This is a genomic window from Aquiluna sp. Uisw_065 (assembly GCF_047731275.1).
Lineage (GTDB): Bacteria > Actinomycetota > Actinomycetes > Actinomycetales > Microbacteriaceae > Aquiluna.
The window spans coordinates 171,791-633,163 of sequence record NZ_CP159836.1 but is presented as its reverse complement, the minus strand read 5'-3'; the positions used below and the strand labels follow the sequence as shown (position 1 = coordinate 633,163).

The following is a 461,373-nucleotide window of genomic DNA, read 5'->3' as shown; positions in this document are numbered from 1 at the left end:
GGGTTTTGATCTTGAACTTATCGAGAAAGTACGCAAGATTTCGGCCGTTCCGATCATCGCGTCTGGGGGAGCCGGCAAAGTATCAGACTTCGTCGAGGCGGCTCAGGCTGGCGCCGATGCTCTGCTCGCAGCTAGTGTTTTTCACAGCGGCGAAATCTCGATTGCAACGGTCAAGCAAGCACTTGAAGATGCAGGAATAGAGGCTAGATGAGGCACTTAGCGTTGGATCAGGTTCAATTTTCAAACGACCATCTGATACCCGTTGTGGTTCAAGACAGTCAAACGAAGCAGGTCCTCATGCTTGCCTATTCAAACCTCGAGGCTTTGGAAAAGTCCGTCTCTACCGGCGAAATGCATTTCTTTTCACGATCCCGCAATCAGCTTTGGCACAAGGGTGAAACCAGTGGTAATACCTTGGCAATTGATTCCTTGTCCCTAGATTGTGACGGCGACACTATTTTGGCTATGGTCAGGCCTGCCGGCCCGACCTGCCACCTTGGAACCGTCAGCTGCTTCGAGGAGGTCTAATTGATCGGCTTTGACCAGCTTGAGGAACTCAGCAGCGAATACAACGTAATCCCGATTGTAAAAAGGCTTTTTAGTGGCAGTGAAACCCCAATTGGGATTTATCAGAAGCTCGCCGGTTCTAGGGCGGACACTTTTTTGTTGGAATCTGCCGAGCAGGGAGTCTGGGGCAGGTACTCCTTTATTGGAGTGGCCTCTAGGGGTCAACTAACGGCTACAGATCACAAAGCAACCTGGATAGGAGATGCGAAGTGTCTTCCAGATGGATCTTTACTGCCCGAAGACCCGATCCTAGCGCTGGAGAGGCTTCAAACGGCATGGAAATCGAGTCCGGTCGATTTTCCCTTAAGTTCGGGGCTGGTTGGATTTCTAAGCTGGGGAGCGGTCAACCTAACCGAGAAGCTTCCTGATGCCAAGACGGCCGACTACTCGATACCTCTATACGGGTTCAACCAATTTTCAGAGCTAGTGGTCATGGATCACCAAAAGTCTGAATTGCTCCTCGTCAGTGTGGTCTTCGTCGACGGGACCCCCCTTCGGGAAAGCTACAGTCGGACGCTAAATGCCATTAGCCAAATGCAAAAAATCGTCGAAATGCCGACACCCGCAATGGTCTCTGAGCCGAATTGGCCGGAGCCGGATGCAGTCTCCAACATACCCAAGAACGAGTTTCTCGAAAAGGTCGAATTGGCCAAAGAGCATGTTCGCAAGGGAGACGTATTTCAGGTTGTTATTTCTCAGCGCTTTGACCACCAATTAACCGCTGATGCTCTGGATGTCTACAGAGCACTGAGGGCTCTGAACCCGAGCCCCTACATGTATCTAATTAGATGGCAGGACCAGGATGGTCCGTTCGCGATAGTCGGAAGTTCACCGGAAGCGCTCGTGAAGGTAATGGGATCCAACGTGGTCACCCACCCAATCGCAGGTTCTCGGCCCAGAGGTCATGACACATCAACTGACAACCAACTTGCCGAAGACCTGCTGGCGGATGAAAAAGAGCGCAGCGAACACTTGATGCTGGTCGACCTTGCGAGAAATGATCTGCTGAAAGTCTGCGACCCAACTACTGTGCGGGTGAGCGAATTTATGCAAATTCACCGCTTCTCACACATCATGCACCTCGTATCTACCGTGGAGGGGTCGCTAAATCCCGGAACCAGCATTGTCAAGGCCATGCTCGCCACCTTCCCAGCTGGAACCTTGTCCGGTGCACCCAAACCAAGGGCTTTGGAAATAATTCACGACTTAGAACAAAGTTATCGAGGCTTGTTCGGTGGTGTTGTTGGATACTTCGACTTTCAAGGGAACTCAGATCTTGCAATCGCGATTCGCACTGCGGTTCTTAGAAACGGCGTTGCAAGAGTGCAGGCCGGTGCCGGAATTGTTCTCGATTCAGTACCCGAAACCGAGTACGCCGAGACGCTGGCAAAAGCCGCGGTCGTGTTGCGCGCTGTTGCTGCGGCGAATGCGATGAAAAAATGATCAGACTAATTTCGGTGGGCACTCTAGTCGCCGCCGTTTGGCTATCAACCTCTCTCCTTGCCTGGGTAGATGTTAGAGACTTTCACTCCGATAAATCGGCGTTGATTGGAACACTAATTGGGTCTGAGCTCAATCCCCTGACAAGCCTGGTTCCGCTGATAGTCCTACTGATTTCACTCATCGCCCGATACCGTCTCCTAAGTCGAACGATGGCGGCGATTGCCTCGATAATCTCCGGCTTCGTAATAGTGGTGATGTCTCTCACAAGCTGGTCGGATGCCAGTGCCGTCATCGAGTTGATCTCCAGCACTACGGGTCTAGCTACGGCAGCAGGTTTTGGAGTAGTGGTGAAGATCGGTTACTGGGTTTATCTAACGATGGCCGGAGTCACCGGATTGATTTTTGCTCTGGCAGTTTTTCAACCCGGGCGCTCGAAGCTACCGGACAAATCCAGTACGGTCAGTGAAACAAACGCCGACCCGGAGAACCTGTGGGATGAGCAGTAGAAGTGCTTGCTAGAATTGAGAAACATTCAAGAAGGGCACAATGACTGAAACTAAGACCGAGCCAGGGCACGGAAACTCCGTTGCGGCCTGGGCGACCGTGATTATTGTTCTGGCTGCCTTCTCGATTGGAACACTGTTTTTCTGGCTGAATGTGCCATCCATGGTTTGGGCTTCAGCTGTACTTGCCGCCCTTGGTCCGATAGTTGGACTCGTACTCAGGAAATCTGGCTACGGGGTGAGTGGCAAGCACTCGAAGTCCCACTAGTGCTTGACGAACTATTCGCCACAGCAAGCGATGATGCTGACATTAGAAGTAAAAGCGTAAGTATCGAGTCCCTAGAGGCACTGGTCGAGAACATGGAGCCAGCCGTTTCAGCTTTGAAGGCACTCGAGCCTTCGTCAAAAATTAAGATAATCGCCGAGATAAAGAGATACAGCCCCTCAGTCGGGCAGATGGCCGAAATCCCTGATGCCGGGATACTGGCCCTTACTTACGAGCAAAGTGGGGCTCATGCAATCTCGGTTCTAACAGAACGATCCGGGTTCGGCGGCACTTTAGATGACCTTCGACATGCCAGCGACGCCGTTTCAATCCCAACACTTCGCAAGGACTTCATATCTTGTGAGTATCAAATCTTGGAGGCTCGTGCCCACGGGGCATCATTCGTTCTATTGATTCTTAGCTGGCTCAAGGAGCCTGATTTCCTCAGGTTGTCCAAGTTCGCCGCGGACTTGGGTTTAGATGTTCTCGTTGAAACGCACACAGCGGATGAGATACACATTGCCAACGCCGCAGGAAGCAGATTGGTCGGCATAAACACAAGGGATTTGCAAACATTCAAGACCGACCTGCGGCTTTTCGAAACTATGTCTCACCTCTTGACAGATCAGACCATCAAGGTGGCTGAATCATCAGTGAAGAAGCCTCAGGACGTAGCCAGGTACTGGAACGCCGGTGCCAATGTGGTGCTAGTTGGACAAGCCCTAGTGACAGGTGATCCGAGCTTGTTAATTCCGGAATTTATTAACGCAACTTAGGATTGTCAACACAATGAAACTCTCAGAACAAGTAGGACCCTATTACGGCGAGTACGGTGGCAGGTTTGTCCCGGAGCCACTAATTGCAGCTCTCGATCAACTCGAGGCCACCTACGAGGCTATGCGAATCGACCCGGGGTTCATAGCCGAGCTTGCCGAGCTTCACAAGACCTACACCGGGCGCCCCTCCATCATCACCGAGGCAAAGCGCTTCGCGGCTCATTTTGGCGACATTAGAGTCTTTCTAAAAAGAGAAGACTTGAACCACACTGGTAGCCACAAGATAAATAATGTTATGGGCCAAGCACTCTTGGCAAAGAAGATGGGCAAAAAGCGAATCATTGCAGAGACTGGAGCTGGTCAGCACGGTGTAGCAAGTGCCACAGCTGCGGCATTCTTTGGTTTGGACTGCGTTGTGTACATGGGTGAGGTTGATACCGAAAGACAGGCCCTAAATGTCGCGAGAATGAAGCTTCTGGGAGCCGAAGTAATTCCCGTAACCTCGGGGTCCAAAACGCTCAAGGACGCTATAAATGAGGCACTTCGAGATTGGGTTGCCAACGTCGATACCACCCACTACCTTCTCGGGACAGTTGCGGGTCCCCACCCGTTTCCGACAATGGTTCGAGACTTCCACAGCGTCATAGGTTACGAGGCTCGTGAACAAATGCTCGAGCTAACCGGAAGGCTTCCGGATGCAGTGGCAGCTTGTGTTGGCGGTGGCTCTAACGCGATTGGGATTTTCCACGCCTTCTTGGATGATGACGATGTTGCGCTGTGGGGTTTTGAAGCAGCGGGTGAAGGCGTTGACACTCTTAGACATGCCGCGACCCTATCTAGAGGGACACCTGGCGTTCTACACGGTGCCAAAAGCTACATGCTGCAAGACGCCGATGGTCAAACAATGGAATCGCACTCGATTTCAGCCGGGCTTGACTATCCAGGAGTTGGTCCGGAGCACTCATGGCTCAAGGACCTCGGTCGGGCTAGTTATCACGGTGTTACCGACACTGAGGCAATGAACGCGATGAAGCTACTTTCCCAAACAGAGGGCATAATCCCAGCCATCGAAACGGCTCACGGTTTGGCAGGAATCGAGCATCTAGCCAAGGTCCTGCCCGCGGGCGCACACATTCTTATCAACTTGAGCGGACGCGGAGACAAGGACATGGAGACAGCGGCAAAGTACTTCGGTCTGATGGGCGATAAATGAGTTCAGTAAATGACACCCTCCTGGCCAATAGAGAATCCGGTAAAGGCTCACTGGTTGGTTACTATCCGGCCGGCTACCCAACTGTCAAGGACTCAGTCGACGCGTTAGTTGCAATGGCCGAGAATGGTTGTGACGTACTTGAAATTGGCGTCCCCTACAGTGATCCTGTGATGGACGGCTTGATTATTCAGGTCGCGACCGAAGAAGCACGAGCTGCAGGCTTCGTGCTCGGAGATCTATTCGAAGTAATACGACAAGTGCGAGCGCGGGTAGCCACACCGCTATTGGTAATGAGCTATTGGAACCCGGTGTTGAGATTCGGCGTGGAGAAGTTCGCAGAGGAGATGCTTGCCTCTGGGGCACAGGGAATGATTACGCCAGATCTTGTTCCAGACGAAGCCGCGCAGTGGCTGGAGGTCAGCCAAGCGAAAGGTCTAGATCGAGTCTTTTTGGTTGCGCCGTCGAGCTCGAATGAAAGAGTCGCCGCAAACGCTGACGCGTCCAAGGGTTTTGTTTATTCAGTCTCAACAATGGGTATAACTGGGGAGAGAGCTACTCTCGACGCGCTTGCTAGAGATTTAGTAGGCCGAGTGAAGAGTCTAAGTAAAACCCCGACTTGTGTAGGGGTAGGAATTTCCACAGCCGAGCAGGTTCGTGAAGTGAACGGTTACGCCGACGGTGCAATTGTTGGAACTGCCTTTGTGAAGGCCTACCGTGAGGATGGTCTACCTGGCCTAGTTGCGAAAACCAAAGAGCTAGCTGCGGGCCTAGGATGATGCGATGGAGTTAATCGCAGGCATCCCGTCACCCGGAATCAGCTTTATTGATTTGGGTCCTTTTCGAATTCACTTCTACGCGCTATTTATACTTAGCGGCATAGTCATAGCCACCATTCTGACTGACGCCAGGCTCAAGGCTAGAGGAACACCTGCGGGGTTGTTCCTGGACATAGCGCTATGGGCTGTTCCTTTTGGAATACTTGGAGGAAGGTTCTTCCACGTTCTTACTCACCCCAACGATTACTTCTTCGAGGGCGCTAATCTCCTTGACATTTTCAAAATATGGGAGGGTGGTCTTGCAATTTATGGAGCGCTAATCCTCGGAGCAGTTGGAATGTTCATAGGCTCAAGACAGGCTGGGATTAGATTCCTGTCAGTCGCCGACGCGGTCGCTCCCGGGATACTTCTCGCCCAGGGCATCGGGAGGCTTGGAAACTATTTCAATCAAGAACTATTCGGTCTACCGACCACTCTTCCTTGGGGGCTCGAAATTCCAAGTTCTAACCCGGCTTACCCGCTCGGGCTTCCGGATGGACTAACTTTTCACCCCACCTTCGCCTACGAAATGATTTGGAATCTGACAGGCGTCGTGGCGCTAATTTGGCTCGGAAAAAAGTTGCAACTTGAATGGGGCAAGGTTTTTGCTCTGTACCTGATTATTTATTCAACCGGACGAGTTTGGATAGAAGCCATCAGAATCGACCCAAGTGAGATTATCCTTGGTCTACGAATAAATATCTGGTCGGCGCTGACCGGTATTGCAATCGGAGTAGTTATCTACTTGGTTCAGAAGCGCCGTCACCCCGGCAAGGAACCTTCGGTTTGGCTCGACGGCAGAGAACCTGTCGATCAGTCACCCGTCACCAGCAAGGACGCTGCCAAATAATCTAATAGTTCATAAACAAGACATAAGGGTCGGGCCAACGAAGCTCCGAAAAGAATTCGATTGGAGTAACCATGTATAACAACGGACCTTTCCACAAGTTTGCCACCACGCCAGAGAACCAAGGGCTATACGACTCTTCCCATGAGCGCGACGCTTGTGGCTTGGCAATGGTCGCAACGCTTCGAGGCTACGCCGGTCACGACGTCGTTGAAATGGCGCTGTCCTCTCTCAGGAACCTGGAACACCGTGGCGCCGTTGGTTCGGACGCTGGAACAGGTGATGGCGCTGGGATACTCACCCAGATGCCAGATGGTTTTTTCCGTGCAATTGTCGACTTTGACTTGCCAGAGCGAGGCGCTTACGGCGTGGGTCTCGTTTTCTTGGATGCGGCCTCCGCAACTGAGGACAAAGCTAAGTTTGAAGCAATCTGCAACGAAGAGTCGCTGACTGTCTTGGGATGGCGTACCCCGCCCACCGACAGCTCTGTGCTTGGCGAGTTGGCAAGAGAGGCTATGCCTCTCATTGAACAAGTATTTGTTTCTTCCAATGACCTAATCACCGGCATGGACCTCGAGCGAAGGTTATTCAGGGCTAGAAACCGAAGTGAACGAGACATTGGCCTTTACCTTTGCTCGCTTTCATCTAAAACAATCGTTTACAAGGGTATGGTCACCACCTTGCAGCTCGAGCCTTTTTATCCTGATCTAAGTGACGAGCGATTTGAGTCTCTGCTCGCACTTGTTCACAGCAGGTTTTCAACAAACACCTTCCCGTCATGGCCATTGGCACACCCTTTCCGATTTATCGCGCACAACGGAGAGATAAACACCGTTAAGGGAAATGCCAACTGGATGGCGGCAAGAGAGTCTCAGCTTTCATCGGAGCTACTCGGTAACATCGAACAGCTAAAGCCAATCGTCTCAAAGGGTGCATCCGATTCGGCGACTTTCGATGAGGTTTTGGAGCTGCTTGTACTATCGGGCCGCTCGCTGCCACACGCCATGATGATGATGATTCCCGGAGCATGGGAAAAGCAACTGGATCTCGATCCACAGCTAAGAGACTTCTACGAATATCACTCGATGATTATGGAGCCATGGGATGGACCAGCGGCCGTAGTTTTCACGGACGGAGATCTGGTCGGTGCGACTCTGGACCGAAACGGACTTCGACCGGGTCGCTTCGTGGTCACTGAAGATGGTTTTATAATTCTTGCCTCTGAAATCGGCGTTGCCGATATTGCCCCTGACAAAATCGTAAGAAAAGGCAGATTGCAGCCAGGCAAAATGTTCCTGATTGACACTGTGGCTGGACAAATAGTAGAGGATGAGCAGATCAAGTCCGAAGTCGCCTCCCTTGAACCATGGGGTGAGTGGCTGGAAGCAAGTCGGATTAACTTGCGTGATCTTCCGGACCGCGAGCACGTTCGCTACTCAAGCAAGTCTGTGAAGCGTAGGCAAAGAGCCTTTGGCTACACCGAAGAAGACCTGAAAATATTCATCGCTCCGATGGCAAGAATGGGACAGGAGCCAATCGGGGCCATGGGGACTGACACTCCCATTGCGGCCATATCAGAGCGACCAAAACTTCTATTTGACTATTTCGCCCAGCAGTTCGCTCAGGTGACAAACCCACCGCTTGATGCAATTCGCGAAGAAGTCGTGACATCCATGACTACAAGCATCGGTCCGGTCAGAAACCTTCTAGAAGCCAATGCCGAGCATGCAAAGCAGATGGTTCTGGACTACCCAATTATTGGTAACGATGAGCTGGCGAAGATTAAGCACATAGACCGAGCAAACAACATCGGTAAGGCAGTAACTGTGTCCTGCCTCTACCGCGTTGACGACGGTCCCGAGGCTCTCGAAGCCCGGCTTGAGGCAATCTGCGCGGAGGTCGACCAGGCTTTAGTTGCGGGAGCGACTTTTATAGTGCTGTCCGATCGAGATTCAAATCGAGAGCTTGCTCCAATTCCTTCGCTGCTGTCCTGTTCAGCCGTGCACCACCATTTGATTCGAAATGGAACCAGAATGATGGCGGGCCTCGTTGTTGAAGCTGGCGATGCAAGAGATGTTCACCACGTTGCAACTCTGATTGGCTTTGGCGCATCTGCAATTAACCCTTACTTGGCTCTCGAAACAGCAGAGGACCTAGTTCTCAACGGCACCATCACCGGCATAACAATGGAGCGAAGCAGCAAAAACATGATCAAGGCCCTTGGAAAAGGTGTCCTGAAAGTCATGTCAAAAATGGGCATCTCGACAGTTTCTTCCTACGCGGGGGCGCAGTGCTTCGAGGCCATTGGGCTTTCACAGGAGCTCGTGGATAAATATTTCACAGGAACAACCACAAAGCTTGGTGGAGTTGCCCTCCCGATTTTGCATTCTGAAATTGCTCAGCGACACACATCCGCATACCCCGTTGAAAGTGCAAACCAGGACAGTACTCCTCTGGACGTTGGCGGGGAAATGAAATGGCGTCGTGACGGCCCTCCTCACTTATTCAACCCCGAGACCATTTTTAAGCTTCAGCACTCCACCTCTCAAAAGAACTACGAAATCTTCAAGTCTTATACCAATGCGGTCGATGACCAGGCCGAGCGTTTAATGACGATTCGAGGTCTTTTCAGCCTAAATAAGGAGTTGCGCACTCCAGTGCCAATTTCTGAGGTGGAGCCGGTGCATTCGATAGTGAAGCGATTTGCAACTGGGGCTATGAGCATGGGATCGATCAGTCCGGAAGCTCACGAGACGCTTGCCATTGCCATGAACCGCCTTGGCGCCAGAAGCAACACTGGAGAAGGCGGAGAGTCAGTCGAGCGACTACTGGATCCAGAGCGACGCAGCGCTGTAAAGCAGGTTGCCTCCGGACGTTTCGGTGTGACCTCTATGTATTTGACTCATGCGGATGACCTTCAGATCAAGATGGCGCAGGGGGCAAAGCCAGGCGAAGGCGGGCAGCTTCCTCCGAACAAGGTTTACCCATGGATTGCGGAACTTAGGCACTCGACCCCGGGCGTAGGGCTAATTTCTCCGCCCCCTCATCACGACATTTACTCAATCGAGGATCTCAAGCAGTTGATCTTTGATCTAAAACGGGCAAACCGCACCGCTAGGGTCCACGTGAAGTTGGTGTCTCAGTTCGGTGTTGGAACCGTCGCAGCCGGTGTAGCTAAAGCAAAGGCCGATGTGGTGCTAATCTCTGGCCACGACGGTGGCACAGGCGCCAGCCCGCTCAATTCTTTGAAGCACGCTGGAACCCCTTGGGAGCTCGGCCTGGCCGAAACCCAGCAGACTCTGCTGCTCAATGGACTACGAGATCGAGTTGTAGTGCAAGTGGACGGTTCAATGAAGACTGGACGAGACGTGATCATCGCCGCTCTTCTCGGAGCCGAAGAGTTCGGATTCGCAACCGCCCCACTAGTGGTGGAGGGTTGTATTTTGATGCGCGTTTGCCACCTTGACACCTGTCCGGTTGGAGTAGCTACCCAGAACCCAGAACTCAGAAAGCGATTCCATGGCCAAGCCGACCACGTGGTAAATTTCTTTGAGTTTTTGGCTCAAGAAGTGCGCGAATACCTGGCTGAACTGGGCTTCAGGACTCTCCAAGAGGCTGTGGGTCAAGTACAGGTGCTGGATGTTAACAGGGCAATTCGTCACTGGAAAGCAGACGGCTTAGACCTCTCGCCAATTTTCGCAGCTAAGGACATAGTTACGACTCAGACCCAATATTGCTCAAGTTCACAGGACCACGAGCTGGAGAAGCACTTTGATTTCCCACTTATTGAGACCGCAAAGCTTGCCCTCAAAGACGGCAAGGCCATGGAGATTAAAAGCCAGATCAACAACACAATGCAGGCCATCGGAACGATGCTTGGCAATGAGCTCACGAAAAAATGGGGCGAACAAGGACTAGAGCCGGGGACACTCAAGCTCACCTTAACCGGCAGCGCCGGCCAGTCACTGGGAGCATTCATGCCTAGGGGTCTTCAAATTGATGTCGAAGGTGATTGCAATGACTATGTTGGAAAAGGTCTTTCTGGCGGAATCATAAGCGTCAGGCCTCCGGAAACGGCTGGGTTCCTGGCATCTGAAAACGTGATCGCTGGAAACGTTATCGGCTACGGAGCTACTTCGGGAAAAATCTTCCTAAACGGAGTCGTCGGTGAACGATTTATGGTTCGAAACTCGGGAGCCGTTGCGGTGGCCGAGGGCGTGGGAGATCACGCTCTGGAATACATGACCGGTGGACGAGTAGTCATTCTCGGAAAAACCGGAATCAACCTGGGCGCCGGAATGTCCGGAGGTATCGCTTATGTTCACAGGCTGTCAGAGTCCAAAGTAAATCGCGAGGCTCTCCAGCTGGGCGAAATCACCCTTAGTGCGCTTGATGACACTGGAAAGGACGAGCTCCAGGCGATCCTTGAGCAGCACCTTGATCTGACTGGTTCTCCGCTTACAAAGATTATCCTCGATGACTTCTCGACCCATTCAAAAGAGTTCGTAAGGGTAATGCCTAGGGACTACGCACGCATAGTCGAGATTCAACAGGATGCGCAGGCCACAGGCATAGACCTGGACGGCGAAGAAGTTTGGACTCAAATCTTGGAGGTAACTAATGGCTGACCCACGGGGATTTCTGAAAGTCACCGATCGTGAAACAGCGAAGCGCAGACCGGTTCCAGTCCGGATAAAGGATTGGAGAGAGGTCTATGAAGAGCGGAACTCTGGAGTAGTCAAAGAGCAAGCCGGACGCTGCATGGACTGTGGCATTCCGTTTTGTCACGCCGGATGTCCTCTTGGAAACTTAATTCCGGAGTGGAATGACCTTACTCACTTAGGCAAGAACAAAGAAGCAATAGATCGCCTGCACTCGACTAATAACTTTCCAGAGTTCACCGGCAGACTTTGCCCAGCCCCATGCGAAAGTGCATGCGTTCTTGGTATAAACCAGCCGGCCGTGACAATCAAAGAGATCGAAGTGTCGATAATTGATGACGCATTCGACGCAGGTTTTGTTACCCCTAACGTTCCAGATCGACTGACCGGAAAGACAGTTGCTGTCGTGGGCTCGGGGCCGGCTGGACTCGCGGCTGCCCAGCAGTTGACTAGGGTCGGACACACCGTCGCTGTATTTGAACGAGACGACCGCATCGGAGGTTTGCTCAGATACGGTATTCCAGATTTCAAAATGGAGAAGCGCCACATCGACAAGCGCCTCGCCCAGATGACAGCCGAAGGCACCAGGTTCCGCACTGGAGTGAACATCGGCGTCGACATTACTTGGGAAGAGCTAAAGCTCAGCTATGACGCCGTATTGGTGGCAACCGGCTCAATCACTCCTAGAGGCTTGGATGTTCCAGGCTCAGAGTTAGCAGGAGTGCATTTCGCGATGGAGTACCTCACGCAGGCGAATCGAGTTGTGGCCGGCGACAAAGTCGAGGACCAGCTCAGTGCCGAGGGTAAGCACGTTGTGATTCTTGGAGGCGGGGATACTGGAGCAGATTGTCTAGGCACGGCCACCAGGCAAATGGCGGCTTCCGTCACAACTATCGCTATCGGTCAGAAACCCCAAGAACAACGAACCGCTGACCAGCCTTGGCCGATGGACCCCAGGGTCTTTGAGATCTCAAGTGCGCATGAAGAATTCGGAGATCGCAAATACCTGCACTCAACTGTCGAACTTATTGGTGAGGACGGACAGGTAACCGGCATTAAGGTTGCGGACACCGAATTCGTGAACGGAAGACGAGTGCCAAAAGTTGGCACTGAACGAGTGATGAAGGCCGATTTGGTTCTACTCGCCCTTGGCTTCACTGGACCAGAGTCAGACACAATAACCAACCAGCTAAATGCAGAGCTGGATGCTCAAACCAACATCTCTCGCGACGGTAAATACCGCAGCAAGGATTCTTTGTTTGTAGCAGGGGATGCGGGCAGAGGCCAAAGCCTGATAGTTTGGGCAATAGCCGAAGGAAGGGCAGCGGCCGCGGCGATAGATGAACACCTCGAAGGCGAGACTCAGCTGCCATTCCCTGTAAAGCCAACTGATAAACCAATTTCGGTTTATAGCTAGGTCAAAAGAAACTAGGACACTGAAGCCAATGAGACGTGCGAAAATTGTTGCAACATTCGGGCCTGCAATAGGCGATTTAGAAATGACCCGCAAGGTCATAGCCGCCGGAGTAGACGTGGCGAGAATGAACCTCAGCCATGGATCATACGAGGTTCACGAACAGGTCTACGCGAATATTCGTCAAGCTAGCGAAGAGGCCGAAAAAGCGGTGGGGATTCTTGTTGATCTTCAGGGCCCAAAGATTCGCCTTGGAAAGTTTGCGGAGGGCAGCGTCGAGTTAGTAGTGGGTGCAACCTTCAAAATCACCATCGATGATGTCGCAGGTGACGTGAACATTTGCTCCACCACCCACAAGGGTCTTCCAAACGATGTCTCAGTGGGGGACATGTTGCTTATTGACGATGGTCGACTATCGCTTCGGGCAACCGCAGTGGACGCAACGACTATCACAACCGAAGTTGTCATTGGCGGGCCGGTATCTAACAACAAGGGCATAAACCTTCCCGGTGTCGCAGTGGACGTTCCTGCACTAAGTGAGAAGGATGAAGCTGACCTTCGCTGGGCCCTGAAGCTCGGAGCAGACATGATCGCATTGAGCTTTGTAAGAAATGCCAAAGATATCCTTCGCGTACACGAAATCATGCGAGAAGAAGGCAGATTTATACCGGTCATTGCCAAGATCGAAAAACCTCAGGCAGTCGCCAACCTCGAAGAGATCATTGACGCCTTTGACGGTGTCATGGTGGCGCGTGGCGATTTGGGCGTCGAGTTGCCTCTAGAGCAGGTTCCAATCGTCCAGAAGCGGGCCGTGGAGCTTGCGAGACGCTGGGCTAAGCCAGTTATCGTAGCCACCCAGATGCTAGAAAGCATGATTACTGCCAGCAGGCCAACCAGAGCCGAAACTTCGGATGTAGCGAACGCCGTACTTGATGGTGCTGACGCTTTGATGCTTTCCGGCGAGACCTCCGTGGGCCAATTTCCAATCGAGACCATCGAGACGATGGCCAAGATAATTGAATCGACGGAAGAGAACGGCTTGGAGCGGATTCCAGCCTTGGGCACACAACCACACACCCACTCTGGAGCCGTAGTTAAGTCAGCTCTCCAAATTGCAGAACTACTGGGTTCCAAGTTTGTTTGCGTATTCACTGAATCGGGCGACACTCTGCTGCGAGTTGCAAGACTACGTTCAAGGGTCCCGGTTCTCGCCTTTACTCCAAATGAGGAAATTAGACGACGACTCTCTTTGATTTGGGGAGCGACCACATTTCTAGCTGGGAAAGCCACACACACAGATCAAATGATCAAGCAGGTTGACGAGATTGTGCTGGCCAGTGGAAAATGCCGAGTTGGCGACGAGGTAGTGGTAGTAGCCGGCTCCCCACCTGGAATACCAGGATCGACCAACTCGCTTCGTGTGCACCGTGTCGGCGATGCGGTGAATGAAACAGTGCCCGGGTACGCGAGCTAAACGGAAAATCTTTCAACAAAAAAGAGCGGTGGGATTCCACCGCTCTTTTTTTGTGCCGGAAGTGGGATTTGAACCCACACGCCCATAGGACAAAGCATTTTGAGTGCTTCGCGTCTGCCGTTCCGCCATTCCGGCTAGATGTATCACTCTAGTGGATTTGATTATTCAAGTTGCCGCTAAAGTTGTAATCATGCAAGAAGCACTTCGCGTTGTCGTCGCAGAGGACGAAGCCCTTATTCGGATGGATGTTGTCGCCACTTTACAAGAGGCCGGCTACGAGGTTGTTGGTGAGGCGGCAGACGGCGAAGAGGCAGTAAGGCTGGCTGTCGAATTGATGCCCGACCTGATCATTATGGACATCAAAATGCCCAAGCTCGACGGTATATCGGCCGCCGAAAAGATTTCCGAGCATAAAATTCCAGTTGTTTTACTGACGGCTTTTTCTCAAGCAGACCTGGTGAAGAGAGCCGCAGACGCTGGGGCCATGGCTTATGTGACCAAGCCTTTCAAGCCTTCTGACTTGCTGCCGGCCATACAAATTGCCCTTTCTAGGGCTGAGGAGCTCTTCGCTCTCGAAACAGAGATCGCTGACCTCAGCGAAAGACTAGAAACCAGAAAGCTAATGGACAGAGCCAAAGGCCTGCTGCAGTCGAAAATGAAGCTGAGCGAACCAGAGGCTTTCCGCTGGATTCAAAAAGCATCCATGGATCGAAGGCTTTCGATGTCCCAAGTCGCAAAAGCGGTACTCGAGCAACTAGGGGACAAGTAATTTAGGACTCGTTTGCTCTTAGGAAGTTAGTGATCCGAATTGTCGAAAGCAAAGTACCGGCTTCGTCGGTAACTTTAATCTCATGACTCGTTAGAGATCTGCCGAGCTTCACTGCCGTGCAGGTTCCGGTTACAACCCCTTCTCGAGCAGAGCTGTGATGGGTCGCGTTTATTTCAATCCCTACCGCGTACCCCCAGGGATGGGCGTGTACGTTCGCGGCAAAGCTACCTAGGCTTTCACCCAGCACCACGTGGGCACCGCCGTGAAGTACCCCCAGGGGCTGTGTGTTACCCGAAACTGGCATGGTGGCGACAGCTCTTTCAGCACTTAGCTCCTTGAGTTCTATGCCCATGCGGTCAGCAAGGGCACCCAAGCCTCTTCGCTTCATAATCTCAAGAGCACGAGCTGATTTTGCGACATTGTCTTCGGTCACTGTGGTACCACCTTCTACAAAGTAGGCTAAACGCTATGAGCGCCAACGAAAAGCCTACTCTGCTCCTTATCGATGGGCACTCACTTGCATTCCGCGCCTTCTACGCCCTAAATGTTGATAACTTCAAAAATGCTGAGGGGCAACACACAAACGCGGTTCACGGTTTCATCTCCATGATGCTCAACATCCTGGAGGGTGAAAAGCCAACGCACATGTGCGTTGCATTCGACGTTTCTAGACACAGCTTCAGAACCGAAGAACTACCCGAATACAAGGGCACCCGTGGAGAGACACCGGTTGAGTTCCTAGGTCAAACCGAATTGCTAGTGCAGGCGCTAACGGCCATGAACATCACTAGCGTTTCTCGTGAAAACTATGAAGCGGATGACCTACTCGCATCACTTGCTCATCTCGGCGAGCAGGCGGGGATGCGCGTGCTAGTGGTTTCTGGGGATCGTGACACATTCCAGCTGATTCGCGAGGACACAACGGTTCTCTATCCAGTCAAGGGGGTCATGAACCTGGCTCGCATGGATGATGAAGCTGTTTTGGCCAAATATGGCATTCACGCAATTCAATATCCGGAGCTGGCTGCTCTTGTGGGGGAGACTTCGGACAATCTCATCGGCGTTCCAGGAGTAGGCCCGAAAACTGCCGCTAAATGGATACAACAGTTTGGATCTTTGGATGAAATTCTCAAGCGCTCCGACGAGATTCCCGGGAAAGTCGGCGAGAGTCTCCGGGAAAACCAGCACCTTGCGGTTAGAAATCGCAGACTGAATCACCTGCTTACTGATCTCACGTTTGACTTTACGATGGACGACCTAGTCTTGGGCCCCGTCGATGAAAATGCACTCAGAGAAATATTCGCGGTCCTATCGTTCCGAACACTGCTAACGCGGGTGCTAAAACTTCGTGGAGGCGATGGCACTCAACACATTGTTCAGGCAGCAAAGCTTGCCGTTGAGAGCACTCCAGAGAGCCAAGAAACTACAGACCCATTGCCCGTAGCTGCTGCCAAGGTCATCGATAACCTTCCCTCCGCTCCTATGGATGCTCGAGTCGTCTCAGTTGCGGAAATTCAGGAGCTTGTCAATGCTGGCGAAGCTTTTGTGCATGTTGAGATCATTGAGGGCCGACTTGTTGGGCTCGGAATAGCGACTCTTGGCAAAAGACTGAACTGGAATGGCGAGGATCAAGACTCCGCCCTCGCGCTTCTGCAGCATGGTGGTTTTGGCGGCTGGGATACCAAGGCTATGAGGAAGAAGCTTCACTCGATTGAAATTTGGCCTGACACCATCACCGACGACGCGCTGTTAGTCAGCTACCTGGTCGACCCCATTAGCAAGGACCTGCATCCAGATTCAATCATCAGACAGTACGCCGGCATAGACGTCGTTCGGCAAGACCCAAATGAGCTACTAAGCGAGTCGGACCCCTCCCTGGACGCATGGGTATACGCGGTTATATGCGCAGTGCTTATTCCGCATCTTGAGGACAGCGGTCAGCTCGGTATCTACCGAGACATAGAGTTACCCGCCAGCGAGGTTTTATCGAAGATGGAAATAACCGGAATCGCAATGGATTCTTCGGCCCTTCAGACTCAGTTCGATGAACTGACACTCGAGGTGGAGCAAATCGCCAAACAGGCCTACGAAATCATTGGCCATGAAGTGAACTTGGCTAGCCCCAAGCAATTACAGGTAGTTCTATTCGAAGAACTAGGCATGCAGGGAACAAAAGCACTCAAGACTGGCTACTCAACAAACGCTGAGGCTCTCAGTACTTTGTTCGAGCAGACTGAGCACCCGTTTTTGGAGCGACTCCTCGCGCATCGAGACAGCACCAAATTGCGGCAGATGACTGAGACTCTGCTAAAAGCCATTGGGGATGACGGACGTATTCATACAAATTACTCTCAGGTAGGAACCTCGACCGGCCGCCTCAGTAGCGAGAGCCCGAATCTACAAAACATACCGATTAAGACTGACCGTGGTCAGAGGCTTCGAAGCGCCTTTGTCGCCGGACCGGGATTCGAAACTTTACTCACGGCCGACTACTCGCAAATTGAAATGCGCATCATGGCTCACCTGTCCGAGGATGAGGGTCTTATCGAAGCGTTTCGAATTGGCGAAGACCTACACAATTTTGTAGGAGCGCGTCTGTATGGAGTCGAACCTTCCGACGTCACCGGTCAAATGCGATCCAAAGTCAAAGCGATGAGTTATGGCCTTGTCTACGGGCTAAGCGAGTTCGGTCTTGGCAGGCAGCTAAGGATCACTGGCAAAGAAGCTAAACAACTAATGTCCGATTATTTCGACCGCTTTGGAGGCGTTAAGCGGTATTTGGACACAGTTGTCCAGCGTGCCAAAGCCCTCGGCCACACGACGACTGTTTATGGACGCCGCAGGCCTTTCCCCGATCTCAACTCAAAGATATTCCAAGTAAGAGAAAACGCGAGACGCGCGGCACTTAATGCTCCCATTCAAGGAACAGCAGCAGACATCATGAAACTCGCAATGATCGTTGTGAGGCAAAAAATGGATGCTCAGAAACTAACTTCTCAATTGCTGCTGCAGGTCCATGACGAACTCGTATTTGCCGTCGCTCCTGGTGAACTCGAAACCCTCAGAGAACTTGCGGTGAGCGCCATGCAGGAAGTGGTCACCCTTACCGTCCCGCTCGAGGTGCATGTTGGCATAGGGGCCAATTGGGAGCTGGCGGGTCACTAGAAAAGTCGCTAGTATTGGGGGGTGCCTTCGGGCACTTATCCCGTCCGTTCGTTGGGCCAACTAAACAAGTAATGAAAACATTATTTTTGGCGCAACCCGAGTAAACAAAGTGGAGTTACCACAAATATGGCATCCAAAGCAAGCGCAAAACCAGTACAAATAGCGGTAAACGACATCGGTTCAGAGGCAGACTTCCTAGCCGCCGTCGAAGCAACTCTTAAATTCTTCAACGATGGGGACCTGATCTCCGGAACCGTAGTCAAGATTGACCGCGATGAAGTTCTCCTAGATGTCGGTTACAAAACCGAAGGTGTTATTCCCTCCAGAGAACTTTCAATCCGTCAAGACGCGGACCCAAATGACATTGTAAAAGTCGGCGACGCCATTGAGGCACTTGTTCTTCAGAAAGAAGACAAAGAAGGCCGTCTAATTCTTTCCAAGAAGCGCGCCCAGTACGAGCGCGCATGGGGCGATGTAGAGCGCATCAAGGAAGCTGATGGGGTTGTAACTGGAACCGTCATCGAAGTTGTTAAGGGTGGAGTCATCGTTGACATCGGCCTTCGCGGATTCTTGCCTGCTTCGCTAATTGAACTTCGTCGTGTTCGCGATCTAGGCCCGTACCTGGGTACCGAGGTCGAGGCAAAGATTTTGGAACTAGACAAGAACCGCAACAACGTTGTCTTGTCAAGGCGAGCCCTTCTTGAGCAAAGCCAGAGCGAGAACCGCAGCACGTTCTTGAACGACCTTGTGAAGGGTCAGGTTCGAACTGGAGTTGTCTCGTCAATAGTTAACTTCGGTGCTTTCATCGACCTTGGAGGAGTGGACGGACTAGTACACGTCTCCGAACTGAGCTGGAAGCACATCGAGCACGCCAGCGAGGTAGTCGAAGTAGGTCAGGAAGTTACCGTTGAGGTTCTAGAAGTAGACCAAGAGCGCGAGCGCGTTTCCCTGTCGCTGAAGGCCACCCAAGAAGACCCATGGCAGCTGTTCGCAAGAACTCATGCAATCGGTCAGTACATCCCGGGCAAGGTAACCAAGATTGTTCCATTCGGTGCGTTTGTTCGCGTCGCGGATGGCATCGAGGGCCTAGTGCACATCTCAGAGCTTTCTTCGAAGCACGTCGAGCACGCCGATCAGGTAGTGACCGTGAATCAAGAAGTATTCGTTAAGCTCATTGACATTGACCTAGAGCGTCGCAGAATCTCACTGTCACTCAAGCAGGCACTAGAAGAAGTAGAAAACGCTGGCACGGACTTCAACCCAGTGCTTTACGGCATGAGCGCCGACTACGACGACAAGGGTCAATACCGCTACCCAGAAGGCTTCGACCCAGCTACCAGCGAGTGGCGCGAAGGATTCGAAGAGGCTCGTGCCAAGTGGGAGACAGAGTACGCCGAGGCTAACGCCCGTTGGGAGCTGCACAAGGTTCAAGCCAAGGCTGCTTTCGAGCACCTCGCTTCTATCCCAGACGGTGCTCCAGCACAGGAGGCTTCGGCCTCAAGTGGCGATTCAGTCGACCAAGGCACGCTAGCAGGCGACGAGTCATTGGCTGCCTTGAGGGACAAGCTAACAGGAGACAAGTAACTCATAGTCTTTTAGATGAGCGGGAACACCAACGGTGTTCCCGCTTTTTCTTTATCCTTATAACAATGCTTATTGCTTTGACTGGCGGAATTGGCTCGGGAAAATCTACCGTGGCTAGGCGTTGGGTTGCCCTCGGGGGAACAGAAATTGATGCCGACGTGTTGGCTAGACAAGTGGTTGAAACAGGAACTGCAGGCCTAGCGGAAGTTGTTAGAGCTTTCGGTACTGAGGTTCTGAACGAGGATAAGTCGTTAAACCGGAGTCAGTTGGCGAAGATTGTCTTTGGTTCTCAGGAAAAAAGAACTGCACTGCAGGGAATATTGCATCCGCTAATTCAGGCCACGGCAAAAAAACTGATCTCCGAAATAGAAGGTGTGATCATTTACACAATTCCTCTGCTCGTGGAGACAAATTCTCCACTTATTTTTGACCGGATTGTCACCGTTAGTGCGCCGGAGGCTGTTCGCATTGATCGGCTAATGAAAGACCGCGGTATGACGGCGGATGAAGCTCAGTCAAGGATCGTTGCGCAAGCGACCGACGTGGAACGCGAATCCTTAGCAGACACGGTTATTGACTCAGACTGCACTCTTGCTGATCTTCAATCAAGGGCGGATGCAGTGTTCGCTTCTTTCAAGAATTAGGCAGAAATGCAAGAAAATAGTAAGCCATTCAAGGTAATCAGTCCCTATACGCCTGCCGGTGATCAGCCAACTGCAATTGCGGAACTTACAAGCCGACTAACCGCCGGTGAAAAAGACGTTGTCCTTTTGGGCGCAACTGGAACCGGAAAATCGGCGACCACTGCCTGGCTGATCGAGAAGCTTCAGCGACCCACGTTGGTAATCGCTCACAATAAAACGCTGGCGGCTCAGCTGGCCAGTGAGCTCAAGGAAATGTTCCCCGAGAATGCAGTTGAATATTTCGTTAGCTATTACGACTATTACCAACCCGAAGCGTATGTCCCACAGACCGACACCTTCATTGAGAAGGACTCGTCCATAAACGAAGAAGTTGAACGCCTTCGCTACTCGGCGACTATGTCCTTGCTCTCTAGGAGAGATGTAATTGTGGTCGCAACAGTTTCCTGCATCTACGGTCTGGGTGCTCCAAAGGAGTACTTGGCCCAATCGCTTCCTTTACAGGTGGGCCAACGTATTGATAGAGACGAGCTAATTAGAGGACTTGTTGCAATTCAGTACCAGCGCAACGACATCGAGTTCACGCGAGGAAATTTCCGGGTGAAGGGTGACACCGTAGAAGTCATCGCGGTCTATGACGAAGAAGCCACACGCATTGAGTTTTTCGGCGATGAAATTGAAAAGATTTATCGAATACACCCCCTCACCGGCGAGGTTCTTATGGAGCGCGAAAGTGTCGCTATCTACCCGGCTTCTTACTACGTGGCGCCGGTAGAGCGTATGGGTAAGGCAATCGAGGATATCGAGAACGAGCTTGAAGTTCGTTATAAAGAACTTGACTCGCAGGGCAAACTCCTAGAAGCGCAGCGAATCAAGATGCGAACAACATTTGACCTAGAAATGATTCGCGAGCTTGGCTTCTGTTCCGGAATCGAGAACTACTCGAGACACATTGATCAGCGACTGCCGGGCGAAGCGCCTTCCTGCTTACTGGATTACTTTCCGGAGGACTTTCTAACAGTGATCGACGAGTCACACGCCACTGTGTCTCAGATCGGCGCAATGTACTTAGGGGACTCATCCAGAAAGCGGACACTAGTCGAGCACGGTTTTCGACTGCCTTCGGCGCTTGATAACCGTCCACTTAAATTCGAGGAGTTCCTTGAGCGGACAGGACAAACCGTTTATCTGTCCGCGACTCCCGCAAAATATGAGCTGGCTCTATCCGACGGAGTAGTCGAGCAAATCATTCGACCAACCGGACTCGTCGACCCTCAAATTATCGTGAAGCCTGCCAAGGGTCAGATTGACGACTTGCTCGATGAAATTAGGACAAGAACCGATCGTAACGAAAGAGTTCTAGTCACAACACTCACAAAGCGGCTTGCCGAAGAGGTGACTGAGTACTACACCGAGATGGGGGTTCGTGTGCGTTACCTCCACTCCGATGTTGACACTCTTCGTCGGGTTGAGTTACTAAGAGAACTTCGTCAAGGCGTATTTGATGTCTTGGTGGGCATCAACCTACTTAGAGAGGGTCTCGACTTACCTGAGGTTTCGCTAGTGGCAATTTTGGATGCTGACAAAGAGGGTTTTCTTCGTTCAACAACGTCGCTCATCCAGACAATCGGGCGTGCAGCAAGAAATGTAAACGGAGAAGTCCACATGTATGCCGACGTGATGACAGCCTCAATGACCAGAGCCATCGACGAGACAAATCGTCGTCGAGAAAAGCAAGTGGCCTACAACAAAAAAATGGGGGTTGACCCACAGCCACTGCGCAAGAAAATCGCTGACATCACGGACTCCCTGCAGCGCGAAGAGGTAGACACGGAGCAGCTGATTAGGCAGATGAAAGAAATCTCAAACAAGAAAACAGCCAGGCAAAAAACTAAGGGGCGCCCCGCCATTGGGGCCGACGGTCAGAAGCAGATCATGGGAACTATCATCGAGCTAGATGTTCAGATGAAATCCGCTGCCAGTGAGCTCAAGTTCGAACTCGCGGGCAGAATTCGCGATGAGATTTCGGAGTTGAAAAAGGAGCTACGGGCCTTTGAGGCGGCGGGGCACGCCTAAACTTCTACAATGACGATTCAACAACCCAAAGGCCAAAAGCTCTCAATCAAGGGTGCACGAGTGCACAACCTTAAAAACCTGGACCTAGAACTGCCCAGGGACTCCATGATCGTCTTTACCGGCCTAAGTGGCTCCGGCAAATCATCACTAGCGTTTGACACAATTTTTGCCGAGGGGCAGCGTCGGTACGTCGAATCACTTAGCGCCTATGCGAGACAGTTCCTAGGGCAAGTTGATAGGCCTGACGTTGATTTCATCGAAGGTCTTAGCCCGGCTGTCTCAATTGATCAGAAGTCAACTAACCGAAATCCCCGCTCTACCGTTGGAACAATCACAGAAATACACGATTACCTGAGGCTGCTATGGGCCAGGATAGGCATTCCTCACTGTCCTGTTTGCCAAGAGGTAATTTCGAAGCAAACCCCACAGGCAATCGTTGATCAACTAGTAGCAATGACCGAGGGCACCAGGTTCCAGCTGCTGTCGCCGATAGTGGTGCAAAAAAAAGGTGAGTTTCAAGACTTGTTTGCATCCCTTCAGGCTCAAGGCTACGCCCGAGCAGTAGTGGACGGCGAGCAGGTAATACTCGCGGAAGCCAAGCCTCTGAAGAAAAGTTTTAAGCACGACATTTCAGTTGTAGTGGACAGGCTCGTCGTGAAGCCTGATGCCCAGTCGAGAATTACCGACTCGGTTGAAACTGCGCTGAAGCTATCATCGGGCCGTATAGTCGTCGACTTTATTGACGATAAGACCCAACGCGTGTTTTCAGAGCACCTGAGCTGCCCAAATGAGCACGACCTTGTGCTCACCGAGATTGAGCCCAGAACCTTTTCGTTCAATGCGCCATTCGGGGCGTGCCCGGCCTGCACGGGACTCGGCACCAAAATGGCAGTCGACGCCGAATTAGTAATCGGAGATCCAGCGGCAAGTATCAAGGACGGAGTTATCCTGCCGTGGTCAACTCAAGGCAAGGGGCTGTACTCCTACTTTGTTAGGCTGCTGCAAGGACTGGCTGACGACTTAGACTTTGACCTAAAAACACCTTGGAAAAAGCTACCTGCGGCTACCCAACAGGCGATTCTGAACGGCAACGACTTTGAAGTTGAAGTAAAATGGCGTTCGCGCTACGGACGAGAAATGCGCTACACCTCCGGCTTTGAAGGTGTGCTGCCCTACATCGAGCGTAAGTACCTAGAATCCGATAGTGATTGGGCTAGAAGCAAGTGGGCTGATTATCTTCGGGAAGTACCATGCCCGAGCTGCAACGGCGCGAGGCTACGCCCGGAAGTGTTGGCTGTCAAAGTCCACGGGAAATCAATTCATGACGTGGCGCAGATTTCGCTAGGCGACTCCCACGAATTTTTCGACTCACTGAAGCTAACCGAGCGAGAAGCCATCATCGCAGCGCAAGTGCTTAGGGAAATCAGAGCGAGACTGGACTTTCTGTTGGCAGTCGGACTTGACTACTTATCCCTGGAGCGTGCCGCTGGTTCGCTGTCCGGAGGAGAAGCTCAGCGAATAAGACTCGCGACCCAAATCGGTGCCGGCCTCACGGGAGTTCTTTACGTCTTGGACGAGCCATCGATCGGTCTGCATCAGCGAGACAATCTGCGCTTGATTGAGACTCTTGAGAAACTTCGAGACTTGGGAAACACATTGATCGTGGTCGAGCACGATGAGGACACAATCAAGGCTGCGGATTGGTTGGTCGACATCGGCCCGGGTGCAGGAGTCAACGGAGGCGAAGTAGTTCACTCCGGTAGCTACCAGAATCTACTCAAAAACACCAACTCGATAACCGGCGATTACTTATCCGGCAGAAGATCCATCGCTACCCCGACTAAGAGGCGAAAGCCAAAAACTGGGGGCAAACTAAAGGTCGTTGGCGCTCGAGAAAATAACCTGCAGAACGTCACTGTCAATTTCCCACTAGGCGTTATGACTGCTGTCACTGGAGTCAGCGGGTCCGGCAAGTCCTCTCTGGTGAACGATGTTCTTTACGAAGTTCTCGCCCAGCGACTAAACCGAGCAAAGTCGGTTGCCGGAAAGCACACTCGCATCGAAGGAGTAGAACTTTTAGACAAGGTGGTTCACGTCGATCAAGCACCGATTGGTCGAACCCCAAGGTCAAACCCGGCAACTTATACGGGAGTTTTTGACAACATAAGGAAACTCTTTGCCGACACCCAGGAGGCCAAGGTCAGAGGTTACCTTCAGGGCAGGTTCTCTTTCAATGTGAAGGGTGGAAGATGCGATAACTGCTCAGGCGACGGCACAATCAAGATTGAGATGAATTTTCTCCCGGATGTTTATGTGACCTGTGAGGACTGTAAAGGCGCACGCTACAACAGAGAAACACTGCAAGTTCTTTACAAGGGAAACTCAATCGGTGATGTCCTAAACATGCCGATCAGCGATGCCGCCGAGTTCTTCGCCCCAATCAACTCGATAGCAAGATACCTAACCACTCTGGTTGATGTTGGCTTGGGTTATGTTCGCCTCGGACAAAGCGCAACCACATTGTCCGGGGGCGAGGCCCAAAGAGTGAAGTTGGCGACTGAGCTTCAGAAGCGCTCAACTGGCAGGACCATCTATGTTCTCGATGAGCCCACAACTGGGCTGCACTTTGAAGATGTGAGCAAACTCTTGATGGTTCTAAACAACTTGGTAGATAAGGGCAACACTGCCATCGTCATCGAGCACAACTTGGATGTAATCAGGTCTGCCGACTGGATCATCGACATGGGCCCAGAGGGTGGCTCCGGTGGCGGCATGGTCGTTGCAGAGGGCACCCCGGAACAGGTCTCGAAAAACCCAGCCAGCCACACCGGTAGGTTCCTAGCCGAGATCTTGTAATCATGGCCAATGAGCTGAGCTTCCGACCAAAAACTTCAGAAATCCCGAAGTTGCCCGGGGTCTACAGATTCTTGGACTCGGATGAACGCGTTTTATATGTCGGCAAAGCCAAAAACCTCAGGGCCCGACTCTCAAACTACTTCGGTCCGCTGGACAGTCTTCACGAGCGAACCAAACGAATGCTCCTCAGCGCTAGCGATGTCAAATGGACAATAGTCGCAACTGAATATGAAGCACTGCAACTTGAATTTACCTGGATCAAGGAGTTTCAACCACCCTTCAATGTTCGCTTTCGCGACGACAAGTCTTACCCATACCTTGCGATTTCCATGGGGGATGCCGTTCCTCGGGCCTTTGTAACCAGGAATCGAGAACTCAAAGGCGTGAAGTACTTCGGCCCATACACTCAAAGCTGGGCGATCAGGGACACCCTAGATTCACTGCTAAAGGTCTACCCTGTCCGCAGTTGCACCGCGGGTATCTTTCAAAGAGCAAAGCGTTCTGGCAGGCCATGCCTGCTGGCTGAACTTGGCAAGTGCTCGGCGCCCTGTGTAGCTCGCATCTCGCAACCGGAGCACAAGGCTTTAGCAAAAGAGCTGGGAGACTTCATAGGGTCGGGAAATGACTCCCATGTAACTAATCTGAAGCTCAAAATGCAGAATGCCAGTGAGCTTGAAAATTACGAATTAGCCGCTCGATATAGAGACGACATCGGAGCACTCGAAAGAGTTCTAGAAAAGTCGACGGTGGTTCTTGATGATCAGGTTGATGCCGACCTCATTGGTCTCAGTCGCGATGAGCTGTCGGCGGCGGTGTCAATCTTTATGGTCCGAGGCGGGCGTATCCGGGGAAACCGATCACTGGTCGTAGACCTGGAGCTAGATAGAACTAACGCCGAACTACTGGAGTACTTGCTACAAGAGCTCTATTCAGCTGGGGTCAAGTCCGAGCCTCCAGCGGTCCCCAGGCAAATCATGGTCACTGAGCTTCCAACCGACAAGGAAGCTCTGGAGCTCTGGCTTTCAGAAATTCGCGGCAAAGGCTGCAGCATCTCTGCCCCCAGGCGAGGAGACAAGGCAGCTCTCCTTGCCACGGCAAGCCAAAATGCAGCCCACGCTCTCCAGAACTACAAGCTGAAACGTGTTTCAGATTTCAGCGCACGAGCCGAGGCTTTAGCCGGATTGCAAAGCGCCCTTGCAATGGAGACTGCTCCTCTGAGAATCGAGTGCTACGACATTTCTCATCTGTCAGGAACGAACACGGTTGGCTCAATGGTGGTCTTTGAGGACGGCCTTTCCCGCAAGGACCAGTATCGAAAATTCAACCTGGAGACAGCCGACGATACCGAGTCGGTTTATCAGGTCCTTATGCGCAGGCTCAAGTACCTGAAGACCGACGAGCCCAATGAACGATTCAGCTATCGGCCTGGGCTGCTAGTTATTGATGGTGGACTACCCCAACTACGTGCCGCCGAGCGAGCGCTGAAAGATTCTGGAATCCAAGGACTCACAGTGGCGTCGCTGGCAAAGCGACTTGAGGAAGTGTTCGTCTCTGGGCTCGATTATCCACTTATTCTTCCCAGGACGTCGGAAGAGTTATTTTTACTTCAACGAATTCGTGACGAGGCACACCGCTTTGCCATCACAGCCCAGCGAGCCGCCAGAAGTAAGTCGATATCCTCGGCGTTGGTCGATATCCCTGGCTTGGGGGAGCAGAAGGCAAGACTGCTGCTTCGCAAATTTGGATCCATACGGAGATTGAAGCTCGCCAGCGAGGCTGAAATAACCCAACTCCCCGGATTTAGCGAGAGATTGGCGAATATTGTCCTGGAACACCTCGCGGATTAGGGAAAACGCCTATCCGCGACACGCCGAAGCGGTAACCTTGTCTTCAGGCGGATGGAGGGGTGAATGGACGCTTCAAACAAACCGGAACTGCTTGTAGTAACAGGCATGTCTGGCGCTGGACGTTCAACGACCGGTAATGCTCTCGAAGATCAAGGCTGGCATGTAATAGATAACCTTCCTCCCCAGCTACTTTTTCCCATCAGCGATTTGTTCTCGAAAAGTAGCGAGTCGTTAATCAAAGTCGCGGTTGTAATGGACGTGAGAGGTGGTCAGTTCTTCGCTGATCTGGAGCAGAACATTCAGAAGCTGAGATCTCACCAGATTAGTGTGAGGGTTCTGTTTCTAGAGGCGAATGATGCGGCGCTCGTAAGAAGATTTGAGTCAGTTAGAAGACCGCACCCGCTTCAAGGCGAAGGTACGGTTTTAGATGGAATCGCGGCCGAGAGAACTCAGCTCTTGAGTCTGCGCGAAACTGCCGATATTGTCTTTGACACCTCAGAGTCAAATGTCCACGAGCTTACAAACCGAGTTGCCGAGGCCTTTGCGGGTCAGTCGAAGGGTTTCAAAGTTAACCTGATGAGCTTCGGTTTCAAGTACGGTCTTCCCGCTGACGCGGACATGGTCGCTGATGCAAGGTTTATCGCAAACCCACACTGGCAAGAGTCCCTACGAGCAAAGACCGGAAACGACAGCGAAGTCTCCGCTTATGTCCTTAGTCAACCGGGAGTAAAAGACTTTGAAGAAAGCTACCTGGCGACTTTAAAGATAGTGCTAGCTGGCTACAGAAAAGAAAATAAGCGATTCGCAACAATTGCGATCGGCTGCACGGGCGGCAAGCACAGGTCCGTGGCCCTAACCAACGAAATAGCAGCGCGCCTCGCGGAGGACGCAGATATACGAGTCGCCATTTCTCACCGCGACTTGGGCAGGGAGTGATGATGGCACTGACGCAACAAATTAAAGAGGAGCTTGCAAGAGTTCCGGTAAGAACAGGCTTGGAACGTGCAGCGGAGCTCGCGACAGTCCTTCGTTTCTGTGGCGGACTGCAGCTGATTTCTGGACGAATAGCAATCGAAGTGGAGCTTGATTCTGCAGCATTAGCTCGCAGGCTTGCAAGGGCAATTGCGGAGCTTTATGGCATTCAATCGGAATTAACCGTCGTCCAAGCCGGAGGACTCAGAAAAACAAGTGGCTACCAAATTAGAGTGCTCAAAGACGGAGAGCTCTTGGCAAGGCAAACGGGTCTTATCGACAACCGGGGCCGACCGGTTCGCGGACTTCCAGCCACTCTAATTAGCTCGACCCTGGATGAGGCACGGGCGGTCTGGCGCGGGGCATTCATGGCTCACGGAATCTTGACCGACCCCGGTAGGTCCACTTCTCTTGAAGTGACTGCTCCCGGAAACGAGTCAGCAATGGCGCTGGTTGGGGTAGCCAGAAGATTGGGAGTAAGTGCAAAGGCAAGAGAAGTCAGGAATGTGTATCGAGTCGTTGTTAGAGACGGCGAAGCAATATCCGAACTGCTAAGGCAGATGGGATGCACGGAACAAGTTGAAAAATGGGATGAGCTTCGAAGTCGACGTGAAATCAGGGGTGTTGCAAACCGCCTCGCGAACTTTGACGATGCGAACCTTAGAAGGAGCGCCCAAGCTGCAATTGCCGCCGGAGCGCGGGTTCAGCGAGCTTTAGAGATTCTTGGCGACCATGCCCCCGAGCACCTTCAATACGCAGGAGAGCTTCGATTGCAGCATAAAGACGCTTCCCTAGATGAGTTGGGACACCTTGCTGTTCCTCCCATGACCAAAGACGCGGTGGCAGGACGAATCCGTAGATTGCTGGCAACCGCTGATAAGAGGGCTGGCGAATTGGGGATTCCAGATACCGAATCTGTCATTGCGGATCTGATTTAGGAATAAGGCTACGATTAAACCAACGAATCCAATAATAGAAAGTGAGAAATCATGACCTACACACTTCCGGATCTCAACTACGACTACTCAGCGCTAGAGCCTCATATCTCGGCAAGAATAATGGAATTGCACCACTCTAAGCATCACCAGGCCTACGTCACAGGAGCAAACGCTGCACTGGACGCGATGGCAGAGGCGCGGGCTAACGACAACTTTGCAACCCTCCCGAAGCTACAAAAGGACCTCGCCTTCAACCTAGGTGGTCACGTAAACCACAGTATCTTTTGGAAGAACTTATCCGCAGAGGGTGGAGAAGCTTCCGGCGAGCTACTAGCAGCCATTTCCGAGTACTTCGGTTCATACGAAGCATTTACAAAGCACTTCACCGCTGCCGCCATGGGCATTCAGGGTTCGGGTTGGGCATATCTGGCTTGGGACAGCATGAGCAACCGACTTATTATCGGCCAGCTCTATGATCAGCAGGGCAACCTTTCGATGGGCAGCATCCCGCTTCTAATGCTTGACATGTGGGAGCACGCGTTCTATTTGGACTATGTCAACGTGAAGGCGGACTACATAAAGGCATTCTGGAACATCGTCAACTGGGCCGATGTAGAAACTCGCTTCGCATCCGTTAAAGCGAACAGTTCCTCGCTGCTGCTAGGATGACCTCGCTCGCCCAAAGGTGCTCGGGCAAATAATTTATTCACTGACAAGTTTTGGAGTAGCCCCGTGACTCGCATTGGTATTAATGGTTTTGGACGTATCGGCCGCAATTATTTGCGAGCAGCACTAGCGCAAAATTCCGATCTAGAAATAGTCGCAGTAAACGACCTATCCGACCCTAAGTCGCTCGCGCACCTGCTGAAGTATGATTCAGTGGGGGGACGACTTGATGCAGCGGTGTCTGTTGATGGAGACAGCATCGTTGTAAACGGCAAGTCAATTAAAGTTCTGGCCGAGCGCGACCCAGCCAAAATTGACTGGGCGGAGCTTGGCGTAGAAATAGTCGTCGAGTCCACCGGCTTTTTTACTAATGCCGACGATGCTCGCAAGCACATTCAGGCTGGCGCCAAAAAGGTAATAATCTCAGCGCCTGCAACCGGGGAAGATGCAACCTTTGTTATTGGTGTAAACGAACATCTTTACGAGCCAGACAACCATCACGTGATCTCCAACGCATCATGCACCACGAATTGCCTTGCACCACTAGCCAAGGTATTCATGGATAATTTCGGAATCAAAAACGGCCTCATGACAACTATTCATGCGTACACCGCAGATCAAAACCTTCAGGACGGCCCTCACCCGGACCTAAGACGCGCCCGCGCAGCGGCCATCAACATTGTTCCTTCTACCACCGGAGCAGCAAAGGCCCTAGGCGTCGTAATCCCAGAGCTGAAGGGCAAGCTGGATGGTTTCGCCTTGCGTGTTCCGATCCCGACCGGTTCGATAACTGATTTGACTCTAGTTTCCGAGAAGAAGGTCACGGTTGAAGAGATCAACGCCGCCTACAAGAAGGCAGCGGAGGGCGAGCTTAAGGGCATCCTCATGTATACCGAGGACCCAATTGTTTCCAGCGACATCGTTGGTGACCCTCACAGCTCCATCTACGACAGCGGTTTGGTTCGAGTTATCGACAACACCGTGAAGTTATCAAGCTGGTATGACAACGAGTGGGGTTACTCAAACCGCCTGGTTGAGCTAACTGCCTTGGTTGCGTCCAAACTCTAATGCTCAGAACCCTTGACGACGCCGGAGATCTTCGATCCAAGGCAGTTATAGTTCGCTGCGACCTCAATGTGCCTCTGTCCAATTCGCAGATCACAGATGACGGTCGTATTCGAGCTTCTCTGGAGACCATCAACAGGCTTGTCGGCGCTGGTGCGAAGGTCATTCTGGCATCACACCTTGGTCGCCCAAAGGAACGCGAGGTCGAATTATCCCTTGCTCCAGTTGCGACACGTCTCCAAGAACTACTGGGTAAAGACGTAAAGTTCTCTCCCGAGTGCACTGGGGACCTTGCACAGGCTCTGACCTCCTCCCTGAAGGACGGCGAAGTAGCGCTTCTTGAAAACCTCCGCTTCGACGCTGCCGAGACTTCCAGCGACCCACAGCAGCGCGCGGCGTTTGCCAGAGAACTCGCGACGATGGCAGACATCATGGTTTCTGACGGTTTTGGTGTTGTTCACCGAAAGCAAGCCAGTGTTTATGAGCTCGCTGGCCTTTTACCGAGCTGCGCAGGATTACTGGTTGAGGCAGAGCTCAAAGTTCTGGACCGACTAACAACAACGCCATCCCGTCCCTACACGGTCGTGCTCGGCGGCTCTAAGGTCTCGGACAAGCTTGCTGTAATAGGGCATCTGTTACCAAAGGTGGACAGGCTGGCAATTGGCGGAGGTATGGTCTTCACCGTGCTGAAGGCAATGGGGCATAACGTGGGCAAAAGCTTGCTGGAGGAAGATCAAGTCGAAACCACTAGAGATCTTCTGAAGCAGGCCGCGGACTTGGGTGTGCAAATTATTCTGCCGACTGACATAGAAATTGCATCTAGTTTTTCAGCCGAAGCTACGCACAAAACTGTGCAGGCAGATGCCATCGAAGAGTCTGAACTAGGCGCCGAAGTTTTAGGACTCGACATTGGCCCAGAGAGCGCCAAAATTTTCGCCGAAGCCGTTGCAAGCTCTAAAACCGTCTTCTGGAACGGTCCGATGGGAGTATTCGAATTTCCGAACTTCGCTCACGGCACGAAGGTTGTGGCAGAAGCTCTAACCCAAGTGAACGGACTATCGGTTGTCGGGGGCGGGGACTCCGCAGCTGCGGTTAGGGCGCTTGGATTTGATGAGGCCAGCTTTGGTCACATTTCAACCGGTGGTGGTGCAAGCCTTGAGTACCTTGAAGGTAAGACGCTGCCAGGACTGGAGGTCCTTAATGACTAACCGCACGCCACTGATTGCTGGCAATTGGAAAATGAACCTTGATCACCTTCAGGCGATTGCCCTGGTGCAGAAGCTGTCATGGACTCTAAATGATGCCGACCATGACTTTGGTGAAGTCGAAGTCGTGGTTTTCCCGCCATTTACTGATCTCCGAAGCGCTCAAACCCTTATAGATGCCGAGAAATTCGAAATAAAACTGGGTGCTCAGGACTTATCCCAGCATGCGTCCGGCGCCTACACCGGCGAAATCTCTGGGCAAATGCTATCTAAGCTGAACGTAGAATACGTACTCGTCGGGCACTCGGAACGTCGCACGTATCACGCAGAGGATGACTCAGTAGTCCAGCAAAAGGTTGCCGCTGCCTGGGAAAATAACCTTATTCCTATCATTTGCGTAGGGGAGACCCTAGAAGAACTTGAGACCCAAGGGCAGTCTGCGGTGCCGATAATTCAGACAATCAACGCACTTAGCGGCCACAAGGTTCTCGGGGACTTTGTTATCGCCTACGAACCAGTTTGGGCAATCGGAACTGGGAAAGTCGCAACGGCTCAAGAGGCCAGCGAAGTCGCAACAGCTATCAGAAAGGCGCTCCAAGCCAATTTTGGAGACGATGCCGCCAACTCGCGAATTCTCTACGGGGGCTCAGTAAAGGCAAATAATGTCGCAGGTTTCTTGCAATCTGAGCAGGTTGATGGTGTGCTAGTAGGCGGTGCGTCCTTGGATGCAGAAGAGTTTTCCGGAATTTCGCGCTTCAAAAAGCACATAGTCCTATAATTTACAAGGTTTGAAAAGAGAATGAGGAAATAGATGGCTGCCCTACAAACAGCGCTATTGGTATTGCTTGCAATAACCAGTGTGCTTCTAATCTTGATGATTTTGCTTCACAAGGGTCGAGGTGGAGGAGTCGCGGAGATGTTTGGCGGCGGAGTAACAAGCTCCATGAACTCATCCGGCGTGGCCGAGCGTAACCTCAACCGAATCACGGTTGTTCTTGGTTTGGTTTGGGTGTCAGTCATCATAATATTGGGCCTATTTACAAGATTCGGATGGGCCTGATGTCGAGCTCACCTTCAATTCGCGGAGCACGCGTCGGTGCTGGCCCAATGGGCGAGCAGGATCGCGGCCATCAGGTAGAGAAGATTGCTCTTAGCTTCTTCTGTTCAAATGGCCACGAGATTAATCCACTTTTTGCAGCCAGCGTCAACGAGGAAGACTTACCTAAAGAGATTGATTGTCCTCACTGCGGCCTACCGGCAGGCATGGACAAGGCAAACCCTCCCCAGGTTGCAAAGATTGAGCCATACAAGACTCATCTCGCATACGTAAAAGAGCGCAGAACAGACGACGAGGCCGAGCAGATTTTAGCCGAGGCCCTAGATTCGATTCGCAACCGCAGACAGCGTGCAGCTGACGCTGCTAAAGCGCGTCGCTAAGCTCTTTATCCAAGTACCAGCTGGTTGATTGCAGTCCCCTTACCTTAGCCAGGGGAAGCTCGCAATTTGGGTCGCCTAAAGCCGATCTTACTACAGCCGCTTTTTGTGCTCCGGAGGCTAAAAACCAAACCTGATTTGCTCGATTTAGCGTGCGGTAGCTAAGACTTAGCCGCTCAGATGGCGGCTTGGGTGAGTCCCACTCCGCAGTAATCCATTCCCCATTGCTCTGATGTCCCGGAAATAGCGATGCCACGTGCCCGTCAGGCCCCACTCCTAAAATAACCAGATCAAAAACATCCGAGGTGTCCTCGGAGCTACCGTAAGAAATCGTCATGGCCTTGTTCATCAGGGCCTGCCCCGCCAAAAGTTCAGTGTCGGAAGCAGGGTAACGAAGCAGCGATCGAGTTGCCAACTCGGGGAAAACAGAAATTCCTTGATATTCGTTCCGGTCCTCGTGATCCAGAGCAACAAAGCGCTCATCGCCAAACATAAATCTTACTTTTGAAAGATCGAGATTCAGCTTGGCGAGCTCTCCAACCATGGCGATGCCGAGGCTACCACCGGTCAAAATAATGTTCGCGACGGGCTTTGATTCTAAAACTTCGGAAACTAATGCCAAAAAATCCGCAGCAGCTTGGCTCAAAAGCTCTTTTGAAGTGTCAGCGACAAAGATGCGTGGCTTCATTGCTTCGACAGCTCATTTTTCAACACGGCACCATAAACTTCATCTTCTCCCAGGAACCGCATATCCTCCATGAGGCAATCCTGATCCGAGCGTTTGGGTAGTAAGACCGAGCTATCCGGTGAACCAGTTTGGCCGATGCTCGCCACATCGCCAGACCGAATGATTGCGAGCTCGCCCTGATCAAAAGAAATCTCCACTCCGGCGATGCCTTCTATCGCAATCCCCGAAAGCTCATGAATGATCTTTGCATCCACGCCCAGTTGCATCGACAACCAACCGGCCAACAGCCTTACGCTCGGAGAAATTATCGAACCTAAGACTCGAATTTCGACAACTCGGCGGTTTTTTTCGTTATCGAATAGAGCCGCGAGCTGAGATCGCCACAGCGTAATTCTCGTCCAAGACATGTCGCTATCCCCGGGTGCATAATTTTTTGCCAGCTGCCTTAGAAACCCAGATGCATCCCTTTGAGCTGCGGCATCTGTGATTCTTCGGGTTGCAATCTGGCCAATCGGGTTCTTCGAAGGATTGGCTTTGCAATCTGATGGCCACCATGCAACTACGGGTGCATCGGGAAGCAGCAGACCTGTGACCATCGACTCGGTATTGCTATTTGCATCTCCAAAGGCACGAATCACAACGACTTCGGACGCACCAGCGTCACCACCGATTCTTATTTCGGCATCTAACCTGGGAGACTTGTCGCCTTGCTCTAAGTTGCTCACCAACACAATAATCCTGCTTGGGTGCAATCGAGACGCCCCATTGGCAGCCTCAATAGCCTTCTCCAGGTGATCCGAGTTTGTTTCGATAATGAGAGTGAGGACACGTCCTAATGCAACTACTCCACCGTCTTCACGTAATTCTTGAAGTTTTTTCTCAATCTTTGACGTGGTGGTCTTTTCCATGTTGACGATCATGGCCTTCTCCATACTCGGCCATCTTCGGCCAGCATTTGATGAGCAGAGTCTGGTCCCCACGATCCTGGGGCGTATGAATCTGGCTTGCCGCTACTTTTCCAATGCGCAACTATGGGATCTAGAATTTTCCAAGACAGCTCCACTTCTCGTTGCCGCGGGAAAAGTGGCGGTTCGCCCAACAGAACATCAAGAATTAGGCGTTCGTAGGCCTCGGGGGAGTCTTCGGTAAAGGCATGACCATAACCAAAGTCCATTGTGACGTCTCGAACCTGCATGCTGGGTCCTGGGACTTTAGAACCAAAACGAATCGTGATCCCTTCGTTCGGCTGAACCCTAATCACCAAAGCATTTTCGCCCAAAAGTTCAGTCTGGCTTTCTCCAAATAATTGCTGAGGGGCTCTTTTGAAAACCACGGCAATTTCGGTGACTCGTCGTCCAAGACGCTTTCCAGCCCGCAGATAAAAAGGCACAGATTGCCAGCGTCTATTATCGATGTTGAGCTTCATGGCGGCGAAGGTTTCCGAGTTGCTCTCGGCATCCATGCCAGCCTCGTCGAGATAAGCCTTGACGAACTCTCCACCCTGCCAACCGCCCTTATATTGACCCCTGGCAGTGTGCTTTGATAGATCTTGAGGCAAGGTAATGGAGGCTAGAACCTTTTCCTTTTCTGCTCTCAAGTCAGCTGCGTCAAAGCTCAACGGTTGCTCCATGGCGGTCAGAGCAAGAAGCTGAAGAAGGTGGTTCTGAATCACGTCTCTCGCCGCGCCAATGTCCGCGTAAGAACCGGCGCGATTTCCAATCCCAATGTCCTCGGCCATCGAAATCTGAACATGATCGATGTAGTTACTGTTCCAAATTGGCTCAAACAGCTGGTTTGCAAAGCGAAGAGCCAAGATGTTCTGAACGGTTTCCTTGCCCAAGTAATGATCAATCCTGAAGACAGCATCCGCTGGAAAAACGCGTTCAACGACGTCGTTTAGCTCGATAGCCGTCTCGAGGTTTGACCCAAACGGTTTTTCGATGACGACGCGTCTAAATTCTCCATCGGCAGCGTCTGCGAGCCCCGAGTCCGATAGCTGTTGGATAACCAGAGGAAAGTCCCTCGGCGGAATCGATAGATAAAAAGTGTGATTCCCGGCTGTTCCGCGCTCTGCGTCTAAGTCGTCCATTGTCTTCTTAAGTCGAAGAAATGCTTCCGGGTCATCATGCCTACCCGAGACAAATCGGATGCCCTTAGCTAACTGGCTCCAAACTTCTTCGGACCAAGCAGTTCTGGCATTCGCCTTAACAGAATCGTGGACCACCGCTTCAAAGTCGTCCTGGCTCCAGTCTCTTCTAGCGAACCCAACCAACGAAAAAGCCGGCGGCAAAAGACCGCGATTGGCCAGGTCGTAAATGGCAGGCAAAAGCTTCTTCCCCGCAAGATCACCAGTCACACCGAACATTATTAGGCCGCTTGGTCCAGCGATCTTTTGCACTCGCCGGTCGCGAGGATCTCTCAGTGGGTTGTTGGTCACGAAGCAATTACCTTTTCTAAAAACGCTAGGTCCCGGAGTGGTTCTTTCATAAATAAAGACACAACCGGAAGGCCGTTATCGGACAAAACTCTCGCATCTCCGGCAGCTTGAGCGCGGATCAGCTCTCCAAAACTAAAGGGGCGATCTTTTATTTCAAGATCGATTCCATGCTCACCGGTAATCTGGACAAAGAGCCCCTGCTTGGGGCCGCCTTTGTGATATTGGCCGGTGGAGTGCAAAAACCTAGGCCCCCAACCAAAAGTGACTGGTCTGCCGGTTCGCTTCGCGAAAATATCTCTCAATTTCTCGAACTGAGGATATTCCGGCCTGCTCAGATAGACCTGCACCGCGATGTAGCTATGGTCAGTTGCTTGACTTAGTAACTCTTCGATTGCAGCCTCTACTGTGCTGCCGACTACGTTCAAACCGTAACTTGCAACCGTGATTCCTCGATCAACATGGCCCGGGGACACCAGGACAGCGGGTGAGTCGAGTAGCGCTCGGGAGGCGATCTTGGCAGACTCAACATCGGGCTGATCGAATGGGTTTATTTGCATTAGATAGCCGGCAATAGCCGTGGCGTACTCCCAGAGCAAGAATAATTCTCCAAGGCCGCCACTAAAGGTTATGTGCTCAGCTACCGGCATAGAATCCGAAAACCGGATGAAAATAGTGTCACTTGGTACGTCTTGAATTTCCGGAGCGCTACTGCTCACAACAACGGGCAGAATGCCACGTTGTTGTTTTCCGGTACTTTCAGCAACCAGTTGTTCAACCCAGTCACCAAAGCCAGGAAGGCCTTCGGTTTCTATCAAAAACTTATCGCGAACCTGACCGATTCCGGGAGTTGCTGCCAAGGCAGCTCCAAGCCAAATAGCCGGGTTATCGGTGGAGTCCGCGCTGAGTCCAAAGCTCACGCGCGACGCACTAGCCAGCAGCGAAGATATATCGGCGCCAGCCAGTCCAGCAGGAACCAATCCGAATGCGGTTAGCGCTGAATACCTACCGCCGACATCTGGGTCCGCATTGAACACCTTGTAGCCGTCGGCTCTTGACTCAGTATCGAGGGGGGAGCCAGGATCCGTAATTACAACTATTCTTTCCGCTGGGTCGATGCCAGCAGCCAAAAAACCGGACTCAAAAGCCCTCTTTTGGCTATCTGTCTCGACGGTCGCTCCAGATTTCGAGGAGACAACCACTGCCGTTCGCTGAAGCTCTCTGACGGCGGACAGCACTTGATCAGGAGCTGTTGAGTCAAGAATCACTATTTCATGGCCAGTATTTTTCCCAATGACCTCCGGCGCGAGCGATGAGCCGCCCATTCCGCAAAGCACGATACGGTCGACACCCAAGTCTCTAAAATGATCTCTCAGCTTTAGAATTTCGGGGATCAAATCAACCGAAGACTTGGGGGAATCTATCCATCCCAGTCGCTTTGAAGCCTCGACTTTGGCGGCTGATCCCCAGATGGAATCATCCTTATCGCCGAGCCTGGAAGCAATCTGAGCATCTATGACTTTCGCAACTACGGGTTCTAGGTCGGGCTTGAGGCTTTCTTGTATCCTCAGCTGCATGATCTAGCTTCCAGCTAGCGCGTGTTCAACAGTTTCAACTAATTCGGCCCAAGAAACTTTGAATTTATCGACACCTTCTTGCTCTAGCTGTGCGGTGACATCGGCGAGATCGACGCCGGCAGCAGCAATTTCAACCATTACAGCCTTTGCGTTTTCAAAGGAAACGATTACCGATTCGGCTGGAATTACGCCATGGTCGGCGGTTGCCATCATGGTTTTTTCCGGCATGGTGTTGACGATGTTTTTAGAAACCAGTTCGGTGACATACAGGGTGTCCGGGAGGGCTGGGTCCTTGACGCCCGTGGAGGCCATCAGCGGTCGCTGCAGGTTTGCTCCTGCCGCCAAAAGAGTTTGCCACTCAGGGGTTGAAAATCGATTTTGGAAAAGCTCGTATGCCAGCTGAGCGTTTGCAAGAGCAGCCTTGCTCTTCAGCTCCGGCTTACCAAGCGCCTCCAGCCTCGAATCCACTTCGGTATCAACGCGAGAAACGAAAAATGAAGCAACTGAATGAATCTTGCTCAAGTCCTTGCCCGCCTGCTTCGCCTGAGATAGTCCCTCTAGATAGGCATCGATAACTTTGTCGTAGCGATCGAGCGAGAAAATCAAAGTCACATTCACTGAGATTCCCGCCGCCGTAACCGCAGTGATAGCCGCTAAGCCATTTACGGTCGCCGGAATCTTAATCATGACGTTATTGCGACCGACAAGCTCGTAAAGCGACAGTGCCTGAGCAATGGTGCGCTCAGTGTCATTTGCCAGTCCCGGTTCGACCTCGATAGACACTCGGCCATCGACTCCATGGGACTCGTTGTAAATGGGGAGGAACAGGTCGCAGGCTGCCGCGACATCGTCCGAGGTGATGTTTGCAATTGCTCGGGCCGCACTGCTGCCGGCGGCCTTCTCCGCGACAATTGCATCCCGGTATGAGGGACCCTTCAGCGCCGCTGCAAAAATAGTCGGATTAGTAGTAACTCCCCTTACCGAAAAATTGTCAATTAGGTGCTTGAGGTTTCCAGATTCGATGCGCTCTCTGGAAAGGTCGTCTAGCCAAATCGAAACACCAGCTTCAGTCAGTGATTTTAGGTTTTCATTCATTAGTTACCTCCAAGTACTCTCTTTGCAGCCTCAACCACCTTGTTGGTGGTAATTCCAAACTCTGTGAACAGAGTCTTGTAGTCAGCCGATGATCCGAAGTGGTTGATTCCAATGGACTGACCATTGTCTCCAACATACTTGCGCCATCCATCGGTAACTCCGGCCTCAATAGAGACCCTTGCCTTCACTTGCTTTGGAAGCACTGAATCTTGGTATTCCTGAGGCTGAGAATCAAACCACTCAAGGCAAGGGGCGGAAACCACCCGAACTGAAATTCCCCCTGCTTCCAGGATCAGCCTCGCTTCAACCGCAAATTGAACTTCGCTTCCGCTGGCGATCAAGATTAGATCTGGCTTACTGTCCTGCCCTGCATAGACATAAGCACCTTTGCTGACTTGGTCGGCCTGGCCGAAACCTTCGCTTCGATCCAGCACCGGAAGGCCCTGCCTCGTAAGCACAATTCCGGCGGGATTATTTTTGTTTTTCAGGACCTGAAGCCACGCCTGAGAGGTCTCGTTCGCATCGGCTGGGCGCACGATGTCCAGATTTGGAATCAGTCTCAGAGCGTTCAAGTGCTCGATTGGCTGATGAGTTGGACCGTCTTCACCGAGTGCAACAGAATCGTGGGTCCATACATAGATCGGAGCGATACCCATCAAGGCGGCCAAGCGGACCGAGGGCCTCATGTAATCGGAGAACACCAGAAAAGTTCCGCCGAACACCCTCGAATGGCCGGAAAGAGTGATGCCATTCAGAATTGCGCCCATCGCGTGCTCACGAATGCCGAAGTGAAGTATCCTCCCGGCAGTTTTTGGGGTCCATGCCTTGGTTTGCCACTTGGCAGGCACGAATGAGCCGCCGCCTTCAATGGTGGTGTTATTCGACTCGGCAAGGTCGGCAGAGCCGCCCCACAGTTCTGGCATTTTCGCTGCAATGGCGTTTATGACTTTCCCGGAGGCCGCTCGGGTTGCGATTTCCTCGCCCGATGAAAATTCGGGGAGTGACGAGGCTAGGTCTGAGGGAAGCTCTCCAGATGCAAGACGCTCGAACAGCTTCGCCGAATCAGGATTGTCCTTGTGCCATTTGCTGAACTGAGCTGTCCAAACCGCACGCTGTTCTTTACCGCGCTGAGCCAACTGCCTAGTGTGGGACAGAACGTCCTCAGCAACAGCGAAGTGCTCTTCAGGATCGAAGCCCAGCGCTTGCTTTAGGCCGGCAAGCTCTTCGCCACCAAGCTTTGAGCCGTGAATCTTGCCGGTGTCTTGTTTTGTGGGACTTGGCCAACCGATGATGGTTCGAAGAGTAATTAGCGTTGGTTGATCTCTGTTTTCCTTGGCCGCCAAGATCGCTTCGTAAAGGGCACCCACGTCTTCGACATATCCGGTTTCCTTGCGCCAGTTGACCTCAATGGTCTGCCAGCCATAAGCCTGGTAGCGCTTTGCGACGTCTTCAGAAAAGCTGATGTCAGTGTCGTCTTCGATAGAAATCTGGTTCGCGTCATAAATAACAATCAGATTTCCCAGTCCGTGATGTCCGGCAAGGGAAGCCGCCTCAGCGCTAACTCCTTCTTGCATGTCACCGTCACCAGCGATCACATAAACGAAATGGTCAAAGGGTGAAGTTCCATCGGTTGTGGCAGGATCAAATAATTCACGTTCAAATCTTGTTGACATTGCAAACCCAGTTGCCGATGCCAGACCTTGACCCAATGGCCCAGTTGTGATTTCAACACCCTTGGTGTGAGCATATTCGGGGTGTCCAGGGGTCAAAGAGCCCCAGGTTCTCAACGATTGAATGTCAGTGAGCTCGAGGCCAAAGCCACCTAGAAATAACTGGTTGTACAAAGTTAGAGAAGAGTGACCCACCGAAAGAACGAATCGATCCCTGCCAACCCAGCGGTCATCTTGCGGGTCATGCCTCATGACCTTTTGGAACAATAGATACGCAGCTGGCGCCAAGCTAATTGCAGTTCCAGGGTGGCCGTTGCCAACCTTCTCTACTGCATCCGCGGCAAGAACTTTGGCAGTCTTGACTGCCAAGTCGTCAATTTCATTCCATTCCAACAAAGAATCATTCCTAACAAATTACGTGTTTTACCACTTAGGGATTTGCGCCGGCGGCGGTGCCTGACATTTAGCCAAGAGTCTATACCGAGTGGGCTGCAGCACCGCTCGGACTGGATTAGACTTGGACAAATGTCTACGGTAGAAAAATCATCTGGAGCGCGGCTTTCGCGCAAGATCCGTGCGTATTTTTTGCTGACTAAACCACGCGTTATCGAGCTTCTACTGATCGCGACCGTGCCGGCCATGATTCTGGCTGCTAGAGGTTTTCCCTCAATTTGGCTGATTATCGCCACCGTTTTTGGCGGCGCTCTCAGCGCTGGGAGTGCCAATGCATTCAATTGCTATATCGACCGCGACATTGACCAAATCATGGGGCGCACCAAAAATCGACCTCTAGTGACCGGGGAACTCACGCACAAAGAGGCTCTGATATTTGCGTGGTCAATTGGAAGCCTGTCGGTCATTTGGTTTGCGCTACTAATAAACGTGCTTGCGGCCGTACTTTCGCTAATTGCAATTTTGTTCTACGTCTTCGTCTACACACTCGGTCTCAAAAGACGCACGCCACAAAATATAGTTTGGGGCGGTGCTGCCGGGGCCATGCCGGCTTTGATTGGCTGGGCTGCTGTGACCAATGAGCTCTCCCTAGCAGCTGGAGTGTTGTTCTTGATTATCTTCCTTTGGACACCGCCGCACTATTGGCCTCTTTCAATGCGCTACCTAGAAGAGTACAAAGCTGCCGGAGTTCCGATGCTGCCGGTGGTGGCTAAAAATGAGCATGTAGGTAGACAAATAATTCTTTATGCCTACGCATATTTTGCTGCGACACTGCTGCTGATTCCAGTTGCGAACATGGGCACTGTATATACGGTTGCGGCGGTGTTGGCTGGAATCTGGTTCACCTGGGAATCGCACCGTCTCTACAAGGAGGCTAAGGTCCGAATACCTCAAAACCCAATGCGCTTGTTCCACGCTTCAATTACACATCTGACGATTTTGTTCTTGGCAATCGCAATTGACCCTTTGATTTATATTTAGGGAATCAGCGCTTTATAGCCTCAAGGCGACGTAGCGCCTCATCCCGCTCTTGAGAGTGATCCAAAATTGGGGGAGCGTACCCAAACTGATAACCGGCGATGTCGTTCCAGGGTTCGTGGACACTTGCAGCCGGTAAATGAGCAAGTTCTGGCAACCACTTCCTAACATAATCGCCGTCCGGGTCAAATTTTGGGCCCTGCAGGATTGGATTGAAAACTCGGTAAAAAGGGCTTGCATCGGTGCCGCAACCTGCCGTCCATTGCCAGCCGTGAGAATTTGAGGCGGGGTCAAAATCAGTCAGATGCTCCTCAAAAAACTTGGCGCCGATTTGCCATTCGAAATGAAGGTCTTTCACCAAAAAACTTGCAACAATCATGCGTGCTCGATTGTGCATCCAGCCGGACTGAACGAGCTGTCTCATCGCTGCATCCACGATTGGGTATCCCGTGGCGCCAGCTTTCCAGGCGGCTAGTTTTTCTGGAAACTCTTTGGGGTCATCGTATTCAAGCCCGGCAAAGCGAGGCTCGTAGTATTTATCGTAGGTACGGGGGTGGTGATGCATTACATCTGCGTAAAACTCCCGCCAAGCTATCTCCTTACGAAACACCTCTTCGCCCTCTGTATCACCAAGGCCAGCAAGTAGAGTCCGCGGATGAACTTCGCCGTGGGCCAGCGCATGAGAAAGCTTGGAGGTCCCATTTATGTCCGGTCGATTTCGGTGGTCCGAGTAATCGAAAATCCGAGAGGCCCGAAACTTGGCCCATGTTTCAAGAGCCAACTTCTCACCCGCATTCACTCCTGAAATCAGGGCGACTCTTTGGCTGGCGGCTGCCCAAGGTGCGTTCTGGATATCAAGGACAAATGGCTCGGGGACAAAGACTTGAAGCCACCTTTTGAAAAAGGGCGTGTAGACGCGCACGGCTGTTTGATCGTCTTTGACAACTGTTCCGGGCTCGACTGCGTAGTAACTGCCGACTAGCACAAGTTCCACGTCTATCGCTGCAAGTGCATCACGAACTGCCTCTTGCTCGATGACGCCGTTTGTATCAAATGCCCTCGTAGCCACCACGCGCCTGGCAGAAAATTCCTGAGACATCTTGCCAAGCTCGATGCTTGCATCGCCATGAAGCAGCTCAAGCCCTTTGGGCAAGCTCTTATCTAAAGCTAAGACTGAAGCAAGAACTGAGCTTGTGCGCAGCTCCGACATGCCGGTGCTTGATGCTGGAAGAACAAAGACTGGAAGAAGCTCCTGAGAAGAGCTGGCTGCAAAGCTAAGAGCTTGATTATCTTGAAGCCTACGGTCTCTTCGAAACCAGAAAATAGTCTTCATCGATTGATTTTTCTGGCACTCAAAACCTGAAATGTAATTAGTGCTGTCAAGACGCCGGAACCGAGCATGTGAATTCCAACCAACAACGCAGGGACGCCCATACGCGCCTGAATTACTCCCACTACAGCCTGGAATACAGTCGCCACAAACAACAGCAGCAGAATCCGAGACTCAAGTTGTTTCAACACGGACCTGGATTTCACAACTTGAGCTACTAGCTGCACAGTTATTAGAGCGAGCAGCGTGTAACCCGGGTAGGAGTGGTAGTGCTGCCAAATTTCAAGATTGAAGCCGTTTCGTGGCGTCAGGGCGTCTCCAGCATGTGGGCCAGCACCGGTAACAATGACTCCCATGCAGATCGCAATAAATCCAACTACTACTGTCGGCCATGCGAGATTCGCATTCCAACGTGCCACGGAATTGACCGGTTTAGGTAATGCCCGCCAAACCAAAAGTGAGGCCAGTGCGATCAGACCCGTTGAAATTACAAAATGAAAGCCCACAATCCAAGAGTTCAAGCCCGTCAGAACCGTGATTCCACCGATTACGGCCTGCACGATTATGCCAACTCCTAAACCAAAGGCCGGCACGACCAGGCCAAACCGGTTTGTCAAGCGGGCAATTCTAATAATGACGATCCCGAACAGGAGCATCAAGCCCAACGCCAATGCGAAAGTTACCAAGGTAACCAGACCCAGTCCGAACATTGTGTTGAAGGCCAAACCCACAACCAGCAAGACTGCTCCGCTAAAAAAACCAATTGACAAAAGCCCTATGCGGCGTGTGGATTCACTAATTCGCACGACGACAATAAAGGTTAGAAGGGCGATGATAAGCAGAACGATTGTTAGCAACCGATTTCCAAATTCAATAACACCGTGGAAGCCCATCTCCGGGGTGCTTACCAAGGAGTCTTCTGTACATTTCGGCCAAGTCGGGCAACCCAAACCGCTCCCTGTGAGCCGGACAGCGCCCCCGGTCACAACGATCAAAATTTGAGTGACGAGCGAAAGCCACACAAACAACCGCAAACGAAGCGGCGAGACAATGCCATCGAACCACAGGCCCTTTAGGATCTTCATAAACGCCTTAACTTAGGTATGCCTTACTGTTTTATTTTCATAGAACTACGTAGGCTTAGTCCAACATCACATCTCAAGTTTCTCATGATTGGCTTTGTTGGAATACGTTTCACCAAAATCAGTTGTACTGATTAAGTAGAAGGAGAACACAATGGCAGAGAAAATTATCGATCGCCCAGAACTAGACGACCTAGGAACTTACGAGTTTGGATGGTCCGACAAGTCAAAAGCTGGAGACGAAGCCAAGCGTGGTATTTCAGACGAGGTTGTTCGGGACATCTCGGGCAAAAAAGACGAATCCGACTGGATGCTACAGCGCAGACTTAAGGGCTACGAGCTTTTCATGAAAAAGCCAATGCCTACTTTCGGAGCTGACCTTTCAGGGATCGACTTCGACAACATTAAATATTTCGTTCGTTCGACCGAGCGTCAGGCACAAACCTGGGAAGACCTTCCAGAGGACATTCGCAACACCTACGACAAGCTTGGAATCCCAGATGCGGAACGCCAGCGCCTCGTCTCCGGCGTTGCCGCCCAGTACGAGTCGGAGGTCGTTTACCACTCGATTCGCGAAGACCTCGAGCAGCAGGGTGTCTTGTTCCTAGATACCGACACTGCGCTCAGAGAGCACCCGGAAATCTTCAAGGAGTATTTCGGAACAGTTATCCCTGCCGGTGACAATAAGTTTGCAGCCCTGAACACGGCGGTTTGGTCCGGAGGATCATTCGTCTACATCCCTAAGGGTGTAAAAGTAGACATCCCTCTTCAGGCCTACTTCCGAATAAACACCGAAAACATGGGTCAGTTCGAAAGGACGCTAATCATCGCAGATGAGGACTCCTACGTTCACTACATCGAGGGCTGCACCGCACCGATTTACCAGTCTGATTCGCTTCATTCTGCGGTAGTTGAAATTATCGTGAAGAAGAACGCTCGGGTTCGTTACACGACGATCCAGAACTGGTCTAACAACGTTTATAACCTAGTAACCAAGCGGGCAATCGCTCACGAGGGTGCCACTATGGAGTGGATCGATGGAAACATCGGGTCCAAGGTCACCATGAAGTACCCAAGCGTCATACTTGCAGGCGAGCGCGCTCGTGGCGAGACACTCTCGGTGGCTTTTGCCGGAGAAGGTCAGCACCAGGACGCCGGAGCCAAGATGATTCACCTTGCTCCATACACGACCAGTTCCATTGTGTCCAAGTCAATTGCTCGAGGTGGAGGAAGAACTTCCTACCGTGGAGAGATCCGAGTAAATCCGGGAGCTCATCACTCGGCGAACACGGTTCGCTGTGACGCGCTACTAGTCGACACAATTTCCAGATCAGACACTTATCCTTCAAACGACATCCGCGAGGATGATGTTTCGATGGGACACGAAGCGACGGTCTCAGCCATAAGTGCAGAGCAACTGTTCTACTTGCAGTCTCGAGGAATGGCCGAAGATGAAGCGATGGCGATGATTGTCCGAGGCTTCATCGAGCCTATTGCTAAGGAACTGCCAATGGAGTACGCCCTTGAACTCAACAAGCTTATTGAGATGCAGATGGAAGGGGCTGTTGGCTAGATGGCGCAGCACGGAATAGAGGCTCACGAGCACAAACTCGTACCCCTCCAGACAAGATCCGAACGCCCTCGGTCGACCTCCATAAGCGATTTCCCAGAGCTTTCAAACAGGCAGGAGATCTGGCGTTATTTGCCTATGGATCGCCTTCAAGGCCTGGATGCGGAAGTCATAGGTGAAGTTACTCAAGGTGAGCTGTCGATCGGTCTTTCGGGGACAGTGACGGCCAACTGGATTGACTCCAGTGAAAAGATTGTCGGAACAGCTGGACTTCCCGAGGACCGAATTTCGGCAATCGCCTGGACCAACGCCTCGAAAACTCTCTTGGTTGAGGTCCCGGCCGATCAGGAAATAGCTGAGCCGGTTTTTCTAACCTTGAAATTAGAAGAACTTGCAGCCAAGGCCCTGCACATTTTCGTAAAGGTTGGCGCGAACGCCAAAGCGACAATAGTCCTGGACCACATCGGTCAAGGCTTCCTTGCCGAGAACGTCGAGATCTTGCTGGACCCCGGCGCAAAGCTTGACTTTGTATCTATCCAAGACTGGGATAACGGTTCATCACACGTTTCGAATCAATTCACGAGACTTGGACGGGACTCAACACTGAAGCACGTCGTGGTGTCACTTGGGGGAGACCTCGTTAGAGTCACGCCTTCTGTTGCCCTAGATTCGCCGGGTGCGGAAATCCAAATGTATGGTGTTTTCCTAGCCGATTCGAAGAATTACTTTGAGCACCGACCGTATGTGGACCACATTGCAGAAAACTGCGTTTCAAATGTGGCATACAAGGGCGCACTCCAGGGTGCAGGAGCTCACACGGTCTGGGTCGGAGACGTTCTTATTAGAGAGACTGCTATTGGAACGAATAGCTATGAACTCAACCGGAACCTCTTGCTAACCGACGGAGCAAGAGCAGATTCTGTTCCAAATCTGGAAATTGAGACCGGGAAAATTGAGGGCGCTGGCCACGCGAGTGCTTCCGGGCGCTTCGATGACGAGCAATTGTTCTATCTAATGGCTAGAGGAATTGGCGACACCGAGGCAAAGCGCCTCGTCGTTCGAGGATTCCTGAATGAGGTAGTTCAAAAGGTTGGAATTTCTCAGGTTGAAGACCGTCTAATCGCCTCGATCGAACAAGGACTCGAGAAGGCGGGAGTCTAAATTGGCAGTAAGAGTTTGCGCGGCTGAGGACATCAAGCCGGGAAATGCACTCAGAGTGACCATTGAGGGACACCCAATCGCGCTTGTCAGGCTAAATGACGGTAACTTCAGAGCGATCGACGATAAGTGCTCCCACGGTGAGATTTCGCTAAGCGAAGGCTTTGTTGAGGACGAAACCCTGGAGTGCTGGGCTCACGGAGCTAAATTCGACCTAAACACTGGAGTCCCATTGAGTCTTCCCGCTTATGAGGCAGTGAGTACCTACGAGGTACTGGTGGAAAATGACGAAGTTTTTATCGAGTACGAAGCGTAAAGGAGATCAAATAATGGCAACTCTAGAAATCAAAAACCTACATGTCTCGGTTGATACAGACCAGGGCAAAAAGCAGATCCTCCGAGGAGTAGACCTTGTGGTCAAGTCCGGCGAAACTCACGCGATCATGGGACCAAACGGCTCAGGCAAGTCCACACTCGCCTACTCCATCGCCGGACACCCCAAGTATGAAATTACCGAGGGTGAGATCCTTCTGGATGGCCAGAACGTTCTTGAAATGGCCGTGGACGAGCGAGCTAAGGCTGGTCTATTTCTTGCGATGCAATACCCAGTCGAAGTGCCTGGCGTTTCGGTATCGAATTTCCTACGAACCGCCAAAACCGCACTTGATGGAGAAGCTCCAAAGCTTCGCGAGTGGATCGGTGATTTGAAACACGCGATGAAAAACCTCCGAATGGATCCTGACTTCACTGAAAGAAATGTGAACGAAGGGTTCTCAGGTGGAGAAAAGAAGCGCCATGAGATTCTTCAGCTAGAGCTTTTGAAGCCAAAAATTGCGATTCTCGACGAGACCGACTCTGGCCTCGACGTGGATGCACTGAAGGTGGTTTCCGAAGGCGTCAACAGAGCCAAAGAGGAGACTGGACTCGGAGTTCTTCTAATCACCCACTACACAAGAATCTTGCGCTACATCGAACCAGATTTTGTACACGTTTTCGTGGCTGGAAAAGTCGCAGAACAGGGCGGCCCAGAGCTCGCTGAACGACTAGAGGCCGAGGGCTACGATCGCTACTTGAAGACCGAAGCATGAGCGAGCCGAAGGAACTAGAGCCCGCTAAATACGACCGGGTTATCGAGGCAATGAAAGACATCATTGACCCCGAAATTGGTGTGAACATTATTGACCTCGGATTGGTCTACGGGCTCCAAGAGTCCGATGATGGCGCACTACTAATTAACATGACACTCACATCCGCTGGCTGCCCACTTCAGGACGTTATTGAAGAGCAGACGGCAGCTTCATTGGATGGAGTCGTTGACGCATTCAGAATCAATTGGATCTGGATGCCACCATGGGGTCCGGAGCAAATTACGGATGATGGAAAAGAAATGATGCGAGCTATCGGCTTCTCTATCTAACAAGATTGAAAAAAAAATAGGACCCAAAAGGGTCCTATTTTTTTCAAATGATTTGTTACTTATTAACAATTTTCCAAGCGAGTGGCAGCATTGCAGCCGCCGCGATTGCCTTGGCGACATCCCCTATAAGAAACGGTATAACTCCCGTGGCAATTGCCTGTGAGATGCTGAGGCCTAGAGTAATCATCAGGCCTGCGACTCCAAAACCGTAAATTATCACCGATCCGGCGGCAAAGCTGAAGGCCACCTTCAGTGGGGTTTTAGAAAAACCCTTTGAAGCCAAGAAGCCGACTAGGGCTGCAGCCGCCACAAAGCCGACTATGTAACCCACGGTTGGCAAAGCACCCGTCAGCGTCTTAGCTGAGGCGAATACTGGCAAGCCGGCGGCGCCCATGGCCAGGTACACAGACAGTGACGCGGCACCGCGTCCCGCACCGAGCGTTGCTCCTACTAGGAGAACTGCGAAGGTTTGAAGGGTGAGTGGCACTGGCCACATTGGTATCTGAACCTGCGCCGCAAGTGCAGTAATCAGCGCACCACCGAAAACCAGAGAAATGTTACTTACTACTGTCCTTGGAACGAAACGGTCCACAATGGTTGCCTGTGCAATGCTCATCTTCTAAGCCTTTCTAGCCTGTTCCGGACATTCTATTGGTTGGCGTCTTCAAACTCAGCGTCTTCGAGGGCCTGATTTTCCTTTGGCTTTCTTGGAGCTATCTGTCCGGCCGCCTCGCGAGCAATGCGTCGTTCATTTCTGTAGGCCCATCCAAAGGCGATAAAGGCCATAATTCCGAAGATGATCCATTGAAAAGCGTAGGAAAGATGGTTTCCCTCATTCAAAGAAGGCATCGGCATCGGGAACGGCGCATTTTCATAGGAGGGGGACTCTGTGGCTAATCGACCGTATCGATCAGACACCACAGTCCCGTATTCACTCAACTGATCGAACAGCAAGGCGGGGTTCACAGATGCAAGCTGCCCTGGAACGGGGGCTCGATTTAGATCGGGCTCAGCGGCCCTAAGACGAACAGTGAGAGTGTGAGCAACTGGATTCGGCAAAGGGTTAGAAGATGCCTCAGTTACTCGAACGCCCGTCGCAAGCCAACCACGGTCGACAATCAAAATCTGACCGTCATCTAAAAGCAGTGGAACCAGCTGCAGGAAGCCACCTTGTCCACTGAGAGGCCGGTTCCGGACAAGGACGGCCTCTTCAGTCAGATATGTTCCAGAAACCGTTACGGGGCGCCATTCGTTAATTGGTTCTCCATTTTCGAAGAACTCCCAATCCAAGTCCGCGAATGGAACAGCGAATTTGTCATAATTCTCAATCACGGTGTTTATCTTCTGAACTCGTTCTTCCCGCCTAGAAAATTGCCACCAGCTCAAAAGTGAAGTCGCTATGGAGAAAAGCACAACTAAGGCCAACCATGGGCCCCAGCGTCTAAGAGTGCTTTGGGTCAAATTTTTCATCCTTCAGGTAAAAATCTCTCGCTGATAGATATTCAACCAGATATGACCGGTGCTCATCGCAGGCGGACCAGGTCTTCACTCTGTCAGGGGAGTGGACTTTAGGATTTCGCCAGCTAATCAACCAGCTTGCTTCAAGAGCGCAACCGGCGCGAGAGCATTTAGCGTTAGTCATCAAACTTGAATTGGTCCGACTTGATAGTCATTTTCGGAGCAATTGCCTTGCTGGTTGTCTCTTTTGGTGCGCCCTGTTGGTTGGCTAGCACCACCGCAAAGTAGGGCAGAAAAATAGCCAAGCCGAAGAAAATCCACATGAAAATACCCTGTGTGAACACGCCTAGAACAATGCAAACCATCCTGATGGACATAGCCACCGAGTATTTGATCATGCGCGAGCGACGCTCGTCCTCGGGGCTGAGGTTTATGGAGGTGGCGCTCTGGCGCTTGCTCAAGTGATGCCATTCTTTCAGGATAGGTAATTACTAGACTGTGATATTCATAACGCTCATTGCTCAATGGTATTCCCGCTAGGAGAAAGAAAATGGAAACTGTGCGAACTGTTTTGGTTACCGGCGGCAATCGCGGCATCGGATTCGCCATCGCAAAAGAGTTTGTCGCCAGCGGATATCGGGTAGCAGTAACGGCCAGATCCGGTCAAGGACCAGAGGGTTCGATGACGGTGAAGGCCGATGTTACAGATTCAGCATCGCTTGATTTGGCGATAGCTGAAGTTGAGGCGGAGCTTGGGCCAATTGAGGTTTTGGTGGCAAACGCGGGCATCACAAAAGACACTCTTTTGATGCGGATGAGCGACGAGGAATTCGAGAGTGTTGTTGACACGAATCTAAATGGCGTTTTTCGCGTGGTGAAGAGAGTGACCAAATCGATGCTGCGCCAGAAGTTTGGCAGGGTGATCCTGATTGGCAGCGTGGTGGGGTTGCTAGGTAGTGCAGGGCAGGTCAACTACTCAGCCACCAAAAGCGCACTGGTTGGAATTGCGCGCTCTATCACACGAGAAATCGGCGCAAAGAACATCACCGCCAACGTTGTGGCGCCAGGGTTCATTGATACTGACATGACAGCCAGCCTTAGTGAAGAACTTTCAGCGACCTATCGATCGCGAATTCCAGCAGGCCGATTCGCCTCCCCAGAGGAAGTGGCAAAAGTTGTCCGATGGATTGCTTCTGACGAAGCGTCATATATTTCTGGAGCGGTTATTCCAGTTGACGGCGGACTCGGAATGGGTCACTAGGTAGTACCGTGTGTTTAGAAAATTAAAGGAGCAGTTTTGGGAATATTAGAGGGCAAAAAAATACTGATTACGGGCGTATTGACCGAAGCGTCAATTGCTTACACGGCAGCCCGTTTAGCCCAAGAACAGGGTGCCGAGGTGATATTGAGCTCATTCGGCAGGATGCTTCCAATCACAACGAAGATTTCTGAGCGTCTTCCCAAGCCAGTGAAGGTAATTGAATTAGACGCCACAAACAAGGAGCACCTTGACGGCCTAGCCGAAAAAATCAAGGCTGAGATTGGGATGATTGACGGCATTGTTCATGCCATCGCTTTCGCGCCTCAAACTGCCCTCGGCGGCAACTTTCTAGAGACAGAATGGGCAGACGTATCGACAGCAGTAGAGGTTTCGGCTTACTCCCTCAAGTCGATCACCACCGCATGCTTGCCTGTGCTCAATAACCCGAGCTCCGTGGTCGGTCTTACCTTTGACGCTACCGTTTCGTGGCCTGTATATGACTGGATGGGAGTTGCTAAGGCAGCCTTTGAATCCACTTCCCGCTATTTGGCCAAGTACCTAGGACCAAAGGGAATTCGGGTAAATCTCATTTCCGCCGGGCCGCTTAGAACTACTGCAGCCAAGGGTATCCCTGGGTTTGCAACGATGGAAGAAGTATGGGCGGACCGTGCTCCTCTTGGTTGGGACCTGACCGACACCGAGGCTGCTGCCAAAGGCTTAGTGGCTCTTCTAAGTGACTGGTTCCCGGCTACAACCGGTGAAATGATTCACGTCGACGGTGGACTCCACTCAACCGGAGCCTGATAAAAGTTAGCTGGGTAGCAGCGCGATCACTTGCGACAAATCTCGCGTGTCTATAACGATGTCAGCGCTCTCTCGAACTATTGGCTGAGCACAAAAGGCTATAGACAGACCCGCCTGCTTCATCATCTTTAGATCATTCGCCCCGTCGCCAATAGCGATGGTTTGGGCTACATCAATCTCTAGTTTTTTAGCAAGAGCCAATAATGTCGCTGCTTTTACGGCGGAATCAACGAGCTCGCCGATTACCTTGCCGGATAGTTTGCCGTCGACGACCTCCAAAGTATTTGCCTTGGCAAAATCAAGGTTCAGCGTCTTTTTTAGTGGTTCTAACAACTGAATGAAGCCGCCCGAGACCGCTGCAGCGTAACCGCCGATTGCATGGATTGCCTCAATAAGTTCCGCCGCACCCCTGGTTGGCGAGAGCTCGTCGGCAACTTTGTTTAGAACGCTTTCATCTAGGCCTGCTAACAGAGACACCCGCTCGACCAATGAGGCACTGAAATCTATTTCGCCTTTCATGGCGCGCTCGGTGATCAGGGCCACCTGCTGTCGAGTGCCGGAGTGTGTTGCCAGAAGCTCGATTGCTTCTTGATCGATAAGTGTTGAGTCAACGTCGAACACAACTAGAAAACTCATTTTCTCTCCCTGGCAAGCTTTGAACAAAGCTTTTTTCTGATTATTACCAAATGCTAGTTGGTTCCGTTATCTTCGCGGCTTCCAGGCTCCTCTTTCACCAACAGGCGCGTACATTTCAGGCCGCTGCCCGGATCCAGCGCGACTCGCTTCAAAGACAGAAGGCAACGGAGCATTGGCGGCTAGGCTAGGGGCGTGTCCGAGGTAATTAATCTTCAAAATGTCAGCGTGGTGCGCGGTGGTAAGTCCATCATTGACTCCCTCACGTTTTCAGTAGGCCCGACGGAGCGTTGGGTTGTTCTTGGGGCCAACGGAGCTGGTAAGACAACTCTTCTAAAGCTGGCGGCGGCTCAAATACAGCCTTCTAGCGGATCGGCAACACTTCTAGGCCAGCGCCTAGGTGAGGTAAATGTTTTTGAACTTAGGACAAGAATTGGGTTCGCTTCTAGCGCTCTAACCGCTCAAATACCAAATTCCGAGACGGTACTGAATGCCGTCATGACAGCCAGCTATGGCATCACCGGTAGGTGGAACGAAGAATACGATGCAATCGATGAACGCAGAGCCAGAAGAGTTTTGGGGGAGTGGAAGCTTTCAAGCTTGGAAGATAGAGCCTTTGGCACGCTGAGCGATGGTGAGCGCAAGCGGGTCCAGATTGCTCGCTCTGTAATGACTGATCCAGAGTTACTCCTGCTGGACGAACCAGTCGCCAGCCTAGATCTTGCAGCCAGGGAGCTAACTTTGCAACTACTTTCCGGATATGCTCAGGCGACAGAAGCCCCAGCGATGGTTATGGTGACCCATCACCTAGAGGAAATTCCACCGGGCTTTACCCATGCGCTACTTTTGCAGGACGGCAAAGTTATGGCGCGAGGTGAGATTGGAATGACGCTAACTTCAGCAAGTATTTCCGAGGCTTTCAATCACCCATTGACCCTGAACTACCAAAATCAGAGGTTTTCAGCGGTTTCGTCGTAGACGGGTTGGAAAATACTTGCTAAACTCTTGGGCTGTTGCTAAATGCAGCTCAGAATTTATTAGAAGGACATCATGCAGGCAGAAATTCACCCAAGCTACGAGCCGATCGTATTCCGCGACCTAGCATCTGGAGTTTCGTTCCTGACTCGCGCGACCATCACTAGCGATAAGACAATCGAGTGGGAAGATGGCAAAACCTACCCTGTCCACGACGTTGAAATCAGCTCCGAGAGCCACCCGTTCTACACTGGAAAACAGCGCATCATGGATGCCGCTGGCCGCGTAGAGCGATTCAACGATCGCTACAAAAACTTCAGCTAAAGCCTTACTGGCCAACCCAATTCCGCCTGGAAATCCGGGCGGTTTTGCTGTCTCATGAACTTAGCAAAACTTTCTGATTGCTCATCACTCCACTTAGCTTGAGCGTCGTGGAGGTTTTCGATTGGAATATCCAGTTCGGCAAATCGCTTGGCAATCTGCTGAGCTAGTTTTCCCGCCGCCACTGCATCAGCAGTCGAATTGTGGGCATCCGTAAGCTCAACCCCATAATGCTCAGACATGACAACTAGATTGCGCTTGCCTTTTCGGAACTTATCCACTTTGCGATCAAGCACCAGGGGATCGATTACAGATTGCGGCTCTAGCGGCTCTAGCTGATATCGAATCGCTTCGTTGGCCAAAATTGTAAAGTCGTACGGGGCATTGAATGCAACCAATGGCATGGTCGCATTTAGTTTTTTTAGTTCCTGGCTAATTTCCGCAATTGCCGATAGCGGGTCCATTCCATCTCGAACAGCGGCTTCAGTCGTTACTCCGTGAACATCCGACGCGGCCTGAGGTATTTCAATGCCTGGGTTCACAATCCACTCACGAAGATCCTCTACCTCTCCAGTGGGGCCCAGCACAACTACGCACGCGGTAACGATGCGGGCAGTTTTTAAATCAAGCCCTGTGGTCTCGAGGTCGAAGGCAGCAACCCGCTTGGACCAGCCGGGTGCCTCGGGTTCAAAATCGAAATCTAGCAAAGTATCTCCTGTCTGAAACGATAGTCGGCTTGCAACCAACCTAGACTGCATGAGTGACAGTGTTGACCAATCCACCAGCCGAACTCTTCGCGTTCGCTGAAACCCGTTCTACTAGGGCTGATGTTTCCGATACCGCGGTCTGGACCTTGTCAGGAAATGAAAAAAGGGTACTTTTCATACATGGGTTTAGGGGCGACCATCATGGATTACAGGCTGTAGCGGGCGCCCTAGTCAATCTAAGGGTAGTGAGCCCAGATCTCCCGGGCTTTGGCAAGAGTGCTGAGCTTGAACACCACAGCCTTTCGTCATACTCAGACTGGCTGATTAATTTCCACAACTCAACAGGCCCCTACGATCTTGTGGTTGGACACAGCTTTGGAACACTCATCGTGGCGAATGCTATTTCGAATGGGCTTTCCACCAACAAGGTCTGCCTAATAAACCCGATTACCACTCGGGGTAGCACGTCTAAATCACTCGGCAATAGGTTTGCGGAAATCTATTACCGAATTGGCAAGAATAAAATCTTTGGCTCTTGGCTAATGTCATCCGGCTTGGTAACCAGAGCAATGTCCATTGGTCTTACTAAAACCAAAAATCGAGGGACTAGACGTTTCATACACGACCAGCACGGCAGATACTTTGCTACGTACGCTTCCACGAGGGTTGCCATCGAGGGCTTTCAGGCCGCTAACTCTGGATCAGTTTTTGATTATGCAGAAAAACTTACCGGTCCAATATTGTTGATAGCCGGCGCAAAAGATGCCGTGGCTCCCATCGCAGAGCAAAGGCGCCTAAACGAAGTGCTGGCAAACTCTAATCTGCTGGTCCTTGAAAAGGTTGGGCACCTTTCCCATTACGAAAAGCCGGTTGACATCGCGATTGCAATAACCAAGTTTCTGGAAACCGAATGAAAGATGTTTGGTTTGATGGCAGGTTTATAAACCCCACGAGACCCGATGGGATAACCAGCTTCAGCCTTGGTTTGGTTGGCGAGCTCAGCCGACTTATGCCGGTGACTGTTCTGATTCATTTGGAAGCACAACGGGGTCTGATGCCAGAAAATGTTTCAGTTGTCAAAGTAAACGATCCAATTTCACTTCGGGAGCTCACTCTTGCCAGAAAGCTGAATCAGACCAGTATTGGCGTGCTAATTAGCCCCATGCAAACGACTTCGTCGTTGGGACGAAACTTCAAGCTCGTTCTGACTCTTCATGACCTTATCTATTACCGTCACCGCACGCCTCCAAGGGCGTTCTCCGCGCCCGTTCGGCTGGGGTGGCTAGTATTTCACCTGTCTTACTTTCCACAGCGGTTCCTTCTTGACCGTGCCGATCTGGTTCTGACAGTGTCAGAGACCTCCAAGCAGCAAATTTTGGAGGCCAGGCTGACCAAGAGACCTTTGGAGGTTGTCCACAATGCGTCTGAGCTAGAAATCTCAAAGCCAATAAAGCCCAGACACGACTCTAAATACTTGATTTACATGGGCAGCTACAATCGCTATAAAAACGTCGAATTTTTGATCAAATCGATGGCTCTGCTTCCTGAAAAAACATTGGTTCTACTTTCCAGGCTGAGCGACAAAAAACGCAGAAAGTTAACCAAACTCGCCAATTCAGTCGGCGCGACGGTTCAGTTTGAAAACGGCGTCACCGACGCTGAGTATTTAGTTTGGTTAGGAAAAGCATTCGGATTAGTGAGTGCTTCGAAAGATGAAGGATTTGGCATCCCACTTGTGGAGGCAATGTCCCAGGGACTACCCGTCATAGTTAGCGAAATTCCGATTTTTCAAGAGGTGGCAGGAAACGCAGGGGTGTTTTTCGATAACTCTAAGCCGGAGGAGTTTGTTGCCGGAGTGATCAAGCTTTCTGAAGAAAAGACTTGGTCCAGCTACTCAAAAAAAGCTCTGCAGCAATCCGCGAAGTTTTCCTGGAAGCACAGCACCCAGGAGCTCTTAGCTAGCTTGCGTGAAATCGCCTAGCGGATCCGGCGCCCAGGCATCCAATTCCCAGCTCAAATCATGCCGCAACATGTGCAGCGAGGCGTTCTGAAGCCTTTCACCGGCCGGTGGGACAGATCCTTCACTAACTTCATTTAGCAAATAACGAATCAGTGCTCCGTGAGAAATCGCTAAAATTTTCGCTCCCGAGTATTTTTCAAGCATTAATTCCAGTAGCTGCCTTGATCTTAGAATGATTGAATTATTTGACTCTGCCCCTGGTATTTCCTCTAGCTGGCCATATTTTTCGTGCCATTCGGAATAGAGCATTCCCTCGCCGATACCGAAGGAGCGCTCTATTAGCATCGGTTCAACCAACAGCTCAGTTCCAGTCATTTCCGCCAGGATGATGTCGGCTGTTTCCTTTGCGCGTCCAAGGGGAGAGGTAAGCACAACGTCCCAGCTAAGTAGATCTAGATTCTTAGTGGCGTTTTTTACCTGCTCCACGCCGTGGCTATTGAGGGGTATCTCCGCAGTGCCCTGAAGCCTCAGATCAACGTTCCAGTCGGTTTGGCCGTGACGAAAAAGGCCTAATACTGTGCCACTCATAAAAACAATGCCCTCAAGACATCGGCTGCCGATGCATTTAGCTTCACGTCTGCGATGTTGTCCGCTTTGGTCTCGCCTCGGTTGATGATCACAATCTTCTGTCCAAGTTCCTTTGCCTGCTTCACCAGTCTTAGCCCAGAATTCACTGTTAGAGAGCTGCCCGCGATTAGAACGGCATCGGCACGCTCAACAGCCGTTTTAGCTTCAGTTACTCTTAGCGGCGGAATTTGCTCTCCGAAAAACACCACGTCTGGCTTGTAGCGTCCGTTGCAGTTTTGACAGGTTGGGACCTTGAAGTCCTCCGGGACATCGATTTCAGCGTCACCGTCTGGGGTGAATTCAATGTTGGCACTTCTCTCAATTGACGGGTTGGTGGCTTGAATTAATCCATCCATGTCCTGTCTCGAGATTGAACCAGTGCAGTCAAGACAAACCACTCGATCCAGACGACCGTGGAGCTCAATTACGTTTTTCGATCCGGCCTTTTGATGGAGTCCATCGACATTTTGAGTTATCAGCTGCTGAATTTGGCCGGTCTGCTCGGCCTTGGCAAGCGCCAAATGAGAATAGTTGGGTTCAGCACTGGCAATCCGGTTCCATCCAACGTAGCTTCTGGCCCAATATCGAGCTTGATTCTCCTCCGAAGCCAAAAACTGATCGAAAGTCAACGGATGCTTTACCACTCGACCTTGGCCTCGGTAATCCGGAATACCGCTATCCGTCGAAACTCCGGCACCGGTCATTGCCAAGACCTTCAGGCCAAAAAGCATTTGACGAGTTTGGGCTATCGCGTAATCAACCGCCGGGTCCAAGCTACTTATCACGTACACAATTCTAAGTTGATTTTTTTACTTCAAGTGTCCGGAAAGGGACTTGAACCCTCACCCTCGTAAGAGGACTAGCCCCTCAAGCTAGCGCGTCTACCATTTCGCCACCCGGACGGGTGAATGCTCATTCAGTTGAGCAAGCCCCAAACTTACCATGAACACGGAATTCGAGAAGCGTCAGGTATTTGTCGAGACTGGCACAAAGCGGTAGCTTATTACTATGCATCAAGAGCCGCAGGTCGCACTCCAAAAGCTCATAGGAGCTTTGGAGCGACACCTCGATGCCATCCTTTCCCAGCGCGAGGGTGAAGACCCGGGTATTGAGCAGGCTTACATTCAAGTCGAAGATGCTTTTCTTGGCTATGAAGAGGCGCTGTCGGCAAGCTTCGATGAGTTCCTGCCGATTGAACTAGCCGAAGAAGAATGAACCCGCTAGAAGCCATAATTCTCGGTTTCATCCAAGGACTAACCGAGTTTCTTCCAATTTCATCAAGCGCCCACGTTCAAATAGCCCAAGAGGTATTTGGCTTCGGTGACCTAACCAAGCCACAGCTGACCGCATTCATCGCCACCATACAAATTGGAACCGAGCTTGCGGTGGTCAGTTATTTCGCTAAGTCAGTAATTGAAATTCTTCGTTCTTGGTTCAAAAATGGTTTTCGGCCTTGGTCAAAACAGGAACCAAACTCCAGGCTTGGCTGGCTCGTGATCATTGGGACGGTACCGATTGTGGTTCTTGGGCTAATTTTTCAGGATGCAATTGAAACGGAGCTGCGCCAGCTTTGGATTATTGGAGTGATGTTGATTGTGTTTGGACTAATCCTGGGGCTTGGAGACCGAATTGGCTCCAAAACCAAGCAGCTGGGGGAGTTGAACCTTCGAAGTGGACTTGCCTTTGGTTTTGGCCAAGCCTTGGCGCTAATTCCCGGGGTTTCAAGATCAGGCGGGTCGATAACCGTCGGCCTGATGCTTGGCTTTACGAGAGAAGCTGCGGCACGATACAGCTTTTTACTTGCAATACCAGCAGTCCTAGGTGCCGGGGCGTATCAATTTTTGGGAAGCTACCAAGACTTACCCGAGGACTTACTGGCAGCAACAATTGCCGCAACAATTGTGAGCTTCGTGGTCGGATATGCGGTAATAGCCTGGCTGCTTCGCTACCTAATCAAGGGCTCGTACATGCCATTTGTAATTTGGAGGGTGGGAGTGGGATCGGCTTTGCTAATCGCTCTTGGTTTAGGAGCTATTTAGGCCTTCCCTGCCTCAGGCGATTCGGGTCTGGACTTCAGATATTTCTCTAATTCTCTTGCTATTGAATCGCCGGAGGCCTGCTCACTGTCCATGGCGTCTCTACTCGTCTCAAGCTGCTCTATGTAGGACGAGAGCTCTTCGTCGCTCTCAGAGACTTCGTCTATCGATCGCTCCCACTCGGAAGCCTCCTCCACAAGCGACGAGCCATCGAACTGAATACCAGTAAGAGCCTCTAGCTGATTCAGGAAACCCAGAGCCGCCTTCGGATTGGAGGTGTTGTGAACGTAGTGGGGGACCGACGCCCAGAGTGACATCACCGGGATGTTGTCGGCCTCAAAGGCTTGAGCAAGGACCGCAAGAATACCAACTGGCCCTTCATAACTGGAAGGCTCTAGATTATTCAACTCTTGAAACGCTTTGTTTTGAGAGCTTTTGAAAAACGGAACCGGTCGCGAGTGAGGTACATCGGCCAGCATAGCTCCGAGCATTATCACGTGGTCAATCTCGCGGTCCTGCACCATTTCCATCACCTCGGCAGCGAACGTGATCCAGCGTCTCGAAGGCTCAGTTCCTAGTAACAGAAATATCTCTTGGAGCCTGGGCTGGGCTTTTGCTTTTTCCGGGCTTGCCTGCAAAAGCTCGGTCGTAGGCCAGTTAAGAAACCGCTGACCGTCATCGTCGTACTCGGCGATTGGTCTGGAAAACTGAAAATCATAATAATCTTCCGGGTCCACTGCTTCTAAAATTTGACCCGAGATCTGCTCGGACAGCGCCTTCAGCGCTCCAGTGGCTGCTTCGGTGGCATCGTTCCAGCCCTCGAAGGCGACAATAAGAATGCGACCAGTCAGCAAGCGAACTCCTTTTATACTCACAAACTCTAATTGAAGCTGGAACTAGACTGGGACAAATGTCGAGTAATAACTTTCCAAAGGCTGTCTTGTGGGACATGGATGGCACCCTAATTGACTCCGAACCCTACTGGATGCTATCCGAGACGCGCCTTGCTAAGCAATACGGCAGCACCTGGACCGAAAAAGATGCATTGCAGCTGATCGGCAACGATTTATTTCACGCCTCGGACCTCTTGAGAAATAAATTTGGTATCGAGGACATGACCACCCGGGAAGTCATCGATCGACTGACCGAAGAAGTCATTGAGCAGCTCAGGACAAAGTTACCCTGGAGGCCAGGCGCACTCGAACTGCTTGTTGAACTAAAAAAGGCGGGCATTAAAACCGCTCTTGTCACCATGTCCATGCGAACCATGGCGCTCACGGTTGCCGATCAGATTGACTTTCAAGCCTTCGACGTAGTGGTGGCCGGCGACGATGTCACAAATGGAAAACCACACCCGGAGCCATACCTGCGAGCAGCCGAACTCCTTGGAGTTGCACCGGAGGACTGTCTGGCTTTCGAAGATTCTCCGACAGGCCTATCCTCCGCTGAGGCTGCTGGGTGTCATGCGATAGGAATAACCAACATCATCAATCTGCCAACCGGCCCCAACAGGAGAATCATCGCCTCGTTGACCGAGGTGACCATCGAGAATCTATCCGCTTTGAAAATAGACAATGAGGACCAATGAACGAAATCTTTGAAGTCGGCGACAGGGTCCAGCTGACTGGCCCAAAAGGCATCATGAACACAATTCGGCTAACGGCCGGAAACAGGTTTGGATCTCACAAAGGTGAAATCCAGCACGATGACATCATCGGTAAGCCTTCGGGTTCGGTGATTGAAAATCACAATGGTGACCAGTATTTGGCCCTCAAACCTTTACTCAGTGATTACGTGCTTTCCATGCCGCGTGGTGCAGCAATTGTGTACCCAAAGGATGCGGCACAAATCCTGGTTGAGGGGGACATCTTCCCCGGTGCCAATGTGATCGAAGCTGGAGTTGGATCCGGCGCACTTTCTAGCTATCTGATAAGAGCCATTGGGGAACACGGGAAACTAACGTCCTTTGAGCGTCGAGCCGAGTTCGCAGAAATTGCCAAGGGGAATGTCGAAAATTTCTTGGGATCCCAACCTCCTAACTGGGAGGTTGTCATTGGCGACTTGCAAGAAATGCTCTCCGAACACTGCGAAGCCGCGAGCGCCGATCGCGTCGTACTTGACATGCTTGCCCCGTGGGAGTGCATCGATGAAGTTGCAACAGCAATGAAGCCAGGTGGACTGGTAATCATCTACGTGGCCACCGTCACACAGTTGAGCCGGACCTTCGAGGAAATCAGAGCTCATGGGGGCTTTACCGCTCCACTTGCTTGGGAGTCAATGGTTAGGCCTTGGCACCTAGATGGCCTGGCCGTGAGGCCCGAGCACAGAATGATTTCACACACTGGGTTCTTGTTGTCCGCTAGACGCCTTGCTCCAGACACAGTCCTCCCAAGTTTTAAGGCTAGAAGAGGCAACAAGACTGAGCACACCGATGAAGACATGGACATTTGGCTACCCCAGGCCATGGGCCAAAGACCGCTCAGTGAGAAAAAGCTTAGAAAAACAGTTCGCAAGGTCACGAACAACTTGAATCCAAGGCAGAATTAGGTATACCCAGAAATGAGAACTAACTTGCAAAAAATAGCTGTGCTTTCAATCCCATTACTAATTCTTGCTGGCTGTGCCAGTGAGCCAACCGGACCTCTTGCCTACGCGGAGCTGAGCGTTGGATTGGATACTCAGTGCGAGAGCTTCCAAACTGGTGACGCAGCCGATCAGATAACTGTCTTGGGAGACCTCGGCACTCAGCCAGAGGTCAGCTTTCCGGTGCCCTTGAGCGGAGCCGGAATTGAGACCGCAGTTATCATCGAAGGAGATGGCGGTGAGGTTCTTGGTGGCCAACAGGTACTCCTTCATTTCGCCGGCTTCAATGCGTCTACTGGAGACACCCTTCAAGCCAGCGACTTCACTAGTCAGGATTATGTCCCGCAGGATCTTTACCCGGGCCTTGTGCCAGATTTTTGTAGCGCCCTTACCGGCGTGAAAGTTGGCTCTCGCGTCGCGGTGCTATTAGATGCCGAGAATGCCCACGGCAACGTTGGCATCCAAAGCCTTGGGATTGGCGCTTCCGACGGAGTTATTTTTGTCTTTGACATTATCGAGGCTTACCTGCCAAGGGCCAATGGAGATACTCAGCCCGCAAAAGCGGGATTGCCCACGGTGGTTTCAGCCCCAGACGGACAGCCTGGTATCCAGATCCCTTCCAGTGACGCACCAGATGAATACATGAGTGCTGTGCTAATTGAGGGCGGCGGAGAACCAGTGGAAATCGGCGACAACGTCGTGCTTCATTACACCGGCTGGACCTGGGATGGGGAGCAGTTTGACAGCTCATGGGAGCGACAGTCTCCGGCTACTTTTCCAATCACCCCTGACGGCCTCATAGAGGGTTTCGTGATGGCACTTGATCAAGCTACCGTCGGCTCAAGAGTTATTGCCGTGATTCCTCCGGAGCTTGGCTACGGCGACAGTGAACAGGGCAGTATTCCAGGGGGCTCAACCCTGATTTTCGTGATTGACGTCCTAGGAAAGTAGCTTTTACTATGTCCGCAGGTGCGAGTAAGCAGAGCCCAGCCGAGCGGCTGTTTACTCTAACCTGCTGCCTGATGGCGGCTCCAGTAATTGGGCTTAGCAAGAATGATATTTTCCGCTCGGTGGTTTCTTACGCCGAGCAGGGGTCGGATTCAGCGAAAGAAAAAATGTTTGACCGAGATAAAAGCAATCTTCGGGAAATGGGAGTTCAGCTGGAGGTGATTGACTCCAGTAGCTTCGAAGAAACCGACAGCGCCAGATACCGGATTGCAAAAGGTAGCTTTGATTGGCCGGCTGGGTTTGAGATCAACAATGAGCATATGACGCTTCTTGAATTGGCGGCCAAGGCATGGAATAACCAATTGCTCTCCAAGTCAGCGCAGTCCGGGCTCATAAGACTGCGTTCACTAGGCGTTGTGGACTCTTCAAGGCAACTATCTGCCTTCACCCCTCGATTATTGGCACAGCAAGAAAGCTTCACACCGCTTGCCGACGCCATCGCAGAAGGCAAGCTGGTGAGATTTAGCTACCGTAAAACAGTAGGAACAACTTCGATGCGGGAGGTAACACCTCTGAAGCTAAGGTTTATCGAAGGCCAATGGGTCTTGCTCGCAAAGCAGGCCCAGGAAATAAAAAACTTTTTACTCAGAAGAATCGTCTCTGAGGTTAGATCTTCCGAGCTCCCAGGAGAATCGGTCTCTGCAGCGCAGGTTGATGAAGCAGAAGCCGAACTAGTTGCATTTGTTACCAAAAACGTCGCCGTTCTAAAAGTCGAGCAAGACAGCGAGGCTTGGTGGCATTTTGGCGCAAAAGACAATGGAACCGTTGAAGTTAATTTCATGGATGAGGCATTATTTGCCGAAGACCTGATGGAATTCGGGCCAGAGGTTCAAGTGCTATCCCCTTTATCACTAGGCCAAAGAATCGATTCTGGCTGGCAACGAGTATTGGATGCTCATGCCTAAGCAGGAAATCGATGCCGAGGACCTATTCAATCTCTCCCTGTCGATCGTGGGATTAGTGCTCAGGGATGGGCCGATGTCCTCAAAGGAACTTGCCTTGCACTTTGGGTACAGCGAGAAAACAATAGTTCGAGCAGTCAAGACAATCGCTAACAGTGAGGACATCGGTCGGTTCGAAACCCACTTTTACGTGGATGAAGAGCTCCTTGAAAAAGGAGAAGTTGACTTTTCGGCGGGCATGGCGGAGCTGAGACGCCCTCCACTACTGTCTAAGAGACAAACAACCGCTTTGGCAGCCGGCCTTGATTTTTTAGCAGCCCTACCGCAGTTTGCTGGAAACGTTGCTCTGTCTCAGATTCGCAGTCAAATAGGTTCTGGGGCCATTCCGATAACCATCATGGCATCACCGGCACGTGAGGAAACATTGCAAGCGATTCAGCAAGCCCTTCTTGATAAGACTCAGCTGGTTGCTTCATACGTCAATCAGCTTGGAGAAAAATCCGAACGCGACATCGACCCTCTTAGGGTCGATTATGTGGGGAGAAGACACTACTTGCGGGGTTGGTGTCATACGAACCAAGCAGTGCGGTCCTTCAGGTTGGATCGCATTACAAAAGTTGAGAACACCGACAAACCAGTTTCTGAGGCCTCGCAGCTGGCTGATGTACCCCTGGAAGTGTTCGGTCAAATTGAAAACGAAACAACGGTTGAAATCTTTGCTTCCCAGGAGGCCAGTGAGATTTTCTGGAACTTTCCGGCCATAGACATTCACCGAGACGCTGAGGGTAATGTAACCGGCAAAATTCAGGTTGGAAGCCTGAAGGCCCTGGGAAGACATGTCGCTCGTTACGCGGGTCAAGCTAGAGTGTTATCACCAAGTAGTGCCGTCGAAGCCGTTAGGCAATTTGCCATGAACGCGCGATCGGGCAGTTGGGCCCCGGAGGACCAAGACTAATGACAGGATTTGGCTTGATGCTTCTCCTTGTCTCCCTCGCTTGTCTGTATGTTCTTGGGTTACTTGGATACCGATTATTACTCTCAGCAAAAAAGCTAAGCACTGAAATAATAAAGGCCAAAGGGCTGATTGAGGATCTGTACAACTTCGACATGACCACACCCAGTAAGGCTCAGGTAACTAGCGGATCAGACCTGATGTCGCTCTTGGGTGAAAGACGCAGAATCGGGCAGGCCAAGGAGCAACGAGTCAAGTCCAGAAGGCGTAGACTGATTCAAAGAATTAATGACATCGAAATGGATAAGAGGTAGGCATGAGACTTCAAGGCTGGGAATGGATCATCATCCTCGCAATCGTCCTTCTGCTATGGGGAGCACCGAAGCTTCCGGCTTTGGCAAAGAGCGCAGCGCAATCTATGAGGATTTTCCGAAAAGAAATAGGTAAAAACGGCGAGGGTGCCGAAACTAAAGCTAGTGAAGTAGCGGCCGAAGCGCCTAGTGAAGGCGACAAGAAGAAGGACTAATGCTCTGGCGCAAAAACAAAGAGCGCCGAATGAGCCTTTCATCTCACCTAAGAGAATTTAGGGTTCGTCTCTCATGGTCGGCTGGTTTCGTAATAGCGGGAACAGTGGTTGGTTGGTTTCTATTCGATCCGGTGTTCAAGGTCTTACAAGGCCCACTTTTAGATGTCACTCGTGAGCGCGGCATAGATGCAATCGTCAACTTCGGAACAGTAGTTTCCGCGTTTGACCTTCGAATCCAAATTTCTATTTTCTTGGGCGTCCTCATGACTGCTCCGGTGTGGCTTTGGAATCTCTGGGCTTTTGTGTCTCCTGGTTTAAAACTTAGGGAACGGCGTTACGCGGTTGGCTTTGTGTTTTCGGCTCTGCCACTTTTTCTTCTCGGTACCTACCTGGCGTGGACATCGCTTCCCGGTTTCGTGGTAGTTCTAATTGGCTTTACACCTGAAGGAAGCTCGAACGTCATAAACGCCGCAGAATATGTATTGTTCGCAATCAGGATTCTTCTAATCTTCGGCCTAGCCTTCGTAATGCCGGTTGTTTTGGTACTGATGAACTTCGCTGGTCTCGTGACTGGCAAGGGCATTCTCAAGGCTTGGAGAATTGCACTGCTGATAATTGCGACCGTATCGGCCCTGGCCACTCCAACGGCAGAGCCGATGTCAATGTTCCTGCTCATGGCACCGCTCACCTTGCTGTTCTTTACTGCGGTTGGAATTTCAATCGCAAACGACAAGCGACGAGCAAGAAAACTATCGAAGTTTGTAGATGACGACATCGAAGTCCAGTGAGCCTAGCCTCGCCGATCGTTACCGGCGAGCCAAGTCAAAATCAAAATTTCCCGAATTCGAGCTTTTCACACATGAGTTACGTTTCCCCTTAGATGACTTTCAGGAGCAGGCCTGTCTAGCACTTGAGGCCGGGGCGGGGGTCTTAGTTGCCGCTCCAACTGGGGCTGGTAAGACAATCGTCGGAGAGTTCGCCATCCACTTGGCACTAGCCAAGGGGCAGAAGGTTTTTTACACCACCCCGATTAAGGCACTAAGTAATCAAAAGTTCGCTGAGCTGGCAGCCCGTTACGGGAAAAATAGAGTCGGACTGCTAACCGGTGACAGCAACAGTAACTCAGAAGCTGAGATTGTTGTTATGACCACCGAAGTCCTAAGGAACATGATCTACGCCACGAGTACCACGCTAATGGACTTGGGCTATGTCGTCATGGACGAAGTGCACTATCTAGCCGACAGATTCAGGGGAGCGGTTTGGGAGGAAGTGATTCTTCATCTTCCTAAGGACGTCAAGGTCGTCTCTCTAAGCGCCACCGTTTCCAATGCGGAAGAGTTTGGGGCATGGCTGGCGGAGGTTCGGGGAAATACTGAAATAATTGTCTCGGAAATTCGACCGGTGCCACTGCATCAGCACGTGATGTTTGGCGAGGAGCTACTTGAGCTGTTCGAAACAGGAAGCAATAAAACGCGTGTAAATCCGGAGCTGCTGCAAAAGCATCAGGCTCGTCAGCGTGCCCCGCATCGAGGACCCAAGAACAATTCGCGTTCGAATTATCGTGGTCAGCCCGATCGGCGCTTCCCAAGACTTGAAAAATCAGACGTTGTTGAACTTCTAGATCGCGCAGAGCTTCTTCCTGCAATTTTCTTCATTTTCTCCCGGGTTGGATGCGAGGCATCCGTAAGTGCCTGCAGACGGGCTGGAGTGAGACTAACCACCAGCGAAGAAGCCAAGGAAATTCGAAAAATCGCCGAAGCAAGGTGCGGTTCGATTGCTGACGAGGACCTCGACACCTTGGGCTACTTCGACTGGCTCAGTTCTCTTGAGCGGGGTTACGCAGCTCACCACGCTGGAATGCTGCCTGCGTTCAAAGAGGTAGTGGAGGAGCTGTTTCTTAGAAAACTAGTCCGCGTGGTTTTCGCCACGGAGACCCTTGCGTTGGGCATCAACATGCCCGCAAGGACAGTCGTTCTTGAGAGACTTGATAAGTTCAACGGTGAGGCTAGAGTCTCAATAACCGCGGGGGAGTACACCCAGCTGACCGGGAGGGCTGGTCGTCGTGGAATCGATACCGAGGGTCACGCAGTAATTTTGTGGGGTCAGCAATTGGACCCGAACATGGTAGCGGGCCTAGCCTCGAAACGGACTTACCCTCTCAATAGCTCATTCCGCCCGACCTACAACATGGCAGTCAATTTAATTTCAGCCTTTGGCGCCCAAACGGCCAGCAAGATGCTGGAGCGATCTTTTGCCCAGTTCCAAGCTGATCGGTCAGTCGTAGGACTTGCGCAAGTTATTGCCGAAAAGCAGGCATCGCTTGAAAGCTATGAGGACGCACTCCAGTGTCACTTGGGAAACTTCATCGAATACTCCGGCATAAGACGTGAAATTACAGACCTCGAGCGAAAGGGCGCTTCTTGGCGCTCTAGGGGCGGCAAGGACATTCGCGAGACCAAGTCCATGCGACAGCACGAATCGCACATTGCCGAGCTAAAACGAGCCCTGAGGGCCCACGCCTGCCACGGCTGTAACGAACGAGAAGCCCACTCGCGATGGGGAGAGCGATATCAGAAGCTCCGCGCTGAAATAAATACTGCCGTTCATCAAATTGAATCGAGAACAAACCAAGTCTCTAAGGTGTTCTCACGAATCTGCGACCTACTGCAGGATCTTGCCTACCTCCAGCCAGAAGACGATGACCTCGAGATAACCGAGTCTGGCCAGCGGCTGGCAAAGATCTACGGCGAGCGAGACTTGCTCATTGCCCAGTGCGTAAACCAGGGGACCTGGAAAGACCTTGATGCCCCCTCGCTCGCGGCCATGGCGGCGGCCCTGGTCTACGAGAACCGCCGCGACGACGGCGATTACGAGCCCAAGTTGCCGAAGGGCCGGTTCCGCGAAGTCCTTGAAAGGACGGAGCTGATTCAAGAAGAGTTGGTGGAGCTTCAAACTAAGTACGGACTTGCGCCCGAAACCGAGTTGGACCTCGGGTTATCCTGGCCCATTTACCGATGGGCGACAGGCGCTCGTCTCGACGATGTCCTGAAGGTGTCAGGGCTGCTTGCCGGAGACTTCATAAGGTGGTCGAAACAGATCATCGACCTTCTGGACCAGCTTGCTCAAGGTGCGGATGCGGAGCTGGCGGAGACCGCCTATAACTCCATGGATTTGGTCAAAAGAGGCATTGTTGCCTACAGCTACTACATCTAGTAATTAAGCTATGGGTGTGAAGATTCCTCAATTGGTGTGGCGGATACCGCTTGGTGCTCTTGGCGGGTTGCTCGCTCTTTACGCGTTCCCCACCGAGAACATTTGGATTCTCGCGCCATTGATTCCAGCGCTGATTTTACTTGCGACCCTTGGGCTGGGTTTCTGGAAAGCAGTACTGATTGGATTTGTCGCGAGCCAAGTATTTTATATTTCCCACATTGAGTGGATAGCTCTTTATTTGGGGCCAGTTCCCTTGATTGCGCTGAGCACCCTAATGTCCTTCTTTTTTGCATTGAGTGTTGGCGCAACCGCGTGGCTGTATAAAAAATGGAAGCCCAAGAAGTCCGGACTCCTTATCTTTGCCGTGGCAAGCGCATCGATTTGGACGTTCCGAGAATTCCTCGCGAACAACTTTCCTTACGGCGGTTTTCCCTGGTCGAGGCTTTCTATGACCCAGCCTTCGAGCCTCATGAATCAATGGGTTTATTTTGGTGGTCTGTCACTGCTGACTTTCGTACTGGCGCTAATAGGCGGAATTCTGGCAATCTGGTTTCTTCACCGACGTGGTAGGAACGCAATGAGAAAAACCTCGGCTGTCATTACCCTCTCTGTCTTAGTAATAACACCCCTGATAACGGGCGTCGCAAACAACCCAGAACCCATTACGACCAAAACAATCGCTGCTGTGCAGGGAAACGCTAACGCGGGATTATTCTCGAACTTGCAGCGAGGCTCAATCCTCGAAAATCACTTGAGTGCTTCCGAGCTAATTTTTGACTCCGAGCTAGCCGGCGAGATTGACCTGTTAGTTTGGCCGGAAAACGCTTCCGACCTAGATCCACTTCGAGACAAAGAGGCGGCTCGAAAGATTGATGAGTTAGCAACAAGAGTTGGGGCCCCTTTTAGCTTCGGCACAATAACAACCAGAGGTGGCGACAACTTCAATTCGACCCTGCTCTGGGAACCAGGGGTTGGGGCTGTTGACTTTTATGATAAGCAACAGCCTGTCCCGTTTGCAGAGTTTGTCCCAGACAGGGAATTCTGGAGGCTGTTTGCCCCGACGCTTATCGATCTCGTGCCCGAGGGCTTCAGCTTTGGAACTAGGGACGGAATCTATGAAGTCTCAGAGGGCTTTACTGCAGGCACGCTTATTTGCTTTGAGATCGCAGAGGATTCCATCCTTCGTGAGCTTGTGTCTGGAGGGGCCGAGGTAATACTTTCGCAAACTAATAATGCGGACTTTGGGTACTCCGATGAGACTTACCAGCAGGCTGGCATAGCTCAACTCAGGGCAATCGAAACAGGTAGAGCCGTGGTCAACATCTCAACCGTTGGGCTGTCCGCAATCTACCTTCCAACCGGGAAGGTGCTGAGCGAACTCACCTGGTATCAGGCGGGCGCGATGGTCGAGCGGGTGCCACTCTATAGTGGCACTACTCCAGCAATGTTTTTTGGCCAAACGTTCGAGATTGCAAATATGGTTGCGGCGATCGGCTTCCTTTTTGCCTTCGGAATTAGAAGAAAAAGGCGATGACAATTCTTGTCCTTATGCCCACTTACAACGAAGTGAGCATTTTGGAGTCGAGCATCGAACAAGTTCTAGCCCAGAAGTTGGATCTCGAGATACTGGTAATCGATGACAACAGCCCGGATGGCACCGGGGTATTGGCAGAAGACTTATCCCTCAAGCACTCGCGAGTTTCAGTTCTACACCGAAACCAAAAACAGGGTCTCGGGAAGGCCTACATTGCCGGATTCGAATGGGCCATTGAACAAGGCTTTGACTTTGTAGTTCAGATGGACGCCGATGGCAGTCATCGCCCAAACGATCTTGAAAAACTAACGCGCGAAGCACACTCAAACCGATTAGTTATTGGATCTCGCTGGACACCCGGCGGCAAGGTCGAAAATTGGCCTTGGATCAGACGGGTAATTTCGAGGGCAGGTAACTTTTACGCAAGAAAAATGCTTAGTAGCACCGTAAAGGACATGACGGCCGGTTTTAGATGCTACCCGACCGCTTTGCTACAGGCATTCCCGCTAGAAAAAGTGCAGGCACACGGGTACGGTTTTCAAGTTGAGATGACACTTCTTTGCCAAGATCGAGGGGTGGAGATCGTGGAGGTGCCGATTATTTTTGTTGAACGAGTAAAGGGCAAAAGCAAAATGACCTACGGCATTGTCCTTGAAGCATTTTGGCTCTGCACCAAATGGAGATTTAGACGCTGACTTGTCCTTGGGACCGTCGCTTGCGCATACTCACGAGCATTTCCTCAAGCAATTGCTCAAGTTCTTGTTCAGAGCGACGCTCCTTCACCATGTCGTAGTGAGTTCGAGGAGCGGTATCCGCTTCGGAATCATCAATGACAGCGGCTCCATCGAGAAGTCTGGTGGCTGAAGATTCACAGAACTGGCACTGCCAGGCAATCGGTAACTCGACGCCTTCCGCAAAGACTAGGTCAAACCTGTGGTTTTTAGGACACAGGAAGCCGACCGACTGCCTCGCCGATAGTTGAACTCCAACATCTGACTCAAGGGACTGCGCACCAAGTCGCATTCCTCGCATAGTTTCTGCCATTTTTTGCCTCCGCTGGGATTCAAGCCGGAGCAGGGGAGACTAATTCCCTAAGGCGCCATTCTCACAGACCAGTCACAGCTTTGATGCCAGGTCACACCTGTCGGTTACGACACCGGATGCCCCCATCGACAAAAGCTCACGCATTTGATCGATTTCGTTTACCGTCCAAAAATGGACCTCAAGATCGTTGGCTGCCATCGCGGCAATGAACTTTGGCTTTGCGAACAAGATAAGCCCGTAATTGCGAGGCAGCTGAAGCGCGTCAAGACCTTTGGTTAGAGCCTTTAGCCGAAAACCACCCAAAAACTTATGTGCCAGCCAAATTCTCAGAACGTCAGACATTGACCCGGAGGTTGCAACCGGTCTACTCAGTAAAGCCAAAGCCCGCTTCCGGCGGCCATTGGAAAAACTGGACACGAGCACTCGGTCGTGAGCGTTATTTTCCTCAATGGCTCTGACGGTTGGGGCAACAGCTCCGGCAGATTTTATGTCAATGTTTAGACGAACTCCCGGAAGCTCCCGAAGAACCTGATCAAGAGACGGGACTTTGCCATTATTCGGAAGCGAATAGCTTGAAAGTTCAGCAAAAGTAAGCTCAGAAACTTTGGCATCCACAGACATTAGCCTCAGCAATGTGGTGTCGTGGAAAAGCACGGCGACTCCATCCAGCGTGGCCTGCGTGTCAGTCTCAATGTGGGACGCTCCACGATCCAGGGCGGTTCGAAACGACTCAATCGTATTTTCGTCAACACCGGGGACTAGGTAACTAAAACCTCGGTGGGCAAAAACTCTGGGGATCGGCGGTTCAAAATAACTAGTTTTCGTCATTTTCTCTAGATCAACGGCCTATTCTTTGGGAGTGGTCCAGTCTAATTTCATCTATCGTTTCGCGAAACTAATTTTTGGTTTGGCCATCTACGGTGCCGGCCTGGGAATGATGGTTCACGCCGGAATCGGAATACCTCCTTGGGACGTGCTGGCTCAAGGACTCTCGCTCCAAACTTCCATAACCTTTGGACAAGCAACCATCGCAGTGAGCCTTTTGGTAATGCTTTTTTGGATTCCGCTAAAGGTAAAACCTGGAATTGGCTCCGTGCTAAACGCGATTCTGGTGGGGCTGTTCGCTGACCTGACGATGCCCTTGCTTCCAGATTTCGAGCTTTACTGGCAAAATTTCACGCTTTTTGTCCTAGGAATGTTGATTATTTCCTTTGCGACTGGCCTTTACATCTCTTGTGGCTTTGGCAAAGGCCCTAGGGACGGCCTGATGATGGGGCTGGCAAAAAGATTCAATAAGCCCTTTTGGATCACAAGAACATCCGTGGAGATAATCGTCGTGATAATCGGCTTCTTACTTGGCGGACAGGTTAGAGAAGGAACTCTATTGTTTGCAATCTCGATCGGATACCTAAATCAGCTGGCCATGAGGCTGTTTGGCCTCGCTGATAAAAGCGGCAGGGTTTAGGAAACGACCCACTTCCGCGCTGATTCGTCATGACTACAAACAGCCGATAATAAACATTATGTCAACTAAGGTTTATTCGAAGATTCCCCTCTTCAATCCGGGTTGTTATCTAGAGCCTTAGGCCTGCTGAGTGCTGGCAGCCCAGTTCGCGGCTACGAGCGAAGCGCTACCGTTTGCTATTGCACTCATTGCCACATGGAAAGCGCTCTGAATTCGATCACTAAAACTGACCTCCGCTAAGAATGGGTTCTTAGCTAATTCGTAAGTAACGATTCCAACGGCTGCGTTCAAGCAAACAATGGAGGTAATCGGCTCGGAATTAGGAAATCCTTCTCCCGCGAATACCCCGGCGGCCACCTGAGCATTGTGTGTCGCATCACCGCCCAGCAGTTGAGACTGATTCACCCGTTCCAAGCCGATGCTGATGGGGTCGAATTCAAATTCCGAAATTTCTCCATTGTTGACCTGCCATAAGCGGTTCGCAGCCGTTGTGCTGAGCTCATCCAGTCCGTCATCCGACCTGAATACGATTGCGGTTCTGCCTCTTTTTGCGAGCTCTTCCGCCATAAGCGGAGCAATCTTGGCATCTGCGACCCCAAGCGCGGTGGCGATTGGTTGCACCGGGTTTGCGAGGGGGCCGAGGAAGTTGAAAGTTGTTGGGACGCCAATTTCCTTCCTGGCGGCTGCGACATGGCGCATCGCCGGGTGGAATACCGGTGCGAAGAAAAAAGTAATCCCCTGACTTTCAAAAACGTTGGCGACCTGCTCTGATGATAAGTCCAGCCTGATGCCCAGCATTTCAAGCATCTCGGAAGATCCGGTCTTTCCTGACGCACTCCTGGAACCATGCTTTAGAACTGGAACCCCTGAGGCCCGAGCAACCACAGCAGCCATGGAGCTGATGTTCACGGTGCCGACTAGGTCTCCCCCGGTTCCGACTATGTCAAGCGCATCATTGGAAATGTTGGGTTTCTCAGCATTTTGAAGCATTACATCGACCAACCCACCGAGTTCGGCTGCTGTTTCGCCCTTGGCTCTAAGGGCCGTCATGAACCCGCCTAGCTGGCTGGCCGTGGCGGTGCCGGACATAATTTGGCTCATTGCCCAACTGGCAGTTTCGCGGGTCAAGTCTTGACCCGCTACCAAGGATGTCAGCACCTCCGGCCATGTCTGAATCGTCATTACAGCAGTCTAACTATCCCAAAGTGTAGAAATTCTTCAAAAATATTGGGAACCTTGCGGTTTCCGGGCCACAGAAAGGCTTCCTCGGGTATCCTTGAAACATGACCTCCACCTCCGAAGCTATTGCCCCCCCGGTAATCAATAGGCCGAACTCCACTTCGGTCGGCACTATTGTCTGGCTTGGTAGCGAAGTTATGTTCTTTGCCGGTCTTTTTGCAATGTACTTCAGCCTGAAGGCTGGGGCGCCAGACCTCTGGGCAAATGATGCGCAGATCCTGAATGTCCCTTTTGCGCTCGTTAACACTCTCATTCTTGTCTCCAGCTCCTTTACTGCACAGTTCGGCGTATTTGCTGCCGAGAGGCTGCAACCGAGGCGCACTGGAGCATCCCCTGCTAAGTGGGGAATGGTCGAGTGGTTCTTCTTGACTTATGTACTCGGAGGAATTTTCGTTTCGGGACAAATTTGGGAGTACGCGATGCTGATTTCTGAGGGGATTACCCTCAGTTCTAATTCGTACGGCTCCGCCTTTTACATAACTACCGGGTTCCACGCGCTGCACGTAACCGGAGGACTAGTAGCGTTCTTGCTCATAATTGGTCGCGCCTACGCTGCAAAGAATTTCGGTCACAGGGAAGCAACGAGCGCAATTGTTGTTTCATATTATTGGCACTTTGTAGATGTGGTTTGGATTGGTCTTTTCGTAGTCGTTTACATCCTCAAATAACAAAATGGAGAAAAAGTTGAGCTCAGCAAAACCGATGCGCCGGCGCCCTTGGGCCGCGGGACTAGTGGTGTTCCTTGGCCTAGTACTGTCAGGTGGAGGTTACGCGACGGCTACCAACATAGTTCAGGCAGAAGCCGGTTCTCCGGTTCAAGTTGAAGAAGGTCGCAAGCTATTTTTGGCCAATTGCGCTTCTTGCCACGGCACAAATGGTGAGGGTGCCATTGGAGGACCCAGCCTCATAGGTGTTGGTGCCGCTTCAGTTGATTTCCAGGTAGGCACTGGCCGCATGCCAGGTCAGGGCTCAGGTCCTCAGTTACGTGCAAAGCCCGTGCAATTCACTCAGGAACAGATTTCCGCAATGGCGGCCTATGTTGCATCTCTTGCCCCTGGTCCAGCAATTCCGGATGAAGAATATCTTCGCGGAGACGGAGACGCTACTCACGGTGGAGAGTTGTTCAGAATCAACTGTGCAATGTGCCACAATGCCGTCGGAGCTGGTGGCGCCTTGACAGAAGGTAAGTTTGCCCCGGCTCTTGCAGGGTCAACCCCTAAGCACACTTACGAAGCAATGGTTACCGGACCTCAGAACATGCCGGTATTCAACGACGCAAACCTGACGCCAGAAGATAAAAAAGACATCATCACCTACCTGAAGTACATCGAGGACAATGATTCGGTAGCCGGGTTCGAATTGGGTTCTATTGGCCCAGTCGCCGAGGGATTATTTACCTGGATATTCGGGTTGGGGTTCATTATTGCCATCACTGTATGGCTCGGGGCAAAGTCGAATTAGGAGATAGCGCATGAGCGATATTGAAAAGAGCTACTCCCCTGGGCTAGCCACAGACATAGAAAAGCCGATTGCAAACCCTGGAATCGAGCCGCACCGTATTCGCATGACCGACAAGAGCGAAAAACACGCTCGTACTGCCGAAAGGCAGATAGCAGTCATGTTTGGAGTCAGCGTCGTTGGCGCGATCATAGCAATTTGGGGCTTTTTCGCTTTCCCTATCGTGGACGGCGACCTGTCGGCAACTAGAAACAACTCACTGTGGATGGGTCTCGGTATGGCCCTGTCCATGTTCGGTATCGGCTTTGGAGCCGTTCACTGGGCAAAGACTTTGATGCCGGACAATGAAGTGTCCGAAATGCGTCACCAAGCAAGAAGCTCGGACGAAACCCGTGCTCAGGCCCTGGAAATTGTAAAGCTCGCTGACGGAGAGTCTGGATTCTCAAGAAGAAAGCTAATTCGAAGGAGCATGTACGGCGCTCTTGTGTTCTTCCCAATACCGGCAATTATTATTTTTGGCGACCTAGGCCCGGTTGTTGGCGACACCCTGAAGCACACCATGTGGAAGGCAGGAACAAGGCTGACCAAGGACCCAACCGGTATCCCGATTAAGGCTTCTGATGTAACTATTGGATCTGTTTTCCATGTGATTCCTGAGGGCTTGAGTGAGATGGAAGAACACAAGCTCGAGGAAAAGGCTAAAGCAGCGGTATTGCTCGTTCGAGTGAACCCAAGCGACCTCAACGAAGATCCGGCCAAGGCGGACTGGAGCTATCAAGGCATAGTTGCATACTCGAAAATTTGCACTCACGTTGGCTGTCCGGTAGCGCTCTACGAGCAGCACACTCACCACCTGCTCTGCCCATGCCACCAGTCGACCTTTGATCTGGCGAACCACTGCGAAGTTGTGTTTGGCCCCGCTTCGCGTTCTCTCCCCCAGCTACCAATCGCTGTTGATGCTGAGGGATACCTAATTGCTCGAAGTGACTTTTTGGAACCTGTCGGACCCTCGTTCTGGGACATAAGGAAATAACAAATGACTAATACAACAGACACCAGCACAACAGATGCCAAGCCGGGATTCGTAGGAGGGGCAGCCAACTACTTAGACGAGCGTCTCAGCGTCTCAGCAGTCCTCAAGGGCTTTGGACGTAAAGTCTTTCCCGACCACTGGAGCTTCATGCTTGGTGAGGTCGCTCTGTACAGCTTTGTGATCTTGGTCCTATCAGGCACATTCCTAACTTTCTTCTACCAACCCTCAATGGCCGAAGTCGAATACAACGGCAGCTACGCACCTCTCAAGGGTGCCCAGATGTCTATCGCCTACGCGTCGAGCTTGGACATCAGCTTTGACATTCGCGGTGGCCTAATAATGAGACAGGTTCACCACTGGGCCGCTCTGCTCTTCGTTGCTGCAGCCGGACTGCACATGCTTCGAGTCTTCTTCACCGGTGCATTCCGCAAGCCACGTGAGCTCAACTGGGTAGTTGGATTCTTGCTTTTCCTAATGGGTATGGGCGCTGGATTCACCGGCTACTCCCTTCCTGACGATCTACTATCCGGAAACGGTCTTCGTATTATTGACGGAATGATCAAGGGCATCCCAGTAATTGGGACCGCGTTTAGCTCCGGATTCTTCGGAGGGGAATTCCCCGGTACAGAGGTAGTTGCCAGGCTCTACAGCTTGCACATAATGATTCTTCCGGCACTAATTATTGTGCTTATCGGCGTCCACCTAATGATGGTCATCATTCATAAGCACACTCACTATTCCGGTCCAGGACGCACAGATGACAATGTTGTCGGTTATCCGCTAATGCCCGTCTACGTTGCCAAAGCCGGAGGATTCTTCTTCTTGGTCTTTGGAGTTGTGGCGGCCATAGCAGCGACATTCACAATTAACCCCATTTGGAACTACGGACCCTACGACCCCTCCCCCGTTTCAGCAGGTACGCAACCGGACTGGTACATCGGATGGTTAGACGGCGCCTTGCGCCTAGCGCCATCAGGCTGGGACATTTCCATCTTCGGCTACGTGATTCCGATGGGAGTCATGGTGCCCCTAATTGTCTCGCTGTTGTTCTTGGCGCTAGTTGCGGCCTATCCATTCATCGAGAACTGGGTAACAAAGGACAAGCGCGAGCACCACGTGCTTGACCGACCAAGAAACGCTCCGACTCGGACCGCCATCGGTGCCGCTGGAGTTACCTTCTATGCAGTTCTTTGGGCAGGTGCGTCCACTGACCTAATAGCAACGAACTTCCAGATGTCCCTAAACCAGGTACTGGTAGCCATGCAGATAATGCTTCTTGTCGGACCTGGAATTGCCTACTTCGTCACGAAGCGCGCCTGTATTGCGCTTCAAAATAAGGACCGAGAGGTAGTTCTCCACGGACGGGAAACCGGCCGCGTTGTGCGGTTGCCACACGGTGAATACATTGAGGTTCACGAAACAGTAGACAAGTACGAACTGTGGAAGCTAATCGACTACAAGGACTATCAGCCGGTGCTTGCCCGTCCGGACTCGAATGGGAAGATAAGTCTAAGCAATCGTCTTCGCTCGGCAGTATCAAAGATCTACTTCGAAGACCGTATTGCCCCTGTATCAAAGGCAGAATACGAGCTCGCACATGCTGACCACGCCCCAGAGGCTGTGGAGGAAAAGCCAACACGCAAGCGGAAATCAATCGACGCATAAACTACTTGCACGCTGACAAACCCCGAATCCTCTCAAGGTTCGGGGTTTGTTTCTTAACCGGTATTGTCCAGCCGAAACTCAACTCGACGCATCGCCAGGAGTCCTTGCGCTCAGTCAGGACCAGTCCCCAAGAATGAGGGGCGAGCCCCGTCTATACAGAGTTGGATGCGACAAAGAATCCAACCGCCTTATCGTCAATGTTCCGGGAAGCGAGCTTGTCGACGAGCTCGAGATACAGCGATTGAATAAAGGCCGATAGCGGGCCTGGCTACAAAAGGCTTGATTGGCAGGAAGAATGCTCTGTTAGTAAGCGTGAACTCGACATGAAGACCCACACACGGCAGTTGGATGGAAGCCGGTAGCGAAGATGACTAGGTCAAGGCCCGATTGACAGGAAGAACACACCGATAAGGGGCTTGAGCCCCACGCGCATACCGAAGCGGACAGCGGGTGGCAGAAAACCGATAGCGGGTATCGCTGGTAAAGGTCTGACTGGCAGGAGGGTGATCCGTTAGTGGGCGTGAGCTCCGCGTGAATACTCGTAAACAAAGCCTAGAACGGCAACGATGGCTAGTGGGACAGCTATGAACGTCACCCACCAACCAACAGCAAGAGACAGAAACAACATCGCGCAAGCCAAGCCTAGAGCCAGCGGCCACCAGCTCCAAGGGCTGAAAAATCCAACCTCACCCGAGTCGTCGGCAATCTCGCCATCGAGACGGTCCTCTGGAAGCGCTGAGTCCTTGCTGAGACCGCTGTAGAGAAAGAACGCAATGAGCAGGGATAGAAGAACAGAAAACCCGATAACGATGGTACCAATCGGTTCAACGTATCCAAACACAAGGTAGGACACGATGACGTAACCGATCGTAGCTACTGCAAGATAGGCCGCCATCACCATTTGCAGCCCAATGTTAGAGCGCATTACGCAATGCCCTCTTTGCTGTAGGAAGCCTTCGCTTCCGGAGCAGCATGCTCAGGGTAGTTCAGGTCGAAAGCGGGAGACTCTGAACGAATCCTCGGGATCGAGTGGAAGTTGTGCCTCGGAATCGGAGATTCGGTCGCCCACTCAAGCGAGCGGCCGTAGCCCCAAGGATCCTTGAGCTCCACCATCTTGCCCTTACGAGCAGTTATCCAGACATTGAACAAGAATGGAATCATGGAAAGAGCGAGTAGAGCAGCCCCCGCAGTAGAGATCAGGTTCATCTCAGTGAACCCGTCCTCCGGCAGGTAAGTTGCGTAGCGCCTCGGCATACCCAAGACCCCAAGCCAATGCTGAACCAAGAACGTGGTGTGGAAGCCAACGAAAAGGATCCAGAAGTGAATCTTTCCAAGCCTCTCGTTCAGCATTTTGCCGGTGAACTTTGGCCACCAGAAATAGAAGCCCGCGAACATGGCGAATACAACCGTGCCGAACACCACATAGTGGAAGTGAGCGACCACAAAGTAAGAGTCAGAGAGCATGAAGTCAAGAGCAGGAGATGCCAGAATCACTCCGGTCAAACCTCCGAAGACAAAGCTGACCAAGAATCCTAAGCTCCAAAGCATCGGTGTTTCAAAAGTAATCGATCCGCGCCAGAGCGTTCCGATCCAGTTGAAAATTTTCACTCCGGTAGGAACCGCGATAAGCATCGTAGTGAAGGCGAAGAACGGAAGTAGGACCTGCCCTGTGACGTACATGTGGTGAGCCCACACGGTCATGGACAAGGCAGCGATAGCGATCGTCGCATAAACGAGAGTCTTATAACCAAAGATCGGTTTGCGGCTAAATACCGGGAAGATTTCCGAGACGATGCCGAAGAACGGCAGCGCAATGATGTAGACCTCCGGGTGACCAAAGAACCAGAACAAGTGCTGCCAGAGCATAGCCCCGCCGTTTTGAGGATCAAAGATATGAGCGCCAAATTGACGATCAGCGCCGAGCGCGAATAAAGCTGCGGCCAAGGGAGGGAACGCCATGATGATAAGAATTGAAGTCACCAGAGTGTTCCAAGTGAAAATCGGCATCCGCCACATTGTCATTCCGGGAGCGCGCATTGTGATGATTGTCGTGATGAAGTTCACTCCACCGAGGATCGTTCCGAACCCCGAGAGCGCAAGCCCAAATACCCACAGGTCCCCACCGATTCCAGGTGAGAATGTGGTGTTAGAAAGGGGTGCATAGGCGAACCAGCCGAAGCTAGCAGCACCCTGAGGCGTAAAGAAGCCAGAAACTGCAATTAGGCTTCCAAAGCTAAAGAACCAGTAAGCAATTGCGTTCAGCCTAGGAAACGCGACGTCCGGAGCTCCGATTTGAACCGGCATCAGAACATTTGCGAACCCTGCAAAAAGTGGAGTTGCAAACATCAGCAGCATGATTGTTCCGTGCATAGTGAAGAGCTGGTTGTACTGCTCTTTTGTGGCAACTATTTCGAGTCCCGGCAATGCTAGCTGCGCCCTAATTACTAGGGCCATAACTCCACCAAGCAAGAAATACAAGAATGATGTAATCAGGTAGAGGTACCCAATTTTCTTGTGATCAGTGGTGGTCAGCCAGTCGACAATTATTTCACCCTTGCTACGCCTCGGCTTGAAGGTCGCAGGGTTTGTTCTTGTTGGTGTGATCGTAGCCATGATCTCTAGCCTCTAATAGTCGGATCTCCGCCAGGGAGATTTTGGTTTCGGTCATACTCTGTTGAAAGTTGTCCTACGTTTCCTTGCGTGGCAAGGGCACCCATTCGAGAGTCATACTCTGTCTGAGAGACCACTTTCACATTGAATAACATCATCGAGTGGTACTCACCGCAAAGTTCGGCACACTTACCCACGTATGTGCCCTCCTTCAGAGGAGTGAAGTACATGTTGTTTGTGTGTCCGGGAAACATGTCCTTTTTGTAAAGAAAGTCGATAACCCAGAACGAGTGAATTACGTCTCTGGAGTTCAGCTCTATACGCACGGATTTATCAACCGGCAAGTAAAGAGTTGGAAGCGTCTCAAAGATGTTTTCCTCTGTGCCGGTGAATTGTGCCTGAATGCCGCTGTCATACACATTGTCATCCACGTAATTGAAATCCCAGCTCCACTGCTTAGCTATAACTTCGATGTGAATATCTGGGTTCTCCACTTTGGCTTCGATGGCAGACATGTCTCTTGCGGTAAAGGCAAAGAAACCAACAACAAGAATCAATGGGATCACTGTAAAAAGAGTTTCAATTGGAAGGTTGTAGCGAAGCTGAGATGGAAGACCTGTTGCTCCGTTACGGCGTCTGTAGACAATAAGGGCCCACGCTATTAGCCCCCAAGAGACAACTCCGACACCCAGAAGAACGATCCAAGACGTGGTCCAGAGTCCGATTATTCGGTCTGTGTGATTGGTAACTCCGGAGGCATCAGGCGAAAATCCTCTTTGGAGCTCCGCACTGCAACCGCTCAGGACCAAAGTTAGGCTTGAGAAAAGCGCTACGGCACTGATGCGAGTACGGTTTTTACTCAATTTCTGATCCTTCAATTGTTAGTTTGAACTACTAAATTCTAACCGATGAGGGTCAGGGAACTGCCTGAAAACCGCGCTTTAGCTAAAAGAATCTCCGCATGCGCAACTTCCGTCGGCATTCGGGTTATCGATCGTGAATCCTTGTTTTTGGATTGTGTCCTCGAAATCGATTGAGGCACCGTCAAGGTATGGAACGCTCATTGGGTCCACAACTACCTCAACTCCGTCAAAGCTAACAATCGCGTCAATTTCCTCAAGCTGTTCGTCAAAGAAAAGCTGGTAAATCAAACCTGAACAACCGCCCGGCTGCACAGAAACTCTCAGACGAAGGTCGTCGCGACCTTCGGCCTCTAACAAGGAACGAACCTTGGATACTGCGAAATCTGTGAGCTTTACGCCGTGTGCTATTACCTGTGTCATTTGAACCTCCGATGCATAGTTTAACAGTTATCTGACTAAGTCATTCCCGTTGAGCAGAATCAAACTTTGAGCCAGTATGGCTCTTTTTAGAGTCGGCAAATGTTGTGACTCGTTTGGCGAATGTGCCCTTGAATCTGGCTCTTCTACCCCGGTTACAAGAATTTCGGCGCCTGGAAAAGCTTCAGCAAACTGAGATATAAACGGTATAGAGCCGCCGATCCCCATGTTCACACTGGGATTCGGCCACGCAGCGGAAAAGGCCTCGTGGGCCAGCTTGGCCGCCCAGCCATCTTTTGCCAAGTACCCGGGACCGGCTTCATGTCTTCCGAACTCCAGCTCTGCCCCGAAAGGCTTATGGCGGGTCAGATGGTCTTTAAGAGCCTCAAGTCCGCTCTCTGGGCTTTGGGAAGGTGCTAGCCGCAAGGAGATCTTGGCCCGGACTGCCGGCTGGGCGGTATTAGATGACACATCTACCGCCGGAAGATCTAGGCCGATCACTGTTACGGCTGGTTCTCCCCAAATCTGCTGAGTTACGGTTTTAGTCCCCAGTCGTTCTACACCGGGCAGAAGTCCGGCGACTTGAGTAAATTCCTCATCAGATAGTTCCGGTCCATCGATTGGGACCGAATCAAGACCCGAAATAGCGACATTTCCCTTTTCATCGGTCAGCGAAGCAAGAAGTCGAATCATGGCGGTGGTGGCGTCAGGTAATGGACCCCCATACATTCCCGAATGCAGCGCGTGATCCAAGGTCCTCAGCGTGAAAGTTTGCGAAACCATCCCTCGTAGCGAACTTGTAAGAGCGGGAACGTCTTCGCTCCAGTTCCCGCTGTCTGCAACAACTATGAGATCGGCGGCTAAATCAGCGTGGTTTGTCCTCAGAAACTCCGGGAAGGACTCCGATCCGGCCTCCTCCTCGCCCTCAATGAATACAGTTACGCCGATGCGAATCTCAGTGGCGAGCTCAATAAAAGCCCGAAGAGAAGTCAAGTGGGTGATGATTCCGGATTTATCATCCGAGGCACCTCTTCCAAAGAGTCGATCGCCCTTCAAGGTGGCTTCGAAAGGCTCCGTGTCCCATAGAGACCTATCCCCCGGTGGTTGCACGTCATGATGGGCATACAACAGCACATGTGGCGCGTCTGGGTGACCGGCTTTTCTTGCAACTAACGCTGGAGCCCCCGAATCCCCTGATGGCTTTGCCGCTCTTCGAATTTCGACAAAGTCAAAAAAGCCCAGCTGACGGAATTCGTCTGCGACTTTCTCAGCCGAAAGCTCAAGATTGCCCTGATCAAAACTCGGCCAAGCGATACCCGGAATCTTGACCAACTGGCCCAATTTGGCAACAGCGGCCGGGAATGACGAATCCACGAATTTACTAGCGGGTTCAAACCATTTAGGGTTCATTGGGATAGAAGAAAATGCCATGCCTGTAATCTTAGGCACATCGGACAAGAGGATTCAATGACTCAAGAGGACAACACCCAGGCTGGCAAAGGTCGCCCAACCCCGTCGAGAAAAGACCGTGAGCTTGCTCGAAAGCGCCCACTGGTTGGCGATCGCAGCAAACAGGCCAAGAGTGCGGATAAGGAAAAGAACCGTGCTGAGCGTCAAAAAGCGCGAGAAGGAATGATGGCAGGCGAAGAGCGCTATCTTGGAGCCCGAGATAAGGGTCCCCAGCGCAAACTTGCTCGCAACGTGGTTGATGCTCGCTTCACCGCGGGAGAACTTGTATTGCCAATGCTGTTTGTAGTAGTCCTAATGACATTCATTGACTCCTACGAGATTCAAATAATCGCGCTGTTTGCCATGTGGGGGCTGTTTGCAGTCGTCGCGGTGGATTCGTTCTTAGTCGGCAAGGCTGTGAAGAAAAAACTTGGCAACAAACTAGGCGCTGAAAATCTAGATGGCGGTTTAGCTTGGTACGGGGCAATGCGTTCGATTCAGATGCGGACACTGCGGATACCGAAACCACAGGTCGCAAGATTTACTAAATTAGAGCTTTAGGCCGTCGGCACCAAGAAAAGGAGTAAAAAAAATGCAGCACAGACATCTAGGTACTTCCGGACTCAAAGTTTCAGAAATAATCTATGGAAACTGGCTGACTCACGCCTCCCAGGTCCAAGATAAGCAAGCCATCGAGACAGTCCACGCGGCTCTCGACGGTGGAATTACAACCTTTGACACCGCCGACGTTTATGCGAATCAGGCGGCGGAAACCGTTCTTGGTACTGCCCTCAAGGGGCAGCGCCGCGAAGGCCTCGAAATTCTAACCAAGGTCTACTGGCCAGTAGCCGAAAAAGGTCCCAACGATGTGGGGCTGGGCCGCAAGCACATCATGGAGTCGATCAATGGTTCCCTCAATCGCTTGAATACCGACTACGTCGATCTTTATCAAGCTCATAGGTTCGATTACGAAACCCCGCTTGAAGAAACGATGCAGGCCTTTGCGGACCTAGTCAGAATGGGCAAGGTACTCTACGTCGGCGTCTCCGAGTGGACCGCTGACCAAATACGACAAGGACAAGCGCTAGCAACCCAGATGGGCTATCGACTTATCTCCAACCAACCTCAGTACTCAATGCTGTGGCGAATAGTTGAGGGTGAAGTAGTCCCAGCGAGCAAAGAGTTGGGCCTTTCGCAAATTGTCTGGTCCCCCTTGGCTCAGGGTGTCCTGACCGGCAAATATCTCCCTAATGCTGAGTTACCTAAAGATTCAAGAGCCGCTGATTCTGAAATCGGGGGCTTCATGGAAAAGTTCATGACCGAAGACACGTTGACCAGAGTCCAAAAACTAAAGCCGCTAGCGGAGGAATTGAGCCTGACAATGGCCCAGTTTGGAATTGCGTGGGTCTTGCAAAACCAAAACGTAGCCGCCGCAATTGTCGGAGCCTCAAAGCCGGAGCAGATCGCCTCCAACGTTGCAGCGGTTGGTGTTGAGATTCCAGCAGAGACCATGAAGAAAGTGGATGAAATCCTAGGCAGCGCGGTCGTAACCGACCCGAGCTTGACTAAGAGCCCAAACCCAAGGCCTACCGGGCAGTAAGGCGCTTGGCCCAAAACGGCCCAGCGTAGACAAATCCGGTGTACCCCTGGACTAAATCGGCGCCCATGGAAATTCGCCCCGCATAGTCAGATTTAGTCATAACTCCACCCACCGAAATTACGGTCATCGAACTTGGAAGAAGTTTGCCGAGGAGCTTCAGAACCTCGGTCGACCGTTCTGCCAAGATGGGACCACTGAGGCCTCCGGGTTCAGCTTCATTGCTCTCGGTGATCAGATTCTCGCGAGAAATTGTTGTATTCGTCGCAACCATGCCAGCCAATTTCAATTCGACAACCAATGAAGCTATGGCCTCGATGTCGGAATCGATAAGGTCCGGTGCTATTTTTAGCAAAACTGGAACATTTTGGGCTTCGGCCAAGACGGCGACAAGGATTGGGCGAAGTTCAGCGACTTGTTGCAAATCGCGAAGCCCGGCGGTGTTTGGTGAGGATACATTCACGACCAGGTAATCGGCAACCGGTGCAAGCGTTTTTGCGGCAAGCCTGTAGTCCTCCGCAGCAAGCTCTTGACTGGTTGTCTTATTTTTTCCAATGTTTACGCCAATAATGGGAAGCCGTTGATTTGTTTTTCGCAATTTAGCTATTCGGGCGGCAACCGAAACAGCTCCTTCGTTGTTGAATCCCATTCGGTTAATCAGACTTTGATTCTTTGGCAGCCTGAAAAGCCGAGGCTTTGGATTTCCTAGCTGTGGCAATGGCGTCACGGTGCCGATTTCGACGTGGCCAAAACCGAGTGCGTGCAAAGCTTTTATAAGAATTCCGTTTTTATCAAAACCCGCTGCCATCCCGAGTCTGTTCTCAAATTGGAGCCCCAATACGCCGATTTCATCGCGAGCCTTGCCCGCTCTGATGACCCCCACTCCACTCAGGAATCTCAGCGCAGTTACTACTAACTCGTGCGCGAACTCTGGATCAAGTTTGGCAAAAAACGCCTTGAAGAAAAATCTATACAACAACTTGTCAGTCCCTCAAGCTCTCGATGGCTGCCTGAAAATCATCGAGCGAATCCCAGGCCTGATAAACGCTTGCGAAACGCATAAAGGCAACATGATCTAGGTTTCTGAGTGGTTCGAGAATAGCGAGGCCAATGTCTTGAGCCTCAATTGATGCTGCGCCCGTGGCTCGAAGGGCCTCTTCCACCTGCTGCGCCAGCAGAGCCAAGTCCGCGTCGGTCACCGGCCTGCCCTGGCAAGCCTTCCTAACGCCTGAAACGATCTTGTCTCGTGAGAACGGTTCGGTTACACCACTGCGCTTGGTAATCATCAACGTGGCGGTTTCTATAGTCGTAAAACGCTTGTGACACTCGGGGCACTGACGGCGGCGGCGGATTGACGCGCCGTCATCGCTGGTTCTGGAGTCGATTACTCGAGAATCGGAATTTCTGCAAAAAGGACAGTGCACTTTTACCCCTCCAGCCTTATCGATCCGGCCCGACCGTGAGCACTTAGCTTCTCTGCCTCAGAAAAAACTGTAAGCCTGTCCGTCACTGCTGCTAGAGCATCAGCCGAATAAGTAACATGCTGTTGAGTCCTCAGAAAGGTAAACACTGAAAGCCCAGAACTGAACTTCGCCTGTTGGCCAGTTGGAAGGACGTGATTTGACCCAGCCAAATAGTCGCCCAAACTAACCGGAGAGTAAGCCCCTACAAACACGGCCCCAGCGTGACGAACCTGACGTGCCAACTCTTCAGAATTAGCGGTTTGGATTTCTAGGTGCTCGGTTGCGTATTCGTTTGCGACAGCCATTGCAGTGTTCATGTCGGCAACCAGAACTAGGGCAGATTGAATACCACCCAAAGAAGCTTCGATGCGATCGCGGTTTTTTGCGAGACTCACCTGAACCGCAAGCTCAGCCTGCACTTCCTCAATCAGACTTGCGGAATCGGTGACCAGAACTGCCCCAGCGTTTTGGTCGTGCTCAGCTTGAGAAATCAAGTCAGCAGCTATAAATCGGGGGTTTGCGCTTTCATCAGCGACTATCAAGATCTCAGTCGGCCCTGCCTCCGAGTCAATTCCGATGACGCCACGCAGCTGGCGCTTAGCTGCGGCAACAAAGATGTTTCCCGGGCCCGTAACCATAGCCACAGGCTCAAGATTGATTTCAGGCACGCCATAAGCAAAAGCTGCGATCGCACTCGCTCCCCCGATGCCATAGACCTCGTCGATACCTAACAGGGCGCAGGTTGCCATCACGCTCGGACTCGGAAGACCGTTTTCTTGGGCTGGAGAACTAACGGCAATCCTCGGAACTTTGGCAACCTGAGCCGGCACCACGTTCATAACCACGCTGGATGGATAAACCGCTTTCCCTCCGGGCACATATAGGCCCACCGAGTCGACCGGGATAAAGAGCTGCTCAACAATTGCCCCCTCATCCAATTCAACCCTCACGGCTGTTGGCATTGTGGCCATTGAAACGGCCCGCACTCGAGTGATTGCGGTCTCGATGGCCGCTCTAAGAGGCTTATCCAGCTGGTTTAGCGCGTCGGCTAATACTGTCTTGGGGACCCGAAACGAAACGTTTTTTAGACCATCGAAGCGTTCCGCTTGAGCGTCTAGGGCTTCAAGGGAATTTTGCCTCACTTCGGCAATGATTTGAGAAACCGTGTCAGCCACAGACTCAATGCTGACCGCGGCCCTCGGGAGTAATTCGGCTATCAGGGCAGGTGTTATCTGGCCTGAAATCTCGATTTTCCGCACGTTAGAACCCCACTAAATAATCTGGATGAACTAATCTTATCCCGACATGACTATAGACAATGATTACTTTGACCTTTCCGGGCCAGACGGCCTAAAAGCTGCCTTTCGAAACCACGCAACTGGCATCGCCGTGGTGACCGCCGCCGACAGCGAGCTGAACCCAATTGGCTTCACCGCCTCATCCGTGACCTCGTTGGGCTCGACTCCTCCGCTGATTTCCCTCAATATCTCGCAGGGGGCGTCCAGTTACCCTCATATCTCAACTGGGAAGCTCGTGGCTGTTCACACTCTGGATGCTCAGCTACTGAGCCTGGCTCAGAAGCTAGCCGGGCCTAAAGAAGACCGATTCCTTGCTGACGACTTTGAAATTGGCCCCGAATCGGTTCCAATCTTCACCGAGGCCTCCAGCGTAATGATGGCAAGAGTGATCAATAAAATTGAAGTGGAGTCGAATGCTGTGGTGATTTTGGCCCTAGAGAGTGCTCACGTCACAAGAATCTGCGAACAGCCGCTTGTCTACTTTCAACGCGGTTATCACACGATAGGCGACCGGTTGCAGGACAATTTCTAACTAACTGAATCGGTCCCAAGAAGAGCTTTTAGCTCGCCAAAAAGGTCATGACCCACCGACACACGCTGCGGCAACATAAAGTGGCGGTCCGTTGCGCCGACCAACTTAACCTGCACTTCGCACGGTCCAGGATTAGCATCAAGAATTGCTCCAAGCTTCAGCAGACGCTCCTTGGTAGCCAAGCTGTCAGTGATTTTTAGTCTCAACACTCCGCCTTGCTCCCGTCCGGCGTCGAGGATGTCTATCGAGTAGGCCTGCATCATCATTTCTTCGTCGCGGCGAGACACTCTTCCACGGACTGAAACAGTCTGGTCGGCAACTAAATGCTCTCGGTTTGCAAGATAAGTCTTGCCCATAAACATTATGGAAATTTCACCTGAAAAATCCTCCAGGGTTATCTGACCGTACTGATTTCCGCTCGTGCGAGCCACCTTGTGCTGCACCTGGGTGATGAGGCCAGCAAGCGTCACAGTCTCCCCGTCCTGAATGTCGCTCTGCTTGAGGGCGATCGTTCCCATGTCGCTGTTGCGCATCAGCATCGACTCTTGTCCGGCAAGCGGATGGTCCGAGACGTAGAGGCCAAGCATATCTCGCTCATTGGCAAGAAGATCTCGCTTAGTCCACTCTGGAAGATCAGGAACTTGAACTACTGAAGGGTCATCGTCGAGGACCCCTCCGAAAAGATCCACTTGGCCATTGGCTGTTTGCTTGCGCTTCACGCTGGCGGTTTCAATTGCCTCTTCAAACACCGCCGTTAGTGAGCGTCTGGTGTGTCCAAAGGAATCAAATGCACCTGCTTTGATTAGAGACTCGACAACTCGCTTGGTGGCAGCCTGCTGACCCACACGAGTCAGAAAGTCATCAAAGCCACTAAACGCTTTTTCACTTCGGGCCTGGATGATCGACTCGACAACGTTGTGACCGACGTTTCTTACTGCCTCAAGACCAAAACGAATGTCTTCCCCGACGGCTGCAAAAACCCCAATGGATTCATTGACATCCGGAGCCAAAACCTTGATTCCCATCCTGCGGCACTCGTTTAGATAAATAGCCAGCTTGTCCTTGGAGTCCCCGACAGAAGTTAGCAACGCCGCCATATATTCAGCGGGAAAGTTTGCTTTTAGATAAGCGGTCCAGTACGAAAGGACGCCGTAGCCCGCCGAATGCGCCTTGTTGAAGGCATAGTCGGCAAATGGCAAGAGGGTGTCCCAGAGGGCAGTGATAGCCGGCTTAGAGAACTTATTGAGAACCATGCCCTGGCTAAAAATTTCGAATTGCTTAGCCAGTTCATCGGGCTTTTTCTTACCCATTGCCCTTCGAAGAAGATCTGCTTGTCCAAGCGTGTAACCGGCGACTTTCTGAGCCGCAGCCATTACCTGTTCTTGATAGACAATCAGACCGAAGGTTGGGCCAAGAATCTCTTTGAGTGGTTCAGCTAGCTCCGGGTGAATTCCGTCAATCTCCTGCAGTCCATTTTTTCGCTGCGCGTAGTTAGTGTGTGAGTTCATGCCCATTGGTCCCGGACGATATAGCGCTATGACGGCTGAAATATGTTCGAACTCACTGGGCTTCAAGAGCCTCAGTAGAGCTCGCATATTGTCGCTGTCCAGCTGAAAAACCCCCAGAGTAAAGCCGGAAGACAGTAGGTCGAAAGTATTTTGATCTGAGTTCAAGTCGAGGTTTTCCAAAACCACGGTCTGGCCTCGGTTTTGTAAAATGTTCCGTAGCGAATCCTCTATCACCGTCAGGTTTCTTAGTCCTAGAAAATCCATTTTCAAAAGACCAAGCTCTTCGCAAGGGGGTTGGTCAAACTGGGTGATTATGGCGCCATCTTCCTCGCGCTTCATTATCGGTATCACGTCCATGAGTGGCTCAGCGGACATAATTACCCCAGCCGCATGGACACCCCACTGACGCTTCAGAGACTCAAGGCCCTTGGCAAGCTTAAATACTTCTTGACTCTGAGGGTCGGTCTCAATAATTTCCCGAAACTCTGCCGCCTCGGAGTAGCGCTCCGAATCTGGATCCACCAGATCATTCAGCGCTATATCTCTTCCCAAAACCATCGGCGGCATTGCCTTTGTCAGTCGCTCCCCCACTGAATATGGCAATGCCATTACTCGAGAGGCATCCTTGAGAGCTTGCTTGGCCTTGATTGTGCCAAAGGTGACGATCTGTGCTACTCGATCATCACCGTATTTTTGAGTTACGTACTTGATTACCTCAGAGCGTCGGCGATCGTCGAAGTCGACATCGATGTCAGGCATGGAAAGACGCTCTGGATTCAGGAACCGCTCAAAAATAAGATCGTGTTTTAGCGGATCAAGCTCAGTTATACCGAGGGCGTATGAAGCCAGTGATCCAGCCGCAGAGCCTCTACCGGGACCGACCCGTATTCCTTGGGCTCGTGCCCAGCGTATGAAGTCAGAAACTACCAAGAAATAACCAGGAAAGCCCATAGATTTTATGACGTCTATCTCGTAGGCAGCTTGACGCTTGTGCTCATCCGAGTAGCCGCTGGGGAAGCGGGTATCCATGCCCTCCCAGACCTCTTTTTCAAGCAAGCCTGCTTCCGTTTGACCTTCGGGAACAGGAAATCTCGGCATGAGGTCGCGCTTCGAAAATCAATTTCGCTCCGCTCAGCAATCAGAAGCGTGTTATCAGCTGCCTCCGGAATCTCAGCGAACAGTTCTCTCATTTGCTTAGCGGATTTGAGGTAATACTCCTCGGACTGGAACTTGAAGCGATTTGGGTCGTCGAGATTCGAACCAACCTGCACACACAACAGAGCGTCGTGAGCAACTGAGTCTTCCTTCTCGGTGTAGTGCAAATCATTTGTTGCTACCAGTGGCAGGTTCAAGTCCTTCGCAAGACGAAGCAGGTCGTCTCTCACTCTTTTTTCGATCTCAAGACCATGGTCCATGACCTCTACGAAATAGTTACCTTCGCCGAAAATGTCTCGGAATTCCGCCGCCGTGTCCAACGCCTCCTGATATTGACCCAGTCTGATCCTGGTTTGGACCTCGCCGCTAGGGCAGCCAGTAGTCGCGATAAGCCCTTTTCCGAATTTGGAAAGAAGTTCGCGGTCCATGCGCGGCTTGAAATAGTAGCCAGAAAGATAAGCCTCTGAGGAGAGTCGAAATAAATTCTGCATGGAGTCGTTATTTGTGGCCCACATAGTCAGGTGGCTGTATGCGCCACCACCAGAAACATCATCTCCGCCGCCATCACCCCAACGAACACGGGTCTTGTCTTTTCTACTGCCGGGCGCCAGATAGGCCTCGATGCCAATAACCGGGGTTATGTCGTGCGCTTTAGCTTGTTTCCAAAATTCATACGCACCGTGATTGTTTCCGTGGTCGGTAATTGCAATGGCTGGCATTCCGAGTTCGGCTGCCTTTGCTACAAGCTGCTTTATGCGAGCGGCTCCATCTAGCATTGAATATTCGGAATGATTATGTAGGTGGACGAATGACTTATCAGACATTTTCCACCTTTCTTAGAGCCCCCATGTTAGAGGCGAAAGTCGACATCACGAAGGCGATTGAGGGCGATTTCTAAATCAATTGGATATTCACTTTCGAATTCCACAAATTCGCCGGTCGCCGGGTGATCAAAGCCGAGCCTCTTTGCGTGCAACCACTGTCGATTTAGATCAAGAGATGCGGCCAGCTTCGGATCAGAGCCGTAGAGAGGGTCTCCGACCAAAGGGTGGCGAAAATGAGAGAAATGAACTCTAATTTGGTGAGTTCGTCCTGTTTCGAGACCGACCTTCATCAACGCGGCGGCAGGAAGAACCTCAATGGTCTCGTAATGAGTCACTGCAGGCTTGCCAGCAGCCGAAATAGTGAACTTGTAGTCATGTTTAGTGCTACGACCAATTGGCGTATCAATAGTCCCACGGGACGGCTCAGGGTGCCCTTGCACTAACGCGTGATAGGTCTTTTTTACGATTCGGTCACGAAACGCCTGCTTTAGAACCGAATATGACATTTCGGATTTCGCCAGCACCATAAGGCCACTGGTGCCAACATCAAGCCGCTGAACAATACCTTGACGCTCTTGAGCACCCGAGGTGCTCAACTGGATACCTCTGGCCATCAGAACACCTGGCACCGACGGCCCGATAAACCCCTGAGAAGGGTGCGAAACGACGCCAGATGGCTTGTCAATGACAACTATGTGTTCGTCTTGAAAAATAATCTTTAGCTCTTTTACGTCTTCTGGCTGCACCGAGATCTCCCTGGAGACTTCCTCAAGGAAAACCTCCAGAACGGCATCCGCCACTAACCGATCGGACTTTGCAACCGGACTTCCATTTTGACTCACTGCGCCAGCCGCGATGAGTTCGGCGACGTGACTGCGGGAAATACCCAACATTTTAGCTATCCCGGAATCGGCCCTAGAGCCCGCCATATCCGGCGGGACAGGAAGCAATTTAGACTGCACGTCCGCCACCTATTTCGTCTCCGCGAACTGTTTGTATTACTGCCAAGATCACACCGACAACTAAAAAAGTGTCTGCCAAATTGAAAATCGCGAAATTAAAGGGAACCTGTATGAAATCAACCACGTGGCCGTTGAAAAACTCTGGAGCCTTGAATGCCCGATCGATCCAATTACCCGCTGCTCCCCCGAGAATGAAGCCGCCTATTAGTGCCCAATAACTTGTCTTTATGCGCGGACCATAAATAAGCATGGCTGTTACAGCCACTGTAGAGATGAGAGTTAGCACCCAAGTTGCCCCGACTCCCAGTGAAAACGCGGCCGCATCATTGTAGGCAAGCCGGAACCTCAGAAGATCTCCGATTACTTGAACCGATTGGTTCGTTAGGTTTGCTTCGGCCCAAAATTTCGTGGCTTGGTCGATTGCAACAATGCTAAAAGCGGTCCCAAGGAATATGAATAATTTCCTGGCTCCGCCCTTAGATCTTGTCACCCTCGGAATCGTCAACTTCCTTTTGATTCAAATTTTCCGACTCAACCGGAGAGTCTGGGTAGCTCACTTCTTCGACGGAGGTAACCATCGCGGATCCCTCTTCGCGAGTTAGTTGTTCTAATTGGTCTTCGATGTAGCGACGGAGCTGCTCTCGGTAATCTGCCTCAAAGAGTTTCAGTTCCTCAATTGCCTCGAGAACCTGCTTTCGCTCGATCTCAAGCTTTCCGAGTACCTCTCGAGATTCAGCATCAGCGTCTCTAATAAGCCTGGCAGCTTGCTCTTGACCGTCTCGAACCAGCTGATCGCGCTTTACCTGACCGTCTCGAACGTGGTCCTCGTGCAGCTTCTGAGCCAATTCAATAATGCTTTTGGAGGAATCCGTGCCTTCTAGTGAGCCGTCCGAGACAGGATTGGTCGCTTCAGGAAAAGGCACCGCCTTAGCGGGTGCGGAAAGGGAAGGACCCGACTCGCTACCGCCTGCCTTTAGGTCCTGGTTTTCTGTGACGACACGACGAAACTCAAGAACTACTTCGTCTAGGAAGTCATCGACCTCGTCCTGGTCATAGCCCTCGCGGAACTTAGTAGTTAGAAATCTCTTGCTGAGAATGTCCTCGGGCAACAGCGCCATGTTTAAACCTCTTCTAAATTTTTAGACTCGATGAACTGCCCCTATGTTATTGGCAGTTAGAGCCCTCTTGCAAAGCTCTGAAGAATTAGTACCGCAATCAACAGCACGGTCCAAGCCAAATCAAGAGATATTGGGCCGAGCCTCAGAGGAGGAATGAAGCGTCTGGCAAACTTTAGAGGTGGATCGGTAACGGAGTAACAAAGGTCGAATACTGGCAACAAAAGACCCTTGGGCCTCCAGCTTCGATTAACGCTCATCACAAGCTCAGCTATGAAGCGGATGATCATCGCGTAGAAAAACAGCTGTAGCACCCAGTAAAGAGTGAGTCCAATTATTGACATGCCTTTAGGAAATGTCCATATTGACCGAATCCGAAGAACTGGATTCGGCGTCAGACACGATCACGTGAGATGGGCTCAGCAGAAAAACCTTCGGGGTGACTCGTCGAAGGTGGCCTTCTAGACCCTCTTTTAGTCCCAACATGAAGTCACGCATTTGTTTTGCGTCGGCTTCGCTCATGGCCCCAATGTTCACAATTACTGGCACTCCGGTGCGGAAGTGCGACGCAACCTCTTTGGCGTCCGCGTATGTTTGAGGCTCAAGCGTAATGATTTCAGACATGTCTGAGGTGCGACGTGGCCGAGGAGCGCTTGCCCGTGGCTTCGCCGACTCCGGCTTAGCGCTCTCTGCGCTTCCGAAGCCAAAGTAATTCATCGTCGAACTGAGAATGCCCATTTGCTACTCCTAAAGTTATCTAAAGACTATTAGTTGTTTCCGCGCGGACCGGTAATTGCGCTGCCAATCCGAACGTGTGTCGCGCCAAGTTCAATCGCAACTTCGTAATCAGCGCTCATTCCAATCGATAAGGCTTTGGCGTCCGGTGCAATTTCCCTAAGTTCACGGCTTACCCGAATGACTTTTTCAAAATCGACCCTCGGGTCGACATCTAAACCGGCAACCGCCATTACCCCGAGTAAATTCAGCCCGGGAACCGCTAGAGCCGACTCCGCAAACTGCTTGATCATCGAAGGGTCTAGACCACCGCGGTTTAGATCCTCGGTCAAATTCAGCTCGATATAGCAATCAATTTGAGCGTCGCCTGCTGCAAGTTGCTTTGCTATTTCCTTGAGCAAGCTTGACCTATCTAGCGAATGGATTGTTTTGGCATAACTCATTGCGCTTTTTACTTTATTCGACTGTAATTGTCCCACAAAATGCCAATCGAAACTGGAATCTGGCCGCAAGCTATCAAGTTCAAGTGCCTTGGGCTTTGCCTCTTGGTCTCTATTTTCACCAAAACTGCGGTGACCCAGATCTGCAAGTTCAGCAACGACAAGGGTCGGATGAGTCTTTGTAATAACTATTAACTCTACTTCTGAAGCCTGACGTCCAGACGACAAAGCTGCCGCCGAAATCCGGTCCTGAACGTCTCTATAACGTGTCGCTAGTTGGCTCAACGGAAGAATTCAGGCAGGTCCAGGTCGTCTCCAAAGTATCCAGGGGTAGAGACTTTCTGCTTGACCTCTGCAGCCTCTTCTGAGTCGTCACTAAACTCAAAGCTCGGTACAGCCACCTCTTCGATTTCCAATCCTTGGTCCGCCTGCACCCCAGAAGATGCAGTTGCGGCCTCGGAGGCCGCGGCTAAGGCTGCAACACCCAAGGCGCTCGCCTCAAACTTGCGGTACGTAGGCTCGCCACCATCAAAGCCGGCCGCGATGACAGTAACTCTGACCTCGTCGCCCAGTGTGTCCTCGATAGTTGCGCCGAAGATGATATTGGCTTCTGGGTGAACTGCTTCTTGAACCAGTCTGGCCGCATCGTCAATTTCGTGAAGACCCAAGTCCGAAGCTCCCTGAATTAGAAGCAAGACTCCGTGAGCACCTTCGATGGTCGCCTCCAAAAGCGGCGAAGAAACTGCGATCTCAGCGGCTCTAACGGCGCGATCTTCGCCCTTAGCCGTTCCAATTCCCATAAGAGCACTTCCGGCGCCCTGCATGACGGACTTCACGTCGTTGAAGTCAAGGTTTATTAGGCCTGGCACCACGATTAGATCGCTAATGCCCTGTACGCCGGCTCGCAAGACATCGTCCGCGGTCATAAAAGCCTCAAGGGCAGAAATTTTCTTGTTGGTCATTTCCAGTAGGCGTTGGTTTGGAACCACAATCAGAGTGTCGACTTCTTCGCGAAGGGCGCTGATACCTTCATCCGCCTGAACAGCTCTTCTTTTACCCTCGAAATTAAACGGACGGGTTACTACTCCAACTGTCAATGCACCGAGTCGCTTGGCTATTCTTGCCACGACCGGCGCTCCACCGGTTCCGGTTCCTCCGCCTTCTCCAGCGGTGACAAACACCATGTCAGCACCCTTGAGAGCTGCCTCGATCTCGCTCTCGTGCTCTTCGGCTGCTCGGCGGCCAACTTCTGGGTCCGCTCCTGCACCGAGTCCACGAGTTATGTCGCGGCCAATGTCTAGCTTTACGTCTGCATCGCTCATAAGAAGTGCCTGAGCATCGGTGTTGATTGCAACAAACTCGACGCCTCGCAAACCAGACTGGACCATCCGGTTCAGAGCATTAACGCCGCCGCCGCCAACGCCAACAACTTTGATAACGGCCTGGTAGTTAGGGATCTCTGACAATTCTGCCTCCTTGTGAAAACCCTCAAGCTAAGGCTGAGGCTTAGCTTTTGGCAGGGTATTCATTTTGCCCGTAAAAATTAGGCTGTTACCCCCCGATTCGGCGCGAAGCGCTCTGGCGTGTCGGAAACGAAGATTACGCCTACGAATTCGGGTATTGGACCACTGGGGAATTGGGTGAACTCACGTCAATTGTGAGCGCGTCCTTTACTCCGGTTGCCAAAAGCGACTCCAGCACTTCCGACTTCAAAAGGCCCTCTTCTGCGGAGCCCCAAAAAACAGTGAGGTTACCCTCCCGAAGCACGAGCTTAGTGGTCAGGGATTCGGAAACTTCGATTGAAAATACGTGGCTGTAGGTCTCTAAAGGCAGTGAAAACAGCACCTTCACCGCGGTCGAGAATCGTGGGCTTTCTATTGGGTTGCCATCAAACACTAGAAATGGATACTTCGAGGTTTCTTCGGAGGCCGCTATCTGCACGCCTGCTGCGTCATAAAGGTAGTTCTGTCCCGATCGGACAAGTATCAAAATTGGCTGGCGTTCTCTTATGTTGACGCGAAGAGTGTGGGGAGGTTGAGCCTGCGAAGTAAAAGTTTCGATTAGCGAAAACCCACTCAAGAGTTTCGCAATTTCATCGTCGCTAATGGTTGTCATTGGCCTGTCGTAGAGAGCCGATAGCGCTGACTCCAGATCTGCGGCTGCTATTCGTTCGTTTCCAACGAATTCGATTTTCTCAACCGCGAGCATGGGAGTGAAGAAACTAGCCAAGACAACTGCAGTCAAGGAAACTGGGCCCACTACTGTCAGGATTCTCCCCCATATCCCAAACGCTCCTAGCCTGCTGCGTTTGCCAGGGGTCTTTACGCCCCGGATTCGCCTACGCTCTTGGCCTAGTAGCTCGCGCTCAGGACGCCTCAATTAGGTCTCCAGTGCATCAAGTAGCGCAGGCACCATTTTGTAGATGTCACCGCAACCCATGGTGATTATGAAGTCGCCGGGCATTGCTATCGCGGCGGCTGCCGCGGGAACATCGTCCCAATTACTAACCAGCCTGATTCCTGGCGTGGCGCTAGCCGCATTCGTTATTAGCTCGGCAGTCACACCCGGCTCCGGATCTTCCCTGGCGGCATAAATAGAAGTGACCAATGAAAAATCGCTGATTTTAAGTGCCTCGGCAAACTCCTTATAAAAAATGCGAGTTCGACTGTAAAGGTGCGGCTGGAAAACAGTAATCAATCGACCCTCGCCAACGCTGGCCTTAGCCGCTCGAAGGGCGGCTGCAACCTCGGTCGGGTGATGAGCGAAGTCATCATAAACGCTAACCCCGCGCCGATCTCCATGCAGTTGGAACCGGCGATCCGTGCCCCCAAAAGTGGCTATTGCAGCAAGCGACTCATCCAGCGGAAATCCAAGTCCTAGAAGAACAGCAACGGCACCGGCAGCATTTTGCGCGTTGTGCTCCCCTGGAATCTTTAGCACGGCTTCGGCACTCTGATCTCGGTAACTAAGGCTAAAGCTAACCTTCGCGCCGGAAGCGTCTAGGGAGCTAATTTTGAGATCAGCGCGATCAGAGACCCCGAAACTTATTATTTTTTTGTCCTGAATCATTTTTGTAACTTCTACCGCACCGATATCGTCGGCGGAAATAACGACAAATTCACTAGCAGCTTCGGCGAAACGAACAAACTCTTTTTGAAAAGCCTCTAACGAGCCGAAGTGGTCTAGGTGGTCGGGATCCACATTTGTTATTAGGGCAATTGCCGTTTTGTAGTGCAAAAAACTGCTGTCAGACTCATCTGCCTCAATCACAAACTGCTGCCCGCCGCCAAAGCCGCTGGATACGCCAATATCTTTATTACCCCGCCGTTTACGAAGCTAGGGTCAGCGCCGAGTCTTGATAGGGCGGTGACAACCATTCCCGTAGAAGTCGTCTTTCCGTGGGCGCCGGCGACCGCGATCAATGAAGACTTAGACGCCAGATGGGCAAGCAGCGCCGATCTATGAAGCACCGGCAAGCCCTTCTCTATCGCCGCTAACAGTTCCGGATTTGTTTCCCACAGCGCGGAGGTGACCACTACGGTGTCAGCTGCGCCCAAATTTGAAGCATCATGCCCAATCGTGATTGGCACACCGAGATTCTCAAGGGAGTCGATATTTGGGCTGGTTCTAACATCTGAACCAGTGACCCGCGAGCCCATCTGAACAAGCAACCTGGCGATGCCAGACATGCCGGAACCACCTATTCCTATGAAGTGAACGGTTCCCAAGTCATCAGGGATGGACTGGCTGAAGTCTGGCTTAATCACGAGTATTAGTATCCATGGCTTCTAGAACAAATTCTGCAAGCCGCTCTGTCGCATCAATAATGGCCTGGGATTTTGCAGCCTTAGACATTTGAATAAGCCCCTTCTTATGAGAAATAAGTGGGATTAAGGTGCTGGACACGTAATCGGAATTAAATTCTGAATCGTCGATTAACAGACCCCCGCCTGCCTCAACAATGGAGGCCGCATTTAGGCGCTGTTCGCCGTTACCCACCGGATACGGGATGTATAGAGCCGGTAACCCGGTCGCCGCAAACTCCGAAACCGTTGAAGCCCCGGCCCTAGAGACAGCAAAGTCACTCGCCGAAATAGCAACATCCATCGCCTTGCAATAGGCCATGCGGCTATAACCAGCCTTAGAATATCCTCGAGATTTGCCCTGTCTCCAACTATGTGCAGGACTTGGATGCCTGCCGCATTTAGTTTGTCCAGGCTGGCAGCGATTGAGTCATTAATGCTCTTTGCCCCCAACGAGCCCCCCGTGACCAGGAGGGTCGGCAACATCGGATCTAAACCGAGCTCAATTCTTGCTTGCTGCTGATTGTAAGACGAAACAGAAGCCACTATCTCCTCACGAATCGGCATTCCAGTAACCCGCGCGCCCTGCAGATTACTGTTTGGAAAGGTTACGGCCACCCACTTAGTGAGCCTCGCCCCTAATTTATTAGCAAAACCCGCCAGAGCGTTCGCCTCGTGAACTACCAGCGTTGTTCTAGTAAACCAAGCCGCCAAGTAAGCGGGTGCCGAGGCGTACCCACCAAAACCAACAACGCAGTCAATCTCGCGCACTCTAATTACTCGGGCGACTTGCAAGCTTGCAAGTAATAGCCGAAACGGATAACTAAAACTACCGAAGGACAGCCTTCTGGGCAGCGGAAGCCTGGGGATGGTAATCAGCTCAAATCCGCGGTTAGGAACCAACCTAGATTCGAGACCCTCTTTAGTGCCGAGCGCAATTACCTCGTGTTTCTGCTTCCGAAGATGCTCACCCAGAGCAAGTAAGGGATTCACGTGCCCTCCGGTGCCGCCACCGGCCAATAAAAACTTGCTCATATGTTTCTCCGGCCAAGTTTGAGTGTTCGATCGCGCTCCACAGCCAGCACTACTCCAATGCCAGCCAAAGTGGCAATCAAGGAGGAGCCACCAGCCGAAATAAGGGGCAGCGGAACCCCCAAGACTGGCAATAATCCAAGAACAACAGAAATGTTAATAAAAGCCTGAAAAACCACCCAAAGCATCACTCCAACAACTAAGTTTCGGCTAAAGGCATTGTTCTGGTGCTTCGCAATCGAGAACATGGTGAGCCCCAGAGCGAAGAATAGAAGCACGACAAATAAAGCGCCGATGAGCCCAAGTTCTTCGCCGATTACCGCAAAGATAAAGTCATTCTCAACTTCCGGAATCCAGCTCCACTTGAGCTTAGAGCGACCCAGTCCCGTCCCCCAGATACCCCCCGATGCCAGAGCCCAGGTGCCTTTTTCGTACTGCCACATAACGCCCATTGGGTCGGCAGCCCCGGGATTGAGCCAAGCGGTGAAGCGTATAAGTCGTGAGGGAGTTGCCATTACCAGTGCGAAAGCAGCTATCACTCCGGCAAGCGCTATTCCGAGGAAATATGCCCAGGGCATACCTGCTATTAGAAAAAGCCCGATAAGGGTTACGGCCATGACAACACCCGTGCCCAAGTCCTTACCCAGCACTGCCACTAGCATTAAAGCCACAGCTGAGAACATGAAGACGCGAGCCCAGATTTGACGATTTCTAAGGGGATCATCTGTCAACTGCGCCAGCTGATTAGCGAATGCCAGAATCAACCCAAGCTTCAAAAACTCAGAGGGCTGAATGTTAGTGAAACCGATATCTAGCCAGTTTCGGTTGCCGTTTATCTCAACTCCAAACAAAACAGTCACCAACTGCAAAGACAAGGTTATGTAAAGAGCCACCAAGCTCGTTCGGCGAAGTAGCCCAACTGGGAGGTTCGCAACTATAAACATGAGGACCATGCCGATGATTGCGAACATGCCCTGTCTTAGAAAAGTACTCCCGGCATTGGCGGTTTCCTTAAAGCTATCCACCGCCGAGGCACTTGCAACCATTGCTAAACCGAATAGCACGGTCAAGATAGTCAGGCCAAGCAGTAGATAAAACTGTCTGGACTGTGCGCGAAAAGACTGAGTGGTCATCTGTTTCAAATCGGTCATTTCGCGCCCAGCTTTCTGACCGCATCGACGAATTTCTCGCCGCGCTCGGCGTAGTCGAGAAATTGGTCCATGGACGCGGCCATAGGGGCTAGCAGAACAGTATCCCCAGGCTTAGAAATTTCAACCGCTAACCGAACAGCAGAGCCCATTGGGTCATCCTTTGCTGCCAAGAAAACCGGTACAGCCGGCAAATGCGATCTGAAGAGTCCTTCGAGTAATTCGGTTTCGGCACCGAGCAGCACAACTCCGCGAAGCTTAGCTCCATGTCGCATGATCAACGGCTCTGGATCTACCCCTTTTAGCAAACCGCCGAGGATCCAGATAATTGATTCAGAAGCCCCCAACGAAGCTTCAGCGGCATGTGCGTTTGTAGCCTTGGAGTCGTTGACGAAGCGCACTTGATCTAGCTGTCCTAAAAATTGCGCACGATGGGGTGCCAGCTTGAAAGACCCAATAGCCTCTTTGATGAAGCTCGGCTCAACCCCACAGGCCCTGGCAATCGTCGCTGCCGCTGCCGCATTCGCCAGCAGGTGACTTGAGGCAGGTGAAATCTGCTCGATGTCAGCAATTTCAGAAAGTTCAAGAGCCGTATTGGCTCGATCACTTAAGAATGCCCTGTCAACAAGAAATTCCTCAACGTAACCAACCGAAGACATAGCGGGCGCCCCGAGACTAAAACTAACCGCCCTGCAGCCGTCAGTAACCTCTGCCTGCTGAGCAGCCTGAAGCGTCCTGGGGTCCTGCTCGTTGAAAACGATAAATTCCACGGCGTTCTGATAAATCTTGGCCTTTGCCGCCAAGTAGCTGTCAAAGTCACCGTGCCAGTCGAGGTGATCCTCGGCGATGTTCAAAAAAGCGGCGATATGAAGAGAAATCTGCCCCAAGTAATGAAGCTGGAAGCTGGAAAGCTCCACGACAAGGTAGTCAAAGCCAACCGGGTCTCTTATGGCATCGAGGATTGGAACTCCAATATTTCCGCAGGCAAGTACTCTTTTGCCAGACGCCAGCAACATCGCCGTGGTCATTTCACTAGTGGTTGTTTTTCCATTGGTCCCCGTCACACCGATCCACTTGGCAACCACGTCGTGCTTATCGCGAAGCCGCCACGCTAGCTCGATGTCGCCAATAACAAGAATTCCCTTTTTTTCGAGCTCGACTACTAGCGGATGGCGGGGGCTGAAACCGGGCGAAACAACTGCAAAATCCGGCCGAAATCCGAGTTCGGATAGAACTTCTGGAGACTCGGACGCGTAAAATTTGGACCCAATGACCTCCACCAAGTCCGCAAGCTCCGGTTTCGCTGCCTTTCCAGCAACGGCAGTCTGCACTCCCAGCTCAACCAGAGTGTCTGCAACCGAAAACCCCGACTTACCTAGACCGATGACTACTGCCTTAAGGCCAGACCACGAACCGTGCCAGGAATCAGGCAGCATCATATTCCGTAGATCCATTCAAAGTAAAACAGGCCCACTCCGGAGACCACGCACAGTGCCCCGATTATCCAAAACCTAACCACCACAGTGATTTCCGCCCAACCCTTGAGCTCAAAATGATGATGCAAAGGGGACATTAGAAAGACCCTCTTGCCCACGCCGGTTCGCCTCTTGGTTATTTTGAAAAACACTCTCTGAATAACTACTGAACCGGTGACTATTACGAAGATTCCACCGATTAGAACCAACAGCAGCTCGGTTCTAGAAACAATGGCGAGTGCCGCCAATCCGCCTCCGAGGCCTAACGAACCGGTATCCCCCATGAAAATCTGCGCTGGCGAGGTGTTCCACCAGAGAAAACCGATGCAGGCGCCCACTATGGCAGTGGCTACCACTGCGAGATCCAGTGGGTCACGAACTTGATAGCATGAGGCGAGGTTCTGAGTCACGGTTGCGCAGCTTTGGTTGAATTGCCAAAAGCCGATCACAACATAGGCGCCCATCGAAATAACTAGGGATCCCGAAGCAAGTCCATCGAGGCCATCGGCAATGTTCACTCCGTTCGATGCCGAGGCGACAAGCAAATAAACCCACCCGATGAAAAGAGCCATCCCTATGAAGCTGCCCCAAAAAAACAAGTCCAGCGGCAGGTCACGGAATAGTGAAATTGATGTTGACGCGGGAGTCAAACCCTTTTCATCTGGAAACTGGAGGGCCAGTATTGCAAATGCGACTGCAACAATCCCCTGTCCACCAATCTTCGCCCAGCCGCCAAGCCCTAGGCTGCGCTGATTCTTTACCTTTAGGTAATCGTCAATGAAACCGATGAGACCCAAACCCACCATCATGAAAAGAACCAATAGAGCCGAAGCAGAAGGTGTCTCACCGTTTATTAGCTTTGCAGTGAAGTACCCGGCAACTGCCGCGAACAAAATAACTATGCCGCCCATTGTTGGGGTGCCGCGTTTAGTGTGATGAGCTTCAGGACCATCGTCACGAATGAATTGACCCCAATTAAGTGACCTAAATAACGCGATAAAAGCTGGGGTTGCAAAGAGTGAGATAAATAGCGAGATACCCCCGGCGGCTAGCAATGCTCTCATGTGACACCCGCCAAATCATCGCCCAGAAATCTAAGTCCAGAAACGTTGCTAGATTTCACCAAGACCACGTCGCCTGACAATAGCATTCCACGAATCGCCGGCAAAGCAGCATCGACGGAGCCAAAGAACTCAGATTCGCCATCCCAGCTTCCCTCGGCAGTTGCCGATAGATGCAGAATTTTGGCATCGTGGCCAACAACAATTAGTTTGTCAATGTTGTATCGAACCAGCAACAATCCAAGACTGCGGTGCTCCTGGTCAGAAATTTCACCAAGCTCTGCCATCGAACCCAAGACCGCTATGGTTCGATGCCCACTGCGACCGATGGTCGCAAGGGTCTGGAGAGCGGCCCTCATGGAATCCGGCGAGGCGTTGTAGGCATCGTTTATAACGTAAATGCCCTCGGTTGTCTTCGTGAGCTGCATTCGCCAGCGCTCAGCAAGTTCCATTTTCTCGAGGGCCTCAAAGCTTTGCACTCGGTCTAACCCGAGAAATTCCGAAACCTCTAGGGCAGCCGCGGCATTCATGGCCTGGTGCTCGCCCAGATATTGAGTCGAAGCACTTCCGAATCGGACTTGCCAATTTGAAGATTCACGACGGTGCCCTCGAGTGAAATATCGGTATCAGTGATTCGAGTGTTGGCCGAAGAATCAAAGCCGAAACCGGAAAAACTTACCCCAGCTGCGGGCCGATAATCCCTGACAATAGGGTCGTCGAAATTCAGGACCACATGTTTCGAAGTGTGTTGGACCAACTCTGCCTTGATTTTGGCGGTCTCCTCTATTCCGCCAAACACACCCGCATGAGCCAAGCCCACTTTCAGTATTACCGAGAGATCCGGTTTAGACCATTCTGCAAGCTTAGAAATAGATCCGGGTCCGGCAGCCCCGTACTCAAGTACTAAGTAACGAGTGTCAAAATCAATTCTCAAGACCGTGGTTGGAAGGCCAACTTTGTTGTTATACGAACCCTTTGGGGCAACAGTTGGCGCGACCGGCTTCAAGATCTCGGCAAGCATGTTTTTAGTGGAAGTCTTTCCATTTGACCCAGTGATACCTATGACAGTCAAAGACACACGGGATCGAACCCTAGCAAGCACATCCGCCGCCAATGCACTCAGAGCCTCAACGGTGTCCTCAACAACTATTTGATTAATCTTTACTGAATCAGAAGGCTCAGAAACAACCGCAAGTGCGGCACCCTTTGAAGAAACCTCGGCTAAAAAGCGATGACCGTTGTCGTTCGCTCCAAGCTTGGCAAAGAAAATATCCCCGATAAAATTTCCCTGGAATCCGTACTTGAGAGCCCGGAAACAATTGCCGATGGCTCCCCGCGATAAATTTGGCCATTCACCGCCAACGCCACTTCGGCAAGGGTCAGTTCAATCAAGGTTCAGTGCCTTTCTTGCTTCAAGGTGGGCGTCAAAGGGAAGCTTCTTCCCCATTACCTCGCGATACTTTAAGTGACCCGGACCGCACCAAAGTATTGCCCCGCCGACACCGACAAGATCAACGGCCGTTGAGACTGCCAGAGCTGGGTCGTCGATCTCGGAAATGAAGCTCTCGGGACGCGTTTCCAAAATGCCGTTCATGAGCGCCGCTCTGATTGACGCCGGATCTTCGCCTCTTGGGTGCTGGTCAGTTACGACGATGTGGCTTGCAAATTTGGCGGCAGCTCTGCCCATTTCGATTCGCTTTCCAGCGTCTCTGTCACCAGATGCTCCAAGCACAACTAACAGTTGGGGATATTTGTCGCCTAATTCCTTTGCGGCCAATTCGACCGCCTGAGGTGTGTGAGCGTAGTCGATGTAGATGTGAGGTTCAGAGTCACTCACCAAGTCGAGACGACCCGGCACGACAGTTTCCATCGCAAGTGCCGCCGCAGCAATTGCTTTAGGTCCGTATCCTCCCTCTAGGAGCATTATTGCTGCGAGCGCAAGGTTCTTGGACATAAGCGGACCAGGGTTCCGAGCCAAGAACAGCTCTTGTTTGCCCGTTATTTTGATACCGGTGGGGGTTTGCTCAAAGCTGTAATCCTTATCGTGGCCGATGCTAACCGATTGTTCCGGTGATTGAGCGCGAGCAAGCTCGAGCATTTGCTCACCGAAGCGGTCCTCTACGTTTATCACCGAGCGTCTTGAGAACTTTTGCGTGAATAGCGCGGCTTTGGCGGATAAATAATTCTCCATTGAGCCAAACTCATCGAGGTGGTCCCTGGTGAGGTTAGTAAAGCCCGTCACGTCAAAAACTAAGCCGTCAACCCTATGTCTAACCAAAGCCTGAGCCGAGACCTCCACAACCGCAGCCTGCGCCCCCGAATCAGCCATCTCCGAAAGTAAACGGTGAAGGCGAGGTGCCTCCGGCGTGGTCAAGGCACTGTCGGCTCTGCGATTGTCAATTTGGGTAAACGCAGAAGACGAGAGCCCTGCTTTCACCCCCATTTGAAGAAGCAGCTGGTGAAGATAAAAAACCGTTGAGGTTTTACCATTTGTGCCAGTCACTCCGAAGATCTGAAGGCCCAGATTCATCGTGCCCATAACGAAGGCCGATATGGCACCCGCAATCGACCTCGGATCCGGATGAAGTAGAACTGGAACATCCGCTCGAACCTCTCGGTCACTCAGGACCGCCGAGGCACCCGCGGCTATCGCTGCGGATAGAAAATCGATGCCGTGCGACTTTTCTCCCTGCACCGCTATGAACAGCGACCCTGGCACAACATCAAGAGAGCTGATAGCAACCGAAGTGACGTCGGCTTGATCGGAGACGAGCATCCCTAAGCTAAACGCCTCCGCTATTTCACTAGTCGTTCTCATCTACTTCACCGTATTTATTAGATGGGACACTTCTGGATTCAGTAGTCGAAGGAGGTATGCGGTAGTGCTTTAGAGCCTGCTGCATTATCGCCTTAAAGGGCGGGGTTGCCTGAGCGGAGTTTGAAACGCCTTCTGGTTTATAGATGGTAATACCGACTACAAATTTGGGGTCCTCCGCGGGCGCAATCCCGTAGAAGGAGATTGCGTACTCTTCGCCGTAGCCGGAGCCATCTTTCAGCTGTGCCGTGCCAGTCTTGCCCGCAACTCGATAGCCCGGTATCGCTGCCGTCTTACCAACTCCACCAAACTCGACTACCTTTTCCATTAGCTCAAGATCTAGGTTCGCACTTGCAGTAGAAACAACCCTGGTGGCTTGTTGAGTGGGTTTGTAGGCGACAGTTCCGTCTTCGTTTAGGCAGCTTTCAACCAAGAGTGGGTCAAGCCTCAGTCCTCCGTTTGCAATTGCTTGATAGGCATATGCCATCTGCAAGCTGGTGACCGAAATCCCCTGGCCGAATGTGGTCACTAAGTTAGTCATTTCGTCCCACTCGGATGCAGGATGCAGGATCCCGGAACTCTCGCCCTCAAACATGAGAGGACTAACAGTTCCGAAGCCAAATTTTTGCAGGTAGTCATGTCTAACTTCTCTGTCTATCTGACTTGCAAAATTGGTCATTCCGGTATTCGAGGAGTAGCGAAGCACGCCCGCGAGGCTTAGTGTGAAGTCCTCGTGGGAGAAGCTGTCCTTGATGTACTCATTATCGAAATCCAACTGCATCCGGTCTGGCGCATTCACAGTGTCGTATTCATCTGCAGTTCCGGAATCCAAAACCATCGCGGCGCTGAGTGCCTTCATTATGCTTCCAGGCTCAAAAGCCGCCTGAAAGATTCTTGATCCACGGTCGGAACTCTTTACAGCAGCAGGATCATTGGGGTCGACAGTTGGTGCTTCCGCTGCTGCAAGTATTTTTCCTGACTCAACATCCAGCACGATGGCAGACGCCCACTCTGCCGATAGTTTATTAACCGTGTCGGCCAAAACCTGCTGAGCGAAGAATTGAAGATTCGCATCAATTGTTAAATTAAGGGCTCCGCCGTTTTCGGTCGGCTGAGCAGTCCGGTTTGAAGAAGGAATGGGAACCCCTTCGGCGCTCCGCTCGAAGGTTTCCTGGCCGTCGATACCAGCAAGGCAGGTGTTGTATTGGCGCTCTAGACCCGCCAACGGCGTACCATCACTACCGACAAACCCAAGAATATTCCCCGCTACCGCACCCATTGGGTAAAGGCGATCTTCGAATTGGTCAAAAAAGACCCATGGGACTCTCATATCCCGAATGGCGTTGTAAATTTCAGCATTCACAGTCTTGGCAAGATTTGCATATTCAGAATCGCCGTCTAGCTTCAGGACAAGCTCCCCATAGTCGACACCGAGCAGTTGAGACAGGTCCATTGCGATTTCATCGACCGAACGCTCGGTTCTGACTCCATCTATGGTCTGAAATACCGGACCAACACGTTTCGGGGCAACATTCACGTCGTATCGAAACACAGTTTTAGCCAGCACCTGACCAGAAGAATCAAGGATGTCGCCACGTAGTGAAGAGATGGTTTGGGTAATTTTTCTGGTCTCGAGAGATTGTTCTTGAATCTCAGCCGCCCTTACCACTTGAAAATCGACTAGGCGAAACCCAAGTACCGCAACCATCAAGAACAGAAGCACTGCAAAGGCGCCTAGGCGGCGGCTCAACGAAGCGTGAGTTCCCATGTTGGCCCTATCTGGTTGGTGACGCCGGTATTAACCCAGATTTCCAAACTAGGCCAGAACTGGCCAAATTCGCGGTTTCAACACTCACCTCAACCTCTCCGTCTGCGACGGTAGCCATAGAAAACTCGGAAACTGTTCCTAATGCCGAATTAGCAACGAGATTTGCACTTGCAACAGCCGAGCCTTCGGCGCGAGCCGGTGCCGGCTCGCCGAATATTTTGTCGTTGTAAATATCGATCATCACCGATGCCGGGTTGGCAACCATGCCCAGCATATTGGCGGCGTCAGCCAGGTTCTGCGGCGAAGACAGCGATGAGACTTCCTCCTGAATAATCTGTACATCAGTAGCTAAGTTTCGTTTTTCAAGCGTGAGAGACCGAAGTTGGTAAGCGTCTTGAGTAAGCACCATATTGAGAGAAATTTGACCGATGAGAACCGCGACAATTCCAAGTACAAAAATAAGCCCGGCCGTCAAACTCGGCTTTAGCTTTTTGGCATCGCTTTCTGAAACCATATAAACGCTCACTAAAAGACCTCCAGTTTTTGGGCGGCCCGCAGTCTCGCGGAAGCAGCCCTTGGGTTTTGCGACAGTTCTAGTTCTGTTGCTCGTTCTACACCGCGAGTGATGACCTTGAGGGCTGGAGAGGTCCCGGGGAGCTGCATCGGCATTCCGATTGGCGTCGAAGAGACCGCCGCTTGCTGCATGGCGCGCTTTGTAATGCCGTCTTCAAGCGAGTGGTAGGACATGACGACCAGCCTTGCCCCAACTGCGAGGGCATCAATGGCCTGCGGCAATGCCGACTCGAGACCAGAAAGCTCGCTATTTACAGCGATTCGAAGTGCTTGATAAATCCGCTTCGCTGGATGACCAGTTGCCCGACCTGGCGCCATTGGAACTACTGCGGCGACGATTTTGTTTAGGTCAGCGCTTGTAAGAATGTCTGAGACTTCTCGTTCGGTAACGACCCGCTTGGCAATCAGTGGAGCAAATCGCTCCTCGCCGTAGTCTCGGAAAATTTTAGTGAGTTCCTTTTCGCCGAGCCCCGCAAGCAGATCCGCGGCCGTTTTACCCAGGTTTTGGTTCATTCTCATGTCCAAGGGCGCATCCTGCGCATACGAAAAGCCGCGGTCAGCTTCGTCGAGCTGCATTGAACTAACTCCCAAGTCCATCAAAATACCCTGGACTGTGGTCAGTTCAAGCTCAGCTAGCACCTCGCCGATCTCGTCGTAGGTAGCGGCAGCGGAGATAAACCGAGTACCAAAGGGCTCCAAACGCGCAGTCGCCAGCTTCAGTGCTGCTGGATCCCTGTCAATACCGATCACGGTCAGGTTGTCGTGCTCTTTCAGAAGCGCTTCGGTGTGACCACCAAGACCGAGAGTGCAGTCAATTACAACGGCTGAGTTTCCGGTGATTCCTGGTCTTAGAAGCTCCATGCAACGTTGGAGCATTACTGGGCGGTGAAGATCTGAGGTTGAATGATTCATCTTTTATGGGGAATCATTTCCTACACCTTGATCCTTGTCCGTCTACGAGCTTGGTTTTCGTAGGCCCGACTTAGGGGAAGTAAGCCGGTACGGCCAAGGAACAAAGTGCAGGAAATTAGAACAGTCCCGGAATCACCTCCTTCGCCTGCTGAGCAAAAGACTCCTCATTGTTCTCGAGGTAGGAATGCCACGCCTGCGAGTCCCAGATTTCAGCTCTGGACCCAACGCCGATGATTACAAGTTCCTTGGTGAGTGACGCATAGTCTCTAAGTAGTTGTGGAAGAAGTACTCTGCCCTGCTTGTCAGGCGACTCGTCGGTGGCTCCCGACAGAAAAACACGCAGGTAACGGCGGGCTTCTTCGGATGTGACTGGGGCTTGACGAATCTTTTCGTGGACTTCCTGAAATTCTTTCGCCGAAAAAATATAGAGGCAGTGTTCTTGGCCTTTTGTTATTACTACGCCTTCGTCCAATTCACTTCGGAATTTGGCAGGAAGGATTAGCCGGCCCTTTTCGTCCAGCTTTGGAGTGTGCGTCCCTAACAGCATGAACACTCCCTCCGCATCGTGTTATGCCCCACTTTACTCCACTTTGCTCCACTAGCTGCATTTTGGCAAGCCCTTTTTGATTTTTTTACAAAATAATTTAAATAAAAAAAACCCCGCCTTAGCGGGGTTTTAGAAAAGAACGATTAATCGTTGTTGAATCTCTGGTTCCAGCGATCCTCAAAGAATGAAGAGCCCCCTGGAGATTTTGCGGACTTGCCCAATCCAGGTATGCGGAAATTGCTGGTTGCAACCACGAGTCCAATGACCATGACCATGAATGCGACCACCCCGAAAAATGCCACCTGAAGCGAAACGGCCAAAATAAGCAGAACCACTCCCAGAAGCATCGTGATTACTCCGACAACAAGCTTCTTACCGTCCTTGTTCGACGAACCTACGTCGCGAACTCGGTTGGCAAAGCCAGCGTCTTCCTCTATGAGATTACGTTCCATCTCTTCGAGGAGCTTTTGCTCTCGCTCTGATAAGGCCATTAGTTGACTCCGTTCCTTACTAATTGTAAACAACTTTCAGACGCTAAGCTATTCCGCGTGGCTCAAGATTTCCTGTTAGAACTCGTTCAGAACAAACTCGACCTGTTTTGCGATCAAAAACGCGACGAGTTTTCTGGCATCTCCGAGGACTTGATACCCCTTATCGATTTTACTCAGTCTCTACTTTCCGGGGGCAAAAGATTCAGAGCCCTTTTCTGCTACTGGTCATTCGCCTCAACCTTGGGCTCTGAAACAAATGGAGCTGAGTTGGGCCCCGAGTCCCCAATTGTCGGAGTGGCAGCAGCCCTAGAAATGTTCCACGCCGCTGCTCTTGTTCACGATGACTTGCTTGATCAATCTGACACTCGTCGAGGTGCGCCGTCGATCCATAAGCGTTTTGAGAGCCTCCACAAGCAGCACAACTACGTTGGGTCCCCAGAGCGCTTTGGTTTGGCCGGTTCAGTTCTGGTGGGCGATCTGATGCTGGCATGGAGTTCAGAGATTTTTGGCGAAGCACTACTTCATGCTCCGAACGAAAAATCCGAAGCAAACTGCAGACACGAATTCGGCAAAATGCGCTTTGAGGTGATGGCCGGTCAGTATCTAGACGTGTTGGAGGAAAATGCCGCACCGACGAGGACCGATGGTGCGGCGGTTGCCCGAGCCAACAGGATAATGCTCTACAAAACTGCGAAATATAGCCTAGAGGCACCCCTGCTCATTGGTGCAGCCCTTGCCGGTGCGGAAGATGGGTCACTCAACGCACTCAGCGAGTTCGGCATTCCGCTCGGGCTAGCTTTTCAGCTAAGAGACGACGTCCTCGGAGTGTTTGGTGACCCTCAAGTAACGGGAAAGCCCGCGGGAGACGACCTTAGAGAGGGCAAGCGCACCGTTCTGATTGCGCTCACACTAGAGACTCTTCCTAAATCTGTTGCCCGAATATTCGAGGAGTTGCTTATTTCGGGAGAGATTAATGATGAGCAGCTCGAATTTATGAGAAATACGATCGCAGACTCTAAGGCTTTAGAGAAGACCGAACGACTAATTGCCGAACACTCCACCAGATCGATTGAGTCTTTGGCTGCCCTAGAAATTAGTGACAGGGGCAGAAATGCACTCGCGAAATTGGCAGATCAGGTAATAAATCGAGCTAAGTAGTTGTCTAGCCGAGCCCTTGGGCAGCTCTACGCACGGGGGCTTTGTGCCCCGCAAGCAATGCGGTTATCGGCTCTGTACCCAGCTCAGAGTTCAACTCATAAAGCCAAACGATTGACTCGTCTCGAGACAGACCCAAATCGTTCAGTAAAATTAGAGTCCCGTGAATGCTACTCAACGGCTCGCGGTCTATAATTAGATCGGCCGGAATCATAGGTACTTTGTCAATTCGATAGGTGAACAAGAAATGTTCGTCTATCAGCCTGCGAACTCTTCCAGGCGAGGTCTCAAGAAGATCAGCAGCCTGATCAATGGTTAGCCAGCTCGACACTTTATCGGTTATCAATTTACGCCCTTGCCGTTTCTACCAGCTGCTCCGCCACCAAAAAGGCAAGCTCAAGAGACTGCATGTGGTTTAGCCGCGGGTCGCACACTGACTCGTAGCGTTCCGCCAGGGTGCTTTCGTCGATCAAATCTGACCCGCCAAGACATTCTGCAACATCGTCGCCGGTTAGTTCAACATGAAGCCCGCCCGGGTGAGTTCCTAGACCTCGGTGAACCTCGAAGAAGCCTGCAACCTCGTCCATGATGTCATCAAACCTTCGGGACTTGTAACCATTTGCAGTTGTCATGCCGTTACCATGCATCGGGTCAGTGATCCAAAGCGGTGTCGATTCGGACTCTTGTGCAGCTTCAATAAGCTTCGGAAGCTCATCGCGAATTTTTCCAGCTCCCATTCTGCTAATAAAAGTCAACCGGCCTGGCTCGCGCTCGGGATCCAACTTGTCGATCAAATCAAGAACATCTTGCTTGCTAGTCGAGGGTCCAAGCTTTACACCCAGTGGGTTCCTAACCTTCGACAGGTAGTCAATGTGGGCGCCATCAAGTTGCCTTGTTCGCTCCCCCACCCAAATAAAGTGACCGCTTGTGACGTATGGCGTTCCAGTTCTGGAATCTAGTCTGGTCAGTGGGCGCTCGTAGTCGAATAACAAGCCCTCGTGGGACACGAAAAACTCGGTCGACTTAAGCTCATTTGCGTCGATGCCGCAGGCGTCCATGAACCTCATCGCTCGGTCGATGTCCTGAGCGATGCTTTCGTAGCGCTTATTCGCCGGGTTGTCCGTGAAGCCCTTATTCCATGAGTGAACTTCGCGAAGGTCGGCGAAGCCGCCGGTGGTGAACGCTCTGATCAAATTGAGAGTGCTTGCAGACGTGTTGTAAGCCTGCATTAATCTATTGGGGTCATTTTTTCTTGACTCAGGAGTGAATTCGTATCCGTTTACCGCATCGCCGCGGTAGGCGGGCAAAGTTACGTCTCCACGAGTTTCGTTATCGGCGGACCTCGGCTTGGCAAACTGACCGGCCATACGACCCATTTTTACCACCGGTAGCGATGAGCCATACATTAGGACGACTGCCATCTGCAGGACTGTTTTTATACGACTTCGAATTCGATCTGCGGTTGCATCCGCGAAGGTCTCGGCACAATCGCCACCCTGTAGAACAAAGGCCTCGCCTCGGCTAGCAGCAGCAATTCGATCGCGTAACGAGTCAACTTCGCCGGCAAACACCAACGGTGGCTTCACAGAAAGCTCTTCTTTCACCTTTTCAAGAGTCTCTTGGCTGTCCCAGGTTGGTTGTTGCTTCGCCTCAAGATTGAGGTAGTTGTCTAATCCGAACTCGTTCACGATTTCCTATTCTGCTCTTGCAAGTCTGCTTTTGACCGTCGAGGCGTACACGTCTTCATACTTTTGATTCGAAAGTCGGTGGATGTTGTAAACGATTTGGTCTGTCACTGATCTCAAGACCGCTCGCTCACCCTCCATACCGGCAAACCTAGAGAAGTCTAACGGCTCCCCAATCACCACTCCCACTCGATGTATTTTTGGATACTTAGCCCCCAGCGGCTGAACCTTGTCGGTGTCAATCATGGCAACCGGTATCACTGGAACCCCAGCCTCTAAGGCCATCCTGGCTATGCCAGTTCTACCTCGATGCATGTCCGAGTTGGGGGACCTTGTTCCTTCTGGATAAATACCCAGTAGCAAACCCCGTTCTAAAACTCCGAGACCGGTATTCAATGAATCCTCCGAAGCCTTGCCCCCAGACCTATCTATAGGGATCTGACCCGTGGAAATGAAAAACCACTTTATGAGAGCCCCTCTGAGGCCCTTACCGTTGAAGTACTCGCTCTTAGCCAGAAAGGTAACCGGGCGCCTTAGCTTAAGCGGCAGAAAAATGGAGTCGACAAAAGATAAATGGTTGGATGCCAAAATTGCACCGCCGTTCTTTGGAATGTGCTCGGTCCCTCTAGACCACGGTCGGAACAGCAGCCTAAGAACCGGACCCAAAACAAAATTCTTTAGAAAAAAATAGGTCATGAATTCTCCAGTCGTTGCCTGACAGCTTACTGAAGTGAGTCGCGCGCTAAATCAGCGGCACCAATTACTCCAGCCTGATTTGAGAAGGATGCCGCCAGAATTTTTGCCACCGGTCGAAAGCCCTCTGCCGGTAATTCTCGAAGGAAGCTTTCTCTGATCGGCTCGAGTAGTAATTCTCCAGCCTCGGAAAGGCCGCCACCTATTACATAAACCTGAGGGTCAAGAGCGGCAGTAATGCTTCCCATTGCTTCACCGAGGAAGGTTCCGACATCACGGAGGAGTGACAGTGTCCCTGGGTCCTTGGCAACAAGCGCCTGTCGAACATGCTCCCCCGTTAGTTCCTTGTGGTCTGCCTGCAACGATGCAAGCATTTTCCCAGCTGGATCGCCGCTAGAGCTCAAAATTCGAGCAGTCTCTAGCAGCGCGGTTCCCGAGGCATACTGCTCAACACAGCCGGTTCTCCCGCAGCCGCATTGCTTGCCGTTCCTGACAACCCTGATGTGTCCGAGCTCTCCGGCAATGCCGAAGCCCCCTCTTCGAAGGGCACCATCAGAGATAACCGCACCACCGACCCCCGTGCCCAGCGTGAGCATGACCATGTCCTTTGAGCCCATACCCGCTCCGAAACGATACTCTGCCCAACCGGCGGCGTTTGCGTCATTCTCGATAACAAGGCTCCGCTGAATCTTTTCCTCTAAACGCTCTCGAAGCGGCTCATCTCTCCAGCTCAAGTTTGGCGCGTATAGGACATTAGATTGGTCGGCATCAATGAACCCTGCAGCTGCGACACCAACGGGCACTTGCTCTGAGCCAACCTGCACAAAAAGCTCCTGGATCAGACTTGCCACCTCATCCACCATTAGATCTGGATCCTTGGCCGGCGATAGGACTCTTTTTTCGGTTATAACCTTGCCGTTGTCATCGACAATTGCTCCCAAAATCTTGGTGCCGCCGATGTCTATGCCGATGCTGAGCAAGCTGTTAACTCCTTGGTTGAGTAAGAGCTAAATTTTAGGGGGCGAACCATCAGAAAAAGCGACAAAGAAATTTATTGATTTTCCAGTCCCAATGGAAATCCACTTCAAAACAAGTTAAAGTATGGGTAAATCGACACAGGAGAGACAATGAAGTTTTACGATGTGCCAATAAAGGTGAACACAGATCCAAGCCTGAACGCGAGCGACCTTCTCCTTGAAAGAGTTGCGATAAACCCATCTCATGCACTTTTTAGCCGCCAGAACCAGGACGGTACTTGGAGAAATGTGACTTCCCAAGAATTCTTGGACGAAGTCAGATCACTCGCCAAGGGCCTTATCGCTCAGGGAATTAAACCGGGCGACGCTGTGGCCATAATGTCTCGCACTCGGTATGAGTGGACAATGATTGATTTTGCTATTTGGTTCGCCGGCGCAATTGGCGTGCCGATTTACGAAAGCTCGGCGGCAAGCCAAATCGAATGGATACTGACCGACTCGGATGCAATTGCTTTGTTCATAGAGGACGACGAGCACTTAGAGCGCTTCAATAAGGTCAAGTCGAACGCTCAAAAAGTCAAGCACGTTTGGCGAATTGACTCAAAAGACTTTTCCGGACTTCACCAAGACGGTGAAAAGATTGGTGACGATCTGCTGGAAAAAGCTCGCTCGCACGCAAACCTGAACGACTTAGCGACCATCGTTTACACATCTGGCACCACTGGAAACCCAAAGGGCTGTGAGTTGACTCACAAGAGCTTTGTAGATCACGCTAAGAATGCTGCTGCGGAAATCCCAGAGATTGCCAATATCAAACAATCCTCACTTATCTTCCTGCCGCTTGCTCACATTTTGGCGAGATATGTTTCGGTTCTATGTCTTCACTCTGGAATCCGAGTAGGTCACTTGAGTGACTCACTGCAAGTCGCTAAAGTTCTTCCAATTTTCAAGCCGACCTTCATCCTGGCGGTGCCAAGGGTTTTCGAGAAAATTTATAACGCCGCAGAACTAAAGGCGGAAACCGGTGGCAAAGGCAAGATCTTCCGATCTGCTGCCGAGGTCGCAATCGATTACTCGAAGGCACTGGACAGCAAGTCAGGACCTTCTTTTGGGCTAAAGATCAAGCACAAGCTTTTTGACCGACTTGTCTTCAGCAAGGTACGTGCCGCAATGGGTGGCGACGTGAAATACGCGATTTCAGGCGGTGCTCCGCTCGGAGCAAGGCTTGGGCACTTTTATCGCGGCGTAGGACTAATCGTTCTAGAAGGCTACGGGCTCACCGAAACGGCCGCGGCCGCCGTTATCGGACGCGTCGTCTGGCAAAAAATTGGCAAAGTCGGTCGCGCTCTACCTGGCACTGGAATCAAGATTGCCGAAGACGGAGAAATATGGCTACGCGGTATCAACTGCATGCGCGGCTACTGGCGCAACGAAGCTGCAACCAGGGAGGCATTTGTCGAAGATTGGTTCAAAACAGGCGACCTTGGTGAGCTGGACGAGGACGGCTTCCTAACCATCACTGGGCGCAAAAAGGAGATGCTCGTCACCGCAGGAGGCAAGAATGTTGCCCCGGCTCCGATTGAAGATCCACTTCGCGCTCACCCACTTGTCGGGCAGGTAGTCGTGATCGGTGACTCAAAGCCATTTATTTCAGCGCTTATATCGCTGGACCCAGACATGGTGATGGTTTGGGCTCAAAACAACGGCATCGAGAAGAAGCTGACACTCGCTGAGGCAACGAAGCACCCGACCATAATCGCCGAGATTCAGAAAACTGTTGACGAGGTCAACAAGTTGTTCTCGAAAGCTGAGCAGGTGCGCTCTTTTGAAATCCTGGATGTTGAGCTAACCGAGGCATCTGGTCACTTGACCCCGTCGCTGAAGATTAAGCGCTCCAAGGTGATGGCGGATTTCGACCTACAGGTGGAGAGGATTTACGCTAGCGCGTAAACCAAGCTTGCTCTCGCAGGGCCTTAAAAGCCAGTTTTCGCTCCTGCTTTTCTAAGCGTTCAAGATAAAGAATTCCCGAGAGGTGATCGATTTCGTGCTGGAGGGCTTGAGCCATCAAGCCCTCACCTGAAATTTCAATTCTCGATCCGTCCAACTGAAACCCCGTGGCCCTAGCTACCGTGTGGCGCATGGCCTGATGCCAAAGGCCCGGGACTGAAAGACAGCCCTCCTCCATTGGAACCAAGTCACCCGAGAGTTCGGTAATTTTTGGGTTTATTAGGTAGCCGATTTCACCCTCGACGTTATAGGCGAACGCACTTAGTCCCACCCCGATCTGCGTTGCTGCCACTCCCGCCCTGCCGGACAGAGACGTGGTGTCGATAAGGTCCTGTATCAGGCCCGAAGCCGATGCGAGATCGCGGATTTCAGCTGATGGCGTTTTCAGGATCGGGTCGCCAAAAAGCCTTATTTCCCGGACGCTCAAGCAGCTAACCCATCAACCACCAAGGCCGCTAGGTCTCTGGCAGCCTGCCTTGTGGCTGGGTGCAACTGATCGAAGTCGATAAAAGCTCCTGCGGCTAGCTGAGGGTCGTAAGGAATTCTGACTACGGCACGAACCCGTGATTGAAAGTGCGATTCGATTTCGTCAAGCTTCACAAGCTCTGTCCCAAAAGTCGCCGTGTTTAGTGCTACCACGCTGTTGCGTACAAGCTCGCTGTAACCATTCGAGTCCAACCAGGTAAGAGTCTCGGAGGCAAGCTTCGCCTCGTCAATTGATCCACCAGAAACAATTACTATTCCGTTGGCTCGCATCAAAACCGCACGCATGACACTATGAACAATTCCAGTACCACAGTCGGTGAGGCAGACGCTGTAGTACCGTGCAGCAATGTCAGCCACCACGTTGTAGTCGCCCTCATTGAAAGCTTCGGAAATCATGGGGTCGGCGTCCGAGGAAAGCACGTCCAAGCGAGATTTATCGCGTGAGACAAAATCGCTGAAGACGCTAAAACTCGAAATACCGCCAGCTCGATTAACGACGTCCCTAACCGTGCGATCGGTACCCTTTTGCACACGTTCCGAGAGCGTTCCGCGATCCGGGTTTGCGTCGATTGCAAGTATCCGGTCTTCTCGAGCTCGCGCCATTGCCATGCCGATTAGGGCAGTCATTGTGGTTTTTCCAACTCCGCCCTTTCGGGTAAGAACTGGGACAAATTTGGTCTCGCCAGCAAGATCAGCCCTGATTCTTGCATCGAGGGCTCTTCTGGCCCTCACCATCGCGTTGTCGCCGAGGTTTATTAGGCCGAAGCTGATTCGATAAAGGCCGCGCCTGAAAAAGGTCTCCGGAATAAAGTTCGGCTTTGCCTTGTCTTGCAATAGTCGATCCGCGGTCAGCAAGCTAGCTGGCTCGGGCTCGGCAAACAAGTCCTCAACCTCTGGAGCTACGTCAATGGGAATCGACACTGCATCTGCAGAAACTTGGTTTAATTGACCAGTCTCCGGGTCTAGCTCCAAGTCGCTGAAGTCAGCGCTTTCTCCTGAGGCATAATCGCGTTCTGGGTTCTTTTCCAAAACAACTCCTATTCAATTACGGCTATTAGGTCGCCGCCTTCAACAGGCGTGGGACCAGTAATGCCAAGTCTTACTATTTTGCCAGAGATTGGGGCAGCAATGCTTGCTTCCATCTTCATGGCTTCGATACCGGCAATTGGATCGCCGACCTGAACGCTATCACCCACTTCAACCTTTGGAGTCACAACCCCGGTGAATGGCGCGGCCGCGTGCCCCTTGATAGATGGATCTGCTTTTTCGGCAGACGAAGTTGTCGCTGTAATGCTGTGGTCTCGCGCCAAAATTGGCCGCAACTGGCCGTTGAGTTTTGCCATCACCGTCCTGAAGCCCTTGCTGTCAGCCTCTCCTATGGCCTCGAGGCCTACGAATAGCTGTAGCCCCTTTCGCAGTTCCACAACATGCTCTTGGTCTTGCTCTAGCCCGTATAGGTAGTCAAGGGTTTCGAGGTTATCGAGCTCCCCGTAAGCGGCCTGAACACGGTCGAACTCTTTGGTTGGACCGGGAAACAGAAGTTGATTCAGGGTTCGCTGAATCAGCTTATGGTCACTGGATTTTAGAGCCGCTAAGTCATCGGTCGAAACCGGAGTCACTGAAATGTCAGGTTTTTTACCCTTCAGAACCTTGGACCGGAACGGTTCCGGCCAACCGCCGGGCAGGTCCCCTAATTCGCCCGCCATGAAACCGATAACGGAGTCCGGGATGTCATAGTTTTGAGGGTTATTTTCGAAATCTTCAGGGTCGGCATCGACCGCAACGAGATGCAGCGCTAAGTCGCCGACAACTTTCGAAGACGGAGTTACCTTAGGAGGCCTACCAAGGATTCGATTCGCAACCGCATACATGTCTTCAACCAGCTCGAACCGGTCACCCAGACCAAGGGCGATTGCCTGTTGCCGGAGATTTGAAAGCTGACCACCGGGGATCTCATGCGAATAAACACGACCGGTCGGGCCTGGTAGTCCAGACTCAAATGGCGAATAGACCTTTCGGACGGCCTCCCAATATGGCTCAAGATCGGTCACTGCGCTCATTGAGATTCCAGTGTCGCGCTCGGTATTTTCCAGAGCGGCAACCAGGGAGCTAAACGATGGCTGACTAGTGGTGCCGGCCATCGGCGCACTTGCCACATCGACTGCGTCTACTCCTGCATCGACTGCAGCCAAAAGTGTCGCCAGCTGACCACCTGCCGTGTCATGAGTGTGCAGGTGAACTGGTAGGTCAAATCGCTCTCTGAGTGTACTTACAAGTACGCGTGCGGCTTGGGGTCTTAGCAAGCCCGCCATGTCCTTGATTGCAAGTACGTGAGCGCCGGCATCGACGATTCTATCTGCGAGTTTCAAGTAGTAATCGAGAGTGTAAAGCTCTTCTTTTGGGTCCAAGAAATTACCGGTAAAGCTCATGCCAACCTCGGCTAGAGACTTGGTCTTATCCCTTACCGCCGCAATTGCCGGCGCCATTTGCGATACATCGTTCAGGGCATCAAAAATTCTGAAAATATCCACTCCGGTATGAGCGGCCTCTTCAACAAAGGCGTCGGTGACCTCGACCGGGTACGGAGTATATCCGACGGTATTTCGACCACGAAGCAACATTTGAATGCACAAATTTGGAAGCTCTTCTCGCAGTTGAGCAAGCCTTGACCAAGGATTCTCCCCGAGGAACCTGAGCGCTACATCGTAGGTCGCGCCTCCCCAAGCTTCAACCGAGAGAAGCTCCGGCGTCATTCTTGCCACGAAGGGCGCTGCGGCCACAAGGTCTCGACCTCGAACTCTGGTTGCAAGTAGCGACTGGTGAGCGTCTCTGAAGGTGGTGTCCGTGACCAGAACTTGACTCTGCGACCTCATCCACTTGGCAAAACCCTCCGGCCCAAGCTCCACCAAGCGCTGCTTGGAACCATCGGGAGCTGGCGTTCCCAAATCAATTTTCGGTAACTTTAGTTGCGGATTCGTGCGGCCTTCTCGGGCGCCATAGGGCTTATTAACTGTCACCTCGGCGAGCCACTGCAGCACCTTGGTGCCGCGGTCTTTGGAAACCCGCGCATTCATGAGCTCTGGACGCTCGTCGATAAAGTGAGTCGATAGTTCACCCGATGCAAACGTCTCGTCATCCAAAACTGCCTGCAAGAAATTAATGTTGGTGGCGACGCCGCGAATTCTAAATTCGGCGAGCGCGCGCTTCCCACGGTCAACCGCAGATCTAAAATCTCTACCCCGAGTGATTAGCTTCACGAGCATCGAATCAAAGTGAGGGGAAACCTCGGTTCCGGTTGACACCGTTCCGCCGTCAAGTCGAATACCAGCACCACCCGGGGAACGATAAGTCGTTATTTTTCCAGTGTCGGGCCTAAAGCCCGCAGCTGGATCTTCGGTAGTAATCCTGCACTGCACTGCAAAGCCATGGGGGCGAATGCTGTCTTGAGTAAGGCCCATGTCCGCAAGAGTCGCGCCAGCAGCAATTCGAAGCTGGGACTGCACGAGATCAACATCGGTGATTTCTTCGGTAACAGTGTGCTCAACCTGTATTCGGGGGTTCATCTCAATGAACACGTGCTTTCCCGTGTTTGGGCCCACTGTCTCGATAAGGAATTCAACGGTCCCGGCATTCTGGTAGCCGATTTCCTTGGCGAAGTTAACCGCATCAGCGAACAGTTGCTGTCGAAGCACGTCATCTAAGTGAGGAGCCGGAGCTATCTCAATAACTTTTTGATTGCGTCGCTGAATCGAGCAGTCTCGCTCGTGTAGATGGATTATGTTGCCGTGATTGTCCGCCAAAATCTGCACTTCGATGTGTCTCGGGCGAATTACTGCTTGCTCGAGGAATACGTGAGCGTCCCCAAAAGCACTTCCAGCCTCACGCATCGCTTCGCCGATGGCATCAGGAAGGTCGGCCTCAGCGTCTACCTTGCGCATGCCTCGGCCACCGCCGCCGGCAACGGCCTTGACAAATAGCGGGAACCCAATCTCGCCGGCCTCAGCGATAAGTTTCGCCACATCCTCGGACGATTCCGTAGAAGCAAGAACCGGCACTCCGGCGCGGATTGCTGCAGCTTTGGCATTTACCTTGTCGCCAGCCAGCTCAAGGACTTCTGGGGATGGGCCAACAAATGCGATTCCATTCAGTTTGGCTTGCCTTCCAAGTTCGGCGTTTTCGCTCAAGAAGCCATAGCCCGGGTAAATGGCGTCAGCGCCCGACTCTTTGGCGACCCGTATCATTTCCGAGACTGAAAGATAAGCCCTCACAGGTGAGCCATCTGCCTTTATCTCATATGCCTCGTCAGCCTTCAGTCGGTGGACAGAGCCCCGATCTTCGTAAGGGTAGACAGCAACGGTCTTCGCGCCAATTTCGTAAGCGGCACGAAATGCTCGTACGGCGATTTCACCTCGGTTGGCTACCAGAATCTTTTTAAACATAAAAACCTTACTGAACCGATGTGGCGCGCCATGCACACGCCTAATAACTAGGTAGCCTATTACAGTGCATGTACTTAGCGTGAGTTCCCTCAAGGGTGGCGTAGGAAAAACTACGGTAGCCCTTGGCCTGGCATCAGCAGCTCTCAATCAAGGGATCAACACTCTGGTCATTGACCTAGACCCCCAGTGCGACGCAACCAGCGGGCTAGCAGCCCCTGCGGACATGACCGCTTCCGTAGCCGAAGTGCTGCAGAGCCCTAAGCTCCCCGTCTTGAGAAGAGCGGTGGTCTCCTCTCCTTGGTCAAGAGGTTCAAAGCTTGATGTTCTGGTTGGCAGCCCAAGGTCACTTTTGCTTGACAATCCTGCTCCAACTGTTTCCGATGTCTGGAAACTTGAGGAAATTCTTGCCCTAATCGAAGATGAGTATGACCTGGTTATCATCGACACTCCCCCATCCATCAACGCTCTGACTCGAACCGCCTGGGTAGCAAGCGATCGAGTAATTTTAGTTACTGAGCCGGCACTGTATTCAGTCATTGCAGCTGACAGAGCGCGCCGGGCGATAGCGGAGATTAGCGCGAAGCTGAGCCCAAGGCTTAGCCTCTACGGTTTCGTAGTCAATCGCCTTAGGCAGAATTCACATGAGCATGAGTTCCGCATAAATGAACTCCGCGAAATGTTTGGGGACCAATTACTGCAACCATATTTCGAAGAGCGCGCCGCCGTTCAACAGTCGACCGGAGCAGCCAGGCCAATCCATTCTTGGCCTGCGGAAGGCGCCGCGGAAGTAGCCCAGGGCTTCGATCGCCTATTGGCTGGACTAATGACGGATTTTGACACTACCGAAGTAAAACGGGCGCGAATCGGAATAGTTGGCCGAACCATGCGTGGTCAATCGAATTTGCTGAAGGACCTTGCTCAACCGGAGATTGAAACTGCGGTTCTGCCTGAATCAAGACGGGCAAGAAAAAAGAAGCGTTGGTTTCAACGCTAAGAGATTTTACGAGCCCTTCGGGCCGCAAGCTCATCATGAACGGCTGCCTCTTCAGCGGCAAAGTTAACCAGAGTGGCTTCGACTTCACGCAGCACCCTACCTATTGCAATTCCAAACACTCCCTGGCCCTGACCTAGAAGATCAATTACTTCGTCCTGAGAAGTACACAAGTACACTCTTGCCCCATCCGACATGAGCGTTGTGTTGGTTAGGTCCGAAATGCCAGCTGCGGAAAGCTGCTCAACTGCGATTCTGATCTGTTGAAGTGAGACACCGGTGTCCAGCAGTCGCTTGACAAGTTTCAAAACCAAAATATCTCGAAATGAATAAAGTCGCTGTGACCCGGAGCCGGTCGCTCCCTGTATCGCGGGAACCGCAAGCCCGGTTCTGTCCCAGTAATCAAGCTGACGGTAGGATATGCCAGCGGCAGCGGCAGCGGAAGCTCCTCGGTAACCAATATCAGTGTTTGGCAAGCCGTCGGTAAATAACACACCAGATTCGTATTCCACCGCTACTCCTAATTTGCACAGACTGCTAAGTCTGCCTTCAAGTTGAGGTTTAGGGTTTCTCTTCTGACTCGGGCGTGTCGCACTATCGTTCTATCTCTTCGATGACTTCGGTTATCAGGTGGATTCTGATAGCTCCAAATCGCTCTGCTATCTCCCTCGAGATATGCCCGGCCTTTGCCGCGCTCTCCGGTGCTTTCTTACGGAGAATCGGCTCGGTCACGCCTGTGATGATTCCAATTTCGCGCTCTGCTGCGGACTTCAACCCGCGTAAGTGGCGCGGTTGAATGCCAAACTCCTCCAAGCCGACCAAAGCAAAAGCAATCTCAACTTCGTGCGAAGAATGAGGTTGCGCGCCAAATAGGCCTAGATCTGCACCCTCTTTAAAGGCAAGATCCGAGAGCCCAGTCTCAAGCTTCAATTGAGAGGTCGAAAAACGTTGTCCTTTTCGCAGCGAGGCTGGGCTTGCAGCCGGCAGCAATGGCTGTCTTCCGGAATCCAGTTCATCTAAGTACTCCCTGATGACCTTGAGAGGAAGATACTGATCGCGCTGAAGCGTCAAAATAATCCTGAGGCGCTCAATCTGTGGTTCCGAAAATTTTCGATACCCGGCATCGGTTCGCTCCGGAGCAACAAGGCCCTGATCTTCTAGGAATCGCAGTTTAGAGGGGCTGAGATCGCCGAAATCCGGCTTAAGAACAGAGAGCACTTGGCCGATCGTGTAGAGCTTGCGGTGATCTTGAAGTCTCGATAGAGAGTTTTCCACGCTCAACCCTCCTTCTTCGAAGAATAAAAAGTCAAGCGAAACTTACCGATTAACACTTCGGCTCCGTCGGTCAAATCGATCGTGTCAACTCGATTGCCGTCGACATAAGTTCCGTTCATGGAACCCAAGTCTTCAAGCGAAAAAGCCAGGCGCTTCCTGGAGATTTGAACATGCTTTCTAGAAACGGTTACGTCATCTAGAAAAATGTCGGCCTCTGGGTGTCTTCCGGCAATAGTTAGATCTTGGTCGAGCAGGAATCTTGATCCGGATCCTGGTCCCCTGTGTGAAATAAGAAGTGCCGAGTTGGAGGGAAGAGCCGCTACTGCGATTGCTTCTTCGTCAGAAAGAGCGGGGATGTTTTTGACTATCAGGTCGTCAGAAAAACGAGCTGTGTCATCACTCCCAAAAGCTTCTTTAGACAATTTTTCCTCCCTTTTATACTTTAGGGGATTTTGACTTGATGGATGACAAGACTTCTATAACTTGCTTTACATACAGCAAGCCAGAAAGCCAGTAGAGAGCCACCCCCCAATACGCGAAGCCCCAAGCAAGCGGTAAAACTATAAAGTCGGCCTCCGGCCAGACATCAACCATCAATAAAAGCGGCAGAGCGTATAAAAGAGCAAAAGTCCCTGCTTTGCCCAAGAAGTGCACCGGTAGCGGACCGTAGCCATGGCTTGCCAAAATCGGGTAGACAATTACTAGCATCAGATCCCTGGAAACGACAATCAGAGCTAACCAGAGCGGGATGTTGCCATTAATAGTCAAACCAATCAAGGCGGCGAAGATAAAAAGTCGGTCGGCTGCTGGATCTAGCAGCTGACCGAGTCTTGTTACTTGATTAAAACGCCTCGCTATTTGCCCATCGAGCCAGTCTGTGGCGCTGGCGACCATCAAAACGATCAGCGCTGCAATGAATTGCCCATTCAAAAGTAAAACCAAAAACACCGGAACCATAAATAGCCGCAGGACGCTCAGCATGTTTGGAATGCTTCTTAGCTCCTGCATAACGCCCATGCCCAAATTCTATAGGTCTGAGATAAATCAGCTAGCTCCGCTCGCCCGTCACTCGCAATCACCATCACAAAACCTCAAGGCGACCTTGGTAGGATAGAAGGTATCGTTGCCCCTGCTTGCAACAAAACCCTTTGGAGAGTCTGAGATGATCGGCGTGCGCGACCTCGAGATTCGCATCGGACCCAGGGTTCTGATGCATGGAGTAAATTTCCGCGTGGACAAGGGCGACAAAGTAGGACTAGTCGGCAGAAATGGCGCCGGTAAAACAACCCTTACGAAAATACTCGCTGGTGACGGCCAGCCATCTCAAGGCTTCGTCGATCGCCAGGGTGAAATTGGATATCTCCCGCAAGATCCGCGCACCGGAGATCCGGAGCAACTAGCGAGAACCAGAATTTTAAACGCCAGGAACCTTGGCGACACTCTCGAAGGCATGAATAACGCAGGCCTTGAGATGGGAAGCACAGACCCTGAAGTCTCAGCCGCGGCCATGATTTCCTACGCAAAGTTTGAGGAGCGCTTCCAGGCAGCAGGCGGCTACGCTGCCGAGGCCCAAGCAGAGGCAATAGCGGGAAGCCTGGGCATCAAGGGGCAGATCTTGAACCAGGCACTCAAGACTCTCTCCGGCGGACAGCGCAGGCGAATTGAACTAGCAAGAATCTTGTTCAGCAATGCTCAAACCATGATTCTCGATGAGCCGACAAACCACCTCGACGCTGACTCTGTGGTTTGGCTCAGAGAATTTCTGAAGTCCTACAAGGGTGGGCTAATTATTATCAGCCACGATGTCGCTCTAGTTGAAGAAACGGTCAATCGCGTCTTCTACTTGGACGCCAATCGCACGATCATTGATATTTACAACATGGGCTGGAACCAATACAAGAAGGCCAGAGAAACAGACGAAGAGCGCCGGAAGCGTGAGCGATCAATCGCCCAGAAAAAGGCGAGCACTTTGCAGCTTCAGGCCGCCAAGTTTGGGGCGAAGGCCAGCAAAGCAGTTGCTGCCAAGCAGATGGTTCGTCGCGCTGAGTCTTTGCTTGCGAACTTGGACGATGTGCGAGAAGTAGATCGCGTTGCAAAAATCAAGTTCCCTGACCCAGCCCCGTGCGGGAAAACACCTTTGATGGCTGAGAACTTGAGTAGAAGTTATGGCTCATTGGAGATCTTCACTGCTGTTGATTTAGCAATCGACCGTGGTTCCAGAGTGGTCATCATTGGTCTAAACGGAGCTGGCAAAACCACGTTGTTGAGGATTCTTGCCGGGGTGGACCAGCCAGACACTGGTGAACTGATTGCCGGTCACGGACTCAAGGTTGGCTATTTTGCCCAGGAGCATGAGACTTTGGACGTCAACAAAACCGTACTTCAGAACATGCAGGATGCCGCCCCCGGCCTTCCCGACACTGATGCAAGAAAAGTGCTCGGCTCTTTCCTGTTCTCAGGTGACGATGTCTCGAAGTTAGCCGGGGTGCTGTCCGGAGGAGAAAAGACCAGACTTGCACTTGCATCGTTGGTGGTTTCATCAGCAAACGTGCTGCTACTTGATGAGCCAACCAACAACTTGGACCCGGCAAGCCGTGAAGAGATTCTTGGTGCTCTAGCAAGCTTTAAGGGCGCAGTTGTGCTGGTCTCACACGATGTTGGAGCCGTTGAAGCATTGAACCCGGAGCGAGTCTTGATCTTACCGGACGGCGACGAAGACCACTGGAACGAAGGTTATGCCGACCTGATTGCTCTTTCCTAAACTACGAACTTGCTTACGTAAGCTACTGAGGGTTCAATCAATAATTCTTGAAAGGGTCCAGATGTGTGCCAGTCCCATCGAGAATAAATTAGAGAGCTCTTTTTACTGCGACCACGGCTGCGGTCAGCACATTGAAATCGGCGTTTTTGTGGCCTCGGGCAAATTTATTCCGTGGAATCAAGTAGACGGTGCTTCACAAAAAGCTTTTCGTCAAGATGGTTCGATCCAGGCGGAAAGAGAAATTCATATTCAGTGCCCGGGTTGCTCCAATGAGGTAAAAATTTCAGCATTGAATTTGAGCGTTTTTTCTAAGAAATCTTTGGCCGTTGGCGTCACAGCGGTAAGCCTCCAAACTCTGGAGCTTTATAAGTCGAAAACATTGCTGTCATCAGGGGAAAGTCGACCGTAAGTAATTGATCATTCTTGGGAGAAGCGGTCGACTGATGTTTGAATAATTGCGCGGTCAGCATCTGAAACTTGGCCAGATTCGATTAGGAACCTGCCGGTTTCAGCATTCAAATTTGTCGCAGCCGCAATTAGGTCCCCCGCGACTTCATAGCTGGTTGCACTTATTCCCCACTCTCCCAAATCCTGGGGCACAAGAAAGGTATTTGTTTGTTTGTCGTGGGTGATTTCTAGTTTTACCTCTTGCCCTACCTCTTCTGAAAGCGAAAAAAGATCAGCTAAGGCACAAGATGAGAAGACATCCGTCTCAAAGATCAGTTCGTAGGTGCTAAGCGGCAGAAAATATGCGGCGCTGTAACCAGCTATGGCTTCTCGCTCTGGAATTATCACTAAAACAGGTCCTTCCGGTTCTACTGATTTCTCAACCACTCCCTCTGCAAGTGCTTTTTCGCAACTGGCATAGGTGACCTCTCTAAAGCTGTCTATAAGAGACTCTTGTGATTCGGGAGAGGTTTCTTCGGAATCCTGGACTTGATCTTCCGTGTCAATTTCGGATTCAGCCTGTGTTTCGGAGGGAGACACTTGGGGCTGCGTCTGGCTTGGGGTTTCAACAGAGGTGCTACTCGATCCCGGTTCACCACTGGAGCAGGCGGACAGTGACAGGGCAATAAGCATTCCAATTGCAAGAAAAACCAATCTCATCCGTACCCCCTAACCTCTGAGGTTCAGGCTACCAAGGTCAGCAGATATTCGTTTCTATTCCGGCTGATGGCTAGCTGCTGCTGCCAAGCACAACAGTTTTTAGCCCCTCACCCTTCTCAGCGGCATTTAGCCCCTCAAAGAACCTCTCGAGTGTCACCTGATTAGTGATCAGTGTTGACAGCGAAACCTTCTGCTGAGCAATTAGATCCATCGCTGCGAACCATGATTCTGAGGTCGAGGCAAACCCACTAGAGACGACTAGCTCCTTCAATAAAATTGTGTCGAAGGGCACTGAAACCTCTTTCCCAAAGATGCCGACCTGTACGTAGTTAGCGCCTTTTTTGGCAGCTTTAAATGCAACTCTCGCACCTGATTCGGAGCCGGAGCACTCGATCACTACGTCGAATGAGTTCGATTCCGGGACATCTGTGGTTGTTTGGAACCCCAGGGCCCTGGCGATAGCTAGTCTTTCCGAATCCTTTGGCAACCCTGCCAGCAATACTTGTCCACCAAGCGCTCTTGCAACCTGCGCAGAGAGCTGCCCCATGGCCCCAGCGCCTAGAACAAGTACAGATTGGCCAGCTTGAACTTTTGGAGGGTTCATCAGGCAGTTTGTTACACAAGCCAGTGGCTCGCTTAAAACACCGTCCAACTCACCGGGGGTTTCCGGCATCGTGTGCAGGTTGATAATCGGTAGCAACAGGAAACCGGCAAAACCGCCGTCTCGGAATGAGCCCAGGGAACGCCTAGCGTCGCACAGGTTCCTTCTGCCGTCTCGGCACATTTTGCACTTTTCGCAGGCTGAGAAATAGGTTTCTACCGCGACCTTCGTGCCAACCCAATGTTGATCCTCTTTTGAACCAACTTCGCTTACTGTTCCCAGAACCTCGTGACCCAAGATCACGGGTAACTCGTAGGCGTATTCGTCGTGGGCGATGTGAATATCTGTTCCACAGATTCCAGTGGCGATGACTCTGATCACGGCTTGGCCGGGGCCGGGAAGCGGCACAGGCACCGTTTCGAGCCTGATCCCTTGAACTCCCTTGGCGCGCTTCACCACAGCCAGCATTCGCCGATGAATCAGGGCTTGATTACCAGTCATGCACAGTCCCGTCTGCTAGTCGATTGAAAGGCAAATACGCCTGCTGATAAGGGTATTTGCCAGCCTCGTCTATGTTTAGGCTGACTCCTAGGCCGGGCTTATCGCCCGGGTGCAACAAGCCGTCTTGCCATGTAAAGGACTGCTCAAATACTTGGTTGGTTCGATCCCCGTGCTGCATGTACTCCTGAATACCAAAGTTGTGAATGGCCAGTCCCAGGTGCATTGCGGCGGCCATTCCCACCGGGGATATATCAGTGGGACCGTGCATGCCGGACTTAATCTGATACATAGCCGCATAGTCCAAAGTTTTCTTCAAGGCCGTGATGCCTCCCATGTGAGTGACAGCTCCGCGCACATAGTCAAAGAGTTGGTCCCTGATTAGGTCTTTGAAGTCCCATGCTGTGTTGAATATCTCACCGATGGCCAGCGGTGTCGTAGTGTGTTGACGGACTAGCTTTAGCGACTCTTGGTTTTCTGCAGGAGTGCAGTCTTCTAGCCAAAAAAGGTCATAGGGCTCTAGGTTTTTCCCCAGTTGTGCAGCCTGAATTGGTGTCATTCGGTGATGGCCGTCGTGAAGCAATGGAATCTCGGGCCCAAATTCATTTCTGACAGCCTCGAATACTCTTGGGAGGTGCCGAAGGTAGCTTCTGGTGTCCCAATCCTCTTGTACCGGCTGTGCTCCGCGTCTCGCCGGCTCATGGTCATATCTTGCCTCACCGCCTCCAGTTTCCTTTGACTGCGACGCGATCCCGTAGATGGCATTCAGTCCAGGGACACCGGTTTGGACCCTGACTGCCCTAAAGCCAAGCTCAAGGTGCTTTCTGATCGAGTCGAATAGCTCCGGAATATCACTTCCGGAGGCATGCCCGTACGCAAGCAAGCCCTGTCTAGAGGCTCCCCCTAGTAGTTGGTAAACCGGCATTCCAGCCGCCTTGCCTTTAATATCCCAGAGAGCCATGTCAACTGCAGCTATCGCTGCCATGGTCACTGGTCCCCTGCGCCAATAAGCCGAGCGATAGAAGAATTGCCAGGTATCCTCAATCCTCGAAGCATCCTTACCAATCAATAGCGGTGCGACATGATCCTGCAGATAGGAGACCACGGCAAGCTCCCTGCCGTTAAGGGTCGCATCTCCTAGGCCGGTAAAACCCTCTTCAGTGGTGAGCTTTAGGGTTACGAAGTTTCTGTCAGGACTAGTTACAACTACTTCCGCTTTGACTATGTTCACATTGGCCTCTCATGTCGTTATCTTTCCGTTCCGCCTGGTTCAAGATCCAATAATTCCAAGTCCTGCCTGGTTGGAAGACCCTCCCAATCCCCTCTGGAAGAGATTGAGAAAGCGGCGCAGGCAACACCCCTTTTGGCGGCGGCTTCGGGAGTGAGGCTATCTAGATAACCGGATAGAAAACCCGCAGTGAAAGCATCTCCAGCCCCAACCGTGTCCGCTATCAGCACCTTATGGGCGGAAACAGACGTTGCATTTTCGCCATGGTAGACAATTGCTCCATCTGCGCCATTCTTGACCGCCACCCACTCGGCACTGTCCGCAAGCAACTTGAGGGCAATGTCTTGAGCAGACCCCTGGCCAATAAGCTCAAGCTCCCCTGGGGAGCCAATCACGATGTCTGCCCTTGAAACCATGTTAGATAGTGTCCCTCTGGCCTTCGACTCGGACCAGAGCTTAGAGCGGAAATTAATATCAAAGCTGACTTTGACTCCGACCTGCTTGGCTCTATCAATCACCATTTCGATGCACTCCGCAGCGGTGTCTGAAAGCGCAGGAGTAATTCCAGTTAGGTGAATAAGCAGCAAGTCCCGGGTTAGCAGTTTTTCGACATCAGAAAACTGAAGCTTCGATCCGGCTGAGCTTGATCGTTGATATGTGACTCGTGTGGTGGTTGAGAGCCGTGGTTCAGTGAGCATAATGCCGGTTGGGTGATTAGGATCTACTCCTCCTAAAAAGTCCACTCGCTCGGCGTAAAGAGTCCTTCGAATCAAATCTCCGTGGGGATCGCTGCCAACCAGGCCCGCCCAAGAGACTCTGTGGCCAAGTCGCGAAAGGCCAATTGCGACATTTGACTCTGCTCCTGCAATAGAAGAATTGAATATTGGGCCCAGGTTGATAGCGGAATCTGCCCTGAGCGCCAGCATGGATTCCCCAATGGTGAGCACCTGCGACTTGGCTGTGATCGTCATCGGCCAACCTGCTTTAAGTATTGGCTTGCTCTTTTGCCAAGCTCGATTTGATTACCACCCGGGGAAATACCATCGCCCAGGAGCGGGCCGCCTACTCCCACTGCTATTGCTCCTGCATCTAGGTAAGACCTCACGTCTTCAAGTCCAACTCCCCCAACGGCTATCAAGGCCAACTCTGGCATCGGATCAAGCACCGCCCTGATGAATTTTGGCCCCAGTGCGAAAGACGGGAACAGCTTGACTCCCGCAACACCGAAGTTGTGAGCTGTTTTAATCTCAGTCGGGGAAAATGCGCCCGCCAAGGTCGGAATATCAATTCCCGCTGCATATCCAACGGATTCGGAAATAGTGGGAGTCACTATGAAACTGGCTCCTGCACTCAAGGACTGGTCCACCTGCAAAGCGCTGAGAACCGTGCCTGCTCCCAGGCGATATCCAGAGGGAACGAATGTAGAGATTTGTCTTATCGCCTCGTAAGCGTTCTCAAGGGTGAGGGTAACCTCAAGGATTTTCACACCAGATTCAAAAAGAGTCTTCGCTGCCAAGACTGTTGAATCCACATCTTTACCCCTCAAAATTGCAATGAGTTTATGGTTGATCAGATCTTGCGTTAAAGAAGCATTGAGATTGTTTACCATTCCGCAAACGACCCATCATCATGGCGCCAGATTGGGTTTGACCAACCGCCCCAGTTTTTTGAGGCTTCCCGAACTGCTTTTTCATCGATTTCAATTCCCAATCCCGGGCCCTGAAGTAGCGGGAAGTGTCCGTTCACAAATGTTAGCGGTGAAGTATCCACCAGGTAGTCCAAAACATCGGTTCCCTGGTTGTAGTGGATTCCAATCGACTGCTCTTGTATTAGATGATTCGGACTCGCAAATCCGACCTGCAGGCAGGCGGCAAGCGCAAGGGGGCCAAGCGGAGAATGAGGCGCGAGCAGTGCGTCATAGGCTTCGGCAAGTGTCGCGATTCTCCGAAGCTCCGAGATTCCACCCGAATGGGCAACATCTGGTTGAACAATTGCGACACCGGCTTGAAGCACCGGAAGAAACTCCTGCCGCGAGTAGAGACGCTCTCCGACTGCTATTGGGATGTTTGTAGAAGCCACAATATGTTGAAGCATGTGTGAATTTTCAGGAACTACAGGCTCCTCCAGAAAAAAGGGGTGGAACTCCTCAACTAGAGGTGCTAGGCGCCTTGCCGTTGCCAAATCAAAGCGACCATGCAGATCAATTGCCACATCTTTGTCGCCGCCTAAGACATCGCGAACCGCTGAAACTCTCCTGACAACTTCGGAAAGTTCGGAAGCTCTGCCGTTTTTACTCATCTTGCCACTGGCGTTCATCTTGACGGCAGTGAGCCCAGCTTGAATTTGTTCGGCTGCATGTTCCGCGACCTCGCTTGGGTCATCACCGCCGATCCAACCATAGGCTCTAATTTTTTTTCTCACCGCTCCACCCAAGAGCTGGTAAACCGGAACTGACAACCTCTTGCCAAGTAAATCCCATAGCGCCTGATCGATTCCGGAGACAGCACTTGCCAGAACGGCTCCTCCACGATAGAACTGCCCCTTGGAAAGCACCTGCCAATGATCTTCAATCTGATTCGGGTCTTTACCTATGAGGTAATCTCCAAACTGCTCGACAGCTCTTGATACAACATCAGCGAAGCCCTCAAGAGAAGCCTCTCCCCACCCGACTAAACCGTCACTTGTTTCGATGCGAACAAAGACCCACCTTGGAGCCAACGGGAACGATTCCACTTTTCGAATTTGACTCAAGATGCCTCCTGCTTTCTCGAGAGATACTCCAGAACTATTACATCAACCATTTCTTGAGGAGTTGCAGTAATTGAAACGCGAATTCCGCTCTCATCATCGGTCAAAGTCTCAAGGGTGTCGTATTGGGACTGCAACAGATTCGCTGGCATGAAATCGTGATCTCGTTTCGTTATTCTCGCCGAAACCAGCTCTATTGGTCCGTGTGGTTCAACGAAAAACGTACTCGGCGAAAGAGCCCTGAGCCTGTCCCGATAAATGTGCCTGAGCGCGGAGCAGGCGACAACCACCCCTGAATGTTCGGCGTACTCGGCGAGAGTCGCGCCCACCTCTTCCAGCCAAGGTTCACGATCCGAGTCAGACAACGCCTGCCCAGATGCCATGAGGTCGATGTTCTTCCTAGAATGCAGCCCGTCGCCATCAACGAAAGGCACACCGAGCCTCTCTGCAAGCAATATTCCAATGGTGGATTTGCCGATTCCTTGGACACCCATGACGACGATCGAAACTGGTTTGCTGTCTTCCATTCTTACCCCTTCGTAGCGCCGGCTGTGAGACCAGTAACGATGTAGCGTTGGGTGAACAGAGCGATGACCATAATTGGGGTAGTCACAACGACCGACGCCGCCATCAGAGCACCCCAGTCGATGCTTGCATATCCAATGAAATCGAACACAGCTACCGGCAGGGTCTTAGTAGATGCCCCAGATAGCACAAGAGCGAACATAAAATTGTTCCATGAAAAAATGAACGACAGGATGGTGGCCGTTGCAATACCGGGAATTGACAACGGCAGCGCGATCCTCAGAAATGCACCTATCGCCGTCAATCCATCGACCTGCGCTGACTCTTCAAGTTCCTCTGGTAATTGGTCAAAAAATGACATCATGATGTAAAGGATTAGAGGCATCGATACGAACATGTGAGACAAAATAAGGGGCAAGAAACTGCCTGTGATATTTAACTGAGCAAAGATAAAATACCAAGGTACCAACAGGCTCACGCCGGGAATAATTCTCGCCAACAACACACTAGTAGCGGACTTTCTCATCAAGAATCGGCTCATTGCGTAGGCTGCAGGAACCGCAAAGACGAGTGAGAAGCCAGTGGCCATAAATGCCACGAAAAAAGAGTTCCAAATATAGACCAGATAGTTACCCCGTCTAGGATCAAAAACAGTTTCATAATTAGCTAGCGTAGGTTCGAAAATAAATGCTTGACTCGAGTCATATATTTGGACGTTGAACTTCAAGCTCGCAGCTACCATCCAGGCAATTGGCCCCAAGAAAATAAAAATTAAGATCGCCAGGCCAAGCACGCGCCCGATGGACGAGGGTTTGAATTTCGGCTTTTTGCGTTTCTTGCCTGCCGACTTTTGAAATAGTGTTGTCATAGTGCGGCCTTTCTTCGCATCTGTAGAGCCCAGATGATTCCGAGAATCATCAGGAAGAAGAGGATGAGCACCGCTGATGCAATTCCGTATTCGTTGTAGTCGAAGCTCAATCCGTATGCGTAAACGTTAAGGGTCTCAACGTCGTTGAACGATCCCCCGCCCTTCCCCTTAGTTGCATAAAGAATGTCAAATGTCTTGAGCGCATCGATTCCTCGAAGAATTACCGCAGCAATGATCACTGGGCGCATAAGCGGCACCACAATCAACCAAAACCGCTGCCAGGCATTAGCCCCGTCAACTCGGGCCGCCTCGAGTGGCTCCTCCGGGAGACTAGTTAAGCCGGCAAGTAAGATCAGAGCCACCATTGGGGTCCATTGCCAGATATCAACAAAAACCAGCGTTGGTAAAGAAGTTGTTGGGTCTGCGAGCCAAGGCTGCGGAGGGATGCCAAACCAGCCAATAAACTCATTTACAAATCCAATGTTTGGCTCGAATAGTAGCCTCCACATCATTCCCACCGCTACCGGGGTCGCAACTAGTGGGAGCAACACAATTGTTCTTATGATTCCTTGCCCTCGAAAGGGCTTCCAGAGCAACAGCGCGATGATCATGCCAAAAATAAGTTCAAAAAACAGTGCGCCCCCGGTGAAACTAATCGTTCGCCAAACAGATGGCCAAAATCTATCGGTGTCCGTTAGGACACCTATGTAATTATCAGCGCCATTAAAGTCAAATGGTCTTTGCACGCTTCTGCGCGCATTAGTGAAGCTCAGAAACAATGTCCAAGCCAAAGGCACTGCGAGAAGCAGCCCGACGAAAATCATGGATGGCCCTGCCAGCACCCACTTGCGGTTTTTGTTGGCCCAGCGACTGAATTTTTCACGCCTTGTGATTCGCTCTACCGGCTTCTGAGCAGTCAAGTAGGCCTCCTAGATTTGTTGTAAGTGCTGCTCCGGCTTCCGATTCGAAAACCAGAGCAGCACAAACGCTTTTTCGAGCGCCCGAAGTTAGCCGCTCAAGGTTGGTGCGTGTTGACTACTTCGTATCTGTTAGTAGGAAGTCGTCAAAGGTTTGATTTGCATCGTCAATAGCCGCATCCAGGTCTCCACCCGAAATCGCGATAACGATCGGCTCACCGACGATTTCACGGGCTCTCGCAACCTCGAATACTAGAGGTCGATCAAGTCCAACACCGTTTGCACCGTTCAGTTGGATGGCAGTTACAAGCTCCGCTGGGTAATCAGCGGTTGCCTCTGGGTTTGCCCAAACAGAGGTTCTAGCACCGGAGACGCCAAGCTTGGCCAGTTCCAGTGAGATCTCTTTCGAGGTTGCCCACTTAACGAATGCCCAAGCACCTGCCAAGTTGGTGGTGTCTTGGTTGATTGATAGAGCCCAAGCGGCCACGTTGTATGGCTTTGAACCGGCAGGACCTGCTGGGAAAGGAGCGAATCCGACGGAATCCGAAACAGTCGACTTTTCAGGGTCTGTCATGTTCTTGTAAAGACTGTCCGCATCGGCTAAGAATGCGGCCTGACCCTGCTGGAAGATGGCGAACGCCTCTGGCCAGCTCATCTCTGGGTTAATAGTCGCGTTGGTGTGGTTGCGGATCAAATTACCGTAATACGCGTATGCAGCACGGGCCTCATCTGAGCCAATGGCAGAAGTGCCATCCTCTGCAATCCAAGTTCCCCCATAGCTGTGTAGAAAGGCGTTGAACTGAGTAACAGCGGCGGATTTACCGGTGCGGCCGACGTAACCAGAAACATCCGGGTTGGCCGCGTGGATTGCAGCGGCAGCTGCGTCTAGCTCCTGCAGAGTTGTTGGCACTTCTAACCCAACAGCTTCAAGAAGATCCTTGCGGTAGTAAAGAACTGTTCGCTCGGTGATGATAGGAACACCCACAACTGCGCCCTCGTAACTGGTTAGAGCTGCTGGTCCCGGTTGGAAGTCAGCCCAGTCCCAGTCAGTGTCCGAAGTCGCAAGGTCGGTGATGTCAGCTAGATAACCGTTGCTTGCGAAGAGCTTGTTCTCCTGCAAGGGACGATACATTAAAACGTCAATTTCGTCGGTTCCTGCATTTAGCTTGACGTTGTACTGGTCTGACAGTTGATCCTCAGCCAATTGTGAAATTTCCACAGTAGCTCCGGTTTCCTCTTCGAACTGCGGAATTAATTCCTTAATCGACTCGGTCCAAACGTGATTGGCCAGAGTCACACGAATTGTCGTTCCAGCAAGATCTTGGCCTTCCAACTCCGAGGGCTGAGGAGCCGCTGTTGAAGAGCTGGTTTCTGTGCTGGCCCCTGAGCATCCGGCCAGTGTCGCGAGGAAAAGAACTGTCGCCAAGACGGCAATTGGCTTTTTGACTGTAAAAATAGACTTCACGGTTATTTCCTTTCAGGGTCGATCATCATTGAACCGGCCCTAAGCACACGCATCTTTACGTATACCTATTAGCCCCAATTATGCATCAATTGTCATACTATTGAGGAAAATGTTGAAAAATGAGATGATTATGTTATGTCGTCACCTACGAAAAGCGTTGCCCCCGAGTCAGAGGCCTTGACCAGCTCATCCAAGGATGGCGGACAGGATCTTCGTGAGCAGGTAATCGAGACTTTAGGGCTCGAAATTTGCGGCAATAACATCTCTCCGGGGGCAACATTTTCGACGGAATCTATCGAGGCGAGGTTTCAAGTATCCAGACCGGTTGTGAGAGAAGCACTGAGAGGGCTGGAGGCTCTCGGTCTCGTAAAACCAAGGCGGCGGGTGGGCATGACTGTGATGCCACTGACGGAATGGAATGTTTACGATCTTCAGGTAATCAGGTGGAGGCTTGCGGGTGCAAGTCGAGTAGCGCAACTGAGATCCCTTACCGAACTTCGACGGGCCATTGAGCCAAGTGCGGCTGAAATGGCCGCCATTCGAACGCCGCTCGGCCTCGCCAGTGAGCTGGTTGGACTTTCTGGTGAACTATGGAAGGCAGGGAAAGAGGGTGACTCCGAAGAGTTCTTGCGGGTTGACCGGAGATTCCACACCCTTGTTTTGGAGATGAGTGGAAACGAGATGTTTGCAAAGTTACACCACCTTGTTGACGAGGTATTAGTGGGAAGGACTTACTACGGACTAATGCCCCGGTTTCCAGCGATCGAAGCTCTCCAGCTCCACACTGACATTGCAATTGCCATCCAAAGTGGCAACCCAAAAAAAGCTAGCGCTTCGATGTTGGCAGTCATGGAACGGACCATCCAGGAGATGAGCACAATCTGGGACTTGGCTCTTGACCCAGAGGACCACAGGCCTCGTTCCTCCGAAAAAACGGAGACCGCTTCAATCCGTCTTCCAAACAAGGACCACGGCTAAATTCGGGAAATTCGCCACCCAGAGAGTACGGAAAAGTTTCGCGAAGAATCGCGAAATGTACGCGGATTTTCGATGCCGCCCCGGAACTCGGACGCCAAACCCACTGATAAGACGCGGGAAGTCAAAGCATCGCGAAACCTCGTATCTTTAGGTTGAGAACCGCAGTAGAGCAAGTTAGTAAAACCTGCGCGCACATGGAGTGGTGAGGCGAATAACCAGCCATAAACGCTCTGTCAGTAAGTCGGGCAGGTGGTCTTAGAGCCCACGATCAAATGCTCCCACTGATGTACCGATTGTTCGAAGAGAGTTGAAGTGGTGCGCGTCCCGTTACCTCGAGCGTTTTCGGATTGTGCTCCGGTATGGTTTCGCGCCCTGCTGTAAGCATCGCCGTCGCCTCAATTGAGCAAGATTAACTTAAGAGAGAATCCCCAAGTGAGCAGGCTCCGGGGTTCATTTGGCTTGGCTGGAGCTAGGTGAGATGTCAAGCCGTCGAAGTAATTGTGCGTTTAGGGCAACTAGAAGCGTTGAAAGTGACATCAAGATCGCCCCAACTGACATTGGCAGGATGAAACTCACTTGTGCAAGAACACCCGCGGCTAGTGGCACTGAAATCAGATTGTAGCCGGCGGCCCACCAGAGATTCTGTTTCATCTTTTGGTACGACTTCTTTGAAAGGGTTATTACCGACAATACGGATCTCGGATCGGAACTAGCGAGAATTACACCCGCCGAAGCAATTGCAACATCGGTGCCTGCGCCAATCGCAATTCCGACGTCCGCCTGGGCAAGTGCCGGAGCATCATTGACGCCGTCTCCAACCATTGCAACGATGCGCCCTTCGCTTTGCAATTCTTTAACTTTCGCCGCTTTATCTTCTGGTCTCACTCCAGCGAAATACCTATCTATTCCAAGTTCTTTGGCAACAGTGCTGGCAACTGCTTCCGCGTCTCCGGTTATCATCACCACTTGCCGACCAATTTCGTGAAGATCCAAAACCGCTTGACTTGACTCTTCTCGAATTGCATCTGCCAACTGAATTGCGGCAACCACCTGGCCATCGATCGCGACGTGCAGGATTATTGAACCCTCCAACCGCCACTGATCGGCTATCGAGAGTTCGGACTGCTTGATTGAGGTGAGCATGTGTGTGCCGCCAACTCGCACTAGCGCCCCGTCAACTAATGCGCTTACACCCTCGGCTGGGGCGGATTTAAAATCCGTTGCTACCAAAGCGCTAGTAGAACTCTCATGAGCCGCATGCACAATTGCCTTAGCAATCGGGTGTTCGGAGTCCTTCTCGGCAGCGGCTGCTAATGACAAAACGTAATTCTTATCTTGTCCGGGCGACGCAAATACGGAAATCACCTCGGGGTGACCCTTGGTGAGGGTCCCGGTCTTGTCAAAAAGAATTGTGTCAACAGCGCGCATGCTCTCAAGAGCAAGCCTGTCCTTAATCAATACGCCTCCACGTGCCGCGCGTTCGGTCGAGATCGCCACCACGAGTGGAATCGCGAGACCTAAAGCGTGAGGACATGCGATGACCAAAACCGTAATTGCTCTTACCACTCCGTCATCGACGTTACCTATCAGGCTCCAAACCGTGAAGGTCACCATCGCAGCAACCAGTGCAAACCAAAACAGCCAGCCTGCGGCTCTGTCCGCAAGCAACTGAGCCCGCGAGGATGAAGTTTGCGCCTCTGCAACCATCTTTTGAATTCCAGCCAATGTTGTGCTGTCACCCACCGCAGTTATTTCAACTCGAATAGCCGAATCAGTGGCAATTGTTCCGGCCACTACGGTTTCGCCAGATGATTTCATGATTGTTTGGGATTCCCCAGTAATCATCGACTCATCTATGCTTGCAGATCCGGAACTGATAAGGCCGTCGGCAGGCACCCTAGCGCCGGGGCGGACGACGACAATGTCACCGACCTCTAGGGCCGATGGGGAAATCTTATGAATTTCCTCACCACGAACTACTTCGGCTTCATCGGGCAACAGCGCCGCCAGAGAATCTAGCGCGGAGGTGGTCTGCGCTAGTGATCGCATTTCAATCCAATGGCCAAGCAGCATAATTACAATCAGAAGGGCTAGCTCCCACCAAAAATCTAAGGCCCCATCCAGCAGGCCGAGGCTCGACCCAAGAGATGCAAAGAAGGCCACCGAAATAGCAAGGCTTATCAAAAGCATCATTCCCGGTTTTCGCGCGCCAATTTCATATCGTGCACCGTCCAAGAACGGCCAACCACCACAGCAAAACATCACGGTTCCCAGAACTGGTGAGATCAAACCCACGAAAATTTCGTCAGGTAATTGGTAGCCAAGAAACATTGAGAACATTTCCGAGAATGCAGTCACAGGAACCGCAATAATTAGCATGATCCAAAATAGGCGTCGCAATTTTTGCACGTGACCGGAGTGATCCATGTGGCTCGAATGCCCAGACTTCTCGGAATTCTTCGCGTCCTGGTCTTGCTTCATCTTCGAGTGGTCACTGGCTGGGCTGACTGGCTGGGCTGACTGGCTGGGCTGACTGGCTGGGCTGACTGGCTGGGCTGACTGGCTGGGCTGACTGGCTGGGAAGAGGTCTCAAAAGTCGTTTGTTCGTGGTCGTGCATTTTCGAGTGATCTTGCTCGTGCTTGCTCAATAGTTAGCCCCAGACTTATGTCTTCCCTTCGAACCTAGACCGCAAGGAGTGTTTCCACAAGGCATTGAACTTCCGACTAACCGCTTTGGAGAAAGGTCTTGACTGACTGGACTTGCTTCTGAAGCCACCGCTGCGTCCCTTCAAAACGGGCCGTTTATTAGTTGAGTCTCTCCCCGATAATGTGGCAGATAGTACATTTTCGTTCCCCATGAAACTGTGTAACACTGAAAAGACTCGATCAAAGGAAAAATCAAATGCCAAACGAAGAGTTTGTATTCGAAGGATCCATGGGGAAATTGTCTGGTCGGCTAAGCCTGCCCGATCAACTCGTGACGCACAGCGCAATCTTTGCCCACTGCTTCACATGCTCAAAAGACATCCCGGCGGCAAAGCGCATAACGAGCGCATTGGCGGCCCGGGGCATTGCTATCCTAAGTTTTGATTTCACAGGTCTTGGTCACTCCGATGGAGAATTCGAAAATACGAACTTTGGCTCCAATGTTGAGGATCTCCTGGCGGCCGCAAAGGCCCTGGAAGAGCGCGTCGCACCAGCGAGTCTGCTGGTGGGTCATTCTCTTGGAGGCGCGGCAGTTATTGCGGCAGCACCGAAGCTGAGTTCTGTCAAAGCTGTCGTTACTATTGGTGCACCCTCAAACCCAGAACACCTAAAGAAGCTCTTTAGTGACGCGGTTCCAGAAATCGGCGCGCAGGGCTTTGCCGAGGTTGACCTCGGCGGTCGGCCTTTCAAAATCACTCAACAGTTTGTCAACGACATTAGTACCGCCAATCTTCACGGGGCACTTCTGAAGCTAGATGCTGCTCTGTTGATCATGCACTCACCCGTGGACACCATTGTGGATGTATCCAACGCCGCAGATATCTTCAGCGCGGCTCTGCATCCAAAGTCCTATGTGTCCCTTGATGACGCCGACCACCTCATTAGCCGAGTGTCCGATGCGGAATATGCCTCCTCTGTTATTACCGCTTGGGCTAGTCGCTACCTTCCTGGTGCCCCATCCGGCAGCGACCAATCATCACCTGACGGCGATGTGATGGTCTCCGAAGTGTCCCCAGATGGCTTCGCTCAGGATCTTTTGGTCGCAGGCGTGCACCAAATGAAAGCTGACGAGCCAGAAGATGTTGGTGGCACCAATAGCGGACCAACGCCTTACCAGTTCCTAGCCGCCGGACTTGGGGCTTGCACAGCCATGACGATTCGCCTCTATGCCAGGCGCAAGAAAATACCCCTCGATCACGTCTCGGTCAGCGTCCGCCACGATAAACGCCATGCCGTCGAATGTGAAAACTGTGAGACCCCTGAATCCAAAATCGACCACTTCCAGCGGGACATTCGATTGCGTGGGGATCTAACCGAGGAGCAGATCGACTCCATGTTGGTCATCGCAGATAAATGCCCCGTGCACCGAACCCTGGAGCAACGTTCCCACATCAGCACGACTCGAGTGAAATAGCTCGGACTTAAGACTAAAAACCAGGACTTATAAATCGTTAGGCCTCTTAGGACGTGGCGACTAGACACTTTCCTGAACTCAGACTCCGCATAAGTTGCACAAAATCTACGGTCCGGTCATAAGAGCCCGGAATGTTGGCTCAGTTTTGGAACACCACAGTGAACGGGTCTAGAGTTCGACCATTTACTATCCATCGGAAATCTCTCTCTATGCCGACTGGAACACCAATAATGAGGGACGGGGCCACAGAGCTTGGATCATCACAGCTCCACATTTTTTTTGTTCTCCAAGGCAATTTTGAGGCCGTCCCTTTGCCGACATTGACCCAGCTCCCTGCCTTCAATTCCTGCAGAGTCGATGAACTAATACTGCTCCAACAAAAATCCCGAGGCCCGATCATGGCTTGGCCAATCGAACAAACTACTAGATCCTTCTGTGCAACGGAATTTACATACGTCCAGTCGCAGGAAGCGTTGCCTGAAGCCGATAATCGGTTGTTGCTCCGCCAAACATTCATCAAGGTGATATCTGGACCTGCAGCCGAAGCGCCTCGATAGTAGCGCTTCTCTGGGTCAATGAATGTTTCTTCGTTGCTGTAACAGGGGTTTCCAGGGAAGTCATAAGTGGAACTCATCAGATCACATCTGTCCGGGACATGAGCGACACCAAGGTTGTGAAAAGCTTCGTGGACCCATGTCTCAGAATAAGACTCGCGCAGTCCATGCGAAGGACCGGCACAATTGCCCTGCATTAGGGTTACCGAAATAGAGCCGGATAACTGCCCAATTCCACAGAAATCATTGACACTGGGCAACTCCACAAAAATCGAGTAAATCTTTCTGTTTTCAGTAGGCCTCTGAAAAGGAGTTCCCTGCAAAAGCCTGGACAAGTTCCCGCCATTGCCCACTATGTCCTTAATCTGAGCCTTCGTCAGTGGGCTGTCGATAAATCCAATATCAAAGACTCCATCGCTACGCCTGTCAACCTCAAAAGCCAGACCCAGCTTCGCCTGAAGCATATCTTGGCCCTCCACCAAGCTGGCCGTAATCGTGCCATTGGTGTCGACTTGAGTGTCTACTGCGTCAGACGGCTTTAAGTAGATTGGTTTTATCTGGAACCCCGCCACTGCATCGGGACGGTCTTCAATTCCTCTGGCTGAAGGGGTCTCCGCGACGCCCTTCGGAGACTTTATTGTTAGCAACACTTTTCCTGCGTAGCTTCTAGCCTGAGTCGGTTTGTTCTGAAACCAGGTGGAAAGATTTGGATTCAGCTTTAAGGCATATTCGCAGGCTGCCTTCGCCCGCTTCCGAACCGTAATGTTTACGCTCATCGACTGGTCGTAGTACCTAATGCCTGTGCAAATAAACTTTTCAGCGTTCGGGTTGGCCTTAATCGCAGCGAAAACCTGCTCTTCTTGTTTTGTGGTCAAAGTAGTGACCGAACCCGAGAAGGACGCGAGAGTCTTTTGTTCAGCCGAGTACTCGGCGGCAGCTGAGGCAAGTGGTAGTCCGGTAGCGAAAAGTAGACCTACCAATAGGAGCGCTATCCTCTTCAAAGAATCTAGCCCCCAAGGTCCATCGGTACAAATGCAGGCTTTCTAGCCTAACAGAGCAAATCATGACAACTGAACTACCCGATCTTAACTTCAGGGGACAGTGGTCAATGGCTAATTCATGCTGGAAAATACTGGAATTACCCGACATCAATGCAGTGGTTGCCTTATCGGAACTGCCACAGACACTGATGCCCTTTGGGGTTTCTTGACGGGTTACGCGTCGAAGGATAAGACCGTCATTGGACGGTGCTCAACTGGAGGGACGTCACGGAGCCTGGCCTGTGCCAAACAACCGGGCACTGGGCTGATTGACCTTTTTACGACCACAAGCCAATTTGACATCTACCGAGGGCTAGAGGAATCTGCTCGTAACCTCACTGGTTGTTGAGATAGGTTAAATCCACAAACAAATGAAAGAGGTTGTCATGAGTTTTGCAGAAGCAGTGAAGTCTTTTTGGTCGCGTTACACAATGTTCAAGGGCCGCTCACGCCGCTCAGAGTACTGGTTTATCCAGCTTTTTCTGATTATTACTAACCTTGCCGCAGCAGCTATTGATTTGGCACTTATGGGCGGCGACGTTGATCGGTTTATCGCAAACGGTGGTGGTGGCATCCTCGGCCTCATCTGGATTCTTGTCACCATCCTTCCCGCGCTAGCGGTACTCGTTCGGCGACTACACGACACCGGCAGGAGTGGATGGTGGGCATTGATAGGACTTGTACCTCTAGTTGGAGGCGTTGTCCTGTTTGTGTTCTCCGTCTTGGACTCAACTGCCGAGGAAAACCAGTACGGGGCCCCTGTAAAGTAAAGGACTTTGCCTAACCAACACGGACTCTGATTCTTAGGTTTGTTTAGGGGTTGCGCTCCAGCGCAAACGAAAATCAGAGGATGATGCCCAAAAGAGGAGCACCCAGTCCGCGGTCAGCTCCCATCTCGATCGCGGTACTTCGTGCCGTCTCTGACTAAGAAGTAAAGTAGGAGGAATGCAATTTAGTAGAACTTTGAAATACATCAGTCTCGGCCTGGTGTCGCTATTGACCTTGGCAGGATGCGTATCCTCTGTCGACAGCTCGAACTCTCCGCAAGTGACCCAACAACCGGAGTCTGAACAGTCAGATTCGACAAGACTTACCGGCACCAGCGGCTATCTACCCGGCACTTACCTGCCTGAGCACTGTGATGGCGTTGCCCCGGAGGCAATCCCTGTCTTTGAAAATTTGATCAGTGAGCTAGATGCCGAGAACTGCATTGCCCCGTACACCTCTGTGATCAAAATGCAGGGGGCCGAGGTGATAACCGCCGAGTTGGCCGGTCCAGATGTGTTTGGCGTCTCGCAGTACCTACGGGTCTATAGGCTCCTCGAAAGAATTCCGACAGTTAGTTCATTTGGGCAGTGGGGTCAATGGATTGGCAATGACGCTCATCATTCCTTACCCTTTAATTCGATCGAAGGCGGACTCTTTGTCGACGACAAGATGGGAAGAAGCTACTACCCGAAATACATGGCGTCTGCAGCAACCCATGGATACAGCGGCGATAGCGATACCGGTGGTGGTTGGGGTTTTTACGAGAGAAGGATTTCCTGCGACGTGCTTGGCCGAGTGACACTGTCCAACAAAATGCTGGTGCCACCGCACTTGATTTCCTTCGATGAAAATCAAGAAGGATTCGAAAATGACGGAGGGATCTCGGTCGGAACGGCTTGGGCTGCGCTTCCAATTATCGGCAATGAGTTTGGAGCCGTGAGTCCTGGGGATTCACCTGGGCTACTCACCTGGACCTTCGTCATTGATTCAGCAAACTACTCAGGCCCCCTTATCGCCTACACACCTCAACACTGGAACCTGAGGATGACCAGGTGGAACATCCTCGAGATGTTGGAGTCCGTCTTCAATTGGACTGTTGGGGATTCGATAGCTGACCCATCGGGCCAGGCGTTGGTCGATTTTTTGAGCGAAGAGATTACAGAGACCGAAATGCTAGTCAAAATTCAAAATCAGTCCTGGTACAAGGATTGGTGGGCAGACTCCAATAAAACACACGGTGTCTCACCCGCTGAGAAGTATGTGCCAACCGGGATCGAAATGCCTCCTGTCCCACTTTTTGCTATGGAGGAGGATGGCAAGACATTTATAAAGAGCTACCCACCTAAGGTTCCGAACACTTTTGACCAAGAGCCAATTGCTCAGAATATTCAGACCTTTGACGCAAAGCTCATTTCAGCTTTTACCGACACCTTCAAGTCAACCGCGAAGGACTCCTCCTGGAAGAAGACCTTCAAGGATCTCGGGATCCCCATGCATGTTGAGCGAAACGAGAGAACCGGACCACTGGTTGAATTTTTCGGTCTCAAGGTAATGGGCGAGGACTACTACGACGGCTCCACCATCAACTTCAACGTTCCACTGCTTGCTGCCACCCAGAAAGGTGAAACAAGCATCGTGATTGACTGGACATCTACTCCCAAGGCCGAAAGGGAAATAGCCAGCTACTACGAGGTGGTAGGAGAGAAGGTCATTGGGGTCACCGAGTCAGAAGTACCCGAAGCATTGCGACTTTTAGATTACGGAAATCTAGAAAACCCGACTAATCTGCAGAACCATTTCGACAACATTGAGCTTCCGGGTGATGACACTTTTAATACCGACTGCTGGGTCTGTGAGGACCCAAATGGGTGCGACAAGGAAATCCACCAGACTACTTTGGATGATGGCAGCGTCATCAGCTACCGCTGGTACCGATTTATCGACCAGCCAGTTTTCTGGAACATGAAGCGCGAGTACCCGGAGTTTTATACCAATTCCTACCTAGCAGACCTGCAGATGACTATGGAAAACATGCATAGGAATTGGGATGGCAGCGTGAACTTGCTGGAACGACCGGCTGATCAGGCGCGCTTCCACCTGGCAGAAATTGACCACGGGCTAATTCTGGATCCCCCAGCCGGCAAGGAAGTTGGCTGGGTTCCGATAGTGACGCAGGTCGAACACCCAGATGGTGTTTGGCAAGACGAGATCATTCAACCCGAGTCCGATAATGGACCTTGGTTGAGGCGCTAGAAGACCAAGCGATACAGCCACATAACGCTGACAAGATAGCGCCTCCGGGATTCGAATTGACGGTGCTCTCTGCGCCCGCCTAGCCGAACTTTTACTCGGACGGTGCGAGAATTTTAGCCAAAGTCAAGTCCTTGCTCGGCATAACATCCGAGGCATCAACAACGTCACCTTCAAACCAGTCTTCACCACTGTCGACTGCTGGGTACTGATTCAGCGAGGTGTAAAAATCCTCAGAAGTCATCCCAAAAACGTCTAAGAATGGTGTTGCCGAATTGGGCTTGGCGGGAGCCGTCAAAATAAGGCTAAAGGCTTGAGCCTCAGAGATCCCCTGGGTCTTTTGTAGCTCCTTCGCGAAAGCCAGCAACATGAATGCGGATGTATTGAGATCAAGCTCTCCGCCAGCAGCACCACCATCACGGTCGTAAAGCTCAAAATCTGACGGGTTACTTAGGCCGGTGGCGATAACGGGAAACAAGTTGCTGTCGAAGTTGCTCCTGTCATAGTGCTCTGCAACATATAGCTCCTCGACGACTTGCGCGCCGCCTTCCCACATCCAAACCGGCCAAGAATCACCTACAGGCGGAGAATCCGCCATCCAGGCGCCCCTTTGATACACATGCCAATACTCATGAGCAATGACGGAGAATCTGTGCAGGTCGTCGTATTCAAACTCATCTTGATATATTTCCAGAATCATCCAAGTATTCGTTCCGTCACCGGAAATACTAGTGCCCTCCATACCTGGTCTCTCCACAGGCCAAGGGTTATCAACAGCATTACTCCAGGCATAGATGCTCATGGGTGACTTAACGGAGTACTCATTGGTTTCTGAGTCCCTGAAGTCATGAAGGCACGGAGAAATTGGGGCAACCTCCTGAAGGTTGGCTATGATCACACCAAACTCAAGCCGCCAAGCCTCAGGCAGGCTGTCATCTAATTGAGTTGCAAATCCAAAAGCGCCCTTTGGGTGTGCGGCGGCAGGATCGCATACTTCCGCAACCTCAGTCTCTGTAGTCTCAGACTGCGCCGCTTGAGTTTCCCCATCCTCGGTGATCGGCTCCGCGGCGCTGCAGCCAGCGACAAAAATAAGCGCTGCGGCAATAGTCAAGCTGATGGCTGTTCTCATTTGCGACCTAATTTCCCCATTACGCGTCTAGGCTAACGTTTTTCGACAACCCACAAGTCACGCATACCAATTCATACCAGCCGTTGGTGCTGAAGTGTGGGGACATTGACAGCAACCCACTCAAAATACCGTCGAGCTGGACGGATTTGAACCAGCGGCTTCTCGCCCCCCAGTTACCTGCAGGTTGTTCGTGGTTGTTCGTAAGTGTTCGTGGCTGTTCGGAAATCGCGTTCGTTCAGGAGTGCGAACACCGCCGAATAATGCTCTAGCGGGTGGATGCCTGGGAAGACATTCTGGTCAGGGCCTTCTCTTTGCGAGAGAGATTTAGAGACCCGAAGGCAGAGAGTTTTCGTTATTGCTCCGGCAGACTTAGGGACATCGAGACGCTGCGCTAATAATTAGTCTTTTCCTCCAGAGGCGTGAAAAATGCTGTTAGGCAAAGCTAATAGTTGGGAAACTTCACTAAGGACGAAAACTTTTCCTTTGGGAAGATTTCCGCGTAGGCCGACTCTCCGTCTTGACCAGACGTACTGACAAACCACTCTTTATGTTGGCGATAGAAATCCGTCATGGACATTCCAATATTTTTCTGAAAAGCCTCCTCGAAATCCATCTCGCGAAAGTCTCTTGGAATGTCAACGAACACTGCTTGATAACTGGACAATGAAGCCAAATGAGCTATTGCAATTTCGTAAGGCGGCGTGCATTCTGTTTCTGTGTCGTACCTTTCACCGGTACTTAGATCATGCTCAGGGCACCTTTTGAGTTGATCACTCGCGCCCCATTGCCAAACTTGGGGATCGGTGCGCCATTGATAGTCGTCGGGGACCCCTTGCTGGAAAATTGAAAAACTAGGGGCATTTTCCTCTATCCAGAGAAATGAAAATAGGCTTGCCGTGCCTTCGACCCACCATGTCGGAGCACTAACGTGCGGGCTAGCCTGGTAATCCAAGTGCTTCTGTCCCGCCATATTGACCTGGAACCAGTGGAAGTATTCGTGAGCTACCCCCGTATAGGTGTCATAACGGGCCGACTCTTTAGTTAAGCCTCCAGGATTTTTTCCAACGTAGAAGTACCAGTCTTTCTCGTTTAGACAGATACCGAATTTATTTAGGCCGTTTCCAACAGTGCTGAGGCAATTCTGTTCTAGATCATCGAAAGTGTCTATGGAACGGTAAGCAGGGGTAAATCGGTTCAAGTCTTCAATAATTGCCGAGGAGTTTTCCCACGTCGAAAAAATGTAAGTGTTGAAGCCGGAATATCCGCCCACAAAGGCATTTAGGTTCGCCATTACTTCTCGGTACTCAGCTTCGTAGCCAGGGTCTATGTCCGATGCAGCCATGTAAAGCTGAACAGGTTCATCTACCGCCACACCAAACGAAAGGTTTTGCGGCCCATCGACTGTAATTTCCCCGCTGGCACAGCCGGAGAGGATAAGTGTTGCGGCCAAAATAAATGAGCAATTAGATAATTTCACAAGCATAATTTTATAATGCTGGGATACCTAAATCGGACCTGATAATTGCGCGCTACGGCCTTCCAGCAAAGTAGCTCACATCGGAGATTATGGCTCCAGCACTTTTGATACCCCGTCGGGCTGGCGGGATTTGAACCCGCGACCCCTTGTCCCCTGAGTTACATCATGAATGGTTTCCCTTCACACTGGGATTAATAACTAGGCGACTTAACGTCAACTCCAGCTTATCTAAGCAGATTTAGGGCTAGTGGTAAGGAACAGAGGCGCGCCCGAAGGGGTCACAGGCGCCTCTAAATCGTTACCTTGCTTGGATAGTTTCTGCCAAATGAGACGTCCATTGGTCCTTTTGGCTGGTTAAGCTGAAGTACTGAACTAACTAATTCAAGGGAGAATGCTTATGGTCTTGGAAACGCTTTTAGTGCTGCTGGTATTGGGCGCGGCGGCCGCAAGTGTGCTCAGTTTTTTTGTTGTGCGATCCAAAAAGCGTCAACCGGAAGAGAACAGTAAACCCGACGCCGACAATCCACAGTGGGACGACAAGTAGATTTTGCAGTGATCACTGGTCGAAACGGCTGTTATTCCCTCTCGCACTCGCTGTGAATAACGAATGCGCATGGCGATCAAACCGGAATAATATCTGGAGATGAATTGCGACCTATGACGCAAGAACGAACCCCTACGAGCGTTCAAACTGCACTCCGGCTGGATTCTTGTTTACTGGGATTGCGACCCCAGGTCATTGCTCGAATCATTCTGAGCCACTTCCAAAGTCCGTCGCTACCTACTGATCCCTGAACCAGCCGCTGGAGAGATCTATGAAAAACTTCACCACATAACGGTTTTTTAGATTTGAAGCGTTTGGACGAAGGTAGTCTGAAATTAGTGCAATACACAATTACTTAGTTCTTGGTCGAGCTGGAAATTGCACCAAGGGGGCATGACATGGGGATAAGTCCAACGATCATTACTGCCGTTCCAGACGGGGCACCATCTGTCACCATAAAGGCAGCTGCGATTTACTTTTCGGCTAAATTCGTCGAAGTCGCGAATCTAGAGCAGGCCGAATGGTGCCGGCTAATTGAGCAGGACAGCGACGATTGTTGGGTTGGCTTTAAATTCTCCGTAGGCGAAAGGCCGATGGATTCACTGCGGTTTGAGCCAAATGGTTCGGCTGGTAAAAGTCGTATTGTCCGGACAGGCGCGTTTATTAATGGAAGCCCTTTATTAGGGCAGACCGCTAAGAAAGAAGGGCTCGAAAGCACTTTTGAGTTGACTCTTGACCGTCGCAAGGAAGTTTGGTTTACAAGGCTACGGCCTACGTTTGAGAGAATGGCGCTCTACGAAAATAGTTCTTCTATCCCGTCTGAGGCGAAGGGTATTTACCGTTACCTCGATGTCAACGATGAGCTCCTATATTTAGGTAAAGGGAACATCAGGGACTGCCTTGACTCCAGGGGTAGGGACGAATGGGGCATACATAAAATTGAGTTTTCGATTATCGCCAACGACGAGGATTCATTGAGGTGGATGCACCACTTCGTGACAGAGTACAGGTCTAATCATGGCGAAATGCCGGCCATGAAAAGGATAAGGGGACTCGAACTCCCCTAGCAGCTTGACAGTTTCAAGTCAGGCTCGCTTCGTAGCAAAGCTGAGGCCACCAGCTATCCGCGGATACTTAAGGAGTTATTTAAGGGGAAATTCCCCTCCAATACGCTTCATATCCCGTCGGGCTGGCGGGATTTGAACCCGCGGCCCCTTGTCCCCCAGACAAGTGCGCTACCAAGCTGCGCTACAGCCCGTTGCCGCTAGACAACTCACGAAAGCCTATTGGATGGCTTTGCCCCTGAGATACCGTTCCAGGCCAATTGTTAGAGAAACGACCCCTGCTCCCAGCAATAACGCTATTACTGGGACAGTTGGGTCCGTGACGCCTAGGGGCTCGCGGTTTTGATCTTGCCATGGCCAGAGCGCTCGAAGCGATCCGATCATCAGGCCAATCATCAAGCTAAGAGTTAGGGCGCGGTAGTTATCCAGGAACCATTTCATGACCATTGCAAAGCTCAGGAGGCCGATAATCGCTCCGATAACAAACAGGCCTAGGTATCCAAGGTCACGGTTGTTTACCGCTGCGATAGTTGGCCCATACATTCCCACCGCCAGCAAGAAAAAAGACCCGGAAACACCCGGCAGGACCAGCGCGCAGACAGCCAATCCTGCAAACAGAACAATTTGCCAGGCAACGGGATTGTCCAGGCCGGCATTTGGCACAGAGGTTAACCCGAAAGCAGCTGTCCCCCCAATAATCAGAATGACCAAGTGAATTGACCGAAAGTTTTTTCCAATGAGTCTTATCGGAACATAAAGCGAAGCTACGAGCATGCCCGCGAACGCGGCACGAACGATTTCTGGTTCCGTATCTAGAAGTGGTTCCAAAACCGACGCCGTCGTAAGGATCGCCAGAATCATTCCGAATAATATCGGAAGCAAAATCGTGAATCTGATTTCGCGAAATAGCTTGCCGGCATCTTTAGGCTTGCCGCGGAGTAAAAACCCAAAGGCTCGAACTAGATTAGAAATGCCGTTGATAATGTGTTCGTAAACACCCACTATGAGCGCAACTGTCCCACCGGAAACTCCCGGAATTACCTCGGCCGTTCCAATGAGCATGCCCCTCAGGGCGTTACCGGCAAACAGCGAAGGCTTCACTAGCGAAGCCTTTTACGGCGCTCTCTGACCCTTACGCCAAGCTCAACCGGAGAGCCCTCAAAGCCATAGGTTTCGCGAAGTTTACGAATAATGAACCTTCGGTAGCCGGCCTCCAAGAAACCGGTGGAAAACACAACAAACTTTGGTGGTCTGGCGGCAGCCTGCGTGCCAAACAGGATTCTAGGCTGCTTGCCGCCCCTAATTGGGTGCGGATTGGAAGCCTGAATCTCCTGCAAGAACGCATTGAACTTGCCGGTTGGTACTCTCTTGTCCCAAGACTCTAGAGCGACCTCTAGGGCTGGAACCAGTTTCTCCAAGTGCCTACCGGTCAAAGCCGACAGGTTAACTCTCGGAGCCCAGTCAACGTGAGCCAAATCTGATTCGATTTCTTTTTCAAGATACATGCGGCGCTCATCATCAAGTGAGTCCCACTTATTGAAAGCCAAAACCAGTGCTCGACCAGATTCCAAGCCCAGCTGAACGATTCTGACATCGGCCTCACTGATCGGCTGTGTGACATCAAACAGCACCACAGCAACTTCTGAGCGCTCGAGCGCTGCTGCGGTTCTCAACGCAGCATAGAAGTCCGCGCCCTGCGCCTTGTGAAGCTTCTTGCGAATACCGGCGGTGTCAACAAAGCGCCAAGTCTTTCCAGCAATTTCGACCTGCTCGTCAATTGGATCGCGAGTGGTCCCGGCTAATTCGTTCACGACTGCACGGTTAGTTCCAGTTGCCTTGTTTAGCAGCGAGCTCTTACCAACATTTGGGCGACCGATAAGTGCGACTCGTCTGGGTCCAGAATATTCAGCTTCGGCTACTTCGGACTTTTCAGGAAGCATCTTTAGAGCGGCATCTAATAAATCCGCGACTCCGCGACCGTGCAGGGCGGAAACCGGGAAGGGCTCCCCCAGTCCTAGTGACCACAAGCTTGCTGCCTCTGGCTCGAGGTGCAGGTCGTCAATCTTATTAGCTACCAAAATTACCGGCTTGCCGCTTGCGCGCAACATTTGAACTACTCGCTCATCAGATGCAGTTGGGCCAACCATTGCATCGACGATAAACAGAACTCCGTCAGATAGCTCTACGGCCACTTCGGCCTGAGCGGCTACCGCTAAATCGATACCCTTGGCGTCAATCTCCCAGCCACCGGTGTCGACAAGAGTTATGGGCTTACCGTTCCATTCAGCCTTGTAGGACACTCGATCTCGAGTGACCCCCGGCTTGTCCTCAACAACTGCTTCTCTCCGGCCCAAGATTCTGTTAACGAGAGCGGACTTGCCAACATTTGGCCGTCCCACGATTGCGAGAACTGGAGGGGCGGTGTGAAAGCCCTCTTCTGGGCTGTCGGCCAATTCAAGATCTAGAAGACCAATGTCTTCTTGATCAAGCTCGTAGTCGACGAGCTCATCCTTCAGAAGACCAGCCTTGGCCTCTTCTAAGTTGTCTGAATCGCTCACTTATTCACGTCCCTAATCATCTTTACCAACGCAGCAACGCTGCGCTGAAAATCCATCTCGGTTGTATCCAGCAAACTGACACCCTCACCTGGGGTTATGAAGTCAACAATTTGACCATCAGATAAATCTCGCTTGAGGATATTGCCAGCAGGCTCAGTTCCATCTAAGCCCCGGCGCTCTAGCCTAACGCTTGGGCTTGCAGTTAGCAGAACTTTTAATATTGCCTGGGGCGCGACCACCGTTGTTATGTCGCGGCCCTCTACGATGATGCCCCGTTTTAGACAGTCGTTAATTCTTTTTTTAGCATCCTGAAGCTGAAGGTTTCTAACCAGCTGCTCTTTGGCAACAGCGCTCACAGCTTCTGATACCGCCGCTGTCCTGATTTCTGCTGTTACATCAACACCTGCAAGCATGACCAGCTCACTATCCGGGTCGATTGAAATCGAATAGTCAAAGCTTCCGATCAATCGATCCAGCTCTAAGCCTGGAAAGTTGGACTTATGAATTGCGAAAGCCCTATAGCCGGCTCCCGTGTCCAGATAACCGAAGCCCAACTCCCGAGCAGCAGCCTTGGAGACGCTAGATTTACCGGAACCAGCAGGTCCATCAATGGCAATTACCACTTCAGCCATTAGGCCAGCCGCCAACCGTTTTGCACAAGCTGTGCCATCAACTTTTCCTGAACTGCAGGTAGGACTTGCATCTCCACTAGGCCGATTGCTGCTCCCGGCGAGTGCTCGAGCTTTATGTCTTCCAGGTTCACGCCGATTTCGCCCACAAATGTCAGGAGCGCTGCAAGAGCACCAGGTGAATCGTCGATCAACGCCGTGACAGTTTTGTATTCAAGATACTTTCCGCCGTGTTTACCTGGAATCGCCGAAACCCCATGGTTTCCAGCCGCCAGCAGCGAATGAATAACCGCAAGGGAACTGGATTCGTCAGAGTTCTGAAACGATTCCACGAGGTTGTTTATGTCTTTACTAAATTCCACCAGTAGCGGCCCTATTGAAGCTGAATTTTGACTCAAAATCTGCAGCCATAAATCTGGGTCACTAGCAGCTATCCGGGTAGTGTCTCGAAGGCCTTGACCTGCCAGGTTTAGATCTGCATTTGATCCACTCGAAAGCCTTGCTGCGAGCGCCGATGACACAAGCTGGGGCAAGTGTGAAACCAACGCGACCGAACCATCATGTTCTTGAGCAGACATCACAACCGGCAGTGCATCAAGCATTAGCGCAAGTTCAGTCACGAGCTCCAGCTGCGTGCTAGAAGAAGAGTCGTTAGGGGTAATCACCCACGGCCTGGCAAAGAATAGGTCCGCTCTTGCACCCTTCGGACCAGCGGTTTCTCTGCCTGCCATTGGGTGAGAGCCTATGTAACGAGCAGAGTCTGACGCTGCTTGAAGCTTTACCTCGTTAGCAATCGTTACCTTTACGCTTGCCACGTCGGTTACCACGGCATTTTTGTGCTCTGCAAGTTGCTCACAAATAACCTTTGCAGTCAGATCCGGTGGCACGCACACAATTACAAGATCTGGCTCAACAGAAGAATCAATGCCTGCACCGTATTCGATGGCCAAGGCAAGGTTTGCCTTCGAGTGGTCACTCAAGGAAGCAATAACGCCTTTTCGGGCGAGCGCTAATCCAAGGCTGGTGCCAATAAGACCAGCCCCAACTATTTTTATCGCTTGGTTCACTGGGCTAAATCTTGCCTGAGGGCTTGCGCGCCTCTGAGGTAGACATGTTGAATCTGAGAACGTGCGGTCTTGGTGTCAACGTGCATCATCAATCGAATGACTCTAGGCATAGCTCCAGCGACGTTCATCTCTACGCTGCACATTAGAGGGACATCCCCTAGCCCAAGCTCTCTAGCTGCTACCGCTGGAAACTCACTTGTAATATCCGGGGTGGCTGTAAACCACACTGAGATCAAGTCTGCACTCTCAAGAGAATTGGCGTGCATGACCTTGGTAACCAGTTCAGCCGTGGCTTGCAACAGATTACTTCTGTCATCTGCGTCAATTTGGATGGCGCCCCTAATCGCACGAACTGCCATTAGCGCCTCCTTGACTTCTCGCCGTCCTGACCAACCTTCATCAGTGAACCAACCTCAAGCTTACTAAGCTCCCGGAACTGTCCGACCTTAGTGTTACCGAGCCTTAGCGGCCCAAAGCTCTTTCGGGTTAGGTCTAACACTGGGTGGCCGAGTGCCTCCATCATGCGCCTGACTATTCGGTTTTTCCCGGAGTGCATAACTAGCTCCAAAAGCGTGGAGGTATCGTTCTGGTCCAGAATCTTGGCGCTGTCTGGCTTCGCAAGCCCATCCTCTAAACGGACACCATCTTTTAGCTTCTGCATTTCGACTCTGCCAAGGACTCCCTTGACTTTGGCGACGTAGAGCTTCTCAACTTCGTAGCTGGGGTGAGCAAGCTGGTTAGCAAGTTCGCCATCATTGGTCATAAGAATCAAACCGGTAGTTTCGGCGTCTAGTCTGCCGACGTTGAAAACACGATCCATCCCTATAAAGTAATCCGCCAGGCAGTTTCTGCCGTTTTCGTCTGCCATTGTGGAGACAACGCCCCTGGGCTTATGGAACGCGTAGTACACCCGGTCTGGGTCCATCTGAACTGGCTTGTGATCCACTTCGACATTGTCTTCCAATGGCCGAACTCGACTTCCAAGCTCGGTAACAACTTTGCCGTTGACCTTCACCCTTCCCTTGACGATTAGGTCCTCTGAGGCACGCCTGGATGCAATACCAGCCGCGGAAAGGGCTTTTTGAAGCCTTATTCCTTCGGGCTTACCTTCTTGCTTATCTTCTCGATTACTCAATGCCATCCTGATCTGGGAGGTAGGGGCTAATTGCTGGAAGCTCATCTAGTGAATTGATGCCCAATACCTCTAACAGCATCTGAGTCGTTCCAAACATTGCGGCACCGGTGTCTAAATCGGTGTAAAGCTCGGTAACCAAACCCCTTGACATCAGCGTCCGCACGACTGAATCAACGTTTACCCCCCTAATAGAGGACACTTGACCACGAGAAATTGGCTGCCGATAGGCGACTACCGACAGGGTTTCCAACGCAGCATGGCTCAGCTTCGATGGGTTTTCGTTGGCAACCAGTTGCCTGACGGCCCAATCGTGGGCCTGGCGAACGTAAATACGCCATCCGCCCCCTACTTCTCGAAGCTCAAAACCTCGACCGGCACCCTCGTGAGCACTCTCGTAGTCTGCGACAAGTGAATCAATCTCTTTTTTTACTTCACCGATCGGTGCTTCAAGTGCTCCGGCAAGAGTTATTAGGTTTAGTGGCGTTTCAGCCACGACAAGAAGTGCCTCTAGGCCAGCGCGTAGCTCGAAGTCATTTCTCATTATTAGTTCTCATAGTCAGTGCCTAAACTAGCCAGAGTTTCATCGCTAAAGTTACTATTTTCCCAAATTACCGTGAAATCAGAGAACGGCCCAGCCTGCTCGATGGAAATTGCTCCAACTCTATAAAGCTCCAGTACTCCCAAAAAACGCGCTACAAATTCGCCGCGATCCTTACTGTCGGCGATGAGCTCCCGAAAACTAAGGCGCTTAGTCTTTCGTAGCTTTGAAACCAAAATTCCAACCTGCTCTCGAATGCTTATCTTCGGAGCGTGCAAGTGAGTCAAACCGACGCCCGGGATCTCCTTCGGGACAAATGCCAGCTGAGCCATCTGGGAAAACTGATCTAGGTCGGTGCTCCAGACCAATTCTGGTCGGAGGTTTCGATAAATCTCTTCAAGCCTGACCTCACGGGTAATGCGAACTGACTCCAGCTCCAGGGCCGTGCTGAACCACGAGGAAATCTCCTTGAATGCGCGGTATTGAAGCAATCGAGCAAATAACAAATCTCTTGCCTCTAGGCCAGCAATGTCCTCTGAGTCGACTGCCTGCCCCTGGGGCAGCAAGCTGACAATTTTCATGTCCAATAGCGTTGCGGCTACGACCAAGAATTCAGAAGCGCTTTCGATCTCCTGCTTGCTATCAAGCTGTTTTACGTACTTCAGGAATTCATCGGTGACGCGCGCCAGGGCAATTTGGGAAATGTCGAGCTCGTGCTTACCAATCAGGTTGAGCAGCAAGTCAAACGGACCCTCAAAATTATCAAGGTGAAGCTGGAAGTCAACTTCCGACTCAAGCTGCGCTGCCACGTTTCACCAGCTCCCTTGCAACCCTGCGATAAGACTCTGCGGCAGCTGAATTCGGCGCGAATTGAGTAATCGGCTTGCGGGCGACAGTTGCATCTGGAAACTTAACGGTTCTGTCGATGGCCGTGTCAAAAACGAGTGTTGGAAACGCTTCTTGCAATCGGGCTAGCACTTCACGGGCGTGCAGGGTCCTGGAGTCGTGCATCGTCGGGATGAGACCATCGAGCTCCAAGGCAGGGTTGGTCCTTGCTTTTACCTTGTCAATCGTCTGAACCAATAAAGCCACTCCTCGAAGCGCGAAGAATTCGGTAGCCATTGGGATTAGTACTCCGTGGGCCGCGGTCAAAGCATTGACAGTAAGCAATCCAAGTGAAGGCTGGCAATCGATAAAGATGATGTCGTAATCGTTTTTTACTTTGTTCAAGATGCCGTCCAAGACGCGCTCTCGGCCCATCTCGGTAACAAGATTCATTTCGGCCGCCGACAGATCGATGTTTGCTGGAATCACATCGAGATTTTCCATGCTCGTTTTTTGAATTGCGGCCACAGGATCCAAAGTCGAATCCATTAGAAGATCGTAGATAGTTGTCGCGTCCTGATAGTCAGCATCAAGGTTTACCGACAGGGCCCCCTGCGGGTCAAAATCCACAACAAGTATTTTCCGACCGTACTCCGCTAGGGATGCAGCGAGGTTAATGGTCGTAGTTGTTTTACCCACTCCGCCTTTTTGGTTGCACATTGCAATAATGCGCGCGGGACCGTGCTGCTTTAGCTTCCCCGGAACGGGGAAAGCCTTGTTTGACAAATTCACCCAAACCTCCAAATTATCTTTGCACTAGCCTACCGCCGAGCACGAGGATGAGCGCTCAGATAGACCTCGCGGAGTGTGTCCACGGTCATCAATGTGTAAATCTGAGTGGTGGCGACCGAGGCGTGTCCAAGCAGCTCTTGCACCACTCTCACATCCGCACCACCTTCTATCAGATGAGTCGCAAACGAATGCCTAAGCGAATGAGGGGAAACTTCCAAATCGCAAGCTTTGCCAGCCTTTTGGATTATTGCCCAGATGCTCTGCCTGCTGAGCCTGCCACCGCGGCCGTTTAGAAAAAGCGCGTTATCGCCACCCTTTTCGGCCAAGTCAGGCCTAGTTCGCACCAAATAAGCCTGCGTGGAACGCATAGCAAAACCGCCCAGCGGCACTAATCGTTCCTTGGCGCCTTTGCCGCGGACTCGAATAAGGCCCGAATCATTGATTTCATCTAAATCCAGACCAACCACTTCGCTAACCCTGGCTCCAGTTGAATACATCAGCTCCAAAATTGCACGATCTCGTAGTCTCAGTAAATCAGTGGACTTTTCCTCTGGCTCTGGGCCCGCTGCAGCAAGTAGATCTAAAACCTGCCGCTGGCTTAGGGCCTTGGGCAACCTGAAGGCAAGCTTTGGCGGTCGAAGCTTGCTTGTCGGGTCATCTAATCTCTTATCCTCTAAAACTTGAAATTTATGAAAACCCCTCACGGCCGCCAAAATTCTAGAGATGCTCGTGGCTTTGTACCCAGTGGAACCCAATGACACCGAAAAATCAATGAGCTGTTGAGCGGAAACCGTAAGTTCCGTCAAAGAATTTGACCCCAGAAAACTAAAGTAGAGGCCCAAATCACTTTTGTATGCGCTCAAAGTGTTCTTGCTCAGGCCTCGCTCAACGCTGAGGTGCCGGAGATAAACATCTAACGGCAACACAAGTAGTTAGCTCCCTTCAAAGAGGCGCTGCTGCTGCTGTCTTATTAGAGCAGCCTTTACTAAACCGTGAAACAGCGGGTTTGGCTTTGTTGGTCTCGACTTGAATTCCGGGTGAGCTTGAGTGGAGACGTAATACGGATGGACATCTGCTGGAAGTTCAACGTACTCAACGAGGCTGTCCTTTTCCGATGTACCGGAAAAAACTAGGCCAGCGCTGGCAAGCTGCTCGCGGTATGAGTTGTTGACCTCGTAGCGATGACGGTGACGCTCACTGGCTAAGTCAGAGCCATAGGTTTTAGACACAACCGAGCCCGGCAATAGGTTTGCCTCATAGAGGCCAAGACGCATCGTGCCACCAAGGTTGGAGGACGCAATCTTGTCTACTTGTTCCGCCATGGTGGCGATCACGGGATTTTTGCCTTCGGGGTCAAATTCGCTGGAGGTTGCGTCTGTAATGCCTGCAACGTTTCTTGCGAACTCAATAACCATGCACTGCAATCCAAGACAGAGACCTAGTGTTGGAATTTGATTTTCCCTGGCGAACTTCAAGGCACCAAGTTTCCCCTCAATGCCGCGCACGCCAAAACCACCGGGGACACAAATAGCATCCATTTCGCCCAGATGGTTAAGCGCCCCTTGCTCAGTTTCACAATCATCGGATCGGACCCAGTGAATGTTTACTTTCGTAAGTTCGGCAAATCCACCGGCACGCAGTGCCTCCGTCACAGAAAGATACGCGTCAGGAAGATCTATGTATTTGCCAACCAGCGCAATGTTGACCTCATGCTTTGGTCGATGCACAGCTTCAGTCACCGGATCCCAATTGGTCCAGTCAACGTCGCTAGTCTCAAGCCTTAGGGCCTTGATGATGTAGCTGTCGAGACCTTCGTCGTGAAGAACCTGAGGTATGTCGTAAATAGAAGATGCATCCGCGGCGGTAACAACTGCCTCCCGGTCAACGTCACACATTTGAGAAATCTTGCTCTTTATTGCATCCGGTAATTCTCGGTCCGACCTACAGACAATCGCATCCGGCTGAATGCCGAGCGATCGAAGCATCGCCACCGAGTGCTGGGTTGGTTTAGTTTTCAGTTCACCGGACGGCTTGAGAAAAGGAACAAGTGTGACGTGGACGAAAAATACGTTATCCCGCCCAACGTCCTGCTTTATTTGCCTAGCTGCTTCCATAAATGGCTGGGACTCAATATCGCCGACTGTTCCACCAATTTCAGTAATAATTACATCAGGAATTGGCTCTTTGTTTGCCTGTAGGCGCATTCGCCTCTTCAACTCGTCCGTGATGTGCGGAATTACTTGAACTGTGTCGCCTAAATATTCTCCGGCTCGCTCTTTGGCGATCACGGTCGAGTAAGCCTGACCCGTTGTTACATTCGCTGCTGCATCCAGATTTATGTCCAGAAAGCGCTCGTAGTGCCCTATGTCAAGATCGGTTTCCGCGCCATCATCAGTTACGAACACTTCACCGTGTTGAAACGGATTCATTGTTCCGGGGTCAACGTTTAGGTATGGATCAAGCTTCTGCATCACGACCGAAACCCCGCGAGCCCGAAGGAGATTACCCAGTGAGGCTGCTGTCAGGCCCTTGCCTAATGAGGATGCGACTCCCCCGGTTACAAAGATATGTTTGGGGGTTCCAGAGCGTTCGACCATGGAACTTCAACCTATCAGTTGAAGCGTCAAGAAATAGCCCGACACAGACAATTACCTTGCAGAATCCAATAATTCTTTTGCATGCTCAAGCGCGACCTCGGAATCTGGATTACCGGAAAGCATTCGTGCCAGCTCAGTCTGACGCTCGGTGTCGCTCAGCAATTCCACGGATGACTCCGTGATTTCACCGGAAACATTCTTGGACACGCGAATCTGTCTGTCGGCAAACGCAGCAACCTGCGGAAGATGGGTAACAACTATCACCTGCGTGGACTCCGCCAGCTTCTTTAGTCTTCTTCCAAGCTCAACCGCTGCCTGCCCTCCAACCCCAGCGTCTACTTCGTCAAAAATCATGGTTGGAAGCTGCTGACCAGCTACCAGTACCAGCTCAATCGCGAGCATTATTCTGGAAAGCTCACCGCCCGAAGCTCCCTTGCTCAATGGTCGCGGGTCAACGCCTGAGTGCGCGGCCAATAAAAATTCAATCTTGTCGGCACCGTGCACATCAAAATCGGAGCCGGGGGTGACCTGAATTTCTAGGCGTGCGCCGGACATTGCAAGCTGTGCTAGCTCCTCTGACACTCGACTCGAAAGTAGTGAGCTCGCAGCTAATCGCTCGGCGGTCAAAGCTGCGGCGTGAGATTGAAGCATCGACTCAAGACCCCGAAAATGCGTCTCAAGTTTTTCAATCTGCTCGTCCGAGGAGTCCAAGTCCAGGACGTCCGACTCAAAACCAGGAAGGTCACTAAGTAGCTCCTCAATAGGCACCCCGTATCTACGCTCAACGGCTACGAGTTCAGCCTTTCTTCCGAGTAATCGATCGAGAACTTGAGGGTCGGCATCGAGATCAGCTAAGTAACTCGCCAACTCAGCCGAAATGTCCCCGGCAAGCGACGTAAGGTCTGACAGCTGCTTCGCTAGCTTCTTTAGGTCCGGATCGCTGGTGCTCTCAAGTGACTTGGAAGCCTTTGCCAAAAACTCCGTGGCATCAGAGCCGTCTTCGCTACTAAGGGCATCGTGCGCCTTGGTGGCAGCCGACCGCAGTGACTCAACGTTTGACAGCCGGTGAATCTGCTCCTCGACCTCGTTGAACTCTCCAACTTGAGATTCCAGCCCGGCTATGTCGGCGATTTTCAAACGTAATGCGTTCAGTTTTAGTTGGTCCGTCTCGGAGGCCGTTCGCATTCTTTCGATGCGAGAACGAAGCTCCTGGAACTCTCGAAAGGTTCCCAAGTATGTTGTCTTCGCCGCGGCTAAGCCCGTGCCTCCAAAAGAGTCGAGGGCTTCCCGTTGCTTAGCCGGAGATCTCAAGCGAATCTGTTCGCTCTGGCCATGAATGGTCACAAGCTCGCTCGTTATCTCCTCGAGGACTGAAACAGGGACCGCAGTGCCGCCAATGGCCGCTCTGGACCTTCCATCACTCGACACGGTGCGGTTAATAAGAATTTCGTCCTCGGAAGTGTCGCAACCGAGATCCTGGAGTCTGGTTAACAGTTCCGGATTGGTCGAGAAGATCCTGCCCTCAACCAAAAGTTGCTGACTACCTCGACGGACGGTGGAGGAATCGGCCCTGGCTCCCAGAAGCAAACCCAAAGCCGTGAGTACCATAGTTTTACCCGCGCCGGTTTCACCGGTGAGGGCAGTGAACCCTGGACCAAATTCTAGGTTCGCAGAACTGATAACTCCTATGTTTCGAATACCGAGAGTTGCGATCACGCAGTTGCCTCCGGACCTCGCCAGCCGGTTACCGGGAGCGCAAATTTTCTAACCAACCTGTCGCTGAATGGAGCGTCGGTCAAAATAGCCATTGGGATTGACTTTGGGCTTTTCTTCACTTCAATTCTTGAACCGGGACCAAGGTCCGTGGCTCTTCTACCGTCGCACCAGACGACTCCCTCGCCAGGTGAACGTCGAAGAACTTCGATTGCCAGCTCCGAATCCGGTGCCACCACAAGCGGCCTAGCAAATAAGGCGTGAGCTGAGATGGGGACAAGCATCATCGCCTGCACATCCGGCCAAATAACTGGCCCACCCGCACTGAAGGCGTAGGCGGTTGATCCGGTGGGGGTGCTTACAAGGACACCGTCGCAACCAAACGAGGAGACTGGTCTTGAATCCACCTCGACAACAACTTCTAGAATGCGCCCACGTGAGCTCTTCTCCACGGAAACTTCATTGAGGGCCCAGCTTTCGAATACGAGTTCGGAGTCCTGAAAAACCTTTACATCGAGTGCTACTCGATGCCCAACCGTGTAGTTTCTGTCTGAGATCGCCCTAAGCACGTTAGTCAGGTCGTCTACCTCGGCCTCCGCCATAAATCCAATGTGCCCCAAATTGACTCCAAGAATAGGCGCGTCTTGAGATCGGGCTAATTCGGCTGCTCTAAGAATTGAACCATCTCCACCAAGCACAAGGACAACCTCTAGGTCTTGATTTGTGAAGAGGCTTTTATCCGAGGGGGCACTACTAAATTGCGCCCGTAATCGTCCGATGTCCTCGGCTGCAAAGACACAGTTCATGCCGAGCTCTTCAAGGCTCGAGCACGCATCCAGCGTTCTCTGCAGCTGCTCAGCAGACTCAGCAGAGGAAACCACCAGAACATTTCTAGCCATTGGCAACCTTTCGAACCCCTTAAGACTAGTAACTAGTTCATGAACAAGTACTAGTTGTTAACAGGATTGAGCATAAAAAGAATCCGGACTACTTATTAGAAAAAAGTTTGTCCACCATAAGCTGTTCCACTCCGTAATCAAGTAAATCGAATTTCATTAGAGACAGATACTCAACGTTGCCGTTCGTCCCCTTGATGGGAGATTCGGTAAGTCCGTGACAGTAAAAACCATCGTCATTGGCACCCTTTAAGACCTGCTCCACCGCACGCTTACGCTCGTTTCGGCTCGACACCACACCGGTTGCGCTCAATGAGTGCTTTCCAACTTCAAACTGGGGCTTAATCAGCCAAATTTGTTCTGCTTTTGGCGCCAGCTCCGCAAGCTTTTGGGTGACAAGTGTTAATGAAATAAAGCTCAGATCAACCACCACTAATGAAAACAGAGCTTCTCCAACCGCCGCGATTACCTGTTCGCTGGTCAAATGTCTAAGATTTTGCCCCTCTAGATTGACCACTCGAGGGTCGTCCCTAATAAAATCGACGAGCTGATTGTGCCCTACATCAACCGCAAGCACCTTATCGGCCCCATTTTCTAGTAAGACTTGCGTAAATCCGCCAGTGGACGCTCCGGCATCTAGGCATAACCCCTCGGGAGTAATGTCAAACTCACTGAGAGCGTGAGCCAGTTTGTGTCCGGCTCTTGAAACGAAGTCGATACCAGCAGATAACTCGACCTTGTCTCCCGGCTCAATTTTGCTAGAGGGCTTCTTCGCCAAACGCCCATTGACGCTGATTCTGCCCGATGCAATAAGTGCACTTGCCTGAGACCTGGAGCGAGCGAGCTCTCGGATTACAATCTCTATGTCTAAGCGCTCACTCAAAATAAATTCTCTTCTAGCTCTTCAACTACTTGGTCCAATGCCTGGACCTGATCGTCAATCGTCATGTTCTCAATCTCAAGTAATCGAAGCTCTAAGTTATCAATTGCCATTTTCGTCCTAGCTGTAGATGCTCGCGTCGACATTGAGGGCATATATTGGCCGTCCACTCGTCCAGATTACGTGGCAAGCCGCCTTCAATGTGTCCAATGACTGCGGATTTCCGGAAACAATGACTACTCGGTCACCCAGAAGCTCGACGGTGGAGTCGCCAGACTTGGCACCTCTCCTGGTGCTTTTTGGCTGCTGGTAGGGATCGAATAGTCCCGTCAGGTCCTGAAGTATGAATTTAGGTCGGTCCTCTTTACCTGCTGCCAAAAGCTCCTTGCGCGTGACAATGCCAGTCAGGACAACAGCCGAATCCAAACCAGAGCCGTTGGCCCCTCGAATGTCAGTATCCAAGCGATCTCCGACCATCAACGGATTCTTGATTCCCAGCTGAACGAGTGCCTGATCGAATATTGGTTTGAAGGGCTTGCCCGCTATTTCCGGAAGTATTCCGACAGCGGTATGAACGGCACCCACCAGTGTTCCGTTTCCAGGGGCTATGCCCTGCTCAACCGGGACGGTCCAATCTTGATTCGTGGCGATCCAAATCGCCCCACCTTGAATCGCGAAAGACGCTTGAGCTAGTTCCCTCCAGGACACGTCCGGACTAAACCCTTGAATTACGGCCGCTGGAGCGTGGGACGCATGGTCGACTACATGAAAACCCCGCTCCTCCACGGCGTGCCTCAAGCCGTCCCCGCCAACTACCAACACTTTCGCGCCCATCGGAATTTTCTTGGCCAGCAACATAACCCCGGCACTAGCCGAACCTACGATCTGCTCCGCGGTAGCTTGGATTCCAAAACCGATCAGCTGTTCAGCAATAGTCTCTGCACGCCTAGAAGAGTTATTAGTCAGGTAGCCCACCTGAATACCGAGACTTGCAGCCCTATTGACCGACTCAACGGCATTTACAATCGCCTCTGACCCTTGATAAACGACCCCATCGAGATCTAATAAAAGTGAGTCGTATTTACTTGCCAGCACCTCTAGGGCCTTTCCCCTTATTGTCCGAGCGCTTGAAATCTGGACGCTTCGAATCCGGACGACTTGGACGATCAGTCCTCTCCGAACGGTCTGAGTAAGGACGACTTGGACGACCAGAATCCGGACGACTTGGACGACCAGAATCCGGACGACTTGGACGATCGGATCTGTCAGGTCGGTCCGTGCGGCTTGAACTGGCAGATCTGTCAGGTCGATCGCTACGATCCGGACGACTTGGACGATCAGTCCTCTCCGAACGGTCTGAGTAAGGACGACTTGGACGACCAGAATCCGGACGACTTGGACGATCGGATCTGTCAGGTCGGTCCGTGCGGCTTGAACTGGCAGATCTGTCGGGTCGATCGGTACGATCCGGACGACTTGGACGATCAGTCCTCTCCGAACGGTCTGAGTAAGGACGACTTGGACGACCAGAATCCGGACGACTTGGACGACCAGAATCCGGACGACTTGGACGATCGGATCTGTCAGGTCGGTCCGTGCGGCTTGAACTGGCAGATCTGTCGGGTCGATCGGTACGATCCGGACGACTTGGACGATCAGTCCTCTCCGAACGGTCTGAGTAAGGACGACTTGGACGATCAGTCCTCTCCGAACGGTCTGAGTAAGGACGACTTGGACGACCAGAATCCGGACGACTTGGACGATCGGATCTGTCAGGTCGGTCCGTGCGGCTTGAACTCGCAGATCTGTCGGGTCGATCGGTACGATCCGGACGACTTGGACGATCAGTCCCCTCCGAACGGTCTGAGTAAGGACGACTTGGACGACCAGAATCCGGACGACTTGGACTATCGGATCTGTCAGGTCGATCGGTGCGGCTTGAACTGGCAGATCTGTCAGGTCGATCGGTACGATCCGGACGACTTGCACGATCCGACCTAGCTGCCCCACCCTCTCTCGGAGTAAATTTGCGATCCCCAGGGGTGAACTTTCGATCACTGTGGCTAAACGAGTTGGCGGGCTTCATTGTTCTTTCAAAGTCCTCGCTGGTGGGAATGCTTATTTCCTCAAAAACCTGAAATAACTCCTCGCCCTGCTCGGCCATGGCCTTTTCTGCCCTGAGAGCAAGCTCGTCCCACTTGTCGCCATCGCTACCGGCTTCCCGAAGACACTCGGCGTAGCTCCGGAAGAGCAGAGGAGACTGTTGAAAGATGCGCTTGGGATTAAGTTCGGGGATTTCCAGCTCTTGCACCGCTAGCTTGGCCTGACCTAAGTCGAGCCTCGCCCCAGACAGGACGATAGCCAAATTAATGCGGACCCCTGTATCGAGCTTTGATCGATCGATGCCAACCACGGCCTCTAGAGCGCGCTCGGGCCTACCAAGGCCACGCTCAGAATCTACGATCAAAGGCAGTTGGTCGTTGGACCCGGACAGTCTTCGATGTGTTAATAATTCTCTTATGGCAAGCGCAAATTCACCGCTCGCGTAGGCGGTTAGGCCTAGTGTTTCGTGGACGATAGCAAGTCTTCCGGCCCGTCTTGAGGCCGCAAGGGCATGCTTATGAGCTAACGCGGGATCGTCGTCGATCAGCAGCGAAACCATGGCCAGGTGTCTACCCACCATCTCTGCATTTTCGGCTGTGAGTGTTTTTAACTGGACGCGCACCGAAATGTCGATGTCGTCCGTGGTTACCTGAGAAGGAATTAGAGGCGACTTCTCGTCATTTTTGACACGATGAACCCGAGTCTGCCACTCAGGGCGCTCCTTATCAGTGCGCTCCCCACGACCACTTGGGCCCTCTTCGTTGGGTCTAGGTTTTTTTCCTCGTTGTTCCAAGATCGCTCCTAAGGCAAATCGCTTAATAGGAAAGGCCACCCCATAAGGAGTGGCCTTTTCTAAAGTAAGTCCGGCGGTGTCCTACTCTCCCACAGGGTCTCCCCTGCAGTACCATCGGCGCTGAGAGTCTTAGCTTCCGGGTTCGGAATGTAACCGGGCGTTTCCCTCTCGCTATGGCCGCCGAAACACTATTGAGATATGTGAATCGATTAAGCATAAGCTTATATTCGGTTCTCGACCATACCTCGAGAACCACACAGTGGACGCAAGCACAATTTTGAAATTGTATCAAGTTATCGGGCTATTAGTACGGGTCAGCTCCATGCCTTTCAGCACTTCCACATCCCGCCTATCAACGCAGTAGTCTAGCTGCGGCCCTCTCGACAATAAAGTCATGGAAATCTCATCTTGAAGCAGGCTTCCCGCTTAGATGCTTTCAGCGGTTATCCCTCCCAAACGTAGCTAATCAGCGGTGCACTTGGCAGTACAACTGACACACCAGAGGTTTGTCCAACCCGGTCCTCTCGTACTAGGGTCAGGTCTTCTCAAATTTCCTGCGCGCGCAGAGGATAGAGACCGAACTGTCTCACGACGTTCTGAACCCAGCTCGCGTGCCGCTTTAATGGGCGAACAGCCCAACCCTTGGGACCAACTACAGCCCCAGGATGCGACGAGCCGACATCGAGGTGCCAAACCATGCCGTCGATATGGACTCTTGGGCAAGATCAGCCTGTTATCCCCGAGGTACCTTTTATCCGTTGAGCGACAGCGCTTCCACAAGCCACTGCCGGATCACTAGTCCCGACTTTCGTCCCTGCTCGACTTGTCAGTCTCACAGTCAAGCTCCCTTGTGCACTTACACTCGACACCTGATTACCAACCAGGCTGAGGGAACCTTTGGGCGCCTCCGTTACTTTTTAGGAGGCAACCGCCCCAGTTAAACTACCCACCAGGCACTGTCCCGGAACCGGATCACGGTTCGCGGTTAGATATCCAGGGCTACAAGAGTGGTATTTCAACAATGACTCCACCTGAACTAGCGTCCAAGCTTCATAGTCTCCCACCTATCCTACACATGCAGCACCGAACACCAATACCAAGCTATAGTAAAGGTCACGGGGTCTTTTCGTCCTTCTGCGCGTAATGAGCATCTTCACTCATAGTGCAATTTCGCCGAGTTCGCGGTTGAGACAGTTGGGGAGTCGTTACGCCATTCGTGCAGGTCGGAACTTACCCGACAAGGAATTTCGCTACCTTAGGATGGTTATAGTTACCACCGCCGTTTACTGGGGCTTAAATTCTGAGCTTTGCCGAAGCTAACCCATCCTCTTAACCTTCCAGCACCGGGCAGGCGTCAGTCCGTATACATCGTCTTGCGACTTCGCACGGACCTGTGTTTTTGATAAACAGTCGCTCCCCACTGGTCTCTGCGGCCATACAGCGCTCCAACAGTAAATGTCTTCACGCCTCAGGCCCCCCTTCTCCCGAAGTTACGGGGGCATTTTGCCGAGTTCCTTAACCACGATTCTCTCGATCCCCTTAGTATTCTCTACTTGACTACCTGAGTCGGTTTGGGGTACGGGCAGCTTGAACCTCACGTCGATGCTTTTCTTGGCAGCATAGGATCACCCACTTCGTCCATAAGGACTCATCATCAGATCTCAGGCTATGTGAGAGACGGATTTGCCTATCTCTCGCCCTACATCCTTAAACGGGGACAACCATCGCCCCGCGGAGGCTACCTTCCTGCGTCACACCTGTTAATACGTTAACCGCACCAGCATAGGGTCGTAGGCTCGTCTGCCCACCTCAGCCCGAAGGCATCAGTAAGCAGCTTCAGCTACTTAGCATTACTGGATTAGTTTGGTCGGTTCTTCGCCGGTACGGGAATATCAACCCGTTGTCCATCGACTACGCCTGTCGGCCTCGCCTTAGGTCCCGACTTACCCAGGGCGGATTAGCCTGGCCCTGGAACCCTTAGTCATTCGGGGTGCGGGTTTCTCACCCGCATTTCGCTACTCATTCCTGAATTCTCACTCGTGTGGCGTCCACGGCTGGGTCACCCCGCCGCTTCGCTCGCCACACGACGCTCTCCTACCCATCTGTACGCCTGGATCTTACGACCTGGCAATGTACAAATGCCACAACTTCGGTGACTTGCTTGAGCCCCGTTATATTGTCGGCGCGGAATCACTTGACCAGTGAGCTATTACGCACTCTTTTAATGGTGGCTGCTTCTAAGCCAACATCCTGGTTGTCTATGCGACTCCACATCCTTTCCCACTTAGCAAGCGCTTAGGGACCTTAGTTGGTGGTCTGGGCTGTTTCCCTTTCGACTACGAAGCTTATCCCCCGCAGTCTCACTGCCTTGTTCTAACTCTCTGGCATTCGGAGTTTGGCTAACGTCAGTAACCTTTTAGGGCCCATCGGCTATCCAGTAGCTCTACCTCCAGAGAGAAACACAAGACGCTGCACCTAAATGCATTTCGGAGAGAACCAGCTATCACGAGGTTTGATTGGCCTTTCACCCCTATCCACAGCTCATCCCCTCCATTTTCAACTGAAGTGGGTTCGGTCCTCCACGACGTCTTACCGTCGCTTCAACCTGGCCATGGATAGATCACCTCGCTTCGGGTCTAGAACCTGCGACTAAAGCGCCCTATTCAGACTCGCTTTCGCTACGCCTCCCCCTCTCGGGTTAAGCTCGCCACAGATCACTAACTCTCAGGATCATTCTTCAAAAGGCACGCCGTCACCAGAACATGCTGGCTCCGACGGATTGTAAGCACACGGTTTCAGGTACTATTTCACTCCCCTCCCGGGGTACTTTTCACCTTTCCCTCACGGTACTTGTCCGCTATCGGTCAATAGGTAGTATTTAGGCTTACGAGGTGGTCCTCGCAGATTCACACAGAATTTCACGGGTTCCGTGCTACTTGGGATACTTCTCGAGCGGAAATAACGTTTCGACTACGGGGTTCGCACCCTCTATGACTGGCCGTTCAAGACCATTCGTCTACATCATTTACCTACTCGTGCAGATCAGCAGATCTGCAGAGAAGTCCCGCAACCCCAAACATGCAACGCCTGCTGGCTATCACACATGTCTGGTTTGGCCTCTTCCGCGTTCGCTCGCCACTACTAACGGAATCACTGTTGTTTTCTCTTCCTGTGGGTACTGAGATGTTTCACTTCCCCACGTTCCCTCTACCTGTCCTATACATTCAGACAGGAGTAACTGGATCTAGTCCAGCTGGGTTTCCCCATTCGGAAATCCTCGGATCAAAGTTTGCTTATCAACTCCCCGAGGCTTATCGCAGATTGCTACGTCCTTCATCGGCTCCTATTGCCAAGGCATCCACCGTGTGCTCTTTGAAACTTGACACACAAAGATGATCTATCACGAATAAATTCGCAATAAATCGTTGACCTGGAATAAATCCAGGTCTAAAGATGCTCGCGTCCACTATGTAGTTCTCAAAGTACGGGCGGTTCCGCATTCGTAAGTTTCCTTACTCAATACGAACCTGACCATGATGAGTCGAAACTCGAAATGGCCCCTGGGTAATCGTTTCCGATCCCCAAGGACCCAACAGCGTGCTAACCACAATCTCCTCCAGCAAGGTTCCGACCCGTAAGGGCGTACTGCTTGTTGGATTTGATCAAAAATTCTATGTAATGTTCCACCCTGAGCTAACCAGTTACAGAACATGTGCCTGTAAGTGGCTCTCTTTGTGGAGAACCGAAGTTCTCCGAGATGCTCCTTAGAAAGGAGGTGATCCAGCCGCACCTTCCGGTACGGCTACCTTGTTACGACTTAGTCCCAATTACCAATCCCACCTTCGACGGCTCCCTCCTTGCGGTTAGGCCACCGGCTTCGGGTGTTATCGACTTTCGTGACTTGACGGGCGGTGTGTACAAGGCCCGGGAACGTATTCACCGTAGCGTTGCTGATCTACGATTACTAGCGACTCCGACTTCATGAGGTCGAGTTGCAGACCTCAATCCGAACTGAGACCGGCTTTTTGGGATTCGCTCCACCTTACGGTATTGCAGCCCTCTGTACCGGCCATTGTAGCATGCGTGAAGCCCAAGACATAAGGGGCATGATGATTTGACGTCATCCCCACCTTCCTCCGAGTTGACCCCGGCAGTATCCCATGAGTTCCCACCATTACGTGCTGGCAACATAGGACGAGGGTTGCGCTCGTTGCGGGACTTAACCCAACATCTCACGACACGAGCTGACGACAACCATGCACCACCTGTATACAGACCTTGCGGGGAGCGTATTTCTACGCTTTTCCTGTATATGTCAAGCCTTGGTAAGGTTCTTCGCGTTGCGTCGAATTAATCCGCATGCTCCGCCGCTTGTGCGGGCCCCCGTCAATTCCTTTGAGTTTTAGCCTTGCGGCCGTACTCCCCAGGCGGGGTGCTTAATGTGTTAACTTCGTCACGGACCACGTGGAATGTGGCCCACAGCTAGCACCCACCGTTTACGGCGTGGACTACCAGGGTATCTAATCCTGTTCGCTCCCCACGCTTTCGCTCCTCAGCGTCAGTTACAGCCCAGAGATGTGCCTTCGCCATTGGTGTTCCTCCTGATATCTGCGCATTCCACCGCTACACCAGGAATTCCCATCTCCCCTACTGCACTCTAGCCTGCCCGTACCCACTGCAAGTTCGAGGTTGAGCCTCGAAATTTCACAGCAGACGCGACAAACCGCCTACGAGCTCTTTACGCCCAATAATTCCGGACAACGCTTGCACCCTACGTATTACCGCGGCTGCTGGCACGTAGTTAGCCGGTGCTTTTTCTGCAGGTACCGTCACTTTCGCTTCTTCCCTGCTAAAAGAGGTTTACAACCCGAAGGCCTTCGTCCCTCACGCGGCGTTGCTGCATCAGACTTTCGTCCATTGTGCAATATTCCCCACTGCTGCCTCCCGTAGGAGTCTGGGCCGTGTCTCAGTCCCAGTGTGGCCGGTCACCCTCTCAGGCCGGCTACCCGTCGTCGCCTTGGTGAGCCTTTACCTCACCAACTAGCTGATAGGTCGCGAGCTCATCCTTGACCGAAATTCTTTCTTCCCCAGTGGATGCCCACCGAGGAAAGTATCCGGTATTAGCTACAGTTTCCCGCAGTTATCCCAGAGTCAAGGGCAGATTGCTCACGTGTTACTCACCCGTTCGCCACTAATCCGCCGGAGCAAGCTCCAGCTTCATCGTTCGACTTGCATGTGTTAAGCACGCCGCCAGCGTTCGTCCTGAGCCAGGATCAAACTCTCCGTAAAAATCAATTCTGCCGATAAATCGGCAAAGCTTTTACGAACGCCTCGGAAATGAGGCGATCAATTTGATTTGGCTTTCGAACTGTCTACTGACAATTCTGTTTCATATCTTTATCCAAAAAGGATCTTGGCAGGAACAAGTTCCTGCCAAGGTTTTTGGCATTACATAGTGCACGCTGTTGAGTTCTCAAAGATCGGATGCTTCTGTGATTTCCCTTCCGGGTCCTACGCAGAGCAACTTTTCAAGTCTACCGATTTTGGGGGCGCTGTCAACTTCTGGTTACCCAGTTGTTTCTTGCGATTTCCCTAGTTGGAAGACCTAAATCCTAGACACTAAAACACTTGGCCACAAGGGCCAATATTTAGTACTTGGAAGTGTTGTACTTGAGTTGGCGATCTCTAACGGATCTTGCCTAACTTTGGCTAACTCGGGAAAGCTTAGTCACGTTTTCATAACCTTGTCAAATCCAAGACAGACCGGCGTGTTCTAGCCGAAAAACAAACCTGCTAGAGACTTTTTTCCGCGCGACAAAACAGCTACTTTTCCAGGTAAATACTGGTCTATCAGGGCAAGCTCGTCAGTAACCTTGTCCTTATTGACGGCCACCGACCCCTGGGCGATTGCACGACGCGCCTGACCATTTGATTCAACTAAACCGGACTCCACCAACGCAGTCACAACAGAAATACCAATTTCGCAAACAATATTAGGCAATTCCATGAGCGCAGCGCGCAGAGTTTCTGGGTCAAGTTCTGCTAGTTCACCCTGCCCAAACAGCGCCTGGGAGGCCGCCTCAGCGGCCAGGGCATCTTTTTCAGAGTGCACTAGCTCGGTCACCTCGATTGCCAGCCTGCGCTGTGCTGCCCGCTTATGCGGCTCGGCTGAGACTTGTTGTTCGTAATCCTCAACCTCTTTGCGCGTTAGGAAGGTAAATACCTTGAGGCGATCAATCACGTCAGCGTCGTCGGTATTAAGCCAGAACTGATACATCGCGTAGGCGCTGGTGAGGTCCTTATCGAGCCAAACTGCGTTGCCCTCGGACTTACCAAATTTTTTGCCATCCGAGTTTGTGATGAGCGGGGTTGCAATCAAGTGGACGCTTTTGCCCTCAACTCGATGCACCAGATCTGCCCCGGAGGTGAGGTTTCCCCACTGATCGCTGCCGCCGGTTTCAAGAACGCAGCCAAAGCGCTTATAAAGCTCCAAGAAATCTAGCCCCTGAAGAATCTGGTAACTGAACTCGGTGTAGCTAATACCGCTGTCTGAGTTCAGCCTCGCACTTACAGCATCTTTAGCAAGCATTTTGCCGACTCGGTAGTGCTTACCTATGTCTCTCAAAAAATCAATCGCACTGTACTGGCTGGTCCAATCGAGGTTGTTAACCATCTGCGCCTTGTTTTCACCCTCAAATGATAAAAACTTTCGATTCTGATCGCTTAGTTTAATCACCCAACTTGCAACTGTCTCTCTATCGTTTAGGGTTCTCTCAGCAGTCGGCTTTGGGTCACCTATAAGCCCAGTGGCTCCCCCTACCAAAGCGAGTGGGTGATGCCCAGCTAATTGCAATCGACGCATGGTGAGCAGCTGAACCAGGTTTCCGAGATGAAGACTCGGCGCCGTTGGGTCGAAACCGCAATAAAAAGTGATTGGTTTATTCAGCGCTTCCCTGAGCGCCGCAGCATCAGTTGACAAGGCCACCAGCCCTCGCCAATTGAGCTCGTCTAGCACGTGAGTGAACGAAGGGTCGTTATTTTGCGCTGAAAGTGTCGATGAGTCGGCCATTAGACCCTCCGATGAGGCGCGAGCTTACGAAGAGCAACCAACTGATCGATCACCTGGGAGGAAGAAGTTCCTCCAGCGCCATTTCTTGCCTCTATCGAACCGGAAACCTTCAGTACTTTTCTAACTTCAGGCAATAAATGCTTAGAAACCTTTACTAGTTGCTCATCGCTGACCTGATCGAGCTCGAGATCGTTCGCCTCGCAAAACTGAACCAACTGACCGGTAATTTCGTGAGCATCTCTGAAAACGACCCCTTGTTTAACCAGCCACTCCGCGACGTCAGTCGCAAGCGAGAAGCCCTTGGGCGCAAGGTATTCCAGTCGCTCCTTATCAAAAGTCAAAGTCGAAATCATTCCGATAAATGCGGGGAAAATCAGCATCAGGGAGTCAAAAGAGTCAAACATTGGCTCCTTGTCCTCCTGCAAGTCGCGGTTATAACTAAGTGGCAAGCCCTTGAGCGTGGCTAAAAGCCCAGTTAGGTTCCCGATAAGCCTTCCCGACTTACCTCTGGTTAACTCCGCAATGTCAGGGTTTTTTTTCTGAGGCATTATCGAGGATCCGGTTGAAAACTCGTCGGCAAGAATTGCGTAGCCGAACTCGAACGAGACCCAGGCAATCACCTCTTCGCTGATTCTTGAAAGATCGATACCAATCAAACTCAAGATAAACACGAACTCCGCGACCAAGTCACGGCTGCTAGTGGCATCCATGCTGTTTTCGCTGACACCATTGAGCCCAAGCTCTTCGGCGACAAGCTTAGGATCCAGACCCAACGTGCTTCCGGCCAAAGCACCGGCACCATAGGCCGAACGATTGGCTCTTTTTCGCCAATCCTCTAGCCGCTGAAGGTTACGAACCTGTGGCCAAGCATGTGCCAGCAAATGGTGCGAGAGCAAAACCGGCTGTGCGAGCTGGAAATGAGTCCTGCCGGGCATTGCAACACCAATGTGATTCTCCGCCTGGCTGCAAAGAGCATCGAGGTAATCAAGGACCTGTGCCTCAATTGCGTCGGCTGCGTCCAGCATAAAAATTCTGATTAGAGTTGCGATCTGGTCATTGCGTGATCGACCAGCCCTAATTTTTCCGGCAAGCTGAGACCCCGCTATTTGGATGAGTCCGCGTTCAAGAGCAGCGTGTACGTCCTCTTCGGTTGCCTTAGGTAAAAAGGAACCGTCTTCAACTCGCTTAGTTAGCTCAGCAACTGCCTTGTTCAGAACCGCAAGTTCATCTGTTGTGACGTAGCCTCCCGCATGAAGAGCTACCAAGTGGGCAGAAGTGCCCTTTAGGTCATAGGTTGCCAGTCGCCAATCAAAATGAGTCGACTTGGAAAGAGCCTCGAGCGCTTCGCTCGGGCCCCCAGCAAACCGGCCTCCCCAGAGAGAGTCTTTACTTTGTGCCATTTCTACCCAATTTCCTGTTGTCTGAAGTTTAGTTTTGTTCGGCAAGCCAGGCCATCAAGGCCTTCTGGGCATGAAGTCTGTTTTCGGCTTCCTGCCAAACTCTTGACTGGCTGCCATCAATAACATCCGCGCTAACTTCAAAACCTCGGTACGCAGGAAGGCAGTGAAGGAATATTGCGCCCTTGTCAGCCTTGGACATCAGCGCCGAGTCCACCGTGAAGGCCTGGAATACCAACGCACGCTCTTGGGCCTGATCCTCCATGCCCATTGAGACCCAAGTGTCGGTTACCACCACGTGAGCACTTTCTACAGCTTCTAGAGGGTCATTCGACGAGGTAATCTTGCCTCCTTGAATACCCGCAATTTCCCGGGCTCGATCCAAGACCGCATCGTCCGGTCCGTAACCTTCTGGAGCGGCAATCGAAACATCCATGCCCGCCATGGCGCAGGCAACAAGGTAGCTATTTGCCATGTTGTTATTGGCATCGCCCACGTAGGCAAGCTTTAGCCCTTCGGTTTTCCCGAAACACTCTTTGATTGTCATCAGGTCGGCCAACAACTGACATGGGTGCCAGCTGTCGCTCAAGGCGTTTATAACTGGAACTGAAGAATTGGCGGCCATTTCATCCAGCCCAGCCTGCGAATATGTCCGCCAGACAATCTGAGCTACTTGTCGCTCTAGAACTCTGGCCGTGTCAGCCACTGACTCTTTCTTGCCTAACTGCGAGACACCGCTATCGATAATCAGGGGAACTCCCCCTAGTTCCGCAATGCCGACAGCGAAAGAAACTCTCGTTCGGGTGGAGGTCTTGTCAAAAATAACCGCCACGGTTTGAGGACCAGCAAATGGCCTCTCACTAAATCGGTCCGCCTTTAGCTTGATGGCTCTATCAATAATCTGCGCCTGCTGCGACGGAGTAATGTCATCGTCTTTCAAAAAGTGCTTGGTCAATTTGTCCCTAACTCGTTACCTGGGTTCCAACACCGGCTTTTGTGAAAATTTCCAGCAGGATACTGTGCGGTTGTCTGCCGTCAATAATGTGAGCCTTCGGAACCCCACCTTGGACCGCACGCAAGCAAGCCTGCATTTTTGGAATCATTCCAGATTCAAGCTTCGGCATCAGTTCGGTTAGCTCCTCGACGCTTATCTCGGATAAGAGCGAGTCTATTTCTGGCCAGTTCGCATAGAGACCTGGAACATCAGTTAGCACCATCAACTTGTCGGCACCGAGAGCTATAGCGAGCGCCGACGCGGCTAGGTCGGCATTGACATTCAGTAGCTGTCCTGCGTTGGAGGGCGCCACGGAAGAAATAACGGGTACCTTGCCCTGGTCAAGTGCTTGCAGTACCGCCCTTGGATTGACAGTCTTGACTTCACCGACAAGGCCCAAATCGACCTCACCTTCCGAAGTTTGGCCCTTTACTTTCACGGCCCTAAACAGGGAGTCATCTTCACCGGAAAGCACCACGGTCTGTGCTCCAGATTCCTCAATGAGATTTGCCAAGTTTTTTGAGATCTGATTTCTAAGTACATCTCTTACAACCGACATGGTCTTTTCATCGGTGTATCGCATTCCAGCCCGGAATTCACTTTTAATTCCAATTTCAGCGAGCCTGGCCGTTATTTGCGGCCCTCCACCATGCACCACAACCGGCTTAATGCCTACAAACCTTAGATATGCCATGTCCTGAGCAAATGCCAACTGCAGTTGCTCGTCAACCATCGCGTTCCCGCCGAACTTCACCACGACTATTCGCCCGTGGAACTCTCGCAGCCAATCCAGTGACTCGATGAGAGTTTCGGCCTTGAGCCTTGCAAGTGCTTGGTCTGTGTTTGCTGGAATCATTAGCTTGAGTATGCGCTGTTCTCTTCAACGTAGCTGTGGGTTAGGTCATTGGTAACAACCGTAGCGCTGAGGTTGCCCGCATGAAGGTCAATAACCACTTGAACCTCTTTACCGCTCAAGTCCACCTTTGACCGGTCTTCGGCCGGCTCCCCCTTAGAAGAGATCAATATGGAATTGATTGACACATCTATCCCGTAGGGATCAAATTCCGCAGAGGTTGTTCCAACCGCGGCCAAGATCCTGCCCCAGTTCGGGTCCTTGCCAAAAATGGCAGCCTTGAACAAGTTGTTGCGAGCTACTGCCCTAGAAACCTCAAGGGCGTCCTCTTCGGTCTTGGCACCCTCAGTAGTGATGTGAATATTATGGCTAGACCCCTCAGCATCATCTAACAACTTGAGCGCTAGCTCTTTGCAAAGCTCAGTTAGCGATGCTGTGAACTCCCCTAAATCGGGAGTTTTCTGGCTTGCTCCAGAAGACATCAATGTCACCTGGTCGTTTGTGGACATGCAGCCATCAGAATCAAGACGATCGAAGCTCACTCGAGTGGCAGCCCTCAGGGCAGTGTCCAGCTGTTCGCTGTTCAAAACGGCATCCGTGGTGATGACAACGAGCATTGTTGCGAGGCCCGGCGCCAGCATTCCCGCGCCTTTGGCCATCCCGCCCAGAGTCCAACCTTCGGTGCTTGATCTTGTTCCAAGCTTCACCACTGTGTCAGTGGTCATAATGGCGTGAGCTGCGTCTTGTCCACCCGATTCTGAAAGCGATTCGAATGCCGAGGTTACCCCGCTCAATAATTTAGGTCTGTCCAGCTGTTCACCTATTAGGCCGGTCGAACAAACAACAATTTCAGCCGCGGGGAATCCGGTGAGTTCGGCAACTTTCTCTGCGGTTGCATGCGTCGTTTGGAAACCCTGCGCGCCGGTGTAGCAGTTGGCTCCGCCGGAGTTTAGAACGATTGCGCTTGCCTGGCCACCGGCAATAACCTGCTTAGACCAAAGTATTGGATTCGCGAGACAGCGATTTGTTGTGAATACCGCCGCCACGGCATTGTTGGGTCCCTGATTTACTACGAGAGCAACATCAAGACCGCCACTGGTTTTCAGGCCAGCCGCTACTCCGGCGGCTATAAAACCCTTCGGCCCGACAACACTCATGGGGCAACCCCAATCGAGCTCAAGCCAACCTGCTCCGTCAAGCCAAGGGCAATGTTCATGCACTGGATAGCGGCGCCGGCGGTGCCCTTCACCAGGTTATCAATCGCACTCACCACAATAACTTTCTGAGCGTGCTCATCAAAGGCAAGTGAAATCTGGGCATTATTAGTACCCAACACGCTAGCCGTTCTTGGCAGCTGACCTTCAGGGAGCAACTGGACAAAACTTTCATCCCCGTAGGCATTCTCATAAACATCTCGGAGATGCTCCAGTGAAAAACGACTCGAAGGCTTCGCGGTATTAACGGCCAAGATTCCTCTGGACATAGGGACTAGAACCGGAGTCATAGAAACTGTCACCGGTTTGCCAGCGGCCAAGGATAGGTTCTGCTCAATCTCCGGCGTGTGTCGATGAGTTCCCCCAACCCCGTAAGCTCTTGCGGATCCGAGAACCTCGGCTGCCAATAAGTCGATGCTGCCGGCTTTTCCAGCCCCAGAGGTTCCAACTGATAGCACTGAAACGACGTCATCGGGTTCGATAAGCCCCGCTGTAAATGCCGGCGCCAGGGCAAGAGAAACCGCTGTCACGTTACAACCCGGTATGGCTAAGCGCCTAACTTCACGAAGTTCAGTCCTGAGCTTGCCTCCGGTTGCCAACGTTAGCTCTGGGAGGCCGTAGGGCCATGAGCCAGAGTGAGCAGTTTGGTAATAAGTCTCCCAAGCGCTTGCGTCTTGCAATCTAAAATCAGCTCCGCAGTCAATCACCATTACGTGCGTAGGCAGCTGCGCCGCCAGTTCCGCGCTTTTGGTGTGCGGCAGGGCAAGAAATACGACTTCATGTCCCGCTAGATTTTCAACCGAAGTCTCGACTAACACTCGATCTGCGAATTCCGGGATGTGGGGCTGAAGTAGACCAAGACTTTGACCAACATTGCTGTGGCCGGTGACTGCACCAAGGTCTAGCATCGGATGCGCTGCAATCAGGCGTAAAAGCTCGCCCCCAACGTACCCACTTGCTCCAGCGACTGCCACCTGAATAGTCATTTAGCCCCTTAGAGTTGCGCCGAATTGCTGGTTTGCAAGCTCCACGGCCTGATCCCTGGCCGCGGTAGCCTCCGCTTGGGTAAGAGTGCGGTCATGCGCTCGATACAGAAGCGAGAAAGTCAAGGATTTCTGGCCGGCGTCTAAACCTTTGCCGCGGTAGTCATCAACCAAACGGATTTCTTCGAGAAGATCTCCGGCACCGGTCACGATGCTTTGCGTCAAATCGGCGGCACTGACCCGAACATCGACAACCAGAGAAAGATCCTGCGTCAAGGCAGTCATAACCCCAAGCTCCTGGGCCTGAACCAAATCCGGAGCCACAGCAAAAATTTCATCCAGATTCAATTCAAAAACTCCAACGGACCTGGGTAGGTGATTTTGTGAAGCCAACTCCGGGTGAACTTCGCCTACAAATCCCACCACTTTTCCGGCCACCAGCACGTGCGCGGCCCGGCCCGGGTGAAGCCCAGCAATCTCGAGCTGCTTTATTTCAAAGGAAACCGCGGCCTGCTGCATAACTACCTCGACTGCGCCTAGGGCCTGAGGGTAGCCCGCCAATGTGAAGTGCTGCCCTGGGCTTTGAGGTAACCAATGGCCCGTAAGTAGACCAGAAACCAACCTGGGCTGCATCGGTATTGCTGCCTTTAGCGCGGCCAAAGTCATTTCTGAAGGACGCACGTTGCCCGCGGGCAAAGTGGTCACGGCACTGACATCATTTGACAGAAAAACTGAACCCTCTTCGAGCAACGCTAAGTCGGTGGACCCGCGAGATATGTTTCTGGCCGCAGCCGAAATCAATCCTGGAACCAAAGACGTTCTCAAGAAACTCGCCTCAGACTGCATTGGGTTTTCGAGCTCCAAGGCTCCAACTGGACCCATCCAACTGTTCTGCTCCGCAGAGACAAACGGATAGTTCAGAACCTCGACGAATCCAGCGCCGGTAAGGCCGGCCAATACCCGACGTCGAAGTTTCTGCCTGGCAGTAAGGCCACGCCCCGGAGGTGCAACCGGTAGCCTAGACGGAATTTTGTCATATCCGATAAGCCTTGCGACCTCTTCGACCAAGTCAGTCTTATGAGTAATGTCAGGACGCCAGCTAGGCACAGTCACTTGAACAAGATTTTTAATTTTCGCAACAGTGCAACCGATTTCTTCGAGACTGGCAATCACTTCGTCCGCCGAATATTCAACACCCACCAATTGACCCGGATAATCAAGTTTCATTTCTATTGTTGGTAGCTGAAAATCGCTTGAGTGTTCGGCCCCGACACCGCTAAAGCTCCCGGAGGCAAGCTCAGTCAACAATCTGGCGGCCCTGGAAGCCGCAGCCCTGGAGATCGAACTGTCCACCCCCCGCTCAAATCGCTTGGACGCTTCGGATGGTAGCTTGTGGCGTCTAGCACTCCTGGCAATCGAAATTGGATCGAAAATCGCCGCCTCTATGAGCACTGCCGTAGTGCTTGAGCTAACCTCGGTCCGAGCCCCGCCCATAACACCGGCGATTCCTATTGGACCCTGCTCATCACAGATCGACAGATCTTCTTCGTGAAGCTGTCTGGTTTTTTGATCCAGTGTTATGAGCTCTTCGCCCGCCTTTGCACGTCGAACGCTTATGCCCCCAACCAGCTTGTCAAGATCGTAAGCATGCAGTGGTTGACCGAGCTCTAGCATCACGTAGTTCGTGATGTCTACCGCGATTGATATCGAGCGCATTCCAGCAAGCTTTAGACGGTTTACCATCCAATCCGGAACCTTCGACTCGGCGTCTAGACCGGAAACTCCAACCAATACAAACTGACTGCAGCCGGCCTTGCCGTGGATAGGGGCATTGTCTTTCACTTCGAGCGCAAAGCCCGACCCCATTACCGGCTCAATGGTAAGAACCGGGTCTTGGAACTTCACGCCAGTCGCATGCGAATACTCTCTTGCGATTCCTCTTATTGACAGGCAATAGCCACGGTCCGGAGTCACGTTCACCTCGGCGGCAGACTCGTCCAATCCCAGCAGCGCGATTGCGTCGAGCCCAATTTCAGGGTCAAGACCTATCGAACTCAGCACAAGGATTCCTTCGTGCTCATCTCCCAGTCCAAGCTCCTTAGCAGAAGCGATCATGCCATCCGAGACGTGTCCGTAAGTCTTTCTGGCTGCAATCTCGAACCCTCCGGGCAAAACGGCGCCCGGCAGACTCACTACAACTTTGTCCCCGACCGTAAAATTGGCGGCGCCACAGACGATGCCCCTAATCTCCTCTGAGCCGCTGGTTGCAACTCGAACTTGGCACCAACGAATAGTTTTTCCATTTTTTTGCTCTTCAGCCTGGAAGGACAGGACTTCCCCGACGACGACCGGTCCAGATATGTCCCCGCCGTGAGAACCTTCTTCTTCGAGGCCAACTTTTACGAGCTCAGCCATCACGTCATTCGGGGTAATTTTCGCACCAAGCTCGACCATCTCACCGAGCCATCCAAGTGGAATTCTCACCTAGATCACCGAACCAAACTGGGCACTAAACCGAACATCGGCTTCGACCATGTCGTGCATGTCTTTCACGCCGTTTCTGAACATCAAAGTTCTCTCGATGCCCATTCCGAAAGCGAATCCGGAATAGACCTCGGGATCAATTCCTGCCGCAAGCAAAACGTTCGGATTCACCATGCCGCAGCCACCCCACTCGACCCAACGCGGTCCGCCTTTGGCATCCGGATGCCAAACATCCAGCTCGGCGGAAGGTTCAGTGAAAGGAAAAAAGCTCGGCCGCAATCTAATTTTGGCCTCTTCGCCAAACATCACCCTTGCAAAGTGTTCCAAAGTTCCCCGAAGGTCGGCCATGGTCAAACCCTTGTCAATCGCCAAACCCTCCACCTGGTGAAACACCGGGGTGTGGGTGGCATCTAATTCGTCGGTCCTGAAGACTCTTCCTGGGCACAGCACGTAAACCGGCAGTTCGCGCTCAAGAAGGGATCTAACCTGAACTGGAGACGTGTGAGTCCGCAACAGCAGGTGATTCTCGACTGGCCTAACAAAGAAAGTGTCCTGCATTGCCCTGGCTGGGTGATCCGGGTGAAAATTCAATGCGTCGAAATTAAACCATTCATTTTCAAGCTCCGGGCCATCGGCTATCTCCCAGCCCATACCAACGAATACATCGCTGACCTGATCCATCAAAAGAGACAGCGGGTGTCTTGCGCCGAGCCTCAAAAACTTTGGCGCAGCCGTCATGTCGACTTTTTCGTTAGCAAGGGCCTCGCTTGCCGCTAGCGATTCCAGCTTGACTTCTTTTTCTTCAAACGCTTGGTTTAGCTTTGCCCTTGCCCCTCCGACTAACTTGCCAGCCTCAGCCTTTTGCTCATTGGGAACTGCCTTTATCAAAGCGTTGAGCCTACTGATTGGGGAGCTATCTCCAACAATCTGAGCCTTCTGGTTCCTCAGGGTTGCCGCATCTTCTACAGCGGCCAGCGCGCTTAGAGACTCTTGTAGCGCATTGGCTACTACTTCGGGAGTTAATTTATCGGACATCGCCACAAGTTTAGCGATTAGTGTGCTGAGCAACCGCAGTGAGATACAGGCAAATTGAAGCTGCTATTCCTAGGTTCAATGATTCAGCGGCACCATAAATAGGCAAAGACATGGTCCTATCCGCATTTTCGGCGACTTCACTGGTAACACCATGAGCTTCGTTACCAAAAACCCAAGCGGTTGGCTTTGCCATTTCGGCCACAGATACTTGAGTGACATCCTGGCCCGAAGAGCTAGATGAAAACACTTGAATGCCGGCGGACTTGATTTTGCTAATCGCCTCAACTAAATCTTGATCTACAACGATGGGGACGTTCAGAATACTGCCGGCGGTCGACCTGACCACCTTCGGGTTATAAACGTCCACCGAGTCAGGGCTGAGGATGACAGCGTCGGCCCCTGCGGCGTCTGCGGCTCTTATTATTGACCCAAGATTCCCGGGGTCTCGCCCTTGGTCAATAAGTGCCAACAAAACCGGCTGCTTTGAAAGTAGCTCCTCAAGCTCAATATCGAGATGATGAACGACCGCCACCACTCCCTGGGGAGTTCTGGTGTCAGAAATTTTGCTCATGACTTCGTCCGAGACTTCTTCGATAGCAACGCCCAGATCCGATAAGCCGGACAGGACCTCGCGATAACGCTCCCAAGCCAAGGCGGTCACGAAGACCTCTTCGATTAGACGGGGGGATTTTTCTAGCTCTTTCAGGCCTTGTGGCCCCTCAAGCAAAAAGAGCCCGGTTTCATACCGGGCATCTTTTTGATTCAGTCGAACAATCCCCTTGACCCTGTTGGATCTGGGATCATCCAGCATTAGCTAGCCTTTGGAGCGTTCACGTCCTTTGGCAATGCTGCCTTTGCCGAGGCAACCAAGGTTGCGAAAGACTTCGGGTCATGAATTGCCATGTCGGACATAATTCTGCGGTCTACCTCGATACCAGCAAGGCTGAGCCCCTGGATGAAGCGGTTGTAAGTCATACCGTTTAGACGGGCCGCAGCGTTGATCCGCTGAATCCACAGTCTACGGAAATCACCCTTGCGCTTACGACGATCGTTGTAAGCGTAGACAAGCGAGTGCAGCAACTGCTGCTTGGCCTGACGATACAGTCTCGAGCGTTGACCGCGGTAACCCTTGGCGCGCTCTAGAGCAACTCTGCGCTTTTTGTGCGAGTTGACAGCATTTTTTACTCTTGCCATGTTCTTACTCCTTCTTCGTCAGCCCTAGCGGCCGAGCTGCCTTTTAAGCTTCTTGAAATCTGCGGGGGAAACCACCTGGTCAGCATTCAGGCGACGCTTGCGCCTGGAGGACATGTGCTCCTGGTTGTGTCGCATGTTAATCTGCTGCTTCATCAGCTTGCCGCTGCCAGTAAAGCGGAAACGCTTTTTGGCACCCGAATGGGTCTTCATCTTCGGCATGAGCTCTCCTTTTAGTTCTCTTGCTCCACAGCAGGCTTCTGCTGTGCCTTTTTAGCCTCTGCTCGAGCTTCGGCCTTGTTCTTGAGCGGACCTATAACCATGACCATGCTTCGGCCATCGATTGATGGATTCGACTCAACTGTTCCAAATTCGGTAACTTGTTCAGCTAAATTCCTGAGTAACTTGACGCCCATTTCGGGTCGAGACTGCTCTCTTCCGCGAAACACAACCATCACCTTGACTTTGTCGCCGGCCTTCAGGAACTTTCGGACCTGTCCTGCCTTTGTCTCGTAGTCGTGGCTGTCAATCTTCAAACCAAATCGAACAGTTTTCAAAACTGTGTTGACCTGGTTCTTGCGAGCCTCACGGACTTTTTGGGCAGCTTCATATTTGAACTTGCCGTAATCCATAATCTTGCAGACGGGAGGGCTCGAGCCTGGCGAAACCTCGACTAAGTCGAGGTCGGCCTCTCTAGCCAACTTGAGTGCTTGATCAATATCAACAACGCCAACTTGCTCTCCAGCTGGTCCCACAAGACGAACCTGTGCCACCCGAATACGCTCATTAATGCGAGGATCGCTGATAATTTCTCCTTAATAACTGTTTTTGACCACGCAAGCGTGCAGAAGTAAATCAACTCTCTTACCCGGCAGCCTATTTAGAAGGCGGCTGACAGGTGGGATTGTAATCCACTTCTGACCGAGCAATAGCTCGGAGCCTCAGGTAGCCTAGCAGAGCATTTGAATATTGAGAAGAGGAAAAGTGGAAGAAGACTTAGCTCGTGACATCGCTGAAGTTCCAGCGGTCGAGGTTATTAACACAACCGCAGTGCACCTAATGAGTGCTGCAGCGGTTCAGTGTGGCTTGTCCGATGACACTCCAGGCGACTTAGCAGAGGCACGCAAGCTGATCACTGCGCTGGCAGGCTTGGTGAGCGCTGCTGCGGGAGAGATCGGCGATCACCACGCTCGACCCCTAAGGGACGGACTTAGATCCTTGCAGTTGGCATTCCGGGAAGCATCATTTATCAAGGACGCACCCGGGCAAGGGCCTGGGGAGAAATACACGGGTCCAGTTTCCTGACCTAGATGACAGAAATTATTTTCAGCTTGAAGGAATCCACGAAGTCATCAAGATCCCCCGCCCTGAGGTGAGCGACGAAACTGATGAGCGCGTTTTCTAAGTCCTCAGCGGTCAAACCCGGCCTCATGCCGACCTCGATGATTATTTCCTCAGCCACAAGTCTTGCCTCTGGGTCTCCAGCTGAAACTCCAGCCATAACGACGTCCCTCACTCCCTTGACCGCATGAGCAATTACTTGCTTTACCTCAGGGCCAGAAACTGCGTCAATTATCTCCAAGTCCTGAGCCAGAGCTGCTAGTTCGGTCCTGCGAAGAGCTCGTGCATGGGTTGCCGGATTAATGATTACCCGCGTGTGACCTTCTCCGACGGTCGCCACGCAGAGTTTATTTATCGATACCGGCACGGGACGAGCCTCAGGCTTCCAAGAAAGCATGTCCGCGACTGACGTGAAGGCGGGGATTGCGGTTCTATCATCCGGGGTTGACACCGCGACAATTGCCAAGTCCGCACTCTTATCAACCGCTTGACCGTGAGGGCCAATGCCGCTCTCACCAATCTCCGCAATTAGTGGAACCAGCAAACGCTGCCCGCGAAGTGACTCAACGAACCCCATTTTTACAAACGGAGTTGCGGCCAAAGCCCTCGCAATTACCTCTGGAGTCTCGCCGTCGTCTTCTGCCCAAGGATTCTCATCGAAGGATCGCCCCTTCCATGGGACGCCCGCCGAATCAACAAAGGGGCTTTCAGTCAATGGCCGGAACCGATCGCCAGGGCTTCCTCTAGCGTGAAGCGCCCGGCATAAAGCGACTTACCTAAAATCGCACCCTCCAGGCCAAGAGGCACTAAGTCAACTAGGTCCTGGATGTCCTGCAAAGTGGAAATACCGCCGGAAGCCACGACCGGTTTGTTGGTGTGCTGCATTACTAATTTTAAGAGCTCGAGGTTGGGGCCTTTCAGGGTCCCATCCTTAGTAACGTCAGTCACGACATATCTGGCGCAGCCGTCCGCCTCAAGTCTGGCCAAAACCTCAAGCAGGTCTCCGCCTTCTTTGGTCCATCCGCGAGCCGCCAACGTGCTTCCCCTCACGTCCAACCCAACGGCAATCTGATCACCGTATTTACTGATCACTTTCGATGTCCACTCAGGATCCTCAAGTGCGGCGGTTCCGAGATTTACTCTCGCGGCGCCCAGCTCAAGAGCGGCCTCAAGCGAATGATCGTCGCGGATACCCCCTGAAAGTTCGATTTTTACGGCACCACTTTGAGCAACTACATCGGCTATGACTTCTCGGTTATGTCCTCGACCAAACGCAGCATCAAGATCAACCAAGTGAATCCACTCTGCCCCGGCCGCGATCCAGTCTTGCGCTGCCTTCAGAGGGTGCCCGAAATCCTCTTCAGTACCGGCCTCTCCTTGGGTAAGACGCACGGCCTTGCCGGACGCAACGTCGACCGCGGGTAGTAACTCAAGCTTCAAGGTGTCTCCTAGATAGATTCAATCCAATTTGAAAGTAGCTTCAAACCGGCTGGGCCAGATTTTTCAGGGTGAAACTGAGTGGTCGCTAGCGGTCCATTTTCAACGGCGGCCAAGAATCGTTCTCCATGATTAGACCAAGTCAAGTGAGCGGGGATAAAAGGTGGCCGGATATCAAGCTCCCAAGCCACGGAGGCGTAAGAATGCACGAAGTAAAAGCGCTCTTGCTCGACTCCATTAAACAAAGTGGAGCCCGAAGAGGCCTCCACTTTGCTCCAACCGATGTGGGGCAATCTTGGTGCATCTAGCAATTTCACGGTGCCAGGCCACTGCCCTAGGCCTTGAGCTTCAAGGCCGTGCTCCAAGCCGGTTTCAAACATTACCTGCATGCCAACGCAAATTCCAAGCACTGGTCTAGAGGCGGTCAGACGCTTGTCAATAAGACGGTCAGCCCCATGCGCCTTCAGCTTTTCCATGACCGAACCAAAAGCCCCGACACCGGGAACTACCAGACCATCAGATTCATAGATATTGCTGGCGTTGTTCGTGAGTGTTACATTCGCCCCAGCTTCAGTTAGCGCCTTACAAACGGAATGAACGTTGCCACTTCCGTAGTCGAGTACTGTGACCGATTTGGTCACAAGCTCCCCTTGGTAGATGGCACGCCAATAACGCGAGGGTCAATAGCAACCGCTTTTCTGAGTGCGCGCGCAAAAGCCTTGAATTGAGACTCTGCAATGTGGTGAGCATCTCGACCCGCCAAAACATTTATGTGCACGGTTAGGCCGGCATTATGTGCAATCGCCTCGAACACGTGCCTCACTAACGACCCAGTGAAGTGACCACCGATCAAGTGATACTCAAATCCAGCTGGCTCACCGGAGTGAACCAAAAAAGGTCTGCCTGACACATCCACGACAGCTCGCGCTAATGCCTCGTCCAATGGGACAGTCGCGTCGCCATAGCGACCAATGCCTTGCTTATCTCCAAGAGCCTGAGCAATTGCCTGACCCAAGACAATAGCTACGTCCTCGACGGTGTGGTGCGCATCGATCTCTACATCGCCGGTTGCTACGACTTTTAGGTCTATTAGAGAGTGCTTAGCGAACGCGGTAAGCATGTGGTCATAAAAGGGCACACCGGTTGAGATTTCACTCTTTCCGGTGCCGTCAAGATTCATCGACAACTCAACCGACGATTCGCTTGTCTTGCGACTGATTTTTGCTTCCCGATTCACAACTGTTCCTTTGGCTCTGGTGCCCCTAGTTTAGTCAAGCAGTAATGCCAGCTCGCCAAGTAATTTTGTGGTCTCTGCCTCGGTACCAGCCGTGACTCGAAGACAACCCGCAATTCCGATGTCCCTCACAATGATTCCCTTGGACAGCAGGCCGTCAAAAATCATCTGAGTGTCACTGAATCCCTCAATCAAGACGAAGTTCGCATCTGAGGGCAAAGGCCTAAGCCCCATCTTTAGGATGCCGGCCATAATTCGATCGCGCTGAACTTTTATCTGCTGGACGTTAGCAAGAAGCTGTCCGCTGGTCTCCAGAGCCGCCATGGCCGCTGCTTGCGTTAGCGCTGACAGGTGATAGGGCAACCTAACAATGCGCATGGCATCAACCACTGCGGCGTCGGCGGCCATGTAGCCAACCCTCGCCCCGGCAAAAGCAAATGCCTTACTCATGGTCCGGCTGATTACAAGCCGTGGTCGTCCAGGCAGGAGAGATATGGCGCTCGGAGAGTTTGCAAACTCCTGATAAGCCTCGTCAACTAGCAGCATTCCTTCGAAGCTGTCGTATGCCGCCTCGATCACGTCAAGCGATATGCCAGTTCCGGTTGGATTATTTGGCGAACAAAGAATAACTATTTGTGGCTTCGCTTTGAGAATTTCCCCACGAACATACTCTTCGGTCAGGGAGTAGTCCTCGAGCCGAGGGAGCAACTGGTATTCAGTCAGCGTCGTTCTGGCGATATTCAGATACATCGAGTAAGTGGGACCGAAACTTATTGCTTTTACATCCGGCCCGCCAAAGACCTGAAAAAACTGCTGCAAAATTTCATTTGAACCATTCGCGGCCCAAATCTGCTCGGCTGCTAAGTTCCCACCCAAAAACTCTGCAAGCATTCGACGGAGCTCGATAAACTCACGATCCGGATACCTGTTAAGTGTTAGTGCGGCCTCCGCAGTTCGCTGAACTATTTTGAGCGCCACCTCTTCGGGAATTCCAAAAGTGTTTTCATTCACATTGAGTCTGATTGGAACGTCAATTTGAGGTGCGCCATACGGCAGCTGTCCGACCAAGTCGCGTCGTATTGGCAGATCATCGAGGTTAGTCACCTCTTAAGAGTAGCGAATCAGTTGGAACAACAGCGACTCAAGGCAGAGCTATTTGCTGACCGGGAGTCAATTCAACGGTTTCAAGGGCATTCAACATAACGACCCGGGCAATCCAGTCTCTCGGGTCCTGGGATGAAGCGTACTTGTCCGCCAGCTCCCAGAGCGAGTCACCCGACTGCACCGTTACGAATTCGACTGCCACTCCTGGGGTGCTTCCAGCGAAAGAGCCGCTAATTCCCAAGATACTGATTGCAAAACTGAGAGCCAGAACAACAACTGCGCGAACCAAACGCCTCGGGTTTGTAAGCCGGTAGTTTCCAAGAACTAACATGTTGTGTCCCTTCTGCTCGAATACTTGTTTCGAACACTTGTTCTAAGTTTACGTAACCCATTCAAAAAAGCAAGTGTTTGTGCCCTAATATTTGGAGCTTTGTCGAAAATGTGTTTGGTATTTGCTATAAATACGAATACAGTTTCGATAAAGGTAGTAAACAGCTACCCACAGACATTTTGCATAAGGGGCACGCATGGACACCTCAAACCTGACCAATGTTCAGCAAAGAATTCTCACCGTTATAGCCGAGTCAATGGCTGGCCGCAATTACGCACCCTCCATGAGGGAGATCGGCGAGTCTGTAGGTCTGTCATCAACCGCCAGCGTCTCTCATCAGCTGAATAAACTTGAGCTTCTCGGTTTTATAAGCCGCGACCCAAGACGCCCCCGAACGATCGACCTCCTAGGTCTAGAGCCAGCCGGAGAGATCATCAACCCGGATGCCGCAATGGTCCCACTCGTCGGCCGCATTGCAGCCGGTAGCCCCATTACCGCAGAGCAAAACGTTGAAGACGTCTTCGCCCTCCCCCGACAACTTGTTGGCCAAGGCGATCTGTTTTTGCTGAAGGTAGTGGGAGAATCAATGATCGACGCCGCCATTTGTGATGGCGACTGGGTAGTGGTTCGTCAACAGCAGACCGCTGAGAACGGTGACATTGTCGCCGCAATGCTCGAAGAAGAGGCGACAGTTAAGATGTTCAAACAACGAGACGGAAACACCTGGCTGCTTCCCAGAAACTCAGCATTTGAACCAATCCCCGCAGAGCATGCCCTTATCCTCGGAAAGGTCGTTGCGGTTCTTAGAGCCGTTTAGTAAGGCGCGACAATTCCGCTGCTAGGTCTTCACGAACCAGTGCTTTGACCTGTGTACCACCCTCTACATATTCAATCGTCTGCACTTTCCCAGCCATGTGAATTTTTGAAACCAAATCTCCGCGGTCATAAGGAATCAACCCCTCAAACAAAACCTCCGGTAGGGGCAGCGAGGATGCAATTGCCGCCTCAAGTTCGGGAATCCCCATGCCGGTTCTCGCAGAAACTAAAAATGCCCCTGGGCAAATACCCCGCAACCTAACGTGTTCCTCTTCGGAAACTAAATCGGCCTTATTGAATACGATCAGCTCTTCAATTGCGGAGGCGTCGACTTCGGCTACCACCAGGCGAACGGTCCGGATCTGTCCAAGCGGATCTGGGTCGGTCGCGTCCACAACGTGGACAATCAAATCTGCACCCGCAATTTCTTCGAGAGTTGATCTAAAGGCCTCAACCAGCTGGTGAGGCAACGAGCGCACAAACCCAACCGTGTCCGCGAGCGTATAACTTCTTCCGTCCGGGGTCTCGTGCCTTCTTATTGTTGGGTCGAGAGTGGCAAAAAGTGCGTTCTCAACCAGGACTCCGGCCTTGGTGAGCCTGTTGAGCAAAGATGACTTTCCTGCGTTGGTGTAGCCAGCGATCGCCACCTGCGGAACTCTAGCTTTCTCGCGCTTGAGCCGCTTGGTGTCCCGAGCGCTCTTCATTAACAAGATTTCACGGCGTAATTTAGCCATTTTGGTGTTGATGCGTCTTCTGTCTAACTCAATCTTGGTTTCACCGGGTCCGCGTGAACCGATTCCGACACCTCCGGCAGCCTGACCTCCGGCCTGCCTGGACATCGACTCGCCCCATCCGCGCAGTCTTGGAAGTAGATACTCAAGCTGAGCAAGTTCGACCTGGGCTTTTCCCTCTTTACTCTTGGCGTGCTGGGCAAAAATATCGAGAATGATGGCGGTCCTATCGACGACCTTTACCTTGACTATGTCCTCAAGGGTTCTGCGCTGTGAGGGTGCAAGCTCGGTGTCCGCTATCACAGTGTCGGCGCCGACTTCTTTGACCAACTCTCTTAGCTCTTCTGCCTTTCCTTTTCCGAAGTAACTCGCGGGGTCAGGTTTTGCGCGCCGCTGAAGAAGACCGTCAAGCACTTCAGCCCCCGCCGTCTCGGCAAGGGCAGCAAGTTCGCGAAGCGAATTTTCGGCACCGGTCAGGGTGCCAGTCCCCCAAACGCCAATTAGGACGACTCTTTCCAGGCGGAGTTGACGGTACTCGACCTCTGTTACGTCTTCTAGCTCTGTCGACAGTCCGGGGACTCTTCTGAGCGATGCTCGCTCTTCCAGCTCAAGCTGGTCACCGTCATACTCGGACACCGGCGCGAGAGAGCCGCGGCGTAAAATTCGGTCGATAGTAGATTCTGGTTCCATTGTTGTTTAAGACTAAGCCTGTATTACATTTGTCGTATGCAGATGGAGCACTATTTCAGCTCAGAGCCGACAACGAAGAAAATTGAAACTGAGGTTTCATTTGAAGTTGATGGTGTCAGATTTGACATGGCCGCCGCAAGCGGAACCTTTAGCTCAACAAAACTAGACGCCGGCACAAAAGTTCTTCTGTCCCATACCTCCATGCTGCCCAAGGATGGAACCGTACTTGATCTTGGCTGCGGCTGGGGGCCAATCGGCATCGTGATAGCCGCCCTCTGCCCAGCTTCTAAGGTTCATGCCGTAGATATAAACCAGCGGAGCATTGAACAAACCCGAGCTAATGCCGATCGAATTGGGCTTCCAAATCTCAGCATTTGTCTTGCAGAGGACCTGCCCACGGACTTGAAATTCGACGCTATCTGGTCGAATCCGCCGATTCGAATTGGCAAAGTGGCTTTGCACGAATTGCTAAGCGCATACATTCCTCGCCTCGGGGATGGAGGAAGGGCCGTATTTGTGGTTCAGAAGAATCTGGGCGCTGATTCACTCATTCGATGGCTAGCCGAAGAGTACCCAGATCATATGGTTTCAAGAATTGGAACAGCAAAGACCTACCGAATTATCGAAGTGGCTAATCCTGCCAAGTCCCAGAATAAGTAAGCACAGCAGGACCACTTATTGAAACGTGTTCGCCATCCTCAGTTGGAAACATCCTGACGGCGACCTCTCCCCCAGGAACCTTGACCTTCCAAAAGTTTTGAGTGCCCCCAGCCCAGTGTCGAATTGCGATGGCGGCTGCTGCTATTCCGGTGCCACAACTCATGGTCTCTCCGGAGCCACGTTCGTGGACCCTCATGGTTAGCCCTGCAACGCCCTTGTTGATAAGAGGCTCGTCTAAAACGACAAACTCGACATTTGCGCCATCTTCCGGCAAAGGCTCGAGAACGGGCGGCTTTGACAGCGCGAGCCCCTGAAGCTCTTCGAGGTCAGCAAGCGCGACTACGACGTGAGGGTTACCCACATTCACAGAAAGACCAGGCCTTGAAACCTGAAGACCCTGGGTGCTAACTAGGGTTTGGTCGTCCCCGATTACAAACAGACCCAGGTCGACGGCAAACCCATTCACAGTGGCAGTCAGGTCCTTAATGCCATCTCTAGTCGCGACCGGCAAAGTACTGCCATCTGTAAGCGTCGCTAGTCCATTTTCCAACAAGTATCGGGCAAAAACGCGAATGCCGTTTCCGCACATCTCACTCCTAGAACCGTCAGAGTTTCTGTAATCCATAAACCAAACGGCCTCCGGCTCGGATTGAAGCAACTCAGCCACCTCGGAATCCTTGACGGTGGGCTTGACAATAATTAGACCGTCGGCACCGATACCAAAATGCCGATCACACATTGCGGCCACTTGGTCGGAACTTAAATCTATTTGACCGGCCCTATCAAGCACGAGGATGAAATCATTGCCCGTGCCATGCCCTTTTGTGAATTCAACTTTCATACCCCAAGCCTAATTCGCTCAAGGGCGGACTGGAGTAACTTCGGCGAGTCCGGCAACCAATGAGTGCGACGATCTCGCATAAACCAGGACATTTGTCTTCTTGCATATCGGTTCGTTAGCTGAATCGTCTCTTGAATTGCCGCAGCTTCAGTCAGGTCTCCGGAGATTTGCTGGAACGCTTGCTGATAACCGATTGCGGCAAGCGCGGTTTTGGAGAGCGATGCATCACCATCTAGCAGCTGCCCAGCCTCGTCAATTAATCCATGTGACCACATCTCGGCTACCCGATTAGCAATACGGGGTTTGAGAACCTCTCTTTCGACATTGATGCCAATTGTGAGAGTAGGCACAAGGTATTCGGGTTCCGGAAGCGTTGAGGGGAATGGCTGACCCGTTATCTGAATTACCTCGAGTGCCCTGATTACCTTACGAATATTATTGCTGTGAATTTTCCGCCCGGACTCGGGATCCAGCGCCGCAAGCTGATTGTGCATTTCGAGAGTCCCAACGGCCTCCGCTTGAGACTCGAGCTGGTTCCGAATTCCCTTATCGGTCGGAGCAAAATCGAAATGGTCGAGAGCGGCCGCAAGGTAGAACATGCTGCCGCCAACAAACACCGGTAACTTGTTTCGAGCTCTGATTTCATTGGCAGTATCGATAGCCAGCTTGCTATATTCGGCCGCTGTCATTTCCGCGCTAGGTTCGATGGCATCGATCAAGTGATGCGCGATTCCGCGACGCTCATTTTTGGGTAATTTGGCCGTACCAATGTCCATGCTTCTATAAAGCTGCATGGCATCCGCATTAATAATTTCGGCGGCCTGTCCGGATGACTCCAAGGCTTCGACCACAGACAATGCCAATCCGGACTTGCCGGAGGCAGTAGGGCCGACGATAGCTAGGGCGCTAAACCCCACTTTTAACTCTGATCGGTAGCCCGAGCGAGACTTTGGACTCTCCGGGTCCTGGCACGCCGCAGCTTTCGAGCTGACGACGGTCATAGGCGTCCCCGCCGGCAGTCCTACGAACCTCGTAAAGACCACCTGGCACATAGTCAGCAACAAGGAAATACGGAGCCGCTCTGGTGATTCTAAGCCTGACAGCATCCCCAGGACGGGGAGCATTCTGGCCCTCAGGAACATCGAAATGAACCAGACGATTGTCCCTAGCTCTTCCGGTTAGACGATTGGTCTGAGAATCCTTGCGGCCCTGATCGGCGGACGCCAATACCTCGACCTCGGTGCCAACCAAAGGCTTATTCTCTTCCCAAGCGACTTCGTTCACGACTTCTAGAAGGCGTTCGTATCTTTCCTGAACCACTTCCTTGGCTAGCTGATCGGGCATATCAGCCGCAGCCGTTCCCGGCCGCTTCGAGTATTGATAAGTGAAGGAAGACGCAAACCGTGACTTCCGCACAACGTCTATGGTGTCCTGAAAATCCTGCTCCGTCTCACCGGGGAAGCCCACGATTATGTCCGTGGTTATTGCAGCTTCTGGCATTACCGCCCGTACTCGATCGAGTATTCCAAGATACTTTGACGCACGGTAACTCCGCTTCATGTTTTTCAGAACCTTGTCCGACCCCGACTGCATTGGCATGTGAAGTTGAGGCATTACGTTGGGGGTCTCCGCCATCGCGGCAATCACGTCATCCGTGAATGAAGCCGGGTGAGGTGATGTAAACCTAAGCCGTTCAAGACCCTTAATTTCACCACACGCCCTCAGTAGCTTGGCAAAGGCACCGCGATCACCGAACTCGACACCGTATGCATTTACGTTCTGACCCAACAAGGTAACCTCGATTGCACCGTCGGCCACGAGCGCCTGAACTTCGGCCAAAATCTCCCCAGGACGACGATCTTTCTCCTTGCCCCTCAGGGTTGGGACAATGCAAAAGGTGCAGGTGTTGTTGCAACCAACCGAGATCGAGACCCAGCCGCTAAACGGGCTCTCGCGCTTGGTTGGAAGGGTTGATGGGAAAACCTCCAGGGATTCCAGTATTTCAATCTGGGCTTCGGCATTGTGCCTTGCGCGCTCGAGAAGAACGGGTAGAGAACCCATGTTGTGAGTTCCGAACACCACGTCCACCCAAGGTGCCCGCTCCAAGATTATGTCCTGGTCCTTCTGGGCAAGACAGCCACCAACAGCAATCTGCAGCTTTGGATTAGCCTCTTTCTTGGGAAGCAACATTCCGAGTGTTCCATACAGCTTGTTGTCCGCATTCTCACGAACAGCGCAAGTGTTAAAAACCACCACATCGGGGTCTGCGCCCTTGCTCTGCTGATAGCCCGCTGAATCAAGCAGCCCTGAGATGCGCTCAGAATCGTGGACGTTCATTTGGCACCCAAAGGTGCGGACTTCGTAGGTAAGTGACATGACAACACTGATTTTAGTCGTCAGACCTGATTTCGCGAAGTGCACTCGAAACCATTGACGAACTAAAGCCTCTCCGCATCAAAAACCCGGAAACCCTCCTGTACTTAGTATCCGGCTCTAAATCCCTAAGTCGATCCCAACGCGCCCTGCCCAATTCCAGAACCAACTTCTCTTCATCTTCTCTGGTTATACCGGAAACAGCTTCCTCAACGACTGCTCTGTCGACTCCTTTTTGTTGCAATTCTCTGCCGATTATCCTAGAGGATTTGCCCTTTTCGACTCGAGAGCGAACATAGGCAGCAGCGAAAACTGCGTCGTCAATCAACTGGACCTCTTCGAAACGATCGAGGAGCGGTTTTGCAATCTCCACTGGAATCTCACGTTTTTCCAAGATTTGAGCTAACTGCCATTTAGTCTTCATGCTCCGAGAGAGCTGGAAAAGCAACACATTTCGAGCCCGCTTTTCCAGCTTTTCGTCAGACCTTATGTCAGGCATTGTTTGCGGCCTTAGCGACCGGCTTGGTGTCCTTTATTACATCCGCAACTTCTTCAACCGGTAGGTCAGCGACAGGGCGAGGAACTCCTACGCCCAGCTTGACTTTGATTTTCTGTTCAATAGTGGCTGCAATCTCTGGATTTTCCTTCAAGAATTTGCGAGAATTTTCTTTCCCCTGACCCAATTGTTCGCCATCGAAGGTGTACCAGGCTCCCGACTTATTGACAATGTCCTGCTCGACTCCGAAGTCAATCAAACTACCTTCGCGAGAGATCCCCTCACCGAAGATGATGTCAAACTCTGCCTGCTTGAAGGGGGATGCAAGCTTGTTCTTTACGACCTTCACTCTTGAACGGTTGCCTACCGCGTTGTTCTGGCTGTCCTTGAGAGTTTCAATTCGACGAATGTCCAATCGAACTGAAGCGTAGAACTTCAATGCCTTTCCACCAGAAGTAGTTTCTGGGGAGCCGAAGAAAACACCAATTTTCTCGCGAAGCTGGTTAATAAAGATTGCTGTGGTGTCTGTGTTGCTGATTGCTCCGGTTAGCTTACGTAGCGCCTGAGACATCAAGCGAGCCTGGAGACCCACATGCGTGTCCCCCATTTCGCCTTCGATTTCCGCACGAGGCACAAGTGCTGCGACTGAGTCAATAACGATGACGTCAATTGATCCGGATCGAATCAGCATGTCGGTGATCTCGAGAGCCTGCTCCCCGGTATCAGGCTGGCTAACCAAAAGGGCGTCAATGTCTACGCCTAATTTGGCTGCGTAAATAGGGTCTAGAGCGTGCTCTGCGTCAATAAATGCAGCTGTACCGCCTGCTTTCTGAGCGCTAGCGATAGCGTGCAGGGCAATGGTCGTCTTACCTGAGGCCTCCGGTCCATAAACCTCTACGATTCGACCTCTCGGAAGTCCGCCGATTCCCAATGCAACGTCCAACGCGATCGAACCGGTTGAAATTGATGCTATCGGCGCGCGTTCTTCGGATCCCAACCGCATAACTGACCCTTTGCCAAATTGGCGATCAATCTGCGCCAGAGCGGTGTCTAGGGCCTTTTCTCTATCTGATGCACTTGGCATTACAACCTCTTTCCGACGCCTGGCGCCTTGTATGTAACGAAGCTACGCTCCGTCTAAGACATTTTGCAGAAACAGCAAGAAAGCTCTTGATAAGTCTTAGAAACTCTTAGCTGTTAGCAAGAATAGGCGTTCGAACAAAATTTCGAATGATTAGTTTTCGGCGTGTTGCTTTGTCCTAGGTTTACCGTGCCAACGTTCCTTGGGAACGCCGAGGTGAGAACAGAGTGCCAGCCAGACTTCCCTGGGGTCATCACCGGTCTTGAGAAGCTCTAACGGAGTCTTATCTGACTTCTCAGTGAGTCTGGTATCGGCCAAAATCACGGCAGCAAAGCTAGGCCCAAACTCCTCATCGACTAATTGCCGGAACTGACTCAGCTTCACTAGTGAGAGTAGAGCTCTGCTTCGGTTACAAAAGCATCTGGAACGGTGTCCGGGATGTAAGTCTTTTCGGCGTAAGCGCCTTCTACAAGTGCCAGACGGTCGGAAACTTCGCGCAGCAACTGTGCCAGTGGCACTTCCAGCGCCTCTGTGACAGAGGCAAGAATCTCAGAAGAGGCTTCTTTTTGACCGCGCTCGACTTCTGAGAGATAACCGAGGGCAACTGAAGCCTTGGCAGCCACTTGCCTAAGTGTCTGACCCTGTTCTAAGCGGTGATTGCGAAGCACGTCGCCAATTTCTTGTCTAAGCAGAACCAAAGTTTCCTCCTGGCCGATAATCTATCGGCTTCTTTTCGTAAAATTACCCAAAGTATCTGAATGTTTCCTGATGGATAACCAACCACTCAGGCTAAATGTTCCCTAAGGATCTCAATTGCGCGATCTTGAGTGAGCATCCTTATTTGATTTCTCGATCCCTCAAAGCTTTCGCTGTAAACGGTCACGCCCAGAGAGGAACTTATTGCGATATATACTTCACCCGGCTTGCGTCCCGACACGCTCCTAGGCCCTGCAACGCCGGTAGTTGCCACTCCGATTACTAAGCTTGCGTCTTTACCAGCAGCCTTGGAGAGCCTCTCCCGAACGCCCTCGGCCATCTGCGCAGCTACTTCGGCATCGACCGCGCTCTGATTGGCGATTAGGGCGGGTGATACACCTAGCAGTTGCTCCTTAATGCGGTCTTGGTAGGCAACAATTCCACCAAGAATCACCTCCGAAGCACCATCGACCCCGATAAGGACCGAGGCCAACGCGCCTCCGGTTATTGATTCAGCGATCGCTATTGAAAGCCCGGCTTTTTTTGCCAGAGCTATAACTTGCTCGGCCATAGAACCTGCTTTCCGCTCCACAGCGTCAATACAACCGTAAACCAGAGCACGGCCTGGGAAAATAATGTGTACCAGTTGCCCAGTACTTCAAAGGGTGCCAATGCAAGAGAAACCGCGATGATTTGCATGACCGTTTTGAATTTTCCACCTCCGGTAGCTGCAATCACTCGACGCCTAGCAACTACCAACCGGTACACGGTAACAATCAACTCTCTTGCCAGAATCAACGAAGTCGCTATCCAAGGAACTGCACCCTGTGCAGATAAGGCGAGCAAAGCACCGGTCAGCAGAGCTTTATCGGCGATCGGATCAATAAGCTTTCCAAAATCGCTGACTAGGTTTCGCTTTCTGGCAATCGCCCCGTCTATACCATCGGTAGAGGCCGCAAGCACCAGCAGTACCAACGCAGCTATCCGACCCCAAAAATCCCAGTAATCAAAGATTATCCACAACACAATCGGCACCATGGCCAGCCTGGTCAATGTGATTATGTTGGGTGTTTGCCTATAAATAAAGCCTCTAGAAGTCATCACGCCTACCGGTTAGCTGCCAAGCGTCTTCGTCCGGTTCGTCATCGGAACCCGGCGAATCCCCTTCGACCACGGCCGAGCTTTGGCCACTGATCTTGGCAAGTAATGCAGGCAGATCCTCCGCCCTAACTAAAACCTCTCGGGCCTTTGAGCCCTCAGATGCTCCGACGACCCCTCGAGACTCAAGTAGATCCATCATTCTTCCGGCCTTGGCAAAGCCAATTCTAAGCTTCCGCTGCAGCATAGAGGTTGACCCAAATTGAGAATTAACGATTAGATCGCAAGCAGCAAGCAGAACATCCATGTCATCGCCGATATCACTATCCACGATCTTCGAAGTTACCCGCTGAATTACATCACTTCGGTACTCGGGGTCCATCTGAGCCTTGACATGATTCACTACTTTTTGGAGCTCCGCTTCAGACACCCATGCTCCCTGAACGCGAACTGCCTTGTTTGTTCCCATTGGCGCGAACAGCGCGTCGCCCTGGCCCACCAACTTTTCGGCTCCAGGCTGATCCAGAATTACCCGGGAGTCCGTCAAAGACGAGACTGAAAAGGCGAGTCTAGAAGGCACGTTGGCCTTGATAAGACCCGTCACCACGTCCACCGAAGGCCGTTGGGTCGCTAGCACTAGGTGGATGCCGGATGCTCTGGCTAACTGAGTAATACGAACAATGGAATCCTCGACGTCCCTCGGAGCAACAATCATTAGATCCGCAAGCTCGTCTACTACTACCAAGAGATAAGGATATGGCTGCAAGTCTCGCTTGGAGCCTTCCGGCACCTTTACATCCCCGCTAACCACCGCACGGTTGAAATCGTCAATGTGCTTGAAGCCAAAAGACGCCAGGTCGTCGTAACGCGATTCCATCTCTCTCACGACCCATTGCAATGCCTCAGAAGCTTTTTTCGGATTGGTGATAATTGGAGTCACCAGATGCGGAACTCCCTGATAAACAGAGAGCTCAACGCGCTTTGGGTCAACCAGCACCATTCGAACCTCCGCCGGAGTAGCGCGCATCAATACGGAGCAAATCATAGAGTTTATAAAGCTCGATTTACCGGCTCCAGTAGCTCCGGCTACTAATAAGTGAGGCATTTTGGCAAGGTTCGCTACTAGGTAGCCACCCTCAACGTCTTTTCCAACACCGATTGTCAATGGGTGTTGAGCACCGGTTGCAGCCTTAGACCTCAACACGTCCCCCAGAGAAACCGTCTCCCTGTCAGTGTTAGGAATCTCAATGCCGATAGCGCTCTTGCCTGGAATTGGAGCCAAAATGCGCACTTCGCTGGAGGCTACCGCGTAGCTAATGTTATTGATCAGTCTTGTTACTGCTTCAACCTTCACCCCAGGTGCCAATTCAACTTCGTACCTAGTCACAGTGGGTCCACGCTGGAAATCAGAAACCCTGGCCTGCACATCGAACTCTTTGAAAACATCGTTGATGGATGCGACCACCTGATCATTTACCGCAGATTTAGTCTTGTGGGGAGTTCCTGCCGCCAGCAGCCCAAGGGCCGGAAGTACGTAGGGTCTTTTTGCCCTCTGGGAAGAAGGTATGTCGATGGGCTCGGTAACCCCTTCTGGTTGAGAGAAAAACTCCGGCTCGTCAGTCGAATCATCCTCACTAAGCACGACCTCGACCGACTCAATCGGAGCATCAATTTCGGAGGCAACAAATTCGTCGATGTCGGACACCAGTGGTGAATCAAAAGCCGGCTCCAACTCACGCTCTTTTTTCCACCAGCTTGACTTCTTGGCATCGAATGCATCGGTTTCCACTGCGTGCTTATTTTCGGCGAACAAGAAACCGTAGAGCCTCCGGAAATTGACAAGAATTTTGTTTGGAGCAGTTCCAGTCATAACCAAGATTGAAATTATTGCCAATAAAACTAGAGCAGGCACAGCTCCGTAAATACTTAGAATCCCGGCAAGCGGACCGCCAACCAGCCAACCAAAGAGGCCCCCTGCCTCCGCTAGTGCGTCAACGCCATCCCTTGGGGACGGCATGTTGGAAAAGACATGGAAAAAACCAGAAACAACTGACAGTAGCAACCAGAATCCCAGCGCGAATCTGGAGCTGTCCCTAACCGAGGCGGGATGTCTGAACAAATAAAGCGCGTAGCCAAAAAACACCACCGGCAAGGCGTAAGCCACTAACCCAAAGAGCATCCCAAAAGTAAAATTATGCAGCGTCACTGCCCAAGACTCCCCGATTAAGAACCAAGCGTTTGCCGCTCCCAAGACGCTAAGCAAGAGCAGGAAGAATGGAGCACCGTCTCTACGGTCGTCCCTGGCAAGCTTTTCAGTGCTGAAGGCGCGAATTATGCCGCCGAAAAAATGAGCGATGCCCAGATAACCACTGCTTAGAGTGGAGCCAAAATTAGAGCTTTCATTCTTGGGCCTGGACGGCTTGCGGGCAGCCACCCTCGGCCTTGAGGTCGCAGGCTTCTTAGCAGACCGGCTACTGGCGGGTCTGCGAGGAGGTGGAGTCTTTGCTGCCATGAGGAAAAACTAGCAATCTATTTAGTGATTTGGGCTTAGGCGGGGCGCGAGGAATAAACAACGATTGGGATGATCATAGGCTTACGACGGTGCGCTCTGGCTACCCAGGAACCGACAGTTTTACGAATTACTTGCTGGAAGCCGTAGGTGTCTCGAACCCCATCGGCTGCGGCCCTCATCAGGGCGGTACGAACCTCGGGGAGGATGTCGTCAAAGACGTGATCCTCTTCGGCGTATGCCCGAGCCTTGATCTCTGGGCCCTCGACAATCTGGCCGCTTGCTTTGTCTACCACCACGAAGATAGAAATAAAGCCCTCTTCAGCCAACATCCTGCGATCCTTGAGGTCTTCCTCAGTGATTTTACCAACGGTCTTGCCGTCAACATAAAGCATGTCGCAGGGCACTCTACCGACTATCTCGCAAATACCGTCAACCATGTCGATTACGGCGCCATCTTCAGCCAACAGGGTTCGCTCCACCGGAACTCCGGTTTTAATAGCGAGGTCAGCATTCGCCTGCAGATGACGGAATTCGCCGTGAATCGGCAGCACGTTTTTTGGCTTCAAGATGTTGTAGCAATAAAGAAGCTCTCCGGCCGCCGCGTGACCAGAAACGTGCACCTTGGCATTGCCCTTGTGAACAACGTTGGCGCCAATTTTTGTGAGCCCATCGATAACTCGGTAGACAGCATTTTCGTTGCCTGGAATAAGAGAGCTTGCAAGCAAGACCGTGTCGCCAGGTCCAATTTGTATTTGATGATCTTGTCTTGCCATCCTCGAAAGCACGGCCATCGGCTCACCCTGGCTACCGGTAGACATGAAGACGAGCTTGCTGTCTGGATAGTTTCCAGCTTTTCGAATATCTACTATCTGTCCGTCGGGTACCTTCAAAAACCCAAGCTCGGCGGCGATGGTCATGTTTCGAACCATACTGCGTCCTACAAAAACTACCTTGCGATTATTCGCGAGCGCCGCATCAATAACCTGCTGAACTCTATGGACGTGTGAGCTAAATGATGCCACCACGACTCTTCCCGGAGTCTTAGCGATCACGTTCTCAATAACTGGCCCAATGTCTCGCTCTAGAGGGGTGAAACCCGGAACATCGGCGTTGGTGCTGTCGACCATAAATAGATCGAGCCCTTCTTCGCCAATCTTCGCGAATGCGCGAAGATCAGTTAACCTGCCATCCAGTGGCAACTGATCCATCTTGAAATCTCCGGTCGCAAGGACTGTGCCCGCGACGCTCCGGACTATTACGGCCAAGGAGTCCGGAATCGAATGGTTTACGGCAACAAATTCAAGTTCGAACGGTCCGAGGCGCTCTATTTGCCCAGCGGCAACTGTGTGAGTCAGGGGAGCTATGCGGTGCTCCTTGAGTTTCGCCTCAAGGAATGCAAGCGTCAAAGTAGAGCCAAGGATCGGTATGTCTTTTTTATGACGAAGAAGATACGGCACTCCCCCGATGTGGTCTTCGTGCCCGTGAGTAAGCACCATGCCCACGATGCGATCCAGCTTGTCCTCCAGGTAACTAAAGTCAGGAAGAATTACATCCACTCCAGGCTGCGTCTCCTCAGGGAACAACACACCGCAATCAATGATCATGATTTGCTTGTCAAGCTCAAAAACGGTCATGTTTCGACCGATCTCGCCTAAACCTCCAAGTGGGATGATTCTCAATGTGCCCGGCTTGAGTGCCGGTGGGGCCTGCAGCTCCACTATCGGGTTGTCCCAGCTACCTTGGGCAGCGCACCGCCAGCGGCGGCATTTCTATCAGGACGGAAGTTGTCAAAACTCAAGCCAGGTACGCTTTGAACTTGGTCAATACCGGATTCAATCTCAGCGGCTTCGCTGTCCTCGGGGCCCACCAGCGGCAACCTGACACGCGGCGAACCAATTAGGCCTAAGCCGTGCAGTACGTACTTCGCTGCAACAGTTCCTGGAACGTGATTCATAACTGCGCGCTGCAGAGGCTCGAGGGCGTTGTGGACCTTGAGGGCTGCGTGGAAATCATTTGCATTCGTCGCATCTAGCATTTCCCTGTAAGCGTGCGGGGCAATGTTCGCAGTGACTCCGATAAGTCCGGTTGCACCCACTGAAAGCTGAGGCAGTGCGTAGGAGTCATCCCCCGAGAAATACATCAAACCAGTTTCCAGCATCAGTCTTGAAACTTGTGCAAGGTCGCCCTTGGCATCTTTGACGGCAACAATATTTGGATGCTTCGCCGCTCTGTGAAAAGTGTCATAGCCGATTGCAACCCCAGTGCGACCGGGAATGTCATAGAGGATCACCGGAAGGTCAGTTGCGTCTGCAATCATCCTGAAATGAGTCAAGATGCCAGCCTGAGTGGGCTTGTTGTAATAGGGCGTTACTATCATCACGCCGTCAGCCCCGGCTTTTTCACTGGCCTTGTAGAGCTGAATCGCATGGGCGGTTTCGTTGGACCCGCCGCCGGTGATGATCTTGGCTCGACCAGCTGAGACAGATTTGCCAACTTTTACAAGCTGAATCTTCTCGGCATCTGTGAGCGTCGATGTTTCTCCGGTAGTGCCGGTGACCACGATGCCATCGGCACCATTTGAAATGACATAGTCCATGTGCTTTTCGGTTGCATCCCAATCAACCTCACCATCGTGAGTCATTGGCGTCACTAGTGCAACTAGCACCTGGCCGAATATGTCTTTTTGTTCTGAACGCATCGCTCTAGCCTAGTCACGCCTGGCTAGAAACGACACAACTGGTGGTATCCTGCTGAATTATGAGTCGCAATCCATTAAATCCAGACATTTTTAATTTGCGCACAGTAGCAACCAACTTGCTGGCCGGCCTAACGGTCGCATTTGTGGCTCTCCCACTTGCACTGGCCTTTGGAATCGGCTCTGGACTTGGAGCACAGGCTGGCCTAGTAACCGCTGTAATTGCCGGAATGATAGCCTCGGCACTGGGTGGCAGTCGCTACCAGGTATCCGGTCCGACCGGTGCGATGACAGTAATTTTGATACCTGTTGTAGCCCTATACGGAGCGACTGCAGTCTTGCAGGTTGGCCTTATGGCAAGTGCACTGCTAATTCTTGCTGGTCTTCTAAAACTAGGTCGGCACATCCACCGACTACCGACTGCACTTATAGAAGGCTTCACGGCTGGCATCGCAATCGTGATAGCGATGCAGCAAGTGGCGTTCGTTTTGGGTGTGGAGCTACAAGCCAGTGACCACATCTGGCAGAGCGTGATTGATGAAGTGCGCATTTGGATAGATGAGCCTCGGCCGTGGCCGCTAATTATCGGCATATTGGCAATTACCGCGAATCTCATCGGCGCAGCCAGATGGCCAAAACTACCCGTGGCTTTAGCTTCGATCATTGCGCTGACAGTTACCGCTAACTTTCTTGGGCTCGATGTGGACCGAATCGGCAGCCTGCCTCAAGACTTTATTGCTCCTAGCCTTGATTTTTTATCAGCAGGAAACTGGCTTGGCCTAGTTCCCGCGGCGCTAGCTATCGCATTCCTGGCAGGCCTCGAAAGCCTGTTGTCTGCAAAAATAGCGGACAAGTTGGCCGGTAGCTACGATCATGACTCCAATCGCGAGCTAATCGGACAGGGCGTTGCAAATCTGGTGGTCCCTTTCTTCGGAGGTGTTCCGGCTACGGCCGCGCTTGCTAGAACTGCCGTAAACATTAGAGCCGGCGCAACATCGAGGCTTGCGGGCTTCAGTCACGGACTATTTCTTCTAATTTTTGTACTCCTGCTGGCTCCGCAAATCGGTCAGATACCGCTTGCTGCGCTCGGTGGCGTGCTGATTGCTACGGCCTACCACATGGTCCGGGTGAGGGAGCTGATCTACACGGCCAGCCGGTCCAGACTGGACATGCTAGTACTGGTAATCACAATGATTTCAACCGTCGCACTGGACTTAATAAGCGCACTAGCCATCGGTCTGCTCCTATACCTGGTGCTGAGAAGAACTCGACTCAGCTACCTAACACCGGTGATTGACCCAGAAGAAACCTTGGGCGACTAGGTCCTGGACTAAATACTCGACGGCCTAAGGAGCGACTCGACCGTTCTCGTTGAAGGACTCGTAGCTCAGTGGCATTAGCTTCGCCCAAAATCTTCCATCTTCTCGGCACACATCTCTATTTCGCGCTGCGGAAATGATGGGAAATGCGTACCTTCGCGCTTGGTGCGAAGTGACAAAAAGTTCATGAGCGAGCGAGAATTCATCGTGACGTACATGCTGGAGTAAATATTTACCGGCAACACAATTCGGGCGACCTCGCGAGCAACTCCGGCCTCCAGCATGCGCTGATAGGACTCGTAGGCGGCACGGGTAATCGCCTGTGTCTCCTGGACCACTAGAGCAGTCTGCTCAACGGTTCCATCTTCGAAATCATAGGCACCGGGCTTTCCAACCTGAACCAGCTTGCGCTCGGGACCTGGAACGTAAAAAACCGGCTGCAGTTCGCGATAACGACCGGATTCCTCGTTATAGCTAGCAATTCGGTGCCTCATGAACTCGCGGAAGACAAAAATAGGGGCCTGAACGTAAAAAGTCATTGAGTTGTGCTCAAACGGAGAACCGTGTCGATCTCGCATGAGGTAGTTGATCAGGCCCTTGTCACGCTTTTCAACCTCCGTACCAGATTGCATGGCGCTTTCAAGGGTCTGCTCGCCTTGAGTTGAGACTCTGGCAGCAAACAGCACATCAGCATCTTGAGCGCTTGATCTAACAAGCTCAACAGTTACATCGCTACGGAATTGAATTTCGGTCATCTGATAACCCTAAGCCAGCCCAAAAGTAAAAAAGCGCAACACTCCGTATTTGTGCCTTTATGTCACCTACGCTTTCTTACGTGGACTCGACAATCGCTCTATCAATCGCCCTAATTCTCTTGGCGACACTGACAGGGATTGGCTATCGCTTCTTTCAAGGTCGTGGACACAGCGTCTCGGGAGCTCAATGCATTGAACTGGAAAAACTTAATATCCTCAAGAATGGCGAAGAAGTAACCGAGTTCGGCAAAGAGGCTACGGTCGTTTTATTTTCCACCGAATACTGTGGCCAGTGCCCGGCGGTTAGAAGATCACTTTCAAAACTCGAGTATCGAAAGGGTGGACTTCTTTTTATTGAGGCCGATATCACCCACAGAATAGACTTGGCAGCACACTTCAACATAAGTCAGACTCCAACAGTATTTGTCCTAAATCCGGCTGGCGAGATTCGCTTCCGGATTGGCGGAGTTCCAAAACCAAGAACCATCGAAACCGAATTAGAAAAACTAGGAGTGAAATGACTACCAGCAAGCATGTAGACCCCCGTGGGCCAAGATTTGGCGCCGCGATCACCTCGGCATTATCTCTCATAGCTTTCTACCTGAGCCTCACGAACCAATCTCTTGCCTACGCAATAGTTGTCGCGCTGGGAGTGCTCTTCACCTGGTCGCTGATTTCCCCAAGTACCCACCCGTATGGTTGGGCTTTCGCGAAACTTGTTCGGCCAAACCTGGCTGCCCCCAAAGAATTAGAGGACCCAAGGCCACTGAAGTTCGCCCAGCAAGTCGGACTGGCGTTTGCTCTTCTTGGAATTGTTGGCGGCATCTTTAGCGCGCCGCTAGTGGCTGTTTCAGCAGCCTTCATTTTTATTGCTGCTTTTCTGAATGCTTTTTTTGGCCTGTGCCTCGGTTGCCAGCTTTATTTATTGATCCGCAGGGTCGGGATTATTCGCTAGCTGGATAGCTTGCCGAATAGCAGCCCTGGCATTCTTTCGCTCGCCGGCAGCATCGTGGGCCTCTCCTAGTTGGTACCAAAGGCTCCAGCTATTTGGGTCCTTGGTAACTGCGTCTTGAATTCTTTCCAGCTCTTTATTGGCTGACTCCTTGGTGGCCCTACCGCTAGCCCGAAGTTCAAGATCCAACCCCGGGATATCGAGAGCTATTAGACGTCGTGAGAGCCTCTGCGCCTTGAGGCCAAATTGCAGCTCAGCAAATAACGCCCAGAGCGCTACCAGCGGCAACACAAGAATCGCTAAACCCATGGCAATAGCGATGAGGCTGGGCTCTTGGAGCAGGATGATGCCCCTACCAAGCAGGGTCAGAACATAAAAGAGTGTCAGGGCCAGCATTAAGCCGACCCAGATTTTGGTAATCATTTGCCTAGAACGTTTTCCAGGCCAACAGTTAGACCGGTTGCGGTTTGTGCGAACTCAATTGATCGCAGGATCCCAAGAGAGTAAGCCCTTGGAGAAGAAACGTCGTGGGAAATGACAACCTGTTCGCCGTCGGCACCGAAAATTGTGTCCTGTTTGGCAGAAATGCCCTTCTGCCGCAAGGAGTGAATAACCACACCCGCGTGAACTTCGCCCCTGCTAGGTTGACCGACTCCGGGAATTAGATGCTGTGGCAGGTCTTTTCTAGCCTCAGCAATCAACTCAGCGGTTCGGATTGCAGTGCCGGAAGGAGAATCAACTTTTTGCTCGTGGTGAGCCTCGAGAATCTCAATCGAGTCAAAGTACTTGGCCGCCATCGCAGCGAAGCGCTGGGCCAGCATTGAACCAACAGAAAAATTAGGCACCACGACAACAGCAGACTTGGGATTGGTCTCTAGCGCCTTTTCCAAAATTGCCAGCTTTTGCTCACTCCAACCAGATGTTCCAACCACGGTCTTTAGGCCACTCTCAATTGCGAACAGGACCAGCGATTCAGAGACAGACGGGTTAGTGAAATCAATCACCACATCTGCGCCAAGCATCTGCTCCTTGGGTGACGAGGAATCTAGGGCCGAGTGCAGCTTTAGATTGCTGTCAGTATCGACTAATTGCTTGGCAAGAGCTCCCATTCGACCGGTGGCTCCAAGTATTGAAACATGAATCATGTTAGAAAACCTATCAAGCTAATTGTTTAAGTGCTTCTAAGTTAGGCCCAACCGCGACCAGAGCGGAGCTATTCGCAGCGATTCGAGCAGCAACGGTTTGTATCTCGGAGATATCAACCTGTTGGAAGCGCTGCAAAATTTGCTCCGTGGACAAAAACTCACCGCTGCCGATTTCGGCAGACAACAGCCGGTTCATTCTTGCCAGCGAGCTTTCATAGCGAAGCGCTAGACCACCGGTAAGTGAACCAAGAGCCAAATCAAATTCTTCGCGCGTAACCCCGCGCTCGGCGATGGAATCGAGTCCAGATTTCATCAGCTGAGTCACCAAGGTAGCGTTTTCAGGACTGGTTCCCGCGTAAAGCCCGAAGTAGCCAGCATCGGCGTAGCCCTGCTGGTAAGAGTAGGTGGAATATGCCAATCCACGCTCTTCTCTGATTTCCTGATAGAGCCTTGAAGACATTCCGCCGCCCAAGATGCTGCTCATCAAACCAAGCGCATACCTGTCCTTATCCATACCCTTAATGCTCTGGTATCCAAGCAGAAGATTTGCTTGCGAAAAGTCATGATCCAAGTTGGTGAACGGAATGGTTTTAGGCAGCTCAAAAGCCACTTGAGAACGGCGCTCATTTGGATTCGCCTCGGTATCTAGCCAGCCGACTTTTGCAAGCTCCTGCTGAACCAGTTCGACAAGAGCTTCGTGCGACACTCCTCCGGCGGCGGTGACCACAAGATTTTGTGGAACGTAATGCTTGCGGTAGTGCTCAATAACCTGCTCGCGAGTCACAGCAAGGATTGTTTCCTTGGTGCCGCCTATAGGCCTACCAAGTTCATGATCGGGCAACAGAGCGCTTGCCAAGGCCTCATGAGCCAAGTCCTCGGGATCATCCTCACCCATGGCGAGCTCCTCGAGGATGACAGTGCGCTCAACATCAAAGTCGTGCTTGCCAATTTTTGCCGAAGTGAACATGTCAAGAATGACGTCCAGCGCCAATGGTAAAGCCGAGTTCATGACCCTTGCGTAATAGCTGGTGTATTCCTTGGCAGTTGCCGCGTTCGAGGATCCGCCAACCGAATCGAATGCGACAGAAATATCTTTGGCATTCCTTCGATCGGTTCCCTTGAACAACAGGTGCTCAAGAAAATGCGTGGACCCAAATGTCCCTGGTAACTCATCCCTGGAACCCACGGCCACGGACGCAGCTATCGCGACAGACGGTGCCCCTGGGATTTCCTCACTTAAAATGCGAACACCGCTGGGCAGCACGGTCCTACAAATCCGTGATGCCTCAGCGGTGAAATCGCTTGAGTCTAAAAGACCTAGTTTCAATTATTACTCTTCGCTCGCTGCGTCACCCTCAACAACGGGTGCGAGTGACAACTTGCCTCGGTCATCAACCTTGGTGATTTCCACTAAGACTTTCTGACCGACAGTCAGGACATCCTCGACATTCTCAACACGCTTGCCAGCCGAAAGCTTCTTCAGCTCGGAGACGTGCAGTAGACCGTCTCTGCCCGGCATTAGCGAAACGAACGCACCGAATGTTGCTAGCTTCACGACGGTTCCTAGGAAACGTTCGCCAATTTCTGGCACGTGTGGGTTAGCAATCGCGTTGATGGCAGCCCTGGCAGCATCAGCACTTGGTCCGTCAACTGCACCGATGTAGACGGTTCCGTCGTCCTCGATGGAGATGTCCGCGCCAGTGTCTTCCTGAATCTGGTTGATCATCTTGCCCTTTGGCCCGATGACTTCACCAATCTTGTCAATTGGAATCTTGACAGCGATAACGCGAGGTGAGTACTTGGAAAGCTCATCTGGCTCGTCGATAGCTTCAGCCATGACATCCAGGATGAATAAGCGAGCTTCTTTGGCCTGAGTCAGCGCCTTAGCTAGCTCTGCGGATGGAATACCGTCCAACTTGGTGTCCAACTGAATCGCAGTAATGAAGTTGCGGGTACCAGCGACCTTGAAGTCCATGTCGCCAAGTGCATCTTCTGCGCCCAAGATGTCAGTCAGTGCCGCGTACTGGGTCTTGCCATCAACGGTGTCTGTGATCAAGCCCATCGCTATTCCAGCAACTGGAGCGCGCAATGGCACACCGGCGTTTAGAAGCGCAAGAGTCGATGCACAAACGGAACCCATTGAGGTTGATCCGTTCGAGCTAAGAGCCTCTGAAACCTGACGAATTGCGTAAGGGAACTCATCGCGTGCTGGTAGAACTGGCATTAAAGCCCGCTCTGCTAGGGCACCGTGACCAATTTCGCGACGCTTAGGCGTACCAACACGACCGGTCTCACCGGTTGAATATGGTGGGAAGTTGTAGTGGTGCATGTAGCGCTTTGACTTCTCTGGGGTTAGAGCATCAAGCTGCTGCTCCATCTTCAGCATGTTCAGCGTTGTGACACCCAAGATTTGGGTCTCGCCGCGCTGGAAAATAGCTGAACCATGGGCCCTAGGTATCACTCCAACTTCGGAATCAATTAGACGGATGTCGCTTAGTCCACGACCGTCGATTCGGATTCCCTCTTTTAGAACCCTTGTGCGCATTGCCTTCTTGGCAACTGCCTTGTATGCGGCGGAGAACTGAGACATATCTTCTTCACTTAGCTTCGCAGCCAGTGATTCCTTGACGCTCGCCTTCAGTGCATCGTCAGCATCCTGACGCTCTTGCTTATCGGCAATCTGATAAACCTTGGCAACCTCGGCTCCGGCAGCTTTTTCAACAGCCGCTAGCACCTCGTCGGAGTAAGGCAAGAACACTGGGTAGTCAGCGGTTGGCTTCGCAGCCTGCTTGGCCACATCGTTCTGAGCCCTAACTAGTTCCTTGATAAATGGCTTCGCAGCCTCAAGTCCCTGAGACACAATTTCTTCGCTCGGCGCAACAGCACCGCCGGCAATTAGATCCCAGCTGTTTTCAGTAGCCTCTGCTTCGACCATCATGATTGCAACATCGTCGCCGTCGATAACTCGACCGGCAACAACCATGTTAAACACGGCGTTTGCAAGTTGTGAGTGCTTAGGGAAAGCAACCCACTGACCATCAATTAGTGCCACACGAACACCGGCTACTGGGCCAGAGAATGGCAAGCCGGCTAGCTGAGTGGACATCGATGCTGCGTTGATAGCAACTACGTCATAAAGCTCATCTGGCTCAATCGACATAACAGTTACAACAACCTGAATTTCGTTGCGCAAGCCGTCAACGAACGAAGGCCTAAGCGGCCTATCGATCAAACGACAAGCCAGGATTGCTGCGGTGGATGGGCGACCCTCACGACGGAAGAATGAGCCTGGGATTTTACCCGCGGCATACATACGCTCTTCAACATCAATTGTGAGTGGGAAGAAGTCGAAGTGATCCTTCGGCGCCTTTGAAGCTGTGGTGGCCGAGAACAACATGGTCTCGTCATCGAGGTAGACAACCGCCGCACCAGCTGCTTGCTGGGCTAGGCGACCGGTTTCAAAGCGCACAACTCGCTTTCCGTACTTTCCGTTGTCAATAACGGCTTCTGCGAATTTAATCTCTGGGCCTTCCATGGCCCCTCCTTTTTTATCTGCGCAGCGCAAAGCCCGATCCACTTTCAGTGAAGTTTCGTGCGCGCTAGAGGTCGGACCTTGCCCGATGAAGTGCTGATCGTCAGTAAAAAACTCTGGGTCTAAACCCAGAAACTTCCACCGAAGACCCGCCTTCTAATCCTCGTTGTTACAAGCCTAACAACCAAAAGGTAAAAAGCCCAGTAATGAAAAACCCCGGCATTTCGGCCGGGGTTAGTCAAGAGTCATTTTCCAAGGATCTAGCGACGAAGCCCTAGTCTCTCGATTAGCTTGCGGTAACGGTTAATGTCAACGCGTTGCAAGTAGCCGAGAAGACGGCGACGCTGTCCAACGATTAGCAACAGACCACGACGTGAGTGGTGGTCATGCTTGTGATCTTTTAGGTGCTCGGTAAGGTCAATGATTCGACGGGTCATAACTGCAACCTGAACTTCAGGCGAACCGGTGTCGCCTGGCTTCGTTGCATACTCTTCGATTATTTGAGTCTTTACCTGTGGGTCTAGAGCCATTGCTGATCCTTCCGATCCGCTGCGCGGTGCGTCAAACAGGTTGTCTGTCGCTCTCTTAATCCGCGGCCGTTACACGGCAACCCGAGAAGTCTAGACATAAAAACTGTTTTTGGCTAGGCGGTAGTGCCCTCATCGAGCGAATCAAGGGGCTCCGGTTCAACATATTTGTTCCCGTCATAAAAACTTCTTGAGGTCTTAAGAACCAAAACCAAGAAAATAATAAACACCACGGCGGCCAGGGCAAAGATCGGAACAATCAAGAACACCAGTGCCATCAACAACTCCGGGGAGAACTCTTGGCCAGAGGGGAAATCGTTAATCAAAGCGATTGCACCAATGGTCGCAAAAATAGAATAGCCGGCCGGAACAATGAACAGGAACAACCACTTGGCGCTAAAGCCGGCGTCATGGAGTCGTCTTGCCAGAATCGAAAGGTTCGGCAAGAAAAGAATCAGTGAAGTAATAGTCGTGAGGGGAGTGAAGTCGGTGCTCAGCGACTGGATATCGGTCAACGGGTCCCCTGTGGTGGCTGCGGTTGGCCAAATTACGCCCTCGATAGTGCCAAGCACTAGCGCCAACAGGATAGTAAATAGCACCCAATGCCAATACTGAGCGCGGCTGGCGCTGCCCTTGAAGTTCAGGTAATTCTTGAAACCGCTGGAAATCGCACCTACAAAAGTCATATTGAGACCCTACTCCCCCAGCACTCGCCTGCAGGCTTGAACATCGGAGCCGATCTGCGCGATTAGCTTTTCCATGGATTCATACTTGGCCCAGGGTCTGACCTGCTCGACGTACTCACACGTCACGATTTTGTCATAAAGGTCAAGATCATCTCGGCCAATAACATGGGATTCTAGAAGCCTTGGCACAGCCTCGATGGAGTCATTAGTGCCCACCGAATGCGCCGCCGGATAGCGAACACCATCCGAATAAAGCCAGCCGGCATAAACCCCGTCAACCGGCAAAAGTCCCTCGCTGTTCCGTGCCAGGTTTGCTGTCGGAAAGCCGATTTGACGGCCAATTTTCCGGCCATGTTCGACCATGCCCTCGGTTTGATGATTGCGCCCAAGCATTTTGTTTGCAGCCTTGAAATTGCCAGCAGCAATCGCTTTTCTTATCTCAGTACTAGAAACCGGAAGGTCGCCAAAGACCACTGTTGGAATCTCCTTAGCTCTGAAACCAAAGCGCTCACCAAGCTGTCTAAGCTCAACGATCCCTCCGGATCCCTTGTGCCCAAAACGAAACCCTTGCCCTACCAGCACCAGCTTCGCTCTGATTGGCATCAAATGATTCACGACAAACTGCTCTGGGGAAAGGTTCGCAAGCTGCTGATCAAAACGAAGGGTTATGAGCGCGTCGGCCCCAAGCGACTCTAGAATTCGCGCTTTTTGGATTGGCCCAATAATCGCTGAGGGCTCGGTTCCCGGTTTCAAAAACGCATCAGGATGGCGATCAAAAGCTAGTACCGCGGCTGCCAAACCTGCCTCTTCAGAAAGATGTACGAGTTCATGGAACAACTGCTGATGCCCCAAATGAATACCGTCGAATTTGCCTATGGCAACGGCGGTATCAGCGAATTCATGCGGCAGGCTGGAGTTACTTAGTTCCAGCATTTCGCCTCCTCAGCCAAATCAGGCCTAACATTGGCAAGACAAGTGGGATAAAGCCATAGCCGATGCCAAAACCCGACCAAACCGACGGATGACCGAATAGTTCCGGCATCAAAACTGAGAGCAAGCCGACGATTATTACTCCTGCAAGTTCAAAGCGCACGGCCAAAAGAGCCAAGGCATGATACTTCTCAGGCTGGGCAAGTGAAAAAGTCGCAACTATGTAGACCAATGCGGCAACCGCTGATAATAAATATGCAACGGGCGCTTGGTCAAACTCTCGAATTAGCTGGTAACCAGCTCTAGCTGATGCTGAGAGGGCAAAGACGCCATAGATAGCGACTAAAACCCTGCCAGCTCCCAATGATTTTTTCATGAATTCTCCACCCCTAATCTTAGACAGCGAAAGGGTTGACCCCGGTCCAGATTTGCTGCATTCTGACCAACATCACCGCAATCGTAAGAACTGCTGCACCTAAAACCACAGTTGACCAACGGTTTCTTTCTACTAAAGCCCATACCGCTCCGGCAATCGGAACCATGAGAGCAACTATCAAGTATCCGAAAAACTCCCAAGTATCTATGACCGCGGTCTGACCGAGAAAAACCAAAACAATCGAGAGAATAAGCTGGACCAAAAGGCCGGCTTCAACTCCGATCGCAAGCCCAAGGGAAAAACCGCTAGGCTCTCTGCCGATTAGTCCCAAAAAAATCAAAACCAAGCCAGCGGCGACCGCGTACCAAACCAAAATCAAGAAAAAAGCGTCTATCACTGTTCCTCCTGAAAAACCGAGATTGACTTGTATTGCGACCCTGTCTTTGTCGCAAGGGCAATCAGATGACGTTCTCGCGTCAGTGCGATTTCAGGCTCGGCTGATTCCAACTCAATTTTCTTACCGTGTCTCAGGTCCTGTTCCTGGTCTTTAGAAATCTCGTAACTGGGGAACAACTTGGATGCGGCATCGGCCAGGCTGATCCAGCGCGGCTCTTCGGTTATTGCCGTTGCATCAGCGATCACAAAAGAGGCAACAGCAGTTCGACGAAGCCCTATCAAGTGACCGCCAACGCTAAGCGCTTGGCCCATGTCTCTGGCTAATGCCCTGACATAGGTCCCTGTACTGCAACTAACGCTAATGTCAAAATCAACCAAACCTTCGTGGTGACCTAGCTCGCTGGTTCGAGCAAAGTCACGAATTACTATCGATTTGGGTTTTAGGTCAACCTCTTTACCCTGTCGAACCAAGTCGTAAGCTCTGACTCCATCAATTTTTTTAGCGCTCACACTGGACGGTATTTGATCAAGAGGCCCAGTCAAAGCAAAAATAGCGGAGTCAATTTGCTCGGCGGTGATGTCCGAAGCATCTTTGGTCCCAAGGATCTCCGACTGAGAATCATCGCTGAGAGTGGATTGACCCAGTCGTATAGTCGCGATGTAGGACTTATCTTGACCAAGCAAAAACTGGAGCAATTTAGTGCCTTGGTTTGCTCCGAGCACTAAGAGACCGGTGGCCAACGGATCCAAAGTTCCGCCATGCCCGATTTTTTTTGTGCCCAGAACGCCCCGCATTTTTGCGACAACATCAAAAGAAGTCCAGTCCTGAGGCTTGTCAATCAGAACTAGGCCATGCTGCATTAGTCTTCCTGTGGCTTTTGAATGTAAGGGTCGACGTCACCTGCGTGCTTGGCGCCCTTGGCCAGCTTCTCTAGTTCACCATCACGTCTCTTGGCCTCAGCCAGAAGGTCGTTCAAGTCCCCAGCATTTTCTGGGACATCGTCAAGAATAAGTTCGAGAGTTGGGGTCATTCTGATTCCCAACTGTTTGCCGATCTCTCCCCTAAGCCGCCCAGTATTTTTCTGCAAGATGGCAACGGTCAAAGCCTTATCGACGTCGGAACCAAAAACAGTATAGAAAAGCCTGGCCTGCATCAGGTCGGGAGTAACGCGAGCATCAGTGAAGGTCACGAAACCTAAATCAGGGTCCTTGACAATCTTCGCTAGCGCAGATGCTGCCAAGACTTTGATCCGCTCCGCAAGGCGCAGCGCTCTAGAGTGATCTGCCATTAGCCCCTCGGCTTCTCTACCATCTCGTAAGTCTCAATGACGTCATCTGCCTTGACGTCATTGAAGCTACCAAGTCCGATTCCACACTCGAAATCAGCCTTGACCTCAGTGGCGTCGTCCTTGAATCGCTTCAGTGACTCAACCTTGAGGTTCTCGCCGATCACTTCGCCGTTTCTCAGGACCCTCGCCATAGCATTTCGACGCATTAGGCCGCTTCTCACGTATGAACCGGCGATGAGACCGAACTTGGAGGACTTGAAGACCTCTCGAACTTCGGCTGTTCCCAGCTGCGCTTCTTCGTATTCCGGCTTGAGCATTCCCTTGAGTGAATTCTCGATGTCTTCAAGAACGTTGTAGATGACGGTGTAATGACGAATGTCGACACCTTCACGATCTGCACGCTCCTTCGCCTTGTTATCTGGGCGAACGTTGAATCCGATAATTACCGCCGAGTCGACGGTGGCTAGGTTTACGTCGGATTCAGTGATTGCTCCAACACCGCGGTGGATGATTCGCAACTGCACTGAGTCGCCCACATCGATCTTGAGCAAGCTGTCCTCCAGGGCCTCAACAGCTCCTGAAACGTCACCCTTGATGATCAAGTTCAGTGATTCGACCTTGCCATCTTCGAGAGCCTTGGTGAAGTCCTCGAGTGAAAGCTTCTTCCTGGTCCTTGCTAGCAGGGCGTTTCGGTCAGCAGCTTCACGCTTTTCGGCGATCTGCCTGGCCTGACGCTCATCCTCGGCAACCACAAAAGTATCTCCGGCGCGCGGGACAGACTGCAGACCGAGTACTTGAACTGGCCTCGATGGAGTCGCGAACTTAACCGGATCTCCGTTTTCATCAAACATCGCCCGGACTCGACCGTAAGCCGCTCCGGCAACAATTGCGTTACCAATTTCTAGGGTTCCTGACTGAATCAAGACCGTCGCAACGGAACCGCGTCCCTTGTCTAGGTTCGCCTCAATGGCAACTCCACGCGCTGCCTTGTCGGGGTTGGCTCGAAGGTCTAGAGCTGCATCGGCGGTCAAAAGCACTGCGTCGAGAAGTTGGTCGATTCCATCGCCCTTGAGCGCAGAAACGTCTACGAACATCACGTCTCCACCGAATTCCTCAGCAACTAGACCGAATTCAGTTAGCTGCTGACGAATCTTTGCCGGGTTTGCGCCTTCCTTATCAACCTTGTTGACGGCCACCACAATTGGAACCCTTGCGGCCTGGGCATGGTTCAAGGCTTCAATGGTCTGAGGCATTACGCCGTCATCCGCAGCAATAACCAAAATGGCAATGTCTGTGACTTCGGTTCCTCTGACTCGCATCGCAGTAAAAGCCTCGTGACCCGGGGTGTCAATGAACGTGATTGCTCGATCTTTACCCTCGTGCGTTGTGTAAACCTGGTAGGCACCGATGTGCTGGGTAATTCCACCAGCCTCACCGTCGACAACATTCGCATTACGAATCGAGTCAAGCAACCGAGTTTTTCCGTGATCAACGTGTCCCATGACGGTCACGACCGGCGGTCTTGGAGAAAGTGCTTCGTCGTCTTCCTCGTCGATGCCAGTCGAAATATCGAGACCGAAGCCCTCGAATAGTTCTCGCTCTTCGTCTTCAGGTGAGACGACCTCGACCTTGTAGCCAAGCTCTTCACCGAGAATCTGGAAGGTGTCTTCGTCCAGAGACGCTGTCGCAGTGGCCATCTGTCCCAAGTGGAACAAAATAGTGATCAGCTGGGCGGAGTTAGTGCCAATCTTGTCTGCGAAGTCCTGGATCGAAGATCCGCGACGAACTCGCAACACAGTGCTTCCATCGCCACGAGGCACCATTGCGCCGCCCAGGCTAGGAACATCTCTTTGTTCAAATTCTTCACGCTTTGTTCTCTTTGACTTACGGGATTTTCCTCGGGACCCGCCTCTACCAAATGCTCCTGCGGTGCCCGCTCCTCGGCCACCACGGCCGGCTGGGCCTGGTCTGCCAGCTGGAGGTCCAAACCCTGGCTTCTGGCCCGGCGTTCCAAACGCTGGCGCTCCGCCTGGACGCGGTGCTCCGCCTCCCGGGCGAGGTGCGCCCCCGGCAGGTCTTGGTGCTCCCGGTCGTGGTGCTCCTGGTCGCGGTGCTCCCCCGGCGGGTCTTGGTGCTCCCGGTCGTGGTCGACCCATGCCCTGATTTGCAGCAAACGGGTTGTTGCCAGGTCGAACCATCGGGCGAGGTATTCCCATGCCCTGGTTCGAAGAAAATGGATTGTTGCCTGGGCGAGGTGTGCCAAGCATTGTTGCGGCGGCGGACTTCTCCTCCGCGACTGGCTCTCCAGCTTCCGGAGCGGAAGCTGGCGTTGGCTCGACTACCGCGGGAGCAACAGGCTCAAAGAAATCCGAGGGTTTTGGGCTTTCGACAACCGCCGGTGCTTCGGGGGCAGGCTTAGCCTTTGGCTTTGCCGGCTCCTTCTTGACTGGGGCTTCCTTCTTTGGGAAGGCACCCTTTAGCTTTTCGGCTACCGGTGGAGTGATTGTTGAAGAGCCACCTTTGACGTATTCGCCAAGCTCTTCTAATTTGGCCAAAGCCGTCTTGGTATCAATCCCAAGTTCTTTTGCAATATCGTATACGCGTGGAAGCGCCACTTTTTTTCTCCTGTTCGGGGCCGACCCCAAACAGGGAAGGCCTTAGTTCTGAGGGGGTCTCATTTCGAGAAACTCATTGTGTGTCAGCCATGTTTTGTGCCTGATTTCTAAGCCATGTCTCAAGCGACTCAGAATTAGAGTCGCCCAAGGCGCGAACTAGACCTTTTCGATCAAGCGCTAGCCGCAAACATTCTTCATGAACCCAAGCCCCTCTTCCATGTAGCTTTCGCTGCTGGTCGAGAAGAAAACTTTGATTCACTGAAACAATTTTTAGCAAGTGCTCCATCGAATCTCGTTGGCGGCAGCCAACACAGGTCCGAATAGGCTCCATTCTAGGGCCCCTTACCTAATGACGCTATCCCTCAAGGATGCTATCTGGCTGGATGTCGATTTTGGCGCCGGTCAATTTTGCCGCCAGTCGGGCGTTCTGACCCTCTTTTCCGATTGCCAGTGAGAGCTGAAAATCAGGAACTAACACTCTAACTGCCTTGGTTGCAGCGTCTAAAACAAAGCTGTCCGACACTCTGGCTGGTGACAAGGCGTGAGCTACGAAAGTTGCCAAGTCCTCTGAGAAATCAACAACGTCGATTTTTTCCTCATTCAATTCCGCGCTAACAGCACGGACTCGCTGGCCAAGTTCGCCAATGCAGGCTCCCTTGGCATTGATTCCGGGTTCTTTCGCGAAAACCGCAATCTTTGTCCTGTGTCCTGCCTCGCGAGCAACAGAAGCAATTTCCACTTGTCCGGAAGCGACCTCTGGAACCTCCATTGCGAAAAGTTTTCTAACCAAACCAGGGTGTGTCCTGGAAACCGTGATTTGAGGCCCTCTTGTTCCCATTTGAACGCTGGTTACATAAACTCTGATGCGACTTCCGTGCAAATACTGTTCGGTTGGGACCTGCTCTTCGGGAGGCATAAGAGCCTCAATTGAGCCTAAGTTCACGTAAACCATGTGTGATCGAGAACCCTGTTGAATCTGCCCAGCGACTATGTCGCCCTCTTTGCCCTTGAACTCTCCCAGCAGTCCCTCGTCTGAGATGTCTCGCATCCGCTGCGCAATAACCTGTTTCGCGGCGTAAGCAGCAACTCGACCAAAACCTTCGGGGGTCACTTCCTCTTCGCCAATGGGCTCTAGGTCCTCATCGAGAGTGGATTGGAAGATTCGAACGTGACCGGTTTTGCGATCAAGCTCGGCTCGGGCTCCCTTTACTGGTTCCGGAAATCCCTTGGCGAAAGCGGCCAAAATGGCGGCTTCAATAATCAGAACTAGTTCGTCAAATGGGATTTCCCGCTCGCGCTCCAGTAGACGAAGAACTTGTAAATCGATATCCATGACTCGCCTCTTTTTAGTTTCTAGCGCTTAGCCATTAGCTCAGCGAGAACTGAGTCTATCTTTACTTGGGAGCGTTCGCCTGTCGCTCTGTTCCAAAGCTCAACTTCACCATCTGCCACACCTCGGCCACAGATGATTATCCATGGGTTGCCAATCAGCTCCGCATCGGCAAACTTCACTCCCGGGCTGACTTTTAGTCGGTCATCAAACATGACCTTGAGCCCAAGAGCCTCAGCGGCTAGGGTCAGAGACTCGGCGGTCGCGAAGGCAGCCTCATCTTTACCTGCCGCAATCACGTGAAGGTTAGCTGGAGCCACTGAATCCGGCCACATCAAACCAGCATCGTCGTGGAACGACTCGGCTATTACCGCCACCAACCTGGTCACGCCAATGCCGTAGGAGCCCATGGTTACTGTCACGAGCTTGCCGTTGGAATCAAGAACCTTGAGGCCAAGTGCTTCAGCATATTTGCGACCAAGCTGAAAAATGTGACCGATTTCGATGCCGCGGGCCATCTCCAACGGCCCTGAACCATCCGGGGCCGGGTCCCCAGCGCGAATCTCTGCAATGTCCGCAATTCCATCCGAGGAAAAGTCTCGACCAAAAGTCAGGTACCAAGTGTGCATCTGATCTTTATTGGCCCCACTGATCCAAGCACTTCCCTCAGCGACCCTCGGGTCTAGAAGGTACTCAATTCTCGAATCGGTTTCTAGCCCCAAAAATTGCTTCGAATCTCTTCGGGGTCCGATGTAGCCCTTAACAAGTTCTGGGTGACTCTTGAAGTCCGCTTCGTTGGCTTGCTCTACGTCACACCCAAACCACGCTTCGGCCCGCTTTTGATCTACGTCTCGATCGCCGGGAATTCCAACCGTAACCAGCCTGCGCTTGCCGTCTCCAGTTATTAGCGCTAGCACGACGTTTTTCAAGGTGTCGGATGCTTGCCAGGTGCCGTCCGTCTTGGGGTGGTTCTCATTCGAAAAACTGACCAAGCTGGCAATTGTTGGAGTGTTGGGCGATGAGTGATCTACCGCAGCCTGGTCATCCGGAGTGACGGCGGGAGACTGTGCGAATCTAACCGCCTCGACATTGGCGGCGAAGCCAGAGGCCGATCGAACAAAGGAGTCTTCGCCAATTTCCGAGGGGTTCAGGAACTCTTCCGATTTTGACCCGCCCATCGCGCCGGCATCCGCGCTAACGACTACATACTCCAGACCTAGGCGAGTGAAAATACGCTCGTAAGCTGCGCGTTGGGCTTGATATGAAACCTCGAGGCCTTCGTCAGTAACGTCGAAGCTGTAGGCGTCTTTCATTACGAACTCGCGACCACGTAAAAGACCGGCTCTTGGCCTGGCCTCGTCGCGGTATTTATTTTGAATTTGGTAGATGCTCAGTGGCAGGTCTTTATAGGAATTATAAAGATCCTTAACTAAAAGAGTAAAAACCTCTTCGTGAGTTGGAGCCAGCAAGTACTCCGCGCCTTTTCTGTCCTTCAGCCGGAAAATATTGTCTCCGTAATCGTTCCAGCGACCGGTTATCTCGTAGGGCTCTTTTGGAAGCAGGGCCGGAAAGAAGACCTCTTGGGCGCCAGCAGCAGCCATTTCTTCGCGAACGATTTGCTCAATCTTGTTTTTGACCATCAGGCCAAGAGGCAGCCAACTAAAAACTCCCGGTGCCGCGCGCCTTATGTAACCCGCGCGTACAAGTAACCTGTGGCTTTCAACCTCAGCGTCAGCAGGGTCTTCTCGAAGGGTCCTTAGAAATAATGAGCTCAGGCGATATGGCATGAGCACAATGTTATCTACTCCCCGACGGTAACCTGAGCGGTTCCGATAAGTGCGCTATCCATTTCGGCTGCGATTCGGTTCGCCTCTTCAATCAAAGTGGCAACAATTTCATTTTCCGGAACCGTTTTGATGATCTCACCCTTTACAAAAATTTGACCCTTGCCATTTCCTGAGGCAACTCCCAAATCCGCTTCTCGGGCTTCGCCCGGTCCGTTTACAACGCAACCCATAACTGCAACCCTGATTGGGACAGTCAAGTGAGAAAGCCCCTCGGTGACATCGTTCGCGAGCGTATAAACATCTACTTGAGCGCGTCCACAACTTGGACAGGAGACAATCTCTAGTTTTCTGGGACGGAGGTTCAGGCTCTCCAAGATCTGCGAGCCCACCTTGATTTCCTCAACCGGCGGAGCGGAGAGCGAGACTCGAATCGTGTCACCGATTCCCTGCGCCAACAAAGCACCAAAGGCCACTGAGGACTTGATGGTGCCCTGGAATGCCGGTCCGGCCTCGGTAACTCCTAAGTGAAATGGCCAGTCCCCACGCTCAGCAAGAAGCTGATAGGCCTTCACCATAACCACTGGGTCATTGTGCTTCACAGAAATCTTGAAATCGTGAAAGTCATGCTCTTCGAAAAGACTCGCCTCCCAAACCGCGGACTCCACAAGGGCTTCGGCGGTCGGCTTGCCATATTTCTGCAGCAGCCTTGGGTCTAGAGACCCGGCATTTACACCAATCCGAATCGATATTCCAGCGTCCTTGGCAGCTTTTGAGATTGCGCCCACCTGGTCATCGAATTTTCTAATGTTTCCGGGGTTTACTCGCACTGCGCCGCACCCAGCTTCGATCGCCTGGAAGACATAGCGCGGCTGGAAGTGGATATCAGCGATAACCGGAAGCTGAGATCGCTTGGCAATGACCCTCAAAGCTTGTGCATCGTCGCTTGTGGGGACAGCCACCCGAACAATGTCACAACCTGTGGCGGTCAATTCAGCAATTTGCTGAAGTGTTCCGTTGATGTCTGTGGTTTGGGTGGTGGTCATAGACTGCACCGAAATTGGAGAATCCGAACCTACAGGAACCTTTCCAACCATTATTTGGCGAGTTTTCCGCCTAGGGGCGATTGTCAGTGGGGGTCCTACGGGAAGACCAAGATTTACAGCCGGCAATTATTACCTCTCGTTTGCTCCAAGCTTCAACAGCAAAGGAGGAAAGTTACTTCCTAACCCAATGTTATTGGGTTTACAAGGTCCGCTAATATTAGTATGAGGCCCGTTGCAATGAGCAGCATCCACACCGCATAGGCAATAGGTAGTGCTTTAGCGGTGTCGATTGGACCCGGGTCACTCTTTCCAAAAAGCACCCACGACCTTCTCTTTGCGCTTTCGTAGAGCGCCCCGAGAACATGTCCACCATCTAGCGGCAGCAACGGAATCATGTTGAAAACGAAAAGTGCAAGATTCAAAGAGCCTATCAACAGCAACAGCGAGGCGAGCTTGGCCTCCACACCGATATCGGCGGCAGTGAGCTCTCCCGCTAACTGGCCCACACCCAAAATGGAGACCGCACCATTTGGATCTCGATCCGTGCCGCCAAAAGTACTTGCCGCAACCTTATAAACCTGTTGCGGCAAATCGGCCACGAATGCCAGCATCCCACCGGTTGCAGTTAGAGAAAAGCTAACCGATTCGCCGATGCTCAATGGCGTCATCTCAGACCCCAACTGAATACCCAAAATTGGCCTGAGCTCAGTGACTTTGTTGCCGGCCGCGTCTAGCGCTGCCGCACCCGAGTCCAGAAAAACTTGAGTCTCGATAAATGACGGCGTAATCGCAAGGGTGATATTCGCCCCGTCACGAACAATTCCCAGCATTGACTGACTCGTCTGATTCTTGTTGAGTCCTGCAATCACTTCGGTCCAGCTCAGAACCGGCTTGCCATTGACCTGATTGACGATGTCGCCAGGCAAGAGTCCAGCGGCAATAGCGGGCGAGACCGGAGATCCACTCGGGCAATTACCCGCCGTATCAGCCTCAATGCATTCATAGACCTTGTTGACGCTCATCGTGGATTGCATTGTTCCAACACCACTCAGCGCTAGCAGAATAAGTAGCATCCCCAAAATAAGATTCATCAGCGGGCCGCCGAGCATGATAGTCAGCTTCTTGGGGGCGGACAGCTTGTAGAACTGGCGATTTTCATCGCTGGGCTCGATGCCCTGTCTTACTTGCTGCCTAGCATCCCTAATCCAACTCGCGAATGGACCCCGATACGGCTTGGACTCGGGAGGATACATTCCAGTCATGAGGATATAACCGCCGAGCGGTATTGCCTTGACGCCATACTCGGTGTCGCCCCTAGTCCAAGATTTAACGGTTGGGCCAAAGCCGATCATGTATTGATTTACCCGAACGCCAAAAATTTTCGCCGGTATCAGGTGACCTATTTCGTGCAAGCCTATAGACAGAGCAATTCCAATTAGGACAATTGCAATTCCGGCCGCGTACAAGAGGATGTCGATCACGAAACAAGGGTACCTAACACTTGGGGCTTTAGCTCTCTGCTATCAGCGAATCGGCAGTCCGTCTGGCCCAACTTTCGGAAGCCAAGACGCTTTCGAGACTCAACGGCCCCGGAGTGTGCACCTGAAGTACCTTATCGATTGTGTCGGTAATTCCAAGGAACGAGATTTCACCCCGGTGAAAGGCCTCCACGGCCTGCTCATTCGCCGCGTTATAGACCGCCGGAAAAGTAAGCCCTGCCTGCCCCACCTGCCGGGCCAACTTGACGGCGTTGAAGACATCCTCATCCAGCGGCTCGAAATCCCATCGATGGCTTTGAGTGAAATCCAACGGTTTTGTCGAATGGGCAAGCCGATCTGGCCAGCCAATTGCAAAGCCAATCGCGAGTTTCATATCTGGTACTGAGGCCTGTGCAATCACCGAACCGTCATAGAACTCGACCATAGAGTGAACAATGGACTGGGGATGAACGGTCACGGCGATGTTTTCAAACCCGATTCCAAACAAAATGTGAGCCTCAATTACCTCGAGGCCCTTGTTTACCATCGTCGCGGAATTAGTTGTTATGACCTTGCCCATACTCCAAGTCGGGTGCTTGAGAGCCTGAGCTGGAGTCACATTCTCGAGATCGGCTCTTGACATATTCCTAAACGGACCGCCAGATGCGGTCAATATAAGTCTTGAAACCTCAGATTTTTGGCCTGCCATTAAGCACTGTGCGATTGCCGAATGCTCTGAGTCAACGGGCAAGATTTGATCCTTGGCCGCCAGCTTCGTAACTAACGACCCGCCAACTATCAGAGACTCTTTGTTGGCCAGAGCCAGCTTGCTTCCCGCGCGAAGTGCCGAAAGGGTTGCCATCAACCCGGCAGAACCGGTTATCCCGTTCACAACGACATCTGCCGACAGCTCGCTGGCTAAATCGGCAGCCAGTTCGGGACCCAGTACTGCCCTGTCAATGGGCAAGCCGAATTGGACTCGCTGAGCCTCAAGTAACTCAGTATTCGAGTTTCCCGAGATGCCGACTAGCTGAAACTTATCGGGATTCGCCGCGAGCAACTCGAGAGTTTGAGTGCCGACAGAGCCCGTGGAGCCTAATACCAAAACAGTGCGCATCTACCAAAGCTTAGAACTCCATCCGCATTGCGAGTCAGGAATGATAAAAATCCGAATAAGTATCTAGAATTTAGAGATGAGCCTTGAACAAAAAAGAATCTTGACGACCTCTATCCCGGGACCTAAGTCTGTGGAGCTTCAAAAGCGGAGAACCGCGGTTGTTTCCGCGGGAGTCGGGACAATGCTTCCGGTATTTATTGAGCGCGCGCACGGAGCGATTCTCGAGGATGTCGACGGCAACCAATTGATCGATATGGGAACCGGCATTGGAGTTGTAACTATTGGGCACACAAACCCCGGGGTCGTTTCCGCTGTTCAAGAACAGGTTGCAAAACTGACTCACACCCTCTTCACGGTTGCCCCCTATGAGAAGTACGTTCGAGCAGCTGAGCTTTTAGCAGCTCACTCCCCTGGTTCTTTTCCGAAAAAAGTTGCATTTTTTAATTCAGGTGCAGAAGCCGTTGAAAATGCAGTAAAGATTGCACGGCGAGCAACCGGAAGAACAGAGATAGCGGTGTTCGACCACGCCTATCACGGTCGAACCAGCCTGACGATGGCCATGAACTTTAAGGCGCATCCCTATGCCACAGGCTTCGGTCCGCTTCCCGGGAGCATTCACCATGCACCCATGAGTTACCCATTCCGCGACCCTGAGGGAATGACTGGCGAGCAGGCAGCTGCCAGGACAATTACCTACCTAGAAAAAAGAGTTGGTGCGTCCCAGCTTGCCGCCGTTTTCATCGAACCGATTCAAGGCGAAGCTGGATTCATCGTCCCGGCTCCAGGCTTCCTAAAGACAATCGATAGCTGGTGCAAGGCGAACGGAATTGTGATGGTTGCGGATGAAGTTCAAAGCGGTATGGCGAGGACCGGAAAATGGTTCGCTAGCCAGTGGGAAGACGGCTTTGACCCCGACCTAGTGACTGTCGCCAAAGGAATTGCCGGCGGAATGCCGCTATCCGGCGTTGTAGGCCGGGCCGAAATTATGGATTCAGCGCATGCGGGTGGCCTAGGTGGCACCTTCGGTGGTTCACCAACCGCCGTGGCGGCCGCAGTGGCGGTAATGGAGCAGTTTGAGCAAGGAGACTGGCTAAATCGCGCCCAAGAGATTGGCGCCCTAATTGTCAAGCGTCTGACCGAGATGATGGCGATCTATCCAATAATTGGTGAGGTTCGTGGAGTGGGCGCTATGCAGGCGTTTGAACTAGTGATGCCAGGTACCCTTGATCCCAACCAACCGGCCACCGAGGCGCTCTTGAAGCACTGCCACAAAAATGGTGTCGTGGTTCTCAATGCCGGAACCTATGCGAACGTAGTTCGCTTGCTTCCCCCGCTTTCCATCTCCGACGATCTACTTCACGAGGCATTGGATGTCATTTCCGAAGGACTGGCGACCCTCTAATTCCCTAGCCAGTTTCCGGCCAAAATAGCGCCTGAGCCGGAGCTAAACCGACGCTGAGACTGGAATAACATGAGTCAATATGAAGACCGCCAGCGATTAGCTGGGCTATTCGCCAAAGAAGTGAGCGTGTACGTTTCGACCCATCCGAAGTCGCAAACGGCTCACCAAAAGTCTCAAGCGTCGCTAGTCAATGGTGTTCCCATGCTCTGGATGGCGAAGTGGCCGGGACCATTCCCGATTTACGTGGATAGTGCAAAAGGCGCCCACTTCACAGACCTTGACGGCAATGACTTCACCGATTTTTGCCTCGGTGACACTGGAGCGATGTCTGGACACGCTTCGGCGCCGACTGTGAAGGCAGTGCAGGACCAGATAGCTAAGGGGGCCACCTTTATGCTGCCCACCCTTGACGCGGCAATAAACGCCGAAACACTGGGTGCCCGTTTCGGTCTTGCCAAGTGGCAGTTCACTCTTAGTGCGACTGACGCCAATCGCCACCTAATACGATTTGCTAGGCAAGTAACCGGCAGGACAAAGATTGCAGTCCATGACTACTGCTATCACGGAAGCGTTGACGAGACCTTCGCGGTTCTTGATCATCAGGGCAACACTATTTCGAGGCCAAATAATATTGGCAAGCCGTCGGAGCTTCACACTACAACGGTCTCACTGCCCTTCAATGACTTGGCTGCTGCCGAAAAGGCACTTGCGACCGGTGAAGTCGCCCTATTGCTAATTGAACCGGGATTAACAAACATTGGCATCGTGCTGCCAGAGGCTGGTTATCTCGAGGGACTCCAAGCGCTGTGCAAAAAGCACGATGTAATCTTTGCGTTGGATGAGACCCACACTCTTTCCGCAGGCGCCGGAGGCATCACAGCCCGAGACAACCTCAAACCAGACGCAGTCGTTCTTGGCAAGACCATAGGTGGCGGAGTGCCAGTCGGAGCAATTGGTTTCACGGAAGAGCTTTCAGAAAAGATTGCCAACAGCTTAGAACTGGAGAGCATCGACGTTGGAGGTGTCGGCGGAACGCTAGCCGGGAATGCCCTTTCAATGGCCGCAGTCCGTGCCACCCTCGAAGAAGTGCTGACCCCAAAGAACTTCTCGCGAATGGAGCAGCTGGCAATTACTTGGCAGGCTAACATTCAGGCCACCATTGATGAATATCAACTGCCCTGGCAAGTTTCCCGAATTGGCTGTCGAGGCGAATATAGCTTTAGAAAAACCGCGCCTACAACAGGAGCGGAAGCTGCGGCTGCCGAGGACTTTGAATTGGGTCAGTTCCTTCAGCTTCACGCAATAAACCAAGGGATTCTGATGACGCCGTTTCACAATATGGTTTTGGTCTCACCCGACACGACTGCCGTCGACATTGAAAAGCACCACCGCCATTTTCGCGATGCCGTGGAACTGCTATTTGCTAAGTAGCTTTCGCTTCTTCATTGCCGATCTAACCTGCACCGCTATAACAATTGCGATTGCAACGATGAAAACAAACGAGCCAACTACATTTGCCTCCGGTGGGATTCCTCTGGCTGCCGCCGTATAGACGAACTTAGGGAAAGTGTCGACCGAGCCTGAGTTGAATTGAGTAATGATGAAATCATCGAAACTCAAGGCGAACGCAAGCATGGCCGCCGAAAGAATTCCAGGAAGCAACAGCGGGAAAGTAATCTTCCAAAAAACCTGTATCGGAGACGCATAAAGATCTCGGCCAGCCTCTTCTAGGGCTGGATCCAAAGTTGCGACCCTGGCTTTCACAGTGACGACCACAAAACTCAAGGTGAACATGACGTGAGCAATGATCACTGTGGTTAGACCCTTTGTCCAGCCGAAGTCTAGGAACTGAGCCGCGAGCCCTGCGCCCATTACAACCTCGGGGGTTGCCAGGGGTAAAAACAGCAGCAAGTTGGTGGCGCTGCGGAATTTGAAACGGTATCGTACGAGCGCAATAGCAATCATTGTCCCCAGGACTGTCGACACTGCCGTTGCAATGACAGCGACTAGCAGAGAGTTGCCGAAAGCCCCACAGACGCCTGCCTGATCGCAAACGTTTAGCCAGTTATCAAGAGTGAAGCCGCGCCAGATTATGTTCGACTTAATCGAATCATTAAAAGAGAACGCGAATGTGTATCCAATTGGGATCATCAGGAACAAAAAGGTCAGGAACACATAGGTTGGAAGTAAGTACTTACCCAACGAGAAACGGGTCATAGTAGGTCGTCCGTTCCACTGCGTCGAACATATGCTGAGACAAAGACTACGATCGTCGCCATGAGCATTACCGAAATTGCCGATGCCGTCGGGTAATCCTGAATTCTGAGGAAGTTCGCCTCCACCACGTTGCCAATCATCGCAGTGTCTGGGCCTCCTAAGAAGTCCCTGCTGGCAACAACGTAGTCTCCGCTAATCGGGATGAACGTCAAAAGGGTTCCGGAGATGACTCCTGGAAGTGACAGGGGAAGGGTTATTTTCCGGAAAGTTTTCGACGGACTTGCATAGAGATCGGACCCGGCCTCAACCAGGCTCAAATCAAGTCGGTCTAGGTTGGCATAAATTGGCAGCGTCATAAACGGGATGAAGTTGTAAACCAAACCAAAAACCACCGCGAAGTTTGTGCCAATTATGTAGCTGTCCGCTCCGAAAACACCGATGTCCTTGAGCACGTTGACGACCAGCGAATCATTGGAGAAAATCTGCTTCCAGGCAAAGGTTCGCAGCAAAAATGAGATAAAGAAAGGTGCCACAACCAGGGTTAGCAGGATGCCCTTGAGAAGTGGTCTGTTTCTTGACTTGACGGCGATGAAGTAAGCAATGGGGTAACTAATAGCCAGGGCAATTACTGTTGCGAGCACTGCGAAGCTAAACGAACGAAAGATCTGGGGAGCATACTGCGTAACCGCGTACGCGTAGTTACCGAATTCAAGGCCTAGGTCATACCTTCCGATTGCCCCGGTAGCACTTGGGGCTTTTAAGGAGGTGATGATCAGAGACACCAAAGGCGTGATAAAAAATAGGGCTAGGTAGAAAAGGCCTGGCAGCAATAAAAACAGCGCCACGCGACCGGTCTTGGAAGGTCCCTGCTCCTTAGCCGGAGCCTGTGACCCAAATGCCACGAACGCCATTAGTGCTCTTCTTCTACTCCGGATGGAAGATCGGACAGCCCAAAGCTGTGCTCGATTTTCCAGCTGACATAAACCTGCGCCCCAAGCTCCACGACGGGAGAGCGGCCGACGTTTTGAGCAAAAACAGTCATAACTCCAATTCCCGGAATATCGATCTGATACTGATTGGAAACTCCAGTGAATCGAATGTCAGTTATCTCTCCCGGGCCCAAAATGTTTAGGCCGGGGTCATCGTCTGGCTGAGTCTCGTGGAAGTATGTTTTTTCGGGCCTTACTCCGATTGCGATAACTCCGGTTACTTTCTCACTTCTTTTGGTCAAGCCGGTAATTTTCTTACCCTTGTATTCAATGCTTGTGGTTTCGGAGTTGGTCTCGGTGACCTTGCCAATAAACATGTTCGATTGTCCCAGGAATTTGGCTACGAAGGCTGTTTTCGGTCGGTCATACAGAACCTCGGGTGCACCAAGTTGTTCGATGTGCCCCTGATTCATGACCGCTACGGTATCGGCCATGTCCATGGCTTCTTCTTGATCGTGAGTTACGTGCAGGAATGTCAGCCCGACTTCCATCTGAATCGCCTTGAGTTCAATCTGCATCTGACGACGAAGCTTGAGATCCAAAGCTCCTAGTGGCTCATCTAATAAAAGCAGAGACGGACGGTTCACAAGGGCACGTGCAAGAGCGACTCGTTGCTGTTGGCCCCCGGATAACTGCTGTGGTCTGCGTTGGGCCAGATGCTCAAGCTCCACCATCGCAAGAGCTTTTTCTGCCTTTGAAAGCGGGTCGGTCAACTTACGTTGCCTGATTCCGAAAGCCACATTTTCCAAAACGCTCATGTGCGGAAACAGCGCGTAGTTTTGAAAAACTGTGTTTACTGGTCGCTCGTGAGGCTTCATGCCGGCAATATCTTTGCCGCCGAGTAAAATTTCACCCTTTGAAGGGCTCTCGAGCCCCGCAATCATGCGGAGAGTCGTTGTTTTACCGCAGCCCGATGGGCCTAGAAGGGCAAAGAACTCCCCGGCTGGAATTTTGAGGTTGAGATTGTCAACCGCAACAAAACCGGGGAACTCCTTGCGAATACCTTTAAGCTCCAGATCTTGACCTCTGGCTATGAACTCAGTGGCCACCTAGGAACCTAGAAGAAGGTTTTGCCAAGCAGCTGAGAAACGCTGCTCTTCTGGTCCGGTCAAACTCCGGAAAGAATGGCTCTTGGCCAGAGTGTCGGCGTTCGGGAAAATCAGCTGGTTTTCTGCCAATTCCGGATCCTCCTCAGCGGCAATTTCCTTAGCCCCAACTACTGGGGTGATGTAGTTCACCCAAAGAGCAAGTTCAGCTGCGTTTACGGGGTCGTAGTAATACTCGATTAGCGCCTCAACGTTGCGCTTGTGAGTTGCGCCCATTGGAACTACAAACTCGTCAGCCCAAAGAGTTACTCCGGATTCCGGGAAGACAAAGCCGAATGGGTCTGGGTTTTCATCGGTGCCACTCTCGAAGTTGATAAGAGTGATGTCACCAGACCAAGCAGTTGCAGCGATAATGTTGCCGGTTGTTAGGTCGTCCAGATAGCTGTTTCCACGAACGTTATAAACCTGTCCGCTGTCAATCTGGGCCTTGATTTCATCTAGGGCTAGGTTAAAAGCATCCTCCGTGAGGCTGTCGGCAGAGGTAATGTCGATTCCTTGGCTCAACAGAACAAGCCCAACAGTGTCACGCATCTCGGAAAGCAAACCGACGCGTCCCATTAGCTCCGCAGCCCAAAGGTCAGACATGGTTGCAGGCGCATCTTTACCGGTTGCCTCTTTGTAGGCCTGCTTGTTGTAACCGATGCCAGCAAATCCACCCTGCCAAGGAATCGAGTAAACGCGGTCCGGGTCATCCGGGTTTCCCTGGTAGCCAGGAGCTAGGTTTGCGACTTTGTTTGGCATGTTCGCGTTGTCAAGCGGCTGAAGGTATCCAAGACCCCGAAGGCGAGCTGCCATCCAGGTGGTTGGACAGGCAACATCTGCACCGATGTCTTGTCCGAGCTCTAGCTGGTCCTTGACCTTGGCATACCAAGTGTCGTTGTCATCAATCTCAACGCGGTAATCGACAGTGATTCCACTCTGTTCTTGGAAGCGAAGCAAAGTTGGGTAGTTGCCATCATCATCTTCGTCCATGTAGGCGGACCAGTTATGCCAGACAAGTACCTTTTCACTGTCGGAAAGATCGGTAGCCGCAACAACTGTCTCTTCCGCGGCCGCACAGGATGCTAGCGACAACGCTGCAGCGGTTCCTCCGACTCCGGCAAGGGCCGCTCTGCGAGATATCTGATGCTGTCTGGCCATCTGAACAAGTTGAGCAAGCATTGGGTCTTGAGGTAGTCCTCGCTTCATAGCATTCTCCTAGGTTCCGCAGCTTCCTGCGATTATCGGTTATCCACGTCCTATTTTCTTGAGGGTCCAAAGGCAATTGAAAGCTTTGCACAAGTTTCACAAAAAAAGAGGCAACGAAATCTAATCTTTACTTTTAATTACCTATGTAGTGCATTACATGTTTGATTCTTGTGTAGTCCTCGAAGCCGTAGTGCGACAGATCCTTGCCATATCCCGAGTGCTTAAAGCCACCGTGCGGCATTTCCGCGGCCAGTGGAATGTGAGTATTGACCCACACGGTTCCAAAATCTAGATACTTAGCGAAACGCATCGCCCTGGTGTGGTTAGATGTCCAGACCGAGGATGCCAGACCATACCTAATGTCATTTGCCCACTCCAGAGCTTGGGCGTCATCCGTAAATTTCTGGACTGTCATAACTGGTCCAAAGATTTCGTCCTGAATGTGCTCGTCCGTCTGCTTTAGACCAGACAGGACGGTCGGCTCGAAAAAGTAGCCGCTGCCGAGGATTCGTGATCCTCCAGTTTCAATCTTGGCGTGATCTGGCAACCTGTCTATGAAACCCTGAGCCCGAGCCAGCTGATTAGCGTTATTGACTGGACCAAACAAGATATCTGGCTCACTCGGCATTCCAACCTTTGCGCTTTTCTTTACCTCCGCAATAAGTGCAGTCATGAAATCGTCATATCCGGATTCCTGAACCAACAACCTTGTAGCCGCGGTGCAATCTTGACCTGCGTTGAAGAACCCTGCGGCCACGATGCCCTCGGCAGCCTTCTGGAAGTCGGCGTCGGCAAAAACTATCACCGGAGCCTTCCCGCCTAGTTCTAGGTGGACGCGCTTTAGATCGCTAGAGGCGGTCTTTGCGACCTCCATGCCTGCCCGCACCGAGCCGGTGATGGAAACCATCTGAGGTATGTGGTTTTCGATCATTGCCCGACCGGTGTCTCGATCACCGGTAACAACATTGAAGACGCCCTCTGGTAAGAACTCGCTCGCGATCTCGGCAAGCAGCAAGGTAGAGGCCGGAGTCGTGTCCGATGGTTTTAGAACGATCGTGTTTCCCGCGGCAATCGCCGGCGCAAACTTCCAGACCGCCATGTTCAGTGGATAATTCCAAGGCGTAACTTGGCCGATAACGCCGATTGGCTCTCTTCTTATAGACGAAGTGTGATCCCGCAAGTATTCTGCAGTTGCCCTACCCTCTAGGTTCCTGGCTGCTCCCGCAAAAAATCTAATCTGGTCAACCGAAGGTCCGATTTCATAGTCAACCAAAGTTGTTCGAGGCTTTCCAGTGTTTTGAGACTCGACATCAGCCGCCTCTTCGGCTCTCGCCTCAAGCGCATCTGCAATTCGAAAGAGTGCTAGCTGCCGTTCGGAGGGGGTTGTCTGTGACCAAGTCTCGAAAGCTTTGGCCGCTACCTTATACGCATGGTCAACATCAGCAGCGCTGGACACTGGAGCGTGCGCGTAAACCTGCTCGGTCGAAGGGTCGATAACGTCGCTGACGCCTTCACTAATGGGTGACTGATACTTGCCACCAATAAAGTTCTGTAATTTTTTTACGGTCACTCTGCACTACTCCTCTTTGAGTTATTCCCCTAAGACTCTAAACCCAAACAGGCATTTCGGCCCTCAAGTTTCCAAAGTGTGCCGATTACGTAACAAATTGACGACAATTCGGCGCAAAAGGGCATTTCGGGCGCGAAAAAGTGTGATACTGGCGGTATGTCCAAAACCTTAAGGACCCGCCGGTCTCAACTTGACGAGACTTCTAAGCTCATCGTCGAAGAGCTGCAGCATGACGGCAGGAAGTCCTACGCGGAGATTGGCAAGGTCGTCGGACTCTCCGAAGCTGCCGTTAGACAGCGAGTACAGAAACTTACCGAAGCTAAAGTTATGCAAATTGTCGCGGTGACAGACCCTCTTGTTCTAGGTTTTTCGAGGCAAGCGATGATTGGAATCAAATGCTCCGGCGATGCTCTGGTCGTAGCTAAGTCGCTGGCTGAAATTGCATCCGTTGACTACGTAGTACTCACAGCCGGAAGCTTCGACATAATGGCGGAGGCTGTCTGCGAGGACGATGACGCCCTTCTAGCCCTCATCAATGAACAAATACGAGCATTGCCGGGAGTTATCTCCGCAGAAAGTTTTGTCTACCTAAAACTAGAAAAGCAGCACTACAACTGGGGAACTCGATGACGAGTTTCTCTCCAACAAAAAAAGGTAAGAAGTGATATGAAATGGCAATCCAGGAGAACAACAAGACTAAATCCCTAAGGGGCCTGCTCAGTTCCAAGAAAAAAAGCCACGTTTCAAAAGCAGCCACGTCCGAGTTCCCGATAGTCCATGCCATGGCAGCCGGTCAAGAGATCGGTGACAAGGCGCTCCAAAAGAGTGCAAAGAAGCACCTTTGGATGCATTTCACGAGGCACAGCCCATACAAAAAAATTGACATGACCATTATTCAAAAAGCCGATGGTCACTACCTCACTGATTCCAAAGGCCGGAGAGTAATCGACGGACTGTCAGGACTCTTCACGGTCAATGCTGGACACGGTCGGCAGGAGCTAGCTGACGCGGCGGCCAAGCAAACCATGGAGCTTGACTTCATGCCACTTTGGTCCTACGCACATCCAAGAGCAGTGGAGCTTGCGGAGCGATTGATTTCATACGCGCCAAAGGGCATGACCCGTATCTTTTTCACCACCGGTGGTGGAGAAGCGGTGGAATCGGCTTGGAAAATTGCCAAGCAGTATTTCAAGATGACAGGGAAGCCCCTGAAGCACAAGGTAATTTCTCGCCAAACTGCTTATCACGGCACCAGTCACGGTGCGCTTTCAATAACTGGAATTGCCGCCTTCAAGCAGATGTTTGAGCCCCTCGTCCCATCGACGTTCCGCATCCCGAACACCAACTGGTACCGAGCAGATTCGCGTTTCAAAACCGAGGATGAATTCGCACTGTGGGCTGCCAACCGACTAGAAGAAGTGATTTTGTTCGAGGGCCCCGATACGGTCGCGGCATTCTTTGTCGAGCCAATCCAGAACGCTGGCGGATGCTTCACTGCCCCTAAAAGCTACTTCAAGCGCATCCGTGAAATCTGCGACAAGTACGACGTGATATTGGTCGCGGACGAAACCATCACAGGCTTTGGCCGCACTGGAGAAATGTTTGGGTCGCAGCGATACGAGATAAACCCGGACATGATGGTCACCGCCAAGGCGATTACCTCCGGCGTCGCACCGTTAGGCGCACTATTTATAAAGGAAAAATACTTCACGCCCTTCAATGAAGGAACCGTGACCCTTGCCCATGGCTACACATTCGCGGCCCACCCGGTAGCGTGCGCAGTGGCATTGGCAAACTTAGACATCTATGACAAGGAGCGACTAGTCGACAACGTTCGAATCAACTCTCCTATTTTCCGCAAAACACTCGAAAAACTGAAGGACCTCCCAATTGTCGGAGATGTTAGAGGCGATGGCTACTTTTTCGCAATCGAACTAGTTCGAAATCAGGAGACTAAGGAGTCTCTCACCCGAGAGGAGTCCGAGAAAATTCTTCGAGGTTTCTTGAATGGCGCTCTCTACGAACAAGGACTGTACTGCCGAGCTGACGATCGTGGCGATCCAGTTATTCAGCTCGCTCCTCCCCTAACTTGCGGCCCAAAGGAATTCGAAGAAATCGAACAAATACTGAGATCGGTCCTAATAGAAGCCGGCAAGAGACTCTAATTTCGTGATGTTTCCACAGGTCCTGGAGACTAAATTCAGGACCTGCTGGAAACTTTGCAATACTTCTTGACATGACAGAACTATCGTCGCTGAAGCTCATCAAATCCCCCATAGGGAAAATTTCGATCGGGGCCACCCAGTCTGGCGTCGCTCAAATAGAAATTTTGCCTCCGGGTTCCGTTCGAATTGAATTTTCAGACTCGGCCAAAGCACACCGCTTTGCTTTAGATGCCGCCGATCAGCTCTCCGAATTCTTCCAGGGTTCAGGGAAGGGCTTTTCTGTTCAATTAGACATAGTCGGGACTGATTTCCAGCTGGCAGTCTGGGCGCAAATAGCCAAGCTTGAATTCGGGGACCAGAGGACCTACGCAGAGCTGGCGTTAGCCGTCGGAAACCCCACGGCAGTCCGTGCTGTTGGCGGGGCCGTGGGGGCTAACCCCGTGCCACTGCTGGTTGGGTGTCACCGGATTTTGGGTGCGCAACGACGTATTACTGGGTACTCCGGTGGCGAGGGCCTGGTTACCAAGCGTTGGCTGTTGGCCTTTGAGCAGATTGAGTTCAAAGAATGAAGAGCGGTTCTCAAGATCTCGTCAGGTGCCCCTGGGTCAGCTCGGATCAGATTTACATCGACTACCACGATTACGAGTGGGGCAAAGAACTCAAGGGGCAGCGAAACTTATACGAAAAAATGACCCTCGAAGGGTTTCAGTCGGGACTGAGCTGGCTCACGATTCTGAAACGAAGACAGGGCTTTCGCTTAGCCTTTCAAAACTTCGAACTAGAAAGAGTCGCAGCCTTTGACGAATCAAATATCGAAGAGCTCATGTCCGATACGGGCATAATTAGGAACAGGGCCAAAATATCCGCCGCCGTGGGTAATGCTCGGATAGTCCTTGAAAAGTCTTTGGACCTAACCGAGATTCTTTGGTCTTTCGCCCCTAAATTGTCGTCCTCTGGCAGATCTCAAGAATCGATCACAACCAGCCCAGAATCCGATGCCCTCAGTAAAGAGCTCAAAAGGCTCGGAATTAGATTTGTGGGTTCCACGACCATGTATGCGCTTATGCAATCCACTGGAATGGTCAAAGATCACTCAGTAAATTGCTTTTTATCAAACTGAAAATATCTGCGGACTGACTACATTTAGTAGTTAGAGGAGCAAATATGTCGCCAGAGGAATTCAACCGAGTGTTTCGCGCTCAGTTGCCGATGGTCAGTGCATATTTGTCTCGGCGAGTGCCATTTGGCGATGTTGAGGATTTAGCCTCAGATCTTTTCGAGATTGCCTGGAGTAAGAAAGAGCAAATTCCTGAGGGTTTCGAATTGCCATGGCTTTACAAAACGGCTCGATATCTTGTTTCCAACTTTCACCGCAAGCAAGCAGGTCGTAAGGGCATCTTGGCGAGGCTCGCCGAACCAGTCGCAGCACCCTCCGCTGAATCGATCGCCCTGGCAGACATAGAACTAAGCGATGCCTTTGCTGGCCTGACTGCAGCGGAGCGAGAAATAATTTCGCTTTGGGCGCTGGAAGGCCTTTCAAATGCAGACATTGCAAAAGTACTTGAAGTATCCGAAAATGCCGCGGCGATAAGGCTCACCCGGGCGAAGCAAAAACTAAAAGATTTACTGACTCTTGAAAATATTCGGTAGTTGGTTACGCATACCTGACATGAACGAAGAATTTGAGCTCCAGAAGAGAATCGCCTCGGCTGATCCTGGGAGAGACGCCCCCGAACTGGATCACACATTGGTTACCCGGGCTTCACTGGGGAAACCTCGCCGACTATTCGGCTTTCGCGGCCTAAGGCTTGGGCTCGGAGTTGGAAGCATATCGCTGGCAGTGACAGCGGTGGCGCTTGCTATAACTTTGCCCGCGGTAATGACGCCCTCTCCGTTGTTCACCGTCGCGAATTCATCAGGTGGCGGCGAGAAGCTGAGCTCAGACGCCGAGAGCTCCTCAGACATGGCGGAGTCTTCGCTTTATTGGCCCGGCTGGATTAGCTACGAATACAACGCGGGGCCAGCAGTCAGCGCCACGACCGGCAACGGTCAAGTTTTTCAGGGAAACCTCGTGGGCGAACCCCTAGAGATCTTGAAAGAAATGAGCATTCTCTTTGGGGTTACTGGCGAACCAATTCGTGACGAGTGGTCAGACGATAGTTACCCAAGCTATTCGATAACTGAAGAAAACGCATCGCTCAGCATCTACTGGAGCGGAACCGGGACCTGGTCGTTCTCAAATTGGACCAATTACCAAGATGACTGCGCGGAAGATGCAACGGAAACTTTAAATGACGAATTCCAATCCTGTGAGCCTCAACCGACCCCCGAACTAATCCCCTCGGCCTCAGAGCTTCGGAGCGAAACGGTTTCACTGCTGCAGGCAATGGGTCTAGATTTTCAAGCGGACTCGATAACCATTTACCGTGACGATTGGGGAGCATACGCGTCCCTCCCCTACCTGACCGAGGGCATAGACAGCGGCCTACAAACATATTTGAACTGGGGAATGGATGGCCAACTGACTTACTTCTCCAGTCACAGCATTGAGTTGGTCGCCAGGGGTTCATTTGATACTGTTTCTGCCCTCGACTCAGTCAGCCGCATTTCGGAGGGACGTTGGTACGGAAACCCTCCTAAGCGCTTTTACCAAGGCCTTGAGAGCCGAATGGCAGCCGATTCAAGGATGGCCAGTGACGGACAAAGGGCTGATGCTAATGGTGTTGAGGCTCAGTCCGATTCCTACGACCCGCAGGATGGCTCCGAACCCACCACGGACTCAGATGCCAACCAAATCGATGAGCCACTTGTAGTAGAAGACCCAAAGCAAAACAATGAGCCGGAGATCATCCAGCTAACCGTTGAACGGGCGGAAGCAACCATGTTGTCAGTTTGGGACTCGTCGGGAAACTACTGGCTGGTGCCTGGATATGTGCTCTTCAACGACCAGGGTTGGTTCGATTCGGTAATTTCCCTGGAAGAGGGAGTCATTGAACTTCCCGAACCGATGGTCATGCTGCCGATGGATGATGATCAAAGGGGACCCGCTATCTCGGAGATGATCGACTAGAAGCCTGCTGGCACGAACAGCTCTACTGTTTGCCCGGAAACCCTAGCCTCCAGGCCGGCAAGCTTTGCCACCTTTGGTACCTCTGAGCTGGACGCAAGACCTGTCTCCAGGATGGCTTTGGCAAAAGCCCCCTTCGCCTTTTTGTTGAAGTGATTCAGTGCTTTGCCGCTGTTGGCGTCTAGCACTTCTAAGAAAAAGGAGTCTTTGTCTTTGGGAATTGGGTTCAAAGAAACATATGCTTTGGACCTCATATCCAGAATTTGACCCGTCAGCCCCGGCCAAACATTCCTATGGGCATCTGCCCACAGTCTGGAAAGAGAAACCCCCGGAAGCGAAGAGCCTGCGGAAAGACGATAGTAGGGAATCCGCTCCAGAGCCGGAACTAGACCAAACAAAGAAGACTGTATAAACATCTGATTTTTTGCTCTTTGAAGCGCCTCTTTGGAAAGCTCATCGTAACCAAGTGCGTCATACAGCACACCGGTGTAGCGCTGGAGTGCGGGCATTGTCGCGGAGGTCATGATCTCTAGATTCGCCTGGATATCTTTTCTGTTTGTCTTGCCGAGCTTTAGGGACTTTGCAGCAGCCTCCTCGTCCTGGCACAGCTGAACTAAAGCTTTTATCGCGATATCTCTTGCGGGATCTAGGGCCGCCCAAATTATTGCGGCCTTATCTATGGACTCACCAACGCCGCCGGGACGCTTGGTCTCCGACGGCGGCAGTAGAACTAGCATTTAGCTTACTAAGTGAGCGTCCCTGACCACGAGAGTCAGAGTGTCATGCTCCATCGACAAAAAGCCACCGGCTTCCGTCTCGGCCACGACTTTGCCACCATCGGCTGTTGTGACTCTGATTGAGCCAGGAATCAGGATCGCAAGCATGGGCTCATGCCCAGCAAGAAGTCCAATCTCGCCCTCTGATGTTTTAGCAATGACCATAGATGCCTCGCCGGACCAAATTTCTCGGTCCGCGGCAACTAAGTTCACCTGAATAAGGTTGGCCACTAGCCGAGGTCCTTCTTGATGCGCTCGTAAGCCTTCATCACGTCATCTATGCCACCGCAGTTATAGAAAGCCTGCTCCGGCACGTGATCAAGTTCTCCATCGGCGATCATAGTGAAGCCCTCGATAGTGTCCTTTAGAGGCACGGTTGATCCAGCAACACCGGTGAACTTGGTTGCCATGAAGGTGTTCTGACTCAAGAACTGCTCCATGCGTCGCGCCCTTGAAACGGTGATCTTGTCTTCCTCGGAAAGCTCCTCAACACCCAGAATTGCGATGATTTCCTGGAGTTCCTTGTTCTTCTGAAGTATGGCCTTGACACGAATAGCTGTGTTGTAGTGTTCGTCGCCCAAGTAGGCGGCGCTCAGAATACGTGAGGTCGAGCTGAGAGGATCCACGGCTGGGTAGAGACCACGTGAAGCAATCTCACGGCTTAGCTCAGTAGTTGCGTCCAAGTGAGCGAAGGTGGTCGCCGGAGCTGGATCGGTGTAGTCATCGGCAGGCACATAAATTGCCTGGAGTGACGTAATCGAGTGACCCTTGGTCGAAGTAATTCGCTCCTGCAGAAGGCCCATCTCGTCCGCCAAGTTCGGCTGGTATCCAACAGCCGATGGCATGCGACCAAGCAGTGTTGAAACCTCGGCTCCGGCCTGAGTGAATCGGAAGATGTTGTCAATGAAGAGCAGTACGTCCTGGCCTTGCACGTCACGGAAGTACTCGGCCATAGTCAATGCGGAAAGCGCCACACGCAAACGGGTCCCAGGTGGCTCATCCATCTGGCCGAAGACCAGGGCGGTCTTCTCCAAGACGCCTGCCTCTGCCATTTCTTCGATCAAGTCGTTACCCTCACGAGTACGCTCACCGACACCGGCGAATACTGATACACCGTCGTGGTTCTCAGCAACACGGTAGATCATTTCCTGAATCAAAACGGTCTTGCCTACACCGGCACCACCGAATAGGCCAATTTTTCCACCCTGAACGTACGGGGTTAGCAAATCAATGACCTTGATGCCTGTCTCGAACATCTGAGTTTTGGACTCAAGCTGGTCGAAAGGAGGTGGCGTGCGGTGGATTGGCCAACGCTCCTTGATTTCAAACTTTTCGCCGGGCTTGCCGTTCAAGATCTCGCCTAGAACGTTGAAAACCTTACCCTTGGTAACATCACCAACTGGAACCATGATTGGGCTTCCAGAGTCGTGCACTACCCCACCGCGGACTAGACCGTCCGTCGGCTGCATGGCAATCGCTCTGACAAGGTCATCGCCTAAGTGCTGAGCAACCTCGAGAGTCAAGGTGCTCTTCTGGTCGCCAAAGGCTACCTCTGTGGTCAGGGCGTTGTAGATTTCCGGGATGGAGTCATGCGGAAACTCGATGTCTACCACCGGTCCGTTGACTCGCGCGATACGACCCGTTGCGGTCTTTGTGCTCTCGGCCATTATGTTTTCTCTTTCTTAGTCCTCGGACACCGTTGAGAGCGCGTCTGCGCCTCCAACAATTTCCGAAATCTGCTGGGTGATCTCTGCCTGACGCGCCTGGTTGGAGAGCCTGGTGTAGTTCAGTATTAATTTTTCAGCGTTGTCTGTTGCGCTCTTCATCGCCTTTTGTCTTGCGGCGTGCTCGGCAGCCGCCGACTGCAGCATTTTGTTGTAAATGCGGTTTTCAATGTAAACAGGAAGCAAGCTGTCCAGAACCTTTTCTACCTCGGGCTCGAACTCATAGAGAGGGTGAACCTCGCTCTCCTCAGCCTCCTGCTCAACGATTTCTAGGGGCAACAACCTGGTGGTGTTTGGCTCCTGGACCATCATGGACACAAACTGGTTTCCCACAAGATAAATCTGGTCAACGCCACCGTCTTCAGTCGGCTTGATAAACAGTTCAGTTATTTCATCTGCAATCTCGCGAGCGGTTTCCAGAGTAGGTACGTCGGTACCGCCGGTCCATGCCTTCTGCGCTGCACGCTGGCGAAACTTGAAGTTCGCCACTGCCTTGCGCCCGACAAGATAGTAAAGAACCTCTTGCCCTTGATCCTTTAGTAGTTTCGTAAGCTGCTCAACCTCTTTTAGGACAGATGAAGAAAACGCTCCGGCAAGACCTCGGTCAGACGTAAACACCACAATCGCGGAACGCGTTGGTGACTCAATTTTTCGGGTCAGTGGGTGATCAACATCGGAGTAGGTCGCAACCGCGGAAACAGCCTTGTTAACAGCCCGGGTATACGGATTAGACGCGCTCACACGCTGCTGTGCCTTCTGGATTCTCGATGCCGAGATTAACTCCATGGCACGGGTGATCTTCTTGGTCGTCTTGGCAGACTTTATTTTCTGCCTATAGACCCGAAGTTGCGATCCCATAACCTAACCCTTACCTGTCTCTATCGCTTTTGGCGAACAATTTTCTCTTGGTCGATGTCATCGTCGGCTAGCGCCTCGACGTTGTCTTTACCTGAGCCGATTAATGGCTCTCCGGTGTGCAACTGGAACATCTTCTTGAACTGATCCATCGCCTTCTGAAGCTCGTTGATGGTGTCATCTTCTAGCTTCTCAGTCTCGCGGATGGTCGTCAGGGCCTTCGAGTTGCGCTTTAGGTAATCCAAGAACTCCTGCTCAAACCTCAGGATGTCTTCTACCGGCAGCTCATCAAGCAAGCCTGCAGTGCCGGCCCAAATTGAAACCGTCTGGTCTTCAACTGGGTACGGCGAATACTGAGGCTGCTTCAATAGCTCTGTGAGCCTCGCACCGCGTGCAAGCTGTTTCCGGCTTGCAGCATCAAGGTCAGATGCGAACATTGCAAACGCCTCAAGGGATCGGTACTGAGCCAGTTCAAGCTTCAAGGTTCCAGAAACTTTCTTGATGCCCTTCTGCTGAGCAGCTCCACCAACACGGGAAACCGAGATACCAACATCAATAGCTGGTCGCTGATTCGCGTTGAACAAGTCCGACTGCAAGAAAATCTGACCGTCGGTGATGGAAATCACGTTGGTCGGAATGAATGCGGATACGTCGTTGGCCTTTGTTTCGACGATTGGTAGACCAGTCATCGATCCGGCACCCATTGCATCTGAAAGCTTTGCGCAACGCTCCAGCAGTCTGGAGTGAAGATAGAAAACGTCTCCTGGGTAAGCCTCGCGACCTGGTGGTCTGCGAAGTAGCAACGACACTGAACGGTAGGCCTCTGCCTGTTTGCTCAAGTCATCAAAAACAATCAGAACGTGCTTGCCCGCGTACATCCAGTGCTGCCCAATGGCGCTACCGGTATAGGGAGCCAGATACTTGAAACCAGCAGCATCAGACGCTGGAGAGGCGACGATTGTCGTGTATTCCATTGCGCCGGCTTCTTCCAAAGCGCCACGTACTCCGGCAATTGTTGAACCCTTTTGACCGATTGCCACGTAGATACAACGAACCTGCTTGTTGGGGTCTTTTGACTTCCAGTTTTCAACTTGGTTGATAATCGCGTCAACCGCGATAGCGGTCTTACCGGTCTGGCGGTCACCGATGATTAGCTGTCGCTGTCCTCGTCCGACTGGAATCATGGCGTCAATGGCCTTGATGCCGGTTTGAAGTGGCTCGTGAACCGACTTGCGATCCATCACACCTGGAGCCTGCAACTCCAGCGCGCGGCGACCCTCTGCCTTGATCTCACCAAGTCCGTCAATTGGGGCACCCAGTGGGTCCACAACGCGCCCCATGAAGCCGTCTCCAACCGGAACAGACAAAACCTCACCGGTTCGATGAACCTCCATGCCCTGCTCGATTCCGCCGAACTCACCGAGGATAACTACACCGATTTCACGCTCGTCTAGGTTGAGAGCTAGACCCAGAGTGCCATCGGCAAACTTGAGCAACTCATTCGCCATCGCGGACGGCAATCCCTCTACGTGCGCAATACCATCGGCCGCGTCCGTGACGTAGCCGACCTCTTGCTTGTCGGTACCCTTTGACTCATAGGACGACACGAAGTCCTTCAGGGCATCCCGAATTTCATTCGGGTTGATCTTTAGCTCTGACATTGGTTCCTCTGCTTACTTGTTGGTTTCAACTCAACCGAGTTGCAATCTTGCGTTTTGAAGTTTTGTGAGAACGGTGGCGTCCAAGACCTCACCGTTTACGGTGATGTGTAATCCACCGATAATTTCTTGATCTACCTCAACATTAAGTTGAAGCTCTCTGCCGAAAACTTTCGTCAATGCTGCTGACAACCTAGATAGTTGCTCTTCGGACAGCTCTTTTGATGCCCGAACGTTTGCAACAGATTCGCCCGCGAACTCGGCGATCCACATCCCATACTGCTCCAAAACCTCAGCGAAACGCTTAAAGGTTCTCGAGTGAACAGCCTGACCGGCCAAGATCCCCGTGGTTTCAGTTGCTTTATTGTTCAAAAGCTTTGCAACCAGAACCATTTTCGCCTCGACCGATGCTCTGGTCGAAGACAGCGCTAGCTCTAGCTGTGGATCGGAAGACACCAGCTGGCCGACGGCAAATAATTCGGCCTGGACAGTATCGATGTCTTTTGATGCAGCTGCTGCGGCACGAACACCCAAAGCTTCAGCGGTTAGCGCCAAGTCTCGAGTGGCGGACCATCGCATTTGGGCCATTTTGCCGAGTAGCCCAACAGTTTCCTTCGAAAGCTTGGGCCCGAATACGGCTTCAACTAGCTTTGACTTCCCTGCGGCTTGGGCAGAAGGATCCGACAGCGCCGAACGTAGCTGTGGGCTTGAAAGCAAAGCATTGGTGGCGGCAAAAAGCTCACTTGTCGTGAGCAGGCCAACGTTGCCGAGCTTGGAAAGTTCCTGCTCAGCTAATAGCCGTGATTGCCTCGTGCTTGATGCCACTTTTACTTCGCCTTCTTGCCTTCTAGTTCAGCTATGAACTCATCAACGACCCTATTGGCGACCTTGTCATCGTCAAGCTTTTCGCCAACTATACGAGAAGCTAGTTCGATTGCTAGAGCACCAATTTCGCCTCTAAGTGCGTTAGCTGCCGAGTCACGCTCGGCTAGTAAACTCGCCTTTGTTGATTCGGAGAGTCGCTCTGCATCTTTAGCCGCCTGCTGCTTTAGCTCCGCAAGAATCGCGGCTCCTTCAGCTCGGGCATCTTCTCTAATCGAAGACGACTCAGCGCGAAGCTGAGCCTTGTCGGCTTCAACCTCCGCAGTTCGAGCCTCAGCTGCTTTCTGCGCAGCTTCGGCGTCGGCTAGCCTGCCTTCGATTGCCTGTGCCCTCTCGTCGAGCATTTTCTTGAATCCAGGCAGAACCTTGAACCAGAAGAACACCAAAAGAACTACGAAGACAACTGACGACCAGAGAATGTCATAGTCAGCCGGCAGCAGTGGGTTAGGCGTTTCGGCCCCCTCTGGTGCGACTGCTGCAAGAATTCTGGAAATCATCGTTTTATCGCTTTCTTAGACGAATATGAATGGGGTCGCAAGACCAATCAAGGCAAGAGCCTCGGTGAAGGCGATACCTAGCCACATGGTGACCTGTAGTCGTCCTGCTAGCTCAGGTTGGCGAGCAATGGATTCGATGGTCTTTGAAACCACCAGTCCTACACCAATTCCTGGTCCAATTGCAGCCAGACCGTAGCCTACGACTGCTATGTTGCCGGTTAGTTCGGCGATGTTTACTGCGTCCACTTTATTTCCTTCCGTGGGGGTTTAGTGTTCGTCTGCTAATGCCAACTGGATGTAGACAGTAGTCAGAAGTGTAAATACGTAAGCCTGCAAAACTGAAACCAATATCTCAAAGAGAGTAAAGGCGAAGCCAAACAACAAGGTTCCAACCCCGAACAGGCTCAAGAGTCCGTCGGCCTGAAAGAAGAAGAACTGCGTTGCGGAGAAACAAAGGACCAGCAGCAAGTGGCCGGCAATCATGTTCATCAAAAGTCGAAGCGCCAAGGTGACTGGTCGCAAAATGAAAGTGGACAACAGCTCAATCGGAGTAACCAAGATGTAGAAAGGCTTTGGGACCCCTGAAGGGAACAGCGAATTCTTAAAGAAGCGAATGCCGTGCTTCTTGGTTCCAGCGTAGATAAATGTCACGTAAGCAACCCCAGCCAAAACAAGCGGAATACCAATTACGGAGGTGCCGGCAATGTTCGCAAAAGGAATAACTCCGGTGATGTTCATTCCAAACACCATGAAGAATATCGTCGTCAAAAGTGGGAGGAATCGATCCCCATCTTTTTCACCCAGCTGGTCATGAGCAATTGATTTCCGAACAAAATTTAGCGCCAACTCACCTAGGAGTTGAAAACGGCCCGGGACCACGTTTCCGGTTTTAACGGCCTTATTAAACTTTGCCGTCCAGAGCCAGAAAATGACAATCAGAAGCACCATGACAATCAAACGGATCATCATGATTCGGTTTATGGCGAAGGGAGTACCAGCGAAGGCAACTATTTCAGGATAAAACTCGAAAATGCTCGGAGGACTGAACTCCCCATCTTCCGCCCTAAACAGGCTTAGCGCACTTAACAACGTTGTTCTCCTGGTCCGGGCGGCATACTTCACTCCGCGAGATGATCATGGATTTGTCTTTAGTATAAAAGACGCGGGGCGCCTCGTGGAGCAAAATCGGAAAAAAGTGACTATTTGCCGACAGTTGGAACCCTTCCTTTGAGAACCAACCAAGAATCTATGGCTAAGCCACCGAGCACGGTAGCCACGACCGCGAAGAAAAACACCGGTCCAGCGAAGCCCTCGGCGTTCTGTAAAGCGAGCAAGACACCTGCGAACAGCAAAAACTTGAATAGCCAGCCGCCAAGCACCAATGCGTAGAAACCGTTTAGGGACAATTTGCCGCCGAACCAGATGCTTAGGATCGTCATTATCCCAAACAAAGCGGAGACGCCAGCGCCTAAGAGAGCAGCAAAAACTCCTGGCAATTGATAAAAGAGATACCCCAACAGTGATCCAACAAGTGCTATTGCCACTGCTAGCAAAGTGCTGAGCCGTAGGGCTTTGGAAAATAAAGTATCTGAACTATTTGCCAAGACTGCTCCTTGCTTTCGTTACTCGCCGAAAGACCGGCCAGTAGGTGTGGATCAGGGCGATGATCATCCATGCCCCAAAAATGATAATAACCGGAGCGGCTTCGATCCAGAAAAAAAGCAGGAGACATAGCGAGACGACCGTTGTCCAGTGATAAAAAACAAGCACCGCTCCTCTATGTGAGTGCCCCAGGTCCTGCAACTGATGGTGCAGGTGCTCTCGGTCCGCTGCGAATGGGGATTGACCCCTGCGTACCCTGCGCACCACGGCCAGTAGAAGATCTAAAAGCGGCACCAACAGGATCACCACCGGCAGAACCAATGGGATAAGTGCGGGTAGCAAGTCATTTCTGGTTACGGTAGCCGGATCAATAGACCCAGTGACCGCTATAGCGCTGGTGGCCATCATCAGTCCGAGCAGCATCGCCCCTGAATCACCCATAAATATTTTTGCGGGACTGAAATTGTGCGGCAGGAAGCCAGCAATCGCGCCCAGTACAACCGCCGAAAGCATGCCGGCAATCGAAAAGTAGTCCGTTGGTGAAGTCTGCTGAGCCAAAACGTAGCTATAGACAAAAAAGGCCAAGGTCCCGATGCCCACTACTCCTGCAGCAAGACCATCAAGCCCGTCAATAAAGTTGACTGCGTTCATGACCAGCACCACCACAAATACAGTTATTGCGAGGGACACGCCAAAACTGCCGACGGTTAGACCGCCAATTGGCAGCGAAACAATTTGCACACCGCTGGACGCCAAGATCCAGGCCGCCGCAATTTGCCCACCCATTTTGGCTGTCCAATCAAGCTCAATCAGGTCATCAAGTAGGCCCACCACCACGATCAGTCCGCCGGCTCCGACTATTGCCCAGATCGGACCCGGATCCCTGAAAACGGATTCGAACCATCCGAAAGATCCCGCAACAATAATGCCGACCACGATTGCGATAAAGATTGCAACTCCACCGATTCTTGGGGTGGGTGTCTTATGAACGTCTCTGGCCCTGATGGCGGGAGTGATGTCGAAGCGCTTGGCCAAGTATCGAACCGCCCAGGTCGCCAAATAACTAACCACTGCAGTGATTATGGCGACCAAGAGATATGCCCGCACTAGTCGACCTCGAGCTCCACATCGCCAATCACACTTCGGATTCGCTCGAGCGACAATGCGCCCTTTCGTAAGACGCGGATTGCTTCGCCATCTCTTACTTGAGTCAGGTCCAAAATAGTGGACGCTTCACCCTTCGGGCTGCCACCACCATCTAGGTAAACAGGCACTTTGTCGCCGAAATAATCAAACGCTTGCTGCGCTGTCACAGCGGCCGGATTTCCGGTGGTATTGGCACTCGATACCGCCAATGGCCCAACGTCCTCTAGTAGGGCCAAAGTGATTTTATGATCTGGTACTCGAAGTGCCACTGTCCCCCGAGTCTCCCCCAAATCCCAGTCCAGTGAAGGCTGAGCCCTAAGAACCATGGTTAGGGCCCCAGGCCAAAAAGCTGCCGCTAACTTGCTCGCAACTAGTGGCAAGTCAGTCGCCAGCGCAGAAAGAGTTTCAACTTTCGGAATCAGCACCGGAGGCGGGACGCTTCTATCTCTGCCCTTTGTTTTCAGCAAAAGCTCGACAGCCTTGTGGCTAAATGCATCCACCGCAATGCCGTAGACGGTATCGGTGGGTATTACAACAACTTCATGGCGCTGCAAAGATACTTTTGCCTGCCTAAAACCCGTCAATAAGTCAGTGTCGAGTGAACAGTCATATATTCGCTGCATGTCGGCCTCCGGCTACGCTGTCGCACTCACGGCGCGAAGTCTTCCGGTTGGATCCGGGTGGACTTGAATCCTGCGCCAATTATTTTCTAATAGTAATTCACAGATCGAATCTGATTGACCATCGGCATGCTCCAATACCAGCAATCCGCCGTCTCTCAGAATGAGCTTCGTGCTAGCTACTAGATCGCGAACAATATCGAGGCCATCTTCGCCGCCGTAAAGCGCCTGGGCTGGGTCATAATCCCTGACTTCTTGATCGAGTGGAACCATGGTGTTGGGGATGTAGGGAGGATTAGAAATAATTAAATCGAATTGTGGCAGATCACCGATTAGCTCCATGAAGTCACCAACCAGCAAATCAACATTCGCCTCGAGCGCACGAATGTTTGCCCTAGCAAATTCGGCCGCTGCTTTTGATAGCTCAATCGCGGTCACTTTGGCATTAGTTTCTTTGGCAATCGAAATCGCGATTGCACCTGAGCCGGCTCCGATATCCAATGCCCGAGGTTCTCCAGGTAATAGAGCCAGGAAATCAATTGCGACCTGAACAACCTGTTCGGTCTCTGGACGCGGAATGAATACACCTTTGCCGACAATGAGTTCAATTGAGCGAAATGGGGCCTTGCCGGTTATGTGCTGCAACGGAACTCTGGTGCAACGCAGCTCTACTAGATCAAAAAATCCACTCGGGGCCTTGAGCTCAGTGTCAAGAATTAACTGAGTAGCTAACTCGCCTCTTGAGATTTCGAGAGCATGGCACATCAAAAGCTCTGCCTCTGCCGCCGCCGATACAATCCCAGCAGCGGAAAGTGAGGCTTCGGCCTGTTTCAATGATGTAGAGGCGAGCACTAGCTATCGCCGAATGCCGCCAGCTGAGCCTCTTCGTCGGTTTGGATGCAAGACTGCACCACCGGCTCCAAGGCTCCGTCCATCACTTGATCTAGGTTGTATGACTTATAACCAGTGCGATGATCGGCAATCCGGTTCTCAGGAAAGTTATAAGTTCTGATGCGCTCGGAGCGATCAACACTTCTAACTTGGGACTTCCTAGCCGCAGACAGCTCGGCGTTTAGTTCCTCTTGCTGCGCTGCCAAAATTCTTGCTCGCAAAACTCGCATCGCTGCGTCACGGTTTTGCAGCTGGGACTTTTCGTTCTGCATTGAAACAACGATGCCAGTTGGTAAGTGAGTTATTCGAACAGCAGAGTCGGTTGTGTTAACTGACTGCCCTCCCGGACCCGAGGAGCGAAAGACGTCAATTCGAATGTCATTCTGAGAAATCTCTACCTCTTCAGGCTCATCGACCTCAGGGAAGGCCAAAACGCCGACAGCGGAGGTATGAATTCTTCCCTGAGTTTCAGTAACTGGTACACGCTGAACCCTGTGAACTCCGCCCTCATATTTCATGTGAGCCCAAACGCCCTGAGCCGGGTCTTTTGCGTTTGACTTGATCGCAACCTGAACGTCCTTGATGCCGCCCAAATCGCTCTCGGTCTTGCTCAGAACTTCGGTTTTCCAGCCCTTGGAGGTCGCGTAGTGCAAATACATTCTCAAAAGATCGGCAGCAAACAGGGCAGACTCAGCCCCACCTTCACCGGCTTTGACTTCGATAATTACATCTCTGCCATCATCTGGGTCTCGCGGGATAAGCAGTCGCCTAAGTTTTTCGCCTGCCTCGGCAAGTTGCTTTTCCAAAACCGGCAGCTCCTCGGCAAATGCGGAATCCTCTTTAGAAAGCTCCTTGGCAGCTGCCAAGTCATCATCTAAGCCCCGCACCAGCTCATCAGCGCCCATTATCGCGCTGAGCTCGGCATAGCGTCTATTAATCTTCCTAGCCAAGCCGGGGTTCGTGTGGACAGCCGAGTCACTGAGTTGCTCCTGCAAACTCGCGTGCTCAGCCCTTAGGCCCGCAAGCGAATCAACCAAGTTATTCTCCGTCGGAATCTGAAGGAACTGGCATGGACTTCTCCAGCTTCAGCAAGAACTCAACGTTGCTCGCTGTTTCCTTCAAGCGGTTCAGAACTAGCTCGAGAGCCTGCTGCTGCTCAAGACCTGCCAGCGCTCTGCGAAGCTTCCAAATAATCTTGGTCTCCTGTGGGCTCATTAGAAGCTCTTCGCGTCTGGTACCAGACGCATTGATGTCCACGGCTGGGAATATTCGCTTGTCAGCAAGCTGACGAGAGAGCCTGAGCTCCATGTTTCCAGTTCCCTTGAACTCCTCGAAGATAACCTCGTCCATTTTGGATCCAGTATCAACAAGGGCAGTAGCCAAAATAGTTAGCGACCCACCGAATTCAATGTTTCTGGCGGCACCAAAGAAACGCTTTGGTGGATAGAGAGCGGAAGAGTCGACTCCACCGGACAATATTCGTCCCGATGCCGGTGCACTCAGATTGTAGGCACGACCTAATCTCGTGATCGAATCAAGCAAAATAACTACATCATGACCCATCTCCACTAGACGCTTTGCGCGCTCGATAGCGAGCTCGGCGACCGTAGTGTGATCTTCGGCAGGTCGGTCAAATGTGGATGCAATTACCTCACCCTTGACTGTGCGCTGCATGTCAGTCACTTCTTCTGGTCGCTCGTCGACCAAAACAACCATCAGGTGAACCTCAGGGTTGTTGGTTGAAATAGCGTTGGCAATGGCCTGAAGAACTAGGGTCTTACCGGCCTTTGGAGGCGAAACAATAAGTCCACGCTGCCCCTTACCGATGGGAGCAACTAGGTCAATAATTCTCGTCGAGAGACGCTTGTTGTCAGTCTCTAGACGTAGGCGAGTGTCCGGGTAAAGCGGAGTGAGCTTGCCGAACTCAACTCTGTCAGCCGACTCTTCAAGGGTTTGCCCGTTCAAAGTTTCAATCTTTACCAGGGCATTAAATTTTTGACGCTGGTTATTTTCGCTGTCGCGAGGTTGACGAATTGAACCAACTACTGCATCGCCCTTACGCATACCGTATTTCTTTACCTGGCCCAAGGAGACATAAACATCGTTGTCACCGGGAAGGTAACCGGAAGTGCGAAGGAACGCATAGTTGTCGAGCACGTCCAAAATTCCAGCAACTGGGATAAGGACATCATCTTCGCTTACTTCAGGCTCTGCTTCGTCCTGGGGTCCGCGTCCACGTCCTCGGTCGCGGTCGCGATCGCGGTAACGACCGCGTCGGTTGCGGTTTCCACCGCGACGCTCGTCATCTCTGTCGCGTTGATTTTCACGGTCACCGCTACGGGTTTCGTTGTCTTCTTTATTCGAACGCTCTGGCTTCTGTCCGGTTTTTGCTTCAGCATCGTTACTGGAGTCGGACTTTTTATCAGACTTGTCATTATTCGAATCCGGATTGCTGGAGTTGCCCTTGTCTGCAGAGGGTTCGGATGGAACCTTCTCAGCAGAAGTTTCGGAAGTCGACTTCGAAGCTGTGGTCCGGCGTCTGGCCGGTGCTTTCTTTGGCTCCGCTTCCGAAGTTGCCTCAGGCTTGTCTGCCTTGTCTACCTTGGCTGCTTTACTTAGCTGCTCTGGCGCCTCAGTGGCCGACTTGGTCTCTGAAGAATCAGCACCGGTTGCTCGCCTGGAACGGCGAACGGGCTTTTCTTGTTGGATTTCATCCATGTTTTTGATTACTCATTTCTGTGCGGCGAAGTGCCGTTGTGTGGAAACTTAAGGAAAAATACAGTGGCGGGCGTTTAGGTGCCTGATCCTGACTGCACTAAAAGACTAGCACCTTTGACATCAACTGCAAGGGCTAAAACGCGCCAGTCGGGAAAAGAGCTCTCGACAAGAGCTACGGCTGCCATTCGCTTTGCCGGGTCGTCCTCTAAAACCAAAACCGACGGGCCTGCTCCGGACACTACTGCCGGATGGCCCTGATCTCTCAGCTTCTGAATTAGGGCTGATGTTTCTGGCATCGCGCTAGATCGGTAGCTTTGATGCAGCCTGTCCTCGGTTGCCGCAAGCATGAGCTCTGGGCTCTGAGTTAGCGCAGCAACAAGGAGGGCCGACCTGGATACGTTGAAAACTGCATCGGTATGTGGAACAGATTCCGGCTGCAGGCTTCTGGCTAGCTTGGTGGACATTTGATGGGGTGGAACCAGAACCAGCGGAGAAACTCCACGGTGAACCGTTAGCTTCTTGTGACGAGGAACCCCGTCTTCCTGAACCCAGGCAATAGTCAAACCGCCGAAAAGTGCGGGCGCAACATTGTCTGGATGCCCCTCCAGTTCCGTGGCAAACCCCAAAAGCTGCTGTTCGCTAATTTCAATCTCATCCTGCAAGATTCCAGCCGCAAGCATGATGCCACCTGCTACCGCCGCCCCAGACGACCCCATTCCCCTGCCGTGAGGAATGTTGTTCTCGCATCTAATCTTTAGGCCCGGAACTTTTTTGCCGAGTTTGTTGAACACTAGGGCTAAGGACTTATAAATCAGATTGGACTCATCCAAAGGAATGTCACCCGCTCCTTCACCTACAACTGAAATTTCCAGTCCAGAGGAAACTACTTCTGCTTCGTAGCTGTCATAAAATGACAGCGCCATGCCAAGAGTGTCGAAGCCAGGACCCAGGTTGGCGGTGGTTGCCGGGATTTTTACCTTTACTATCTTCACTTTTCGCGCTCCAGTCCCAAGATTCCAGCCACCGCGTCGGCGGTTGCTCCAACCTTTTTTGGCTTTATTAGGCGACCACGGTCGTCTTTTAGAGCCCAGTCGGGATCTTTAAGGCCGTGGCCCGTAACCGTAACCACCACTGTATTGACCGCCGGGAGGATTCCCTGCTGCTTAAGCTTATAAAGACCGGCAGCGCCGGTAGCACTCGAAGGCTCAACGAAAACGCCGCACTCCTGAGACAAGAATCGATGCATCCACAAAATCTGCTTGTCACTTACGGCGTCAAAACCGCCCTCGGTGTCTCGTTTAGCCTCTTGAGCCAAATCCCAAGACGCCGGGTTCCCAATCCTGATGGCAGTAGCTATAGTTTCTGGTTTTGCCACAGGTGATCCCTTAATAAACGGTGCAGATCCTTCAGCCTGAATCCCATAGAGCTTTGGAAGCTTCTTGATTCTTCCGTCCGCTACCTCTTCCCTGTAACCGAGGTGATAAGCGGAAATGTTACCGGCATTACCCAGAGGCATAGCGTGAAGATCTGGTGCTTCACCCAGGACATCAACCACTTCAAAAGCCGCTGTTTTTTGACCTTGTAGACGATCCGGGTTTACGGAATTCACTAAGAAAACCGGATAGTTCTCACTCAGCTCACGAGCAAGTCGCAGACAATCATCGAAGTTTCCTCGAACCTGCAAAATCTTTGCTTTGTGCGCGACGGCCTGGGACAACTTCCCCCAAGAAATCTTTCCCGCCGGAACCAATACAACTGACTGCATCCCCGCCTTGACAGCGTAAGCAGCTGCGGCTGCAGAGGTGTTCCCGGTTGATGCAGCTATCACCGCCTTAGCACCATGGGCCTTCGCCTTTGACACCGCGGTGGTCATCCCTCGGTCTTTAAACGATCCGGTCGGGTTCATTCCTTCAAATTTGAGGTGGACATTGCCTACATCTAGCAATTTCGCAAGAGCAGGTGCCTCGATTAGTGGAGTTCCACCCTCGCCCAGAGTAACAATCGGGTCACCAGTTTCAAATGGTAGCCGATCCATGTACTCGCGAATCACTCCTCGCCATTGGTGCGCCATCAGAGTCCCTCCACCCTTATTACCGATTTCACGTTTACGACCGCCATGTTTTTACTGAGGGCAACCACAACTTTTTCTAGATCCGATTCCAAAGCCACATGTGTCATCACGGTTAGCACTGCAGCCGCGTCCTTATCCGCCGGGCTCTGATGAACCGTCTCGACACTGACGCCATTCTCGGCGAAAACTGATGCTATGGACGCCAGCACTCCAGCCTCATCAGACACCTCGAGAGTAATTTGGAATCTAGTAACCACTGACTGAACCGGAAGAATCTCTAAATTCGCATGGGTTGAGTCCGCGAGGCCTGGGCCTCCAGCCAAGTGTCGTTTGGCAGCACTAACCAGATCGCCCAGGATGGCCGAGGCGGTTTCTTTGCCACCGGCACCTGCGCCGTAAAACATCAACTCCCCAGCCGACTCAGCCTCAACAAAAACGGCATTGTAGGCTCCGCGAACGGCGGCAAGTGGGTGAGATAACGGAATCAGAGTCGGGTGAACTCTAATTACTATTCCTTCTTTTTCCCCATTCGAGGCGCGTTCGCAAATCGCCAGAAGCTTCACTGCGTAACCGGCCGTGCGGGCAGCAGTTATCTGCTGGGCAGTAATCTTCGTTATCCCCTCCCGATAAACAGACTCGACCGGGACCTCGGAGTGAAAAGCCAAAGACGCGATTATCGACGCTTTACTCTGAGCGTCAAAGCCTTCGATATCTGCAGTTGGGTCAGCCTCGGCGTAGCCAAGCTTCTGTGCAAGCTCTAGAGCGTCACCGAAGTCAGCGCCGGTCGATTCCATACGATCCAGAATGAAGTTCGTCGTGCCGTTGACGATACCCATGACGCGATTTATTTTGTCTCCAGCCAAAGACTCTCGCAGCGGCCTAATAATCGGTATAGCTCCCGCGACCGCGGCTTCAAAGTAGAGCTGGGCGCCAAGCTGGTCGGCCAATCCGAACAACTCCGGCCCGTGGGCCGCAATTAGGGCCTTATTGGCGGTGACAACATCAGCACCAGACTCGAGAGCAAGCTTTATCCATGACCTGGCTGGCTCAATGCCTCCGATAAGTTCTATTACTATGTCGCTTCCAAGAATTAGCGATTCCGCATCCTCTGTCAATAGGCCCTCAGGCAAATCGAAATCTCGCTTTGCGTCTAAATTTCTCACCGCAATACCAGAGAGTTCGAGGGTCGTTCCTACTCGACTTGCCAGCTCTTCAGAGTTCTCAAGTAGCAACCTGGCTACCTGTGATCCGACCGAGCCTGCACCCAATAGGGCAACTCTGATCGGTCTATACGCGCTCTGCATCTCTAAGCCTCTCCTGGCTCATAGCCGGCGTCTCGTCCTAGCAAATCTCTCTCGGTTTCCGCTCTGATTAGCACCTTGACGCTACCTCCCTTGACTGCGATAACAGCTGGCCTAGGCAGATAGTTGTAATTAGACGATAGCGAAAAGCAATACGCTCCCGTTGCTGGCACGGCGAGCAAATCATTAACGGATACATCAGCTGGCAGCAATGCATGCCTCACAACGATGTCGCCTGACTCGCAGTGCTTACCAACGACCCTGCTCAGCGTTGCTTCGGCGTCGGACGAGCGCGAGGCGATTGTCGCGCTGTACTCCGCCTCGTAAAGCGCCGACCTGATGTTGTCGCTCATGCCGCCGTCGACACTTACATACTTCCTGGTAGCCGCGGTACCTTGATCAGTTACCTGCACATCCTTGAGGGTCCCAACGGAGTAAATTGTTATTCCGGCCGGTCCGGCAATGACCCTGCCGGGCTCGAAAGCAAGCGCAGGAACCGGAATTCCAAGCTGCTCACACTTCTGGGCAACAGCGGTTGTTATTCTCCCTGCCATTTCATCAAGTGGCAATGGCCGATCTGCCTGAGTGTAACTAATTCCAAAGCCTCCACCGAGATTTAGTTCGGGCACATCGCCACCGGCTAGAAGCTTTGCGTGCACGTCAAGCAGGCGCTCAGCCGCGGCAATGAAACCGTCAACGACGAAGATTTGCGATCCGATATGGGAGTGAAGCCCTAGAAATTTCAACTGCGAATGGGACCGAATCTTCTCGACCATATCTGGTACGTCAACCAGCGCAATACCAAATTTCTGATCTTCACGCGCGGTTGCCAAGTATTCATGGGTAAAGGCGTGCACACCAGTATTTACGCGTAATCGAACTGCTTGGACTTTGTCCTGGGCGCTAGCGACCGAAGCAATGCGCTCGATCTCTAGTTCGGAGTCAATGACAATGGCCCCAACTCCAGCAGAAATGGCTCGGCCGATCTCAACGAGTGACTTGTTGTTCCCGTGAAGTCCGATTCTCGGTCCTTCAATTCCCGCGGCCAAGGCCACTGCAAGCTCCCCGCTCGTTGAAACATCAATCGAAAGACCAGCCTGGTCAACCCACCTAACCACCTCGGTTGTCAACAGGGCCTTTGACGCGTAATAGCACTTGGCGGTCGTGCCGATTTTCTGAGCAGCATCCGAAAAGGCTCTGCGCGTGCTCATAAGACGCGACTCAAAGTCCTCTTGATCGACAACGTACAGCGGAGAGCCAAACTGACGAACTAAGTCAGAAGCAGTTTGGCCACCGACTGAGAGCTCACCACGTTCATTGCGCTTCGCCGTTCTCGGCCAAATTCTTGGGTCGAGCTCGGAAAGGTTAGGTGGCGTCTCCAGCCAATTGGGCGTGAGCGGATTCTTCATAGCTACATCCTCTCCGGGGCGCTAACCCCAAGTAACCCAAGTCCATTAGCAAGCACTTGTGTGCAAGCGTCGTTGAGCCAAAGCCTGGACCGATGAACGGTTTCTACGGGATCCCCCGAAAGTGGAATTACTCGACAGTGGTCGTAGAACCGGTGATAAGTACCCGCCAATTCTTCCAGATATCTGGCGACCCGGTGTGGCTCACGGAATTGACTTGCAGTTTCGACCACCTGAGGGAACTGAGCGAGTTGAGCAATGAGGTTCTGCTCGCTCAAATGTGAAAGGGCTTCTGGGACAAACTCACTTCGTTCTACCAGCTGAGCCGATGCATTTTTGGAAACCTGCCTGGTCCTCGCGTGAGCGTATTGAACATAGAAAACTGGATTGTCATTGGTCTTTTTCGTCAAAACCTCTAGATCAACATCCAGACTCGAGTTGATCGATGATCTAGCCAACGAATATCTGGCCGCATCAACGCCGACCGCATCGACCAGGTCCTCCATGGTTATTACCGTTCCAGCACGCTTGGACATTTTCACCGGCTGACCCGCTCGAACCAGATTCACCATTTGCCCAATCAGAATTTCTAGATGCTTGCCGGGAGTGTCACCGAAGGCCGCGCAAATAGCCATCATGCGCTGAACATAACCATGATGATCTGCACCCAGCATATAAATGCACTGATCGAATCCACGTTCCCGCTTGTCAAGGTAGTAGGCGATATCGCCAGCAATGTAAGCATTGGAGCCGTCAGACTTCACGATCACACGATCGCGATCATCTCCGAAGGTACTCGAGCGCAACCAGGTTGCACCCTCGGCAACAAATGTGTGTCCTTTTTCGCCAAGCCTAAGGATTGACTTCTCGACGGCTCCAGACTCATAAAGCGAGTGCTCGTGGAAAAAAACATCAAAATCAACGCCAAAATCATGAAGCGACTGTCTAATTTGGGAGAACATGAGCTCCACGCCAGCTGACCGAAAGGCTTCCTGAGTTGCATCAGGCTCGAGACTGAGAAGGTCATTTCCGGCTTGATCCATAACGGTTTTAGCAATGTCAACGATGTATTGGCCAGAATAACCGTCTTCAGGAGCCGGTTCATTTTTGGCTGCAGCAACTAACGACCTAGCAAACCTGTCAATCTGGCCGCCGTGGTCATTGAAGTAATACTCTCGAGTGACATCGGCGCCGCAAAAATCAAAAATTCGAGCCAAAGAATCTCCGACCGCGGCCCAACGGGTTCCTCCTAAATGGATCGGACCAGTGGGATTTGCCGAGACAAATTCAAGGTTGAGCTTTACTCCGACCAGGCTGTCGCCTTTTCCAAAGTCGGCGCCCCGATCAACGATGTTTTTGACAAGCGACGCGGAGGCACCCGTTGAAACAAACAAATTAATGAAACCAGGGCCTGCTATCTCCACCTTGGAGATGCCGTCTATTGTTTCCAGCTTTGCGGCGAGAATTTCGGCGAATTGCCTAGGAGTCATTTCGAAGGACTTACCCAGCTGCATCGCAACGTTTGTCGCCCAATCGCCATGGTCACGATTCTTGGGCCGTTCGACAACTACAGAGGTTGGAATTTCGGCTTTGGCCAGCTTTCCCTCAGCCATCAGCTGACTAAGTGCATTGAGAATCGCACTAGATAGCTGTTCTGGAGTCATGGCCATTTCCTAAATTTAGGCAAGGTGAAACGCTTTACACGAGCCGTTGTGAACCTAAATTATACCCTCAATGATCTTTGTGGCGTGGCTTCGCATCCCAAGCACCGCGTCAAAAATCATTCGTCTCTTGAACGATACCAAGTGTCCAAATCAACTCGGCGCCTTACAGGTTTTTGGCCAGTTTTCAGAATCGCTAAACCTCGGCACCCAGAACCAGGTTTCAGTTGCTCGACTAGTAAGCTGGCAGAACCCCAAGGCCCCCATAGCTCAGGGGATAGAGCACCGCCCTCCGGAGGCGGGAGCGCAGGTTCGAATCCTGCTGGGGGCACTACCTCTTAGACAGAAAACTCGCCATTTGGTTCATGGCCATTGCCCTGTGAGAAAGACTGGATTTCACTTCAGGCTCAAGCTCTGCCGCCGTGACCTCAAAACCCTCCGGAATGAACACTGGATCGTAGCCGAATCCCCCATCACCAGAAACGCGCATTGCTACTGACCCTGACCAAACACCGGTAAAAAAAGTCTCCCCAGATGCTTCAACAAGCGCAATAGTGCAGACAAAAGACGCAGTTCGATGCTCAGACGAAATGTCCGTCAGCTGATCCAGAAGCAGCTGCCTGTTTACCGCGTCGTCTCGTCCCCCGGCCCAGATGGCAGAGAATATACCCGGGGAGCCGCCCATCACCTCCACGCAGATGCCTGAATCGTCCGCAAAAGACGGTTGACCCGTAGCCTCGAATGCCGCACGAGCCTTGATGGCCGCATTTTCCAAAAAAGTAACTCCGTTTTCGACTGGCTCTGGGCCCTCGTGAGGCAAAAGCTTGAGCTGAGGTAACGACAACCCCAGAATGAATTCCGCCTCGGCAAGTTTGTGCTTATTTCCGGTGGCGAAAATCAGCTCCATCAGCGAGTCTCCAGAATCGATCCAAGCGATTCTTTCTGCAGTGCAGATAGCTCACTGGTTGATTGCAGAGCCAGCGCCAATAGCGCGTCAAGTTCGCTTTTATCGAACGGTGCAGCTTCGGCGGTTCCCTGAACTTCAACAAAAAGCCCTCTGCCGGTAACGACAACATTCATGTCCGTGTCAGCCCGCACGTCTTCAACGTAAGCCAGATCGGTCATCGGCTCTCCGCCGACGATTCCTACCGAAACTGCCGAAACTGTGTCTAATAATGGGGTCGCCGATTTTGCAATAAATCCGTTTTGCTTTCCCCAATAGACAGCGTCGACCAGAGCAATAAACGCTCCAGTAATTGCGGCTGTCCTGGTCCCACCGTCAGCCTGCAACACGTCGCAGTCCAAAACTATGGTGTTTTCACCGAGGCTCTTCACGTCTATCACTGCCCTCAGGGAGCGGCCGATCAGTCGAGATATTTCATGGGTCCGACCGCCGATTTTACCCTTTACGCTCTCTCGATCCGATCGAGTGTGAGTGGCTCTTGGTAGCATCGAATATTCGGCCGTAACCCAGCCTTCTCCTGAGCCCTTTTTGAAACGAGGAACGCCCTCGGTGAAAGATGCGTTGCATAAGACTCTCGTGTTCCCAAAGGAGACAAGGCAGGAACCTTCGGCGTGCAGGGTGAAGTTTCTTTCGAAACTAATCTGCCTAAGTTCAGTGTTGGTTCTATTGTCATGCCTAGTCATTAATGCTCTTCCTTTTTAGATGCTGCACTTTGGTCACTTCAGGTCCCAAGAATCGCCGCGCCAGCAAGCCGAACTCCTGTTCATCGCCGGTGGCAAAAAAATCATACTTCGCCCGGTTCCCAGCCGGCGCAAGTAGATCGTGCTCCGTTAGAACTCGAAAAACGTCCTTCGCCGTTTCGTCAGCCGAAGAAACCAGGTTCACACCCTTACCCATTACGTAGCCCAAAACTCCTTGCAACAGCGGATAGTGCGTGCAGCCCAAAACCAAAGTGTCGACCTTTGCCTGAATCAGCGGCGCCAAATACTTAGTCGCAGCCTCAACAACCTCCGGGCCGGACGTGACTCCTCGCTCGACTAAGTCAACGAAACTAGGGCAAGCAACGCTGTTGATTTCGAAATCAACTGCGGCTGCAAAAGCATCGTCGTAAGCCCGAGAAGAAATAGTTGCGCTGGTGCCGATTACGCCGATTTTTTTATTTCCGCTGGTCGCAACTGCTGTCCTCACGGCGGGCTGAATAACCTCTACCACCGGAACACCAAGCCCGGCTGTATAGCGCTCTCTCGCGTCTCTGAGGACTGCTGCCGAAGCCGAGTTGCAGGCTATGACCAGTATCTTCACACCGGAGGCGACGAGGTCGTCCATAACCTCGAGTGCCAATGAGCGCACCACGGAAAGTGGCTTTGGACCGTAGGGCGAATTTAGAGTGTCCCCCACGTAATGAATAGATTCATTTGGAAGCTGATCGATGATCGCCCGGGCAACAGTAAGCCCACCGACTCCCGAGTCGAAAACTCCAATAGCTCTAGCATCCACCCCACAAGTGTAGGCCCGAGGTGCAATAGCGGTTGCGGCTTAGGTAGGCTGGTGTCGTGACAACAGCCCTACTAACGGATCGCTACGAACTGACCATGGTTCAAGCTGCGCTGCGCTCAGGAAAAGCGGACCGCCAAACAGTTTTCGAAGTTTTTACCAGGTCATTACCAGCCGGACGCAGATTCGGTGTCCTTGCTGGCAACGGCCGCCTGTTAGAAGCAGTCAAAAACTTTAGATTTAACCAGGAAGAAATTACGTTTCTTCTGCGAAACGAGATAGTCGATGACTCGACCGCTGTCTGGCTTGAGAACTTTAGGTTCAACGGGCACATCTATGGCTACCAAGAGGGCGAGCTTTTCTTCGCCAACTCTCCAGTTCTTAGGGTAGAAGGAAGCTTTGCAGAAGCGGTAATTCTGGAAACAGTAATACTTTCAATTTTGAACTATGACAGCGCTGTGGCAAGTGCGGCCGCCCGTATGCGATACGCCGCTGGAGATCGGTACTTGGCCGAAATGGGTGCAAGACGGGCCAATGAATACGCTGCAGTAGCCGCGGCTCGAGCCGCATACATTGTCGGGTTTGATTCCACGAGCAACTTGGAAGCCGGAAGAAGCTGGGGGGTCCCAACGATGGGCACCAGCGCCCACTCATTCACTTTGCTTCACGATAGCGAAACCGAAGCCTTTCGATCTCAAATTGAGTCAATGGGTGCCGAAACCACATTGCTTGTCGACACCTACGAGATTGAACCAGCCGTGAGAGAAGCCGTCAGGCTCACCGACGGCAAAATAGCAGCCGTAAGGATCGACTCCGGTGATCTTTCCATGGCCGCCAGCAAAGTCCGTCACTTACTCGACTCTTTGGGTGCAAATGAAACAAAAATAGTTGTCACCAGTGACTTGGATGAATACACAATCGCAGCTCTGGCCGCGGCGCCCGTGGACAGATACGGCGTAGGCACATCCCTCGTTACTGGCTCCGGGCATCCCACTGTCGGATTCGTTTATAAGCTCGTGGCTCACTCCGACGGAGACGGCTGGGTTGATGTTGCGAAAACCTCGCCCTCCAAAGCCAACAGGGGCGGGAAAAAGTTTGCCAGCAGAAAAATCGAGGGCAAAATTGCAACCGCAGAGCTAGTCGGTGGAGACTCCCAAGGAAGGCCTCTTCAAGTCCAGTTAGTCGAAGACGGAAACTGCTCCTCGTCCGCCATGGGGCCCGAGGGAGTCCTTGCGGCAAGAAATCACCACAAGATGGCAATTTCCGAGCTGAATGCCTCTGGATTCAGACTGTCAAATGGTGACCCTGCGATCCCCACTTACTTCGTTTAGTCGCCCTTGAAGGATTCGTAAATCTTCTTACAATCCGGACAAACTGGAAAATTACCTGGATCTCGGCTCGGGACCCACGTTTTGCCGCAAAGGGCAAGTACTGGATCGCCCATGACAGCTGATTCGACAATTTTATTCTTTTTTACGTAGTGAGAGTAACGCTCGTGGTCGCCCTGATCAAATTGTTCAACCCTCTCTTTATCGAGAGTGGTTCCAGAATCTAAATCGCTCATAGCACCTTATTGTAAGTCAGAAGCGCTGCCAAGTGTCACCATGAAAACCAACTTCCGGCCATCTCGGATGACCTGAACCTCAACTTCGGCCCCAGCGGGTTCCGCCCTTACCAAAGCAGTTAGGTCACTCGCGCCCTCAACTCGTTGCCCCGCAAAAACAGTCACGATGTCACCCTGCATGATGCCGGCGGTCTTCGCTGCACCATCATCGCTAACTCCTTCAACATAGGCCCCATTCGAGAATCCACCGGTCGCCTCTCGGCTATCGCTAACTAGAGCGCCTAACAAGCCGTGCGTCGCGAAGCCGGTTTCGATAATTTCATTCGCAATTCTCTCGGACGTGTTCGACGGAATAGCAAATCCGACGCCTATGCTTCCTGAGGTTCCCGAGCCGGCGGTGGCGATTGCCACGTTGATCCCGATCAACTCACCGCTGCTGTTCACAAGTGCACCACCTGAATTACCAGGGTTAATCGCGGCATCGGTCTGAATCACCTGGAGGGAAATTGGATTCCCACCACTTCCGGTGTAAAACTGGAGCCCCGGGTCATCGGATACTTCGGAGCTCGCAACCTGAATTGTTCTGTTGAGGGCTGAAATAATACCCTGAGTTACCGTGGAAGAAAGCCCTAGCGGTGCACCGATTGCCACCACGTTCTGCCCAACATTTAGAGCACTCGAATCAGCAAAGACAATTGGCTTAAGCCCGGCAGCTTTAATTTTCAAGACCGCCAAGTCGTAAACGGCATCAAAACCAATCAACTCAGCTGGGAGTACCTGTCCATCCCAGAGCATTACCGAAATGGAAGCAGTTTCGGTGAGTCCGCCCAGAGTCGCCACGTGCGCGTTGGTCAAGATGTAACCGTCCTCAGTAAGCACCACTCCCGAACCAGAGCCACCACTCGAAGCCGAGTTGACCGCCAGAGTAACCACAGAAGGAGAAGCTGCTGCTGCTGCACCCGTGACCCAGTTCACCTCAGTTGCGTTATTTACGACTATTGGCGCGGGCTGACTCAGGTTTGCAACCGAAAGCGTTAGTCCACTCGAGCCGATGATGCCGCCGACAAGGGCGGCCCCAAGAGCGAGGGCTGCCATGGGAAGCAGGTTACGTCTTTTCTTTTTGACCGGAGACTGCTGAGGCGCAAGGTATGGCTGGCTGAAGCTGAATTGATTTTCTCCAGAGCGATTCCACTGAGACATTTATAAAACCTTTCGTTGTCTACCTGATTATGGTCAACAACGCTGAGGATTGCATGAGTCCCAGCTGACAAGTTTCCTTACAAGATCAAAAGAGTTCTCCTCGGCGGCTCCGTAACTTCAATCTCCAGCTGATTTGACGACAGCGATACCGTCGCGGCATTGGTAACCCAGTTCCGACCCAGCATTCGATAATCGACCCGATAGGTAACTTTTGCCACCGCAAAAAATGAACCGACGGTCTCAAAAGACTTTGAGACAGATCTACCCGACCGAATGAATGAGTCAGAAAAATGCCAAGAAGTCGAGTTGGCAGTGAATCGAATCTGGGCCGTTTGCCCCAGAAGATGACCGGTGGTCGTCCGGTTATTTACCTCAACACTGAATTGCCCAAATTCAAAAATTTCTAGCTCGTCGCCTGAGACCCAAGAGGCGAATGGACGATTAGAAAAACTTGTTAAGGAATCCCGAAGCCCACTGAAGCTTTCGACAACGATAGTTTTGGAAGCCACTTCGGACTCTGGCAGGGCGTCGCCGATGCAACTTCTTGCACCCACCGGAACCCACGCGGTAATCACGCCTTCGGTTGGCGAGTCGATCGAGTTGTTTAGGTAGTAAGAACAGAGCCGCATGGGCTTGGCCTCTGGCACCTCTCCGGTGGTGCTCGCGCTTGTTTGAGAAGAACTTCGCTCAACTTTCTCGGCGCAAATTGTAAAGCTGTCCGCGGTGCTGCTGTGCGGTTGGCAACTACTAGCCGCAAACAAGATTGAAAGCTCTATCAACATTTAGTTAACCAATCTTGGGAGGTTTAGGAAAATATTCATGGCTAAAAAATAGAGCAAAACTTAGATGACTGATTCGCATTATCCACAGCACAAAAAAACCCCTGAACTTATTAGGTTCAGGGGTTTTTCACTAGTTGCGGGGGCAGGATTTGAACCTACGACCTCCGGGTTATGAGCCCGGCGAGCTACCGAACTGCTCCACCCCGCGGCGAAGTTCCAACACTAGCAGGTTTTCGGTTGTTAATCTAACGCTGCCAAAGCGTCCTCAATAGCCCTAGTCAATCGAATATCTGCCCTTGCGAATGCCTCTAGGTCACCCGCCACCAAGGCCGCTTGCTTGTCCGCCAACGCCTTGTTGGCAGCAGTCAAGGCCGCGTTCAAAGCGGCGTTGCCAGAATCAGTAGGAGCAGGTTGTGCAACAGCATCCTCACCAGCACCGTCGGTTACTGGTGCGTCAAATCCGGAGTCGCCGCCGAATAGTGCGTCAAGTGCCTGATCCAGGCTGTCCTCGAACGCTATCTGATCGCCAAATGCCACCAGTACCTTTTCAAGCAACGGATAGCTTGTCTCACCAGTTGACTCGATGTAGACGGGCTGTACGTATAGCAGTCCGCCGGCAACCGGAAGTGTCAGCAGGTTTCCGCTTATAACGTTGGTCGAACCCTGTCGAAGGATGTTCAGAAGTGATGACACGTCGCTGTCAGCATTGAAGTTGTTCTGCACCTGACCCGGTCCAGGAACCACTGTCTCCCTTGGCAGGCTAAGCAATGTCAGCTTGCCGTAATTGTCGCTCACCTCGCCGGCTTCACTACCGGCATCGGCATTAGCAATCAGGTATCCGGTCAGCACGTTTCTTGTGCTCTCACCGGTGGACTGAGGGATGAAAGTCGAGTAGAGCGAGAACGCACTTTCGGCTTCACCGGGAGTCTGCATCGTCAAGTAGTAAGGGGGCTGAAGCGATCCGAGTCCGGTACCTTCCACGGGATCATTTGGTGTCATCCATGCGTCCTGCTGAGAGTAAAAGGCTCCAGCTTCCTTCACGTGGTAGCTACCAAGAACCGAACGCTGAGTCTTGAATAGATCAGATGGGTACCTAACATGAGCCATTAGATCTCCCGACATTGCAGACTTTGGCTGCACGGTGTCCGGGTAAAGATTCATCCACGCCATAAGCAGAGGATCTTCGTCATCCCACTGGTAAAGATCTACCGAGCCGTCATACGCGTCCACGGTCGCCTTCACAGAGTTTCGGATGTAGTTCACCTGAGAGGTATCCCTGTTGAAAGTCTCTGAAGAAGAATCCAAAATCGCAAGGTTGAATGACTCTAGGTTCGAATATGGGTACTGAGTTGTGGTTGTGTAACCATCAACGATCCACTTGACCCGTCCATCAACAACTGCCGGATAAATTTCCGTATCGACTGTCAAAAACGGTGCAACTTCGGCAATTCGCTCGGCGGGGGAACGATTGTAGAGAATTTGCGACTCCGCGTTAATTGCATCTGAGAGCAGAATCTGCTCGCTTTGGAATTTCAGTGCGTACGCGATTTTAGTGAAGATGTTGCCCACGAGCGGTCCGCCATTCCCGCTGAAGGTTGTGTAGGTTTCATTGCTATCACCCTCGCCAGCTGGGAAATCAAACTCCAGAGGCTCCGCTCCATCTGGAGCACCGACAATTGAATAGGTCGGTGAATTCGCACCAAAGTAAATCCTGGGCTCAAATTCGCCGAGGTCTCCAACGTTTGGAATTCCAGACTGGAAAAACAGAGGCTTGCCATCGCTGTCAACCTTGTTTCCATAGGCCGCGACAAGACCGAATCCGTGGGTGTAGACAACCGATGAGTTGTACCAAGACTGTGAGTCTCCAAGGCCGGCTTGGTTCAACTCACGAACCGCAATCACCGTGTCCTGAGTCTCGCCGTCAAAGGAATATCGATCAACGTGCAGGCGGTTCGGGAAGCTGTAGTACTGACGGTACTGCTCAAGCTGACGGAAAGCGTCACCGACTAGAGCTGGATCCAAAATTCTTATAGATGAGGTCGTCCTCGCATCATTTCGGAGAGCACCGGGTTCCGGAATAACGTTAGCCGCGTAGTCGACGACTTCGACCTTGTCCAAGTCATAGGCGACCCTGGTGGCATCGATGTTCTTCTGCAAGTAAGGCCCTTCTAGGGTCCTCTCGTTGGGCACCACTTGGAAGGTTTGAACAATCCAAGGGTAGAGTCCGCCAAGAACTAATGAGCTTGCAACCATCAAAGCGGTCGCAATGATTGAAATCCTCCACTGTCCCAGGACGGCCGTGACGATAAATGCCACCGCGACCGCTAGGGAAATAAGTGCCAAGATTTGCAGGCCAGGAATCACGGCATTGTCATCCGTATAGGTAACTCCAGTGAAGAGTTCGCCGGCACTGGTGGCGGTTCCATACTGGTCGAGCCAAAGGCTCAAGCCCTGAAGAATGAAGTAAGTAGCGATCAAGATTGAAAGCTGAATACGAGCCGGCTTAGAGACGGTAACTTCGCGACCCGAGAAACGGATACCTCCGAAAATTAGGTGAACACCGGCATTAATAAGCGCGGCTAGGAAAATACCGCCCGACACGTAGCTGACTGCAAAGCCGTAAAACGGAAGATCGAAAACAAAGAAACCTACATCCAGCCCAAACTGAGGGTCTGTGACACCGAACGGACCACCGTTTAGCCACAAGGCCGCGGTCTGCCATTCGCGCGCAGCGATGAGACCGCCGAAAACACCAAGAAGAGCTGGCAGCCCGAGCATGATTACTCGTTTTAGCCCCTCAAGTAGCTGTTGATAAGCCTGAAATGGGGACTCATCCGGCATCTTTAGATAGACCGGGCGAGAACGCCACGCAGTCATCAGGCCGATTGCGACCAAAAGGGTCATGATGACAAATCCGACGAGGAATGCCACTATTTGACCGACTATTTGAGTGAAGAAGACCACTTCGAAGTCAAGTTGCCGAAACCAGAGCCAATCGGTGTAAATCCCTGCAGCGCTTACCAGTGCGAACACTATGACAGCCAGGATTCCAAAGGCGATGGACAACGGCGATACTCGTCTCTGCGGTTTTGCTTGTGCTTCAGACAATCTTTATCTCCTAGTTATTGCATTGCATTGCTGGTAGTTGTTCACCGTTGGCAAACATTTCTATTTTGTCAAGAGCTTCAGTCAAGTCTCTCACTAACACAACTGTCAAGTTACTGGGAATCTGGCCAATGGCCTCTTGGCAGTTTGCCGCGGGGGCTAAAAACAACTCCGCTCCAGCCCGTTTTGCACCAAGCATTTTTAGGGCAATGCCACCAATCGGCCCTACATTGCCCTCTGGGTCGATGGTGCCAGTGCCTGCCACGTGCACTTTCCCGGCCAGGGACCCCTCGGTCAGCGCATCGAGGACTCCAAGGCTAAAAATCAACCCACCGCTTGGTCCACCGACGTCTCCAAGTTGGAGTTCAAGTTCAAATGGGAAATTGTACGTGTACCCAATCATTGCGCCTACAACCCAGGCCTCTCCGTTTAGTGAGGGGGTCACCGAAAGGGAGATTTCTTCGCCATCCCTGATGACTTCTATAATCAAAGGCGTGCCTTCAGCCAGCTGGATTTGCGCCTTGAATGCATCGAATGTATCGACTGGAACTCCCCCAGCCGAGGTGATGAGATCGCCGGCGATCAGAATTCCGGAGGATGGGGCATCCTCTAGAACTGTATTTACGTACAGCGCCCTTGGGACCTGGTAACCCAGCTTTTTCAGAGCGACAGCAATCGCATCCTGCTGAGAAACTTCCATTTGCAGAGACGATTCGGCTCTGAACTGCTCGGCCGTAAAGCTTGGAGGAAAGATTTCGTCTAGGGGCAACACCACTTGATTGGGATCAGCCCATGCGTAGAGAACCTGAACCCAACTCGGTGTCGATTCGCGATTGCCTAATAAAGAAACTGTAGTTACGTCGAATCGTGATTCGGATTCAAATGTCTCGACCTCTTGGGAGCTAATAACCTTCGTCCCGTCGATTTGCCCCATGACATTGAAAACTTGCCCAGGACGTTCGATTACAAAACCGGTCGGCACTACCAAAAGTCCAACGGCGACGATTGAAGCGACCCCAAGACCGATCCAACCAGCGAAGCGTCTTCGTTTGGGCGGTTCCGGTGCTTCGAAAAAAGTCATTGCGCCAATGCTAGGCAGTCCAGCCCGTAATAACGCCAAAGACGCTAACGCCCTAGGCGAACAGAAGGAGTTTGGCAGCGGATTTGCAGCCTCCCGCGCCTAGGGCAAGGTAGTTTTCTATTAGAAGAGGTGCCCCTTGGAAGAACAGCCAAATCGCGAAGAACTAGAACGCTTGATCCGAAAGATGATGGAATCAGGTCAATTGGATCCGGAAGATCTTGCCAAAATAGCCGGATTCAGTGCAGACCCCTCGATGCTGAGTGACCTTTTTGGACAAGTTTCGGCGATGACTGGCGAATCCGGTGAGCCCGTGAACTGGAAACTTGCCCTGAATCAAGCGCTCGAACTTTCAAAGAAAACTGAGAAGCCGGCAAACTCTGTCCTAGAAGCCGAACTGGAAACTGCTTTTGATATGGCTCGTCTCTGGCTAAGCGAGGCCACCGAATTTACGAACCCAAACCCCCCAAAGAAACTTACTCGGTCAATGTGGGCACAAGAAGCGATGCCGCTTTTCAGAGAACTCTCGGAGCCAGTTGCCAACAGCATGGCCGCAGCGCTAAATGAGAACTTAGGGAACACGCTGCCGCCTGAGCTAAGCGAGATGCTGGCACCAGCTCAAAACTTTATTGGTAATGCCGGAGCTTCGATATTTGCCATGCAGCTCGGTCAAGCCATCGGAAAGCTTTCCTCAGAGGTCTTGCTATCAGGCGAAATTGGAATTCCTCTTACCCTCAGGCCCGGGATCATCGCTCAGAACTTGGGAGAGTTTCTTGAGGATCTCGAGACTCCAAAGAGTGAGGTCCTGATTTACCTTGCGACCCGTGAGCTTGCAATCGCTTCGCTTTACAACCAAGCCGGCTGGCTGCGAGAGCAAATCATCACTCAGGTCAGGGAGTTTGCCGCCGGACTCACTGTGGACTTGAGTGGCATCGAAGAAATTGCTTCTCGAATCGACCCAAGTGATCCGGGGTCAATGGAGCAAATCATTGAAGCCAGCGCAATGGTGTCGCCGAGAAGCCTCGAGCAGGAGCAAGCCCTGGAGCGTATAGAAACTGTTCTGGCACTAATCGAAGGATGGGTCGACGCGACCTCACTGGAGGCAACCAAAAGGCTGCCGAACATTCAAGCAGTGGTTGAAATATTTAATCGCAAACGGGCTACCAGTGGGGCATCTGCCAAAACCTTCGAAGCACTGCTTGGCCTTGAAATGCGACCTCGACTCAGGAGGGAAGCCACCCTAATGTGGCAGCGGGTAGTAGCGGACATCGGCAAGAACGCTTCAGATGACCTTTGGTCACACCCCGATCAGATGCCCACCGCACTTGAAATTGAAAATCCAGACTCATTGATTTCCAGGATCAAAAATAATGGCGATGATTTTGAAGATGAGCTCCGCAAATTTCTGACTGACTAACGCAAAGTTATTCGTGGAGCCTAGCCTCCTGCTGTGGAGAACCATTCACGGAAATGGCTCGTTGGCTGCAAACTACCTCACGTGGTAAGACAAATAAACCCCGGCTTGGCAAGGTTATGGATCGACGATACGACGAGACAGTATGGGGCCAACTCAGAAGTAGTACTGGCAAATCTCTCGAATGCGCAATTCAGAGCACTGGACTACTTAGAGACTGGCATTAGCGACAACCAGCTCCCGCTTTTGCCTAAAATGGCGAGCGCCGACACGGATGTCACCAACGGACTTCTCGAACGCCTCGGGCCGCTGCTTTCTCGAACATCGTCTTTTATGCCCACCTTCACAGAGAATGAAATCTCAAGACGCTTCTCCGAAATAATGAGGCTTTACCTCATAGGGCTCGATGATCCAGCGGAAACCATGCGAGCAAGAAAAAGCCTTCGCGTTTTTCTCTCCAAACTCGACCGAACTGGTCTCACACTTCTCAAGACCCTAAACGCCTCCGCGATTACAAATGTCTTTACCAATGACCATTCAAAAGTTTTACCGGGAGACACTCTTGAAATGGGCTACCCACAGTCCCTACTGGGAACACAGCGAGTGAGGGCTGCGAAATCCATGGCGGATGAGCTCAGCATTCAGCTTCACAGCCGAGTGAGCGCAGCTTTTGACCAAACGGATTTAGCAATCCTTCTGTGCCACGACATCATCCACCCCGCCGACTACCAACCCTGGCTATCACGTGACGTCCCGCACCTAGCTATTTGCTTTGATGAATCAGGGGTGCAGATATCTCACATCGTTATTCCAGGCGTCACACCGTGTCTTGGGTGCATTGAACTTCATCGAATAAAGAACGTGCCCAACTGGATCAAGATAGCGACTCAGCTGACCAGCCTTGACCGTGATCTTGCGGATAGTGCGCTTATGTTATTTTCGGGAGGGGTTGCCTTGACCAAGTCCCTGAACTACCTAGACGGACTAAAAATCAGCAGCCCCTGGCCATGATCCGTCTGGAGCGCTCAGGGGACGTGGTAACCAGCGAGGCTAACTGGTCAGAGTGTGGCTGCCGAAACGCTTTATAAAATCTGAAGGGTGCTTATCTAGTCGTGAACTGACCTGAAGAAAGTCCTTAGCTCGCGTAATTGCAACGTAAAAAAGTCGCTGCTCCTCTGCAATTTCAGCCTCCGTCTTGGCATACCCGATGGGGAAATAGTTCTGATTCACGCCGATTAGAAAGACTTTGGCAAATTCCAGACCCTTTGTCCCATGGATGGTTGCCAACATAACCGCGTCACGCATTGGCTCATGTCCTGAGCGCTCCCGCTCGTCTAGTTCCCTCAGGTACTCGTCCAAGTTCGGCTGATCAAGCTCTTCAAGAACCTCTAAAAACCAGTTCAGAGCGAGCCATTTCTCATCCCTATCTGCTCGCGATTTCCAGCCCAGCGCAGAAATTATTTTGGAAACCTCAATGAATAACGGCTCTGTAACCTCCGAGGTCTGAAGAGCTCTAATCGCGCCCACGCCTTGCATAACCTCTGGCCGCTTAAAAAACCTGCCGGAACCGCGCACTTGATAATCAATGCTGGACTTTTTTAGTTCTTGCTCAATTTTTACGAGCTGAGCATTGGTTCGAGATAGCACCGCTATCTCACCGCGGCCAACGCCGTTTTCGAGGAAGTCGGTTATTTGCTGCACCACACCAGCCGCTTCGTCTCCGGCATTCTTATAGGTTCTAAAAACAGGCTTTTCAGAAACTTGGCGAATTGCCTCCAGAGGCGTGGCGGGGCTGACTCGATTTGCGAGAGCAACAACCTCCTGGCTCGATCGATAGTTTCGGTTTAATTCAAAGACTTGAGCTTTTTCGTAGCGGTCCTGAAAGCCAGTCAAAAAATCACTGCGGGCACCCGCAAATGTGTAAATGGTCTGCCTAGGGTCCCCGACTACGCAAAGCTCTTGCCTCTCCCCTAGCCAGGTTTCGAGAAGAGCCTGCTGGAGTGGCGAAATGTCCTGGTACTCGTCCACGGTGAAAAACCTGTATTGCTGCTGGACTTGCGCCAGCATTCGCGGCTGGTCTCTAAGCATTCCAACGCAAAGCAACAAGGCATCCTCCCAGTCGATAACGCGTCGCTTTTGTTTGAGCAATTCAAAGGCACGGAAAAACTCGCTGAATCTTTCAGCGCCAAGGCTAGAGCCCTCGGGTCTTGAAATTTGATATCTATCTAGGTCCCGCATCGAATACCTGATGTATTCGACTTCGGCTTGCAGGCTCGACTTCAATTCGGCAGTTGCACGAATACCCATTTGCTCGAGAACCTCCTGAACAAGAGGCCCCTTGTGGGTGACGAGTTTCGGGGCAAAGCTGTCTGTTAGTTGAGGCCAAAAAAACTGCAGTTGCGCAAGCGCTGCAGAATGAAAGGTCCTGACCGCAACGTCCTGGGCTTCCAAAGACCTGAGTCTTGTTCTTAGTTCGGCAGCTGCGCGGTTGGTATAAGTAAGAGCAAATACTCGGTTGGCGGCATAGCTCCCGGTCTGAATACCGTAGGCAATGCGGTGGCTGACAGTTCTAGTTTTTCCACTACCAGCACCTGCAATTATGGCAACGGGGCCTCGCAGGGCCTGGGCAGCAGCAGCTTGATCATCATCCAGTCCGGCCAAAAGCTGGCTCGGAGTCAGATTTGAACTCATTAGCAATCCTTATGCTGCGCGTGGCGTTTACCCCAAGAAGCGAGTGAACAATCTAACCTGTGACCGTGGGAAGACCTAGTCTGATATTAGCCGCGCTGGCAGCCGACGCTGCCCCGGGGTTCACCTTCCGCAGCTATCGGAGGGTCGAAACCAACCCTGACATTGATCAGCTACAGCTCTGGGACCAAGAAGGTGCCTCGTATCAGCTGTTGATTCCTGCCACGCCAGCCGGGGAATCTGAAGTTGCCGTAGAGCTACAGGCTCTAAAAATCATTGAGCCTCACCAAGAACTCCTCGGGATAGAGACTCCCCGACTTATCGGTCAAAGCATGGACTCCGATGGAGCAGGCGCTTTGTTGCTTACTCTCTTGGGTGGCGAAACCACAGACCTAGCAAAATATGCTCCTGGTCTCTTTTCCAAAAGCGTGGGTGAGGTGCTAGCTCAAATTCATAATCTCAGCCCCGACATCATCAGAGAAGCCGGGCTCTTGGAGTATGACGCAGCAAGCATCTTGAGGCACAAGGTTGCTGAGATAGACAGCATTGCGCAGACCGGCCGAGTTCCGGCAGCTCTGCTTTCAAGATGGGAGGCGGCCACAGAAGATATTGGTCTGTTTCGTTTTCACCCAACAGTTATTCATGGAAACGTTAGCCAAGAAACAGTCATGGTCAGTGCCCAGAAGGTCAATGGCCTTTCTGGGTGGAGCTCCTTGAAAGTCGGTGACCCCGCAGAAGACCTCCGTTGGCTAACCGGTGGAGCCCTTAGGACAACCCTTGAGGACACGTTACTGAACTACCGTGCGACGAGAGAAACTGCCGACGAAAATATTAGCCAACGCGCCCAGCTCTACTCTGAGCTTGAGCTTGGCAGCTGGCTGGTCTACTGCATCGCCAACAAAGATGAGAAGGAAATCAGTCAGGCCGAAGACATGATCGCCGAACTTCGCGATCAGCTCGAGAGCGGCAACCTTAGAAGCCTGAGGGCCTCAAGTTTCGCCGGCATTGCGTCGCTCAGTGCAGCTGCTGAGACTCAAGGCGAAGCTTCTGGTCTCCAAGAAGAAGAAGACCTCGAGACCCAAGAGCTCATCCAGCAGCAAGATGCAACCTCGGCCGAAGGGGAGGCACTCGAGGCCAACTTTGTCGAGGATGCGGACCGGAAAACTAAAAACGAAGAGGAGCTTTTCTAAAAGCCCTTAGCTTTTCGATCAGCTCTGCCTCAGATGGAACTTCGGGGGATATCTCTTTAGCGTCACCTGCGAAAAAGAATGATGCCTTGACCCTCTCGACACCAACCCCAAGCCATCGCGATAGTCCAATCCGATAAAGCGCCAGCTGCACAGCCTTATCGGTAACTTCCGCTTTTGACTTTGGTGAAGAACCGGATTTCCAGTCGACGACTTCGAAGCCATCAGCTGTTTGATAGACGGCGTCTAGTTTGCAAACAACAACCGTTCCTCCGAGTTCAAACTCGAGAGCCTGTTCGATGTATAAGGGCACCAGGTTATTGAACCTAGAGTCTAGGTAAGCTTGTCCAAGTTTCTGATCTTGCTCTTGCCAATCAGATATATCCAAATCAGCCTCCAAATCGAACGCCTCCTCTAGGCGCTCGTGGAACTGTGTTCCTCTTGCAGCAGCCTCCGAGAACGACACGGGCACCGGGCGAGCGGTCTGCGCCCAGAAGGCGTCGGGCTCATTCAGTAGCTGGACAATTTTGGACGCAGACAACCGCAATGGAAGTTCAACTTGTTTTGGGTTCCTAATCAGCTCGGCCTGTTCGATGATTGCGGCTAGCTGCAGACTCTCACTCACCCTCGTCGGTGTCGCATTGATTACAGCTTCGGCAGCAGAAAGCTGCGAAGCGCGGCCATTACCAAGGGGATCAAAGGGCCAAATCTCGCTTTGGGCCTGGTTGGCAAGTGGGTTCGCTACCGCAGGTTCTGGAATTGGTTCAAGCAATTGGGCGAGCCCGGCGCTAATTAGCTCTTCCAGATAGGGCGCCAAAGGGCGCGAATTGAGAATCCCCGACTTGTAATAACTGGCCGACAACAAAAGGTCCCGACCCGCCCGAGTGATTGCAACGTAGGCAAGCCTACGTTCCTCGATGTCATGCTTGGACCTGTTTTCCCCCGCAAAATCCTCAGTGGCTGCCTTCAGTCGCTTTTGAGTGGTTGCTTGACGCCAAGACAGTTGAGGTATCCAGTCGCTGTCCTGCCTAATTTCATGAGGAAGCTTGCCGATTGCAAGCCAGCCTTTTGAGTCCCGAGAGTCAACCGGAAAAGATCCTTGCACCAACCCTGCAACCGCCACAAAGTCCCACTCAAGACCTTTGGCGGCGTGAACGCTCATCAGCTGCACGACTCCAGCCTTAGCTCCAGTTTTTGGCATTTCAAATCTTTCACTATTGACCGCATAATCGAGCCAGCTCAGTAGGCCTGAAACTGATGGGCGCAGCGCGCTGACTTCGTAATCCGAAATACGGGAAATAAAACCCTCTAGATTTGCCAGCGGCGACTTAGTACGGGTGTGTGCATAGAGCTCAATGTCTAATTCCAGCTCTCTTGCCACGGCCCAAGAAAATTCGCTAACGCCAAGGGAAAGCTGCGTTCTCATCAGGTGAAATAATTCGCTGGCGTGAATCATTCTCTCAAGGCCAGCCTCCGAAATCTCCGCAAACTGTCTGGAGCTAGGTTTACGAATTTCGTCAAGAGCCTCAACCAATGTGAGCGGAATCTCTGCAGTCACCTCTTTTCGCATGCGGGTAAGTTTTCGTGCGAATTTATGCAACTGGGCAATGTCTCTTGGCGCAATTCTGAATTTAGGACCCGACAAAATACGCATGAGCTCCGCTCCTGCTTCAGGATCGGCGACCACCCGCAATCCAGCTACGAGATCCAGCACCTCTGGCTGCTCAAGCAAACCCGAAAGCCCGGTTATTTCGACCTCGAGGCCTTTATCTTCGAGAGCGTCGGCAAATAGTCGCATGGCTTGTTTTGAACGGAACAAAACTGCGGCACTGGTTTCGTCGCTCATTCTTTCCGAGAGCCACAATGCCACTTTGGCGCTTTCGGTTACAACGTCTTGACAGATAATCGCCGAGACACTGCCGTCTCGATCGAGCCCGGCAGTCAGGCTTACTGGGCTCACAAACGAGTCGTCTTGGAGCGGCTCGCTCACTAAATTTGCCGCATTCACAATTGCCTGGCCAGATCTCCAGCTTGTGCTCAATGAGAACTGCTCAGCGGCGCCAAAGTCGCCTGCAAAACCACTCAGGTTCGCGCTGCTTGCGCCGCGCCAACCGTAAATCGCCTGGTTGGGGTCACCTACCGCCATAACCGGCTTTCCAGCAAACAACCTCGAGAGCAACATGGTTTGAATGCCAGAGGTATCTTGATACTCATCGAGAAGTACAAATTTATGAGGAAGCTCAAGGTTTTGCTTCTCAAGAGCCCTGAGCGCTAAGGCAACCTGATCTGAAAAATCGACCAGTCCCCTTAGTTTCTTCTGCCTTTGATACTGCCCTGCCAACTCAAATACCAAAGTTGAAGAGTGCATCGTATCTAGGAGCGTCTGGTGGTAGGCGTAGATCCCATCGCCGCCCTTGTCGGACTGCGGAAGGGCCGCAATCTGTTGAGCAAAATCTTGAAGGTAATCGATTGCCTCATCAGCTGACTGCTGATTATCCGTGAGCGCGCCAGCGGCACTTAGGACTTTTTCCGTCAAGTAATCGAGCGTCTTGTCCCAGTTTAATAACTCCGAAAATTCCGAAATTTTAGCGTTAGCAGCTACCTCTCTCGCAAGTGATATAGCACCGGCTTCAGTTAGCAGGACAGCATCAGCCTCGAAGCCAACCTGTAACGAAAGTGATCTAAAAATTTCATTTCCAAAGGAGTTATAAGTAGTTATTTTGGGTGGATCAAAATCGTCCCCTAGGTCCTTGGGCCAATAGCTTGACTCCCTCAGCTTGACCAATCCAGATTGGACCCTGGAAGCCAGTTCGCTTGCAGCCTTCCTGGTGAAGGTCAGACCAAGGATTTCGCTAGGCTTTGCCAGCTCATTGGCCACTAAATAGAGAGTCCTGACTGACATCAACTCAGTTTTTCCACTCCCTGCACCAGCAATAACTAAGCTGGGGGCCGTTGTGCTTGCAGACGAGATCGCCGCTTCCTGCTCATCGGTAAGCTTGTTCTTTGAAACAATAGAAAAAATTTCTTGGGCCGAATACTTAGTCATGAGTCACCGCTTTAGCCATAAGTAGCTGGCATTTGGAGTCCCCGGTGCAGTGCTCTGAAATATTTGCCACGAAGCTGGCCTCACCGATCTGGCTCTCGGCCCTAGACAAAAGCTCCATGATGCTTTCCTGGAACTCACCGGCAAGAGCCGGCTGCTCCAAAACCTTCAATGAACCCGAGCCAACCGAGATAATTCGGCCGCCGGCAACCGGTTCGTCGTAACTTTCGCGAAGTCCAAGTTGGTAAAGCGCGAGTTGACGGTGTTCGACTGTCTCTTTAGCACTTGGTGATTTCCCGGTCTTCAGATCTGCAGCTATTAAACCATCCCCGGTTCGCTCCACCCGATCTATTTTTCCAGCGACAACCAGCCGACCAAGATCTATTTCAAAGCCTTGCTCGATGGCGACCAACTGATTGGACCCTTCTAAATAGGACGATATGTAGCCCACCATTTTTAGGGCGCGGCGCTTCGCCGCCATGGCCAGCCACTCGGTTTCAAACTTTAGAGTGTGCCAGTTGGATTCAACGTATTGCCCGACCGAGTCACCATCTGTCGTAAGCTCCATGGCGGCGTGTAGGAGGGTCCCAATAGATGCCTCGAAGGACTGGCCGTCGCCACCGAAATTATTAATAAACCAATGCAGTGGACAATTCTCGAATGCGTCGAGCCTTGATGCGCTTAGGCGCAGCTGTTCGTCCGCCGTGACTACCGGGGCGGTAGTTGAAATTGGAATTAGACCCTGCCAGCTCCTAGGGTGCGCACCGCTCGCACCCGTTAGCGCCAAAGCCGCCAGCATCGGCGCTGCCGACGCATCTCCGGCAGCCAGCTCGGCCCTAAGCCTCCCCACCAACCGGCGAGGATCAAACTCGATATTGACCTGCTTGGCGGCTGGACTAAGTCCCAACATTTGGAAAAACTGCGAGGGCTGTTCGTCCGCACTTTGCATCGCGCTGAGCATCAACTTGGATCGAACCGCACCCAGGCTCTTATAAAACAGCCGAAGCTCGTCGGCCAGCTCTGATCTGGCTGCCTTGCTGGGATCGTCCGATCTTCCAGTCAAGAATGCCTGCAGCCCACTGGCTCCAAGCAGTGAGTTTCTAGGCCTGAGGTTTGGCCAAATTCCCTCTTGCAGTCGAGGCATAGCTAGGACCTGAAATTCGAGTCCGGACAGCTGAGAGGCGGTGGCCAGAACCACCAAATCCCGCAAGCCAACTTGCGCCAGCGAGTCCTCGGGCACCGCAGCATCAAACTGTTCAGCTAAGAATGCCCGCGCACCGATTCCCTGCTGCTGATCGAATCTGTTTGCAGCAGCAAATAACTCCAAAATTGCATCTAGATCACGGTTTGCAGCCAAGGCCACCTCGGACTCGCCCCTCGCGAGCTCTGCGAGCTTCCCGGCTGGGGCAAGAGCCCAAATTGCGCTCATGAACTGGTAGGCACCCATCTCGTCTTTATTCTTAAGATTCCCAAGCACTTTGATTGCTCGATTAAGCCTGGAAACTTCGTTCGAGTCAAAGTCAATCTCGGCTTCAAAGATCGACTCGAGCATTTGGATGCGATTGTGTCCCTCGAATTGTTCTAGCGACGCGAGTTGTCGAAAAAGCCGACGCTGTTGAATCACTGAAAGGCCAACCAAGCTTGATCCAAGAAGCTCGGTTACTAGATAGTGCTTTGGCTCGGAAAATACTAGCTGACCGAAATCGAGCACTGATCGGGCGGCCGGCTGATCTCTCAGCGCTTTCTGCACGCCGAGGATTCTCACAGGTATCGATCTTGCTGCTAGGTCGCTGGAGAGCTGATCGAGCTGCACTCTGGTTCTTGCAACAACGCACATCTGCCCCCACTCCCAGCCTTCAGTGACTCTGAGCCTGCGAAGCTCACTGGCAAGGTAATCAGTTTCCGATATCTGATTGTCAAAGACTGAAAACTCACCAATGCTGGATTTTGCATCGGATTTGGGTCGATGTCGAAAAGCTTCAGAGGTGGGTATTCGTTCAGCTAGCCGTGCCATAAGGTCATTGACGTCCGTTGGCTGCCTGCGATAGCCAGTGAGCGCGACTTCGACGAGGTTCTTTCTTTTTTTTCTGAGCTCAGATACGAACCCCCCCGCTGCAGCACGAAAGCCGAGAGAGGCAGTATCCGGATCTCCACAGGCAATCAACTGACAACTGCCTGCCAGCTGCAGAATGAATTCCACTCCGGCCAGCGAGAGATCCTGCGCGTCATCGACAAGAACAACCTTTGGGCTTTTTGCACCGGCTGCAAATTTGGTCGCCATTACAATCAACTGGGAAGGATCGACTTGATTATTTTCCTGCAGGGCGTCAACGTAAACCGGCAACAGGTCAATTGCGGCCCGGAAATTCGCCTTGGGCCAACTCTCTTGAATCGCTAGGAGCCTGCCCTGGTCTATTTGGTTTTCAATCAATACCGCAAACAAATCTCGAAGTTCGTTATGAAAGCCGGACAGTGCAACGCTCGCGGCATCAAGGCCCCAACTTTTGGTGGTGCCGCTTGCTAGCGCATCGGCAACAAGTCCGGCAATAAGTGACTGTTGTTTTGCACCCGAGACCAACTTCACGCCTGGAAGCTCCGACTGCAGGATTTCAAAAGCCAGCGAAGTAATTGATCTCGCCCTTGGCAAGATAGCTACTTTTTTTGAGCTGACCGCCAGTTGGTCTCGAAGTCGGGATGCGGCGGCACGTTGCGGGGTTATTACGAAAACTTCACTTGGATCTAGGCCACTAGTTTCTAATTTGGTTACCAGATTCTTTATCAAGCTGGTTTTACCGGACCCCGGAGACCCAAGCACCAGTGCGTCCATGCCGGACAAAATATCACCGAATTCAGCCGGAAGATCCGTCTCGGCTAGCTTGGGCGACTCAAAAGAATTTCTCACGTCATCAATCTATTTGGCTCTGGAGACATTTTTCTTGCCGTAACCTTATTTTGACTAAGGAGAATAATGGACGTCAGAATCGGCATCAGAGACAACGCAAGAGACATCAGCTTCGAATCAGGCCTGAGCGCAAAAGATCTGATGGCTAAGGTAAAAAAGGCAATTGAAGCCTCGGAGCCCGTGCTTGAACTAAGCGACGAAAAAGGCAGCATCATCCTGATTCCGACCTCTTCAATCGCATACGTTGAAATAGGCGCAGAAGAAACAAGGCGCGTAGGATTCCTGGCCTAGTGGAAATCCTAATAATCATCGCCTACGCAGCAATTCTGGCAATGGTTGGGCCTTTCGTTCTTGCAAAATCCGACCACTACGGAAAGTTAGTGCCAGTGAGCATTGCATTGTCTGCTGGCAGTGCCCTGTGGCTGATTTTGACCTGGGCTGGGTTCAGCTATTCCAGCGCTTGGATATGGTTCATTGTCATGCTTACGATGCCGGCGGCCGGTTGGTTCGGTACGAATTTCCTAGTCGCAAAACGCGCATCAGAAGAATCTAGAGAGCTTGCGAGTATCCGACTACGCGGTAAGGCCCAGTAAGTCCATTCTGACGGTGTGCTTGGCTATCAACACCGAAGTGAATGGTTCCAGCGTCTTGAACTGCTCCCTGGCAAGAGCGACTACGTCGTCTGTCACGGGACTTGGTAAAACCTTCGACAGGTCAACAGAATCCCGAATTTCCAGCAGCGCATCAGCTACCACCATGCGTCCGAACATTGCCAATCTTGGACCCAGACTCGGTTCGGCAGCAATACCGGCGGCCAAATGGCGGTGGCAAAACTTTTCCAACTTCTTTGATTCTAGAAGTTGATCCACTTTCAACCTTTTTGCAGCTGGTAAGCCTTTGGAAACTTGCGAAGCACCGTCTTGAAGTATTCCAAAAACGACATAAATCCTCATCAGGTCTTCGAACCAGTCGGCACCTTCTGTTCTCATAACTAGCTGCTCAAGACGCTCACGAATGTCCGACTGCAATTCCATTTGACTTGCACCAAGTCGAATCAACAAACCGTCCAGCTGCTTCGAGCGGTCTCTGTATGCCGCAGCCAAAATACCCTGGGCCTCGCTTTGGCTCACATTAGGTGCCTTGAGGGAGTCCTGCTGCAGAAGGTCGGAGATCACAAGATTCAACTGAGATAAAGAAGACAGATAGATTTCCGACGAAGGGGTAAGCTTGGCAGGGTTGAGTTGGACTTGACTGCGACCAGCAGTTGCATCTCGCGAAGGAAGCGTGAGCTTCTGCGAAACCTTACGTATCTTGCGTAACCAATCCAACACCTTGCAAGCTTATAGCTCAGCTCGAGGAGTAGAAAACCGAGAGCCAAAAACATACGGAGAATTACTTGAGTTTCAAATCACTAGGCATAGATGCAGACATCTGCGAAGCCCTAGAGTCCAAAGGCATCACCAGTCCATTCCCAATTCAAGAACAAGCTATTCCAGTTGCTTTATCTGGCACCGATGTAATCGGCCAGGCCAAAACCGGAACAGGTAAAACTCTTGGGTTTGGCCTTCCGCTTATTCAGGCTCTGGGCGAAAACCCAGCCCCTGGAGTTCAGGCGCTGGTGGTCGTTCCAACTAGAGAATTGGCACTTCAGGTTTCTGAGGACCTAATGCTTGCAACAGCAAACCGCCCAACTACCGTTGTTGCCATCTACGGTGGCAAGGCCTACGAGGGCCAGGTTGCCGCCCTAGAAGGTGGCGCCCAGATTGTTGTCGGTACACCGGGACGCCTGCTTGATTTGGCTAAACAAAAACTTATGAACCTGTCCAACGTAACTTTTATGGTCTTGGATGAGGCCGACGAGATGCTGGACCTTGGCTTCTTGCCCGATGTTGAAAAACTGTTTTCTCTGACCCCTCCTCAGCGCCAGACCATGCTCTTTTCGGCAACTATGCCGGCGGCAATTTTGAGCCTGGCTCGTCGTTACCAAAACCGCCCGATCCACATCCGTGTCAGCGATCCAGATGAAGGTAAGACCAAGGCTGACATCAAGCAGTATGTCTATCGAGCACACGCCCTTGATAAAGACGAAGTAGTGGGCAGAATCTTGCAGGCCCAGGGCCGGGGCAAAACAATTATTTTCGTCCGAACCAAGAGGCAGTCTGCCAAATTGGCCGAAGAGTTAATCGATCGAGGCTTCAATGCTGCTCCGCTACACGGAGACATGTCTCAGGATGCAAGAGAGCGCTCCATGGCTTCCTTCAGAGAAGGCAAGAAAGAGATTCTCGTTGCCACCGAAGTCGCCGCCCGCGGAATTGACGTGGACGATGTGACGCATGTCATCAACTACTCCGTTCCCGAGGATGAAAAAGCCTACCTACACCGCACCGGGCGAACCGGAAGAGCCGGCAAGCTGGGAGTAGCTGTCACGTTCGTCGACTGGAACGATTTAGCTCGATGGGTTCACATTAATCGTGAGCTTGATCTTGGTGTTCCAGAGCCCACTGAAACCTACTCAAATTCACCACACCTGTTTGAGGAACTCGGTATCGAACCCGGCACGAAGGGTCGAATCGGAAGAGCTTCGTCTACTGTCAAAACGGCTCCTACCTCTAGCCAGCCTCCGAGGTCAAGTGCACCGAGCAAGTCTGCGCCTCAGCAAAATCGCAATCGGAGCCGAAACCGGAACTATAAAGGAACCTCAAAGCCAGAGGCTTGATCTAAAATTCGCTGAAGCATTGCAGGCTCAGTTCGGTTTTCACCGAGCCGGTTGTCTTTCCCGTCAATACCGTGATAGTCGCTGGAGCCAGTGGTTATCAAATTATGTTTCACCGCTAAATTCTTCAGCCATTGCTTTGCTTGCTTCGGAACGGAACGGTGCTCAATTTCGATGCCATTCAGGCCTGCACCTATTAGGATCTTGAAGAATTCCGCTGGTAAATCCGTCATTGACGCTCCGGCGGGAAAGTCGATCAACGGGTGAGCAATAACTGACACCCCTCCTGCACCACGAATCAAGGCTATGGCGTCAGTGGTGTCGACCGAGTAATCCGAAACGTAATAGCGCGAGTGAGAATGAAGAATTGACGTGAACGCATCCGAACGCGTGGGAACAACTCCCATTGATACCAGAGTGTCCGCCAAGGCTGGTCGTCCGACCGTGGAACCCTCTGGTATCTGCGCGAGGACCATTTCCCAAGTAATTGGATAGTCCTCAGCCAGAAGAGCAACCATTTTTTTTGCTCTCTCAATTCTCGAACGCCTGGTCTTGTCAAGCTCCTCAACCAGCGCTGAGTTTTTGGGGTCTGGAAGATACGCAAGTATGTGGACGCTAATCGAACGGTTCTCACCAATCAGCTGCCTGGTCGACACTTCGATTCCGGGAATTACGCGCACCTGGTTCTGACGACCGGCAATTATTGCCTCATCCCAGCCAAGAGTGGTGTCGTGATCTGTAATTGCGAGCGTCGTGACACCTGCAAGCGCGGCGTTCTGAACGAGTTCAGTTGGGCTGTCTAATCCGTCACTCATGTTTGAGTGTGCATGTAGGTCTATCACAGGAGCAGAATAGTGCCATGACGAAAAATTCTCAGCCAACTAACCGTTCTCGCGTTCCACAATCGGAACAATTTATGGATTTCATTTCCTCGAACTGGGCAGAAATTGACTCGCCGCCAATCACCCGCTGGGAAGTAGCCGACCACAGCCTGAGACGAAGAGAGGCCCTCTCGGCAAAGTTTGTGGGCAAAGTACTAATGGTTGCCGCCACTAATCCAAAAGTGAGAGCGAATGACACCGACTATCGGTATCGCCCAGACACAGCCTTTACACACCTCACAGGCTGGGGCTCGGCAACTGTTCCTGGATCGGTATTGCTTATCGATGGTAGGCAGGAAAATTGCGAATCGACTCTGTATCTAATGCCAACTGCAGGAAGGGATTCCGATGAGTTTTTCGCCAACCCTGCCATCGGAGAATTCTGGGTGGGCCCACGACCTACCTTGGCCCAAGTCTCATTACAGCTAGGCATCGAAACCAAAGACCTAAAGGAAATGGAGCACGACCTCAAATCGATTGGGGCAGTGCTGGAGATGGAGGATCCGGAACTTGCCGAAGCCGCCTCGTCGCTGAGGTTTGTAAAAGATGACTACGAGATTTCCCAAATGCGTGAAGCAGTCAGAATCACCGTTGCCGGTTTTAGAGAGGTTGCCAGATCTATCCCAAAGGCCACCAAGCAGGCCAGAGGCGAACGAGTTGTTGAGACCGCCTTTTACAGCGTGGCAAGGCAAAACGGTTTTGAGCTCGGCTACGAAACAATCGCCGCGAGCGGGCCAAACGCTTGCATCCTGCATTGGACAAAAAACGATGGCGAAGTCAAACCTGGCGACTTGATACTGATTGACGCCGGAGCTGAGCTTGACTCGTTGTACACAGCCGACGTAACAAGGACAATTCCAGTTAATGGCCAATTCTCAAAAGAGCAGCTTTGGGTCTACAACACGGTGCTAGAGGCCGCCGACGCGGCCTTTGCGGTTGTGAAACCGGGGATCAGATTCCGCGAAGTTCACAACGCAGCGATCGAGGTAATTGCGAGGCGAGTGGCCGAGCTTGGAATCATTCCAGTGACAGCCGAAGAGGCACTGGAAAAAGATAACCAGCATCATCGCAGATATATGGTCCACGGCACCAGCCACCACCTCGGGCTTGATGTCCACGACTGCGCTAAAGCTAGGCGCGAAATGTATCAAGACGGGATTCTAGAAAAAGGAATGATTTTTACGATAGAGCCCGGCCTCTACTTTCACCAAAATGACCTGAATCTGCCGGAAGAATACCGTGGGATAGGCGTGAGAATTGAGGATGACGTTTTGGTCACTGAGTCTGGTTATGAAAACCTAAGCGCCGCTTTGCCACGAACCGCAAGCGACGTTGAGAACTGGTTCGCCGACCAACTGTCCTGATTAGCTCAGGTCGCGCGCCATATTCACAATTTGCATGGCCTTTCCCGCATCTTCTTCGGGCACGATAACTTCGTATCTTGCGGCCACCGGCATCTGCGAGCTTAGAAAACCGCGCTTGTTCTTTGAGGCCAGGAATCGAAGGATGTTCACGAGCATGCCAACACCGGCTGCAATCACAATAACGGCCAGGAATTCTTGTGGGGCGTAGTTGATCTCCCCATCGGCACCGACATCAAAACCTGCTCCAATAAGAAGCGCAAAAATCAGGCCCAACCAAAAGCCGGTTAAGACTCCTGAAGCGGCTACGCGACCGTAACCGAGTCTTGATCTGACCTTCTCAACCATGACTAAGTCATGGCCGAGAATGGTGACTTTATTTGCCTTGAAATCTGCCGCGACCAGCCTGTTCACAAACTCGGTTGCCTCGGTGTGGGTTCGAAATTCGCCCAGGCTGTGTCCGCGAGGGATCGAGAGAACAGAGTTGTTCTTTTTGGAGCTTTTTCTGGCATCAGACATCCAAGAAGCCTTTCAGGATTAGGCATGTCCGCATAAGGTTATCTCTATGAGCGCAACCAGAGTCTTCGTAGCCAGATTGGTGGGCTGTGGTGTTTTTGACCCTCAGGGAGACCGAGTTGGCAAGGTAATCGACGTGCTGATGGCATACCGAACCACCCTTCCACCGCGAGCCACCGGCTTCATCATTGAAATCTCTGGCAGAAGAAGAGTTTTTCTGCCAATTGCACGAGTCACAGCAATCGCTCCAGGCCAGCTAATTACTAATGGTCTGATAGACCTTCGCCGTTTCACCATGCGCGGTCAAGAAGTTAGGGCAATTGCCCAGATGCTTGGCCGGAAAGTCACCTTGCTCGATGGGGCCGGTCTGGCAAGCATCGAAGACTTTGCAATTGAACAAGGTAAGCGCGGCGATTGGGTTTTGTCCGAATTGTTTGTGAGAAAGCAAAAAAAGAATTCGGCCATACCTTTTGCTAAGGGTCCCACCATGTTCGTTCAGTGGCAGGAAGTCGCTGAAAACCGAGAGAACCCAGCCGACCAAGATGCCCGGCAGCTGCTTTCGACGGTGGCCGACCTTCGCCCGGCTGACCTTGCCACCGCAGTGTTGGATCTACCTGAACACCGAATGCTAGCCCTTGCGGACGAGCTGGATGACGAACGCTTGGCTGATCTACTAGAAGAGCTTCCCGAAGAGGAGCAACTGGAGATCATTAACGATCTTGATGACGCGCGAGCCGCCGAAGTTCTTGATCTAATGGGACCGGATGATGCGGCCGACCTGATGGCAAATCTATCCCCGGAGCGCGCAGAAACACTCCTGGGTCTCATGGACGATGAAGAAGCGGATGACATAAGGCAGCTCTTGCAGTACGAGCCTTATACGGCCGGCGGAATGATGACTCCGGAGGCGATAATCTGCGCCGCCGACACCACAATTGCTCAGGCAATGGCCCTAGTTAGGCGAAAAGAAGTCGAGCCAGTCTTGGCAGCCCAAGTATTCGTAACTCTCCCACCTTACGAAGCCCCAACTGGACGCTATTTGGGCGTCGTGCATTTCCAAAAGCTCTTGCGATACCCGCCTCATGAGCGCCTTGGGTCGATCTTGGACACCGAGCAAGAACCAGTGGCACTGGACACTCCAATTGCTCAGATTCACCGATATCTCGCAAGTTACGATCTAGTAGCCTTGCCGGTCACCGACGATGAAAAGCGACTTGTCGGGGTTGTGACAGTAGACGATGTTTTAGACCACCTGCTTCCTGACGACTGGCGAAGTGAGGAAGAGCGCTGATGGCTAGAAACAGATCAGTGCTCGAGAAGCCGATGACTCGTCGGACCCGGTTCCGGATTCCGAACATCTCGCAAGAGACGGTTGGACGCGTTTCCGAAAGGTTCGCGCGCGCTATGGGTACAGGCGCGTTCCTGATTTTCATGACGGTCTTCGTGGCGCTCTGGCTGAGCTGGAACACTTTGGGACCCCAGGGGGCCCAGTTCGACCCGCGGGCACTGAACTTCACTCTCCTGACTTTGCTTTTATCGTTGCAGGCCTCTTACGCAGCACCGCTGATCCTGCTGGCCCAGAACCGACAGGATGACAGGGACCGCGTTAAGTTCGAGCAGGACCGACAGCGCGCCGAGCGGACCCTTGCCGACACCGAGTACTTGACCCGGGAGGTAGCAGCCCTAGCGCTAGCGGTTGATGAAGTGGCAACTAAAGACTTTGTTAGAGACGAGATCCGAGACGCAATGAAGGAGCTGCTCGAGCAATTGCGTGAAGACAAAAAACCTGGCAAGAAATCCAAATGAGCCAACGCGCTTTAGCGGCGCTAGCCGGAGTCATTGACCCTGAGCTTCGCCGGCCAATCACCGAACTTGATATGGTGGGTCCGATCCAAGAGACCGAGGATTCAGTTTCGGTTCAGATAAAGCTCACAATTGTTGGTTGTCCAGCAGCTCAATCCATCGAGCGCGACGTCAATGAGGCGCTCGCAGCGGTCTTCAAAAACGTCGAGGTCGAAATGAGCACGATGACCAACGACGAACGCAAGGCCCTGACTCTAAAGCTGCGCGGAGACAAGCCTCCAAAGTTCAATCCTTTCGCGGATAAAGATAATCTCACTCGCGTGATTTTCGTCTCGAGCGGCAAAGGCGGAGTCGGCAAATCAACTTTGACGGTGAACCTCGCGGTTGCCCTTGCCGGCCTTGGTCAAAAAGTGGGCCTCCTCGACGCGGATATTTTTGGCTATTCAGTTCCGCAGTTGATTGGTGTGAACCAAAGCCCAACCCAGGTCGAAAACCTCATGCTGCCTCCCATAGCGCACGACGTGAAGGTTATATCGATTGGCTTTTTCGTGAAGGACAACCAACCGGTGGCATGGCGCGGTCCCATGCTCCACAGAGCCGTGGAGCAATTCTTAACCGATGTGTTTTGGGGAGACCTTGATTTCTTGCTGGTTGACCTGCCGCCAGGTACCGGCGACGTTGCTATCAGCCTTGGACAATTGCTGTCCAAAGCTAAAACGCTTGTTGTTACAACACCTCAGCACACTGCGGCTATCGTCGCCGAAAGATCCGGTGCAATCGGCCTACAAACTGGTCAAGAGATTCTTGGTGTCATTGAGAATATGAGTTATCTGCCATCAGAGAACGGGCCGATTGAAATTTTCGGGTCTGGAGGTGGCGACGCCGTTGCCGCCAGGCTCACCGAAATAAGTGGAAAACAAGTGCAGCTGATGGGCAAAATTCCCATCAGTCAGGACCTCCGGATATCCGCCGATAACCAGCTGCCTATTGTGGTTTCTGACCCGGCCGATCCTGCAGCCGTAGAGATTACAAGAATTGCAAAACTACTAATGGATTCCCCACGCGGACTTGCTGGGAAATCTTTGAAGATAACCCCGAGTTAGGTGTTGGCATGAAAACCATTAGCGTTATCGACCCACTTACGGGAAATAAGCTCCACGAAATTGCCGCGCACTCAAAAACAGAAGTGGCCCTAAAGTTTCAAGCGGGCCGGGATGCTCAGGTTGAATGGGCCAATCGAAGTGCCAAAGAGCGTGCTGGGATCGCCAGCAAAATTGCTGGACTACTGGTGGAACGTGAAGAGCAAATTCTTGACCTACTTCAAAAAGAAACCGGTAAGTCCAAGGCTCATGCGTTCGAGGAGCTCACGGGTGCTCTTGGTGCCGTCGCTTACTACGCAAAGACTGTTTCGAATCTCATGCGTCGAAAGCGCGTTCGCGCCGGAGTGCCGTTCATGATTAGTGCTTTTGTAGAACCCTCTCCAGTGGGTGTGGTTGGAATCATTACCCCCTGGAACTACCCACTCGCGCTGACCATGATGGATGTTATCCCAGCGCTCATGGCTGGTAACGCAGTTGTTCAAAAAGCCGACAACCAGACCGCAAAAACAGTCCAGCTAGCAAGGGACTTGAGTGTTGAAGCGGGAATACCGGAGGACATCTGGCAAGTGGTCCACGGGGACGCGACCGAAGTGGGCAATGCAGTAACAGATCATGCCGACTTCGTAGCCTTCACCGGATCCACAGCGACCGGAAAATTAGTTGCAGCAAGAGCAGCTTCCAGACTTGTTGGCTATTCCCTAGAGCTCGGCGGTAAAAACCCCATGATTGTTCTGCCCGGTGCAGACTTGGAAAAAGCTGCGGAAATCGCAATTGGCGGAGCTTTTGGAAATAGCGGCCAACTCTGTGTGGCCATCGAACGGCTGTATGTTTCAAACCATGATCTTCAAAAGTTCGAGCTAGTCCTGAAGCGCAGGGTCGAGTCTTTGAAATTGGGTAGCTCAAATAAATTCGACTTCGACCTAGGCGCCCTTACATCCTCTGCTCAACTCGAGAGAGTTTCTGGCTTCGTGAATCGAGCCAAGCAAGAAGGGGCGATCGTACTTACAGGCGGACGTGCCCTGCTGGACCTCGGGCCGAATTTCTATGCGCCAACTGTCATCACCCAGATTCCACAAGGTGCTGAGATTCTCCACAAGGAAGTTTTTGGTCCGGTAATTGCGCTCGTGGGTTACGAAGGCCTGGATCAGGCAATTGAACTCTCGAATGCCAGTGAATATGGCCTGAACGCTTCGGTAGTCGGGAATCGCAAACAAGCACTTCAGGTCGCCTCTAAGCTCATGGCCGGGTCAGTGAACATAAACGAGGGCTATCGAGCCACGATGGCCTCCATGGCAGCACCAATGGGCGGTATGAAGCAGTCTGGGATGGGGCGACGTTCTGGACCCCAAGGACTTTTGAGATTCACCGAATCCCGAACAATTGGGGTCAGCAATAACTTTCCAATAAAACTGCCAACCAGAGCAAGGCAGTATCTGCGGCTAGCGCCAATCATGACCAAAATGGTCAGGTGGATTGGGAAGCTCTAGGTAGATTCCTGGTCGAACGGTGGAGACTCTCCAAATTCAAGTGGCTTTTGAGGTGGTTTGGCTCTATTCAGAGTTTCGGCCGCGTTAGCCGGTCTTTTCTTTTCTTCCATCAGTGCTTCTCGGACAATTCGCCTTGGGTCATACTGCCGCGGGTCTAGCTTCTTCCAGTCCATGTCTTCGAAACCTTCGCCCAGCTCAGATTTCATTTGGACTTGGGCATTGTCGACCATTCGCTTACCTTTACGAGCCCACTCACCCAACTGCTTGGCATAGTAGGGCAGGCGCTCAGGTCCCAAGATTAGGACCGCAAGGAGAGCTAGCAGCAGCAGCTTCTCAGCACTAAGACCAAACATGAAAATGAGTTTACAACTAACCAATCCATCCTTTTTACACATGGCAACCTATGCTTGGGACCAAGATGATAGACAAGATTTCAAGCTGGAAATACGCGGAGAATTTCAACCGCGAACCCGATCACATTTCTGTTGCCCGAAACAGCGCTGAGCAGCTCGGCGTTGAGTCGGTGACGCCTGCAACCGGTGCGGGGCTCGCATCCATTGCAGCGATGCTCTCCGCGAAAAACATAGTGGAGGCCGGAACCGGTGCTGGAGTATCCGGCCTGTGGTTATTGAGTGCATCAGAAACCAGCACTCTAACCACTATCGATGATGAGCCCGAGTATCAAAATCAGGCTCGAACCAACTTTCAATTAGCCAATGTCCCGGCAAGTAGAGCAAGGGTTATCACGGGGAGGGCCGCGGCCGTCATGGCAAACATGACAGAGGCCGCGTACGACCTAGTGTTTTTGGACATTGAGCCTTTTGATCTAGAACAGCTTTTGCCTCACGCCATTGGACTGGTAAGACCTTCGGGTGCAATTGTCATCTCTCACGCTCTATGGCGTGACAGGGTTCCGAACCCTGCGCTTCGAGACGATGAGACATCGGCTATGCGCGCGGTAGTCAGGGTGTTTGAAGAATCCGAAGAATTTATCTCAAGCATCTCGATGCTTGGGGATGGCTTACTGGTTGCCGTTAGAAGACCAGGGGCTATTTCTTAACTACGGACTCTAGGACTTTAAAAAGTTCTTTCGCCTCGGTGTCATTTACTGAGACAACGAGCCGGCCGCCGCCTTCAAGCGGAACCCTTAGGACGATTAGTCCCCTTGTCTCGCGTTCTGCTTCCATAGGTCCATCACCGGTGCGAGGCTTCATTGCTGCCATGAGGTTGGACTCCTTGGATTCGTCTTAGAAGTCTTAATTATCCCAGACTTCTCACCGAAGCGCCAATTTATCTAATGGCTGAGCCAGGCCCTAAGTCCGGCCTCTGTATCAACAAGGTGACCAACCGGCACATTTTCATTGTCCGCATGAGCCAATGAAGGATCTCCCGGGCCGTAGTTCACCGCGGGAATTCCCATGGCCGAAAACCTTGCAACATCGGTCCAGCCATACTTCGGCCTAACCTCTGCGCCGATGGCAGCAATGAAATCAAGAGCTACTGGCAGGTTCAAGCCGGGCTTGGCACCTTCTGCCTGATCTGTGACAACAACCTCAAAGCCCTTAAACAGGATTTCAAGGTGCGCAATTGCTTCGGCGGCAGACTTATCCGGTGCGAAGCGATAGTTCACGGTCAGCACAGCGGCATCGGGAATCACGTTGGTCGCAATGCCACCGCTGACTAACACCGCACTCAAGCTTTCTTTGTAAGCAAGCCCATCGACGGTGATCGTTGCTGGTTGGTAGTCGTTCAAGATTTTTAGCGAGTGCGCGAGTGCATGAATTGCGTTTTTACCCATCCAAGGTCTTGCGGAGTGAGCCTTGACGCCAACGGTTCTAACTTCAACTCGAACCGTGCCGTTACACCCTCCCTCGACCATTGCGCTGGTGGGTTCACACAACACCGCGAACTCTCCGGTCAGTAGTTCCGGATGATTCCTAGAAAGTCGTCCAAGCCCATTAAGGTCAGCAGCCACTTCTTCGTTGTCATAAAAAACCCAAGTGACATCGAATTTGGGCTGCTGGAGTTCGACCGCAAGCTTCAACATAACTGCAATGCCGCCCTTCATGTCTACTGATCCACGGCCAAAAATCACTTGCTCCCGCTCAAAATGATGAAGCTTTGAGGGCAGGTTATCTGCCACGGGCACGGTGTCGATGTGGCCGGCGATGATAACTCGAGTGTCTCGGTTTAGATTGGTCCTTGCCACCACCGCGTTGCCATCGCGTGTAATCGATAAATGCGAGGCCGTGGTCAAAACTTGCTCGATCTCATCGGCAAGCTTTGCTTCATTGGACGAGACTGACTCGATATCGCAAATTGCCATGGTGAGCTCGACAAGCGTCTGAGTAGGGTCTAAGGCTGACATGTGATTAAGGCTACCTGTATTCTGGTTGCAATGAGTGATGTGCAAATTAACCAAAAGGCCTGGGGACACGGTCTGGCCTCTAAGTCCCCGAGCGGGGCAGTGCTTGACGTCTGGTTTCCGGAACCTTGCCTCGGTGAGGCACCGATGTCGGACCAGCAGTGGTTTCCGCCGAAGGAATTGGACCAGAAAGCCGGTCCAGATGAGCTTCGTAATCTAACCCTTGAGGTTATTCGAGTTGAAGTAGATCTAACCAACCCCGTTGAGTCAACTGCCGATGCTTACCTTCGTTTGCACCTATTGTCCAAGCTCCTTGTTAGGCCCAACTCGATCAACCTGGAAGGGCTTATACCGAACTTGCCGATCGTCGCCTTTACAAATTTCGGTGTCATGGACCTAGCCGACTTTGAGGCAAGGACGCTCGAGTTACGGCGCCACGGAGTGATTGCTCACTCCATCGATAAGTTCCCGCGACTGGTGGACTACGTGGTCCCAAAAAAGGTCCGAATAGCAGATGCCAACCGCGTTAGGCTAGGCGCTCATTTAGCTCCGGGCACCACAGTGATGCACGAAGGCTTCGTGAACTTCAACGCTGGAACCCTCGGCGCTTCTATGGTGGAGGGTCGAATTTCGCAGGGGGTTATTGTTGGCGATGGCTCCGATGTTGGCGGTGGAGCATCGATTATGGGAACTCTGTCTGGTGGAGGTAGCCACCGAATTTCCATTGGCGAACGAGCACTACTTGGAGCAAATTCTGGAATCGGAATCTCCATTGGAGACGACTCGATCGTGGAGGCCGGCCTTTATGTGACGGCGGGCACCAAAGTGATTTTGATAGTTGAGGGTAAAACCGAAACCGTGAAGGCCGCTGAGCTAAGCGGCCTACCTGGCCTGCTGTTTAGAAGAAACTCTCTAAATGGCGCGGTGGAGGCAATTGCCCGTCAAGGCGTTGGGGTTTCTCTCAATTCAGAGCTTCACGCCTAGACGCTATCCAGTAACGGAATCCCAGCCCTTTGGGCTCAACGGTTGACCACTTAGATAAACGTCGCTATCGCCCTTGGCTATCACCTCGCCAATGACCTTTGTGCCGCGAGGTAACGCGGCCGTCGGTGAGACGGTAGCCAGGAAGCAATGGTCTTCACCCCCGTGCAGAATCCAGTCCCACTCAGAAACCGGTGGAGCTTCAGAATCTCGAGAGTTGATAGATTGTGCCGCTTGCTCGAGAATTGCCGCGTAGCCCTCAAGTAGCTCTTTTTTTATGTTCATGCTGACATTTGAACTAGACGCGAGTCTCCCGGCGTCTAGAGATAATCCGTCTGACACGTCGAGCATCGATGATGCCACAGCTGCCAACTCCAGGCCCAGCGCGAAATCTGGCACTGGTCGAAGCTGAATACTCACAAGTTCCGGATAGCTGGCCGACAAGGTTTCATCATTGGAGCTAAGTAATGCAAGTCCGCATGCGGCCTTCCCTAGCGTTCCAGCAATAACGATTAGGTCGCCCACTTCGGCCGTTGAGCGCAGTATCGGCTGTCTGGACTCGAGGTCTCCGTGGGCGGCGATCGCAATTACTATTTGCTCGCCGGATGCAAGGTCTCCCCCGACAATCTGACATTCCGGAGCATGCCGGTCACATGCTGACTGCAGTCCGGAGGCAAAATCCTCGAGCCAGGCCTGAGGGGTTTCTTTGGTGACTACCAGTGCGACAGTTAGCGCCCTTGGTGCAGCTCCCATCGCAACTAAGTCCGCAACATTGCTGGTGACCGCCTTGTAGCCAATGTCAAAGCCAGAAGACCACTCAAGCCTAAAATCATGATCCTGAACCATGGTGTCGGTTGTAATAACCACCCGGGAATCACTAACGCTGATAACCGCAGCATCATCGCCCGGGCCAATAAGTGTTGTGGCAACCGGCTTGAAAACGCTCAGTGCTCGTCTAAGAGCTTCGGTCTCGCCGATCTCAATAATCTTTTGGCCGTCATTATTCACAGAGCAACGCTAGCCTTATTTCAATGCGCACATTTACTATCTCGATGTTTTTGTTGGTTTTACTTTCCGGTTGCACACAAGCGGTCAATCTTGAGGCCGCGGAAGACTCAAATAATCCAAATTGTGCAGATGTAAGCGTGCGACTGCCGGACATGCTCGGAGAAAATCAACTCCGCTACACCAATGCTCAAGCCACGGCCGCCTGGGGAAATCCCGCAGCTGTTCTGCTTCGTTGCGGGCTGGAGACAGTCGAAGTCTCGACGCTACCTTGCGTAACCGCGGGTACAACGGACTGGTTGGTGGATGAAAGTGACGCACCCAAATATAGATTTATTTCCTACGCCACTTTCCCGGCAGTAGAAGTCATAGTTGATTCTGAGGTTGCCAGCGGAATAAGCACACTCGAGGGCCTATCTCAAGCAATGAGCGTCTTGCCAAGAACAAAGGTCTGCACCACGCTGATCGACTAATCAGCCGACTCTTCAGTTAGCTCTTGTTCACCGAAACCATTTTGAATCAGAATCTCAACCAGTTCCTGATAATTGATTCCACTGGCCTCAAACAACAACGGATACATGGAAATTGGAGTGAACCCCGGCATGGTGTTCACCTCGGTAATAACCCAACCTTTTTTGGTTAGAAAGAAATCGGTTCTCGCAAGCCCCTTGCAGCCAAGAGCTCGAAAAGCGGCCATCGCAGCCTTCGCAAGTGCTGATGAGTCTTTGGCGGATAGTTTCGCGGGGATTACGAGCTCCGCTCCAGCTCCCAGGTATTTCGCTTCGTAATCATAAAAAGGCCTACCGGTTACAAGAATCTCGCCAGCCTTCGATACTTGCAGGTCGCCGTTTGGCATTTCTAGAACCGAACACTCGATCTCTCGACCCAAAACTCGTCTCTCCACCATTGCGGTTTGATCGTGGCTCAAAGCCAACTCAATAGCCGCCTCAAGGTCTTTTTCCTTCAAGACAAGGCTCACGCCCACCGAAGAACCGGACCTGGAAGGCTTAACAAAGGCGTCCGGCTTCAGAATCTTTTTGGCGCGGGCCAAACAGGTGCTTTTTGACTCTTCCCACTGATCGCGAGTGATTACCTGCTCCGAGGCAACCTCTAATCCGACATCGCGGAAAAGAGCCTTGGCCTGAACTTTATCCATTGCCAATGCTGAAGCCATCACGCCATTGCCCACGTATGGAATCTTGCAAAGCTGGAGCAGGCCCTGAATCGAGCCATCCTCTCCATTTGGACCATGAAGAACTGGAAATGCCAAGTGAATTTTGCCAAGAGAAATACCTGAGGTCATTCGAAGTTCGCCGCCGCCAAGTGGCAGCAATAATTCCGGTGAGTCCTCGCTTACTTCGGGAAAGTCCTCGAGTCGCCATTCTTGGTTCACCGGCTCCAGAACGAAGCGCCCAGTTTTGGTAATTCCAATCGGGATAATCTCATACTTTGTCGAATCGATGGCTGTAAATACACCCAGTGCTGTCACGCAGGAGACTGAATGCTCGCTTGATTCTCCTCCATAAATTAGGGCTATGCGTTGCATTAGAACTCCATTTCAATTTCGTCGGCAAGGTTTAGGTGCCGACCAAAATCAGTCGGCTTCATGACCCCGTTTAGTACGTCGCTGACCTGCTGCACTATTGGCATGTCTATACCCAACCTCTGTGCAATCTCTAAAACTGGCTCCACCGAACTTAGGCCTTCAGCGGTTTGCTCCATGCGACGCAGCACCTCGGGCTTGCTGTAGCCCTTACCTAGCATCTCCCCCGCTCTAAAGTTACGTGAAAGATTCGACTCACTCGTTGCAATAAGGTCACCCAGACCGGCAAGGCCGAACATGGTTCTCCTCCTTGCGCCGTGCTCAATCGCAAAGTTTGTTATTTCGCTTAGACCCCTGGTCATAATTGACGCCTTTGTGTTTTGGCCATAACCCAAGCCGCTCACAATTCCGATAGCTACTGCAATTAGGTTCTTCAGAACACCGCCGAGTTCGGTACCAACCAGGTCCTGATTGGTAAACACTGTGAAGTACTGGTTTGAGCAAACCTGTGCAACTTCAATCGCGCGATCTTGGTCCTCGCAGGCGCAAACAGCAGCCGCAGGATCTCTACGCGCGATTTCGAGAGCCAAGTTCGGACCCGAAAGCACCGCTATTTGCGATGCGGGCACATTTGTAGCCTGATGAATAACTTCACTCATGCGTGCACCCGTGGACTGCTCTAGCCCCTTCATAAGGCTAATTACGGTTGCACTCTTAGGAATCAGCTCTTTCCACTGACCCAAGGTCTCACGGAGCGACTGAGATGGAATAGCTATGTAAACCTGAGTGGCATTCGCCAGAGCGGCTTGCAGGTCCGAGGTGGCAGTCAGCGTCTTGGGTAAATCAACGCCCGGAAGGTAGTCACCGTTTCTAGAAGTTTTATTTATCTCATCGGCGAGATCCTGGCGTCTCGACCAAAGCACCACATCGTTGCCACCATCGGCAATGACCTTGGCCACAGTCGTGCCCCAACTACCTGCACCCATAACTGCGATTTTCACTTTATGTCTTTTCTAAAATTCCCAGTTTGGGTCTGGCCTTTATTGTTTGGGTCCCACAGCTTTTCGGGAGGAGTTTCGCCTCGCATTTCACCGACAAGCTTCGCAACCTCTCGCATAATCTTGTCAGTAGCATCGCCCATTTCTTTTGCGGTCAGGGCGTCTTTTTTTGGCTTCTCGAAATAGATCGGCATGCCGATTTTCACTCGAACCGTATGAAAAGGGTTTGGTCGAAACTTCTTGGAGTAATTGCCAAGTACTTTTTCTACACCCCAGTGCGCAGCTGGCACGACGGGTAGGCCAAGCTCGAGTGCGAGCCTAATAGCGCCGCTTTTACCGCGCATTGGCCACAGATCCGGATCCCTGGTCAATGTGCCCTCCGGGAACACTATGACAACCTGTCCTGCTGCCAGGTACTCCTTGGCAACTCGAAGAGGCTCCTCGTTGGACTTACCGCCACGATAAACGGGGATCTGACCGACTTTTGGGAGAATTTTTCCAACAATGGGGATCCGAAATAGCGACTCTTTGGCTAGGTAATGCGGAACTCGCTTCATGTGTATGTAAACGGAGTAGGCAAAAGCGAATGGATCCAAGTAGCTGACATGGTTCCCGACCAAAATATATCCACCCTTAGGCAAGTTCTCCAAGCCTGTGGTTTTTATATTGAAAAACAATCGAAGCACGGGAGCCATGAGACCGGCTACCAATCTGAACAGCCAGTTTCTCTGGTCTTCAAACCTTTTCGATGCCGATGATGCCGTCATTTTTTTCAACCTTCAATCTGAAAGTCGGCCCCGAGATCTTGAAGCTTGTCGATAAAGCGCTCATAGCCCCTTGAAATCAATTGAACGTTTGAAACATTGGAGGTTCCTTCGGCAGCCAATGCGGCAACAACGTGAGAGAAGCCACCGCGTAAGTCTGGAACCCGAATGTCCGCGCCACGCAATGGAGTTGGACCGGAGATGACCGCAGAGTGGTTAAAGTTTCGCTGACCAAAACGGCACGGGTTACCCCCCAAGCACTCCCGATAAATCTGGATTTGGGCACCCATTTTGACAAGCGCCTCGGTGAATCCAAATCGGTTTTCATAAACCGTCTCGTGCACGATAGACAGACCTTGAGCCTGGGTGAGGGCTACCACCAGAGGCTGTTGCCAATCAGTCATGAATCCAGGATGAACATCGGTTTCAATCACTACTGGCTGCAGTTCTGAGCCGGGGTGATAAAAACGAATTCCCGCAGGTTCAATCTCAAACTCGCCACCTACTTTTCGGTAGGTGTTTAGAAAAGTCATCATTTCAATTTGCTTCGCACCGCCGACGAAGATATCACCCTTCGTGGCAAGCGCTGCGGCCGCCCAAGAAGCGGCTTCATTTCGGTCAAACAATGCTTTATGGGTATATCCCTTGAGCTGCTTTACGCCCTCGATCCGTATAACGCGATCGGTATCAACCGAAATGATTGCACCCATCTTTTGCAAAATCGCTATCAGGTCGATTATCTCGGGCTCGATAGCTGCGCCGCGAAGTTCTGTTAGGCCCTTTGCGGTTGTTGCCGAGAGAAGAACCTGCTCGGTGGCACCGACCGATGGATAAGGAAGGTTTATCTTTGCCGCTACTAGCCCGTCTGGAGCACTGAGTCGAGTGCCGGTAGGCAGCTTCTCAATTACAGCGCCGAACTGCCGAAGAACGTCAAAGTGAAAATCAACTGGTCGGTCGCCAATCTCGCAGCCGCCAAGGCCAGGGATGAAGGCCTCGCCAAGGCGATGAAGAAGTGGGCCACAAAACAGAATGGGAATTCTGGATGAGCCGGCGTGAGCATCAATGTCCACGATTCTTGCCTGCTCAACATTGGACGGGTCCAGTGTCATGTCACCAGTTTTAGGATCATGAGTGATTGTCACGCCATGAAGGTTTAGAAGTCTTTCAACAACGTCTACGTCGGAAATATGAGGAACGTCCAAAAGCGTCGAGGGAGTTTCGCCCAGCAGTGCTGCGACCATGGCCTTGGTCACCAGGTTCTTGGCGCCCTTTAGGTCGACTCTGCCTTTAAGTGGCTTGCCGCCCTCGATCCTAATCAGGCTCAATCAAACTCCCTTGGCTGGCAGAGTCTTGGGTTTCCAGGACTCTCTTTTGGCCTCGTAGGCCGCTATCGCATCTTCACTCTGGAGGGTTATTCCGATATCGTCAAGCCCCTCGGTCAGACGCCACTTAGTATATTCGTCGATCCCAAATCGAATCACGACATCGTTCACTCGAATTTCTTGGCTTGGGAGGTCTACGGTTATTTTGGCAGCGGGGTCTGCATCAATCTGCTCCCACAGGGTTTCCGTGTCGGCATCGGTTATGACTCCAGCGATTAAACCCTGCTTACCGGAGTTTCCAAGAAATATGTCCGCGAATTTGGAGCTAAAAACCGCCTTGAAGCCATAGTCCCTGAGCGCCCAAACTGCGTGCTCTCTTGAAGAGCCGGTTCCAAAGTCGGATCCCGCAACAAGGACTTCGGCACCTTGGAAACTCGGGTTATTTAGAACAAAATCAGGGTTCTGCCGCCAATTCGCAAACAGCCCGTCTTCGAATCCAGTCTTGGTTATTCGCTTCAAGAAAACCGCGGGGATTATTTGGTCAGTATCAACGTTGCTTATTTTTAGAGGCATGCCGGTGCCGGTGAACTGAGTAACTTTTTCCATTACTGCTCCAAGTCTGAAGGTGAAGAAAGTGTCCCTCTGATCGCAGTTGCCGCAGCCACCATTGGGGAAACCAGGTGGGTTCTTGCGCCTTTGCCCTGCCGGCCTTCAAAGTTTCGGTTCGAAGTGGAAGCTGCGCGCTCCCCCGGCGCAAGCTGATCCGGGTTCATGCCCAAACACATTGAGCAACCGGCAAATCGCCAATCTGCTCCAAAGTCAACAAAGACTTTGTCTAAGCCTTCTTCTTCAGCCTGAAGCCTCACCTTTTGAGAACCGGGGACCACCATCATGCGTATCCCTGGAGCCATCACCTGGCCGCGAATAATGTCTGCTGCTGCCCGAAGGTCTTCGATTCTTGCGTTCGTGCAGGAGCCCAAAAAGACAGTGTCAACCGCAATGTCTTTCATCTTGGTACCGGCCTTGAGGTCCATATAGGCCAGAGCCTTTATTGCGGCGGCCTTTTGACTCGGATCATTGAAGCTGTCCGGGTCTGGAATGCTGTCCATGAGTGAGACGCCCTGACCAGGATTCGTTCCCCAGGTTACAAAAGGATCCAAGGTGTCGGCATCAATAAAGACTTCGGCGTCGAAAACCGCATCGTGATCGGTTGTCAGTTCGCTCCAGTCCTTGAGTGCCTGATCCCAATCTGCACCTTGAGGAGCGTGTGGCTTATCTTTGAGATAGTCAAAAGTAATTTGATCCGGAGCGATGATTCCAGCCCTAGCGCCTGCCTCAATCGACATGTTGCAGATGGTCATGCGACCTTCCATAGACAATGCCCTAATCGCACTTCCGCGATACTCAAGAACGTAACCTTGGCCACCGCCAGTCGAGATCTTGGAAATGACGGCCAGAATAATGTCTTTAGCGCTAACGCCTTTACGAAGTGTGCCCTCGACGTTTATGGCCATGGTCTTAAATCGCTGCAACGGCAAAGTTTGGGTTGCCAAAACGTGCTCGACTTCGCTTGTTCCAATTCCCATAGCTAGTGCCCCAAAGGCGCCGTGAGTTGAAGTGTGCGAATCGCCGCAAACAACGGTAAGTCCCGGCATAGTTAGACCCAACTGCGGGCCAACAACGTGAACTATGCCTTGGTTTTTATCGCCGAGCGAGTGAATTCGAATGTCGAACTCTCGAGTGTTGTCCCTGAGAGCCTGAACCTGTGCCCTAGAGGTGGCATCCACAATTGGTAGGTGAATGTCCTGCGTCGGAGTGTTGTGATCCTCAGTGGCGATTGTCAGGTCTCTGCGCCTGACATCACGTCCGGCCAGGCGAAGGCCATCAAAAGCCTGCGGGCTGGTTACTTCATGAATCAGATGCAGATCAATATATAAAAGATCCGGAGCACCGTTTTCACCCTTCAAAACCAAGTGGTCTCGCCACAGTTTCTCTGCCAAAGTCAATGGCTTACTAGACACCTAAATCACCTCGCGATTGCGTAGATACTTACTTTATCGCAAAGGGCTAATCTTTGATGGTGCAGGACTTTACCGGACAGCAAATTATCGCCCTCCAGAAAAGAACCGTGAAGGTTCTTTCCCTTGGTCAAGCTCTGGGTGGCTTCGGTCTGGGAGCAACGCTGTCAGTTGGCGCTCTTCTAGCAGTGGAACTGTCTGGAACCACCGCATGGTCTGGCGCGGCTGCAACCCTGAGCACTCTGGGTTCCGCAGCGATAGCAATCCCTCTTGCAAACCTTGCTTTTAAGCGGGGTCGCCGGGTCTCCTTGGCCTTCGGCGCGTTTTTGGCCATCTTGGGCGCCGCGATGATGATTTTGGCCACCTACACACAATCTTTTCCAGTCGAAATTGTTGCACTGTTGTTTTTAGGTGCTGGTTCAGCAGTTTCGCTGCAGGCCCGCTTCGCGGCGGCAGACATCCCAACCGGCAAGCCAAAGGGAAGGGACTTATCACTGGTGGTCTGGGCCACTACCCTTGGCGCGGTGATTGGGCCTAACCTGATCGCACCTGGTGAAACACTTGGCCTTTGGCTCGGAATGCCGCATTTGGCAGGCCCCTTCTTGTTTACCATCGCCGCTCAATTGAGCTCAACTCTGGTTTTCTGGTTCGGGCTCCATCCGGACCCTCTGATTGTTGCTCGCGACATCGCTGGCTTAGACCCGAAGCAAAAAAACGCGAGCCTCAAAGACGCCTTGGAAGTTGTTCGAGAGTTCCCGCTTGCCGGATATGCTGTGCTGACAATTGCACTCAGCCACATGATTATGGTTTCAGTGATGTCGATGACCCCTGCCCACCTAAACGCCGAGGGCCGCTCGCTAGCGGACGTGGGCTTCACGATATCGCTGCACGTCGCCGGCATGTATTCTTTAGCGCCAGTTTTCGGCTGGCTAACTGACAAATTCGGCGCGATCAGAATTGTGATGACCGGGCAGTTTATTTCCTTGACCTCACTGGCCGTTTCGGGATTTTGGCAGTCAGAGTTTTACGCCGTAGTTTTGGGGCTCTTCTTGCTAGGTGTTGGCTGGTCGGCTTCCACGATTGCAGCTAGCGCGTTGCTAAGTGAAACTCTTGCCACCGGCCAGCGCAGCAAGGTCCAGGGGTTTAGCGACTCGCTGATGAATCTCTCGGGGGCCTTTGGTGGCGCAATATCGGGCATCATCTTGACTGTGTTTACCTTCGGGGGGCTAAATGCGGCTGCGCTCGTGCCCGCAGTGTTTATCGCTCTGGCAACCAGCTACTCGAAAAGATGGCGCTGACAAAAAAACTCGCTCCCAAGATTATTAATCATTGGAAGCGAGAATTTGTGACTCCAGCGGGATTCGAACCCGCGCTACTGCCGTGAGAGGGCAGCGTCCTGGGCCGCTAAACGATGGAGCCGTTCGCAACTTGAGAAGTCTGCCATAAATACCCCCTATTGGCAATCTATCTGCAGAGCAGCCGAAGAGCTCCTGGATGGACCTCCGTGGAGAATGGGGCCTTGCCAACAAGCTCTCCGTCACAGGTCACCGGGTAGTTATCATTGCTAATTTTTATTGACTTGGCCTTGAAGATTTCAACCTCTGGAAACCTCAGGTGTTTGCCCTTGTATACCGTGGGGAAAATACGAAGCAGTCTTGCTCTTGAAACCTTGTGCAGAATAAAAACTTCCAGCTGACCATCGGTGATGTCGGAGTTTGGTGAGATCATCATGCCGCCGCCAAAGTTTTTCACATTCGCCACCCCGCACAACATCGCCTCAATCACGCGCTTCTCGCCGTCAACATCTAGGTGGTATTCAATGGCCTTGAAAGACGGAAGTTCAAGCAACAATGCGGCGATGTAGCTATTGGACCCCTTGGGCCAGCGGAGCGAATTCGCCCGTGTGGCGCATAAGGCATCAAAGCCAGCTGAAATTGAGCCGATCGACCAAATTTCCTTCCCGGAAACGCTGACCTTCATCGCGTCGACTCTTTTTGGGGAGTCAAGCGAATCCAGGATGTTCTTGACCGCTGCCGGAATGTTAGTCAGGTTAATGTTCAGTTCACGAGCTTGATCGTTCCCGGACCCCGCCGGGACTATGCCCAGTGGTATTTGATTCGGAACCGCTATTCCAGCGCAGAGCTGAGTTGTTCCGTCCCCGCCGACTGCAACTAATGCCGATATTTCTTGAAGCCGAATCAATTCCTCAGCTTTTTTCTTCGCCTCTAGAGCCGTTGCGGCAGACAGATTGATTACGGCGATGCCCGCTTTTGCGAATGCCTCAAATACCTGCTCGCCGATAATCGCTGCTTTTCCGCGATTTGCCTTGGGGTTCACAATAATTCCGAGTGGCTTCATCGACACTTCCTAACTTTCAATTAGATAAACATAGACTGAAGCCGAGGAGTCGAGATGAAAATAACCAAGTTTGACCATGCACTTTTGTCGATAGAAATCGATTCGAAAATCGTCGTTATTGACCCGGGTAATTATTCAAGCGAGATTCCAGATTTCAAGAGTGTCGTCGCAATTTGTCTCACCCATATTCACGAAGACCATAGCTACTTGCCACACATTCAAAAAATCTTGCTCGAAAACCCAGACGCCCAAATTTTTGGCCCCGCTGAGGTCGCTCAAAAACTGGGCAAGCTTCCCGTGCAGGTTGTTTACCACGGCGATCACTTCGAGGTGTCGGGCTTTGAACTCGATTTTTCCGGCGACTTGCACGAGCAGATTCACCGTAGCATTCCCTTGATTCAAAACACCGGCGTCATGGTCAACAGAACCCTCTACTACCCGGGAGACAGCTATACAATTCCGGAAAATAAAGTCAAAGTTTTAGCCTGTCCGACAAGCGCCCCATGGATAAGAATTTCTGACGTTATGGACTTTATTACAGCAGTAAAGCCGGAAACGCTTTTTCCTACCCACAATGCGCTACTAAGCAACAACGGCCACGAGCTTTACAATCGGAGGATCAGCGAAGTCACAAAAGAAAATGGTGGGACCTTTGTTTTTCTCACGCCGAGTCAGAGCTTGGAGATCTAGGTTTAGGCCTGAAGCTAAACAGCCACGATTACTGCCGCGAGCAGCATAGCGACCGTCGGGCCAGACCACAGTTTCTTTTGCTTTAGGTTTTTAGCAGTATTTGCTATGAACGCTTGCACGGTGGCAATGCCGACCAGAACCCAATTCACCACTGCATTGCCGGCGGCCTCCAAGATGGGAGTGAACAATCCCAACTGTGCCAAGTAGTGGCCGACGATTGCGATAAAGGTCAAGAAAAACCCGAAGCTCAAAGTTCGACGTGACAAACGCAATTGGCCATTTGAATTTTCGCCGTGGACATAGGCAGCCAATGGTGCCCCAAGGGCGATTGCTAGATGGAATAAAGCTGCCGCTAGATAGGCAAAAACCAAAAAACTGGAGGAAACCGTATCAAGCATCTTTTCCTCCAGTAGTTACTGGCTGGGGTACCTGGACTCGAACCAAGAACAAATGAACCAGAATCATCCGTGTTGCCAATTACACCATACCCCAAGGGTCGGACCCAAGGCCCGAAGCCCTATCCTAGCGGGATTGGGCAAATGCCTCTAGTCGAGCAAGACTTTGCTCTTTCCCGAGAATCTCCATGCATTCAAAAAGTGGCGGGGTTACGCGCCTGCCGCTGATTGCCGTCCTAACGGGCCCAAAAGCATTTCGTGGCTTCTCACCCAGACCATCAACCAGAGCATCACTCAATGCCTGATGGATAGCGTCAGTAGTGAAATCTTCCAGGCGCTCGAGCGACGCTGTTGCCGCCGCTACTATTTCGACTGCATTTTCAGGCAGCTGCTTCAAAGCATCTTCATCAATTTTCAAATCGGCGACATCAATAAACAGAAATTCAATCATCGCCGGCACGTCGCCCAGCACAATTACTCGCTCTTTGGTCAGTGGAGCAGCAGCGCTCAAGATCTCAAGCTGCTTGGAAGTTGGCTCTCCTTGAATGACGCCGGCTGACTGCAAATACGGCAAGACACGGCCCATAAAATCTTCATCGGTCAAAAGCCTGATGTGGGCGGCATTAATGGCATCAGCTTTTTTTTGATCAAACCTGGCAGGATTCGGGTTTACATTTTCAATCTCGAAGTTTTCGCAAAGCTCGTCAAGGCTAAAGATGTCGCGATCCGCAGATATTGACCAGCCGAGCAGGGCCAGGTAGTTCAGCAGCCCCTCCGGTATGAACCCACGATCGCGATGCAAAAACAGGTTGCTCTCCGGGTTTCTCTTGGAGAGCTTCTTGTTGCCCTCCCCCATAACAAAAGGTAAATGACCAAAGCGCGGGATGAAAGTTGCGACGCCAGCCTCGACGAGTGCGTTATACAGGGCTATCTGCCTGGGAGTTGAGGACAGAAGATCCTCACCACGAAGAACGTGGGTGATACCCATCAAGGCATCGTCAACCGGGTTTACTAGCGTGTAAAGCGGGGCGCCACCTGGGCGAACCAAAACAAAATCAGGGAAAGACCCCGCAGGAAAAGTAATCTCACCGCGAACCAGGTCCACGAAAGTTATGTCTTGGTCCGGCACCCTCAACCGAAGCGCTGGCTTACGACCTTCACTTAGATAAGCCTGGCGATCTTCCTCTGATAAGTCTCGCTCCGAGTTGTCATAGCCAAGCTGAACCGCTCTGGAATTGGCGATGTTTCGCTGCTCAATTTCTTCCCCGGTCAAGAAGCTCTCGTAAAGGTGACCGGAAGACTTCAGTTTCTCGATTACCTCTTGATAAATCTCTCCGCGTTCGGACTGTCGATAAGGCTCGTTTGGTCCTCCGGTGTCAATTCCTTCGTCCCAGTCGATACCAAGCCACCGCAATCCCTCAACCAGCTGGCCATAGCTTTCCTCGGAATCTCGAGAAGCATCAGTGTCCTCGATGCGGAAAATGAATTTTCCACCCGTTCTTCTGGCATAAGCCCAATTAAATAATGCTGTTCGAATCAGTCCCACGTGCGGAGTTCCAGTGGGGCTCGGACAAAACCGAACTCGAATCTCTGAACCCGTGGCCGTGGTGGTAGGACCAGTTATAAGTGTCATTTTTTTGAACTACCTCTAAGAGACTGGGTTGTGCAGGGCACCGATGCCAGTGATTTCGCATTCGACTTGGTCACCAGCTTCAATTCGGGCAAGCCCGGCAGGCGAACCGGTAAGAATTACATCCCCCGGAAATAAAGTCAGGTTTCGGCTGACATAGGAAACAATTTCATAGACATCGGTGATCATGTCGGAGCTCTTGGAGCGCTGCCTGGAGCGCCCATTGATTCGAGATTCCAGCTTCAACGAAGTAGTGTCCAGCTCAGTCTCAATCCAAGGACCCAGAGGACAAAACGTATCAAAACCCTTGCTCCTTGCCCATTGAGTGTCGGAGAATTGCAAGTCTCTTGCGGTGACATCGTTCCCGACGGTAAAGCCAAAGATGTAATTTTTCGCCTCGTCGTAACTTACTTCCTTTGCCTGCTTGCCGATAACAATTGCCAGCTCAACCTCAAGCTCAACCTGATCAGACTGTCTTGGCAACACGATTGAATCCTCGGGCCCGATGACTGCGCTGATTGGCTTAAAAAAGATAAGGGGCTCATCCGGAACATCGATCGAGATCTCTGCGGCGTGCGCTCGATAATTCATCCCGATGCAAACGATTTTGCCAGGTGCAACCGGGGCAAGTAGCTTCACCGACGATAGCGGAGCCGACTCTTTTCCAAGTTCTGCTCCCGAAATTGGGTCGCCAAGATAAAAAAGAACCTGGCCCTCGGATATCATTCCGTGGCGGGTCTCACCGTTGTGTAACGCTCTAACAATTTGCACCTGCTTAGTCTGCCAGCTTATGCATCCAGTTGTGACGATCTTTTACGGTTCCGTACTGAATCCCGGTCAACTCTTCGCGCATCGCGACGGTCAAGGCGCCGGGCTCGTTGTTGCCGATAGAAATTTCTTCCTCTCGTGACTTGAATAAGCCAACCGGAGTAACCACCGCCGCAGTGCCACAGGCAAATACCTCGGTAATGTCCCCGGACTGTATGCTTTGGCGGACTTCCTCAAGGGTGATCTTGCGCTCTTGAACCGCGTGTCCCGAGTCTTTCAAGAGAATGACGATCGAGTCCCTGGTGATCCCGTGGAGAATTGTTCCATCCAAGGACGGCGTGACCACTGAGCCGTCTTTGTAGACAAAAAACAGGTTCATTCCGCCAAGTTCTTCAACATAGCTAGAGGTTTCTGCATCCAAATACATAACTTGTGAGCAGCCCTGGGCGTAACCCTCCTGCTGAGCCAAGACACCGGCTGCGTAGTTTCCGCCAGTCTTTGCCTCACCGGTTCCATGTTTTCCAGCCCTTGCACTATCAAGTGCAATCCAGATTGACACCGGCTTCACTCCGCCGGGGAAGTAGGGACCAACCGGACTAGCGATAACGCGATATTCAACTCGCTCGGCCGCTCTGACTCCAAGGAAGTTTTCGGCAGCAATTTCAAACGGACGCAGGTACAGAGTTTTTTCACCGGTTGGTTCCGGAACCCAAGCCCCATCAACTGCAATCAGCTGCCTTAGCGACTCTACAAAAAGCTCGGCTGGAAGTTCCGGCAAGGCCATGCGCTTTGCCGAACGCTGCAAGCGAAGTGCATTTTTATCCGGGCGGAAAGTCCAGATGGACCCGTCCTGATGCCGATATGCCTTGATGCCCTCAAAGACTTCTTGTCCATAGTGCAGCACCGCGGAAGATGGATCCATCAAAATTGGCCCGTACGGCAAAACCTCTGGGGAATGCCATCCCTCGGTCTTCTCCCAGACGATAACCACCTGGTGGTCTGAGAAGTGCGTTCCGAATGTCGGATTGGCAATGATTGCCTCGCGCTCGGAATCAGGCGTTGGGCTTTGGTTCTTGGTTACTTTGAAATCCATGACTGGCCTTTTCTAAATTCGGGCGATTATTGCTTTGGCTACCTGATCAGTGGAGCGCGGTTCGACACCGCGTTCCAGTAAATCAGCACCTACGGCTTGTTCTATTTTTTCGGCTGCCTCGTTGTAACCGAGATTATGAGCCAATAACGCCGCGGAGAGGATGGCCGCAGTGGGATCCGCCAGATTTTTTCCAGCGATGTCTGGTGCCGAACCATGAACCGGTTCGAACATGGACGGAAATAAACCCGTCGGATTCAAATTGGCCGACGCGGCCAGTCCGATACCTCCGCAAATTGCCGCCGCAAGATCAGTGATGATGTCGCCAAACAGGTTGTCTGTGACAATCACATCAAAGCGCTTCGGGTCGGTAACCATGTAAATAGTCGCAGCGTCAATGTGCATGTAGTCATGAGTCACTGCTGGATACTTAGCCGACACTTCTTCGACCATCCGCAACCAAATCTTGCCCGAGTGAACCAACACATTCGTCTTGTGAACGAGTGTCAATTTCTTGGCCTCGCGATTAGAAGCAAGTTCAAAGGCATACTGCACAGCTCTTCGAATGCCAAAGGCGGTATTTACTGAAACCTCATTGGCGACTTCGTGCTCGGTGCCTTCGCGGACAGTCCCGCCGTTTCCAACGTATGGGCCTTCGGTGCCCTCCCGCACAACAACGAAATCCAAATCTTTGGCTTTCGTCAATGGAGATATCACCCCAGGAAACAACTTCGAGGGACGCAAATTTATGTGATGGTCAAAGCTGAAACGAAGCTTCAGCAAGAGCCCTCGCTCCAAAACGCCAGATGGCACGCGCGGGTCTCCGATTGCTCCAAGCAAGATAGCGTCGTGGCCGCTCAAATCTTTCAGATCTTTATCCGTTAGCGCTTCGCCTGTCTCAAGATATTTATCTGATCCAAGGTCATAATCGGTGACTTGTAGCTCAACTGATCCAAGTGCCTTCTTGAGCGCGCTCAGAGCGACGCTGGTGACCTCGGGTCCAATGCCATCGCCGGCAATAACGGCAAGGTTTATCTTGTTCAATTGCTGCCTCACGAGTTGGTTAGAACAACCTTATTAGCTTTTAGCCGAAGAGTTGCACGAATAGCGTTGCTTGCCAGTCTCAGGCATCGATTTTTACTCTGGGCATTCTCTCCCGCACCTTTTCACCGAAGCCGTGTTTGTCCGCCCACTCGGTCGGCTGCAATCGGGAAGCCCACCATCACCAGCCCGAACTGATCAATTAGTCGTCACTTCCAAGTCAAGCTGCTTGGAAGCGTTAGATACCGAACCGCCGTTTATGAGTTGGCCGGTGAACCCCGCATCCCTCATGAGGTCGATGGCTTGTCCAGCGCGATTGCCACTTCTGCAATAGACGTAGTAGTCCCTTGAGGGATCGAGCATCGAGAGTTGATCGGCAAAATCTACATCCGCAATGCCCATGCGAATGGCGCCCTCGAGGTGGCCGGAGTTCCACTCATCTAAAGTCCTGACATCAATGATCTGGGCGTAACTCGACGCATCAAGTTTTTCGGCCGAGCAAGCTGTAAGGGCGGTGAGGGCAAACGCTGCGACCAAACCCGCTACTAAGAGTTTCAGAAGCTTCAATTTAGGTCCTTTCAAGATACCCCCTAGGGTATGTGTTAGGCTAAGCGCAGTCAAGTGGACAGGAGCAGCATTTGGAGATTCCAAAAGAGGACCTCAATGCGGTAAAAAATAGGCTTTCTAGAGCACATGGGCAACTCGGAGGCATAATACGCATGGTCGAAGAAGGACGCGAGTGCACCGATGTGCTGACTCAGCTGGCGGCGGCTCAGGCGGCTATCTCGAGGGCGGCTTTTACACTCATCGCTTCAGGTTTCGCAAACTGCGCTCAAGACGACTCCGGCAAAATCGATCGCGCAAAATTAGAGAAAGCATTTCTGTCGCTGAGCTAGTGACGGAAATTTTAGGAAAGGGACAAATAATGGCAAACGAAGTATCCATCAACGAACTAGAGCAAGCTATCAAAGACGGAGCATTCGTTCTTGATGTGAGAGAAGGTTGGGAGTTTGAAAATGGCCACGTGCCGACTGCCCACCACATACCCCTCGGTGAAGTGCCGGATCAATTGGCTGAATTACCTAAGGACGCCCAAGTCTGGGTCATTTGCCAGGCCGGAGGTCGATCAATGACCGCCGCCAATTACCTCGAGTCCCAAAAATTTAGTGCAGTTTCAGTAGCCGGAGGCACCGGTAGCTGGGTTGAAGCCGGGAAGCACGTCTCCACGGAGCCAAGCACCTAATAGGACGCTTCGATTTTCGTCAAGAACCGCGAGGCGCTCCAGTAGTCGGAGCTTGAGGAACTTGACTCTGACCAGAAGGGCCTAGTAGGCCTCTGTCATGGCTATCGACTGCATCAAGTCGGCATCGATTTCGATTCGGAGCTTTTCTAGAATTTCTGCATTGACCGGAGAGTCAACGGTTACGACCGATAGCGCCTTGCCGCCCTCCTGCTGGCGCGCAATCGTCATGGCCGCAATGTTTATGCCGGCTTCGGCAAACGCTTTTCCATATACGGCAACTATTCCGGGTCGGTCTTGGTAGACCATAACCACGAAGTTATCCGCCATCGCGAGTTCCACATCGTAGCCATTTATTGAAACGAGCTTTTGCTGGTGCTTTGGCCCAATCACAGTTCCACCGGCCGAAACCGTAGTTCCATCTGAGAGAACTGCCTTCATGGTCGTTACGTTTCGGTATTCATCCGAAACTGAGTCCTGAGTAAGTCGAACCTCCACTCCGCGCTGATCAGCCATCAGCGGTGCGTTGACGTAAGAGACCTGCTCGGTGACCATGGTCTGGAACAGGCCCTTTAGGGCAGCTAGCTTCAAAACAGTCACATCGTGCGCTGCTATCTCGCCTCTGGCCTCGAACTCTACGGAAACTATGGAGGTGTGTGCAAGACCCGCAATAATCATCCCAAGCTTCTCGGCAAGCCCAATGCCAGGCTTCACAGAGGCATCAATCTCTCCACCTGCCACATTTACTGCGTCCGGAACGAGATCACCAGCAAGAGCAAGCCGCACCGAGCGCGCAACGGAGATGCCCGCTTTTTCCTGAGCTTCGTCGGTGGATGCCCCGAGGTGCGGTGTGACAAGAATGTTGTCGAGAGTTAGAAGTGGAGAACCAATAGGGGGCTCATTGACGAACACGTCGAGTCCGGCTCCAGCAATTCGATTGGACTTGAGCGCCTCGTACAAGGCCGTCTCATCGATTATGCCGCCGCGCGAGCAATTCACAATACGCAAGGTTGGCTTAGCCATTGCAAACTCATTCGTGGAAATCATGCCGGTCGTTTCGGCGGTTTTTGGAATATGAATAGTTATGTAGTCGGCACGCTTCATCAGGGTTTCGATGTCGCACAGCTCAACACCGATTTGCTCGGCTCGTCCCTGGGTCACGTAAGGGTCATAACCAATCAAAGTCACGCCAAAACCCGATAGTCGCTGCGCAACCAAGGTCCCGATTCGACCGAGACCGATAATGCCGATGGTCTTCTCATAAAGCTCGACGCCGGTGTACTGGCTCCGCTTCCAGAGTCCTTGCTTCAATGAAGCATTTCCGTCCGGGATGTGCCTAGAAAGAGCCAGGATTTGGCCAATGGCAAGCTCGGCCGCAGAAATAATGTTTGAGGTCGGAGCATTTACAACCATGACTCCAGCCTTTGTCGCCGCTTTTATATCTACGTTGTCAAGACCGACTCCGGCACGCGCAATTACCTTCAACTTGGGAGCCGCCGCCATGGCCTCCGCATCCATTTTTGTCGCCGATCGAATCAGCACTGCGTTGGCTTCTGCAAGGGCCGGTAATAGCGCGGAGCGATCAGCACCATCGACATTACGAACTTCAAAATCCGGGCCCAACGCTTCAAGGGTGGCGGGGGAAAGCTCTTCAGCGATGAGAACAATTGGCTTTGGCAATGGCTGACCTAACGGTTGGGTCGACAGCGACGGGATTTTTTTACAAGTCTAACAAGTAATCTTTATTGGCTCTAACCCTCTCACGTTGGCGAATCGCAGCACGCAAACATAGCTCTTGAGCAGGTAATTTAGTCCTTTTTCTTGGCGCTCTAATTGCGGTCCGATTTTTTTACGAGGAAGCTAGTACATGCAAAAACCCCCTCGAATTACTCGAGGGGGTTTGGCAATAGATCTAACGTGCGACGTTACCGTCTTGGTAATCGTCGTCGTTCTTAATCCAGCTGAATAGCTTGCGTAGTTCGCGGCCAGTAGCCTCGATTGGGTGAGCCTCGCCTTTGGCGCGAAGTTCTGCGAACTCTGGTGCGCCAGCATCTTGGTCGTCAATGTAGCGCTTGGCAAATGCTCCGTTTTGAATGTCGGTCAGCACTGCCTTCATGTTGTCCTTGACCGATGGGTCTATAACCCTTGGGCCAGAAACGTAGTCGCCGTATTCGGCGGTGTCAGAAACGCTCCAACGCTGCTTAGCAATGCCGCCCTCGTACATGAGGTCAACAATTAGCTTCAGCTCGTGAAGAACTTCGAAGTAAGCAATCTCAGGCTGATATCCGGCCTCAACCAAAGTCTCGAAGCCGTACATCACAAGCTGCGATGCGCCACCGCAAAGAACTGCTTGCTCGCCAAATAGATCGGTTTCGGTCTCTTCGGTAAAGGTGGTCTTGATAGTGCCGGCACGAGTACCGCCGATGGCAGCAGAATAGGAAAGACCAAGAGCCATTGCATTTCCGGTCGCATCCTGCTCAACTGCGATCAGGTTTGGAACACCCTTTCCGGCAACATACTCGCGACGTACCAAGTGGCCTGGGCCCTTTGGTGCAACAAGAAATACGTCGATGTCTGCTGGTGGCTGGATCTGACCGTAGCGAATTGCGAAGCCATGACCAAACACCAAAGCATCTCCTGCTTCTAGGTTCGGCTCAATGTCAGTCTTGAAAAGATCGCGCTGCTTTGGGTCCGGAGCGAGCACAACGATGACGTTTGCCCACTTGACCGCTTCGCCCGGCGTGAGAACCGTTAGGCCCTGGTCGGTAGCCTTGGAGATCGACTTGGAGCCCTCCAAAAGTCCAACTACGACGTCAACGCCGGAGTCCTTCAGGTTCAGCGCGTGGGCGTGGCCTTGAGAGCCGAAGCCCAGAACAGCTACCTTGCGGCCCTGAATAATGCTGATGTCTGCGTCTTTGTCATAGAAAATCTCTGCCAATTTATTTGCTCTCCTTGATTGTTATGTAGTAAACTCTAGCGAATCACTTTTTCGCTCATTGACTTAGATCCTCGCGATACAGCAATCGCGCCAGACTGAACCAATTCCTTTATGCCAAATGGCTCTAAGACCTTCAAAAAGGCCTGGCACTTGGCGGTGTTTCCGGTGACTTCGATTACGACCGCATCACTCACGACATCAATGACTCGAGCCCTAAACAAAGTTACTGCCTCTAAAACCTGCGACCTAGTCGAAGAGTCGGTTCTAACCTTGACCAACATGTGGTCTCTGGCAACCGAAGTTTCTTCTTCGAGTTCAACAATTTTTAGAACGTTTATTAGCTTGTTTAGTTGCTTTGTTACCTGCTCAAGCGGCTGACCATCCAAGCTGACCACGACGGTAATTCTGGAAACGCCCTCAATTTCAGTGGTTCCCACGGCAAGTGACTCGATGTTGTAACCGCGCCTAGCAAAAAGCGCGGCGACTCGCGTAAGGATTCCTGGCTTATTTTCAACCAGCAGAGAAAGCAAATGCTGAGTCGACATTATTCATCACCATCCCAAATCGGTGCCGCATCTCGGGCATATTGAACCGCGTCATTCGAAATTCCTGATGGAACCATTGGCCAAACCATAGCGTCTCTGCCGACTATGAAGTCGATTACAACGGGTCGATCATTCGTTTCCATCGCAAGCTTGATCGCCGCGTCAACATCCTCGACTTTCTCGACCCTAATTGCCAGGCAACCATAGGCCTCCCCAAGCTTCACGAAATCCGGCACCATTATTGTGTCGGTTCCGGTATTCAAGTCGCTATTGGAGTAGCGAGAGTTATAAAACAGTGTCTGCCACTGTCTAACCATCCCAAGCGACGAGTTGTTGATGATCGCTACTTTTATCGGAATGTTGTTGATGGTGCAGGTTGCCAACTCCTGATTTGTCATTTGGAAGCAGCCGTCACCGTCAATCGCCCAAACTAGGCGATCTGGCTGCGCCACCTTGGCGCCCATTGCGGCCGGAACCGCGTAGCCCATGGTTCCCAGTCCGCCAGAATTTAGCCAAGAATTAGGTCGCTCATACTTGATGAACTGCGCCGACCACATCTGATGTTGGCCCACTCCAGAGGCGAATATTGCCTCTGGGCCAGATAGCTCACCGATGCGCTGAATGACGTACTGAGGAGAGAGCTTCCCGTCATCGGGTTCGCTGTAGCCAAGCGGGTAGCGCTCCTTGAGGCCCTTTAGAAAATCCACCAGTCCTCGTAGTCCGGCTTAGATTCCTTCATCTGCGCCTTCAACTCGGCAATCAACATCAAGATCACAACCTTGGCGTCACCAACTATCGGCACATCTGCGTGACGAATCTTTCCAATTTCTGCTGGATCAATATCGACGTGGATTACTTTCGCACCCTTAGCAAAGCTCTTAATGTCACCGGTTACTCGATCATCAAAGCGGGCGCCGAGGGTAATCAAGAGATCTGATTTTTGCAAGGCGGTTACCGCCGGCACCGTTCCGTGCATACCCGGCATACCTAGTTGCTGCGGATGCGAGTCAGGGAAAGCACCTCTGGCCATCAAGGTCGTGGTAACTGGAGCATGAAGTAATTCAGCCAAGGCAAGAAGTTCCTTACTCGCGTCGGCCCGGATAACTCCGCCGCCAACATAAAGAATTGGCTTATGGGACTTCAGAATAAGTTCAGCCGCTGCTTGCACCTGCTTACCGTGAGGGTCGGTAACAGGCCTGAAACCAGGCAGGTCAATCTTCGGTGGCCAAGAGAACTCGAACTTTCCGTTCTGAGCGTCCTTAGCGAAGTCAATAAGAACTGGGCCTGGCCTGCCGGTAGTAGCTATTTCGTATGCCGCCGCAACAACACCAGGGATGTCCTCAGCTCGAGTCACCAAGAAGCTGTGCTTCGTAATCGGCATTGTTATTCCAACAATGTCCGCCTCTTGAAAGGCATCGGTTCCAATTGAGAATGAGTTCACCTGACCGGTGATCGCGAGCATTGGCACTGAGTCCATGTGAGCATCGGCAATCGCAGTCACCAGGTTTGTAGCACCTGGACCACTTGTCGCAATACACACGCCAAGTCTTCCACTAGCCGCCGCGTACCCTTCGGCTGCGTGACCAGCACCTTGCTCGTGCCTAACCAAAATGTGGCGTAGTTTTTTGGAGTCCATGAGCGGGTCGTAAGTGGGCAAGATTGCTCCACCAGGCAAGCCAAAGACCGTGTCAACCCCGAGCAGCTCGAGCGAACGGATTAGTGCTTGCGCCCCGGTTAGGGTCTCGGTTGCCATGATGTCCTTTTCAACTCGATTATTAGCCGCAGTATGCGCCCTCGGAAGCCGAGTGCACAAGCTTAGAAAATTTAGCTAGCACACCGCGGGTGTAGCGCGGTGGCAATGGCTGCCAGTCTTTACGACGTTCAGCCAGCTCTTCTTCGCTGACGAGTAAATCAAGCGAACGAGCAGCGATATCAACTCGAATCAAGTCTCCATCGCGCACCAGAGCAATTGGTCCACCATCGGTGGTCTCTGGAGAAATATGGCCGATACACAGTCCGGTTGTGCCGCCTGAGAATCTGCCGTCCGTCAATAGTAGAACATCTTTACCCAATCCCGCACCCTTGATGGCGGCAGTGAAGGCAAGCATCTCACGCATGCCTGGGCCGCCTTTAGGTCCTTCGTAGCGAATCACCACCGCATCGCCAGACTTGATCTCGCCATTATTCAGAGCCTCTATGGCAGTTCCTTCGCGATCAAAAACGCGTGCCGGGCCCTCAAAAGTAGCCAACTCAAAACCTGCGGTCTTTACGACCGCACCATCTGGTGCCAACGAACCGTGCAGCACATTAATCCCACCGCGCTTACTCATCGGGTTATTCATGGCGCGAATGATTTTTCCATCTGGGTCCGGTGGAGAAATCTCCGCTAAGTTTTCGGCCATCGTCTTACCGGTCACGGTCATGACATCCCCGTGCATAAGTCCAGCATCGAGAAGTGCTCTCATAAGTACCGGAACGCCGCCGACGCGATCAACATCGTTCATCACGTATTGTCCGAACGGCTTAAGGTCGCCCAAGTGAGGAACCTTGTCAGCAATGCGATTGAAGTCTGCAAGTTGAAGGTCAACTTCTGCCTCGCGAGCTATCGCTAGTAAGTGGAGGACAGCATTTGTCGAGCCACCGAACGCCATCAAAACCGCAATCGCATTCTCAAAAGCAGGTTTGGTCATAATCTGACGAGCTGTGATTCCCTTATCTATCAAGTTCACTACCGCCTCGCCGGAACGGTGAGCCCAAATGTCTCGTCTGCGATCCGCAGATGGTGGAGCAGCCGATCCAGGAAGGCTCATGCCGAGCGCTTCACCGATGGAGGCCATTGTGTTAGCTGTATACATACCGCCACAAGCGCCTTCTCCCGGGCAGATTGCGCGTTCGATCCGACCGAGGTCCTCTTCGCTCATCTTGCCGGCCTTGCACGCACCAACGGCTTCGAAAGCGTCGATGATTGTCACCTGCTTTTCGGTGCCGTCGGTTAGCTTTACCCAACCTGGAGCGATTGTGCCGGCGTACAAAAATACAGATGCAAGATCCAGTCTTGCTGCTGCCATTAGCATTCCGGGCAGCGACTTGTCACAGCCGGCAAGCAGCACTGAGCCGTCCATCCGTTCAGCCTGCATTACGGTCTCGACAGAGTCCGCAATTACCTCTCGGGACACGAGTGAAAAGTGCATGCCCTCGTGACCCATTGAGATTCCGTCCGAAACTGAAATCGTTCCAAACTCCATAGGCCATCCGTTTGCCTGGCGGACGCCAACTTTGACGGCATCCGCAAGACGATCTAGAGACAAGTTGCAAGGAGTCACTTCGTTCCAAGAAGAGGCAACGCCGATTTGTGGCTTAACCCAGTCGTCGTCACCCATACCGACGGCTCGGAGCATTCCACGGGCAGGTGCGCGCTCAATTCCATCGGTTACATCATGGCTTCTGGGCTTCATGTGATTGGTCATGAGTTAATCTTACGTTTTATATCGCGATACTCTGGTCGTGTGGAAAATCTAGACACAACAAAGATCCCGACCGGTCTGGCGCTTTATAATCGAGCCGCCCACCGCGCCAGCAAAGAAGTTATCTACTCCTACTCGACCTCTTTCGGCATGGCTACCAGGGTCCTAAATAAAGACTTACGTGACCACGTCGAGAACATTTACGCGCTGGTGCGGGTGGCCGATGAAATTGTTGATGGCTGTGCTGCTCAGGCTTCCGCGGAATCAGATGGTTTTGACCCCGGCGTGCTGCTAACTGAATTTGAAAACGAAACATATCTAGCATTGACACGCGGCTTCAGCACGAACCTAGTTATACATGCGTTTGCCCTCACAGCCAGAAAAGTTGGAATCAAAAAAGACATCATTGAACCTTTCTTTTTCTCGATGAGGCAAGACTTGACCGAAACGATTCACGATCAAAAGTCTTTCCGGGTTTATGTCTATGGCAGCGCCGAGGTTGTCGGCTTGATGTGTTTGGCGGCATTTGTCCATGGCAGGGATTACACCGAGGAGCAAAAACTACTCTTGGTCAAAGGAGCTCGTGCTCTCGGAGCGGCCTTTCAGAAAGTGAACTTCCTTAGAGATCTTGCATCAGACTTTGACAAGCTTGGACGCAGCTACTTTCCGGATGTCGCCATAAAGACCTTCGATGAGGAGACCAAAGACAGGCTGGTCCGAGATATAGAAAATGACTTGCAAATTTCAGCCTTGTCGCTGCCCCTATTGGAATCATCGGCAAGAAAAGCGGTAACAGCAGCTCAATTTTTGTTTCAGGAGCTCAACAATAAAATATCTAAAACCCCCGCCGAGGAACTAATTCAGGCCCGTATCTCTGTTAACAACTTACGGAAGCTATTCGTGCTTGCCAAAGCCCTATTAGGAGTAAAGCCTTGAGTAATAAAACAGCCGTTGTCGTTGGTGGAGGAATCGCCGGTCTTGCAAGCGCAGCACTTCTAGCTAAGGCAGGGATGAAAGTTCAGCTTTTCGAAGCGAACGCCACCCTTGGCGGTCGAGCCGATGTCTGGGAGAAAGACGGCTTCCGCTTTGACATGGGGCCAAGCTGGTACTTGATGCCGGATGCCTTTGAGCAGTTCTTCAAGCTAATGGGCACCTCGGCCAAGGAACAACTAGACCTAGTGAGACTGAACCCGGCTTACCAAACTCGAAACGAGGGTCTCGGCGATGCACTTTTGATGCCGGATAACGTCGAAGGCATAAAAGAGCTCTTTGAATCGATTGAAGCTGGGGCAGGCGAAGGTCTACAGAGATATTTAGACAGCGCAGAGGATGCCTACGACCTGTCGATTAAGCACTTTTTGTATACAAACTTCCAAGACGCCAGAAGCTTCGTGCAGCCAGAGGTAATTGCGAAACTTGGCCGATTCATGAAGCTACTACTAAAGCCTCTCTATTCATTTTCCGGGGAATACGTAAAAGACGATCGCCTCAAGAAAATGCTGAACTTTCCAGCCGTCTTTTTAGGTGCTTCCCCCTATGACACCCCGAGCATGTATCACCTAATGACACACGTCGACATGAACCAGGGCGTGTTTTACCCGCAGGGTGGCCTCCACAGCGTCATTGAGGCGATTGCCAGGCTCGCTAAGCAATACGGCGTCGAGATTCACACCAGCTCGCCTGTAACAAAGATCCTGACCGACGGCAATAAGGCAGTTGGTCTTCAAGTCGGTTCCTCGGAGTACTTAGCAGATGTCGTTGTCGCGAGCGCCGACCTGCATCATGTCGAGACTAAATTGCTCGAGAAAAAGCACCAGACCTACCCGCAAAAATTCTGGGACAAGAAAATTCCCGGGCCTTCGGCGATGCTCATCTACTTGGGGGTTAAAGGCAAAATAGACCAACTTGACCACCACACGCTTTTGTACACCAAGGACTGGAGCACTAATTTCTCCCAAGTGTTTAGAAAGGCTGATGGAAAGAGCCACGTGCCGTCACCGGCATCGCTTTACATCTGTAACCCCTCCAAGTCAGATGCATCTGTTGCCCCCGATGGGCACGAGAACCTTTTCGTGCTAGTCCCGATTGCCCCAGACCCCGTTATTGGCCGAGGTGGCATTGAGCGAAGTGGTGATGAGGACTTTGAGGCTGCTGCCGACAAGATAATCGATCAGATAGCAGAGTGGTGTGATATCCCAGACCTTCACGAGCGCATCGTGGTTAGGCGCACCATGGGGCCGGGTAACTTCGAGTCGGAACTAAACGCCTGGAGCGGTACCGCACTTGGTATGGCTCATACTTTGACCCAGAGCGCATTCTTTAGGCCAAAAAACTTCTCCAAGAAGTTGAAGAACCTGTTCTACACCGGTCACAACACCATTCCAGGCATCGGCCTACCGATGTGCCTAATTGGTGCTGAGTTGGTTTATAAGCACCTGACAAACGACCGCAGTTCTGGGCCAATTCAAAAAGAACTAACCGAGGTTCAAAGGTGGAAAGGCATTAGTTGATTGATGCCCTAACGCCCTTTGCTTACCTGGCAGCACTTGTTTTATCGACAGTCGGACTTTACCTTCTTGACCGACGTCACAAGTTGGCATTCGCTACATCCCCTAAGGCTGCGGCTCTCTCAATCACAATTGCAGTTGCTCTGTTCTTGGTTTGGGATCTAGTCGGGATAGGCCTTGGGATATTTTTTCGCGGTGACGCCCCTCATCTTTCTGGATTACTGCTTGCGCCAGAACTGCCGCTTGAGGAGCTCTTCTTCCTAATAGTGCTGAGCTACAACTCACTGCTTGTCTACTTAGGCTTTGCAAGGCGGCTGAAAAAATGACCTACCTTTTGCTGAGCGCAACCGTCATGGCACTTGTGGCGATCTACGCGTTCTTGATGCGCCACTGGTGGGTTACAAAACCTTTAGTGGGAACTGCTGCCGTAATGCTGACTCTGACTGCTATTTTTGACAATGTGATAATAGGAACAGGTATCGTCGCCTATGACTCGGAAAAGATATCCGGCATCAAGATAGGCGTTGCTCCCATCGAAGACTTCGCATACACAGTGCTTGCGATCGTTCTAGTGCCATCGCTGTTCAATTTTTTCAGGACTAAATTGTGAAACTAGTATCCAGGCTGGTGGTTTCTTCGAGGCCGATTTCCTGGATAAACACTGCATTCCCGTTCGCAGTTGCGTATTTTCTTGGCACCGGAAACATCGACATAACCTTGATTGTTGGCGCTTTTTTCTTCCTCATCCCATACAACCTTCTGATGTATGGGGTCAACGATGTTTTCGACTATGAGTCTGATCTCACGAACCCTAGAAAAGGTGGGCTAGAAGGCGCTCTTCTGGAGCCCAAATACCACGCAGCAACCCTCTGGATCTCAACCGGACTTGCGACACCATTTGTGATTTATCTTCTTGTAGTCGGCAGTCTTTTTTCTGGGGCCTTACTGCTTTTAGTTATTTTCTCGGTGGTGGCCTACTCGGCTAAGTACTTGCGCTTCAAGGAGATTCCGGTTCTGGACTCTTTCACCTCTGCCCTGCACTTTATTGGGCCGATGCTCTTTGGACTTGCGCTTGCCGGGACAAGCCTCACGAGCGAGGTTGTGATGATGGCATCAATTGCATTCGTCCTCTGGGGCATGGCCTCCCACGCTTTTGGCGCAGTGCAGGACATCAGGGCAGATAAGGACGCGAACATCGCGTCAATCGCCACTTTTTTCGGAGCCCGCCTGACGGTGAAGTTGGCTTTTGGCGCTTATTTACTGGCCGCTCTGATGCTGCTGGGCCTTCCGGGTAGATTTCAGTTTGCGGCCTTAGCCGCCCTCCCCTATTTATTTGTCACCGCAAGGGAGTTTGGAATCACAGATGAAACCTGTGAAACGGCCAACAGAGGTTGGAAAAGATTTATATGGCTGAACTTTTTCGCCGGCGCGATTATCTCGTCGCTCTTGATTGGCCCCGGCTAAATAGCTTTCCAGCTAATAACATGCGATCTTGAAAACCTCGGCGCGCACAGTTTGCAGCTAAGAACAGAACTAGGCCTTCGCATTCGAAAGTGCTTATGACCCGCCGAGCACTCCCCCAAATACTTAGCACTGGATGCGGCGATTACAGCGCCGTCGAGCTTTTCATGACGATAGCCAAGTAAGGACGCTTGCTGTTTCCAATGGCTTCCGTGACCAACAGATCTTCCGACCAAAGCATGCGCAACCTCGTGAAGCAGCACCTGATGAATTTGGTCCAAATTTGCAGTCGCAACAAAATGCTTGCTCAAAGTGATTCGCTTTTTTGAGTAGTCACACTGACCGGCTCTTCTGATTGCCCGATCGAAACCAAAAGAGTAATTGATAACCCCGTGGGCTTGGAACAACTCAAGTGCCATCTGTTCAACCTGAGCATCGGTTATTGAGGAATCACTTTTTTCTAGGGAGGCCATGCTTTTAGGTTTAGCCCTCACAAAGTTCGCTGATGCGCCTGACAGCCTCGGTAATCCTTGGTTTGGAACTTGCAAAATTGAACCGGATAAAGCCCTTAAAGTCATCCTGTGGGCTGTGATCGGGACCTGCGTTTACGGACACCTTCGCCTCGCTCAAAATAGTTTTTGCCAAATCAGAAATTCGATAAGCCTCAAGGTCGATCCACGCCAAATAAGTGGCCTCCATCTGGAACATCTTTGCCTTTGGAAGCCTGGTGGCAACCTCGTGGCGCAAGTGCTCTAGATTGTCCTGCAGAATATTCACCGTTTCATCGAGCCAGGGAGTCCCGGATTCGTAGGCAGCAACCATCGCATGCGCGCCGAGAATCGAAGAGCGCCACTGCATTGAATCTGGCAGCCTTGAAAGCTTTTTTCTTACCTGATCGGACTGGGTTATTAGAAAACCCGCTTTTAGTCCTGCCGTATTCCAGCCCTTCGAACTTGAGGTGATGGTCACTCCTGTTTCAATAGCGTGCTGGCCAAGAGACAAATAGGGAGTGAATGGGCCCCAGCTAAGCGGTGCATGAATTTCATCAGAAATCACCAGTGCGCCAAACTCCTTAGCCATCAGAGCAATCTCAGTCAGCTCTTGAGCCGAGTGAATACGGCCCACTGGGTTTTGTGGTGAGCAGAGTAGATAAACCTTCACTCCGCTTTCAAACTGCTCTCGAATAGCGACCAGGTCCAATTTCCAAGTGTCGCCGTCCAGGTAGAGAGGGGCGTCCGCCGGTTCACATTGCGCTTCTTTGAGCCACCCGTAGAATGACGCATACACGGGAGAATTTATAAGAACCTTTTCGCCCGGAATGGTAACCGCCCTAAGAATTTCAACCGCGGCGGAGGCAACATCATTGGCCAGCTTTATACCACCGGGCTCAATCTTCCAGCCCCATCGGTTTAGCGCGAACTCCTGGAATGCTGGACCGATCTCAGGAAACAGGCCCTGATAGCCAAGGTCAGAATTGGCAACCATTTGACTAATGCGATCTCGAATCGGCTTTGCAACATCAAAGTCCATCTCTGCCACGTGCATCGGCAGGACTTCTTCCGGAAACCTTCGCCATTTAGAGCTTGATCGATTGGCGAAATTGCTAAAGCTATTTGGATCTTGCATGCTTCGATTATGCCCTAGGTGTTGACTTACTGGCTGACAGAAAAACCTAGAAGCCAAACAGCAAGTACCCCGCTATGAAAAACATCACGACAGCAATTAGCGAATCGAGAATGCGCCAGAACTTCAGGGATGATGTAAAAGGCGCCAAGAGCCTCGCGAAGTAGCCCAGGCCAAAGAACCACACAAAGCTTCCAATGCTCGCCCCCAACCAAAACCACCACCTGTCATTTACAAACTGATTGCCGATCGATCCGAGCAAAATAACGGTGTCTATGTAAACATGAGGATTCAAAAAGGTAAGAGCTAGCGCAGTCCCGATTGCCTTTGACGGGTTCGATTTTGCTTGCCCGCTTGCTTCCAAGATGCTGGGTCGAGTGGCCCTTCGAATGGAACCAATGCCAAACCAGATCAGATATGCGGCGCCACCAAATCGCAGAGCCACTAAGACCCACGGAACAGTTTCGATGACTGCGCCGAGGCCCAAGATGCCAGCACCGATCAGAATCGCATCGGCAACCGCGCAGACAAGGACAACAGCCAAAATGTTTTGGCGCTTGAGTCCCTGTCTTAGCACGAAAGCGTTCTGCGCTCCGATGGCGATAATCAATGCCAAGCCGCTGGCAAAGCCAGTAGTGATTGCTAGCACGAGACCCTAACTAAGAATTCGACCTGACACAAAATTGGAAATAAATCTTTGTCAAAGCCTATTGAAAAATTACATGACGCTAGAAATCGGAACCGCAGCACCTGAATTTACGCTTGTCAACCAAGATGGTCAAGGCGTCTCTTTGTCTGATCACTTGGGCAAAAACGTAATTGTCTATTTCTATCCGGCAGCCTCGACACAGGGCTGCACGATTCAAGCCTGTGATTTCAGAGACAACATAAATTCGCTCAATGCAACCGGCTACGTAGTCCTTGGCGTCTCACCTGACAAGCAGAGCAAGCTCAAAACATTTCAAGAAAAGCAAGATTTGAACTTCGATCTTCTTTCCGACGAGGACAGCTTCGTTCACAAGGCCTATGGCGCCTATGGAGCGAAGAAAATGCATGGCAAAGAATACATGGGAACGATTCGCTCAACTTTTGTGGTGGACCCGGATGGCAAAATTAGTCACGCCTTCTATAAGGTCAAAACAACGGGCCATGTTACATTTCTGAAAGAGCAATTCGGCCTCTAGCCACGAAGCGGAAGCAAAACCCCGATTGCAATAAAAACGCCGCCGAAGACTCGGTTGAAATTCTTGCCCGCTCGCACCAAAAGAGGCTTTATTCGATCTGCCAATGAGGCCACGGTGAATTCATAAACGAATTCGATCACCATAAAAGTAATGGCCATCAGTAAAAACTGTGTGAATAGCGATTCTTGCGGGTTCACAAACTGCGGCAGAAATGCAACGAAAAACAGGATTCCCTTTGGGTTACTGACTGCTGAAATGAACCCTTGTCTAAACAGCGTTCTAAACCTGCCATTGCCAGCGTTTTTGGACCTTGAAATATCAATTGGCTCCGACCTAATCAGCTGAATACCTAGCCAAACCAAGTACGCTCCGCCAAGCCACTTCATTATTACTAAAAGCCCTGCCCAGGTCGCCAGCAATGCCCCGATGCCAAACATTGAAAGCCCAATGATTAGACCGAACCCGAGAGAGCCTCCGACTATAGTCGCAAGAGTCTTTTTGGTTCCGTGCAAGGCGCCGTGGGTAAGGGCCAAAAGTCCGTTTGGCCCAGGAGTAAGCGATAGCCCAATTGCCGCAAGAGCGTACAAAGACCAGGTTTGCCACGTCATGTCTAAATAGTGTCAGAAAAACTAGCTATTAACTGATTCTTTCTTCTTGGCGACGACAGCAGCAAGCTTGTCGGGTTTCTTGGTGGACAGACCCGCCACAATCACAAAAGCCGAACCAATAATTACTAGGTTCTTCACAATGTACTGACCCTCGAGGGTTAGACCAAAAGGAATGAACGTGAAGCAAACCTCGGGGAGAAGCACCAGTGGCAAGAAAGTTCCGGGCATCTGAAACGCAAGAAGCACTATTCCGGCTCGCGTTAGCGCAGGAATCAAGAAAGCAACTCCGATAGCAACTTCCCATAGCCCAAGAAGCGGAACAATGATTTCCGGCGTCAGCCAGTAAATGGTTGCCGCAACCAAGTCATAAGCCGGTGACAATTCACCGATCATCTTTAGTGCACCAAACCAAATAAATATTATTCCAATGGCATACCGAAGAAACGGAACACCAATCTTGGTAGAGAACCGGATCATGTATTTGTCGAACTGGCCCTCTAGCTTTGTAACGAACTCTTTGATTATCATTTGGCTCCCTATAGACGCTCGAAATTACGACTTGATAACTGGATTTGAACTGCCAAGCGTCTTTGCCGGCAAGTCATAGCAATAACACGAATGTGGCTGTACGCATTCCCATGGTTACCAAAATGCCCTCGGGAGTGTTCCCTGCTTCAATCGCTCCCGTAATAGAGTGCTAAAGGCACACAGTCAGCAGGTGGGTGCGTTCCCAGAGTTAGTTTTGCTCGCCGAAGTTTACGGTTATTTGCGGCCAGGAATCTTGCAACAAGGGGGAAGTTAGATCACTCAGGCGAAGCTTTTGGTTGCCCTCCTCGTTAAAATTATCCGACGCCAACCAAGTCTCAATCGCGGACCTAACCTGCGGCCATTCGGAGTCCAAAATTGAAAACCAGGCTGTGTCACGACTGTGACCCTTGACAATCGTGGCTTGCCGGAACACTCCTTCAAAAGATAAGCCTAATCTCCCGGCCGCTCTAATGGATGGTGCGTTGAGAGCGTTGCACTTCCATTCAAGCCGTCTATAACCAAGATCAAATGCATTTTTCATCATCAAGTACATGGCCTCGGTAGCGATGGGCTTTCGCTGCATCAATGGCGAGAATGTTAGCCAGCCAATTTCGATTGACGAGGCCTTTGGGTCAACCCGAAGGTGCGAGGAAATGCCGACTGCCTTGTTGGTCCGGGCATCGATGATTGCGTAAAAAACGGGGTCTTCCTGGCCTTGAACGCGCTGAACCCAAGCCGAAAATTCATCCACAGACTGAAAAGGGCCCTGAGGCAAGTAGGTCCATAGTGTGCCGGATGCATCGAGGCTAAACGCCTCGAAGAGATCGACAGCGTGAGCCTCGGCCCCAAGTTGTTCGACCCTGCAAAGAGATCCAGAAATTCCCAGGCCTCCATTCGGAAGCCTAGGCTTGGCGACTTGATTCACCTTGGCGCCAATCGGATCCCCGTTGGCATTCGGCACTGAATTTATGAGCACTAGCTAAGACTAAGGCTCACGCTTCGACAGAGGTAGGGTCCGCTGCGACTTCCTTCCGCGCTCTTAGTCCCGGATTGCGCCTACGGCAGATCAACCCGATCTGCATTCATGACCTTTACCCAAGCAGCCACAAAGTCTGCAACAAATCGCTCGGTTGAATCGTCTTGCGCGTAAACCTCCGCATAGGCCCGGAGCACTGAGTTTGAACCAAATACCAAATCGACCCTGCTGGCAGTGAACTTCACCTGACCGCTGTTGCGGTCGCGCATGTTGTATGAGTTATAACCGCTTGGCTCCCAAACATAGGTCATGTCGGTTAGGTTCACGAAGAAGTCAGTAGTTAGCTGCCCCTCGCGCTCGGTCAGAACACCTTGCTTAGTACCGGCGTGGTTCGCACCAATTGCTCGCAGACCGCCAACTAGAGCTGTCATTTCCGGAGCAGTCAGCCTCATCAGCTGGGCCCTATCTAGCATCAGCTCTTCAGGACTTACGGTGTAGTCCTTCTTGACCCAGTTTCTAAAAGCGTCATGAATTGGTTCAAGTGGCGCAAAAGATTCTGCATCGGTCCACTCCGCTGTCGCGTCTCCGCGACCAGGGGCAAACGGAACTTCAATGTCGTGACCGGCAGCTTTAGCTGCCATCTCAACGCCTAAGTTTCCTGCCAAAACAATAACGTCAGCCACGCTTGCGTTGCTAGATTCCGCGATTGGCTCAAGGACTGAAAGCACACGCTCTAGGCGCTCTGGTTCGTTGCCCTCCCATGAGCGCTGAGGCTCAAGGCGGATTCTCGCACCGTTCGCACCTCCTCGCAGATCACTTCCGCGGAATGTTCTTGCTGAATCCCAAGCGGTTGAGACCATGTCTTCTGCCGATAAGCCAGCAGCGGCAATCTTTGCTTTGAGTGCCTTTAGGTCATAGTCCTTACTTCCGGCGGGAACTGGATCCTGCCAGATAAGGTCTTCGGCTGGCACATCGGGGCCGAAGTAGCGACCCTTTGGTCCCATGTCACGGTGAGTGAGCTTGAACCATGCCTTTGCAAACACCTCGGAAAGTTGATCGGGGTTCTCATAGAAGTTCTTGGAAATTTCGCGATAAATGGGATCCTTGATCATTGCCATATCGGCATCGGTCATAACCGGGTTGTGGCGAATGGTTGGATCTTCAACATCAACTGGCCTGTCTTCCTCCTTGATGTTGATCGGTTCCCACTGCTTAGCACCGGCCGGGCTCTTGACGTTCTCCCACTCGTAGGTGAACAGAAGGTAGAAGTACTCGTTATCCCACCTGGTTGGGTTTGTGGTCCAAGCACCTTCAAGACCGGAAGAAACTGTTTGGTTGCCAACACCACGGGTGGTGTGGTTCATCCACCCAAGACCGGCCTCGTGGAGACCAGCGGCCTCTGGGGTTGCCTCTAAGTTTTCGGCCCTGCCAGCTCCATGCATCTTGCCAACGGTGTGGCCACCTGCGGTGAGCGCAACGGTTTCTTCGTCATTCATGGCCATGCGGGCAAAAGTTTCGCGAACATGCTGCGCGGTCTTCAACGGGTCAGGATTTCCATTGACACCCTCTGGGTTCACGTAGATCAGACCCATCTGAACTGCCGCCAGAGGGTTTTCCATGGTTGAGGCATCATCAACATTTTCATAGCGACTTTCGGAGGGCTCCAGCCACTCCTTTTCACTTCCCCAGTAGATGTCAGTTTCTGGGTGCCAAATGTCTGCTCTTCCAAAACCAAAGCCAAACGTCTTCAGACCAAATGACTCGTAAGCAATGTTTCCGGCAAGAATCATTAGATCGGCCCAAGAGACCTTATTGCCGTATTTCTTCTTCACTGGCCAAAGTAGTCTCCTAGCTTTGTCTAGGTTCACGTTATCTGGCCAGGAGTTCAGTGGCGCAAATCTCTGGTTCCCGGTGCCGCCGCCGCCCCGACCATCGGCGGTTCTATACGAGCCGGCAGAGTGCCAAGCCATGCGGATCATCAGCCCGCCGTAGTGACCCCAGTCCGCTGGCCACCAAGACTGGCTGTCTTTCAGGAGAGCATCCAGATCTTTCTTTAGGGCCTCAACATCTAGCTTCTTGAGTTCCTCGTGGTAGTCAAAGTCTTTGCCAAGTGGGTTGGTCTTCGTGTCGTGCTGGCGCAGGATGTCAAGGCTTAGCGCGTTTGGCCACCAGTCCATCTTGCCTGTTGCTTGAGTGGTCTGGGATCCGTGCACTATTGGGCAGGTGCCTTGCGTTTCCATGATGACTGTCTCCTGAAGTTTCTCGGTCAAGTAAGTCTGGATCGAGAGTCATAAGCCTAACTCCTCGTGCGCGATTGACACTAAGTGCTTATTGGTCAGGCAGGCTAGCCGCACGAATACGAGGGACGCGGACGGGTTTTAGTTCGCGTAATAATCTTGCACTAGAGAGCGTAACTAGACCGCTCACCATCGCTTCTCAGCGGCTCTGTGTTGGCTCATTGGAAACGTTGCATGGCTAAGGTGGAGGTACGGGGTAAATAATCGAAAGAGGCAAAAATAATGAAGCCTGAAACAAAACTTGGCAAGCAGCTGCAAACATTCAATAGGTTTGCAGGCTTGTTTCACCTGATTCAAGCCATTGTGCTGTACTTCATCTTGAACGACGAGACCAAGATCCCAGTTATCACAAGGTTCTTTACCGATACCCCCGATGGCATAAGGCCAATGAGCGAGACCCTGTTCGAATTTCCGATAGCCCTGATTGCTCCGATCTTCCTGTTGATTTCAGCAATCGCACACCTGCTCATCTCTGCTCCGTTCTACATTCAGCGCTACGAGCAAAACATTGCCAAGGGCATCAATCCACCGCGCTGGTGGGAGTATTCAATCAGCTCCTCACTGATGCTGGTTGTGCTGCTGATGCTGGGCGGCCTCATAGAGATTTCAGCAATCGTGTTCATCTTCACGCTGAACTTCATCATGAACCTGATGGGTCTGGTAATGGAAAAGTACAACCAATTGACCGAAAAGGTGAGCTGGTTGCCATTCAACATCGGAGTTGTAGCCGGAATTGTTCCTTGGATTATGGGTGGGCTTTACTTCTGGGTTTCCACCAACAACATTGCGGACGCCATCCCCGTCTATGCGCAGTTTGGTTTCCTTCTTACCTTCATCTTCTTCAACACCTTCGCCATCAACATGTTCTTGCAATACAAGAAGGTCGGTAAGTGGAAGGACTACCCATATGGCGAAAAGGCCTACATAGTTCTAAGCCTTGTATCAAAGTCAGTCCTTGGCTGGGTAATCGTGCTCGGAACACTGGGGCTTTAGCTCACAAGCTAAATTCAAGGCCTTCTTCATTTCGCAGTATTTGGTGAGCAATCTTGATCAGCCGGTTGGTTCGGTTAGCATTCCGGGTCCAACCGGCTGCCTAAGCAACCTAACCAAAGCTCCTACAGTGACCAGCGCCAGCAGGGGTAGAAGAATCTGAACTGAAAAGATTATGTCCGGGTATTGCTGATTCCAATCCGTTTCAGACATGTGGCGAGAGTAAATTCCCCAGAAGGCCCACACCAACACCAGAGAGTATCCTGGCGAGGAATTCACCAGTGCCGTGGCGGTGCCAATCAGCGCTGCAACAATCAATATCACGACTGTCCAAGCTTGCGCTGATAGACCAAAGCCTTCTTCGAATCCTGACTGGACCAACAGCGAAGAAATGTTGGCGATGGTTGCAACAGTCACCCAACCGAAGTAGATAGCGAACGGGAGCCTAACTGAGAGGCTGCTGGCGAAGTCAGTGCGCTTCGCCGTTGTTATCTGGTTGATTTTGTAAAGCGAGAATAGCAACAGGGCAAGAATTAGAGTCGAGAGCCAGAGAAGCTCTAAGCGCCAGGCGATGATCCAAGAGCCATTTAGTAAGTTACCGATAATAAACCAGGGTGTGACACCTCTGATGACTGAAGTATTAGCTGCCAATTGAGTAAAGCTATAGACAGCTAGCCCGAGGTAGATCAGACCCCAGATTCCGAAGGTGAAATCTATTGGCGCAAACAAGGTGTCGTATTTTCTAGACACCCCGCCAACTGACAGCCCGCCTAGCGGAAGGGCTGTAGCAACTGCATTCATGACTAACACGAACCCAAAGCTCGCAAGAGCGAGAATGCGCTGCGGCATATACGGGGCCATGCTCTTGAGTAAACCACAGCTGCGCTTGGTTATCCATCTCCTAAAAATCCCGCTGTGCGGCCGATTCAAATGTTTTGGGTGCGAGCGGTCTTCTATGGCTGAATGTGCTGGAAAGCGAAAAACCCCTGCAATGCAGAGGTTTGTCTGTTTGTTTCTTGGTGCGCCCCCCCGGACTTGAACCGGGAACCCACTGATTAAGAGTCAGTTGCTCTGCCAATTGAGCTAGAGGCGCATCAGCGCAAAAGCATACCACCAAGCGACTGAAGTTATCCAAGGGATTGATGAATAGTCGTAATGCAAATTTGGTGTGCCAAGATAACCAAGTGCCCATTGAACTTATTTTGGCGGTGGCTACCTTTGGCTTTGTAACCTCGGTAACCCCGGGGCCTAACAACACAATCTTGTTTGCCACGGGAGTTAACTACGGCGTGAAAAAGGCTTTGCCGTTTTTGTTCGGAATCATGCTCGGCCTGACCGTAATTCTTACAGCAATTGGATTGGGCCTTGGGGTCGTTTTTGTCACTCTCCCAGGTGTTTATGAAATCCTAAAATATCTGGGCTTTGCATACATTCTGTTCTTGGGTTATTCAATTATTCGATCTGGCTACAAGCCCATTGACGGTGACACCAAGCTGTTCGGTCTGTTTGAGGCAGCTTTTTTCCAATTTGTGAATCCAAAGGTTTGGGTTGTCATGCCTAGCTTCATGGCCTCTTTTATACCGATTGGCTCATCTTTAGAGCAAACGATTGGACTGGTTGCTGTCTTTCTCGCACTCACTTTTCCAGGAGCGCTTGCGTGGGCGGTGTTTGGGGGTCTTCTGAAGAATTTCATGGCCGATGCAAAAAAACGCCTAATTTTCAACTGGGTGGCCGGACTTCTGCTGGTGGCCAGCATGGTCCCGGTTTTATTCATGAGCTAGCTCCGGCTTGCTTGAAAACGCTATCGGCGAACTAGTCGGTGACTACATCACAAATTCCGCTAGCCTGACAACACGTAAGGGAGTTTTATGTCTAACGAAGTTGCACGCTTAGAGCCAGGCGATAAAGCGCCCGAATTATCGCTGTTGAATCAAGACAGCAAATCAGTAACCTCCCAAGAGCTCCTCGCCACTCCAACAATTTTCTTCTTTTTTCCTGCTGCGGGAAGTCCTGGTTGCACGAAAGAGGCGGTTGACTTCCAGGATTACTTAGAGGACTTTGCCGCTCAAGGATATCAAGTAGTGGGCATCTCCCCGGACAGCCCCAGTCGCCTAAAAGAGTTCGCGCTATCGCACGACTTGAGCTTCCAGTTGCTTTCCGATCCAGACTTAGAGGCGCACCGATCTTTCGGCGCTTTTGGGCAGAAGACTCTTTATGGACGGGTTTACACCGGTGTTCTGCGTTCGACGATCGTCACGAATGAAAAAGGCAAAATCGATCAGGCTCTTTACAACGTCAAAGCCACCGGACACACCAACATGCTGAAAAAGCGCCTGGGCATTTAGTCTTTCCGAAAAAGCGCTCTAACCGGCTTTGAGAACATGGCGAAGAAAACCAGCGCCGCTGGTAACAGCAACCCGAAGCCGAGAATTACAAGGCCATACTCGCCTCCGAAGCTTGCTACTCCAATTGAAACAATCAAAAGCTGCATCACGAATGAAGGTGTGTAGGCCCAGCGCTGGAGCCTAACCATCCCGATCGCAACGTTCGAGAGAAACAATGCAGCACCTAAAACGATGCCGGTTAAAAACAGGGCACTCACTAGCGACAGCACGTCTCCCTGAATAATTGACCACGCTGACCAAAGGGCAATTAGCCATAGCACGGCCGACTGGATTGCGGTTATTAATGCCGCTAAGAGCAAAATTTTAGGCTTTTTAGACAATTGGGTCTTGATTTCTCGAGTCGGCTGTGAAACTATTTTGGGAGTTGCAAGAAGGACTCTACCTTCAAATCGGCCCAAAATTCGACCTTAGGAATAACAGAACAATATGGATATGGTTTGGTTAAATAAGGCCCGTTGTCTCAATGCAGACCCAGAGCTATTCTTCCCAGTTGGGAACACAGGACCGGCTCTAGAGCAAATAGAGCAGGCGAAAACCATCTGCCGTCAGTGCGATGTTTCGGCTCAGTGCCTTGAATATGCCATCAAAGAAAATCAAGACACAGGTGTTTGGGGTGGTCTGTCAGAAGACGAGCGCAGATCTTTGAAGCGTCGTTACGCAAGAGCCCGCCGCGCCGGCTAAACAGGTATTTCTAACACCACTCTGGTTCCGCCTCTTATCGGCGAAGTCCAGTTTATTTTCCCACGAAGCTCAGATTCCACGAGGGTCTTGACGATTTGAGTGCCAAGCCCGGAGCCCAATTTACCCTCGAGCAGACCGACTCCATTGTCCTCAACTGTGATTCTCAGAATTTTCTTCTCGCGCTCAGCAGTGACCTGAATAATCCCAGGTTTATCCCCCAGGCCATGCTCTACGGCGTTTGAAACTATCTCGGTTAGAACTAGAGCCAGCGATGTGCTGCGTTCGGCAGGTAGCTCTCCGAAGCTTCCTTCAAACTCTGTTGTAACTTGAGTGTTGTGTGACACGGCGGTTTCGGGAACCAGCGTTAAAATTCTTTTGAAGACTTGGTCGAAGCTCACGTCCTGGTCTACGCCCTCAGTCAAAACATCGTGCACCACAGCGATAGCAGTGACTCGTCGCATAGCCTGAGCTAGCGACTCTTTGACTTCTTCGGACTTGGTCTGTCTGGACTGGATTCTAAGAAGGCTTGCAACTGTCTGAAGGTTATTTTTCACACGGTGGTGAATCTCCCTGATTGTCGCATCTTTGCTTATCAGTTCTCGGTCTCGAACTCGCAACTGGGTTACGTCTCGACAAAGCACAATGGCACCGTTTCTTTTTCCGTCGCTCATTAGAGGGACCGAGCGAAGCGACACCGTCTGGCCCTCAAAGTCAACATCACTTCTCCAAGCTCCCTTGCCGGTCAAGATCAAAGGCAGACCCTCATCGACCTGGTTGAAACCAGTCGGCAGGGCGTTTACGGTTTCCGCAAGCAACCTGCCTTCCAGCTCACCATCGACTCCCGCGGCATTAAAGACCGATAGCGCACTGGGGCTCGCAAACAAAACACGACCCGCAGCATCGAGGCGAATCAGCCCGTCATTGGCTCTTGGTGCGCCTCGCTTGGGAGCGCTGCCTGATTCTGCTGTTGGGTAGTAGCCCTGTGAAATCATCTTCAATAGTTCCTCGCCAACCGCGACAAAATTTAGCTGTAATTTATTTGGCATACGAGATTCACCAAGGTTGGTGTGGCGAGTAATAATCGCAATCGGGACGGAATCCGTTGATTTATCCGGGGCAAACACCGGGTAGGCCGAGACTCTGCTGGCATTGCCCTCAAATCGCTCGAGCTCAGAACCTAGTGCAGGCATCTTCGTGGTCCAAGCTTGGTTTATCTGCTTCGCCCAGTCACTCCTGGGTGAATTGCCAATAATGTCTCTATAGAACAAAGTCGGTGCCGCAGCTGGACGGGCGTGAGCGGAGGCTTCGAAGGTAGTTCGACTGGGAATCCAAAGCACCAAGTCGGAGAATGCCGCATCCGCTACAAGTTGCCAATCAGCCAGCACAGCACTGAGCCAAGATTCGCTTTGAAAGTCTTTGACAGCCACAACTACAGAGTTTACCTTCCCTAGCTCGCATCTAATAGGTCGAGGCTCAGCAGTCTTATGGATTCGCGGGTCTTGGAGTTTTTGGCACACAGGCATAGTGGTTGCGCTTTCAGTAAGGATAGATCTGTGGCGCTGGCATCTTCGGCTATCACTGCCTTAATCTCGAGCCTTGCTAAGCGATGCATTGTGTCTTTTAGTTGCCTATCTGGGTTTTTGCCGATCGTCGACGCGCGAACTCGATTAGCAACCGGCCAAAACTCAAAGTCAGTGTTGCGGCAGTCCCATAAAAACCTGTTTAGGCCGACTGGATCAGCGGCGAATAGACCAAGAGCAAAGTCCGCCTGCTCAATAATTGCTCGTGTTGAAGAGTTTCTGGAGATGTCACTTCCGGAACTAACTAGGCCTTGCTCAAGTTCTGAGGAAACGTCAATAACCACGACATCGAAATGCTCTCTTGAAAATTGGATGAGTGTCGAAATAGATTCAGCATCTAACTCGGGCCAGCGACTCGGTGCGTTTAGCCCCGTCAGCACTCGAAGGCTCTTTTTTCCAAACTGAATCTCTTCGGTAAGTCGGTACAGTTCCTCAATGCTCAGCCTTGAGGTTCGAGCGAGCCTCAGTAAAGCAGTTATGCCGGGCCCGGGTTCAGTTAGCCCAAGACATGCGGCAATTGAGGGTCGATAGCTATCCGCATCAATAATCAAAACCCTGAGGTCCATAGAGGACATTTCGAAACCGATATTTACTGCCATAGTGGTTTTGCCGCTGCCGGCACTCCCCCAAACCGCGATTACCTTCGCACTAAGCATTGCTGGGGTTTCCGCAGACACATTTTCGGCTTCTTGTTCCTGATCGGCTGCGGCTTTGGGTCTAAGAATGTCGGCCAGAGTCATGGAAGGGGCAAAACATAAATTGGGTATCTCGCCGCGACTGCCGCCAGCACCAGAGTCGACTGATCCAGATTTAGCAAGAGCTCAACATCGGGTGCATCCTCTGCAAATAGGCCATCACCAAATTCAATTGCCAGAACCTCGGAAACCGAGACAATCCTTTGGGGCACAAACCCGTCGTCGGTTTCGGTCACCTGCCAAACCGGGACCACGCTCCCAGCAACAATCGAATCAGCTGGCTTCAAGTTTGGGACGAATCGAATTGCAGTCTGGTTCGGCCTTAGTCCTGTGCCAATTAGTCGCAATGGGATTAGCTCCCCTTTGCCAATGACCGCCGTCACGCTGAGGCCATCGGTGGCCGTGTCGGCGGTGACGTAAGCCTCGCTCAGGGTTCCTAGGTCTATTTCGGCGACAACCGTGTCGGCATCGGAGATAAGGGTCCCAGTGGAAATCGTCGATGATGCAACCAGGTAACTCGGCAGTGGTTTAATGGCGCTTGCGAACACGAGCCCGCCAAGCACTAATGACGAGCCTATTAACAACAACACCCAATTTGCTGGTCTTGCTCTTAGCCTCTTTGGCATGTGGCCTCCTTTGCAAGGAAGAGTGGCAAAGTTTTCAATGAACCGCTAAAGGTTTTCCACAGCCGAAACTTCGATTAGCGTCACGACCGAAATTGGGCACCAAACGACTTTTCGTTCTGCAGCGATTCGCAACCAAGGTCCATGTTCGCTAAGCAACCATCCTTTTCTAAGCTGGTTACGCAGACTGAAATTCACCCGCACCGGATTCCGCTGTGCGGCCAACAAATCACTCAGGCTTTTCTGCTGCAGTTCCGGCATTACATTTGCAGCGATCATGACAACTGAGCTAGTCGGAAAAACCAACAGCATTTGATCAACTGTTCCTGCAACAAAGTCGCTACCCACCACTAGATCGGCCAGAAAGGAAACCCCGCCTAGGTGTTCTACTCGAACTACCTCGGCCGGCTTGTTGTCCAATTGGCCAGTTCTGAGAGCTTCAAATTCCGATTCCAGTTCACTAATAATGTCCATGAGGCGCTATTTTGCATCAGGAAATGGGTTATCAAATAGTTATCCACAACGGAGGGGGTTTGACTTCCGTTTTTTTATTGAGGGCAAGAATCAAGAAAAATATGGATTGGAGGAAACATGATCGCGAACCAGCTGAGCAACACTCAGAAAAGCCCCGCAAAGCTATTTGCCGAAATTTCGACAGCCTACATCGAGATTCTCGCCGGGGTTAGGCGCCCAGAACAACTGTCTAGGTGGCTAAGCGATAAAGCCTTCTACGACGTTACACAGCGATCAATGCGGCGAGCTCGACAGCAAGCACTGGCTGGAACTGGCACGCGACCGACGATTATCCTCAGGCAAAGCAAAATTTTCCCAACCGACAAGGACGCTTTTCAGGGCGTCGTGCTCTTAGATATTTCTTCGGTCCTTCGAGCCGTTTCCGTCAGAGCAGAAATAATTAACGGTCGCTTGCGGATTATCGAGATCGTCCTTATTAGCTCTAGTTCTTGAAGAATGAACTTCCCTGAACACCCTGCGAAGGCTTGAGGGGAGCCTGGGTAGGCCGCTGAGGCGCTTTCGCTCCTCCAACAGCTTTGGGATTAGCTTCCTTGCGAACATCCACCTTGCCCTGTTCAGTGGGAGCTGAGTAGGTTAACTGAGCTGGCTGCTGAGCCTGAACCTCTGGCAAGGACTGCTTTATCTCAACGTTAAACAAGAACTGAACGGCTTCTTCCCGAATGCCGGCCATCATCTCCATGAACATGGCATAACCCTCGCGCTGGTATTCGATCAAAGGATCGCGCTGAGCCATCGCCCTTAGACCGATTCCTTCTTTCAAGTAATCCATCTCATAGAGGTGATCGCGCCATTTGCGATCCACAACAGAAAGCATTACGCGACGCTCAAGCTCACGCATAATTTCGATACCAACCTCGTCGGTACGTTTTTGGTAGGCAATGCGGGCATCACTCAGGACTTCTTCAGTCAACCAGCCGGCAGTTATTTTGCTTCTAGAGCCAGCCTCTTGGAAAACTTCGTCCACCTCTAGTGCGATGGGATAAGTGACCTTAAGCTCTGTCCAAAGTGTCTCGAGATCCCAGTCAGCGGAGTTGGACTCCAAGCCGGCGGACTGCACGATTTGGGTTATGACCAAGTCGAGGAATTCCTGAAAGGTGCTAGAAATGTCTTCGCCCTGCAAAATCTGTCGACGATCCGTGTAGATGGCCTCACGTTGGCGGTTCATTACGTCATCGTATTTCAAAATATTCTTGCGGATTTCGGCGTTGCGCCCCTCGACCTGAGACTGCGCCGACATGATTGCCCGGGAAACCACTCCCGATTCAATAGCCGAGTCATCAGGCACTGATGCGCGATTCATGAGAGCCGCCGCCGCACCAGAATTGAACAATCTCATCAAGTCATCAGTCAAAGAGAGATAGAAACGCGACTCTCCCGGGTCACCTTGGCGACCAGAGCGACCTCGAAGCTGATTATCGATTCTCCTCGATTCGTGGCGCTCGGTGCCAAGCACATAGAGCCCACCAACTTCCAAAACTTTTGCCGCTTCAGTAGCAACTTCTTTCTTGAGGTCGTCGAAAACCTCGTCCCACTTAGCTTCGTATTCTTCCGGCTGCTCGTCTAATGTCAGCCCAATTTTGGACATTTGCTGCACTGCCAAAAACTCAGCGTTGCCGCCGAGCATGATGTCTGTTCCTCGCCCAGCCATGTTGGTGGCAACTGTGACAGCGGCGAAACGACCGGCCTGGGCAACAATTATTGCTTCGCGCGCATTGTTTTTCGCGTTTAGCACTTCGTGCTTGACACCTCTTTTGGCCAAAAGCTTTGAGAGATACTCGCTTTTTTCAACGCTGGTGGTTCCGACCAGCACTGGCTGGCCTTTTTCGTGGCGTTCGGCGATATCTTCAACGACCATCCGAAATTTAACTTCTTCGTTCTTGTAGATCAGGTCAGATTGATCTTTTCTTACCATCTTGCGGTTGGTTGGGATCGAAACCACACCTAGTTTGTAGGTGGACATAAATTCAGCTGCTTCAGTTTCGGCAGTACCGGTCATGCCCGAGATCTTGCCGTATAGACGGAAGTAATTCTGAAGTGTCACCGTCGCGAGAGTTTGATTTTCCGGCTTGATTGTTACGCCTTCTCTTGCCTCAATTGCCTGGTGCATGCCTTCGCTGTATCGACGCCCGGGCAAAATACGACCGGTGTGCTCATCAACAATTTGAACTTCCCCGTTCACAACCACGTAGTCCTTGTCGAGCTTAAAAAGTTCCTTAGCCCGGATTGAGTTGTTCAAGAAAGAAATAAGTGGGGTGTTTGCCGTTTCATAGAGGTTGGTAATCCCTAAGTAGTCTTCGACCTTGTCGATCCCGGACTCCAGGACACCGATGGTTCTTTTCTTCTCGTCTACTTCGTAGTCCTCTTCGGCAATCAAATCATTGGCGAGCTTTGCGAAAATACCGAACCAACGGTTCACATCAGCTGCTGCGGGCCCAGAAATAATCAACGGTGTCCGAGCCTCGTCAATCAAGATTGAGTCGACCTCGTCAACGACAGCGAAAAAGTGTCCTCGCTGCACAAGCTCTTGCTTGGAGTTAGCCATGTTGTCTCTTAGGTAATCAAAACCAAACTCGTTGTTAGTCCCATAGGTGATGTCGCACTCGTACTGAGCCCGACGCTCTTGAGGGTCTTGCCCGCTAATAATGCAGCCAGTGGTCATGCCGAGCGCTCGGAAGATTCTTCCCATTAACTCTGATTGATACTTAGCCAAGAAATCATTCACCGTAACGATGTGGACCCCGCGGCCCGGGATCGCGTTTAGATAAGAGGCCAAAGTCGCGACAAGCGTCTTGCCCTCACCGGTCTTCATCTCGGCAATGTTTCCGAGATGAAGCGCTGCTCCACCCATCATTTGCACATCAAAGTGACGCATTCCGAGAGTTCGAACGGAAGCCTCACGCACGGCCGAGAAAGCTTCTGGCAACAGTTCATCCAACGACTCGCCAGCCGCGTAGCGCTCTCGGAGAGTATTGGTCTCCGCCTTTAGCTCTTCGTCACTTAGTTCTTTGTAGTTGACCTCTAAGGCATTGACTTCATTGGCGATGCCCTCTAGTTTTCTTACAAGCCTGCCCTCGCCGGCACGCAGCAGTTTGTCTACAAATAATGCCAAGAGTTACTCCTTGATGTTCAGATAAAATACTAGCTGCTGTTGGTTCAGGCTAGCTGAGTGAAATAACACCGTAGCTGTAGGCCTTCCGCCTATAAACTACCGCAGCTTTATCATGTTCAAGGTCGTGATAGAGGTAGAAGTCGTGTCCCACAAGTTCCATGTGATTGACCGCCTCTTCTTTGGTCATCGCATTTTTTTCGAACTCTTTAGAGCGAATCACGAGTTGTCTCTGTAATTCTTCGGTCTCGTCTTGCTCCACAACTGGAATTTCTCCGGTTAGTAGCTGCGAATCAGCAGGAACAATCGCTAGGTCTCTAAAGTCAGATGCGGTTAGTTCGCTCGCCCCGAGACCTTGGTGTTTTTTTTGCTTATCTGAGTACCGCCTGAGTCGCTCAAGCAGTTTGCCGAAGGCAATGTCAAAAGCAACAAATTTGTCCGAAGCCCTAGCTTCGGCCCTAACCACGTGTCCTGGTTCATAAACAGTTAGCTCAACCTGATCCTCTTGACCTGGACCTTTTGAATGCTCGTGGCGGGTTATTTTAATATTTAGTTCCTGCGGGCGATGAGCAAACTGCTCAACCTTGCCGGCCTTTTCTGTTACATAGTCTCTAAAACGATCCGAGACTGTGAGGTTTTTCGCTGAAATTCGAAGTTCCATTTTTACCTCCTAGTCGGCTGTCTAGCCGTAATACCAAACTACGCCTTTTTTTTCGCTCTCGCTCCAGCTTTAGATGTTTCTCTTGGCTAATACGCAGATTCCGGCAACTTCGTAGCCGGCAGCTCCGAGGGCTCGCATGCATTCCTTGAGTGTTGAGCCGGTTGTCATCACATCGTCAACCAGCAGTACTTTTTTGGATCCAGGAATGGCTTTCATGGAGCCCAAAATATTAGATACGCGTTCCGGTTTGTCCAGACTGCGTTGGTCTTGAACTTGACGTTGAAATCTAAGGGTGTTGATTGGCAAGCGTCTAAGCGCCAACTTGTCGCCAGCAGTTATGAGACTCAGGACCGGATCAAAACCTCGTTTTCGAAAGTTGATTTGGTTTCTTGGTGGGACGCAAATCGAGCATGAGCCAAGGTCCAGAACTGCTTCCGCCACTGCATGCCCCAGGCCGGGGGCTAAGTAAGTGATCAGCGCTGTTCTATTTTGATCTTTATAGGCGGTCAGGATTCTCGAAATTGGCTCGCTATATTCGGTGGCATACCAAACCGGAGTTCCCTCCAATGAGGATTTCGTGACCCCAAACGCGGGTAGGCAACTATCGCAGAGCGGACTGGGCGGTATTTTACAAACCGCGCAGGCAGTGGGGAAAACAAAATCTAGAAAAGACTCGAGCATGCGAATAGTTTTAGCTCAACTGCAGTGCTGGCCGCACTGCTAAGACTCGTTGTTGAAAACAGCTTGAAAGAATTGCCTGTTAGCGAAGTGGGCTGATGCTCGTTACCCCGGTTTCAATTCGACGCCAGCTGTTAGCCGAGAAGAGCCAGACCTCTCCGACCTCTGAAAGCATGTAGCTGCTTGTCGCTGAGGCGGCAGCATGCAGCTCAATACCGATGGTGGGAGGCATGGGTAGCTGCGTTCTCGGACCTGATACCGAATACTCACTGAAAGCGGTCAGGCCACTAGCGGTCGTCTCAAGGACACGTATGGATGCCATCTCCTGCCATGAAACTGCTATGGGAGTCCCTAGAACCGGTTGAATTCTAAGTCCCTCATTCAGCGACAGTGGAATTGAATTCGCATCTCGAAGCACGACCCCAACATCTAGGAATGAATCTGCGTCGTCCGTTTGAATCGACTGGACGATGCGTGTGCCCTCGGGGGCTATGGCTGCCGCCAGCCTCACTCCCAAAAAGGGACTAGCCAGAGTTCGAACCACTGTGGTCTGGTCATAAACCTCCACTGACAGACTCGCGTCGGCAGGAAAAGCCCAGAGCGATCCAGACTTGTCATAGTCAAGTGCTATGACATCGATCAACGAGCTCAACTGAATTATCTCAACAGCCAGTGACTGGTTGGTGAGCTCAAAGACGCCCTCGGCGGTCGTGAAGGCCACTCGATCACCGTTGTCGGTAATCGCCATTAGCTCTGGGTTGTAATTCGCGACCATTGCCTGAGTGCCGGAAAGAGGCATCGAGCCAATGCTGGTTAGCGGCTCAACCCCGGTTGGCGTCAGAACATAGCTGAGACTCATTTCGTCAGTAAGTTCCGCCCCTCCCGGCGCTATGTCCTGAAACGCCCCATTTACAGATAGCGAAATATCGTCGACGCCGGGTAGTTGGAGCAGCGTTGATCGCAATTGTCCGAGCATGTTTCTTCTGTCCTGCTGTCCGGCAGCGAGAGCATCAGCATCAAGATCAACTTGAGCGACGCGATTCAAGATTCGTACCGCGCTAATGGTCAATTGAGTGCCCTCAGGGATCGCAGACTTGACACCCGAGGAAAGCCAAGCGCTTGGTCCTGCTAGCAACGCATTTACTAGCCGAGTCGGGGTCGAGGTTTTGGTTGGGAACCAGCGCAAGTCTGGAACTAGGCTCTCCATGCTCGAATCCAGAAAATAGACGGGGAAAGCGTTGAACACCACGCTGAACACTGGAGGTGTAACAACGGTCAGATTAGGCGCACTTGAAATTCGCCATTGTCCATCTTGCATCGCAACCCTAAACCTAAGGTTTGTCGTTGATAACTCGACCGAGTCCTCGTAGCGCCCCTGATCATCAATTCTTGCTCCGGCGCTTAACTCCACGACAACCAAAGACTCTCCTGCCTGCCGAAAAACTGGAGCACCAGCTCTGATTAAGGTTTGGTTCTCTGGGTTCCAACGCTGAGCAAAGTCATCACTCAAAAACTCTCTGGCGACAGCGTAGTCATTTAGTGGGCTGGTTCCCGCAGCTAAAAATCCCGAAACTATCTCCTGCGAAGTGGCATCAAAAGAAGGTCCGGATGGCGTGTAATAAGCAAATTCTTTCTGGTCCTCAGGCGCGATATCTGGGCCGCTTTGAATATCAAGCTGAGTTGGTATCGAGGCGCACCCCGCCAGAACTAGCGAAGCAATAAGAAGAAAGGCTTTTTTGATCATGTCTGCACCGATCTGGGAGGAAGCGGTATTGGCGAGTTTCCAATCACGGAGTCCGAGTGTCTAGGAAGCGTCAAACGGAAGCTGGTGCCCCTATTGGGCTTAGACCAAACCTGTAACCAACCCCGGTGCAGGGTTGCGTCTTCCTTTGAAATTGCTAGCCCCAGGCCAGTCCCGCCTACCGATCGCTGCCTAGCTGGGTCCGCTCGCCAGAACCGGTCAAAGACGCGGTCCAGTTGCAGTCTCGACATTCCAACACCGGAGTCAGTTACGCAGACCGCCACCGCGTTGGCATTTTGACCGACTTGAACAACTATGGCTCGGCCCTCTCCGTGTTCGACAGCGTTAGAAAGTAAATTGCGCAGCAATCTTTCGATGCGCTTGGCATCGAACTCCGCCTCGACGGGTCCCTTGGGTAACTCGATGCGAATCTCAGTGTTTTTCGCTTGAGCAAGTGGCTCAATGCTTGCAATCGAAGCCCCAACAACAGCGTTTAGATCTTGGGTTTCAAGATCCGCAACCACAGCTCTGGCGTCATAGCGTGAAATCTCTAAGAGGTCAGCTAAAAGCGCTTCAAAACGCTCTATCTGGTTTTGCATCAGCTCCGCTGATCTTGAAAGAGCCGGGTCTAGCTTCTCCCGGTTTCCAAAAATAACCTCGCCGGCCAGCTTGATGGTTGTCAAAGGGGTTCTTAGCTCGTGGGAAACATCGGCAACGAACCGTTGCTGCATCTTCGACAGCGAGTCCAGCTGTTGAATCTGTTGCTGCAAGCTCGCCGCCATCTTGTTGAAGGATTTGGCAAGCTGAGCTAAGACGTCATCGCCACGCTCAACCAATCGTTCATCCAGTTTTCCTGCCGATAGCGTCTGCGCGGCGAGCGCCGCCTGCTCGACCGGCCGAACCACTGAGCGGGTAACCAAGTAGCTCACCAGGGCTATTAGAGCCAGAAGGATTATTCCGGCGATCGTTATGGCACTTTGAACAAGGGCCAAGGATTGCTGCTCTGCACTCAGGTCAAAAACCAGGAAAAGTTCGAAGTTGCCAGCAAGTGGAATCACGACGGGAGCTCCAACCGTAATTCCGGCAACCAAGACGCCCTCCTTAGAAAAGCTCACAGGGGTATAGGTAAGGATTCCGGCGGATTCTCGCACTTGCACCCGAAGCTGTTCGGGAATGGTCTTGAGGTCAAGATCTTGAGAGATCGGGGACTGAAACAGCTGAAGTTGCGCCTGCCCTGGACTCCTAAGAAGAGCAACTTGCCTAGATCCTGAGCCACCGACTATTTCAAGGGATGGAACAACGGCATTAATTAGAGTTTGCAAGGCAGTTTCGTCGTTTACCGACGCAGCAGAAACCGTTCCCTGGACACTACTCACCGCGCGCTCTGTTTCACTCAGCACTTGATCAAGTCGATTTTGATAAAAGCCATTTGCCAACGAGTAGGACAAGAATCCGCCAAGAGTAACCAGTGCCAGAGCACTTAGTAAAACGGTTGCGACCACTGTTCTGGCTGTTAGCGAGCGCCTAAACAGCGAAATCACTGTGTCTCTGAGCCCGCCCGATATCCGTGACCACGGACTGTCATGACAATCTTCGGGTTTTCTGGATCCTTTTCAACCTTGGACCTCAATCGCTGAACGTGAACATTCACCAGTCGAGTGTCAGCCTTGTACTGGTAACCCCAAACCTGCTCGAGGAGCATCTCCCTGCTAAAAACCTGTTGAGGCTTTGAGGCCAAAGTGTGAAGCAACTTGAATTCAAGCGGAGTTAGCGAAAGATTCGCGCCCTCTCGCTGAACCTCGAAAGTTTTCGGGTCCAGTGTTAGACCGCCTACTTGGAGAACCAAAGAGTCATCTGGCAGCGGGCGAAGCCTCGCCTTCACTCTTGCTATCAACTCTTCACCCTTGTGAGGCTTGACAACGTAATCATCGGCTCCAGCTTCAAGGCCTAGGACAACGTCGTTGGTGTCTCCTCGAGCTGTCAACATGACAATCGGCACACCGGACACGGCCCGGATCTGCTTGCAAACCTCAATCCCCGATTGACCGGGGAGCATTATGTCCAAAAGAACTAAATCTGGATTTCTGTCTTTAAAAATCTGGACAGCCGAGATACCGTCTGCGGCAAAGACCGGCTCGTATCCCGCTCCAGCCAGGACAAGGCCGACCATTTCGCGAAGGGCATCATCATCGTCAACAACCAGTACTTTGTGAATCAAATCACCCTCCAATCGACTGCGATTACCTCTAACAATAATGGCCCGAGAAACCGCTCCTTAAATGTAGCTTGAAGCGGAGCGGGAAACCTAAGAATTTAGAATCGACCACTTCCGCAGCGAGCACTCTCAAGCCTTCGATGTGATTGCAGCGAGAGCTCGATCGCGAATCTGATTCATAACCGATTCATGATTTGACTCTACGTTCAGTCTCAATAACGGCTCGGTGTTTGAAGATCGGATATTGCACCACCACCAAGTGTCACCGTCTTGGTGACTGTAGGTCTTTCCATCGAGTTCCTCGAGAAAAGCTCCCTCGAACTCCGCCGCGACCCGAGACTGAGCCTCATGAGCATCTGCGACCGTTGAGTTAATCTCACCGGATGCGAAATAAGGTGTGTAGTCGACCGAAATTTCGGACATCGCCTGATCTTGCGTTCCGAGTTCACTAATTAGGTGCATAGCGGCAAGCATTCCGTTATCCGCGCCCCAGAACTCACGAAAGTAGTAATGGGCCGAGTGTTCCCCCCCGAAGACCGCACCGGTCGAAGCCATTTGGTCTTTGATTAGTGAATGTCCGACTTTGGTCACCTGTGGAATGGCGCCGTGTGCGATTATCGTCTCCGATACCGACTTGGATGTGAGCAAGTTATGTAGCACGATTGGAGTCTTTTCCCCCGAATCCTGGACCCTCAATATCTCGCGCTTGGAAACAATCGCGGCGACCGCAGAGGGGGTAACTGGGAAGCCTTTTTCATCAACCGCAAAGCAACGATCGGCATCACCGTCGAACGCAAGACCCAGGTCCGCGCCTGAGGAAACGACCATTTGCTGCAGATCAACAAGGTTTTTTGAATCCAGCGGATTTGCTTCATGATTTGGAAATGAGCCGTCCAGCTCGAAGTACATCGGGACTATTTCTATGGAAGCGTCGTCGCCAAGAACAACTGGGACCGTAAGCCCCCCCATGCCATTTGCAGTGTCAATCACGATCTTGAGCTTACGGATACCCTGCAAAGGAACCAGCTTGCGAAGGTAATTTGAGTAGTCAGCGATGACCGAAAGATTTCGCTCTGAACCAGTAGCAGAGTCAGCTGGAATACCGCTTTCGAAAAAGACTGCCGCCCTATCTCTAATTGCCGCGAGTCCAGTATCCAGGCTTATGCCCCGGGCCCCAGCGCGAGAGAGTTTGATGCCGTTATAACTGGCAGGGTTGTGACTCGCAGTAAACATCGCGGCTGGAAGATCCAAAAAACCTGATGCGTAGTAATTCATGTCTGTTGAGCAGAGTCCCAACATGACAACGTTTGCTCCGCGCTTTCTTGCGCCGAGTGAAAACGCTGCCGCAAAACCGGGAGAAGAGTCGCGCATGTCATGACCGACCACTAATTCTTTCCCAGAAAGCCCGAGCTCATCGGCAAATGCGGCACCAAAGCATTCGACAACTTCGTCGCTAAGTTGGCTCCCCACCAGCCCACGAACGTCGTAAGTTTTTACAAAGTCATTAAATTGGTGCACTAGGGATCCCCCGTTTAGGTTATCCGCCAAGAATACAATGGCCACATGGCTTCCATCCCGCAAAAAAGAGATCGTCACGGCAGAGGCATGCGCCGGCCGGTGCCATCAAAACTTTTTCGTCACGGCCTGAGTCGCCAAACTTTTTTCCAAGATGCAGTTGCCGACACTGCCGATTATCTTCGTTCGAGATTCCCTGACGAGCTGGGCGCATTGAATTGGAAGATCGAAGAGGTTCCGCTTCAGGAGCGGCCAGAATCACTAAACCGCTGGCATACAAGGCCCCAAACTATGACGATAATTCTTTACCGAATTCCGATTGAGAGAAGTGCAAGCTCTAAGACTTCGGATCCGAGAATTCAGATTGAACAAGCGGTCGTCTCAGCTGCTGCAAGCCTGCTCGGCAAGGAGCCCTGGGATTTACTGGATCAGTGAGCTATCGGACACTGACCGAAAGTGCGTCTCCAAAGTTTTGATTCTCGCGAGGATTTATCACGGCGTAACCGGGCACGTCAATAACTTCGAGTGCCGCTGTGAACTCTGACGCCGAGTTGATTCGAATCGAATCCCCACTTATCGGCAGCGAGACTTGAGAAAGTGAGGCGATTTCAAAACTTTGATATTCGACCCTGGTTCCATTGGTTATTTCTAAGTTCACAGCCAGAGCCGCCAAGCCGAAGTTTGCGACATGTAATCGAGTTTTATAGCTTGGAATCGGAATAGTTAGATCTGTAAATTTCGAGGACTGAGTAAGCCAGGCGAAATCCACCACCGGCTTCAAAATAGTGTTTTTGACGCCCACCAAGAGCGGTGAAGTACTTTCCACTCTGACAAGATAATCCCCGTCGGTCAGATCAAGTTCAGTCTCGGCAAAACTCTCAGGCTGGACCTGCTGCCTGAGGACCACCACGTTGTTGCTCGCAACCGCAGTAATGACGGCCTCGGTTGCAACGTCGCCGAAATTAAACAACCTCAAAACTGGCTTGTCGAAACCTTCAGAACGAACGCTTAGCCCGGTTATTAAATTATCGTTAGCTGGGGCGAGGCTCGGGAGTTGTATGTCTATCCCTCGGGTGGAGAGGCCTGCGGTTGCTCTTTGCTGCATGGCAATGGAAATAGGAACTCCGCTGGTTTCAAACCACAGGGAAAACATCGGCTCCTGAAAAATCACTGAGGACACCGGTAGCACCACAGTTTGCCCCGCTGCCAAACTGACCTGTTTTGAGATCTTGCCGCCCGGAACCAGAAACTGAAGTGACACTAACGTGTCTGACTCGCTGGGGTTCGCAAGGAGCAAGACGGTTTCTTGTCCCAGCGCTGCAGCGCCTGAAATGAACCACCCACTGAATAGTGGCTGTGAGCAAGTAGTTGCCATCAGCCCGACTGCCCTGTCCCTGGCGATTCCTTGGGACTGAATCACTGATAACAGACCTGTTGACTGGTTATCGCCAACAGCGACCAACCTCGCGCCCGGTGTTGTTGTGAGACCAGGATCAACAATGAGCTCGCCGCTTCCCAAAAACTGATAGATACTCGCCTCGCCAATTCGATCTATTTGCCCAAGTTCAATTCCAGACTCGCCACCGACTTCAGCAAAAGCTCCCGGACAGTAGAGCTCGAGAGGCAGCGGCTCCACAGCCACGGTCTTGAAAGCAGGCGTCGCGAACGAGGTCGAGGTCGAGATCACCGGAAACTGTGTCACCACAATTTGCGAAAGAAATAATCCAACCAAAGCTATGGCAAGAACAATGCGGACCGCGATCTTCATTTTTGCTTCACCAATCTTTTGGCTCCTCGAATAGAGGCGGGGGTTGGAATCGCAAGTAGCAAGAATGCGGCAAGAACCCCAAGCTGAAGATTCCTGTTGCTCGGTGACTGAGAGCTCGATGGGTTGTTGCTGGCAGAGCCGACCACCTGCCACAAATGGCCATAGGGAGTCTGACCGGCGGCCTGCAGCATGGTCATCGAATCAATAGCAGCCCGTGCGGCGGAAATACTCTCCAGGTGGTCTCCCTCCAAAAGCACAAAATCAATACCAAGACTTGAAAGCAGGTCCTGAACTCCATCTGGGTTACCCGCAACCAGCGAGCCGCTCAACTGGGCTAGCTCAGAAGTAATTGGGCTGGCTGGAAGTAGAAACTGGTAGGCCAAGCTTGTCTGTTCAAGGCTCCGCCCAGCTCCCCAGAGCAGCTCCGCGTCGACCTGATTTCCATTGGCATCAATCCGCAGGGTTCTTATCCCCTCATCGACCTCAGCTGCCGCGACAACTAAGGCCGGGGCCTGTCGCTGCGACCCGAAATAAGCCTGGTCTGGCGCCAACGGTCCGTAAACGAGACCCGATGCCATTACCCCCGCGCTTGCGAAGATAGATGCCGCGGCGATTACCCATTTCCGGCTTAGCCTGTCCAGGAACAATCCAGCACCGACCAACAAGGCCGCCAAGCTGATTGCCTGCATGGCAAAACTTCCGGCGATTGGCTGATACACGCTGCCTAGCCCCAAAATGATCGCCACGACCCAAGAGCTGACCGAAACGGCCAGTCGGGTCCCAAAAAGACTTGCTACCGCACCGATTCCCGCTACGCCAAGAAAGATGAGAGCAATTACTGATTCGTAGGGGCTTGCCGGAGGCAAAAACGCCGAGCTAGTGACCGTAAGGAAAGCAACCTGATTTTGTTCAACGGCCAGCAACACCCAGGGGTAGATAAGAACCGCTCCAGGTAGTGCAAACCAACTCAAGATCGGGAGCTTGCGAATGTTATTGGCGCCAAGCGCAATACCGAAGATTACGAAGAGCAAAAAGATTATTGGATTACTTACTGCTATCAACGCAGCCAACAAGCCGGCCAGTCCGACCCAGCGCCAAGTTCGTGATGAGTTGTAACTTGTGGCCGCCTTGACGAGAACGAATGTCAGCCACGGGGCCACAGAAATCGTAACCAGGTCCGCCACGCCGGCCATGGCCTGAACCAGCAAAACCTGCGGGCTTAGTGCGAACAAAAGACCCACCAAATTCCGCACCCAGACTCGAACAATGAACAATCTAGTCAGCATCCAGAAGCCTGCAAACCCAAGGGTAGGTGCCACGAATACAAAAACGGCCAGAGCCAAACTCGGGTTGGAGCTTAGAGAAAGACCAAAGACAGACAGCACCCAGTTAAATGGATCGGTCGGTAAGTCGATACCCGACAAGTAGGGAACCTGCGCCAGAGAAGTGGCCGACCATATCGATCCGAACGAGTCGCCGATAGGAACCAGTCGATCCGCGTAGATAGCGCCAACGGGTAAGAGTGACCAACCAAAAATGAGCGGCAGCAAACCTAGCCAGATTGAGCCACTTGCGAATAGGCCTTTTCCAGTTGACTCTTGGACTTCAGTCACATACTCAAATTTGGCTTCACGGCGTTTTTTTCGTTGAGCTCGAGTAGCCAGAAAATCCCTCAGCGGCCGAGTCTTTCCCAGACCTCGAAGCTTCTTGCGCGCTCTAAGCCTTGAGCCAATTGTGAACCACGCCCAAAGCCAGGCGGCGAACTGACCGAAGATTCGAGTGGGCTTTTTCGTAATTAAGTTTTGAGGAATCGAAATCAACGCTGCAAGCGGTAATGCTAGGTACACAAGAGGTAAAAGTATGGTCGGAGAAAGCACGCTGGCCAGATGAACGTGCGCTCGTGAAAGAGCATGGGGGCGACTCCCTCCCAGCCACTTTCTAGTTCTAGCTTGCTGCATAGATAGACCTGCGTGCGAAACCCTAGCTCGTGGCTCTACCACCACTCGGAATCCAGCAACTCGCGCCTTCGCACAAAACTCTATGTCTTGAGCAAACACTGGTGCGGTGTCATTCAAGCCGCCGAGTTTCCGCCAGAGGCCCGCGGCCACCAACATTCCTGCTGTGGAAACGGCAAGAGTGTCTCGAGAGCCGTCGTGCTGACCTTGGTCATATTGATTTGCCACCAGCAAGAAAGGCTTGCCTGTTGGGGTGACGGTGATTCCAAGCTGCTGAATTTGGATTTCATTTCCCCACTCCAAAAGCTTCGGCCCAACAATCGCGACCGACGGGGACAGCTCGGCTGCACTCGCGAGCATTTGAAGCGCTAGGGGTTCGGGAGCTGAGTCGTCGTGAAGAATCCACAGCCATCCAGGAACAACTTTCAGGGACTGGAATCCGGATTCTATTGCGGCTCCGAGTTTGATGTCACCAGGCTCAACAACGGAGAACCCGAATTCCTTGGCTAGCTCTACACAGGCTGCGTCGGAACTAGTTTCAACGACAACTGTTTGCTCGACCGCGTGGGTCTGGACTGACAAAGCTTTGAGAGTGGTGGCTAAATAATCAACCGCCCCGTGTGAGACGACGACCGTCGCTACCGAGAGCGTTGACACGAGTTGTTAAGCGGTCTTGCGCAGACGGCGACGTTCGCGCTCAGACAGTCCACCCCAAATACCGAATCGCTCGTCGTTTTGCAGCGCATACTCTAGACATTGAGATCTAACTGAACACTGTGAACAGATCTTCTTGGCGTCTCTAGTCGATCCGCCTTTTTCAGGAAAGAAAGCTTCTGGGTCGGTCTGTGAGCAAAGAGCGTCCTCTTGCCAGCCGAGGGGGTTTCCTTCAGAGTCGCCGTAGGCGCCGGCTACCCCGAGCCTAAGCACATCGACGAACCAGTTGGTAGGCACTTGACCGCGCTGTTCCATGCTTATTCCCCTATCTCAAGAAATCCATTGGTGTAATTACATCGTTGTAAGTATGTTGCTGTCAAGTCGAATTATTTACCAAATTTCCCTTTTGTTCATAAACCCTCAAGGTAGCCTTTAGCCATGAATCTTCTTTTGACGGGAGGCGCGGGCTACATTGGCGCTCACGTTGTAGCGCTAGCCGAGCGCGAGGGTCACTCCGTAACGGTCGTCGATGACTTATCAACTGGAGTTGCCACGAGGATTGTTTCGCCTGTAGTCGCCATAAACCTCGCCTCTCCGGATGCAGTCGGGAAGCTTTCTGAGCTAATGAGAGCCACCAAATTTGACGCCGTCATACACCTAGCGGCAAGAAAACAGGTTGGGCAATCGGTCGAGATTCCCGAGCAATACTTTTTGGACAACATCGGCGGACTCGCTAACCTTTTGCTCGCAATGCGACAAGAAAATTTGAAAAAACTGGTGTTTTCCTCGTCCGCTGCGACCTACGGAATGCCCACCCTAGATTTAGTGGACGAAGACTATCCTGGGGTGCCTATCAACCCATACGGCCAGACCAAACTGGTCGGGGAATGGATGGTAAAAAACGCCGCCAATTGGGGCCTAAAGGGCGTAAACCTGAGGTATTTCAACGTGGCCGGGTCTGAGTCAAAACAGCTTGCAGACACGGCCGAACTCAACCTAATTCCTATTGCAATAGCTCAGCTAAAACGTGGAGAACAGCCGATTGTTTTTGGCACCGAGTATCCAACTCCAGACGGCAGTTGCATTAGGGATTACGTCCATGTCAAGGATCTGGCAAAAGCACATCTGATGGCTGTGGATTACCTAACCACCCCCGATCAAAAATACGCAACCTTCAATGTGGGAACCGGACAAGGGGCATCCGTACTCCAAGTATTAGAAGAGCTCAAAATAGCATCAGGAATTAAATTCGATGAGCTACTGGCTGACCGCAGACCCGGTGACCCGCCGAGGTTGGTCGCGAACACGGACCGTATTGAAAAAGTATTTGGATTCAAGGCTTCTTTTGGGCTAAAAGAAATAGTGAAATCCGCATGGGATGCGGCTAACTAGGAACTTTCAGCACCTGGCCGATTCGAATGAAATTTGAATTATTGATTCCATTTACCTTGGCTAAAGCCGAAGATGACACTCCAAGCTTTCTGGAAATACCCCAAATTGTGTCACCCGAAACAACCGTATAAGTCTTTTGCGCTTGCGGTTTTTCTGGCTCCTGAGCTTGAGCGACATTCGTGTTGTCAGTCGATGTTGGAATCTTTAGAAGTTGGCCTACTGAAATTCGGTTTGGGTTGGAAATCGAGTTAAAGCTCTGCAGAGCTGAGCTAGAAATTCCAAACTTCGAAGCTATGCGCAGAAGTGTGTCTCCCGACTGCACTCGATATTCGACGACAGTCTCGGTCGGTTCTGGCTCAGGGGTTGGATCGGGTTCTGCCGCAACATCCGGTGCTTGCCCCTGCTGGCCGGACGAGCCTGACTTTGGAATCCTGATGAGTTGTCCAACGGAAATTAGGTTCGGGTTCGAAATAGAGTTGTGCTCCTGCAGCAGCGCTGTAGTAACCCCAAAGCTTGCTGCGATCTTGTTCAAGCTGTCGCCCGAAACCACTCGGTATTGAATCTCGCTAGCACCCTCTGCATCGGTATCACCAGCCGAATCTGCCGATGGTACTGAATCAGGCGTCTGGGTAACCTCCGGGGCCGGTTTTGGCTCAACCTGAATCACTTCCGGGACCGTTCCCACAAATGTAAGCTCCCCGAAGTCTCCAGCTGGTACGCCTTCCAGGGAAGCCAATTGAACAGTGGCCGGTGCAGTTCCGCCGGTTGGTATTCGGTCGGAGAAGTAATTGGTCGCCTGAATGTAGCCGGGGCCGTCGCCTCGAAGCCTCGCAAGGTGCTCCCAGGAGGACACTCGCAGCTTGATGCCGTCTTGAATCAAGTAAATGATTCCGCTATTTGTCCTAATAAACTGACCAACCGAGCGGGTTGAAAGCTGAAGGGCCGCGCAGGTTACGGTGGAGAGTGGGTACACGCTGCCGGGGAACTCCGCGGCAGCACCGGGCGAGGTTGGGTAAAGAATTCCACGATCCAAAAGGTATACGGCCCCTTCGCACTGAACCTTGCCGGAAGTAAATCCAGTTCGAGTTTCAAGGCCAGCAAGATCTGAACTGCTGATGGTGAAAGTCTTAGATTTCGAGACGCTGGTGGCCTGAGCGGCAGATGCCAGTTTGATCTTATTTGTCAGATCGTCTACCAAATAAAGAGTTGAGGAAGAACTCGATTTCACTATGGCGCCGGGCGCAATAGCCTCTCCCACTTTCTCAACAGTGTTAATGGCGGACTGGGGCAACTCGATTGCTTGTGGCTGACCTATTAAGGACAGGAACATGTCAATCATGACCTTGTTGCTCGATATCCGTCGCTCCGCCGACTGAACAAAGTAGGAAAATTTATTGCCTGCTGAAGTGATAACAGCCGGAGCGGCCAGCGCTGCATTCACTCTTGGTATCTTCGCCAAGAAGGCCTCAGAAACAGTCACTATTTGATCGGTCCAGTTTTCAGGATCCGTCACTGGAAGTTTTCCAGAAGGAGTAATTACAAAGGTTTCTCCGGCCTCGCTGGCGACGAAACCCCTGATCTGATCTGGAACTAGCGTGGACTCAATCGCTTGAAGATCAATTGCCGAAGGGGCCTGATCAAACCACTTGGCAAGTCCAGTCGTGGTCACCAAAGACGAATTTAGTAGGTAAGTCTTGCCTCCCGATGCAATGGCCTTTTGCTCGCTGCCAGCCACGGTAAACATCACGGACTCAGATGCCAGAGCAGCCCCGGGTGAGACTGAAACTAGCTGTTCGATAGTCATTAGAGTGGCCTTGATTGCCTGTCCGCCAACGGTCTGCAACGCAAGATCATCAACCACAACTCGAGAGCTTGCGTTCTCGATCCAATAGCGGTTACCGTCCTCGGTTTGGACCAATCGAGTTAGAGCGCCACCGTCGATAAAGGTATTTAGCTGAAGCGAGCTCAAGGCGATAGTGATGTCGCAATTAGCGCCGAATTGAACCGCAATCTGGCAATCGGCCACCGAATACTTGACGCCATCTACAAGTAAGTATTTCGCTCCAGAATTGGAGTCGGACACAAGCTGTGTGGCCTCACCGCTAGTAGTAAAACTCTCCAGATAGGCAGGAGAGATTTCCCCAATTGGACCTAGCGGCCTAAGTGCCGCAAGGAGCCTAGAGTCGCCAACCAAGAACTTCTTATCATTCACGATCAAGAATGTTTCTGTCCCGGCGGCCTGCAGAAGATATCCGCCGCCAATGGGTGAGCCAAACCAGTCGTGGTAGTAGCGCCAAAAGTTTCTGTTGCCATAGGCCGAACAGCTGTCTCCAGACCCATACATGTTGTCCAGGGCCGCCTTGTTAGGGGTGTAAGGCGTGTAGTAATAGAGGTTCGCTGTTGCCTGGTTTTTTAGTTCAAAGCTCTTGGTTCCGCACGATGACTTTGGGTTGTAGCGCATTGAAACAGTGCGTCCGGGTTTCCAGTAGGTGAAAGAACCGTCAGGGTTTCCATACCAACGTAGTTGTTTAGCGGCTCGATAGAGCTGGTTAAAAAGCCCAACGTAGACCTTTCCGCATATACCCGGGTCCGAATCGGGGCAACCAAAGCCCATTGCCGCGCGGTACATGTAGGACGTCGGTTTGGTCGATGTAACCAAGCCCTGCTCTTTCTGGAGCTTGGTGATCAAAACTTTTGGATTAATCCCACAGGCCACCGCGACCGCGTAAATCACCTCCGCAGAGCTGGCCGCGGGGTTTCCTGGAACAGCCGAGCAGGGTCCAACTTCGGTCGAAGTAGTCGCTGGAGTCTCCGGAATCTCGCTCTTGATGTTCTTGAGACAATCGATGGCAGGGTCAGTAGACCTGCAGGCTGAGACCCTAGAGTCCAAAAATTGCTGAAGGTCGGTCACTGTCATAGAGCCGAAGTCAAAAAATACGCTGTCGCTAATGATTAGACCCGGATCAAAGGCGCTTGCTGGAGGTGCGGCCTGGGCGGGCGACATAGCAATCGGCATCGAAACTAACCCGACAATAGCCATTAGGGAGGCGGTAAGTAGCCCAATGAGCTTCTTGAACATCACGGGATCACCACCGAGCTAGCGGCAGATGTGCCGAGGTGAAATTCCGACTCATATCTAACGGTCACGATTCCAGAACCAGAAGGTAAATCAGACAGCGGAACTTCAATTGGGAAACATTGGGTGTAGTCAGAGGCGGACTGGGCTGAAACTTTAACTATTTTTTCAACGTCCGACCCGATAAATCTCATTGTGCAATTGCCACCGGATTCGGTAATACCCTGCACCTGGGCCACAACCTCCAGCATCCCGGTATCCGAATAGGCTTCGGCAATCAGGATCACCACGTCCGCGGGCAGCTGGTCTGTGGCTGGCACTGGAGTTTCGGTCTCCCTCGGGGTTGATGACGTTTTTGGCTCTACCGAAGCTTCCGGTTCGGCCGAAATCTCTGTTTCCTGATTGGTCTCGATAGTGGCTACAGGCTCTTCAGGTAGAGCCGTTGCCCCCCAATTCGGGTAGAAAACACCGCAGCCAGCAAGTATTAGGGAAGCAAAAATCAGGCTCGCACCGACCAATAATTTGCGCACAGCTGACCTCCCAGACACCTTCAACCTTAGGTTGAGATGCTCTAAATAGGCTGAGCGTTATCGCGTTTTGAGCAAATGTAAATCAGCTGAGACTTGGCTGATTAGAGACTTTTCTTCAAGTTTTGATTCTTTTGCTCAACCTGCTCTGCAATCGATGCCCGGTAGGCGTCGAGCTTTGCTCCCAATTCTGGTGCGGCTATAGCTAAAATTCTGAGGGCCAATAGGCCTGCGTTTTTTGCTCCATCAATCGACACGGTGGCCACTGGAACACCAGCTGGCATCTGCACGATGGATAACAGTGAGTCCATGCCGTTCAGGTTCCCCAAGCTAACTGGCACGCCAATTACCGGCAGCGAAGTCATGGAGGCAATCATGCCGGGTAGATGGGCGGCGCCGCCGGCGCCCGCGATGATTACTTTTATACCTTGGTTACTAGCGTTCTTGGCCCAATCGAGCATTTTTTCAGGGGTTCTGTGAGCGCTGAGAACTTCGATTTCAGCATCAAAACCAAACTCCATAACTACGCTGTTCGCCTGCTCCATGATTCGCCAATCCGAATCCGATCCCATAACTATTGCGATTTCTGCCATGTCGTTTTCTCCCTAGTTCCCAGCTTTACTTTATTCGCAAATCACTCTGGTACAGAAGTTCCGCAGCTTCGTGGCAATCCGTCAATAACTCCAGGTGGTTTTGACCCAAAGCGGTAATGTGACCCATTTTCCGACCCCGACGTGGTTCTTTTTGGTAGGAGTGAAATTTGAGATGCGGAAACTTTGCCATTGCGGCGGAATAGTTTTCAACCAGTGTCTTCTTCGAGTCAACGCCAAGTAGGTTGACCATCACTGAGCCTCCACCCACCAATCCTGTGTCTCCTAAAGGTAGGTCCAAAACGGCTCTTAGGTGCTGCTCGAATTGACTGGTCTTAGAGCCCTCAATTGAGAAATGTCCGGAATTATGAGGGCGCATTGCGAGCTCATTGACCAAGAGCTTTCCGCTTGCAGTTTCGAACATTTCAACTGCCATCACCCCGACAACCTCTAAATCTCGGGCGATCTTCTTTGCTATTTCCTTCGCACCCAAGCTGTCCACTGGACCGGGGGCCGGTGCGATAACTTCCAAGCAAACACCGTCCCTCTGAACAGTCTGGACCGTGTCCCAGGCTCGAAGTTCTCCCGAGTGATTTCGTGACACTAGCTGCGCAAGCTCTCGTATAAATGGCACCTTTTGTTCGCAGAGTAATGCTCCGCCAAAATCCTCGATGTTTTCTAGCCAATCGGAGACCTGTGAGGTTTGGCTTATGACTCTCACGCCTTTGCCGTCATAACCACCAATTGGAGTTTTGACGACAACCTCTGGACCATTGGCCACGATGAAGTTGTCGATATCAGCCGCTGTCTTTGCTGCCGCCCAAATCGGTAGGGGAAGGCCCAGGTCAGCAAGAGCCGCGCGCATGGCCAACTTATTTTGGGCGAAATGCAGTGCAGCCGGCCCTGGCCTGACTTTTACACCGGTAGCGACGAGTTTTTCCAATAGGGCCAGTGGAACATGCTCATGATCGAAGGTTATGACATCTACCGTGGCGACAAATCTGGCTAGTTGATCAAAATCCGTGTAGTCACCAACTTGAGTAGTTGCGTAGTGAGCGGATGAGCCTTCTTGCTCAGCAAAGACTCTCAGCTCGATGCCCATCGCTATTGCTGCCGGTTGCATCATTCTGGCAAGCTGACCGCCACCTATTACTCCGACCGTTGGCATTTCTCTCCTACCTAATTGCCACTAGTTTCGCAGATGCCAAACGTCAGCCGCTGCTAAAGCCACCGGTTCGGGTGTTTCAACAATCAGCCGTCCAGTCTCATCAATTGCGACGGCGACCCCATAAATGTTCTTGCCGCCTGGTAATTCGGCTCTGACCTTTGTGCCCAAAGTCCCGCAGCGAGTCAGGAGTTCCGCCTGTAATTGAGCGATGGCTGTCTCGGAGTCAGCCGTGAGCCGTGACCAATAACTTTTTAGTTCAGTTGCGATTACCTCGAGTAACTCATCTTTTTCCATTTTCAGCCCAAGCTCTTGGAGTGAAGTTGCGGTGTCCGGTGAGTGCTCTTGAGGCTTGATGTTGATCCCAATGCCTAAGACCACGGTATTTAGATCGACCATCTCGGCCAAGATTCCAGAAAGTTTTTTGCCGTCTACAAGAAGATCATTTGGCCACTTCAGGCTAACGATCAGTCCATGCTTTTCCAAAGCTGAGCTAAGTGCAAGGCCGGCCATGATTGTTATCCAGTCAATCTGACTCCGGCTTGTGGGCCTGAGTAAAACTGAAACGGCCAGCGACTTCCCGGCTTCGGTCACCCAGTTTCGGCCCAGCCGGCCGAGTCCCGCGGTCTGCTTGTCAGCGGTAACTGCGAAAAATTCTGGGGTGTCGGAGTCAAGTCGACGCAAGAGTTCTTTATTGGTCGAATCGACCTCGGCAAGCTCGACAAGGCCGGCGAACTGACCTTTAGAAGTTGAAGAATCCATTGAATAAATGATATCGCACTGGGGCTACTTGTAGGTATCAGAGACATAACCGCCGGTTTCATTGTATGAACTATGCAAGATAGGTTCGTTCAAGACCGATAAAGTTAGGCAGACGCAAAGGGGCACACGTGGCTGAGAATCCAGATCTATCTACAACCGCAGGAAAGCTGGCTGACCTCCGTCAGCGCTACCACGAGGCCGTGCAGGCCTCTGGGGAGGCTGCCGCAGTCAAGCAGCACGCGAAGGGTAAGAACACCGCACGCGAGCGAATCGAAATGCTTCTTGACCCGGGCTCATTCGTTGAGCTGGACGAATATGTCAGACACCGCTCCACCGCCTTTGGCATGGATACAAAGCGCCCCTATGGAGACTCCGTCGTTACCGGGGTGGGAACAATTCACTCCCGCCAAGTGGCAGTTTATTCTCAAGACTTCACTGTTTTTGGGGGCTCACTCGGTGAGACAGCTGGCAACAAGATCATCAAGGTGATGGAGCTAGCGATAAAGACCGGCGTGCCGTTGATTGGTATCCTGGACTCGGGTGGGGCCAGAATTCAAGAGGGTGTCATTGCTCTAGGCAAATACGGCGAAATCTTTAGACTCAACACCATGGCGTCTGGGGTGATCCCTCAGATTTCTCTTGTCATGGGGCCAGCTGCCGGAGGAGCTGTTTACTCACCCGCACTCACTGACTTTGTGATCATGGTGGATAAAACATCAAACATGTTTGTAACTGGTCCCGATGTGATCAAGACTGTGACTGGCGAAGATGTTGGGATGGAGGAGCTCGGCGGGGCTAGAACACATAACGAAACCTCCGGAGTTGCTCATTACTTGGCAGACGACGAGCAGGACGCAATCGACTACGTGCAGTCACTTGTGGGCTACCTGCCAGAAAACAACCTTTCTAAATCGGTCACCTACCAATCCGAGTCCGAACTTGAAGTCACCGAAGAAGACAGGCTCCTGAACGAAGTAATCCCGGACAGTCCGAACCAGCCATATGACATGAAGGTAATTATTGAGTCCCTGGTCGATGAGGGCGAATTCTTGGAAGTTCAGCCACTCTTCGCCCCCAACATACTCATTGGCTTTGCCCGTATCGACGGCAACTCAGTTGGCATAGTTGCAAACCAACCGATGCAAATGGCTGGAACCCTGAACATCGATGCCGGTGAAAAAGCGGCCAGATTCGTAAGATTTTGCGATGCTTTCTCGATCCCAATCCTTACCTTGGTTGATGTTCCTGGATACCTTCCTGGAACCGATCAAGAGTGGGCTGGAGTAATTAGACGCGGGGCGAAGCTGCTCTACGCATACGCCGAGGCAACAGTTCCGCTGGTAACAATCATCACCAGGAAGGCCTATGGCGGGGCCTACATTGTCATGGGATCAAAGCAGCTGGGCGCCGACATAAACCTTGCTTGGCCGACAGCGGAGATCGCCGTCATGGGTGGTCAGGGTGCAGTGAACATTTTGTTTAGAGACAAAATAAAAGAGGCCGAAGAGCAGGGCTTGAACATCGCCGAGGTGCGCGACCAACTTGCCAAGGAGTACACCTATAACGTGGCCAACCCGTTCCTGGCCGCGGAGCGCGGTGAGCTAGATGGCATTATCGAGCCGGCCGCAACAAGATCAGCAATCGTTAGAGCACTTAGAGCTCTAAAAACTAAACGAGCAAACTTGCCCCCGAAGAAGCACGGAAACATCCCACTTTGATGCGGCAATATTCCGAAACTGAAATTCAAGCTCTCATCCAAGCTAAAGGCGGCGGCGAGCATGATCAAGCTGCAGCGATAGCGGTTGTGACTCAGTCGATTATCGAATCAAGACGCCTAGGTCGGATTGCAACAGGGGCACCAGAATCCTCTTGGAACCGTGGCAACGGTCAGCTCCGCGGGCAGCACATTGGCAACTGGGTAAATGAGTTTCGTAAATAAGTTCCGGCTACGAACCACTAAATTTATGAGAGGTCCTTGGAGCCGCAGCCGGCTGAAATTAGAGCCTTAGAAAGATGTTGTTACTCGACTCACTCGAGCCAGAAGAAAATAGGCTCACAGTCCATGTCTCTCCGGCCACGCTGCGAATTACGACTCTTCCCACTTTGATAGCATCCAAGGTCTGCGCCAGTTTACTGAACAGCGCCTTCTTTTCCTCTATCTCCAGCAAGTCGATTCCCCCGTCGTCTGACACCTGCACTTCTATACCTCTGGTCCGAGCACTCAGAACTGCGGCCACTAGATCTCGATCCTGAAACCCTTTCGCTCGAATCTGGTCCCGAATTCCCGCTTCGGCTAAAAGCAATTTCTTAGAGTCTGAGGAGCTAATATTGCCCTGCTGTTCCTGAATCAAACGCAGAAGAGGCAGTGAGGAGTCGAGGGCGTCTAAAAGTCGAAGTTGGGAACCTGCTCTGCTAACGCTTACGTTTTTGGTATCTAAATTGACCGCCAGCCGCCAATCAAGAAAGTCTCCAGAAGATTTTTGGGCCGATTTCAGAGCAATTGCTAGCCCCTGAGAGGCAGCCACCAACGCAAATGAGCCAGTCATCCCACTATTGAGAAACACCTGAACTCCCCCAAGGGCATAGACGGTGACCGCCATTGCGATCGTCCCGGTCCAAGCCGCTGCCGTGTGATTGCGCCAAGCCAGAACCGCCATGACAGTTCCGATACCCGCCACAAACCAGGTGTGATACTCATAATTTGCCCGAGCATTAATCGCGTAAATCTCCAGGGCTGGAACAACTACAGCTGACAACAGCGCAAAGAGGATGATGGCGTATGGGAGCCTGAGAGCCCTAGTGAAGCGAGTTGACAAAAATAACACCACAACGTACAGAATCAAACCCGCCGCGGCCGGAATTGGCATTTCGTATTGTTCAAAATTTATCAGCCCGAGAAAGGCATGGTAGCAGCCGAAACTCAGAGCGAAAAGGGCCGCTTGACTATGGCGAACCCGAATCACTTTGGCCACTTCAATGACACAACTGTGCCAAGACCGGGGGACGACTTTATCTTGGCAACACCACCCACAAGAGCCATGCGGTCAATAATTGATCCGCGAATTCCGAGTCGCGCTCGAGGGACCCGTTCCATTCTAAAACCCCTGCCGTCGTCGACAATTTGGACACTGATTACCCCGGCAGCCGGAGAATTCAACTTCAGTTCCAGGTTCGTAAATTTCGCATGACGCTCGGCATTCTCTATTGCCTGAAGGGTAGCCTCAGTGATTGCATTGGCCGTTTCCAAAGGAATTGGGTCCAGCCCCGTGATGTACACGGAGGCTCGAATTCGAGAACTTCGCTTGATAGCAGCTTTCCTAAGGGACAAAAAAAGGCTAGAGGGTGTGGTGGTCCCCGAAGGCACGAGACCATTTTGGATCTCGGCGATGCTGTCGACCGCCTCACGAGCCAGCTCCACTGCGGCTAGCCTCTCAGATGGCGTGCGTGCAGCGGCGGCAAACAAAAAGGTGTGAAGCACCTTGTCGTGCACCAACGCACCAACCCGTTGGTTATCTCTCTCCGTTGCATCGACACTCGCTCTTTCGAGGGCGCTGAAAAGATAACCAGTGTGTGCAGCATCAACCTCATTTGCCCAGTCGCGGCTCAACGTCACTATGCCCGCGACTCCGATCGAAAGAATCACCACATAAATGGACCCTTGAAGAGCTTCTCCGAGGCTCGCTCCTCCAACGGAATCATTAGTGCTGATAACCGTCCAAGCACTCATAAGAATTGCTAGGTGAGCGACGAAGCGGGCCTGCAGGCCCGTGGCGATGGCCACGCTCAAGGAAGATATGCCTACGGACCACCAGACCCATGGGTTTTCGTAGTCAGAGTTGGGAAACGTAGCCAGGGCCATTGCCGGCAACAAGAAGACGGCTAACACCCCAATTGAGCCGTGAATTAAAAGCATCGAATCGTTCCAGCGCCCCAGCCAAGCGGACGCAACTACCCCTAAAGCAGACAAAAATATAACTGCGAGCACAATATTCGACAGCATATTGAAATGCTCCGCTTGAAAAGCTTGATGCGCCCAGAGTTCGATCGTAAGAGCCGTTAAAACAGCTGCGTAAACTTTCCTCACCACGTTCTCGAACTTGCCTCGTGCCGCAGTAGAACGAATGTTCATAATTTAGAGGAACTCGCCAGAAATCAGGCCGTCTTCAATCGCTAGACGGTAGAGGTCCACTTTGGTTCCAGCTTCTCGTCCCAGACGTGCGTACTTCAATCGCACACGGTCGATGTGCTCCTTAGCTGAGCTCTGCTTGATATCGAGTTGAGAAGCGACTTGCTTAAGGCTCATGCCGGAGGAGTAGAACGATAAAACTTCACGCTCTCGCGCAGAAAGATTCGCGTCCTTGAAATTTGCATCGGCATCAATCATCGCGCTAGTTTCAGGGTTGTTGATTATGGCGCCGTCAGCCGCAAGTTTAATAATCTCCGCAAGGTATGCCATTGGCCGGGACTTCGGAACAATTGCCACCGCGCCCGCCCTTAGAGCCACTCTCATGAGGTTGGCCTTGTCGGCGATGCTATAAACCAAGACCGCGCTGCCAGAAGAGACTAACTGAGAGACATTTTCCGCGACCAGTGAACCGTCCGCCAAGGACAGATCCATAACTACTACTTGACACTGAAGGCCATTGATCTTTGAGATTAGTTCTCGGACGGTTGCGGCTTCTCCGACTAACTCCAGGTCGTTGCTGGCACACATTCCAGCGAAGCCGAGGCGCACCGCCTCATGATCATCGACGATTGCCACTCTTACGTTTGAAATCTCTACCGCCAAACTAGCCATAACTCCAACTTAGCGTGCTAGCGCCACGACTGTTTCGAAATGGTGGGTATGAGGAAAAATATCGAAGGCCCTCATGGCCATAACTTGATAGCCGGCGTCACCGAGTGTCCTTAGGTCTCGAGCGAGCGCAACCGGGTCACATGCCACGTAAATCATGTTCCTTGGGCTCAAGCGAATTAGTTGCTCGACCACCTTGTTGGCGGCTCCGGAACGCGGTGGGTCGAGAATAATTGTGTCGAAGGTCGCCGCGGTCTGAGATCTTAGAAATTTCAGAACATCGGCCTGATGGAAGCGAAGGTTATCTAGGTCGTGAGATGAACGCTCTCCGTCGGCAATTGCCTGCTTGGAAGATTCGATGGCCAAGAATTTGGCTCCGTCGAACTGCGCACTCAAAGTCGCGCTAAACAAACCAGCGCCAGAGTAGAGGTCTAGGTTTTGCTTTTGCGGGTCGAGATTCAGCAATTTTGCGAACTCGCTCACGCAGGCAGTCAAGAGCTCCGGACCCTTGACGTGTGCCTGCCAAAATGAGCCTGGGCTTAGTCGGAAAGTTCTCCCGGCAACCCGTTCGATGAGCTGTTTGTCGCCATTCACCTTTTTGTCGATCAGCCATTGACTATTACCAGTGTTGCTCGCGGCGATCTTTATCTTGTCAACGCCGTTGAAGTTTTTTAGATGCAGCCCAAGTTCTTCTATTTCCTTAACTGCTAGAGGCAAGTCGCGAGTGAAGACGATCTCATTGGTCCGAATTTTAGAGGGCCCTGCGGTTCCGGACTCATCAACATTCAGCTGAACTCGAGTTCGGTAGCGAAGTCCTTGATTCTCCTGATCACCGGGAGCAGCCTCGACGACAACCTCCGACTCAATCCCTGCCATTCGAGACAGGACTTCCTGCAGAACTTGTGTCTTGAGCACTCGCTGATAAGAAAGTTCAATGTGCCCAAATTCGGCTCCACCGGCACCCTTCAGGGCTGCCTTCCAGAAGTGCTTCACTCTGTGCTCGGATTCCTCCAAGACCTCGACCGTCTCCGCTCTAAGGAAGCTCTTGGTGTCTTGAACAACCTTTGCCTCGACTAGCTCTCCGGGTATGGCTCCGGAAACGAACACCACTTTCGAGTCGTGTCGAGCAATAAAAACTCCACCGTGGGCGACTTTTTCTATTTTCAGCTTAAGCATCACATGCACAGTGTTCCACAGCTAACCTGTTTATCGTGATCGATTTCGTACTTGCATCAACTTCTCCTGCCAGAAAAAAGCTACTTTCCGAGGCCGGCATCCAATTTCGCGACCTTGCTCCTGGTGTTGACGAAGACCAAATGGTTGAAGAACTAGCCCCGCAAACGCCAAGCGAGCTGACCGAATTGCTGGCTAGGGCAAAGGCTGAGGCGATTGCGACAACAGAAACAACAGCGTTGGTTTTGGGGTGCGATTCCGCACTCTTTTTCGAAGGGCAGACTCTCGGAAAGCCGTTGGCATCTAGCGTCGCGATCGAGCGTTGGAAAGCCATGCGAGGTAAGTCTGGCTCGCTCTTTTCTGGACATCACCTAATTGATGTTCAAAACAATCGGGCAGTCTCGCTCGTTACGAGCACTGAGGTTTTCTTCGCAGATCTTTCCGACCAGGAGATTGAGACCTATGTTGCCACCAACGAACCACTGCAGGTAGCGGGTGGTTTCACAATTGATGGGTTAGGTGGCGCTTTTGTCGAGCGTATCAACGGTGATTACCACACTGTGGTGGGCCTATCGCTCGTGGGGCTTAGAAAAATGATGCGTGAGCTTGGGCTCGATTATCAATCTCTCTGGAGATAACGGATACGAATAATTGATTTTTTTGTAGGTTGAGCATAAACAACGGACCCAATGAGCCAATAAGCTTCCAGCTATGACCGATCGCAAGATTTCTAAAGTACTAATAGCCAACCGTGGCGAAATTGCGGTCAGAGTTATCCGAGCAGCCAAGGACAGCGGAATCCAGACCGTCGCGGTCTACGCAGACTCCGACCGGAATTCGCTACACGTAAAGCTGGCTGATGAGGCCTATGCGCTTAACGGCGAGAACGCTGCAGAAACCTATTTGGTAATCGAGAAAATACTTTCAGCAGCAAAAAGAAGCGGTGCCAACGCAATTCACCCCGGCTACGGATTTCTGTCCGAGAACGCCGAATTTGCAGAGGCAGTGGTTGAGGCTGGCCTAATTTGGATTGGCCCTGATGCTCAGTCGATCACATCTCTGGGTGACAAGGTGTCCGCGCGAAAGATTGCTGAATCTGTCGGTGCACCTATGGCCCCAGGAACGCTGAACCCAGTAGAAACCGTTGCCGAGGTGGAAGAGTTTGTTGCAATTCATGGGCTTCCGGTGGCTATCAAGGCGGCCCACGGTGGTGGTGGTAGAGGTATAAAGATTGTTCGTGATGCCTCCGAAATTGCGGAGCTTTTCGAGTCTGCAACCCGCGAAGCAATCGCGGCATTTGGTCGCGGAGAATGCTTCTTGGAAAAATACCTTGACAAACCGCGTCATGTGGAAACACAGTGCCTCGCGGATGCTCATGGAAATGTCGTAGTTGTTTCTACTAGAGACTGTTCACTTCAGCGCAGACATCAGAAGCTAGTTGAAGAAGCACCAGCTCCGTTCTTGACCAAGGAACAAGAAATAGTTTTGTATGAGGCATCAAAAGCAATCTTGAAAAAGGTCAACTACGTAGGCGCCGGCACCTGCGAGTTTTTGATCTCGCAAGATGGAACAATTTCGTTTCTCGAAGTCAACACCAGGCTGCAGGTCGAGCACCCGGTGTCCGAAGAAGTCACTGGCCTCGATCTAGTGCGCGAACAGTTCCTGATCGCAGAGGGTAAGGAGCTTTCCTTCTCAGACCCGGAAATCCGAGGTCACTCGATTGAATTCAGGATCAATGGCGAGGATGCTGGAAACGGTTTCTTGCCGGCTCCAGGCCTAATTCACCAGTTCATAGCCCCCTCGGGCCCAGGCGTCAGAGTTGATTCTGGAGTGGTTTCTGGAGACATTATTTCTGGCAAGTTTGACTCGATGATGGCAAAGCTAATTGTGACCGGCAAAAACCGCACTGAAGCTCTTGCTAGATCTAGGAGAGCACTAGCCGAAATGCAGATTCTCGGGCTGCCAACTGTTCTTCCGTTCCACAGGGCAATAGTCGATGACAAGGCCTTTATTGGCGACGGATCAACCTTTGGCATTTTCACTCGCTGGATCGAAACAGAGTGGAACAACACCATCGAACCGTGGTCAGGATCCCAGGAGCAAATCCCGGAGCAAGAACCTCGCCATGAAATTGTTGTAGAGGTTGCAGGAAAACGCCTTGAAGTTTCAGTGCCTAAGAGACTACTTGTGGGCGAAATTGGCTCGGCTCAAGGCCATGCTCCCAAGCGCGCAGCATCTTCTAATATCTCAGGTCACACTGGCGCCAAAGGCAATCTACTCCTGGCTCCAATGCAAGCAAGCGTTGTGAAGGTGGCGGTTAGTGTTGGCGACCCTGTCGAAAAGGGCGACCTAGTTGTAGTACTGGAAGCGATGAAGATGGAGCAACCCCTAACCGCCCATCGCTCAGGAAAGATTAAGCAAATAGGCGTGGCCGTTGGAGACACTGTTTCAGCTGGCACCTTGCTTCTGGAGATAGAAGACTAATTAATCGTCAATCGGCTGGTGCAGTGCACTAGCGGCCTCAGAAATGGATCCAGACAGCGACGGATAGACCGTGTATGTCCTGGCTAACTGATCAACAGTGAGTCGATTCTCAATCGCTACGGCAATCGGATAGATCAAATCTGAGGCAGTTGGGGCGACTACCACCCCTCCGATAACGGTACCCGAGCCCACAGAGGCATAGAGCTTTATAAAGCCCTCTTCGATGCCTTGCATTTTGGCTCTCGGGTTGGTTTCGAGCATGATTTTTCGCACTTCACCGCGAACCAAACCCTGCTCAATTTCATCCTGGGACCAGCCGACCGAAGCAATCTCCGGTGACGTGAACACATTGGAGGCCACGTTACGCAAACTTGTTGGGACGGACACATCTCCCATGGTGTGGTAAATCGCAGTTCTTCCCTGCATGGCAGAAACCGAAGCTAGCGGTAACGCTGTGGAGCAGTCGCCGACGGCATATACATTCGCCCTAGAAGTTCGAGCGACTTTGTTTGAAATCACATGACCGGTTTCATTCAGTCTCACGCCGGCCTCTTCCAAACCAAGATTCGCCGTGTTTGGAATTGCTCCGACAGCCATCAGGCAATGCGATCCGGAAATAACCTGACCACCTTCCAGAGTGACTTCGACGCTCTCACCTAAGTTTTTCACTGAGGTTGCTCGAGCATTGCGCAAGATATTCATGCCTTTGCGCTTAAAGACATCCTCAATCAATTCCGCGGCATCACCGTCGTTTCCTGGAAGGACCTTGTCTCTCGAAGACACGAGGGTGACCTCACTGCCGAGATCCAGGTATGCCGACGCGAACTCCGCTCCGGTGACACCGGAACCAACAACAATCATGTGTTTCGGTAAATCGCCAATGTTGTAAAGCTGCTTCCAGTTCAGAATTCTCTTGCCGTCACTCTTGGCGCTAGCAAGCTCTCTGGGACGAGCGCCGGTGGCGACAATAATTGTTTTGGCCTCGATTCGCTCTGAGGAAGTCTCGCCAGATTTGGTTATAAGAACGTGGTGGTTTCCGTCAAGGACTCCATGGCCATTAACCACGGTTACACCTTCGGCCTCGAGGGTTTCCAGCATGTCCTTGGACTGCGACTTGGCCAATTGAAGTAAGCGTGCGTTGATCGCCTGTAAATCTATGTCTATTGTCGGAGTCACGCGCTTGCCGTCCACTACTAGTCGAACGCCAAGTGCAGAAGCAGATGCAACACGTTGGGCCGCTTCCGCAGTCGCGATAAGAGTCTTCGAGGGAACAACGTCGGTGAGGACGGCATTGCCGCCGATACCATTTTCCTCAATAAGTATGACTTCGGCGCCTAGCTGGACACCAGCACGGGCAGCTTCGTAGCCACCCGGGCCACCACCGATCACCACAATGCGGTGCTTGGTTATTTTTTTTTCGATCACAGCCCCTATTCTCCACCACGTAAGCATGACTAAGCGTGGCTAGACTAATTTTCATGACGCATCTACTCGACGACGAGACAATTAACCCCTTCGAAATTGCCCAGAAAGCCGCTGACCAAATTAGAAAGCTTTCGGGCGTTGGCACTCACCACATCGCGCTGACACTTGGCTCAGGCTGGGCAAAGGCAGCCGACCTCATTGGTGAAACGGTCAGCGAGATACCGGCGACCGAGGTCATCGGCTTCTCAAAGCCCGCTCTTGCAGGCCATGTTGGAAGCATCAGATCCATAAAACTGCCCAATGGGAAGTTTGCGCTGGTAATTGGAGCCAGAACCCATTTCTACGAAAACCACGGCGTCAGAGCAGTGGTTCATTCAGTTCGAACAGCCGCTAAAGCCGGAGCTAAAGTAATGGTCCTTACAAACGGTGCCGGTGGAATAAAGCCGAAGTGGGCCGGTGGTGCCGCGGTGCTGATTTCAGACCACATCAACCTGACCGCCTCAAGCCCGCTTGAAGGGGCCAACTTCATTGATCTGACCGACCTTTACTCCGCAAGGCTGCGCGCTATTGCTAAAACGGTTGATTCCAGTCTCGATGAAGGTGTCTACGTTCAGTTCCGTGGCCCCCACTACGAAACACCCGCTGAAGTCCAGATGGCCAAAATAATGGGGGGCGACATCGTAGGAATGTCAACCGCCCTCGAGGCCATTGCCGCAAGAGAATCAGGCATGGAGATTCTTGGCATGTCGCTAATCACAAACTTGGCCGCAGGTATCCAAAAGACTCCGCTCAGTCACGCGGAAGTTATTGAGGCTGGACAGCAAGCCGAAGCTCGAATATCCAAGCTTCTAGCAGAAATTGTGGACAAAATTTGAGTCAGCTAGCCGAGCACGCCAAAGCGTGGCTTGATCAGGATCCGGACCCAGTTACCAAGCTCGAACTTCAAGCACTTATCGATAATCAAGATGAGGAGGGGCTTTCTTCTCGATTCAGCACCCGCCTAGACTTCGGGACCGCCGGACTGCGTGGCGAATTAGGTGCTGGCCCGAACCGAATGAACAGAGTGGTTGTGGCCCAAACAGCACTGGGCCTCGCTAAGTTTTTGAATGCTAATCGTGAAACCTACTTGGATCCTTCCGGAGGACTAAGCGCGGTAATCGGCTTCGATGGCAGAACAAACTCAGATGTATTCGCCCTAGACAGCGCGAAGATTTTGAGCGCAGCCGGAATTAAGACTTTTCTTTTTTCGGAGATGGTTCCTACCCCGGTTGCTGCATTCACCGGCAGGCGGCTTGGCGCGAGCCTCACCGTAGTTGTGACTGCAAGCCACAACCCTCCAAGAGATAACGGTTACAAGGTCTACCTTGGAGGCCCCACCGGGGGCAGTCAGCTTGTTCCACCGCAGGACAGGGAAATAGCGAATCTCATAACTGCACTCTCCACTGGAACTACTTTTCAACAGATTCCGAAAAGTAAGGATTTTACGCTCATCGGGCAACCAGAAATCAGCCAGTATCTAGACCGAGCCAAAACGCTAATCAGCATGCACGAAAGCGAAATTGCCCAAAGATCGGCAATCCGGATAACACACACCGCTCTGCATGGAGTTGGCTGGAAAGTGGTGAATCCGCTCATGGCCGCCGCTGGCTTCAAGGTATTACCCGTGACATTACAGAAAGAGCCAGACGCGAAATTTCCAACCGTAGCCTTTCCAAATCCGGAGGAAAAGGGCGCCATGGACCTAAGTTTCGCCGAAGCAACTAGAAATGACAGTGACATTATTTTGGCAAATGACCCAGATGCCGACCGGCTAGCGGTAGCAGTCCGCAACGGCGATGGTTATCAGATGCTCACCGGAGACCAGGTTGGACTGCTGCTTGCAAATCAGCTTGCTCCAACCTCCAAGGCGATCGCAAACTCGATAGTGTCGGCTGATTTATCTGCACTCGCGAAGCACTATGGCGTGCCTTACACCCAGACGCTGACCGGCTTCAAGTGGATTTCTAAGGTTCCCGATCTTGGCTATGGCTATGAAGAGGCTCTCGGATACTGCGTTGATCCGGAATACACCCCGGATAAAGACGGCATAACAGCGGCCCTAATAATCGCCCAGATGGCATCGGATTTGAAGGCCCAAGGTAAGACCTTGGTTGACCAGATTCAGGATTTGGCCCAGAGATTTGGGCACGTTGCAACCGGTCAGGTTTCACTCCGAGTGTCGGATCTTTCGGTAATACGAAAAATCACATCCGGCTTGCGGTCTAACCCGCCGGCAAGCATTGGAGACGAAGCAGTCATTTTCGAGGATTACTCAGCCCGCACCGATGCCATGAAAACGGACGCCCTTGTGTTTTCCAACGAATCGATCAAGATAATCGTGAGGCCCTCAGGGACCGAACCCAAGCTCAAGTGTTACCTACAGGCTTCCGCGACCAGCAAGCCTGCTGCCACAAAACTGCTTGAGAACCTAAAAACCTGGGCCGATGCTACTTTGAGTGCCTTGAAATAAATCTTTGAATGCTGTCTGGAATAGGCAGAGATAAGGATTCCAAGTCAGCCGGTATTGCCTCGCCAGCCTTTGCTGTAAGCGGGATCGTCCCTGACCAAAAACCTAAGTTCATGTCCTCTGGTGGGTCATCAACTTCATTTACCGAAATCTTTACTGATGCTTCCGTCAGCGACAAAGACAAAATTAGCGTGGCGGCCACTTCTTTCTTGGTGGTGGGTCTTGCCTCGCCAACTCTTCCTGGAATCATCGCGTCGCTTACAACATCTAGAGCGTGATGCTTTTGGTCCATGGGAACGACTTTGACTCTTCCGAAGATCATGACCGCTCGGTAGTGCATGCCGCTGTTGAAATTACTTCTGGCGACCTTCAGGGCATTGAGCTCAGTTATGGAAACACAGACCTCTGGTTCAGTTTCTAAGACGCGCATCAGCCTTGATCCGGATGAGCCGTGCAGGAATAATTCATCCCCGCTTCTGCCATATGCCATCGGGATGACCAGAGGAGAGCCGTCGATAACAACGCCCACGTGCGCCACAAGATTGTCATCAAGAATGCTGTTCAAATCCGAGATGCTCTCGGAGGATTTGTGGCTCATTCTCTGGAGCTTGGTTCGCTCCGAGGAGCCCGGCGTACTCATTCTGAAAGACTAGCTCAGCGTGGCTTTTAGCTTTTCTCCAAGTTCGCCCAAATCAAAAATGTTATTTATAGCGATCACCTCTGCAGGAATTCCGGCAAGCTGGTCGAGGATTTCTGGCGTCGCCAAAACCACCTGCGCCATTTTGTCAGCCCCACGAGCTTCTTCTATTGAGACAGCCCGGACCTCGGCTTCGATCCCCAGCATCGAAAGAGCCCTCTCGGCATTGGATTTCAGTAGAACACTGGTCCCAATCCCCGCTCCACACACTGCGTAAATTAACATATCTAAATTAAAGCGCTTTTTTTAAAAGAATGTCCTCAATGACGCTCACGGCAGAAGCATTTAACAAGTTGTTCATAACCTCATCGGTACTCATTAGCTGTCCAAAATCACCCAGCATTTCTATATGCTCGCTGGCGTTAGGGGAACACATCGAAAAAATTAGACTGACCGGATCATTTGCGGATCCTGAAATAACCGGCTCATCAAGCCTCAGAAGTGCCATGCCCGGTGCTAAAACCGAATTTGACGGCTTGGCATGAGCAAGGGCAAGGCCAGGAGCAATGACGAAGTATGGACCTAGGGCTTTTAGGCTTTCTAAAACCTCGTCGACGTAACTAAGTTGCGCTTTACCTGATTCGACCAGAAGCAAAACCGATTGCGACACTGCGTCAGCGAAGCTAGGTGACGTGTCTTGAGCGACTATGGAACCTGCGCCAAAATAGCTACTCAGCACCGTTTGCCTCAGCGAAACCGGCTTCAATCATCTCGACTAGCTCTTCGCGCTCATCTACCGCCTGAAAAGCCGCCTCGGCGGCGTTTAGCTGCAACTGCTCCAGGTCCGCCAGCTTGTAGCCAAAAGTATCGACCAAAATCTGCAGTTCCTTGGTGAGGTTTGTGGAACTCATAAGCCGGTTGTCAGTATTCACGGTTATGTTGAAACCGAGGTCATACATGATGTCAATCGGATGATCGGCCATCGTGTCGCCCAAGATGCTAAAAGATCCGGTTTGCAGGTTCGAAGAAGGAGAGACCTCAAGGGCTATCTGTCGATCGTGCACCCACTGAGCCACCGGGCCAAGAACCACTAGGTCGGTGTCACCATCGGTTCTTGAAAACATGATGTCTTCCACCAATCGAACTCCGTGTCCTATTCTTAGCGCTCTTCCGGAAACTATTGCGTCTTTAATGGACTCAATGCCGCTGCCTTCTCCCGCGTGTACAGTGCAGGGAAATAACTCAGCTGCGAGGTAGTCAAATGCCAATTGGTGCCTGGATGGCAAAAAGCCCTCTTCGGGCCCTGCGATGTCGAAGCCAACGACACCATCGTTGCGGTGCCTAACTGCAAGCTCCGCAACCTCAAGAGCATTGTCAGCGTGACGCATTGCGCTAATAATCTGCCCTGTGCGAATGAACCCGCCGCGGTCACCCACTTGTTCCATGCCACGCTCAAGACCGTCTTGCACGGCTTCAACTGCCTCGTCAAGACTTAGGCCCAAGTTCAAGTGTTGTTCGGGAGCCCAGCGTAATTCCGCATAAATTATGTTTTCGCTCGCCAAATCCATGACGGCTTCAAAGGCCACCCGTTCGAGACCCGCGCGAGTCTGCATGACACCCACAGTGTGCTGGAAAGTTGAGAGGTACCGCTCCAAGGAGCCAGAGTCCGCATTTTGCTTAAACCACGCCGCTAACCCCAGCGAATTGGTGCTTGGCAATTCGTGCCCGATTTCAGCGGCAAGCTCAACGATGGTTTGGGGCCTAAGCCCACCATCCAGATGGTCGTGGAGCGAGATTTTCGGAAGCGCTGCGATGTCCATTTATTCCTAACTAACCGTGTTTCTAATTGGTCTAGGCCTAATTAACCCGTCCAAGGATTAGCTTACGTTCCGCCGGCTTGCTTTCTTGGAATCCGATTGCCTCTTCGGCAATTGCGATTGCTCGCTCGAACCGCTCTGGGGTGTCCGTGTAGAGAGTCATTACTGGTTCTCCGGCTTTTACGTGATCGCCGAGCTGAGCATGCAACTCGACACCGGCTCCAAACTGAACCTGATCTTCCTTGCGCTCTCTTCCAGCTCCGAGCCTCCAGGAAGCGACGCCGATTGACAAAGCTTCCAGCTTCGAAATAAATCCGGACTGGCTGGCTCGAATAATGTGCGAATCCGTGGCCTTTGGTAGTTTCGCGTCTGGGTCTCCACCCTGCGCCGAAATCATCTTCCGCCAGACATCCAGAGCTTTGCCGTTATTCAAATTCTCGCGAGGGTCCACGTCTGGCATACCGCTTAGTAGAAGCATCTCCCTAGCCAATTCCACCGTTAGTTCCACGACATCGGCTGGGCCTCCGCCAGAAAGAACCTCCACCGATTCCTCGACCTCAAGTGAGTTCCCAATCTTCTTACCCAACGGGGTGGACATGTCAGTCAATAGCGCCGAAGTATTAACGCCGGCATCTTTTCCGAGCTGTACCAGCACCGTCGCCAATTCATTCGCTCGGTCAAGGGTCTTCATGAATGCGCCGGAACCGACCTTTACATCCAGAACCAATGAGGAAGTGCCCTCCGCAATCTTCTTGCTCATGATAGAAGAAGCAATAAGGGGAATTGCCTCAACCGTTCCTGTGACATCCCGAAGCGAATATAGTTTGCGATCTGCAGGAGCAAGCCCTTGACCAGCGGCACAAATGACTGCCCCCACTTCAGCTAGCTGGCTATACAGTTCTGTATTGGAAAGACTGGCCTGCCAACCCGGAATAGCCTCTAACTTATCCAGTGTCCCCCCGGTGTGGCCAAGACCACGACCACTTAGCTGAGGAACCGCGATGCCATAGGAAGCGACCAACGGAGCGAGCGGCAGGGTGATCTTGTCCCCCACGCCACCGGTGGAATGCTTGTCTGCGGTGGGCTGGGTGAGTCCAGAGAAGTTCAATCGCTCTCCGGAGGCAATCATCGCCATCGTAAGGTCTTTGATTTCATCTCGGCTCATGCCGTTTAGCAAAATAGCCATTGCCATTCCAGACATTTGTTCATCCGCCACCACACCAGAGGTGTAGTTCTCGACCAGCCAGTTGATTTCAGCGGTACTAAGCGCTCCGTGTTCGCGCTTTTTAATAATCAGTTCTACGGCACTAAAGCTCATTGCGTTGAAGATCCTTCGGTCCAAAGGCATCCGGGAGTACCTCGTCGATTGTTTTAATTCCCGAAACAGTTTGAAGGAGCATCCCTTCGGCACTGTGCTCAAAAAGCAACTGCCTACACCTGCCACAAGGCATCAGGGGGTTTCCTTGACCGTCAACGCAGGCAAATGCCACGAGCTGGCCGCCTCCGGTACGAAATAACTCACTTATGAGAGAGCATTCCGCACAGAGCGCGAGCCCGTAGGAAGCATTCTCAACATTGACGCCCGTGATGATGCGACCATCGTCACAGATTGCCGCGGCACCGACCGGAAACTTCGAGTACGGAGAATACGATTTTGGAAGCACATCAATGGCTTGTTGGGTTAGGTTTTTCCAGTCAATGTTCATCCACTAGCCCTTCACGTATGGCACTGCTAGTGCCTTCGGCGGCCTAGATTTCCCTACAAAGCCCACAACCGCAATGATCGTTACTACGTATGGCACCATCGTAATAAAGTCCGTTGGAATACCCGGACTCACTTGGTTTGCCCACACCCTCAGGATGATTGAGAACCCAAACAAGAGAGCTGCAAGCGCCGCATAGATTGGGTTCCAACGACCGAGGATAACCACCGCGAGAGCTATAAACCCAAAACCTCCAGACATCTCTCGGCCGAATGCGCCCGCGTTACCGATTGTGAGTGCAGCGCCGCCAAGGCCCGCTATTGACCCACCAATAGTCACCCACCAGAACCTGGTTCGTCCGACATTAATGCCGACTGTGTCAGCGGCCAATGGGTGCTCACCAACCGCCCTGGCTCGAAGCCCCATTCTGGTCTTGAATAGAACGAACCAGATCGTTGGCACGATCAAAATGGCGAGGAAAACCGTGATGCGGTTTTCGAAAAACACAGGACCCAAGATTGGAATGTCGCTCAACACCGGAATCTTTATTATGTCCATGGTTCCGGGAAAGTTCACACTCTGGGCATCCTCCGTCAGCCATTGCTGATAAAGGAAGTTAGTAATCCCGATAACTAGAACATTCAGCACGACGCCCACAATGATCTGCTGCGCTAGGAACTTGATCGAAAATATCGCCAAGATCATCGAAAGTAACGCGGAGGTGACCATTGCGGCGGCGATTCCAAATAGAAAATTATCCGTGATTGAAGACACCACTGCGGCCATGAACGCCCCGGTCAGAAGTTGGCCCTCAATGGCAATGTTCGTAATTCCCACGCGCTCACTCATGATTCCAGCCATCGCTCCGAGGATGATTGGGACTGCCAACACCAAAGCTGTACCAGCGATAAAAGCAATAGGAACTGATGCTTCGGCCGCCAGCCAGCCAAGTAGCGCTGTTACTCCGACGGCACCAAAAACAATCGAAACCCAGGTCGGAGTCTTGAGGTTCTTTATGGCCCTCGAAAGCGAAAATCCCGCCAAAGCGAACATCGCCAAGCCGGAGAGGATACCCAGCAGGCTGGAGTCGATGTCTAAGGTTGGGAGCTGAAGGGAGTCAGTTCGCCTAGAGATCTCGAAGGCAACCATTCCGTCGCGTCCCAGAAGCCCCAAGAACACGAGTGTCAGGACACCTATTGAGCCCATTACTAACGGCGACTTAAAGCCAACCTTGACTTCAATTTCTTTTGGAGTGGTCATTTGGAGCCTCCCCCGCGTGTGAATATTCGTTTTCGGAACGCTTCGAGGGCGTGGGTCGTCTGTGGCTTGGGCAGTCTGAACAGTGCCCGAATTAGAGGCGGCGCTGCTATGAATAGCACGATTGCTCCCTGAACGATTCCAAGCACCTCCGGGCTTACTCCAAAAACTTGCATGGATGGCGCGCCGGCCTTGAAAGCTCCGAAGAGCAGGCCGGCAAGCAAAATGCCTGGCCCCGATGATCCGCCGAGCAAAGCTACCGTAATTGCATCAAAGCCAATGTTCGCGTGACTCGAGGGAGTAACGCCGATTGCGGTTCCCAGGGTCTGGTTGGCTGCGGCCACCCCGACAAAACCAGCCGAAAGCGCCATTGCCAAGATGTAAGTCTTTTCGACATTTATTCCGGCGGCCCTGGCAGCATCTGGATTAAAGCCCACCATTCTGAGCCGATACCCAATGGTGCTTCGCTCCATCAGCCACCAGAACACTACAACTGACAACAGAGCGAAAATTAGGCCCCAGTGCAGCGAGTAATTATCTCCGAGCAATTTAGGAAGCAATGCCGTTTCGGCAGCAGGGTCCGCTTTTGGGTTGCCGGACGCTCGAGATTCCTGCAACAGCGCAGGGTCTCGCATCAAAAACGTGAAGAAATAAAGCGCGATGTAGTTGAACATGATCGTCAAGATCACCTCATGGGCACCCGTTTTGGCCTTCAGGAAACCCACAAATGCGCCCAGAAGTGCGGCGCCGACTATTCCGGCGATGAGAGCAACGACCATGTGGAGCACGAAAGGCAGTTCAAGCCTCGTCGCTACGAAGGTCGCAAAAATCATGCCGAAGATTAGTTGGCCGGTGCCACCAATGTTGAATAGGCCCACTCGAAAAGTAAGCCCGATACCGAGTCCGGCAGCAATGAGAGGTGCACCCAAACGCAGAGTCTCCGTCAGCGGTCTGATGGCTTTCTCAAAGGTTTCAGCATCGGCGTTATAAATAGCTCCACGGAAAAGCGCTCCGTAGCCATCATTTACAACAGCGAAGGCCGCCCCAAGTGCGTCACCAGGCCTGGCCAATATGTATCCGAGGGACTCAATAAATTCCTTGTTTGAGCCGATCATGAACAAGGCGCCGACCAAAAAACCAAGCAAGATAGAGATCACGGTTCGGACCAAACCACCAGAAAAGATTTCACGCATTACCTGTGGCATCGTGTTGTCAGCCTTGTTGATTTCACTCATGCGGTCACTCCAGCCATTAGCTTGCCGAGATCTTCTCTCGATGTATTCGGCTCTACGATTCCAACTATTTTGCCGCGATACATCACTGCAATTCGATCCGCGAGAGCCAAGACTTCATCGAGTTCTGAAGAGATCAAGATAACGGCTTTACCAGCATCTCGCGCAGCAATTATTTGCTCGTGTATGAACTCAATAGAGCCGACGTCTACCCCTCGGGTTGGCTGGGAGGCGATCAAGAGACTTACCTCTCTAGACATTTCCCTGGCAACAACTACTTTTTGCTGGTTGCCGCCGGATAGCTTATGAGCAACGGTTTCCGCGGATGGAGTTCGAACATCGAACTGCTCGACAAGCTCTTTGGCAATCCGCTTGCGAGCTACAAAGTTTATGTTCAGGCCCTTTGTGAACCTCGATTTGTACGACGAGTTCAACATTAGATTTTCAGCAATCGTAAACTCGGAAACTAAGCCATCGCTCTGGCGATCTTCCGGAATAAACCCGACGCCACTTTCCAATACTTCGCGCACTGACTTGTTTGTTATCTCTTTGCCGTTTAGGTTCACTTTGGCTTTTTGGCCCAGGGGTTTCCTCAATCCAAGCAAAAACTCGGCGAGTTCGGTTTGGCCGTTGCCCTGAACTCCGGCAAGGGCCAGAATCTCTCCACCTCGAACCTCAAAGCTGACATCATTCACCGCCTTTTGCGATCGATCATCTAGGACGCTTACGTGCTCAACTTCTATAACCACATCTCCGAGTGCTGCCGGCTTCTTATTCACCGTAAGCATCACTTCGCGGCCCACCATAAGTGATGCAAGTTCCGAGGTCTCAGCGTCAGGCTTGGCCGAACCAACGACTTTTCCTAACCTAATAACAGTGATTCGGTCGGCCACTGCTTTTACTTCGCGAAGCTTGTGGGTGATGAAAACAATAGAAGTGCCGCTTTTGGCAAGCTGGCGCATAATCTCCATCAGCTCGTCAGTCTCCTGAGGGGTTAACACTGCTGTTGGCTCGTCCAGCACGAGGATCTTGGCATCTCTTGATAGCGCCTTGATAATCTCGACTCGCTGCTGGGCCCCTACCGGAAGGTCCTCGATTAGAGCGTCCGGGTCGATATTGAAGCCAAACCGCTCCGATATTTCTAAAACTTGCTTTTTCGCTTGAACTAAGTCGATTACCCCAAACGCTTTAGTCGGCTCGTGGCCGAGTGCAACGTTCTCCGCGACAGTAAATACGGGGATGAGCATGAAGTGCTGATGCACCATTCCGATTCCGGCCGCCATGGCGTCGCCTGGGCCGGAGAAGTTCTGCTTCACGCCATCGATTTCGATGTGCCCCTCATCGGCCGTGTATAGACCGTAGAGGACGTTCATCAACGTGGACTTGCCCGCGCCATTTTCACCGAGCAGAGCGTGGATCTCACCGGGCTCAATAACTAGGTCAATATCTTCGTTCGCAGTAACTGCGCCAAAGCGCTTCGTGATTCCGCGTAGTTCAAGTTTCAAAAGACACCCCTTTGAGCAATTACTTTATGTCAAAAACTAGAAACAAAAAGGCCGTGGGATTTACCCCACGGCCTTTTTGTTTTTTTACCTAGCTCTTTGGATCAATTTCACCGGAGTTGATTCCGGCTTCAATCTCAACTAGTCGAGCCTTTAGTTCGTCAGAAAGCTTGGAGTCGAAGTCGTAGAACGGGCTTAGGCCAGTTCCGCCATTCGCAAGTGTTCCAACATATGCCTCACCGTCGAATGCCCCACCAGCTGAAAGCTCAGCAATGATGTCGTAAACGGCGTTGGTCATGCGCTTCTCAGCTGAAGTAAGCACGAATGGTGCATACTCCGGGGCGGTAAGGGCTACGTCCTTGTCCACACCAATAATGACGCCATCGATGCCGGCTTCCTTAATGGCTTCGGTTGTGGCACCGAACTGGTCGCCACCAACTGGGAACAATACGTCAGCACCATCGTTGATAAGTGCGGCAGCAATTGACTTTGAGGTTCCTGAGTTAGGAACGAAGTCACCGATGAACTGACCGGTTTGGGCCATTGGGTCCCAGCCAACAACAGTCACGGGAACGTCGTTCTCATCGCCCCAAGCCATTGCGCCGTAGTAGAAACCGTCCATGAAGTCAGTAACTGCTGGAATCTGTAATCCACCGTAAGTTCCGACAACCTTGCTTGTTGAGTAAGCAGCAGCTGCATATCCAGCAAGGTAAGACGACTCAGCCATGTTGTAAGCGACTGGCTTTAGGTTCGCGTTGCCCTCTGAGTAGCCATCGATAGTTACGAAGTTCATGGTTGGGTTAGCCGCTGCGACTGCGTTCACGTCACCGATCAAGTTGAAGCCAACTGCGAAAGTGATGTCGCAGTTCGCGTCAACCATGGCCTGCAAGTTAGGGGCAAAATCTTCGGAGGAGTTTGACTCAGCGTCGTTAATCTGTGCTCCAAGATCTGCCACAGCCTTTTCTAGGCCGTCGTACACAGACTCGTTGAACGACTTGTCGTTCCAGCTACCTTCGTCAGAAACTGCACATGCTAAGTAATCAATGGCTGGTGCTGCTTCTTCGGTTGCGGTAGCGGCGGCTGTCTCGGTTGTCTCGGCCTCTGGGGCAGCAGCACAGCCTGACAGCACTAGTGCTGAAACGCCCATTAGGGCGAAAGCAGCGGATGCATTACGTAGCTTCAAGGTTCCTCCTGAAATAAGTTAAGGCGCCGGTCGCGCCTAGTTTATGGATACTCTAGCGCCAGAATTCGTAGCTGCAACCCATATTCCAAAGCTTTACATTATCGAGATGTTTGTCTAAAGAAGGTCAGAGTGGCCGGTTTGCTTGAGAGCTTCAACCATAGCTTTGACCTTTTGAGCGTGGGCCTTTGTAGTGATAAGAAGCGCATCCGCTGTGTCCACCACAATGATGTCCTCAAGCCCAATCAGCGCCACCAGTCGGTTAGTGTCACTGACCAATATTCCTGACGACGAATCGGACAGGACCTTCGCTGAGCCCAGCACCGCTAGGTTGTTGCTGTTGCCCTGTGACTGAAGCTCCGCGATTGCCGCGAAGTCTCCAACGTCATGCCATTCAAAATTGCCGGGCACTACGGCCACCAGGCCCAGCTTTGCAGCTGGCTCAGCGATCGCGTAGTCGATTGCGATCTTGTCGAGTCCTGGCCAGATTGAATGCAACTTCGCGGCTCGATTCTCAGTGTCCCAATGCGCAGCAAGCTCCATGACGCCTGCGTGAAGTTGTGGTTGCGTCGTTGCAAGCACGTCGAGCAAAAGTTTTGCAGGCGCGATGAACATTCCAGCGTTCCAGAGATACTTTTTTGAAGCTACAAATTTTCCGGCTTTTTTTATGTTCGGCTTCTCAATGAAGTCAGCCACCTCAAATCCTTCGGTGCCCGAAATTGGGGACCCTTTTTTGATATATCCAAAAGCCACGGATGCTTCGGTCGGAACGATGCCAATGGTGACGATCTTTCCAGTGGCGGCTATTTCAATTGACGCTTCGATTGCCGTTAAAAGCTTCTCGTTATCCCTGATCACATGGTCTGCGGCGAAGGAGCCGACTATTACCTCCGGATCTCTTTTATAGAGCACAGCTGCTGCCAAGGCGATAGCTGCCGTCGAGTCCTTCGGTGACGGTTCAAGAATTAGATTTGTCTGGTCCAAGTGAGGCAGGTGCTGTGCAACCGTTGTGGCATGCACATCGCCGGTCACAACCATCATCCGATTGCCCACCAGGGGCGATAGGCGATCCCAGGTGTCTTGAAGTAACGTTTGGCCGGAACCGGTTAAATCGTGCAGGAACTTTGGGGCACTGGCTCTAGAAAGTGGCCACAGCCTCGACCCCACGCCACCGGCCGGAATTATTGCGAAAAAATTGTCATGGCCAGCAGTCGTTTTTTTATTCACGAAATCACTCTAGGTGTTATTCGCCTAGATTCAAAAGGTTGGCTTTTACTGGGTTAGACTTAAAACTCATTCTGTTCTATCCATGGAGGCTAGCTTGGCAATAAAGCCAGCAGGAACCCTGTACCGAGGCAAAGTTGGTATGTGGTCCTGGGTACTGCACCGCATCAGCGGCGTGGGCATCTTTTTCTTTTTACTCGTCCATGTTTTAGACACTGCGCTCGTTCGAGTGAGTCCTGAGGCTTACAACATAGTCATCGAGTCCTATAAGACCCCGGTGGTTGGGCTAGCAGAGCTAGGCCTGGTAGGCGCAATATTGTTTCACGGCCTAAATGGTCTTCGCGTGATCGCGATTGACTTCTGGTCGAAGGGAACGAAATATCAGAGCGCGATGTTCTGGGTTGTTATTACTGTGACTGTCGTCGCGGTTGCAGGCTTTACTCCAATGCATCTTGCACGAGTATTCGGACACTAGGGGGTCGATGATGAGCGTAACTATCGAAGTACCAAATCGTCCTCGGACTCGCAAGCAAGCTAACTGGGAGAAGTACGGCTGGCTGTTCATGCGTGTTAGCGGTCCTTTACTAATCGTTCTTATCTTCACTCACCTAGTGGTGAACCTCGTTCTCGGTGATGGCATCAAAGCCATCGACTTTGCCTTCGTGGCTGGGAAGTGGGCGGACCCGTTCTGGCAGGTTTGGGATCTAGCGATGCTTTGGCTCGCGCTGATTCACGGAACCAACGGAATGCGCACCATAGTCAATGACTACGCCGGCCAGGTCAAGGTCCGTCGCGCCCTCACCACAACACTGTGGGCAGTCTGCGCGCTTCTGATTTTGCTTGGAACTCTAGTAATTTTCACATTCGACCCATGCCCAGCTGGCGCATCTGCTGAGCTGTTGGCCTCATTCTGCCCAGCGCAGTAAGTAAGGGAAATAAATTGGCGGAAAAAGTAGCGGTTGACGACAACATCACCTATCACTCGTTTGACGTGCTAATTGTTGGTGCCGGAGGTGCCGGCATGCGGGCCGCAATCGAAGCTGGCACAGACCTCAATGTCGGTGTCGTTTCAAAACTATTTCCAACCAGAAGCCACACTGGAGCTGCTCAGGGCGGAATGGCCGCAGCACTTGCAAACGTCGAGGAAGACAACTGGGAGTGGCACACATTCGACACGGTCAAAGGTGGAGACTACCTAGTGGACCAGGATGCAGCCGAAATCTTGGCGAAGGAATCGGTTCAGGCGGTAATCGATTTAGAAAATATGGGGCTGCCCTTCAATAGAACCCCAGACGGCAAGATTGATCAGCGCCGATTCGGAGGTCACACCAGAGACCACGGCAAGGCGCCAGTTAGGCGAAGCTGTTATGCAGCTGACCGGACTGGCCACATGATCCTGCAGACCCTGTACCAGAACTGCGTCAAGATGGGAATCAATTTTTTCAACGAGTTCTACGTTCTAGATTTAGTAATGAACGACGGCAAGCCGGCAGGAGTCGTTGCCTATGAACTTGCCACCGGAGACATTCACGTTTTCCAGGCAAAGTCGATCATTTTTGCAACCGGTGGATTTGGGAAGATCTACAAAACCACCTCGAACGCTCACACCTTGACCGGCGACGGAGTGGCGATTGCCTTTAGAAGAGGTATCCCTCTGGAGGACATGGAGTTTTACCAGTTCCACCCGACCGGCCTTGCCGGCTTGGGAATTTTGCTCTCCGAGGCCGCTCGCGGTGAGGGCGGAATTCTAAGAAACTCCGCCGGTGAAAGATTTATGGAGCGCTACGCCCCGACCATTAAAGACCTTGCCCCAAGAGACATGGTTGCAAGAGCAATGGCAAACGAGGTTCGCGAGGGCCGCGGTGGCGGACCCAACAAGGATTATGTTTTCCTTGACCTAACGCACCTTGAGCCTGCGGTCATTGACGCGAAGCTTCCAGACATCACAGAGTTTGCAAGAACCTATCTTGGTGTTGAGCCTTACACCGAGCAGATACCAGTTTTTCCGACCGCTCACTACGCCATGGGTGGCATCCCAACCAACATCAAGGCCGAAGTGCTCTCGGATAACGACACTGTCATTCCAGGTCTCTACGCGGCTGGGGAGTGTGCTTGCGTTTCGGTACACGGAGCAAACCGCTTGGGCACCAACTCGCTTCTAGACATCAACGTGTTTGGGAAGCGCGCCGGACAGTATTCCGTCGAGTACGCAAAAACCGCAACTCAGGTTCCGATGCCTGAAAACGCCGCCGCCGATGTCATTGCAATGATCGACAAAGTGCGAAAAGCAAAAGGCAAGGAGAAAATCGCCCAGCTTCGTAAGGAGCTGCAGGAGACGATGGACAAGAACGCTCAGGTCTTTAGAACCGAAGAAACCCTGAACGAAGCCTTGGAGAAAGTCCAGGAACTTCGCAAGCGCTACGAAAACATATCTATTCAGGATCAAGGCAAGCGATTCAACACTGATCTACTGGAAGCGATCGAATTAGGCTTCCTGCTGGATCTTGCCGAGGTCACTGTAATTGCTTGCCGCGAGCGCCGAGAATCACGCGGTGCCCACCTGCGCGAGGACTACACGGAGCGAGATGACAAGAACTTCATGGTTCACTCCATGGTCTACAAGCAGGAAAAAATAGAAAAGAATACCGGTACAAACATGAGAATCGGCTGGAAGCCGGTTGTTGTAACCAATTACCAACCAATGGAGCGCAAGTACTAATGGCTGAACTATCCGTCCCAACGATTGAGTCCTTCACGGTCACACTTATCGTCAGACGCTTTGACCCAGAGAACGACACTGAGCCAAAGTGGGAGGATTTTGACGTCGAGATGTATGGAACCGATCGAGTTCTAGACGCGCTTCACAAGATCAAGTGGGAGCAGGATGGCTCCCTCACTTTCCGTCGCTCCTGCGCTCACGGTGTTTGCGGTTCCGACGCAATGCGTATCAACGGCAGGAACCGACTTGCCTGCAAGACGCTAATCAAGGACCTTGACATCTCTAAGCCCATCTATGTCGAGCCAATCAAGGGCCTGCCCGTAGAAAAGGACCTGATTGTTGACATGACGCCTTTCTACAAGGCGTATTTGGAAATCAACCCATTCTTGGTTGCCACCGATAAGCCCAAGAAGGAACGCCTGCAGTCTCCCGAAGAACGTGCCCGCTATGACGACACAACCAAGTGCATCCTCTGTGCCGCGTGTACAAGTAGCTGTCCGGTGTTCTGGACCGATGGTCAATACTTTGGCCCGGCCGCAATCGTGAACGCTCACCGCTTCATTTTTGACTCCAGAGACGAAAACGCAGAACTGCGTCTGGATATATTGAACGATAAAGAGGGTGTCTGGCGCTGCCGCACTACTTTTAACTGCACCGAAGCATGCCCGAGAGGGATTGAAGTGACTAAGGCCATAGCCGAGGTGAAACAAGCCATCTTGCGCGGAAGAGCTTAGACAATTTATTTGTTGACAACTCAATGACCGTAAATAGACGAACTGCCCTGACTGGGATTGTCGCCACATCCGCTGCTTTTACCTTGGCCGCCTGCGCTTCTGAAGCGCAACCAGTACCAACAACTTCCTCTAGCGCCACATTGGGGGAATCAAGCGCACCGCCCGCATCAGAACAATTACTCGGAAAAGCCAGTGAAGTGATGGTCGGATCCGGAATGAAGTACAAAATAAGCGATGCGCTCACCATCTTGGTTACGCGCCCAGCTCTTGAAACCTTCCGCGCCTTCAATGCAACCTGCACTCACGCCGGGTGTATCGTGACTGGCGTTCGCGAAGAACAGATAGTTTGTGGTTGCCACGGAGCAAGATTCGACACCGACAGCGGCGAACCTCAGTCTGGTCCGGCAAGAAGTGCTCTGGGCAAAATAACCATTGAAGTGCGCGGTGAAGATCTCTACGCGCTTATCTAGCTCCTAGATTGGTGTAGATGCTAAAAATTGCAAGCGTAAACGTAAATGGAGTCCGAGCCGCAGCCAGGAAAAACATGGGCGAATGGGTTCAAGAATCTAACCCCGACGTGCTTTGCCTTCAAGAGGTTCGAGCCCCTACCGAAGATTTGGTAGAGCTTTCTACTAACGGCCCGCTGGCAGTTGCTGAGGGCTGGAACATTTTCGATGACCTCGCGACTGCTAAAGGCAGGGCAGGAGTAGCGGTGCTTTCCAAGCACAAGGTCCTGTCCTCCTCGACAAAACTTGGCGCCGATGACTTTGATTCCGCCGGACGATGGCTAGAGGCCGAGATCGAGGTTGGTAACCAAAAGGTAACTGTTATCAGTTGTTACGTTCACTCCGGCGAAGTAGATACCCCTAAACAAGTTGAGAAATACAAGTTCCTGGACGCAATGACAATTCGCATGCAAGAGCTGATGGATTCGGGCCAACATGCGGTCGTGGTTGGAGACCTAAACGTTGGCCACACCGAACTAGATATAAAAAACTGGAAGGGCAATCTGAAAAACTCCGGCTTCCTGCAAGAAGAGCGTGTGTATTTCGATGGCTTCCAAAAAATGGGCTGGGTAGATGTGGGAAGAACAAGTCACCCCGACCAACCCGGCCCCTACACCTGGTGGTCCTATCGAGGTAAAGCTTTCGACACCGACGCCGGCTGGCGAATTGATTACCAACTAGCTACCCCTGCATTGGCAAAACTCAGCCAGACTTATCAAGTAGATCGGGCACCGAGCTATGACACGAGGTGGAGCGACCACTCTCCCGTGGTCGTTGAGTACGAACTGTAGGAACACAAGATGACTAAACCAAACCTGCTCTCAGGAATGCAACCATCGGCGGCGAGTCTTCACCTCGGAAACTATCTGGGTGCACTCACCCAGTGGGTTGCAATGCAGGACCAGTTCAACGCCTTCTACGTAATTGTTGACCTGCACGCGATCACGGTGCCGCAGGATCCGAAGCTGCTTCTAGAAAACACCCGCCGGACAGCGGCTCAGTATCTGGCAGCAGGGTTAGATCCGGACAAGAGCTCGTTGTTTGTGCAGTCTCATGTTCCGGCACACGCCCAGTTAGCCTGGGTGCTGAACTGCATCACCGGCTTCGGAGAAGCCTCGAGAATGACACAGTTCAAAGACAAAAGCCAAAAGGGTGGCGCAGACAACTCATCCGTCGGTCTATTCACATACCCAATCTTGCAAGCGGCGGACATTTTGCTTTATCAACCAACCGCAGTTCCAGTCGGCGAAGATCAGCGCCAACATCTCGAACTTACTCGCGATTTGGCGATGCGCTTTAATTCCAGATACGGCGAAACTTTTACCATTCCAAAAGCGGAAATCTTGAAAGAAACCGCCAAAATCTATGACTTGCAAGTGCCGACAGCAAAGATGTCGAAATCAGCCCATGACCCTAAGGGTTTGATAAACCTGATGGATGAGCCTGCGCAGATAACCAAGAAAATCAAGTCCGCCGTCACCGACACCGATGGCGACATCCGCTTTGACCGAGAAAATAAGCCGGGTATCTCTAACCTGCTCGGTATCTACTCTGCACTTACTGGCGAGCCGGTCGCGAAAATAGAGGCCGGCCTTTCAGGTAGTGGGTACGGAACACTAAAGGCCGAAGTTGCTGACGCCGTAGTTGCAGCGCTTGAGCCAATCAGAACTAGAGCCAATGAACTGCTCGAGGATCCAGCGGAATTGGATCGCCTGCTTGCCAAAGGTGCAGCCAGCGCGAACCAGACTGCGGAAAAAACACTGAAGGCCGTGTATGCAAACCTTGGGCTGGTGACCCCGGTCTGAGGAATTTCTCAGCCCAAAAGAGTATTGTTTCAGGTAAGCACAGTTCTTCGGGGTCAGTGAAAATCTGAACCGGCGGTTATAGTCCGCGACCCGACTGGAAACATCGCCACCAGCGATGAGACTTCAGGCGGTTGACTTGGTGAAAATCCAAGACCGACGGTTAAAGTCCGGATGAGAGAAGAACTAGGGCGCTATTTGCGCCCTCTTATTTTCCGTTCCCGCGGTTCTGTGTTATCGGAACTGAAAGGGAAAGATGCCGAGCGTAGAGCAATACGAATCCGCGATGCGCCGTGCCCTGGAAATCTCGCTCAACGGTCCGGCTGTTGGGACAAACCCTCAGGTTGGCGCCGTAATTTTAGACTCAACTGGTTTAGTAGTAAGTGAGGGCTGGCATAAAGGCGCTGGCAGCGACCATGCCGAAGTTATGGCCCTTGAGCACTTCGCAGAAAACTTTCCAGGCGTTTCCCTGACAAATCACACCGCAGTGGTCACGCTAGAACCCTGCAACCACGTCGGCAGGACTGGTCCTTGCGCGCTGGCTCTCATCGAGGCTGGAGTGAGTCGAGTTATATTCGCATCCGCTGATCCTGGGGATCAGTCAAGCCAGGGATCTCAAACCCTCAAAGATGCCGGACTCGAAGTAATACCCGGCGTACTTCTCAAGCAAGCCGAGGAGCAAAATCGAGTCTGGCTCCGCTCTAAGCGCCTGGGCAGACCTTTTGTGACCCTGAAGTGGGCAAGCACATTGGATGGCCGCAGTGCAGCTTCCGACGGTACCAGTCAATGGATTAGCGGCCCTGACTCGAGGGCTGATACTCATTCGAGACGCTCGAACGCGGACAGTATTTTGGTCGGAACGAGTACCGCAATTGCCGACGACCCCGAACTTACGGCCAGGAAGCCAGATGGTCATTATTTTGAAAATCAGCCAATCCGAGTAGTTTTGGGCGAATCGGTAATTCCGAACAATTTGCGTCTGTTTAATGACAGAGCCAAAACTATTCAAATCCAAACGCGTGACCTGAACGATGCTCTTCGGCAACTTTGGGCTCAGGGCATAAAGCATGTTTTTGTTGAAGGTGGGCCAAAGTTGGCGAGCGCGTTTGTTGCAGCCAAATTGGTAGACGAATTCATTGTGTATTTATCGCCAATGCTTTTGGGTGGCCCAAACATGGCACTTGGCCAAATAGGTATTACCAGCATCGAAGACGCAGCACGACTAGAAGTGCTGGAAACCAAACAACTTGGAAATGACATATTCATCAGAGCGAGGAGCGCGTAATGTTCACCGGAATCATAGAAGAGCTTGGAACCGTAACTGGAATTACCAAGCAGTCAGATGCATTGCGTCTAACGATAAAAGGAAATATGGTGCTGGGAGACCTAAAGCGAGGAGACTCGATCTCCTGCTCAGGCACTTGCCTAACAGCTATTGAGATTGACGAGAATGGCTTCACCGCTGACGTGATGATGGAAACCATCAAGCTAACCAGTCTCATGGAGGTGGTAGTTGGTGACCCAATAAACCTGGAGCGAGCGATGAACGCACAAACTCGTTATGGTGGCCACGTTGTCCAGGGGCACATCGACGGTGTCGGTGAGTTTGTCTCGCGTGAGACCAGTGAAAACTGGGATTGGGTCAGAATCAGAATTCCGCGCGAACTCTTGCGCTACGTAGTGATGAAGGGGTCGATTACCTTTGACGGCATCTCACTCACCGTCAATGAAATATCCGACGATGTAATTGGCCTTTCTCTGATTCCTGAGACGCTGCAGGTAACAACGCTGGGTTCCAAAAAGCCTGGCTCAAAGGTCAACGTTGAGGTTGATGTAATGGCGAAGCACATCGAGAGACTCATGGAGTTCAAGTAAATGGAAATTATTGAATCAAGTATCGAAGAAGTTCTCACTGCCCTTCGGGCCGGCAAACCGGTTTTGGTCACCGACGCCGAAGATCGAGAGGACGAGGGTGACGCGATAATTGCTGCTGAGTTCGCAACTACCGAGTGGATGGCCTGGATGATCCGCTACACCTCAGGATATATCTGTGCTCCCATGACCGAGCAACGAGCTAACGAACTTGACTTGCCCTTGATGTGGGTAAAAACCCAAGACCCTCACCGGACTGCCTACACGGTGAGCGTCGACGCTACCGACCGCGCGACAACCGGGATTTCAGCTGCCGACAGAGGCCTGACCGCCAGAGTACTGGCTGACCGAAGCTCCGGACCTCTCTCACTGATGCGCCCCGGTCACGTTCTTCCGCTGCGGGCGAAAGACGGTGGTGTGCTAGAAAGAGCCGGCCACACCGAAGCGGCAGTTGACCTCATGAAACTAGCGGGCCTTGAGCCGGTCGCAATGATGGCTGAGATGGTCAATGACGATGGAACAATGATGCGCCGCGAGGAATTATTTCGGACCGCCCTAAGGTTTGAGTTACCTATGACTAGCATTTCGAACCTGAAGGAGCACTTGGCTAAGCGTGCCCCGAAGCTGAATCCCAGCACTAATAGGATTCGTTTCGACGCCGAAGCGAAGTTGCCCACTACGCACGGTGATTTCCGCGTTAGAGGTTATTACGATGTGCAGACAACTGCAGACCACGTAGCCATCATCTCCGGCAATCCGACTGGGAAAAATGTTCTTGTTCGCCTGCATTCAGAGTGCATTACAGGAGAAGCCTTTGGGTCGCTGAAGTGTGAATGTGGCCCACAGCTAGAAGGTGCAATGGATGCCATTGCCGCCGATCCAACAGGTGGGGTAGTCATTTACCTGCGTGGCCAAGAGGGACGCGGTATTGGACTACTAAACAAGCTGAAAGCGTACGCACTGCAAGAACAAGGCTTGGACACCGTGGATGCGAATCTCGCACTTGGACTCCCAAGCGAAGCACGCGAGTACGGAGCAGCCATTGCTATCTTGCAAGACTTAGGCATCGAAAGCGTTCGCTTGCTAACAAACAATCCTGAAAAGCGGGAGTCCTTGGAGAAAGCTGACATAGCTGTTACCGAGACAGTTCCCCTAATTGTGGGCTTGGCGGAGCAGAACCTTGGGTATCTAACAGCTAAGCGCGAGCGCATGGGGCATGAGTTACCCGCTAATCTGGACAAGTGAGCGGTAGCGGAGCACCAAATCTGAATGTTTCAGCAATCGGCAAAAAAGCCGTCATTGTTGCAACCTCTTGGCACCCGAAAATAATGGCGGGCCTGATATCGGGCGCGCAGAAAGAACTCGAAGTTGCCGGAGCGGCTAATGTCCAAGTGACTATGGTTCCCGGAGCATTCGAGCTTCCGCTTGCGGCCAAATGGGCTTTTGAGCAAGGGGCAGATTTAGTTATAGCTCTTGGAGTCGTGATTCAAGGGGGCACCCCTCACTTTGACTACATTTGCTCTTCAGCGACAGAGGGCCTGACCCGAGTCCAACTCGATTCAAACAAACCCTTGGGCTTCGGCTTACTTACTGTAAACAACGAACAAGAGGCCCTTGATCGAGCTGGTCTCGAAGGGTCAAAGGAAGATAAGGGAGCTGAAGCCGTTCAGGCTGCGCTTACCATGTCGGCCATAATGCCCGGCTAGCGGCCCCGGAAATCCAATTTAAATAAGAAACAAGTTTCTTCAGGCAAATAGCCTCAGTCGTACCCAAACAAAACCGGCTGTCCTTGAGCTTTCCCTTTTTTCGCATAAAAATACGAATTTGTCTGGTCCCTTAGCAAGGAACTTTGGCGATGGCACTTGTATCTTTAGTAAATGACTAAAAAGCTTGGTAACCGCAGGGTTAGCGGAACCGAGCAGTACTACACCCCCAAAGACCTCGCAGGTGAACTAGTCGAACTGACATTAAGAACAATCTCTCGCGCGACCGAAAAGTCTTTTCTCGAACCCGCCGGTGGCACCGGAAGTTTTATTGAAGCTCTCAATAGGGCAGGCATAACGGCGATCACCTCGGTGGATAAGTACCCGATGCACCCAAGCGTGATCCAGGCCGACTTTCTAGAGTGGGAGACAAAACGCACGGACCTACTCACCATTTCAAATCCTCCGTTTGGCAGAAATAATGCTCTCTCGGTGCCCTTTTTCAATCGAGCCGCCGAATTTTCTAGCCAGATAGCTTTTTTGGTGCCCCGATCTTGGCGTAAGTGGTCGGTCCAAAACCGGCTGGACTCGAGATTCCACCTAGTTTTAGATGTTGACATCGCTGTTCAATACGAGGATGCTTTCGGCGAAAAAATCGCAAAGCGCAACGACCTAAGAACCTGCTTTCAGATTTGGGAAAAACGCCTGGATCTACGCGCGACAATAGCCGTTCCTGACAACGGCTTTATCCAAAAAACAACTCCCGACAACGCAGATCTTGCAATAAGGGTTTTTGGCTACGGCTGCGGAAATGTGATGAGCGACTTTCCGCGTCAGCCAAACACAACATTGATGTTCCTGAGAGTTTTGGATAAAAGCATCAAATCGGCTCTACTGGACTTAGATTATGAGAGGTTTTCAATAAACACCGCCTACACAAGAGCCCTTTCTTTTCAAGAAATAAACTTTCTGATTAATGAACGGGTCTTTGGGGACGGGTTCCACGAGAAGTTAGGTTTATAAATCAGTGAGTGAATATTACAAGGATCCATCCCAAAACCCGAAGAGCCGAGAATACCGTGGGCCACGGGCCAAACTGACCGACCTTCTTCCATACCTAAAAGACCACCGCCGAACCTTGGTTCTCGCTCTGGCCCTATCGGTCTTGGGCTCACTCCTCGCACTCGGCCAACCATTGCTAATTGGCCAACTGATAACGGCGGTTCAGGAGAGCCTTGATACGAGCGTCCTTGCGTGGCTCATCGTGGTTTTGGTTATCACCTCTGCGCTTGTAAATGCCTTTCAGTACTACCTGCTCTACAAAACTGGAGAGGGGGTAGTTCTCTCCACGAGAAAAGCCCTGATTGCCAGAATGCTTCGTCTCCCAATCTGGCAGTACGACCGCCGCCGTATCGGAGACCTCGTGTCTCGGGTTGGTTCTGACTCAACTCTTTTGAAGGCAGTGCTTACTCAAGGACTGGTTGACGCGCTTGGAGGCCTGATTCAGTTTGTTGGCGCAATCGTGGTCATGGCATTCATTGACCCGATCTTGCTAGGAACCACCCTCGTGGTCGTTTCTATTGCGGTGGGTGCGATTTCACTCACCGGTCGCCGGATTCGCTCAGCGACCACCAAGGCTCAAATGCGAGTCGGTGAAATGAGCGCCGCGGTTGAGCGTGCACTGAGCGCAATTAGGACCATACGCGCGTCTCGAGCGGAAGAGCGCGAGACCGAAGAAATTTACAAGAGTGCCGAAGCCGCTTACGACCAAGGCCTCAGCATCGCAAGGCTCTCAGCCGTTGTTGCCCCGATCGCACAAGTTGCCTTCAACAGCGCATTCATAATCGTGCTTGGGCTGGGAGGCCTGAGAGTAGCAAGCGGGTCAACGACAATTGCATCGCTAGTGACCTTCGTGATTTTGCTTGTGTTCATGATTGGCCCGCTGATTTCTGCCTTCGGCGCTTACACATCGATCATGGGCGCCCTGGGTGCCCTGGCTCGAATCAAAGAGATCATGATCCTTGATGAGGAAGAGACCGGGAGCGACAATGTACCTAGAAAAAGCACCAACTCAACGGCCATCGAATTTCAAAATGTTCATTTCCACTATGCACCAGATGAAGGCGAAGAATCCGACGACATAATCAAGGGCATCGACATAAAAATTGCCCGTGGTGCCCGCGTGGCACTGGTTGGGCCTTCCGGAGCCGGTAAGTCGACAATCTTCTCGCTAATAGAGCGCTTCTACGAGCCGACCGAAGGTCGGATCCTGCTTGACGGCCAGCCGGTAACTGAATTCTCTAGAGAGTCACTGCGCCAACAGCTGGGTTATGTCGAACAGGATGCTCCAGTGCTTGCGGGGTCCCTGAAAGACAACTTGCTACTCGGAAAAGCGGACGCGACCGACGAAGAGCTAGAAAGCGTGCTTAGACAAGTAAACCTGAGCGAGGTTCTGAAGCGCGACACAAAGGGTCTTGGTGCTCAGGTGGGCGAGGACGGCATAATGCTTTCTGGTGGCGAGCGTCAGCGATTGGCTATCGCTAGGGCTCTTTTGGCTTCCCCTGAGATCTTGCTGCTGGATGAATCAACCAGTGCCTTGGATGGGCCGAATGAACAGCGTATGCGAGAAGCAATTGATGCGGTAGCTCACGATCGAACGCTGCTGGTGATTGCTCACAGGCTGTCCACCGTTGTTGACTCCGACCAAATTATTGTTCTAGAACACGGCAAAGTAGTCGGAATTGGCACGCATTCTGAGCTAGTCAAAACCACCCCGCTATACGCCGACTTGGCGAAGCACCAACTGCTGGTTTAGCAATAGAGTATTGACATGACTGCTCATAATCAGATCACTGCCGAACAGGTATCGATACTCGACGCTAACGATCCATTGGCAAGCTTTCGCGACGAGTTTGTAATTTCGGACCCCGAGGTTTGCTACCTAGACGGCAACTCACTCGGTCGACTGCCGAAACGCACAATTGAAGAAGTTAATAAGTTCTTGACCAATGAGTGGGGACCGGAGCTAGTTGACGGTTGGTCTCACTGGATAGACCAAGCTCAACCCGCTGGAGATCTTCTGGCGCGTGCCGTGCTTGGAGCAAGTGCGGGTCAAACCCTGGTCTGTGACACCACCAGCGTGAATTTCTACCAGCTTTGCGTTGCGGCCATAAAGGCTAGACCGGGGCGCAAGACAGTCATTATCGATTCATCTAATTTCCCAACAGACCGGTATATTCTGGCCGGCATCGCCGACTCAATGGGGCTCAACCTTGTGACCCTTGATACCGACGGGTCTGGTGGACCTGGGGCGGTGAAGATCGAGTCTGAGTTTGAAAGAGTGACTGCTTCAGAGCTTGCTAAGCACCTAAATGACGACGTGGCGATGGTGACCCTACAAGCAATCAACTATCGATCCGGAGCAAGGCAAGACCTTAAGGCCATAACCGATTTAGTTCGCCAGCACGGAGGGCTTGTGGTGTGGGATTGCTCTCATGCCGCCGGTTCTATCCAACTAGATTTCGAGAAAAACGGCGTTGACCTAGCTGTCGGGTGCACATACAAATACGGTAATTCCGGGCCCGGTTCACCAGCATGGCTATTTGTCTCAAAATCAATTCAGACAGAGCTAAGAGTTCCAATTCAGGGCTGGTTTGCTCAAGAAATGCAGTTTGAAATGGGGCCAGACTTCGAGCCGGCGGACACAATTCGTCGCTACCAGATTGCTAGCCCCTCTATCATCGGCATCAGAGCTGTTGAGGTTGCGTACGAGATGATCGAGCGCGCCGGCATTGAACTTATTGAACAGAAGGCCGCCAAGGGCACAGAGCTGATGATGGATTTGTTCAAGCAATGGTTAGAACCACTTGGATTTGAAATTGCATCGCCCTCTCAAGCCGAGCTCAGAGGTGGTCACATAATCCTGACTCACCCGGACGCCAGGCAAATCGCATACGCGATGCGAAAGATTTCAAAGGTAATACCTGACTATCGAGAGCCCAACGCAATCAGAGTAGCTATTTCTCCGCTTGCAACCAGTTACACAGAGGTATTCGAGGGGTTTTTGCGATTGCGAGACTTGGTCGAAAGCGGAAAGTACATGAGCATCGAGCAAGATGCCAACCGGGTTACCTAAGCCTCGAGTCTCCTCTTAGACAATAAAAAAGCCAGAAAGCTGGCAGGGAACAGTCAGACACAGCGAATGGATAACAGTGGAACAGAATAAGCACGTCACTTATATTTCTTACCTCAAAATTGATGAACTGCTCGCGCTACAACAACCGCTGAGCGATGGCCCGGAGCATGACGAATTGCTTTTCATAACCATCCACCAGGTTTATGAACTCTGGTTTAAGCAGGTTCTTCACGAAGTTGCCGCACTGCAAGTCACGCTAGAAGCCGGCAACTCACACCGATCCATGGCACTATTAGGTCGAATCCGAACCATTATGAAGACTTGCGTCTCTCAGCTGGACATCCTTGAAACAATGACGCCCCTGCAATTCAATTCATTTCGTGAGCGCTTGAGCTCAGCAAGCGGCTTCCAGTCCGCACAATTCCGCGAGCTCGAGGCCGTGCTGGGGAGACGAGATCAGGCTGGGGCAAAAGCCGATGCCAAATCGGGCATGGGGATGGCCGAGCACCTCATTGCCGGCTCCCCCGCTCGAGCAAAAGTAGAAGCAGCAATGACGAGGATGTCGTTGTGGGATTCGGCGCTGCACTATTTTAATTCGCGAAAAGCTATACCCAAGGAGTTGCTATCTAGAGACGTCACCGAGGCCTGGGAGCCTCACGAGGGTCTCCAGGACATTCTTATTGAACTGCACCGCAATGACCCCGAGGCCTCCATGATTGGCGAGGCTCTGGTCGATTTGGATGAGGGGCTGCAGGAGTGGCGTTATCGTCACGTCAAGATGGTTGAGCGTACCATCGGGCACAAAATAGGTTCCGGGGGCTCGGCCGGAGCAGGCTATTTGGCAAGCACACTTTTCAACCCGGTCTTCCCGGATCTGTGGGCTATAAGGTCGCGTTTCTAGCAGGCAGCCAGTACAACGTTTCTAACGAGCATTGCGCGGGTCATCGGGCCCACACCGCCCGGATTCGGAGACACATAACCGGCAACCTTCGCAACCGTAGGGTCGACATCGCCTAGGAGCTTTCCGTCGACTCTGGTTATTCCAACATCCAGAACCGCAGCACCGGGCTTTATCCATTCGGGCTTGATGAAATGCGGGCTACCCAAAGCCGCCACCACGATGTCCGACCTTGAAATAACTTCTGCGATGTGCTTCGATGCGCTGTGGAGAAGGGTTGGCGTCGCATCGATGCCCTTGCGAGTAAGCATTAGCCCGAGCGGTCTTCCCACGGTCAGGCCTCTCCCAATAATTGCAACCTCTGCCCCTTGAAGTCTGACGTCGTGGCGCCCTAATAATTCGATAATGCCGCTTGGTGTGCAAGGCAGTGGACTTTTCATCTGACCGCCGGTGTTCATGACCAAACGGCCAAGATTCACCGGGTGCAGTCCATCGGCGTCTTTATCGGGATCAATTAGTTCCAGCATTTCGTTAGCATCGATTCCACTCGGCAAAGGCAATTGCACGATGAAGCCGGTAACTTCTTTAGCCTGATTAAGGTCTTCTATCGCCGCCCGCACATCGGCCATGGAGGCAGTTTCCGGGAGATCGATGCGAATTGACTCAATTCCAACTTCGGCGCAATCCCTATGTTTGCCGGACACATAAGTAAGTGAACCCGGATCATCGCCCACCAAGATAGTGCCGAGTCCAACGGCTGTGCCTCTGGACTTCAGACTAATAACCTCAGCTGCAAGCTCTGTCTTTATGGCCTTGGCTGTTGCTAAGCCATCAAGTATTAGAGCGGTCAACCAGCTACCTAGTTTCTAGTCCGTCGTATAGAGGGAAAGCTTCGGTCAAAACTCGAACTCTGGCCTTCAGGGCAGGAAGATTAGCGCCTGGAATAAGAGCGTTCGCAATGATGTCAGCAACCTCTACGAACTCATCATCACCAAAGCCTCTAGTTGCTAGAGCCGCTGTTCCAATGCGAACTCCAGAGGTCACCATTGGCGGCCTAGGGTCGTTAGGAACTGAGTTCTTGTTAACTGTTACACCGGCCTCGTGAAGCAAGTCCTCGGCCATTTGACCGTCAACCACAGAATTCCTAAGGTCAACAAGCACCAAGTGAACATCGGTTCCGCCTGTCAATACCGCGATTCCAGCCCCGGTGACATCGGCTTGGTTCAACCTGTCAGCAATAATTCGCGCACCCGAAATCGTTCGCTCTTGGCGCTCTCGAAATTCTGGCTGCATGGCTGCCTTGAAGGCCACTGCCTTGCCGGCGATTACGTGCATCAACGGTCCACCCTGCTGTCCAGGGAACACCGCGGAGTCAATCTTCTTTGCCCACTCCTGCTTACAGAGGATTAGACCGGAGCGGGGGCCGCCAAGAGTCTTGTGAACGGTGGTAGAAACCACGTCCGCGAAAGGAACTGGGCTTGGGTGAACTCCTGCAGCAACAAGTCCTGCGAAGTGAGCCATGTCGACCCAAAGCTTTGCACCAACCTCATCGGCGATCGCCCTAAAGGCTGCAAAGTCTAGATGACGGGAGTAGGCGGACCATCCTGCGATCAAAACAGCCGGCTTTACCTCTATGGCGCGCTGACGGACGGTCTCCATGTCGACCATATGTGTCTCTGGGTCTAGCTCGTATGAGTGCCCCTCGTACATGCGCCCAGAAAAGTTCAGCTTCATACCGTGAGTCAAGTGACCACCGTGGGCAAGGTTGAGACCTAGAATACGATCCCCCGGATTTGCGAGGGCCATGAGAACAGCCGCATTGGCTGAAGCTCCAGAGTGTGGCTGAACGTTTGCGTGTTCGGCACCAAATAATTCTTTTGCACGCTCTCTAGCCAAATTTTCGGCGATGTCTACTGCTTCACAACCGCCGTAATAACGCTTGCCCGGATAACCCTCGGCGTACTTATTTGTTAGCACTGATCCTTGAGTTTCCAGAATCGCGGCGGACACGAAGTTCTCGCTCGCAATCATTTCCAAGGTGTGGCGCTGGCGATCAAGTTCTTGCTGCAAAACCGCGGCAATTTCAGGATCAACTTCGCTTAGCGGAGACATAAATTTCACTGATTTAGTAAGCATCTCTCAACTTTACCAGACTTATTTCAGTCAGGATGGTAGGCGCCAATAGTATTAGGGAATGCAATCTGTCAAAGAACATTGGGTTCTGACTTTTATCTGCCCAGACCGACCCGGCATAGTGCACGCAATCTCCGGAGCCGTGGTTGCAGCCGTTGGAAACATCACCGAGAGCCAGCAGTTCACCTCACAAGATACTGGCCGCTTTTTTATGCGGCTGCAGATCGAAGCCGACATAACAAAGGCAGATTTCGAAAAGCAATTTGAGAGCATCGCCGAGACTTTCCAGATGCAGTACGTGCTTGATCATGTAGGTAGGCCAATGCGCACTGTGGTTTTAGTTACTAAGGCCGATCATTGCCTAAATGACCTGCTCTACCGTCAGCGTGCTGGGCAAATAGCAATCGAAATCCCTAAAGTCTTCGGCAACTCCGATGAACTGGAAGAGCTCGCCAGTTTTTTCGGGGTCGATTTTGAATCTTGCCCAACTAAGAATCTCAGCGACAAGGCCGCTTTCGAGAAGCGATTGCGCCAAATTATTATTGAGCACGACATTGAACTTATTGTTCTGGCTCGTTACATGCAGATTCTTTCCGCCGAATTCTGTGCTGAATTTGCTGGAAAGATAATTAATATTCACCACTCTTTTTTGCCTGGATTTAAGGGTGCTAACCCTTACGCCCAAGCTCATGCTCGAGGTGTGAAGCTCATCGGTGCAACCGCCCACTTTGTGACCGAAGATCTCGATGAAGGTCCGATCATTGAACAAAACGTGACCCGAGTGGAACACGCGTCGACCAAGTCACACTTGGTGCAGATTGGTCAGGACGTTGAGTCCAAGACTCTTACCCAAGCCGTTCGATGGTTCGCGGAACATAGAGTGCTGCTTGATGGTCAACGCACCATCATCTTTCGATAACCAATAAAGGCCAGAATTGCGAACAGTGTGCCGCCTGCCAACCATGGTGAAATCTGGTTAACAAGATTCCGCCCCGCCGGCTTTTGGGTTCCTGATACCAACTCGGCGGCATACGCTGCCTGAGTAGGTACTGAGCTCGTGTCTAGTAAGTCTTCTTCCTCATTTGTCGCCTCGACTGGGCTCTCAAAATCTCCAGGCTCGAGCTCAGAAGTGACCCGTAAAGGCTTTGCCTGAATCTGCGGCGAGTCTCGTTCGATTGACTGAGTCGGAGTTGGGGTGACCGCCTCACTTTGCGATTCCCGATCAGCGGGAAGAGGCTCTTCATTTTCAATAAACTCTAGAATCTCTTCGACAGCGTCTGGGTCTTTCAGCTCTGGGGCTACCAACTCTGGGTCTACCAACTCTGGGTCCTCAACGGGTAACTCAATGTTATCCGGGAGCTCTGGTTCAAGTGGGGATGGGGCGGGTGCCGTAAGCGTTAGTTCGAGCACTGAGTCGCTAGCTGGGCCAGAGTTTCCAGCCGGATCGATCAAGGAAAAAGCAGGCAGCGTCCAGCTCATGCTCCCTGCGGCGCACCCTTCGTATTTGAAGGTTATTTCCCCTTTCGCGGATGTTGCAACTGGAAGACAGCTGATTTTATTGGAGAGAAACTCGACCGCCGCGTCCTCAATCAGGGAACCTTCATGTCGGAGCACAATTACTAAATCAAATTTGCCCTCTACCTCCGTAATTTCAGGTGCCAGCCAGTGCGATGTCGGAGCAATCGTGTCTCTCGTGAGTTCAAGAACGGCGGGTTCGGAGGGACCCAGGTTGCCCATTGGGTCACTCGCAACGTTTGACGCAAGAGTGACTGTGATGTCGCCCTCCTCGCAATCGTTGAGGCTTAGCCTTTCGTTCACCAGTACCACTGACGCACAACCGGTGACAAAAATGTCCTCCGAAGACAACCCTGAATGGATCTCGCTGCCAACAAAGTCAATTAGATAATCCTCGTCAATAGAAGAAATTCGAACAAAGGCGAATTCTGGGCCTTCCAAGTCAAGCTGAATCTCAAGCGTTGCGGTTACCTCATCAACTAGCAACGCGGCTGCTTCGGAAGCCAATACTGCTTGAAATGACGAGTCGACACAGCCCGTAATTCGAAAGACGTATGTAGATGCGTTTACCCCGGGTTCGCCCACCACGCAGGCAGCGTCCCGAACCTCTAGGTCAGTAGCCTTTGGGGTGAAACTACCCTCTACCTCCATGCTGATCAGAACATCGTCGCGACTTTGTTGGGTGCCGGTAAATCTAGTTATTTTCGATGGAACCTCGTAGCGAATAATCACCTGACCCGCTGCATTTTGGACCCCGGCTTGATGGCTGATATTTGTCACAAGCGACGGGTTTGCATATGAAGAACCGCCTCCTCCACCACCGGCATCAGCACAGCAAGAATCGTCGTCAGCTCCGCCGCCACCGCCACCGAACCAGCCGCCGCCGCCACCGCCGCCACCGGCGTTCCAGCTACTACCTCCAGTTCCACCAACTCCAAAACCACCCGGCTGTGAGGAGCTGCCGCCGTTAGATGCACCACCGGACCCCCCAGAGTTTTCACGACCGCCACCACCTCCGGTGCCTTGCCCGGAGCCACCGTTTTCGGCAACCAGATTTCCGCCGGCACCACCGGCAGCTCCGGCATAGCCGCCGGCACCACCGCCACCCCCTGCCACGACGATTCGCTCATTTATGTTGGCACCGGAGCGAATGTCACTGGCTCCCCCGCCAGAGCCCTCGTTGCCCCTCGACCCTCCAGCCCGACCGCCACCGTTGTATCCGCCGGGGGCCTCGGCATTAGTAATACCCGCACCGCCTACGAACACCCAGAACCCAGCTGGGGCGTCGATGAACTGGCCGGTTACCCGGCCGCCCATGCCACCTCTACCTCCTGCCGCGCCCCGGATTTCAAATGATATATTTTTTGCGTCATCGGGGACCGTAAAGTACTCTCCGCTGCCGGTGTATTCAAAGACCAGTTCGCAGATTCCAGCTGGACATTCTTCGGCTTGAGCCGGCACGGCTCCAAAAGCCAAAGATGAGAAAAAGATTAAAGCTATGAGTGATCCAAGTTTCATGACACACAAACTAAAACTCCCCACAGTTTCCTGCAGGGAGTTTTCCACAAGCCGCTAGCGGCCTGGGTGGTTTAGGCCATTTTTGACTGAAGGTTCTCGGCAAGCGATGCCATGAACTCGTCAGTTGACTGCCAAGGTTGTTCTTTACCAACCAATGCGGCCAAATCCTTTGTCATTTTGCCAGACTCAACCGTTTCGATAATTACATCCTCAAGAGTCTGCGCAAACTTTGCTACCTCAGGAGTGTCGTCCAACTTCGCGCGATGCATCAAGCCCCTTGTCCAGGCAAAGATAGAGGCAATTGGGTTGGTTGAGGTCTTATTGCCCTGCTGCCACTGTCGGTAATGACGCGTCACGGTTCCGTGAGCAGCCTCGGCCAGTGCCGTCTTACCGTCTGGAGTTGTTAGCACTGAGGTCATTAGACCCAAAGAGCCGAAGCCCTGAGCCACGGTGTCGGACTGAACATCACCGTCGTAGTTTTTGCACGCCCAAACATATCCACCCTCCCACTTCAAAGCAGCTGCAACCATGTCGTCAATTAGACGGTGCTCATAGGTTAGGCCGGCTTTTTCAAACCTGTCCTTGTACTCGGCGTTGAAGATCTCCTCAAAGGCGTCCTTGAATGCTCCGTCGTAGGCCTTCAGAATTGTGTTCTTAGTTGACATGTACACCGGGTAGTTACGAGCAAGGCCGTAGTTGAAGGAGGCTCTTGCAAAATCGCGTATGGAGTCCATGTAGTTATACATTCCCATGGCAACTCCACCGTTCTCCGGGAAGTCAGCGATGGTCATTACCTGAGGCTCTGAGCCGTCGGCAGGTGCCCAAGTCATGGTGACCCTACCCTTGCCAGGGATTTTGATGTCCGTGGCCTTGTACTGGTCACCGTGTGCATGACGACCAATGATGATTGGCTTAGTCCAGCCTGGTACTAGCCTCGGAACGTTAGAGATGATAATTGGCTCGCGAAATACAACACCATCGAGAATGTTACGAATGGTTCCATTCGGAGAACGCCACATTTTTTTCAAACCGAATTCGACAACTCGGTCTTCGTCCGGAGTAATTGTTGCGCACTTGACCCCAACGCCGTATTTCTTGATGGCGTTAGCCGCATCAATAGTGATTTGGTCGTCGGTTGCATCGCGATTCTCAACAGACAGATCGTAATACTCCAGGTCGATATCCAAATAAGGGAGAATCAGGTTGTCCTTGATGTCTTGCCAGATGATGCGAGTCATCTCATCGCCGTCTAGCTCAACAACTTTGCCAACAACACTGATTTTGTTCATTACTCTCCTGATTACCGCATGATTCGGGCCTAAATGACCTTTCTTAGCCTATCGGTTTCAGTCGATGGACCCTAAACCAATGAATCCTTCCAGGACTTGTAGAGCTTCGAGAATTTACCTCCCGAAGCGACCAGCTGTTCCGGTGAACCATCTTCAATAATTTTTCCGTGCTCCATTACCAAAACTCGATCCGCTATCGAAACCGTTGAGAGTCGATGCGCGATGATTACGGCTGTCCGACCTGCAAGCAGTGTCTTTAGTCCAAGCTGCACCATGGCCTCCGAGGGTATGTCCAAAGAGGAAGTTGCCTCATCGAGAATCAAAACCGCGGGGTCCGCCAGGAAGGCACGTGCGAAGGAGATCAACTGGCGCTGGCCGCTTGAAACTCTTCCGCCGCGCTTGTTCACATCCGTCTCGTAACCGTAGGGCAATTCCAGAATAAATTCGTGCGCGCCCACTGCCTTGGCCGCCTTCACTACATCGTCCATCGACGCGCCCGGGCGACCTAGCTGAATGTTCTCAGCTACGGACCCGGTAAATAGATAAGCCTCCTGCGTCACCATCACTACCTTTTGACGAAGGTTTACATTCGAAATGTCTCTTAGGTCGTAATCGTCGAGTCGAACAACGCCTTCGCTAGGGTCGTAGAACCTTGAGATGAGCTTCGCAAGAGTCGATTTACCAGCGCCCGTAGTCCCGACCATCGCGATTGTTTGACCGCCAGGAATATCCAAAGAGAACGGGTGCAGGACAATATCACCGGTGTTGTATTGGAACTTCACCTTGTCAAAAACTAGACCGCCCTTGATGTTTCTAAGCTCCACCGGGTTCTCAGGTTCTGGAACCGAAGGCTCCTCTTGCAAAACACCAGAAATCTTCTCCAGAGCAGCCGATGCCGACTGGTACGAGTTGTAAAAAATTGCTATCTGTTCCATCGGGTCAAAAAACCTTCTGGCGTAAAGAATTGCAGCCGTCAAAACTCCAATGCCCAACGTGCCGTCGAGGACCCGAAATCCACCCACGAGCAAGATGGCAGCCACAGTCGCGTTGCCGATTAAAATCAACGCTGGATCGTAGATTCCGAAAAGCTGAATTAGTTTGGCGTTCAATAGCCGGTACTTTTCCACTAGGCCACCAAAGTGCTTCTCATTGCGCTTTTCCTTGCGGAAAGCCTTGACGGCGCGGATACCCGTCATGGTCTCGACAAAGTTTTGAATCAAGGTGGAAGATGCAACCCGCTGCGCCCTAAAACCTCGGTTTGTGTTTATCTGGAACCACCGGGTCACAATCGCAAGCGGAATAACTGCGGCCATAAGGACAAGGAAGCTGATTGGGTCCAGTATCAAGAGTGCGCCGGCGGTGAAAACCATGAAGAAGATTCCAACCACCAGTTCGCCCAGGCCGCCGGATAGTAGCTCGGAAATCGACTCTAGGTCTGAGGTCTGCCTCGCGATTACTCTCCCGGCGGTATAGCGCTCATGGAATTCGACCGAAAGCTTTTGTGTGTGGATAAACATTCTGTTCCGCAATGCAAGCAGCATGGACTGAGCAATTTTCGCCGTGAGGATCATGAAGTAATAAACCATCAGTGCACTGAAAGCCGCAGCTCCCAGATAAAGCAGGATTAACATCCATAGGGGATAAAAGTCGTCTTCGATGGCCCTAGGAAGCGCCCAATCAATCGCGAACGCGATTAGGGCTGGGCCTGCAACTCTGAGCGTCGTGGAGATAAAAATCATCACTACGGCTAGCCAAAGTCTGGCTCGGAGCGGAAGCAATAACGAACCCAAGAGCGTTCTAGATCGCTTCCTGATGAACCTAGATTCGGTTTTGTTTAGGTCTGTTCTTTCTTCGTTATTGGTTCCGTAAAGACTCATACGTTCACCTCACGCTCTTTCTGGTCGGTGTCCAGAGAGGTAATGACGTGGCGATATTCAGGACTGGTGTCTAGAAGTTCACGGTGAGTACCGAAAGCAATAATTTTGCCATCTTGCATCAGAGCGACCTTGTCGGCGAGCATTACGGTCGAAGGTCGGTGAGCCACTATTAGGGCCGTAGTCGATTTCAGCACATGTCGAAGCGCGTCTTCGACCATCGCCTCTGTCTCCACATCGACAGCCGACAATGGATCATCCAAAACCAAAATCTGAGGCTTCGCCGCAACTGCTCTTGCCAAAGCCAATCGCTGGCGTTGACCGCCTGAAAGACTTAGACCTTCATCGCCAATCGGCGTGTCAAGGCCCTTCGGTAAATCGTAGGCAAACTGTGCTTGAGCAATCTCGAGAGCCTGCTTTAGATCATCCTCACTTTGATCTTTATTGCCCAAGAGCACGTTGTCGCGCACGCTCGATGAGAAAAGAGTGGCGTCCTCAAAGGCCATAGCGATGTTTGATCTAAGATCTGCTCGAGTCAAATCTCGAATGTCAACCCCATCGATAGTTATAGAGCCACCCGTTACCTCGTACAACCTTGTTGTTAGAGCAGTCAGAGTAGTCTTGCCACTTCCGGTGAGCCCAATGAGAGCTACCGATTGACCAGGCTCTATTCGAAGGCTGACACCATCGACCAAATCCCGATTTTTTGGGTCGGCATCGGGGTAATGAAAATGAACGTCATGAAACTCGAGCAAACCCTTGGGGTCTTTTATCGTCTTTCGGGAAACAGGATCGGAAATTAGATCCGGCTCATCCAGCACTTCAAAAATTCTCGTGGTGGCGGTTTTCGCCTCAAGTGTCATACCCAGCAGGAATCCAAGGGACTCTGTTGGCCAACGAAGGACCATGGCGGTTGCAACAAAAGCCACGAGTGTCCCAACGGTCATCTCGCCGTTAGCCGTAAACCAAATCCCAGCCAATAAAGCCAAGCCGAGGGCAAATTCAGGAATCATCATTAGGTAGAGCCAGATGTTTGCGACGGCTTTTGCCTTGCTAATTTCTGTTTTCTTAAGTTCCGAAGCCTGGTTTGCGAATTGTTCAGCTGCAAAACCTCCGCGGCCAAAAGCCTTTAAGACTCTGACGCCATGGACAGACTCTTCTACCCTTGTTGCAAGGTCTCCCGACTGATCCTGAGCGAGTCTGGCAATAGTGCCGAAACCGCGCTCGAAGCGGAATCCAATGAGCCAAATCGGGATAGACGCCACTGAAAAGATAAGGCCCAACCAGAAGTTGTATGTGAAGAGAATCAGCAGTCCAACCACGAGTGTTATGAAGTTAGCTATAAGTAACACAATTCCGAAGCTAAGCCAGCGCCTGATTAGGCCGAGGTCGGCAACCGCCCTGGAGAGCAACTGCCCCGATGGCCATCGATCATGAAATGCAACCGGCAAATCTTGGAGCTTGGCGAACAAGGTATTGCGCATGTCGGCCTCGACGAATGTTCCAGGTGTAAGAACCAGCCAACGCCTGAGAAGCACGAGGCCAGCCTCCAGAATCCCGAGCAAGAGAATGAAACCAACCGCCGGAAGTAGGGCGTCCTCACCGCCGTCGACCAGTGAGTTGACCAGTGACTGCAAGAACTGCGGGATTGAAAGAGCGATCATGTGGGCGCCAATTGCGGCGAGTATGCCAAGGCCTATGCGCCATAGTGCCCGCCTTGCAAATGGGACCAGACGACAAAGGGTTTTTATCGTCCCCAATTCAGCCTGTTGCATAATTCTCTCTGCTGTAATTTTGGCCAATCGGCCTTACTCGTAAACATTTGGTGCGCTGGGATTATTTCTAGTGGAAAAAATGTCTTTCGCCCGTGAAGTACATGCTAACGCCGGCTTCACTAGCAGCGGCGATCACTTCCTCGTCTCGAACGCTTCCACCCGGCTGCACAACTGCCGACACTCCGGCATCTATAAGCACCTGAAGGCCATCGGCGAATGGGAAAAATGCGTCCGACGCCGCGACCGAACCCACCACTCTTTCACCAGCCCTTGCGACCGCGAGCCTACAAGAATCCAGTCTGTTGACCTGACCCATACCAATCCCAACAGCGGCCTGATTCTTAGCTAGCAGGATTGCGTTAGATTTCACGGACCGGCAAGCAATCCATGCAAACTCTAAATCAAGCATCTGAGCGGCATCGACGCCCTTGCCGGCTACCAATTGCCAACTCTGAGTGTCCAGGCCTTCAAAGCCGTCTGAGTCCTGCACAAGCATGCCGCCCGATACCTGCCGAATATCTAGCGCGGCTCTGACATAAGAAGTCGAAAGCTCCAAAATTCTCAAGTTCTTTTTCTTTTTCAGTATTTCGAGAGCTGTCGGGCCGAACGAAGGCGCGATTATGACCTCTGTGAAGACTTCAACAACGGCTAGGGCCATTGCCTCGGTAACTTCGCTGTTGCTGGCAATCACACCTCCGAAGGCAGACACCGGATCAGTGTTATGTGCAGCCTGGTAAACGTTCGCCACATCTTCACCGGTGGCAATTCCACAAGGGTTAGCGTGCTTGATGATCGCAACCGCGGGGGCCTGAAAATCGAAGGCTGCCCTAAGAGCAGCATCCGCATCAACAAAGTTGTTGTAGCTCATCTGTTTGCCGGAATGCTGAATGGCCGTTGCCACACCAGAAGAGTCGGCGGACAAATAAAGAGCTGCCTGCTGATGAGAGTTCTCGCCATATCTCAAGTCTTGGTCTTTCGTGAGAGAAATGTTGATCGATTCTGAGGTCGTCTCTTCACCGAATTCGCGAGCCAGGAAGCTTGCGACGGCCGAGTCGTAGCCAGCAGTGTGAGCAAATGCTTGCTGAGCAAGTTGTTGCCGAAACTTTAGGCTCGTGCCACCGTCATCAAGCGCTTCGATCAAGAGCTGGTAGTTCTTTGGGTTGACGATTATTGCCACATTTGCGTGGTTTTTGGCGGCAGCCCGAACCATAGCGGGTCCGCCGATATCAATCTGCTCGATGGCCGCATCGCCGGTGGTTCCGCTAGAAACGGTTTCAACGAAAGGATAAAGGTTCACAACCACGAGCTGAAACGCTTCGATGTTTAGCTCTGCAAGCTCTTGATTATGCTTTTCAAGTCTTAGATCGGCGAGAATGCCGCCGTGGATAGCCGGGTGTAGCGTCTTTACCCGGCCGCCCAAGCTTTCAGGAAAGCCGGTGACTTCACTGACTTCTCTTACGTCCATACCAGCCAACGCGATTTGTTTAGCAGTGGAGCCGGTTGACACTAGTTGGACACCGGCCGCAGTCAGAGCCGTCGCTAGCTCAATCAAACCGGTCTTATCCGACACCGAAATCAACGCCCTTTTTATGGCCACTACATCAGGCACTTTGCTCCTTTTCGGCAAGCAAGAGCACTCCGGTTGCAATGTCTTGAACCACTTGAACTAGCTGCTCTCGTTCCATAAGTTTAATCTGATCATGCAAATCAATTTCTGAGATGCCAGGAGTGACAGCCATGCTGGCCTGAGTCAAAATCCTGCCAGTGTCCACCCCTTCATCGACGATGTGAATGGTTGCGCCAGTCACCGAGGCCCCAGCTGCTAAGGCGTCGGCAACGGCATGTGCGCCTGGAAAATCGGGTAACAACGATGGGTGCAGATTAATCATTCTTGGCGTGAGCTTGTTGACGATGTTTGCCGGCAGCACCTTCATGAATCCGGCTAGAACCACTAAATCCGGCTTGTGGAATTCTATATTTGAAAGCAAGACCTCCGCCCAGGCTTCACGACTTTCAAACCTTGAAGGTTCAACAACGAAAGTTGGAACCCCAAACTCCTCGGCGTGCTCTAGACCCGAAGCAGCCTTATCGGAACCAACCGCGACCACCTTAGCCGGGTAGAGCGGGCTGGCCGCCGCCGTCAAAAGCGCACGAAGATTTGAACCGCCACCTGAAATAATCACTACGACCGAGAACATTGCCTCAGTCTACTTTCGCTCGGAAGCGTCGCCGTATGGCTTAGCAATTACTAGAGCGGCTAAGAAGCTCGGCACTAAGACCTCAACAAACACCACCGCGGCGAACATAAGCGGATTGGCCCCAACGGTTTCAAACCGACCCGGGCCAAAGCTACCTGATGCCGCCTGGCTTACCAGGAAGACAGTGATAGCTGCGCTAGAGGCAGCAACCAATGAGATCGACAGAGCCCCGCTTAGTCTTGTGCCATATTCCCAGCGCAATTGATCCGCATGTCTGGCAACGAAAAACGTTGCCAAAAGTGCGGCCGCTACAGGAATCAAGACAAATATAAGACCTCGCTCAAACCCTCCGGTTGGTAACGCCGCAAACACTGGGAGCGCCGGAAGTGGCCCGAGCTCTGAGGCAAAAGGCGACACGTGGGAGCCAGTTCCGATTGCAAATCCTGCACCGGAAATCCAAGATGCTCCATAGACAATTAGGTTTGGCAGAATTGCCAACTGACCAATAGTCACCATGACTCCACCTAAAATACTGAGCCCCAGACCTTGGTAAAGTCCTATCACTTGAACCCAACCGAAACCTAAACCAAGAGCAATCAGAGCCGAGCTTGAAAAAATCAAAACTGCCACAACCGACAACCCGACTCTGACACCCGGATTTAGTGCGGTTCGAATTGACCAGTGCAACTTCGCGTATGCGCTAGCAAAAAGTCTTCTGACCCAGATGCGCTCCCTGGCCTCTGGACCATTGGCGCCCTCGAACAGCTCAAATCTTCGACCGATCACGGAAGACGCAATCAGTATTAATCCAAAAAATATTGCCGGGTAATAAAGCGGTTCCCAGGTGCCCGCAATCACCGAATCGTCTGCCACCAGTAATGAGGCGCCGTAGCTGATTCCACCAAAAGCCAGCGAACCACCTAGCCAGGCTGGCCAAAGCGAAGCGGCGGCCGATAGTCGATGACCGATTCTGATTGCCATGAGAACGATCAGGCCGGTTAGCCCCAGTGGCAGTGCTGTGAGGAAGAAGGCCCCAAAACTGATACCGAGGATCTCACCGTCTGCGAAGCCAATGGGAACTCCGCATGCTAACAAGAAAGCGTAAACAGCCACCCTGAGCGCCAAGACCCATTCAACTTGTCCATTGCCCTCGATAAACCAGGCAAGTGTGAGAGGAGCAATTATCAGCCCCACCACAGTGGCAATGATGATCAAAGCCTGCAGAGCGGCTATTGCAAAACTAAGCCCCCGGTTCACGGCTGGCGCTATAGGTTGGCGATAATGTCGCGCATCAAGGTGGCGGTCTCCGATGGCGTCTTGCCAACCTTGACACCTACTGCTTCGAACGCCTCTTTTTTGCCTTGGGCCGTTCCAGCGGAGCCAGAAACAATCGCGCCCGCGTGTCCCATGGTCTTGCCCTCTGGGGCGGTAAATCCTGCCACGTAGGCAACAACCGGCTTGGTGACGTGCTTAGAGATGTACTCCGCTGCCTTCTCTTCGCTGTCGCCGCCAATTTCACCGATCAAAACAATCGCCTTGGTCTCTGGGTCATTCTCAAATGCCTCTAGAGCATCGATGTGAGTGGTCCCAATAACAGGGTCTCCGCCAATACCGATTCCGGTGGTGAAGCCAATGTCTCTTAGCTCAAACATCATCTGGTAGGTGAGAGTTCCGGACTTAGAAACCAAACCAATCGGTCCCTTACCAGTGATGTTCCAAGGGGTGATTCCAGCATTTGACTCACCAGGACTAATGATTCCAGGACAATTTGGGCCAATGAGTCTGGTCTTTAGTCCCTTTTCGACGTTGTATGCCCAAGCCGAAGCTGAGTCGTGAACTGGGATTCCCTCCGTGATAGCTACTGCGAGTGGAATCTCGGCATCTATCGCTTCGACGATTGCCTGCTTCGCAAAAGCCGGCGGCACGAAAATAACAGAAACGTTTGCCCCGGTTGCCGTCATTGCCTCTGCGACACTGCCGAAAACCGGAAGGGACTTGCCCTCGACTTCGACAGTTTCGCCGGCCTTGCGAGGATTTACTCCGCCAACGATGTTTGATCCACCAGCCAGCATGCGCTGGGTGTGCTTCATGCCTTCAGCACCAGTCATGCCCTGAACGATGATTTTAGAATCTGAGTTTAGAAAGATTGCCATTTTTTAGCCCCTTAGCCGTTCGCAAGTTCAGCGGCGGTATTAGCCCCACCATCCATGGTGTCCGCAAGTGCCACTAGCGGGTGGTTGAATTCCTTCAAAATGGTGCGGCCTTCTTCAACGTTGTTTCCGTCGAGCCTTACAACTAGCGGCTTAGAGGCCCTGGCGCCAAGAGTATTGAGGGCTCCAACGATGCCGTTAGCAACGGCGTCACACGCCGTGATGCCGCCAAAGACGTTCACAAACACGCTTTTGACCTGTGGGTCGTTCAGAATTACATCCAGACCAGCGGCCATTACCTCTGCGGAGGCTCCGCCGCCGATATCCAAGAAGTTGGCGGGCTTCACTCCGCCGTTTGCCTCTCCGGCGTAAGCTACGACGTCCAGCGTGGACATAACAAGTCCGGCACCGTTTCCGATGATCCCCACTTCGCCGTCTAGCTTGACGTAGTTCAGATCCATCGCCTTAGCTTTGGCTTCCAGTGGGTCGAGCGCATCGCGCTCCATGTCATCGCGTTCGTGACGGAAATCCGAGTTTTCATCGAGGGTGATTTTGCCGTCGAGAGCAAGAATTTGGCCGTCTTCGGTAAGAACAAGCGGGTTTACCTCAACCAAGGTCGCATCTTCTTTTACGAAAACGTCATAGAGCTTGAGGATTACATCACTCACTGAGTCAATGAGTTCTTCTGGGAACCTGCCGGCCATCGCAATTTCCATGGCCAAAGCCTTGTCTATGCCGGTAACAGCGGAGACCGGAATCTTTGCCAAAGCGTCTGGGCGTTCAACGGCAAGCTGCTCGATCTCCATGCCGCCCTCAACAGAACAAAGTGACAAGAAGGTTCGGTTTGAGCGATCCAGAAGCACTGAGAAGTAAAACTCCTGAGCGATCTTGGCGCCCTCCGCAATCATTAGGCGCTTTACAACATGGCCTTTGATGTCGAGTCCAAGAATTTCTTCGGCTTTTTGCCGGGCCTCGGCTGGGCTGTGAGCCACTTTTACACCGCCGGCCTTGCCGCGCCCTCCAGTTTTTACCTGGGCTTTAACAACGACAGTGCCGCCAATAGCGGTAGCTGCTGCCTCCGCTTCTTCAGGTGTGTCTGCAATTCGACCCTGTAAAACCGGAACTCCGTGTTTTTCAAAAAGGTCGCGGGCTTGATATTCAAATAGATCCACTTTGGTCTTTCAGTTTTTTTAGCCGACGTTTAATCTTCTAAAGTCTAGTGATTGAAAAAAAGCATTTCCAAACTAGAGCTTGGTTATTGGTGCCATTTTGACTAGAAGACGTTTTGAGACCCCCGATTCAAAACGCACCTCGGCGGTTTGTCTCGGATTTTGACCCGAGACACTGACTACAGAGCCCTCACCGAAAGTGTCGTGATTGACTCGATCACCCACTGAAAGCTCAAGGTCCTTGTTGTCACGGACCGCACTCGGTGAGTTAATCGCGCCCTTCCACTTGGAAGGCTCTCTTGTGAAGCCAACCGACCGCTCATAAGCTCTATCGGTTGATCGTTCGGTTCCCTCGGCCTCAACTAGCTCCTGGGGTATGTCAGCTAAGAACATGGAGGTCGTGAACCCAGAGGTGTTTCCAAAAACTGTTCGTTGGAGGGCATGAGAGATGAATAATCGCTCGCGGGCCCGGGTCATACCGACATACATCAACCTGCGCTCCTCCTGCAGGCCACCGGGTTCATCAAAAGACCTGATGTGAGGCAATGTTCCCTGCTCCAGGCCAATCATAAATACAACCTGATACTCAAGCCCCTTGGCGGTATGAAGGGTCATCAGAGAAATGCTGCCGGATTCATCTTCAATCTCATCGGCAGCTGCCGAAAGCGTGACTTCAGCAAGATAGTCAGCGACAGTGCCCTCTGGGAACTGAGCTTGCCACTCGAATAATTGCCCGAGCAAGGCATCTAAGTTTTCAACCCTGGCTTCATCTTGGGGGTCCCTGGATAGCTCGAGCTCAGAGCGATACCCGCTCCTAGCAAGCGCTACCTTCAAAACCTCGGCTGGGCCATCAGTAACGGTCATTGCCTCTAATTCGTTCAGCAATTCCCCAAATGCCATCACAGACGCTTGGAGCTTCGGCCCAAGTTGCAAGTCGGCGGCAAACAAGAGTGCTTGTCGGAAGCTCATGTCGTTTGTCCTGGCAAACTGAGCAATCTTTAGCTCAGTCTTCTGCCCGATGCCACGTGTTGGGATGTTTATGACTCTTCTTACAGCCTCATCGTTACGCCCATTTGAAATTGCGGACAAATAGGCCAATGCGTCCTTGATTTCTCGACGCTCGAAAAACTTCAAGCCTCCGATAACCGCATACGGAATCTGCTGACTCTTGAGTTCAGCCTCCAAAGATGGGGTTAATGAGTTGGTTCGATAAAGGACAGCTATGTCTCGATAATTAATGCCCTCGTCGTGCAGCTTCTTGACCCGATCGACGACAAAAGCCGCTTCATTTCGTTCGTCGTAGGCAGTGAACATGGTTATCTTGTCCCCGGCACCCGAATCAGTCCAAAGGTTTTTAGCCGGCCGATAAGGGTTTTGTGAAATAACCGCGTTCGCAGCCGAAAGTATGTTTTGAGTGGAGCGGTAATTTTGCTCGAGCAAGATAGTTTCTGCTCCCGGGAAATCGCGCTCAAACTCTGTAATGTTTCTGATCGAAGCCCCACGGAATGCATAAATTGACTGGTCCGAGTCTCCAACCACGGTTAGATCAGCCGGGCCAAGCACTTCGCCGGTTTGCTCGTCAAAAATTGCATGTTCCTCTGGCAATGGCCTGGTGAATTCGCGAATTAGTGCGTATTGGGCATGGTTAGTGTCTTGGTATTCGTCGACAAGCACGTGACGGAATCGTTTTTGATACCTAGCGCGAAGTTCCGGAAACGCCTGAAATAGGCCAACTGTTTCGCCAATTAGGTCATCAAAATCAAAAGCATTATTTCGGCGCAGTTCGGAAGTGTAGGCCTGGAATACCTCGGCAACCAAACGTTCTCTGGGGTTCGAACGATCTGCGTTTCGAGCGAAATCGTCGGCGTCCTTCAATTCGTTTTTCGCATTAGAAATAATTGCGGCGGCCTGCGACGGTTTTATGTCCGCGTCTTCCGCACCGGCTTCTCGAAGGAGTCGCTTGAGTAAGGCACGAGTGTCACCAGTGTCATAGACGCTGAAGTTTGAGTCATGGCCGAGGCGCTGGGCTTCGCGCCTAAGAATTTGAAGGCAAGCAGAATGGAAGGTCTTCAGCCACATACCCTGCCCGGCTTGCCCGATAAGGCTCTCTACCCGTTCTCTCATTTCGGCTGCAGCTTTATTCGTGAAAGTAATGGCGAGAATCTGAGATGGCCAGATTTCCTTATTGGCTAACATGTGTGCCATGCGGTGAGTTAGCACTCTGGTCTTACCGGAGCCCGCTCCAGCCACAATTAGCAGTGCTCGTCCGCGGTATCGCACCGCCTGCTGCTGCTGCGGGTTTAATCCGGTTAGTAAATCATCCGGGTTCGGCTGCTCAAAAATCTCTAACGACATCGCACGTAGTTTAGGTCAGGTCGGCTACAGTTTTAAGTAACAGGTCAGGCTGATCGGCAAAGATTCCATCGACTCCAGTCGAAACAAGACGTTCAAACCATTTTTCGACATTTCCTTCGGCTGTCTCTAAGCGAGCCGTGAAAGCATAGATATCGAGGCCCATCTTTTTTGCCCTCGCCACAAGGTCACCAGTCAGGACCATGGACATCGCAACAGAAACAGCATCGAAGTTGTCGGCAATTTCGGCGAGTAACTCGTCCGTTAGTTCGGTGACGCCCTTAGGGAGGGTGTCCCTAGCGCTTAGAAATACGTAATTAATATCCGAGCCAATCTCAAGTTTCGCTCTGAGTAGAAATTCGAACTCAAAGCTCTCGAGGCTAATTTTCATACCGCGGTTGGACCAATCGCTCTGCTTAAGCAGTGCCTTTACCTCCTGGATTGGATCGACTCCAATAGCCTCAAAATGCGCACCGTGCTTTATTTCGATGATCAGATGCTTGCCATTGAATTGCTGGTTTGCCAACAACTGGCGGAGGGTTGGCACAAAGTACTTACCATCTTGGCTCGCTGAATCAACCCTGCCATCTGGATACCTCTCCTTGGCTCGTAGCCTTGAGACGTCTGCCTTTGTGAGTTGGTCAATCTTGGTAGACAAAAAGCTGTGGTCGTTGATGTCGGTAGTGCTAGAAAGATCTAGGTCGTGGCGAATAATTGCTTGACCGTCCTTGGTGAAGACCACATCGAACTCCACGGCATCCGCACCCTGTTCAAAAGCGAGTTCCATCGATTCGATGGTGTTTTCCGGAAGATATCCGCACGCCCCGCGGTGACCAAAAACCAGCACGCTACTCCCACTCAATCGTGCCCGGAGGCTTTGAAGTGATGTCCAACACGACTCGATTGACATCGGGGACTTCATTGGTAATTCGATTAGAAATCTTTGCCAACAGGTCGTAGGGCAACCTGGACCAGTCTGCAGTCATTGCGTCTTCCGAAGAAACCGGCCGAAGCACAATTGGGTGCCCGTAGCTTCGGCCGTCTCCCTGAACCCCCACCGAGCGCACGTCTGCCAAAAGAACTACCGGGCACTGCCAGATTTCAGCGTCTTTTCCGGCTGCCGTGAGCTCTTCTCGAACAATTGCATCGGCCATACGAAGTAGATCAAGTCGTTCTTTTGTAACCTCGCCGACAATTCGTATTCCGAGACCGGGGCCTGGGAACGGCTGCCTGGAGACTATTTCGTCCGGAAGCCCTAACTCGGAACCGATTGCCCGAACTTCGTCCTTAAACAATTCGCGAAGAGGCTCGATGAGCTCGAATTGCAGGTCCTCGGGAAGACCGCCGACATTGTGGTGGCTCTTAATTCCAGCTGTTGCCCCACCTCCAGATTCAACTACATCCGGATAAAGCGTTCCCTGAACCAAAAACTTTATTGGTCTATTATCAGCTTTAGCCTCGGCGATGAGCTTCTGCTCAGCCTTCTCAAAGCTCCGGATAAACTCGCGTCCGATGATCTTGCGCTTTTGCTCTGGATCACTGACACCGGCCAGCGCCGATAAAAAGACATCTTCAGCGCTTTCGGTTACTAACCTGATGCCCGTTGCCGCGACGTAGTCGCGCTCAACCTGTTCTTTTTCGCCCTCGCGCAATAAACCGTGGTCAACGAATACGGCCGTTAGCTGGTCCCCAATGGCCCTATGAACAAGAGCCGCGGCAACCGCAGAGTCGACCCCTCCGGACAGTCCGCAAATAACCCTGGCATCTCCAACCTGCGCGCGAATTTTCGCAACCTGCTCGGCGATTACATTTCCAGAATTCCAAGTTGGCTCAATACCCGCCCCAACATATAGAAAGTTTTCTAGTACTCGTTGACCCTGGTCAGAGTGAACCACCTCTGGGTGCCATTGAACTCCGTAAATTTTGCGCTCTTTGGACTCGAAGGCTGCAACTGGGGTTGTGGCGGTGGAAGCTAAAACGTCGAAACCTTCAGGAGCCTGAACGACCTGATCACCATGACTCATCCAGCAAACCTGGGATAGTGGTTGGTCACCCAAAAGCGTTCCAGACTGGTTCACCGTGAGATGCGTCCCACCGAATTCTTTCTTGCCAGTCTTGTCTACTCGACCACCTAAATGATATGCAAGAACTTGGAAGCCATAGCAAATACCGAGAATTGGGATTCCAAGTTCCAAGATCTTTGGATCAAGCGATGGCGACCCCTCTTCATAGACACTTGAAGGACCGCCGGAAAGAATAATTGCGGCCGGTTCCTTGGCTGCAATCTCAGCAGCTGTGACACTGTGGTGGACAATTTCAGAATAAACACTGGCTTCCCTGACGCGCCTCGCTATTAGCTGGGCGTACTGAGCACCAAAGTCAACGACTAGAACCGGCTTCATTTGCCCTCCAGTTTTGACAGCTGCTCATGAGCCATCTTGGCGTAGCGGTTCTCGGTATAAAAGCTCAGGAACGGAACAACGCCTCCGAGGGCAATCAGCAAGAACCTGGTGAATGACCAGCGCATGAGGGTCCAGATTCTAAAGTCGGCGAATAGATAAACCACGTAGAGCCAACCGTGGATAATTAAGATCCAAACTGTCAGATTGAAACCGACATCGGGTAAGCCTTCGCCATCAACGCCGTATTGTTCAAAGCTAAAAAACCCATTTGGGCCGAGCAGCCAAAGATCAAAACCTAAAAATGGCAAGCGTCGAATACCCCACGTAATCATGAGCAAAATCAAGAACCCACCCGTTACATAAGAAGATGCTTTATAAAAACGGAGAATTTTTTTGATTTGAGGAACTTGAGCTGGATTCGGGCTTGACATGCTCTTGAGTTTACTTGGCTGAGAATGCCGCAAGGGCTTGAAGGGCCGCAGATTTTGCCTGATCGGCGTCCAGGCCAGTAAGGGCCGCCTCAAAAACTTCTTTGGCCTGTTCCTTTGTCACAGAGCTCAAGGCCTGTCTCACGATCCCCACCTGCGAACGAGACGAAGACACTGACTGAAACCCCATGCCGGCAAGAACTACGGCGAACGCCGGATCTGACGCGCTCTCACCGCAAACTCCGGAAGAAACACCAGCCTTTTGGCTGACGGTAGCAATTTGCTCCAGCGCTCTCAATAGCGCCGGTTGCCATGGATTTAGCATCGCCCCTAGGGCGGGATTCATGCGATCAGCAGCAAATAAATATTGTGATAAGTCATTGGTGCCCACCGAGATAAAGTCCAGGACGCCAGCCAACTGCGCAATCTGATAAACGATGCTCGGTGTTTCCACCATGATTCCAACCTTGAAGTTTCCGGCTTTCCTGGCAAGCTCCGCGAACTCAATTGCCTCGGGGTAAGTCGAAACCATCGGGGCCATCACCCAAACTTCTCGTCCAGATTGCTCTCTTGCGACTTCCAGGCTTTCTAGCTGGTCGACAATGAAGTTTCGGTGATTCTCTATCAGGCGATATCCCCGGACGCCAAGTGCTGGATTTTCTTCGTCGCCCATGTCCAAAAACGGAACCGGTTTGTCGCTGCCGGCATCGATGGTGCGGACAACAATTGGCCCCACTGGGGCCGCCTTCAGAATCTCTGTGTAGCTAGCGACCTGAGCCTGCTTAGTCGGCTGGGTCTTGGCGGACAAATAAAGTAGCTCAGTTCTAAATAGCCCTACCCCGTCAGCCGCCGAAGCACTGGCGGCAATTGCGTCCTCCAGCGAACCAATGTTTGCACGCACCGGAATAATTGGGTCGTCGCTTTTTGCGATGAAGGACAGAGCTTCGGTAATGTCGCTTTCTTGGCCATCCACCACAACTCGATCGCCCACCGGGTCAACTAGCACTCGCATTCCGTCAACCAGGTCTTGGGCCTGCTGGCATGAAACTACCGCTGGAATCGATTTTGATCTGCAGATAATTGCAGTGTGAGAGGTTGGGCCACCCTGAATGGTGACCACTCCGACAACTGCCTCAGTGAATTGCGCCGTATCAGCCGGTGAGAAGTCCTCGCCAACGATTACAAACCTTCCGGTGGTCGGAATATCCAATCCGAGTGAGATGCCAGCAATCGAAGCAGCAACCCTTCTGGCAAGGTCACGGATATCGTTTAGTCGCTCCTCGAAAGTAGCGTCTCCTGCAAAAATATTCGCGTATTCTTCGACCGCGTTAATAAAAGCGGTGCCCGCATTCCAGCCCTGGGAAATCTGGACCGAGGCGGTTTCGAATAGCTCTTCGTCTTCCAGAAGCATGATCAGCGCTTCAAAAATTTCAGCCGAAATATCGCCGGCCTCTTCGGCCAGAGCATTCATCTCCAGTGACACTGCCGAGATGGCAGCCTTTAAGTTTTCTAGCTCCAGAGCTTCGTCACCAGAGTGCTTGGCTGCCAAAGGCAGCGTAGTAACTGGCTTTACTCGAAATACTTCGGCGGCGACGGAGCCAAGGCCCACGCCCATGCCTGTAAGAATTGTGCCGCTGTCTAGCAAATCTAACCCTTCAAAAACTCTTGGACCTGGGCGATCAGGTCAGTGGCTAATACTTCGTCATCAGAGTCGACTTCAATATTCAACTCTTCGCCCGTCTTGGCCTTTAGGGCCATCATGCGAAGCGGGGAGTTTGCTTTCGCTAACTCCTGGCCGGCTTTCCCAATTCGAACTTCAAGCCCTGACTCCTTGACCAGCTTCACGATTTGGCCGGCTGGTCTTGCGTGAAGGCCGATTGGATCCAACACGGTAAGGGAGCCTTTTATTGTGGCCATTGATTTCTCCTTCAAGGTTCTAGTAAAAAATTCTAACTAACTCCCGGCGTGATGCCGGCTGGTCATTTGTGACTAAGTGTCCCCTGATGTTTTGCGATTGCCTGCTCTAGCGAGGAAGCCAATGGATGATCATGAGGGATTCCACAAATCTGTGACGCGAATTCCCATGGTGACAATTCGCCAAGCTTGGAGCTCAGTAACTTCACCTCAGGGTCGTTTTGACTTGAGAATTCCAAAGATGCCTCAACCACTTCTAGCAGCGCGCTGGGCTTCTCGCCCAGCTCAGCCAAAAGCGCTGCCGGCCCGATAAGGCGCTCGAACCTAGACAGCTTTCTCAACGGCTGCCTACCAACACGCTCGACCTGGTCATCCAGCAAAGGGTTTGCAAGGCGCAGTAGGGTCTTGCGGACATAATTTGCATGGTCACCCGAATCAAAGCCGTGCTTAGTGACTAGAACCATGGAAGTCTCTTCCATGACTCTGGCAACAATATCTCGAACAATCGGGTCCCTTATTGACTCGGCAATAGTGCCATGGCCATGACGCTGACCCAAGTATGCAATTGTCAAGTGCGCCGTGTTCACCGTATAAAGCTTGCGCTCAATAAAAGGCTGTAGATCATCAACCAAGGTTGCCGCGGGAATCTCTAGGTTTGTACCAGCTAGCCCACTTTTATCGATGACCCATTCGCAAAACCTTTCCGCAGCGACGTCTGGCTCAGTGTCTGCCCGTTGCATTGGGACGATGCGGTCGACAGCGGTGTTAGCAAAAAAGACGTTTTTTGGGAGTCTCTCAAGTGTCTCTAGAATCTTGGAGCTCAAAACATCCGTGGCATTAATCGCATTTTCACAGGCCATAATCACAAGCGGCGAGTCACTCATGCGTGCTTGAATTCCCCGCGCAATCACTGACGCAATAGCGGGCAGAATATTCGTACCAACCGACGCGGTAATGACATCGGCCTGGCCGATGGCGGCTATGAGCGCGGCTTCGTCGGAGGTTGAATCTAAGACTTCAAAGTTTTCATAATGAGTTTCTTTTTGTGCTTCACCAAGTTCAATGAGGCTGTACCCATTCGAGGATCGCAACTTGTCGATCAACTCTTTATTCACGTCAGCGAAAGTCACAAAATAACCGGCGTCTTGCAGAACTGCCCCGATGAAGCCTCGCCCGATGTTTCCGGCTCCAAAGTGAACTGCCCGCATAGTTTTTCTCCTGTAACTGTTCTGAGTGCTACTAGATTTTGTCTTACTCAGTGGCTCTTCGATTTATTCTTACGTTGATTCACGGCTAGTCGGTGCCAAGAAGCAGCTTTGCAATTTCCTCGGGGTTCTGAGAGTTTTGCAAGATTGCCAACTTGTCCTCGTCTTGAATCATTTCGGCTAAGTTGCCAAGTAACTCCACGTGTCCATCGCCTTGGGAAGCGATGCCAAGAACGCAAGTAACTTCGTCATCAGCCCACTCAATTGGCTTAGCCAATCGGACAAACACCAGCTGATCGAAAATAACGTGCACTCGCGATTCGTCGGTTCCGTGTGGAATCGCAAAGCCCATGCCTATAGCGGAGGGAAAGATTTCCTCTCGCTCCCACATCGCTTCCGCGTAAGCGTTCGTTACAGCGCCTAGCTCGACTAGCAGCTTGCCGCAGATGTCCACAGCCTCCTCCGGAGAGGAGGCTGTGGCATCTAGTTTTATTCCGGCCTGTTGAACTAAATCAGTCATCGCTGATGTCATCGCCTGACTTAATTCTTGACACGATTTCAGCAATTTTTAGATCGCCTAGGAACATGTCAAACATGATCACAACCGAGTTCGGCACCGCTTGCTTGGCCCTCGAGCCAAGCCCGCGGTGACAAAGAACTAAATCGTGCTCAGTCTCAGTCAGTTGGTTCACAGGGGAATGAGTCACTGAGACCTCTTGGGCCTTTAGTTGCTTAGCAAGCTGCTTCGCAACCATTACAGATGAACCCATACCAGCCTCACAAGCAACAACTATGTTCTTGACCGAGGCACCCGATATTGTCGCCATAATTACGCAGTCTCTCCGGTCTTCATAGCCTTGCTCTGTGCCTTTGATGCGTCTAGATCTGCAGAGTCGCCTCCAGCGCGAGTTGCCTTCAAAATAAAGAAAGCCACAACGAAGGAAACAGCCGCTGACAAAGCGATGCCCAGAAGCACGCCGAAGTGGTTCCCCGGAGGAGTCATCGCCATGTAGGCAAAGATCGATCCTGGTGATGGGGTGGCAACGAGGCCGACTCCAGTAGCCGCGAAAGTGGCAACGCCAGTTGCACCACCGGCAATCGCTGCAAGAACAACGATTGGCTTTAGTAGTACGTATGGGAAGTAGATTTCGTGGATTCCACCGAGGAAGTGGATAACGATTGCACCAGGAGCCGAACCACGAAGAAGCTTCGGTCCTGCCAACCAGAATGCAACTAGTAGTCCAAGTCCTGGACCTGGGTTTGACTCAAGCATGAACATGATTGACTTGCCAGTTTCTGCGGCTTCAACTGCTCCGATCGGAGCCAGAACACCAAAGTTGATGGCATTGTTCAGGAACAAGATCTTTGCTGGCTCAATCAAGATTGATGCCAAGGGCAAGAAGCCAGTGTCAACTAGAACCTTCACACCGTTTCCAAGAACATCGGAAAACGCGTTTACGGTTGGTCCAATTCCTAGGAATCCAAGGATTGCCATAAGCATTCCGGTGATTCCGAGTGAGAAGTTACCAATCAACATTTCGAAGCCGGTTGGGGTTACTGGGTCTAGCACAGCATCGATCTTCTTCAATACCCAAGCAGCCAGTGGACCAATAAGCATGGCGCCAAGGAACATAGGAATTGAAGTTCCAACAATCACACCAACGGTTGCAACGGCACCGATGACGGCACCACGCTGACCGTGAACCAAACGTCCACCGGTGTAACCGATGAGGATTGGCAATAGGTTGATGATCATCGGGCCAACCATTGAACTTAGCTCCTCATTTGGTAGCCAGCCGGTTGGGATAAATAATGCAGTCAGCAAGCCCCAGGCGATAAACGCGCCTATGTTTGGGATCACCATGCCGGCGAGGTTTCCACCGACTTTTTGAACAAACGACTTCCAGCCTGTGTGAGTGCCGTCACCCGCGGGGATAAAATTAGCCATGGGTACTATACCTTCCTAATAAGGGGTTGTATTTATCAAATAGAGTCAGGTCAATTGCGTGCTTGCAGGCACGCAATTGGCTTATCTCCGTCCATTTCCGCTGGCTTCTCTGCCAGTGAAATTTATTGTTGGGCCAGAGCAATCTGGACCCCACTTCCCGCAAGCGCATCCGTGAACGAGGAGTCAACATCGACGTTCGTCACTATGCGGTCAAAACCTGAAAAAGCCGAAAATTTAGCCGGATAAGTCGAGCCAAACTTGCTGCTGTCCACTAAAAGGATTCGCTCCCGAGAGTTAGCCATCATGGTCTTTTTCACCAAGGCCTCATCGGTGTCAAATGAAGTGGCCCCTGCTTCTAAAGAAAAACCGTTGGCGCCAATGAAGCTCACCGCAGCATTTAGCTCGCGCAAGTCCTCACAAGTCTTAGCGCCCACTGCGCTCAAAGTGGCGGGCCTAATTTTGCCGCCAAGCAAATAAGTCTGCGTAGTCGAATCGGCGATCTTTCCGGCCAAGGTCAAGTTGTTAGTTACGACCAAAAGACCGGGCTTGTCTCTAAGGTAAACAGCCAGGCACTCAGTAGTTGTGCCACCATCAACAAAGATGCAGCCCTCATCAGGGATAAAGGAGGCCGCAACGTCGGCCACGAGACGCTTTTGATTGGGATTCTGTCCATAGCGCTCGGGGATTGTAAACTCGTGGGCAAATCTCTCAAGCGAAATTGCTCCACCGTGTACGCGGCGCAAAACACCTCTGCGCTGAAGAACATCTAAGTCTCTTCTAACGGTCTCCACTGCAACATCTAAGTTCGAGGCAGCTACGTTCGCGTCAACACGACCATCTACTCGAGCCCACTCGCTCAGCTGTAGCCTTCGCTCTTCTGCCAACATCTTTGTCGTCTCCGAAATTGTCTGGTTCACCCGATAACAGCAAAATTAGCAGGCTTTTCTCAGCCAGAAAGAACAAACGGGCAAAAAACCACAATAAAAAATAACAATTCGGTCACGTACTGAGTCGCGCCCGCTCATCCTGAACTAGTCGCCACCAAAGATAAAAGGCCACAAGGGCGAAAAAAGCCCACTCGATCGCGTAAAAGGCAGTCAACCAGTTGACCTCTATTTCTTGAGCCTTGATGTCGATCGATATCCTCTCGACTGGAAGATCTATGCCCTCGCTGAGAATCAAATAAATCGGGTAGCTAACTACCTGTTCAGGACTATAGAGATTTACAAGCTGGGCGAGAGATACCGAACCAAGAAAGTTTTTAGAGTCTGTTTCTTTCACTGGTTCGTTTGGCTCAACGTAGCCCGTGATGCTGTGCTTAGAACTATCCAGTTCGCTCTGCAGACTAAGAAGTTCAGAGACATCCTCCGAGTAGCCCAGAGCGAGTGTGAGGCTCACTAATTGGTCACCAATTTCGACAAAAGAGTTGGTAATTAGCCAATAGCCGGGAACCAAGTCAGTGCCGACCAGCTGAAGACGGTCTTGCACAATAAATGAGTTTTCTGGATCGAGAAACACGTTCACGGTTGCAAGGCGATCGTAAGCTCCAGGAGTAATGCCTTCGAGTCCGGCCAGTTCACTTAGTGGAACGGGTGCTAACTCTTGCTCACTGACTCCGACATAACTAAAAGTTCGCTCCAACTGCCATTGCATCAATAAGGCGAAAGAAATCGCCACCAAAGCGGCTATCGCTAGCCCCCCAAGCCATTTGGGCTGGCGAGCAATCGAGAAGAAACTCGGTTTCATTTAGATGTATGAATTCGCAACTACATCAACGCGCTGGAATTCCTTCACGTCCGAATAGCCGGTGGTGGCCATAGAACGACGCAACGCCCCTATTAGATTTGCGGTGCCGTCTGCAGAGCTAGTTGGGCCCATCAAGATTTGTTCGAGTGGAGCGTGTGAGCCGACCCATACTCGCTGCCCTCTTGGGAGTGAGGAATTTACCGCCTCTGGTCCCCAGTGCCATCCTTGACCTGGAGCTTCCCCGGCTCTTGCAAGAACCGTACCCAGCATCACGGCATCCGCTCCACAGGCAATTGCCTTAACCATGTCGCCGGATGTGCCGAGGCCGCCGTCAGCAATGACGTGAACGTAACGGCCGCCGGATTCATCCATGTAGTCGCGACGGGCCGCAGCCACGTCCGCAACGGCTGTCGCCATTGGAGCATGAATGCCAAGAACTTTTCTGGTGGCGCTAGCCGCTCCGCCGCCAAAGCCAACCAAAACTCCAGCTGCACCCGTGCGCATCAGGTGCAAGGCCGCGGTGTATGTAGCTGCTCCGCCCACAATCACGGGAACATCAAGCTGGTAGATGAATTCCTTGAGGTTTAGCGGTTCTGCGCTTTGCGAAACGTGCTCCGCAGAGACCGTATTTCCACGAATAACGAACATGTCAACTCCGGATTGCAAAACGATCTCGGAAAACTCTGCTGTTCGCTGTGGAGAAAGTGCTCCAGCCACCCTGACACCGGCGGCCCGAATTTCTCCAAGACGAGCCTTGATGAGCTCGGCTTGAATCGGTTGAGAGTAGACACGTTGCAAAACTGCCGTGGCGTCCTCGTCTTTGGCGTTAGCGATTTCAGCCAACTGCTTGGTTGGATCCTCGTACCTGGTCCAGAGACCTTCCAAATCCAGAACACCGAGGCCGCCGAGCTTCCCGAGTGCAATCACGGTCGCAGGGCTCATGGCCGAATCGGTCGGCGCAGCAATTACGGGCATATCGAACTGGAACGCGTCAATGCTCCAACTGGTTGAAACATCTCTTGGGTCGCGAGTCCTTCTAGTTGGGACAATTGCAATGTCATCGAATGCATATCCGTTGATTGCGCGCTTGGATCTGCCAATCTCTACTTCATTCATTTTTTTATTGCCTGCCTAGCGGGCGCCGTAGTTTGGCGCCTCAATGGTCATCTGGATGTCGTGCGGGTGAGATTCGCGAAGCCCGGCAGGGGTAATCCGCACAAACTTGCCGTTCTGCTGCAATTCAGGGATTGTGGCCGCGCCGACGTATCCCATCGAAGCCCTCAGGCCTCCAATTAGTTGGTGAACTACGGTTGGAACTGTCCCCCTGTAGGGAACGCGTCCTTCGATGCCTTCTGGCACAAGCTTTTCTTCCTTCAGGACGTCGTCCTGGAAGTAGCGATCTTTTGAATATGACTGCGCTTGCCCTCGAGACTGCATTGCACCGAGCGAGCCCATGCCGCGGTATGTCTTGAATTGTTTGCCGCCCACATACGTAATGTCTCCGGGTGCTTCATCGGTTCCAGCCAACAGAGAACCGAGCATCACTGAGTTGGCACCGGCCACTAGGGCCTTTGCGATATCTCCTGAGTACTGAAGTCCGCCATCGGCAATAACGGGAACGCCCGCCTCTCTGGCCGCGAGCGCCGCCATGTGAACTGCGGTGATTTGAGGGACACCCACTCCGGCAACCACTCGGGTTGTGCAGATTGACCCCGGGCCAACGCCCACTTTCACGCCATCCGCGCCGGCTTCGACGATTGCCCTGGCACCCTCGGTTGTTGCCACGTTGCCACCTAGTACATCGGTGTGCCTGGCAAAAGGCTCGTTTTTTAACTTCTTGATCATTTCCAGCACAGCTGAATTGTGACCGTGAGCCGTGTCGACAACAAGAATGTCTACGCCGGTCTCCACAAGAGCCATTGCTCGCTCCCAGCCGTCGGGCCCGACGCCGACAGCTGCGCCAACCAACAGTCGCCCTGCGCCGTCTTTAGAGGCATTTGGGTACTTCTCGCTCTTGTCAAAATCCTTCACGGTAATCAGGCCCTTGAGCTTGCCGTTGTCATCAATTAGTGGAAGCTTCTCAATTCTGTGCTGAGCAAGCAGTGCCATCGCCTCATCCGGGTGGATGCCAGCCTTGCCCACAATTAAAGGCATCGAGGTCATAACATCCTTGACCAATGTCGTCGTCCGCTGAACCTCCAGCACGAAACGCATGTCGCGGTTAGTGACTATGCCAACTAACTTGCCGTCCTCGTCTATAACTGGAAGCCCGGAGACTCGGTAGCGGCCACAAAGATCATCTACTTCTTGAATGGTTGAGTATGGAGTGGTTGTAACAGGGTGGGACACCATCCCGGCTTCGCTGCGCTTTACCAAGTCCACTTGGTCGGCTTGCTGCTCAATTGATAGGTTGCGGTGCAAGATACCGAGTCCGCCTTGGCGGGCCATGGCTATTGCCATGCGAGACTCGGTCACAGTATCCATAGGTGAGGAAATTAGAGGAATGTTAATGCTGATGTTCCGGGACACCATTGTGGAGGTGCCGACCCCAGAGGGAATCACATCCGACTTACCGGGCATCAATAAGACATCGTCGTAAGTTTAACCCGATTAGGGAAAAGGGGTCTGGTTGTTCCAAAATAACCTCGCAACGGTTCGGGACTGTGTACTGCAATCCTACAGAGCTAAGCCTCCTCAAATAAGTATGAAATTTTTATTACAAACAGGTATCTTCACAATTGTGTACTCTTATCCATTGGTATTCTTTTCCAATACCCCTTTTAGGGTCAATTGTGGGCGATGCAGCTCACCCAGATATGGAGGACCGGTGAATTTCCTCTTCGTGGGCAATCCAAAACGTTTCTTAAAGCTCGTAATAGTCGTGTTTACCGCTCTCATAATCGGCCTAGGTCTGCTGGTGTCTCCAGCCCAAGCCGACAGCGTCGGAGAAGAGTTTGACCACGCCGTGCTGGGAAACGTCAAAATTAAGGGCGAGCCAGTTGGTGGAGTCCGCATTGTGGTCGAAGGACCTTCCTATACCGCTTCGGTTCTCACCGGCGACGACGGAAGCTGGCTAATTGGGGTCCCGACCAAGGACACCTACTCAGTGACTCTTGATCAAGACACACTGCCTGCAGGCGTTGCTGTCCTGGAAGGTGGAGCCACTCAGGAAGTTGACCTCGGACTCTCCGATCGCGTCGTAAAAAACTTTTTCATTGGCCAGGGTGAGCGAAATGAAGTTTCATTCTTTGACCAATTTGTTGCGCGTCTTATTTATGGAATCAACTTCGGCCTCATGCTCGGGCTCGCCTCTGTAGGCCTGTCTTTGGTATTTGGAACGACAGGGCTTTCTAACTTTGCTCATGGAGAGATGGTCACCTTTGGAGCTGTGGCTGCCTTGATCCTCGGTGTGGTTCTAGAAGTACCAATTTGGGTTGCAATTCCCGCGGCGGTGATCATTTCTGCCGGGTTCGGGTGGTCGATGGATGCCGGATTATGGAAGCCTCTGCGGAAAAAGGGCCTGGGCATCGTTCAGCTGATGATCATTTCAATCGGACTATCGCTAACTCTTCGCTACATAATTCAGTTCTTCATCGGTGGTGGCACCGAGCAGCTCCCAGGCTTTGACTCACCGAAGATCAATCTCTTTGGGTCCGTTGCACTGAGCGTCAATGACCTTTACTCGATGGGTATTTCCATTGTTGCGATCCTTGCATTTGCCTTCTGGCTACTTAGAACCAACACTGGAAAAGCTACGCGCGCAATCTCGGATAACCCGGACCTGGCCGCGGCCTCTGGTATCGACGTGGATAAAGTAGTGCGAATTGTCTGGATCGTGTCGGCTGCACTCGCAGGACTCTCGGGCGTACTCTGGGCCTATTTCCGACCGGGCATCAAATGGGACATGGGAACGCAGATCCTGCTTCTTATCTTCGCCGCAGTTACCCTTGGCGGTCTCGGAACCGCATTCGGTGCATTGATTGGAGCTCTCGTTGTGGGAATTCTGGTCGAGACATCTAGCTTGTTCATCCCTTCAGATCTGAAATATGTAGGCGCGCTGGTCGTGCTAATTGGAGTACTACTCTTTAGGCCACAGGGCCTTATGGGACGAAGACAGAGAGTCGGATAGGAGGTAGCTCATGGACTGGGGAACAATAATAAATAACACCTTGGCAGGGCTGCTAACGCCCACCACAATTGCGTTCGCACTTGCAGCACTTGGCTTGGCAATGCACTTTGGATTTGCCGGCCTGTTGAACTTCGGTATCGCAGGATTCATGGCCATCGGTGCCTACGGGTACGCAATCTCGGTTCTAACTTTTGGTTTCCCTTGGTGGGCCGGCATGATCGTCGGCATCATCGGATCTATTTTGTTCGCGATTCTGCTGGGCGTTCCGACGCTGAGGCTTCGTGGAGACTACCTGGCAATTGTGACCATTGCGGCTGCTGAGATTGTGAGGCTGTTGTTCTTAACCACAGCATTCACCGATGTCACTGGAAGCGCCGACGGTCTCTTTGGCTACAACAACTCGGGCGGGTTCACTAGTGCAAACCCATTCCCACCTGGATCATACGGTTGGGGACCTTGGACCTACAACTCCGAGACTCTTTGGGTTCTTACCTTTGGACTTGGGGTCTTAGCTGTTTGTGTGTGGTTCCTGTGGGCTCTTATGCGATCGCCCTGGGGAAGAGTCATCAAGGGCATCCGCGAGGACGAAGAGGCAATAAGGGCTCTTGGTAAAAACGTCTTCGCCTACAAGCTTCAGGCACTCATCATCGGTGGAATCTTCGGTGGAATGGGTGGAATTATTTACGCTGCATTCGCCAACGTTTCTCCGGGCGTGTATGTGACCTCAATCACCTTTTTCATCTGGACATCACTGCTACTCGGTGGCGCCGCGACAATTTGGGGTCCCGTCATCGGTGCAGTTATCTTCTGGACACTGCAGGCCTTCTTATCAAACATTTTGCCGGAGCTCGCACTAGCGGGCATCTTGCCGGTGACCGGAACTCAAGCGGCAACATTGAGATTCGTGCTGGTAGGCATCGGGCTGATGTTGCTTGTGATTTACAGGCCTCAGGGTATTTTCGGAGACAAGAGGGAGCTGACCTTTGTCAAATAGTGACTCACCAAAAAAATCAACCGGTCTACACATCGGAGAATCCGGACCAGGCTGTAAAAAGACTGATCCAATGCTGGTTATTGACCATGTCAAAAAGAGCTTCGGTGGTCTAACAGCGGTCGACGTTGAGCACCTGGAGATTCCCAAGAACGCCATCACAGCGCTTATTGGACCCAATGGTGCCGGCAAGACAACGCTGTTTAACCTGCTTACCGGCTTCGACACTCCTGACACCGGCGAGTGGGAGTTCCTAGGAACCTCGCTATCGGGAGTCCCGAGCTACAAGGTTGCCCAAATGGGTCAAGTTCGAACTTTCCAGCTAACCAAGGCCCTGAGCCTTCTGACAGTGCTGGACAACATGAAGCTCGGCGCCAAGAACCAAGTCGGCGAAAGCATATTCCGCGCTCTGTTTCCAAGATCTTGGAGAAAACAGGATGCTGAGATTGAAATCAAGGCAATTGAACTTCTAAAGCGGTTCAAGCTTGACACCAAACAGGCAGATTTCGCGGCGTCTCTATCGGGTGGTCAGCGCAAGCTTCTGGAAATGGCAAGAGCATTGATGACCGACCCCGTGCTGGTAATGCTCGATGAGCCAATGGCCGGTGTGAACCCCGCTTTGACTCAGTCCTTGCTTGGCCACGTGCTGGACCTGAAAAAAGAAGGTATGACCGTGTTGTTTGTTGAGCACGACATGCACATGGTTCGACACATTGCTGACTGGGTGGTCGTAATGGCCGAGGGCAAGGTAGTAGCCGAGGGTCCACCTGAAACGGTCATGAACGAGCAGGCCGTAATTGATGCTTACCTGGGTGCTCACCAGGACACTGATCTTGGTGTTGTCACCGGAAGAATTAGCATCATCGACCAGGAGAAAGACAAATGACCCGAGTTGTAGATGTCAAGAACCTTACCGCCGGTTACTTGCCCGGGGTGAACATTCTGAATGAGGCAAACCTCTACGCCGACAAGGGTGAACTGATCGGAATCATCGGACCCAACGGTGCGGGTAAATCAACCCTTCTGAAGTCAATCTTCGGGCTCGTAAAAGTTCGTGAAGGATCAATAACCCTAAACGGCGAGGACATCGTAGGTCAGAAGCCAAACCAGCTGGTAGCCAAGGGCGTGGGGTATATCCCGCAGAACAACAATGTTTTCCCGTCACTAACTATTGAAGAAAACCTTCAAATGGGTGTTTTCCAAGATCCGAAAAGCTACGAAAAGCGTCTTGAATTCGTCGTTTCGATTTTCGACGAACTCGGTAAGCGCCTCAAGCAGCGCGCAGGCTCACTTTCCGGTGGTGAACGTCAAATGGTTGCCATGGGTAGGGCGTTGATGATGGAGCCAAGTGTTCTATTACTCGACGAGCCTTCCGCTGGACTCAGCCCTGTTAGACAGGACGAGGCCTTCCTTCGGGTTTCAGAAATCAACAAGGCCGGCGTGACCTGCATCATGGTTGAGCAAAACGCTCGTCGTTGCCTTCAGATCGCAGACCGGGCTTATGTTTTAGATCAGGGCACTGATGCTGTCACAGGCACCGGTAGAGAGCTTCTGAACGACCCCAAGGTCGTAGGTCTCTACCTAGGGACTCTTGGCACCTAAAAAGACCCGTCCTCCAGGCTTATTCGTCGCAATAGGAATGACTATTGTTGTGGCTTTCGGCGCAGCGTTCGAAGTGACCACTCGCAGGTCCAAGTAGAGTTACCAACCCCGTTCAGTTGGAGCAAAGTAACCCCTCGGCCAGGCTGAGGGGTTACTTCTTTCAGCGCAAACAGCCACAAGTAGGTCTTGACATCGTTCAAGACGAAAGTGCCTGCCAGTCAGTCACGGGCTTTCAATAAAGTCCAAAACACTCAGTTATTAAAGAAATCCCCTCGGGCCTAAGCCCAAGGGGATTTCTTGAATGAAACTAACTACTAGCCACGAATGGTAGCTGGAACGTTGTTTCCATCGAACTGCTGGATCAGGATGTTACCGTCTGTTGGGTCTCCAACGTCATTGAAGGTAATGTTTCCCGATGGACCGTCATAATCTGCGGTTCCACCACCGTTGATGATGTCAGCACACTCAGCAAAGCTGGTGCACTTGGTACCGTCACCGGAACCTCCAGAAACTTCCTGAAGCTTCTCTGACATGTTGGCACCCTGGGTGCTACGCGCCTCTAGAGCAGCAAGTGCAAGCACTATAACTGCGTCATAGGTCTCAGGACCGTAAGCGTTTAGCTCCAAGGCTGCGTTGCCGCGTGCCTGCCAGTTAGCATCAAGCTTCGCAACGAAGTCAGCAATGTTTGCCTCGTTCACGCCTGGGTAAGTACCCTTGGCACCCTCAAGGGTGCCAGCAGCGAAGTCTTCAGAGTAGTTGGTTAGGTTACCGTCAACGAAGTAAAGCTTCTCACCAGGGAACTGGCTTGTTAGCTCAGGCACGATGGTCTTTGCCTCGTCGAATGTAATTAGAACGATTGCGTCTGGATCTCCGGCTAGTGCCTCAGCAATCTGAGCGGTGAAGTTGGTGTCACCAGTGTTGTAGGTAGGCTCCGCAATAACTTCGCCACCAGCAGCCTCAAAGGAAGCCTTGGTGAACTGAGCTAGACCGGTACCGTATGAGTCGTTTAGAACGATCATTGAGATTCTCTGGTGGCCGTCTTCCGCGATTAGGTTACCCAGAACTTCACCCTGAAGTACGTCTGAAGGAGCGGTACGGAAGTACAGGCCCTTGTCCTCGTAGTCAGTGAAAGCTGCTGAGGTGTTAGCTGGTGAGAAGTGAATTACACATTCAGCAATAACACGGTCGATGAACTGTAGTGATACACCTGAAGATGCAGCACCAACGATTGCCTGAGCACCTGCGCCTAGAAGACGTGGGATTTCAGTGTCGTAAGCCTTGTTGTCGGTGTCACCAGAGTCGCCAAAAGTAGCGTCAATTGTGAGCCCCTTGTTAGCAGCGTTGATTTCGTCAATCGCTAGAGCAGCACCAGCTTCTTCTGGTGGGCCTAGGAATGCGAGGTTACCGGTCAAAGGCAGTGCGGTACCTAGGTTTAGTACTAGGTCTCCATCTTGCTCAGGACCTAGCTCACAGCCGCCTGCGGTTGTTGTCGCTGCACAGCCAGCCAGAACAAGCGCCGAAACGCCTGCTGCAGACAAAGCCATGAGTGCACGCGACCTGTTGTTCTTTACGGTCATTGTTGCTCCTTGAAATAGCAATTTAAATGCGAACACAGGCAGGGAGCCCGCGCGCTAAATAAAGCATACTAACTGCATCATTTCGTGGAGGTTAACGCGCCTCCTAAAATCTCAAACCACTCGGCATCCTCGAGGGGATTAGCAGCTTAAATCAGATTAATAAACGATATCCGTCGAAAAAGACGGATAAATCAGGCTAAAAAGCCACTATTTTGGGAATGCTAAATTGAGTAACAATTCCATTCCGAATTTAAAGTGCTTCAACAATCGGCAAAATCGGCCTTCTTCGGAAGGCGTCTGCGGTCAGAATCGCCAGAGAAACCCAAACCAATCCAAAGCCGATCCACCGGACCGGTGGCATTTCCTCGCCCAATATGAAGTATCCGGCTGAGAACTGCAGCACTGGCGTGAGGTACTGAATGAACCCGATCATTGAAAGGGGGATCCGGCTTGCAGCAGCGCCGAACAAAATCAACGGAACCGCAGTCATGATTCCAAAGCCAATTAAGACCGCCGCTTCCATAGGACCACTTAGTAGCATTACCGGTCCAAGAGACGCCACGACAATTAGCTGAACTATCGCTATTGGAAGCACTGTCGCAGATTCGATTGTGAAACTCTGCAAGGCTCCAATGTTTCGGCCCACTCTGTTTTTAGCAAGCGAGTAGGTCCCAAAGCTCAACGCCAAAATAATAGCTATCCAGGGTGGCCGACCGTAGTCAATTGTGAGCACCACAACTGCGACAAACCCGACACTTAGTGCTACCCACTGCATTCGTCGTAGCTTTTCTTTTAGTAAAACCACCGCGAACATGACTGTTACCAGCGGGTTTATGAAATAACCAAGAGACGTCTCGATGACGTTACCGGTAACAACCGCAACGACGTAGACCTGCCAATTGATAAATATAAAAACAGCCGCCACTGCAACCCAGCCAAGTTTTTTTGGGGTTTTTACCAAGGATATAACTTGGCCCCAAGTTTTCGTAATCGTAACCAGCAGCGCGGCAAACAAAAAACCAAACACCACTCGCCAAACGACAGTCTCGAATGGAGAAGCAAATTTAGATAGCTGGATAAGGAGTGGAAACGAACCCCAAATTAAGTAGGCGCCCGCTCCAAAGCTCAGGCCTACCGTGTTTATAGAACGCTTCTTCACCTTGCAAGCCTAGAGGCATTAACAAAAAAAAGGCCCGAGAATCCGGGCCTTTTTTTATAAATCTCTAGCGTTCGATAACCGCAAGAATGTCGCGGGCCGACAGAACAAGATAGTCCTGGCCATCGTAGCGAAGCTCAGTTCCACCGTATTTGGAGAAGATAACAAGATCCCCAACTTTCAAGTCGACAGGTATGCGCTCGCCGTCCTCGCTAAAGCGACCTGGGCCAACTGAAATGACCTCGGCCTCTTGTGGCTTTTCCTTTGCTGTGTCTGGGATAACCAGACCTGACGCAGTTACCTGCTCGGCCTCAAGTGGACGAACAACAACGCGATCTTCAAGTGGCTTAATAGAAACCGACACTGTTACCTCTTCTTTGTCTAAAGTTTGTGGATTAGCAGACTCCCATCGAGAGTGCTAATGCAACTTTAGGTGTTATCAGGCACTTGGTCAAGGTCAGCGGCTGCTATCGACAGCGGTAAGTTTAACGAGTGCCCGATCTAGACGAGAAAATTTTTGGACCCGAAGCCAAGCAGTTACTTGGCAAGCTGGGCTTCCTGGACGCAAAAGCGGACCTACTCAAACTAACAACCGATCTTAGAAAGCAAGGATACGAACCTCAGCTAGTAGCTCTGTGCATCTCCCAAGCGAAACTCCGTTCAAGAGCGGTGCCAAAATTTGGATCAGAACTTGCGAGCACAATGCTATTCACGGAAGAGGGCCTCGAGCAGGCAACTCGGCAGCAAGTTGCCGCTTGGCATGCCCAAAGGTTTTCGACTCGCGGCATCAAATTGGTCACGGATCTTGGTTGCGGCATCGGCGGGGACGCACTGGCTTTCGCTGAAGCGGGGCTTGAGGTAGCGGCCATTGAAAAGGACGGACTGACTGCCAAAATCGCGCAGCACAATCTGCATGACTACCCAATGGCAAAGGTCTCTAATGCCGATGCTCTCGACATCGAAGCCGAATCGACGGCATTCTGGCTTGACCCGGCCAGGCGAAAACTTAGCTCAAAAGCAACAGGAAGAGTCATGCTCAAGCCCGAGGACTTTTCGCCGAATCTGAACTTCGCCTTCGAAATCGGTGGGAAGCACACGGCGGGCATAAAGCTAGCCGGTAGCCTGCCTCACGAATTGATCCCGGAGGATTGCGAAGCAAATTGGGTGTCTCATAACAATGAACTTGTAGAAACCGTGCTGTGGTTTGGTGAACTTGGCAAAAGTGGCAAAAGATCAGCCCTTATTTTGGCCGACCCGATAATTGAGTATTCCGCTGACTTGATTCAGGCACCGATAAATGAAGTTGGCAAGTACGTTTACGACCCCAATCCGGCGCTGGTTAGGTCTCACCTACTTGGAGCGTTTGCGATTGAAAATGGACTCTGGGGCATCTCTCCCTCAATCGCATATCTCAGTTCCGACAGTGAGCTTATTTCGCCTTGGCTAAGAGGGTTTGAGGTGATGGAAGCATTGCCACTTGATGTCAAAAGGATTGCCAAGAGAATGAGCGAGCTTGGCATTGGAACACTTGAAATAAAGAAACGTGGAGTGGACATAACTCCTGAGCAGCTCCGCCCAAAGTTGAAACTAAAAGGAAAAAACACCGCCACCCTGATCCTCACCAGGGTGGGCGACGCTCGTAAAGCACTCGTCTGTCAGTCACTTAGCCAACGATAAGTAACTCGTGACTGGTTCTCATGCCTCAGATTCCCCGCTGGGAGTTATTGGGGTTGCTTGAGCGTTAGCAGTGGGCTTCTAGAGCGTCTGCACTTTTGTAACCTCGAGGGTGGATTCCGCCCCGAAGCCAAGACCACTTGGTGGCCGACCAGCCATTATTAGTTGTGCACCGATAGACGCAATCATTGCTCCGTTGTCCGTACATAGCGAGAAACGTGGAATCCGAAGCTCGATACCAGCTTCATCGCAGCGTATCTTCGCCACCTGACGAAGCCGCGCGTTGGCAACAACGCCGCCACCAAGCAGTAATCGCTTGACCCCGTGAGCCTCACAGGCATTGATTGCCTTGGTGAGTAGGACATCAACCACTGCCTCCCTAAAGCTTGCGGCAACGTCGGGTTTTGAAATCTCTTGTCCCGCATCGCTGGCCTTTTCAACGTGCCTCGCCACTGCAGTCTTCAGGCCCGAGAATGAAAAATCAAACCTGTGAGCTTCCATGTCCTTTGGCAACGACAGTCCGCGTGGAAACCGGATGGCCTTTGGATTGCCGCCTTCAGCGAGCTTGTCTATTTGAGGCCCACCTGGGTAGGGAAGACCCAAAACCCTGGCGACCTTGTCGAAGGCTTCGCCGGCAGCGTCGTCGATTGTTTCGCCCAGTAGCTCAACGTCGTCAAGTAAGTCGCGCACCAAAAGCAGAGACGTGTGACCTCCAGAAACCAAGAGTGCGATTGTTGGCAGCGAAACGGTTCCATTTTCCAGCACATCCGCGCCCACGTGGCCTACCAAGTGATTGACGGCGTAAATCGGCAAATTGTGCGCTATGGCGAGCGCCTTTGCCGCGCCAATTCCAACCATCAAGGCGCCTGCTAGGCCTGGTCCATTGGCCACCGCAATCGCGTCGATCTGATTCATCGTGAGGTTCGCCTCTTTGAGAGCTTGGGCAATGGTGGGCTGCAGCGCCTCAAGGTGAGCTCGTGCGGCCACCTCGGGAACCACCCCGCCAAACTTAGCGTGCTCGTCCATAGAGCTATGAAGCGCGTTTGCCAGTAGCCGATTGCCTTTGACTATCCCGATTCCAGTTTCGTCGCAGGTGCTTTCAACGCCTAGGACAATGGGCTGCTCAATCGCCAGCCTCATCACCAAGGCATCAGCCCCGGAAGGCTGGTAATAGTTTTTTCTGACGTCAATCTGCTCAAATCCGAGCGAGCTGTAGAGGCTTATGGCGGCATCATTATCAACGCGCACCTCAAGGAACATCGCCTCCGAGCCAAGGGCTAATGCCTTAGAAATTAACTTCTTGGCAAGAATTCTCCCAAGACCTTTGCTCTGATTGGAAGACGTGACTGCGAGGGTCTGAATGTCACTGGTGTAACTTGCCGGAACGGAACTAAGGCCGGCATAACCAACTAGGCCATTTTCGAACGCTCCAAAATAATCAGTGAATGACCCTTCAAGCTCGGAGCGAAAAGAATTCTCCTCCCAAGCTTCGCCGGGAAATAACTCGTTTTCGATCTTCATGAGCTCCGGAAGATCCTCCGCTGTCAGTTCTCTAAATTCCATTAGCCGGTGACCCGCTTTCCGAGAGATGGCGTGACATCCGGCGACCGCAAATACAAGGCACTGGTGTCAGTTAGATCCATCTTCTGATTCAGTGCCCAAACCGCGTACTCACCTATCAAGCCCGCGTCACATTCCCCACTCACCGTTAGAAAATCAGAGTAGCTCTCGAGTTCTAGGTGGGTTGCAACGCTCGGTGGTACTACCTGTGTGCTGTCCTCAAACCCAGCTATAAATAATTCTTTGCGCTTTGCGTCTGCGACCACCAAAACTTTTCCAATCGGGTGCTTTCTTGCCACTGCATTCAACGTAATAACACCGCAAGCTGGTATCTCCAAAGCTGTCGCCATGGCTATGCCGGCAGCGACCCCGACTCGCAATCCAGTGTAAGGAGCCGGACCCCGTCCAACCGCGACGAGCGTAAGGTCGGCCGGAACAATGCCGGCTTCCTTGAGAGCGCCCTGAATTGCAAGTCCAATGTTCTCGGCGTGACCGAACCGATCGTCGAAGTTTATAAACGAAAGCCTATTGACCCCATCAAAGACAGCGGCACTCGTGCCTGCTGATGTGTCAATTGCCAAAATCAAACTGCACCCCCTGCCATCTGGGTCCGTGACCGGTGATTTGCAGCTCTCGAATGTCTTCTTGGCTGGATCGGTCGATTTCGATAAGGAGCCAATTCTCAAAACTGTCATCAATAAAGTCTCTGGACCACTCAATAATGACAATTGAATTTGAGAAATCTATGTCCAAGTCATCAAGCTCAATAGCCGATGAGAGCCTGTAAGCATCAACGTGCACCAACTTTGGTCCGTCCTTTGTTCGATGTGTTCTTGCCAGCACAAAAGTGGGTGATTGAATAGTCCCAATGGCCTCCAGTCCCGCGCCAATGCCGCGAGTCATAGTGGTTTTTCCTGCTCCCAGCTTTCCCGAGAGTAAAACCAAATCCCCCGGCTGCAATTTTTTAGCGAGCCTCGATCCAAATGCCTCCATGGCCTCTGGTGTTTCTATAGTTCGCCTCATGGTTCTAGAAAGACCCGGTTTGCACGGCCCCCGACTCTCGTAACTACTTCATAGTTCACTGTTCCAGCGCTTTCCGCAAGCGTTTCGGCAGTGGGCTCATTGCGCGCGGGGTCACCAAAAATAACAACCTCGTCACCCATAGAAATTTCGGAGTCGCCAATATCCACCACGAACTGATCCATAGCAATCCTTCCAACGACTGGAAAGAGCTTCTGCCCAATTTTTACCCTCGCACCTTGAGAGATCCTTGGCATGCCTTCGGCATAGCCAAAAGGCACCAGTGCCAGCTTGGTTGGCTTTTCGGTTTTGTACCTATATCCGTAGGAAACGCCTTGCCCAGCTGGGACCGACTTGAGGTTCGCGACCTTTGCGACGGCGCTCATGACAGGCTTGACTGCTAACCCCTCTAGCGCGCGGTCTTCGAATGGGTTCAAGCCATACAGAACGATCCCGCAGCGCACCATGTCATAGCGCATACCGGGATAGCTGATTGCTGCTGCCGATGCTGCAAGGTGCTTGATGTCTACTTTTACGCCAGCCTGCTCAAGCATCAAGTAAACCGAATCGAATACGACTTGCTGAGCAAGATCTTCTGCCTCCGAAGTGTTTGCTAAGTGACTCAGAAGGCCCTGAACTTTGAGGCGCCTGTCTTGAAGTGTCTTGACCACATCCGGAATCCGGTCCGGCATAAAGCCGTTGCGGCCAAGGCCAGTATCCACTTTCAAGTGAATAATGGCCTCCCTAGGGACAGATTCGAGCTGCTGGATTGTCGAAATGCCAAGAATGATGTTGTGCTCCACAGCGGATTGCAGATCGTCCTGCTCATCCAATAACCAGCACATCACCGGGGCCTTAATGCCGCCCAATCGAAGTGAAATTGCTTCATCTAAGTCTGCAACTCCGAGAACATCAACTCCTGCTTCATCGAGGGCATTTGCCACCTCGATGATCCCGTGCCCATAGGCATTGGCCTTAACAACCGCCATTACTTTTGCCGGACCAAAGGCGGATTTCAGAGCCAAATAATTAGAGCAGATTCTTCCTAAATCAATTCTTAGTTCTCGCATCTAATTACCCTCCAGCACAACCATGGCAATTGCAAACCCGTTGTCATGAGACAGTGAAAGGTGGGTTGATAAAACCCCCCTGGAATTCAACGCTTTCGCGCTATTGCCTGAAAGCGCCAGCATCGGCTTGCCTAATTCGTCAGTATCTACTTCGACTTCTAACCAAGACAGCAGCTTTGGATTTCCCAAGGCCTTGGCTAAGGCCTCCTTGGCAGCAAATCGAGCGGCCAAGGATTCATCCTTCAGGCTTCGCTCTTTGTCAGTGAAGAGCCTGGCTGCTAATGCAGGGGTTCGCTGGATACTCTTACTCAGTCTCTCGACTGAGCACAGGTCTACGCCGATACCAATAATCACTATTCCACTGTGACGGACTTGGCAAGGTTTCTCGGCTGGTCAACGTCGAGCCCCTTGGCGTTTGCCAACTCCATCGCAAATGCCTGGAGAGGTATAACTGCTAGCTGGCCGGCAAGCAGCGGCATGGTTTCCGGAATGAAGAAAACCTCATCGGCAAAGCTAGAAACCTCGGAGTCGCCGACCTCGGCAATTGCTATTACACGAGCTCCGCGGGCCTTTATTTCTTGGATGTTAGAAACCACCTTGGCATGTAGTGAGCCTTCACCCTTTTGAGATGGAACTATTACAATTACCGGCTGCCCCTCTTCAATTAAAGCAATGGGCCCGTGCTTTAGCTCGCCAGCTGCAAAACCCTCGGCGTGGATATATGCCAGTTCTTTTAGTTTCAGTGCGCCTTCGAGGGCAATGGGGAAAGCGATATTTCTGCCTAGAAACAGGACCGAATTGGCCTTGGAGTAGGTCTTGGCGAGATCGCCGATTTCCGAAATCGACTCCAGCACTTCCTTAATCTTTCTTGGAAGGGTAAGTAATTCGAGCCCGATTTTCTTCAGTTCCGCCTCGGGCATGCTCTTACGCTGCCAAGCAAGAACTAGTCCAACCAGTTGACCCGCTGTCACCTGAGCTGTGAAGGCTTTTGTTGACGCCACAGCCACCTCTGGTCCGGCGTGGGTGTAAATCGTCGCGTGGGCTTCCCTCGCCAGAGTTGCGCCCTGTGTATTGCAAACCGCCAGCACCTTAGCGCCGCTCTCAACAGCGTGACGAACGGCCATGAGGGTGTCCATGGTCTCTCCGGACTGGCTCATCGCAATGACAAGGGTTTTCGAATCGATTACTGGGTCACGATATCTAAACTCGTGTGCAAGCTCCACACCAACCGGTATACGCGCCCATTTTTCAATGGCGTACTTGGCGGCCTCCGCGGCATAAGCCGCCGTTCCGCAGGCCACAAAAATTATCCGCTCCACTTCAAAAAGTTGGTCAATCCCCTGGATTTCAGAGAGGTTCACTGAGCCATCCGAAGCAATTCGACCCATTAACGTGTCGCCAACTGCCTGAGGCTGATCCGCAATCTCCTTGGCCATAAACGATGGCCAGCCACCCTTGGAGGCCGCGGTGGCGTCCCAATTGACCTCGAACCTTTCCATGTCAACTGGGTTGCCATGAAAATCCGAAATCAAGACTGAATCTTTACGAAGCTCGACGATTTGATCTTGGCCCACCGCGACCGCGTGCTTGGTGTGTTCAACAAAAGCTGCGACATCCGAGCCTAAGAAGTTCTCGCCGTCTCCCAAGCCAATTACCAGAGGCGAGTTCCTTCTAGCGGCCAGAACCAAGTCCGGGCTATCCTCGTGCACGCAGAGGAGAGTGAAGGCTCCCTCTAGAAGGTTTACCACTCCTCTAAACGCAGCCGTCAGGTCATTTGACTTGTCATATTCAATTGCCACTAAGTGAGCAACAACCTCACTGTCTGTCTCCGATGCAAAGGTGACGCCACGGTCTACTAGGTCTTTTTTTAGGGAAGAAAAGTTTTCAATGATTCCGTTGTGGATTAGGGACAACTTCTGATGAGTACCACCGATGTGAGGGTGGGCATTTCCATCAGTTGGAGCTCCGTGTGTCGCCCATCTTGTGTGGCCGATTCCAATGTGCGAATCGGCTATTGGGTTGTCCACTAGCTCTCGAACAAGCACTGCCACCTTGCCAGCGCGCTTGCGTGTTTCCAATCCGTTGGTCTGAGAAATCACCGAAACGCCAGCTGAGTCGTAGCCACGATATTCCAACCGCTGTAGGCCTCCGATCAGAACCTCGAGAGCCGATCCCGGGCCGACATAACCAACTATTCCGCACATGAGCCCTAATTCTAGGGCAGAATAGGCCCTTGTGAGCACAGCGCACGGCACCGATAGCCTTTCCCCATATCTCGCCATAGAGCGAGCAGATTGGGCTGAGCTGGGCAACGCGACGCAACTGCCTCTGACCGAGCAAGAGGTCACAAAGCTTCGCGGTCTAGGTGATTTTCTTGATATGAAGGAAGTTACGGAGGTCTATCTTCCCGTAAGCCACCTGCTATCTCTTTACGCCACCTCAACTCAGGCCTTGCATCGAAACACCGAAGGTTTTTATGGAGCGAGGGCGCAACGAACGCCCTTCATAATCGGAATAGCCGGGTCGGTCGCCGTTGGGAAATCAACAGCCGCAAGGTTGCTTAGGGAACTGATGACAAGGTGGGAGGGGACTCCAAAAGTCGAGCTGGTCACCACCGATGGATTTCTCTACCCAAATGCAGAATTAGAGCGACGCGGCCTTCTTGCCAAAAAAGGATTTCCGGAGAGCTACGACCGCAAGAGATTGCTGCAGTTCATCGCAGACATAAAATCAGGAAAGACTGGGGTGACTGCGCCGGTGTATGACCACCTAATCTATGACATCATCCCGAATGAATTTGCGACAGTCAATGCTCCGGACGTTCTGATTGTTGAAGGACTAAACGTTCTACAGCCTCCATCTACCGGGCAGGAAGTTGCTCTGAGCGACTACTTTGATTTCAGTATCTACATAGACGCAGATCCCGGCACAATCAAAGACTGGTACCTGTCGAGATTTGACAAACTTTGGGAAACGGCCTTTCTAAACCCGAGATCCTACTTCCACCAATTAACAACGGAACTCACCAAAGAACAAGCTATAGCTAGAGCAACCGGATTCTGGAGAGACATAAATCTTCCGAACTTGGAGCAAAACATTGAACCGACTAGATCCAGGGCCACCCTGGTGATGCAAAAAGGTGAGGGACATAGAGTTCAAAGGGTTCAGGTTAGAAAGATTTAGCTCTCGTCGACAAATCTAGTATCCGCACTTAAAAGACAGTCGGGCCGCTTCGTGCCGGCAGCTGCTCTTTCTTCAGAAGTATCGTAGCGACTTTCAATCTCCAAAAAATCATCCAGTGAGCCCTGAACCGAAACCGCCCAAATAAACTCACTATTTTTATTGTCTACGTACATGAATTCAACATGGAAACCGAACTTTTCCCTGATCGGAAGAACCTCTTGATTTAGCCATGCCCGAAATTCCTCGAGCATCCCTGGCACTATTTGATAACGACGAAGCTGAACAGTTTTAGCCAATAGCCAGCCGCGTCTCAACCATGCGAGCGATGCGATCAGCCCAGCCCTGCGCCGTTCCTTGATCCGCGGCTTCCACCATAACCCTGACCAAAGACTCAGTGCCGGAGGCTCGCAGTAATACACGGCCCTCGTCCCCGAGTTCGGCAGCTGCCTGGGAAACCAGCCCCTGTAAGGCGGCATCATTCACCCGAGACTTATCGACGTCGGGCACGTTTATCAAGACCTGAGGGAAAACAGCCATATCCTGAGGCTAACTCAGCCAAGGACCTACCGGTCTGTATCATCCTGGCTGCAATCTGAAGCCCAGTTAGGACTCCATCTCCAGTGGTTGCATACTGCGAAAAGATTATGTGGCCAGACTGCTCGCCGCCCAGTGAATACCCACCTTCGCGCATCGCCTCAAGGACATAGCGATCGCCTACTTGCGTCTCAATAATCTCAATTTCATGCTTTTTCATTGTTAGGCGAAGACCCAAGTTTGACATCACGGTCGTGACCAGGGTGTTACGCGCTAAGTCCCCGGTCTCCTTCATGCTGATGGCCAAGATGGCCATGATGCGATCTCCGTCGACGATGTTGCCAAGGTGATCGACTGCCAGCGCACGGTCGGCATCTCCGTCGTGTGCAATTCCAAAATCAGCTTTATTTTCTAGCACGGCTGCCTGCAATGCGCTCAGGTAGGTTGAGCCATAGCCGGCGTTTATGTTTAGTCCGTCAGGATCCGCGCCAATGAGAATAACTTCGGCGCCAGCATCAATAAAAGCTTGCGGAGAAATAGCGCTCGCAGCCCCATTGGCAGCATCGATGACTACCTTGAGTCCCTTTAGGCTGACGCGAACTGCTCCAAGAAGATGGATAAGATAGCGATCTTCGGCATCCGAGAATCTAGTTATTTTGCCAACCTCGGCGCCAATCAAGTTATGGCTATTACCAAACTCAGCTTCGATCTGGTCCTCGACCGAGTCCGGGAGCTTGTGGCCACCACGCGAGAAGAATTTAATTCCATTATCAGGAGCAGAGTTATGACTTGCCGAGATAATGACTCCGAAGTCAGCACCGATGTCCGCAGTCAAGTAGGCGGCTGCGGGAGTGGGAACGACGCCAGCATCAAAAACATCTATTCCGGAAGCGGCCAATCCCGCCGACACGGCAGCGGAAATAAAGTCAGAAGAGATTCGTGGATCGTGAGCGATTACAGCTCGAGGCCTTTCGCCATTCTCCCTAGAGGTTTTGGCAAGAACGATAGCCGCGGCCTGAGCCAACCTAAGAGCAAACTCAACCGTAATTTCACGGCCCGCCGTTCCGCGAACTCCATCGGTGCCAAAAAGCCTGGCCATGGCGAAGTGCTTTGCTTAGCGCTTCGAGAACTGAGAGGCCTTGCGAGCCTTCTTTAGACCGGCCTTCTTTGACTCGATCACGCGTGAGTCGCGACGAAGGAAGCCAGCCTTTTTCAAAATGGCCCGATTATTGTCGGTATCCATCTCGTTTAGAGCGCGCGAGATACCAAGTCTTAGTGCGCCGGCTTGCCCAGCGATTCCTCCGCCATCGATGCTAGCCGTGACGTCGTACGCGCCTTGCAGCTCAAGAACAGTGAAAGGGTCGTTGATAAGTTGCTGGTGCAACTTATTTGGGAAGTAATCCTCGATTGAACGCTTGTTCACAGTTATTTTGCCAGTGCCAGGAACTAGGCGAACTCGAGCAACTGCCTCTTTGCGTCGACCCAGACCGGAGCCGGGCTGAGTCAAGTTGCCGCGCGAGCGCACGGCCTTCACTGGCTCTGACTCGGTTGAGTAGGAAGTATCTGCTTCGACTTCTGGTGTCTCTTCGACTTTGTTATCTGCCAAGGTCTTTGTCCTTACTGGGCGATCTGATCGATGGTGAAAGGCTTGGCCTTCTGGGCCTCGTGAGGGTGGTTGCTGCCTGCGTAAACCTTGAGCTTGCCGATGAGCTGATCACCCAGCTTGTTCTTTGGAAGCATTCCGCGAATTGCCTTCTCGACAGCGCGCTGAGGGTTTTTCTCCATTAGGTCGGAGTAAGACGTAGTGGTCAAGCCGCCTGGATAACCCGAGTGACGGTAAGCCTTCTTCTGTGCCAGCTTGTCGCCGGTTAGCACTACCTTGTCAGCGTTGACGATGATGACAAAGTCACCGTTGTCCATGTGAGCTGCGAAAGTTGGCTTGTGCTTTCCACGCAGCAAAATTGCTGCGTGAGACGCAAGGCGTCCCAGCACGATGTCTGTGGCGTCAATGACAAACCACTCGTGGCTCAGCTCGCTGGCCTTTGGCGAATAAGTACGCACGCTAAATTACCTCATAGTTTCGTTTGTGTGATTCCGCTTTGTAGAAAGCGGTTTCAAACCTGCCGGCAATGCCGGACCAAGGGCTAAGTCTAGGGGATTGATAGCCGCCTGGTCAAACAGAATTATCACTGGTTTCTCGCATCACGCGGTTTAAGATCGCCTGCTTGGCATACTCCGCTGGTTCCGGGTAGTCAATTGACTCCAAACTCAAGCCCTTGGCATCGATTGTCTTGAATTTATTGGCGCGCTTGCCTGTTTCCTGAACGGTGACAAGGTCTTGAATACTTAGCCGTCCATCGGCGACAGCGATAATCGAGCCCACTAGCGACCTAATCATGTTGTGGCAAAAAGCATCCGCGTGAATATCTATTGTGATCAGACCATCTTCTTGCCTTAAAACCTCAAAAATCGTGAGATTCCGAATTGTGCTGGCGCCGGCTCTGGGTCTGCAAAATGCAGCGAAGTCCTTCAGGCCGATTAGTTTTTTGGCTGCCGAGTTCATAAGTTCAACATCCAGTAGTCGCTTGTGAGTAAGGGTGTAGCGAACCATCATTGGGTCTTTTTTAAACTTGGGATCGGCAATCGTGTAGCGATATCGTCTTCCCACTGCGCTAAACCTGGCATCAAAATCAGAAGTTATCTGGTCAACATCGAGAATAATCAGATCATCGGCGATAAGAGTGTTCAGCCTAAAGGCATTCAATGGATCTCGACCTATGCGAGACAGTCGCTTCTGAGGGATGTCTAGGTGGCAAACTTGGTGCTTTGCGTGCACCCCGGAATCGGTTCTCCCGGCAACCCGCATGTCGAAATCAGTTTTACTTTTTCCAAAAACCTTTTCAAACATTCTGACCAAGTCGCCCTCGACGGTTCGCAGCCCTGGCTGCTTTGCCCACCCAGCAAAGTCGGTTCCGTCATATGCAAGGTCTACCCGAAAGCGAACAAGCCCGCCAGAATCACTAGCGGGCTTGTTCATGTCAATCTTCTTCGTGGCTCTAAGCCTTTGGCTCTTCAGCCTCTTCGGCTGGAGCTTCGGTGCCCTCTGCTGCCGCAGCGGCAGGAGTTTCTTCGGCTGGAACTTCGGTCACTTCGGCCACGGCTGCTTCGGCTACTGGGGCCTCGGCTACTTGCTCAACAACTTCTTCAACAACCTCTTCGGTAACTGGCTCAGCTACTGCATTGGTTGCTACGTTGTTGACTGGCTTTGACTTGGAAGTCTTTGGCTTGGGCTGTACCTGCTCCAACACAAGCTCGATGACCGCCATAGGTGCGTTGTCGCCCTTACGGAAGCCAAGCTTGGTGATGCGGGTGTAACCGCCCTCACGGTCAGCAACTAGAGGCGCGATCTCCGTGAAGAGCTCGTGGACAATGTTCTTGTCCGTGATCTGTCGCATGACTCGTCTTCTAGCCGCCAGGTCTCCGCGCTTTGCGAACGAAACCAAACGCTCGGCAACCGGACGCAGGCGCTTGGCCTTGGTCTCAGTTGTAACGATTCGCTTGTGCATGAACAGTGAGGTGGCCATGTTACGAAGCATCAATCGCTCGTGGGCAGGTCCGCCTCCTAGGCGTGGTCCCTTAGTTGGTGTAGGCATTTGTTTCTCCTTGTATTTCTAAAGGTTAGATCTGGTCTTCGTCGAAGCCGCCACCGAAGTAAGCGGAATCAAAACCCGGGACGGCGTCCTTGAACTTCAGCCCAAGCTCAGTGAGCTTATCGCGTACTTCATCAACGGACTTGGAGCCGAAGTTGCGAATGTTCATCAACTGGTCTTCGCTCAAAGCAATTAGCTCTAGAACGGTGTTGATTCCCTCGCGCTTAAGGCAGTTGTAAGAACGAACGGTTAGGTCCAGGTCTTCAATTGGAGTGCTTAGTTCATTGGAAGCGGCTATTTCTACCGGTGCTGGGCCAATTTCAATTCCTTCGGCCTCATCGTTTAGTTCCTTGGCTAGGCCAAACAACTCAACCAGAGTCGAACCGGCGGAAGCAACTGCATCGCGGGGCTCAACCGACTGCTTGGTCTCCACGTCAACAATTAGCTTGTCAAAGTTAGTGAACTCACCGGCACGAGTAGCCTCGACGCGGTAAGACACCTTTAGCACTGGGCTGTAGATGGAGTCAACTGGGATTACTCCGGCTTCGGCGTCTGGGTTGCGGTTTTGAGATGCCTGAACATAGCCGCGACCGCGCTCAATGATGAACTCGATCTCTAGCTTGCCCTTGGCGTTCAAAGTCGCAAGTACTAGCTCTGGGTTGTGAACTTCGACACCGGCAGGGACCTGAATGTCCGCGGCGGTTACTGGGCCTGCAGCACTCTTGGTCAAGTGAGCAACTACCGGAGCGTCGTGCTCTGAGGAAACCACTAGGTTCTTGATGTTAAGAATTACCTCAACAACGTCCTCCTTGACACCCGCGATTGTTGAAAACTCGTGGCTGACACCTTGGATGCGAATGTTTGTTACAGCTGCACCTGGAATCGAGCTAAGCAAGGTGCGTCGCATCGAGTTACCGAGGGTGTAGCCGAAACCTGGCTCTAGCGGATCCAAAATGAATCGTGAGCGGTTTGGACCTAGAACTTCTTCGTGCAATGTGGGGCGCTGTGCAATTAGCACTATTGGTTCCTTTCATCTGAACATCCACTATTTGATGTTCGTCATGGAAACACTCAGGCGGGCACCTGTGTGCGTGAGGCGTTAGATTTTTTTAGTTATACGCGGCGACGCTTTGGCGGGCGGCAACCGTTGTGAGCCTGTGGGGTCACATCACTAATTGAGCCAACCTCCAAGCCGGCGGCCTGCAGCGAACGAATTGCTGTCTCTCGTCCAGAGCCGGGGCCCTTCACGAAAACATCAACCTTGCGGATGCCGTGTTCTTGCGCCTTGCGGGCGGCCGATTCAGCTGCCATTTGGGCTGCAAAAGGGGTTGACTTACGTGAACCCTTGAAGCCAACATCTCCAGAAGACGACCAAGAGATAACTGCTCCGGTTAGGTCGGTGATGGTGATGATGGTGTTGTTGAAGGTCGAGCGGATGTGCGCCTGACCTACTGGAATATTTTTCTTGTCCTTGCGACGAGGCTTACGTGCTGCCGCGGATGCTTTAGGGGCTGCCATGTGATTTTCTCCTAGATCCTTGAGCCGCGACTAGCGGGCTGCCTTCTTCTTGCCTGCTACGGTGCGCTTTGGACCCTTGCGTGTTCTTGCGTTGGTCTTGGTGCGCTGTCCGCGGACCGGAAGGCCCTTACGGTGACGAATTCCTTCGTATGAGCCGATCTCAACCTTGCGGCGAATGTCTGCTGCAACTTCACGGCGAAGGTCACCCTCAACCTTGAAGTTCTGATCAATGTTGTCGCGAAGTGCGATCAACTGATCATCGGTCAAGTCTTTAACTCTTATGTCTTCTGAGATGTTGGTGGCCGTCAGAATCTCGCGTGAACGAGTTGGGCCAATGCCATAGATGTAGGTAAGGGAAATCAACACTCGCTTATCGCGAGGGATGTCCACTCCGGAGATACGTGCCATTATTTGTCTTTCGTTTTTTTGAAGGTCTGGGACAGCTCCATCTCAACTTGGCAAGTTGAGCCCCGGCCTTCAAACCGAGGGTTAGCTTTCGCTTGGTGCTGGCTTTTACTATTTAGTTTTTAGCTGGGGCTTGTTAGCCCTGGCGCTGCTTGTGACGAGGGTTCTCGCAAATAACCATCACGTTTCCGTGACGACGAATGACCTTGCACTTATCGCAGATTTTCTTGACGCTTGGATTAACCTTCATGCTTTTTCTTTCTACTTGTAGCGGTAAATTATGCGGCCGCGAGTCAGATCGTATGTCGACAGCTCAACTATCACGCGGTCTCCGGGGAGAATGCGGATATAGTGCTGACGCATCTTTCCCGAGATGTGGGCTAAAACCAGGTGGGCGTTGGTTAGCTCCACCCGGAACATTGCGTTGGGTAGGGCTTCAACGACCGATCCCTCGATCTCGATAACGCCATCTTTGTTGGCCATGCACTCACTTAATCACTACTGGTTTAGCGTTACGAACGCGCAAAAACTATCCAAAAATCGCAAAGGTTTTCACGCAGAAACGCCAAGTCGTAATTCTAAGGGGTTTTCGCCACGAAAGCTAGTGGCTAATCCAGAGAGACGGGGGTAATCCCAAAGGGCTTTAGACCCTCGGCACCACCATCGACTGCTGTCAGAACCCAAATACCACCGTCATGAACCGCAACGGAGTGCTCCCAATGAGCCCCGTCCGAATTATCGGTTGTGGCTACACCCCAGTCATCATCGAGAACAAAGGTGTTTTGGTCACCGGAAGTAATCATCGGTTCGATCGCGACGCAAAGCCCAGACTGCACCTTGGGTCCAGCATCACGGACTCGATAATTGAATACAGCCGGATCTTCATGCATCGATCGCCCGATACCGTGGCCGACGTACTGCTCTAATATCCCGTAGGACCCCTCGCCAAGGACGTAATCCTGAACCGCGACTCCGACTTCATTTAGCTTCTTTGCAGTGGCCAGGGCAGCTATCCCGGCCCAGAGAGAACCCTCACACACATCCGAGAGTTGCTGGCGCCTTAGAGCCCGCTCACCGGTTGCACCCGGCACCACCATCGAAAAGGCACTGTCGCCATTCCAGCCGTCAATTTCGGCCCCGCAGTCAATTGAAACCAAATCACCGGCTTCCAAAACAAGATTGGACGGTATTCCGTGGACCACGGTCGAATTTACAGACGCGCATACGGTGTGCGAATATCCAGGCACCAGCTGAAAGTTTGGAACTCCCCCGCCGGCGCGAATAGTTTTTTCCGCTATTTCATCAAGTTCAAGGGTGGTCACGCCTGGCCTAATGGCGGCCTTGACGCTCGCAAGGGCCTTGGCAGTGAGCAGGCCTGCCGCTCGCATTTTAAGAATCTGGTCCGGCGTTTTTAGCTCGTAACTTTTACGCATCTTCACTTAGGCCGCGGGCATTCAAGACCTCGGAAATTCGAGCAGTGACGACATTTACCTCGCCAAGCCCATCCACCTTTGCAACTAGCGAACGCGATGCGTAGACATCAATCAGGGGTGCAGTTTGTTGCTCGTAAATTGTCTGGCGTTTACGAATAACCTCAGGGGTATCATCGGTGCGACCCTGCTGTTCAGCTCTGTTCGCAAGCCTGGAAACCAGTTCTTCCCTGTCGGCCGTTAGCTGAACGACTACATCCAGTTTCGTCCCGCTCTGGGCCAAAAACTCGTCTAGTTTTTCAACCTGATCGAGGGTTCTTGGATAACCGTCTAGCAAAAAGCCATTTAGAACATCCGACTGGGACAATCGATCTTTCACCAACGCGTTGGTCAGAGAGTCAGGCACGTATTCGCCACGATCCATGTAACCCTTAGCCTCAACGCCAAGAGGAGTCTCATCCGCCACGTTTTTACGAAAAATGTCACCCGTTGAGATTGCAGGTATCGAGTAACGAATTGCAAGGAGCGCCGCCTGAGTCCCCTTGCCGGCACCCGGGGGGCCGATCAAAAGGATGCCGATCACTTGAGGAGGCCCTCGTAGTTTCGTTGCTGCATCTGAGCACTGATTTGCTTCACAGTGTCCAGACCAACACCAACGATGATCAAGATCGATGTTCCTCCGAATGGGAAGTTTTGATTGGTTCCAATAGCAGTGAATGCAACCAACGGAATTAGCGCGATCAAACCGAGGTAGATAGCGCCCGGGAAAGTGATGCGGCTGATCACATACTGCAAGTACTCAGTGGTCGGACGACCAGCCCGAATACCAGGTATGAATCCGCCGTAGCGCTTCATATTGTCGCTAATTTCCTCTGGGTTCAAGGTAATAGCAACGTAGAAATAGGTGAACCCGACGATCAGCAAGAAGTACATTGCCATGTACAGCGGGTTGTCTCCAGAGGTTAGATAAGTGGAGATAAAACGAACCCAAGGAGAGACCTGACCGGTTGTTGCATCCGGCTGGTTGAACTGAGCCAATAGTGCCGGCAAATAAAGCATTGAAGAGGCGAAGATAACCGGGATAACTCCAGCGGTGTTTACCTTCACTGGAATGTAGGTTGCCTGACCACCGTAGGCCTTGCGGCCAACCATGCGCTTTGCATATTGGACAGGAATCCGTCGTTGCGATTGCTCCACAAGAACAACTAGTCCCACCACGATAAATCCGACCGCCATAACCATGACGAAGATCTCGATGCTTCTGGTCTGCAGAATCTGAAGCAAGCTGGATGGGAAGGTTGAAGCGATTGAGGTGAAGATCAAAAGCGACATGCCGTTTCCAACGCCGCGCTCGGTGATGAGCTCACCGATCCACATAATCAAACCGGTTCCGGCTGTCATTGTCATCACCATCAATGTGATGGAAAGCGGCCCGGTGTCAACCAGAATCGGAAGAGTACAATCGGCTCCGAACAGTGCGCCCTGTCTGGCAACAGTAACCAAAGTGGTTGCCTGGAGTAGTCCAAGAGCGATTGTTAGGTAACGGGTGTACTGCGTAAGTTTTGCCTGGCCAGAAGGCCCTTCTTTGTGAAGGGTCTCAAAGCGAGGAATTACAACTCGGAGCAACTGGGTAATAATCGAAGCCGTAATGTACGGCATGATTCCCAGGGCAAAGATGGAAAGCTGCAAGAGCGCTCCACCGGAAAACAGGTTCACTAGTTCATAGAGCCCAGAAGTCGACTGGCTCTGTGCGAGACATTGCTGAACATTCGAATAATCAACGTTCGGGGCTGGAATGAACGAGCCCAATCGGAAGATTGCAATCATGCCGAGCGTAAACGCCAGCTTGTTACGCAGATCCGGAGTACGGAATGCGCGAGCTATTGCACTAAACAAAAGTGAACCTACTCCCCTAGATGATTAGGCGTTGACGCTGCCGCCGGCAGCTTCAATCTTGGTCTTTGCTGACTCGGAAACCTTGTCAACACTAATTTCTAGCTTAACCGAGAGGTCGCCGTTGCCCAGAACCTTGACTGGCTTGTTCTTACGAACAGCGCCCTTGGCCACTAGATCTGAAATTGTCACAGCTCCACCCTTTGGATAAAGCTCAGTTAGCTTCTCGAGGTTTACAACCTGGTATTCCACGCGGAATGGATTCTTGAATCCGCGTAGCTTCGGTGTGCGCATAACTAGGTTCACGCCACCACCTTCAAAGCCCAGACGAGTAGTTGTGCGAGCACCGGTACCCTTGGTACCTCTACCTGCAGTCTTACCCTTTGAACCCTCACCAAGACCCTTACGAGTCTTGTCCTTCTTGGCACCCTTTGCAGGGCGAAGGTGGTGAAGACGCAAGATCTGAGACTTCTCAATCTTTTCAGCTGGCTTCTTCTTCGACTTGGCTACCGCTGGCTTTGCAGCAGCGACAACCGGAGCCTTTTCAACAGCTGGCTTTGCAGCAGCATCTGCCTTCGGTGCGGCAGCCTTAGTTGCTGGCTTTGCAGCAGCCTTTGGCGCGGCAGCTTTCGGTGCGGCAGCCTTAGTTGCTGGCTTTGCAGCAGCCTTGGTAGCTGGCTTTGCAGCGGCTGGCTTTGCAGCGGCTGGCTTCTTCTCTTCAGCCATTTAGTCGATCTCCTCAACTTTAACGAGGTGGGCAACTGTGTTTACGAGGCCGCGATTGGACTTAGTGTCCTCGCGTACCACGATGTCACCGATGCGCTTCAGTCCCAGGGTGCGAAGTGAATCGCGCTGGTTTTGCTTTCCACCGTTTGAACTTTTCAATTGGGTCACTTTGAGACGAGCAGCCATTAGACACCAGCCTTTTCAGTCTTTTCAGTCTTGTCAGTCTTTGCTGGCAACAGACGTGCTGGAGCTACCTCGGCAAGAGTCTTGCCACGTCGTGCTGCCACGGCGGCTGGTTCCTCTAGCTGACGCAACGCCTGGACGGTTGCATGCACAATGTTTAGTGTGTTGGAAGATCCGAGCGACTTTGAAAGTACGTCGTGGACTCCTGCGCACTCCAAAACGGCACGAACTGGACCACCGGCAATAACACCGGTACCTTCAGACGCTGGACGCAGTAGAACAACACCGGCTGCAGCCTCGCCCTGGACAGGGTGAGGAATTGTTGAGCCAGCACGTGGAACGCGGAAGAAGTTCTTCTTCGCATCCTCGACACCCTTGGCAATTGCAGCTGGAACTTCTTTGGCCTTACCGTAACCAACACCAACGGTTCCATCGCCATCTCCGACCACGACAAGTGCGGTGAAGGAGAAACGACGACCACCCTTGACCACCTTGGAAACACGGTTGATTGTCACAACACGCTCCAAGAACTGGCTCTTAGGCTCTTCGCGCTCACGACGGTCGTTCTTTGGTCCACGATCACGTGAACCACGACGCTGCTCGCGCTCGTTCGGGTCGACAGTAGTTATTGGTGCCTCAGTGATTACTGCGGCATCGGTAGCTGCTGGAGTTTCGGTAGTTGCGGTAGCTTCAGCCACTGGCACTTCCTTCTTTTCTTCGCTCAAAGCACTAGTCCTTCCTCGCGAGCCGCAGCAGCAACAGCTGCGACGCGGCCTGCATAGCGGTTACCACCGCGGTCAAAGACCACTTCGGAGACGCCGGCCTTCTTGGCACGCTCAGCAATTAGCTTGCCTACCATTGTGGCCTTGTCGGTCTTGGTTCCGGCTACTACGCGCATGTCCGCTTCCATTGTCGATGCCGAGGCGAGGGTCTGACCCACGCCGTCATCAACCAGCTGGACGAACAGGTGACGCGCTGAGCGCGTGACAACTAGACGAGGACGCATTGCAGTGCCCTCGATCTTCTTGCGCAGGCGAACGTGACGACGGCCACGAGCGGCTGACTTTGACTTGCCTCTAATTCCTAGAGCCATGATTACTTACCAGCCTTTCCAGCCTTGCGACGGACTCGCTCGCCTTCGTAACGAACTCCCTTGCCCTTATAAGGCTCAGGCTTACGAAGCTTGCGAATGTTAGCTGCCATCTCTCCGACAGCCTGCTTGTCGATTCCCGACACGATGATCTTGGTGTTTCCTTCGACTACCAACGTGATGCCCTCCGGAGGAGTTACAAGCACTGGGTGGCTGAAGCCAAGAGACATTTCCACGGTCGTACCCTTGAGCGCCGCGCGATAACCAGTTCCAACGATCTCGAGTGCTTTGGTGAAGCCCTCAGAAACGCCGTGAACATTGTTAGCAATTAGCGAACGAGTTAGTCCGTGAAGTGACTTAGAAACTGCCTCGTCATCTGGACGAGCAACAATAACGCTGCCATCTTCTTGTGAAACAGTGATTGGTTTAGAAACGGTGAGCTTTAGCTCACCCTTTGGGCCCTTGACTGCAACATCCTGACCGTTGATTTCAACGGTCACGCCTGCTGGCAGTGGAATGGGTAGTTTTCCAATTCTCGACATTATTGCTTACCAGACGTAGGCGAGGACTTCCCCACCCACTCCCTTCTTTGAAGCCTGGCGGTCAGTTAGAAGACCGCTAGAGGTGGACAGGATTGCAACTCCCAAGCCGCCAAGCACCTTGGGTAGCTCGGTGGACTTTGCGTAAACGCGAAGTCCTGGCTTGGATACACGCTTGATACCAACGATGCTGGTCTCGCGATTTGGGCCGTACTTCATGGTGATGTGCATGGTCTTACCGACCTTTGCATCCTCAACCGTGTAAGAAGCAATGTATCCCTCTGACTTCAAGATCTCAGCGATTGTTCCTTTTAGTTTGGAAAAAGGAACGTTCAGTGATTCGTGGTGTGCCATGTTCGCATTGCGCAGCCGGGTCAGAAAGTCTGCTACCGGATCTGTCATTGTCATAATGTGTCTGCTTTCTCGAAGCGGTTTCCAAGTGCTTTACAAGCACAGGGACCTACCTCAATCGTGTTTTTAGGCCTGGAACGGGAAACCGAGCGCCTTGAGAAGCGCGCGACCCTCGTCGTCAGATTTTGCTGTCGTTACAACTGTGATGTCCATACCGCGGACGTGGTCAATCTTGTCGATGTCTATTTCGTGGAACATTGACTGCTCGGCTAGACCAAATGTGTAGTTTCCGTTGCCATCGAACTGCTTTGGCGAAAGTCCACGGAAGTCGCGAATACGAGGAAGTGAAAGTGAAAGCAAGCGGTCTAGGAACTCCCACATGCGGTCGCCACGCAAAGTAACGTGGGCGCCAATTGGCTGACCCTCACGAAGCTTGAACTGCGCGATTGACTTCTTTGCAATGTTGACCTGAGGCTTCTGCCCAGTAATCGCAATTAGGTCGCGAATCGCTCCCTCAATCAGCTTGCCGTCTCTGGCAGCTTGACCAACACCCATGTTCACAACGATCTTGGTCAGACCAGGAACCTGCATTGGGTTGGTGAAGGAGAACTCTTCGGTCAGAGTCTTCACGATCTCGGTGCGGTACTGAAGTTTTAGACGAGGAGTGGTCTCGGCGCCTGCTTTTTTATATCCGGTTGCCATTAGAACTCCTTTCCACTCTTCTTAGCGATGCGAACCTTAGTGGTGACACCCTCTTTTGAAGTGGTTATCTTGAAGCCAACCTTGGAAGGCTTCTTGGTGCTTGGGTCTACCAAAGCCACGTTTGAGATGTGAATCGGAGCTTCCTGAGATTCGATTCCACCGGTCTTGCCACCACGCTCGGACTGACCGATGCGGTTGTGCTTCTTGACCATGTTTACACCCTCAACGATGACCTTATTGGTCTCCTTGATGACCTTCAGAACTAGGCCCTGCTTGCCGCGGTAACCACCGCGCTCTTGCTTGCCTCCAGTGATGACCTCAACGAGATCGCCTTTTTTAATTTTTGCCATAATTTACACAACCTCCGGTGCTAGCGAGATGATCTTCATAAAACGCTTTTCACGAAGCTCGCGACCAATTGGCCCAAAAATACGGGTTCCACGAGGTTCGCCGTCAGCTTTGATGATGACCGCCGCGTTCTCGTCGAACTTCACATAAGAACCATCTGCACGCCTAGTTTCCTTGACGGTGCGAACGATAACCGCTCTTACGACTTCACCTTTTTTGACGTTTCCGCCTGGGATGGCGTCCTTGACTGAGGCGACGATAGTGTCACCAATACCCGCGTAACGACGGGTGGAACCACCCAGTACGCGAATTGTCAGGAGCTCCTTGGCGCCCGAGTTATCGGCCACCTTGACCCTGGATTCTTGCTGTAGCACTTTTTTTCTCCTTGCTTAGTGAATAACGATTCCGACCGTTATTCGCGGGGTGTGTTACTTAGCCTTTTCGAGGATCTCGACTAGGCGCCAGTTCTTTGTTGCCGAAATCGGGCGAGTCTCGTCAATTACCACGAGGTCACCAATGCCGGCGCTGTTTGTTTCGTCGTGTGCCTTGACCTTCTTGGACACGCGAAGCACCTTGCCGTAAAGCGGGTGCTTCTTGCGGTCTTCTAGCAAGACAACGATGGTCTTATCCATCTTGTCCGAAACTACGTAGCCTTGACGTGACTTGCGGTAGCCGCGGGTCACTTCCTTTACTACCTTCGGGGTCTTAGCTTTCTTTGGCTTAGACGCCTTAGGAGCCGCACTAGCCGCTGGCTTTACTGCTGCTTTCGCAGCAGGCTTTGCAGCAGCTTTGGTGGCTGGCTTAGCTGCAGCTTTCGCTGCTGGCTTGGTTTCTTCTGCCATTTTTATGCCTCCTCTGTCTTGGCTGCAGCCTCTTCAACGGCTGGCTTCTTCTTGGTAGCAGCCTTTGCAGGTGCTGGAACCGGAACCGCACGAATACCCAGCTCACGCTCACGCATGATTGTGTAAATGCGGGAAACATCGCGCTTAACCGCTCTTACTCGACCATGGGCATCTAGCTGGCCGGTAGCCGACTGGAAGCGCAGGTTGAATAGCTCTTCCTTGGCCTTACGAAGCTCTTCTACCAGAACCGAAGATTCGATCTTGTCGAGATCCTGTGGGGATAGGTTTTTTGAACCAATCATTATGCGTCACCTTCTTCACGCTTGATGATGCGAGCCTTCAGCGGGAGCTTGTGGATCGCACGGGTTAGAGCCTCTTTGGCAATTTCGTCTGTTACGCCGCTCAGCTCAAAGAGCACGCGGCCGGGCTTCACGTTTACTACCCACCACTCAGGAGAACCCTTACCGGAACCCATTCGGGTTTCAGCTGGCTTCTTGGTTAGGGAGCGATCAGGGAACACGTTGATCCAGACTTTTCCACCACGCTTGATGTGGCGAGTCATAGCAATACGCGCTGCCTCAATCTGACGGTTGGTTAGGTATGCAGACGTTGTCGCCTGAATACCCCATTCACCGAACGAGACCTTAGTTCCACCTGTTGCATGGCCGCGACGTTTCGGGCTGTGCTGCTTACGGTGCTTAACTTTTCTAGGAATCAGCATTATTTGGCTTCACTTCCTGCTGCTAGCGGAGCAGCGTCACCCTGACGAGGGCCACGACGGCCAGCACCAGGTGCACCCTGGCGCGGACCACGCTGAGTAGCTTGCTGTGCAGCAAGCTCACGTGCGGTCATGTCGCCCTTGTAGATCCAGACCTTTACACCGATTCGACCGAATGTGGTCTTGGCCTCGTAGAAGCCATAGTCGATGTTAGAACGAAGAGTGTGTAGTGGTACTCGACCTTCGCGGTAGAACTCACTACGAGACATTTCTGCCCCGCCCAAGCGGCCAGAGCACTGAATTCTGATGCCCTTGGCACCGGAACGGAGTGCTCCTTGAATTCCCTTACGCATTGCACGACGGAAGGCAACACGAGCAGCTAGTTGCTCTGCGACGCCCTGCGCGACAAGCTGTGCGTCAGATTCTGGGTTCTTAACCTCGAGGATGTTTAGCAAAACCTGCTTGCTAGTTAGCTTCTCAAGCTCGGTGCGAAGAGTTTCTGCCTCTGCGCCACGACGGCCGATTACCAAACCTGGACGAGCTGCGAAGATGTCAACGCGGACTCGGTCACGGGTGCGCTCTAGCTCGATGCGGCTGATGCCGGCACGATCCAGCTTGTCCTGAAGGTATGCACGGATCTTGACGTCCTCGACCACGTAGTCGGCGTAGCGCTGACCCTTCTTGGTGGAGTCCGCGAACCAGCGTGAGCGGTGCTCGGTGGTGATTCCCAGGCGGAAGCCGTAGGGATTGACTTTTTGACCCATGACTACTTACCTGCCTTTGCAAACTCGTCTGGAGTAGATACAACCACTGTGATGTGGCTGGTGCGCTTGTTGATTCGGAATGCTCGGCCCTGGGCACGAGGACGGAACCTTTTCAGGGTCACTCCCTCGTCGACAAAAGCCTTGGAGATGATTAGGTCATCAACATCCACAATTGCGCCGGCGGCCTCGCCCTTTACTTGGGCGTTGGCGACTGCTGAGGCGACTAACTTGTAGATCGGCTCAGATGCTGATTGTGGAGCAAACTTCAAAATACCCAATGCCTCGGTGGCTTGCTTGCCACGAATCAGGTTGACTACACGTCTGGCCTTCATTGGGGTCACGCGGATGTTACGCAGCTTGGCGATCGCTTCCATCGTTATTCCTTCTTTTCCTAGGCGCCCCGGCTTAGCCGCGGCGACCCTTCTTGTCGTCCTTCACGTGACCACGGAAGGTTCGGGTAGGTGCAAATTCTCCAAGCTTGTGCCCAACCATGTTCTCGGTTACGAAAACTGGAATGTGCTTGCGGCCATCGTGGACGGCAATGGTGTGTCCCAGCATTGCTGGAACAATCATTGAGCGACGTGACCAAGTCTTGATTACGTTCTTGCTGGAAGCCTCGTTCTGAACTCGCACCTTTTTCATTAGGTGCTCGTCTACGAAGGGGCCCTTCTTCAAACTTCTTGGCATCTAAAGATCTCCTACTTCTTGCCGGCGTAACGACGACGAACGATTTGCTTGTCTGATGGAAGGTTTGGCTTACGTGTGCGGCCCTCTTTTTGGCCCCAAGGTGTAACTGGGTGACGTCCACCGGAAGTCTTACCCTCACCACCACCGTGTGGGTGATCCACTGGGTTCATGGCAACGCCACGAACTGTTGGGCGAACACCCTTCCAGCGCTTACGTCCTGCCTTACCCCAGTTGATGTTTGACTGCTCGGCGTTGCCGACCTCACCAATGGTTGCCCGGCAGCGTGAATCAACGTTGCGGATTTCACCGGATGGCAATCGCAGCTGAGCGTTGTCGCCTTCCTTGGCAACCAATCGAACCGAAGCACCCGCTGAACGAGCCATCTTGGCTCCTCCGCCTGGCTTTAGCTCGATAGCGTGGATAACAGTTCCCACTGGGATGTTTTTGAGAGGCAAGTTGTTGCCCGGCTTGATGTCGGCCTGTGCGCCCTGCTCGATGGCATCGCCCTGGTTTAGCTTGTTAGGAGCAATGATGTAACGCTTGGTGCCATCGATGTAGTGCAACAACGCAATGCGAGCGGTGCGGTTCGGGTCATACTCAATGTGAGCAACCTTGGCCGGTACACCGTCTTTGTCATGACGACGGAAGTCGATAACGCGGTACTGACGCTTGTGTCCACCACCGATGTGGCGAGTGGTTATGCGACCGTTTGAGTTACGTCCACCAGTCTTAGGAAGAGGTCGCAAAAGCGACTTCTCCGGAGTGGAACGAGTCAGCTCAGCAAAGTCTGCAACTGATGAGCCACGGCGACCAGGGGTCGTTGGCTTGTATTTACGAATGCCCATGAGTTTTCCCCTTAACCGATGTAGGTAAAGATGTCGATGGAACCCGACTTCAAGGAGACAATGGCGCGCTTGGTGTCCTTGCGCTTACCCATGCCGAAGCGAGTTTTGCGGGTCTTGCCCACGCGGTTTAGTGTGTTGATTGAGTCAACCTTCACACTAAAGATTTCCTCAATGGCCTGCTTGATCTCGGTCTTGTTAGAGCGAGTGTCGACCTCGAAGGTGTACTTACCCTCATCAATTAGCGCATAAGACTTCTCCGAAATGATCGGCTTAATGATTATGTCGCGCGGGTTTTTCTTGATGTCGGTCATGTTTATGCCTCCTCGATAACATCTGAAACAACAACGGCGGATTCAACGAACGATGCCATTGCGGCTGCAGTGAAAACGAGGTCCTCGGCGTGCAGGACGTCATACGCATTCAGCTGATCAGCTGGAATAACGTGAACGGACGGCAAGTTTCGAAGTGACTTGTAGGAAAGCTCGTCCTCACGACTCAAAACAACCAAGATGTTTCTTGAGGTTGCAACTTGAGCTAGGAAGCTAGCGGCTGCCTTGGTCGAAGGAGCATCGCCAATCGCAAACTGGTCAATAACGTGAATGCGACCATTTCTTGCGCGGTCTGAAAGCGCTCCACGAAGGGCTGCGGCAATCATCTTTTTAGGGGTGCGCTGTGAGTAGTCACGAGGCTTTGGACCGTGAATAATTCCACCACCGCGGTGCTGAGGCATACGGATCGATCCCTGACGGGCGCGACCGGTTCCCTTCTGCTTGAACGGCTTACGTCCAGAACCAGAGACCTCGCCACGACGAAGTGTCGACTGTGTTCCCTGGCGAGCGGCTGCAAGCTGGGCAACAACTACCTGGTGAATCAGTGGAACATTGGTCTGAACATCAAATATTGATCCAGGAAGGTCCACAGAACCGGACTTCTTACCCTTTACGTCAATTAGGTCAACTGTAGGCATTAGTCAGTCTCCTTTACTGCGTTACGAACGAATACCAACTGGCCCTTAGGACCTGGTACTGCACCCTTTATCAACAGCAAACCCTTTTCAAGGTCAACGCCGTGGAGAGTGAGGTTCAATGTGGTTACTCGATCTGTTCCCATACGACCAGGCATCTTCTTGCCCTTAAGAACTCGGGATGGAGTAGTACCGGCTCCAACGGAACCAGGCTTACGGTGATTCTTGTGCGCACCGTGGCTGGCGTGGATACCGGAGAAGCCGTGACGCTTCATAACACCGGCAAAACCTTTACCTTTGCTGGTTCCAACAACGTCCAGCTTCGAACCAACTTCAAAGATGTCAACGCCGATGGACTGGCCGACGGTGTAGGTGTCAGTGTCAGCTGTTCGGATCTCGGCTAGGAAGCGACGAGGAGTTGAACCGGCCTTGGCGAAGTGGCCAGTCGTAGGCTTATCTACTTTGCGAGGTTCGATTGCGCCGTACGCAAGCTGAATTGCTGCGTAGCCGTCTATTTCTAAATTCTTGATTTGAGTGATGACGTTCTCGCCAGCCTCAACGACCGTGATCGGAACAAGCTTGTTGTCCGCGTCCCAGCCCTGCGTCATGCCAAGCTTCTTGCCCAGCAGTCCCTTTACGGTTCTAGTATTTACAGTCATTTCGCAATCCTTAGAGCTTGATCTCGATGTTGACATCTGCTGGGAGGTCCAGGCGCATCAGCGAATCGACCGCTTTAGGAGTCGGGTCGATGATGTCAATGAGACGCTTGTGGGTACGCATCTCAAAGTGCTCACGGCTGTCCTTGTACTTGTGAGGCGATTGGATAACCGTCACAATGTTTTTCTCGGTAGGAAGTGGTACTGGACCAACTACCTTGGCTCCGGCGCGTATGACTGTGTCGACGATTTTGCTCGCCGACGCGTCGATGACCTCGTGGTCATACGACTTGAGTCGAATGCGGATCTTGTTAGCCGCCATGATGACTGCCTTCCGTATCTAGGTGACCTATCGGTCACAGAGTTTTACAGCCAATTCATCTGCGAGAACGCAAACTTCATTGCTGCCGTGATGCTGATGCACTGTTTTTATGTCAACGCCCTATCACTAGGGCTCTGTCCAAGAAAGTCAATCTCTGTTCTCACGATAAAACTCGCGATAAACCCAGGAGAAGATCTCAGATAAGTTTTTTTGGCTCTTAGCTGCGGAAGGCCCAGTTTCCTGTGCACAAATCCGGCAGTGGTTCACGCACAAGGCGCGAATACTCACGAACTCGTCAATCTTGCCACAGTTCAGGGGGTCGGTGCAAGTTAAATCGCCTAAAGAATTGCCGAAACCCAATGCGGAGATGTTTAGTGAGGTAAAACTGACTTTCGGTTGATCTATCTAGGTTTCAGGTTGATGTTTGGCAGATCAGGTGCCGGTATCCAGCCGCCCACATTGTCCTCAAATGACCCGAACCTAGCCTCTCGCTTGTTCCACTGCGATCGGGCCGTTGCAATGTCCTCATGTGTGCGCCCAATAAAGTTCCACCACATCAAAATTTTCTCTTGCAACGGCTCTCCGCCCAAAAGCATCATCGTGGCGGCTTTTGAAACAATAACCTCGAGCTCAGACTCGCCAACTTCGAAGTAGTGAAGCGATGAGGTCTCCATCCCTTGACCGGCGACAACCACTTCCCCCGCTACCAACATCAACCCATGCT

The 461,373-nt window shown here is 52.0% G+C and carries 453 protein-coding genes, 8 tRNA genes, 3 rRNA genes, 7 pseudogenes and 1 riboswitch (2 of these 472 only partly in view); of the genes and pseudogenes, 146 read left to right on the top strand and 325 right to left on the bottom strand.

Annotated elements, in window-relative coordinates; translation table 11 throughout:
- The 12 genes from hisF to pyk all read left to right on the top strand — a co-directional run.
- Positions 1-211, top strand: partial view of an imidazole glycerol phosphate synthase subunit HisF gene (gene hisF / locus ABXT50_RS03170; RefSeq protein ID WP_415274800.1) — the 3' portion only. It extends 548 nt beyond the left edge of the window; 211 of the gene's 759 nt are visible here — the last part of the coding sequence; its start codon lies off the left edge, out of view; the stop codon is at positions 209-211.
- Positions 208-528, top strand: coding sequence for a phosphoribosyl-AMP cyclohydrolase (gene hisI, locus ABXT50_RS03165; RefSeq protein WP_415274716.1), 321 nt, complete (start codon positions 208-210; stop codon positions 526-528). Before hisF ends, hisI begins: the two co-directional genes overlap by 4 nt.
- On the top strand, positions 529-2,010 hold the full coding sequence (locus tag ABXT50_RS03160) for a chorismate-binding protein (protein WP_415274715.1): 1,482 nt from the start codon (positions 529-531) through the stop codon (positions 2,008-2,010).
- Between the two features lie 14 nt (positions 2,011-2,024).
- A complete protein-coding gene (locus ABXT50_RS03155) occupies positions 2,025-2,516 on the top strand; it encodes a hypothetical protein (RefSeq protein WP_415274714.1) in 492 nt (163 codons plus the stop codon).
- A 40-nt stretch (positions 2,517-2,556) separates the two neighbouring features.
- Positions 2,557-2,781 carry a DUF6704 family protein gene (locus tag ABXT50_RS03150; protein WP_415274713.1) on the top strand — a complete coding sequence of 75 codons (225 nt, stop codon included), beginning with the start codon at positions 2,557-2,559 and terminating at the stop codon, positions 2,779-2,781.
- Entirely contained in the window at positions 2,781-3,554 is a 774-nt protein-coding gene (locus ABXT50_RS03145; protein ID WP_415274712.1) for an indole-3-glycerol phosphate synthase TrpC, read from the top strand. The genes ABXT50_RS03150 and ABXT50_RS03145 overlap by 1 nt, the downstream gene beginning before the upstream one ends.
- Positions 3,555-3,567: 13 nt before the next feature.
- On the top strand, positions 3,568-4,767 hold the full coding sequence (gene trpB, locus ABXT50_RS03140) for a tryptophan synthase subunit beta (protein WP_415274711.1): 1,200 nt from the start codon (positions 3,568-3,570) through the stop codon (positions 4,765-4,767).
- Positions 4,764-5,543 carry a tryptophan synthase subunit alpha gene (gene trpA, locus ABXT50_RS03135; protein ID WP_415274710.1) on the top strand — a complete coding sequence of 260 codons (780 nt, stop codon included), beginning with the start codon at positions 4,764-4,766 and terminating at the stop codon, positions 5,541-5,543. Before trpB ends, trpA begins: the two co-directional genes overlap by 4 nt.
- Positions 5,544-5,547: 4 nt before the next feature.
- Positions 5,548-6,432, top strand: a complete 885-nt coding sequence (lgt, locus tag ABXT50_RS03130) for a prolipoprotein diacylglyceryl transferase (protein ID WP_415274709.1) — start codon at positions 5,548-5,550, stop codon at positions 6,430-6,432.
- Positions 6,433-6,503: 71 nt separating this feature from the next.
- A complete protein-coding gene (gene gltB, locus ABXT50_RS03125) occupies positions 6,504-11,057 on the top strand; it encodes a glutamate synthase large subunit (protein ID WP_415274708.1) in 4,554 nt (1,517 codons plus the stop codon).
- Positions 11,050-12,507, top strand: a complete 1,458-nt coding sequence (locus ABXT50_RS03120) for a glutamate synthase subunit beta (RefSeq protein ID WP_415274707.1) — start codon at positions 11,050-11,052, stop codon at positions 12,505-12,507. The genes gltB and ABXT50_RS03120 overlap by 8 nt, the downstream gene beginning before the upstream one ends.
- A gap of 28 nt (positions 12,508-12,535) precedes the next feature.
- Positions 12,536-13,978 carry a pyruvate kinase gene (gene pyk / locus ABXT50_RS03115; RefSeq protein ID WP_415274706.1) on the top strand — a complete coding sequence of 481 codons (1,443 nt, stop codon included), beginning with the start codon at positions 12,536-12,538 and terminating at the stop codon, positions 13,976-13,978.
- 53 nt (positions 13,979-14,031) lie between these two features.
- Here pyk and ABXT50_RS03110 read toward each other — a convergent pair.
- Positions 14,032-14,113: transfer RNA gene (locus ABXT50_RS03110), tRNA-Leu, on the bottom strand.
- Between the two features lie 55 nt (positions 14,114-14,168).
- On the opposite strand from ABXT50_RS03110, the gene ABXT50_RS03105 reads away from it, so the two are divergent.
- The gene (locus tag ABXT50_RS03105; protein ID WP_415274799.1) at positions 14,169-14,747 is read left to right on the top strand and encodes an ANTAR domain-containing response regulator; all 579 of its coding nucleotides are present in this window, start codon (positions 14,169-14,171) and stop codon (positions 14,745-14,747) included.
- A 1-nt stretch (position 14,748) separates the two neighbouring features.
- On the opposite strand, the gene ABXT50_RS03100 is transcribed toward ABXT50_RS03105, so the two are convergent.
- Positions 14,749-15,135 (bottom strand): PaaI family thioesterase, encoded by a 387-nt coding sequence (locus ABXT50_RS03100; protein ID WP_415274798.1) that lies wholly within the window; start codon positions 15,133-15,135, stop codon positions 14,749-14,751.
- An 80-nt stretch (positions 15,136-15,215) separates the two neighbouring features.
- Here ABXT50_RS03100 and polA point away from each other — a divergent pair, with 80 nt between their 5' ends.
- The 14 genes from polA (at position 15,216) to ABXT50_RS03030 (ending at position 33,199) form a co-directional block, all read left to right on the top strand.
- On the top strand, positions 15,216-17,912 hold the full coding sequence (gene polA / locus ABXT50_RS03095; RefSeq protein ID WP_415274705.1) for a DNA polymerase I: 2,697 nt from the start codon (positions 15,216-15,218) through the stop codon (positions 17,910-17,912).
- 126 nt (positions 17,913-18,038) lie between these two features.
- A complete protein-coding gene (gene rpsA, locus ABXT50_RS03090) occupies positions 18,039-19,496 on the top strand; it encodes a 30S ribosomal protein S1 (RefSeq protein WP_415274704.1) in 1,458 nt (485 codons plus the stop codon).
- 65 nt (positions 19,497-19,561) lie between these two features.
- Positions 19,562-20,140: a dephospho-CoA kinase gene (coaE, locus tag ABXT50_RS03085; protein ID WP_415274703.1), complete on the top strand. Its 579-nt coding sequence runs from the start codon at positions 19,562-19,564 to the stop codon at positions 20,138-20,140.
- Positions 20,141-20,146: 6 nt separating this feature from the next.
- Positions 20,147-22,213 (top strand): excinuclease ABC subunit UvrB, encoded by a 2,067-nt coding sequence (gene uvrB, locus ABXT50_RS03080; RefSeq protein WP_415274702.1) that lies wholly within the window; start codon positions 20,147-20,149, stop codon positions 22,211-22,213.
- A 9-nt stretch (positions 22,214-22,222) separates the two neighbouring features.
- On the top strand, positions 22,223-25,069 hold the full coding sequence (uvrA, locus tag ABXT50_RS03075) for an excinuclease ABC subunit UvrA (RefSeq protein ID WP_415274701.1): 2,847 nt from the start codon (positions 22,223-22,225) through the stop codon (positions 25,067-25,069).
- Between the two features lie 2 nt (positions 25,070-25,071).
- Positions 25,072-26,916 (top strand): excinuclease ABC subunit UvrC, encoded by a 1,845-nt coding sequence (gene uvrC / locus ABXT50_RS03070; protein ID WP_415274700.1) that lies wholly within the window; start codon positions 25,072-25,074, stop codon positions 26,914-26,916.
- Between the two features lie 63 nt (positions 26,917-26,979).
- Positions 26,980-27,852: an RNase adapter RapZ gene (gene rapZ / locus ABXT50_RS03065; RefSeq protein WP_415274699.1), complete on the top strand. Its 873-nt coding sequence runs from the start codon at positions 26,980-26,982 to the stop codon at positions 27,850-27,852.
- A 2-nt stretch (positions 27,853-27,854) separates the two neighbouring features.
- The gene (whiA, locus tag ABXT50_RS03060) at positions 27,855-28,826 is read left to right on the top strand and encodes a DNA-binding protein WhiA (RefSeq protein WP_415274797.1); all 972 of its coding nucleotides are present in this window, start codon (positions 27,855-27,857) and stop codon (positions 28,824-28,826) included.
- Between the two features lie 48 nt (positions 28,827-28,874).
- Positions 28,875-29,495 (top strand): superoxide dismutase, encoded by a 621-nt coding sequence (locus ABXT50_RS03055; protein WP_415274796.1) that lies wholly within the window; start codon positions 28,875-28,877, stop codon positions 29,493-29,495.
- 63 nt (positions 29,496-29,558) lie between these two features.
- Complete coding sequence (gene gap / locus ABXT50_RS03050; protein WP_415274698.1) at positions 29,559-30,560, top strand: type I glyceraldehyde-3-phosphate dehydrogenase; 1,002 nt, start codon at positions 29,559-29,561, stop codon at positions 30,558-30,560.
- Complete coding sequence (locus ABXT50_RS03045; protein WP_415274697.1) at positions 30,560-31,765, top strand: phosphoglycerate kinase; 1,206 nt, start codon at positions 30,560-30,562, stop codon at positions 31,763-31,765. The genes gap and ABXT50_RS03045 overlap by 1 nt, the downstream gene beginning before the upstream one ends.
- Positions 31,758-32,540, top strand: a complete 783-nt coding sequence (tpiA, locus tag ABXT50_RS03040; RefSeq protein WP_415274696.1) for a triose-phosphate isomerase — start codon at positions 31,758-31,760, stop codon at positions 32,538-32,540. Before ABXT50_RS03045 ends, tpiA begins: the two co-directional genes overlap by 8 nt.
- Before the next feature lie 33 nt (positions 32,541-32,573).
- Positions 32,574-32,822 carry a preprotein translocase subunit SecG gene (gene secG / locus ABXT50_RS03035; protein ID WP_415274695.1) on the top strand — a complete coding sequence of 83 codons (249 nt, stop codon included), beginning with the start codon at positions 32,574-32,576 and terminating at the stop codon, positions 32,820-32,822.
- Positions 32,822-33,199, top strand: a complete 378-nt coding sequence (locus ABXT50_RS03030; RefSeq protein WP_415274795.1) for an RNA polymerase-binding protein RbpA — start codon at positions 32,822-32,824, stop codon at positions 33,197-33,199. Before secG ends, ABXT50_RS03030 begins: the two co-directional genes overlap by 1 nt.
- Here ABXT50_RS03030 and pgl read toward each other — a convergent pair.
- Genes pgl through tkt form a run of 6 tightly spaced genes read right to left on the bottom strand, consistent with a single transcriptional unit; the run spans position 33,183 to position 41,053 of the window.
- Positions 33,183-33,884, bottom strand: coding sequence for a 6-phosphogluconolactonase (gene pgl, locus ABXT50_RS03025; protein ID WP_415274694.1), 702 nt, complete (start codon positions 33,882-33,884; stop codon positions 33,183-33,185). The two genes, ABXT50_RS03030 and pgl, sit on opposite strands and share 17 nt — an antisense overlap.
- Entirely contained in the window at positions 33,881-34,804 is a 924-nt protein-coding gene (locus tag ABXT50_RS03020; RefSeq protein ID WP_415274693.1) for a glucose-6-phosphate dehydrogenase assembly protein OpcA, read from the bottom strand. Before ABXT50_RS03020 ends, pgl begins: the two co-directional genes overlap by 4 nt.
- The gene (gene zwf, locus ABXT50_RS03015) at positions 34,801-36,321 is read right to left on the bottom strand and encodes a glucose-6-phosphate dehydrogenase (protein ID WP_415274692.1); all 1,521 of its coding nucleotides are present in this window, start codon (positions 36,319-36,321) and stop codon (positions 34,801-34,803) included. Before zwf ends, ABXT50_RS03020 begins: the two co-directional genes overlap by 4 nt.
- On the bottom strand, positions 36,318-37,895 hold the full coding sequence (locus tag ABXT50_RS03010) for a glucose-6-phosphate isomerase (RefSeq protein ID WP_415274691.1): 1,578 nt from the start codon (positions 37,893-37,895) through the stop codon (positions 36,318-36,320). The genes zwf and ABXT50_RS03010 overlap by 4 nt, the downstream gene beginning before the upstream one ends.
- 3 nt (positions 37,896-37,898) lie before the next feature.
- Positions 37,899-38,990, bottom strand: coding sequence for a transaldolase (gene tal, locus ABXT50_RS03005; protein ID WP_415274690.1), 1,092 nt, complete (start codon positions 38,988-38,990; stop codon positions 37,899-37,901).
- Entirely contained in the window at positions 38,990-41,053 is a 2,064-nt protein-coding gene (gene tkt / locus ABXT50_RS03000; protein ID WP_415274794.1) for a transketolase, read from the bottom strand. Before tkt ends, tal begins: the two co-directional genes overlap by 1 nt.
- A 132-nt stretch (positions 41,054-41,185) precedes the next feature.
- Here tkt and ABXT50_RS02995 point away from each other — a divergent pair, with 132 nt between their 5' ends.
- Positions 41,186-42,094: a heme o synthase gene (locus ABXT50_RS02995; RefSeq protein WP_415274689.1), complete on the top strand. Its 909-nt coding sequence runs from the start codon at positions 41,186-41,188 to the stop codon at positions 42,092-42,094.
- A 4-nt stretch (positions 42,095-42,098) separates the two neighbouring features.
- On the opposite strand, the gene ABXT50_RS02990 is transcribed toward ABXT50_RS02995, so the two are convergent.
- Together ABXT50_RS02990 and ABXT50_RS02985 are read right to left on the bottom strand one after the other, a co-directional pair.
- Entirely contained in the window at positions 42,099-43,424 is a 1,326-nt protein-coding gene (locus tag ABXT50_RS02990; RefSeq protein WP_415274688.1) for a cryptochrome/photolyase family protein, read from the bottom strand.
- Complete coding sequence (locus ABXT50_RS02985) at positions 43,421-44,506, bottom strand: COX15/CtaA family protein (protein ID WP_415274687.1); 1,086 nt, start codon at positions 44,504-44,506, stop codon at positions 43,421-43,423. Before ABXT50_RS02985 ends, ABXT50_RS02990 begins: the two co-directional genes overlap by 4 nt.
- Before the next feature lie 151 nt (positions 44,507-44,657).
- Between ABXT50_RS02985 and sufB the strand changes: the two genes are divergently transcribed.
- Genes sufB through ABXT50_RS02960 form a run of 5 tightly spaced genes read left to right on the top strand, consistent with a single transcriptional unit; the run spans position 44,658 to position 48,648 of the window.
- Positions 44,658-46,076 (top strand): Fe-S cluster assembly protein SufB, encoded by a 1,419-nt coding sequence (gene sufB, locus ABXT50_RS02980; RefSeq protein ID WP_415274686.1) that lies wholly within the window; start codon positions 44,658-44,660, stop codon positions 46,074-46,076.
- Positions 46,077-47,234, top strand: a complete 1,158-nt coding sequence (sufD, locus tag ABXT50_RS02975; protein WP_415274685.1) for a Fe-S cluster assembly protein SufD — start codon at positions 46,077-46,079, stop codon at positions 47,232-47,234.
- Position 47,235: 1 nt separating this feature from the next.
- Positions 47,236-47,547, top strand: coding sequence for a non-heme iron oxygenase ferredoxin subunit (locus ABXT50_RS02970; RefSeq protein ID WP_415274684.1), 312 nt, complete (start codon positions 47,236-47,238; stop codon positions 47,545-47,547).
- A 13-nt stretch (positions 47,548-47,560) separates the two neighbouring features.
- A complete protein-coding gene (gene sufC / locus ABXT50_RS02965; RefSeq protein ID WP_415274683.1) occupies positions 47,561-48,319 on the top strand; it encodes a Fe-S cluster assembly ATPase SufC in 759 nt (252 codons plus the stop codon).
- Positions 48,316-48,648 carry a metal-sulfur cluster assembly factor gene (locus tag ABXT50_RS02960; RefSeq protein WP_415274682.1) on the top strand — a complete coding sequence of 111 codons (333 nt, stop codon included), beginning with the start codon at positions 48,316-48,318 and terminating at the stop codon, positions 48,646-48,648. The genes sufC and ABXT50_RS02960 overlap by 4 nt, the downstream gene beginning before the upstream one ends.
- A gap of 55 nt (positions 48,649-48,703) precedes the next feature.
- On the opposite strand, the gene ABXT50_RS02955 is transcribed toward ABXT50_RS02960, so the two are convergent.
- From ABXT50_RS02955 to ABXT50_RS02945, 3 genes are all read right to left on the bottom strand, one after another.
- A complete protein-coding gene (locus ABXT50_RS02955; protein WP_415274681.1) occupies positions 48,704-49,264 on the bottom strand; it encodes a biotin transporter BioY in 561 nt (186 codons plus the stop codon).
- Positions 49,265-49,296: 32 nt separating this feature from the next.
- Positions 49,297-50,109 (bottom strand): SURF1 family protein, encoded by an 813-nt coding sequence (locus tag ABXT50_RS02950; RefSeq protein ID WP_415274680.1) that lies wholly within the window; start codon positions 50,107-50,109, stop codon positions 49,297-49,299.
- A gap of 173 nt (positions 50,110-50,282) precedes the next feature.
- Positions 50,283-50,567, bottom strand: a complete 285-nt coding sequence (locus tag ABXT50_RS02945; protein ID WP_415274679.1) for a DUF3099 domain-containing protein — start codon at positions 50,565-50,567, stop codon at positions 50,283-50,285.
- A gap of 89 nt (positions 50,568-50,656) precedes the next feature.
- Between ABXT50_RS02945 and fabG the strand changes: the two genes are divergently transcribed.
- A complete protein-coding gene (gene fabG, locus ABXT50_RS02940) occupies positions 50,657-51,367 on the top strand; it encodes a 3-oxoacyl-ACP reductase FabG (protein ID WP_415274678.1) in 711 nt (236 codons plus the stop codon).
- Between the two features lie 36 nt (positions 51,368-51,403).
- Positions 51,404-52,171, top strand: a complete 768-nt coding sequence (fabI, locus tag ABXT50_RS02935; RefSeq protein WP_415274677.1) for an enoyl-ACP reductase FabI — start codon at positions 51,404-51,406, stop codon at positions 52,169-52,171.
- 6 nt (positions 52,172-52,177) lie between these two features.
- On the opposite strand, the gene serB is transcribed toward fabI, so the two are convergent.
- Complete coding sequence (serB, locus tag ABXT50_RS02930; RefSeq protein WP_415274676.1) at positions 52,178-52,807, bottom strand: phosphoserine phosphatase SerB; 630 nt, start codon at positions 52,805-52,807, stop codon at positions 52,178-52,180.
- A gap of 192 nt (positions 52,808-52,999) precedes the next feature.
- On the opposite strand from serB, the gene ABXT50_RS02925 reads away from it, so the two are divergent.
- Together ABXT50_RS02925 and ABXT50_RS02920 are read left to right on the top strand one after the other, a co-directional pair.
- Positions 53,000-53,782, top strand: coding sequence for an ABC transporter ATP-binding protein (locus ABXT50_RS02925; protein WP_415274675.1), 783 nt, complete (start codon positions 53,000-53,002; stop codon positions 53,780-53,782).
- 72 nt (positions 53,783-53,854) lie between these two features.
- Entirely contained in the window at positions 53,855-54,103 is a 249-nt protein-coding gene (locus ABXT50_RS02920) for a type B 50S ribosomal protein L31 (RefSeq protein WP_007541610.1), read from the top strand.
- Here the strand turns inward: ABXT50_RS02920 and ABXT50_RS02915 are convergent.
- On the bottom strand, positions 54,100-54,807 hold the full coding sequence (locus ABXT50_RS02915) for an exonuclease domain-containing protein (protein WP_415274674.1): 708 nt from the start codon (positions 54,805-54,807) through the stop codon (positions 54,100-54,102). The genes ABXT50_RS02920 and ABXT50_RS02915 overlap by 4 nt on opposite strands.
- A gap of 53 nt (positions 54,808-54,860) precedes the next feature.
- Here ABXT50_RS02915 and ABXT50_RS02910 point away from each other — a divergent pair, with 53 nt between their 5' ends.
- On the top strand, positions 54,861-55,721 hold the full coding sequence (locus tag ABXT50_RS02910; RefSeq protein ID WP_415274673.1) for an alpha/beta fold hydrolase: 861 nt from the start codon (positions 54,861-54,863) through the stop codon (positions 55,719-55,721).
- Positions 55,718-56,788: a glycosyltransferase family 4 protein gene (locus ABXT50_RS02905; RefSeq protein WP_415274672.1), complete on the top strand. Its 1,071-nt coding sequence runs from the start codon at positions 55,718-55,720 to the stop codon at positions 56,786-56,788. Before ABXT50_RS02910 ends, ABXT50_RS02905 begins: the two co-directional genes overlap by 4 nt.
- Here the strand turns inward: ABXT50_RS02905 and ABXT50_RS02900 are convergent.
- The 3 genes from ABXT50_RS02900 to ABXT50_RS02890 form a co-directional block, all read right to left on the bottom strand.
- Positions 56,762-57,355: a histidine phosphatase family protein gene (locus tag ABXT50_RS02900; protein WP_415274671.1), complete on the bottom strand. Its 594-nt coding sequence runs from the start codon at positions 57,353-57,355 to the stop codon at positions 56,762-56,764. The two genes, ABXT50_RS02905 and ABXT50_RS02900, sit on opposite strands and share 27 nt — an antisense overlap.
- Positions 57,352-58,179: an NAD-dependent protein deacetylase gene (locus ABXT50_RS02895; RefSeq protein ID WP_415274670.1), complete on the bottom strand. Its 828-nt coding sequence runs from the start codon at positions 58,177-58,179 to the stop codon at positions 57,352-57,354. The genes ABXT50_RS02900 and ABXT50_RS02895 overlap by 4 nt, the downstream gene beginning before the upstream one ends.
- Before the next feature lie 34 nt (positions 58,180-58,213).
- Positions 58,214-58,296 (bottom strand) — tRNA-Leu (locus tag ABXT50_RS02890).
- 106 nt (positions 58,297-58,402) lie between these two features.
- Here ABXT50_RS02890 and ABXT50_RS02885 point away from each other — a divergent pair.
- Together ABXT50_RS02885 and uppP are read left to right on the top strand one after the other, a co-directional pair.
- Positions 58,403-58,609 carry a hypothetical protein gene (locus ABXT50_RS02885; RefSeq protein WP_415274669.1) on the top strand — a complete coding sequence of 69 codons (207 nt, stop codon included), beginning with the start codon at positions 58,403-58,405 and terminating at the stop codon, positions 58,607-58,609.
- A complete protein-coding gene (gene uppP / locus ABXT50_RS02880; protein ID WP_415274668.1) occupies positions 58,606-59,433 on the top strand; it encodes an undecaprenyl-diphosphatase UppP in 828 nt (275 codons plus the stop codon). The genes ABXT50_RS02885 and uppP overlap by 4 nt, the downstream gene beginning before the upstream one ends.
- Here the strand turns inward: uppP and ABXT50_RS02875 are convergent.
- Entirely contained in the window at positions 59,430-60,305 is an 876-nt protein-coding gene (locus ABXT50_RS02875; protein ID WP_415274667.1) for a PAC2 family protein, read from the bottom strand. The two genes, uppP and ABXT50_RS02875, sit on opposite strands and share 4 nt — an antisense overlap.
- Before the next feature lie 35 nt (positions 60,306-60,340).
- On the opposite strand from ABXT50_RS02875, the gene ABXT50_RS02870 reads away from it, so the two are divergent.
- The 11 genes from ABXT50_RS02870 to ABXT50_RS02820 all read left to right on the top strand — a co-directional run bounded on the left by ABXT50_RS02870 (position 60,341) and on the right by ABXT50_RS02820 (position 70,843).
- Positions 60,341-61,018 carry an HAD family hydrolase gene (locus ABXT50_RS02870; protein ID WP_415274666.1) on the top strand — a complete coding sequence of 226 codons (678 nt, stop codon included), beginning with the start codon at positions 60,341-60,343 and terminating at the stop codon, positions 61,016-61,018.
- The gene (locus ABXT50_RS02865; RefSeq protein WP_415274665.1) at positions 61,015-61,977 is read left to right on the top strand and encodes a tRNA (adenine-N1)-methyltransferase; all 963 of its coding nucleotides are present in this window, start codon (positions 61,015-61,017) and stop codon (positions 61,975-61,977) included. Before ABXT50_RS02870 ends, ABXT50_RS02865 begins: the two co-directional genes overlap by 4 nt.
- Before the next feature lie 12 nt (positions 61,978-61,989).
- On the top strand, positions 61,990-62,964 hold the full coding sequence (locus ABXT50_RS02860; RefSeq protein WP_415274664.1) for an FKBP-type peptidyl-prolyl cis-trans isomerase: 975 nt from the start codon (positions 61,990-61,992) through the stop codon (positions 62,962-62,964).
- A gap of 71 nt (positions 62,965-63,035) precedes the next feature.
- Positions 63,036-63,926 carry a helix-turn-helix transcriptional regulator gene (locus tag ABXT50_RS02855; protein WP_415274663.1) on the top strand — a complete coding sequence of 297 codons (891 nt, stop codon included), beginning with the start codon at positions 63,036-63,038 and terminating at the stop codon, positions 63,924-63,926.
- Positions 63,919-64,878, top strand: a complete 960-nt coding sequence (locus ABXT50_RS02850; RefSeq protein WP_415274662.1) for a helix-turn-helix transcriptional regulator — start codon at positions 63,919-63,921, stop codon at positions 64,876-64,878. Before ABXT50_RS02855 ends, ABXT50_RS02850 begins: the two co-directional genes overlap by 8 nt.
- A complete protein-coding gene (locus ABXT50_RS02845) occupies positions 64,878-65,189 on the top strand; it encodes a hypothetical protein (protein WP_415274661.1) in 312 nt (103 codons plus the stop codon). The genes ABXT50_RS02850 and ABXT50_RS02845 overlap by 1 nt, the downstream gene beginning before the upstream one ends.
- A gap of 2 nt (positions 65,190-65,191) precedes the next feature.
- On the top strand, positions 65,192-65,401 hold the full coding sequence (locus tag ABXT50_RS02840) for a twin-arginine translocase TatA/TatE family subunit (protein WP_415274660.1): 210 nt from the start codon (positions 65,192-65,194) through the stop codon (positions 65,399-65,401).
- A complete protein-coding gene (gene tatC / locus ABXT50_RS02835; RefSeq protein ID WP_415274659.1) occupies positions 65,401-66,189 on the top strand; it encodes a twin-arginine translocase subunit TatC in 789 nt (262 codons plus the stop codon). The genes ABXT50_RS02840 and tatC overlap by 1 nt, the downstream gene beginning before the upstream one ends.
- A complete protein-coding gene (locus tag ABXT50_RS02830; RefSeq protein ID WP_415274658.1) occupies positions 66,167-68,614 on the top strand; it encodes a DEAD/DEAH box helicase in 2,448 nt (815 codons plus the stop codon). Before tatC ends, ABXT50_RS02830 begins: the two co-directional genes overlap by 23 nt.
- 16 nt (positions 68,615-68,630) lie before the next feature.
- Positions 68,631-70,148, top strand: coding sequence for an apolipoprotein N-acyltransferase (gene lnt / locus ABXT50_RS02825; RefSeq protein WP_415274657.1), 1,518 nt, complete (start codon positions 68,631-68,633; stop codon positions 70,146-70,148).
- Positions 70,145-70,843 carry a polyprenol monophosphomannose synthase gene (locus ABXT50_RS02820; protein WP_415274656.1) on the top strand — a complete coding sequence of 233 codons (699 nt, stop codon included), beginning with the start codon at positions 70,145-70,147 and terminating at the stop codon, positions 70,841-70,843. Before lnt ends, ABXT50_RS02820 begins: the two co-directional genes overlap by 4 nt.
- On the opposite strand, the gene ABXT50_RS02815 is transcribed toward ABXT50_RS02820, so the two are convergent.
- Together ABXT50_RS02815 and ABXT50_RS02810 are read right to left on the bottom strand one after the other, a co-directional pair.
- On the bottom strand, positions 70,833-71,192 hold the full coding sequence (locus tag ABXT50_RS02815; protein ID WP_415274655.1) for an RNA polymerase-binding protein RbpA: 360 nt from the start codon (positions 71,190-71,192) through the stop codon (positions 70,833-70,835). The genes ABXT50_RS02820 and ABXT50_RS02815 overlap by 11 nt on opposite strands.
- A 72-nt stretch (positions 71,193-71,264) precedes the next feature.
- A complete protein-coding gene (locus ABXT50_RS02810; protein WP_415274654.1) occupies positions 71,265-72,020 on the bottom strand; it encodes a glycerophosphodiester phosphodiesterase family protein in 756 nt (251 codons plus the stop codon).
- 31 nt (positions 72,021-72,051) lie between these two features.
- Here ABXT50_RS02810 and ABXT50_RS02805 point away from each other — a divergent pair, with 31 nt between their 5' ends.
- A complete protein-coding gene (locus ABXT50_RS02805; protein WP_415274653.1) occupies positions 72,052-72,657 on the top strand; it encodes a YczE/YyaS/YitT family protein in 606 nt (201 codons plus the stop codon).
- Between the two features lie 117 nt (positions 72,658-72,774).
- Here the strand turns inward: ABXT50_RS02805 and trpD are convergent, their stop codons facing one another.
- On the bottom strand, positions 72,775-73,839 hold the full coding sequence (gene trpD, locus ABXT50_RS02800; protein WP_415274652.1) for an anthranilate phosphoribosyltransferase: 1,065 nt from the start codon (positions 73,837-73,839) through the stop codon (positions 72,775-72,777).
- A gap of 101 nt (positions 73,840-73,940) precedes the next feature.
- On the opposite strand from trpD, the gene ABXT50_RS02795 reads away from it, so the two are divergent.
- Genes ABXT50_RS02795 through ABXT50_RS02780 form a run of 4 tightly spaced genes read left to right on the top strand, consistent with a single transcriptional unit; the run spans position 73,941 to position 78,052 of the window.
- Positions 73,941-74,564 (top strand): cytochrome c oxidase subunit 3, encoded by a 624-nt coding sequence (locus ABXT50_RS02795; protein WP_415274651.1) that lies wholly within the window; start codon positions 73,941-73,943, stop codon positions 74,562-74,564.
- A 4-nt stretch (positions 74,565-74,568) separates the two neighbouring features.
- A complete protein-coding gene (locus ABXT50_RS02790; RefSeq protein WP_415274650.1) occupies positions 74,569-75,357 on the top strand; it encodes a c-type cytochrome in 789 nt (262 codons plus the stop codon).
- Positions 75,358-75,367: 10 nt separating this feature from the next.
- Positions 75,368-76,387 carry a Rieske 2Fe-2S domain-containing protein gene (locus tag ABXT50_RS02785; protein ID WP_415274649.1) on the top strand — a complete coding sequence of 340 codons (1,020 nt, stop codon included), beginning with the start codon at positions 75,368-75,370 and terminating at the stop codon, positions 76,385-76,387.
- A 3-nt stretch (positions 76,388-76,390) separates the two neighbouring features.
- Positions 76,391-78,052 carry a cytochrome b gene (locus tag ABXT50_RS02780; protein WP_415274648.1) on the top strand — a complete coding sequence of 554 codons (1,662 nt, stop codon included), beginning with the start codon at positions 76,391-76,393 and terminating at the stop codon, positions 78,050-78,052.
- Positions 78,053-78,563: 511 nt separating this feature from the next.
- Here ABXT50_RS02780 and ABXT50_RS02775 read toward each other — a convergent pair.
- The 5 genes from ABXT50_RS02775 to ABXT50_RS02755 all read right to left on the bottom strand — a co-directional run bounded on the left by ABXT50_RS02775 (position 78,564) and on the right by ABXT50_RS02755 (position 83,373).
- Entirely contained in the window at positions 78,564-78,977 is a 414-nt protein-coding gene (locus ABXT50_RS02775) for a cytochrome c oxidase subunit 4 (RefSeq protein ID WP_415274647.1), read from the bottom strand.
- Positions 78,977-80,665 carry a cytochrome c oxidase subunit I gene (gene ctaD / locus ABXT50_RS02770; RefSeq protein WP_415274646.1) on the bottom strand — a complete coding sequence of 563 codons (1,689 nt, stop codon included), beginning with the start codon at positions 80,663-80,665 and terminating at the stop codon, positions 78,977-78,979. Before ctaD ends, ABXT50_RS02775 begins: the two co-directional genes overlap by 1 nt.
- A 5-nt stretch (positions 80,666-80,670) precedes the next feature.
- A complete protein-coding gene (coxB, locus tag ABXT50_RS02765; protein ID WP_415274645.1) occupies positions 80,671-81,525 on the bottom strand; it encodes a cytochrome c oxidase subunit II in 855 nt (284 codons plus the stop codon).
- A gap of 78 nt (positions 81,526-81,603) precedes the next feature.
- Positions 81,604-81,945 (bottom strand): iron-sulfur cluster insertion protein ErpA, encoded by a 342-nt coding sequence (gene erpA, locus ABXT50_RS02760; RefSeq protein WP_415274644.1) that lies wholly within the window; start codon positions 81,943-81,945, stop codon positions 81,604-81,606.
- Between the two features lie 27 nt (positions 81,946-81,972).
- Positions 81,973-83,373 carry a M20/M25/M40 family metallo-hydrolase gene (locus ABXT50_RS02755; RefSeq protein WP_415274643.1) on the bottom strand — a complete coding sequence of 467 codons (1,401 nt, stop codon included), beginning with the start codon at positions 83,371-83,373 and terminating at the stop codon, positions 81,973-81,975.
- A 36-nt stretch (positions 83,374-83,409) separates the two neighbouring features.
- On the opposite strand from ABXT50_RS02755, the gene ABXT50_RS02750 reads away from it, so the two are divergent.
- Both ABXT50_RS02750 and ABXT50_RS02745 read left to right on the top strand, forming a co-directional pair.
- Entirely contained in the window at positions 83,410-83,952 is a 543-nt protein-coding gene (locus ABXT50_RS02750) for a DUF3043 domain-containing protein (protein ID WP_415274642.1), read from the top strand.
- 31 nt (positions 83,953-83,983) lie between these two features.
- On the top strand, positions 83,984-84,991 hold the full coding sequence (locus tag ABXT50_RS02745; protein ID WP_415274641.1) for an aldo/keto reductase family protein: 1,008 nt from the start codon (positions 83,984-83,986) through the stop codon (positions 84,989-84,991).
- On the opposite strand, the gene ABXT50_RS02740 is transcribed toward ABXT50_RS02745, so the two are convergent.
- Genes ABXT50_RS02740 through hisD form a run of 3 tightly spaced genes read right to left on the bottom strand, consistent with a single transcriptional unit; the run spans position 84,978 to position 87,710 of the window.
- The gene (locus ABXT50_RS02740; RefSeq protein ID WP_415274793.1) at positions 84,978-85,964 is read right to left on the bottom strand and encodes a quinone-dependent dihydroorotate dehydrogenase; all 987 of its coding nucleotides are present in this window, start codon (positions 85,962-85,964) and stop codon (positions 84,978-84,980) included. The genes ABXT50_RS02745 and ABXT50_RS02740 overlap by 14 nt on opposite strands.
- 7 nt (positions 85,965-85,971) lie before the next feature.
- Positions 85,972-86,412 carry a transcriptional regulator NrdR gene (gene nrdR / locus ABXT50_RS02735; RefSeq protein ID WP_415274640.1) on the bottom strand — a complete coding sequence of 147 codons (441 nt, stop codon included), beginning with the start codon at positions 86,410-86,412 and terminating at the stop codon, positions 85,972-85,974.
- A 2-nt stretch (positions 86,413-86,414) separates the two neighbouring features.
- A complete protein-coding gene (gene hisD / locus ABXT50_RS02730) occupies positions 86,415-87,710 on the bottom strand; it encodes a histidinol dehydrogenase (RefSeq protein ID WP_415274639.1) in 1,296 nt (431 codons plus the stop codon).
- A 46-nt stretch (positions 87,711-87,756) separates the two neighbouring features.
- Between hisD and ABXT50_RS02725 the strand changes: the two genes are divergently transcribed.
- The gene (locus ABXT50_RS02725) at positions 87,757-88,281 is read left to right on the top strand and encodes a flavin reductase family protein (protein WP_415274638.1); all 525 of its coding nucleotides are present in this window, start codon (positions 87,757-87,759) and stop codon (positions 88,279-88,281) included.
- Here the strand turns inward: ABXT50_RS02725 and dnaE are convergent.
- The 23 genes and pseudogenes from dnaE to ABXT50_RS02610 all read right to left on the bottom strand — a co-directional run bounded on the left by dnaE (position 88,278) and on the right by ABXT50_RS02610 (position 110,645).
- Positions 88,278-91,768: pseudogene (dnaE, locus tag ABXT50_RS02720) on the bottom strand (DNA polymerase III subunit alpha). The gene ABXT50_RS02725 and the pseudogene dnaE overlap by 4 nt on opposite strands.
- A gap of 26 nt (positions 91,769-91,794) precedes the next feature.
- Positions 91,795-92,730, bottom strand: coding sequence for an RluA family pseudouridine synthase (locus ABXT50_RS02715; RefSeq protein WP_415274637.1), 936 nt, complete (start codon positions 92,728-92,730; stop codon positions 91,795-91,797).
- Positions 92,720-93,220 carry a signal peptidase II gene (lspA, locus tag ABXT50_RS02710; protein ID WP_415274636.1) on the bottom strand — a complete coding sequence of 167 codons (501 nt, stop codon included), beginning with the start codon at positions 93,218-93,220 and terminating at the stop codon, positions 92,720-92,722. Before lspA ends, ABXT50_RS02715 begins: the two co-directional genes overlap by 11 nt.
- Positions 93,207-93,848: a DivIVA domain-containing protein gene (locus ABXT50_RS02705; RefSeq protein WP_415274635.1), complete on the bottom strand. Its 642-nt coding sequence runs from the start codon at positions 93,846-93,848 to the stop codon at positions 93,207-93,209. Before ABXT50_RS02705 ends, lspA begins: the two co-directional genes overlap by 14 nt.
- A gap of 56 nt (positions 93,849-93,904) precedes the next feature.
- Positions 93,905-94,189 carry a YggT family protein gene (locus ABXT50_RS02700; RefSeq protein WP_415274634.1) on the bottom strand — a complete coding sequence of 95 codons (285 nt, stop codon included), beginning with the start codon at positions 94,187-94,189 and terminating at the stop codon, positions 93,905-93,907.
- Between the two features lie 4 nt (positions 94,190-94,193).
- The gene (locus ABXT50_RS02695) at positions 94,194-94,583 is read right to left on the bottom strand and encodes a cell division protein SepF (protein ID WP_415274633.1); all 390 of its coding nucleotides are present in this window, start codon (positions 94,581-94,583) and stop codon (positions 94,194-94,196) included.
- Positions 94,584-94,612: 29 nt separating this feature from the next.
- The gene (locus ABXT50_RS02690; protein WP_415274632.1) at positions 94,613-95,305 is read right to left on the bottom strand and encodes a YggS family pyridoxal phosphate-dependent enzyme; all 693 of its coding nucleotides are present in this window, start codon (positions 95,303-95,305) and stop codon (positions 94,613-94,615) included.
- The gene (ftsZ, locus tag ABXT50_RS02685; RefSeq protein ID WP_415274631.1) at positions 95,302-96,486 is read right to left on the bottom strand and encodes a cell division protein FtsZ; all 1,185 of its coding nucleotides are present in this window, start codon (positions 96,484-96,486) and stop codon (positions 95,302-95,304) included. The genes ABXT50_RS02690 and ftsZ overlap by 4 nt, the downstream gene beginning before the upstream one ends.
- 139 nt (positions 96,487-96,625) lie before the next feature.
- Entirely contained in the window at positions 96,626-97,399 is a 774-nt protein-coding gene (locus ABXT50_RS02680; RefSeq protein ID WP_415274630.1) for an FtsQ-type POTRA domain-containing protein, read from the bottom strand.
- Positions 97,400-98,787 (bottom strand): annotated as a pseudogene (gene murC, locus ABXT50_RS02675) (UDP-N-acetylmuramate--L-alanine ligase).
- Positions 98,780-99,858 (bottom strand): annotated as a pseudogene (gene murG / locus ABXT50_RS02670) (undecaprenyldiphospho-muramoylpentapeptide beta-N-acetylglucosaminyltransferase). The pseudogenes murC and murG overlap by 8 nt, the downstream one beginning before the upstream one ends.
- The gene (locus ABXT50_RS02665) at positions 99,855-101,006 is read right to left on the bottom strand and encodes an FtsW/RodA/SpoVE family cell cycle protein (protein WP_415274629.1); all 1,152 of its coding nucleotides are present in this window, start codon (positions 101,004-101,006) and stop codon (positions 99,855-99,857) included. The pseudogene murG and the gene ABXT50_RS02665 overlap by 4 nt, the downstream one beginning before the upstream one ends.
- Positions 101,003-102,457 (bottom strand): UDP-N-acetylmuramoyl-L-alanine--D-glutamate ligase, encoded by a 1,455-nt coding sequence (murD, locus tag ABXT50_RS02660; RefSeq protein WP_415274628.1) that lies wholly within the window; start codon positions 102,455-102,457, stop codon positions 101,003-101,005. The genes ABXT50_RS02665 and murD overlap by 4 nt, the downstream gene beginning before the upstream one ends.
- Complete coding sequence (gene mraY / locus ABXT50_RS02655; protein ID WP_415274627.1) at positions 102,439-103,542, bottom strand: phospho-N-acetylmuramoyl-pentapeptide-transferase; 1,104 nt, start codon at positions 103,540-103,542, stop codon at positions 102,439-102,441. The genes murD and mraY overlap by 19 nt, the downstream gene beginning before the upstream one ends.
- On the bottom strand, positions 103,539-104,069 hold the full coding sequence (locus ABXT50_RS02650; RefSeq protein ID WP_415274626.1) for a glutamate ligase domain-containing protein: 531 nt from the start codon (positions 104,067-104,069) through the stop codon (positions 103,539-103,541). The genes mraY and ABXT50_RS02650 overlap by 4 nt, the downstream gene beginning before the upstream one ends.
- A complete protein-coding gene (locus tag ABXT50_RS02645) occupies positions 104,066-104,617 on the bottom strand; it encodes a Mur ligase family protein (protein WP_415274625.1) in 552 nt (183 codons plus the stop codon). The genes ABXT50_RS02650 and ABXT50_RS02645 overlap by 4 nt, the downstream gene beginning before the upstream one ends.
- 143 nt (positions 104,618-104,760) lie before the next feature.
- Complete coding sequence (locus tag ABXT50_RS02640) at positions 104,761-104,931, bottom strand: hypothetical protein (RefSeq protein WP_415274624.1); 171 nt, start codon at positions 104,929-104,931, stop codon at positions 104,761-104,763.
- Complete coding sequence (locus ABXT50_RS02635) at positions 104,924-106,357, bottom strand: Mur ligase family protein (RefSeq protein ID WP_415274623.1); 1,434 nt, start codon at positions 106,355-106,357, stop codon at positions 104,924-104,926. The genes ABXT50_RS02640 and ABXT50_RS02635 overlap by 8 nt, the downstream gene beginning before the upstream one ends.
- Entirely contained in the window at positions 106,344-108,122 is a 1,779-nt protein-coding gene (locus tag ABXT50_RS02630; protein ID WP_415274622.1) for a peptidoglycan D,D-transpeptidase FtsI family protein, read from the bottom strand. The genes ABXT50_RS02635 and ABXT50_RS02630 overlap by 14 nt, the downstream gene beginning before the upstream one ends.
- Positions 108,123-108,129: 7 nt before the next feature.
- A complete protein-coding gene (locus tag ABXT50_RS02625; protein ID WP_415274621.1) occupies positions 108,130-108,648 on the bottom strand; it encodes a hypothetical protein in 519 nt (172 codons plus the stop codon).
- A complete protein-coding gene (rsmH, locus tag ABXT50_RS02620; protein ID WP_415274620.1) occupies positions 108,648-109,556 on the bottom strand; it encodes a 16S rRNA (cytosine(1402)-N(4))-methyltransferase RsmH in 909 nt (302 codons plus the stop codon). The genes ABXT50_RS02625 and rsmH overlap by 1 nt, the downstream gene beginning before the upstream one ends.
- 166 nt (positions 109,557-109,722) lie before the next feature.
- Entirely contained in the window at positions 109,723-110,154 is a 432-nt protein-coding gene (gene mraZ, locus ABXT50_RS02615) for a division/cell wall cluster transcriptional repressor MraZ (protein WP_415274619.1), read from the bottom strand.
- 143 nt (positions 110,155-110,297) lie between these two features.
- Positions 110,298-110,645, bottom strand: coding sequence for a DUF3040 domain-containing protein (locus ABXT50_RS02610; protein WP_415274618.1), 348 nt, complete (start codon positions 110,643-110,645; stop codon positions 110,298-110,300).
- A 57-nt stretch (positions 110,646-110,702) separates the two neighbouring features.
- Between ABXT50_RS02610 and ABXT50_RS02605 the strand changes: the two genes are divergently transcribed.
- Entirely contained in the window at positions 110,703-111,803 is a 1,101-nt protein-coding gene (locus ABXT50_RS02605) for a polyprenyl synthetase family protein (RefSeq protein WP_415274617.1), read from the top strand.
- A 4-nt stretch (positions 111,804-111,807) separates the two neighbouring features.
- Here the strand turns inward: ABXT50_RS02605 and ABXT50_RS02600 are convergent, their stop codons facing one another.
- The 4 genes from ABXT50_RS02600 to ABXT50_RS02585 are packed head-to-tail and all read right to left on the bottom strand — an operon-like array spanning position 111,808 to position 115,158.
- Positions 111,808-112,146 carry an Rv2175c family DNA-binding protein gene (locus tag ABXT50_RS02600; RefSeq protein WP_415274616.1) on the bottom strand — a complete coding sequence of 113 codons (339 nt, stop codon included), beginning with the start codon at positions 112,144-112,146 and terminating at the stop codon, positions 111,808-111,810.
- A gap of 1 nt (position 112,147) precedes the next feature.
- A complete protein-coding gene (locus tag ABXT50_RS02595) occupies positions 112,148-113,488 on the bottom strand; it encodes a class II 3-deoxy-7-phosphoheptulonate synthase (protein WP_415274615.1) in 1,341 nt (446 codons plus the stop codon).
- A 6-nt stretch (positions 113,489-113,494) separates the two neighbouring features.
- The gene (locus ABXT50_RS02590) at positions 113,495-114,181 is read right to left on the bottom strand and encodes a lysophospholipid acyltransferase family protein (protein WP_415274614.1); all 687 of its coding nucleotides are present in this window, start codon (positions 114,179-114,181) and stop codon (positions 113,495-113,497) included.
- A 26-nt stretch (positions 114,182-114,207) separates the two neighbouring features.
- Entirely contained in the window at positions 114,208-115,158 is a 951-nt protein-coding gene (locus tag ABXT50_RS02585; protein ID WP_415274613.1) for an ROK family glucokinase, read from the bottom strand.
- Between the two features lie 147 nt (positions 115,159-115,305).
- Here ABXT50_RS02585 and ABXT50_RS02580 point away from each other — a divergent pair, with 147 nt between their 5' ends.
- Positions 115,306-117,105, top strand: coding sequence for an AMP-dependent synthetase/ligase (locus ABXT50_RS02580; RefSeq protein ID WP_415274612.1), 1,800 nt, complete (start codon positions 115,306-115,308; stop codon positions 117,103-117,105).
- Here the strand turns inward: ABXT50_RS02580 and ABXT50_RS02575 are convergent.
- Genes ABXT50_RS02575 through ABXT50_RS02565 form a run of 3 tightly spaced genes read right to left on the bottom strand, consistent with a single transcriptional unit; the run spans position 117,095 to position 122,087 of the window.
- Positions 117,095-117,589 (bottom strand): peptide deformylase, encoded by a 495-nt coding sequence (locus ABXT50_RS02575; RefSeq protein ID WP_415274611.1) that lies wholly within the window; start codon positions 117,587-117,589, stop codon positions 117,095-117,097. The genes ABXT50_RS02580 and ABXT50_RS02575 overlap by 11 nt on opposite strands.
- Positions 117,586-118,677 (bottom strand): MinD/ParA family ATP-binding protein, encoded by a 1,092-nt coding sequence (locus ABXT50_RS02570; protein WP_415274610.1) that lies wholly within the window; start codon positions 118,675-118,677, stop codon positions 117,586-117,588. Before ABXT50_RS02570 ends, ABXT50_RS02575 begins: the two co-directional genes overlap by 4 nt.
- Before the next feature lie 8 nt (positions 118,678-118,685).
- A complete protein-coding gene (locus ABXT50_RS02565) occupies positions 118,686-122,087 on the bottom strand; it encodes a pyruvate carboxylase (protein ID WP_415274609.1) in 3,402 nt (1,133 codons plus the stop codon).
- Between the two features lie 64 nt (positions 122,088-122,151).
- Between ABXT50_RS02565 and ABXT50_RS02560 the strand changes: the two genes are divergently transcribed.
- The gene (locus tag ABXT50_RS02560) at positions 122,152-123,081 is read left to right on the top strand and encodes a ParA family protein (RefSeq protein WP_415274608.1); all 930 of its coding nucleotides are present in this window, start codon (positions 122,152-122,154) and stop codon (positions 123,079-123,081) included.
- Here ABXT50_RS02560 and ABXT50_RS02555 read toward each other — a convergent pair.
- The 4 genes from ABXT50_RS02555 to ABXT50_RS02540 form a co-directional block, all read right to left on the bottom strand.
- The gene (locus tag ABXT50_RS02555; RefSeq protein WP_415274607.1) at positions 123,078-123,590 is read right to left on the bottom strand and encodes a MerR family transcriptional regulator; all 513 of its coding nucleotides are present in this window, start codon (positions 123,588-123,590) and stop codon (positions 123,078-123,080) included. The two genes, ABXT50_RS02560 and ABXT50_RS02555, sit on opposite strands and share 4 nt — an antisense overlap.
- 82 nt (positions 123,591-123,672) lie before the next feature.
- Complete coding sequence (locus tag ABXT50_RS02550) at positions 123,673-124,353, bottom strand: MerR family transcriptional regulator (RefSeq protein ID WP_415274606.1); 681 nt, start codon at positions 124,351-124,353, stop codon at positions 123,673-123,675.
- Positions 124,354-124,355: 2 nt separating this feature from the next.
- Positions 124,356-124,775, bottom strand: a complete 420-nt coding sequence (locus ABXT50_RS02545; protein WP_415274605.1) for an FHA domain-containing protein — start codon at positions 124,773-124,775, stop codon at positions 124,356-124,358.
- Positions 124,776-124,788: 13 nt separating this feature from the next.
- Entirely contained in the window at positions 124,789-125,370 is a 582-nt protein-coding gene (locus tag ABXT50_RS02540) for a CDP-alcohol phosphatidyltransferase family protein (protein WP_415274604.1), read from the bottom strand.
- A 145-nt stretch (positions 125,371-125,515) separates the two neighbouring features.
- Here ABXT50_RS02540 and abc-f point away from each other — a divergent pair, with 145 nt between their 5' ends.
- Together abc-f and ABXT50_RS02530 are read left to right on the top strand one after the other, a co-directional pair.
- Positions 125,516-127,114 carry a ribosomal protection-like ABC-F family protein gene (abc-f, locus tag ABXT50_RS02535; protein WP_415274792.1) on the top strand — a complete coding sequence of 533 codons (1,599 nt, stop codon included), beginning with the start codon at positions 125,516-125,518 and terminating at the stop codon, positions 127,112-127,114.
- A 61-nt stretch (positions 127,115-127,175) separates the two neighbouring features.
- Entirely contained in the window at positions 127,176-127,523 is a 348-nt protein-coding gene (locus ABXT50_RS02530) for a hypothetical protein (protein WP_415274603.1), read from the top strand.
- 8 nt (positions 127,524-127,531) lie between these two features.
- Here ABXT50_RS02530 and ABXT50_RS02525 read toward each other — a convergent pair whose 3' ends face one another.
- The 10 genes from ABXT50_RS02525 to ABXT50_RS02480 all read right to left on the bottom strand — a co-directional run bounded on the left by ABXT50_RS02525 (position 127,532) and on the right by ABXT50_RS02480 (position 137,071).
- The gene (locus ABXT50_RS02525; protein ID WP_415274602.1) at positions 127,532-128,221 is read right to left on the bottom strand and encodes a hypothetical protein; all 690 of its coding nucleotides are present in this window, start codon (positions 128,219-128,221) and stop codon (positions 127,532-127,534) included.
- A gap of 70 nt (positions 128,222-128,291) precedes the next feature.
- Complete coding sequence (locus tag ABXT50_RS02520; RefSeq protein WP_415274601.1) at positions 128,292-129,323, bottom strand: zinc-dependent alcohol dehydrogenase; 1,032 nt, start codon at positions 129,321-129,323, stop codon at positions 128,292-128,294.
- Entirely contained in the window at positions 129,313-130,551 is a 1,239-nt protein-coding gene (gene manD, locus ABXT50_RS02515) for a D-mannonate dehydratase ManD (RefSeq protein ID WP_415274600.1), read from the bottom strand. Before manD ends, ABXT50_RS02520 begins: the two co-directional genes overlap by 11 nt.
- A 17-nt stretch (positions 130,552-130,568) precedes the next feature.
- Positions 130,569-131,519 (bottom strand): sugar kinase, encoded by a 951-nt coding sequence (locus tag ABXT50_RS02510; RefSeq protein WP_415274599.1) that lies wholly within the window; start codon positions 131,517-131,519, stop codon positions 130,569-130,571.
- Positions 131,516-132,157, bottom strand: a complete 642-nt coding sequence (locus ABXT50_RS02505; protein WP_415274598.1) for a bifunctional 4-hydroxy-2-oxoglutarate aldolase/2-dehydro-3-deoxy-phosphogluconate aldolase — start codon at positions 132,155-132,157, stop codon at positions 131,516-131,518. Before ABXT50_RS02505 ends, ABXT50_RS02510 begins: the two co-directional genes overlap by 4 nt.
- Positions 132,151-133,281 (bottom strand): galactonate dehydratase, encoded by a 1,131-nt coding sequence (dgoD, locus tag ABXT50_RS02500; RefSeq protein ID WP_415274597.1) that lies wholly within the window; start codon positions 133,279-133,281, stop codon positions 132,151-132,153. The genes ABXT50_RS02505 and dgoD overlap by 7 nt, the downstream gene beginning before the upstream one ends.
- Before the next feature lie 14 nt (positions 133,282-133,295).
- Complete coding sequence (locus ABXT50_RS02495) at positions 133,296-133,823, bottom strand: gluconokinase (RefSeq protein WP_415274596.1); 528 nt, start codon at positions 133,821-133,823, stop codon at positions 133,296-133,298.
- A 2-nt stretch (positions 133,824-133,825) separates the two neighbouring features.
- Positions 133,826-134,689: a carbohydrate ABC transporter permease gene (locus ABXT50_RS02490; protein WP_415274595.1), complete on the bottom strand. Its 864-nt coding sequence runs from the start codon at positions 134,687-134,689 to the stop codon at positions 133,826-133,828.
- Positions 134,686-135,609 (bottom strand): carbohydrate ABC transporter permease, encoded by a 924-nt coding sequence (locus ABXT50_RS02485; protein ID WP_415274594.1) that lies wholly within the window; start codon positions 135,607-135,609, stop codon positions 134,686-134,688. Before ABXT50_RS02485 ends, ABXT50_RS02490 begins: the two co-directional genes overlap by 4 nt.
- Before the next feature lie 115 nt (positions 135,610-135,724).
- Positions 135,725-137,071: an ABC transporter substrate-binding protein gene (locus ABXT50_RS02480; protein WP_415274593.1), complete on the bottom strand. Its 1,347-nt coding sequence runs from the start codon at positions 137,069-137,071 to the stop codon at positions 135,725-135,727.
- Between the two features lie 135 nt (positions 137,072-137,206).
- Between ABXT50_RS02480 and ABXT50_RS02475 the strand changes: the two genes are divergently transcribed.
- On the top strand, positions 137,207-138,049 hold the full coding sequence (locus ABXT50_RS02475) for a FadR/GntR family transcriptional regulator (protein ID WP_415274592.1): 843 nt from the start codon (positions 137,207-137,209) through the stop codon (positions 138,047-138,049).
- A 450-nt stretch (positions 138,050-138,499) separates the two neighbouring features.
- Here the strand turns inward: ABXT50_RS02475 and ABXT50_RS02470 are convergent, their stop codons facing one another.
- Entirely contained in the window at positions 138,500-140,530 is a 2,031-nt protein-coding gene (locus tag ABXT50_RS02470; protein ID WP_415274591.1) for a heavy metal translocating P-type ATPase, read from the bottom strand.
- Between the two features lie 421 nt (positions 140,531-140,951).
- Here ABXT50_RS02470 and ABXT50_RS02465 point away from each other — a divergent pair, with 421 nt between their 5' ends.
- Entirely contained in the window at positions 140,952-142,169 is a 1,218-nt protein-coding gene (locus ABXT50_RS02465) for an alpha/beta fold hydrolase (RefSeq protein WP_415274590.1), read from the top strand.
- A gap of 139 nt (positions 142,170-142,308) precedes the next feature.
- Here the strand turns inward: ABXT50_RS02465 and ABXT50_RS02460 are convergent, their stop codons facing one another.
- A complete protein-coding gene (locus ABXT50_RS02460; protein WP_415274589.1) occupies positions 142,309-143,703 on the bottom strand; it encodes a hypothetical protein in 1,395 nt (464 codons plus the stop codon).
- Between the two features lie 446 nt (positions 143,704-144,149).
- On the opposite strand from ABXT50_RS02460, the gene ABXT50_RS02455 reads away from it, so the two are divergent.
- Both ABXT50_RS02455 and ABXT50_RS02450 read left to right on the top strand, forming a co-directional pair.
- Complete coding sequence (locus ABXT50_RS02455) at positions 144,150-144,533, top strand: DUF805 domain-containing protein (RefSeq protein WP_415274588.1); 384 nt, start codon at positions 144,150-144,152, stop codon at positions 144,531-144,533.
- A gap of 175 nt (positions 144,534-144,708) precedes the next feature.
- Positions 144,709-146,784, top strand: coding sequence for a hypothetical protein (locus ABXT50_RS02450; protein WP_415274587.1), 2,076 nt, complete (start codon positions 144,709-144,711; stop codon positions 146,782-146,784).
- A 91-nt stretch (positions 146,785-146,875) separates the two neighbouring features.
- On the opposite strand, the gene ABXT50_RS02445 is transcribed toward ABXT50_RS02450, so the two are convergent.
- Together ABXT50_RS02445 and ABXT50_RS02440 are read right to left on the bottom strand one after the other, a co-directional pair.
- On the bottom strand, positions 146,876-147,910 hold the full coding sequence (locus tag ABXT50_RS02445; protein WP_415274586.1) for a hypothetical protein: 1,035 nt from the start codon (positions 147,908-147,910) through the stop codon (positions 146,876-146,878).
- Positions 147,911-148,352: 442 nt separating this feature from the next.
- A complete protein-coding gene (locus ABXT50_RS02440) occupies positions 148,353-149,387 on the bottom strand; it encodes a hypothetical protein (RefSeq protein ID WP_415274585.1) in 1,035 nt (344 codons plus the stop codon).
- A gap of 403 nt (positions 149,388-149,790) precedes the next feature.
- On the opposite strand from ABXT50_RS02440, the gene ABXT50_RS02435 reads away from it, so the two are divergent.
- Together ABXT50_RS02435 and ABXT50_RS02430 are read left to right on the top strand one after the other, a co-directional pair.
- Positions 149,791-149,931 (top strand): hypothetical protein, encoded by a 141-nt coding sequence (locus ABXT50_RS02435; RefSeq protein WP_415274584.1) that lies wholly within the window; start codon positions 149,791-149,793, stop codon positions 149,929-149,931.
- A 398-nt stretch (positions 149,932-150,329) separates the two neighbouring features.
- On the top strand, positions 150,330-150,998 hold the full coding sequence (locus ABXT50_RS02430) for a hypothetical protein (RefSeq protein ID WP_415274583.1): 669 nt from the start codon (positions 150,330-150,332) through the stop codon (positions 150,996-150,998).
- A 117-nt stretch (positions 150,999-151,115) separates the two neighbouring features.
- Here the strand turns inward: ABXT50_RS02430 and ABXT50_RS02425 are convergent.
- The 31 genes from ABXT50_RS02425 to infC form a co-directional block, all read right to left on the bottom strand.
- Positions 151,116-151,189: transfer RNA gene (locus tag ABXT50_RS02425), tRNA-Pro, on the bottom strand.
- Positions 151,190-151,214: 25 nt separating this feature from the next.
- Positions 151,215-152,096 carry a DUF368 domain-containing protein gene (locus ABXT50_RS02420; protein ID WP_415274582.1) on the bottom strand — a complete coding sequence of 294 codons (882 nt, stop codon included), beginning with the start codon at positions 152,094-152,096 and terminating at the stop codon, positions 151,215-151,217.
- On the bottom strand, positions 152,096-153,553 hold the full coding sequence (gene der / locus ABXT50_RS02415) for a ribosome biogenesis GTPase Der (RefSeq protein ID WP_415274581.1): 1,458 nt from the start codon (positions 153,551-153,553) through the stop codon (positions 152,096-152,098). Before der ends, ABXT50_RS02420 begins: the two co-directional genes overlap by 1 nt.
- Positions 153,550-154,185 (bottom strand): (d)CMP kinase, encoded by a 636-nt coding sequence (locus ABXT50_RS02410; RefSeq protein ID WP_415274580.1) that lies wholly within the window; start codon positions 154,183-154,185, stop codon positions 153,550-153,552. The genes der and ABXT50_RS02410 overlap by 4 nt, the downstream gene beginning before the upstream one ends.
- A complete protein-coding gene (locus ABXT50_RS02405) occupies positions 154,185-155,249 on the bottom strand; it encodes a prephenate dehydrogenase (RefSeq protein ID WP_415274579.1) in 1,065 nt (354 codons plus the stop codon). The genes ABXT50_RS02410 and ABXT50_RS02405 overlap by 1 nt, the downstream gene beginning before the upstream one ends.
- Positions 155,246-155,608 (bottom strand): chorismate mutase, encoded by a 363-nt coding sequence (gene aroH, locus ABXT50_RS02400; protein WP_415274578.1) that lies wholly within the window; start codon positions 155,606-155,608, stop codon positions 155,246-155,248. The genes ABXT50_RS02405 and aroH overlap by 4 nt, the downstream gene beginning before the upstream one ends.
- Positions 155,608-156,390, bottom strand: a complete 783-nt coding sequence (locus ABXT50_RS02395) for a pseudouridine synthase (RefSeq protein WP_415274577.1) — start codon at positions 156,388-156,390, stop codon at positions 155,608-155,610. Before ABXT50_RS02395 ends, aroH begins: the two co-directional genes overlap by 1 nt.
- The gene (gene scpB, locus ABXT50_RS02390) at positions 156,377-156,925 is read right to left on the bottom strand and encodes an SMC-Scp complex subunit ScpB (protein WP_415274576.1); all 549 of its coding nucleotides are present in this window, start codon (positions 156,923-156,925) and stop codon (positions 156,377-156,379) included. Before scpB ends, ABXT50_RS02395 begins: the two co-directional genes overlap by 14 nt.
- Positions 156,926-156,927: 2 nt before the next feature.
- A complete protein-coding gene (locus tag ABXT50_RS02385; RefSeq protein ID WP_415274575.1) occupies positions 156,928-157,731 on the bottom strand; it encodes a segregation and condensation protein A in 804 nt (267 codons plus the stop codon).
- On the bottom strand, positions 157,715-158,539 hold the full coding sequence (locus tag ABXT50_RS02380) for a ParA family protein (RefSeq protein WP_415274574.1): 825 nt from the start codon (positions 158,537-158,539) through the stop codon (positions 157,715-157,717). Before ABXT50_RS02380 ends, ABXT50_RS02385 begins: the two co-directional genes overlap by 17 nt.
- Positions 158,540-158,568: 29 nt before the next feature.
- On the bottom strand, positions 158,569-159,465 hold the full coding sequence (locus ABXT50_RS02375; RefSeq protein ID WP_415274573.1) for a site-specific tyrosine recombinase XerD: 897 nt from the start codon (positions 159,463-159,465) through the stop codon (positions 158,569-158,571).
- 6 nt (positions 159,466-159,471) lie between these two features.
- Entirely contained in the window at positions 159,472-161,136 is a 1,665-nt protein-coding gene (locus tag ABXT50_RS02370) for a CTP synthase (RefSeq protein WP_415274572.1), read from the bottom strand.
- Between the two features lie 51 nt (positions 161,137-161,187).
- Positions 161,188-162,852, bottom strand: coding sequence for a DNA repair protein RecN (gene recN, locus ABXT50_RS02365; RefSeq protein ID WP_415274571.1), 1,665 nt, complete (start codon positions 162,850-162,852; stop codon positions 161,188-161,190).
- A complete protein-coding gene (locus tag ABXT50_RS02360; protein WP_415274570.1) occupies positions 162,849-163,748 on the bottom strand; it encodes an NAD kinase in 900 nt (299 codons plus the stop codon). The genes recN and ABXT50_RS02360 overlap by 4 nt, the downstream gene beginning before the upstream one ends.
- An 88-nt stretch (positions 163,749-163,836) precedes the next feature.
- A complete protein-coding gene (locus ABXT50_RS02355; protein WP_415274569.1) occupies positions 163,837-164,628 on the bottom strand; it encodes a TlyA family RNA methyltransferase in 792 nt (263 codons plus the stop codon).
- 117 nt (positions 164,629-164,745) lie between these two features.
- A complete protein-coding gene (locus ABXT50_RS02350) occupies positions 164,746-166,614 on the bottom strand; it encodes an HAD-IIA family hydrolase (RefSeq protein ID WP_415274568.1) in 1,869 nt (622 codons plus the stop codon).
- A 975-nt stretch (positions 166,615-167,589) separates the two neighbouring features.
- A 5S ribosomal RNA gene (gene rrf, locus ABXT50_RS02345) occupies positions 167,590-167,706 on the bottom strand.
- A 99-nt stretch (positions 167,707-167,805) separates the two neighbouring features.
- Positions 167,806-170,906 (bottom strand): 23S ribosomal RNA (locus tag ABXT50_RS02340).
- A gap of 383 nt (positions 170,907-171,289) precedes the next feature.
- A 16S ribosomal RNA gene (locus ABXT50_RS02335) occupies positions 171,290-172,810 on the bottom strand.
- The 16S, 23S and 5S rRNA genes sit together here, the layout of an rRNA operon.
- Before the next feature lie 484 nt (positions 172,811-173,294).
- A complete protein-coding gene (gene tyrS, locus ABXT50_RS02330; RefSeq protein ID WP_415274567.1) occupies positions 173,295-174,590 on the bottom strand; it encodes a tyrosine--tRNA ligase in 1,296 nt (431 codons plus the stop codon).
- Positions 174,590-175,990: an argininosuccinate lyase gene (gene argH, locus ABXT50_RS02325; protein WP_415274566.1), complete on the bottom strand. Its 1,401-nt coding sequence runs from the start codon at positions 175,988-175,990 to the stop codon at positions 174,590-174,592. The genes tyrS and argH overlap by 1 nt, the downstream gene beginning before the upstream one ends.
- A gap of 28 nt (positions 175,991-176,018) precedes the next feature.
- Positions 176,019-176,942, bottom strand: a complete 924-nt coding sequence (gene argF, locus ABXT50_RS02320) for an ornithine carbamoyltransferase (protein WP_415274565.1) — start codon at positions 176,940-176,942, stop codon at positions 176,019-176,021.
- A gap of 7 nt (positions 176,943-176,949) precedes the next feature.
- A complete protein-coding gene (gene argB / locus ABXT50_RS02315) occupies positions 176,950-177,837 on the bottom strand; it encodes an acetylglutamate kinase (RefSeq protein ID WP_415274564.1) in 888 nt (295 codons plus the stop codon).
- Positions 177,837-178,991 carry a bifunctional glutamate N-acetyltransferase/amino-acid acetyltransferase ArgJ gene (gene argJ / locus ABXT50_RS02310; protein WP_415274563.1) on the bottom strand — a complete coding sequence of 385 codons (1,155 nt, stop codon included), beginning with the start codon at positions 178,989-178,991 and terminating at the stop codon, positions 177,837-177,839. Before argJ ends, argB begins: the two co-directional genes overlap by 1 nt.
- The gene (argC, locus tag ABXT50_RS02305) at positions 178,988-180,034 is read right to left on the bottom strand and encodes an N-acetyl-gamma-glutamyl-phosphate reductase (RefSeq protein WP_415274562.1); all 1,047 of its coding nucleotides are present in this window, start codon (positions 180,032-180,034) and stop codon (positions 178,988-178,990) included. The genes argJ and argC overlap by 4 nt, the downstream gene beginning before the upstream one ends.
- Entirely contained in the window at positions 180,035-182,515 is a 2,481-nt protein-coding gene (gene pheT, locus ABXT50_RS02300; protein ID WP_415274561.1) for a phenylalanine--tRNA ligase subunit beta, read from the bottom strand.
- The gene (gene pheS, locus ABXT50_RS02295; RefSeq protein ID WP_415274560.1) at positions 182,516-183,550 is read right to left on the bottom strand and encodes a phenylalanine--tRNA ligase subunit alpha; all 1,035 of its coding nucleotides are present in this window, start codon (positions 183,548-183,550) and stop codon (positions 182,516-182,518) included.
- A 10-nt stretch (positions 183,551-183,560) separates the two neighbouring features.
- Positions 183,561-184,361, bottom strand: a complete 801-nt coding sequence (locus tag ABXT50_RS02290; RefSeq protein WP_415274559.1) for a TrmH family RNA methyltransferase — start codon at positions 184,359-184,361, stop codon at positions 183,561-183,563.
- Positions 184,361-184,744 carry a 50S ribosomal protein L20 gene (gene rplT / locus ABXT50_RS02285; protein ID WP_415274558.1) on the bottom strand — a complete coding sequence of 128 codons (384 nt, stop codon included), beginning with the start codon at positions 184,742-184,744 and terminating at the stop codon, positions 184,361-184,363. The genes ABXT50_RS02290 and rplT overlap by 1 nt, the downstream gene beginning before the upstream one ends.
- Positions 184,745-184,768: 24 nt before the next feature.
- Entirely contained in the window at positions 184,769-184,963 is a 195-nt protein-coding gene (rpmI, locus tag ABXT50_RS02280) for a 50S ribosomal protein L35 (RefSeq protein ID WP_040324904.1), read from the bottom strand.
- 11 nt (positions 184,964-184,974) lie between these two features.
- On the bottom strand, positions 184,975-185,514 hold the full coding sequence (gene infC, locus ABXT50_RS02275) for a translation initiation factor IF-3 (protein WP_415274557.1): 540 nt from the start codon (positions 185,512-185,514) through the stop codon (positions 184,975-184,977).
- Positions 185,515-185,725: 211 nt separating this feature from the next.
- On the opposite strand from infC, the gene ABXT50_RS02270 reads away from it, so the two are divergent.
- Positions 185,726-186,046, top strand: a complete 321-nt coding sequence (locus ABXT50_RS02270; protein WP_007541374.1) for a DUF1844 domain-containing protein — start codon at positions 185,726-185,728, stop codon at positions 186,044-186,046.
- 1 nt (position 186,047) lies between these two features.
- Here the strand turns inward: ABXT50_RS02270 and ABXT50_RS02265 are convergent, their stop codons facing one another.
- The 6 genes from ABXT50_RS02265 to ABXT50_RS02240 all read right to left on the bottom strand — a co-directional run bounded on the left by ABXT50_RS02265 (position 186,048) and on the right by ABXT50_RS02240 (position 190,188).
- A complete protein-coding gene (locus tag ABXT50_RS02265; RefSeq protein WP_415274556.1) occupies positions 186,048-186,797 on the bottom strand; it encodes an SseB family protein in 750 nt (249 codons plus the stop codon).
- A complete protein-coding gene (priA, locus tag ABXT50_RS02260) occupies positions 186,794-187,522 on the bottom strand; it encodes a bifunctional 1-(5-phosphoribosyl)-5-((5-phosphoribosylamino)methylideneamino)imidazole-4-carboxamide isomerase/phosphoribosylanthranilate isomerase PriA (RefSeq protein WP_415274555.1) in 729 nt (242 codons plus the stop codon). Before priA ends, ABXT50_RS02265 begins: the two co-directional genes overlap by 4 nt.
- An 8-nt stretch (positions 187,523-187,530) precedes the next feature.
- Positions 187,531-188,160 carry an imidazole glycerol phosphate synthase subunit HisH gene (gene hisH, locus ABXT50_RS02255; protein ID WP_415274554.1) on the bottom strand — a complete coding sequence of 210 codons (630 nt, stop codon included), beginning with the start codon at positions 188,158-188,160 and terminating at the stop codon, positions 187,531-187,533.
- Positions 188,157-188,699: an imidazoleglycerol-phosphate dehydratase HisB gene (gene hisB, locus ABXT50_RS02250; RefSeq protein WP_415274791.1), complete on the bottom strand. Its 543-nt coding sequence runs from the start codon at positions 188,697-188,699 to the stop codon at positions 188,157-188,159. Before hisB ends, hisH begins: the two co-directional genes overlap by 4 nt.
- 87 nt (positions 188,700-188,786) lie before the next feature.
- Positions 188,787-189,857 carry a histidinol-phosphate transaminase gene (locus tag ABXT50_RS02245; RefSeq protein WP_415274553.1) on the bottom strand — a complete coding sequence of 357 codons (1,071 nt, stop codon included), beginning with the start codon at positions 189,855-189,857 and terminating at the stop codon, positions 188,787-188,789.
- 37 nt (positions 189,858-189,894) lie between these two features.
- Positions 189,895-190,188 (bottom strand): LysM peptidoglycan-binding domain-containing protein, encoded by a 294-nt coding sequence (locus ABXT50_RS02240; protein WP_415274552.1) that lies wholly within the window; start codon positions 190,186-190,188, stop codon positions 189,895-189,897.
- Positions 190,189-190,384: 196 nt separating this feature from the next.
- Here ABXT50_RS02240 and lexA point away from each other — a divergent pair, with 196 nt between their 5' ends.
- Positions 190,385-191,005 (top strand): transcriptional repressor LexA, encoded by a 621-nt coding sequence (gene lexA, locus ABXT50_RS02235; protein WP_415274551.1) that lies wholly within the window; start codon positions 190,385-190,387, stop codon positions 191,003-191,005.
- On the opposite strand, the gene hflX is transcribed toward lexA, so the two are convergent.
- Positions 190,992-192,425, bottom strand: a complete 1,434-nt coding sequence (gene hflX / locus ABXT50_RS02230; RefSeq protein ID WP_415274550.1) for a GTPase HflX — start codon at positions 192,423-192,425, stop codon at positions 190,992-190,994. The two genes, lexA and hflX, sit on opposite strands and share 14 nt — an antisense overlap.
- A 36-nt stretch (positions 192,426-192,461) precedes the next feature.
- Here hflX and ABXT50_RS02225 point away from each other — a divergent pair, with 36 nt between their 5' ends.
- Positions 192,462-193,085 carry a class I SAM-dependent methyltransferase gene (locus tag ABXT50_RS02225; protein WP_415274549.1) on the top strand — a complete coding sequence of 208 codons (624 nt, stop codon included), beginning with the start codon at positions 192,462-192,464 and terminating at the stop codon, positions 193,083-193,085.
- Here ABXT50_RS02225 and dapF read toward each other — a convergent pair.
- The 12 genes from dapF to dapA all read right to left on the bottom strand — a co-directional run bounded on the left by dapF (position 193,057) and on the right by dapA (position 204,880).
- Positions 193,057-193,926 carry a diaminopimelate epimerase gene (gene dapF, locus ABXT50_RS02220; protein ID WP_415274548.1) on the bottom strand — a complete coding sequence of 290 codons (870 nt, stop codon included), beginning with the start codon at positions 193,924-193,926 and terminating at the stop codon, positions 193,057-193,059. The genes ABXT50_RS02225 and dapF overlap by 29 nt on opposite strands.
- Complete coding sequence (miaA, locus tag ABXT50_RS02215; protein WP_415274547.1) at positions 193,923-194,843, bottom strand: tRNA (adenosine(37)-N6)-dimethylallyltransferase MiaA; 921 nt, start codon at positions 194,841-194,843, stop codon at positions 193,923-193,925. Before miaA ends, dapF begins: the two co-directional genes overlap by 4 nt.
- Positions 194,833-196,302, bottom strand: a complete 1,470-nt coding sequence (gene miaB / locus ABXT50_RS02210) for a tRNA (N6-isopentenyl adenosine(37)-C2)-methylthiotransferase MiaB (protein ID WP_415274546.1) — start codon at positions 196,300-196,302, stop codon at positions 194,833-194,835. The genes miaA and miaB overlap by 11 nt, the downstream gene beginning before the upstream one ends.
- A gap of 13 nt (positions 196,303-196,315) precedes the next feature.
- Entirely contained in the window at positions 196,316-196,798 is a 483-nt protein-coding gene (locus tag ABXT50_RS02205) for a regulatory protein RecX (RefSeq protein ID WP_415274545.1), read from the bottom strand.
- Complete coding sequence (gene recA, locus ABXT50_RS02200; protein WP_415274544.1) at positions 196,791-197,879, bottom strand: recombinase RecA; 1,089 nt, start codon at positions 197,877-197,879, stop codon at positions 196,791-196,793. Before recA ends, ABXT50_RS02205 begins: the two co-directional genes overlap by 8 nt.
- A 150-nt stretch (positions 197,880-198,029) precedes the next feature.
- Positions 198,030-198,260 (bottom strand): DUF3046 domain-containing protein, encoded by a 231-nt coding sequence (locus ABXT50_RS02195; protein WP_415274543.1) that lies wholly within the window; start codon positions 198,258-198,260, stop codon positions 198,030-198,032.
- Positions 198,260-198,574 (bottom strand): helix-turn-helix domain-containing protein, encoded by a 315-nt coding sequence (locus ABXT50_RS02190; protein ID WP_415274542.1) that lies wholly within the window; start codon positions 198,572-198,574, stop codon positions 198,260-198,262. Before ABXT50_RS02190 ends, ABXT50_RS02195 begins: the two co-directional genes overlap by 1 nt.
- Before the next feature lie 86 nt (positions 198,575-198,660).
- Positions 198,661-199,143: a CinA family protein gene (locus ABXT50_RS02185; protein ID WP_415274541.1), complete on the bottom strand. Its 483-nt coding sequence runs from the start codon at positions 199,141-199,143 to the stop codon at positions 198,661-198,663.
- On the bottom strand, positions 199,125-199,673 hold the full coding sequence (pgsA, locus tag ABXT50_RS02180; RefSeq protein WP_415274790.1) for a CDP-diacylglycerol--glycerol-3-phosphate 3-phosphatidyltransferase: 549 nt from the start codon (positions 199,671-199,673) through the stop codon (positions 199,125-199,127). The genes ABXT50_RS02185 and pgsA overlap by 19 nt, the downstream gene beginning before the upstream one ends.
- Complete coding sequence (locus tag ABXT50_RS02175; protein ID WP_415274540.1) at positions 199,663-202,182, bottom strand: DNA translocase FtsK 4TM domain-containing protein; 2,520 nt, start codon at positions 202,180-202,182, stop codon at positions 199,663-199,665. The genes pgsA and ABXT50_RS02175 overlap by 11 nt, the downstream gene beginning before the upstream one ends.
- A 35-nt stretch (positions 202,183-202,217) precedes the next feature.
- Positions 202,218-203,855 carry a ribonuclease J gene (locus ABXT50_RS02170; RefSeq protein WP_415274789.1) on the bottom strand — a complete coding sequence of 546 codons (1,638 nt, stop codon included), beginning with the start codon at positions 203,853-203,855 and terminating at the stop codon, positions 202,218-202,220.
- A 44-nt stretch (positions 203,856-203,899) separates the two neighbouring features.
- Positions 203,900-204,880, bottom strand: a complete 981-nt coding sequence (gene dapA / locus ABXT50_RS02165; protein WP_415274539.1) for a 4-hydroxy-tetrahydrodipicolinate synthase — start codon at positions 204,878-204,880, stop codon at positions 203,900-203,902.
- Between the two features lie 95 nt (positions 204,881-204,975).
- Between dapA and ABXT50_RS02160 the strand changes: the two genes are divergently transcribed.
- A complete protein-coding gene (locus tag ABXT50_RS02160; protein WP_415274538.1) occupies positions 204,976-206,199 on the top strand; it encodes a SulP family inorganic anion transporter in 1,224 nt (407 codons plus the stop codon).
- Positions 206,200-206,223: 24 nt separating this feature from the next.
- On the opposite strand, the pseudogene thyX reads toward ABXT50_RS02160, so the two are convergent.
- Positions 206,224-206,951, bottom strand: a pseudogene (gene thyX / locus ABXT50_RS02155) (FAD-dependent thymidylate synthase).
- 59 nt (positions 206,952-207,010) lie between these two features.
- On the opposite strand from thyX, the gene ABXT50_RS02150 reads away from it, so the two are divergent.
- Together ABXT50_RS02150 and ABXT50_RS02145 are read left to right on the top strand one after the other, a co-directional pair.
- Positions 207,011-207,472, top strand: a complete 462-nt coding sequence (locus ABXT50_RS02150) for a TlpA family protein disulfide reductase (protein ID WP_415274537.1) — start codon at positions 207,011-207,013, stop codon at positions 207,470-207,472.
- Positions 207,469-207,906 (top strand): DUF4395 domain-containing protein, encoded by a 438-nt coding sequence (locus tag ABXT50_RS02145; protein WP_415274536.1) that lies wholly within the window; start codon positions 207,469-207,471, stop codon positions 207,904-207,906. The genes ABXT50_RS02150 and ABXT50_RS02145 overlap by 4 nt, the downstream gene beginning before the upstream one ends.
- On the opposite strand, the gene ABXT50_RS02140 is transcribed toward ABXT50_RS02145, so the two are convergent.
- The 18 genes from ABXT50_RS02140 to dxr all read right to left on the bottom strand — a co-directional run bounded on the left by ABXT50_RS02140 (position 207,874) and on the right by dxr (position 226,154).
- Positions 207,874-208,326, bottom strand: a complete 453-nt coding sequence (locus ABXT50_RS02140; RefSeq protein WP_415274535.1) for a hypothetical protein — start codon at positions 208,324-208,326, stop codon at positions 207,874-207,876. The two genes, ABXT50_RS02145 and ABXT50_RS02140, sit on opposite strands and share 33 nt — an antisense overlap.
- Complete coding sequence (gene dapB, locus ABXT50_RS02135; RefSeq protein WP_415274534.1) at positions 208,323-209,048, bottom strand: 4-hydroxy-tetrahydrodipicolinate reductase; 726 nt, start codon at positions 209,046-209,048, stop codon at positions 208,323-208,325. Before dapB ends, ABXT50_RS02140 begins: the two co-directional genes overlap by 4 nt.
- Before the next feature lie 13 nt (positions 209,049-209,061).
- Positions 209,062-210,312 (bottom strand): M16 family metallopeptidase, encoded by a 1,251-nt coding sequence (locus ABXT50_RS02130; RefSeq protein ID WP_415274533.1) that lies wholly within the window; start codon positions 210,310-210,312, stop codon positions 209,062-209,064.
- Positions 210,313-210,378: 66 nt separating this feature from the next.
- Complete coding sequence (locus tag ABXT50_RS02125; RefSeq protein WP_415274532.1) at positions 210,379-212,583, bottom strand: polyribonucleotide nucleotidyltransferase; 2,205 nt, start codon at positions 212,581-212,583, stop codon at positions 210,379-210,381.
- Between the two features lie 257 nt (positions 212,584-212,840).
- Positions 212,841-213,110, bottom strand: a complete 270-nt coding sequence (gene rpsO, locus ABXT50_RS02120) for a 30S ribosomal protein S15 (protein ID WP_415274531.1) — start codon at positions 213,108-213,110, stop codon at positions 212,841-212,843.
- 113 nt (positions 213,111-213,223) lie between these two features.
- Positions 213,224-213,793, bottom strand: coding sequence for a DUF805 domain-containing protein (locus tag ABXT50_RS02115; RefSeq protein ID WP_415274530.1), 570 nt, complete (start codon positions 213,791-213,793; stop codon positions 213,224-213,226).
- 9 nt (positions 213,794-213,802) lie between these two features.
- Entirely contained in the window at positions 213,803-214,726 is a 924-nt protein-coding gene (gene ribF, locus ABXT50_RS02110; RefSeq protein ID WP_415274529.1) for a riboflavin biosynthesis protein RibF, read from the bottom strand.
- The gene (locus ABXT50_RS02105) at positions 214,710-215,099 is read right to left on the bottom strand and encodes a hypothetical protein (protein WP_415274528.1); all 390 of its coding nucleotides are present in this window, start codon (positions 215,097-215,099) and stop codon (positions 214,710-214,712) included. The genes ribF and ABXT50_RS02105 overlap by 17 nt, the downstream gene beginning before the upstream one ends.
- A gap of 19 nt (positions 215,100-215,118) precedes the next feature.
- Entirely contained in the window at positions 215,119-215,496 is a 378-nt protein-coding gene (locus ABXT50_RS02100) for a hypothetical protein (RefSeq protein ID WP_415274527.1), read from the bottom strand.
- On the bottom strand, positions 215,493-216,356 hold the full coding sequence (gene truB, locus ABXT50_RS02095; RefSeq protein WP_415274526.1) for a tRNA pseudouridine(55) synthase TruB: 864 nt from the start codon (positions 216,354-216,356) through the stop codon (positions 215,493-215,495). The genes ABXT50_RS02100 and truB overlap by 4 nt, the downstream gene beginning before the upstream one ends.
- Positions 216,356-216,784, bottom strand: coding sequence for a 30S ribosome-binding factor RbfA (gene rbfA / locus ABXT50_RS02090; RefSeq protein WP_415274525.1), 429 nt, complete (start codon positions 216,782-216,784; stop codon positions 216,356-216,358). Before rbfA ends, truB begins: the two co-directional genes overlap by 1 nt.
- Complete coding sequence (infB, locus tag ABXT50_RS02085; protein ID WP_415274524.1) at positions 216,784-219,399, bottom strand: translation initiation factor IF-2; 2,616 nt, start codon at positions 219,397-219,399, stop codon at positions 216,784-216,786. Before infB ends, rbfA begins: the two co-directional genes overlap by 1 nt.
- A 73-nt stretch (positions 219,400-219,472) precedes the next feature.
- A complete protein-coding gene (locus ABXT50_RS02080; RefSeq protein ID WP_415274523.1) occupies positions 219,473-219,730 on the bottom strand; it encodes a YlxR family protein in 258 nt (85 codons plus the stop codon).
- A gap of 24 nt (positions 219,731-219,754) precedes the next feature.
- On the bottom strand, positions 219,755-220,732 hold the full coding sequence (nusA, locus tag ABXT50_RS02075) for a transcription termination factor NusA (protein ID WP_415274522.1): 978 nt from the start codon (positions 220,730-220,732) through the stop codon (positions 219,755-219,757).
- A 20-nt stretch (positions 220,733-220,752) separates the two neighbouring features.
- Positions 220,753-222,516, bottom strand: coding sequence for a proline--tRNA ligase (locus ABXT50_RS02070; protein WP_415274521.1), 1,764 nt, complete (start codon positions 222,514-222,516; stop codon positions 220,753-220,755).
- A 14-nt stretch (positions 222,517-222,530) separates the two neighbouring features.
- Entirely contained in the window at positions 222,531-223,685 is a 1,155-nt protein-coding gene (gene ispG, locus ABXT50_RS02065) for a flavodoxin-dependent (E)-4-hydroxy-3-methylbut-2-enyl-diphosphate synthase (protein WP_415274520.1), read from the bottom strand.
- A gap of 53 nt (positions 223,686-223,738) precedes the next feature.
- On the bottom strand, positions 223,739-225,040 hold the full coding sequence (locus tag ABXT50_RS02060; RefSeq protein ID WP_415274519.1) for a M50 family metallopeptidase: 1,302 nt from the start codon (positions 225,038-225,040) through the stop codon (positions 223,739-223,741).
- A gap of 28 nt (positions 225,041-225,068) precedes the next feature.
- Complete coding sequence (gene dxr / locus ABXT50_RS02055) at positions 225,069-226,154, bottom strand: 1-deoxy-D-xylulose-5-phosphate reductoisomerase (protein WP_415274518.1); 1,086 nt, start codon at positions 226,152-226,154, stop codon at positions 225,069-225,071.
- 76 nt (positions 226,155-226,230) lie between these two features.
- Here dxr and gabT point away from each other — a divergent pair, with 76 nt between their 5' ends.
- Complete coding sequence (gene gabT, locus ABXT50_RS02050; protein WP_415274517.1) at positions 226,231-227,556, top strand: 4-aminobutyrate--2-oxoglutarate transaminase; 1,326 nt, start codon at positions 226,231-226,233, stop codon at positions 227,554-227,556.
- A gap of 69 nt (positions 227,557-227,625) precedes the next feature.
- Positions 227,626-228,987, top strand: a complete 1,362-nt coding sequence (locus ABXT50_RS02045) for a transaminase (RefSeq protein ID WP_415274516.1) — start codon at positions 227,626-227,628, stop codon at positions 228,985-228,987.
- Here ABXT50_RS02045 and ABXT50_RS02040 read toward each other — a convergent pair.
- The 5 genes from ABXT50_RS02040 to ABXT50_RS02020 form a co-directional block, all read right to left on the bottom strand.
- Complete coding sequence (locus ABXT50_RS02040) at positions 228,973-229,773, bottom strand: ABC transporter permease (RefSeq protein WP_415274515.1); 801 nt, start codon at positions 229,771-229,773, stop codon at positions 228,973-228,975. The genes ABXT50_RS02045 and ABXT50_RS02040 overlap by 15 nt on opposite strands.
- Entirely contained in the window at positions 229,770-230,684 is a 915-nt protein-coding gene (locus ABXT50_RS02035; protein ID WP_415274514.1) for an ABC transporter permease, read from the bottom strand. Before ABXT50_RS02035 ends, ABXT50_RS02040 begins: the two co-directional genes overlap by 4 nt.
- A complete protein-coding gene (locus ABXT50_RS02030; protein WP_415274513.1) occupies positions 230,684-231,811 on the bottom strand; it encodes an ABC transporter ATP-binding protein in 1,128 nt (375 codons plus the stop codon). The genes ABXT50_RS02035 and ABXT50_RS02030 overlap by 1 nt, the downstream gene beginning before the upstream one ends.
- Positions 231,812-233,056 carry an ABC transporter substrate-binding protein gene (locus ABXT50_RS02025; protein ID WP_415274512.1) on the bottom strand — a complete coding sequence of 415 codons (1,245 nt, stop codon included), beginning with the start codon at positions 233,054-233,056 and terminating at the stop codon, positions 231,812-231,814.
- A gap of 133 nt (positions 233,057-233,189) precedes the next feature.
- Positions 233,190-234,626 carry a gamma-aminobutyraldehyde dehydrogenase gene (locus tag ABXT50_RS02020; RefSeq protein ID WP_415274511.1) on the bottom strand — a complete coding sequence of 479 codons (1,437 nt, stop codon included), beginning with the start codon at positions 234,624-234,626 and terminating at the stop codon, positions 233,190-233,192.
- Between the two features lie 156 nt (positions 234,627-234,782).
- Between ABXT50_RS02020 and ABXT50_RS02015 the strand changes: the two genes are divergently transcribed.
- The 6 genes from ABXT50_RS02015 to ABXT50_RS01990 all read left to right on the top strand — a co-directional run bounded on the left by ABXT50_RS02015 (position 234,783) and on the right by ABXT50_RS01990 (position 239,861).
- Complete coding sequence (locus ABXT50_RS02015) at positions 234,783-235,256, top strand: Lrp/AsnC family transcriptional regulator (RefSeq protein ID WP_415274510.1); 474 nt, start codon at positions 234,783-234,785, stop codon at positions 235,254-235,256.
- A 41-nt stretch (positions 235,257-235,297) separates the two neighbouring features.
- Positions 235,298-236,791, top strand: a complete 1,494-nt coding sequence (locus ABXT50_RS02010; protein ID WP_415274509.1) for an aspartate aminotransferase family protein — start codon at positions 235,298-235,300, stop codon at positions 236,789-236,791.
- A gap of 71 nt (positions 236,792-236,862) precedes the next feature.
- Positions 236,863-237,360, top strand: coding sequence for a methylated-DNA--[protein]-cysteine S-methyltransferase (locus ABXT50_RS02005; RefSeq protein WP_415274508.1), 498 nt, complete (start codon positions 236,863-236,865; stop codon positions 237,358-237,360).
- A complete protein-coding gene (locus tag ABXT50_RS02000; protein WP_415274507.1) occupies positions 237,357-237,911 on the top strand; it encodes a DNA-3-methyladenine glycosylase I in 555 nt (184 codons plus the stop codon). The genes ABXT50_RS02005 and ABXT50_RS02000 overlap by 4 nt, the downstream gene beginning before the upstream one ends.
- A 44-nt stretch (positions 237,912-237,955) precedes the next feature.
- Complete coding sequence (locus ABXT50_RS01995) at positions 237,956-238,441, top strand: RNA polymerase sigma factor (RefSeq protein ID WP_415274506.1); 486 nt, start codon at positions 237,956-237,958, stop codon at positions 238,439-238,441.
- A 19-nt stretch (positions 238,442-238,460) separates the two neighbouring features.
- Positions 238,461-239,861 carry a hypothetical protein gene (locus tag ABXT50_RS01990; protein ID WP_415274505.1) on the top strand — a complete coding sequence of 467 codons (1,401 nt, stop codon included), beginning with the start codon at positions 238,461-238,463 and terminating at the stop codon, positions 239,859-239,861.
- Here ABXT50_RS01990 and yaaA read toward each other — a convergent pair.
- The 20 genes from yaaA to argS form a co-directional block, all read right to left on the bottom strand.
- The gene (yaaA, locus tag ABXT50_RS01985) at positions 239,858-240,595 is read right to left on the bottom strand and encodes a peroxide stress protein YaaA (RefSeq protein WP_415274504.1); all 738 of its coding nucleotides are present in this window, start codon (positions 240,593-240,595) and stop codon (positions 239,858-239,860) included. The genes ABXT50_RS01990 and yaaA overlap by 4 nt on opposite strands.
- Positions 240,596-240,865 carry a F0F1 ATP synthase subunit epsilon gene (locus ABXT50_RS01980; RefSeq protein ID WP_007541264.1) on the bottom strand — a complete coding sequence of 90 codons (270 nt, stop codon included), beginning with the start codon at positions 240,863-240,865 and terminating at the stop codon, positions 240,596-240,598.
- Positions 240,865-242,301 (bottom strand): F0F1 ATP synthase subunit beta, encoded by a 1,437-nt coding sequence (atpD, locus tag ABXT50_RS01975; protein ID WP_415274503.1) that lies wholly within the window; start codon positions 242,299-242,301, stop codon positions 240,865-240,867. Before atpD ends, ABXT50_RS01980 begins: the two co-directional genes overlap by 1 nt.
- Before the next feature lie 15 nt (positions 242,302-242,316).
- Positions 242,317-243,216: a F0F1 ATP synthase subunit gamma gene (locus ABXT50_RS01970; RefSeq protein WP_415274502.1), complete on the bottom strand. Its 900-nt coding sequence runs from the start codon at positions 243,214-243,216 to the stop codon at positions 242,317-242,319.
- 20 nt (positions 243,217-243,236) lie between these two features.
- Entirely contained in the window at positions 243,237-244,874 is a 1,638-nt protein-coding gene (gene atpA / locus ABXT50_RS01965) for a F0F1 ATP synthase subunit alpha (RefSeq protein ID WP_415274501.1), read from the bottom strand.
- A gap of 30 nt (positions 244,875-244,904) precedes the next feature.
- Positions 244,905-245,696, bottom strand: coding sequence for a F0F1 ATP synthase subunit delta (locus tag ABXT50_RS01960; RefSeq protein WP_415274500.1), 792 nt, complete (start codon positions 245,694-245,696; stop codon positions 244,905-244,907).
- A gap of 2 nt (positions 245,697-245,698) precedes the next feature.
- Positions 245,699-246,250: a F0F1 ATP synthase subunit B gene (locus ABXT50_RS01955; protein WP_415274499.1), complete on the bottom strand. Its 552-nt coding sequence runs from the start codon at positions 246,248-246,250 to the stop codon at positions 245,699-245,701.
- A 15-nt stretch (positions 246,251-246,265) separates the two neighbouring features.
- Complete coding sequence (gene atpE / locus ABXT50_RS01950; RefSeq protein WP_415274498.1) at positions 246,266-246,496, bottom strand: ATP synthase F0 subunit C; 231 nt, start codon at positions 246,494-246,496, stop codon at positions 246,266-246,268.
- Between the two features lie 21 nt (positions 246,497-246,517).
- Positions 246,518-247,339, bottom strand: a complete 822-nt coding sequence (gene atpB / locus ABXT50_RS01945; RefSeq protein WP_415274497.1) for a F0F1 ATP synthase subunit A — start codon at positions 247,337-247,339, stop codon at positions 246,518-246,520.
- Between the two features lie 110 nt (positions 247,340-247,449).
- On the bottom strand, positions 247,450-247,854 hold the full coding sequence (locus tag ABXT50_RS01940; RefSeq protein ID WP_415274496.1) for a hypothetical protein: 405 nt from the start codon (positions 247,852-247,854) through the stop codon (positions 247,450-247,452).
- Positions 247,844-248,959, bottom strand: a complete 1,116-nt coding sequence (locus tag ABXT50_RS01935; protein ID WP_415274495.1) for a glycosyltransferase family 4 protein — start codon at positions 248,957-248,959, stop codon at positions 247,844-247,846. Before ABXT50_RS01935 ends, ABXT50_RS01940 begins: the two co-directional genes overlap by 11 nt.
- On the bottom strand, positions 248,959-249,621 hold the full coding sequence (locus ABXT50_RS01930) for an L-threonylcarbamoyladenylate synthase (RefSeq protein WP_415274494.1): 663 nt from the start codon (positions 249,619-249,621) through the stop codon (positions 248,959-248,961). The genes ABXT50_RS01935 and ABXT50_RS01930 overlap by 1 nt, the downstream gene beginning before the upstream one ends.
- Before the next feature lie 12 nt (positions 249,622-249,633).
- Positions 249,634-250,470 carry a peptide chain release factor N(5)-glutamine methyltransferase gene (gene prmC / locus ABXT50_RS01925; protein WP_415274493.1) on the bottom strand — a complete coding sequence of 279 codons (837 nt, stop codon included), beginning with the start codon at positions 250,468-250,470 and terminating at the stop codon, positions 249,634-249,636.
- Positions 250,470-251,546: a peptide chain release factor 1 gene (gene prfA, locus ABXT50_RS01920; protein ID WP_415274492.1), complete on the bottom strand. Its 1,077-nt coding sequence runs from the start codon at positions 251,544-251,546 to the stop codon at positions 250,470-250,472. Before prfA ends, prmC begins: the two co-directional genes overlap by 1 nt.
- A 1-nt stretch (position 251,547) precedes the next feature.
- Positions 251,548-253,227: a transcription termination factor Rho gene (gene rho, locus ABXT50_RS01915; RefSeq protein ID WP_415274491.1), complete on the bottom strand. Its 1,680-nt coding sequence runs from the start codon at positions 253,225-253,227 to the stop codon at positions 251,548-251,550.
- A gap of 74 nt (positions 253,228-253,301) precedes the next feature.
- Positions 253,302-254,150, bottom strand: a complete 849-nt coding sequence (gene thrB, locus ABXT50_RS01910; RefSeq protein WP_415274788.1) for a homoserine kinase — start codon at positions 254,148-254,150, stop codon at positions 253,302-253,304.
- 65 nt (positions 254,151-254,215) lie between these two features.
- Entirely contained in the window at positions 254,216-255,298 is a 1,083-nt protein-coding gene (gene thrC / locus ABXT50_RS01905) for a threonine synthase (RefSeq protein WP_415274490.1), read from the bottom strand.
- Entirely contained in the window at positions 255,298-256,602 is a 1,305-nt protein-coding gene (locus tag ABXT50_RS01900; RefSeq protein ID WP_415274489.1) for a homoserine dehydrogenase, read from the bottom strand. The genes thrC and ABXT50_RS01900 overlap by 1 nt, the downstream gene beginning before the upstream one ends.
- 2 nt (positions 256,603-256,604) lie before the next feature.
- Positions 256,605-258,008, bottom strand: a complete 1,404-nt coding sequence (gene lysA, locus ABXT50_RS01895) for a diaminopimelate decarboxylase (protein ID WP_415274488.1) — start codon at positions 258,006-258,008, stop codon at positions 256,605-256,607.
- Between the two features lie 2 nt (positions 258,009-258,010).
- Positions 258,011-259,669, bottom strand: coding sequence for an arginine--tRNA ligase (argS, locus tag ABXT50_RS01890; protein ID WP_415274787.1), 1,659 nt, complete (start codon positions 259,667-259,669; stop codon positions 258,011-258,013).
- Positions 259,670-259,925: 256 nt separating this feature from the next.
- Between argS and ABXT50_RS01885 the strand changes: the two genes are divergently transcribed.
- Positions 259,926-259,997 (top strand) — tRNA-Arg (locus ABXT50_RS01885).
- Here the strand turns inward: ABXT50_RS01885 and rdgB are convergent.
- From rdgB to murI, 3 genes are read right to left on the bottom strand one after another with little or no spacing between them, the layout of a single operon-like run.
- Positions 259,998-260,573, bottom strand: a complete 576-nt coding sequence (gene rdgB / locus ABXT50_RS01880; protein WP_415274487.1) for an RdgB/HAM1 family non-canonical purine NTP pyrophosphatase — start codon at positions 260,571-260,573, stop codon at positions 259,998-260,000.
- Positions 260,573-261,313 (bottom strand): ribonuclease PH, encoded by a 741-nt coding sequence (gene rph, locus ABXT50_RS01875; RefSeq protein ID WP_415274486.1) that lies wholly within the window; start codon positions 261,311-261,313, stop codon positions 260,573-260,575. Before rph ends, rdgB begins: the two co-directional genes overlap by 1 nt.
- The gene (murI, locus tag ABXT50_RS01870) at positions 261,306-262,127 is read right to left on the bottom strand and encodes a glutamate racemase (RefSeq protein ID WP_415274485.1); all 822 of its coding nucleotides are present in this window, start codon (positions 262,125-262,127) and stop codon (positions 261,306-261,308) included. Before murI ends, rph begins: the two co-directional genes overlap by 8 nt.
- Positions 262,128-262,222: 95 nt before the next feature.
- On the opposite strand from murI, the gene ABXT50_RS01865 reads away from it, so the two are divergent.
- Positions 262,223-263,455: a nicotinate phosphoribosyltransferase gene (locus ABXT50_RS01865; RefSeq protein ID WP_415274786.1), complete on the top strand. Its 1,233-nt coding sequence runs from the start codon at positions 262,223-262,225 to the stop codon at positions 263,453-263,455.
- Here the strand turns inward: ABXT50_RS01865 and ABXT50_RS01860 are convergent.
- The 6 genes from ABXT50_RS01860 to ABXT50_RS01835 all read right to left on the bottom strand — a co-directional run bounded on the left by ABXT50_RS01860 (position 263,452) and on the right by ABXT50_RS01835 (position 269,856).
- Positions 263,452-263,688: a DUF3039 domain-containing protein gene (locus tag ABXT50_RS01860; RefSeq protein WP_415274484.1), complete on the bottom strand. Its 237-nt coding sequence runs from the start codon at positions 263,686-263,688 to the stop codon at positions 263,452-263,454. The two genes, ABXT50_RS01865 and ABXT50_RS01860, sit on opposite strands and share 4 nt — an antisense overlap.
- 6 nt (positions 263,689-263,694) lie before the next feature.
- Positions 263,695-264,888 (bottom strand): S1C family serine protease, encoded by a 1,194-nt coding sequence (locus tag ABXT50_RS01855; protein WP_415274483.1) that lies wholly within the window; start codon positions 264,886-264,888, stop codon positions 263,695-263,697.
- Between the two features lie 77 nt (positions 264,889-264,965).
- Entirely contained in the window at positions 264,966-265,670 is a 705-nt protein-coding gene (locus ABXT50_RS01850; RefSeq protein ID WP_415274482.1) for a hypothetical protein, read from the bottom strand.
- A 134-nt stretch (positions 265,671-265,804) separates the two neighbouring features.
- A tRNA-Met gene (locus tag ABXT50_RS01845) sits at positions 265,805-265,878 on the bottom strand.
- A 32-nt stretch (positions 265,879-265,910) separates the two neighbouring features.
- Positions 265,911-268,778: a UPF0182 family protein gene (locus ABXT50_RS01840; protein WP_415274481.1), complete on the bottom strand. Its 2,868-nt coding sequence runs from the start codon at positions 268,776-268,778 to the stop codon at positions 265,911-265,913.
- Between the two features lie 10 nt (positions 268,779-268,788).
- Complete coding sequence (locus ABXT50_RS01835; protein ID WP_415274480.1) at positions 268,789-269,856, bottom strand: PDZ domain-containing protein; 1,068 nt, start codon at positions 269,854-269,856, stop codon at positions 268,789-268,791.
- Between the two features lie 136 nt (positions 269,857-269,992).
- Here ABXT50_RS01835 and ABXT50_RS01830 point away from each other — a divergent pair, with 136 nt between their 5' ends.
- Entirely contained in the window at positions 269,993-271,270 is a 1,278-nt protein-coding gene (locus tag ABXT50_RS01830) for a zinc-dependent metalloprotease (protein WP_415274479.1), read from the top strand.
- Between the two features lie 105 nt (positions 271,271-271,375).
- Positions 271,376-272,278, top strand: a complete 903-nt coding sequence (locus ABXT50_RS01825) for a hypothetical protein (protein ID WP_415274478.1) — start codon at positions 271,376-271,378, stop codon at positions 272,276-272,278.
- 39 nt (positions 272,279-272,317) lie between these two features.
- Here the strand turns inward: ABXT50_RS01825 and ABXT50_RS01820 are convergent, their stop codons facing one another.
- Entirely contained in the window at positions 272,318-273,958 is a 1,641-nt protein-coding gene (locus tag ABXT50_RS01820) for an ATP-dependent helicase (protein ID WP_415274477.1), read from the bottom strand.
- A 65-nt stretch (positions 273,959-274,023) separates the two neighbouring features.
- Here ABXT50_RS01820 and ABXT50_RS01815 point away from each other — a divergent pair, with 65 nt between their 5' ends.
- Positions 274,024-275,145 carry a phosphotransferase gene (locus tag ABXT50_RS01815; RefSeq protein ID WP_415274476.1) on the top strand — a complete coding sequence of 374 codons (1,122 nt, stop codon included), beginning with the start codon at positions 274,024-274,026 and terminating at the stop codon, positions 275,143-275,145.
- On the opposite strand, the gene ABXT50_RS01810 is transcribed toward ABXT50_RS01815, so the two are convergent.
- Positions 275,120-278,188, bottom strand: a complete 3,069-nt coding sequence (locus ABXT50_RS01810) for an ATP-dependent helicase (RefSeq protein WP_415274475.1) — start codon at positions 278,186-278,188, stop codon at positions 275,120-275,122. The two genes, ABXT50_RS01815 and ABXT50_RS01810, sit on opposite strands and share 26 nt — an antisense overlap.
- Positions 278,181-281,087, bottom strand: coding sequence for a PD-(D/E)XK nuclease family protein (locus ABXT50_RS01805; RefSeq protein WP_415274474.1), 2,907 nt, complete (start codon positions 281,085-281,087; stop codon positions 278,181-278,183). Before ABXT50_RS01805 ends, ABXT50_RS01810 begins: the two co-directional genes overlap by 8 nt.
- Positions 281,088-281,153: 66 nt before the next feature.
- Here ABXT50_RS01805 and ABXT50_RS01800 point away from each other — a divergent pair, with 66 nt between their 5' ends.
- Together ABXT50_RS01800 and ABXT50_RS01795 are read left to right on the top strand one after the other, a co-directional pair.
- Positions 281,154-281,378 carry a DUF3107 domain-containing protein gene (locus ABXT50_RS01800; protein WP_415274473.1) on the top strand — a complete coding sequence of 75 codons (225 nt, stop codon included), beginning with the start codon at positions 281,154-281,156 and terminating at the stop codon, positions 281,376-281,378.
- Positions 281,378-281,680, top strand: coding sequence for a hypothetical protein (locus tag ABXT50_RS01795; protein ID WP_415274472.1), 303 nt, complete (start codon positions 281,378-281,380; stop codon positions 281,678-281,680). The genes ABXT50_RS01800 and ABXT50_RS01795 overlap by 1 nt, the downstream gene beginning before the upstream one ends.
- Here the strand turns inward: ABXT50_RS01795 and ABXT50_RS01790 are convergent.
- Positions 281,660-282,418: a ferritin-like fold-containing protein gene (locus ABXT50_RS01790; RefSeq protein WP_415274471.1), complete on the bottom strand. Its 759-nt coding sequence runs from the start codon at positions 282,416-282,418 to the stop codon at positions 281,660-281,662. The two genes, ABXT50_RS01795 and ABXT50_RS01790, sit on opposite strands and share 21 nt — an antisense overlap.
- Positions 282,419-282,483: 65 nt before the next feature.
- Between ABXT50_RS01790 and ABXT50_RS01785 the strand changes: the two genes are divergently transcribed.
- Positions 282,484-283,803 (top strand): DEAD/DEAH box helicase, encoded by a 1,320-nt coding sequence (locus tag ABXT50_RS01785; RefSeq protein WP_415274470.1) that lies wholly within the window; start codon positions 282,484-282,486, stop codon positions 283,801-283,803.
- Here the strand turns inward: ABXT50_RS01785 and ABXT50_RS01780 are convergent.
- Positions 283,773-284,615, bottom strand: a complete 843-nt coding sequence (locus tag ABXT50_RS01780) for a PHP domain-containing protein (RefSeq protein ID WP_415274469.1) — start codon at positions 284,613-284,615, stop codon at positions 283,773-283,775. The genes ABXT50_RS01785 and ABXT50_RS01780 overlap by 31 nt on opposite strands.
- A gap of 44 nt (positions 284,616-284,659) precedes the next feature.
- Between ABXT50_RS01780 and ABXT50_RS01775 the strand changes: the two genes are divergently transcribed.
- Entirely contained in the window at positions 284,660-286,045 is a 1,386-nt protein-coding gene (locus ABXT50_RS01775) for an aminopeptidase P family protein (protein ID WP_415274468.1), read from the top strand.
- Here ABXT50_RS01775 and ABXT50_RS01770 read toward each other — a convergent pair whose 3' ends face one another.
- A complete protein-coding gene (locus tag ABXT50_RS01770) occupies positions 286,046-286,561 on the bottom strand; it encodes a general stress protein (RefSeq protein ID WP_415274467.1) in 516 nt (171 codons plus the stop codon). It abuts the gene before it with no gap.
- Positions 286,562-286,607: 46 nt separating this feature from the next.
- On the opposite strand from ABXT50_RS01770, the gene ABXT50_RS01765 reads away from it, so the two are divergent.
- The 4 genes from ABXT50_RS01765 to ABXT50_RS01750 are packed head-to-tail and all read left to right on the top strand — an operon-like array spanning position 286,608 to position 290,948.
- The gene (locus ABXT50_RS01765; protein WP_415274466.1) at positions 286,608-287,849 is read left to right on the top strand and encodes a magnesium transporter MgtE N-terminal domain-containing protein; all 1,242 of its coding nucleotides are present in this window, start codon (positions 286,608-286,610) and stop codon (positions 287,847-287,849) included.
- Positions 287,849-288,364, top strand: a complete 516-nt coding sequence (locus ABXT50_RS01760; RefSeq protein WP_415274465.1) for a DUF1003 domain-containing protein — start codon at positions 287,849-287,851, stop codon at positions 288,362-288,364. The genes ABXT50_RS01765 and ABXT50_RS01760 overlap by 1 nt, the downstream gene beginning before the upstream one ends.
- Positions 288,361-289,464, top strand: a complete 1,104-nt coding sequence (locus ABXT50_RS01755) for a P-loop NTPase (protein WP_415274464.1) — start codon at positions 288,361-288,363, stop codon at positions 289,462-289,464. The genes ABXT50_RS01760 and ABXT50_RS01755 overlap by 4 nt, the downstream gene beginning before the upstream one ends.
- Positions 289,465-289,472: 8 nt before the next feature.
- Positions 289,473-290,948, top strand: a complete 1,476-nt coding sequence (locus ABXT50_RS01750; RefSeq protein WP_415274463.1) for a succinic semialdehyde dehydrogenase — start codon at positions 289,473-289,475, stop codon at positions 290,946-290,948.
- Here ABXT50_RS01750 and ABXT50_RS01745 read toward each other — a convergent pair.
- Positions 290,945-291,301 (bottom strand): sec-independent translocase, encoded by a 357-nt coding sequence (locus ABXT50_RS01745; RefSeq protein ID WP_415274462.1) that lies wholly within the window; start codon positions 291,299-291,301, stop codon positions 290,945-290,947. The two genes, ABXT50_RS01750 and ABXT50_RS01745, sit on opposite strands and share 4 nt — an antisense overlap.
- A gap of 65 nt (positions 291,302-291,366) precedes the next feature.
- Here ABXT50_RS01745 and ABXT50_RS01740 point away from each other — a divergent pair, with 65 nt between their 5' ends.
- Positions 291,367-292,008: an O-methyltransferase gene (locus ABXT50_RS01740; protein WP_415274461.1), complete on the top strand. Its 642-nt coding sequence runs from the start codon at positions 291,367-291,369 to the stop codon at positions 292,006-292,008.
- On the opposite strand, the gene ABXT50_RS01735 is transcribed toward ABXT50_RS01740, so the two are convergent.
- Together ABXT50_RS01735 and dapE are read right to left on the bottom strand one after the other, a co-directional pair.
- Positions 291,998-292,171, bottom strand: coding sequence for a DUF3117 domain-containing protein (locus ABXT50_RS01735; RefSeq protein ID WP_415274460.1), 174 nt, complete (start codon positions 292,169-292,171; stop codon positions 291,998-292,000). The genes ABXT50_RS01740 and ABXT50_RS01735 overlap by 11 nt on opposite strands.
- Before the next feature lie 71 nt (positions 292,172-292,242).
- Complete coding sequence (gene dapE, locus ABXT50_RS01730) at positions 292,243-293,316, bottom strand: succinyl-diaminopimelate desuccinylase (protein ID WP_415274459.1); 1,074 nt, start codon at positions 293,314-293,316, stop codon at positions 292,243-292,245.
- A 30-nt stretch (positions 293,317-293,346) separates the two neighbouring features.
- Here dapE and dapD point away from each other — a divergent pair, with 30 nt between their 5' ends.
- Positions 293,347-294,297 carry a 2,3,4,5-tetrahydropyridine-2,6-dicarboxylate N-succinyltransferase gene (gene dapD / locus ABXT50_RS01725; protein ID WP_415274458.1) on the top strand — a complete coding sequence of 317 codons (951 nt, stop codon included), beginning with the start codon at positions 293,347-293,349 and terminating at the stop codon, positions 294,295-294,297.
- Positions 294,298-294,300: 3 nt separating this feature from the next.
- On the opposite strand, the gene thiL is transcribed toward dapD, so the two are convergent.
- Entirely contained in the window at positions 294,301-295,302 is a 1,002-nt protein-coding gene (gene thiL / locus ABXT50_RS01720) for a thiamine-phosphate kinase (protein ID WP_415274457.1), read from the bottom strand.
- A gap of 23 nt (positions 295,303-295,325) precedes the next feature.
- Here thiL and ABXT50_RS01715 point away from each other — a divergent pair, with 23 nt between their 5' ends.
- Positions 295,326-295,772, top strand: a complete 447-nt coding sequence (locus ABXT50_RS01715; RefSeq protein ID WP_415274456.1) for a DUF3515 family protein — start codon at positions 295,326-295,328, stop codon at positions 295,770-295,772.
- Here ABXT50_RS01715 and ABXT50_RS01710 read toward each other — a convergent pair.
- From ABXT50_RS01710 to leuC, 6 genes are read right to left on the bottom strand one after another with little or no spacing between them, the layout of a single operon-like run.
- On the bottom strand, positions 295,769-296,845 hold the full coding sequence (locus tag ABXT50_RS01710) for a D-alanine--D-alanine ligase family protein (protein ID WP_415274455.1): 1,077 nt from the start codon (positions 296,843-296,845) through the stop codon (positions 295,769-295,771). The two genes, ABXT50_RS01715 and ABXT50_RS01710, sit on opposite strands and share 4 nt — an antisense overlap.
- Complete coding sequence (locus ABXT50_RS01705) at positions 296,845-297,828, bottom strand: NAD(P)H-dependent glycerol-3-phosphate dehydrogenase (protein WP_415274454.1); 984 nt, start codon at positions 297,826-297,828, stop codon at positions 296,845-296,847. The genes ABXT50_RS01710 and ABXT50_RS01705 overlap by 1 nt, the downstream gene beginning before the upstream one ends.
- An 11-nt stretch (positions 297,829-297,839) precedes the next feature.
- A complete protein-coding gene (locus tag ABXT50_RS01700) occupies positions 297,840-298,607 on the bottom strand; it encodes a lysophospholipid acyltransferase family protein (RefSeq protein ID WP_415274453.1) in 768 nt (255 codons plus the stop codon).
- 5 nt (positions 298,608-298,612) lie between these two features.
- Positions 298,613-299,929, bottom strand: a complete 1,317-nt coding sequence (gene murA, locus ABXT50_RS01695; protein WP_415274452.1) for a UDP-N-acetylglucosamine 1-carboxyvinyltransferase — start codon at positions 299,927-299,929, stop codon at positions 298,613-298,615.
- Positions 299,930-300,532, bottom strand: coding sequence for a 3-isopropylmalate dehydratase small subunit (gene leuD, locus ABXT50_RS01690; protein ID WP_415274451.1), 603 nt, complete (start codon positions 300,530-300,532; stop codon positions 299,930-299,932).
- Complete coding sequence (gene leuC, locus ABXT50_RS01685; RefSeq protein WP_415274450.1) at positions 300,532-301,947, bottom strand: 3-isopropylmalate dehydratase large subunit; 1,416 nt, start codon at positions 301,945-301,947, stop codon at positions 300,532-300,534. Before leuC ends, leuD begins: the two co-directional genes overlap by 1 nt.
- 56 nt (positions 301,948-302,003) lie before the next feature.
- On the opposite strand from leuC, the gene ABXT50_RS01680 reads away from it, so the two are divergent.
- Entirely contained in the window at positions 302,004-303,242 is a 1,239-nt protein-coding gene (locus tag ABXT50_RS01680) for an MFS transporter (protein WP_415274449.1), read from the top strand.
- 48 nt (positions 303,243-303,290) lie between these two features.
- On the opposite strand, the gene ABXT50_RS01675 is transcribed toward ABXT50_RS01680, so the two are convergent.
- Positions 303,291-303,363: transfer RNA gene (locus tag ABXT50_RS01675), tRNA-Glu, on the bottom strand.
- A gap of 45 nt (positions 303,364-303,408) precedes the next feature.
- Positions 303,409-304,302: a diacylglycerol/lipid kinase family protein gene (locus ABXT50_RS01670; RefSeq protein ID WP_415274448.1), complete on the bottom strand. Its 894-nt coding sequence runs from the start codon at positions 304,300-304,302 to the stop codon at positions 303,409-303,411.
- Positions 304,303-304,356: 54 nt separating this feature from the next.
- On the opposite strand from ABXT50_RS01670, the gene ABXT50_RS01665 reads away from it, so the two are divergent.
- A complete protein-coding gene (locus tag ABXT50_RS01665) occupies positions 304,357-304,992 on the top strand; it encodes an MBL fold metallo-hydrolase (RefSeq protein ID WP_415274447.1) in 636 nt (211 codons plus the stop codon).
- Between the two features lie 14 nt (positions 304,993-305,006).
- Here the strand turns inward: ABXT50_RS01665 and ABXT50_RS01660 are convergent, their stop codons facing one another.
- From ABXT50_RS01660 to ABXT50_RS01630, 7 genes are all read right to left on the bottom strand, one after another.
- A complete protein-coding gene (locus ABXT50_RS01660) occupies positions 305,007-305,390 on the bottom strand; it encodes a hypothetical protein (RefSeq protein ID WP_415274446.1) in 384 nt (127 codons plus the stop codon).
- A 19-nt stretch (positions 305,391-305,409) separates the two neighbouring features.
- Positions 305,410-305,484, bottom strand: a tRNA-Gln gene (locus tag ABXT50_RS01655).
- 30 nt (positions 305,485-305,514) lie between these two features.
- The gene (gene gltX, locus ABXT50_RS01650) at positions 305,515-307,020 is read right to left on the bottom strand and encodes a glutamate--tRNA ligase (protein WP_415274445.1); all 1,506 of its coding nucleotides are present in this window, start codon (positions 307,018-307,020) and stop codon (positions 305,515-305,517) included.
- Between the two features lie 15 nt (positions 307,021-307,035).
- Positions 307,036-307,788, bottom strand: coding sequence for a fumarylacetoacetate hydrolase family protein (locus ABXT50_RS01645; protein WP_415274444.1), 753 nt, complete (start codon positions 307,786-307,788; stop codon positions 307,036-307,038).
- Positions 307,789-307,792: 4 nt separating this feature from the next.
- Positions 307,793-308,878, bottom strand: a complete 1,086-nt coding sequence (locus ABXT50_RS01640) for a branched-chain amino acid aminotransferase (RefSeq protein WP_415274443.1) — start codon at positions 308,876-308,878, stop codon at positions 307,793-307,795.
- Between the two features lie 12 nt (positions 308,879-308,890).
- On the bottom strand, positions 308,891-309,919 hold the full coding sequence (locus tag ABXT50_RS01635) for a 3-isopropylmalate dehydrogenase (RefSeq protein ID WP_415274442.1): 1,029 nt from the start codon (positions 309,917-309,919) through the stop codon (positions 308,891-308,893).
- 195 nt (positions 309,920-310,114) lie between these two features.
- The gene (locus ABXT50_RS01630) at positions 310,115-310,483 is read right to left on the bottom strand and encodes a rhodanese-like domain-containing protein (protein WP_415274441.1); all 369 of its coding nucleotides are present in this window, start codon (positions 310,481-310,483) and stop codon (positions 310,115-310,117) included.
- A 152-nt stretch (positions 310,484-310,635) separates the two neighbouring features.
- Between ABXT50_RS01630 and ABXT50_RS01625 the strand changes: the two genes are divergently transcribed.
- The gene (locus ABXT50_RS01625; RefSeq protein WP_415274440.1) at positions 310,636-310,812 is read left to right on the top strand and encodes a metal-sensing transcriptional repressor; all 177 of its coding nucleotides are present in this window, start codon (positions 310,636-310,638) and stop codon (positions 310,810-310,812) included.
- A 29-nt stretch (positions 310,813-310,841) separates the two neighbouring features.
- Positions 310,842-311,159, top strand: coding sequence for a rhodanese-like domain-containing protein (locus ABXT50_RS01620; RefSeq protein ID WP_415274439.1), 318 nt, complete (start codon positions 310,842-310,844; stop codon positions 311,157-311,159).
- Between the two features lie 81 nt (positions 311,160-311,240).
- Here the strand turns inward: ABXT50_RS01620 and serA are convergent, their stop codons facing one another.
- From serA to ilvD, 5 genes and pseudogenes are all read right to left on the bottom strand, one after another.
- Positions 311,241-312,836 (bottom strand): phosphoglycerate dehydrogenase, encoded by a 1,596-nt coding sequence (serA, locus tag ABXT50_RS01615; RefSeq protein WP_415274438.1) that lies wholly within the window; start codon positions 312,834-312,836, stop codon positions 311,241-311,243.
- A 232-nt stretch (positions 312,837-313,068) separates the two neighbouring features.
- Positions 313,069-314,094 (bottom strand): ketol-acid reductoisomerase, encoded by a 1,026-nt coding sequence (gene ilvC / locus ABXT50_RS01610; RefSeq protein ID WP_415274437.1) that lies wholly within the window; start codon positions 314,092-314,094, stop codon positions 313,069-313,071.
- 35 nt (positions 314,095-314,129) lie between these two features.
- Entirely contained in the window at positions 314,130-314,639 is a 510-nt protein-coding gene (ilvN, locus tag ABXT50_RS01605; protein WP_415274436.1) for an acetolactate synthase small subunit, read from the bottom strand.
- Positions 314,639-316,392 (bottom strand): annotated as a pseudogene (locus ABXT50_RS01600) (acetolactate synthase large subunit). The gene ilvN and the pseudogene ABXT50_RS01600 overlap by 1 nt, the downstream one beginning before the upstream one ends.
- Before the next feature lie 22 nt (positions 316,393-316,414).
- Positions 316,415-318,106, bottom strand: coding sequence for a dihydroxy-acid dehydratase (ilvD, locus tag ABXT50_RS01595; protein WP_415274435.1), 1,692 nt, complete (start codon positions 318,104-318,106; stop codon positions 316,415-316,417).
- A 39-nt stretch (positions 318,107-318,145) separates the two neighbouring features.
- On the opposite strand from ilvD, the gene ABXT50_RS01590 reads away from it, so the two are divergent.
- The 5 genes from ABXT50_RS01590 to ABXT50_RS01570 are packed head-to-tail and all read left to right on the top strand — an operon-like array spanning position 318,146 to position 322,074.
- The gene (locus ABXT50_RS01590) at positions 318,146-319,039 is read left to right on the top strand and encodes a phytoene/squalene synthase family protein (protein ID WP_415274434.1); all 894 of its coding nucleotides are present in this window, start codon (positions 318,146-318,148) and stop codon (positions 319,037-319,039) included.
- A complete protein-coding gene (gene crtI, locus ABXT50_RS01585; protein ID WP_415274433.1) occupies positions 319,036-320,613 on the top strand; it encodes a phytoene desaturase family protein in 1,578 nt (525 codons plus the stop codon). The genes ABXT50_RS01590 and crtI overlap by 4 nt, the downstream gene beginning before the upstream one ends.
- Complete coding sequence (locus tag ABXT50_RS01580) at positions 320,610-320,936, top strand: lycopene cyclase domain-containing protein (RefSeq protein ID WP_415274432.1); 327 nt, start codon at positions 320,610-320,612, stop codon at positions 320,934-320,936. The genes crtI and ABXT50_RS01580 overlap by 4 nt, the downstream gene beginning before the upstream one ends.
- Entirely contained in the window at positions 320,933-321,220 is a 288-nt protein-coding gene (locus ABXT50_RS01575; RefSeq protein ID WP_415274431.1) for a lycopene cyclase domain-containing protein, read from the top strand. Before ABXT50_RS01580 ends, ABXT50_RS01575 begins: the two co-directional genes overlap by 4 nt.
- Complete coding sequence (locus ABXT50_RS01570) at positions 321,217-322,074, top strand: prenyltransferase (protein ID WP_415274430.1); 858 nt, start codon at positions 321,217-321,219, stop codon at positions 322,072-322,074. The genes ABXT50_RS01575 and ABXT50_RS01570 overlap by 4 nt, the downstream gene beginning before the upstream one ends.
- On the opposite strand, the gene ABXT50_RS01565 is transcribed toward ABXT50_RS01570, so the two are convergent.
- The 3 genes from ABXT50_RS01565 to ABXT50_RS01555 are packed head-to-tail and all read right to left on the bottom strand — an operon-like array spanning position 322,071 to position 324,343.
- Entirely contained in the window at positions 322,071-322,544 is a 474-nt protein-coding gene (locus tag ABXT50_RS01565) for a SprT-like domain-containing protein (RefSeq protein ID WP_415274429.1), read from the bottom strand. The genes ABXT50_RS01570 and ABXT50_RS01565 overlap by 4 nt on opposite strands.
- Before the next feature lie 10 nt (positions 322,545-322,554).
- Positions 322,555-323,697: a MalY/PatB family protein gene (locus ABXT50_RS01560; RefSeq protein WP_415274428.1), complete on the bottom strand. Its 1,143-nt coding sequence runs from the start codon at positions 323,695-323,697 to the stop codon at positions 322,555-322,557.
- A gap of 46 nt (positions 323,698-323,743) precedes the next feature.
- The gene (locus ABXT50_RS01555) at positions 323,744-324,343 is read right to left on the bottom strand and encodes a LysE/ArgO family amino acid transporter (protein ID WP_415274427.1); all 600 of its coding nucleotides are present in this window, start codon (positions 324,341-324,343) and stop codon (positions 323,744-323,746) included.
- 73 nt (positions 324,344-324,416) lie between these two features.
- On the opposite strand from ABXT50_RS01555, the gene bcp reads away from it, so the two are divergent.
- Entirely contained in the window at positions 324,417-324,878 is a 462-nt protein-coding gene (bcp, locus tag ABXT50_RS01550) for a thioredoxin-dependent thiol peroxidase (protein WP_415274426.1), read from the top strand.
- Here bcp and ABXT50_RS01545 read toward each other — a convergent pair.
- The 4 genes from ABXT50_RS01545 to katG all read right to left on the bottom strand — a co-directional run bounded on the left by ABXT50_RS01545 (position 324,875) and on the right by katG (position 329,230).
- Positions 324,875-325,486, bottom strand: a complete 612-nt coding sequence (locus ABXT50_RS01545; protein ID WP_415274425.1) for a LysE family translocator — start codon at positions 325,484-325,486, stop codon at positions 324,875-324,877. The two genes, bcp and ABXT50_RS01545, sit on opposite strands and share 4 nt — an antisense overlap.
- A 21-nt stretch (positions 325,487-325,507) precedes the next feature.
- Positions 325,508-326,014, bottom strand: a complete 507-nt coding sequence (locus tag ABXT50_RS01540) for a hypothetical protein (RefSeq protein ID WP_415274424.1) — start codon at positions 326,012-326,014, stop codon at positions 325,508-325,510.
- Positions 326,015-326,222: 208 nt separating this feature from the next.
- Positions 326,223-326,990 (bottom strand): GNAT family N-acetyltransferase, encoded by a 768-nt coding sequence (locus tag ABXT50_RS01535; RefSeq protein ID WP_415274423.1) that lies wholly within the window; start codon positions 326,988-326,990, stop codon positions 326,223-326,225.
- A gap of 80 nt (positions 326,991-327,070) precedes the next feature.
- On the bottom strand, positions 327,071-329,230 hold the full coding sequence (gene katG / locus ABXT50_RS01530; protein WP_415274422.1) for a catalase/peroxidase HPI: 2,160 nt from the start codon (positions 329,228-329,230) through the stop codon (positions 327,071-327,073).
- A gap of 279 nt (positions 329,231-329,509) precedes the next feature.
- Here katG and heR point away from each other — a divergent pair, with 279 nt between their 5' ends.
- Positions 329,510-330,280 (top strand): heliorhodopsin HeR, encoded by a 771-nt coding sequence (gene heR / locus ABXT50_RS01525; RefSeq protein ID WP_415274421.1) that lies wholly within the window; start codon positions 329,510-329,512, stop codon positions 330,278-330,280.
- A 57-nt stretch (positions 330,281-330,337) separates the two neighbouring features.
- Here the strand turns inward: heR and ABXT50_RS01520 are convergent, their stop codons facing one another.
- Both ABXT50_RS01520 and ABXT50_RS01515 read right to left on the bottom strand, forming a co-directional pair.
- Positions 330,338-331,138: a hypothetical protein gene (locus ABXT50_RS01520; protein ID WP_415274420.1), complete on the bottom strand. Its 801-nt coding sequence runs from the start codon at positions 331,136-331,138 to the stop codon at positions 330,338-330,340.
- A 156-nt stretch (positions 331,139-331,294) separates the two neighbouring features.
- Positions 331,295-331,370: transfer RNA gene (locus tag ABXT50_RS01515), tRNA-Lys, on the bottom strand.
- Between the two features lie 91 nt (positions 331,371-331,461).
- On the opposite strand from ABXT50_RS01515, the gene ABXT50_RS01510 reads away from it, so the two are divergent.
- Together ABXT50_RS01510 and ABXT50_RS01505 are read left to right on the top strand one after the other, a co-directional pair.
- Complete coding sequence (locus ABXT50_RS01510; protein ID WP_415274419.1) at positions 331,462-332,058, top strand: LysE family translocator; 597 nt, start codon at positions 331,462-331,464, stop codon at positions 332,056-332,058.
- A gap of 87 nt (positions 332,059-332,145) precedes the next feature.
- On the top strand, positions 332,146-332,622 hold the full coding sequence (locus ABXT50_RS01505; protein ID WP_415274418.1) for a peroxiredoxin: 477 nt from the start codon (positions 332,146-332,148) through the stop codon (positions 332,620-332,622).
- Here the strand turns inward: ABXT50_RS01505 and ABXT50_RS01500 are convergent.
- Positions 332,619-333,002: a hypothetical protein gene (locus ABXT50_RS01500; protein WP_415274417.1), complete on the bottom strand. Its 384-nt coding sequence runs from the start codon at positions 333,000-333,002 to the stop codon at positions 332,619-332,621. The genes ABXT50_RS01505 and ABXT50_RS01500 overlap by 4 nt on opposite strands.
- Positions 333,003-333,114: 112 nt before the next feature.
- On the opposite strand from ABXT50_RS01500, the gene ABXT50_RS01495 reads away from it, so the two are divergent.
- On the top strand, positions 333,115-333,363 hold the full coding sequence (locus ABXT50_RS01495; protein ID WP_040325051.1) for a WhiB family transcriptional regulator: 249 nt from the start codon (positions 333,115-333,117) through the stop codon (positions 333,361-333,363).
- Here the strand turns inward: ABXT50_RS01495 and ABXT50_RS01490 are convergent.
- From ABXT50_RS01490 to ABXT50_RS01475, 4 genes are all read right to left on the bottom strand, one after another.
- Complete coding sequence (locus ABXT50_RS01490) at positions 333,360-334,790, bottom strand: histidine kinase N-terminal domain-containing protein (protein WP_415274416.1); 1,431 nt, start codon at positions 334,788-334,790, stop codon at positions 333,360-333,362. The genes ABXT50_RS01495 and ABXT50_RS01490 overlap by 4 nt on opposite strands.
- 20 nt (positions 334,791-334,810) lie before the next feature.
- Positions 334,811-335,683 carry an AAA family ATPase gene (locus ABXT50_RS01485; RefSeq protein WP_415274415.1) on the bottom strand — a complete coding sequence of 291 codons (873 nt, stop codon included), beginning with the start codon at positions 335,681-335,683 and terminating at the stop codon, positions 334,811-334,813.
- On the bottom strand, positions 335,680-336,228 hold the full coding sequence (locus tag ABXT50_RS01480) for a hypothetical protein (RefSeq protein WP_415274414.1): 549 nt from the start codon (positions 336,226-336,228) through the stop codon (positions 335,680-335,682). Before ABXT50_RS01480 ends, ABXT50_RS01485 begins: the two co-directional genes overlap by 4 nt.
- Before the next feature lie 81 nt (positions 336,229-336,309).
- Positions 336,310-336,735: a hypothetical protein gene (locus ABXT50_RS01475; protein ID WP_415274413.1), complete on the bottom strand. Its 426-nt coding sequence runs from the start codon at positions 336,733-336,735 to the stop codon at positions 336,310-336,312.
- A 117-nt stretch (positions 336,736-336,852) separates the two neighbouring features.
- Here ABXT50_RS01475 and ABXT50_RS01470 point away from each other — a divergent pair, with 117 nt between their 5' ends.
- Positions 336,853-337,227 (top strand): Rv3235 family protein, encoded by a 375-nt coding sequence (locus ABXT50_RS01470; RefSeq protein WP_415274412.1) that lies wholly within the window; start codon positions 336,853-336,855, stop codon positions 337,225-337,227.
- Here the strand turns inward: ABXT50_RS01470 and secA are convergent.
- The 7 genes from secA to ABXT50_RS01435 all read right to left on the bottom strand — a co-directional run bounded on the left by secA (position 337,217) and on the right by ABXT50_RS01435 (position 346,753).
- Positions 337,217-339,904 carry a preprotein translocase subunit SecA gene (secA, locus tag ABXT50_RS01465; protein WP_415274411.1) on the bottom strand — a complete coding sequence of 896 codons (2,688 nt, stop codon included), beginning with the start codon at positions 339,902-339,904 and terminating at the stop codon, positions 337,217-337,219. The genes ABXT50_RS01470 and secA overlap by 11 nt on opposite strands.
- A gap of 49 nt (positions 339,905-339,953) precedes the next feature.
- A complete protein-coding gene (gene hpf, locus ABXT50_RS01460; RefSeq protein ID WP_415274410.1) occupies positions 339,954-340,562 on the bottom strand; it encodes a ribosome hibernation-promoting factor, HPF/YfiA family in 609 nt (202 codons plus the stop codon).
- A 69-nt stretch (positions 340,563-340,631) separates the two neighbouring features.
- Positions 340,632-341,129 (bottom strand): ComF family protein, encoded by a 498-nt coding sequence (locus ABXT50_RS01455; protein ID WP_415274409.1) that lies wholly within the window; start codon positions 341,127-341,129, stop codon positions 340,632-340,634.
- 193 nt (positions 341,130-341,322) lie between these two features.
- Positions 341,323-342,984, bottom strand: a complete 1,662-nt coding sequence (locus tag ABXT50_RS01450) for a GerMN domain-containing protein (RefSeq protein ID WP_415274408.1) — start codon at positions 342,982-342,984, stop codon at positions 341,323-341,325.
- Positions 342,981-344,522 (bottom strand): MtrAB system histidine kinase MtrB, encoded by a 1,542-nt coding sequence (mtrB, locus tag ABXT50_RS01445; RefSeq protein ID WP_415274407.1) that lies wholly within the window; start codon positions 344,520-344,522, stop codon positions 342,981-342,983. The genes ABXT50_RS01450 and mtrB overlap by 4 nt, the downstream gene beginning before the upstream one ends.
- Positions 344,519-345,199, bottom strand: a complete 681-nt coding sequence (mtrA, locus tag ABXT50_RS01440; protein ID WP_415274406.1) for an MtrAB system response regulator MtrA — start codon at positions 345,197-345,199, stop codon at positions 344,519-344,521. Before mtrA ends, mtrB begins: the two co-directional genes overlap by 4 nt.
- A 126-nt stretch (positions 345,200-345,325) precedes the next feature.
- The gene (locus ABXT50_RS01435) at positions 345,326-346,753 is read right to left on the bottom strand and encodes a phosphomannomutase/phosphoglucomutase (RefSeq protein ID WP_415274785.1); all 1,428 of its coding nucleotides are present in this window, start codon (positions 346,751-346,753) and stop codon (positions 345,326-345,328) included.
- 6 nt (positions 346,754-346,759) lie between these two features.
- Here ABXT50_RS01435 and ABXT50_RS01430 point away from each other — a divergent pair, with 6 nt between their 5' ends.
- Positions 346,760-347,146, top strand: coding sequence for a metallopeptidase family protein (locus ABXT50_RS01430; protein WP_415274405.1), 387 nt, complete (start codon positions 346,760-346,762; stop codon positions 347,144-347,146).
- A 1-nt stretch (position 347,147) separates the two neighbouring features.
- Here ABXT50_RS01430 and ABXT50_RS01425 read toward each other — a convergent pair whose 3' ends face one another.
- From ABXT50_RS01425 to ABXT50_RS01415, 3 genes are read right to left on the bottom strand one after another with little or no spacing between them, the layout of a single operon-like run.
- Entirely contained in the window at positions 347,148-348,479 is a 1,332-nt protein-coding gene (locus tag ABXT50_RS01425) for a DUF5719 family protein (RefSeq protein ID WP_415274404.1), read from the bottom strand.
- Positions 348,476-351,091 carry a glycosyltransferase family 2 protein gene (locus ABXT50_RS01420; RefSeq protein ID WP_415274403.1) on the bottom strand — a complete coding sequence of 872 codons (2,616 nt, stop codon included), beginning with the start codon at positions 351,089-351,091 and terminating at the stop codon, positions 348,476-348,478. The genes ABXT50_RS01425 and ABXT50_RS01420 overlap by 4 nt, the downstream gene beginning before the upstream one ends.
- A 6-nt stretch (positions 351,092-351,097) precedes the next feature.
- Positions 351,098-351,403, bottom strand: a complete 306-nt coding sequence (locus tag ABXT50_RS01415; protein WP_415274402.1) for a WhiB family transcriptional regulator — start codon at positions 351,401-351,403, stop codon at positions 351,098-351,100.
- 123 nt (positions 351,404-351,526) lie between these two features.
- On the opposite strand from ABXT50_RS01415, the gene galE reads away from it, so the two are divergent.
- Entirely contained in the window at positions 351,527-352,480 is a 954-nt protein-coding gene (galE, locus tag ABXT50_RS01410) for a UDP-glucose 4-epimerase GalE (protein WP_415274401.1), read from the top strand.
- Here the strand turns inward: galE and ABXT50_RS01405 are convergent.
- The 5 genes from ABXT50_RS01405 to ABXT50_RS01385 all read right to left on the bottom strand — a co-directional run bounded on the left by ABXT50_RS01405 (position 352,473) and on the right by ABXT50_RS01385 (position 358,600).
- On the bottom strand, positions 352,473-355,562 hold the full coding sequence (locus ABXT50_RS01405; protein ID WP_415274400.1) for a LysM peptidoglycan-binding domain-containing protein: 3,090 nt from the start codon (positions 355,560-355,562) through the stop codon (positions 352,473-352,475). The two genes, galE and ABXT50_RS01405, sit on opposite strands and share 8 nt — an antisense overlap.
- Entirely contained in the window at positions 355,559-356,086 is a 528-nt protein-coding gene (locus ABXT50_RS01400) for a hypothetical protein (RefSeq protein ID WP_415274399.1), read from the bottom strand. Before ABXT50_RS01400 ends, ABXT50_RS01405 begins: the two co-directional genes overlap by 4 nt.
- Before the next feature lie 101 nt (positions 356,087-356,187).
- Positions 356,188-356,676, bottom strand: coding sequence for a 5-(carboxyamino)imidazole ribonucleotide mutase (gene purE / locus ABXT50_RS01395; protein ID WP_415274398.1), 489 nt, complete (start codon positions 356,674-356,676; stop codon positions 356,188-356,190).
- Positions 356,677-356,701: 25 nt separating this feature from the next.
- The gene (locus ABXT50_RS01390; RefSeq protein ID WP_415274397.1) at positions 356,702-357,841 is read right to left on the bottom strand and encodes a 5-(carboxyamino)imidazole ribonucleotide synthase; all 1,140 of its coding nucleotides are present in this window, start codon (positions 357,839-357,841) and stop codon (positions 356,702-356,704) included.
- 21 nt (positions 357,842-357,862) lie between these two features.
- Positions 357,863-358,600 carry a biotin--[acetyl-CoA-carboxylase] ligase gene (locus ABXT50_RS01385; RefSeq protein WP_415274396.1) on the bottom strand — a complete coding sequence of 246 codons (738 nt, stop codon included), beginning with the start codon at positions 358,598-358,600 and terminating at the stop codon, positions 357,863-357,865.
- Between the two features lie 128 nt (positions 358,601-358,728).
- Here ABXT50_RS01385 and ABXT50_RS01380 point away from each other — a divergent pair, with 128 nt between their 5' ends.
- Positions 358,729-360,318 (top strand): acyl-CoA carboxylase subunit beta, encoded by a 1,590-nt coding sequence (locus ABXT50_RS01380; protein WP_415274395.1) that lies wholly within the window; start codon positions 358,729-358,731, stop codon positions 360,316-360,318.
- Positions 360,318-360,539 carry a hypothetical protein gene (locus tag ABXT50_RS01375; protein WP_415274394.1) on the top strand — a complete coding sequence of 74 codons (222 nt, stop codon included), beginning with the start codon at positions 360,318-360,320 and terminating at the stop codon, positions 360,537-360,539. Before ABXT50_RS01380 ends, ABXT50_RS01375 begins: the two co-directional genes overlap by 1 nt.
- A 58-nt stretch (positions 360,540-360,597) precedes the next feature.
- Here ABXT50_RS01375 and ABXT50_RS01370 read toward each other — a convergent pair whose 3' ends face one another.
- The 4 genes from ABXT50_RS01370 to ABXT50_RS01355 all read right to left on the bottom strand — a co-directional run bounded on the left by ABXT50_RS01370 (position 360,598) and on the right by ABXT50_RS01355 (position 364,571).
- Positions 360,598-361,467 carry a hypothetical protein gene (locus ABXT50_RS01370; protein ID WP_415274393.1) on the bottom strand — a complete coding sequence of 290 codons (870 nt, stop codon included), beginning with the start codon at positions 361,465-361,467 and terminating at the stop codon, positions 360,598-360,600.
- A gap of 92 nt (positions 361,468-361,559) precedes the next feature.
- Positions 361,560-362,600 carry a sensor histidine kinase gene (locus tag ABXT50_RS01365; RefSeq protein WP_415274392.1) on the bottom strand — a complete coding sequence of 347 codons (1,041 nt, stop codon included), beginning with the start codon at positions 362,598-362,600 and terminating at the stop codon, positions 361,560-361,562.
- 132 nt (positions 362,601-362,732) lie between these two features.
- Entirely contained in the window at positions 362,733-363,398 is a 666-nt protein-coding gene (locus ABXT50_RS01360) for a response regulator (RefSeq protein WP_415274391.1), read from the bottom strand.
- Positions 363,399-363,407: 9 nt separating this feature from the next.
- Complete coding sequence (locus ABXT50_RS01355) at positions 363,408-364,571, bottom strand: class I SAM-dependent RNA methyltransferase (RefSeq protein ID WP_415274390.1); 1,164 nt, start codon at positions 364,569-364,571, stop codon at positions 363,408-363,410.
- Positions 364,572-364,606: 35 nt separating this feature from the next.
- On the opposite strand from ABXT50_RS01355, the gene ABXT50_RS01350 reads away from it, so the two are divergent.
- Both ABXT50_RS01350 and ABXT50_RS01345 read left to right on the top strand, forming a co-directional pair.
- On the top strand, positions 364,607-365,206 hold the full coding sequence (locus tag ABXT50_RS01350; protein ID WP_415274389.1) for a Maf family protein: 600 nt from the start codon (positions 364,607-364,609) through the stop codon (positions 365,204-365,206).
- A gap of 73 nt (positions 365,207-365,279) precedes the next feature.
- Positions 365,280-367,052, top strand: a complete 1,773-nt coding sequence (locus tag ABXT50_RS01345; protein ID WP_415274388.1) for a biotin carboxylase N-terminal domain-containing protein — start codon at positions 365,280-365,282, stop codon at positions 367,050-367,052.
- Here ABXT50_RS01345 and ABXT50_RS01340 read toward each other — a convergent pair whose 3' ends face one another.
- Positions 367,053-368,504 (bottom strand): NAD(P)H-quinone dehydrogenase, encoded by a 1,452-nt coding sequence (locus ABXT50_RS01340; protein ID WP_415274387.1) that lies wholly within the window; start codon positions 368,502-368,504, stop codon positions 367,053-367,055. It abuts the gene before it with no gap.
- A 26-nt stretch (positions 368,505-368,530) separates the two neighbouring features.
- On the opposite strand from ABXT50_RS01340, the gene ABXT50_RS01335 reads away from it, so the two are divergent.
- Both ABXT50_RS01335 and ABXT50_RS01330 read left to right on the top strand, forming a co-directional pair.
- Positions 368,531-369,352: a purine-nucleoside phosphorylase gene (locus tag ABXT50_RS01335; protein ID WP_415274386.1), complete on the top strand. Its 822-nt coding sequence runs from the start codon at positions 368,531-368,533 to the stop codon at positions 369,350-369,352.
- Positions 369,349-370,986 (top strand): phospho-sugar mutase, encoded by a 1,638-nt coding sequence (locus tag ABXT50_RS01330; RefSeq protein WP_415274385.1) that lies wholly within the window; start codon positions 369,349-369,351, stop codon positions 370,984-370,986. The genes ABXT50_RS01335 and ABXT50_RS01330 overlap by 4 nt, the downstream gene beginning before the upstream one ends.
- Here the strand turns inward: ABXT50_RS01330 and ABXT50_RS01325 are convergent.
- The 11 genes from ABXT50_RS01325 to ABXT50_RS01275 all read right to left on the bottom strand — a co-directional run bounded on the left by ABXT50_RS01325 (position 370,964) and on the right by ABXT50_RS01275 (position 381,538).
- Positions 370,964-371,623, bottom strand: coding sequence for a pyridoxamine 5'-phosphate oxidase family protein (locus ABXT50_RS01325; protein ID WP_415274384.1), 660 nt, complete (start codon positions 371,621-371,623; stop codon positions 370,964-370,966). The genes ABXT50_RS01330 and ABXT50_RS01325 overlap by 23 nt on opposite strands.
- 9 nt (positions 371,624-371,632) lie before the next feature.
- A complete protein-coding gene (locus tag ABXT50_RS01320) occupies positions 371,633-371,905 on the bottom strand; it encodes a PTS sugar transporter subunit IIB (RefSeq protein WP_415274383.1) in 273 nt (90 codons plus the stop codon).
- Positions 371,906-371,912: 7 nt separating this feature from the next.
- On the bottom strand, positions 371,913-372,359 hold the full coding sequence (locus tag ABXT50_RS01315) for a PTS sugar transporter subunit IIA (RefSeq protein ID WP_415274382.1): 447 nt from the start codon (positions 372,357-372,359) through the stop codon (positions 371,913-371,915).
- Positions 372,349-373,440 (bottom strand): adenosine deaminase, encoded by a 1,092-nt coding sequence (locus ABXT50_RS01310; protein ID WP_415274381.1) that lies wholly within the window; start codon positions 373,438-373,440, stop codon positions 372,349-372,351. Before ABXT50_RS01310 ends, ABXT50_RS01315 begins: the two co-directional genes overlap by 11 nt.
- A 37-nt stretch (positions 373,441-373,477) precedes the next feature.
- Positions 373,478-374,755, bottom strand: a complete 1,278-nt coding sequence (locus ABXT50_RS01305; protein WP_415274380.1) for a thymidine phosphorylase — start codon at positions 374,753-374,755, stop codon at positions 373,478-373,480.
- Positions 374,745-375,143, bottom strand: a complete 399-nt coding sequence (locus ABXT50_RS01300; RefSeq protein ID WP_415274379.1) for a cytidine deaminase — start codon at positions 375,141-375,143, stop codon at positions 374,745-374,747. Before ABXT50_RS01300 ends, ABXT50_RS01305 begins: the two co-directional genes overlap by 11 nt.
- 3 nt (positions 375,144-375,146) lie before the next feature.
- Positions 375,147-376,400 carry an ABC transporter permease gene (locus ABXT50_RS01295; protein ID WP_415274378.1) on the bottom strand — a complete coding sequence of 418 codons (1,254 nt, stop codon included), beginning with the start codon at positions 376,398-376,400 and terminating at the stop codon, positions 375,147-375,149.
- Positions 376,397-377,632, bottom strand: a complete 1,236-nt coding sequence (locus ABXT50_RS01290; RefSeq protein ID WP_415274377.1) for an ABC transporter permease — start codon at positions 377,630-377,632, stop codon at positions 376,397-376,399. Before ABXT50_RS01290 ends, ABXT50_RS01295 begins: the two co-directional genes overlap by 4 nt.
- Entirely contained in the window at positions 377,629-379,134 is a 1,506-nt protein-coding gene (locus ABXT50_RS01285; RefSeq protein ID WP_415274376.1) for an ABC transporter ATP-binding protein, read from the bottom strand. The genes ABXT50_RS01290 and ABXT50_RS01285 overlap by 4 nt, the downstream gene beginning before the upstream one ends.
- A gap of 88 nt (positions 379,135-379,222) precedes the next feature.
- Entirely contained in the window at positions 379,223-380,314 is a 1,092-nt protein-coding gene (locus ABXT50_RS01280) for a BMP family lipoprotein (protein WP_415274375.1), read from the bottom strand.
- A gap of 114 nt (positions 380,315-380,428) precedes the next feature.
- Positions 380,429-381,538, bottom strand: coding sequence for a mannose-1-phosphate guanylyltransferase (locus ABXT50_RS01275; RefSeq protein ID WP_415274374.1), 1,110 nt, complete (start codon positions 381,536-381,538; stop codon positions 380,429-380,431).
- Between the two features lie 82 nt (positions 381,539-381,620).
- On the opposite strand from ABXT50_RS01275, the gene sdhC reads away from it, so the two are divergent.
- The 15 genes from sdhC to ABXT50_RS01200 all read left to right on the top strand — a co-directional run bounded on the left by sdhC (position 381,621) and on the right by ABXT50_RS01200 (position 395,907).
- On the top strand, positions 381,621-382,010 hold the full coding sequence (gene sdhC / locus ABXT50_RS01270) for a succinate dehydrogenase, cytochrome b556 subunit (RefSeq protein ID WP_415274373.1): 390 nt from the start codon (positions 381,621-381,623) through the stop codon (positions 382,008-382,010).
- A 7-nt stretch (positions 382,011-382,017) separates the two neighbouring features.
- On the top strand, positions 382,018-382,461 hold the full coding sequence (locus ABXT50_RS01265; RefSeq protein WP_415274372.1) for a succinate dehydrogenase hydrophobic membrane anchor subunit: 444 nt from the start codon (positions 382,018-382,020) through the stop codon (positions 382,459-382,461).
- A 95-nt stretch (positions 382,462-382,556) separates the two neighbouring features.
- A complete protein-coding gene (gene sdhA, locus ABXT50_RS01260) occupies positions 382,557-384,254 on the top strand; it encodes a succinate dehydrogenase flavoprotein subunit (protein WP_415274784.1) in 1,698 nt (565 codons plus the stop codon).
- Positions 384,254-384,988, top strand: coding sequence for a succinate dehydrogenase iron-sulfur subunit (locus tag ABXT50_RS01255; protein WP_415274371.1), 735 nt, complete (start codon positions 384,254-384,256; stop codon positions 384,986-384,988). Before sdhA ends, ABXT50_RS01255 begins: the two co-directional genes overlap by 1 nt.
- Before the next feature lie 23 nt (positions 384,989-385,011).
- Positions 385,012-385,458, top strand: coding sequence for a Rieske (2Fe-2S) protein (locus ABXT50_RS01250; RefSeq protein ID WP_415274370.1), 447 nt, complete (start codon positions 385,012-385,014; stop codon positions 385,456-385,458).
- Between the two features lie 17 nt (positions 385,459-385,475).
- Complete coding sequence (locus ABXT50_RS01245) at positions 385,476-386,285, top strand: exodeoxyribonuclease III (RefSeq protein WP_415274369.1); 810 nt, start codon at positions 385,476-385,478, stop codon at positions 386,283-386,285.
- A 9-nt stretch (positions 386,286-386,294) separates the two neighbouring features.
- Entirely contained in the window at positions 386,295-387,299 is a 1,005-nt protein-coding gene (trpS, locus tag ABXT50_RS01240) for a tryptophan--tRNA ligase (RefSeq protein ID WP_415274368.1), read from the top strand.
- Between the two features lie 39 nt (positions 387,300-387,338).
- Positions 387,339-387,486: riboswitch (FMN riboswitch) on the top strand.
- A 66-nt stretch (positions 387,487-387,552) separates the two neighbouring features.
- Positions 387,553-388,581 carry a bifunctional diaminohydroxyphosphoribosylaminopyrimidine deaminase/5-amino-6-(5-phosphoribosylamino)uracil reductase RibD gene (gene ribD, locus ABXT50_RS01235; protein ID WP_415274367.1) on the top strand — a complete coding sequence of 343 codons (1,029 nt, stop codon included), beginning with the start codon at positions 387,553-387,555 and terminating at the stop codon, positions 388,579-388,581.
- Entirely contained in the window at positions 388,581-389,171 is a 591-nt protein-coding gene (locus tag ABXT50_RS01230) for a riboflavin synthase (RefSeq protein ID WP_415274366.1), read from the top strand. Before ribD ends, ABXT50_RS01230 begins: the two co-directional genes overlap by 1 nt.
- Positions 389,172-390,413: a GTP cyclohydrolase II gene (gene ribA, locus ABXT50_RS01225; RefSeq protein ID WP_415274365.1), complete on the top strand. Its 1,242-nt coding sequence runs from the start codon at positions 389,172-389,174 to the stop codon at positions 390,411-390,413.
- On the top strand, positions 390,410-390,874 hold the full coding sequence (gene ribH / locus ABXT50_RS01220) for a 6,7-dimethyl-8-ribityllumazine synthase (RefSeq protein WP_415274364.1): 465 nt from the start codon (positions 390,410-390,412) through the stop codon (positions 390,872-390,874). The genes ribA and ribH overlap by 4 nt, the downstream gene beginning before the upstream one ends.
- Positions 390,875-391,045: 171 nt before the next feature.
- Entirely contained in the window at positions 391,046-391,894 is an 849-nt protein-coding gene (locus tag ABXT50_RS01215; RefSeq protein WP_415274363.1) for a hypothetical protein, read from the top strand.
- Between the two features lie 4 nt (positions 391,895-391,898).
- Complete coding sequence (locus ABXT50_RS01210) at positions 391,899-393,686, top strand: ABC transporter ATP-binding protein (protein WP_415274362.1); 1,788 nt, start codon at positions 391,899-391,901, stop codon at positions 393,684-393,686.
- Between the two features lie 15 nt (positions 393,687-393,701).
- Positions 393,702-395,006: a kynureninase gene (locus ABXT50_RS01205; protein ID WP_415274361.1), complete on the top strand. Its 1,305-nt coding sequence runs from the start codon at positions 393,702-393,704 to the stop codon at positions 395,004-395,006.
- Positions 395,007-395,082: 76 nt separating this feature from the next.
- A complete protein-coding gene (locus ABXT50_RS01200) occupies positions 395,083-395,907 on the top strand; it encodes a tryptophan 2,3-dioxygenase (protein ID WP_415274360.1) in 825 nt (274 codons plus the stop codon).
- On the opposite strand, the gene ABXT50_RS01195 is transcribed toward ABXT50_RS01200, so the two are convergent.
- Complete coding sequence (locus ABXT50_RS01195; RefSeq protein ID WP_415274359.1) at positions 395,904-396,755, bottom strand: bifunctional methylenetetrahydrofolate dehydrogenase/methenyltetrahydrofolate cyclohydrolase; 852 nt, start codon at positions 396,753-396,755, stop codon at positions 395,904-395,906. The two genes, ABXT50_RS01200 and ABXT50_RS01195, sit on opposite strands and share 4 nt — an antisense overlap.
- Positions 396,756-396,759: 4 nt before the next feature.
- Positions 396,760-398,040 (bottom strand): serine hydroxymethyltransferase, encoded by a 1,281-nt coding sequence (glyA, locus tag ABXT50_RS01190; RefSeq protein ID WP_415274358.1) that lies wholly within the window; start codon positions 398,038-398,040, stop codon positions 396,760-396,762.
- A 58-nt stretch (positions 398,041-398,098) separates the two neighbouring features.
- Here glyA and purU point away from each other — a divergent pair, with 58 nt between their 5' ends.
- Complete coding sequence (gene purU, locus ABXT50_RS01185) at positions 398,099-398,956, top strand: formyltetrahydrofolate deformylase (protein ID WP_415274357.1); 858 nt, start codon at positions 398,099-398,101, stop codon at positions 398,954-398,956.
- Here the strand turns inward: purU and ABXT50_RS01180 are convergent.
- From ABXT50_RS01180 to guaB, 23 genes and pseudogenes are all read right to left on the bottom strand, one after another.
- A complete protein-coding gene (locus ABXT50_RS01180; RefSeq protein ID WP_415274356.1) occupies positions 398,932-401,070 on the bottom strand; it encodes a glycine-rich protein in 2,139 nt (712 codons plus the stop codon). The two genes, purU and ABXT50_RS01180, sit on opposite strands and share 25 nt — an antisense overlap.
- 71 nt (positions 401,071-401,141) lie before the next feature.
- A complete protein-coding gene (locus tag ABXT50_RS01175; RefSeq protein ID WP_415274355.1) occupies positions 401,142-402,359 on the bottom strand; it encodes an NADP-dependent isocitrate dehydrogenase in 1,218 nt (405 codons plus the stop codon).
- A gap of 71 nt (positions 402,360-402,430) precedes the next feature.
- Positions 402,431-404,236: an ABC transporter ATP-binding protein gene (locus ABXT50_RS01170; RefSeq protein WP_415274354.1), complete on the bottom strand. Its 1,806-nt coding sequence runs from the start codon at positions 404,234-404,236 to the stop codon at positions 402,431-402,433.
- Positions 404,233-406,008 carry an ABC transporter ATP-binding protein gene (locus tag ABXT50_RS01165; protein ID WP_415274783.1) on the bottom strand — a complete coding sequence of 592 codons (1,776 nt, stop codon included), beginning with the start codon at positions 406,006-406,008 and terminating at the stop codon, positions 404,233-404,235. The genes ABXT50_RS01170 and ABXT50_RS01165 overlap by 4 nt, the downstream gene beginning before the upstream one ends.
- 67 nt (positions 406,009-406,075) lie before the next feature.
- A complete protein-coding gene (gene purH, locus ABXT50_RS01160) occupies positions 406,076-407,617 on the bottom strand; it encodes a bifunctional phosphoribosylaminoimidazolecarboxamide formyltransferase/IMP cyclohydrolase (protein ID WP_415274353.1) in 1,542 nt (513 codons plus the stop codon).
- Positions 407,610-408,206 carry a phosphoribosylglycinamide formyltransferase gene (gene purN, locus ABXT50_RS01155; RefSeq protein ID WP_415274352.1) on the bottom strand — a complete coding sequence of 199 codons (597 nt, stop codon included), beginning with the start codon at positions 408,204-408,206 and terminating at the stop codon, positions 407,610-407,612. Before purN ends, purH begins: the two co-directional genes overlap by 8 nt.
- Positions 408,207-408,215: 9 nt before the next feature.
- A complete protein-coding gene (locus tag ABXT50_RS01150) occupies positions 408,216-409,463 on the bottom strand; it encodes a DUF6350 family protein (RefSeq protein WP_415274351.1) in 1,248 nt (415 codons plus the stop codon).
- Positions 409,464-409,471: 8 nt separating this feature from the next.
- Positions 409,472-410,359, bottom strand: a complete 888-nt coding sequence (gene sucD / locus ABXT50_RS01145) for a succinate--CoA ligase subunit alpha (RefSeq protein ID WP_415274350.1) — start codon at positions 410,357-410,359, stop codon at positions 409,472-409,474.
- Between the two features lie 11 nt (positions 410,360-410,370).
- The gene (gene sucC / locus ABXT50_RS01140) at positions 410,371-411,528 is read right to left on the bottom strand and encodes an ADP-forming succinate--CoA ligase subunit beta (RefSeq protein WP_415274349.1); all 1,158 of its coding nucleotides are present in this window, start codon (positions 411,526-411,528) and stop codon (positions 410,371-410,373) included.
- Between the two features lie 72 nt (positions 411,529-411,600).
- On the bottom strand, positions 411,601-413,880 hold the full coding sequence (locus ABXT50_RS01135) for an ATP-dependent helicase (protein ID WP_415274348.1): 2,280 nt from the start codon (positions 413,878-413,880) through the stop codon (positions 411,601-411,603).
- A gap of 10 nt (positions 413,881-413,890) precedes the next feature.
- A complete protein-coding gene (locus ABXT50_RS01130) occupies positions 413,891-414,739 on the bottom strand; it encodes a glycerophosphodiester phosphodiesterase (protein WP_415274347.1) in 849 nt (282 codons plus the stop codon).
- Complete coding sequence (gene guaA / locus ABXT50_RS01125; RefSeq protein WP_415274346.1) at positions 414,726-416,279, bottom strand: glutamine-hydrolyzing GMP synthase; 1,554 nt, start codon at positions 416,277-416,279, stop codon at positions 414,726-414,728. The genes ABXT50_RS01130 and guaA overlap by 14 nt, the downstream gene beginning before the upstream one ends.
- Entirely contained in the window at positions 416,276-416,710 is a 435-nt protein-coding gene (locus ABXT50_RS01120) for a DUF3817 domain-containing protein (protein WP_415274345.1), read from the bottom strand. Before ABXT50_RS01120 ends, guaA begins: the two co-directional genes overlap by 4 nt.
- Positions 416,711-416,720: 10 nt before the next feature.
- Positions 416,721-418,352, bottom strand: a complete 1,632-nt coding sequence (locus tag ABXT50_RS01115; protein WP_415274344.1) for a putative PEP-binding protein — start codon at positions 418,350-418,352, stop codon at positions 416,721-416,723.
- Between the two features lie 2 nt (positions 418,353-418,354).
- Positions 418,355-418,624: an HPr family phosphocarrier protein gene (locus ABXT50_RS01110; RefSeq protein ID WP_415274343.1), complete on the bottom strand. Its 270-nt coding sequence runs from the start codon at positions 418,622-418,624 to the stop codon at positions 418,355-418,357.
- Between the two features lie 62 nt (positions 418,625-418,686).
- Complete coding sequence (locus ABXT50_RS01105; RefSeq protein ID WP_415274342.1) at positions 418,687-419,829, bottom strand: mannitol-1-phosphate 5-dehydrogenase; 1,143 nt, start codon at positions 419,827-419,829, stop codon at positions 418,687-418,689.
- A gap of 85 nt (positions 419,830-419,914) precedes the next feature.
- Positions 419,915-420,358, bottom strand: coding sequence for a PTS sugar transporter subunit IIA (locus ABXT50_RS01100; protein ID WP_415274341.1), 444 nt, complete (start codon positions 420,356-420,358; stop codon positions 419,915-419,917).
- Positions 420,339-420,653, bottom strand: a complete 315-nt coding sequence (locus ABXT50_RS01095; RefSeq protein WP_415274340.1) for a PTS lactose transporter subunit IIB — start codon at positions 420,651-420,653, stop codon at positions 420,339-420,341. The genes ABXT50_RS01100 and ABXT50_RS01095 overlap by 20 nt, the downstream gene beginning before the upstream one ends.
- A 2-nt stretch (positions 420,654-420,655) precedes the next feature.
- Positions 420,656-421,774 (bottom strand): PTS transporter subunit EIIC, encoded by a 1,119-nt coding sequence (locus ABXT50_RS01090; protein WP_415274339.1) that lies wholly within the window; start codon positions 421,772-421,774, stop codon positions 420,656-420,658.
- Between the two features lie 122 nt (positions 421,775-421,896).
- Positions 421,897-422,661, bottom strand: a complete 765-nt coding sequence (locus ABXT50_RS01085) for a DeoR/GlpR family DNA-binding transcription regulator (RefSeq protein WP_415274338.1) — start codon at positions 422,659-422,661, stop codon at positions 421,897-421,899.
- Positions 422,662-422,773: 112 nt separating this feature from the next.
- A complete protein-coding gene (locus tag ABXT50_RS01080; RefSeq protein ID WP_415274337.1) occupies positions 422,774-423,520 on the bottom strand; it encodes an SURF1 family cytochrome oxidase biogenesis protein in 747 nt (248 codons plus the stop codon).
- A complete protein-coding gene (locus ABXT50_RS01075) occupies positions 423,521-424,636 on the bottom strand; it encodes a GuaB3 family IMP dehydrogenase-related protein (RefSeq protein WP_415274336.1) in 1,116 nt (371 codons plus the stop codon).
- Between the two features lie 15 nt (positions 424,637-424,651).
- A pseudogene (gene guaB, locus ABXT50_RS01070) lies at positions 424,652-426,158 on the bottom strand (IMP dehydrogenase).
- Between the two features lie 204 nt (positions 426,159-426,362).
- On the opposite strand from guaB, the gene ABXT50_RS01065 reads away from it, so the two are divergent.
- Genes ABXT50_RS01065 through ABXT50_RS01050 form a run of 4 tightly spaced genes read left to right on the top strand, consistent with a single transcriptional unit; the run spans position 426,363 to position 430,242 of the window.
- On the top strand, positions 426,363-427,649 hold the full coding sequence (locus ABXT50_RS01065) for a branched-chain amino acid ABC transporter permease (RefSeq protein WP_415274335.1): 1,287 nt from the start codon (positions 426,363-426,365) through the stop codon (positions 427,647-427,649).
- A gap of 10 nt (positions 427,650-427,659) precedes the next feature.
- Positions 427,660-428,643 carry a branched-chain amino acid ABC transporter permease gene (locus ABXT50_RS01060; protein WP_415274334.1) on the top strand — a complete coding sequence of 328 codons (984 nt, stop codon included), beginning with the start codon at positions 427,660-427,662 and terminating at the stop codon, positions 428,641-428,643.
- On the top strand, positions 428,633-429,526 hold the full coding sequence (locus ABXT50_RS01055) for an ABC transporter ATP-binding protein (RefSeq protein WP_415274333.1): 894 nt from the start codon (positions 428,633-428,635) through the stop codon (positions 429,524-429,526). The genes ABXT50_RS01060 and ABXT50_RS01055 overlap by 11 nt, the downstream gene beginning before the upstream one ends.
- On the top strand, positions 429,523-430,242 hold the full coding sequence (locus ABXT50_RS01050; protein WP_415274332.1) for an ABC transporter ATP-binding protein: 720 nt from the start codon (positions 429,523-429,525) through the stop codon (positions 430,240-430,242). The genes ABXT50_RS01055 and ABXT50_RS01050 overlap by 4 nt, the downstream gene beginning before the upstream one ends.
- A gap of 314 nt (positions 430,243-430,556) precedes the next feature.
- On the opposite strand, the gene ABXT50_RS01045 is transcribed toward ABXT50_RS01050, so the two are convergent.
- The 3 genes from ABXT50_RS01045 to groES form a co-directional block, all read right to left on the bottom strand.
- Entirely contained in the window at positions 430,557-431,819 is a 1,263-nt protein-coding gene (locus ABXT50_RS01045; protein ID WP_415274331.1) for an ABC transporter substrate-binding protein, read from the bottom strand.
- 250 nt (positions 431,820-432,069) lie between these two features.
- Positions 432,070-432,978 carry an EamA family transporter RarD gene (gene rarD / locus ABXT50_RS01040; RefSeq protein ID WP_415274330.1) on the bottom strand — a complete coding sequence of 303 codons (909 nt, stop codon included), beginning with the start codon at positions 432,976-432,978 and terminating at the stop codon, positions 432,070-432,072.
- A gap of 64 nt (positions 432,979-433,042) precedes the next feature.
- Positions 433,043-433,339: a co-chaperone GroES gene (groES, locus tag ABXT50_RS01035; RefSeq protein ID WP_415274329.1), complete on the bottom strand. Its 297-nt coding sequence runs from the start codon at positions 433,337-433,339 to the stop codon at positions 433,043-433,045.
- 128 nt (positions 433,340-433,467) lie between these two features.
- On the opposite strand from groES, the gene ABXT50_RS01030 reads away from it, so the two are divergent.
- A complete protein-coding gene (locus tag ABXT50_RS01030) occupies positions 433,468-434,652 on the top strand; it encodes a THUMP-like domain-containing protein (RefSeq protein WP_415274328.1) in 1,185 nt (394 codons plus the stop codon).
- A 78-nt stretch (positions 434,653-434,730) separates the two neighbouring features.
- On the opposite strand, the gene tsaD is transcribed toward ABXT50_RS01030, so the two are convergent.
- Genes tsaD through glmS form a run of 6 tightly spaced genes read right to left on the bottom strand, consistent with a single transcriptional unit; the run spans position 434,731 to position 440,503 of the window.
- On the bottom strand, positions 434,731-436,212 hold the full coding sequence (gene tsaD, locus ABXT50_RS01025; protein WP_415274327.1) for a tRNA (adenosine(37)-N6)-threonylcarbamoyltransferase complex transferase subunit TsaD: 1,482 nt from the start codon (positions 436,210-436,212) through the stop codon (positions 434,731-434,733).
- On the bottom strand, positions 436,212-436,790 hold the full coding sequence (gene tsaB / locus ABXT50_RS01020) for a tRNA (adenosine(37)-N6)-threonylcarbamoyltransferase complex dimerization subunit type 1 TsaB (protein ID WP_415274326.1): 579 nt from the start codon (positions 436,788-436,790) through the stop codon (positions 436,212-436,214). Before tsaB ends, tsaD begins: the two co-directional genes overlap by 1 nt.
- A complete protein-coding gene (gene tsaE / locus ABXT50_RS01015) occupies positions 436,780-437,232 on the bottom strand; it encodes a tRNA (adenosine(37)-N6)-threonylcarbamoyltransferase complex ATPase subunit type 1 TsaE (protein WP_415274325.1) in 453 nt (150 codons plus the stop codon). Before tsaE ends, tsaB begins: the two co-directional genes overlap by 11 nt.
- Positions 437,229-438,299: an alanine racemase gene (gene alr, locus ABXT50_RS01010; protein WP_415274324.1), complete on the bottom strand. Its 1,071-nt coding sequence runs from the start codon at positions 438,297-438,299 to the stop codon at positions 437,229-437,231. The genes tsaE and alr overlap by 4 nt, the downstream gene beginning before the upstream one ends.
- On the bottom strand, positions 438,300-438,653 hold the full coding sequence (locus ABXT50_RS01005; protein WP_415274323.1) for a holo-ACP synthase: 354 nt from the start codon (positions 438,651-438,653) through the stop codon (positions 438,300-438,302). It abuts the gene before it with no gap.
- Positions 438,653-440,503: a glutamine--fructose-6-phosphate transaminase (isomerizing) gene (gene glmS / locus ABXT50_RS01000; protein WP_415274322.1), complete on the bottom strand. Its 1,851-nt coding sequence runs from the start codon at positions 440,501-440,503 to the stop codon at positions 438,653-438,655. Before glmS ends, ABXT50_RS01005 begins: the two co-directional genes overlap by 1 nt.
- 31 nt (positions 440,504-440,534) lie before the next feature.
- On the opposite strand from glmS, the gene coaA reads away from it, so the two are divergent.
- Positions 440,535-441,482 carry a type I pantothenate kinase gene (gene coaA, locus ABXT50_RS00995; protein WP_415274321.1) on the top strand — a complete coding sequence of 316 codons (948 nt, stop codon included), beginning with the start codon at positions 440,535-440,537 and terminating at the stop codon, positions 441,480-441,482.
- Here coaA and ABXT50_RS00990 read toward each other — a convergent pair.
- The 35 genes and pseudogenes from ABXT50_RS00990 to ABXT50_RS00820 all read right to left on the bottom strand — a co-directional run.
- Positions 441,479-441,778 carry a hypothetical protein gene (locus tag ABXT50_RS00990; protein ID WP_415274320.1) on the bottom strand — a complete coding sequence of 100 codons (300 nt, stop codon included), beginning with the start codon at positions 441,776-441,778 and terminating at the stop codon, positions 441,479-441,481. The genes coaA and ABXT50_RS00990 overlap by 4 nt on opposite strands.
- Positions 441,771-443,115: pseudogene (gene glmM, locus ABXT50_RS00985) on the bottom strand (phosphoglucosamine mutase). The gene ABXT50_RS00990 and the pseudogene glmM overlap by 8 nt, the downstream one beginning before the upstream one ends.
- Before the next feature lie 15 nt (positions 443,116-443,130).
- A complete protein-coding gene (gene rpsI / locus ABXT50_RS00980; RefSeq protein WP_415274319.1) occupies positions 443,131-443,622 on the bottom strand; it encodes a 30S ribosomal protein S9 in 492 nt (163 codons plus the stop codon).
- Positions 443,623-443,633: 11 nt separating this feature from the next.
- Entirely contained in the window at positions 443,634-444,077 is a 444-nt protein-coding gene (rplM, locus tag ABXT50_RS00975) for a 50S ribosomal protein L13 (protein ID WP_415274318.1), read from the bottom strand.
- Between the two features lie 112 nt (positions 444,078-444,189).
- Positions 444,190-445,053: a tRNA pseudouridine(38-40) synthase TruA gene (gene truA, locus ABXT50_RS00970; protein WP_415274317.1), complete on the bottom strand. Its 864-nt coding sequence runs from the start codon at positions 445,051-445,053 to the stop codon at positions 444,190-444,192.
- A gap of 19 nt (positions 445,054-445,072) precedes the next feature.
- The gene (gene rplQ, locus ABXT50_RS00965; RefSeq protein ID WP_415274316.1) at positions 445,073-445,669 is read right to left on the bottom strand and encodes a 50S ribosomal protein L17; all 597 of its coding nucleotides are present in this window, start codon (positions 445,667-445,669) and stop codon (positions 445,073-445,075) included.
- Between the two features lie 25 nt (positions 445,670-445,694).
- Entirely contained in the window at positions 445,695-446,684 is a 990-nt protein-coding gene (locus ABXT50_RS00960) for a DNA-directed RNA polymerase subunit alpha (RefSeq protein ID WP_007540813.1), read from the bottom strand.
- A 95-nt stretch (positions 446,685-446,779) separates the two neighbouring features.
- Complete coding sequence (gene rpsK / locus ABXT50_RS00955; RefSeq protein WP_007540811.1) at positions 446,780-447,184, bottom strand: 30S ribosomal protein S11; 405 nt, start codon at positions 447,182-447,184, stop codon at positions 446,780-446,782.
- Between the two features lie 30 nt (positions 447,185-447,214).
- A complete protein-coding gene (gene rpsM / locus ABXT50_RS00950; RefSeq protein WP_415274315.1) occupies positions 447,215-447,592 on the bottom strand; it encodes a 30S ribosomal protein S13 in 378 nt (125 codons plus the stop codon).
- Positions 447,593-447,725: 133 nt separating this feature from the next.
- Positions 447,726-447,839, bottom strand: coding sequence for a 50S ribosomal protein L36 (rpmJ, locus tag ABXT50_RS00945; protein ID WP_007540807.1), 114 nt, complete (start codon positions 447,837-447,839; stop codon positions 447,726-447,728).
- A gap of 11 nt (positions 447,840-447,850) precedes the next feature.
- On the bottom strand, positions 447,851-448,072 hold the full coding sequence (infA, locus tag ABXT50_RS00940) for a translation initiation factor IF-1 (protein WP_007540806.1): 222 nt from the start codon (positions 448,070-448,072) through the stop codon (positions 447,851-447,853).
- Positions 448,073-448,197: 125 nt separating this feature from the next.
- Complete coding sequence (gene map, locus ABXT50_RS00935; protein ID WP_415274314.1) at positions 448,198-449,022, bottom strand: type I methionyl aminopeptidase; 825 nt, start codon at positions 449,020-449,022, stop codon at positions 448,198-448,200.
- Positions 449,015-449,602 carry an adenylate kinase gene (locus ABXT50_RS00930; protein WP_415274313.1) on the bottom strand — a complete coding sequence of 196 codons (588 nt, stop codon included), beginning with the start codon at positions 449,600-449,602 and terminating at the stop codon, positions 449,015-449,017. The genes map and ABXT50_RS00930 overlap by 8 nt, the downstream gene beginning before the upstream one ends.
- The gene (secY, locus tag ABXT50_RS00925; protein WP_415274312.1) at positions 449,599-450,915 is read right to left on the bottom strand and encodes a preprotein translocase subunit SecY; all 1,317 of its coding nucleotides are present in this window, start codon (positions 450,913-450,915) and stop codon (positions 449,599-449,601) included. The genes ABXT50_RS00930 and secY overlap by 4 nt, the downstream gene beginning before the upstream one ends.
- A gap of 24 nt (positions 450,916-450,939) precedes the next feature.
- A complete protein-coding gene (gene rplO / locus ABXT50_RS00920; RefSeq protein ID WP_415274311.1) occupies positions 450,940-451,638 on the bottom strand; it encodes a 50S ribosomal protein L15 in 699 nt (232 codons plus the stop codon).
- The gene (gene rpmD / locus ABXT50_RS00915) at positions 451,639-451,824 is read right to left on the bottom strand and encodes a 50S ribosomal protein L30 (RefSeq protein ID WP_007540792.1); all 186 of its coding nucleotides are present in this window, start codon (positions 451,822-451,824) and stop codon (positions 451,639-451,641) included.
- Complete coding sequence (gene rpsE, locus ABXT50_RS00910) at positions 451,824-452,546, bottom strand: 30S ribosomal protein S5 (RefSeq protein WP_415274310.1); 723 nt, start codon at positions 452,544-452,546, stop codon at positions 451,824-451,826. The genes rpmD and rpsE overlap by 1 nt, the downstream gene beginning before the upstream one ends.
- On the bottom strand, positions 452,543-452,914 hold the full coding sequence (rplR, locus tag ABXT50_RS00905; RefSeq protein WP_415274309.1) for a 50S ribosomal protein L18: 372 nt from the start codon (positions 452,912-452,914) through the stop codon (positions 452,543-452,545). The genes rpsE and rplR overlap by 4 nt, the downstream gene beginning before the upstream one ends.
- 2 nt (positions 452,915-452,916) lie before the next feature.
- Positions 452,917-453,453, bottom strand: a complete 537-nt coding sequence (gene rplF / locus ABXT50_RS00900) for a 50S ribosomal protein L6 (RefSeq protein ID WP_415274308.1) — start codon at positions 453,451-453,453, stop codon at positions 452,917-452,919.
- Positions 453,454-453,459: 6 nt separating this feature from the next.
- Entirely contained in the window at positions 453,460-453,858 is a 399-nt protein-coding gene (gene rpsH / locus ABXT50_RS00895) for a 30S ribosomal protein S8 (RefSeq protein WP_040324827.1), read from the bottom strand.
- Between the two features lie 69 nt (positions 453,859-453,927).
- Positions 453,928-454,503, bottom strand: coding sequence for a 50S ribosomal protein L5 (gene rplE / locus ABXT50_RS00890; protein WP_415274307.1), 576 nt, complete (start codon positions 454,501-454,503; stop codon positions 453,928-453,930).
- Positions 454,503-454,853 (bottom strand): 50S ribosomal protein L24, encoded by a 351-nt coding sequence (rplX, locus tag ABXT50_RS00885; RefSeq protein WP_415274306.1) that lies wholly within the window; start codon positions 454,851-454,853, stop codon positions 454,503-454,505. The genes rplE and rplX overlap by 1 nt, the downstream gene beginning before the upstream one ends.
- A 3-nt stretch (positions 454,854-454,856) precedes the next feature.
- Complete coding sequence (gene rplN / locus ABXT50_RS00880) at positions 454,857-455,225, bottom strand: 50S ribosomal protein L14 (protein WP_007540785.1); 369 nt, start codon at positions 455,223-455,225, stop codon at positions 454,857-454,859.
- A 54-nt stretch (positions 455,226-455,279) separates the two neighbouring features.
- A complete protein-coding gene (gene rpsQ / locus ABXT50_RS00875; RefSeq protein ID WP_415274782.1) occupies positions 455,280-455,534 on the bottom strand; it encodes a 30S ribosomal protein S17 in 255 nt (84 codons plus the stop codon).
- Between the two features lie 161 nt (positions 455,535-455,695).
- A complete protein-coding gene (gene rpmC / locus ABXT50_RS00870) occupies positions 455,696-455,998 on the bottom strand; it encodes a 50S ribosomal protein L29 (protein ID WP_040324826.1) in 303 nt (100 codons plus the stop codon).
- Positions 455,995-456,414, bottom strand: coding sequence for a 50S ribosomal protein L16 (gene rplP / locus ABXT50_RS00865; protein ID WP_415274305.1), 420 nt, complete (start codon positions 456,412-456,414; stop codon positions 455,995-455,997). Before rplP ends, rpmC begins: the two co-directional genes overlap by 4 nt.
- Complete coding sequence (rpsC, locus tag ABXT50_RS00860; protein ID WP_415274304.1) at positions 456,414-457,175, bottom strand: 30S ribosomal protein S3; 762 nt, start codon at positions 457,173-457,175, stop codon at positions 456,414-456,416. The genes rplP and rpsC overlap by 1 nt, the downstream gene beginning before the upstream one ends.
- 2 nt (positions 457,176-457,177) lie before the next feature.
- The gene (gene rplV, locus ABXT50_RS00855; RefSeq protein WP_415274303.1) at positions 457,178-457,549 is read right to left on the bottom strand and encodes a 50S ribosomal protein L22; all 372 of its coding nucleotides are present in this window, start codon (positions 457,547-457,549) and stop codon (positions 457,178-457,180) included.
- Between the two features lie 31 nt (positions 457,550-457,580).
- Positions 457,581-457,862: a 30S ribosomal protein S19 gene (gene rpsS / locus ABXT50_RS00850; protein WP_007540779.1), complete on the bottom strand. Its 282-nt coding sequence runs from the start codon at positions 457,860-457,862 to the stop codon at positions 457,581-457,583.
- A gap of 11 nt (positions 457,863-457,873) precedes the next feature.
- A complete protein-coding gene (rplB, locus tag ABXT50_RS00845; protein WP_007540778.1) occupies positions 457,874-458,707 on the bottom strand; it encodes a 50S ribosomal protein L2 in 834 nt (277 codons plus the stop codon).
- Positions 458,708-458,718: 11 nt separating this feature from the next.
- On the bottom strand, positions 458,719-459,018 hold the full coding sequence (rplW, locus tag ABXT50_RS00840) for a 50S ribosomal protein L23 (RefSeq protein WP_007540777.1): 300 nt from the start codon (positions 459,016-459,018) through the stop codon (positions 458,719-458,721).
- 2 nt (positions 459,019-459,020) lie between these two features.
- Complete coding sequence (rplD, locus tag ABXT50_RS00835) at positions 459,021-459,674, bottom strand: 50S ribosomal protein L4 (RefSeq protein WP_415274302.1); 654 nt, start codon at positions 459,672-459,674, stop codon at positions 459,021-459,023.
- Positions 459,674-460,330: a 50S ribosomal protein L3 gene (rplC, locus tag ABXT50_RS00830; RefSeq protein WP_415274301.1), complete on the bottom strand. Its 657-nt coding sequence runs from the start codon at positions 460,328-460,330 to the stop codon at positions 459,674-459,676. The genes rplD and rplC overlap by 1 nt, the downstream gene beginning before the upstream one ends.
- A gap of 10 nt (positions 460,331-460,340) precedes the next feature.
- Complete coding sequence (gene rpsJ / locus ABXT50_RS00825; RefSeq protein ID WP_007540769.1) at positions 460,341-460,649, bottom strand: 30S ribosomal protein S10; 309 nt, start codon at positions 460,647-460,649, stop codon at positions 460,341-460,343.
- A 401-nt stretch (positions 460,650-461,050) separates the two neighbouring features.
- Positions 461,051-461,373 carry the end of a pirin family protein gene (locus ABXT50_RS00820; protein ID WP_415274300.1) on the bottom strand. 553 nt of this gene lie beyond the right edge of the window, so only the last 323 of its 876 coding nucleotides appear in the window; its start codon lies beyond the right edge, outside the window; the stop codon is at positions 461,051-461,053.

What these genes read in the sequence shown, in the direction of transcription:
- ABXT50_RS02005 (WP_415274508.1), top strand. Translation starts at nt 236,863, where the DNA reads ATGACAGAACTATCGTCGCTGAAGCTCATCAAATCCCCCATAGGGAAA.
- rplP (WP_415274305.1), bottom strand. Translation starts at nt 456,414, where the DNA reads ATGCTGATTCCTAGAAAAGTTAAGCACCGTAAGCAGCACAGCCCGAAA.
- ABXT50_RS01100 (WP_415274341.1), bottom strand. Translation starts at nt 420,358, where the DNA reads ATGACATCAGCGATGACTGATTTAGTTCAACAGGCCGGAATAAAACTA.
- ABXT50_RS02000 (WP_415274507.1), top strand. Translation starts at nt 237,357, where the DNA reads ATGAAGAGCGGTTCTCAAGATCTCGTCAGGTGCCCCTGGGTCAGCTCG.
- ABXT50_RS02635 (WP_415274623.1), bottom strand. Translation starts at nt 106,357, where the DNA reads ATGAGAACGACTAGTGAAATAGCGGAGGCGTTTAGCTTAGGGATGCTC.
- ABXT50_RS01470 (WP_415274412.1), top strand. Translation starts at nt 336,853, where the DNA reads ATGATCGCGAACCAGCTGAGCAACACTCAGAAAAGCCCCGCAAAGCTA.
- ABXT50_RS02905 (WP_415274672.1), top strand. Translation starts at nt 55,718, where the DNA reads ATGAAAGATGTTTGGTTTGATGGCAGGTTTATAAACCCCACGAGACCC.
- trpB (WP_415274711.1), top strand. Translation starts at nt 3,568, where the DNA reads ATGAAACTCTCAGAACAAGTAGGACCCTATTACGGCGAGTACGGTGGC.
- abc-f (WP_415274792.1), top strand. Translation starts at nt 125,516, where the DNA reads ATGATCGGCGTGCGCGACCTCGAGATTCGCATCGGACCCAGGGTTCTG.
- rpsH (WP_040324827.1), bottom strand. Translation starts at nt 453,858, where the DNA reads ATGACAATGACAGATCCGGTAGCAGACTTTCTGACCCGGCTGCGCAAT.
- rpsS (WP_007540779.1), bottom strand. Translation starts at nt 457,862, where the DNA reads ATGCCAAGAAGTTTGAAGAAGGGCCCCTTCGTAGACGAGCACCTAATG.
- ABXT50_RS01365 (WP_415274392.1), bottom strand. Translation starts at nt 362,600, where the DNA reads ATGCTGTCGAATATTGTGCTCGCAGTTATATTTTTGTCTGCTTTAGGG.
- ABXT50_RS01105 (WP_415274342.1), bottom strand. Translation starts at nt 419,829, where the DNA reads ATGCGGGCAGTTCACTTTGGAGCCGGAAACATCGGGCGAGGCTTCATC.
- rplW (WP_007540777.1), bottom strand. Translation starts at nt 459,018, where the DNA reads ATGACCGACATCAAGAAAAACCCGCGCGACATAATCATTAAGCCGATC.
- ABXT50_RS02025 (WP_415274512.1), bottom strand. Translation starts at nt 233,056, where the DNA reads ATGAAGCGAGGACTACCTCAAGACCCAATGCTTGCTCAACTTGTTCAG.
- ABXT50_RS01415 (WP_415274402.1), bottom strand. Translation starts at nt 351,403, where the DNA reads ATGGAACAGCGCGGTCAAGTGCCTACCAACTGGTTCGTCGATGTGCTT.
- ABXT50_RS01430 (WP_415274405.1), top strand. Translation starts at nt 346,760, where the DNA reads ATGGCTTCCATCCCGCAAAAAAGAGATCGTCACGGCAGAGGCATGCGC.
- ABXT50_RS01250 (WP_415274370.1), top strand. Translation starts at nt 385,012, where the DNA reads ATGACCGTAAATAGACGAACTGCCCTGACTGGGATTGTCGCCACATCC.
- ABXT50_RS01045 (WP_415274331.1), bottom strand. Translation starts at nt 431,819, where the DNA reads ATGACCGTAAAGAACAACAGGTCGCGTGCACTCATGGCTTTGTCTGCA.
- sufD (WP_415274685.1), top strand. Translation starts at nt 46,077, where the DNA reads ATGGCGCAGCACGGAATAGAGGCTCACGAGCACAAACTCGTACCCCTC.
- secG (WP_415274695.1), top strand. Translation starts at nt 32,574, where the DNA reads ATGGCTGCCCTACAAACAGCGCTATTGGTATTGCTTGCAATAACCAGT.
- rsmH (WP_415274620.1), bottom strand. Translation starts at nt 109,556, where the DNA reads ATGGAGCTTCTAAGACCAGGAATCACCGGAAACTCAGCCGTTGTAATT.
- ribA (WP_415274365.1), top strand. Translation starts at nt 389,172, where the DNA reads ATGGAAATTATTGAATCAAGTATCGAAGAAGTTCTCACTGCCCTTCGG.
- ctaD (WP_415274646.1), bottom strand. Translation starts at nt 80,665, where the DNA reads ATGGCTACGATCACACCAACAAGAACAAACCCTGCGACCTTCAAGCCG.
- ABXT50_RS01370 (WP_415274393.1), bottom strand. Translation starts at nt 361,467, where the DNA reads ATGCCAATTCCGGCCGCGGCGGGTTTGATTCTGTACGTTGTGGTGTTA.
- atpA (WP_415274501.1), bottom strand. Translation starts at nt 244,874, where the DNA reads ATGTCAGAGCTAAAGATCAACCCGAATGAAATTCGGGATGCCCTGAAG.
- ABXT50_RS02695 (WP_415274633.1), bottom strand. Translation starts at nt 94,583, where the DNA reads ATGGGCATTCTCAGTTCGACGATGAATTACTTTGGCTTCGGAAGCGCA.
- ABXT50_RS02630 (WP_415274622.1), bottom strand. Translation starts at nt 108,122, where the DNA reads ATGGGAACTCACGCTTCGTTGAGCCGCCGCCTAGGCGCCTTTGCAGTG.
- ABXT50_RS01755 (WP_415274464.1), top strand. Translation starts at nt 288,361, where the DNA reads ATGAGCCAACGCGCTTTAGCGGCGCTAGCCGGAGTCATTGACCCTGAG.
- ABXT50_RS01355 (WP_415274390.1), bottom strand. Translation starts at nt 364,571, where the DNA reads ATGCTTAAGCTGAAAATAGAAAAAGTCGCCCACGGTGGAGTTTTTATT.
- rpmD (WP_007540792.1), bottom strand. Translation starts at nt 451,824, where the DNA reads ATGGCTGCTCGTCTCAAAGTGACCCAATTGAAAAGTTCAAACGGTGGA.
- ABXT50_RS01385 (WP_415274396.1), bottom strand. Translation starts at nt 358,600, where the DNA reads ATGGATTCTTCAACTTCTAAAGGTCAGTTCGCCGGCCTTGTCGAGCTT.
- ABXT50_RS02225 (WP_415274549.1), top strand. Translation starts at nt 192,462, where the DNA reads ATGCAGATGGAGCACTATTTCAGCTCAGAGCCGACAACGAAGAAAATT.
- ABXT50_RS01305 (WP_415274380.1), bottom strand. Translation starts at nt 374,755, where the DNA reads ATGAGCTTTAGTGCCGTAGAACTGATTATTAAAAAGCGCGAACACGGA.
- ABXT50_RS02140 (WP_415274535.1), bottom strand. Translation starts at nt 208,326, where the DNA reads ATGATTACCAAAATCTGGGTCGGCTTAATGCTGGCCCTGACACTCTTT.
- ABXT50_RS01780 (WP_415274469.1), bottom strand. Translation starts at nt 284,615, where the DNA reads ATGAGTGACGGATTAGACAGCCCAACTGAACTCGTTCAGAACGCCGCG.
- ABXT50_RS01700 (WP_415274453.1), bottom strand. Translation starts at nt 298,607, where the DNA reads ATGACGGCATCATCGGCATCGAAAAGGTTTGAAGACCAGAGAAACTGG.
- glyA (WP_415274358.1), bottom strand. Translation starts at nt 398,040, where the DNA reads ATGCTTACTAAATCAGTGAAATTTATGTCTCCGCTAAGCGAAGTTGAT.
- ABXT50_RS01640 (WP_415274443.1), bottom strand. Translation starts at nt 308,878, where the DNA reads ATGGATTTCAAAGTAACCAAGAACCAAAGCCCAACGCCTGATTCCGAG.
- ABXT50_RS01300 (WP_415274379.1), bottom strand. Translation starts at nt 375,143, where the DNA reads ATGAACATTGACTGGAAAAACCTAACCCAACAAGCCATTGATGTGCTT.
- ABXT50_RS01345 (WP_415274388.1), top strand. Translation starts at nt 365,280, where the DNA reads ATGACCGATCGCAAGATTTCTAAAGTACTAATAGCCAACCGTGGCGAA.
- ABXT50_RS02840 (WP_415274660.1), top strand. Translation starts at nt 65,192, where the DNA reads ATGAGACTTCAAGGCTGGGAATGGATCATCATCCTCGCAATCGTCCTT.
- ABXT50_RS02565 (WP_415274609.1), bottom strand. Translation starts at nt 122,087, where the DNA reads ATGTTTAAAAAGATTCTGGTAGCCAACCGAGGTGAAATCGCCGTACGA.
- ABXT50_RS02290 (WP_415274559.1), bottom strand. Translation starts at nt 184,361, where the DNA reads ATGCTGGATGATCCCAGATCCAACAGGGTCAAGGGGATTGTTCGACTG.
- ABXT50_RS02240 (WP_415274552.1), bottom strand. Translation starts at nt 190,188, where the DNA reads ATGTTAGTTCTTGGAAACTACCGGCTTACAAACCCGAGGCGTTTGGTT.
- ABXT50_RS02450 (WP_415274587.1), top strand. Translation starts at nt 144,709, where the DNA reads ATGCAATTTAGTAGAACTTTGAAATACATCAGTCTCGGCCTGGTGTCG.
- ABXT50_RS01360 (WP_415274391.1), bottom strand. Translation starts at nt 363,398, where the DNA reads ATGGCTAGTTTGGCGGTAGAGATTTCAAACGTAAGAGTGGCAATCGTC.
- nusA (WP_415274522.1), bottom strand. Translation starts at nt 220,732, where the DNA reads ATGGATATCGATTTACAAGTTCTTCGTCTACTGGAGCGCGAGCGGGAA.
- ABXT50_RS02045 (WP_415274516.1), top strand. Translation starts at nt 227,626, where the DNA reads ATGAGTCAATATGAAGACCGCCAGCGATTAGCTGGGCTATTCGCCAAA.
- ABXT50_RS02150 (WP_415274537.1), top strand. Translation starts at nt 207,011, where the DNA reads ATGTCACCTACGCTTTCTTACGTGGACTCGACAATCGCTCTATCAATC.
- ABXT50_RS01265 (WP_415274372.1), top strand. Translation starts at nt 382,018, where the DNA reads ATGATGAGCGTAACTATCGAAGTACCAAATCGTCCTCGGACTCGCAAG.
- rpsC (WP_415274304.1), bottom strand. Translation starts at nt 457,175, where the DNA reads ATGGGTCAAAAAGTCAATCCCTACGGCTTCCGCCTGGGAATCACCACC.
- ABXT50_RS02430 (WP_415274583.1), top strand. Translation starts at nt 150,330, where the DNA reads ATGGGGATAAGTCCAACGATCATTACTGCCGTTCCAGACGGGGCACCA.
- ABXT50_RS02530 (WP_415274603.1), top strand. Translation starts at nt 127,176, where the DNA reads ATGTGTGCCAGTCCCATCGAGAATAAATTAGAGAGCTCTTTTTACTGC.
- ABXT50_RS02810 (WP_415274654.1), bottom strand. Translation starts at nt 72,020, where the DNA reads ATGACGAAAACTAGTTATTTTGAACCGCCGATCCCCAGAGTTTTTGCC.
- ABXT50_RS02780 (WP_415274648.1), top strand. Translation starts at nt 76,391, where the DNA reads ATGACTAATACAACAGACACCAGCACAACAGATGCCAAGCCGGGATTC.
- ABXT50_RS02540 (WP_415274604.1), bottom strand. Translation starts at nt 125,370, where the DNA reads ATGGGCGTTATGCAGGAGCTAAGAAGCATTCCAAACATGCTGAGCGTC.
- rplV (WP_415274303.1), bottom strand. Translation starts at nt 457,549, where the DNA reads ATGGAAGCGATCGCCAAGCTGCGTAACATCCGCGTGACCCCAATGAAG.
- rpsJ (WP_007540769.1), bottom strand. Translation starts at nt 460,649, where the DNA reads ATGGCGGCTAACAAGATCCGCATTCGACTCAAGTCGTATGACCACGAG.
- ABXT50_RS02725 (WP_415274638.1), top strand. Translation starts at nt 87,757, where the DNA reads ATGACTATAGACAATGATTACTTTGACCTTTCCGGGCCAGACGGCCTA.
- ABXT50_RS02860 (WP_415274664.1), top strand. Translation starts at nt 61,990, where the DNA reads ATGAGAACTAACTTGCAAAAAATAGCTGTGCTTTCAATCCCATTACTA.
- katG (WP_415274422.1), bottom strand. Translation starts at nt 329,230, where the DNA reads ATGGAAACGCAAGGCACCTGCCCAATAGTGCACGGATCCCAGACCACT.
- ABXT50_RS02370 (WP_415274572.1), bottom strand. Translation starts at nt 161,136, where the DNA reads ATGGTCGAACGCTCTGGAACCCCCAAACATATCTTTGTAACCGGGGGA.
- ABXT50_RS02070 (WP_415274521.1), bottom strand. Translation starts at nt 222,516, where the DNA reads ATGCCATATCGCCTGAGCTCATTATTTCTAAGGACCCTTCGAGAAGAC.
- ABXT50_RS02360 (WP_415274570.1), bottom strand. Translation starts at nt 163,748, where the DNA reads ATGGCTAGAAATGTTCTGGTGGTTTCCTCTGCTGAGTCTGCTGAGCAG.
- rapZ (WP_415274699.1), top strand. Translation starts at nt 26,980, where the DNA reads ATGGACGCTTCAAACAAACCGGAACTGCTTGTAGTAACAGGCATGTCT.
- tal (WP_415274690.1), bottom strand. Translation starts at nt 38,990, where the DNA reads ATGAATGAAAACCTAAAATCACTGACTGAAGCTGGTGTTTCGATTTGG.
- rdgB (WP_415274487.1), bottom strand. Translation starts at nt 260,573, where the DNA reads ATGGAGCTGATTTTCGCCACCGGAAATAAGCACAAACTTGCCGAGGCG.
- lgt (WP_415274709.1), top strand. Translation starts at nt 5,548, where the DNA reads ATGGAGTTAATCGCAGGCATCCCGTCACCCGGAATCAGCTTTATTGAT.
- rbfA (WP_415274525.1), bottom strand. Translation starts at nt 216,784, where the DNA reads ATGGCAGATCACTCTAGAGCGCTGCGCCTTGCGGAGCGGATCAAAGTC.
- tatC (WP_415274659.1), top strand. Translation starts at nt 65,401, where the DNA reads ATGCTCTGGCGCAAAAACAAAGAGCGCCGAATGAGCCTTTCATCTCAC.
- ABXT50_RS01970 (WP_415274502.1), bottom strand. Translation starts at nt 243,216, where the DNA reads ATGGGATCGCAACTTCGGGTCTATAGGCAGAAAATAAAGTCTGCCAAG.
- ABXT50_RS02985 (WP_415274687.1), bottom strand. Translation starts at nt 44,506, where the DNA reads ATGAAGATCCTAAAGGGCCTGTGGTTCGATGGCATTGTCTCGCCGCTT.
- ABXT50_RS01135 (WP_415274348.1), bottom strand. Translation starts at nt 413,880, where the DNA reads ATGTCGTTAGAGATTTTTGAGCAGCCGAACCCGGATGATTTACTAACC.
- sucD (WP_415274350.1), bottom strand. Translation starts at nt 410,359, where the DNA reads ATGGCAATCTTTCTAAACTCAGATTCTAAAATCATCGTTCAGGGCATG.
- rplX (WP_415274306.1), bottom strand. Translation starts at nt 454,853, where the DNA reads ATGGCAAAAATTAAAAAAGGCGATCTCGTTGAGGTCATCACTGGAGGC.
- argH (WP_415274566.1), bottom strand. Translation starts at nt 175,990, where the DNA reads ATGGCACAAAGTAAAGACTCTCTCTGGGGAGGCCGGTTTGCTGGGGGC.
- rpsK (WP_007540811.1), bottom strand. Translation starts at nt 447,184, where the DNA reads ATGGCAGCCCCTAAAGCATCCGCGGCAGCACGTAAGCCTCGTCGCAAG.
- murD (WP_415274628.1), bottom strand. Translation starts at nt 102,457, where the DNA reads ATGGATCTACGGAATATGATGCTGCCTGATTCCTGGCACGGTTCGTGG.
- ABXT50_RS01660 (WP_415274446.1), bottom strand. Translation starts at nt 305,390, where the DNA reads ATGCTTGATACGGTTTCCTCCAGTTTTTTGGTTTTTGCCTATCTAGCG.
- ABXT50_RS01620 (WP_415274439.1), top strand. Translation starts at nt 310,842, where the DNA reads ATGGCAAACGAAGTATCCATCAACGAACTAGAGCAAGCTATCAAAGAC.
- aroH (WP_415274578.1), bottom strand. Translation starts at nt 155,608, where the DNA reads ATGGCAGTTCGTGCGATTAGGGGCGCCATCCAAATTGACGCAGATGAC.
- rplB (WP_007540778.1), bottom strand. Translation starts at nt 458,707, where the DNA reads ATGGGCATTCGTAAATACAAGCCAACGACCCCTGGTCGCCGTGGCTCA.
- ilvD (WP_415274435.1), bottom strand. Translation starts at nt 318,106, where the DNA reads ATGACCAATCACATGAAGCCCAGAAGCCATGATGTAACCGATGGAATT.
- ABXT50_RS01255 (WP_415274371.1), top strand. Translation starts at nt 384,254, where the DNA reads ATGGCTGAACTATCCGTCCCAACGATTGAGTCCTTCACGGTCACACTT.
- ribD (WP_415274367.1), top strand. Translation starts at nt 387,553, where the DNA reads ATGCCGAGCGTAGAGCAATACGAATCCGCGATGCGCCGTGCCCTGGAA.
- ABXT50_RS03020 (WP_415274693.1), bottom strand. Translation starts at nt 34,804, where the DNA reads ATGATCGTCAACATGGAAAAGACCACCACGTCAAAGATTGAGAAAAAA.
- ABXT50_RS01995 (WP_415274506.1), top strand. Translation starts at nt 237,956, where the DNA reads ATGTCGCCAGAGGAATTCAACCGAGTGTTTCGCGCTCAGTTGCCGATG.
- infA (WP_007540806.1), bottom strand. Translation starts at nt 448,072, where the DNA reads ATGGCCAACAAAGATGGCGTTATCGAGATCGAGGGATCGGTCGTTGAA.
- ABXT50_RS01050 (WP_415274332.1), top strand. Translation starts at nt 429,523, where the DNA reads ATGACCCGAGTTGTAGATGTCAAGAACCTTACCGCCGGTTACTTGCCC.
- ABXT50_RS01715 (WP_415274456.1), top strand. Translation starts at nt 295,326, where the DNA reads ATGCGCACATTTACTATCTCGATGTTTTTGTTGGTTTTACTTTCCGGT.
- purU (WP_415274357.1), top strand. Translation starts at nt 398,099, where the DNA reads ATGCAATCTGTCAAAGAACATTGGGTTCTGACTTTTATCTGCCCAGAC.
- ABXT50_RS01175 (WP_415274355.1), bottom strand. Translation starts at nt 402,359, where the DNA reads ATGAACAAAATCAGTGTTGTTGGCAAAGTTGTTGAGCTAGACGGCGAT.
- ABXT50_RS01520 (WP_415274420.1), bottom strand. Translation starts at nt 331,138, where the DNA reads ATGGCCCCGTATATGCCGCAGCGCATTCTCGCTCTTGCGAGCTTTGGG.
- ABXT50_RS01740 (WP_415274461.1), top strand. Translation starts at nt 291,367, where the DNA reads ATGATAGACAAGATTTCAAGCTGGAAATACGCGGAGAATTTCAACCGC.
- ABXT50_RS02495 (WP_415274596.1), bottom strand. Translation starts at nt 133,823, where the DNA reads ATGGAAGACAGCAAACCAGTTTCGATCGTCGTCATGGGTGTCCAAGGA.
- thrB (WP_415274788.1), bottom strand. Translation starts at nt 254,150, where the DNA reads ATGGCGCTGTCATTTTATGACAGCTACGAAGCAGAAGTAGTTTCCTCT.
- fabG (WP_415274678.1), top strand. Translation starts at nt 50,657, where the DNA reads ATGGAAACTGTGCGAACTGTTTTGGTTACCGGCGGCAATCGCGGCATC.
- ABXT50_RS02580 (WP_415274612.1), top strand. Translation starts at nt 115,306, where the DNA reads ATGAAGTTTTACGATGTGCCAATAAAGGTGAACACAGATCCAAGCCTG.
- ABXT50_RS01060 (WP_415274334.1), top strand. Translation starts at nt 427,660, where the DNA reads ATGGACTGGGGAACAATAATAAATAACACCTTGGCAGGGCTGCTAACG.
- ABXT50_RS01930 (WP_415274494.1), bottom strand. Translation starts at nt 249,621, where the DNA reads ATGCAGCGAATATATGACTGTTCACTCGACACTGACTTATTGACGGGT.
- ABXT50_RS02175 (WP_415274540.1), bottom strand. Translation starts at nt 202,182, where the DNA reads ATGGCAGCAAAGACTCCACCTCCTCGCAGACCCGCCAGTAGCCGGTCT.
- ABXT50_RS02650 (WP_415274626.1), bottom strand. Translation starts at nt 104,069, where the DNA reads ATGAATGCCGCGGCTGCCCTAGAGGTTTCGGAATTTCTCGGGTTAGAC.
- ABXT50_RS02470 (WP_415274591.1), bottom strand. Translation starts at nt 140,530, where the DNA reads ATGAAGCAAGACCAGGACGCGAAGAATTCCGAGAAGTCTGGGCATTCG.
- argS (WP_415274787.1), bottom strand. Translation starts at nt 259,669, where the DNA reads ATGACTCCAGAACAGCTATCTAGTGCGATTCTCAATGCACTTAGTCAG.
- pgsA (WP_415274790.1), bottom strand. Translation starts at nt 199,673, where the DNA reads ATGACTTCTAGAGGCTTTATTTATAGGCAAACACCCAACATAATCACA.
- ABXT50_RS02080 (WP_415274523.1), bottom strand. Translation starts at nt 219,730, where the DNA reads ATGGAGCCTATTCGGACCTGTGTTGGCTGCCGCCAACGAGATTCGATG.
- tsaE (WP_415274325.1), bottom strand. Translation starts at nt 437,232, where the DNA reads ATGAGGCGAACTATAGAAACACCAGAGGCCATGGAGGCATTTGGATCG.
- ABXT50_RS01775 (WP_415274468.1), top strand. Translation starts at nt 284,660, where the DNA reads ATGACGAAAAATTCTCAGCCAACTAACCGTTCTCGCGTTCCACAATCG.
- ABXT50_RS01865 (WP_415274786.1), top strand. Translation starts at nt 262,223, where the DNA reads ATGGTTCAAGCTGCGCTGCGCTCAGGAAAAGCGGACCGCCAAACAGTT.
- rpmJ (WP_007540807.1), bottom strand. Translation starts at nt 447,839, where the DNA reads ATGAAGGTTAATCCAAGCGTCAAGAAAATCTGCGATAAGTGCAAGGTC.
- atpD (WP_415274503.1), bottom strand. Translation starts at nt 242,301, where the DNA reads ATGGCCGAGAGCACAAAGACCGCAACGGGTCGTATCGCGCGAGTCAAC.
- ABXT50_RS02465 (WP_415274590.1), top strand. Translation starts at nt 140,952, where the DNA reads ATGCCAAACGAAGAGTTTGTATTCGAAGGATCCATGGGGAAATTGTCT.
- ABXT50_RS01095 (WP_415274340.1), bottom strand. Translation starts at nt 420,653, where the DNA reads ATGGCGACAATATCGGGTGCCTCGGTCAAGAACATAGTTGTTGCTTGT.
- ABXT50_RS02040 (WP_415274515.1), bottom strand. Translation starts at nt 229,773, where the DNA reads ATGACCCGTTTCTCGTTGGGTAAGTACTTACTTCCAACCTATGTGTTC.
- ABXT50_RS02750 (WP_415274642.1), top strand. Translation starts at nt 83,410, where the DNA reads ATGACTCAAGAGGACAACACCCAGGCTGGCAAAGGTCGCCCAACCCCG.
- ABXT50_RS01680 (WP_415274449.1), top strand. Translation starts at nt 302,004, where the DNA reads ATGGTGCAGGACTTTACCGGACAGCAAATTATCGCCCTCCAGAAAAGA.
- ABXT50_RS01810 (WP_415274475.1), bottom strand. Translation starts at nt 278,188, where the DNA reads ATGACTAAGTATTCGGCCCAAGAAATTTTTTCTATTGTTTCAAAGAAC.
- ABXT50_RS02510 (WP_415274599.1), bottom strand. Translation starts at nt 131,519, where the DNA reads ATGACGATCACAGCCAAGTCGCAGGTGCTCACCATTGGGGAATCCATG.
- trpS (WP_415274368.1), top strand. Translation starts at nt 386,295, where the DNA reads ATGACTAAACCAAACCTGCTCTCAGGAATGCAACCATCGGCGGCGAGT.
- trpD (WP_415274652.1), bottom strand. Translation starts at nt 73,839, where the DNA reads ATGACGATTCAGACATGGCCGGAGGTGCTGACATCCTTGGTAGCGGGT.
- glmS (WP_415274322.1), bottom strand. Translation starts at nt 440,503, where the DNA reads ATGTGCGGAATAGTTGGTTATGTCGGCCCGGGATCGGCTCTCGAGGTT.
- ABXT50_RS02505 (WP_415274598.1), bottom strand. Translation starts at nt 132,157, where the DNA reads ATGGTAAACAATCTCAATGCTTCTTTAACGCAAGATCTGATCAACCAT.
- rplO (WP_415274311.1), bottom strand. Translation starts at nt 451,638, where the DNA reads ATGGCTGAAGAGAAGAAGCCAGCCGCTGCAAAGCCAGCCGCTGCAAAG.
- ABXT50_RS01770 (WP_415274467.1), bottom strand. Translation starts at nt 286,561, where the DNA reads ATGTCTGATGCCAGAAAAAGCTCCAAAAAGAACAACTCTGTTCTCTCG.
- pheS (WP_415274560.1), bottom strand. Translation starts at nt 183,550, where the DNA reads ATGTCCGATAAATTAACTCCCGAAGTAGTAGCCAATGCGCTACAAGAG.
- rplE (WP_415274307.1), bottom strand. Translation starts at nt 454,503, where the DNA reads ATGGCAACCGGATATAAAAAAGCAGGCGCCGAGACCACTCCTCGTCTA.
- rplQ (WP_415274316.1), bottom strand. Translation starts at nt 445,669, where the DNA reads ATGCCTACACCAACTAAGGGACCACGCCTAGGAGGCGGACCTGCCCAC.
- dapD (WP_415274458.1), top strand. Translation starts at nt 293,347, where the DNA reads ATGAGTGATGTGCAAATTAACCAAAAGGCCTGGGGACACGGTCTGGCC.
- ABXT50_RS01485 (WP_415274415.1), bottom strand. Translation starts at nt 335,683, where the DNA reads ATGACTCTGGCCGACATTCTTAGACCCAAAGCCGCAGCCGATCAGGAA.
- ABXT50_RS03105 (WP_415274799.1), top strand. Translation starts at nt 14,169, where the DNA reads ATGCAAGAAGCACTTCGCGTTGTCGTCGCAGAGGACGAAGCCCTTATT.
- scpB (WP_415274576.1), bottom strand. Translation starts at nt 156,925, where the DNA reads ATGAGAAATGACTTCGAGCTACGCGCTGGCCTAGAGGCACTTCTTGTC.
- ABXT50_RS01075 (WP_415274336.1), bottom strand. Translation starts at nt 424,636, where the DNA reads ATGAATGAAGTAGAGATTGGCAGATCCAAGCGCGCAATCAACGGATAT.
- ABXT50_RS02475 (WP_415274592.1), top strand. Translation starts at nt 137,207, where the DNA reads ATGTCGTCACCTACGAAAAGCGTTGCCCCCGAGTCAGAGGCCTTGACC.
- ABXT50_RS01855 (WP_415274483.1), bottom strand. Translation starts at nt 264,888, where the DNA reads ATGTCTCAGTGGAATCGCTCTGGAGAAAATCAATTCAGCTTCAGCCAG.
- galE (WP_415274401.1), top strand. Translation starts at nt 351,527, where the DNA reads ATGAATCTTCTTTTGACGGGAGGCGCGGGCTACATTGGCGCTCACGTT.
- ABXT50_RS02665 (WP_415274629.1), bottom strand. Translation starts at nt 101,006, where the DNA reads ATGACCGATTTGAAACAGATGACCACTCAGTCTTTTCGCGCACAGTCC.
- dapE (WP_415274459.1), bottom strand. Translation starts at nt 293,316, where the DNA reads ATGTCAGCCTTAGACCCTACTCAGACGCTTGTCGAGCTCACCATGGCA.
- ABXT50_RS01565 (WP_415274429.1), bottom strand. Translation starts at nt 322,544, where the DNA reads ATGGCCTCCCTAGAAAAAAGTGATTCCTCAATAACCGATGCTCAGGTT.
- ABXT50_RS01735 (WP_415274460.1), bottom strand. Translation starts at nt 292,171, where the DNA reads ATGGCAGCAATGAAGCCTCGCACCGGTGATGGACCTATGGAAGCAGAA.
- ABXT50_RS03100 (WP_415274798.1), bottom strand. Translation starts at nt 15,135, where the DNA reads ATGAAGCGAAGAGGCTTGGGTGCCCTTGCTGACCGCATGGGCATAGAA.
- ABXT50_RS02525 (WP_415274602.1), bottom strand. Translation starts at nt 128,221, where the DNA reads ATGAGATTGGTTTTTCTTGCAATTGGAATGCTTATTGCCCTGTCACTG.
- ABXT50_RS01120 (WP_415274345.1), bottom strand. Translation starts at nt 416,710, where the DNA reads ATGTCAAGCCCGAATCCAGCTCAAGTTCCTCAAATCAAAAAAATTCTC.
- guaA (WP_415274346.1), bottom strand. Translation starts at nt 416,279, where the DNA reads ATGAAGCCGGTTCTAGTCGTTGACTTTGGTGCTCAGTACGCCCAGCTA.
- ABXT50_RS01450 (WP_415274408.1), bottom strand. Translation starts at nt 342,984, where the DNA reads ATGATCAAAAAAGCCTTTCTTCTTATTGCTTCGCTAGTTCTGGCGGGG.
- ABXT50_RS01180 (WP_415274356.1), bottom strand. Translation starts at nt 401,070, where the DNA reads ATGAAACTTGGATCACTCATAGCTTTAATCTTTTTCTCATCTTTGGCT.
- ribF (WP_415274529.1), bottom strand. Translation starts at nt 214,726, where the DNA reads ATGCTGGAACTAAGTAACTCCAGCCTGCCGCATGAATTCGCTGATACC.
- map (WP_415274314.1), bottom strand. Translation starts at nt 449,022, where the DNA reads ATGCGTAAAAGTTACGAGCTAAAAACGCCGGACCAGATTCTTAAAATG.
- rplR (WP_415274309.1), bottom strand. Translation starts at nt 452,914, where the DNA reads ATGGCTCTAGGAATTAGAGGCAAGTCAAAGTCAGCCGCTCGTGGCCGT.
- sdhC (WP_415274373.1), top strand. Translation starts at nt 381,621, where the DNA reads ATGGAGGCTAGCTTGGCAATAAAGCCAGCAGGAACCCTGTACCGAGGC.
- truB (WP_415274526.1), bottom strand. Translation starts at nt 216,356, where the DNA reads ATGCAGCATGGCCTAGTTCTGATTGACAAGCCTCAGGACTGGACTTCT.
- ABXT50_RS02410 (WP_415274580.1), bottom strand. Translation starts at nt 154,185, where the DNA reads ATGGCTGAAGTGGTAATTGCCATTGATGGACCTGCTGGTTCCGGTAAA.
- ABXT50_RS01375 (WP_415274394.1), top strand. Translation starts at nt 360,318, where the DNA reads ATGCGGCAATATTCCGAAACTGAAATTCAAGCTCTCATCCAAGCTAAA.
- yaaA (WP_415274504.1), bottom strand. Translation starts at nt 240,595, where the DNA reads ATGCTAGTTCTACTGCCGCCGTCGGAGACCAAGCGTCCCGGCGGCGTT.
- ABXT50_RS02145 (WP_415274536.1), top strand. Translation starts at nt 207,469, where the DNA reads ATGACTACCAGCAAGCATGTAGACCCCCGTGGGCCAAGATTTGGCGCC.
- uppP (WP_415274668.1), top strand. Translation starts at nt 58,606, where the DNA reads ATGAACCCGCTAGAAGCCATAATTCTCGGTTTCATCCAAGGACTAACC.
- argC (WP_415274562.1), bottom strand. Translation starts at nt 180,034, where the DNA reads ATGACTATTCAGGTGGCAGTCGCTGGAGCAAGTGGGTACGTTGGGGGC.
- ABXT50_RS02820 (WP_415274656.1), top strand. Translation starts at nt 70,145, where the DNA reads ATGACAATTCTTGTCCTTATGCCCACTTACAACGAAGTGAGCATTTTG.
- ABXT50_RS02105 (WP_415274528.1), bottom strand. Translation starts at nt 215,099, where the DNA reads ATGAAAAAATCATTGGGAGCTGGCAGGGTTTTAGTCGCTATCTATGGC.
- ABXT50_RS03120 (WP_415274707.1), top strand. Translation starts at nt 11,050, where the DNA reads ATGGCTGACCCACGGGGATTTCTGAAAGTCACCGATCGTGAAACAGCG.
- ABXT50_RS01955 (WP_415274499.1), bottom strand. Translation starts at nt 246,250, where the DNA reads ATGATTTCCAGAATTCTTGCAGCAGTCGCACCAGAGGGGGCCGAAACG.
- uvrB (WP_415274702.1), top strand. Translation starts at nt 20,147, where the DNA reads ATGCAAGAAAATAGTAAGCCATTCAAGGTAATCAGTCCCTATACGCCT.
- ABXT50_RS01090 (WP_415274339.1), bottom strand. Translation starts at nt 421,774, where the DNA reads ATGGCTAATTTTATCCCCGCGGGTGACGGCACTCACACAGGCTGGAAG.
- pgl (WP_415274694.1), bottom strand. Translation starts at nt 33,884, where the DNA reads ATGAAGCCACGCATCTTTGTCGCTGACACTTCAAAAGAGCTTTTGAGC.
- ABXT50_RS02850 (WP_415274662.1), top strand. Translation starts at nt 63,919, where the DNA reads ATGCCTAAGCAGGAAATCGATGCCGAGGACCTATTCAATCTCTCCCTG.
- ABXT50_RS01900 (WP_415274489.1), bottom strand. Translation starts at nt 256,602, where the DNA reads ATGCAGAGCGCGTATAGACCGATCAGAGTTGCCCTATTGGGTGCAGGC.
- mraZ (WP_415274619.1), bottom strand. Translation starts at nt 110,154, where the DNA reads ATGCTGTTAGGGACGCACACTCCAAAGCTGGACGAAAAGGGCCGGCTA.
- leuD (WP_415274451.1), bottom strand. Translation starts at nt 300,532, where the DNA reads ATGGAAAAAGTTACTCAGTTCACCGGCACCGGCATGCCTCTAAAAATA.
- uvrC (WP_415274700.1), top strand. Translation starts at nt 25,072, where the DNA reads ATGGCCAATGAGCTGAGCTTCCGACCAAAAACTTCAGAAATCCCGAAG.
- ABXT50_RS01290 (WP_415274377.1), bottom strand. Translation starts at nt 377,632, where the DNA reads ATGAGTGAAATCAACAAGGCTGACAACACGATGCCACAGGTAATGCGT.
- ABXT50_RS02700 (WP_415274634.1), bottom strand. Translation starts at nt 94,189, where the DNA reads ATGTCAATAATTGGACTCACTCTTTACTGGGTGCTACAGCTGTTTTTC.
- erpA (WP_415274644.1), bottom strand. Translation starts at nt 81,945, where the DNA reads ATGACACAGGTAATAGCACACGGCGTAAAGCTCACAGATTTCGCAGTA.
- ABXT50_RS03150 (WP_415274713.1), top strand. Translation starts at nt 2,557, where the DNA reads ATGACTGAAACTAAGACCGAGCCAGGGCACGGAAACTCCGTTGCGGCC.
- tsaD (WP_415274327.1), bottom strand. Translation starts at nt 436,212, where the DNA reads ATGGAATTTAGAGAACTGACAGCGGAGGATCTTCCGGAGCTCATGAAG.
- ABXT50_RS01320 (WP_415274383.1), bottom strand. Translation starts at nt 371,905, where the DNA reads ATGTTAATTTACGCAGTGTGTGGAGCGGGGATTGGGACCAGTGTTCTA.
- ABXT50_RS01325 (WP_415274384.1), bottom strand. Translation starts at nt 371,623, where the DNA reads ATGAGTACGCCGGGCTCCTCGGAGCGAACCAAGCTCCAGAGAATGAGC.
- ABXT50_RS01425 (WP_415274404.1), bottom strand. Translation starts at nt 348,479, where the DNA reads ATGAAGATCGCGGTCCGCATTGTTCTTGCCATAGCTTTGGTTGGATTA.
- ABXT50_RS02755 (WP_415274643.1), bottom strand. Translation starts at nt 83,373, where the DNA reads ATGGCATTTTCTTCTATCCCAATGAACCCTAAATGGTTTGAACCCGCT.
- ABXT50_RS01110 (WP_415274343.1), bottom strand. Translation starts at nt 418,624, where the DNA reads ATGGCCACAATAAAAGGCTCCCTTACCGTGTTGGATCCAATCGGCCTT.
- ABXT50_RS01340 (WP_415274387.1), bottom strand. Translation starts at nt 368,504, where the DNA reads ATGCTTACGTGGTGGAGAATAGGGGCTGTGATCGAAAAAAAAATAACC.
- ABXT50_RS01850 (WP_415274482.1), bottom strand. Translation starts at nt 265,670, where the DNA reads ATGTTGATAGAGCTTTCAATCTTGTTTGCGGCTAGTAGTTGCCAACCG.
- argB (WP_415274564.1), bottom strand. Translation starts at nt 177,837, where the DNA reads ATGATTCCAGCAAACACAGACCAAGCACTTGCAAGGCTCAAGGCCGAA.
- ABXT50_RS02205 (WP_415274545.1), bottom strand. Translation starts at nt 196,798, where the DNA reads ATGCCTGACATAAGGTCTGACGAAAAGCTGGAAAAGCGGGCTCGAAAT.
- ABXT50_RS02035 (WP_415274514.1), bottom strand. Translation starts at nt 230,684, where the DNA reads ATGGCGTTCGTGGCATTTGGGTCACAGGCTCCGGCTAAGGAGCAGGGA.
- ABXT50_RS01820 (WP_415274477.1), bottom strand. Translation starts at nt 273,958, where the DNA reads ATGAGTTCAAATCTGACTCCGAGCCAGCTTTTGGCCGGACTGGATGAT.
- rplC (WP_415274301.1), bottom strand. Translation starts at nt 460,330, where the DNA reads ATGACTGTAAATACTAGAACCGTAAAGGGACTGCTGGGCAAGAAGCTT.
- ABXT50_RS01800 (WP_415274473.1), top strand. Translation starts at nt 281,154, where the DNA reads ATGGACGTCAGAATCGGCATCAGAGACAACGCAAGAGACATCAGCTTC.
- ABXT50_RS02775 (WP_415274647.1), bottom strand. Translation starts at nt 78,977, where the DNA reads ATGCGCTCTAACATTGGGCTGCAAATGGTGATGGCGGCCTATCTTGCA.
- ABXT50_RS01205 (WP_415274361.1), top strand. Translation starts at nt 393,702, where the DNA reads ATGACTGCTCATAATCAGATCACTGCCGAACAGGTATCGATACTCGAC.
- gltB (WP_415274708.1), top strand. Translation starts at nt 6,504, where the DNA reads ATGTATAACAACGGACCTTTCCACAAGTTTGCCACCACGCCAGAGAAC.
- ABXT50_RS03010 (WP_415274691.1), bottom strand. Translation starts at nt 37,895, where the DNA reads ATGCAGCTGAGGATACAAGAAAGCCTCAAGCCCGACCTAGAACCCGTA.
- dapF (WP_415274548.1), bottom strand. Translation starts at nt 193,926, where the DNA reads ATGAAAGTTGAATTCACAAAAGGGCATGGCACGGGCAATGATTTCATC.
- ABXT50_RS01765 (WP_415274466.1), top strand. Translation starts at nt 286,608, where the DNA reads ATGAGCGCAACCAGAGTCTTCGTAGCCAGATTGGTGGGCTGTGGTGTT.
- ABXT50_RS02960 (WP_415274682.1), top strand. Translation starts at nt 48,316, where the DNA reads ATGAGCGAGCCGAAGGAACTAGAGCCCGCTAAATACGACCGGGTTATC.
- gltX (WP_415274445.1), bottom strand. Translation starts at nt 307,020, where the DNA reads ATGACACTTATAACTGGTCCTACCACCACGGCCACGGGTTCAGAGATT.
- rpsA (WP_415274704.1), top strand. Translation starts at nt 18,039, where the DNA reads ATGGCATCCAAAGCAAGCGCAAAACCAGTACAAATAGCGGTAAACGAC.
- ABXT50_RS01080 (WP_415274337.1), bottom strand. Translation starts at nt 423,520, where the DNA reads ATGAAACCGAGTTTCTTCTCGATTGCTCGCCAGCCCAAATGGCTTGGG.
- ABXT50_RS01165 (WP_415274783.1), bottom strand. Translation starts at nt 406,008, where the DNA reads ATGCAACAGGCTGAATTGGGGACGATAAAAACCCTTTGTCGTCTGGTC.
- ABXT50_RS02920 (WP_007541610.1), top strand. Translation starts at nt 53,855, where the DNA reads ATGCAGGCAGAAATTCACCCAAGCTACGAGCCGATCGTATTCCGCGAC.
- hpf (WP_415274410.1), bottom strand. Translation starts at nt 340,562, where the DNA reads ATGGAACTTCGAATTTCAGCGAAAAACCTCACAGTCTCGGATCGTTTT.
- ABXT50_RS02870 (WP_415274666.1), top strand. Translation starts at nt 60,341, where the DNA reads ATGTCGAGTAATAACTTTCCAAAGGCTGTCTTGTGGGACATGGATGGC.
- ABXT50_RS01705 (WP_415274454.1), bottom strand. Translation starts at nt 297,828, where the DNA reads ATGGGTGCAGGTAGTTGGGGCACGACTGTGGCCAAGGTCATTGCCGAT.
- rho (WP_415274491.1), bottom strand. Translation starts at nt 253,227, where the DNA reads ATGGATGAAATCCAACAAGAAAAGCCCGTTCGCCGTTCCAGGCGAGCA.
- ABXT50_RS02445 (WP_415274586.1), bottom strand. Translation starts at nt 147,910, where the DNA reads ATGAGAACAGCCATCAGCTTGACTATTGCCGCAGCGCTTATTTTTGTC.
- ABXT50_RS02845 (WP_415274661.1), top strand. Translation starts at nt 64,878, where the DNA reads ATGACAGGATTTGGCTTGATGCTTCTCCTTGTCTCCCTCGCTTGTCTG.
- tpiA (WP_415274696.1), top strand. Translation starts at nt 31,758, where the DNA reads ATGACTAACCGCACGCCACTGATTGCTGGCAATTGGAAAATGAACCTT.
- ABXT50_RS02815 (WP_415274655.1), bottom strand. Translation starts at nt 71,192, where the DNA reads ATGGCAGAAACTATGCGAGGAATGCGACTTGGTGCGCAGTCCCTTGAG.
- hisI (WP_415274716.1), top strand. Translation starts at nt 208, where the DNA reads ATGAGGCACTTAGCGTTGGATCAGGTTCAATTTTCAAACGACCATCTG.
- ABXT50_RS02955 (WP_415274681.1), bottom strand. Translation starts at nt 49,264, where the DNA reads ATGAGCATTGCACAGGCAACCATTGTGGACCGTTTCGTTCCAAGGACA.
- lysA (WP_415274488.1), bottom strand. Translation starts at nt 258,008, where the DNA reads ATGAAGAATCCGCTCACGCCCAATTGGCTGGAGACGCCACCTAACCTT.
- ABXT50_RS01335 (WP_415274386.1), top strand. Translation starts at nt 368,531, where the DNA reads ATGACGCATCTACTCGACGACGAGACAATTAACCCCTTCGAAATTGCC.
- pyk (WP_415274706.1), top strand. Translation starts at nt 12,536, where the DNA reads ATGAGACGTGCGAAAATTGTTGCAACATTCGGGCCTGCAATAGGCGAT.
- ABXT50_RS02115 (WP_415274530.1), bottom strand. Translation starts at nt 213,793, where the DNA reads ATGACTTTTGTAGGTGCGATTTCCAGCGGTTTCAAGAATTACCTGAAC.
- ABXT50_RS01625 (WP_415274440.1), top strand. Translation starts at nt 310,636, where the DNA reads ATGGTCGAAGAAGGACGCGAGTGCACCGATGTGCTGACTCAGCTGGCG.
- ABXT50_RS02015 (WP_415274510.1), top strand. Translation starts at nt 234,783, where the DNA reads ATGTCCAAAACCTTAAGGACCCGCCGGTCTCAACTTGACGAGACTTCT.
- rph (WP_415274486.1), bottom strand. Translation starts at nt 261,313, where the DNA reads ATGACTAGGCATGACAATAGAACCAACACTGAACTTAGGCAGATTAGT.
- mraY (WP_415274627.1), bottom strand. Translation starts at nt 103,542, where the DNA reads ATGAGAGCATTGCTAGCCGCCGGGGGTATCTCGCTATTTATCTCACTC.
- ABXT50_RS02900 (WP_415274671.1), bottom strand. Translation starts at nt 57,355, where the DNA reads ATGAGTGGCACAGTATTAGGCCTTTTTCGTCACGGCCAAACCGACTGG.
- ABXT50_RS01575 (WP_415274431.1), top strand. Translation starts at nt 320,933, where the DNA reads ATGACCTACCTTTTGCTGAGCGCAACCGTCATGGCACTTGTGGCGATC.
- ilvN (WP_415274436.1), bottom strand. Translation starts at nt 314,639, where the DNA reads ATGTCGACTCAGCATTTGCTTTCTCTGCTGGTTGAAAATAAGCCAGGA.
- dapB (WP_415274534.1), bottom strand. Translation starts at nt 209,048, where the DNA reads ATGATTCATGTTTCAATACTTGGAGCCACCGGTCGAATGGGAGCTCTT.
- ABXT50_RS01750 (WP_415274463.1), top strand. Translation starts at nt 289,473, where the DNA reads ATGAAAACCATTAGCGTTATCGACCCACTTACGGGAAATAAGCTCCAC.
- hisB (WP_415274791.1), bottom strand. Translation starts at nt 188,699, where the DNA reads ATGAATCTTGACGGCACCGGAAAGAGTGAAATCTCAACCGGTGTGCCC.
- tyrS (WP_415274567.1), bottom strand. Translation starts at nt 174,590, where the DNA reads ATGGCCGACTCATCGACACTTTCAGCGCAAAATAACGACCCTTCGTTC.
- dxr (WP_415274518.1), bottom strand. Translation starts at nt 226,154, where the DNA reads ATGCGCACTGTTTTGGTATTAGGCTCCACGGGCTCTGTCGGCACTCAA.
- ABXT50_RS01665 (WP_415274447.1), top strand. Translation starts at nt 304,357, where the DNA reads ATGAAAATAACCAAGTTTGACCATGCACTTTTGTCGATAGAAATCGAT.
- ABXT50_RS02990 (WP_415274688.1), bottom strand. Translation starts at nt 43,424, where the DNA reads ATGAAGACTATTTTCTGGTTTCGAAGAGACCGTAGGCTTCAAGATAAT.
- uvrA (WP_415274701.1), top strand. Translation starts at nt 22,223, where the DNA reads ATGACGATTCAACAACCCAAAGGCCAAAAGCTCTCAATCAAGGGTGCA.
- heR (WP_415274421.1), top strand. Translation starts at nt 329,510, where the DNA reads ATGAAGCCTGAAACAAAACTTGGCAAGCAGCTGCAAACATTCAATAGG.
- ABXT50_RS02455 (WP_415274588.1), top strand. Translation starts at nt 144,150, where the DNA reads ATGAGTTTTGCAGAAGCAGTGAAGTCTTTTTGGTCGCGTTACACAATG.
- sufC (WP_415274683.1), top strand. Translation starts at nt 47,561, where the DNA reads ATGGCAACTCTAGAAATCAAAAACCTACATGTCTCGGTTGATACAGAC.
- ABXT50_RS02790 (WP_415274650.1), top strand. Translation starts at nt 74,569, where the DNA reads ATGGAGAAAAAGTTGAGCTCAGCAAAACCGATGCGCCGGCGCCCTTGG.
- ABXT50_RS01560 (WP_415274428.1), bottom strand. Translation starts at nt 323,697, where the DNA reads ATGCAAGATCCAAATAGCTTTAGCAATTTCGCCAATCGATCAAGCTCT.
- ABXT50_RS01245 (WP_415274369.1), top strand. Translation starts at nt 385,476, where the DNA reads ATGCTAAAAATTGCAAGCGTAAACGTAAATGGAGTCCGAGCCGCAGCC.
- ABXT50_RS01670 (WP_415274448.1), bottom strand. Translation starts at nt 304,302, where the DNA reads ATGAAGCCACTCGGAATTATTGTGAACCCCAAGGCAAATCGCGGAAAA.
- ABXT50_RS01505 (WP_415274418.1), top strand. Translation starts at nt 332,146, where the DNA reads ATGTCTAACGAAGTTGCACGCTTAGAGCCAGGCGATAAAGCGCCCGAA.
- coaE (WP_415274703.1), top strand. Translation starts at nt 19,562, where the DNA reads ATGCTTATTGCTTTGACTGGCGGAATTGGCTCGGGAAAATCTACCGTG.
- ABXT50_RS01310 (WP_415274381.1), bottom strand. Translation starts at nt 373,440, where the DNA reads ATGGACATCGCAGCGCTTCCGAAAATCTCGCTCCACGACCATCTGGAT.
- trpA (WP_415274710.1), top strand. Translation starts at nt 4,764, where the DNA reads ATGAGTTCAGTAAATGACACCCTCCTGGCCAATAGAGAATCCGGTAAA.
- hflX (WP_415274550.1), bottom strand. Translation starts at nt 192,425, where the DNA reads ATGGAACCAGAATCTACTATCGACCGAATTTTACGCCGCGGCTCTCTC.
- sdhA (WP_415274784.1), top strand. Translation starts at nt 382,557, where the DNA reads ATGCGGGCCGCAATCGAAGCTGGCACAGACCTCAATGTCGGTGTCGTT.
- ABXT50_RS02125 (WP_415274532.1), bottom strand. Translation starts at nt 212,583, where the DNA reads ATGGAAGGCCCAGAGATTAAATTCGCAGAAGCCGTTATTGACAACGGA.
- ABXT50_RS01760 (WP_415274465.1), top strand. Translation starts at nt 287,849, where the DNA reads ATGGCTAGAAACAGATCAGTGCTCGAGAAGCCGATGACTCGTCGGACC.
- ABXT50_RS02010 (WP_415274509.1), top strand. Translation starts at nt 235,298, where the DNA reads ATGGCAATCCAGGAGAACAACAAGACTAAATCCCTAAGGGGCCTGCTC.
- ABXT50_RS01835 (WP_415274480.1), bottom strand. Translation starts at nt 269,856, where the DNA reads ATGACTTTTTTCGAAGCACCGGAACCGCCCAAACGAAGACGCTTCGCT.
- ABXT50_RS02395 (WP_415274577.1), bottom strand. Translation starts at nt 156,390, where the DNA reads ATGGCATTGAGTAATCGAGAAGATAAGCAAGAAGGTAAGCCCGAAGGA.
- rpmI (WP_040324904.1), bottom strand. Translation starts at nt 184,963, where the DNA reads ATGCCGAAGATGAAGACCCATTCGGGTGCCAAAAAGCGTTTCCGCTTT.
- ABXT50_RS01230 (WP_415274366.1), top strand. Translation starts at nt 388,581, where the DNA reads ATGTTCACCGGAATCATAGAAGAGCTTGGAACCGTAACTGGAATTACC.
- ABXT50_RS02610 (WP_415274618.1), bottom strand. Translation starts at nt 110,645, where the DNA reads ATGGCCTTATCAGAGCGAGAGCAAAAGCTCCTCGAAGAGATGGAACGT.
- sufB (WP_415274686.1), top strand. Translation starts at nt 44,658, where the DNA reads ATGGCAGAGAAAATTATCGATCGCCCAGAACTAGACGACCTAGGAACT.
- ABXT50_RS01085 (WP_415274338.1), bottom strand. Translation starts at nt 422,661, where the DNA reads ATGTTGGCAGAAGAGCGAAGGCTACAGCTGAGCGAGTGGGCTCGAGTA.
- ABXT50_RS01295 (WP_415274378.1), bottom strand. Translation starts at nt 376,400, where the DNA reads ATGACCACTCCAAAAGAAATTGAAGTCAAGGTTGGCTTTAAGTCGCCG.
- ABXT50_RS02855 (WP_415274663.1), top strand. Translation starts at nt 63,036, where the DNA reads ATGGCGGCTCCAGTAATTGGGCTTAGCAAGAATGATATTTTCCGCTCG.
- ABXT50_RS02885 (WP_415274669.1), top strand. Translation starts at nt 58,403, where the DNA reads ATGCATCAAGAGCCGCAGGTCGCACTCCAAAAGCTCATAGGAGCTTTG.
- ABXT50_RS02490 (WP_415274595.1), bottom strand. Translation starts at nt 134,689, where the DNA reads ATGACAACACTATTTCAAAAGTCGGCAGGCAAGAAACGCAAAAAGCCG.
- ABXT50_RS02830 (WP_415274658.1), top strand. Translation starts at nt 66,167, where the DNA reads ATGACGACATCGAAGTCCAGTGAGCCTAGCCTCGCCGATCGTTACCGG.
- miaB (WP_415274546.1), bottom strand. Translation starts at nt 196,302, where the DNA reads ATGTCACTTACCTACGAAGTCCGCACCTTTGGGTGCCAAATGAACGTC.
- truA (WP_415274317.1), bottom strand. Translation starts at nt 445,053, where the DNA reads ATGAACAAGCCCGCTAGTGATTCTGGCGGGCTTGTTCGCTTTCGGGTA.
- ABXT50_RS01710 (WP_415274455.1), bottom strand. Translation starts at nt 296,845, where the DNA reads ATGCAACGCATAGCCCTAATTTATGGAGGAGAATCAAGCGAGCATTCA.
- ABXT50_RS02785 (WP_415274649.1), top strand. Translation starts at nt 75,368, where the DNA reads ATGAGCGATATTGAAAAGAGCTACTCCCCTGGGCTAGCCACAGACATA.
- ABXT50_RS01170 (WP_415274354.1), bottom strand. Translation starts at nt 404,236, where the DNA reads ATGAGTCTTTACGGAACCAATAACGAAGAAAGAACAGACCTAAACAAA.
- dapA (WP_415274539.1), bottom strand. Translation starts at nt 204,880, where the DNA reads ATGCGTTCAGAACAAAAAGACATATTCGGCCAGGTGCTAGTTGCACTA.
- ABXT50_RS02995 (WP_415274689.1), top strand. Translation starts at nt 41,186, where the DNA reads ATGTCTACGGTAGAAAAATCATCTGGAGCGCGGCTTTCGCGCAAGATC.
- ABXT50_RS01215 (WP_415274363.1), top strand. Translation starts at nt 391,046, where the DNA reads ATGACTAAAAAGCTTGGTAACCGCAGGGTTAGCGGAACCGAGCAGTAC.
- rpsM (WP_415274315.1), bottom strand. Translation starts at nt 447,592, where the DNA reads ATGGCACGTATCTCCGGAGTGGACATCCCTCGCGATAAGCGAGTGTTG.
- ABXT50_RS03045 (WP_415274697.1), top strand. Translation starts at nt 30,560, where the DNA reads ATGCTCAGAACCCTTGACGACGCCGGAGATCTTCGATCCAAGGCAGTT.
- whiA (WP_415274797.1), top strand. Translation starts at nt 27,855, where the DNA reads ATGGCACTGACGCAACAAATTAAAGAGGAGCTTGCAAGAGTTCCGGTA.
- ABXT50_RS02590 (WP_415274614.1), bottom strand. Translation starts at nt 114,181, where the DNA reads ATGACCTATTTTTTTCTAAAGAATTTTGTTTTGGGTCCGGTTCTTAGG.
- serB (WP_415274676.1), bottom strand. Translation starts at nt 52,807, where the DNA reads ATGAGTTTTCTAGTTGTGTTCGACGTTGACTCAACACTTATCGATCAA.
- alr (WP_415274324.1), bottom strand. Translation starts at nt 438,299, where the DNA reads ATGCGAGAACTAAGAATTGATTTAGGAAGAATCTGCTCTAATTATTTG.
- ABXT50_RS01495 (WP_040325051.1), top strand. Translation starts at nt 333,115, where the DNA reads ATGGTTTGGTTAAATAAGGCCCGTTGTCTCAATGCAGACCCAGAGCTA.
- bcp (WP_415274426.1), top strand. Translation starts at nt 324,417, where the DNA reads ATGACGCTAGAAATCGGAACCGCAGCACCTGAATTTACGCTTGTCAAC.
- lexA (WP_415274551.1), top strand. Translation starts at nt 190,385, where the DNA reads ATGGACACCTCAAACCTGACCAATGTTCAGCAAAGAATTCTCACCGTT.
- purE (WP_415274398.1), bottom strand. Translation starts at nt 356,676, where the DNA reads ATGGCAGAAATCGCAATAGTTATGGGATCGGATTCGGATTGGCGAATC.
- rpsO (WP_415274531.1), bottom strand. Translation starts at nt 213,110, where the DNA reads ATGGCTCTAGACCCACAGGTAAAGACTCAAATAATCGAAGAGTATGCA.
- gabT (WP_415274517.1), top strand. Translation starts at nt 226,231, where the DNA reads ATGAGCCTTGAACAAAAAAGAATCTTGACGACCTCTATCCCGGGACCT.
- purN (WP_415274352.1), bottom strand. Translation starts at nt 408,206, where the DNA reads ATGTTCTCGGTCGTAGTGATTATTTCAGGTGGCGGTTCAAATCTTCGT.
- ABXT50_RS01475 (WP_415274413.1), bottom strand. Translation starts at nt 336,735, where the DNA reads ATGGACATTATTAGTGAACTGGAATCGGAATTTGAAGCTCTCAGAACT.
- ABXT50_RS01990 (WP_415274505.1), top strand. Translation starts at nt 238,461, where the DNA reads ATGAACGAAGAATTTGAGCTCCAGAAGAGAATCGCCTCGGCTGATCCT.
- ABXT50_RS01745 (WP_415274462.1), bottom strand. Translation starts at nt 291,301, where the DNA reads ATGTTTGGTCTTAGTGCTGAGAAGCTGCTGCTGCTAGCTCTCCTTGCG.
- ABXT50_RS01540 (WP_415274424.1), bottom strand. Translation starts at nt 326,014, where the DNA reads ATGATAATCAAAGAGTTCGTTACAAAGCTAGAGGGCCAGTTCGACAAA.
- ABXT50_RS01545 (WP_415274425.1), bottom strand. Translation starts at nt 325,486, where the DNA reads ATGACGTGGCAAACCTGGTCTTTGTACGCTCTTGCGGCAATTGGGCTA.
- recA (WP_415274544.1), bottom strand. Translation starts at nt 197,879, where the DNA reads ATGCCAAGTGCATCAGATAGAGAAAAGGCCCTAGACACCGCTCTGGCG.
- ABXT50_RS02745 (WP_415274641.1), top strand. Translation starts at nt 83,984, where the DNA reads ATGCAGCACAGACATCTAGGTACTTCCGGACTCAAAGTTTCAGAAATA.
- rplD (WP_415274302.1), bottom strand. Translation starts at nt 459,674, where the DNA reads ATGCCTACAGTTGACCTAATTGACGTAAAGGGTAAGAAGTCCGGTTCT.
- argJ (WP_415274563.1), bottom strand. Translation starts at nt 178,991, where the DNA reads ATGAGTGTTGTCGGGCCGAAGGGTTTTATAGCCGCCGGAGTAGCGGCT.
- thrC (WP_415274490.1), bottom strand. Translation starts at nt 255,298, where the DNA reads ATGGCGCACCAATGGCGAGGAGTGATTCGCGAGTACATGGATCGGCTA.
- ABXT50_RS01860 (WP_415274484.1), bottom strand. Translation starts at nt 263,688, where the DNA reads ATGAGCGATTTAGATTCTGGAACCACTCTCGATAAAGAGAGGGTTGAA.
- rplT (WP_415274558.1), bottom strand. Translation starts at nt 184,744, where the DNA reads ATGGCAAGAGTAAAAAATGCTGTCAACTCGCACAAAAAGCGCAGAGTT.
- ABXT50_RS02520 (WP_415274601.1), bottom strand. Translation starts at nt 129,323, where the DNA reads ATGACTGGTAATCAAGCCCTGATTCATCGGCGAATGCTGGCTGTGGTG.
- ABXT50_RS03030 (WP_415274795.1), top strand. Translation starts at nt 32,822, where the DNA reads ATGTCGAGCTCACCTTCAATTCGCGGAGCACGCGTCGGTGCTGGCCCA.
- ABXT50_RS01390 (WP_415274397.1), bottom strand. Translation starts at nt 357,841, where the DNA reads ATGCCAACGGTCGGAGTAATAGGTGGCGGTCAGCTTGCCAGAATGATG.
- ABXT50_RS02185 (WP_415274541.1), bottom strand. Translation starts at nt 199,143, where the DNA reads ATGGCCGAGCAAGTTATAGCTCTGGCAAAAAAAGCCGGGCTTTCAATA.
- ABXT50_RS02795 (WP_415274651.1), top strand. Translation starts at nt 73,941, where the DNA reads ATGACCTCCACCTCCGAAGCTATTGCCCCCCCGGTAATCAATAGGCCG.
- polA (WP_415274705.1), top strand. Translation starts at nt 15,216, where the DNA reads ATGAGCGCCAACGAAAAGCCTACTCTGCTCCTTATCGATGGGCACTCA.
- ABXT50_RS02705 (WP_415274635.1), bottom strand. Translation starts at nt 93,848, where the DNA reads ATGGCGCTGTTGCCCGAGGACATTCTCAGCAAGAGATTTCTAACTACT.
- ABXT50_RS02865 (WP_415274665.1), top strand. Translation starts at nt 61,015, where the DNA reads ATGAACGAAATCTTTGAAGTCGGCGACAGGGTCCAGCTGACTGGCCCA.
- rplF (WP_415274308.1), bottom strand. Translation starts at nt 453,453, where the DNA reads ATGTCGAGAATTGGAAAACTACCCATTCCACTGCCAGCAGGCGTGACC.